The following is a 452009-nucleotide window of genomic DNA, read 5'->3' on the forward strand; positions in this document are numbered from 1 at the left end:
CGCCGGGCCCGGAGCTGCTGTCCGCCCTGCGCGTGGCGGTGACCGAGGCACCGGCCGCTGGCGGCTTTCTACAGGAGTCCTGGCAGCAGCTGGTGGGCGCAGCACGTGCGCTGGACGATGCAGCCATTGCTCTGGAGTTCGACCGCCTGTTCGGCGGCGTGGGCAAGCCCGAGGTCTACCTGTACGCATCGCACTACGTGAGCGGCTTCTTGAACGAAAAGCCCCTGGCCCGCCTGCGCACCGAACTGGCCCGCCTGGGCCTGGCGCGTGACGAGGCGGCGATGCCCGAGACCGAAGACCACATCGCCTACCTGTGCGAGGTCATGCGCTACCTGATTGCCGGCGACGACGTGGCCGTGTGCAACCTGGCGTCGCAGCGCGACTTTTTTGCCACGCACTTGCAGCCGTGGGTCGGGTCACTGTGCGATGCGCTGGCGGCGCATCCGCAAGCACGGTTCTATGCTGCAACAGCACATTTCACGCGCGCCTTCGTCAGTGTGGAGGCGCAGGGCTTCGACATGCTCGATTGAGCCGTCCGGCGCTTACACCATCTGCGCGCAGCGCTATAAAAGATGAGTAAGTTGGTGGGTGGTATTCACCGCGATTGCGGTGTTGCACCTAGTGACATAGACTGTATGAACAGCATTTCATAGCTGCAGCCATTCTGGAGACAAGCATGCAGAACAGCCAAACCCCACCTTCGCGCCGCAGCTTCTTTGCCGGCGCCGCCACCGTCGGCGCCGCAGCGGCTGCCGTGGTGGCCCTTCCGCAGCTGGCGACGTCTCCCGAAGCGGCCGTGTCCGAGCCCCCCCGCGTGGCACCGGAGAAGGGCGGCGGGTACCACCTTTCCGCCCATGTGAAGCAGTACTACAAGACCACCCAACTCTGACCGGGGCGCCCCATGTTGCTCACCAAGAAGTCGCCGCACGCCGCGCCGGGCGCCGCGCCTGCCTCTCCTTTTGTTCACAGCCTGCGCCGCGGTTTGTCGCAGGCCCTGCCCACCATGGACCGGCGCGCGTTCCTGCGGCGCTCCGGCCTGGGCGTCGGCGTCGGCATTGCCGCGTCGCAGCTCACGCTGGTCAAGAAGTCCAACGCCGCCGAAGGCGCCAAGGTGGGCCTGGGCGACAGCAAGATCGAAGTGCGCCGCACCGTGTGCACCCACTGCTCGGTGGGCTGTGCGGTCGATGCCGTGGTCGAGAACGGCGTGTGGGTGCGCCAGGAGCCGGTGTTCGACTCGCCCATCAACCTGGGCGCGCACTGTGCCAAGGGCGCTGCGCTGCGCGAGCACGGCCACGGCGAGTACCGCCTGCGCTACCCCATGAAGCTCGTGAACGGCAAGTACGAGCGCATCAGCTGGGACACCGCGCTCAACGAGATCACCGCCAAGATGCAGGAGCTGCGCAAGGCCAGCGGCCCTGACAGCGTGTACTTCGTCGGCTCGTCCAAGCACAACAACGAGCAGGCTTACTTGCTGCGCAAGTTCGTGAGCTTCTGGGGCACCAACAACTGCGACCACCAGGCGCGCATCTGCCACTCCACCACGGTGGCCGGCGTGGCCAACACCTGGGGTTATGGGGCCATGACCAATTCGTACAACGACATGCAAAACAGCAAGGTCGCGATGTACATCGGCTCCAACGCGGCAGAGGCCCACCCCGTGAGCATGCTGCACATGCTGCACGCCAAGGAAACCGGCTGCAAGATGATCGTGGTGGACCCGCGCTTCACCCGCACGGCGGCCAAGGCCGACGAGTACGTGCGCATCCGCTCTGGTACCGACATTCCCTTCCTCTTCGGCCTGCTGTACCACATCTTCAAGAACGGCTGGGAAGACAAGCAGTACATCAACGACCGCGTCTACGGCATGGACAAGGTGCGCGAGGAGATCCTCGCCAAGTGGACGCCCGACAAGGTGGAAGAGGCCTGCGGCGTGAAGGAGGCGCAGGTCTTCAAGGTGGCGAGCATGCTCAACGCCCACCGCCCCGGCACCGTGGTGTGGTGCATGGGCCAGACGCAGCACACCATCGGCAACGCCATCGTGCGGGCATCGTGCATCCTGCAGCTGGCGCTGGGCAACGTGGGCAAGACGGGCGGCGGCACCAACATCTTCCGCGGCCACGACAACGTGCAGGGCGCCACCGACGTGGGCCCCAACCCCGATTCGCTGCCCGGCTACTACGGCCTGGCCGAAGGCTCGTGGAAGCACTTCGCGGCCGTGTGGGGCGTGGACTACGAGTGGATCAAGGCCAAGTACGCATCGCCCGCGATGATGACCAAGAGCGGCATCACCGTGTCGCGCTGGATCGACGGCGTGCTGGAGAAGAACGAGCTCATCGACCAGGACTCCAACCTGCGCGGCGTGTTCTTCTGGGGCCATGCGCCCAACTCGCAGACGCGCGGTCTGGAAATGAAACGCGCGATGGACAAGCTGGATTTGCTGGTGGTGGTGGACCCGTACCCCTCGGCCACCGCCGCCATGGCCGCCATGCCCGGCAAGGCCGAAGATTTGAACGCCAACCGCGCGGTGTACCTGCTGCCCGCGGCCACGCAGTTCGAGACCAGCGGCTCGTGCACCGCGTCCAACCGGTCGCTGCAGTGGCGCGAGAAGGTCATCGAGCCCCTGTGGGAGAGCCGCTCGGACCACATGATCATGCACCAGTTCGCCGAGAAGCTGGGCTTTGCCGCCGAGCTGTCCAAGAACTACAAGATGCAGAAGGTCAAGGGCATGGACGAGCCCGTGCCCGAGGACATCCTGCGCGAGATCAACAAGAGCGTGTGGACCATCGGCTACACCGGCCAGAGCCCCGAGCGGCTGAAGGCGCACATGAAGAACATGCACCTGTTCGACGTGAAGACCCTCAAGGCCAAGGGCGGCAAGGACAAGGACACGGGCTACGACTTCACCGGCGACTACTTCGGCCTGCCCTGGCCCTGCTACGGCACGCCCGAGCTCAAGCACCCCGGCTCGTCCAACCTGTACGACACCTCCAAGCATGTGATGGACGGCGGCGGCAACTTCCGCGCCAACTTCGGCGTGGAAAAGGACGGCGTGAACCTGCTGGCTGAGGACGGATCGTTCTCGCTGGGCAGCGAGATCACCACCGGCTACCCCGAGTTCGACCACGTGCTGCTCAAGAAGCTCGGCTGGTGGGACGACCTGTCGGACGCCGAAAAGGCCAAGGCCGAAGGCAAGAACTGGAAGACCGATCCCACCGGCGCGATCATCCGCGTGGCCATGAAGCACGGCTGCCACCCGTTCGGCAACGCCAAGGCGCGTGCCGTGGTGTGGAACTTCCCGGATGCGATACCGCAGCACCGCGAGCCGCTGTACGGCACCAAGCCCGAGCTGATGGCCAAGTACCCCACGCACGACGACAAGAAGGCCTTCTGGCGCATGCCCACGCTGTACAAGAGCGTGCAGGACAAGAACATCGCCGACAAGGTGCACGAGAAGTTCCCGCTCATCCTGAGCTCGGGCCGCCTGGTCGAGTACGAAGGCGGCGGCGAGGAAACCCGCTCCAACCCCTGGCTGGCCGAGCTGCAGCAGGAGTCGTTCGTCGAGATCAACCCGAAGACGGCGGCCGACCGCGGCATCCGCAACGGCGAGCGCGTGTGGCTGAGCTCGCCCACCGGCGCACGCCTGAACGTGCAGGCGCTGGTCACCGAGCGCGTGGCACCCGACACGGTGTGGATGCCGTTCCACTTCTCGGGGCGCTGGCAAGGCGCGGACATGCTGGCGTACTACCCCAAGGGCGCAGCGCCCATCGTGCGCGGCGAAGCGGTGAACACCGCCACCACCTATGGCTACGACAGCGTGACCATGATGCAAGAAACCAAGACCACGATCTGCAACGTGGAACGCGCCTGATCGCGCCGCGCAAGGAGACCTACCCATGGCACGAATGAAATTCATCTGCGACTCAGAGCGCTGCATCGAATGCAACGGCTGCGTCACGGCCTGCAAGAACGAGCACGAGGTGCCGTGGGGCGTGAACCGCCGCCGCGTGGTCACGCTCAATGACGGCGTGCCCGGCGAGAAATCCATCTCGGTGGCCTGCATGCACTGCAGCGATGCGCCCTGCATGGCCGTGTGCCCCGTCAACTGCTTCTACCGCACGGACGAAGGCGTGGTGCTGCATGACAAGGACGTGTGCATCGGCTGCGGCTACTGCAGCTATGCCTGCCCCTTTGGCGCACCGCAGTTTCCTTCCACCGGCACCTTCGGCGTGCGCGGCAAGATGGACAAGTGCACCTTCTGCGCCGGTGGCCCCGAAGAGCATGGCAGCCAGGCCGAATTCGACAAGTACGGCCGCAACCGCCTGGCCGAGGGCAAGCTGCCCGCCTGCGCCGAAATGTGCTCCACCAAGGCCCTGCTGGCTGGCGATGGCGACGTGGTGGCGGACATCTTCCGCAACCGCGTGGTGCAGCGCGGCAAGGGCGCCGAAGTGTGGGGCTGGGGCACGGCCTACGGCTCGCAGCAGGCCGGCCAGCCTGCAGGGGGCAAGTCATGACCACGATGCAACGCACCTTGCTGGTCGCCTCCGCAGCCCTGGCCCTGGCGGCCCTGAGCGCCTGCGGCGAAAAGCCGCAGACCGGCGCCGGCATCCGCAGCGATGCCACACCCTACGCCGGCACCGGCAGCGCCTTCACGCAGCCGGGCTGGACGGCCGGTGACAAGGCGAGCTGGGAGGCGCAACTGAAGACGCGCCAGCAGTACGGCCAGAACGAGTACACGCGCATCACCGCGAAGTGAGGCCCGCCATGCAACACATCCTGTGGTCATTGGCGTTGGTGGTCGGGGTGGCCTGCGGCCCCGCACTGGCGCAGGCCCCGGCCGCTGGCGATGCAGCCTCTGCGCCTGCGGCAGCAGTAGCGCCTGCGCCTGCCACCGTGGCCCCGGCCGCGGGCGGCATCCAGAGCCAGAACATCTTCGAGGTCAAGCCGGACGCGAGCGCCGACCCCAAATACCTGGAGCAGACCAACGGCGAACGCGCCAAGGTGCAGCCCGGCAACAACGCGCCCATGTGGCGGCAGGTGGGGCAGGGCGTAACGGGCACCAGCAGCCTGCCCAAGAGCCAGGCGCCCGAGGCCGGCAACCTGATCCAGCCCTTCGTGCAGTACCCCGGCTCGCGCGTGACCAACGCCGGCGAGGCCTGGCGGCAGGTGCGCAACCAGTGGATCATCCCGTACGGCGGCTCGCTGCTGCTCATCGTAGCCGGTGCGATTGCGCTGTTCTACTGGGGCAAGGGCGCGATCAAGCTGCACGGCGCCGAGACCGGCCGCAAGATCGAGCGCTTCACCCCGTTCGAGCGCTCGGCACACTGGGCCAACGCGATTGCCTTCGTCGCCCTGGCGGTGTCGGGCATCGTGATGGCGTTCGGCAAGTTCTTCCTGCTGCCCATCATGGGTGCCACGCTGTTTGGCTGGCTGGCGTATGCACTCAAGAACATCCACAACTTCGCCGGCCCGCTGTTCGCGGTGTCGCTGGTCATCGTATTCTTCACGTTCCTCAAGGACAACCTGCCGCGCCGCGAGGACATCACCTGGATCGCCAAGGGCGGCGGCATGCTGTCGGGGCAAGAGGTGCCTTCGCACCGCTTCAACGCGGGCGAGAAGATCGTGTTCTGGGCCGGCGTGCTGGGCCTGGGCGTGATCGTGGTGGCCTCGGGCCTGGTGCTGGACAAGCTGATCCCCGGGCTCATCTACGAGCGCGGCACCATGCAGATCGCGCACATGGTGCATGCCGTGGCCACGGTGGTGATGATGATGATGTTCATGGGCCACATCTACATGGGCACCATCGGCATGCAGGGCGCCTACAAGGCCATGAAGACCGGCTATGTGGACGACACCTGGGCCAGGGAGCACCACGAGCTCTGGTACGACGACATCGAGGCCGGCAAGATCCCGCGGCAGCGCAGCGCCGTGGACGGACCGGCCGAGGCGGCCGCCGCCGCCGGCAAGCCCGCCCAGGCATGACATGTGAGGCACACCCCACCATGAAGACTCCACACCCCTTCCGTACCTTGGCGCTGACTATCTGTGCCGCTGGTGCGGGCAGCCTGGCCGTGGCCAAGCTGCCTCCGCCCTCGCCCGAGGCCGCCGCCAAGGCTGCAGAAGCCGCTGCCAAGGCCGCCTGGGCCGGCAAGGTCGACAACTACAAGCTGTGCCTGTCGCAGGACAAGGTGGCGGCCCACTACCGCAAGACCACGCCGGATGCCAAGCCTGCGGTGGCCACCGGCGCCTCGTGCGCTGACCCCGGCCCGTTCGCCTACACGCCGCCAGAGGCCAAGCCCCTGGAGGCCGCAGGTGCGCATTCGCCACCGGGCACGGCCAGCAGCCCGCCCAACACGGCCACGCCCGCCGCCGCGGCATCGGCACCCAAGCCCTGACCGCCACCGGCGGGGTGCGCGGGGTGCGTGCCCGTACTGCATACCGCCCCGCCGATACCGTACCCGTCCGAGCGCCCCACGGAGCAGTCTCTTCGCCCTTGGCCCCGCCCGGCGCAGGGCCAGGCTGAGCAGACGTCTGCATCCAGCACGCCTGCGTATAGTCCCTCCATGACCTCCCGCACCGCAACGGATTCCACCGCCCCGCCCTTGCCCCCCCTGCCGCGCCTGACGCAGGCCACGGCCCCGCTCACCCACAGTGTCGATGTGGTCAACGAACTGGGCGAGCGCGAGCAGGTCTCCATCCCCGCGGAGCGCCCGCTCACCGTGTATGTGGACAGGCGCGAGCTGGTCACGCTGATGACCCTGGGCGCGCACCCCGAGCTGCTGGTGCTCGGTTACCTGCGCAACCAGCGCCTCGTCGAGTCGGTGTTCGACATCGAGTCCATCACCGTCGACTGGGACGTGCACGCCGCCGCCGTGCGCACCCGCCACGGCATCGAGCGCATCGAAGAGCGCACGGCCAGCAAGGTGGTGACCACCGGCTGCGGGCAGGGCAGCGTGTTCGGTGGCTTGATGGACGAGGTGGACCGCATCGTGCTGCCCGAGGCGCGCCTCACCCAAGCCCAGCTGTACGGCATCGTCAACGCGATCCGCCTGAAGGAGTCCACGTACAAGTCTGCGGGTTCCGTGCACGGCTGCGCGCTGTTCCAGGGCGAGGAACTGCTCACTTTCGTGGAAGACGTGGGGCGCCACAACGCCATCGACACGATTGCGGGCTGGATGTGGATGAATGCGCAGTCGCCGCCGCCGCGGCCGACGGATGCAGCCACAGTGGGAGGAGGGCCCGCGCCCGAGCCCATGTCGGGCGCCGACAAGGTCTTCTACACCACCGGGCGTCTTACCAGCGAGATGGTCATCAAGTCGGCCCAGATGGGTGTGCCCATCGTGGTGTCGCGCAGCGGCATGACGCAGATGGGCCATGCGGTGGCGCAGCAACTGGGCCTGTGCGCCATCGGACGGGCGACCAACCGGCGCTTCGTCTGCTACAGCGGGGCGGACCGGCTGGTGCTGCAGCCGGAGCTGGCGCAGGCACCCGCGGTGCTGCCTGGGGCAGCGGCTGCGCCGCAGACACGGCGATAGCGGTCGGATGCCGGGCCACCGCGACGGCAACGGCTGCGGCTGCGGCGGCCACCGGGAGCCCCCAAGAGCACGCAGCGGCCACCGTCGAGGGGTCGCCCGCCGTGCAGGCACGTCATGCGCAGATGGCATGATGCGCGCATGAAAGACCGTCACATCCATGGCACCTGGGACAACACCCTGCCCAGCCAATGGGGCCCTGTGCCCGGAGAGATCGAAGTGCCGCTGGCCGGCGCGCCCACCGCGCCGGGGGCGCTTGTTGGCAACACAAATGGCGGGCCTGCGGGCGCTGCCCGACTGTCGCTCTGGGACTGGGTCCGCGAAGGCTTGCGCGCCGGATTTTTCCTGGCGCCCCGTACCGGCGCGGCGGCGCCCACGCCCTGGCAACTGGTGGTGCTGGCGCTCGCCAGCGGTGCGCTGCTGGCGGCCGTCGCGCGCCTGGAGATCGTGGGCCCCGCGCAGTTCAACCTGCGCGGCTGGCTGATTCCGTACTGGACGACGCTGGCGCTGCTGTGGTTTGCGTGGTGGGCCATGGCCCCGGCGCTGCGGCAACAGGCCGCGGCACCAGGGGCCGCCAGCCCCGAGCCTTCGGGCGGGCTGGCGGCGTGGTTCGCACTCTCCACCTGGGCGCCCATGGTTCCCACGCTGCTCACGTACGGGCTGTTGGGCTGGGCGGCGCAAAGGCCGCAGACCTGGCAGGGGCAGATCGCCGGATGGGTGATGTGGGCGCTGTACATCCCGCTGTTCGTGTGGCTGCTGGCGGCGGTGGTCGTGGTCAGTGCGCGTTTCATCCGCTCGCGCCTGCGCACGGCGGTCTTTGCCGCCGGGTTGGTGGGCCTGGCGGCCCTGGCCACGTGGCAGTTTCCCGACCGGCCCTGGGAGCTGGACACCGAAGCCGTCGCCGCGGCCCAGGAGCCTGCTCCGGAGCCGGCACGCCTGCACCTGTCGCAAACGGTCTTCGAAGCCCAGCAGGCACTGTGGCCGCAGCAGGTACAGGCGCTGGCGCCCGAGCGCCCGGGCGTGGTGGATGTCTACGGCCTGGTGTTCGCCCCCTATGCCAGCGAGGAAGTCTTCCGCCGCGAGAGCACCATGGTCAGCACACTGCTGAAGGAGCGCTTCGACGCCGACGGCCGCGTGCTGCACCTGCTCAACCATGCGGAAACCGCAGGCACCCACCTGTGGGCCACGCCGCAGAACCTGCAGCGTGCCATCGAGGCGCTGGCCGACCGCATGGACCGCGACAACGACGTGCTCATGGTCTACATGACATCCCACGGCGCGCGCAACCACGAGCTAGCCGCGTCGCACTGGCCTCTGGAGGTGCCGCCCGTCACGCCCGAGATGCTGCGCGCCGCGCTGGACGACGCCGGCATCCGCCACCGCGTGATCGCCGTGTCGGCCTGCTTTTCGGGCGGCTGGATCGACCCGCTGGCCACCGACGGCACGCTGATCATGACCGCGGCCGATGCCACGCACACCTCGTACGGCTGCGGCCGGCTGTCCGAGCTCACGTTCTTCGGCCGCGCGGTGTTCAACGAGCAGCTGCGCCAGACCCATTCGTTCACCGACGCATTCGCCAAGGCCGTGCCACTGATCCAGCAGCGCGAGGTCGAGGCCGGCAAGGCCGACGGCTTCTCCAACCCGCAGATCCGGGTGGGGGCGCAAATCGAACCTGTGCTCAAGGCGCTGGAGCAGCGGCTAGGCGCAGGCGAAGGCAGCGAGGCAACCGCCACGGCGCGGCCCTGACCGCGAGGGGCGGGCCCGCTGCCCGCGCAACGCCCGCCACCGCCCCAAAACACCCCACGGGCTGACGGCCCGTTCGCTTTGCGCTAAGGTCCGCGCCATGAACCTGTCTTTTCTGCGCCTGGGCTGGCGCACCCTGGCCCGTGACCTGCGCGCGGGCGAGCTGCGCCTGTTGATCGTTGCCGTCACCCTGGCGGTGGCCGCGCTCACCTCGGTGGGCTTCTTTGCCGACCGATTGCAGGGCGGCCTGCAGCGTGACGCCCTGCAACTGCTGGGCGGCGACGCGGTCGTGGCCAGCGACAACCCCACGCCCCAGGCCTTTGTGGACCAGGCCAAGGCGCTGGGCCTCCAGTCGGTCACCACGCTCGGCTTTCCCACCATGGGCCGTGCCAGCGACGCCCAGGGCGGCGCCAGCAAGCTCGTGGCCTTGAAGAGCGTGCAGCCGGGCTACCCGCTGCGCGGCAGCCTGCGGGTGGCCGACGCCCCCGGCGCCATCGACCAGCCCACGCGGGACATCCCGGCCAAAGGCGAGGTGTGGGTGGACGCCCCCTTGCTCGAATCGCTGAACCTGGCCATGGGCGACTTTCTGCTGCTGGGCGATACGCAACTACGCATCGCCCGCATCATCGTCATCGAGCCCGACCGGGGTGCCGGCTTCATGAGCTTTGCGCCGCGCGTGATGGTCAACGAAGGCGACCTGGCCACCACCGGCCTGGTGCAGCCCGCCAGCCGCCTGACCTACCGCTTTGCCGTCACCGGCCCGGCGCCAGCGGTCAAGGCTTTCAACGACTGGTCTGTCGCAGAGCTCAAAAAGCCCGAGGTGCACGGCGTGCGCGTCGAATCGCTGGAGAGCGGCCGCCCCGAAATGCGCCAGACGCTGGACCGCGCCCAGAAATTCCTGAGCCTGGTGGCCCTGCTGGCCGCGCTGTTGTCGGCCGTGGCCGTAGCCCTGGCCGCGCGCGGCTTCGCGGCAGAGCACCTGGACGCATCGGCCATGCTGCGCGTGCTGGGGCAGAGCCAGCGCACCATCGCGGGCGCGTACACCACCGAGTTCGCGCTGGTCGGCCTGTTTGCCAGCGCCCTGGGCGTGCTGCTGGGGTATGCGGTGCACCACGCCTTCGTGCTGCTGCTGGCGGGGCTGGTGGAGTCCGCCTTGCCCGCGCCCAGCCTGTGGCCCGTGGCCTTCGGCCTGGGCATGGGGCTCACGCTGCTGTTCGCCTTCGGCTTGCCGCCCGTGCTGCAACTGGCCCAGGTGCCGCCGCTGCGGGTGATCCGGCGCGATGTGGGCGGACTCAAGCCGGCATCCATGGCGGTGCTGGGGATCGGCATCGCAGGCTTTGCCGCGCTGCTGCTGACGGTGAGCAGCGACATTAAGCTGGGCCTGATTGCCGTGGGCGGGTTTGCGGGCGCGGTGCTCTTGTTCGCGGGCCTGGCCTGGGTGGCGGTCAAGCTGCTGCGGCGGAGCGTGAATGAGGCCACCGCCCCGCGTTGGCTGGTACTGGCCACGCGCCAGATATCGGCACGGCCTGCCTACGCCGTGGTGCAGGTCAGCAGCCTGGCCGTGGGCCTGCTGGCCCTGGTGCTGCTGGTGCTGCTGCGCACCGACCTGGTGGACAGCTGGCGCAAGGCCACGCCGCCGGATGCGCCCAACCGTTTTGTGATCAACGTCATGCCCGACCAGGCCGATGCCTTTCAGCAGACGCTCAAGGACAACAACGTCGCCAAGTACGACTGGTACCCCATGATCCGGGGCCGATTGGTGGCGGTGAACGGCAAAGCCGTGGGCCCGGCCGACTACACCGACGACCGCGCCAAGCGCCTGGTGGACCGCGAATTCAACCTCTCCAACGCCACCGAGGCGCCGCCCCACAATCAGGTGGTGGCGGGCCAGTGGACAGCGGGCGAAGAGGGCGCCATCAGTGTCGAAGAAGGCATTGCCGAAACTTTGGGCCTGAAGATGGGCGACCGCCTGCAGTTCGACATGGGCGGCGTGCTGAACGAGGCCCGCATCACCAGCCTGCGCAAGGTGGACTGGGGCTCGATGCGCGCCAACTTCTTCGTGATGTACCCGGTGGCCAGCGTGAAGGACGTGCCCGTCACGTACCTTGCCGCCTACCGCGCGCCCGAGGTGCAGGGGTTCGACAACGCGCTGGTGCGCCAATTCCCCAACATCACCAACGTGGACATGGCGGCCACCATCACCCAGGTGCAGCGCGTGCTGGACCAGGTGATCCGTGCGGTGGAGTTCTTGTTCGCCTTCACGCTGGCCGCTGGCCTGGTGGTGCTGTTCGCAGCCGTCACCGCCACGCGCGAAGAGCGTGCGCGCGAATACGCCATCATGCGCGCCGTGGGGGCGCGCGCCAGCTTGCTGCGGCAGGTGCAGCGCGCCGAGCTGGTGGGCGTGGGGCTGCTGGCGGGCTTTTTGGCCAGCAGTGTGGCCGTGGGCGTGGGTTGGGCGCTGGCGCGCTTCGTGTTCGACTTCGCCTGGACCGCGTCGCCCTGGGTGCCGCTGGCGGGTGCGGTGGCTGGCGCTGTGCTGGCTTTGGCAGCGGGCTGGTGGGGCCTGCGCGAGGTGCTGCTGCGGCCTGTGGTGGACACGCTGCGCCGCGCGGCGGAGTGAGCGGCTGGCGTGTGCCCCGTGCGGGACACCGCCAGTGCTGTTTTACGCCTGGTTGCTATATATTCGATAGCTGCTGCCGCTTGATGGTCAAGCGGCAGCGACATTTTTGATATGAATTCAGACGTTTCCAAAGACACCCCCGCAGACACCGAGCCCGGCCAGGAGGCTGCGGCGGCTGCTGTCACACCGTTCGAATGGATCGGCGGCGAAGCGCGCGTGCTGGCGCTCACCGAGCGCTTCTACGACCTGATGGACCTGGAGCCCGCGTATGCCGAGTTGCGTGCGGCCCACGGCAGCGAGCTGGTGCAGGCGCGGCAAAAGCTCTTCTGGTTCTTGTGCGGCTGGCTGGGTGGGCCCGACCACTACCAAAGCCGCTTCGGCCACCCGCGTCTGCGCATGCGGCACATGCCGTTTTCCATCGGCATCAAGGAGCGCGACCAGTGGGTGGCGTGCATGGACCAGGCCATGGGCGAGACGGGCGTGCCCGATGCCCTGCGCGGCCGCTTGAAGGAAAGCTTTATGGGCACAGCGGACTGGATGAGGAATAAGGGCACCCCCTGAGCGGCTGGGCCGTTTCCCTCGCAGCCTGTGGATGGGCCGGGTGTGTACCCATAGCGTTGAGTGCTATGTTTTTAATAGCTGCTAGCGCTTTATAGGTAAGCGCTACAGGCTTTTTTAACGCTTAAATCCCTACCCGCTGAAATGTATGGCCCCTTTGGGAAAGGCGCGCTACTAAGATGCGCCCAGCATCCATTCATTCAATTCACAACAAGGAGGGTGGGACATGTCAGCTACTGCTTGGATCGTTCTGGGCCTGGTCGCCGTGCTGGCGGTGTGGGCCGTCACTGTGTACAACCGGCTGGTGCAGCTGCGCAACCGCATCGCCAACGCGTTCGGCCAGATCGACGTGCAGCTCAAGCGCCGCCACGACCTGGTGCCCAACCTGGTCGAAGTCGCCAAGGGCTACCTCAGCCACGAGGCTGCCACGCTCGAAGCCGTCATCCAGGCGCGCGGTCAGGCCCAGGGCGCTGCCGCCGCTGTACGGGCAGAGCCTGGCAGCGCCAACGCCATGGGCGCGCTGGCTGCCGCCGAGGGCGTGCTGGGCAGCAGCCTGGGCCGCCTGATGGTGGTGGCCGAGGCGTATCCCGAACTCAAGGCCGACGCCACCATGCAGTCGCTGTCCGAAGAGCTGACCAGCACCGAAAACCGCCTGGGCTTTGCGCGCCAGGCGTACAACGACCAGGCGCTGGAATTCAACGACGCGGCAGCGCAGTTTCCTGACCTGGTCGTGGCGCGCCTGCTGGGCTTTCCCACCGTGCCGATGCTCGAATCCACACGCAGCGAAGAAGAGCGCACCGCGCCGCAGGTGCGGTTCTCGTAAGCCATATCGATGGGCCTCTGGGCCTCTGGGCCGCTGGCGGCGCTGTTCCCTCCGCGGGGCGCACGTGGCGGCACGGCCCGTCCGCATCCACGCATGCGCCGGCAGGGCTGCGGCCAGTTCTGCCCGCAGTGGATATCTCACCAACTGGAGAGGGTGCCATGAAGTTCTGGGACCATCAGGACAGCGCGCGCAGCGAGACGCGGCGCCTGCTGCTGGGCTTTGCACTCGCTGTGGCCGTGCTGGTCGTCGCGGTGCACGCGGCCCTGGCGCTGGCCTGGGTATTGATGGCCGCGGTGCTGCCGGGGCGGTTGCCGTTTCCGCAGGGCTTTCTGGCGGCCAACGTGGGCGTGTCGCTGATGTTGGTGCTGGGCGGCTGGTGGGTGGAAACCTCGAACCTGCGCGCGGGCGGCGTCAAGCTGGCCCGGCGGGTGGGCGCGCGCGAGCTGCGGCCTTCCCTCTCGCATGCCGAGCAGCGGCTTTCCAACATCGTGGACGAGCTGTGCATCGCGGCCCACATGCCCCGGCCCGAGATCATGGTGATGCCGCGCACCGACGCGATCAATGCCTTTGCCGCCGGCTGGGACCAGAGCGATGCCGTGATCGCCGTGACGCAGGGCGCGCTCGACTACCTGAACCGCGAGGAGATGCAGGGCATGGTCGCCCACGAGCTCTCGCACCTGCACGAAGGCGACACCCGTCTGAAGATGCAGCTGGCGGGCATGGTGTTCGGGCTGGAGCTGGTCTACAACTTCGGCGACACGCTGCGCGAGCGCCGGGGCCTGTCGTGGTGGTTCGGCTCGGCCATCATGCTGGCCGGCCTTGCAGGCTGGTTGACCGGACGCATGCTCAAGGCCGCGGTGTCGCGCCAGCGCGAGTACCTGGCCGACGCCCGCGCCGTGCAATGGACGCGCAGCCGCGACGGCCTGGGCGGTGTGCTGCGCAAGGTCATGGCCCAGCGCCGCGACCTGCCGCGCGGCTATGAAGAGCACAGCCACAAGGGACTGAACCACCCCTCGGTACAGCACATGCTCCTGGTGGACCTGGGCGGCGGTGGCCGCATGGAGCGCTGGCTCGACTCGCACCCCACGCTGCATGAGCGCGTGCAGCGCCTCTATGGCCGCAAAATGCAGCCGATCAAGGTCATGCCGGTGGCCGCAGGGCCGGAGCCAGCCTGGCGCCCCGAGAATGCCGGGCAGCCCGCCGGCGTGACGCTGGCGTCGCTGGTGGACCCGTTCGCGCGGTATCTTTGAACCCCTCCCCCCCTTGTTTCGTCTTCGCCGCCTTCCCGCCCCAGGGGGACGCATCCGGTGGTCTGGCCGAGCCAGTTCCGCGGGTGCACTGGCGTGGGCCGAGCCAATGGCTGCCTGCGCGCTCAATGACGCGCTCAATGGCATAGTGGTGGCCCTCTTCAATGCCGAGATTTCTTATGTCCCGTGATGCGCGTTTTCAGGAACAAGCCCAGGCCCTGGGCTACAGCTTCGATGGCGAGATCAAGATCGGCGGCAACTACGTACCGCTGGTGCGCGACGGGCACCACATCTACCTGAGCGGGCAGATCCCGCGCGTGGGCGACACCGTGGTGGTCACGGGTGCGGCCGGTGCGGCTGCGTCCCTGGCCGATGCACAAAAGGCCGCCAAGGTGTGCGTGATGCGATCGCTGGCTCTGCTGCAGCGTGCACTCGGCTCACTCGATGCAGTGCAGGCCATCCTGCGGATCACCGTGTACGTGCAGTCGGCGCCTACGTTCACGCAGCAAAGCGAGGTGGCCGATGGGGCGTCGGACCTTTTGTTCGCCGTGCTGGGAGACGCGGGCGCCCACACGCGCACGTCGGTGGGCGTGCTGCAGTTGCCCAAGAACGCGACGGTCGAGGTGGATCTGATCGCCACGACCGCAGATCCGCACGCATCCGCCTGAAGGAGAGCTTCCTATGGCAGCGCTGACCCACCCCCGTTTCAACGTCTTCGGCCGCATCGTCGAGGTGCGGCGCGAAGGCGCGTTGTGGCGGGCTATCGCGTGGGGTCCGATGGCAAGCGGACTCCCTCGGGTTTCGTTATTCCCGACTTTGTGGAAGAGCACGAGCTGGCGCAGTTCCTGGAGGACCTGTTCCACGAAAGCGCTTCGCCGCACAACGGCGACGTGCACCGCATCGCCTGATGAGGAGGCGTGCAGGCGTGGGCTTTTGCACCACGTCACACCGCTGTCAAACCCCGGCCAGACACTCGGACCCTTGTTCCAACAAGGGCCTTGTTCATGTCTGAACGCAATCGCAGCCGACTTCTTTCCCTTTCGTCCTTCCATGGCGGGCGCCGCACCGCCACGCTGAGCGTGCTGGCGCTGGCCGCATCGCTGTCCGCATGTGGCGGTAGTGATGGCGGCAGCGTCAACAACAACGCTGGCGCCACCGCCACGCTGGCCGTGCTGGAGACCACCGACCTGCATTTCAACGTGCGCAGCTACGACTACTTCAAGCTGGCCGAGGACAAGAGCTACGGCTTCGAGCGCACCGCCACGCTGGTGCGTGCGGCGCGCAAGGAGTTTGCCAACACGCTGCTGGTGGACAACGGCGACACCATCCAGGGCACGGCGCTGGCCGACTACGAAGCCACCATCAACCCCATTCCCTGCACGCAGCAGCTGTCCATGTACAAGGCCATGGGCGCGCTGGGCTTTGATGCCGGCACGCTGGGCAACCACGAGTTCAACTACGGCCTGCCGTTCCTGAACCAGGTGCTGGGCGGCGGGCTGGAGGTGGACGGCGTGGACGCCGCCAAGAAGTGCGCGGGTGCGGGCTTTCCGATGGTGCTGGCCAACGTGACCAGCAGCAAGACGAAGAAGCCGCTGGTGCAGCCCTACACCGTGCTCGAACGCACGCTGGTGGCCAAGGGCGCGGACGGCAAGGAGGTGAAGCTGCCCATCAAGGTGGGCGTGATCGGCTTCACCACGCCCGGCATCATGAACTGGGACAAGCGCTACCTCGAAGGCAAGGTCACCACCGAAGGCGCGGTGGAGGCCGCCAACAAGTATGTGCCCGAGCTGCGCGCCAAGGGTGCCGACATCGTGATTGCGCTGCTGCACGGCGGCATGGACAGCGCGGCGTATTCGCCCACCATGGAGAACCCGGGCCTGTACCTCTCCAAGGTGGCCGGCATCGACGCGATGGTGATGGGCCACCAGCACGGCGTGTTCCCCGACACCGCCGCCACCCCCAGCTTCACCATGGCCGGCGTGGACCACAAGGCCGGCACCGTCAACGGCGTGCCCGCCGTGATGGCCAGCTCGTGGGGCAAGGCCCTGGGCGTGGTGCAGCTGGCGCTGCAGTGGGACGGGGCCAAGTGGGTCGTCAACAAGACGGCCAGCAAGTCCGAGTTGCGCAACATCCAGAACAAGAACGCCGCGGGCGCCACAGTGACCGTGGATGCGGACGCCAGCGTGGCCCCGCTCGTCGAGACCCAGCACCAGGCCGCCATCCAGTACGTGAAGACGCCCATCGGCCAGACCGACTTCCGCATGAGCACGCTGTTCGCCGACGTGGGCGACCCCGGCGCGATCCAGATCGTGAACCAGGCGCAGCAGGCCTATGTGGCCGCCTACATCAAGGCCAGCCTGCCGCAGTATGCGCAGCTGCCGGTGCTGTCGGTGAGCGCGCCGTTCAAGAGCGGCTTCCAGGGCGGCGCCGACTACACCGACGTGGCCGTGGGCCCGCTGGCCATCAACAACGCGGCCGACCTGTACCTGTACCCCAACACGGTGTACGCGGTAAAGGTCAACGGCGGGGACATCAAGAACTGGCTGGAGGCCGCTGCCAAGCGCTTCAACCAGATCGACCCTGCCAAGACCGGCGAGCAGCAGCTCATCAGCACCTTCCCGGGCTACAACTTCGACATGTTCACCACGGCCGACGTGCAGTACCAGATCGACGTGACCCAGCCCGTGGGCAGCCGCATCAAGAACCTGACCTACCTGGGCAAGCCCATCGACGTGGCGCAGGAGTTCGTGATCGCCACCAACAACTACCGCGCCACCAGCGGCAAGAGCTTCATCGACAAGCTCGACGGCTCGGGCACCATCTGGGCGTCGCCCGATGCCAACCGGGACGTTGTGATCGACTACATCCGCAAGAACCCGGCGGTGACGCGCAGTGCCAACGGTGCGGCCAAGAGCTGGCGCTTTGCCAAGGCCACCGTGGCGGGGCCGGTGGTGTTCAGCTCGGGCGCCAATGCGCTGGCCGTGGCGCAGGCAGCGGGTTTGACCAACGTGTCGCTGCTGGCGGCGGACGATGGCTCGGGCAAGGGCACGTCGAAGTACGCGGTCGATCTGTCCAAGTAGGCATGTAGGCATGTAGGCATGTAGCACGGGCGAGGGACACGTTCGGCGCGCCTGCCGCACACCGCTACAACACTCGCTTCAACACCTGGCCCGGCTGCGTGGGCATGCCGGGCCAGGTGCTATTTTTTTGTGCGCTGGTTGCCGCACCTGCCCCCTGCGCAGGCACGGGCCGCTCAATCGTCCAGCTGTTCGCGCAGCACGGCCCCGGTCACGGCATCCACCCGCAGCTCCACCGCCAGATTGGCCGTGTTGGTGGCCTCGGCTTCCCAGTAGCCGTCTTCATACTCGACACCGCGCACGCGGGTGTAGCCCGCCTGCTGCAGGGCCGCCACGATCTGGTCGGCGCTGAGCACGGGCTGGCCGTTCACGGTGCCGCCGCTGCGGCCCACCTGGCTCAACACCTCCAGTGTCACGGGGTGCAGCACGAACTCGACCTTCTCGCGGTTGGTCACGGACTGGCGGGCCTTGGCCTGCCAGAAGCCGTCGTCCAGCTCCACGTCGTACACAAAGCTGTAGCCGGCGGCGCGCACCTGCTGCGCCACCCGCTCCACGCTGGGCAGGGCGGTGCCGACATCGCCCTTGCGCACGGCGGTGAAGCTGCCGTTGGCATCGTTGACCAGCACGGTGGCACGCACCCCGTCGTTGGAGACGGCCTCGGCGGTCCAGTAGCCGTATTGCTTTTGCAGGTCGTGCGGCGCCACGTAGTGGTTCTTGGCCATCACGTTGACGGCCTCCTGGGCGCCCATGGCCCAGGCCATGGAGGGCAGGGCGGAGGCCGCGGCGGCGGCTGCGAAGGCCAGGGTCAGAACGGTCTTTTTCATGGTGCTTCCTTTCGGTGTGGCAGTGATTGTGAAGAACTGGGAGGCAGTGTGCGCAACCGTTCCTAAACCCATCGTGAAGCGTCCGTTCATGTTCCGTTTAATACCAACCGCAATAATCGCGCGATGACAGAAATGGCCCCCACGTTCCCCACTCCGTGTGGTCACTGCCCCCCGAGGGGGCCTTCTTCATCTTGGGGCGGCCCGGCGATGAAGAATGGAACACTTCGAACATGGATGCAGGCCGCTGCCTGCGCCGCGGTGGCGCTGGCCTGTGCGCAGGCCCCCGCTGCCGAGCAGGATGTGGCGCGGCGTGGCGTGCAGAGCGGGCAGCTCAAGCCGCTCAACAGCATCATTGCGGACATGAGCCGCCAGTACGGCGGGCGTGTCATCGATGTGGAGACCAAGCACGGCCGCAAGGGCGAGCTGCGCTACGAGATCAAGATCATCGACGCCCGCGGCACCAAGCACGAGGTGCTGGTGGATGCGGCCACTGGCACCGTCGTCGCGCAGGAGAGCGACTGGCCCACGCAGCCTGTGGGCCTGGCGCAAATGGCGCGCTACATCAAGCAGCTGGAGCAGCGCTACGGCTCGCGCGTGGTGAACGCCGAGTTCGAGCGCGACGCGCAGGGCAAGGCGGTGTACGAGGTCAAGCTCTCGGACCGGCCCGCCGGGGAGATGAAGCTGCTGGTGGACGTGAACACGGGCGAGGTGCTGACCCCGCCGCAAACGGCGGGAACGCCCGCGGCACCCAAGTCCATGGCGGTGATGCTCGAATCCTTGCGGCTGCGCTTTTCGGGCCTGGTGCTGGAGGTGGAGCTGGAGACGGACCACCGCCGCCGCCCCTACTACAGCGTGGAGCTGCAGCAACCCAACGGCTTCAAGCTGGAGCTCGAAGTGGACGCCGTGAGCCTGGAAGTCACGCGGCAGAAGGTGGACGACTGATGCGCATCCTGGTGGTGGAAGACGATGCGGCGCTGGCGCAGCAACTGCGCGTGGCGCTGGAGGCCGCGGGCTTTGCGGTGGATGTGGAACACGACGGCGAGGCCGCATCGTTTGCCGGCAGTGCCGAAGCCTACAGCGCCGCCGTGCTGGACCTGGGCCTGCCGCTCAAGGACGGGCTGAGCGTGCTGCGCGACTGGCGCGATGCGGGCCGCAGCTGGCCGGTGCTGGTGCTCACGGCCCGCAACCGCTGGAGCGACAAGGTCGCGGGCTTCAATGCCGGGGCCGACGACTATCTGACCAAGCCCTTCCTGATGGGCGAGGTGGTGCTGCGCCTGCGCGCCATGCTGCGCCGCACGGCCGGGTCGGCCGCCGCCGTGCTGACGGCGGGCCCGCTGGAGTACGACGTGGTGCAGGGCCGCTTTTCGCTGCAGGGCCAGAGCCTGCAGCTCACCGCGCAGGAGCACAAGATCCTGGCGTACTTCATGCACCACCCGGGCAAGCTGCTCACGCGCACCGACATCAGCGAGCATGTGTATGCGCGCGACCTCGACCCGGACTCCAACACGCTGGACGTGCTGATCGGCCGCATCCGCCGCAAGTTGAACGGTGCGCCGCAGCTCGTGACCGAGCGCGGCCAGGGCTTTCGCCTAGTGGCGTGCGACGTGGCGGGCTGATGCGCGTCGAACCCTCCGCGCCATCTTCAAAGCCCGCGCAGCCCGCACCGCCTGCGCCGGCCAGGGCCCACGGCGCCGCCGCATGGGCCCTGACGCTGGCCCAGTGGCCCATGGCCACGCGCATCGCGCTGCTGGCGCTGGTGCCCATGCTGCTGCTGGTGGGCGCCGGGGGGCTGTGGCTGCGCGTGCAGATGCACCAGAGCCTGCTGGGCAGCTTCGAGCAGGTGCTGCGCGACAAGGCGCAGCGCGTGGGCGCACGGCTGCACCTGGGACCCCAGGGCGGCTTGCGGGAGTCTACGGGCGGTGCCGATGAGTTCAGCGCCATCTACGCCGGTTGGTACTGGCGCGCCCATGCGGGCAGCGATGTGCTGCGGTCGCGTTCGCTGTGGGACATGGACAGCCTGCCGGCCGAGCCTGCGCCCACCACCGGGTCGGCCACGCTGCACCGGGCCACGGGGCCTTTGCAAGAACCCCTGCTGTCGCTGACCCAGCCGGTCGGCCTGGGCCAGGCCCCGGGGCAGGTCACGCTGACGGTCTACGGCCCGGCCGCGCAGTTGCACAGCAGCATGCGGCAGATCGACCGCACGCTGGCGGTGGCCGGGCTGGTGCTGATGCTGCTCACCGGCGGCTTGGCGTGGCTGCAGGTGCGGGTGGGGCTGGCCCCGCTGCGCCGGCTGGAGACCATGCTGGCCGCCTTGCGCGCGCCGCAGGGCGCGGGGCCCGATGTGGCGCGGCACCTGGCCGCCCCCACGGGGCGCGACCTGCAGCCCCTGCAAAACGAGCTGGCAGGCCTGCTGGCGCACAACGCGCACGTGGTGGCCCGCGCGCGGGCCCATGCGGTGGACCTGAACCATGCGCTCAAGAAGCCCCTGGCCTTGCTGAGCGCTCAGGCCAGTGCGCAGCCGCAGGTGCCCAGCAGCGAGGTGCGGCATCAGGTCGAGGCCATGGCCCAGCTGGTGGACCGCTACCAGGCCCGCACCCTGAGCGACGCACTGCATGCCCACCCCGGCAGCACCGGCCAGGCCGTGGACGTGCGCGACTGCGTGGCCCAGCTGCTGCGCATGATGGAGCGCCTGCACGCCACACAGGAGCTGGACTGGGTGCTGGCAGACACCATCCACGGCCCGCTGCACTGGCGCGGAGAACGCGCTGATCTGGAAGAGGTGCTGGGCAACGTGCTGGACAACGCGGGCAAGTGGGCTGCCTCGCGGGTGCGGCTGACCGTGTCCGTAGCGGTATCGGCATCGTCCTCTGTGCCGTCGTCAACGCAGGGCGGTGCCGGGCACACCTGCCTGTGCCTGGACATCGAGGACGATGGCCCGGGCATGACACCCGAGCAACTGCAGGCTGCGGGCGAGCGTGGTGTGCGCTTTGACGAATCCGTGCAGGGCAGTGGGCTCGGCCTGGCGATTGCCAGCCAGATCGTGCAGGCCTATGGCGGGCATTTGCAACTGCGCAAGAGCGAGGCGCTCAAGGGCCTGGGGGTGCGGTTGGAGATGCAGGGGCTGGTGACAGTGGGGCGCAGCAAGCCGGGGTGAGGCAATGACGGCGCAGCCCGGTGCCTGGCGAACCAAGCCCTAGCGCCTGCGTGAATGCACCGGCTGCAGCAGCACCACCAGCGCGCCTGCGCCACCGTCGATCGGCCGGGCCTGCACAAAGGCCAGGACCTCGCTTTTTTGCACCAGCCAGCGCTGCACGCGGCTCTTGAGCACCGGGCTCTTGCCCGGCGAGCCCAGGCCCTTGCCGTGCACCACGCGCACGCAGCGCAGGCCCGTCTTGTGGGCGTGGCGGATGAAATCGCCCAGGGCCTCCCGCGCTTCGTCCACGCGCAGGCCGTGCAGGTCCAGCTGGCGCTGAATGCTCCAGTGCCCGGAGCGCAGGCGCTGCGTCACTTCCACCCCCACGCCGGGGCGCCGAAAGCTCAGTTGGTCGTCGGTGTCGAGCAGGGTGCTCACGTCGAAGTCGTCGCTGATGGATTCGAGCAGCACGCGTTCCTCGTCCAGCCAGTGCTGCACCGGCAGCGGCGGGGGCTGGTGGCGGCGCAGCCGTGCCAGGTTGGGGTTGCGCAGCGGCGTCACCGCGCCCACGCTGCGGCTGAAGAGGTGGCGCTCGGCTTCTTGCCGCGCGGCCGCCTCGCGCCGGGCTTTTTCCTCGGCGTCTGCGCGCTCCTGGGCCTCGCGCAGGCGGCGGGCCACGCTGGCCAGGTCCTGCAGCTGCGTGATGCGCTCGCTGGCCCTGCGCGGGGCAGGTGGTGCGCGGCGGCGGGGCGCGGCCGGGGGGTGGGCCGGAGGCGCCGATTCGCTGGCGGCGGTGCCGTGGGGCCGGGGCGGCTGCAGCGGGCGCTGGGCCGCCTTGGCGGCAGCGCGCTGGCCTGCCAGTGCGGCACGCCGGGTGGCGCGGGTCGTGGGCGTGGGGGCTGAGGCAGGCCGTTCAGTGGGACCGATGTCGGCAGTGGGCTCGGGCGCACCGCTGGCCGCGCGCCCGGCCCGCGCCAGTGCAGCCTGCAGTGCCGTGAAGGGCGCAGGCATGGGTACGGGAGCGGGTGGCGGAGCGCCAGCTTTCACAGCAGCCCTTTCTCCGCCATCGACAGGGCCTGTCCGGGCGCCACGATGACGTGGTCGAGCACCCGCACGTCCACCAGCGCCAGCGTGGTTTTGAGGGTCAGGGTCAGCGCCTCGTCGGCGCGGCTGGGCTGCACGCTGCCGCTGGGGTGGTTGTGGGCCAGCACCACGGCGGCGGCGTGGTGGTGCAGGGCGCGCAGCACCACCTCGCGCGGGTAGACGCTGGCCTGGGTGAGCGTGCCGCGAAACAGCTCTTCCATGGCCACCAGCCGGTTCTGCGCATCGAGGAACAGCACGGCAAACACCTCATGGCCCTTGGCGGCCAGGTGCAGCTGCAGGTACTGCTTGACGGCATCGGGCGAGTCAAAGACCTCGCGCTCGCGCAGTTGCTGGGCCAGGGCCCGGCGGGCGAGCTCCAGCACGGCCACCAGCTCGGCGCGCTTGGCGGGGCCCAGGCCCTTGATGCGTTCAAGGTCGGCAGGGCTGGTGTGCAGCAGGCCGGCAATCCCGCCAAAACCCCCTGCGACCTTGCCGGTTTTGGGGTCGATGGAGGGAGGGTCCAGCAGCTCCTGCGCCATCTGCAGCACGCCTTTGCCCACGATGCCGGTACGCAGCAGGATGGCCAGCAGTTCGGCATCGGCCAGTGCCGTCGGGCCACGGGCCAGCAGCTTTTCGCGGGGCTGCGCGTCGGGAGGGAGGTCTTTGAGGGGCATGGCGCAGGGTTTTCGACACCCGTCAGGAATCCACGGGCGTAGGGCTTTGCCCGGTTTTCTACAATACGGGCCAGTTTATCGGGACTTTCATGACCTCTATCGATGCTTCCCTTCCCACCGTGCAGCCCGGCTCCTTCCTCACGCTGCACTACCGCCTGGCCGGCCCGGCGGGGGATGTGATCAACACGTTTGCCGACAAACCCGCCACGCTGTCCCTGGGCGCGGGCGAGTTGTCCCCTGCCATGGAGCAGCGCCTGCTGGGCCTGCCCGAGGGCAGCCGCGCCACGTTCGACATGGCCGCCGGCGAGGCCTTTGGCGAGCGCAACACCGAGATGCAGCAGTGGGTGGCCAAGAAGCTGCTCAACCAGCTGGGCGACCCCGACGAGCGCTACAGCGTGGGCGATGTGGTGCAGTTCCCCACGCCCGACGGGCAAAGCAGCTACGCGGGCGCGGTGCTGCAGGTGCGGGAGGACGGCGCGGTGCTGTTCGACTTCAACCACCCGCTGGCCGGGCAGCCCGTCACGTTCGAAGTGCAAGTGATCGGGATCCTGTGATGTCCGCCCCGCAAGAAATCCTGCTGGCCGAGCCGCGCGGCTTTTGCGCCGGCGTGGACCGCGCCATCGAGATCGTGGAGCGCGCGCTGCAGAAGTTCGGCGCGCCCATCTACGTGCGCCACGAGATCGTGCACAACACGTACGTGGTCAACGACCTCAAGGCCAAGGGCGCGATCTTCATCGAAGAGCTGTCCGACGTGCCGCCCGGCTCCACGCTGGTGTTCAGCGCCCACGGCGTGAGCCGTGCGGTGCAGCTCGAAGCCGAGGCGCGTGGCTTTTCCATCTTCGACGCCACCTGCCCGCTGGTGACCAAGGTGCACGTCGAAGTCGCCAAGCTCGCCAAGGAGGGCTACGAGTTCATCATGATCGGCCACAAGGGCCACCCCGAGGTGGAGGGCACCATGGGCCAGCTCGACCACGGCATCCACCTGGTGGAAGACGTGGGGGATGTGGCCCACGTGCAGCCGCTGCAGACCGCCAAGCTCGCCGTGGTGACGCAGACGACCCTGTCGGTGGACGACGCGGCCGAGATCACCGCCGCCGTGCGCGCGCGCTTTCCGCAGGTGCGCGAGCCCAAGCAGCAGGACATCTGCTACGCCACCCAGAACCGGCAGGACGCCGTCAAGATCTTGTCGCCGCAAGTGGACCTGGTCATCGTGGTGGGCAGCCCCACCAGCTCCAACAGCAATCGCCTGCGCGAGCTGGCCGACCGACTGGGCACGCGCGCCTACATGGTCGACAGTGCCGACGAGCTGCGCACGGAGTGGTTCGACGGCGTCACACGTGTCGGACTGACCGCCGGTGCATCGGCACCCGAGATCCTAGTGCGCGACGTGATCGACCGCGTCAAGGCGCTGGGCGCCGTGTCGGTGCGGACCATGGACGGTATCGAGGAGACGATCAAGTTTCCGCTGCCCAAGGGCCTGCGCATTGACGCGGCCACGGGGCTGGAGATCAGTCAGCGCACGCCGGAGACGGGGCCTGCGGGGCATTGAGTGACTGCTTGCAGTGCCGTGTGAACCAAGACAAGGGCCTGAGGGCCCTTTTCTTTGGGTGCTACTTATTTGATAGCTGCTTGCGCTTATTCAGCAAGCGGTAGAGGCCTTTTTCATTTGATTCCGGACTGCTTTGCCCTTGCGGTGGCAAGGCAGGCGTGCTTCACCGGCTCACAGGCGGGTTTGTCTCTGCGGCAGAATGCTACAAATTAGATAGCTGCCAGCGCTTTACCATCAAGCGGTAGCGGCCATTTTTGTTTGATTTTCAGGCTTTTTCTGGCATCACAGCGCCACAGCCGGCCCGCTCCACAGGTCCAGCGGCGGGTCTGCCGCCACCGCGCGCAGGATGTCGGTGCGCGAGATGAAGCCCGACAGCACACCCGCCTCGTCCGTCACCGGCAGGCCGGGCAGGCCCGTGTCCAGCAGCACGGCCGCCACGCGGCGCAGTTCCGTGTCGGCGGCCACGGTGGGAACCGGGCTCACCATCACGTCCGACACGGGGCGGCGGGCCAGGTCGATGGCCTGCTTCACGGCGCCCGGTTCGGGCAACAGGTCGAGTGGCGCCATGTCGGCGCGCACCAGCAGGCCGATCACGCGGCCCAGCGCGTCCACCACCGGGGCCTGGGCCACCCTGTGCTCGGCCAGGGTCTGCCAGGCGTCGTTGACGCGCTGGCCGGGTTGCACGCTCAGGGCGCCGGTGGTCATCACATCGCTCACCTTGCTCAGCGGCTGGCGGGCCTGCTGCGGGCCTTGCTCCGTCTGGGCATAGGCGCTGACCGCGTCCTGCATGCGCAGGTTCTGGGGCGGCGTGGGCGTGGGGTGCAGGGGGGCCGGGGGCTCGAAGGGTTCGGTGGGCACGTCCATTTCGCGCGTGCGCAGGGCCTGGGGCCGCTGTACGCGCCGCACTGCCGAGATCTGCGCCAGATTTTCCGGGCCACCCCGGTACATCTGGCCCGATGGGCCGAATACAAAGAACATGCTGCCTCCTGGTGGCACCGCCCGAGACCCAGCAAGGTCCCGGCGACGGTGCTGGCCATGTTATCGGCACTTGCCATGGCCCACCGCAGGGCCGGCGTGTATCGGTGTGTAGCGCTGCGGGCTGTCTGTACGCTGCCTTGGTGCTGCGGAGGTCGCTGTAGAGCCCCTACACTGCCTGCCTTGCCTTTTGTCCCTGGGAGCCCCCGCATGATCGATCGCGCCGCCATCGCCGACGCCCGCCGCCACATCCAAGACCGCCAGAGCGGCTTTCTGCGCACCACGCCGCTGATGCGCGTGCCCGGCCGGTCCCTCGGGGTGGATTGCGCGGAGGTCTGGCTCAAGCTGGAGCACCTGCAGGTGGGCGGCAGCTTCAAGGCGCGGGGCATGCTGTACCGGCTGCTGGCCAACCCGGTGCCCGACAGCGGCGTGATCATCGCGTCCGGCGGCAACGCCGGCATTGCCGTGGCAGCAGCCGCCCAGGCGCTGGGCGTGCGCTGCGAGGTCTTCGTGCCCGAGGTCTCGCCCGAGGCCAAGCGCGCTCGCCTGCGATCGCTGGGGGCCGAGGTGGTCGTCACCGGCGCGGCCTATTCACAGGCGTACGAAGCCTGCGTGGACCGCCAGAAGACCACAGGCGCGCTGCAGGCCCACGCCTACGACCAGCCCGAGGTGGTGGCCGGCGCAGGCACCCTGGCCGCAGAGATCGAAGAGCAGGGCGGCCGCCTGCCCGACACCGTGCTGGTCAGCGTGGGCGGCGGCGGCCTCATCGGCGGCGTGGCTGCCTGGGTGGAAAGCCGCGCCCACGTCGTGGCCCTGGAGCCCGAGCGTGCCCCCACGCTGCATGCGGCCCGCGCCGCTGGCGAGCCGGTGGACGTGGACGTCAGCGGTGTGGCCGCGGATTCACTGGGCGCACGCCGCATCGGCACCATCGGCTGGGCCGTCAGCCAGCGCCATGTGCACGACGCCCTGCTGCTGCCCGACGACGCCATCCGCGCTGCGCAACTGTGGCTGTGGAAGGAGTTCAAGCTGGCCGTGGAGCCCGCCGCCGCACTGGGCCTGGCCGCGCTGCAGACCGGCGCGTACAAGCCCCATCCGCAAGAGACCGTGGCCTTGATTCTTTGCGGCGCCAACTTCGACCCTGCCAGCCTCGGCTAAGTCCGAAAGCAGCGCATGCATCTTGCACTGCCTGCGCGAGCGCACCCGTGGATCTGGCTGTGCCAGGCCACCGGGTGCGTCCCCCTACGGGGGAAGGCGCGAAGCGACTCAGGGGGATTGGATTGCGGGGGGAACTAAAATCCAGTCATGCTAGATATCCTTCTCCTTCGCAAAGACCTCGACACCGCCATCGCGCGGCTGGAAACCCGCAAAATGCCCCAGGCCTTCCTGGACGTCTCGGCGTTCCAGGCCCTGGAGTCCGAGCGCAAGACGCTGCAGACCCGCACCGAAGAGCTGCAGGCCCAGCGCACCCAGTTGTCCAAGCAGGTCGGCATGCTGATGAGCCGCGGCGACAAGGATGGAGCCGAAGCCATCAAGGCCCAGGTGGCCGCAGGCAAGGTGGAGCTGGAGCAATCCGCCGCCCGCCTGGAACAAGTGCAGGCCGAACTGCTGGCCATGCTGGTCGCGGTGCCCAACCTGCCGCACGAATCCGTGCCCGTGGGCAGCGACGAAGCTGGCAACGTGGAAGTGCGCCGCTGGGGCACGCCCGGCACGTTTGCCTTCGAAGTGAAGGACCACGTGGACGTCGGCACGCCGCTGGGGCTGGACTTCGACATGGGCGTCAAGCTCTCGGGCTCGCGCTTCACCGTGATGAAGGGCACCATCGCCCGCCTGCACCGCGCGCTCGCCCAGTTCATGCTGGACGTGCAGACCCAGGAGCACGGCTACACCGAGTGCTATGTGCCCTACGCCGTGAATGCCGATTCGCTCAAGGGCACGGGCCAACTGCCCAAGTTCGAAGGCGATTTGTTCGCGGCCAAGAAGGGCGGCCAAGACGGCGAGCCTGTGCCCGACAACGCGGCGCTGTACCTCATCCCCACCAGCGAAGTGCCGCTGACCAACTTCGTGCGCGACGTGGTGGTGGCCGAGTCCGAGCTGCCCATCAAGCTGACTGCCCACACGCCGTGCTTTCGCTCCGAAGCCGGCAGCTACGGCCGCGACACGCGCGGCATGATCCGCCAGCACCAGTTCGACAAGGTCGAGATGGTGCAGATCGCGCACCCCGACAAAAGCTACGAAGCGCTGGAAGACATGACCCGCCACGCCGAGGCCGTGCTGCAAAAGCTGGGCCTGCCGTACCGCGTGATGAGCCTGTGCACCGGCGACATGGGTTTTGGCGCTGCCAAGACCTACGACCTGGAAGTGTGGCTGCCCGCGCAGAACACCTACCGCGAGATCAGCTCGGTGAGCAACTGCGAGGCCTTCCAGGCCCGCCGCCTGCAGGCCCGCTTCAAGAACGCCCAGGGCAAGAACGAGCTGGTGCACACCCTCAACGGCTCCGGCCTGGCCGTGGGCCGCACGCTGGTGGCCGTGCTGGAGAACTACCAGAACGCCGACGGCACCGTGACGGTGCCTGAGGTGCTGCGCCCCTACATGGGCGGCGTGGCTGTGCTGTCGCCCGCAGCCTGACAGAGTGCTGGGCGGGCTGCGGGCTTTTGCCTTCGCGGCGGCGCCCCGGTCCCCGCGTCTGCTGGTGGCCGCAGCACAGGGCGCGGCGCCGACGGGCACCTAGGTCAAGCACTGCCTGCGCTGCAACGCTGGCGCAGCAGCGTCAGCAGCCAGCCTTCACCAGTCAGCACGCATCCGTTACTTGGTCACCGCAAAGGTGCCCTTCATCAGCCCGATGTGGCCGGGGAACGAGCAAAAGAAGTTGTAGGCCTCGCCCACCTTGAGCTTGGTGGCGTCAAAGCTGACGGTGTCGCTCTCGCCGCCGCCGATCAGCTTGGTGGCAGCCAGCACGCGGGTGTCACCAGGCTTGAGGTAGTTTTTGTCCGCGCCTGCAGGAATGCCGTCGGTGGCAACGGCCTGCATGTCGGCGGCTTTGGCCAACACCCAGTTGTGCCCCATCGAGGCCTTGGGCAGCTTGCCCGTGTGCACCAGCTTCACGGTGACCTTCTTGCAGCTGGCCGGCACGCTCAGGCTGTCCTTGTTGAACTTCATGGCATCCGTGCTTTCGATCTCGAGATCGCAGGGGCCTGCCATGGCAGAGCCTGCGGCGAACAAAGAGGCGGCAACGACGATGTGGGCGAATCGCATGGTGAAAGTGTCCTTGGAGAGTTTCGAGGAGAGGGTGGCGAGCGAGCCGGAGACCCTTGGCGCCCAGAGGCTGCTGGCTGTACAGGATCGTGCCACCGGGCGCCGGGCGGCCCTATGACCTGCATCAAGATGTGGGTGGATGTACCGCATCGGGATGCGAGGCGTGGCGCCGTGAACGATGCGACCGGTTGGCAGGAACCGTGGCCGCTGGCTGAACCCTTCAAAACTACTGCTATAATCGCAGGCTTCGACACACAGGAGAGGTGGCAGAGTGGTCGAATGTACCTGACTCGAAATCAGGCGTAGTGGCAACACTACCGTGGGTTCGAATCCCACCCTCTCCGCCAAATGAAAGCCTAAGTGATTGATTCACTTAGGCTTTTTTCTTTGCTCGCTGACTTTCGTCAGTGAGTGCCTTCAGGCCAGGCCCAGCGCCAAACGGCCCAGCTCTCTCATCGCCCCACCACGTGAGGCATCCGTCAGGACTCCATGACTTTTTCGACCATCCGTTTCACTTGCTGCGCTGCGGTGATGGCTGTGTGTTGGCTGCCATTCGCTTCGGTGCACGCCCAGGACAAGAACGCCGCGGCCTGTGGTGCCGCCATGCTGGGCGATTTCAAAATCGTGGAAAAGCGCACCGCACGGGGCAGCAGCAAGTCTGATGATGGCGATCGCATCAAGATCTCGCGCGACGGCAAGAGCTATGCCTTCTCATTCGTCGGGCCGGACGGCAAGGCCTTCCCGGATGACACCGGCAAGCCCAACGTGGAGACACTGGCGCCCATCGATCCCGAGGCCCTGTGGAAGATGTTGACGGGCAACGACAAAGAGGCGATTGACGAGGCCAAGAAAAGTGGCTCCGTCGTGTGCGGGTTGAAAGGCAAGGACGGCTACTTCATGCGGATGAGCGACAAGACACAAACCAGTTTCACCGCAACCTTGGGCTCGGGCTTCGGCTCTGTGGTGCTGACGTTGGAGAAAGATCAGTAAGGACAAGGCGCGACCAGGCAGCCCGTGCAGGCCTGGGCATTGACGACGGACGTGTTGGCGTCCAAGGGTGGGTGGACGAAGCGCGTGCCGTGCAACCACCCCCATCGCGATGCCTGGCGCCTGGGCTCTGGGTGCCAAGCCCCAGAGCATTACCAGGGGCTGCACTTGCCAACGGTTGCCCTTTGCGCCGCGTGCTGGTGAATGGGCTGCCCACCGCGGCAGCACAGCGCGGCGTCAACGAAGAGATTTATTTTGCAGAATCGCGCCGCTTGGCGCGGCGGGAAAACATGTTGAGCAATTCGACCAGCGCAGAGAACGCCATGGCCGCGTAGATGTACCCCTTGGGGATCGCTGCGCCGAAGCCCTCTGCAATCAGCGTGGTGCCGATCAGCAGCAGGAAGCCCAATGCAAGCATCACGATGGTGGGGTTTGCCTGGATGAAGTTGGCCAGCGGGGTGGCGGCGAAAAGCATGACACTCACGGTCACCAAGATGGCAATCACCATGATCGGAATGTGCTCGGTCATGCCCACCGCGGTGATGATGCTGTCGATGGAGAAGACCAGGTCGAGCAGCAGAATCTGTCCGATGGCTGCGGTGGTCGTCAGCCCGGCGCCCTGCTGGGGCGTGAAGACATCGGGACCGGGATCAGGATCCACGCTGTGGTGGATTTCTTTGGTGGCCTTCCAGACCAGAAACAGCCCACCGGCAATGAGGATGATGTCGCGCCAGGAGAATCCTTTTCCAAACACGGTGAACACCGTGGCGGTCAACCCGACGATGAAGGCGATGGTGCCCAGCAACGCAAGCCGCATCACCAGCGCTGCCCCGATGCCGATGTTGCGCGCCCGGGCACGGTCTTTCTCCGGCAGCTTGTTGGTAAGGATCGAAATGAAGATCAGGTTGTCAATGCCGAGCACCACCTCCATCGCTATCAGGGTCAGCAACGCGATCCACGCAGCGGGGTCCGACACGAGTGTTTGCAGGTAGTTCATAGGTGGCCAGTGGTGTACAGGGTTGGATAAACCATGAGCGGGGCGGCGAGCGTCCCCGGCATGCATTGAACGGTGCGCATCTTAAGTCGCCATGTACCGCCGCGCTACCGCATCGCCAGGCGCGCTGACACAATGGATGGCGTCCTACGCAGTCAATACCTGGGCCTGCAAACTGTCACTGTGGATGTACTCAACATGGGTTGAAACCCGATCAGCATGCGGCCGACGTTCGTCGTCAACGATGGCCTACGGCGCGCGAGTGCCGCCAAGGCGACATTGCTTTGTCTTTCATTCAAGGAGGCTCCATGAAGACCAACCTTATCGCCGTTGCCATCGCATCTGGGTTTTTTGTTTGCTCGGTCGCACACGCACTGACGAGCGACCAGTACAAAGCAGAAAAGAACAAGATCGAAGCGGACTACAAATCGCAGAAGGTGCAATGCGACACCCTGAAGGCCAACGCCAAGGACGTCTGCGAAGAAGAGGCCGAAGCCAAGGAAAAGATCGCCAAGGCCGAGCTGGAGCACCAGTACAAGCCCAGCCCAGCCCATGCCCGCAAGATCGCAGAGGCCAAGGCCGAAGGCGCGCATGACGTCGCCAAGGAAAAGTGCGACGACCAGACCGGCGACGCCAAGAACGCTTGTGAAAAGCAGGCCAAGGCAGACTACGAGAAGGCCAAGGCCGACATCAAGGCCACCAAGTATTGATGTGGCGAAGGCGGGTGCGCCGGTTGGCTGACGCACCCACACACGGCCTGGATGACGCGGCCTGCGCCGTGTTGTGAACAAACATTGCGCTTTTTAAGGTGCATTGCGCTTCCAAGATCCTGCCGTCTCGCGAAACATGCCGGCTTCGGTCAGCATCCAGTCGGCCACTGCTTTCACGTACGGGCTTGCTCTGCCGCGTTGAGGCCTCATCAAGTGGTACCCTGCAGCCATGGGCACGTAAAACGGCCACGCTTCTACCAACGTACCTTGCATCACGTCGTGTGCGATCAGGGTGTCGTGCCCGATGGCGATGCCTAGGCCTGCCACCGCGGCCGTGAGGGTGGTCTCGGTGCCCTGCAACCGCATGGTTCTGGCTCCGGCAAGGTGGTGGGCGCTGCACGCCGACAGCCACTGCTGCCACTTGCCTCCTCGCAGGGAGTCGTGCAGCCAAGGAAAGCGCTGCAGGTCGCTCAAGGATTGGATGGGCCTCTGCGCCACCAGTTGCGGAGATATGACAGGCACGAGGCTGTCGTGCATCAACAGTTTTGATCCGGGCAGCGACCCATCCCCGTAGTGGATGCCGATGTCGAACCGCTCCTTGCGAAATTCCGTGTCCCAGATGGAGGTGCTCAGCTCGATCTCTGCATCGATGCCGGCCAAGTGCAGGCGGGCCAGCCGGGGGATGAGCCAGCGCGAAGCAAATGAAGGCATCGCCAGAATCTTGACGGTGCGCGAGCGCAGCGCAGACCCGCTGGCAAGCTTCGCGGCGCCGCGCTGCAGTTCTTCCAGCGCGCGGTTCACGGTCTCCAGGTAGATCTCGCCCGCGGGCGTGAGCTCTGTGCGCCGATGCCCCCGCAGGATCAGCGTCTGCCCGGTGCTGCGCTCCAGCGATGCGATGTGGCGGCTGATGGCGGACTGTGAGCACGCCAGGTCATCGGCCGCTGCCGTAAAGCTGCCGCAACGGGCCACGGCCCTAAAGGCCTGCAAGGCTGCAATGGTGATGTCGCTCATGGCTGGGTTGGGCTGGGCTACCGGGGCACGGCAGGCAATCGAAATCGGTGGGCAGCACAGTACCTCAAGCGGAGCCCGGCCGCACGGGCAGACTGCGCGCGCGGTAGCCCGTTGCAGCGTGTACCGCATTGGCCACCGCCGCGATCACCGCGGACGTACCCGGCTCCCCGATGCCTCCCGGCGCCTCGTCGCTCCGCAGCACATACACATCCACCTGTGGTGCCTCGGACAGCCTGAGCACGCGGTAGTCGTGAAAATTGCTCTGCTCCACACGGCCGCCCTGCAGCGTGATCTCGCCCCACAGCGCTGCCGTCACGCCAAACTGGATGCTGCCGTCCACCTGGGCATGGACGGTGTCCGGGTTGACGACCATCCCGCAGTCGACAGCACACACCACGCGGTCTACGCGAATCTCGCCTGCGGCGTCCACGGTGACTTCGGCCACCTGGGCCATGAAGCTGCCAAATGCCGACAGCACTGCAACGCCCCGGCCCCTGCGGGAGCCTTTGGTCTTGGCTGCGGGCAGTGGCGTGTCCCACCCCGACTTCAGCGCCACCAGCTCCAGCACGGCCCGCGTGCGGGAACCTGCGGGCAGCAGTGCCAGGCGGTAGGCCACGGGGTCCTGGCGCGACAGGGTGGCCAGCTCATCCACAAAGCTCTCGATCACGAAGCAGTTGTGCGTGGGGCCCACACCGCGCCACCAGCCCGTGGCCAACCCCGGCATGGGCTCATGGCGCACATAGTCGAGCTGGGCGGCAGGCCATGCGTAGGGCCCGAGACCGGCCTCGACCGCATCGCCATCCAGGCCATTGCGAACAGCGCCCGGAGCGACCCGCGCGAGGATGGACGAGCCCACCACCCGATGGGTGATGGCCGTGGGCCGGCCCTGCGCGTCCAGCGCCGCACTCAACCTGTCGGCGTACATGGGCCGCAGGATGTCGTGCTGGATGTCCTCTTCGCGTGACCAGATGAACTGCACGGGGCCCTGCACCGTGCGCGCGAGCGCCACGGACTGCTCCACATAGTCCGCCTCCAGCCGGCGTCCAAAGCCGCCGCCCAGCAGGTGGTTGTGGATGCGGATCTTGTCAGCCGGCAGCGCCGATGCCTTCACTGCAGCATCGCGCGCGCGGATGGGCGCCTGCGTTCCCACCCATACGTCGCAGCCGTCCGGCTTGAGGTGTACGGTGCAGTTGACGGGCTCCATCGCAGCGTGGGCCAGAAACGGCGAGTGGTAGACCGCCGAATGGCGCGACGCGGCGACTGCCAGAGCGGCTTGTACATCGCCTTTCGACAGCGCCGATGCGGCATCCTGGCGGTCCAGCTGTTGCTCAAGGTCCTGGCGCAGCTGCGCGGTCGATACGCCCGCCCCGGCGCCGTTGTTCCACTCGATCTTCAGCGCCGCGAGCCCTTGCTTGGCCGCCCAGGAGTGGACGGCGATGACGGCCACCGCATTGGAGATTCGTACGACCTGGCGTACACCGGACACCGCCAGGGCAGGGGCTTCGTCCACGCTGGCGAGCGTGCCGCCGAACACCGGGCACGCAGCCACCGCAGCGTAGAGCATGCCGGGCAGGCGCACATCGATGCCGTAGGTGGCCGACCCGTTGACCTTGCCCGCCACATCCAGGCGCGGGATGGGTTTGCCGATCAACCGGAACAAGTGCTGGGGCTTGAGCGCCACCTGCTGCGGCATGGGCAGACGGGCGGCGCTGCGGGTCAGTTGCCCGTAGCGCAGCTGGCGCCCGCTGGGCGGATGGCTGACTCGGCCCTCGCGCGCCTGGCATTCGGCGGCGGGCACGCCCCATTCCTGGGCCGCTGCGCTCACCAGCATGGCCCGCGCGGTGGCGCCGGCCACGCGCATCGGCTCCCACGCGCCCATGATGGAGTTGGACCCGCCGGTGATCTGCCCGCCGCCCGCACGCGGGTTGCCATAGCGGGCTGCGTCCGGCGGGGCATGGGCCAGCGTGACGCGCGAGAGCGGTACTTCCAGCTCCTCGGCGATCAACATCGACAGCGCCGTGTAGATACCCTGGCCCATCTCGACGCGCGCCATCGTCAGCGTCACGCTGTCGTCGGTGCCGATGCGGATGAACGCGTTGGGCTCGAAGGGCGCAGGCGCCTTCATGGCTGCCAGCGCCTCGGAATGCCGATCTGCAGATCGTGCGGGCAGCGCCACGCCCAGGGCCAGCGATCCGCCGGCCATCAGCAGTAAGCGACGGGTCAGCGTGGGGGTTGCCGCGCTTTCTGGCTGCAGCGGCAGTTCGCAGGGACTGGAGCGGCTGGCGGCCGGTTGCGTCGTTTTCGTGATGCTCATGCCTGGCCTCCGCCGCGGGCTGCGCGGTGGATGGCCACCCGGATGCGCGTGTAGGTGCCGCAGCGGCAGATGTTCCCGGACATGGCTGCGTCTATCTCGTCATTCGTGGGCGTCGCGTTCTGGCTGAGCAGCGAGCACGCCGACATGATCTGCCCCGACTGGCAGTAGCCGCACTGCACCACGGATTCATCCAGCCAGGCTTTTTGCACGGCGCGCCCCACGTCAGTGTCGCCAATGCCCTCGATGGTGGTGATGCGCTGGCCGGCCACGGCGGAGATGGGTGTCTGGCAAGAGCGGATGGCCGCGCCGTCCAGGTGGACGGTGCAGGCACCGCAAAGCGCCAGGCCGCAGCCGAACTTGGTGCCTGTCAGCCCTTGCACATCACGCAGTGCCCACAGCAGGGGCATGTCGGCCGGCAAGTCCAGCGCCACGTTGCGGCCGTTCAACTCGAATTCCACCATCGCTCACCCCACCGCAATGGCTTCGACTTCGATCAGCCAGTCCGGGTGGACCAGCCCCACCTGCACCACCGACATCGCCACCTTGTGGTCGCCCAGGTAGCGCTGGCGGATGTCGGCGCCCAGGCGCCAGTCATCGTAGTTGGCCAGCCAGATGGTCAGTTTCGCCAGATTCTTGCGGTTCATGCCGGCGGCCGCGAGTGTGGCCTCGATGTTGGACCAGACCCGGTGGGCTTGTGCTTCGAAGCCCTTCGCCAGACTTCCGTCCGGCTCCAGCCCCATGGTGCCGCTGATGAAAAGCAGGCGGTTCACGGAGATGGCTTCCACGGCCTGGGCGTAGGGGCCGATGGGTGCAAATATGTCGGGTGGGGTATGCGCTATCAACATGGATGTCCTTGACTGGCGGGGTTGCATGAACGTCCATTAGAGGAGCGAATCCGTGATGGCCCGATGCCGAATCACGATCTCATGCCATCTGTTTTTTGCATGGATGACGGCGGCGTGGCGTGCCCATGAGGCCGCGAAAAGCGTCAACGCGTGCGCCCCGGATGGTGTGGCTGAGACGTGGCCAATCTGGGTGGAAGATGCAGCAATCCCACGCGAACATAAGTTGCTTGTGCTGTTTTGCACTGTTATGGTGCAATTTTTGTGGTTTGTGATGCTCGCAAATAGCGGGTTCTACGAACGAACAATCAGGCCAAAAACGCTACCATTGGTTACCGTTGCCACCGCCTGAGGGCGGGCGTCTTTTCCCCCAGGTCCCAGGCCATGCTCAAGCGCATCCAAATCGAACACCTCACCCTGGGCATGTACCTGCACGAGTTCTGCGGCTCGTGGATGGAGCATCCCTTCTGGCGCGCCAAGTTCCTGCTCAAGGACCCCAAGGACCTTGCCCGCATCCAGTCCACCGCCATCCACGAGTGCTGGATCGACACCGACAAGGGCCTGGACGTGGCGCCAGGCACCGCCTCCGTCTCGCGCGAGGAGGCCGACGCCAAGATCGAGACCGACTTCAGCCGCCTGGAAGACCTGCCCACGCTCAAGGTCACGCTGCCGCCCCCACCGCCGCCGCCCCAGCGCGACCGGACCGCCACGGACATGAAAAGCGAGCTCAAGCGGGCCGCCGCCATCTGCACGCAATCCAAGGAGGCGATGGTCTCCATGTTCAACGAGGCGCGCATGGGCCGTGCAGTGGACGCCGCGGGCGCGCAAAGCCTGGTCGAGGAGATCACCGACTCCGTCACCCGCAACCCCGGCGCCCTCATCAGCCTGGCACGCCTGAAAACCGCGGACGACTACACCTACATGCACTCGGTGGCGGTGTGCGCGCTCATGGTGGCGCTGGCCAAGCAGCTCAAGCTCAAGGACGACCAGCAGCGCCTGGCGGGCATGGCGGGGCTCTTGCACGACCTGGGCAAGGCGGCGATCCCGCTGGCGGTGCTCAACAAGCCCGGCAAGCTCACCGACCAGGAGTTCACCGTGGTGCGCAGCCACCCGGTGGAGGGCTACCACATGCTCAAGGAAGGCTCTGGCGTGCCCGAGGCGGTGATGGACGCCTGCCTGCACCACCACGAAAAGGTGGACGGCACGGGCTACCCGGACAAGCTCAAGGGCGACGGCATCAGCATCATCGCGCGCATGACGGCGATCTGCGACGTGTACGACGCCGTGACCTCCGACCGGCCCTACAAGCGCGGCTGGGACCCGGCCGAATCGCTGCGGCGCATGGCGGAGTGGACGAACGACCACTTCGATGCGCGGCTGTTCCAGGCCTTCGTCAAGAGCATCGGGATCTACCCCGTAGGCTCGCTCGTGCGGCTGACCTCCGGGCGCATCGGGGTAGTGACGGAGCAGGCGCCGGCAGCGCTCACCACGCCGATCGTGAAGGTGTTCTTCAGCACCAAGTCCGATCTGCGCATTCCGCCGGAGCTGGTGGACCTGGCAGCACCAGGGTGCACCGAAAAGATCGTGGCGCGCGAGGACCCGGACAAATGGCGGTTCCCGGATTTGAACGAGCTGTGGTCGGGGTCCATCGACAAGGTTTGGTGAGGCACTGGCATGAAGCTGCCCGCCGCTGCATCCACCGGCCTGCACGCGTGATCCGTCGCGGCCCTGCACCACTGCGCCAATGAAGAGTTGGCTTCACCCGATGTTTCGCACGCGGCTGTCCCTGGCGTTTGCGGCGCTGCTGGCCCTGGTGTGCGTGCAGGCCGCTTTCGTCTACTGGGGTGCCTACCGCGTGAACGACTACGCGCGCCACAGCCGCCTCACCAGCGACATCCTGTCGGAGCTGCTGGACCTGTCGGCCAACAAGCAGCGGCTGCGTGTGTGGGCCATGCAGCGCCTGATGAACGCCGACGCCGTGCCCGAGGTGCGCGAGCGGCTGATCGAAAACATGCAGCGCAGTGCCACCGCGTTGGAATCACTGGCCGTGCAGGACGCGGCACTCTGGCGTGAACTGGCCGAGCGCGACGGCATCGCGGTGCCGCAGGAGGTGCACCAGCTGGTGGGCGTCTCCGAGCTGCTCAAGGACAACATAAAGGCCGTCGATGCGCGCCTGAAGCCTTTGACCCCCCTGGAGCCCGGCGCCGAGTTTGCTGTGCTGTGGGGCGAGATCAACCAGGTGTTCGACATGGCCAAGGGCCGTGACCTGCGCGAAGTCCTCAACGGTGCCATCGACCGCCAGCGGCTCACCGTGCCCGTGGCGCGGGCCGCGACAGAGCGCGCGCTGGCCGCCCTGCGCGAAAAAGCCATCGCCATGGCGCTCATCACCCTGGCGGCGGCGGTCGTCATGGCCTTGAGCCTGAGCCGTCGCTTGCAGCAGCCGCTGGACCGCTTGCTCGCCGGAACACAGGCCCTGCAGGCGGGTGCGCTGGACCACCGCATCGCCACCGGCTCCCGGGACGAGTTCGATCACGTGGCGCAAAGCTTCAACGCCATGGCGCAAGAGCTGCAAAGCCACCGCGCTGCGGCCGACGCCGCCCGGCATGACCTGGAAGTGGCGGTGCACGACAGGACGCGGGAGCTCAGCGCTGCGCATGACACCCTCAAGCAGCTGGACGAGCGGCGCCGGCAACTGTTTGCCGACCTGGGGCACGAGTTGCGCACGCCCGCCACCGCGATCCGCGGCGAGGCCGAGATCGCGCTGCGCGGCAAGGACAAACCCACCGCCGAATACCGGCAGGCCCTGGGCCGCGTGATCAGCGGCATCGACCAGATGACCGGCCTGATCCATGACCTGATGCTGATCGCCAAGGCCGAGGCGGACCAGCTCGTCATGAAGCCGACCACCACCGACATGCCTGCGCTGCTGGCCGAGGCGGTGGACCAGGCCCGAACCCTGGGCGCCGACCGCCGGGTCGATGTGCAGCTGGACCTGGGCGGTGCGGCGGCAGGCCCGGTGCGCGTGCATGCCGACGCCGACCGGCTTGCCCAGGCGGTCATGATCGTCCTGGACAATGCCGTGCGGTACTCGCCCGAAGGCGCCACGGTGGCGGTCGCGCTGCGCAGCGACCCGTCGATGGCGACCATCGTCGTGAGCGATGCAGGAATCGGCATCGACGCGGACGAGCTGCCCCATATTTTTGAGCGCTTCGTGCGCGGCCAGCGGGCCCGTGCGCACCGGGCCGACGGCACCGGCATCGGCTTGTCGATAGCCCAGTCCATCGTGCACGCACATGCCGGTCAGATCGAGGTGCACAGCGTCGCCTTGCGCGGCACCACCGTTCGCATCTCCTTGCCGGTCATTGCGGCCGACGCGCCTGAATGGGCCTTGTGACCTTATGAACATCCTGGTGGTTGAAGACGATGCCCGTGTCGCGGACTTCCTGCTGCGCGGCCTGCGTGCCGAGGGCTACCGCGTCGAGCTGGCGCGCAACGGAACGGACGGTCTGGCCATGGCGCGCACCACCGAGCCCGCCATCCTGATCCTGGACCTGATGCTGCCGGGCCTGAGCGGCCTGGAGCTGTGCCAGACGCTTCGTGCTGAAGGGCACCACGTACCGGTGCTGATCCTGAGCGCGCTGGGCAACACGGCGGACAAGGTGCAGGGCCTGCGCCTCGGGGCGGACGACTACCTGACCAAGCCTTTCGCCTTCGACGAACTGATCGCTCGCATCGAAGCGCTGATGCGCCGGGGCCGCGAGCAAAAGCCGCGCTCCACCCTTTTGCATGTGGCAGACCTGACCTTGGACCTGGAGCGGATGAGCGCCAGCCGTGCCGGCCAGACCATCACGCTCACGGCCAAGGAGCTGGCGCTGCTGGAGTTGCTCATGAATTCGCCAGGCCGCGTGTACAGCCGCGAGCGCATTTTGTCCAACGTGTGGGGCACCAGCCAGGACCCGCTGACCAATGTGGTGGATGTGTACGTGAGGCGCCTGCGTGCCAAGATCGACGAAGGCCAGCCGCTCGCCCTCATCAAGACGGTGCGGGGCTTTGGCTACCGGCTGGACGACCTGCCGGAGTGAAGCTTCTGGCATCTGGCGCTGGCGTTGGCGCCAGGGTTCAAGCCCGCCAGGCCTACGAGCTGCCGGGCAGCGGTGGCACGCTGGGCAAGCTCGTCCTCGTTCCTTGAATGTGTCGAGCCCTTCACCATGAGCGCTCCCGTTCGCCACGCTGAAACTGTGCGCAGTGCAGTAATTGAATAAAAATGGTACCTACCGCTTGTTGGTAGCCATTTGTTTGCTATCAATTCAATAGTATTGTGCTTGGGCCACTCAGTCGGTAGCGACCGGCTCGGCAAGGCCCGGCAGCACCAGCCTGAATTCCGCCCCGCGACCCACCTCGCTGTCCACCTCCAGCGTGCCCCCGTGGCGTTGCACCACGGTGTGCACCAGCGCCAGGCCCAGGCCCACGCCGCCCACGGCGGGATGGCTGCGGTCGTGCAGGCGCTGAAAGGGGGCGAACAACCGGCCTTGCAACTGCGGCGCAATGCCAGGCCCCTGGTCCCGCACCGACACCACCCACTGCGTGCCGCGCGGCGCAATGGCGCACTGCACAGTGCTTCCCGCCGGGCTGAACTTGATGGCGTTGTGCAGCACATTGACCAGCGCGCGGACCAGTAGCGACCGGTCTCCCAGCGCAGGGGCCGTATCCGGAGCGGTGGTGATCATCACGTCGACGCCCCCGTCGCGGGCCAGGGCCCAGGTGTCGTCCACGGTTTCCGCGAGCATCGCCACCAGGTCCAGCGGCGCCCTGCGGTACTCCTGCGACTGCGCGCTGGCCAGGTGCACGAAGTTCTCGGCCATGCCCAGCGAGGTGCGCGCATAGCGCCCGATGCGCTGCATCATTTCTTCGTGCGACATGCGACCGGGGTAGGCGCGCTGCATCTCCAGCAGCGTCAGGATGGACGCGTTGGGCGCGCGGATGTCGTGCGAGATGAAGTTCAACGCCTGGTCGCGCTGCTGCTGCGCGTGCCGCATCTCGGTCAGGTCGACCAGCGTGATCAGCCAGCCCGCCTTGGCCAGGTCGGTGAAAGGCTTGCACTGCACCAGCAGGCTGCGGCCCCGTGCATCATGCCCCTCGCTTTGCTCGGGCATCGTTTTGGAGTGCAGGTTCTCCGCCGTGACCAAGGGCTGGCCGGTGCCGGTGTGGACCAGGTCGTGCAGCAGCTCGGCCACCGACTGGCCCTGCAGCGGCAGTGCGATGTCTCCGCCCACATGTCGGCGCGCAGCCATGTTGGTGAGCAGGATGCGGCCCGCAGGGTCGCACACGATGGTGGGCGAGGGCAGCTGCTGCAGGCTCTCGCTCACGAAGTGGTGCAGGTCACGCAGCTGGCGCGACGCGCGCTCCACGGCGTTGATGCGCTTTTCCAGAAAGTCGCCGGTGTCGCCCGCGCGGGTCGGCAGCCGCAGCGACAGGCCGTCGCGCTGCAGGCGCTCCATCTCCTGCCGCAGAAAATGCGCGGCAGCGCTCAGGCGCCGCCAGCTCCACAGCGGATAGGCCAGCACCAGCCCCAGCATGGCCGCCGCAGGGGCCAGCTGCAGGCCCAGCCACCAGGGCAGGGCCACGCTCAGCAGCAGGGTGCCCACGGCCAGCAGTGCGCTGGTCAGCAGGGCGACGAAAGGGCCGGCCAGCAGCAGCGCCAGCAGCGCGCACGCCACCGGGACCAGATTGAAAAGCGTGTTGGCCACCGGGCCGGCAGGCCGGATGCCGGCGCCCGACAGCCGGCTGTCCAGCACATGCGCCACCACCTCCACGCCGGGCATCAGCCGCGACTGCTGGCTGACCGGCGTGGCGAACATGTCGCCCAGGCCCGATGCCGCAGCGCCCACCAGCACATACTTGCCGCGGAACGCATCTGCCGGCACCTGGCCGCGCAGCACGTCGATGTACGAATAGGTGGGGAAGTGGCCCGGGCCGCCCGCGTAGGCGATGAGCGTGCGGTCGTTGCGCTGCCAGTCGCTGGTGGGGCCTGCGGGGCCGGTGGGGACGGTGCCCGCGGCGGCGGTGGTGTCCACCGGCTTGACCGGCGGGGTGCAGCCTGTGGCACCGGGCTGGCCCACGCAGTGCAGCGCGGTGCCGAAGTGGGGCCAGGGCGCTGCCCCGGGGCCTTCGGTCAGGTAGAAGCTGCGCACCACGCCATCGGTGTCGGGCGCCACGTGCACATGCCCCACCCGGGCTGCGGCCTGGGCCAGCGGCGGCCACGGCAGGTCGGCCTGGCTGGCAGCAGGTCCGTAGCCACGACGCATCATGGGCAGCACCATGCGGCCGCTGCGCGCCATGGCATCGGCCAGCAGGGCGTCGTCTTCGGGGTAGTCCTGGTCTTCTTCGCCAAAGAGCACATCCATGCCGATGGCGCGGGGCGCCTGCGCCGAGATGCGCGAGATCAGCTCGGCATGCAGTGCACGGCGCCAGGGCCATCGGCCGATGCTGGCGATGCTGCGGTCATCGATGGCGACGATCACGATGTCGGGGCGCGCAGGCCGCGACAGCAAGCGCAAGCCCGCGTCCTGCACCAGATGGTTCACCCGGCCCAGGCTGGCCGGTGGGCTGAGCCAGGCCACCAGCGCGAGCAGGGCCACGGACAGCAGGCTCCATTCCAGGCGCCGCTGTCGGCCGCGGCTGCGTGCAAAGGTCCACATGGATCAGGCCACCCGGTAGACGGGTGGAACACCCTGCCCAGCCGCGCTCAAGGGCGCGCCAGCGGCTGGCCGCTGGATGTGGACACCGGCAGGCCCGCCCCGGTGCGGATACCCGATCCGACGCGGATCTGGCGCGCAGGGGAGAAGTCGCTGCCCAGGCCCGTGGGGTCCAGCACCTGAATGCGGACCAGGTACTCGCCCGCAGGCAGGTCGCTGCCTGTCCACTGCGGCGCATCGAGCACGGTGTCGAGGGTCACAGCGTCGAACCCGGGGTCGGTGGCGGCCGCCAGTTGCAGGCGAAAGCGCTGGCCGGGCTGGGCAGGCCAGTGCAGGTGCACGGACGTGTCGCCATCCTTCGCCTGCAGCGACTGTGCAGACAGCGTGGCAGGCCGCTCGGCCACGGTGAAGGGCTGCGGCGGTGCAAAAGGCCCCTGGTCGGCCTGGCCGCCCGGCAGCTCCAGCAGGCTGGCAACGCGCCAGAGGTACTCCCCCGCTGGAAGGCCCGTAATGGGCAGACGGCATTCGGTCAGGCGTTGTTCGTCGAGCACGGGCTGGCTCCAGGCGCGCTCGCCAGCTGCGTTGGGCGTGCTGGCCGCCACCTGCACGCGGAACCAGCGCACACCGGGCACCTGCGTGCACCGCAGTTCTGCGGCGCCTCGCGCCACCACGGCGCCGGGCGCGGGGCTTTGGTACAGCGGCGGCACAGGCCGGGTCTTGACGGCAAAGGGCAGCACGGCCGGCACACCGGGGATGCCCGCGTCATCCAGCGCGCGCACCGACAGGTAGTAGCGCCCGTCCTCCAGCGCCTTCCAGCGCAGCTGGCCGTCGGCAAAGCGCCCGTGGCGCAGCACCTGGGTGAAGTCTGGGTCCCGCGCGACCTGCGCTTCATAGCGCGCAGCGCCTGCGAGCGGCGGCACGTTGATGGCCAGCAGGCCTGCGTCTCCCAGGGTGGTGGGGACGGCCGAGGTGTCGGGTGCGGGCAGCAGGGCGCGCGGTGCGCCCACCGTGCCGTCGGCTGCCACGGCCAGGCCCTGGCCGGTCGCCAGAAGGGCCGTGGGGGCCGAGGGGTCGGGCTGGGCGGTGGGCGTGTCGCCCTGGCGCGGCTGCACGGCCACAGACCCGTTGAGCACCGACGCCGCGGTGCTACCCGTGTCCGTCATGGCCACGCTGAAGTGGGTGCCGCGCACGCTGGTCACCGCCAGCGGCGTGCGCAGCTCGAACCGCCGAAACGGCTCTGCACTGGGCGGTACCGACGACTCCACCGCGCCGCTGCGCATCTCCAGCACCGACTGCACGCTGCCCGCGCGGCCGCGACGGCGCAGCTGGCGCAGTTGCAGCTCGGAGTGGGCCTGCACGCGCACCACGGTGCCGTCGGCCAGCTTCACGGCCACGAACGCGTCGGGGCCCACCTGCAGCGCAGTGCCTTCTTCGAGCTTGCCGCCTTGGACCACGGCCGTGCGAGCGTCGCCAGCGGGACCCTGCGCGGTGACCGTGCCGTGCACGAACTCCACCGTGGCCGACTCCGCGGGCTGCAGGCGCACGGGGATCCACACCACCGAGCCCGGTTGCAGTCGCCGTGGGTTGGCGACCTTGTTGCGCGCCTGCAGCAGCGGCCATTGCCGGGGCGCATCCAGGTAGGCGCGGGCCAGGCCCTCCAGCGTATCGCCGTCCTGCACGGTGTGGGCGATCTCGTCGCCCTGCGGGTGGGGCGTGTGGGGCGTGTCGGCGTGCGCGGCGGGTGCCGCAAAGCCTGCCATGCACAGGGCAAGGCTCAAGGCCGACAGCGGGCGCAGGGCCTGACGGGTGCCGTGCCCCTTGTCACACCGGGCGGCTTGCCCGCTGTCACATCGGCTTTTACGTCGGCTGTCACGTTGGGTGGGGCGGTATGTGCTGGCCAAATCAAAATCTCCTGGTGTCCGCCGGGTGGGCGGGGCGCGGGCGGCCTCAGGGTGGCTGGCCGCCCGTGGCCATGGTCGTGCGCGCCTCAGGCCCTTTTCTGGGCATCGACGGCTTCGAAGCGGTAACCCACACCGTACACCGCCGAGACGATGAAGCCATTGGCAGGGCGCAGGTCGAGCAGCGTGCGAAGGCGCGAGATGTGGGTGTCCAGCGAGCGCGACATCACATCCGCCACCTGGCCCCAGATGATGTCCTTGAGGTGGTCGCGCGACAGCAGCCGGCCCATGTTCTGGAACAGGAACAGCGCCAGGTCGTACTCGCGGTTCTTGAGCTCGACGGCCACGCCGTCCACCTCGATGGACCGTGTTTCCGGCAGAAAGCGGTAGCGCCCAAACTCCAGGACACCACCGGCATTGTCGGGGTAGGCGCGGCGCAGCAACGCCCACACGCGCGCGGTCAGCTCGCCGATGCGCACGGGCTTGACCATGAAGTCGTCTGCGCCGCTGCCCAGGCCCTCCACGATGTCGCGTTCTTCCTGGCGGTGGGTGACAAACAGAATGGGCAGCTGGGTGCCCACGTTCTTGCGCACCCAGCGCACCACTTCGGGACCGGTGGTATCGGGCAGGTGCCAATCCACGATCAGCAGGTCAAACGTTTCGCGGCGCAGTTCGCGCAGGAAGTCGGCGCCGTTCAAATGCGTATGGCACACATGCCCCATGGCCTCGGTGGCCTGCTTGATCAGATCGAGCTGCAGCGCGTCGTCGTCCAGTGCGGCAATTCGCATGGTGTCCCCTGTCCAAAATGTCCAACCTGGGATTATTTGCGAGAACAGGCGCTGCATGCAGGCGTTGCCCGAAGGGCGTCAGCCGGTTGACATTTGTTGACGGTGGGAGGGAGGGCGCAGGCGCATCCTGCGCTATCGGGGGCCGCGCAGACGCCGCCCCGCATTCTGTCCCCGCGCAGGACCAGAGGGCGCTGCGTAGAGGGGCGCGGCCGCAAGCGAGGCTGGGTCAGCGCCGGGCCGGGGCGGGCGCTTCGATCTCGCGCACCAGCCGCATGCCCACCAGCGTGTAGCGCGTCTCCGGGCTGTTCCAGTTGCGGTAGCCGCAGCGCGCATAGAACGACCATGTGTGCCACGAGCCTCCCCGGCGCACGCGCACCGAACCCTCTGGCGGGCCCTGCGGGTCGTCGGCCGGCGACTGCGCGTAGTAGTCATCGCCATGCCAGTCCGACACCCATTCCCAGGCATTGCCCAGCATGTCGTGCAGCCCGAAGGCGTTGGGCTGGTAGCTGCCCACCGGTGCGGTGAACGCGTGGCCGTCGTTGCCTGCCAGGGCGTGCTGCTGCCAGCGGGCCCAGTACGGTGCCGCGGCTTGGTCGAACACGTTGGCAGACCGCACCAGCGCCTGCGGGTCATCGCCGTGCGGGTAGCGGGTGCGGGTGCCGGCACGGCAGGCGTATTCCCACTCGGCCTCGGTGGGCAGGCGGTAGCGTTGGCCTTCGGTGCGGCTCAGCCAGGCGGCCAGCGCCTGGGCGTCGTTCCAGGTGACGTTGACGACCGGATGGTCGTCGCCCTGCGCAAAGCCGGGGTTGCGCCAGGAATAGCGCGGGTCGCGCCCCTCGAAGGCGTCGCCCCGGCGCGTGGTGGCAGGGTCGTACTGCGCGTTGTAGCCGTAGCCGCCGGTGCCGTCCGCCACCGACTCGGGCACGTAGCCCGAGGCGTCGAGGAAGCGCCGGAACTGCCCCACCGTGACCTCGTGCTGACCCAGGTAGAAGGCGCTGCGGATGTGCACCGTGTGCGCGGGCTGCTCGTCGGCCAGGTCGGTAAAGCGTTTTGCCTCCAGCGTGGGGTAGGCCCGGGCCAGGGTCTCGGGCGGCTCGACGCCCCCCATGGTGAAGCTGCCAGCGGGCACCTGCACGAACACCATGCCCAGGCTGTTGGTCCAGGTGGTGGTCCGGGTGGGGATGTGGGTGGGGGTTTCGGCCACTGTGGCACCCCTGGCGCCGGCCCGCGGTGGGGAGGGTGCGGCACAGCCCGCCAGCACGGTAGCCAGCGCCATGCACCCGAATGCCCTGGCGGACTGGCTCATGGCTGGCCGTTGGGGGATTCGCTCACGCATTCAAAGACCAGGCGCGAGCCGTCGTTGCGCAGCAGCTTGGGAAAGAGCATGAGCTTTTGGCATTCGCGCGTGGCGGCGCCGTAGGCCGGTGCTGTGTCCGTGCCGTAGACCGGCACGCTGAAGGTGCGGTCCCGGCCCGACGCCATGGCCGACGAGGGGTGGTTGGTGGTCGCGTTGCAACCTGCCAGCAGGGTGATCACGCAGAGCGAGGCGGTCAAGAGCTTCATGGCATCTCCAGGTCCAGCGGACAGATGGAGCCAGTTTAAGCACAACACGGTGCGGAATGCCATGGTGTGCAGGCACCGTTGCGGCGCTGCATCTTGGAGTGCTGGCGCAGCAGGGGTGCTTGCGTGGTGCGCCGTGCATTGAGCAGTACCGGCACGTGAGCTCTGCCCTCCCTCGTCGAGGGTGCGGTGATGGGGACGGTGACGGCGGCACTCTGGGACGTGGGTGGCAGGGCGTGGCAGGAATTGAAGCTTTTCAGGGCCTTCCGCTTGCCAGTCATGCGCTGGCAGCTATAAAAAAGAGAGCAAAAGAAAAACCCGGCCAGCGGCCGGGTCGGTGTGGGGGCGGTTGGGGTGTCAGGCCGCGGCTGCAGCGTCTGCCAGTGCCTGCAGCGCCACACTCACGTCGGCCGCCTGCACGCCATCGACCGGGGCCAGGCGCGGGGCCAGGGCCTGCAGGGCGCCTGCGTCCTTTTGCAGCTGGGCGATGGCTTGCCCGGCGTCTTTGGGCGCGTCAAAGCCGGTGCTCTGCAGCAGCAGGCGGCCATCTGCCGCCACCAGCTTGAAGTAGAACTTGCCGTCGGCTTCGCGGTACTGCTTGAACGAGGGCAGGGCGGCCTTCGCTGCCTTGGCGGGCTTGGCTGCGGTGGTGGGCTGCGCCAGGCTGCGCAGGCCCACGGCCGAGCGCAACTCGCGGATGAACGGCGTGGCCAGGGCGCGGGCCCGCTCGGCGCCGGCCAGCAGCGTGGCTTCGATGCGGGCGGGGTTGTGGATCAGCTCCTCGTACTGGGCGCGCATGGGTGCGATCACCTGGTCCACGCGTTCGAGCAGCGTGCTCTTCGCGTCGCCCCAGGCAATGCCGTCGGCATAGGCCTTGCGCAGCGCCTCGGTCTCTTCGGGCGTGGCAAAGGCCTGGTAGATCTGGAACAGGGCCGAGCCGTCCACCTCCTTGGGCTCGCCGGGCGCGCGCGAGTCGGTCAGGATGCCGCCGATCAGCTTCTTGAGCTGGTCGCGCGAGCTGAACAGCGGGATGGTGTTGTCGTAGCTCTTGCTCATCTTGCGCCCGTCCAGGCCGGGGAGCGTGGCCACATGGTCGTCGATGGCGGCTTCGGGCAGCACGAAGTGCTCGCCGTACAGGTGGTTGAAGCTCGCGGCCATGTCGCGCGCCATCTCGATGTGCTGGATCTGGTCGCGGCCCACGGGCACCTTGTGCGCCTTGAACATCAGGATGTCGGCGCCCATGAGCACGGGGTACATGAACAGGCCCGCCGTCACACCGTCGTCGGCCTCGCGCCCGGCAGCGAGGTTCTTGTCCTGCGATGCCTTGTAGGCATGGGCGCGATTGAGCACCCCCTTGCCGGTCACGCACGACAGCAGCCAGTTGAGCTCGGGAATCTCGGGGATGTCGGACTGGCGGTAGAAGGTGACGTGGTCGGGGTTCAGGCCCGCCGCCAGCCAGCTGGCCGCGATCTCCAGCGTGGAGCGCTGGATGCGCACCGGGTCCTCGCACTTGATCAGCGCATGGTAGTCGGCCAGGAAGTAAAAGCTCTGCACGTTGGGCGACAGGCTGGCCGCCACCGAGGGGCGGATCGAGCCCACGAAGTTGCCCAGGTGGGGCGTGCCCGTGGTGGTGATGCCGGTGAGAAAACGCGTGGTGCTCATGGGGACGGTGTCAGCAAAAAGGGGAGAGAACAATTAACGCAACAGGGCTGTGAGCGGGGTGAGCAGAAACTGGATGACGGTATAGCCCACCGACATCAGCGGGCGCAGCCACAGCGCGCCCACCACACCCGCCACCACCAGGGCCAGCACGATGAAGAAGCCGTAAGGCTCGATGCGCGAGACCATGTGCGCCTGCTTCCAGGGCAACAGGCCCACCAGAATGCGGCCGCCATCGAGCGGCGGCAGCGGAAACAGGTTGAAGGCCCACATCACCAGGTTGACCAGCACGCCGGCGCGCGCCATCTCGATGAAGAAGCGCTCGTCCACGCCCGAGCCCACCACCGCCACGAGCAGCACGGCCCAGAAGATCGCCTGGAAGAAATTGGACGCCGGCCCGGCCAGGGCCACCCAGATCATGTGCCGCTTGGGGTTGCGCAGGTTGCCGAAGTTGACCGGCACCGGCTTGGCGTAGCCGAACAGGAACGCGCCCGAGGTGGCGAAGTACAAGAGCAGCGGCATCAGGATGGTGCCGACCGGATCGATGTGCTTGAGCGGGTTGAGCGTGATGCGGCCCATCATGTACGCGGTGTTGTCGCCGAAGTGGCGCGCGGCGTAGCCATGGGCTGCCTCGTGCACCGTGATGGCAAACAACACCGGCAGGGCGTAGATCAGAACGGTTTGGATGAGATTGGAGATGTCCACCCGTCGATTGTCTCAGACGCACGGAACACGCTCAGAGGCCAGGGAAAGCGCAGGCCCTCCACGCAGGGTGATGCGGTTGTACGACAGCGTTACACCCTCCGCGCTCAATCGTTGATAGCATGTGGCACGGAGTAACAAAATGCATCGCAGGTTTGGGGTGCTGTTTCTCGTTGCGCTGCGGCCCATACTCATACAAAACACCCTTTCGGAGACATCCCGTGCCCCTGGATCACCTCAAAATCGGAACCCGCCTCGTTCTTGCCTTTGGCGGCATAGCGCTGCTGATGGCGTTGATCATGGGCATGGGTTTGTCGCGCATCAGCCGCGCCGAAGACACCTACCGCAGCGCGGTGTCCACCGCCACGGACGGCGAGCGCACGTCCAAGGCCACCCAGGCGCAAGAGCATTTGTCCAGCGCCCGCTCCTGGATCGTGGGCGGTGGCATTGCGGTGTTTGCGCTGTCTCTGGTGGCCTTTCTGACCCTGCGCAGCGGCATCGTGAGCCCGCTGAACCAGGCCATCCTGATCGCCGAGACCGTGGCCTCGGGTGACCTGAGCCAGGAGTTCAGCTCCGACCTCGACGGCGACTTTGGACGGCTTCTGGACGGCTTGGGCACCATGGAGGACACCCTGACCGACCTGGTCTCGCGCATCAAGCAGAGCACCGACTCCATCACGGCATCGGCCGCGGACATCGACCGGGGCAACAGCAACTTGTCGCGCCGGGCCGAAGACCAGGTGTCGTCCCTGACCGAAACCGCCGCCAGCATGGAAGAGCTGACCGCCACCGTGCGCCAGAACGCCGAGCGCGCGCATTCGGCCAGCGGCCTGGCCGTCAAGGCATCGGCCATCGCCGAGCAGGGCGGCGCGGTGGTGGGCGAGGTGGTGCAGACCATGCAGGCCATCAGCGGCAGCTCGCGCAAGATCGTGGACATCATCCAGGTGATCGAAGGCATCGCCTTCCAGACCAACATCCTCGCCTTGAACGCAGCGGTGGAAGCCGCCCGCGCGGGCGAGCAGGGCCGCGGTTTTGCCGTGGTGGCCAGCGAAGTGCGCAGCCTGGCGCAGCGCAGCGCGGTGGCCGCGCGCGAGATCAAGGCGCTGATCAGCGCATCGGTCGAGCAGGTGGAAAGCGGTGCGGGCCAGGTGGGCAAGGCCGGCAAGACCATGGAGGAGATCGTGGTTGCCGTGGGCCAGGTGAGTACCCTGCTGGGCGAGATTTCGGTGGCCCTGCGCGAGCAGAGCGAGGCCATCAGCCATGTGAACGCCGCCGTATCGCACATGGACGGCGCCACGCAGGAGACGGCGGCCCTGGTGCAGAACGCGGTGGCCACGGCTTCGGCACTGTCGGCACAGGCCAGCGACCTGGAGCAGGCGGTCGGCGCATTCAAGTTGTAGCCCCCTGAGCCGCTGCGCGGCTTCCCCCTCAGGGGGACGCCACCCCTGGACTGGCGGAGCCAGATCCACGGTGGCACTGGCCTTGGGCCGCGCCAGTTTTGGGCGCTGCAATCCAAAAAAGGACTCTGAGGCTCAGCACGGTCTTCACAGGCGCAGAGGAGGGGGCCGAGACTTCAGTTCTACAACCCCAGCGCTTGCAGGCTTCCGCGGCCTTCGCGGATGACTTCGGGGTCGCCGCCGGCGCCCATCGGGGTCAGGTCGATCACGGTGGTGGGCTCCAGGGGGCAGGCGCCAGAGTCGACGATGGCGTCGAGCAGTTTTTCGTAGCGCGCGCGGATGTCCTGCGGGTCGTTCAGGGGTTCGGTTTCGCCTGCGGGGATCAACGTGGTGGCCAGCAGCGGGGCGCCGTGCAGCTCCAGCAGCAGTTGCAGGCCCTTGCGGTCGGGCACGCGCAGGCCGATGGTCTTGCGCGAAGGGTGGCTCACGCGGCGCGGCACTTCCTTGGTGGCTTCCAGGATGAAGGTGTAGGGGCCGGGCGTGCCCAGCTTGAGCAGGCGGTACTGCCGGTTGTCCACGCGGGCGTAGTTGGCCAGCTCGGACAGGTCGCGGCACAGCAGCGTGAGGTGGTGCTTGTCGTCCACCTGGCGGATGCGGCGCAGGCGGTCCACCGCGTCCTTGTCGTCCAGGTGGCAGACGAGTGCGTAGCTCGAGTCCGTGGGCACGGCCACGATGCCGCCCTTTTGCAGCAGCAAGGCGGCCTGCTTGAGCAGGCGGGGCTGGGGATTGTCGGGGTGGGCTTCAAAATACTGGGCCATGGTGGGGCGGTCTCAAGGGTTCACAAAAATACGAAGTGCACGGCGCGCAACGGCCGACCCGCTGCAGTCGAGGCCAGTGCACCGCACAGTGCGGTCTCGGCCCTTCGGTCCGCCGACCGGGGCGCACCCCACGCTGCAGACGGCCGGTGGTGCACGCTGCGCCGCGCAGCGGCTGGCTGCGCCAGGGCGGGTTCTATCGCTGGATTTTGTCGGCCAGCAACTCCCACACGGGGGTCAACTGGCCCGGCAACATCGGCAGCGTGCCCAGGTCGGTGTGCGATTCGTCGGGGCTGTGGAAGTCGCTGCCGCGCGAGGCGGCCAGGCCGAACTCCTCGGCCATCGCGGCGTAGGTCACGTATTCGGGCGAGCTGTGGCTGCCGGTGACCACCTCCACGCCGCGCCCGCCGTGCTGCTTGAATTCGGAAAACAGCGCGAACTCTTCATTGGCGCTGAACTTGTAGCGGGCCGGGTGGGCGATGACCGCCATGCCGCCAGCCTCGGTGATCCAGCGCACGGCATCGCCCAGGGCCGCCCAGCGGTGGGGCACGTAGCCGGGCTTGCCTTCGGTGAGGTACTTGCGAAAGACTTCGGGCGTGTCGCGGCAGACGCCGGTTTCCACCAGAAAGCGGGCAAAGTGCGTGCGCGAGATCAGTGCCGGGTTGCCCACGAACTGCAGCGCGCCTTCGTAGGCGTTGTGGATGCCCGCCTGCGCCAGCTGCGCGGCCATGTCCTTGGCGCGCTCGCCGCGGCCGCCGCGCGTGGCGGCAAGGCCTTCGACCAGCTGGGCGTTGTCGGGGTCGAACCCCAGGCCCACGATGTGGACGGTGGTGTCGGCAAAGGTGACGGAGATTTCGACGCCGGTGAGGTAGGGCAGGCCCAAGGCACGGGCGGCAGCCATGGCGCGGCGTTGGCCACCGATCTCGTCATGGTCGGTCAACGCCCACAACTCCACCCCGTTGGCTTTGGCGCGGGCGGCCAGGTCTTCCGGCGTCAGGGTGCCATCGGAGACCACGGAATGGCAGTGCAGGTCGGCGTTCAGAATGGTTGTCACCGGGCCATTTTAGGGCTTGTACCGATAACGCGCGCTGCCGAACCCAGCAACACTGCCAGTAGGGGCATGGGCCCAAGCTGCGCACCGGTGCCTTCGGCGTCGCCGCAGCGGCAGCGCGGTGATCTGCGCTGCGCCAAGGAGCGAGCATGAAATTCAACGACCTGCGCGTGGCCCACAAGATGTGGAGCGTTGTTCTCGGTCTGCTGGCACTGATGCTGGTGACCACCCTGTGGACCCAGTGGTACGGCCGACAGGTCTCCGCCGCCACCGAGCAGTCGGTCGACAAATACGAGGAAGCGATCACCACCGCCGTGACCTGGCGGGGCCTGGCCGAGGTGGCGGTGACCATGTCGATGGCCAGCTTCGTCACCACCGACCAGGCCCTCAAAGCCGATTTCGATGCCCGCGTGGCGGCGCTGACGGCGCGCATCACGCCAGTGCAGGAGCAGATTGGCAAGACCTCGGTGTCCGCAGCGGACAAGGCCGCACTTGCCAACGTGGCCGCCGCGCGCGCGGACATCCGGGGCCAAACCGACAAGCTCAAGGAGCTGACCGACGCGGGCGATGCCGCCGCCAAACAGGCGTACCTGGCCAGCACCTACCGGCCCAAGGCCGTCGCGTACCTGGAGTCCATCGACAAATTCGTGGCCGCGCAGCAACTGCAGCGCGACGAGGCCGTGAAGGCCGCCCGCGACACACGGGGCAATCTGGTGGTGATCGGCCTCACGGCGGCGGTGGGCGTGGTGCTGCTGGGCATGCTGATGGCGTCGCTCCTGGTGCGCTCCGTCACGCGGCCGCTGGACCGTGCCGTGCTGCTGGCCGAGGCGATCTCGGCGGGCGACCTGACCCAGAACATCCACGACGACCGCAAGGACGAGCTCGGCACGCTCACCCGCGCGCTGTCGGCCATGTCCGAACGTTTGCGCGGCGTGGTGGGCGAGGTGCGCACGGGCGTCAATTCCGTGTCATCCGCATCGGTGGAGATCGCCAACGGCAACCACGACCTGTCGGCCCGCACCGAGCAGACGGCCTCCAACCTGGAAGAGACCGCGGCCAGCATGGAGCAGTTGACGGCCACCGTGAGCCAGTCGGCCGACACCGCCCGCCAGGCCAACCAACTGGCCAGCACTGCAGCCCAGGCCGCAGCGCGCGGCGGCGAAGTGGTGGGCCAAGTGGTGACCAGCATGCAGCAGATCACCGACAGCAGCAAAAAGATCAACGACATCATCGGCGTGATCGACGGCATCGCCTTCCAGACCAACATCCTGGCACTGAACGCCGCGGTGGAAGCAGCCCGCGCCGGCGAGCAAGGCCGCGGCTTTGCGGTGGTGGCCAGCGAAGTGCGCAGCCTGGCCGGGCGCAGCGCCGAAGCCGCCAAGGAGATCAAGGCGCTGATCGGTGCCTCGGTGCAGAACGTGGAATCCGGCTCGGCCCAGGTGGCCCAGGCCGGGCAGACCATGCAGGAGATCGTGGCGAGCGTGCAGCGCGTGAGCGATCTGATCGGCGAGATCACGGCATCGTCGACCGAGCAGCGCGACGGCATTGCGCAGGTGAACCAGGCGGTCACGCACCTCGATCAGATGACCCAGCAGAATGCGGCGCTGGTGGAGGAGTCGACAGCCGCAGCCACCTCGATGCGCGACCAGGCGCAGCGCCTGGCCGAAGTGGTGTCGGTATTCAACGTGGGCGCGGTGGCTGTGCGTGCGCCCGCCCCGTCACCCCAGTCCTCCCGGCCCGCCCCTGCGGCAGCACCCCGGCCGGTCTCTGCAGCCAGGCCCCGCGTAGCAGGCACCGGAGCCAAACCTGCCGCGTCCGCCTCTACCGCCCGGCCCCCCGCCACCAAGGCCCCGGCAGCGCCGCGGCTGGCGTCTTCCAAGCCCGCCGCGGCATCCAAGGCCGCAGGGACCGCCACCGCGGCTGCGGCCCCATCCAACGCACCGGCACCCCGTGCGACAGCAGGAGGCAGCGACGATGACTGGGAAAGCTTCTGACAGGGCGCCCGATCCTGGGTGGCGGCCTTGGCCGCTCCCGAATTGATAGCTGCTAGCGCATGTTAGCCGTGCGGTAGCGGCAGTTTTCATCTGAATTTTGACTGTACGCTGCTACCTGCAGGCTTGGTAGGCAGCGTGCAAAGCGGGGGCGCGGCCCGTGGGCCTCTGCAGTTTTTAGGGTTTCTGAATGCGGGTTTTTCCCGGTGAATGGCTGGCGCAAGAGGGTGCCTGGCTGGCGTAGGCTATGGGCTGTTGCTGATGTAATCGAATGTTTCCGGGCGAGCCTTGCCTTGCATGAACACACAACAGATCCACCAGGGAAAAACCATGCAATTCGACAATATCCGCGTCTCCCGCAAGCTGTGGGGCGCATTTCTAGGCCTGATGATCGGCATGCTGCTGCTCTCGGGCTTTGCGCAGAACCGGGCCAACACGTCCATGTCTGCCGCCATTGATTCGGTGGTGGAGATCGAGGCACGCATTTCGTCGGCCGTGCGCTGGCGGGGCTCCACCGAAACCGCGGTCACCATGGTCATGGGCGGCGCGGTCACCACCGATGCGGTGCTGGCCGAGCAATACGGCGCCAAGGTCAAAGAGATCATCGGCTCCATCAACAAGGTGCAGGAGTCCATCGTTGCCTCGGCCACCGCGCCGGAAGAAAAGGCGTCGCTCGACAAGGTGCTGGACGCGCGCAAGGCCGTGCTGGCCGCCACCGCCAAGACCTGGGAGCTCAAGGGCGCAGGCGACGCGGTGGCCACCCAGCGGTTTGCGGACGACGAGTTCGCGCCCCTGGTCACCAAGTACCTCAAGGCCCAGGACGACTTCGTCGCCACGCTGGAAAAGCGCCGCGACGCCATCCGCGCCGACGCCACCGCGCGCCGCGTGGAGTACGCCATCTGGGGCATCGTCACCTCGCTCGTGCTGATGGCCGTGGGCCTGTTCCTCGCGTGGAAACTGGTGCACTCCATCACCGTGCCGCTGAACCAGGCGGTCGAGAACATCGACGCCATTGCGGCGGGCGACCTGACACGCGAGATCCAGTCCACCCGCAAGGACGAGTTCGGCCACATGCTGCGCGCGCTGTCGGCCATGTCCGAACGCTTGCGCGGCGTGGTGGGCGAGGTGCGCACGGGCGTCAATTCCGTGTCATCCGCATCGGTAGAGATTGCCAATGGCAACCACGACCTGTCGGCGCGTACCGAGCAGACGGCGTCCAACCTGGAAGAAACCGCGGCCAGCATGGAGCAGCTCACCGCCACGGTGAGCCAGTCGGCCGACACCGCCCGCCAGGCCAACCAGCTGGCCAGCACCGCAGCCCAGGCCGCAGCGCGCGGCGGCGAAGTGGTCGGCCAGGTGGTGACCAGCATGCAGCAGATCACCGACAGCAGCAAAAAGATCAACGACATCATCGGCGTGATCGACGGCATCGCCTTCCAGACCAACATCCTGGCGCTGAACGCCGCAGTGGAAGCGGCGAGAGCCGGCGAGCAAGGCCGGGGCTTTGCGGTGGTGGCCAGCGAGGTGCGCAGTCTGGCCGGTCGCAGCGCAGAAGCGGCCAAGGAGATCAAGGCCCTGATCGGCGCCTCGGTGCAGAACGTGGAATCGGGCTCGGCCCAGGTGGCCCAGGCCGGGCAGACCATGCAGGAGATCGTGGCCAGCGTGCAGCGCGTGAGCGACCTGATCGGCGAGATCACCGCATCGTCGACCGAGCAACGCGACGGCATTGCGCAAGTCAACCAGGCCGTGACGCACCTCGATCAGATGACGCAGCAGAACGCAGCGTTGGTGGAGGAGTCCACAGCCGCAGCGACCTCGATGCGCGACCAGGCACAGCGCCTGGCCGAAGTGGTGGCGGTGTTCAACGTGGGTGCCACGGCAGTGCAGGCCCCCGCCCCGGCACCACGCCCCGCACCCGCCGCGCCCAGGCCTGCCGCTGCGGTCAAGGCCGCCGCGCCTGCCGCACGCGTCGCCGCACCGTCCAAGCCTGCCAGCGCGAACGCCAAGGCCCCAGCCGCGCCCCGGCTTGCATCGTCCGCCGCTCCCGCCGCACGCCCGACAGCCCCGCACGCGCCAGCCCCGTCGCCCGCACCCCGTGCTACGGCCCAGGGCGGAGATGACGACTGGGAAAGCTTCTAAAACGTCCCAAGCTCCGAATGTTTGCGCGAGCTTCAAGAACACACAGACGAAAAAAACAAAGGCAGCCTTGGCTGCCTTTTGCTTTGGTACATCACTGAAAAAAGGATCTGCGCATGCCCCTGGTCAACATCCGCCTCGCCCAACGCGACATCCCCACCACGTCCGCCCAGAAGGCCGCCCTGATCGCGGGCGTCACCCGCCTTCTGCAGGAAGTGCTGGACAAAAAACCCGAGACCGTGACCGTCATCATCGACGAGATCGACCCTGACAACTGGGGCGTGGGCGGCGAGCAGGTCACCGTAGCGCGCCAGCGCAGCCCAGATCCGCTGCAGGCCTGAATTGCGGGTACCTGCACCAGCCCTTGCAACTGTCGCAGCGCAAGCCAGCGGCAGCCGCGCAAGGGCCGCCCCGCCGCGCTGGCTGCGTCCCCCTTCCCGAATCGCGCAGCGATTCGAGAGAAGGGGATGGCGCGAAGCGCCTCAGGGGGTTGTCACTGAACCTCAGCGCCCTCCACCAAAAACTGCACCTTGCGCTCTCCCTTCCACTCGTTCACATCCAGCCGAAACGCCAGCAGCACCCGCGCAGGCAGCTGCTCGGTGTGGCCGAACCAGATCGCGTCGACGGGATTGCCCTGGTGCATGAGCTTGATCGACAAATGGTTCTTGGCCTCGCCCACGAGGCGCTGGCTCACGATCTGCACTTCCTCGCTGAACGTAGGGGGCAAGAAGCCCTGGCCCCAGACCTCGCGGTGCAGCGTGTCCACGATGTCGGCGCGGCAGTATTCCGCCGACAGCGGGCCGTCCGTCTCGATGCGGCGGGTGAGGGTGGAGGCATCGAGCCACTCCTGCGCCACCTGGGCCAGTGCCTGCTCGAAGGTGTCGAACGAGTCCGCATCCACCGTGCAGCCCGCCGCCATGGCGTGCCCCCCGAACTTCAGCAGCACGCCCGGGTGGCGCTTGGCCACCAGGTCCAGCGCATCGCGCAGGTGAAAGCCCGGGATGGAGCGGCCCGAGCCCTTGAGCTCGTGCGACTTGCCCGGCGCGCTGCTGGCGGCAAACACGAACGTGGGGCGGTGCAGTTTGTCCTTGATGCGGCTGGCCACGATGCCCACCACGCCTTCGTGAAAATCGGGGTCGAACACGCTGATCGCGGGTGGCGGCTCCTCGCTGTCGTCGAACAGGCTCTCGGCCATCAGCATCGCCTGCTCGCGCATGCCGCCCTCGATCTCGCGGCGCTCGCGGTTGATGCCGTCGAGTGTGGCGGCCAGCTCGGCGGCGCGGCCCGCATCATCGGTCAGCAGGCATTCGATGCCCAGTGTCATGTCGGCCAGGCGGCCTGCGGCGTTGATGCGCGGGCCCAACGCAAAGCCGAAGTCGAACGTGGTGGCCACGGGCGCCTTGCGGCCCGCGGCGTGGAACAGCGCCGCCACCCCGGCGGGCATCTGGCCCGCGCGGATGCGCTTGAGGCCCTGGGCGACCAGGCGGCGGTTGTTGGCGTCGAGCCGGACCACATCGGCCACCGTGCCCAGCGCCACGAGAGTCAACAACGGGTCCAGCTTGGGTTGGGTGGCCGCATCAAAAACACCCCGCGCCCGCAACTCGGCCCGCAGCGCCAGCAGCACGTAGAACATCACGCCCACGCCGGCCATGGACTTGCTCTCGAACGTGCAGCCGGGCTGGTTGGGGTTGACGATGGCGTCGGCCGCCGGCAGCGCGGGGCCCGGCAGGTGGTGGTCGGTGACGACCACGGTCAGGCCCAGCGCCTTGGCTTCGGCCACGCCGTCCACGCTGGCGATGCCGTTGTCCACGGTGATCAGCACATCGGCCCCGCGCTCCTTCACGCGGCGCGCAATGCTGGGCGTGAGGCCATAGCCGTCCGTCACGCGGTCGGGCACCAGGTAGTCCACCTGCTGCGCGCCCAGCATGCGCAGGCCGCGCACGCCCACGGCGCAGGCGGTGGCGCCGTCGCAGTCGTAGTCGGCCACGATCACCAGGCGCTGGTTCTGCGCCATGGCGTCGGCCAGCAGGCGGGCGGCGTCGCCAATGCCCTTGAGCCCGTGGTCGCCGCTGGGCGGCAGCAGCCGGGCCAGGCCGTCGTCCAGCTCGTCCTTGGCCCGCACGCCACGCGCTGCGTACAGGCGCGCCAGCAGCGGGTGCACGCCGGCCTGCTCCAGCGCCCAGGCGGCACGGGGGGGAATGTCTCTTGCTATTATTTTCATAGCTGGTGGCGCAGGTCCATAAAGCGGGAGGGCTTGAAAAAGCCTTGAATGCGCTGGGTGAGCGTGCGCGGGGCGGAATGAAAGGCCAGGGCGCTGCGCTCGCCGCACAGCGTGAGTTGCACGGGGGTACCGGCCTCGGCCTGGCGCAGCAGGTCGGCCACGGGGCCTGCGTCGAGCGCGGCCCACGCCGTGCGCCAGGCGCGCCAATCGTCGCGCAGTGCAGCGTCACGCAAGGTGGTGGGCAGGGTGGGGTTCACGGCCTTGGATGCGGCAGGCGGCAAGGACTCTGGCAGCACACCCGCGCCATGGACCCAGAACGAGTTGACCACCGGCAGCCCGCGCGCCGATCGCTCGTCGTTTAAGGCGTGGGTGTAGAGCAGCATCTGCATCTCGCTATGCAGCCGGTGCAAGGTGCGGGCAGCGGGCTCGGCACGGGCGTCGGGCATCCAGGCGCGCACATCGCGCAGCAGTACACGCTCGAGCGATGCGGTGGCGAGCTGCGCAAACAGCGCGCCGCTGGCCAGCCAGCGTGTGGGCTGGTCGTAATGCAGCGTGATGCCGTCTTCGGCAAACCAGGGCGAGACGATGGCCAGCAGCGCGCGCGACGCCGCCTCGTCCAGGCCCAGCGTTTCAGGGTCGCGCAGGGTGACGTGGTCGGTGGTTACCTGCCACTGGCAGGGCGTGAAGAACGCCCACGCCTGTCCGTCGGCGGCCAGGCCCTGCTGGTGGCGGTACCAGGCGGCCCAGGGGATGCGCCCGTCCTGCGCGGGCAGGCCCAGGTCGCGCGCCAGGGCGCGTTCATGGGGCGTGGAGAAGCTGGTGTCTTCGCCGTTGTCGCTCAATGCGGGGAGGGGGCTGAGCCGGGCCAGGAGCCTGTCCAGGTGGGGCAGGGCCAGGTCCTGCAGGGCTTGCTGGCATCCCTCGGAAGCGCTTGCGGCATAGGGAATGAGCAAATGGGTGGTGTCCGACATCCCCCTATTGTCCGGGATGCCACAATCTGCCCCGCCCCGACCAGACATTCCGCGCTGCCGGGGCCTCTTCTTTTTGATCCATGAAAATCCCCTACGAACTGGCCCTGGGCTGGCGCTACACCCGCGCCGGCCGCGCCACCCGGCGCAACGGCTTCATCTCGTTCATCTCGGGCGTGTCCATGCTGGGCATCGCGCTCGGGGTGGCCGCGCTCATCATCGTGCTGTCGGTGATGAACGGCTTTCAGAAGGAAGTGCGCGACCGCATGCTCAGCGTGGTCTCGCACATCGAGATCTTTGCGCCCCAGGGCGCCGCACTGCCCGACCCGGCGCTCACGCTGGCCGAGGCCAAGAAAAACCCCAACGTGGTGGGCGCTGCACCCTTCGTCTCGGCCCAGGCGCTGCTGGCGCGCGGTGAGGACATGAAGGGCGCGCTGGTGCGCGGCATCGACCCGGCGCTCGAAGGCGCGGTGACCGACCTGGCCGCCACCAATGAAAAGACGCTCAACCTGCTCGTGCCCGGAGAATTTCGGGTGGTGCTGGGCGGCGAGCTGGCCCGTGCCCTGGGTGTGCGCGCTGGCGATGTGGTCACGCTGATCGCCCCCGCAGGGCAGGTCACCCCGGCGGGCGTGGTGCCGCGCCTCAAGCAGATGACGGTGGCGGGCACGTTCGATTCGGGCCACTACGAATACGACTCGGCCCTGGTGCTGCTGCACCACGAGGACGCACAACGCATCTTCCGGCTGGAAGGCCCCACCGGCGTGCGCCTGAAGCTCAAGGACCTGCACCAGGCCCGCGAAGTGGCGCAGCAACTGGCCAACAGCCTGAGCGGCATGCTGCTGGTGCGCGACTGGACACAGCAAAACCGCACCTGGTTCGCCGCCGTGCAGCTTGAAAAGCGCATGATGTTCATCATCCTCACGCTCATCGTGGCGGTGGCTGCGTTCAACCTGGTCTCCACCCTGGTGATGACAGTGACCGACAAGCGCGCCGACATCGCCATCCTGCGCACCCTGGGCGCCAGTCCCAAAAGCATCATGGGCATCTTCGTGGTGCAGGGCGCCATGGTCGGCGTGATCGGCACTGCGGTGGGCCTGCTGCTCGGCCTGGGTATCGCCTTCAACATCGACGTGATCGTCCCGGCCATCGAAAAGGCCCTGAACGCGAGCTTTTTGCCCAAGGACATCTACCTCATCAGCAAGATGCCCAGCGAGCCGCAAAGCAGCGACATCGTGCCCATCGGGCTCATCTCCCTGGTGCTGGCCTTCGTGGCCACCCTGTACCCCAGCTGGCGCGCCAGCCGTGTGAACCCTGCCGAGGCGCTGCGCTATGAGTGACAAGAACAACAACAACGACAACGGCCACGCCGCCCCTGCTGCGGGCGCCGTGGTTCTGGAAGCCAAGGGCCTGACCAAGCGCTTCACCGAAGGCCGGCTCGACGTGACCGTGCTCAAGGGCGTCGACCTGCAGATCCGCGCGGGCGAGACCGTGGCCATCGTCGGCGCATCGGGCTCGGGCAAGAGCACCTTGCTGCATTTGCTGGGCGGCCTTGACGCGCCCACCGCGGGCAGCGTGCGCCTGAAGGGCGAGGCGATGTCGTCGCTGTCGGCCGAGCGCCAGGGCCAGCTGCGCAATCAGCACCTGGGCTTCATCTACCAGTTCCACCACCTGCTGCCCGAGTTCAGCGCGCTGGACAACGTGGCCATGCCCCTGCGCATCCGCCGCATGCCCGACGCCCAGGCCCACGAGCAGGCCGCCCAGGTGCTCGCGTCGGTGGGCCTCAAGGACCGTGTGCACCACCGCCCGGCCGAACTCTCCGGCGGCGAGCGCCAGCGTGTCGCCATCGCGCGGGCCCTGGTCACCCGGCCCGCCTGCGTGCTGGCCGACGAGCCCACAGGCAACCTCGACAGGTCGACCGCCGATGGCGTGTTCGAGCTGATGCTGCAGCTCGCACGCGACCATGGGACCGCGTTTGTGATGGTCACCCACGACGAGTCGCTGGCCGCGCGCTGTGGGCGGGTGGTGAGGCTGGTGTCGGGGGTTTTGGGGTAATAGGGCGGCAGGGGCCGGGGTCGATGAGCAGTCGATGGCGGCCTCCAGTTGGGAGGCGGATTGCCGATGCCAGGCAATCGAAGTTAGGGAGCGAAAAGAGAAGGGCGCATGCAGCACAGGGTGGTTGCCTTTTCCCCATGTCATGCGAGTCCTCAGCCCTCAGTTTTAGAGTCTAGTCAAACGCGCGCCGTGTGGGTGCTTCAAAAAAAATAGCATCCAGCGCAGGTCAATCAAGCGGTACCTGCCGAAATTGGGTCACAAAATCCGCCCGTACCACCACACCGACAACCCTGCCGCCAGCAAAGCCAGTACGGCCCCCACCAGCGCCAGCAGAGACGATACCTCCGTCTCCTTTTTCTCGACCGTCAGGCGCGAGCTCAGCGTCTCATACACCTTCTTCAAATCCGCAGCGGTCGCTGCGTGGAAGTACTCCGCATTGGTGCGCGTGGCCACGGCTTTCAGGGTTTCTTCGTCGAGCCGCACGCGCATCGACCAGCCTTCGAACCCGATGGTCTCGCCCTGCACCGTGCCCACCCCCACCGTGTACACGCGCACGCCGCGGTCGGCGGCCCACTTGGCGGCTTCGAGCGGGTCCACGCCGGTGGTGCGCTGGCCGTCGGTCAGCATGATGATGGCGGCCGAGTTGTACGAGCCGGGTGCCACGGGCGTGAAGGGCTTGGCCGGGTCCTGCTTGCCGATCTCGTCGATGGGCTTGGGGCGCATGGCCTGGCGGCCGCCCAGGGCGGAGATGTCGATGCCTGCGTCCGGGAACAGCGTGGCCAGCGACAGCATGATGCCGTTGCCCGTGGCCGTGCCGCGCTGCAGTTGAAAGCTGTCGATGGCCTTGACCAGGTCTTCGCGGCTTTGCGTAGGCAACTGGGCCAGTTGGGCGCTGCCGGCAAATGCCACGATGCCCACGCGCACGTGCCGGGGCAGTTCGGCAATGAAGGCTTTGGCTGCGTTCTGTGCGGCGGTGATGCGGTCGGGCTCCACGTCGGAGGCGCGCATGCTGCCCGACACGTCCATGGCCAGCATGATGGTCTGGTTCTGCGAGGGCAGGGTGATGACGGCCATGGGCCGTGCGGCGGCGATCAGCAGCGCAATCAGTGCCAGCAGAAAGAGGGCCGGCGGAATGTGGCGGCGCAGACGCTGGCCCGGGCCCATGGCTTCGCGCACCAGCGACAGGCTGGAGTAGCTCAGCGCGGTCTTCTTGCGCCGGTGCAGCAGCCACCAGTACAGCAGCACCAAGAGGGGCGCAACCAGCAACAGCCAGAGCAGGGTGGGCCAGAGAAAAACCATGGTGCAGGTCCTTGATGGCGGCTTGGGTCAGGCGGCGGCAGGCACACCTGCCCCCAGGGCCGAGGGCGATGATGGTGAAGGCGACGACGATGACACGCTGCGCGGCGTGCGCACGCGGCGCTGGCGCATGTCCATGAAGCGCAGCAGCGCATCGACCAGGTCATCGTCGGTGCACAGCTCGAGCGTGTCGGCACCGGCGCGCGCCAGGCCTTCGCGCAGCACCGCCTCGCGTTCGGCAGCCAGGTTGGCAAAGCGGCGGCGAAAGGCCGCGTCGTGCGTGTCCACCTGCAGCTGCTCGCCGGTTTCGGCATCGCGCAGGGTGATCAGGCCGACGTCGGGCAGCTCCATCTCCAGCGGGTCGAGCAGGCGCACGGCCACGACGTCGTGCCGCTGTGCGAGTTGTGCCAGGGGCTTTTCCCAGCCGGGTGCGCTGATGAAGTCGGACACGACGAACACGGTGGAGCGCCGGCGCAGGTTGGACAGCCCGGCGTGCAGCAGCCGGTGCAGTTCGGTGGCAGCGATTGCGCCCTTTGCGCCCATTGCGCCTTTCGCTCTCGTGGAGCCGTTGGCGCGCGGTGTTGAAGATGTCGTTGCAGGTGCCAATAACCGATGGACCAGATGCAGCACATGTGCGCGGCTGCTGCGCGGCGGCAGCGTGGCATCCACCGCGCGTTCGGCCTGGCCGCTGGCGCCGCCATACAGCATGGCGCCCACCCGGTTGCCGTGGCGGGTGAGCAGGCGCGAGAGCACCGCCACGAAGCCGGTGAGGATGTCCCGCTTGGAGTGGCCTTCGGGGCCGAAGCTGATGGAGGGGCTCAGGTCCAGCAGGAACCAGGCGGTCATCTCGCGGTCTTCGGTAAACACGCGCACGTGGGGCAGGTTCAGGCGCGCCGTCACGTTCCAGTCGATGTGGCGCACATCGTCGTGAGGCTGGTATTCGCGCAGGTCGGCCAGGTCCAGGCCGCTGCCGCGCATCAGGGTGCGGTAGTCGCCCTGCAGCAGGCCGTCGAGCCGCCGGATGACCTTCCACTCCAGCTCGCGCAGCAGGCGGTCGGCCTGCCCCGGCTGGGTCGGCAGCGCATGCACCGTTGCGGAAGAGGTGTCGGGCGGCGTTTTGGCCATGGTGGAGCTCAGGCGGCTTTTTGCTCGTGGTGCAGGGGGCGCGCAGGCGCCGGGATCTTGGCCATGATGCGCTGGATCAGCGCGTCGGCGTCAAGCCCTTCGGACAGTGCTTCGTACGACAGCGCCACGCGGTGGCGCAGCACGTCGGCGGCCAGGTCGGTCATGTCTTCGGGCAGCACGTAGTTGCGGCCGCGCAGCATGGCCAGGGCCTGCGCGCCTTCGGCCAGGGCGATGGTGGCGCGGGGGCTGGCACCGCAGCTGATGTAGGCCGCCAGGTCTTTCAGGCCATGGCGGGAAGGCACGCGGGTGGCGGCCACGAGCTTCACGGCGTACTGCAGCATGGATGGGTCCACATACACGGTGCGGCATTCGGCCTGCAGCGCCGCCAGCTGGGCTGTGGTGGCCACGGGCAGCACCTGCACGGGCAGGTCCAGTGCGCGCTGGGCGATGACGAACTCTTCCTCCTCCGTCGGGTAGTCGAGCAGCACCTTCATCATGAAGCGGTCCACCTGCGCTTCGGGCAGTGCGTAGGTGCCTTCTGTCTCGATGGGGTTCTGCGTGGCCATCACCAGGAAGGGCTCCGGCACCTTGTGTGTCTCGCCGGCAATGGTGACCTGGCGCTCCTGCATCACCTCCAGCAGCGCGCTCTGCACCTTGGCGGGCGCGCGGTTGATTTCATCGGCCAGCAGCAGGTGGGTGAACACGGGGCCCAGCGCGGTGCTGAATTCGCCGGTCTTCTGGTTGTACATGCGGGTGCCCACGAGGTCGGCAGGCACCAGGTCGGGCGTGAACTGAATGCGCTTGAAGCTGCCCTGGATGGTGCTGGCCAGCGTCTTCACCGTGAGCGTCTTGGCCAGTCCCGGCACGCCTTCGACCAGCAGATGGCCCTGGGCGAGCATGGCCACCATCACGCGTTCGAGAAAGCGGTCCTGCCCGACCACCACGCGCTTGACTTCGTAGAGCACCTGCTCCATCAGGGTGGCGGTGTTCGCTGTGGATTCCATGGATGTCTTTCCTTGTCAGTGGTCGAAGATGCGGAGAGTCGCCCAACCCCCAGCTAGAACGGCGGCATGCCCACGGCAGCAGCAGCGTTCTCAATGGGCACGGCAAAACCGATGCCGATGAAGGTGCGCGCGGAGGTCGGGTTCAGGATGGCGGTGACGATGCCCACGACCTCGCCGTCGAGCGTGACCAGCGGCCCGCCGGAGTTGCCCGGATTGGCGGCAGCGTCGAACTGGATCAGGTTGCTGAGCTGGCGTTTGCCTTCAGGCGAGGTGAATTCGCGCTTGAGACCCGACACCACGCCGGCCGAGGCCGACGGTCCGATGCCGAACGGAAAACCCACGGCCACCACATGGTCGCCGGGGCGCAGGTCTTGCGTGGAGCGCAGGGGCGCGGCTTCGAGGTCGTCGGGAACCTTGTGCGCCTGCAGCACGGCCAGATCGTTTTCAGGCTGCGCGCCGGTGATGCTGGCCGTGGTCTCCAGGCCGTCGTGGAAGGTGATGGCAATGCGGTCAGCGCCCGCCACCACGTGCAGGTTGGTCAGGATGACGCCCTTGTCGACGATGACGACGCCCGTGCCCACACCGCGCTCGATCTCTTCCTTGCCGTTTTTGCTGCGGCTGTAGCCCACCACGCGCACCACCGATGGCGCAATGGCCTCCACCGCGCGTGCGGCGGCCGAGGGCGGGGTGGTGGTCTCCAGCGTGCGCAGCACGGCGGCGTCGATGTCTTCCTGGGTGATCCTGTGCGGGGCAGGGCGCTGCTGCACCCACAGGCTGACGGCGAGCAAGGCCGAGAGCAGCGCGATCACGGCCCACAGGCTGTGCAGGTGGCGCCGCGACAGCGCCACGGCCGAAGCGGCGGGCGTGGGTGGGATGGTCGCAGAGGCGCCATCGTCCCCCTGCGGCAGCGCGCCAGGCGCCGCAGAATCCACCGGTGCAGAGGAGGATCTGTCGGAGGGTGCCGCCGCGGCCCCGTCCAGAGGGCGGCGGGCCGGGCGGGAGCTGCTGTAGAGGGCGGGCCGAGGCATCCTGTCACCTTTTCTACTGCGCCGCAAAAAAGCGCATGGTTTTGACGTTAGCACGTATCGATGCCAGATGCACATCCAAGGTTTCGTGCACCGTTGGCTGGCTACGAAGCCGGGGCCCTGGTTCTTGGGGCATCATGCCCGGATGACTGTCTGGATCGACACCCACTGCCACCTGGACGCCCCGGAATTCGACCCTGACCGCGATGCGGTCCGCGCAACTGCCCGCGCACAGGGCGTGGCGCACTGCGTGATCCCGGCGGTGGAGCGCAGCAACTGGGCCACCGTGCGGGAGCTGGCGCACCACCATGGGGACAGCTACGCGCTGGGCATCCACCCGCTGTACACCGGTCGTGCCGACGACGGCGACCTGGAGCTCCTTGAGGCTGAGCTAACGCAGCACCACGCCGACCCGCGCCTGGTCGCCATTGGTGAGATCGGGCTGGATTATTTTGTGAGCGGGCTGGACCCGGTGCGGCAGGAGCGGTTTTACCGGGCCCAATTGCAATTGGCGCGCCAATTCGACCTGCCGGTGATCTTGCATGTGCGCCGATCGGCCGACAAGCTCCTCAAAGGCCTGCGCGAGCTGCCGGTTTGCGGCGGCATCGCGCATGCCTTCAACGGCAGCCAACAGCAGGCCGACGCTTTCATCGGGATGGGGTTCAAACTGGGCTTCGGGGGCGCCATGACCTATGACCGCGCCCTGCAGCTGCGCCGCCTGGCCACCGAGTTGCCCGAGGACGTGCTGGTGCTGGAGACCGACGCGCCGGACATCCAGCCGCACTGGCTCTACACCACGGCTGCACAGCGTGCCGAAGGCCAGCCCCAGGGCCGCAATGCTCCTGCAGAGCTGCCGCGCATCGCCGAGGTGCTGGCGCAACTGCGGGGCCAGCCCGTGCAGGCACTGGCCGCGGCCACCACACGCAACGCGCTGGCAGCGCTGCCCCGGCTGGCGGCGCTGGTGCGGTAGCGCCTGCGTGCCGAGGGCAGGCGCTTGATGACGGAGACCTGCTGCCAGCCCGGTGGCAGGCTGCCGTTGTCTACCCCTGAAACAAGGAGCCACTGAGGAGTTTTGCGCAACGTGGCGCTCGGTTTGCAGCTATCTTTTTTTGTGGGCGCGCAAAGCGCTGTTGCGGTTTCGGCCAGAATCAGTCCATGCCTCTCGTCCCCGCGCCCAGCCCCGCACCATCCCTGGCCGCCACCCGGTGGCAGGGACTGCCGCCCGTGGCGTCTGCCGAGACCGTGGTGCTGGTACTGGGCAGCTTTCCAGGCGCGGCCTCACTGCGGCTTCGCCAGTATTACGCCCACCCGCAAAACCATTTCTGGAAGATTCTGCAGGCGCTGTGGCCCCAGCATCCGCTGCCGCCTGCCGGGGCTGATGACCACTATGCGCGGCGCTGCGAATGGCTGCTGGCGCGCCGGCTGGGGCTGTGGGATGTGTATGAAAGCTGCGAGCGCGAAGGCAGCCTGGACACCGCCATCCGCAACGCCCAGGTGAACGACTTTGCGCGCCTGCACGGACACTGCCCGCGTCTGGCCGCGCTGGCCCACAACGGTGCCGAGAGCTTTCGGCACGCGCCCGCAGCGCTGGCCAGCCTGGAATCGGCGCACCCGACCCGGATAGACGCCGTGCGGCTGCCCTCGACCAGCCCCGCCAATGCCTCCTGGAGCTTTGACCGAAAATTGGCGGCCTGGGGCGAGCTGATGGCTGCCCACGGACTGCTTTGACTGCCTTCCACCCCATCCGAATGACGCGAAAAAAGAATACGACCCCCGAACTGCCCGAAGTCAGCGTCTCCGACGACGGCGAGGTGCGGCACCTTCACCTGGGCACGCCCTGGATCCAGGGCTCCATGCGCGTGGCCGAGCCGTTCGTGCTGGAGCTGGAGTACGTGCAGCGCATGATGGCCTGGCTGTTGTTTGCCGACCCTGCGCAGGTCTCCAAGGGGCACGCCATGCAACTGGGCCTGGGCGCGGGAGCCATCACCAAGTTTTGCCACAAGAAGCTGCGCATCTGCAGCACGGCCATCGAGCTCAACCCCCAGGTGGTGGCGGTGTGCCGGCAGTGGTTCAAGCTGCCGCCCGACGGCCCCAAGCTGCGCGTGGTGCTGGCCGATGCGGCCCAGGAAATCCGCAACCCGATGTGGCTGGGCACCGTGGATGCGCTGGCGGTGGACCTGTATGACCACGATGCGGCAGCGCCAGTGCTCGACAGTCCGGACTTCTATGCCGACTGCCGCGCACTGCTGACGGATACTGGCAGCATGACCGTCAACCTGTTTGGCCGTGCCTCCAGCTACGACCGCAGCCTGCAGAGCATGGCGCAGGCCTTCGGCGAAGACGCGCTGTGGTCCTTCAAGCCGACGCGTGAGGGCAACACCGTGGTGCTGGCCCAGCGCACCCCGACGCGCCCCAAACGCACCGAACTGGCCTTGCGGGCCGAGGCCATCCAGGCGCGCTGGGACCTGCCGACGACGAAATGGCTGCGGGCTTTCAAACCCGTGGCGGGCTGAACGGCGCGGCGTTCATGCAGGGCATGGCAGAGCGCGAGCAGCGCAGACAGCGTAGATGGCGCTGAGAACGTGTACGCACACTGAAAGGTCTCCGATGACGAAGGTTGCAGAAGTTTCCACCGAGCGCGCAGCCGCAGCGCCCTACGTCGGCCCCCTGGATTGGCGGCGCATGGTGCAGTGGCTGAGTGAGGACAAGGTCATCACCCGCGAGGAAGCCCAGCGCACCATCGCCCGCTGCTCGCAGGCCGAGAGCTCCCAGCATGCGCTGGTGCGCCTGGCCAACGTGGCCATGGAACGTGCGTCAGACGGCAAGCCGCTCGACATCGAGGCGCTGTCCGAATACCTGGCGCGGCGTGCCGGGCTGCCCTATCTGCGCATCGACCCGCTCAAGGTGGACGTGGGCCGCGTGGCCGACACCATGAGCGCGACCTATGCCGAACGCCACAAGGTGCTGCCGGTTCAGGTGACATCCAAGGAAGTGGTGGTGGCCACGGCCGAGCCCTTCATTGACGACTGGGTGGCCGAGGTGGAGCGCCAGTCGCGGCGGACGGTGCGCCGGGTGGTGTCCAACCCTGCCGACATCCATCGGTTCACCGCCGAGTTTTTTGCACTGGCCAAGTCCGTGCGCGCAGCCCAGAAGGCTGGCGGGGCCGGCGGCGGCAGCAGCTTCGAGCAACTGGTCGAGCTGGGCAAGAGCAACAAGCAGCTCGATGCCAACGACCAGGGCGTGGTCAAGGTGGTGGACTGGCTCTGGCAGTACGCGTTCGACCAGCGCGCCAGCGACATCCACCTGGAGCCCCGCCGCGAGCAGGGCGTGATCCGCTTTCGCATCGACGGCGTGCTGCACCCCGTCTACCAGATGCCCATGGGCGTGCACAACGCCATGATCTCGCGCATCAAGCTGCTGGGCCGCATCGACGTGGTGGAAAAGCGCCGCCCGCAGGATGGCCGCATCAAGACGCGCAACCAGCGAGGCGACGAAGTGGAAATGCGCCTGTCGACGCTGCCCACCGCGTTTGGCGAAAAGATGGTCATGCGGATCTTCGACCCCGACAACGCGGTCAAGGACCTGGACGCACTGGGTTTTGCGCCGCACGACGCCCAGCGGTGGGAGGACCTGGTCAAGCGACCGCACGGCATTATCTTGGTGACCGGGCCCACCGGCTCGGGCAAGACCACCACGCTGTACTCCACGCTCAAGCGCGTGGCCACCGAAGAAGTCAACGTCAGCACGGTGGAGGACCCGATCGAAATGATCGAGCCCAGTTTCAACCAGACCCAGGTGCAGCCGCAGCTCGACTTCAACTTCGCCGAAGGACTGCGCGCCCTGATGCGCCAGGACCCGGACATCATCATGGTGGGCGAAATCCGCGATCTGGAGACGGCCGAAATGGCGGTGCAGGCGGCGCTCACCGGTCACCTGGTGTTCTCCACGCTGCACACCAACGACGCGCCCTCGGCCATCACGCGGCTGATGGAGCTGGGTGTGCCGCCGTACCTGCTCAACGCCACCATCCTGGGGGTGCTCGCCCAGCGACTGGTGCGCACGCTGTGCAAGCAGTGCAAGCAAAAGGACGATACGACGGACCGCGAAGTCCTGATGGGCGCCGTCAAGCCCTGGAAGCTCAGCGGCGGCTACCAGCCCTACAAGCCCGTGGGCTGCGTGGATTGCCGCATGAGCGGCTTCCGCGGGCGCATGGGCCTTTACGAGCTGCTCACGGTGAGCGAGGCCCTGAAGGAAAAGATCAACCAGGCGCCTTCCATCGACATGCTGCGCCGCCAGGCCGTGCAGGACGGCATGCGCCCGCTGCGCCTGGCCGGTGCGCTGCGGGTGGCCGAAGGGCTCACCACGCTCGAAGAGGTGCTCACCGCCACGCCTCCGCTGGAGTAGGGGCACCAGGTCTCCTGGGCGACTGCCACGCCGCTGGTCCCATTAACGGTGTGCAGTGCGTTACCGGATGTAGGTGGAATCCACATCCGCACGGGGCGCTCTTGGACTGACAATCGCGCAGTCAAGATTTCCGCCTAGGAGACAAATGTGAAAATCAAGAGTCAAAAAGACTTCTTTGCCGGCCTCATGTTCATGGGGATCGGCGTGGCGTTTGCGTGGGGAGCCACCACGTACAACGTCGGCAACGGCGCACGCATGGGCCCGGGCTACTTCCCGCTGCTGCTGGGGATTTTGCTGGCCCTCATCGGGTCTGCCATCACCTTCAAAGCCACCACGGTGGAAACGCAGGACGGCGACAAGATCGGCAAGTGGGCCTGGAAGCCGCTGTTCTTCATCCTCGCTGCCAACTTCGCCTTCGGCATCCTGCTCGGCGGCCTGCCCAGCCTGGGCATCCCGGCGATGGGCCTCATCGTGGGCATCTATGCGCTGACCTTCATCTCCAGCCTGGCTGGCAATGAGTTCAACGCCAAGGCTGTGTTCGTGCTGGCCACCGTGCTTGCCGTCGGCAGCTACGTGGCATTCGTCTGGGCGCTCAAGCTGCAGTTCCCTGTGTGGCCGAGTTTCATCACGGGTTGAGCAGGAGCACCGACCATGGATTTGATCAACAACCTCTCGCTGGGTTTTGGCGTGGCTTTCACGTTCCAGAACCTCATCTACTGCTTTGTCGGCTGCCTGCTGGGCACGCTGATCGGCGTTCTGCCTGGCATCGGCCCCGTGGCCACCATTGCCATGCTGCTGCCTGCCACCTACGCACTGCCCCCCGTGGCCGCGCTGATCATGCTGGCCGGTATCTATTACGGCGCGCAATACGGTGGCTCCACCACCGCCATTCTGGTCAACCTGCCAGGTGAATCGTCCTCGGTGGTGACCGTGATCGACGGCTACCAGATGGCCCGAAAAGGCCGAGCGGGGCCGGCGCTGGCGGCGGCGGGCCTCGGCTCGTTCTTCGCCGGTTGCGTGGGCACGCTGATCCTGGCGGCCTTTGCGCCTCCGCTGACCGAAGTGGCCTTCAAGTTCGGCCCTGCCGAATACTTCTCGCTGATGGTGCTGGGCCTGATCGGCGCCGTGGTGCTGGCCTCGGGCTCGCTGCTCAAGGCGGTGGCCATGATCGTGCTGGGCCTGCTGATGGGCCTGGTGGGTACCGACGTGAACTCGGGCGTGGCCCGTTTCAGCTTCGACATCCCTGAGCTGACCGACGGCATCGGCTTCGTGACCATCGCCATGGGCGTGTTCGGCTACGGGGAAATCATCGCCAACCTGGCCCGTCCCGACGACGACCGCGAAGTGTTCACGGCCAAGGTGCATGGCCTGTTCCCGACGAAGGAAGACTTCAAGCGCATGGTGCCCGCGGTGCTGCGTGGTACGGCCTTGGGCGCTGCCCTGGGTATCTTGCCCGGCGGTGGTGCACTGCTGGCTGCGTTCGCTGCCTACACGGTCGAGAAGAAGACCAAGCTCAAGCCCGGCGAAGTGCCGTTCGGCCAAGGCAACATCCGCGGCGTGGCGGCTCCAGAGTCGGCCAACAACGCAGGTTCGCAAACCTCGTTCATCCCGCTGCTGACGCTGGGCATTCCACCCAACGCCGTGATGGCGCTGATGGTGGGTGCGATGACGATCCACAACATCCAGCCTGGTCCCCAGGTGATGACCAGCAACCCGGAACTCTTCTGGGGCCTGATCGCTTCGATGTGGATCGGCAACGCCATGCTCGTGATCCTGAACCTGCCGCTGATCGGCATCTGGATCAAGCTGCTTACGGTGCCTTACCGCTGGCTGTACCCCTCCATCGTGCTGTTCTGCGCGGTGGGTGTGTACTCGACCAACAACAACACCTTCGACATCTGGATGGTGGGTATCTTCGGTCTGGTGGGCTACATCTTCCACAAGCTGGGCACGGAACCTGCGCCTTTGCTGCTGGGATTCATCCTGGGCCCGATGATGGAAGAAAACCTTCGCCGTGCGCTGCTGCTGTCGCGTGGCGACTGGAGCGTGTTCGTCACGCGTCCGCTGTCGGCCGGCCTGCTGGCTGCCGCGGCCCTGCTGCTCATCATCGTGCTGCTGCCCGCCGTGAAGAACAAGCGCGAAGAAGCGTTCGTGGAAGACTGACCACCGTCCTCTTCTCATCGACTCCATGACGACGGCACCTTCGGGTGCCGTTGTTTTTTGGCGAGCCGTCACCGGGGCTGGCGCTGCGGACCAGCACAATCGGGGCAGAGGTCCGCACGCATGCCCACACCACTGCACGTCACACAGCACCCCCACCGGGCGTTGCTGCACAACGAGATTCACGCCCGCCCGCCCGAGTCCATGACGGCTCCGCTGGCCATTGCGCACATCGTGATGCTGGCCGATGCCGTCGGCCGCGAGGCCAGCCGTGCCCATGTGGCAGCCCTGCTGCGCGACCACCACCTGGCACCCCCCGGCGAGCACACCACCCACCTGCGGATCGACCTGGGGGCCTACCGCCTGCGGTGGGAGATGCACACCGAGTTCGTCTCCTGGACCTTCACGGTGCCCACGGCCATCGACGCCTTTGGCGAGCGGGAGCCCGCCAGCGCCGCCGATGCCGTGCCGCAGGACTGGCTGGCGGCGCTGCCCGGGCAATGCCTGTGCAGCCTGAACCTGTGGGTGCTGCCCACGCATGCCTTCGGCTCGGGCTCGCTCGTCAAGCACGTGCTGCACGAAGACACTTTGGTGGCGTCGACCGTGGCGGACGGCCATGGCGAGGTGTACACCGACTTTGCCATCCATGCCGACGGCTTCTCGCGCATGGTGCTGCTGGCGGGCGGCATGACCCCCCGCCGCCTGGGGCGCCTGGTGCAGCGCCTGCTGGAGATCGAGACCTACCGCATGGCCGCGCTGCTGGGCCTGCCTGCTGCCCGCGAGGCAGCCAACGTGCTGGCCTTTGCCGAGAGCGAGCTGGCCGAACTGGCCAACGCCATCCGCACGGCCAACCGCGACGCAGAGCCCGTGCTGCTGGACCGCCTGACGCGGCTGGCCGGCCAGGTAGAAAGCCAATACGCCGCCACGCATTCGCGGTTTTCGGCCAGCAGCGCGTACTTCGAGCTGCTGGACCGCCGCATCCAGGACATCGCCGAGTCCCGCCTGGCAGGCATGCAGACCATCCGCGAATTCATGGACCGGCGCCTCACGCCCGCACGCAGCACCTGCGAATGGGCGGCCCGCCGGCAGGACGCGCTGTCGCAACGCGTCTCGCGCATGAGCAACCTGCTGCGCACCCGCGTGGAGATCGAGCAGCAGCAAAGCAGCCAGGCGCTGCTGACCACCATGAACCACCGCCAAGACTTGCAGCTCAAGATGCAGTCCACGGTCGAAGGCCTCTCGGTGGCTGCCATCACGTACTACATCGTCGGGCTGGTGAGCTACCTGGCCAAGGGCGCGCAGAAGCTGGGATGGCCCTTGTCTGCGGAGACCACCGCGGCCATTGCGATACCGCTGGTGGCGCTGGCAGTGTGGTGGTCGCTGCGCAGGCTGCACCATCGGATCTTCAAGAAGCACGGGGAGTCGGGGGCTTGATGGCTCGCTGGTGAACGGGTGCGTTCAGCCCGCAGCCGTGGATGGTGCGTTCCAAGGCGGTCACGCTTTCCACAATGGTTCATGCATTCGCCACCGTTCAGGCTGGCTTGTCGACACGCGGATGCAGGCTTCCACGAGCTCAGCCAGAACGGTGATAACGATGTGAAAGGAGGCTTCGTGTCTGTGCGCTGCGCGCGTGCCATGGCAGGCGCCGTTCGGCCCCATCGGCCCATAATGTTCCGATGACCTTCAGCTACACCCCCTCCTATGCCAGCACCCGCTTGCCGGTGTTTGCGCGCAATGTTGTTTCCACCTCGCACCCGCTGGCAGCGCAGGCCGGGTTGCGGGTCCTGCAGCAGGGCGGCAACGCGGTCGATGCTGCCGTGGCGGCTGCCGCCGCCATGACGGTCTGCGAGCCGGTGAGCAACGGGATCGGCAGCGATGCGTTCTGCATTCTGTGGGACGGCCAGGCATTGCACGGGCTCAACGCGTCGGGGCGTGCGCCGGCGGCGTGGACGCCGGAGTACTTTCACCAGCGCTACGGTCAGGGCCAGGCAACGCCACCCACACGCGGCATGGACACCGTCACCGTGCCCGGTGCGGTCAGTGCCTGGGCGGCCTTGTCCGCGCGTTTTGGCAAGCTGCCTTTTGCCGACCTGATGGAGCCGGCCGCCGAGATCGCCGAGCGCGGCTACCTGGTGCCGGTGGTCGCGCAGCAGAAATGGGCTGCGGCGGTCGATGAGCTGCAGGCGCAGCCAGGCTTTGCGCAGAGCTTCATGCCCTGGGGCCGCGCGCCGCAGGTGGGAGAGCTGTTCCAGTTCCAGGCCGCGGCCCGCGCGCTGCGCGCCATCGGGGCGACACGCGGCCAGGCGTTCTACACGGGTGAGATTGCGCAGGCCTTGGTGGCTTTCTCGCAGGCCCACGGCGGCAGCCACACGCTGGCGGACTTCGCCGCGCACCAGCCGGAGTGGGTCACGCCCATTGCACGCAACTACCGAGGCCACACGCTGCACGAGATTCCGCCCAACGGGCAGGGCATCGCCGCGCTGATCGCGCTGGGCATCCTCGACCAGTTCGATGTGGCCAGCCTGCCGGTGGACAGCGCCGCATCCCAGCACCTGCAGATCGAGGCGATGAAGCTGGCGTTTGCCGACGTCTACCGCTACGTGGCCGAGCCATCGTCGATGGAGGTGACGCCCGCGCAGATGCTCGATGACGCCTACCTCGCGTCCCGTGCCAGACTGATCGACATGAACAGGGCGCAGGATTTCGGTGCGGGCAACCCGGTCAAGGGCGGCACCATCTACCTCACGGCAGCGGACGAGAACGGCATGATGGTCAGCTTCATCCAGAGCAACTACATGGGCTTCGGGTCGGGCTGCGTCGAGCCCACGTTCGGCATCAGCCTGCAAAACCGCGGCCAGGCCTTCAGCACCGACCGCTCCGCCCGCAACCCGGCCAACCTGGTGGCACCGGGCAAGCGGCCGTTCCACACCATCATCCCGGCCTTTCTTACCAAAGACGGCCAGCCGGTGATGAGCTATGGCGTGATGGGCGCCAACATGCAGCCCCAGGGCCATCTGCAGACGCTGGTGCGCATGCTCGACTACGGCCAGAACCCTCAAGCCGCGTGCGATGCGCCGCGTTGGCGCTTCAATGCGGGCCTGGGCATCAATGTGGAGCCGGACATGCCCGCCGCCACAGTACAGGGGCTCAAAGGCCTGGGGCACCGCCTGGAGGCGATGCAGGGGTCGTACCAGGACTTCGGCGCCGGCCAGTTCATCTGGCGCATGGGCGACCCGAAGGTGCACGGCTATGTGGCGGCCAGCGACCCGCGGCGCGATGGGCAGGCGGCTGGCTACTGATGAATCACCCCTGGGCCGCCTTGGGCGCCTTCGTGCTCTCTCCCTTTCTGTCACGCTCCGCCAGGCTGCGTCACACACTGCGCGCCATGGGAAGGGGACGCGGCCCGCGGCCTGGCGCAGCCAGTTCTGCGGCCTCCTCGCCTCAGATCGCGCCAGTGCTTGGGCTGTGCTGCCGCGCTGCGCAACGAACAAGTGAATATTGAAAAAAAGTGGCTCTACCGCAATCTGCACAAGCGCAAGCAGCTACAAAAAGTGTAGCAGCCGGCTTCATTCTCGCGCTTCTGGGCTCCATCGCGTTCAGCGGCAAGGCCATCATCGTCAAGCTGGCGTACCGCCATGGTGTCGATGCGGTGACGCTCATCATGTACCGCATGCTGTTCGCGCTGCCCATCTTCGCCGTGATGGCGTGGTGGGCCAGCCGCGGCAAGCCGCCGCTGACGCGCAAGGACTGGCTGGGCGTGCTGGGCCTGGGTTTCACCGGCTACTACCTGGCAAGCTTTCTGGATTTTGCCGGTCTGGCGTACATCAGCGCGAGCCTGGAGCGGCTGATCCTGTACCTCAACCCCACGCTCGTGATGATGCTGGGCTGGGCGCTGTACGGGCGCAGCATCCGCTGGTCGCAGGCGCTGGCCATGCTCATCAGTTACTGCGGGGTGATGCTGGTGTTCGGGTTCGAAGCCAATCTGCAGGGCACCAACGCGGCCTGGGGCGCGCTGTTGGTGTTCCTGAGCGCTGCAAGCTACGCCATCTACCTGGTCTACAGCGGCGAGATGGTGCAGCGCCTGGGCTCGCTGCGCCTGGTGGGCCTGGCCACCACCGTGGCGTGCCTGCTGTGCCTGGTGCAGTTCGCCGCGCTGCGGCCGCTGAGCGCGGCCCTGGTGGCGCCCGATGTGATCTGGCTGTCGGTGCTCAACGCCACGCTGTGCACGGCCGCGCCCGTGCTGATGGTGATGATGGCCATCGAGCGCATCGGCGCCGGTAGTGCGGCGCAGGTAGGCTTGATCGGGCCGCTGTCCACCATCTTCATGGGCATCTGGTTGCTGGGAGAGCCGTTCACGGTGTGGATCGCCGCGGGCACGGTGCTGGTGGTCACGGGCATTTTCATTTTTGGCCGCGCAGCGCGGCGGCCTGCGGCAGACGCCTGAGAGCGGGCAAGGCACCCCCCCCCACAGCTACGCAGAAAGGGGCCGCCCGCGCCCTTTGGGTGGGTGTTGCCAGCCATATGTCGGTCCCACAGCCTCGCTACCTCGGTACGTCGCTGCCCGACAACTCATCGACTCGTCAACCTATCCACTCATCCGCTTATCCACATCCACTGGGTCGATCACGAGACCTTTTTCTTGGGTGGGGGCGCAGGTTTGCGGGCTGGCGCTGCTGCGGGTGCTGCGCTCGGTGTCGCTGCCGCAGCGGCCTTGGGCTTCACGCGCTGCGCTACCGTCATGGGTGCGCCGCCGGCGAAGCTGTCCAGGTTCTTGCCCATGGCCAGCTCCAGTTGTTCCAGGCGCGCCTGTGCGGGCGGGTGGGTGGCCAGGGCCAGGGTGAACATGGGGTTGTCGGGCTTGGCGGTGCGCAGTTGCTGCAGCACGGCCACCAGGCCGTAGGGGTCGAAGCCCGCCCGTGTGGCCAGCGCCACGCCGGTGCGGTCCGCATCGTATTCGTCGGTCTGGTCGAGGCCGCGCGAGTACAGGTTGCGCCCCAGTTCCAGCAACTGCGAGGCCACCAGATTGCCCACCGCGCTGGTCTTGATCTGAGACGCCAAGAACTGCTTGAACAAACCCGACTGCGCGGTCTTGCGCATGGCGTGCAGGTGGTGCTTGGCGGTGACGTGCGTGATCTCGTGCGCCAGGATGCCCGCCAGCTCTGCCTCGTCGGCGCAGCGGTCTATCAAGCCCTTGGTGACGAAGACATATCCGCCCGGCGCTGCAAACGCGTTGTAGCCCGGGTCATCCAGCACGACGAAGGTCCAGGGCAGGTTGGGGCGTTCGGACTGCAGGCTGATCCAGCGGCCGAGCTGGTTCACGTAGCGCTGCAGTGCCATGTCCGGGTGCAGCGGCTTGCTGCCCAGCAGCACGGCGGACAGCTGCCGGCCGATCTCGATCTCGCGGGGCTCGTCGATGCTCTCGACCGAGCTGGACAACAAGCTGATGAGGTCGTCGCCGCGCGGTGCACTGCCGCCGCCGGTCACGGCGCCCAGCAGCATGTTCATGACGTTCTGGCTCTGGCTGGTCGCAGGCAGCAGAGCCAGGGCGACCGCAGCGCAGGCCGCAGCCAGGCGCCGGTGGTTCAGGAGAGAGCTCGATGGCATGGCAAGGCTCCTCAGTTGGGGCTGAAGTTGGGATCGGACGGGTTGGTCGACGAGCCGGTGGCTCCCGTGCCCGAGGTGGGGCGCGCAGGGGCCGCCAGTGCCGGCACCGTGCGCGGCTGCAGCGAGGCCGCGGTGGCGAACTGCCGCGCCTGGTCCGCGTTCACCCGCAGCGCCTCGGCCTGGCCTACCGCTGCAGGGTTGGGCTGGGCATTGGCGATGTCTTCAGCACCCAGGCCGCGGATGCCGACGGTGGAGGTGGCGGTAGTGCTGGAGCCGCTGTTGCCGCCGAACAAACTGCCCACGCCGCGCAGGCCGCTGGTGGCGGCGTTGCTGCTGGCAGTGGCAGACCCGGACTGGGGGCCCAGGTCGAACATGTGCACCCAGCCCGTCGCGCCCTGCTGGGTGCTGACCTTGGTCCACGCGCCCTTGCGCTCGCTGCCGCGGGTCACCACCGCGTTGGCTTCCAGGGGCGCCACGCTGGCACCGGTGTCGGCTGGGGCATCGCGCAATTGGGTGGCACGTTTGACCACGGCGGTGTCTTGCGCATGCGCAACGCCTGTCAAGCTCCATGCGGCCGATGCCAGCCACACGGCAAGGGCTCCGCGGTACAGCCATTTCATGGTGGTGCCTTCCATTTATGATTTGCCGAAGCGTTATGTGTATCAGTATGCAACTGGGAGATTGTTATGGATTTGGGTATTGCAGGCAAATGGGCGCTGGTGTGCGGCGCCAGCAAGGGTTTGGGCTACGGCAGCGCGCTGGCGTTGGTGCAGGAAGGCGTGAACGTGGTCATTAACGCGCGCAACGCGGAGGCTCTGGCGCTGGCTGCTACTCAATTGATAGCTGAAGGCGCACGCGCAACCAGCGCTGGCGGCCAGAAAAGCCCGCAGGTGCTGGCCGTGGCTGCGGACATCACCACGCCGGAGGGCCGCGAGGCCGTGTTCTTGGTGGCCGGTGGGCCGGGCCGGGACTTCGACATCGTGGTGACCAATGCCGGCGGCCCGCCCACGGGCGACTTCCGCGACTGGAACCGCGACGCGTGGATCAAGGCGGTGGACGCCAACATGCTCACACCCATCGAGCTCATCCAGGCCACGGTGGATGGCATGGCGGCCCGCGGCTTCGGGCGCATCGTCAACATCACCTCCAGCGCGGTGAAGGCGCCCATCGACATCCTCGGGCTGTCCAACGGCGCGCGCAGCGGGCTCACGGGGTTTGTGGCGGGTGTCTCGCGCAGCAAGATCGCGGCGCGCGGCGTGACCATCAACAACCTGCTGCCCGGCAAGTTCGACACCGACCGGCTCGCCGCCACGGTGAACGCCGCTGCCACCAAGGCCGGCAAGAGCGTGGACGAATTGCGCACCACGCAGCAGGCGCAGATCCCCGCGGGGCGCTACGGCACGGCGCAGGAGTTCGGCGCCATCTGCGCCTTCCTGTGCAGCCAGCAGGCGGGTTACATGACGGGCCAGAACGTGTTGGCCGACGGTGGTGCCTACCCCGGCACCTTCTGAGTAAAAACTTTACACAGGGTCGGGACGAACTGCTGCAGGACTCCTCTGTTGGCAGTGGGGCTTCCTCTCTGTCCATGTACAGCCATGGATTGATATAAACAGGGTGGCTGCTGCCCCAGCGGGTTCGTGGGTGGCACGTGTTGTCTTCGTGGCTTTTTGCCGACAGCCTTTTCGTCAGGTGGAAAAACTTGGTGAAGAATGGCGGCCTATCACTTGCCATGCAATCAAGGCCCTTCCTGACCCATCGTCCTCGCCTTCGCACTGCGCTCTCCAGTCTTGCACTGGCAGCGCTGTGCTGCCTGCCGCAGGCTGGCGCGCAAAGCGCTGCGGCCACCGGTGGCAGCACTGCAGCGCCCTACCGCCTGCGCATCGTCGGGGGGCTGGCGGGCATCAACCAGTACACCCGGCAGGAAGAGCCCTTCTGGAGCAAAGAGCTGTCGCGCCTGAGCGGCGGCCGGTTCGAGGCCGAGATCGTGCCCTTCGATCGCGCAGGGGTTCCGGGCGCCGAGATGCTGCGGCTGCTGCAGCTCGGTGTCGTGCCCTTCGGCACCACGCTCATGAGCTCCTTCACGGCCCAGTACCCCGAGTACACCGCGCCCGACCTGGCGGGGCTGAACCCCGACATCGCCACGCTCAAGTCCACCCTCACCGCGTTTCGCCCTTACCTTGAAAAGGCCCTGCGGGACCAGCACGGCGTCGAGGCGCTGGCGGTGTACGTCTACCCGGCGCAGGTGGTGTTCTGCAAGAAGCCGCTGCGCACCCTGTCTGACCTGGCCGGGCGCCGCACCCGCGTGTCGTCGTCCACCCAGGCCGATTTTGTCGGTGCCCTGGGCGGGGTGCCGGTGCTCACCGGCTTTGCGCAGATCATGCCCAGCCTCACCGCCGGCAACACCGAGTGCGCGATCACCGGCACCATGTCCGGCAACACGCTGGGCCTGCCCACGGTCACGTCGCACGTGCATGCCTTGCCCGTGACCTGGGGGCTGGCGATCTTCGGCGCCAACCAGGCCGCGTGGGAGGCTCTGCCTCCCGATCTGCGCGCGCTGCTGCGGCGCGAGCTGCCGCGGCTTGAAGCCGCCATCTGGGACGAGTCCGAACACGAAACCCTGAACGGCATGGCCTGTAACCGCGGCGCGCCGGCCTGCGTGGGCGGCCGCAAGGGCAGCATGGTGGTGGTGCCCGTGTCTCCGCAGGACGAGCGCAGCCGCCAGGAGATCCTCGCGTCCACCGTGCTGCCGCGCTGGGTGCAGCGGTGCGGCGCGCGGTGCGCCCAGGTGTGGAACCAGACCATCGGCCCCGTGCGGGGCCTGACGGCAGCGCCCGCAAAACCATGACCGACTTGCGCCAGAACACGGCTGCCGTCCCGACACCCCTGCCACGGGTGCGGCCCTGCATCCGGGTGGGCGTACGGACTGAATGAGCGAGTCCACCACCCCGCTTCGCATCAAGGCTTTCGTATGGGCCGCAGTGGCGGTGTTCATGGGGGCCGTGGCGCTGGTGTCTGCCGCCCTGGTGTGGAATGCGCGCCAGGTGGCGCTGGACGACAACGCAGGGCAGGCCACCCGCTTCGTCGCCGGGGCCGAGGCGGCACTCAACCGGTCGCTGCTCTCCGTCGACGTGCTGCTGGCCAGCCTGGATGAACTGCTGGGTCTGTCGACCGCCATGAGTGACTGGATCGACCCCGAGGCCGCGAGCCAGCGGCTGCGCAGTTCGGCTCGGCAGAACCTGATGGTGCGCTACGTGGCGCTGATGGATGCCCAGGGCAAGATCATCGCGTCGTCCGACGCCGCGGGCAGTGCGCTGGCGGTGCAGCTGCCCGTGGGGTTCCTGGAATCGGTGCTCCAGCAGCCGGTCTCCACCCTGTTGATCAGCCCACCCGTGGTGAGCTTTGCCACCGCAGAGCGCGTGCTCTACTTTGCGCGCCACCTGCGCATGGCCGACAGCGCCCGCGTGATCGCGATTGCCGAACTGCCGGTCAGCGCGCTCAGTTCCGTGCTGGTGCAGGGCGTAGATATCAGCGGCCTGCAGGTCACGCTGGAGCGCGCGGCCGGGCAACTGCTGCTGAGCGTGCCTTACCGCGAAGAGAACCTCACGCCGACCTTGAGCCCGCCGCTGCAGCAGCTGGCTGCCGACGGCCCGTCGTGGAACGCCCCGGCCCGCCTGAGCGGCGAGCCTGCGCTGGTGGTGTACCGCCCCATCCTGTACCAGGACCTGCGCATTTCTGCGAGCGTACCGCGCAGCGACGCGCTGGCGGGCTGGCGCCAGCAGCGCAATGCCATCGGCCTCACGGGCCTGCTGTTTGCCGCGATGATCCTGGCCGCCGGGTGGCTGGCGCTGCGGTACCTGGAGCGCCTGTCGCAGGCGCGCGTTGCCATCGCGCAGTCCAAGGCCACGCTCGACCAGGCGCTCGAGTCCATGGTCAGCGGCTTTTTGCTGCTGGACGCACAGCACCGCGTGGTGCAGTGGAACAGCCGCTTCGAAGAGATCTTCCCGTGGATGCGCAACGTCATGGCGCCCACGGTGCCGTTTCGGCGCGTGATGGAAGAAACCTCCAAACACCACATGCCACGGGCCAGCGACGATGAACGCATGCGCTGGGTGGAGCTGCGCCTGCTCAAGCAGAACCAGCACCTGGAGCCCCACGAGCAGGTGCTGCCCAATGGCCGCACCATCCAGATCACCGAGCGCCCCACGCCCGAGGGCGGCCTCGTGATCACGTACCACGATGTCACGGCGCTGCGCCGGGCCAGCGCCGAGATCGAGAGCCTGGCCTTCTACGATCCGCTGACCAACCTGCCCAACCGCCGCCTGCTGATGGACCGCATGCAGCAGGTCATCGCGGCCAGCGGGCGCAGCGGGCAGTACGGTGCGCTGCTGTTCCTGGACCTGGACCACTTCAAGACCCTGAACGACACGCTCGGCCACGAAGTGGGCGACGTGCTGCTGCGCCAGGTGGCCGAGCGCCTGAAGACCTGTGTGCGCCGCGAGGACACGGTGGCCCGCCTGGGCGGCGATGAGTTCGTGGTCATGCTGCACGAGCTGTCGCTGCACAGCGAAGAGGCCGCCGCCTATGCCCGCCGCGTGGGCCAGAAGATCCTGCGCAAGCTCAACGTGCCGTATTCGCTCAACGGGCACACGCACCACAGCACTCCCAGCATCGGCGCCACCTTGATGGGCGGGACGCTGCAGCCCTCGGTCGACCTGCTCAAGCAGGCCGACATCGCCATGTACCAGGTCAAGTCGCAGGGCCGCAACGCGCTGTGCTTTTTCGACCCGCAAATGCAGATCGCCATCAGCGTGCGGGCCCAGCTCGAAAGCGATCTACAGCTGGCGCTGGCGGGGCGCCAGTTCGTGCTGTATTACCAGCCTCAGTTCCACATGGACGGCCGCATCGTGGGTGCCGAAGCGCTGATCCGCTGGCAGCACCCCGAGCGCGGCCTGATCGCGCCGGGCGCCTTCATCAGCGTGGCTGAAGAGAGCGAGCTCATCGTCCCCATGGGCCACTGGGTGCTGCGCACCGCGTGCGAGCAACTTGCCCAGTGGGAGAACGATGCGCGCTTGCGGCACGTGCAGCTGTCGGTCAACGTGAGTGCGCGGCAGTTCCGCCAGCGCGACTTCGTGGCCCGCGTGGTCGAGGTGCTGCGCGAGACCGGCGCGCGGCCCCACCTGCTCAAGCTCGAGCTGACCGAGTCGCTGGTGCTCGACAACGTGGACGACACGGTCGCAAAGATGGGCCTGCTCAAGACCAAGGGCGTGCGCTTTTCGGTGGACGACTTCGGCACCGGCTACTCGTCGCTGGCCTACCTCACGCGGCTGCCGCTCGACCAGCTCAAGATCGACCAGTCGTTCGTGCACAACCTGGGCGTGCGCCACACCGACGACGTGATCGTGCAGACCATCATCGGCATGGCCCGCAATCTGGAGCTGGACGTGATCGCCGAAGGGGTGGAAACACCCGCGCAGAAAGCCTTGCTGGCCGACTACGGTTGCCTGCTGTTTCAGGGCTACCTGCTGGGTATGCCCGGCCCGGTGGCGGACCTGGAGGCGCTGCTGCGCAGTGCGGCGGGCGATGCGCCTGCGGTGCCAGGCCAGGGCGCGTTGCCCGGCCCAGCGGATGGGAGCGCTGCATCGCCTGAAGCGCGCTCCTAGGACGTTTCAGCGGGCATCTTGCTGCTGCGAAAGTAACAACGGCAACGGCAGGGAAACGGCAGGCGCAGCGCGCTAAGCCTTCCGCGAAGAGACGATGATCCCGCCCACGATGAGCGCGAACGCCACGCCGTGAAACACCTGCGGCGTCTCGCCCAGGAACGCGGCCGACAGCATGCCGGCGAACAGCGGCGTGAGGTTGACGAAGAAGCCCGCCACCGCCGGCCCCGCGCGCTGCACTCCCACGCCCCAGAAGCGGTAGGCCAGCACCGCAGGCCCCACCGCAATGAACACCAGCGCCGCCACCAGCGGCCAGCCCCAGGTCGCATGCGTGTGGCCCGTGGCCCACTCCACACCCGCAAAGCTGCCCGACCACGCCAGGCCGAACACCATCTGCGCCATCAGGAAGGCGGCCCAGTCGCCGCGGATGGGTGCGGGCTCGGTGGTGCGCGACAGCAGCCAGCTGTAGAACGCCCACGAGATGGTGGCCAGAATCATGAAGAGGTCGCCCGGCACCAAGCGGAAGGCCAGCAGCTGCGCCCACTCGCCGCGGCTGAGCACGATCAGCACGCCGCAGATCGACAGCAGCGCGCCCAGCACCTGGCGCTGCGTCACGCGCATGCCGAAGAACAGGCTGCCCACCGCCAGCATCCACACCGGCATGCTCGATCCCACCAGCGTCACGTTGATGGGGGTGGAGGTCTGCAGCGCCATGTACTGGAACGCGTTGTACAGGCCGATGCCCAGCAGGCCCAGCAGTGCGTAGCGGCGCCAGTGGGGCCACAGCGGGCTGTCCTTGCGCAGCACGCCATGGGCCAGCGGCAGCAGCACGCCAAAGGCCAGCACCCAGCGGATGAAGTTCAGGGCGATGGGAGAAATCAGCTCGTGCACCAGCCGCCCCACCACGGCATTGCCCGCCCACAACATCGGCGGAATCACCAGCATCGCGGCCGTGCCGGGCGTTAGTTTTTGTGTCATGGGGCAGCACTGTAACGGTGCACTGCGGGCGGTGCCGCTGGGCGCGCCAATGCCCTTGGCCGGTGGCGGTCGCCCTGGGGCGGCAAGGCGGCAGGTTTCGTGGCAGGATGGCCGCCGTTGTTGTGCATCCCCCATTCCAGGAGACCCAGTCCATGAGCCTTGCCGTCCAGATCCGCCAGCACGGCGGTCCCGAAGAACTCCACCTGGCCGATGTCACCGTGGGCGAACCCGGCCCCGGCGAGATCCGCATCCGCCACCACGCCATCGGCCTGAACTTCATCGACGTGTACCACCGCACGGGCCTGTACCCGCTGCAGATGCCCGCAGGCATCGGCATGGAGGGCGCCGGCGTGGTCGAGGCGGTGGGCGAGGGCGTCACGCACCTGAAGGCGGGCGACCGAGCGGCCTATGCCAGCCAGCCGCCCGGCAGCTACTGCGAAGTGCGCGTGATGCCCGCCAAGACCGTGTGCAAGCTGCCCGAGGCCATCAGCTTCGAGACCGGCGCGGCCATGATGCTCAAGGGCCTGACGGCGCAGTACCTGCTCAAGAAAACGCTGCCGGTGGAAGGCCTGCAGGCCGGAGACCACGTGCTGTTCCATGCGGCGGCGGGGGGTGTGGGCCTGATCGCCAGCCAGTGGGCCAAGGCCCTGGGCCTGCAGCTCATCGGCACGGCGGGCTCCGACGCGAAATGCCAGCTGGCCTTGGCCAACGGCGCGGCGCACGCCATCAACTATCAACGGGAAGACTTCGCAGCCCGCGTGAAGGAGATCACCGGCGGCAAGGGCGTGAAGGTGGTCTACGACTCGGTGGGCAAGGACACCTGGGACAAGTCCCTCGACTGCCTGCGGCCCTTCGGCCTGATGGCCAGCTTCGGCAATGCCTCGGGCCCTGCACCGGCGTTCGCGCCCGGCTCGCTCGGCGCCAAGGGCTCGCTCTACGTCACGCGCCAGACGCTGTTCACCCACATCGCCACGCGCGAGAGCACGCAGGCCATGGCGGACGACCTGTTCGCGGTGGTGGCCAGCGGGCAGGTCAAGATCCACATCGACCAGCGCTACCCGCTGGCCGACGTGCAGCAGGCGCACCGCGACCTCGAAGCCCGCAAGACCACCGGCTGCACCATCCTCACACTGTGAACGCCGCTGTGCAGAACCCGTCGTTCGAAGCCTGGGTGGCGGGTGCGCGGCAGTCCGCCCGGCGCCCGCCTGCGCAGCCGCGCCAGGCTCTGGTGGTGGCGGGGCAGGTGGTGGGGTCGGTGGCGGAAGGTTTTTTGAATCAAATCAGCCCCTACCGCTTGCTGGAAAAGCGCTACCAGCTATCAAATAAGGAGCATTCGGGTGCCATGGCATGGTGCATCGATGGGCCGGCCGATGCCACCACCGATGCGCTCAACACCCTGGCCGCAGCCTTGCGCGACGCCGCGCTGTGCGGCCCCTGGCGCGACGAGCAACTGGCCGTGTGCAGCCCGGCGGGCGAGGTGGTGGGCACGGTGGAGCGCGGCGCCGTGCGCGTGCTGGGCATCACCACCCGCGCGGTCCACCTGGTGGGCCTGGCGCCGGATGGCCGCATGTGGGTGCAAAAGCGCTCCATGACCAAGCCCAACAACCCGTGCCTGTGGGACACGCTGATGGGCGGCATGGTGTCCGCCGCCGACACGCTGCCCCAGGCCCTCGCGCGCGAGACCTGGGAAGAGGCGGGCCTGCAGGTCGGTGCGCTCACGGCGCTGCAGCACGGCGGCCATGTCGACTTCAGCCGCCCCAGCCGCGAGGGTGGCGGTGCGGGCTACATGCTCGAACGCATCGACTGGTTCCGCGCCGAAGTGCCTGCGGGCATGGAGCCTTGCAACCAGGACGGCGAGGTGGAGCGGTTCGACCTGCTGCCGCCGGGCACCGTGCGCGATCAGGTGGCGCAAGGCCAGTTCACGCTGGAAGCCGGGCTGGTGATTGCGGGGTTTCTGGGGCTGTGATGCCCGATGTGGGCTGCTTGGTGGGCTGCCCTGCGGGCTCTGCGGCAGGGGGCAGGCAGCCCAGGCCTTCCAGCGTGGCCCGCACGGCCGCATCGAGCGGCGTGTGGGGCTCGGTGCCCAGCACCGACCGCAGCCGGTCGTTGGCCATGCGCAGCGGCTCGCGCCACAGGTAGCGCATCTCGCGCAGTTCGCGCAGGGTGGCCACGAAGGGCGACGCCAGCGTGATCAGCCACCACGGAAACGCACGCACCTTGGGCGCCGCGCCGCCGCGTGCCGCCACTGCCCGGCCGATGGCGCCCGCCATCTGCTGGCCGTCCGCGTCCCAGTGCCCAGCCATGTGGAACGGGGCGAACGCCGGCAGGTCGGCGCGGCGCGCGATCAACTGCACCATGGTGCGCGCCACGTCGGGCAGGTAGGACCACTGGTGGCCCACACCCGCGCTGCCGGGCAGCGACACCGCCGCCACCGGCTGGCCCGGCTTGACGAGGCCCTGCGCAAACCAGCTGTTGCCCACCTGCGGGCCGAAGTAGTCGCCCGCCCGCACGATGATCACGCGGCAGGTGGCAGGCGTCAGCGGGTGCGCCACGGTGGCCTGCTGCAGCCGCCGCTCCAGCTCCACACGCACGGCGCCCTTGCGGGTCAACGGGCGCTGCGGGTCGTCTTCACGCAGTACCGGAAACGCATCGGGCCCGTAGTTGTAGACCGTGCCGGGCAGCACCACCGTGGCGCCCACGGCGGTGGCGGCGGCGATGGTGTTGTCGATCATCGGCAGCACCAGCTCGCCCCAGCGGCGGTAGCCCGGCGGATTGACGGCGTGCACGATCACGTCGCAGCCCGCGGCGGCGGCCAGCACGTCCTCGCGGCGCATGGCGTCGCCGCGCAGCCAGGCCATGCCGTCACGCTGCTCGCCCGCCGGCGGCGCACTGCGGTGCAGCGCCACCACGTGCCAGCCCGCATCGCGCAACTGGCGCGCCACCTCGCCGCCAATCCCGCCCGTGGCGCCCAGGACCAGAACCTTGTTGCCGTGTGCCATGTGTGCACTCCAAAACTTGTTGCGATGGAAGTCAGTGTGCGCGGGGCTAGGGTAAAAGGAAATTGCTGAAAATGAAGGTGAGGCTATACATTTATGTATGACTCAAGCATCGGATGAATCGCGCAAATCGGATGGCCCCGTGGGCTGGGAGCTGTACCGCTCTTACCTCGGCGTGCTGCGCGAAGGCTCGCTCTCCGGCGCGGCCCGGGCTCTGGGCGTGACCCAGCCCACCGTGGGCCGCCACATCGCAGCCCTGGAGCAGGCCCTGGGGCTCACGCTCTTCACCCGGTCGCAACAGGGCCTGCTGCCCACCGAGGCGGCCCTTGCGCTGCACCCGCATGCCGAGGCCATGGGCCATTCCGCAGCCGCCCTGGTGCGGGCCGCCAGCGGCCATGGCGATGGCGTGAGAGGCACGGTGCGCGTGACCGCCAGCGAGGTGATCGGCGTGGAGGTGCTGCCCTCCATCCTGGCGCAACTGCAGGCCGACCATCCGGCGCTGTGCATAGAGCTCGCGCTGAGCAACAAGGTGCAGGACCTGCTGCACCGCGAGGCCGACATCGCCATCCGCATGACCGAGCCCCGGCAAGAGGCGCTGATCGCCCGGCGCGTCGGCGTGGTGCAGGTGGGGCTCTACGCGCATGCGCGCTACCTGCAGGCGCACGGCATGCCAAAGTCGCTGGCGGACCTGCAGCAGCACCGGCTCATCGGTTTTGATGAAGAAACGCCGCTCCTGCGCAACGCCCGCAAGGTGGTCCCTGCCTGGCGCCGCGAAGCGTTTGCCCTGCGCAGCGACAGCGACCTGGCGCAGTTGGCGCTGGTTCGGGCCGGATGTGGCATCGGGGTATGCCAGGTGGGGCTGGCAGGGCGCGCGCCCGAGCTTGTACGTGTGCTGGGTGCGCAGTTCTCGGTGGGGCTCGATACCTGGGTGGTGATGCACGAAGACCTGCGCGGCAGCCCGCGCTGCCAGCACGCGTTCGACGCGTTGGCGCAGGGGCTGCAGCGCTACATCTCAGAGGCCGCAGTGTTTTTGCCCTGACGGGCCGCCACGTCGCCGGGCCTACGACGCCGCAGGCCCCTGCGCCGCCACCGCCTTCACCAGTTCCCACGCCGCCTGCGCGATGGGCGACAGGGCGCGGTTGCGGCGGCGCACCAGCATGACCTCGCGGTCCACGCGCGGCACCAGCGGGCGCACGGCCAGCCGCGCCAGGCCTTCGGGCGGCAGGGCGAGGGTGGGGATGACGGAGATGCCCAGGCCGGTATCGAGCATGCGAAAGATGGTGGTGGGGTGGCCCACTTCTTGTGCGACGGTGTAGGCCACGCCGTGTTCGGCCAGGGCGCGGTCGATCAGGCGGCGGCTGCCGGAGTCGTGGTCCAGCAGCACCAGCGGCTCGCCCTGCAGGTCGGTCCAGCGCACGGTGCGCTTGCGCGCCAGTCGGTGGCCGGGCGGGCAGGCCAGGCAAAACGGCTCGGTCAGGATGGTCTCGCAGTGCAGAGCATCCTGCTCGCCGGGGTCGATCACGACGCCGAAGTCCACCTCGCCCGACAGCACGCTGGCCAGCACCGCGCTCTGCATGCGGTCCAGCAGCACCAGCTCCAGCCCGGGCAGACGGGTCTGGGCCTGCGCGATGCAGTCGGGCAGCAGGTTGGCCGACAGCGTCGGGCTGCTGGCCACCCGCACCCGGCCGCGCCGCTCGGTGGCCATCTCCTGTACGTCCTGCAGGGTGCTTTCCAGCTCTTCCAGCACGCGCGGCAGGCGGGCCGCCAGGCGCTGGCCGGCGTCGGTCAGCGTGACCTCGCGGGTGGTGCGGTTGAGCAATTGCAGCCCCATCTGCGCCTCCAGCTCGGTGATGCAGCGGCTCACGGCGGGTTGCGTCAGGCCCACGGCGTCGCCGGTGCGGCTGAAGTTGCGCGTCGCGGCCACGGACTGGAAGACGTGCAGTTGGCGCAGGGTCACATTCATGCGGCCGAATCATAAATCCATCAGAGAAATCCATTTCTCTTTGGAATGCGCAGCTTGTCCAATAGCGCCATCGCCCGCTGCTGCGCCCCGCCTGGTGCCAGCTTTCGGTTAGATCCGCGTGTTTTTTTCGATGGTATTTCCATGGCCCGTTCCCGATTCCTCCCCGACAACTTCACCCTGGCCCTGCTTTGCACTGTGGCCCTGGCCAGCGTGCTGCCCGCATCGGGCGCTGCCGCGCAGGCGCTGGAGGCCACCACCGTGGCGGCCGTGGCGCTGCTGTTCTTCTTGCACGGCGCCAAGCTCTCGCGCGATGCCATCGTGGCGGGTCTGTCGCACTGGCGGCTGCACCTGGTGGTGGTGGGCACCACGTTCGTGCTGTTCCCGCTGCTGGGCTGGGCGCTGCGGCCGGTGCTGCTGCCGCTCGTCACGCCGCAGCTGTACACCGGGGTGCTCTACCTGTGCGTGCTGCCGGCCACGGTGCAGTCGGCCATTGCGTTCACTGCCGTGGCGCGGGGCAACATGCCGGCAGCGATCTGCAGCGCGTCGGCGTCCACGCTGCTGGGCATCGTGATCACGCCGATGCTGGTGGGACTGCTGCTGCCCGAGGCGCAGGCCCATGGCGCCGCGGCGCAGGACGGCACGCTGGCCAACATCGGCCGCATCATGCTGCAGCTGCTCGTGCCCTTTGTGGCGGGGCACCTGCTGCGGCCCTGGATCGGCGGGTTCGTGCAGCGCCGGGCGGCGGTGCTCAAGGTCGTGGACCAGGGCTCGATCCTGCTGGTGGTCTACACGGCCTTCAGCGCGGCGGTGGTGCAGGGCCTGTGGCGGCAACTGCCGTGGCCCGCGCTGCTGGGCCTGGTGGTGGTGTGCGCGGTGCTGCTGGCGCTGGCCCTCGGCCTGACCACCTGGGCCGCACGGCGCATGGGGCTTTCGACCGAGGACGAGATCACGCTGGTGTTCTGCGGCTCCAAGAAGAGCCTGGCCAGCGGGGTGCCCATGGCCAAGGTGCTGTTCGCCTCCCACGCGGTGGGGGCCATCGTGCTGCCGCTCATGGTGTTTCACCAGATGCAGCTGATGGTGTGCGCGGTGCTGGCCCAGCGCTATGCGCGACGCACCTCGCCGAATGAAGTTGCTATTAAAAATGTGGCTGCCAGCGCTTGATGGACAAGCGCTGGAGGCTCAAAAGGCTCAAGCCTGTTCGTTCATCGTGCGCAGCCGGCTGGGCGCCAGCGCTCCGGCCGATTCCAGGATGGGGTAGGCCACGGAGCACAGCAGCGAGTTGATGCGCTTGAGCTCGCTGATCAGGTCGATGTGCAGCGAGCTGGTCTCGATGCTCTGCACCGTGTTGTCCGACAGGCGCGCCAGGTGGGTGGCCGAGTAGGCATGCTCCAGGTCGCGGAAACGGGCTTTTTCTTCCAGCAGCTTTTGCGCGTCGCGCACGCTGCCGTTGAGGAACACGCTCATCGCCAGCCGCAGGTTGTCGATCAGGCGCGCGTGCAGCTCGGTGATCTCTTCCATGCCGGCTTCGGAGAACTGGCGGCCCTTCTTGATCTTCTTGTCTTCGATGTCGATGAGCACGCGCTCGATGATGTCGCCGATCTGCTCCATGTTGATCGTGAAGCTGATGATGTCCGCCCAGCGCCGGCCCTCGCGCTCGTCCAGCGCCTCGCGCGAGATCTTGGTCATGTAGTACTTGATGGCCGAATACAGCCCGTCCACCTCGTCGTCGAGCTTGCGCAGGTCTTCGGCCAGCTTGATGTCGTCGGTGCGGATCACCTTGTGCAGGCCCAGCAGCATCGACTCGACCACGTCGGCCTGGTGCAGCGCCTCGCGCGCGGCGCACGAGATGGCCAGCGACGGCGTGGCCAGGGCCGAAGGGTCCAGGTGCTGCGGGCGTGCGCCGGCCGCGGCCTGCGTCTTTTCCTGCGGCAGCAGGCGCTGCACCACCCGCGCCACGGTGCCCGTGAGGCCGATGCAGACGATGCCCACCACGACGTTGAACGCCAGGTGGAACAGCACCACCAGCGCGGCGATCTCGGGCACATAGGGCCGCACGTGCTGCAGCCACAGGCCGGTGAGCGGCGTCATGATGACCACGCCGATGATCTTGAAGAACAGGTTGCCCAGCGGCACCTGGCGCGTCTGGACGTTGGCCTTCATGGTCGTCAGCACCGCCAGCACGCCGCTGCCCAGGTTGGCGCCCAGCACCAGGCCCAGCGCCACGTCGGGCGGTATGCCGCCCGAACCCGCCAGCGCCGCGGTGAGCAGCACAGTGGCCAGGCTGGAATACGCCACGATGGCCAGCACCGCGCCGGTGAAGATCTCCAGCAGCAGGTCGCTGGTCAGTGCGCCGAGCAGGGTGCGCACGGTGGGCGACTGGGTGAGCACGGTGGTCGATTCGGTGATGAGGCGCAGCGCCAGCAGCATCAGTCCCAGGCCGATCAGCACGCGCCCCACGCGGCCCGTGGCGGTGTCCTTGCGCGAGATGAACAGCACCACGCCCACGAAGATGAACAGCGGCGACAGCCACGACAGGTCCATCGAGAACACCACCGCCATCACGCTCGTGCCCACGTCGGCACCCAGCATCACCGCCAGCGCGGCGGGCAGGCCCACCAGGCCCTGGCCGACGAACGAGGACACGATGAGCGCCGTGGCCGTGCTGGACTGCACCACCGCCGTCACCCCGATGCCCGAGAGCACGGCGGTGAACCGGCTGCTGACGCTGTGGGCCAGCAACTGCCGCAGGTTGGCGCCGAACACGCGCAGGATGCCGGTGCGCACCAGGTGGGTGCCCCAGATCAGCAGCGACACCGCTGCCAACAGATTCAAGAGATGCTTCATGAGTAAACGCTAACTTTTCTTCTTTTTGTGCCTGCACTGCGCCGCGTGCCATATGCGCTGCCGCTGCCTGGGGGCAGGGCGGGCAGGGCAGCGATGGCACCCTGGGGCAGGCTTGTGGAGTGGCCCGGAGCGGGCGCGGAAAAGCTTTGCGAGCCAGAAAGGCTGTGCCGCTGGAACAACGGCAGAACGCAAACCATGAAAGCGCCCGTTTTAGTCACAAAACTGTCACATTACGGACGCCCTAGCATACCCGTGAATCCATCACGCAGGAACCATGCCCATGACAGGGCAAGGTATGTTGCGCCGGGCGGGGCCGCAGAACGGGCGTTGCACCCCCTGCGGCGGCGACTCAGTCGATCAGCTGGCCGGCCTCGTGGAAGGGGTAGGGCCCCTCGTGCACGCCGCTGGCTGCGGTGTGGCTCACCAGCCGGCCGCCCTCGGGCAGCGCATGCACCGCGAACCCGGGCGGCTCCAGCGTCCAGGCCGACGTGGCGTCGGGCGCCAGGTCCAGGCAGACCTGGTGGGCGGGCGAGGGCGCGGTCATTGCGATGGCGCCGCCAAAGCGCACCTGGATGCTGCGGTGCAGATGGCCGCAGATGACGCGCTCCACGTTCGGGTGGCGGGCCACGAGGGCCTCCAATTCCGCCGCGCCGCTCAGCAGCCCGATGGCGTCCATGTGGCCGATCAGCGTCTGGAACGGCGGGTGGTGCATCGCGATCACCACGGGGCGGTGGCGGTGCGCGTCGAGCGCATCGGCCAGCCAGGCCAGGCGTTCACGGCACAGGCTGCCCTCGCTGGCGCCGGGCACCACGGTATCGAGCGCGATCAGGGTCATGCCGCCCACCGGCACGCAGTACTGCACGAAGCCCTCCGTGCCCAGGTAGGTGTGCTGCGGAAAGCTCTGGCGCAGCTGGGTGCGCTCGTCGTGGTTGCCCGGCAGCAGGTACGTGGGCAGGGGCCCGAGCGGCGCCAGCAGCGCGCGCAGGTGCTCGTACTCGGCAGCGCGGCCAAAGTCCGTCAGGTCGCCGGTGATCACCAGCGCGTCGGGCCGCTGCGGCAGGCGCAGCATGGTCTGCACCGCTTGGGCCAGGTAGGGGGCGGTGTTGATGCGGCCATAGGCCAGGCGCCCAGGTTCGCGGATGTGCGGGTCGGACAGTTGCAGCAGCAAGGTGGTCATGGGCATGTGTGGCAAGAGTCAGGACGCCTCGTGGCTGGGCATGAGGTGCTCGGAGTGGATGCGGATGGCCACGGGCTGGCCCTGGCGGGCCGGGTGGTCGCGGGCCACGTCGGCCTGCAGCGGGGGCTGGCCGGGCAGCGCCAGGGTGAGCTGCACGCGCTCGCCCAGAAAGCTGCGGCGCGCGACTTCGGCACGGCCCCAGCCTTCACCGTGCGCAGGGTTCACCTGCACGTCGATGTCTTCGGGCCGCACCAGCAGAACGGCATCGGCCGCGCAGGCCGCAGGGCAGGGCAGTTCGATGCCGCCCAGCCGTAACACGTTGCGCTGGCGGGCCGCCTCGTCGCGCTGCAGCCGGTTGACCCGGCCCAGGAAGGCGGCCACGAACGGGTGCGCCGGTGTGCGGTACAGCGTCTCGCCATCGCCCACCTGCACGATGCGGCCGGCCTGCATCACCGCCAGGCGGTCGGCGATGGCCAGGGCCTCCTGCTGGTCGTGCGTGACGTGGATGGCCGTGATGTGCAGGCGGCGCAGCAGCTCGGCGAGCTCGTCGCGCAGGGATTCCTTGAGCTTGGCGTCCAGCGCGGTGAGCGGCTCGTCCAGCAGCAGCACGCGCGGCCGCACTGCCACGGCGCGCGCCAGGGCCACGCGCTGGCGCTGGCCGCCCGAAAGTTCGGCGGGGCGCTTGCCCTCCAGCCCGTTCAGGCGCACCAGGTCCACCAGCTCGCCGACCACGCGGCGCTGCTCGGCCACATCGACACCGCGGATGCGCAGGCCGTAGCCGATGTTGGCGGCCACCGTCATCTGCGGAAACAGCGCGTAGTGCTGGAACACCATGCCGATGCCGCGTTGTTCGACGGGCAACTGCGTCACGTCCTGCCCGCCAAAGGCGATGCGGCTGCCCGCGTCGGGCGACTCCAGCCCCGCGATCAGGCGCAGCAGCGTGGTCTTGCCGCAGCCCGAGGGGCCCAGCAGCGCCAGCACTTCGCCGGGCTCCACCGTGAGGTCGGTGGGTTGCAGGCCGCTCGTGCCGTCGGCGTATGTTTTGGCGCACTGGACCACGTCCACGCGCGTGCGTTCAAGTTCCATGGTGTTTCTCGATGAAGGTGCCGACGGCCTGCAGGCCCCACAGCACGGGCAGGATGACGATCAGAAAGACCAGCGTGTAGGCGGAGCCGATCTCGATGCGCATGGAGGCATAGCTGTCGGCCAGGCCCACGGGCAGTGTCCGGGTGAGCGGGGTGTGCAGCATCCAGGTGAGGTTGAACTCGCCCACCGACAGCGTGAACACCATCAGGCTGCCCGCCACGATGGCCGGCAGCACGGCCGGCACCAGCACGCCCAGGAAGCGCTGCGCGAAGCTGGCCCCCAGCGAACGCGCGGCTTCCTCCAGCGAGCGCAGTTCGTCCTTCTGGAAGGCCGAGCCCACGGTGCGCACCATGAAGGGCAGCGTGAACACCATGTGCCCGACGAGGATGAAGGCGAAGCTCTGGCGAAAGCCCGAGAGCGTGCCGTAGGCCAGGATCAGCGCCAGCGCGCTGGCCAGCCCGGGCACCGCCACGGGCAGGGTGAGCAGCTCCTCGAAGAGGCGCGCCCAGCGCGATCGGCTGCGCGCCAGCGCATAGGCGCAGGGCACACCGATGACGAGGTTGCCTGCCACGCACAGCAGCGCCATCAGCAGCGATGCGCCCACGGTGCCGCCGTAGTTCTCCCACACCTCGCCGAGCCAGCGCAGCGTGAGCCCGCTTTTGAGGCCCACGCTGTAGTTGTTCACCAGCCCGGCCAGGACCGACAGCGCAATGGGCGCCAGCATGAACAGGGCCACCAGCGCGGTGAGCGCCACCAGGGACCAGGGGGCTTGTCGTGCGTTTCTCATAGTGGATGTATCAGTTATCGATGCCGCCATCGCGTTGCCCACGACGCTTGAAACTGGCGCGGCCAAGGCCAGTGCTCCCGTGCAAGGGCCGCCCCGCCGCACCGGGAGCGTCGCCCTCCCGACTCGCGCAGCGAGGCGAGAGAGGGGGAAGGCGCGAAGCGACTCAGGGGGTGTTTCATTTCAGAAAGCCGAGGTGCCGGACGCGCGGCGGGCGGCCCACAGCACCAGCCAGGTGATCAGGCCCAGCGTGATGGACAGGCTGGCTGCCAGCGCGAAGTTGGCGTAGTTGGTGAACTCGTTGTAGATGGTGATGGGCAGCACCTCGAACTTGCTGGCCAGCGTGAACGCTGTGCCGAAGGCGCCCATGGCGGTGGCGAAGACGATGGCCCCGCAGGCCAGCGTGGTGGGGGCCAGCTCGGGCAGCCACACGTCGCGCGCCACGCGCCAGCGCGAGGCACCGAGCGAGCGGGCGGCTTCTTCCAGTGCCGCGTCCATGGCGCCCGCCGCCGCGGTGTAGGTGGCGATGGCGCGCGGCAGCGAGAAATACAGGTAGGCCAGGAACAGGCCTGCGAGGCCATAGGCAAAGGTGATGCGGCCCAGGCCAAGGGCATCCGTCAGGTCCGCCACCAGCCCCTGGCGGCCACCCAGCAGGATCATGAAGAAGCCCACAATGACCCCGGGGAAGGACAGCGGAAGCGTGAGCAGCGACAGCAGCAGCTGCCGCCCGCGAAAGCGCTGGCGTGCCAGCGTGATGCCCACCAGGGCGCCCAGCACCAGCGTGGCCAGCGTCACGGCAAGCGACAGGCCCAGCGTCTGCAGCAGGCCCTGCAGGTAGCGGGCATTGGTCAGCACGACAAAATAGCTGGCCCAGCCCTTGCCGGCCGGCAGGGCCAGCAGCAAGGCCACGGGCAGCAGCCAGAAGGCCGCGAAGAAGGCCACGGCAGGGGCTGCGCAGGCGAGCAGCAGCGCGCGCGAGGGAGCGAAGCCGTGGCGCATGGGGCTCACTTCACTTCTGCGAGGTAGCGGTCCGAGAACGCCTTCTGCACGGCAGCCATGCGGCCGTAGTCCACCGTCTTGGCGCGGGCATAGTCGCTGGCGGGCAGGAAGCGCGCCTGCACGTCCTTGGGCATGGCGCTGGCGCGCACCGGGCGCAGGTAGGCATTCGCCCACAGGGCCTGGCCTTCGTCGGAGAGCACGAAGTCCAGCACCTTCTTGCCGTCTGCGGCGTGGGGCGCGCCGGCCACCAGGCTCATCACGTAGGGCACCACCAGCGTGCCTTCCGCAGGGATCACGAACTGAACGTTGGCCTGGTCCTTGTACCTGGCGCGGTAGGCGTTGAAGTCGTAGTCGAGCAGGATCGCGATCTCGCCCGAGAGCACGCGCGCATACGAGGTCTGCTTGGGCACGATGGGCTCGTTCTTCTGCAGCGCCTTGAAGTAGTCGATGCCGGGGCCGAAGTTCTCCAGCGTGCCGCCGCGCGCCTGGTTGGCGGCCACCGCGCCCACGTAGCCCACGAAGGCAGAGGCCGGGTCCAGGTAGCCGATGAGGCCCTTGTACTCGGGCTTGAGCAGGTCGGCCCAGGACTGCGGCACGGGCTTGCCCTTGAGCGCGTCCACATTGACCATGAAGCCGAGCGTGCCCGAGTGGATGGTGAACCAGTGGCCGGCCGGGTCCTTGAGGCCGTCGGGGATGTCCTTCCAAGCGGCGGGCTGGTAGGGCGCGACCAGGCCGTCCTTCTGGGCCTGGATGGCGAAGGTCACGCCGAGATATGTCACGTCGGCCACGGGGCGGGCCTTCTCGGCCGTCATCTGCGCGAGCGACTGGCCGGAGTTCTTGTTGTCCGGCGGCACGGTGACGCCGGTCTTGGCCTTGATGGCCTTGATCTGGCTGCCCCAGTCAGCCCATTCGGGCGGGCAGTTGTAGCAGATGGCCGTTTGCGCCATGGCGGTGCCGGCGGTCGCCAGGCCGAAGGCCAGCGTGGCGGCGCGCATGAAATGGGTGAGCGTGTATTTCATCGAAGACTCCTGTGGGACAAGGGGAGGTGGAGGTGGCGGGGGACGGGGTGAGAACGGGAAGTCATGCGGGCGCGCACGACTCACCGGTGCGAAAGTGGTGGGGCAGGGTCAGCCCTGCATCCGGTGCCAATGGCGTGCCGCTGGCCATGGCCTGCACCAGCAACTGCACGCTGCAGCGGCCGATATCGGCATTGGGCTGTGCGACGGTGCTCAACATGGGAGTGAGGTCCTCGCCCAGGGCGATGCCGTCGAAACCCACCACGCTCAGGTCGCGCGGCACGGCCAGCCCGGCCAGGTGCGCGGCGCGGATGCTGCGGATGGCCAGCAGGTCGTTGGAGCAGACCAGTGCGGTGGGGCGATCAGGGCCCTGCAGCAGGGCGGTGACGTCTTGCACCGCGGTTTCGATGAAGGGCACTTCGAGCACCCGCCCAACGGGAAGACCGGCGGCTGCCATGCCGCTGTGAAAGCCGCGGCTGCGCTGCTGCGCCCGGTCGGACGCGGCGAGCTGGCCGCTGACCATGGTGATGCGCCGGTGCCCGAGCGAGACCAGGTGCGCCACCCGCTCGGCCACGGCCTGCTCGCCGTCCACCGACACGCAGGGGTGGTCCGGGTGCCGGTTGTAGGCCAGCACGTAGGGCAGGCCCGCTTCGGCCAGGCGCTGCAGTGCGCTCGACGTAGCCGGGTTGGAGACCACGAGGACCATGCCGTCCACATTGCCGGCCAGGAGCAGGTGCACGGCGCGGTCTTCCTGAGCGATCTGGTAGTCGGTGGCAAACGGCAGGATGGCGTAGCCGGCAGCGACGGCGGCCTGCGCCAGGCCCTGCAGGCATTCGGCGAACACGGGGTTGAGCAGGGTGGGCAGCACCACGCCGATCACGCGGCTGCGCTGGGTGCGCAGGGTGCGCGCGCTGGCGTTGGGCAGGTAGCCCAGGGCCTGGGCGACCTGCTCCACATGCTCGCGCGTGGCCGGCGTCACCTTGTCGGGCAGGTTGAAGACCCGCGACACGGTGGCGACCGACACGCCCGCCTGGCGGGCCACGTCCTGAATGCTCATGGAACCTCGTTGCTATGTAAACGTTTACATTGGAACGAGGCCGTGTGACGCCGGTATGACCGGGCGCGGTGCCGGCCATGAAAAACGGCCCTCAATGGGGCCGTTCAGGGAATGCGGGGCAGGGCAGCCGCCCAGCTTCTATTTGGACCGCTTGACCCGCAGCAGCTCGTCCAGGATCAGGCAGGCCGCCCCGATGCTGATGGCCGTGTCGGCCAGGTTGAACGCCGGGAAGTGCCCGCCCGGGAACATGCCCGAGAGAAAGTCCCAGTGGAAGTCCAGGAAGTCCACCACGTAGCCGTGCATCAGCCGGTCCACCACGTTGCCCACGGCGCCGCCGAGGATGCTGGCCAACGAGAAGCAAAACAGCTTTTGCCCAGGGTGCGCGCGCAGTTGCCACACGATGAAGATCGTGGCCACCACGCCGATGCCGGTGAACAGCCAGCGCTGCCAGCCGCCCGCATTCGCCAGGAACGAGAACGCCGCCCCGGTGTTGTGCGCCCGCACGATGTTGAAGAAGCCCGTGATGAACGTGGAGTCCCCGAGCCGGTAGTTGTCCAGGATGAAGGTCTTGGTCAACTGGTCGGCCACCAGCAGGACCACGGCCCAGGCGAGCCACGGCCACATGGCTGCTGCGCCGGAGCGGCCGGAGAGCGAGGTGTTGCCGCGCGCCATTACGCGTGCCCCCGGCTCTCGCCCGCGCCGTACAGGTTGCTGGTGCAACGCCCGCAGATGGTGGGGTGCGCCGCATCGTGGCCCACATCGCTGCGGTAGTGCCAGCAGCGCTCGCACTTCGCATCGGAACTGGCGCTCACGCTGATCTGCAGTGCGCTACCAGCTACCAATTCGATAGCAGATGTGATGAACACGAACTTGAGGTCATCACCCAGGCTGGCCAGCAGCGCATGGTCTTCGGGCGCCGCGGTCAGCACCACGTTGGCCTGCAGGGACGAGCCCACCTGGCCGCCGGCGCGCAGGGCCTCGATCTCCTTGTTCACCATGTCGCGGATCTCGCGCAGGCGGCTCCACTTGGCCAGCAGGCCTTCGTCGGCGCTGGCGATCGAGCCGTAGGTTTCGAGGAAGATGGAGTCAGACGAGCCGAACACCTTCCACGCCTCTTCGGCGGTGAACGACAGGAACGGCGCCATCCAGCGCAGCATGCCGTGGGTGATGTGGTACAGCGCGGTCTGGGCGCTGCGGCGCGCCAAGCTCTTGGGCGCGGTGGTGTACAGCCGGTCTTTCAGCACATCCAGGTAGAAGCCGCCCAGATCTTCCGAACAATACAGCTGCAGCTTGGCCACCACGGGGTGGAACTCGTAGACCTTGTAGTGCGCGAGCACCGTGGCCTGGAACTCGGCCGCGCGCGTCAGGGCGTAGCGGTCGATCTCCAGCATCTGGTCGAACGGCACAGCGTCTGTTGCGGGGTCGAAGTCGCTCACGTTGGCCAGCAAAAAGCGCAGCGTGTTGCGGATGCGGCGGTAGGCGTCCACCACGCGCGCCAGGATCTTCTCGTCCCCCGCGATGTCGCCCGAGTAGTCGCTGGCGGCCACCCACAGGCGGATGATTTCGGCGCCCAGCTTCTTGTTGATCTCCTGCGGGTCGATGCCGTTGCCCAGCGACTTGCTCATCTTGCGGCCCTGGCTGTCCACGGTGAAGCCGTGGGTCAGCAGACCGCGGTAGGGCGCGCGGCCTTCGAGCGCGCTGGCCAACAGCAGCGAGCTGTGGAACCAGCCGCGGTGCTGGTCGTGGCCTTCCAGGTACAGGTCGGCCTCGGGGCCGGTGTCGTGGTGCACGTTGGGGTGCGTGCCGCGCAGTACGTGGAAGAACGTGGAGCCGGAGTCGAACCACACCTCCAGGATGTCGGTGCTCTTGGTGTAGCAGACCGCGTCTTCGGCACCCAGGATCTCCTCGGGCGTCACGCGGCTCCAGGCCTCGATGCCGCCCTTTTCCACGATGGCAGCCGCCTGGTCCATGATCTCCATGGTGCGCGGGTGCAGCTCGCCCGAGTCCTTGTGCAAGAAGAACGGGATGGGCACGCCCCAGCTGCGCTGGCGCGAGATGCACCAATCGGGCCGGTTGGCGATCATGTCGTGCAGGCGGGTCTTGCCGTTCTCGGGGTAGAAGCTGGTGTGCTCGATGGCGTCCAGCGCGATCTGGCGCAGCGTCTTGGCGGGCTTTTCGCCGGCCTTGGTGAACACGCCTTCGCCTTCGTCCATGCGGATGAACCACTGCGCCGCGGCGCGGTAGATCACCGGCGTCTTGTGGCGCCAGCAGTGCGGGTAGCTGTGGGTGATCTCCTTGGTGGCCATCAGGCGGCCGGCATTGCGCAGCGCCTCGATGACCACGGGCACGGCCTTCCAGATGTGCTGGCCGCCGAACAGCGGGAAGTCCGGCGCATAGGTGCCGTTGCCCTGCACCGGGTTCAGGATGTCGTCCAGCGCCAGACCGTGGGACACGCAGGAGTTGAAATCCTCCAGCCCGTAGGCGGGCGAGGAGTGCACGATACCCGTACCGTCGTCGGCCGTGGCGTAGTCGGCCAGGTACACGGGCGACAGGCGTCGGTAGCCGTAGCTGCCGTCCTCGCTGGCCACGTCGTACAGCGGGTGTTCGAATTCGAGGCCGCCCAGGTTCTTGCCCAGGGTGGTGGCCAGCACTTGGCCGGTGAGGCCGTAGCGCTCCAGGCACGAGGCCACCAGCGGTTCGGCCACCAGCAGCAGGCGCTCGCCGGCATCGACCAGCGCGTAGCTGATCTCGGGGTTCAGGTTCAGCGCCTGGTTGGCGGGGATGGTCCACGCGGTGGTGGTCCAGATCACCACGAAGGCGTCCTTGGCGAGCGCGGGCACGCCGAAGGCGGCGGCCAGCTTCGCAGGCTCGTGCGCCTTGAAGGCCACGTCCAGCGTGGTGCTCTTCTTGTCGGCGTATTCGATCTCGAACTCGGCCAGCGAGCTGCCGCAGTCGAAGCACCAGTACACGGGCTTCAGGCCCCGGTACACGAAGCCGCGCTCCATCACGCGCTTGAACGCACGGATCTCGCCCGCCTCGTTGGCGAAGTTCATGGTCTTGTAGGGGTTGTCCCATTCGCCGAGCACGCCCAGGCGCTGGAAGTCGCCCATCTGCTGCGCGATCTGCTCGGTGGCGAACGCCCGGCTCTTGGCCTGCATGTCGTCGCGGCTGAGGTTGCGGCCGTGCTTCTTCTCGATGGCGTTCTCGATCGGCAGGCCGTGGCAGTCCCAGCCGGGCACGTACAGCGCGTCGAAGCCTTCGAGCTGGCGCGCCTTGGTGATCATGTCCTTCAGGATCTTGTTGACCGCGTGGCCCATGTGGATCTGGCCATTGGCATAGGGCGGGCCGTCGTGCAGGATGAACTTGGGCGCGCCCCGGCGGGCATCGCGCAGGCGCTTGTAGATGCCTTTGTCGTCCCACTCCTTGACCCAGCCCGGCTCGCGCTTGGGCAGGTCGCCGCGCATGGGGAAGGGGGTGTCGGGCAGGTTCAGGGTGCTGCGGTAGTCCGTGGCGGTGGGGGCGGACGCGGAACTGACGTTGTCGTCGGACATGAAGAGGCCTTAAAAACTGAACATTCCGGGGCGTGCCCGGAAGGGGGGAGGGGGTGCGCGAAAAGGATGTGTGTGCCCGCTCAGGCGGGCGCTGCGGTAAGCAGCCCCCTCAAATTCGGTCGCGCGTGGTCTGGCGCCGGGTCTCGGTGTGCGACGCGATGGCGGCCGTCGCAAAGTAGGCGCGCGCATCGTCGCAGTCCTTGGCGATGCCCGTTGTCAGGGCGTCCAGGCTGTCGTACTTGAGCTCGTCGTGCAGTTTGTGCAGCAGTTCCACCCGCACGATTTTACCGTACGCCCCCTCGGGGTCCAGATCGGCGGGCCATTGCAGGCAGTGGGTTTCGAGCAGCACGCGTCCGCCGTTGACGTCGTTGGGGTCCAGCGAAGGCCGCACGCCCAGGTTGGCCACGCCGGGCAGAGGCACATCGCCCAGGCCATGCACCAGCACCGCGAAGATGCCGCTGGCAGCCGGCTTCCAGTGGGCAAAGCGCAGGTTCAGCGTGCGAAAGCCGTCGCCGGCCCCCGCGCCGGTCGCGCCCAGCTCGCGCCCGAGCTTGCGGCCATGCACCACGTGGCCCGAGATGGTGTAGGGCCGCCCCAGCAGGCGCGCCGCGGATTCCATGTCGCCCCGGCCCAGCGCATCGCGCACGGCCGAGCTCGACACCCGAAGGCCATGCACCTCGTAGCTGTTCATGCGCGCCACGTCGAAGCCCCGGGCCTGGCCGGCGGCGTCCAGCATGGCGTAGTCGCCCGCGCGCTGGCGGCCGAACCGGAAGTCGTCGCCCACCAGCACATAGCGCGCGTTCAGGCCGCGCATCAGCACCTCGTCGATGAACTCGGCCGGCGACTGGGCGGCCAGTCGCGCATCGAACGGCAGCACCACGGTCTGCTGCACGCCGCACCGCGCCAGCTCGGTGAGCTTGTCGCGCAGCGTACCGATGCGGGCCGGCGCCAGCTCGGGCTTGTTGTGCGCCCCGGCGAAGTAGTCGCGCGGGTGGGGCTCGAAGGTCAGCACGCAGCTTTCGACCCCGCGGTGCGCCGCCTCGCTGTTGAGCAGGGCCAGCATGGCCTGGTGACCTCGGTGCACCCCGTCGAAGTTGCCGATGGTCAGCGCGCACGCGCTGGCGATGCCCCGGTGGTGGAATCCGCGAAAGATCTTCATTGGTTTGTTATCTTTTTGATAGCAGCACGCGCATATCCATCAAGCGCAGGACGCCAATTTGTCATCAAAACGGAGTATATTGTGACCGAGGGGCCTTCCAGAGCAGGGTGGCCCGCGAGACATCCGCGTTCCGATTACTAGGGAGCCTCTGTACGATTCGGGCGGCAAGTGAGCGCTGCGGATCGGGATGGGCTGCAAGGCGCAAAGCGCAGCAATAGCCGTAGCTATTGCGAGCATTGGCAACGCCGCAGACCGCCCGAGACCGCAGATGCACACGGCGCGCCGATTCGTGCAGAGGTTTCCTGGTGTTCATTCTTGTTCCAGGAGGCGTGTTTTGAAGGTCTTGAAGCTGTCGGCCCAAGGGCTGCCCCAATCATGGATTTCGCTCGAACAGGCGGTCATCCACTACGCCGCCGATGAGGTGCGCTGGGAATCAGGCGCCCACATCGCCCGGTTCCGCGGTGGGTACAACGCTGTCACCGGCGAGCAGTCGGTGATCGCGGTGAACAGCATCATCGGGACCAAGGGCGTGCCGGGCATCAACCCGTTCGACCTGAAACCCAGCCTCACCAACAGCAAGCTCTTCGCCCGCGACCGCAACGTCTGCGCCTACTGCGGCGGCCATTTCCACGAAGAAGACCTCACGCGCGAACACATCGTGCCCTTTGCCCGCAACGGGCAGGACCACTGGATGAACGTGGTCACCGCCTGCCGCCCCTGCAACCACCGAAAGGGCCCGCGCACCCCCGAGCAGGCCCACATGCCACTGCTCTACGCGCCGTACATCCCCAGCCTGTGGGAAGACTTCATCCTGCGCAACCGGCGCATCCTGGCCGACCAGATGGAGTTTCTGATCGCCCATGTGCCCAAATCGTCGCGGCTGCTGGGATAGTGCAGCGGATGCTTCGCAGAGAAGGCCCGCCCCGCTGAAGAGCAGGGGCCAGAGCTTCGAGTTGCGCTGCGCTGCGGCTGTACGCCTTATGCGGGCTTGTGCGCAGTGACCACAAACCCGTGGACAGGCTGTCCACCCTCATGGCGCAGTACCGTGTCCTCGATCACCACAGCGTCGAATCCGGCACGCTTGCAAAGAGCTTCCACGTGGCTTCGTTTGTGGGTGTAACGCCCCGAGGGCAGCAGCACCAGGTCAGGGCCTGTTTCGTCGCCGATCTCGCACGAGAAGATCAGTTCACCGTCCGCCGCAAGCACGCGGAAGGCGTTGGGAATGGCTTGCGTCAAGTCGCCGGCATAGATGAATACATCCAGTGCAGCCACCACCTGGTACAGACCTTCCGGTGTGTCTTTCAGCGCATCGTGCAGATTGACGGTGTGGAACCGGTCGTACACGTTGTGGCGAGCCGCCTGTTCCACCATCTTGAGTGAAACGTCCACACCGATCAAGGCACCTTCCAGGCGGCCCAGACACACTCCGAGCAGACCTGTGCCGCAGCCAAGGTCCAGCACGTTGAGCTTCTTGTGCGGATAGCGAGCCAGGATCTGGTCGGCTACTTGCTTGGGCAACTGGTACTTGAGACCGCGGACCATGTGCTGGTCATAAATTTCGGCCATGCCGTCGAACAGCGGACGGGTCAGCTCTGCAGGCTGCTGCGCCGGCGTACGGCCGTTGGCAAGCTCGGCGTAGTACTGGTAGACCGCATCATCCGGCGCCAGAGCCAGCAGTGCCGACGTGTCCTTGGCGGCATCGGCGGCCTTGCCAGCGGCCACGCAGGCCTGCACTCGGCCGACCAGCGATTGCGTGTCGGTAGGGTTGGCTGCGATCAGGGCGTCCCACACGGCAAGTGACTCGTCATGGCGGCCCAGCTCGCTCAGGTCGCGCGCCAGCAGGCGCTGCAGCGTGGCATCGCCGGGCACCAAGACCAGGCCGCGGCGCAGATGGCGGACGGCCATTTCAGCGTGTCCCGAGCGATGGGCGATGTCAACGACACCTGCCAGTACCTGCAGATTCTGGGGTTCCAGTGCAGCCACCTTCTCCGCTGTTTCCACAGCTTCTTGAAACTGGTTCTGGCGGGCCAGGAGCAACGCCAGCTCCAGCAGGCCGGGTCCCCAGGCCGGGGCCAGCGACACTGCCTTGCGCAGCGATTCAAATGCGCCCTTCACATTGCCAGCCTTTTCCGCCAGCAGGCCGCCGAGCATGTGCACGCGCGCATCCTGGGGCCACAGTGCGTTGGCCTTGTTCAGCGTCGCCGCAGCGTTTCTGAGGTCGCCCTTCGTGAGCTGCTCACGGGCTTTGGTCAAGTACTTGAGATTGGGATCGTTCGCTGTGGCGCTCATGGGTGCAGAGGAGTTGCATCAGACCGTCGGTCAGTCAGTCTGAAAGGCTGTCGGTGTCCGGTTGTTCTACCGGGCAAAACCGAGATTATCCAGGATTCGCGCAGACCGCCGCCTTGTGGTGGCCTGCGCGCCTGGCATTGCCAGCGCAGGCCCTCGCCGCATGCCTTGCGCCGTTCACGGATGCGCGGCGTCGGCTCGCGGACGACCGGCGTCTGGCTGTGGTCCCACGCGCTGCGCGCCCAGAGTCAACGTAAAGCACGCCCCCTCCCCAGGCCTGGACTCCACTGTGATGTCACCACCGTGCAGCCGCGCCACGCGGCGCGTCACCCACAGGCCCAGGCCGAAGCCCTTGCTCTGGTCGGTGCGGTCCCCGCGTTCGAACCGCTGGAAGATGCGGTTCATCACCTCCAGCGACATGCCCGAGCCCTCGTCCGCGACGGAAATCTCCAGCAGGCCCGAATCTGCTTTTCGGGCTGCGATGAAGATCTCTCCCGCCGACGCGTACTTCACCGCGTTGTCGACCAGGTTGGACAGCGCAATGCGCACCAGCGTCTCGTCGCACACCCACTCCTCGGGAGCAGACTCGGTGAAAAGGCGCAGGCGGTGGCGGGGGGACCAGTGCACCAGCTGGGCGGCGTGTTCCAGCAGATCGGCCACCCGCACGGGGGAGGCCTGCAGCGTGAATCCCGCCGTGTCCAGCCGCTCGCTGATGAGGCAGCTGTCCACCAGCGAGGTCAATCGCCGGCAGGCGCGGCGCATCTGGGCGGCGCGGTCTTTTTGCACGGTCAGGTCGGGCGAGGGGAACGCCTGCTGCTCGGCCGCAGCGCTGTCCACCACGGCCAGGGGCGTCCTGAACTCATGGCTGATCATGTGAAAGAACTGCCGCTGCTCCAGCCGCAACTCCCGCTCGTTGTCGAGCGCGTGCCCCAACGCCACCTGCGTGTGCGAGAGCTCCGACGTGCGCTGCTCGATGCGCTCTTCCAGCGACTGCTCGGACTGCGCCAGCCGCGCGATGGCCAGGTCCTTGACGCGCTGGATGTCCCGATAGCGCACGACCAGGCCCACGAAGACGGCGCAGGCGATCAGCAGCGTGAAGACGATGATTTCCGCCTGCCACAGCGCGGTGGCATCGATGTTCCAGTGCAGTGCGCCGGTCATGATGATGGTGATCGGAACACCCGCCACCGCATGCAGTCCATAGGCGGCCAGGAGCAGCGTGTGCAGGGCCCGCTTCTCGCGCCGCCGCAGCGCCAGCACGCACAGTGCGATGGCGATCAAATCGCTGGTGATCAGCGACAGCAGATTCACCCAGGCCACCGAGCCATAGAAGCCGAGGGGAACGCTGAGCGAGCCTGCCAGATTGAGGGCGACCAGCCCGATGAGCAGCTTGTCCGTGCGGCGGTAGCGGCTGGTGCGCGACAGCTGCTGGCGGACCTGCCACGCCAGCGTGGCGGCCAGCATGAACGCACCGATGCCCACGGCGTGGCTTGCCATCTGCGTGAGCGCGGCCGGCGCCCACAGGCTGGAGTAGCCCCGCACATTGAAGATGTGGATGAAGCTCACTGTCCCCAGTACGGCCAGGGCCATGAGCGAGCGGGTGCGGAAGATGGCAGCGGCGGCCCACACCGCCAGCAGCAGTGCGGCCATGGCACCAAAGTACAGCCCCATCACGCGCTCCGAGCGGGCCAACGCGGTGGCCAGCGCCTGGGTCCCCAGAATGCTGCCTTGCAACTGCATGGCGCTGGTCGTCTCAATGCGGATGAGCGCGGTCGCGCCGGGCGCCAGCCGAAACAGATGCTGGCGAACCCCCGATTTGTGCGCCGACGGCACATGGTCTCCGCTGATCTGTGCGGACCAGTCCCCACTCGCGCTGCGCTGGTACAGCGTGATGGAATCCAGGTACGTGGGTTGTGCCAGAAGCCACAGTGCACCGGGGTCCGTGCCGGGTGGCAGCGCCGGGACGTCGAAGCGAAGCCAGACCGGATGGCTCAGATATCCCGCGCTGAGCGAGTGCCTCAAGCGCGCGACGCCAGCCTGCGCTTGCGCCGTCGCCACATCATCGGGGCCCAGCCGGTGGTCCGGATCGTCCAGCCGATCCATGGGGAGGTCCCATCCCAGCTGCCATTGAAAGTCCTGCGCCACCGCGTTGGCGTGCGAAAACAACGCTGAAAAAAACAGCCAGCCCATCACCAGCCACAGCCGCAGGCCGCGCGCACCAAAGGTTGCCGCCGGATGGGGGATATGGGTCGTGAGTATTCGTGAGTTCTCGTGCATGGCTCGGTACAAAGGGCACTGCCACAATAGTACGTATCAATCTGTTTCGCGACCTGCAAAGCCCCATTTTTCCCATGTCTGCCGAAGCCACGATCGCAGTTGTCGAAGACGACGAGGACATCCGCAGCAATGTGTGCAGCTTCCTTGCGCGCTCGGGATTCCACGCGTGGGGCGCCGAGTCGGCCGAAGATTTTTACGTGCAGCTGCTGCGCGAACGTGCGGACCTCGTGGTGGTGGACATCGGCTTGCCCGGGGAAGACGGGTTGAGCCTTCTCACCCGGTTGGCCTCGCAAGGGGTCTCCACCGTTCTCATGACCGCCCGTGCAGATCTGGACAGCCGCATCGCAGGCCTGGAGGCCGGGGCGCTGCAGTATTTCGTCAAGCCCGTCGACATGCAGGAGCTGGTGGCCGGTATCCGCTCGCAGCTGCGCAACAAGCGGCTGCAGGGGCCGGGCAGCGGTGACGCCAATGCCGCGGTGCCCTGGCAGCTGGATGCCGCAGCCGCCACGCTGCGCGCACCCAACCAGCAGGTGGTGTCGTTGACCACAAGAGAGCTCGAACTGCTGTCGTGCCTGCTGCACAGCCCGGGCGTGCTGGTGAGCAAGCAAATGCTGGTGCAGGCCGTGGGTGGCCGCAATCTGGACGACGATTTTCATCGCATCGAATCAGCCTTGACCCGGCTGCGCCGCAAAACGATGGACGACACCGGCCTGGCATTGCCAGTGCGAGCGGTTTTTGGAAAAGGGCTCGTGTTTGCAACATGAATTGACACCCCTTTCGCCAGCGGGTTGACGGGGCGACGAACGCCTTAGCAACCGCACCTATTCCCCCCATTTATTTGGTTGTGCATGCCGCAAGGCAGGGCGCAGCCTGGGCCGAACTCGGCCTGCAGGTTTGACAACAGAGACTGGTTCACAGAGGAGATGGCAAATTGATCACCAAGATTTTTCCTTCCGGAATGCGCGAAGGGCCTTCCAGGCTTTTGCGCCACTGGTGCCTGCTGCTGTTGGGCTTGCTGGTCCTTGCGGCCACGGCAGGCTCCGCGCGCGCGGCTTTCGTGAATGGCGGCTTCGAGAACGATCTGGCGAACTGGAACGTCCGGCATCTGCGTGTGCCGATCGCTGGTATCCCTCTGGCCAATTTCCCCCCGGACACCGAAAGTGATCTCGGACTGACATTCAACACCACCTCCACACCGGCGCCGACCGATGCGGTGGGCAACGGCTCGGACACCAACGTCAATGGCCAGGTGCGCTTTCCGCTGTACGGCGCAAAGAGCGCGCGGATCAATTACCTGGGTGCCCAGAACCGCGCTGCGTCCATCGACCAGACGGCCGTGATGACGCTGGGCGACGTGGACCCGTCCGACGGCAAGGCACACGTGCGCTTCGCCATCGCCCCGGTGCTGCAGAACCCCGGGCATCCAGGCGCAGAGCAGCCGTACTTCTTCGTGGAGGTCTACAACATCACGAAGAACAAGCAGCTGTTCTACACCTTCAACTTCTCCGGCCAGTCGGGCGTGCCATGGCAGTCCGTGGGTGGCTTTCAGTACACCAACTGGCAGACCATCGACATCGCGCCAGGTGCGGGTGTGCTCGATGTGGGTGACCAGATCAAGGTCACGGTGATCGCCGCGGGCTGCAGCCAGAGCGGGCACTCCGGTCACATCTACGTGGACTCCGGTGCAGGGCTTACCAATCTGCCCGGTCCTGGCATCAAGGCCGATGCGCCTGAATACGCAGCCGCCGGCAGCAGCGTGGCGTACACGTACTCCTATTCGAACCAGGGTGACGTGCCGCTGACGAGCACGGTGGTGACCATCGTGTCTCCGCAAGACAACACGGCCGGAACTCCCAAGAACCTGCGTGTGGACCCGGCCAGCGTGCCGGGCTCCTGCACGGTCAATACCTCCGGGGCGGCAGGCAACCAGATCGACACCGTGTCGTGCCCGGTCGGAACGCTCAACCCAGGCAGCAGCGGAACCATCCCGCTGTCGTTCATCACACCAGGTACCACCACGGGCCCCATTAACCACGGCAACTACTCCATCGTGGGCGATGCCATCTCGCCCTTGCTGGGGCCGCTGGTGCAAAGCCAGATCACGACGGACCCCCTGGTCGACCTGAGCGTGAGCCTGTCCGATGGGCAAAGCGCCGTGATCTGGGGCCAGGCCCTCACGTACACCATGTCCGTGACCAACCTCGGCCCCACGGCGGTGCCGGCTGGCACCACGATCCAGGAGTCCGCACCCACCTCGTTGACCAACATCACCTGGACCTGTGCTGCCAGCGGCGGCGCAGTCTGCCCGGTGCCTTCGGGCTCCGGCGCGGTGAGCCAGATCCTGCCGGACCCTGTTCCGGTGGGCGGCACCCTCACGTACACGATCTCCGCGCAGGCCGACCCTGCGGGCAGCGGCGCCAGCACCATCCTGCACACCGCCACGGTGACCGCGCCGGTGAGCGTGAAGGACCGCGAAAGCTCCAACAACACCGCCACGGACTCCGACCCCGTGGGTCTGGGCTTGTTCAATCTCGCAGTCAACAAGATCGGCACGGGCACGGTGACGTCGGTGCCTTCGGGCATCACCTGCGGCGCCACCTGCACCACCGACGCGCCGGGTGGCTCGCAGGTCATCCTGTACGCCACCGCGCCCTCGGGCTCGATCTTCTCGGGCTGGAGCGGCGGCGGGTGTTCGGGCACCGCCAGCAGCTGCACCGTGTCCATGGATGCTTCCAAGACCGTGACGGCCAACTTCACGGTGCCTCTGGACGTGACGCCCGTCGTGGGCGCCAACGGCTCGGTCAGCCCTGCCGTCACGCAGCCCGTGGCACCGGGCGGCACCACGTCGTTCACCGTGACGCCCAACGCGGGCTACGCCCCCGTCATCACCGACAACTGCGCAGCCGGCGGCACGCAGACCGGTGGCGCTCTGGTGGGCAGCACCTACACCACCAACGCCATCGCGCAAAACTGCACGGTCAACTTCAGCTTTGTGAATGCCGGCGTGGCCACGGTCACGCCCACCGTCGGCACCGGAGGCTCCATCACGCCCAACGCGCCCAAGACGGTGGTGATCGGTGGTTCTGCCTCCTACGTGGTCACGCCCACCACCGGCTACAGCCGCGGCACGCCCACCGGCACCTGCCCTGCAGGTACCTGGTCCGGCACGACTTACACCATCGCTCCGGTGGCGGCCAACTGCTCGGTGAACTTCGTGTTCATCGGCCCGGTGGCGGTCACGGCCTCCGTGGCCTCGGGCAGCGGCGTGGTCAGCCCTGCGTCGCAGTCGGTGGCCGTGGGCGGCACGGCGGTGATCACGCTCACGCCAGGGGCCGGCCAGCGCGCCACCCTGGCGGCGGGCAGCACCTGCACGGGCGGCAGCTTCAAAGCCGACACCACGGTCTACACCATCCCCGCCGTGGCAGGCGCTTGCTCCGCAGCTTTCGCGTTCGTGCCCAACCCGGTGGTGACCGGATCGGTGCTGTCGGGCACCGGCACGGTGTCGCCGGCGTCCCAGTCCGTGGTGCCCGGCGCCAGCGCCGTGTTCACGCTCGCTCCCGGTGCCGGCATGCGTGCGGCGCTGGACGCCTCCAGCACCTGCACGGGCGGCAGCTTCAACGCGGGTTTCACCACCTACACCGTGCCCGCCGTGGCGGCGGACTGCACCGCAGTGTTCCGGTTCGCACCGGCCATGGCGGCAGGCCCTGCGTCCATCCCCACCTTGTCCGAGTGGGGCATGATCATCCTGTCGGCTCTGCTGGCACTGATGGCCTGGGTGCACCGGCGCAGATTCGGCGGCTGACGCAGCCGAAGCCCTCGATCCGAAGTGCACTGGTGCACTTCCGAACCGTGCCAGGGTCCCTGCGTGGGGCTCTGGCACTCTACTTGTCTCGATCCATGAAAAAAATCGCGTTGGCCGTTGCGGCTGTGTCACTGTCGTTCGGCGTCGTCGTGGTGCCGCTCGCCCATGCCGATGCCCTGCCGGTGCGCAAGCCCGGTTTGTGGGAGGTGTCGATCATCGGGGCCGGCCAGTCCGTCATGCGCCAGCAGAAGGTTCTGCAGTGCACGACGAACGACGTGGATGCCGTGACCATGCTCGCCGTGGTGCCTGGCCAGGAGCATTGCCACGAGACTGCGGTCAAGAAGGAGGGCGGCCAGTTCACTGTGCAGACCGTGTGTTTCGTGCACGACAACCGGGTCACCGCGCGCATTCGGCTCAGCGGTGACTTTCAGCAGTCCTACCAGGGCGACTTTGAAGTGGCCTATTCAAAGCCCGTCGCTAACAACGCGCCGGGGGTGACCCAGTTCAGCGGGCGCCGCGTGGGGGACTGCAAGGCGGGCATGAAGCCATCGGACATGGTGCTGCCCAATGGCATCACGGTGAACATCGTCGAGAGCCTCAAGCAGAGCGCAAGCCACGAGGGGCATCGGCACTGAGGCAACAAAGGCATTGATCCGGCGGCACCGACCTGGTTCGTGGCCCTGGGCCTACCGAACGTAAAAAAACCCCACAGGTGCGCCCTGTGGGGTTTTTTTGTTGTGCGCGTCTTTTGCGTTGCTGACGAAGACCGGATGTTACTGGTTGATCTCCAGCATCACCACATGCCCTTGGGCCGCAGGCCAGGTCTGGCCCACCACACGCTCGCCGTTGAACTCGGCGGCGATGGGGCGCTGCCCGCCCGCGGGCTTGATCTTGGCCGACGCGGCGCCGGCACCGGCCGGCACGCCGGCGGGCGGGGCGCCGTCCAGCAGCATCTTGTCGCGTGCAGGGTCCAGGTAGCCGCGGGGGCGGGTCAGGGTGACGATGGCATCGGCGGTTTTGTCCGCGTCGGCGATGCGTTCGGGGCGCAGGTGGATCAGCTCGCTGCTGCGGGGAAAGCCGCTGCGGTAGATGTGGGTCGTGGCGTAGCCGGGCGCGGAGATCACGAACTCCAGGGGCACGCCGGGCTGGGTGGTCAGCGGGCCCCACCGGCCGTCCGTGCCCACGGTCTTCTTCAGCAGAGCGCCACCGGTGCGGGCGCCCGTGGCCGGGTCGGTGGCGTACACCTCCAGTTGGGCGCCGGGCAGGGGCAGGTTGTTGCTGAAGTTGCCGGTCTTCGCATCGGCCGAGTCCACGCCCAGGCCGGTGATCTTGCCGTTCAGCACCACGGATTTTTCGGCCGCGATGTCGGTGCGCGCCGGGGCCTTGCCGGTGATGAAGCGGTAGGTGGCTTCGAATGCGGCGGGCGAGTATGAGGTCTCGCGGTGGTCGATGCGCGGGATCACCACGTTGGTCGCGCCCTTGAGCTCGGGCCCTGCGGCGGTGACATTGGTGGGCGTGCCTTTCTGGCCGATCCACAGGCCGTCGGGCTGCGCGAACTTGTCGTTATTGTCCGAGCGGATGGTCATCCACTTCACCGGGCCGCTCACCTCGTCGCCCGCGGCGTTCTTGGGGGCGTTCAGGGCCTTGAGGAAGGGGCCGGTGCCCGAGAATTCATTGCCTTCGCGAAAGCCCGGCGTAGCCCACACACCGTGGTTGGGCGTGCCGCCCAGGATGGCGTGGCTCACGGTCTTGTCGCCACCGCCGTTGTAGATGTAGTTGCGGATCGCATTGCCGCCGCGCGAATTGCCCATCAGCACGACCTGCCGGGCGCCGGTGGCCTGCAGCACCTTGTCCACTTCGGCCTTCAGGTAGGCCATGTGCTCGGCTGCGGAGGTGCGGCCCGGCTGGGGCTTGGCATCGTCGTCGCGCGAGAGCGGGTAGGGCACGTCGATGGCGTGCAGGCGCTCGCGCGGCCAGCCGTTGGACTCGAAGCGCCACGCGGTGGTCTGCCACAGCGCGGCGGTGTCGCCGTTGCCGTGCACAAAGACGATGGGCGGGGCCTCGGCCATGCCGGAGCTCTGCGTGGCGCAGCCGGCCAGGGCCAGGCTGGCGGCAATGGCCGCGCCCAGCAGCAGGGACCGTCGGGGCAGGAAAAGCGTGTTCATCGAAGGGTCTCCAGAAATAGAAAAATGCCCGTGGACCGGGGAATCCACGAGCATGGCATGCGGGTGTTACGCGCCTGCGTCAGGCAAAGACGCCCGCCGTGTCCTGCATGCGGGCCGAGACCTCGCCCAGGTGGTGCAGCGTGTCGCCGAACGTCATCTCCAGCTGCGTCAGCTTCTTGAAGTAGTGGCTGCCGATGTACTCATCCGTCACGCCGATGCCGCCGTGCAGTTGCACCGACTGCTGCCCCACGAAACGCATCGACTGGCCCAGCTGTACCTTGGCGCGCGCCATGGCGGCGCGGCGCTCGGCGGCGGGCGCGCCGAGTTTCAGGCTGGCGTAGTAGCTCATCGAGCGGGCGAGCTCGAGCTGCATCTTCATGTCGGCCACGCGGTGGCGCAGCGCCTGGAAGCTGGCGATGAACACGCCGAACTGCTTGCGCTGGTTCATGTATTCGACGGTGAGCGCCACCGTCTTGTCCATCACGCCCACGGCTTCGGCGCAGGTGGCGGCAATGCCGGTGTCCACCGCCAGCTCCAGCGCGGCCAGGCCGTCGGTGGTGATGAGCGTGGCGGGCGCGTTGGCCAGCTGCAATTCTGCTGCGCGGCTGCCGTCCTGCGTGACGTAGCCCCGCGTGGTCACGCCAGCGGCCGAGCGCTCGACCAGGAAGAGGGCGATCTTGCCGTCCAGCTGCGCGGGCACGATGAAGGCATCGGCCTGGTCGCCAGCGGCCACTATGCTTTTAGTAGCTGTCAGCGCATACCCGGACTGCGCTGCAGCCGCTTTGGCCTCACACACATCCAGGCGGTAGCGTGCCTTGCGCTCCTGGTAGGCCAGCACCACCAGGGCTTCGCCGCTGGCCACGCGGGGCAGCCAAGCGGCTTGCACGTCGGCCGTGCCGTACTGCGACAGCACGCTGCTGGCGATGAAGGCCTGCGCAATCGGCTCCAGCACCATGCCGCGGCCCAATTCTTCGGCCACCACCATGGCGTCGATGGCGCTCTGGCCCATGCCGTCGTGGGCCTCGGGCACGGTCAGCGCCGTCAGGCCCAGCTCGGCCAGTTCGCCCCAGGCGGCGCGGTCGAAGCCGCCAGCGGCCACGGCAGCGCGGCGGCGCTCGAAGGTGTAGCCCTTGTCCACCCACTTGCGCACGGCATCGCGCAGTTGTTCCTGGTCGTCAGAAAAATCGAAATCCATGTTCTTGTCTCCTTAGCCCAGCACAGTCTGCGCGACGATATTTCTTTGCACTTCATTGCTGCCACCGTAGATCGTGGTCTTGCGCAGGTTGAAGTAGGTGGACGCCAGCGGCGCGTTGGCGGTGACGCCGCCTGGGAAGTTTCCTTGCCATCCGGCCTCCATGGCCTCTTCGATGAAGGGCAGGCTGAACGGGCCGGCGGCCAGCATCATCAGCTCGGCGTAGCGCTGCTGGATCTCGCTGCCGCGGATCTTCAGGAGGCCCGCGATGTCGAGCGAGTTCTTGCCCGACTTCTCGGCCGACAACACGCGCAGCACCAGCATTTCCAGTGCCACGATGTCCACTTCGAGCAGCGCGATCTGGTCACGGAAGCGCTGGTCTTCCCACATGCCTTCGGCCTTGGCGATGCGCTTCAAGCGCTCCAGCTCGCGCTTGCTGCGGTTCACATCGGCGATGTTGGTGCGCTCGTGGGACAGCAGGTGCTTGGCGTAGGTCCAGCCCTTGTTCTCTTCGCCGATCAGGTTCTCGGCAGGCACTTCGACGTTGTCGAAGAACACTTCGTTGACCTCGCACTCGCCATCCAGCAGCTTGATGGGGCGCACGGTCACGCCCTTGGACTTCATGTCCAGCAGCAGGAAGGAGATACCCGTCTGCGGCTTGCCCTCGGTGCTGGTGCGCACCAGGTTGAACATCCAGTCACCGTACTGGCCGAGGGTCGTCCAGGTCTTCTGGCCGTTGACGATGTACTTGTCGCCCACGCGCTCGGCGCGGGTCTTGACCGAGGCCAGGTCCGAGCCGGAGCCCGGTTCGCTGTAGCCCTGGCTCCACCACACCTCTCCGCTGGCGATGCCGGGCAGAAAGCGCTTTTGCTGCTCGGCGTTGCCGAACGCCATGATCACCGGCGCCACCATCACCGGGCCGAAGGGCACGATGCGGGGCGCGCCCGCCAGGGCGCATTCTTCTTCGAACAAATGCTTTTGCACGGCCGTCCAGCCGGGACCGCCGAATTGCTGGGGCCAGCCAAAGCCCAGCCAGCCCTTCTTGCCCAGGATCTTGGCCCAGCCCTGCAGGTCGTCGCGGGTCAGGCGCAGGGCGTTGTGCACCTTGTGCGAAATTTCTTTCGGTAGATTGGCGTGAACCCAGGCGCGAATCTCTTCGCGGAAGGCCTGCTCTTCAGGGGTGAATGCGAGATCCATGCGGTTTGTCTCCAAGTGATCCCGCATTTGTAGCACGGTCGTTCGTTTTAGTCCTGTCCGGGTGGTGACATTTGGTCGGCCATGCCCAGCTCGGCACACAGCCGCTGCACCGTGGCCTGGAGGGCGGCCACCTGGCCTTCGAGGGCGTCCACGCGGGCCTGCAGCGCGGCGGGTGCGCTGCCTCCACTGCTGCTGCTGGCGGCAGGCGCTGCGGCGCTGGTGTCCACCGGGCCGCACAGCAGGTGCGCCCAGCGCTGCTCGCGCGCACCGGGGGCACGCGGCAGCAGCACGACCAGCGGGCCGCCCTTTTCGGCACTGCGCTCCTGCAGCTCGTCCAGAAAGGCCTCGACCGACGAGATATCGGCAAAGCGGTACCAGCGCTCGGAATTGATGCGCAGCTCGCCCGCCGTCTGGGGGCCGCGCAGCACCAACAGGCCCAGCAGCACGGCCGACTGCTCGGGCACGCCCACGCCGCGCTGAAAGTTGTGCTCCCAGCGCGTGGTGCGGTTGCCGCTGCTCTCGAACGCCAGCGTCAGGAGCTTGAGCGAGTCCAGCGCTTCCTGCGCCTCGGCGTCGCTCAGGTTCATCACCGGGTCGCGGCTGGTCTTCTGGTTGCAGCCGGTGACCAGGCCGTTGAGCGACATGGGGTAGCTGTCGGGCACGGTGCGGGCTTTCTCCATCAGGGTGGCCAGCACGCGGGCTTCGGCGGCGGTCAGGGGGCGGGTGGTCGGGTCGAAGGGCATGGCTGGGATAATCCGGTGCAATTTATGAAGAACAGCGTCAAGAACATCGTCATTTTGATCTCAGGCGGCGGCTCCAACATGGCGGCCATCGTGCGCACCGCGCAGCAAGAGAACTGGCAGCAGCGCTACGGCGCCCGCGTGGTGGCCGTCGTCAGCAACAAACCCGAGGCCGCCGGCCTGGCCTTTGCGCGCGAGCAGGGCATTGCCGCCGAGGCGCTGGACCACAAGGGTTTTGCCAGCCGCGAGGCCTTCGATGCCGAGCTGGCCACGTTGATCGACCGGCACGAGCCCGCATTGGTGGTGCTGGCAGGCTTCATGCGCATTCTGACCCCCGGCTTCGTGGAGCGGTATGCGGGGCGGCTGATCAACATCCACCCGTCCCTGCTGCCGGCCTTCACCGGCCTGCATACGCACCAGCGCGCCATCGACGCGGGCTGCAAGGTGGCCGGAGTCACCGTGCACCAGGTGACGGCAGAGCTGGATGTGGGCCCCATCCTGGACCAGGCCGTGGTGCCGGTGCTGCCCGGCGACACGGCGGACACGCTGGCGGCCCGCGTGCTCACCCAGGAGCACGTGATCTACCCCCGCGCCGTGCGGGCGCTGGTGCAGCGGCTGTAGGTGCCGCGTCCGACAGTTTGCTATTGATTTAATAGCTGATGCCGCTTGTCTATCAAGCGGTAGAAGCCATTTTTGCGCTGAGAACACGGCCATGCACTGCCATGGCGGTGCACAGGGCCGCATCAGCCATGGGATGCAGGCGGCACCGATCCCTCTTCGCACTTCACAAAGCGGGGTCGCAGCACGCCGTCCACCAGCACCGGCTCTTCGAACATGGCGGCCGGCCGCACCCACAGGCCGTGCCGGCCATACAGCGCGCGGTACAGCGTCATCGGCTCCAGGGTCTCGCTGTGGCGCACGGTGTCGATCACCTCGTAGAGCATTCCCTTGTAGTGGCGGTACAGGCCGGGCGGGGTGCTGATCAGTTCGGGCAGGTCGTCGTCGTTCATGGGTGCGTCTTGGTGTCTTGGTGATTGGTGGGTGGTTCGTTAGGATGCGGGGTTGTGCCAGCTTCAGCATTTTGTGCGGCGGCGGGGTGGCCCCCTTCCGGCACGGGGTTTGCCAGCGGGCTGCCCGGCACAGAAAAATAAGCAACCATACAGAGGGAGAGGGACACCCGTGGATCAGGCAGATTTTGTGCACCTGGTGCGCATGAGCGAGCATGCCAGTGCCGACAACAGCCGCGCCTACCGACGCAGCGTGGCCGCTTTTGCGGCGCTGGGCTATGCGTGGGTGCTGGGCTGCCTGGCGCTGGCCGTCGGCATCGTGCTGTGGGTGGTGCCCCAGGTCCTGCACGGGCGCTTTCGGCTGGCCATGGTGTGGCTGCTGCTGGGAGCGGTGGGCCTGCTGTGGGTGAGCCTGCGGGCGCTGTGGGTGCGGCTCGAGCCCCCGGGCGGTGTGGAGATCACGGCACTGGAGGCGCCGGAATTGTTCGAGGCACTCGAGCGCATCCGCCGCAAGATCAAGGGGCCGCCCATCCACACGGTGCGGCTCGACAGCGAGTTCAACGCCAGCATCCAGCAGGTGCCCCGCTTTGGACTGCTGGGCGGCGCCGTCAACCACCTGACCATTGGCTTGCCGCTCTTGATGGCGCTGGACCGCCCGCGTTTCCTGGCGGTGCTGGCCCACGAATATGGGCACCTGCGCGGCGACCACGGCCGGTTTGCCGCCTGGATCTACCGCACCCGCCTGTCGTGGATGCGCCTGAACTACAGCCTGTCCGATGACGAGGGCCCGGCCGCAGCGGCCACGCAGGCCTTCATGCGCTGGTACTTTCCGCGGTTTTCGGCCAAGACCTTTGCGCTGGCACGGCAGGACGAGTACGAGGCCGACCGCATCGCCGGCCGCTTGCTGGGCCGCGAGGTGACGGCGGCGGCCTTGGCCGAGATCGAGATCCGCGGCGCCTGGCTGCACGAAGAGTTCTGGGGCCAACACTGGTGCGGCGCCGCAGGCAACCCGCTGCCCGTGGGGCCCTACCGCGGCATGCGACGCCGCCTGGCCGAGCCGCCGGACGCTGCCTTTGCCAACGATGCGATGCGCCAGGCGCTCAAGCGCATCAGCAGCGTGGACGACACCCACCCGGGCCTGCGCGACCGCATCGAGGCACTGGACGCCGCACCCACCGTGCCCGACTGGTCGCGCGGCAACGCGCTGGGCCTGCTGGGCCCCGAGGCCAAGCGCTGGGTGGCGCATTTCGACAAAGAGTGGTGCCGTGACAACGCCACCGAATGGAAGCAGCACCACGCCTGGCTGGAGCGGGTGCGCGCCCGCGCCGAGGCGCTGGGCGCATCCACCGCCCAGAGCAGCGCGGTCGAGCTGGTGGAGCTGGCACGCCTCAAGCGCCACCTGGACCCGCGTGCCAATGTGCGCCCGCTGTACGAGACCGCGCTGGCACGCAGCCCCGAACACCCGGCCGCCTTGCGCGGGCTGGTCACCTGCCTGGCCGACGACGACCGCGACGGCAAGCTGGCGCTGCTGCACCGGCTGTGGGACACCGCCAGCGGCGACCGCTTCTGGGCCGCGCGCACGGCGCTGGCCGAGCTCGAAACCCCCCGCCTGGGCAAGGAGCACGACGCCGCCGCCTTCAAGCAGTGGCGCAAGCGCCTGGAGCGCGCGCAGGAGTCCGAGGACCGGGCGTGGGAGGAGCTGTCGGGCACCTCGTTCTTCAGCCAGATCTCGCGCCACGACCTGAGCGAGTTCGAGCTGGCCGAGCTCAAGGCAGAGCTCGCGCGCTGCGTGCCGCTGGCCCGCTGCTGGCTGGTGCGCAAGAACCTGCGCGAGTACGCACAGCGCCGGGCCTACCTGCTGTTCGTGGAGTTGCCGGGCCTGGACGACGACAGCCGCTACCACCTGTGCCGCGCGCTGGAGCGCAACCTGAGCATCCCCGGGCCCACCCTGGCGCTGTGGGCGGGCGAGTCGCCCACGCTCAAGGAGATTCAGCGCTACGCTTTCGATCCGATCTTCACCAGGTAGATGCATAAGCCCCCCTGAGACGCTTCGCGTCTTCCCCCCAGGGGGACGCCACCGGTGGCCTGGCAAAGCCAGTTCCACGGTGGCACTGGCCTGGCGCGTGCCTGTTTCAGCCTCTGCGCACCGTCTTTGCGCTTGAACCCGGCGCTGCCAAATGCCAGCGGACCCCGCGCAAGGGCCGCCCCGCCGCGATACAGGGGGGCTTCCAGGGTGGGACAATAGAGGGATGCATCCCAAAGTTCTTCTCGACGCCTGCGCCGAACTCGTCCGACTCACCCTCACCTTCGAACACCCCGCCGACGCGGTGGTGTCGCGCTTTTTCCGTGACAACCGGGGCCTGGGGCCCCGCGAGCGGGCCACGCTGGCCGAAACGGTCTACACCGTGCTGCGCAAGAAGCTGCTGTTTGACCACATGGCCCCCTCGGGCTCCGGCCCCAAGGAGCGGCGCCTGGCCATCCTGGGCTTTCACGGCCCGCGCGACTTTCTGAACGGCGCCCTGACCGACCAGGAAAAGAACTGGCTCGACCAATGCGACGCCGTGACGGTGGACGACCTGATGGAGCGCCACCGCCACAACCTGCCCGAATGGCTGGTGCAGCCCCTGAAGGACCAGCTGGGCACGGGCTTCTGGCCGCTGGTGGAGAGTTTGTCGAACGCCGCGCCGCTGGACCTGCGCGTCAACGCCCTGCAGGACAAGCGCGCCGATGTGCAAAAGGAACTCGCCAAGGCCGGCATCAAGGCCGTGCCCACGCCGTACTCGCCCTGGGGCCTGCGCATCGACGGCAAGCCGGCGCTGACCAAGCTCGATGTCTTTACCCGTGGCGCCGTGGAGGTGCAGGACGAGGGCTCCCAACTGCTGGCCCTGCTGCTCGACGCCAAGCGCGGCGAGATGGTGGTGGACTTTTGCGCCGGTGCCGGCGGCAAGACGCTGGCCATCGGTGCCAGCATGCGCAGCACGGGCCGCCTGTATGCGTTCGACGTGTCGGGCCACCGGCTCGATGCCTTGAAGCCCCGCCTGGCCCGCAGCGGGCTGTCCAACGTCCACCCCGCAGCCATTGCCCACGAGCGCGACGACCGCGTCAAGCGCCTGGCGGGCAAGATCGACCGCGTGCTGGTCGACGCGCCGTGCTCGGGCCTGGGCACGCTGCGCCGCAACCCCGACCTCAAGTGGCGCCAGACGCCCAAGGCGGTGGAAGAACTGGTGGCCAAGCAGACGGCCATCCTGGCCAGTGCCGCGCGGCTGCTCAAGTCCGGCGGCCGGCTGGTGTATGCCACCTGCAGCATCCTGCCGCAGGAGAACGAGGCCATCGCCGAGGCTTTCAGCGCCGCGCACCCCGATTTCGTGCTGGTGGATGCCGGCGAGCTGCTGGCCCAGCTCAAGGTCGAGGGCGCCGCGCAGCTGTGCAGCGGCGGCGAGTCCGGCACTGGATATCTGCGCCTGTGGCCCCATGTGCACCACACCGACGGGTTCTTTGCGGCGGTCTGGACGAGGAAGTAAGCCCCCCCCTGAGCCGCTGCGCGTCTTCCCCCAAGGGGGACGCCACCGGTGGCCCGGCGGAGCCGGTTCCACGGTGGCACTGGCATGGGCCGCGCCGGTTGCGCCGCAAGTGACGAAACGGGCGTGGGAGTTGCGGTTCCGCTCGTTGCGCAGTCCGTTCTGGCGCCCAGTCTGCACGGCCTTGTCGTGAAGGCGACTCAGGGGCCAAGTCACTCTGGGTACTGTGGATAACCTCCAGTCTGAAATGGGGGGCGCGCTTTAAAATTGACAGTCCCGCCACCGCTGGTGCCCGGGTGTTTTGTACGAGGTATTTTTGAATATGCTGTTACCCGACTGGACTGTGCTGAACGCCGCCATCGACTGGCTGGGCCACGGGCTGTGGGACTTGGCCTGGTGGGAGATCGTGCTCTACACGCTGGCGACGACGCACATCACCATTGCGGCCGTCACGATCTTCCTGCACCGCTCGCAGGCGCACCGGTCGGTCGACCTGCATGCGATCCCTTCGCATTTCTTCCGCTTCTGGCTGTGGCTCGGCACCGGCATGGTGACCAAGGAGTGGGTGGCCATCCACCGCAAGCACCACGCCAAGTGCGAAACCGTGGACGACCCGCACAGCCCGCAGACCCGCGGCCTCGATACCGTGATGTGGCGCGGCGCCGAGCTGTACCGCGCGGAGTCGAAGAACCTCGAAACCATGAAGAAGTTCGGCCACGGCACGCCCGATGACTGGATGGAACGCAATGTCTACACCCGCTTTGGCTGGCAGGGCGTGGGCCTGATGCTGGTGCTCAACCTGGCGCTGTTCGGCGCAGTGGGCGCCGCCGTCTGGGCCGTGCAGATGCTGTGGATCCCGTTCTGGGCGGCCGGTGTGGTCAACGGTGTGGGCCACTACTGGGGCTACCGCAACTTCGAGGCGCAGGACGCCAGCACCAACCTCTCGCCCTGGGGCGTGATCATTGGCGGCGAAGAGCTGCACAACAACCACCATACCTATCCCACGTCGGCCAAGTTCTCGGTCAAGCCGTACGAGTTCGACATCGGCTGGGCCTACATCAGCCTGATGAAGAAAGTGGGCTGGGCCACTGTCAAGAAGGTGCCGCCCAAGCTGCAGCTGGGCGACGTGAAGCCCGTGGCCGATGAAAAGACGCTGGAGGCGCTGATCGCCAACCGCTATGAGGTCATGGCCGGCTACGCTCGCGGCGTGCGCCAGGCCTGCAAGGAAGAGATCGCCGCGCTCAAGGCCCGCCAGGCGGACGTCTCGGTACTGACCGCCGCCAAGCGCTGGCTGCACCGCGATGCCGAGAAGGTGCCTGCGGGCGCGCTGCCGCAACTGGCCCAGGCGCGTGCCGCCCACCCGGCGCTCGACAAGATGGTCACCATGCGCGAAGAGCTGCGTCAGCTGTGGCTCAACACGTCCCAGTCGCGCGAGCAACTGACGGCCGACCTGCAAGCCTGGTGCCGCCGCGCGGAAGAAAGCGGCATTGCCGCGCTGCGCGAGTTCTCGCTGCGGCTGCGCGCGGCGCAGGCCTGAAGCGCCCCAGCCCTGGCGTTCAGCGCCCAAGGCCTTGCCATCTGGCAAGGCCTTTTTCTTTGGGCACAACCATGGGTCAGGCAATGTGTCCTTCGCGATCGGCCATCAGCCATCAGTCGTTAGCGCAGCGCGGGCACATTGCCAAACGTGCGGTCCTGGGCGGTTTTGTCGCGGCCTGCAAACGCTGTGCGCAGCAGGTGCCGTGCCTGATGCCAAAGCCCCGGCGCGGGCGCTTGTTCGATGACCTGGATCTCTGCGCGGCCGGGCAGGGCGTTGTCCACCTGCACCCAGGTGGTCTGGGTGCTCGATCCCGAATGCCGATGATCGCCCGCGCCAAGCCGTGCCTGCGGCGGGGTGTGCAGGGCATGTCCGCAGTCTTGTGGCGCAAAGCGCAGCGACACCTCCCCCTGGGTGGTGTGCAGCACGCTGCCGGGCGGCAGGCACAGCCACAGGCTTTGGCCGGAGGTGAGGCCCAGGGTGACTGCGGCCGATGGGGCGGTGGTGTGGGCGGCGGCTGAATTGGCGGATGGCGTGGCGGATTGCGTGCGCGTTGGCATGGTGCGGGCTCCTCAGGAAGTGGCTGCAGTGAGGCTCTAGCGTAAAAAAATCAGAGCCATTCCGACAGGGACACGGCTGTGAGGGAATAGGTAGAACAGCAGCGATTAATGGTGTGCTGTTATGGTCCTGTCTGCGCGTTCCTGTATCTGTTGCTGCAGCGGGCGCTGGGGCACGATGCACTTCACGGCTGCAGAGCCCGCACCACGGCTCTGCAGCAGCAGCACCCTTTACCAGTCATGTCTCATTCCACCGACTCGCGGGATGCCCCGCTCTACCGCCAACTGGCGGCCTTGTACGAACAGGCCATAGCAGCCGGCAGCCTGACGCCCGGCATGCGCATGCCGTCGGTGCGGGAGCTGTGCCAACGGCACCAGGTGAGCCTGTCCACCGCGCTGCAGGTGCTGCGCCATCTCGAATCCCTGGGTTGCGTCGAGGCGCGCGAGCGGGTGGGCTACTTCGTGCGGGAGCCGGGTGACGTGGCGTTGCCCCGGGCGCGCGAGCCCGAGGTGCATGAGCCGCTGGCCCACGACCCGGGTGTTTTCGCTGGCATCAACGAGCGCATTTCCGGCTTTCTTGAAAAAGCCCGCCGCGCGGGCCCGCTGCCGCTGGACCTGGGCAGTGCCATGCCGGCGCCCAGCCTGTTCGATTCCGCGGCGCTCAACCGCCTGGCCCACGCGCTGCTGCGCGAGCAACCCGACATCCTGGTGTACGGCCCGTCGGCACCCACAACCCACCCGGACTTTCAGCAGGCCATGGCCCGGCATGCGCTCACCTTCGGCGTGTGCATTGCGCCGGGCGACATCGGCGCAACGCTGGGCAACTCCGAGGCGGTGAACCTGGCGCTGGACGCCGTCGCCGAGCCGGGCGACGTGATCGCGGTCGAATCACCCACCTTCTTCGGCATCCTGCAGGCCATCGAGGTGCGGGGCCTGCGCGCGCTGGAGATCCCCTGCAGCCCCCACACCGGCATGTCGCTCGAAGCCCTGGAGCTGGCCGCGCGCAACGAACCGCGGCTCAAGGGCGTGGTGGTGGTGCCCCACCTGCAGATGCCGCAGGGCAGCGTGATGCCCGACGCGCACAAGGAGCGCCTGGTGGCGCTGTGCGTGGAATACGGCATGGCGCTCATCGAGGACGACATCTACCGCGAGTTCGTGGAGTCGCCGCACGTGCTGCGGCCCGCCAAGGCCTGGGACCGGCAGGGCGATGCAGGGCAGGTGATCTATTGCGCGTCGCTCAGCAAGAGCTTTGCGCCCGGGCTGCGCCAGGGTTGGATGAGCGCGGGGCGCTGGCAGGCCCGCGTGCAGATGATCAAGTTTGCCCGCACGCGCAACATGCAGACCTGGTCGCAGCTGCTGGCCGCACGCAGCGTGGACTCGCCGGCGTACGAGCGGCACATGCGCCGCATGCGGGCGCAGTTGCGCATCCAGCGCGAGCAGGCCGCCCGGGCCGTGGCCCGCTACTTCCCGGCGGGCACGCGCCTGAGCCTGCCGCCCGGCGGCTTGAGCCTGTGGCTGGAGCTGCCAGCGGGCATATCGTCCACACGGCTGTATGACGATGCGCTGCAAAACGGCATTCGCGTCGCGCCCGGCCCCATGTTCTCCAACACCGGGCGGTACGAGCATTTTCTGCGGCTGAGCTGCGGCATGCCCTTCACGGCGCAGGTGGAAGCGGGCTACCGCACGCTGGGCGCCTTGATGGCTGCGCAGCTGGCCGAGCAGCCTGCTGCGCGCAGGGCGGCATAAGCGGCCAGCAGCAAGGCGAGGCGAGGGGGCAGGGTCCACCACCAGCCCGCATGTTGCAGCCGGCGAGCGGCAATAAAAAAACCGCCTTGAGAAGGGCGGTTTTTTGAAGGAATCCAGCCGAATTACTTCAGCTTGATTTCCTTGTACTCGACGTGCTTGCGAGCTTTGGGATCAAATTTCATGATCAGCATCTTCTCGGGCATCGTCTTCTTGTTCTTGGTCGTGGTGTAGAAGTGACCGGTACCCGCAGTGGATTCCAGCTTGATCTTGTCGCGTCCGCCTTTGCTTGCCATGGTGCTTCTCCTTAGGCTTGACCACGTGCGCGCAGGTCTGCGAGCACCGAGTCGATACCGTTCTTGTCGATCAAACGCAGGGCAGCGCTCGAAACGCGCAGGCGAACCCAGCGGTTTTCGGTCTCGACCCAGAAACGGCGGTATTGCAGGTTCGGCAGGAACCGGCGCTTGGTTTTGTTGTTGGCGTGGGAAACATTGTTCCCCGTCATGGGCTTCTTGCCCGTTACTTCGCAGACGCGTGCCATGAGGACACTCCGATACTTTTTAACGGCCGTTTGCGGGCGCCCTGGGCAATGTTTGCCGAGGGCTCGCTGGCGGCCTCACCTCGCCAGAAAGGGTGGCGGTAACCCGGTTTTTGCTGCTCCGGCAGGCCGCTCGTCAGAGAATTGACAACGGGCCGAATCCAGCAAAGCCGCAGATTATAGCCCGACCACCGCTTCTTGATCAACTTTCCTGTTCGAGGAAGCGCTGGGCGTCCAGCGCAGCCATGCAGCCCGTGCCGGCGCTGGTGATGGCCTGGCGGTACACATGGTCCTGCACGTCGCCCGCGGCAAACACGCCCGGCACGCTGGTCTGCGTGGCAAAACCCTTGAGGCCGCCCTGGGTGATGATGTAGCCGTTTTCCATCTGCAGCTGGCCCTGGAAGATCTCGGTGTTGGGCGCATGGCCGATGGCGATGAAGCAGCCCTGCAGCTGGATGTCTTCCGTGCTGCCGTCCTTGGTGCTCTTGATGCGGATGCCGGTCACGCCGGTTTGGTCGCCCAGCACTTCGTCCAGCGTGTTGAACAGCTTGAGCTCGATCTTGCCGGCTGCCACCTTGTCATTGAGCTTGTCCACCAGGATGGGCTCGGCCTTGAACTTGTCGCGGCGGTGCACCAGGGTGACCTTGCGGGCGATGTTGGACAGGTACAGCGCTTCTTCCACCGCCGTGTTGCCGCCGCCCACCACGCAGACGTCCTGCTCGCGGTAGAAGAAGCCGTCGCAGGTGGCGCAGCCGGACACGCCCTTGCCCATGAAGGCCTCTTCTGAAGGCAGGCCCAGGTACTTGGCCGATGCGCCCGTGGCCAGGATCAGCGCGTCGCAGGTGTAGGTGCCGCTGTCGCCGGTGAGGGTGAAGGGGCGCTGGCTGAAGTCGACCTTGTTGATGTGGTCAAAGATCACCTGGGTCTTGAAGCGCTCTGCGTGCTCCAGAAAGCGCTGCATCAGCTCGGGGCCCTGCACGCCGTGCACGTCGGCAGGCCAGTTGTCCACCTCGGTCGTGGTCATCAGCTGGCCGCCCTGGGCCATGCCGGTGATGAGCACGGGATTCAGATTGGCGCGTGCTGCATAGACGGCCGCCGTGTAGCCCGCAGGGCCGGAGCCGAGAATCAGAACTTTCGCGTGTTGGGTGGTGGACATGGTAAAAGCCTGTGTTTTGCGCCCGCGACATGGGGCACTGTTGGGGAAAGCTGGGGGTTTGGGCGCCAAGTATCAACCGCTCGGGGTCTCCGCAAGCCGCTCCAATTTCAATCACGGCGATTGTAAGAACCGATTGATAACCCGTTGCGGCGCCGGTGGAGCCGCGCACCAAGAGAGAGGATGTTTCCATGTCGACGATGTTGTCCAACCTGGACCTGTTGCGCCGGGTGCCCCTGTTCTCGCTGCTCACCGTGACGCAGGCCGAGGTGATCAGCGGTGCGGTCATCAAGCGCCGCTTCAAGCGCGGCGAGCCGCTGGTCGAGCAGGGACAAAAGTCCGACGCATTGTTCATTTTGCTCACCGGGCGCGCCCGGGTCATGACCTCCGACAGCCGGGGCCGCGAGGTGATCTTGGCCACCCTGTCGCCGGGCGACTACCTGGGCGAGATGAGCATCATCGACAACGAGCCGCACTCCGCCACCGTGCGCGCCGAGGTGCAGACCGACGTGCTCATGCTCGGCCGCACGGAGTTTGCGCGCTGCCTGACCGAGAACGCCTCGATGTCGCTGGTGGTGATGCGCGGCCTGGTCAAGCGCCTGCGCCATGCCGACCGCAAGATCGAGTCGCTGGCCCTGCTGGACGTGTACGGCCGCGTGGCTCACGCACTGCTCGACTTCGCCGTGCCCGATGCGCAGGGCCAGTTGATCATCAAGGACAAGATCTCCCGCCAGGACCTGGCCAAGATGGTGGGCGCCTCCCGCGAGATGGTCAGCCGCGTCATGAAAGACCTGGAAGAACGCGGCTTCATCGAGGCGCTGCCCAGCGGCGCGACGCTGCTCAAGGACCGGTTGAACGCGCTGGGCTGACAGCGCCGACACTGTCGACTGGCGCCGGTCAGGAGTTGCCGCCAGTGCTTGGGGTAAGCTCGCTCGGCACGCATATGACCTATTCCCTCAATACCCTGAACGCATCGTCCGCGGCCAAGTCGCCGCCCCGCACGGGTGCCGCCCGTTTCGGCCATGAGATCGGCCTGATGCTGGGCCTGCTGGCCCTGGTTTTCTGGCTGCTCGCGCTCGTGAGCTACTCCGCGCAGGACGCGGCTTTTTCCAATTCCGGCGCGCGGGATGTCCGCATGGTGGCCAACTGGGCGGGGCGTTTTGGCGCCTGGCTGGCCGATGGCAGCTACTTTGCGCTGGGCTTCTCCGTATGGTGGTGCGTGGCGGCGGGCGTGCGCGCCTGGCTGTCGTCGCTGGCGCGCTGGATGCGAGGTGGCGAGCAGCTGCCGGGCGCTGCCAGCCCCTTGCAGCGCCGCGCGCTGTTCTGGGTGGGGCTGGTGGTGCTGCTGTGCGCCAGCACCGCGCTGGAGTGGTCGCGGCTGTACCGGTTTGAAGCACTGCTGCCGGGGGGGCATGCCGGCGGGGTTCTGGGCTATGTGACCGGGCCGGCCAGCGTGAAGTGGCTGGGGAATACGGGCTCGGCTTTGCTGTCGATCGTGCTGGCGGTGCTGGGGGCTGCGCTGGTGTTCCGCTTTTCGTGGGGGCATGTGGCCGAGGTGCTGGGGTCGCGCATCGACACCTTGGTGCAGTCGCGCCTGGCCAAGCGGGAGGTCGCCAAGGACGTTGCCGTGGGGCGTAAGGCCGCGCGCGAGCGTGCCGTGGTGGTGCTGGAAGAGCGAACCGAGAGCGAGGTGCACCACCCCGAGCCCATTCAGATCATCGAGCCCATCCTGGTGGATGTGCCGCAAAGCACCCGGGTGGTGAAAGAGCGCCAGAAGCCCCTGTTCACCGAGATGCCCGACAGCAAGCTGCCGCTGGTGGACTTGCTCGACGGCCCGCAGCAGCGCCAGGAAACCGTGGCGCCCGAGACGCTGGAGATGACCAGCCGGCTCATCGAGAAAAAGCTCAAGGACTTTGGCGTGGAGGTGCGCGTGGTGGCGGCCATGCCCGGCCCGGTGATCACGCGCTACGAGATCGAGCCCGCCACGGGTGTGAAGGGCTCGCAGATCGTGGGCCTGGCCAAGGACCTGGCGCGCTCGCTCAGCCTGGTGTCCATCCGTGTGGTGGAGACCATTCCGGGCAAGAACTTCATGGCGCTGGAGCTGCCCAACGCCAAACGCCAGTCGATCCGCCTGTCCGAGATCCTGGGCTCGCAGGTCTACCACGAGGCCAAGAGCATGCTCACCATGGGCCTGGGCAAGGACATCGTGGGCAACCCGGTGGTGGCAGACCTCGCCAAGATGCCGCACGTGCTGGTGGCCGGAACGACCGGTTCGGGCAAGTCGGTGGGCATCAACGCGATGATCCTGTCGCTCTTGTACAAGGCCGAGGCGCGCGACGTGCGCCTGCTGATGATCGACCCCAAGATGCTGGAAATGTCGGTCTACGAAGGCATCCCGCACCTGCTGGCGCCCGTGGTCACCGACATGAAGCAGGCCGCGCACGGCCTGAACTGGTGCGTGGCCGAGATGGAGCGCCGCTACAAGCTGATGTCCAAGCTGGGCGTGCGCAACCTGGCGGGCTACAACGTCAAGATCGATGAGGCCAAAGCGCGCGAGGAGTTCATCTACAACCCCTTCAGCCTGACGCCGGAAGAGCCCGAGCCGCTGCAGCGCCTGCCGCACATCGTGGTCATCATCGACGAGTTGGCCGACCTGATGATGGTGGTGGGCAAGAAGATCGAAGAGCTGATCGCCCGGCTGGCGCAAAAGGCGCGGGCGGCGGGCATCCATCTGATCTTGGCCACGCAGCGCCCCAGCGTGGATGTGATCACGGGCCTGATCAAGGCCAACATCCCCACCCGCATCGCGTTCTCGGTGGGCTCCAAGATCGACAGCCGCACCATCCTCGACCAGATGGGCGCCGAAGCCCTGCTGGGCATGGGCGACATGCTGTACATGGCCAGTGGCACGGGCCTGCCGATCCGGGTGCACGGCGCCTTCGTGTCGGACGAGGAAGTACACCGTGTCGTCAGCTACCTCAAGCAGCAAGGGGAGCCGGACTACATAGACGGCGTGCTCGAAGGCGGAACTGTGGACGGTGACGGTGATCTGTCAGGTGAGGGCGGCAGTGGCGATGGGGGCGAGAAGGACCCCATGTACGACCAGGCCGTCGAAGTGGTGCTCAAGGACCGCAAGGCCAGCATCTCGTACGTGCAGCGCAAGCTGCGCATTGGCTACAACCGCTCGGCGCGGCTGCTGGAAGACATGGAAAAAGCCGGTCTGGTCAGTGGCCTCACCGCCAGCGGCCAGCGCGAAGTGCTGGTTCCCAACCGCAGCGAATGAATGACCGGCCCGGCGCAAAGCGGGCCTGCACCTCCCAGGAGTTACTGTTGAAAAAGATCGCCACTGCAATTTTGATAGCTGCTGCCGCAAGCGCAGCCAGCGCTGACGGCCTGAAAAGCCTTGAATCCTTCATGAAGGGTACGCAGACGGGCCGCGCAGACTTCAGCCAGGTGGTCACGTCGCCTCCCAAGGACGGGCAGACCGCGCGCACCAAGACGTCGACCGGCAGCTTCGAGTTTCAGCGGCCTGGCCGCTTCAAGTTCGTCTACAAGAAGCCTTTCGAGCAGACCATCGTGGCCGACGGCCAGACCCTGTGGCTGTACGACGTGGACCTGAACCAGGTCACCCAGCGTGCGCAGGCCCAGGCACTGGGCACCACGCCTGCTGCGCTGCTGGCGTCGGCACCGGACCTGTCGGCCCTCAAGGCCGAGTTCACGCTGGAGAACGCCCCGGACCAGGACGGCCTGCAGTGGGTGCTGGCCACCCCCAAGTCCAAGGACGGCCAGCTCAAGAGCGTGCGCGTGGGCTTTGCCAGCGAGCAATTGGCGGCGCTCGACATTCTGGACAGCTTCGGCCAGCGTTCGCTGATCCGCTTCAACGGCATGCAGGCCAATGCGGCCCTGCCAGCGGGCAACTTCCAGTTCAAGCCACCCGCCGGGGCGGATGTGGTGAAGCAATAACTCTTTGCGCCCTGGGTGCTACCGAAATGGTAGCTGCTGGGGCGCATCGGCAAAGCGGTAGCGCCTGTTTTTGGCAGGATTTGAGTGAGTTAGTGCTTGCCGATGCCGAACCCGCGGGCCCGGCGGACCGGTCAGGCCAACAGCAGCAGAGCCAGGCCGATGGCTGCAGGCACCGACTGGATGAACAAAATCTTGCGGCTGGCGGTGGCTGCGCCGTACAGCCCGGCGACCAGCACGCACAGCAGGAAGAACACCTTCACGCCCAGCCCGGCGGCGTCGCCCAGGTACAGGCCCCAGAACAGCCCCGCCGCCAGAAAGCCGTTGTACAGGCCCTGGTTGGCCGCCAGCACCTTGGTGGCTGCGGCCTGTTCGCGCGACTGCCCGAACGCCTTGCGGCCAGCTGGTTTGTCCCACAGGAACATCTCGAGCACGAGGATGTAGACGTGCAGGACGCCGATCAGACCGACGACGATATTGGCGGCAAGGGACATGGTGGACAGGCTCCGGATAGGGGGTGTGGACCGAGGCCCAGATACTAGACGCTGCCGCCGCGCAGTGTCTGTCACCTTGGGTCGTTGAGCTGCGCGCACCCCTGGCACAACCGCTTGCCAGGTGCTGTTGTGGCGGCCCGCCGGTCAGGCTGAAGCCGACGTGCCGCGCATGCCCGCTCTGACGAATGGGCAGGGTGGGATGTGTTGGAATCGGTGTATGACCGTCGCGACCTCTTCGTCCCCCATGCACCAGCCCCTGGCCGAACGCCTGCGCCCGCGCACCCTGGGCGATGTCATTGGCCAGCAGCATGTGCTGGGCCCCGGCATGCCGCTGCGGCTGGCGTTCGAGTCGGGCCGGCCCCACAGCTGCATCCTGTGGGGGCCGCCGGGCGTGGGTAAGACCACCATCGCGCGGCTGATGGCCGATGCCTTCGATGCGCAGTTCATCAGCATCAGCGCCGTGCTGGGCGGGGTCAAGGACATCCGCGAAGCAGTGGAGCGGGCCGAACTGGCGCGCGACGGACTGATGCAGCAGCGCACCATCGTGTTCGTCGACGAAGTGCACCGCTTCAACAAAAGCCAGCAGGACGCCTTCCTGCCGCACGTCGAATCCGGCCTGTTCACCTTCATCGGCGCCACCACCGAGAACCCTTCGTTCGAGGTCAACTCAGCGCTGCTGTCGCGCGCCGCCGTGTACGTGCTGCAGCCGCTGTCCGAAGACGATTTGAAGAAAATCGTGGCCCTGGCGCAGGCGGAGCAAGCGCTACCAGCTATCGAAAATGTAGCAGTCGATCGCCTGGTGGCCTACGCCGACGGCGACGCGCGCAGGCTGCTCAACACCCTGGAGACGCTGGCCATGGCGGCCACGCAGGAGAAGCTCACCGAGATCACCGACGCCTGGCTGCTCAAGGTGCTCGGCGAGCGCATGCGCCGCTACGACAAGGGCGGTGAGCAGTTCTACGACACCATCAGCGCGCTGCACAAGTCCGTGCGGGGCTCGGACCCCGACGCCGCGCTGTACTGGCTGGTGCGCATGCTCGATGGCGGCGCCGACCCGCGCTACATGGCCCGCCGCCTGGTGCGCATGGCCAGCGAAGACATCGGCCTGGCCGATCCGCGTGCGCTGCGCCTGGCGCTCGATGCTGCCGAAGTGTATGAACGCCTGGGCACGCCCGAGGGCGAGCTGGCGCTGGCCGAGTGCGTGGTGTACCTGGCCGTGGCGCCCAAGTCCAACGCGGTCTACAAGGCCTACAACGCCGCCCGCGCCTGGGTCAAGAAGGACGGCACCCGCCCGGTGCCCATGCACCTGCGCAATGCACCGACCAAGCTCATGAAAGAGCTCGATTACGGCAAGGGCTACCGCTACGCGCACGACGAGGAGGGCGGCTTCGCCGCGGGCGAAAACTACCTGCCAGAGGGCATGCCCGAGCCCGGTTTCTACCAGCCGGTGGAGCGGGGGCTCGAAATCAAGATTGCACAGAAACTGCGTGCGCTGCGCGACCGCAATGCATCGGCCGATGCTTCTGGCGGGATGGACGACGACGCCTGATGCAGTGCAGCACGGCACTTTATGCCGAGTTATGCTGATTTTGCATTGCGCCGGTAATAAGTTTGCACATCAATATTCCTGCTTGCATCATCCAGGCTTATGAATCGCGTTCCGCGCTGATGGGGCCCAAACCCGAGGGAAAACCCCGCCCGGCTTGGTGGGGGCCGCTTGTGACTACTCGCTACAATCCCGTCCACAAACCCGCACAGCTGCATTTCTGGCGGGTTTTTTGCTAGATGGCAGTCGGGCCCACAAGGCTGTACCGATTCCGGTGCCAAAGCGGTGGGTACGTCACAAACGAAGGACTTCTCTTATGGACATTTTGCTGCAACAGATCATCAACGGTCTGGTTCTCGGCAGCATGTACGCCTTGATAGCCTTGGGCTACACGATGGTGTACGGCATTATTCAACTGATCAATTTCGCCCACGGCGAAGTGCTGATGATCGGTGCACTGACCAGCTGGAGCTGTATAGGAATGATGCAGGGCGCCATGCCCGGCGCCCCTGGCTGGGTCATCCTGCTCCTGGCCACCATCATTGCGTGCGTGGTGGCTGCCGCCCTGAACTTCACGATTGAAAAAGTCGCCTACCGCCCGCTGCGCAGCAGCCCGCGCCTGGCCCCCCTGATCACCGCCATCGGCATGTCCATCTTGCTGCAGACGCTGGCGATGATCATCTGGAAGCCCAACTACAAGCCCTATCCGACGCTGCTGCCCAGCACGCCGTTCCAGATCGGCGGCGCGTTCATCACGCCCACGCAGATCCTGATCCTGGGCGTGACCGCAGTGGCCCTGGCCTCGCTGGTCTACCTGGTCAACCACACCAACCTGGGCCGCGCGATGCGCGCCACCGCAGAAAACCCGCGCGTGGCTTCGCTGATGGGCGTCAAGCCCGACATGGTGATCTCGGCCACCTTCATCATCGGCGCCGTTCTGGCAGCCATCGCCGGCATCATGTATGCGTCCAACTACGGCACGGCGCAGCACACCATGGGCTTCCTGCCAGGGCTCAAGGCCTTCACGGCGGCTGTGTTCGGCGGCATCGGCAACCTGGCCGGCGCGGTGGTGGGCGGCATTTTGCTGGGCCTCATCGAAGCCATCGGCTCGGGATACATCGGCACCCTCACGGGCGGCCTGCTGGGCAGCCACTACACGGACATCTTTGCGTTCATCGTGCTCATCATCATCCTGACGCTGCGCCCTTCGGGCCTGCTGGGTGAGCGTGTGGCGGACCGAGCCTGAGGAGCACCACACCATGAAGAACACCAAGACCCACTGGATCCTCGGCGCGATCGCGCTGCTGGTGCTGCCGCTGATCCTCCAATTCTTCGGCAACGCCTGGGTGCGCATCGCCGACCTGGCCCTGCTGTACGTGATGCTGGCCCTGGGCCTGAACATCGTGGTCGGCTACGCCGGCCTGCTCGACCTGGGCTACGTGGCGTTCTACGCCGTCGGCGCCTACCTGTTCGCGCTGATGGCGTCGCCACACCTGGCCGACACGTTCGCGGCGTTTGCCGCCATGTTCCCCAACGGGCTGCACACTTCTCTGTGGCTGGTGATACCGGCGGCGGCGATATTGGCGGCGTTTTTCGGGGCCTTATTAGGGGCGCCAACGCTCAAGTTGCGCGGGGACTACCTGGCCATCGTGACGCTGGGCTTCGGTGAAATCGTCCGCATTTTCCTGAACAACCTGGACCACCCCGTCAACCTGACCAACGGCCCCAAGGGCCTGGGCCAGATCGATTCGGTCAAGATCTTCGGGCTGGACCTGGGCAAGCGCCTGGAGCTGTTCGGCTTCGACATCAACTCCGTCACGTTGTACTACTACCTGTTCCTGATTCTGGTGGTGATCTCGGTGATCATCTGCTACCGCCTGCAGGACTCGCGCGTCGGCCGCGCCTGGATGGCCATCCGCGAAGATGAAATCGCTGCCAAGGCCATGGGCATCAACACCCGAAACATGAAGCTCTTGGCGTTTGCCATGGGTGCATCATTCGGTGGCGTGTCGGGCGCGATGTTCGGCGCCTTCCAGGGCTTCGTCTCGCCAGAATCGTTCAGCCTGATGGAGTCGGTCATGATCGTCGCCATGGTGGTTCTGGGCGGTATCGGCCACATCCCCGGCGTGATCCTGGGTGCCGTGCTGCTGTCGGCCCTGCCAGAAGTGCTGCGCTACGTCGCCGGCCCGCTGCAGGCCATGACCGACGGCCGCCTGGACTCGGCCATCCTGCGCCAGCTGCTGATCGCGCTGGCCATGATCATCATCATGCTGCTGCGCCCCCGCGGTCTGTGGCCTTCGCCTGAGCACGGCAAGAGCCTGACGCAGAAGACCTGAAGCCGAACACCACCGAAAGTTAGCAATGACAGAGAAATCCAATGAAGTGGTGCTGAAGGTCGCCGGTATCTCCAAGCGGTTCGGCGGCCTGCAGGCCTTGTCGGACGTGGGCATCACCATCAAGCGTGGCCAGGTGTACGGCCTGATCGGCCCGAACGGCGCTGGCAAGACCACGTTCTTCAACGTGATCACGGGGCTGTACACGCCCGACGCAGGCACCTTCGAGCTGGCAGGCAAGCCCTATGAGCCCACCGCCGTGCACGAAGTGGCCAAGGCGGGTATCGCCCGCACCTTCCAGAACATCCGCCTGTTCGCTGAAATGACGGCGCTCGAGAACGTGATGGTGGGCCGCCACATCCGTACCAAGTCCGGCCTGATCGGTGCGGTTTTCCGCACCAAGGGCTTCAAGGACGAAGAGGCCGCCATCAAGAAGCGCGCGCAGGAGCTGCTCGACTATGTGGGCATCGGCAAGTTCGCCGACTACAAGGCGCGCACCCTGAGCTACGGCGACCAGCGCCGCCTTGAGATCGCCCGCGCCCTGGCCACCGACCCGCAGCTCATCGCGCTGGACGAGCCCGCTGCTGGCATGAACGCCACCGAGAAGGTGCAACTGCGCGAGCTGATCGACCGCATTCGCAACGACAACCGCACCATCTTGCTCATCGAACACGATGTGAAGCTGGTGATGGGCTTGTGCGACCGTGTGACGGTGCTCGACTACGGCAAGCAGATTGCCGAAGGCAACCCTGCCGAAGTGCAGAAGAACGAAAAAGTGATCGAGGCCTATCTGGGCACCGGCGGGCACTGAAGGACAGGACACAACAAATGGCCGAAAAATCCAACAAAGTTTTATTGCAGGTCAAGGGCCTGAAGGTGGCCTACGGCGGTATCCAGGCCGTCAAGGGCGTGGACTTCGAAGTGCGTGAGGGCGAACTGGTGTCGCTCATCGGCTCGAACGGCGCCGGCAAGACCACCACCATGAAGGCCATCACCGGCACCCTGGGCATGAACGATGGCGACATCGAGTACCTGGGCAACAGCATCAAGGGCAAGGGCGCCTGGGACCTGGTCAAGGAGGGCCTGGTGATGGTGCCGGAAGGCCGTGGCGTGTTCGCACGCATGACCATCACCGAAAACCTGCAGATGGGCGCCTACATCCGCAGGGACAAGGCGGGCATCCTGGCCGACATCGAGAAGATGTTCACCATCTTCCCGCGGCTGCGCGAGCGCAAGGACCAGTTGGCCGGCACCATGTCGGGCGGCGAACAGCAGATGCTGGCCATGGGCCGTGCACTGATGAGCCAACCCAAGGTGCTGCTGCTGGACGAGCCCTCCATGGGCTTGTCGCCCATCATGGTCGACAAGATCTTCGAGGTGGTGCGGGATGTGTACGCGCTGGGCGTGACCATCGTGCTGGTGGAGCAGAACGCCAGCCGGGCGCTGGCGATTGCCGACCGCGGCTATGTCATGGAATCGGGCCTGATCACCATGACCGGCCCGGGCCAGGCCCTGTTGAACGACCCCAAGGTGCGTGCCGCCTACCTGGGCGAGTAATAGGCGGTCCAGCCTGGTACGGTACTCCAGGAGCGTACGCGCAGGCGGCGCGCCCTCGGGGCTGCAGAAACCAACAAAAAGCGCAGCTCTCGGGCTGCGCTTTTTGTTTTGCAGGGCGGTGCCGGTGTACAGGCGCCCGTACCGGGGCCGGTACTTGTGGCTATGCCTGTGGCGGCGGGTCCCTCAGAACTACGGGCGTCAGAAGCGGTACTGCACGCCCACGGTGGTCAGGTTCACCGAATCGTCGCCGTCCGAGAACTTGAACTTGTGGCGCTCCCACTCCACCACGGCCGCCCACTGCGGCGTGAAGGCCCAGCGCGCGCCTAGGCCGTACGAGAGGCCGAACCCGTCTTCCTTGCCCAGCGCGACGCCGGTGGCCGCCAGGCCCGAGGTGCGCGTGCGACCATAGGTCGTGCCGATCTTGCCGAACACGTCGAACTGCTCGCCCAGCGGAGCGCGGCCGACCAGGCTCAGGTTGAAGCCATGGGCCTTGGTGTCGCCGCCCAGGCGGTGCGAGGTGCCGGCGTTCAGGTAGCCGAGCTCCACACCGGCGTTGCGGTGAAAGAAGCCGCCAGCGTAGATCTTGTAGGCATTGCCCGAATCATCCTGGCTCAGCCCGAACCCTGCGGGGCCGTTGCTCAGGCTGTAGTTCGATCGGCCTCCGTTGACGCCGATGTAGCCGTCCTGGGTATAGGGCAGCACCGAGCCGCGGCCGGAACCCCAGCCAGATGCACTGGATGTGGAGGTCGATGACAACGGCGAGCTGGTCTGTGCCTGCGCGCTCAGCATGGTGCAGGCGGCAACGGCCAGCGCCAGCGGAACCTGGCGAGAAAAGAAAGTGCGCATGAGGGGTGTCCTTGCTGAAAATCGTGGGTGATGAACGCCCCCTGCACCGCAGTGGCCGTCCGCTTGGGGGCGAAAGTTCAATCTACTGCGCTGTCGGTCTGAGGTTGTGGGAACGTGTGGCGCACCGTTGTAGGAGCATGCCGACCGTCCGCACAACGCTGAGAACATCGCAATGCAGGTGCTATGAATTCAATAGCTGCCGGCGTTGATGGGTGGCGCGGTAGAGCTCTTTCTGGCTTGAATATCTGACGGTGCCAGCGGGGTTTCGTCCGCGGTCCCTTGGGCGCCGACTTGGTGTCGCCAGGGTGCAGGCAGGTGCGGCTGATGCGGGCCTGCAACGCAGGGGTTGAAAGAGAGCGGGCGGTTAAACTCCCGGAGTCATCAAAAAGTCATGCCACTGTCATGACTTTGTCTCTTTCAAAAAACCGATCCCCCTGCAGGAGTTCCCATGCTGTTTGCCAAGCTGTTGCCACGCGAAGGCAATTTTTTCGAGATGTTCAACCAGCATGCGGACCGGATCGTCGAGGCGGCCCGGGCGTTTTCGCAACTGGTGGCCAACTACAACGACCCGCACCTGCGCGACAAGTACAACCAGGACGTGGACAACGCCGAGCGCGCCGCCGACCGGGTGACGCACGAGGTGAACAAGTCCATCCACAAGACTTTCATCACCCCCATCGACCGTGAGCAGATCCACACGCTCATCAACACGATGGACGACGTGGCCGACCTGATCCAGGACTCCGCCGAGACCATGGCGCTGTACGACGTGCGCCACATGACGGAAGAGATCACGCGCCTGACCGACCTGAGCCTCAAGTGCTGCGAGCGTGTGCGCGACGCCGTGAAGCTGCTGGAAAAGATTGCAGACCCCGCCGTGGCCGAAGCCGCGCTCAAGACCTGCGAAGAGATCGACAAGCTCGAATCCGACGCCGACCGCGTGATGCGCAGCGCCATGAGCAAGCTGTTCCGTGAGGAGCCCGATGTGCGCGAGGTGATCAAGCTCAAGGCCATCTACGAGCTCTTGGAGACCATCACCGACAAGTGCGAAGACGTGGCCAACTGCATCGAGGGCATCGTCCTCGAGAACTCCTGACCCCGCAGGCTGACCAGCATGGAAACCGTACAGACGGCCCTCTGGGTTGTGGTTCTGCTCGTGGCGCTGGCGATCCTGTTCGACTTCATGAACGGGTTCCACGACGCTGCCAATTCGATCGCCACCGTGGTCTCCACGGGCGTGCTCAAGCCCGCGCAGGCGGTGCTGTTCGCGGCGTTCTTCAACTTCGTCGCGATCTTCATCTTCCACCTGAGCGTGGCGGCCACCGTGGGCAAGGGCATCGTCCAGCCCGGCGTGGTCGACACGCACGTGGTGTTCGGCGCGCTGGTGGGCGCCATCACCTGGAACGTGATCACCTGGTACTACGGCATCCCCAGCAGCTCCTCGCATGCACTGATCGGCGGCATCGTGGGCGCGGTGATCGCCAAGGCAGGGGCTGGCGCGCTCATTTCGGCGGGCATCCTGAAGACCGTGGCGTTTATCTTCGTGTCGCCGCTGCTGGGCTTCGCGCTGGGCTCGCTCATGATGGTGGCCGTGGCCTGGATCTTCCGGCGCGCGCGGCCCAGCAAGGTGGACAAGTGGTTCCGCCGGCTGCAGCTGGTGTCTGCCGGCGCATACAGCCTGGGCCACGGCGGCAACGATGCGCAAAAGACCATCGGCATCATCTGGCTGCTGCTGATCGCCACCGGGTACTCATCGGCCAGCGATGCCGCGCCACCCACCTGGACCATCATCAGCTGCTACGTGGCCATCGGCCTGGGCACCATGTTCGGTGGCTGGCGCATCGTCAAGACCATGGGTCAGAAGATCACCAAGCTCAAGCCCGTGGGCGGCTTCTGCGCCGAGACGGGCGGGGCGATCACGCTGTTTGTGGCGACCACGCTGGGCATTCCGGTGTCTACCACGCACACCATCACGGGTGCGATCGTGGGCGTGGGCTCCACGCAGCGCGCCAGCGCCGTGCGCTGGGGCGTGGCGGGCAACATCATCTGGGCCTGGGTGCTCACCATTCCGGCCAGTGCCTTCGTGGCGGCCGTGGCGTACTGGATCAGCCTGCAGATCTTCTGATCGGTTTGAGGTGCTGCGCTACTGAATCAGTAGCAAAAAACAAGGCTGATTGAGCGCAAACGCCCCGCGGGATGCAAGTCCCGCGGGGCGTTTGGCTTGGTGCCTGCGCGCAATGCGCTCCGACTCCTGTGTCTGACGCTGCTCCAGTCACTGAGATATCTTGCGGGCTTCCTCGATCTGGTATTCGAAGTACCGCTGAAAGCTGAACGCCAGGCTGGCCATCAGCACGGCCGTGCCCACCATCAGCGCAACCACGATGGCGCCGATGGTGATCCACTGTGTCTGGCCCGCTGGCGCATCGTGTGCGGCAGCAGGGTTGTAGCGTGCGTTCCAGGCCTCGGGCGTCTTCAGCGCAAACAGGATGGCTTGCAGCGCGCAGCCCGCAATGGTGAAGCCCAGCAGCGGGATCAGCATCCAGCTCGTGTGGTCGTCCTGTCCCATCTGCTGCACGCGCTGGATGCCGTAGATGCCCAGGGCCGTGGGGATGGGCAGCAGCCAGCCGATGAGGTCCCCCAGGCCGTGCAGGTAAAAGCGGTGCAGGCCCAGCGGCCCGCCGAGGAAGGCGAACCATGCTGCCAGGGTCTTGTTTTTCATGCGGGCCATTGTCATTCCGGCGAGGTACTGTCGCCCGCACCCAGGGATTTTTCCATGAGCACGATGTCGCGCCAGGCGCCGAACTTCCACCCCACCGAACGCATGACGCCTACGTCGGTAAAGCCCAGCGCGCGGTGCACGCCGATAGAGCCTGCGTTGGCCGAATCGCCGATCACGGCCAGCAGCTTGCGCACGCCGGCAGCTTCTGCCTGGGTGGCCAATTCACCGAGCAGCGTGCGGCCCAGGCCCATGCCGCGGGCGTCTTCGGCGATGTAGATCGAGTCTTCTGCCGAGAACCGGTAGGCAGGGCGGGGCTTGAACCAGTTGGCGTAGGCAAAGCCCAACACCTGTCCGTCTTTTTCAGCCACCAGCCAGGGCAGCCCCTTGGCCAGCACGTCGGCGCGGCGGCCTGCCATGTCGGCTTCGGAGGGAGGGTCGATCTCGAAAGTGCCGGTTCCGTGGAGTACGTGGTGTCGGTAAATGGCGGTGATCGCAGGCAGGTCGCTGTCAGCGCTGGGACGAATGGTGGGCATTTGGGAAGAAGTGGATATAATCGCGGGCTTTGCAGCGTGTCGCTGGCCGGGTGGCCATGTCGCGTGTCTCAAGCGTTGCGAATATGGTTGCGAACACAGTGGCTTGCGGCAAATGCCGGAAGTTCACCACCCGAAGGATAAATCATGGTCGTCATTCGACTCTCCCGCGGCGGCTCCAAAGGCCGTCCTTTCTTCAATATCGTCGTTGCTGACAAGCGCGTGCGCCGTGACGGCCGCTTCATCGAGCGCATCGGGTTCTACAACCCCACTGCCAAGGAAACCGAAGAAGGCCTGCGCATCGTGCAAGACCGTCTGACGTACTGGCAAGGTGTGGGCGCCCAGTCCTCGCCTACCGTGGACCGCCTGATCAAGCAAGCCGCCAAGAAGGCTGCTTAAAGCTCCCTGAAAAGGGCGGGTTCCGTCGGCATGCCGAACGGAACCCGCCCTTTTCCTATTCTGGAATCAATCACCGCCATGGCTGCCAACCTCACCCTCGAACCCACAGAGCTTCCCACCGACGCCGTCGAGGTGGGACGCATCACCGATGCCTGGGGCGTGAAGGGCTGGTTCAAGGTGCTGTCGCACAGCAGCAGCCCCGAGGCGCTGTTCTCTGCCAAGCGCTGGTACTTGCAGCCGTCCGAACGCGGAGCCAAGGCATTTGCCGGCACCGTGCTGCTGTCCATCCGCCAGGCCAAGGACCATTCCGACACGGTGGTGGCCTGGGCCGAAGGCATCGATGACCGCGACGCAGCCGAAGCGCTGCGCGGTGCGCGCATTTTTGTGCCGCGCTCGAGCTTTCCGTCCACCACGACGGACGAGTATTACTGGGTCGATTTGATCGGCCTGGCCGTGGTCAACCGCGAGGGCGTGGTGCTGGGCGAAGTGCGCGAACTCATGGCCACAGGGCCGCAGACCGTGCTGGTGCTGGCCTACGAGCAGGACGGCAAGGCCCAAGAGCGCATGATTCCGTTTGTCTCGGCCTATGTCGACAAGGTGGATCTGCCCGAAAAGCGCATCACCGTCGACTGGCAGCCTGACTATTAAGAAGTCCGGCGCCGCTTCGTTCGCTCACCGTCGCATTGCAGCGCCCCGCACCCATGCGCTTTGACGTTATCACCCTGTTTCCCGAGCTGTTCGCGCCGCTCCTGGCCAGCGGCGTGACGCGCCGCGCGTACACCGGCGGACTGGTGGATGTGCGCTTGTGGAACCCGCGCGACCATGCCGAGGGCAACTACCGCAGGGTGGACGACCGCCCGTTCGGCGGTGGCCCGGGCATGGTCATGCTGGCCGAGCCGCTGGCGCGGTGCCTGGCCGCCATCCGTGCGGACCGGGGCGAGGCTGCGGACACGCAGGCGCCGGTGGTGTTGTTTTCGCCTATCGGCGAGCCACTGAACCACGGTGCTGTGGAGCGCTGGTCTGCCAGCGCTGGGGCTGTTCTGCTGTGTGGGCGGTATGAGGGCATCGACCAGCGCTTCATCGACACGCACGTCGATGTGCAGATGAGCCTGGGCGACTTTGTGCTCTCTGGCGGCGAGATCGCTGCCATGGCGCTGCTCGATGCCGTGGCGCGCCTGCAGCCGGGCGTGCTCAACGACGAGGGCAGCCACCAGCTCGACAGCTTCAACCCGGCGCTTGATGGCCTGCTCGACTGCCCGCACTACACGCGCCCCGAAGAGTGGGCGGGACAGCCGGTGCCGCCCGCATTGATGTCCGGCCACCACGCGCAGATCGAGCGCTGGCGGCGCGACCAGCGCCTGTCCATCACCGCCCGCCACCGGCCCGATCTCATCGACGCCGCCCGAAAAGCAGGGCGCTTGGCGCCCGCCGACGAGGCGGTATTGGCCAAGCTGGCTTGACTTGCTATAATCAAAGGCTTTTCGATCCTCTGGCCGGCCGTTTCGACAGGGACTCCCCTTTGAAACACTGAGACGTCAATCCCGACGCAGCCATTTTTGGCGCGGACAAGATCCCAAGGAAACTCACATGAACCTGATCCAGACACTGGAAGCGGAAGAAATCGCCCGCTTGAACAAGACCATCCCCGAATTCGCCCCTGGTGACACCATCATCGTGAGCGTGAATGTGGTGGAAGGTACCCGCAAGCGCGTGCAGGCTTACGAAGGCGTGGTGATTGCCAAGCGCAATCGCGGCCTGAACAGCGGTTTCACCGTGCGCAAGATCTCCAGCGGCGAAGGCGTGGAGCGTACGTTCCAGACCTACAGCCCGCTGATCGCCGGTATCGAAGTCAAGCGCCGCGGTGACGTGCGCCGTGCCAAGCTGTACTACCTGCGTGACCGCAGCGGCAAGTCGGCACGTATCAAGGAAAAGCTGCCACAGCGCGTCAACAAGGCTGCTGTTGCTGCAGCCGCCGCAGCAACTGCTGCTACCGCCGCCTGATCGGACCCATCGGGCAAGGCCCAGTCCTGACAAGCCGCTACAGCGTCTGCCTGTAGCGGCTTTTTGCTTTCAGGACCGCGCGCTCCCCATCCTTCCAGTCATTCATCGTGAACTCCTCGCCACCTCCTGCTGTCTCGTCGGTCATCGTGCCGCTGTCCAGCCTGCCCGATTTCGACCCGCGCCTGGTGCCGGTCGTGGGCGTGGACACGCACCTGCCCGCCGTGCCACTGAAGGACCAGACACCCGAGGCGCTGCGTGCACGCTTTGCGAGCCCGCCGCAGTGGGAGCCCGAGGTGGTGCTGGAGAAGAAGTTCATGAACCGGGAGCCCGCCCACGCCTCGGTGCTGCTGGCGATCATGCTGCGCGAGCAGCCCATGGTGCTCTTGACCGAGCGGACCGCCCACTTGTCCACGCATTCGGGGCAGGTGGCCTTTCCAGGCGGGCGTGCCGACCCTGGAGACGCCACACCGGCCGACACCGCGCTGCGCGAGGCGCAGGAAGAGGTGGGGCTGGCCCGCGAGTTCGTCGAAGTGCTGGGCGCGCTGCCCACGTACGTCACCGGCTCTTCGTTCATCATCACGCCCGTGGTGGCCCTGGTGCGGCCGGACTGCGTGCTCCAGCCCAACCCGTACGAGGTGGCTGATTTGTTCGAAGTGCCGCTGGCTTTTCTGCTCGACCCCGCCAACCACCGGCGCCACGTGTTCGACAGCGATGGCGTGCACCGGGAATGGTTTTCCATGCCCTTTGACGACGGCCGCAAGACCCACCACATCTGGGGCGCCACGGCGGGCATGCTGCGCAACTTCTACCGCTTCATGCGGGCAGAGTGAAGCCTCACCCCTGATTCGCTTGGCGATGTCGCCAGGAGGGGCCGCCTCGGTGCTGTGACGCAGTGCCTTGGGCTGTGTGTGGCGCTGCATTGGCTGAGGCTGCGTCCGTTTCGCAAGCTCGTGATCAGCCCGTTGCCGTGGCTTGGGGATTGCTCGCTGCCCGTCGCTTCACCTGTTCTCTGTGCGGTCAGCGCCGCTATCATTGCTCCCCATGAGTTTCTTCGCCATCCTGTTCGCTTTGCTGATCGAGCAGGCACGCCCGCTGGCACGCAGCAACCCCATCCATGCCGGCCTGCGTGCATGGGCGCTGTCCGTAAGCCGCAATTTCGACGCGGGCAAGCCGCACCACGGCTGGGTGGCCTGGAGCCTGGCAGTGCTGGTGCCGGCACTTATTACGCTGGCGATCCACTGGTTGCTGCTGTGGGGCCTGGGCTGGCCGTTTGCCGTACTGTGGAGCGTGGCGGTTTTGTACGTCACGCTCGGGTTTCGGCAGTTCAGCCACCATTTCACGGGCATACGCGATGCGCTCGAAGAGGGCAACGAAGACGCCGCCCGCGAGCGGCTGGCGCACTGGCAGCAGGTGGACGTCGGGGTGCTGCCGCGCAGCGAGATCGTGCGCCATGTGATCGAGTATTCGGTGCTGGCGGCGCACCGCCATGTGTTCGGCGTGCTGGCGTGGTTCTCCGTGCTGGCCGCGCTGGGCCTGGGGCCTACCGGCGCCGTGCTGTACCGCCTGGCCGAGTTCGTGTCGCGCTACTGGCACTACAAGCAGCGCACCGGCACCCAGCCGGCCAGTGCCTCGTTGCAGCAGGCATCGGCGCAGGCCTGGACGGTGGTCGACTGGCTGCCGGCCCGCATGACGGCGCTGAGCTTCGCTGTGGTGGGCAGCTTCGAAGAGGCCATCGAAGGCTGGCGTTTTCATGCGCAGCGCTTTCCCAATGACAACGATGGCGTGGTGCTGGCCGCCACCGCCGGCGCGATCAATGTGCGCCTGGGTGGCGAGGCGCTGAAGGCGCGCACTGACCTGCATGCCCCCCAGGGCCTGGAGATCGACGCCGACCTGGGCGACAGCGACTCCACACCCGGCCGCGAGCCCGAGGTGGGACATCTGCGCAGCGTGGTGGGCCTGGTGTGGCGGTCCGTGGTGGTGTGGATGCTGCTGCTGGCGCTGCTCACGCTGGCGCGCCTGCTGGGCTAGTAAGCCCCCCTGAGCCGCTTCGCGGCTTCCCCCGAGGGGGACGCACCTGGTGGCCTGGCGAAGCCAGTTCCACGGGTGCGCTGGTGTGGGGCGTGCCTGTGCGAAGGGCGGTGCGCGTCGATGCGTCTGTAGCTCTGTCTCTGGCGCCGTGCAGGCACCAATACCTGTTAGTACCGCGTCAATACCGCCTCAATACCGGGTGTGGCTCAACTCTTCGAACAGATCGCTATATATTTTGTAGCGGGTCGGGCTGATCCCGCCTGCGGTAGGGCCTGCTTTGACCGCTTCCAGCACGCCACAGCCCGGCTCGTGCAGGTGGGTGCAGTTGTAGAACTTGCAGTCCGTCGCGTGCTCGGCGATGTCCGGCATGCACGCGGCCAGTTGCATGGGGGCGATGTGGTGCAGGCCGAATTCCTGAAAGCCTGGCGAGTCAATCAGCGCGGTGGTGCGCTCCTTGTCCATCCAGTACCAGTGCGTGCTGGTGGTGGTGTGCTTGCCGGAGTTCAGAGCCTGCGAAATCTCGCCCGTCAGCACCGTGGCGCCCGGCACCAGCAAATTGATCAGCGTGCTCTTGCCCGAGCCCGAGGGGCCCAGCACCAGCGTGGTCTTGCCCTTCAGGTGCTCCATCAGCAGCGCGCGGTCCACGTCGCTCGACAGGGTCAGCGACAGCGGCAGCACGCCATAGTGCTTGCCCGCACCCATGTGGCGGTAGGGCACCAGACGCTCCCAGGCACGGGCGAAGGGCTCCACCAGGTCGCTCTTGTTCAGGGCGATGAGGGGCTTGATGCCTTCGGCCTCGGCGGCAATCAGCGCGCGCGCCAATTGGCTCTCTGAAAACACAGGCTCTGCCGCGATGAGGATGAGGACTTGGTCCAGGTTGGCGGCAAACGACTTGGTGCGGATCTCGTCCTGCCGGTAGAACAGGTTGCGCCGCGGCTGCACCTTCTCGATGGTGCCCTCGTCGCCCTGGCCGGGCGGCGGCGCTTGCCACAGCACACGGTCGCCCACCACGGACTGGCTTTTCTTGCCCCGGGGGTGGCAGATGCGCCGCTCGCCGTCGGGGGTCTCGACCATGCAGTGGCGCCCGTGGCTGGCGACCACCGTGCCTTCCATGAGGGCGCTGCGCTCAGCCATGGTGGTGTGGGTGACGGGTCATGCGGCGGCGGCTGTGGTCAGGCCACGAGTGCATCGAACTGGGTCGCGCACTCGAAGTCGGTGGACGAGATGCCGTGCACGTCGTGGGTGTTCAGGCGCACCACACAGCGGTTGTAGTGCACCGACAGGTCGGGGTGGTGGTCCTGCGCGTTGGCAACGAAGGCCAGTGCATTCACGAACGAGATGGTCTCGTAGTAATTGGCGAAGTGAAAGGTCTTCTCGATGGCCACGTCGGCGCCGTCGCCGGTCAGCTTCCAGCCCTCGACCTTGGCCAGGTTGGCGACCACTTCGGTCGCGGTCAGGGCGCGGCGGGTCTGGGTGGACCAGTCTTTTTTCTTGAGCATGGAGGTTGTTGTCATGGTTGGGCCGTAGGTTGCATCCGCGCCAGCCGTTCGGTGGCGGGCGGGTGCGAGTAGTAGAACTTCACGTACACCGGGTCGGGTGTGAGTGTGGAAGCATTGTCTTCGTACAGCTTGAGCAGGGCCGACGACAGGTCGGCGCCGCTGGCCTGGGACACGGCATAGGCGTCGGCCTGGAACTCGTGGCGGCGCGACTGCTGCGAGAACAACGGCGAGATGAAGAACGTGAACACCGGCACCACCAGAAGGAACAGCAGCAGGGCCAGGGCGTCGTTGGGCGCAGCCGCCATGGCGGGGTCCAGCGAGATGTTGGGCCGCACGCCCAGGCCCGTGTAGAACCACACCTGGGTGGACAGCCAGCCCAGCAGCGCGAACCCGGCCAGGCTCAGGGCGAACATCGTGACGATGCGCTGGACGATGTGGCGGTGCTTGAAGTGGCCCAGCTCATGGGCCAGCACGGCCTCTACCTCGCCCGGGGCCAGCTGGCGCAGAAGCGTATCGTAGAACACCACGCGCTTGGCGGCGCCAAAGCCGGTGAAGTACGCATTGGCATGCGCGCTGCGGCGGCTGCCATCCATCACGAACAGGCCCTTGGCCGAGAAGCCGCAGCGCTGCATCAGCGCCGTCACGCGGGCCTTGAGCGATTCGTCTTCCAGTGGTTGAAACTTGTTGAACAGCGGGGCGATGAAGGTGGGGTAGACCACCATGAGCAGCAGGTTGAACCCCATCCAGAAGCACCAGGCCCACAGCCACCACAGCGGGCCTGCTGCGCCCATCAGCCAGAGGATCATCGCTGCGATCGGCAGGCCGATGACGGCGCCCACCAGCAGGCCTTTGGCCGCGTCACCCAACCACAGGCGCCAGGTCATCTTGTTGAAGCCGAAGCGCTCTTCCACCACGAAGGTCTGGTACAGAGAGAGCGGCAGGTCGATCAGCCCGCCAATGGCGGCAAAAGCCACCAGCAACGCCAACTGCTGCCCCATGCCGCCGCCCAGCTGTGCCAGCAGCGCCTGGTTCAGCGCGTCCAGGCCTCCCAGCAACGTCCAGCCCAGCAGCACGGCGGCGCCGAGCGACATCTCCAGCAGCCCCAGGCGGGCCTTGGTCACCGTGTAGTCGGCGGCCTTCTGGTGTGCGGCCAGCGGTATGCGTTCTGCAAAAGGGGCGGGCACGGTGTCCCGGTGGCGCGCGACGTGCCGGATCTGCCGGGATGCCAGCCAGAGTTTGAGCGCAAGCCCCAATGACAGCGCGGCGGCAAACGCCAGGGTCAGCAGCAGGGAGGGGGAGAGGTCGTCGGAGATGGGCATGTGGGCCGAGAGTTTACCGGGGGACGCTCTGAAGGGCCGCATGCTGCACCTGTCGCCGTCGGGGGCATCGGCGACAATGCCCGCCATGTCCGAAGCCCAACCTACCCCGACACCCGTGCTTGCCAAGTCCGACCAGAACCTCGTCTGGCTCGATTGCGAAATGACTGGCCTGGAGCCTGACACCGACCGCCTGATCGAGATCGCCGTTGTCGTGACAGGCCCCCACTTGGAGCCTCGCATCGAAGGGCCCGTGTTCGCCATCCACCAGTCCGACGAACTGCTCAATGGAATGGACGCGTGGAACAAAGGCACCCATGGCCGCAGCGGCCTCATCGACAAGGTGAAGGCCTCCACAGTGACCGAAGAGGACGCCGAGCAGCAGATCCTCGCCTTCCTGGCGAAATACGTGCCCAAGGGCGTGGCCCCGATGTGCGGCAACAGCATCGGACAGGACCGCCGCTTTCTGGTGCGCTACATGCCCAAGCTGGAGCGGTTCTTTCACTACCGCAACGTGGATGTGAGCACGCTCAAGGAGCTGGCCAAGCGCTGGAAGCCCGAGGCCTACACCACCTTCAAGAAGGCCCAGAAGCACACCGCCCTGGCCGATGTGCACGAATCCATCGAGGAGCTGGCGCACTACCGCAAGCACTTGCTGGCTGTAGACGTCGTGGATGCCGCGGGTGTAAAGGCATCCTGACCGCTGCGCCCGCCTGGAGGTTGCGAGGCGGAGCACGGCGGCGCATTTCGCCATCTCCCTGCGCGTCTCAAAAAAAAGGGGTTGCGGGGAAACCCTTAATCATGCGATAATCGCTGGCTGCGCAGGAATCCCTCGCAGTTTGTGCATCTCCCCTCACACACCGGGCTTGCCAGCCGACTGTCTCAAGATAGTGCAGGACTGGCGAATAACGCCCACCCGCTCAGGCCTTCAGAGCCAGCGCAGGTTTCGTTTGATGGTTGATGTTTTTTAACCATTTGACGAAGCCAATCGTGGGCTGCGCCCGCGACCGTCTTCGTGAGAGAAAAATCATGACTGACACCTCCTTGGTGCAGGGCGAATTCGCGCCTGCAGATACTTCCTTTGCTGCCGACATTTCCGTGCAGTCCTCCCCCCTCGACGCCGTGGCAGACATTGTGTCCGCTGAAGCCGACGTGGCCGTGACGGCTGAGCCCAACGGCTTCGTCGAACTGGGCCTGGCCCCTGAACTCGTTCAGGCCGTGGCTGATCTGGGCTACACCCAGCCCACCAGCGTGCAGCTCAAGGCCATCCCCCTGGCCATGGGCGGCGGCAACGATGCCACCAAGTTCATCGACTTGATGGTCTCCAGCCAGACCGGCTCCGGCAAGACGGCCGCCTTCCTGCTGCCCGTGCTGCACACGCTGATCAACCAGCAAGCCGCTGCCGAAGCCGAAGAACGCGCCGCTTTCGAGCGTTCTGTGGCCGAAGCCGCTGAGCGCGGTGAACCCGCTCCCAAGCGTGCCAAGCGCAAGGACCCCACCAGCTCGCGCAACTTCAAGGCTGCCACCCCTGGCGCCCTGATCCTTTGCCCCACGCGTGAACTGGCGCAGCAAGTGGCGCACGACGCCATCGACCTGGTCAAGCATTGCCGCGGCCTGCGCGTTGCCAACGTGGTGGGCGGCATGCCTTACCAGTTGCAGATCGCCAAGCTGCAGAACGCCGACCTCGTGGTGGCCACCCCTGGCCGCCTGCTGGACCTGCAGCGCTCGATGCAGATCAAGCTGGACAAGGTGCAGTTCCTGGTGGTCGACGAAGCCGACCGCATGCTCGACCTGGGCTTCTCGGACGACCTGGCCGAACTGAACCAGCTGACCGCCCAGCGCAAGCAGACCATGATGTTCAGCGCCACGTTTGCGCCACGCATCCAGCAGCTCGCCATGCGCGTGATGCACGACGGTGGTTCGGGTGTGCAGAAGGTCACCATCGATTCGCCGCAGGAAAAGCACGCCAACATCAAGCAGATGCTGTACTGGGCCGACAACGCCCAGCACAAGCGCAAGCTGCTGGACCACTGGCTGCGTGACACCGGCATCAACCAGGCCATCGTGTTCGCCAGCACCCAGGTGGAGTGCGACGGCTTGGCCAACGACCTGCAGCAAGAAGGCTTCTCGGCCGTCGCGCTGCATGGCGCCCTGAGCCAGGGCCTGCGCAATCGCCGCTTGATGGCGCTGCGCGCCGGTCAGGTCCAGATTCTGGTGGCGACCGATGTGGCTGCACGCGGCATCGACGTGCCCACGATCACCCACGTGTTCAACTTCGGCCTGCCCATGAAGGCCGAAGACTACACCCACCGCATCGGCCGTACCGGCCGTGCGGGCCGCGATGGCCTGGCCATCACGTTTGCCGAGTTCCGCGACCGCCGCAAGATCTACGACATTGAGTCGTACAGCCGCCAGCAGTTCAAGGCCGAAGTGATCCCTGGCATGGAGCCTTCGCAGCGCCCGCCACAGGCTCCCCGCGCTGGTGGTGATTTCAGTGGCCGTGGCCGCCCCGGCGGTGGTTACGACCGCGACAGCCGTGACCGCAAGTTCGGCGGCCCGGCACGTGGCAACGGCAACGACCGTGGCGGCTTCGGTGGTGGTTTCGGCGGCGGCTTTGCCGGTCGTGATGCCCCGCGTGGTGGCGCTCCCCGCGGTGACAACAATGGCGGCGGTTTTGGCGGCCGTGATGACCGCGGTTTTGCCCCTCGCCGTGATGGCGAAGGCTTTGGCCGCAAGCCTGGCTTTGGCGACGCTGGCCGCGGTGGGTTCGCTCCCCGTGCCGATGCCGGTGCACCGCGTGGTGACTTCGCGCCCCGCAGCAAGCCTGGCTTTGCCAAGCCGGCTGGTGGCGGTGCCAAGCCTTTCGTGGCCCACGATGCGCGCAAGCGCCCTGCGCGCCCCGCTCGCTGATCGACAAGCTTTGCTCTGATCCGCTGCCCGATGAAGGCCGCGAGCAGGATGCACAAGGAAAAGGCTGGTACCGAAAGGTGCTGGCCTTTTTTGTTTTGGCACCCGCCTGAAGGCCTGCAGAAGGTGAGGGCGGCTCGACAATAATGGCTTCGGAGGAATCTGTTGTGTCGTCTTCTTTATCTTCAGTCGCGGACTTTGAGCACATGTTCGACCTTGCGCCGGTCTCGCTCTGGGTCGAGGACTACAGCGCCGTGAAGCAGCTTTTTGACAGCTGGCGCGCTGAAGGCGTCACCGACCTGCGCGCTCACCTGGCGCAAGATCCCGCCCGTGTGCGGCAATGCAGCGCTGCCTTCAAGGTGCTGCAGGTCAACCGGCGCACCCTGGAGCTGTTTGCTGCCGACAGCCAGGACGCCCTGTTGGCAAACCTCGACAAGGTCTTTAGGGACGACATGCACGACGCGTTGACGCACGAGCTGGCGGCTCTGTGGGCGGGAGAGCAGGAGTTTTCGAACCAGAGCGTCAACTACGCGCTCGACGGCCGGCGCCTGGATGTGCAGATTCGCGGGCGCATCCTGCCCGGCTACGAAGACAGCTGGGCGCGCGTGCTGCTGTCGCTCGAAGACATCACGGCCCAGGTGCGCGGCGCCAGCCGGTTGCGGCGCAGCGAGCAATACGCCAGGGACCTGTTCGAGCATTCGCCCGTGTCGCTGTGGGTGGAGGATTTCAGCGCCGTCAAAAGCCTGCTCGATGGCGTGCGGGCCCAGGGCATCGACGACTTCAAGACCTTCATCACCGTGCACCCCGAGTTCGTGTCGCGCTGCATGCAGGAGATTCGTGTCATCGACGTGAACCAGCAAACCCTGCGCATGTTCGGCGCCAGCAGCAAGGACATGCTGCTCAACAACATCGGCCGAGTGTTTCGCGGAGAGATGCACGAATCCTTCGCCGAACAGCTGATCGACCTGTGGGAGGGCAAGACCTTCCAGCAGCGCGAGGTGGTCAACTACGCGCTCTCGGGCGACGCCGTGCACATCCACATGCAGTTCTCGGTGCTGGCCGACCACCTGGCCGACTGGGGGCTGGTGCTGCTGTCGCTGGTGGACATCACCGCCCGCAAGAAGGCCGAGGCATACCTCGAATACCTGGGCAAGCACGATGTGCTCACCCAGCTGCGCAACCGCGCGTTCTACGCCGAGGAGCTCAACCGCATCACCCGCAAGGGGCCGTGGCCGCTGTCGATCATCGCCATCGACCTCAATGGCCTGAAGGTGGTGAACGATGAGCAAGGCCACGCAGCGGGCGACTCCATGCTGCGGCGGGTGGGCGAGGTGCTGGCGAAAGCGGTCGACCTGCCCGCCTGCGCGGCGCGCATCGGCGGAGATGAATTCACCGTGCTACTGCCGGGCATGGATGAGCGCAGTGCGTTTGCATTGCAGGACCGCATCCTGTCGATGGTGGACCTGAACAATCAGTTCTATCCGGGCCAGCCGCTCAGCCTGGCGATGGGGGTGGCGTCATGCCGCTCGGGCGACGCGGTGGAGGCCACCATCCACCGTGCGGACCAAGCCATGTACGCCGAGAAGCTGCGCTACTACCAGGACAAGAGTGTGGACCGGCGGCAGTTGGGCAGGGACGGTGCTGGCTGACCCCTGCGGGGAAGCAGCGCTGCTGCTGTGGGCTTGCGCGCTGCTGAGCTCATGCCCAGCCGCAGCAGGCCGTCATCCGGCCGCCGGCGCGCGGCCGATCTCGGGCCAGCGGTGGTGCAGCACCATCCACGCGACCAAGCCCACGCACATCATCAACAGCGATGACAGCGCCAGCAGCACGGTGGAGTGCATCACCAACGGCACGATGACACCCGCGACCAGTCCATTGGCAGTGGAGCCCACGAAAGCCTGCATCGACGACGCCATGCCGCGCCGCTCCGGGTACAGGTCGAGCACCAGCAGTGTCACCACCGGCACCATCAGCGCCCAGCCAAAAGAAAAAACGGCGATGGGCGCCAGCGCCCACGCCACATGCACCGGAAACAGCAGGTTGGCGGCAAGATTCAGCACCGCCACGGTGAACATGATCACGAACCCATGCCGGATCTGCCGCTTGGGCGCGATCTTGCCCGCCAAACGCCCGCTGAGCCAGGCGCCGCCCATGATCCCCGAGATGGTGAGGATAAAGAACCAAAAGAACTGCGTGGGCGCCAGTGCCAGATGCTCGCCCAGGAACGCCGGAGCCGCCAGCACGTACAGGAACATGCCATTGAACGGCACGCCGCTGGCCAGCGCCAGCAGCACAAAGCGCGGGCTCGAGCCCAGTTGCCAGTAGCCGCGCATCAGGTGCGGTACGTTGAAGGGCTGGCGCAGGTCGGCGTGCAGGGTTTCGGGCAGCAGCTTGAAGTTGGCGACCCACAGCACCACGCCCACCAGGGTCAGAAACCAGAAGATGCTGTGCCAGCCCGTGTGCACGAACAGCCAGCCGCCCACGATGGGCGCAATCGCCGGGGCCACCCCGAAATAGATCGTGACCTGGCTCATCACCTGTTGGGCTCGCGCGGGCGGGAACATGTCGCGGATCACCGCCCGCGACACCACGATGCCCGCGCCCGTGGACAGGCCCTGCAGCGCCCGGAAGGCGATGAGTTGCCCGATGCTCTGCGACAGCGCGCAACCCGCCGAAGCGATGGTGAACATCGCAATGCCGCACAGCACCACCGGCCGCCGTCCAAAGCTGTCCGCCAGCGCGCCGTGGAACAGGTTCATGAACGCAAAGCCGAAGAGGTACGCCGACAGGGTCTGCTGCATTTCCACCGGCGTGGCGCCCAGTGCCGTCGCGATGCCGGTGAAGGCGGGGATGTACGTGTCGATGGAGAACGGACCCAGCATGCCCAGGACGGCGAGCAGGGCGGCCAGGGCCCATTGCGGGGCGCGCCAGAGCGATTGGGCGTTGGGATTCATGGGGCAGGGCGGGTGGGTGGCGTCACGGGCAATGCATGCCTTGTGGGCACTGTGTGTGGATGCGCGTGCGGGGAGTACGATCTTAAGGCGTCAGAGCGGCGACGAGGAGGCCGACGCCCTGGGCGCGACGCAGCAGCAAGGCCTCACGCAACAGTTCACGTTCACGAAGCTTTGCGCTTTTGGGGCGTGAGCTGCCCCGAAGCAGAAAACCTGTACCAGCCGTCCATCCAGCCTTGCCCAAATAGCGAGAGTGTTTGCTCGTAGTAGGCCGTGGGCCGGATGGGCGTGGCAGCCAGCCGACTGCGCTGCGCCTTCAGTGCACTGTCATCCCCTTGCGCTTGCAAGAACGGCAGCAGGGCCGCAGAGAACCCGGCCGGGCCGGGGCCGGAGCCTTGTCCTGTGAGCACATCAACAGCCTCCGGCGGGTGGCCTTGTTCGCGCACATACCGCGCCATGGGGGCCAGCGCTGCGAGCACCGCTTTGCGGCCTGCAGCACCGGGTGCCAGCATGCCCGCCCACAGGTAGACGCGGATGGCGTTGTAGCCACCCTGGCCCTTTTCCTTGCCCTTCTCGTCGACGAGGAAGCCTTGTTGCGCGTCATACAGCGTCCAGTCGGGGGTGTAGCCCTTGGGGGACGACCCCACGATGATCTTCTCGGAGCTTTGCGCCAGTTGCTTCCACGCGGGCTGTTGTGGGTACAGCGTGGCCAGCCGCTGCATCACCTGCAGCGGCATGTAGCTGGGGTTGAGCTTCCAGCGGCCCTCGCCCTCGGTAAAGCCGCGCGGCGCGGGCAACAGGCTCAAGCCCAGCGCGGGGATGTCCGCCGTTTCTTCGGCCACGATGCGCTGCGCCAGGCGCGCGCCCAGTGCGTGGTAGCGCGGCTCTTTCCACAGCCGCGCAGCCTCGCCCAGCACGTACGCAATCCAGATATCGGCGTCCGACGCCGCATTGCTGTCGATCACGCCCCAGCTCCCGTCCGGGCGCTTGCCCCACAGCCACGCGGACAGGCGGGCGCCCAGGTCGCCACCGCACAGGTTGTTCTCGGTCCACCGCAGCAGCGTATCGAAGCCCTTGCGGTCATTGGCCACCAGTGCAAAGAACAGCCCATAGGACTGCCCCTCCGAATAAGTGCGCCCACCTTCTCCGTCGTCAGAAATCACGCGCCCTTCGCCGCTCACGAACTGCGCCTTGAACGTGTCCCAGTCCGGCCAATGCCCACCTTTGGGCAGCGACGGGACCGGCGCAGCGTTGGGGGCAGGCTGCGCGCGTGCAGCCGACCAAAGCGCCGGCGTCAACGCACTGGCCCCGATGAGCAAGGCTTTGCGTCGGTGCAGCGGTGATGGCATGGCGGGATCTCCTGGGTGGTGTGTACAAAAAGTAGGGCGGGGCTGTGCAAGTGCTGCCTTGTGCATCAAGGACCCGGCAGGGATCGGATGACATTCGCTACTCAGGCAGGCAATGTTTTGCCCGGCGCGTGCGGAGACTGTAGACAGCAGGCAATGGTAGTCCACCAAAAATGGTAGATCACGAACGACACGTGAATGTTGACGGGTTGGAACGTGATTGACCGCAACCTTCTTGCCGTTCATGCACAGCGATTGCTGCATGAGTGCTGGGTGAATATGACAGTTGACTTCCGGGTGGAGAGGCATGAAGGCGGTCGCTGGATGGCGTTACGGCTGGATATATCGACTTTTCGCATCAAATATCTCAGCCGCAAGAATAATCGAGTTTCTCTTGTACTTTGAGTTAATAATTATTTCTGTGACCGTTTTGCCCGAAGTATATCAGCTTGTTGATAAACAAAATCTTTATTTTTCAAGGTGCCTATGATTTCTTTGAGAGATATTTTCCCCAATGGCGTTTCGATTCTCAATGGTGCACGAATAGCAAAGCTCAGGTGACGAGTCACTGCTCTAGCGGTGCTCATGGCCATGCAAGGCTCCAATAAATTTGACTCAGAATTTCATCTTCGCTTTTTCGGCACACAACAAGACAAGACTTGATCATTTCTTATCGCGCAAATTGAGTGTCTATAAGTGTTTACCCTTGTTTGTTAGATTTTTGTCTAGTACATTGTGATTGGTTTAATGTGTGTGCATATTAAAGATGCGTAGTGCCCCAATGGTTGGCGCAAGTCTGACTAACTCTTGCTGCGAGGCAAATTCATGTAGCTGGATGGATTTCAAAGTAATTCAAATTGTTGCAGAGAAAATGGTTCAACTTGGTATGTGTTGCAAATGCTGCAAAATTTTTGGTGTATTCGGTTTTATTGGCGGTCTACTGCGCAATTTCATGGTGCAAAAAATTCCATAGAATATTTTCTACTGCGAGTGTCCGGCTAGCTCGTCAGCGCATCAATCCAGCCGTGATAGCCAACCGAAAGGATCGAAATGCCTATCAAGATGACAATGAAGAAAATTGCAGTGGGGCTTTCAATGAGTGCCATTGCAACTTTAGCGGTTCTGCCTACGCCTAGTATCGCCGTCACTCCAGATCCACATTATTCTATCAGTGGCTTCTGGACTTTTCCAAGAGCCTTTACCGAATTGTTCGACTGGCGTTCTTTTGCGGGTTGGGGATCTGTCGGTGCAATCAATACCGTGGCGCTTGCACTGACTGGCGCCAGTGAAGGCGATGTGACTACTGCAGCCTTTACCACACTTTGCGGGTCAGGCACTGCCGCAGTTTTAGCCAACTGGAAGCCAGTTAGTGATCCGTCTGCCTCATCTCATATTAAAGCAATTATTAAGGCGGCTGGGGTTACTTCTGTTGCCTCAGCTTGCAATTGGGTTGCTCCCAGTATCTTTGGGCGTATGGATTTAGAGATTCGTAAGGCTCAGAACTATATAAATTATTCGATGAATGCCACTGATTTGGATGATCTCAAAACTGCTGCGTCGAGGATTACTGCATCGACTGAGTCGGCGAGAGTTACGTTCCGCAATATAGCTTTTCATCAATCGGAGTTGGATAAGGCCAAAAGAGAATATCATGCCCTTTACTGCGATGAGGGCGGTTCTGGTGGAATTGGTCTCATTGCGGCACGATGCATGCATCTATCAATTGAAATGGCGAAAAGTGCAACCAAAATTTCCGAAGCCGCAAAAGATGCCTTGTATTTTGGTGATACCAATTACTTTCTCATACAGCAAATTGGCCGACTCATTAAAACCTAAATAACAACAGCAATGCGCGTCATGACTCCAATATACCGTAAAGCGATTGCCGCCTTTCTTTTTGGTGCGGTTTTAATCAGTACTCTATTAATACTCACCAGAGAAGAGCCTGAAATTCACAAAAATTCTGGTGAGAGTCGGGCTGGTGTCATGGCGCGTGCGCCTTCCGTTGAGCGTGAAGTCAACAACGCCGCGTGGAGTTATGCGGCTATGCCGAGTGGTGCGTATTCGAAAATGGATCCTGCTGAATTTGCAAAAATACCCCTGCCTAGAAGCGGGCATCCTTCATTTGATCGGGCAAATTTTTTAATTTTTTGTCAGGATTATATTAATTCTGTCGACGCTTTACAAAACCCAATTGCAGAGCTCACAGCTCAAATGCCAAATAACCCGAGTGTTGAGTCATTCATCTTTATGCGTGAAGTGCAAAGAATTCGTTGCAAAGACATAAAGAAAGATGAGTACGAGAAAATTGAAGCATTGATGAATGAGGCCGCCGAGGCAGGTGATCCCGGAGCTCGTACCTATCTAGGGTCCAAGATTCTTTTGGCAGATTTGAAAACCTCCGAATCGTCGACTGGCACAATTGAAAAGCGTCCTACCCCGGCCGAAGTAAAGACTGCGGCAGAACAAATGCTTGAGTTGGCAATGACTGGAAACCGATTGGCCGTTAGCCAAGCATATATCGTGACCAGTACAGATCGCTACGGGTTGAATGATCCAATCGCAGCGGCAGCATGGAAAATGGTAATGTTTCAACGTCCAGATGCATCTTCATTTGACATGGATATCCCTGACGTACAACTACCAGAAACGATGAGTGAGTCCGATAAATCAAAGGCAGTTGCCAGGGCAAGGGAGTATTTCAATTTGTGTTGCAGACGCTTGGATACCTTGTCTGGTCAGGTCCAGTCGTCCAAGTGATTGTTGAATGGGACCTCTGAATATGGCGTAGTCACTCGCAGATCCCGAAAGCCACCTCATTGGTGGCTTTTTTTACGAACATGTGTTGGTGTATCCAGCCATCTTGCTACCCCAAATAACCGCACTCATGAGCTCTGGCACTGCCTTGCCGGCGGGCGACATGATGGGTTGTGCCGGATTTTGATGTCGTGACACGTAGTACCACTTCGCGATGAAGAGCGATCTATGGCGCGAGCAGGGGTAAGCAGGCGCACTTTCACCACTGGCCCCAATCGCGGCTTCGTACGTTCCGGCTTGGCAGCGAACACCGTGCATTGAGTGTCTGTTGGCTTGCTCCTGAAGCGATCGAAATGGCGGTAGCTTGGCTGTCAGCGACCGGCCTTCTCACGCCATTCAAAATTATTGCTTTTAGCGTCAACTGGGCTGAAGCAAAGGTATACATTGCACTTTGGAATGGGGTTGATCCCGATAACCAGAGCATGATAATTTTTTCGAACTAATGTCGATCCTTTAAACCACGAGGTAAATTTTGAGAGATCACTTGATGCTTTTGATTTTCGTCTTGTCGGTATCAGCTCTCACTGGATGTGCCCCACGTGGGGATGCGAGAGCGTCGCGGCCGGCTGTTCAGCGGGACATTGAAAGCTATGCAATAGCTAGCTGCCTAGCTCAACAAACGAACGAGTATGTCAAAGATCAAGGTGATGCTTGGGCGTCCGTCATCGTTCAGCGTATGAAAGGCGATTTTGATGCCCTAGCGGAGATTTCAGAGCAAGTAAAGCGTGAGAGTGCTCAAGACAAGATCCCGATGACGCGTGACGAGTCGAATCCTATGAGGTCCAAAGCGTTGCCAGTAATGCACTGCGGAGAGCTTATTGACAGGCCTGCGGTGCGAGCTGCGATCCAGAAGGCCGTTGTAGCTCTCCGGCCATCGTACGCGCAAGAGTGAGGCGGCGGACGGCAGGGGCCGTTGGCCTCTGCGCGAGCCCTCGTCGACTCGCCAGCACTAATGGATGGATATGAGACGGCCACATAAACATCACATATCCGCGCCAAAGAAAAAAGCCGCTGCTACCATTTTGATAGCTGCGGCTTTTCTGGCCATGCGGCCTAAGTTTGGTGGGTCCTGAGTGACTCGAACACTCGACCTACGGATTAAGAGTCCGCTGCTCTACCAACTGAGCTAAGAACCCAAACTTTTCGTAAATCTGTCTGCATTGCTGCAGAGCCTCGAATTATGCACTAGTTTTTCAGCACTTTGCAAGTGGTGCCAAAAATTATTGCTGCGCGTTGCGGCTGGCCAGCTCGATGAACAGGCCGCTGTGGTCCAGTTCGCCCAGGCCGTGTTCCACGCCTTCGGCGTACAGGTTTTCGAAGAGTGCGGTGATGGGGGCGTCGAAGCCGATCTCGCCGGCGGTGGCCAGGGCGTTGCGCATGTCCTTGAGCTGCACCGCCATGCGGCCGCGGGGGGCGAAATCGCGCTCGACCATGCGCTGGCCGTGCAGCTGCAGGATGCGGCTGTCGGCAAAGCCGCCGCTGATGGCTTCGCGCACCTTGGCCATGTCGGCGCCGCCCTTGGCGGCGAACAGCAGCGCTTCGGCCACGGCGCCGATGGTGATGCCCACGATCATCTGGTTGGCCAGCTTGGTCAATTGGCCCGCACCGTGTGGGCCGACGTGGGTGGCACGGCCAAGCGCCTCGAACACGGGTTGGCCGCGGGCGAAGTCTTCGGGCCGCCCGCCGACCAGGATGGCCAGGGTGCCGTTTTCGGCACCCACGGTGCCGCCGGAGACGGGGGCGTCCAGGTGCGTGAGGCCCATCTCGCCCAGGCGGGCGGCGTGGTCGCGGGCTTCGCGGGGCTGGATGGACGCCATGTCGATGAAGAGCGCGCCTTTGCGCATGGCGCTGGCAGCGCCGGTGTCGAAAAGCACCTGCCCGACCACGGGGCCATTTTCCAGCAGGCTGACCACGATGTCGGCATGCTGGACGGCGCTGGCAGGGGTGTCATGCACGGTGATGCCGAACGCGGCCAGGGGCTCGGCCTTGGCGCGGGTGCGGTTCCAGGCGTGGACCTGGTGGCCCGCTTCGCGCAGGCGGCGCGCCATGGGGCGGCCCATCATGCCAATGCCGAGGACGGCGATGCGAAGCCGTGGAAGCTGTGGAAGTGGCGGGGTGGTGGTCATGGCGCTGTCCATCCTCTGATCATTCTCTGATGTTGTCTCTCTGGACATCATGGTCCTTTTTGGTGCGCGTCCCTGTCACGGAGCTTGCAGCCCGGCCCGATTGCCCAGATGATTCCGCAGCACAAAAAAGGAGACACATCCATGAGCCTGCCCCTGAACGACCCCGCCTGGCTGGAGCGCATGTACAACAACCGCGCGCTGGTGCCCGACCACATGGATTACCTGCAGCGCTGGGCGAAGACGTCCGCCGACGTGCGTGCCAGCCAGCCCTGTGTGCTGGATGTGGCGTACGGCACCGGAGTGCGCGAGACGCTGGACATCTTCCCCGCGGCGCGCACCGCGCCGGGCGGTGTGCCGGTGCTGGTGTTCATCCATGGGGGGTACTGGCGCGCGCTCGACAAGTCCGATCATTCCTTCATCGCGCCGCCGTTCACGCAGGCGGGTTTTTGTGTGGTGGTGGTGAACTACGCACTGTGCCCCGGCACGCCCGAGGCGCCGGTGACCATCCCGCACATCGTGCGGCAGATGGAAAAGGCGGTGGCGTGGGTGGCGCGCAGCATCACGGGCCATGGGGGCGACCCGCGGCGCATCACGGTGGCCGGGCACTCGGCGGGCGGGCACCTGGCTGCCATGATGCTGACCAGCGTGTGGTCGCTGATCGGCAACGGCCTGCCCGACGGGCTGGTGCGCAGTGCGCTGTCGATCTCGGGCGTGCATGACCTGGAGCCGCTCAAGCACACACCGTTCCTGCAGGACGCCTTACACCTGACCGATCAGCACGTGCTGCAGGACAGCCCCTCGCGCCTGCTGGCGCCGGAGCACGGCATTCTGTACTGCGTGGCCGGCGGCGACGAGAGCGAAGAGTTTCGCCGCCAGAACGGCCTGGTGCTGCAGTCCTGGGGCGAGCATTCGGTGCCCCGCTGCCAGATATTGCCGGGGCTGCACCACTTCAGCATCCTCGACACGCTGGCCCAGCCGGGCAAGGACCTGCACCACATGGCGCAGAACCTGTTGCGGATGTAGGGCCGGCGGTCCGCGGCCTGGCGGCTACATCAGCAGGTGCTCGCCCGCGTTGTCGCCGCCCAGGATCACGTAGTTGACCTTGCGGATGTCCATCAGCTTCTTGCCGCCGGCGTAGCTGATGGAGCTTTGAACGTCCTGCTCCATCTCGATGAGCGTGTTGGCCAGTTGGCCCTTCACCGGCTCCAGGATGCGCTTGCCTTCGACGTGCTTGTACTCGCCCTTGTTGAAGTCGCTGGCAGAGCCGTAGTACTCCTTGAACAGCGCGCCATCGACCTCGACGGTCTGGCCGGGCGATTCTTCGTGGCCGGCGAACAGCGAGCCGATCATCACCATGCTGGCGCCAAAGCGGATGCTCTTGGCGATGTCGCCATGGCTGCGGATGCCGCCGTCGGCAATGATGGGCTTGGTGGCCACGCGCGCGCACCACTTCAAGGCCGACAGCTGCCAGCCGCCCGTGCCAAAGCCGGTCTTGAGCTTGGTGATGCACACCTTGCCCGGGCCCACGCCCACCTTGGTCGCGTCGGCGCCCCAGTTTTCCAGGTCGATCACGGCCTCGGGCGTGGCCACGTTGCCGGCAATCACGAAAGCCTTGGGCAGGTGCTGCTTGAGGTAGCCGATCATGTTCTTCACGCTGTCGGCGTGGCCGTGCGCGATGTCGATGGTGATGTACTCGGGCGTCAGGCCCAGGGCCACCAGCTGGTCCACGGTGTCGTAGTCGGGCTGCTTCACGCCCAGCGAGATGGAGGCGTAGCAGCCCTGCGCATGCATGTCCTTCACGAACTGGACATTGTCCAGGTCGAAGCGGTGCATCACGTAGAAGTAGCCGTTTTTCGCCATCCAGGTGCAGATCTTTTCGTCCACCACCGTCTTCATGTTGGACGGCACCACCGGCAGCCGGAACGAGCGCCCGCCCAGCTCCACGCTGGCATTGCACTCCGAGCGGCTCTCGACGAGGCACTTGCGGGGCAGCAGCAGAACATTGTCGTAGTCGAAGATTTCCATGAGATTCCAAGCTCCATCAAAGGACGCAGCAAAACGATTTTTGCTGCGGTGGGCGCTTGGCTTGCCCCGGCTTGGTTTGTGGGCGGGGCCGTGGTGGCCGCTCCGAACCCCGCACTGCGCGGGCACAAAAAAACCGGGCGTCAAGAAACTTGGGCCCGGTGATTGATTCTACCCGCCTGTTCAGTGCACGTTATAACGATGCGGGTATGACCGGTATGGCCTTGCTGCTTTCAGGTCGCAGGGTCGGCCCTTTGGGCGGCCACCGCGTTGGGGTCAGCGGCAGGCGGACTGTGCAGCCGCCACCATGCGCCCCTGAGCGTCCTGCACCCAGCCCACCATGCGCAAGCGCTCTGGCTGCGAGCCTTCGGGGATGCGCATGGGGCGAATCTCCTTCCAACCCGAACGCTCCTTTTTTGATAGCTGGTTGCGCCCGTCCCATGTGCCCTGCAGCAGATTGCGCACCACATTGCGCGCTACCGCGGTGCCTTCGGCGCCTGCAGGGATCGACTCCACCATCAGCAGGTTGAACGTCCAGGGGCCCTCGGCTGCACCGCGCTGCGAGCCGCCCCGTGGTGGGGTGAGCGAAATCGCCGCACCGAGATAGTCATTGAACGGCAACCCGTGGGCCACGCGCAGCCGGCCGGGCGCGGGGGCTTCGGTGGTGGCGATGTGCACATCCGATCGCGTCGGCACGCTGCGCCCCAGCGCCTGCAAACGTGCCAGCGCATCGTTGGTGGCCGCTGCCGACAGTGGGGCATCGTCGCCTGCGGCGGTCGGCACGATCCAGTCGATGACCAGTGCAGCGGACTGCGCCGACGGCGCAGGCGTGTTCGGCTCGCCCCAGCAGGCCTCGCAATCGGCGCTGATGAAGCGTTCGAGCACGGCGACAGGCCGGGGTTGACCGTCGCTGGAGCAGGTGGCTTGCGCAGAAGCAAGCAGCGGCAGGCAGGCGCTGATGAGCGTGGCAGCAGCTACGGCAGACCGCATGTCAGGTACCGGTCCGGCATTCGGGGGGGAGCGGCGTACCCGGAATCACAACCTCGGGGCGGCACGGATCGGCCTTGCGCACCTGCCGGATGCCTGCGGTGTAGTCCTCTTGTGCAACCCGAGCAGCGGTGCCGTCGGGCATATAGGCTGTGAATTCGTAGCTCAGGTTTGTGAGGGTTTGAGAATCCACGCTGATGGCGTATTTGCAAGCAGCCTCCTGGGCCCACAGCTGGCTGCTGGACTGGGCAAGGCCCTTGGCCTGGATCTGAGGTGCGTAGTGGCTCTGCAGCACCAACAGGTTGCTGGTCACCCGGTACTGGGCCAGACCTTGCGCGTTGCGCATCGGGGTATCCACCGTCTGCACCGACACAGGTGCCCATGTGCGGGGGCCGACCGCCTGGACCGGCCATGCAAAGGGCTGCACATGCGCAACCATCCAGGCGCACACGGCGGCATCCTGCGAGTACGTCAATGCAGGCATGGGTACAAGCGGCGGCACACCTGCGCCGGGGCCTTCTTGCGCCGTATCTCCGTTGCCACCGCCGCAGCCGGCCAGCACGACCGACAGTGTTGTTGCGCAAGCCAGCACGTGCCGGCGAATGTTGTCCTTCACAGCAGGTTCCTCCCATGGATGCATGTCACTGCATCATAGGACGAAGGCTTTCCTACAATGCCTGGATGTCCCCACAAGATTCGCTAGCTGGCTTCGAGCCCCTTTCTGCGTCCGCTGCGCAGCAGCCCACGTCGCCCCTGCTGCAAAACCTCAACGACGAGCAACTGGCCGCCGTCACGCTGCCGGCAGGCCATGCGCTGATCCTGGCGGGCGCGGGGTCCGGCAAGACGCGGGTGCTCACCACCCGCATTGCCTGGCTGCTGCAAAACGGCTACGCCACGCCCGGCGGCATTCTGGCCGTGACGTTTACCAACAAGGCCGCCAAGGAGATGGTGGCACGGCTGTCAGCGATGCTGCCGGTGAACGTGCGCGGCATGTGGATCGGCACCTTTCACGGCCTGTGCAACCGCCTGCTGCGCGCGCACCACAAGGCTGCGGGGCTGCCGCAGTCGTTCCAGATCCTTGACACGCAAGACCAGCTCTCGGCCATCAAGCGCCTGTGCAAGCAGTACAACGTCGATGAAGAGCGGTTTCCGCCCAAGCAGCTGTCGTACTTCATCGCCAGCTGCAAGGAAGAGGGCATGCGCCCCGGCGACGTGCCCACGCAAGACAGCGACAGCCGCAAGAAGGTCGAGGTCTATCAGCTGTACGAAGAGCAATGCCAGCGCGAAGGCGTGGTCGATTTCGGCGAGCTGATGCTGCGCAGCTACGAACTGCTGCGCGACAACGAACCCATCCGCGAGCACTACCAGCGCCGCTTCGCGCACATCCTGGTCGACGAGTTTCAGGACACCAACAAGCTGCAGTACGCCTGGCTCAAGCAGCTGGCCGGCAATGAGATCAGCGGGCGCTTCGAGGCGCGCGGCAGCGTGATCGCGGTGGGCGACGATGACCAGAGCATCTATGCCTTCCGCGGTGCACGCGTGGGCAACATGGCCGACTTCGTGCGCGAGTTCGACGTGCAGCGGCAGATCAAGCTCGAGCAGAACTACCGCAGCTACAGCAACATCCTCGACTCGGCCAACACGCTCATCAGCCACAACAGCAAGCGCCTGGGCAAGAACCTGCGCACCACGCAGGGCCCTGGCGAGCCGGTGCGGGTGTACGAGGCCAGCACCGACCTGGCGGAGGCGCAGTGGATGGTCGACGAGATCCGGCAGCTCGTGCGCAGCGATGGCTTCGAGCGCAAGGAGATCGCCGTGCTCTACCGCAGCAATGCCCAAAGCCGGGTGATCGAATCGGCGCTGTTCAACGCCAGCGTGCCCTACCGCGTGTACGGCGGCCTGCGCTTCTTCGAGCGCGCCGAAATCAAGCACGCGCTGGCGTACCTGCGCCTATTGGAGAACCCGCAGGACGACACCAGCTTCTTGCGCGTCGTCAACTTTCCGCCGCGCGGCATTGGCGCGCGCAGCATCGAGGTGCTGCAGGACGCAGCCCGCGCCACCGGCTGCTCACTGCACGATGCCGTGAGCGCGGTGCCGGGCAAGGCGGGGGCCAACCTGGGCGCGTTCGTCGCGATGGTGGACGTGCTGCGCGAGCAGACCCAGGGCCTCAACCTGCGCGGCATCATCGAGCAGATGCTCGAATCGTCGGGCCTGCTGGAGCACTACCGCGCAGAAAAAGAAGGCGCCGACCGCATCGAGAACCTGGAAGAACTGGTCAACGCGGCCGAGAGCTTTGTCACGCAAGAGGGCTTTGGCCGTGACGCCGTGGCCCTGCCGCTGGATGAGCACGGCAGCCCCCTCACGCAGAGCGCGGTCAGCCAGGGCCTGGACCCCAACGCCCCCGTGCTGGACGAGGCGCTGCAGCAGCCCACGCCCGGCATCGTCGACGCCGACACGGGCGAGACGCTGTCACCACTGGCCGCATTCCTCACGCACGCGGCGCTCGAAGCGGGTGACAACCAGGCCCAGGCCGGGCAGGACGCGGTGCAACTGATGACGGTGCACGCCAGCAAGGGCCTGGAGTTCGACGGCGTGTTCATCGGCGGCATGGAAGAGGGCCTGTTCCCGCACGAAAACTCCGCCAACGAGCGCGATGGCCTCGAAGAAGAGCGCCGCCTGATGTACGTGGCCATCACCCGCGCACGCAAGCGCCTGTACCTCAGCCATTCGCAGACCCGCATGTTGCATGGGCAGACGCGCTACAACATCAAGAGCCGCTTCTTCGAAGAGCTGCCCGAAGCCGCGCTCAAGTGGATCACGCCCAAGCAACAGGGCTTTGGTACGTATGCTCCTAATTCAGGAGCTGGTAGCGCTTATGGGTCCAGCGGTAGAGGCCCTTTTGGCTTCAAATCCGAGACCTTTGCCAGCCCCCCGGTGCCGGTGCAGAAGGCGGCGCCCTCGCACGGACTGCGGGCGGGTGTTGCGGTCTTCCACACCAAGTTCGGCGAAGGCAAGGTGCTGGCGATCGAAGGCACGGGCGACGACGCGCGCGCGCAGGTCAACTTTCCGCGCCACGGCACCAAGTGGCTGGCGCTGTCGGTGGCCAAGCTCACGGTGGTGGACTGAAGCAAGCCCGCCATGCCGATGAGCAGCACGCTGTCGTGGCGCACGCAGTGGGCCGAGTACCGCAGGCCCTGGAAACTGTCCGCCCTGGCCGTGGGCATCGGTTTGCTGCTGCTGGGAGCTGAGCTGACGCCCGCGCCAGACTGGGACGTCCCCATCAGCTTCATCATGGGCCTGCTGGCGTATGCCACCGCTCCCTGGAGCTTGCGCGTGCTCATGGAGCGGCAGTGGCGCGTTCTGCCCCTGGCGGTGTTCATGACATGGTTCACCGTCGACGGGTGCTACGCGATCTACTGGTATGTGAAGGACCCGGCCGTGCTGGAGCTGATGCGGGACGTGAACTTTCTCGCCTCACTGACGCTGTACGGCATGTGCGGCTTGGTGTGGCTGTACCAGGGGTCGCTGCGGCAGGGCTGGCAGGCCCTCTGTCAGCCCCGCTTGTCGCGCCGGTGAGCGCCATGCCGCACCACCGTTGAAAGGCATGTGTTGAGCGTTGCGGCTGCACCTGGTCCTATTTGGCTGTGGGTCCCGCCATCGTGATCTTCATGGCCTGCACAAGCCGTGGGAGTGTTTCGTGCTTCGCAATGCTGTAACGCACTGTGAGGCTCTTCATTGAGTTTTCATAACTCGGTGAAACGGTGGATTGCCCTGCACTATTGCGCCAGGCCTGCCTGCTCAGCGTCATTGCCCAGCTTCTTTGCCATTCCAACGGTCGTGCTGCAGCGCTGCAAAGCAGCCTACAACTCCTTACCCCTGCGCGGCCAGGGTCTCCAAGAATGGGTCAACGCATGGCGCCCATCCTCTGTTCCCTGGCGTCCACTGCGATCCATTCTGGGAGGACAACCATGGCATCACCCCCGTCGCTATATGCATCCGAATTTCGTTTCCAACCTGTGAGCCGGGCTGCCGCTGTCGTGCTGCTCGCCAGCTGGCTGGCCGCCTGCGGGGATCGCGCCAACGAGACAGCGGCAGCACCGTCGACAGGGGCGGCAGCGGCGGCATCACCGGCATCTCCCGCAGTGCCTGCAGTGGCTGCCACGCCGGTGTCGCCGGCCCATCCGACTGCTGCTCCTGCTGTCGCCGCTGTGCAGGCCGCACCCGTCAAGTTGCCACTGGCCGTACAGGGGGTCGCACCTGCGGGGCTGACCGTGCGCATCAAAGGTGCCGAAGTGGGTGGCGATGCCACCGTGCTGGACGTGAGCATCTCGTTCGCCAACCGCATCACCAACTCGACGATGCTGGCGCTGGCCGACACCTACCTGCAGGACGAAAGCGGCGCCAAGCTGCACATCCAGCGCCCCGAAGGCAACCGGGACATCACCATCCGCGAAGGACAAACGCTGGAGGGGCAGCTCGTCTTTATGGGCAGCGTGGCGACCAGCGCGCGGCAGCTCAAGCTGGTCTTCAACGACGGCAACCAGGGCGACAACATCGTGGCACCTGGCCTGGCCATCGACGTGCCACTGCCCGCCGCCAAGGGCTGACCGCGTGGGGTGTGTGCGATCCAATGCAGTCTCGCAAGGCCTGGTGCTTGCGTCGGTGGCAGTGGGGCTTGTGGCAACGCTGCTGATGACCCCGTCGGTGGGTTGGGCACAGCAGGTGCGAGGCGCTGATGTGCGCAGCGGCCGGTCGCTGAAAGACTTGCCCACGCAATTGCGGCCGGCTGCCGCAGCACCCGCCACACGGCTCAGCCCGGTAGATGGGCAGGGAGCGCTCGGCGCCTCATCGCGGCAGACCTTACTCCAGGCCGCAGCGCCCGCCACCTCGCTGGCGGCTGCAGCACAGCCGCAGACGACGCTGCTGCGGCAGGCAGAGGTGCCGCCGCAGCGGCTGGCCATCACCCGCAGCTTGCTCGCAGAGCTCCATGCGCGGCCTACCGCGCAGCAAGCGATCTCCATCGACCTGCCTGCCGACGTGCTGTTCGATTTTGACAAGGCCACCCTGCGGCCTGATGCGCTGCCCACGCTGCAGAAGGCGGCAGAGCTGATCCAGAGCTATCCGAGCGCGCCGTTGCGCGTCGTGGGCCACACCGACAGCAAAGGCTCCGATGACTACAACGACACGCTGTCGCAGCGCCGCTCTCAGGCAGTGGCGCATGCACTGCAAGAGCGCACGGGCCGCAGTGCCGCAGCCCAGGGGCGCGGCAAGCGCGAACCTGTGGCTGCCAACACCACGCCGGACGGCCAGGACGACCCCGCGGGCCGCCAGCGCAACCGGCGCGTGCAGATATTGATCGAGCCACCGGCGGGTGGCGTCCCCTCATGAAGGAGAGCTTATGGCGTTGATCACATGCCCCGACTGCAACCGACAGGTGTCCTCACTGGCCGTGGCCTGTCCGGGGTGCGGCTACCCCATCGCTTCGGCCCATGGCGAGTTGGGCCCGGGCGGCCAGAAGCCGCTCAGCGCCCTGCAGTCGCCCCAGGTGTGGGGCCGTGTGACCGGCGTGGTGGGCGCCTGGCTGGTCGCACCGTGGATCGCCCGCATGCTGGCCGTGGTGGGCGCCTGCGTGATGGGGTACTTTCTGTTTCGGGGCGGCCGGCAGTGAGCGGATGAACTGAGGGCTGTTTGGCGCGGTGCAGCGCGGTGATTCCGTCTGAAGCAGAGGCCGTAGCAGCCGCCGGTTCACAACCGCGTCGTCAGAGACGCACCCAGTGGTTGTCCATACGCGCACCGGCCAGGGCGTGGGCATGCGGATGCGCGACAGGGCGGTCCCCCTGCGCGTCCTGCAGCGTGCGCGTGAGCCCTGCCGCCCAGAGCTGGTCTTGCGCATCGGCGGCCAGCGCGCATACTTCTTCGAGCGGAATCAGTCCGCGCCAGGTGCCGTCGGCCGCGAAGTGCGCCACGCCGTCGACCCGGGGGCAGCTCACCGCCCAGCCAGCGCGGGTTGCGGCAATGCTGCCACCGTAGCCATACAGCGACCGCGGCGCCGCATGCGGCGTCAGCTGGCGTCCATCGAACCGCGCCAGGATGGGCGCCGCCGCCTTCGCGGCGCTGTCGCCATGCTCGGCCTGCAGGGCAATCCCCAATGTCTTGCCATCGGGGCTCCACGCCAGGTGGCGCAGGCTCAGGCGTTTGTCCTCCAGCCGCCATTGGCCCAGCAGGTCGCCCTTGCGGCCGTCGAGCCGTACCAGAGACGAATCCATGGTGTCCAGATCGCGCTTGACCCGGCCCGTTTCAGGCGATGTGGGCACGCCGCCGTTGGCAACGATCAACGTGGGCGCGCCACGACTGCCGGTGTCCCAGATCAGTTCGTGGGCGTCGATGCCGTGGGTGGGCCACTCGGCGATTTTTTGCAGCGTGGCGGCATGCCGCACGCCGATCAAGCTCTGGCCGGTTTCCGTATCGGTTTCGGTGGTGTAGACGCGTTGGCCGTCCGGGCTGCACAGTGCATGGCCGTTGAAGGAGCGCTCTCCGTCCTGCCACAGCCACAGGGGTGGGCGGCTGCCCCGGCCTGGCTGCCAGTGCACCATCCAGTCGCCCGGTCGGCGGGACACGGCCAGCACCGCGCCGCCGGGCAGCACGCACAGGCCATGGGCGCGGGTCGGCACCTCCATCGCAGCGCGCACCTGCAGGGCCTGGCCCGCGCCTTCGTGCGCTGACAGCGAGCCTATGTAGAAGCTGCCCTCGCGCTCCCAGGCAGCCGCGAGCGAGATGCCTGCAGGGCCGCCTGCGCCGGTGCTGGCCCATGCGCTGCGCGGCAGCACCGTCCACGCGCTGAGGCCAGCGAGCATGGCCAGCACCTGCCGCCGGTTCTGCCCGAGCAAGGGGGGCGCTGGCTGCGCGCAGGGGTTGTGTTTACTAGTCACCGTCCGCATCCGAAAACCCGATGCTCACCTGCAGCGCAGGCGCCACTTCGGATTCGGCCAGAAACTTCAGCGCCGTCAGGTCCTTGGCCGTCTGCTGGATGGCCGCCTTGCTCTGCAGGCCAGACTTCTGCACCTGGGCCATCGACGCGTCGACCTTGTCGGTGGCCTGGCGCAGCTTGTCGGCCAGCGGGTTCAGGCCCTTGCCGCGCAAGTACATCTCCAGAGGCACCAGGGCCTCGCCAGCCGCCGGTATCTCGGCGCTGGCGGGCAGGGTGGTCACGCTGCGCAGGCCGCCCCAGGTGGCCGCCCAGGCCGCCAGCGTGTTGCCGCTGGCGGTGCGGGGGTAGTCGGGTGTGCGCGTGCCCTGTGCTGCGCGCAGCGGCTTGTCCATCTGTGCCCAGCGCAGGCGCTCGATGCCGCCCACCCACTGGTTCACGAATTCGCTGATGGCCTGGGTGGACTGCTCCTGCTCGTCCTCGGCGCCCCAGTCGGTGGTCGCCGCGTCGGCGTAGGCCTTGGCCAGGGCGGCCGATTCCCGCGCCACGTCCTGGGCCACTTCGTGCGCGTAGCTGCAGGCGGGGCTGCCGGGCTGGGCCGGGCGCGTCCACAGCAGCCATTCCAGCGCGGGCAGGCCCTTGGCGGGCGTGCCGATGCGCTCGAAGGCCTTGGCGCCCTGGGGCTGGGTGGCGATGGCTTTTTCGATCAATGCGGGGCGCGTGGGCGTGAAGTCGATGGAGCGCTGACTGCGGCGTGCGATGACCGGGCCGACCGACACAGCGGCGAGCTGCTCCCACGAGCGGGCCGTGGCCTGCCAGGCGGTGCGTGCGGATTCGAGCGCGGCCTTGCCGTCTGCTGCCGGGGCCTGGCAAAGCGCAGCCACGGCGGGCACCAGGGCGCGGGCATCGCGGTCAAAGTCCTGTGCGCGTGGCAGGGCCCAGTGGCCGTAGATGCCTTGCAGGGCATGCACCGTGTCGTAGAACGGCACGGCGTTGCGCTGCCAGGCTGGGGCAGCGGCGGGCACCTGCGCTTGTGCCACCGCAGGCAGCACTGCAGGGGCCAGGGCCGTCAGCCAGAGGCTGGCGCGCAGCATGCGCCGCAAGGTGTTGATCTTCATAGTGACTCCACGAATTTCACAAGCGCGTCCCGGTCGGCCTTCTTCATCTTGAGCACCTGGTCCTTGGCCTCTTCGGCCTCGCCGCCATGCCACAGCACGGCTTCGAGTACGCCGCGCGCGCGGCCGTCGTGCAGCAGGCGGGTGTGGCCGTTCACGTCCTTGATCAGGCCCGTGCCCCACAGCGCAGGCGTCTTCCACTGCCGGCCGTTGGCACCGAAGTCGGGCCGGCCGTCGGCCAGGCGCTCGCCCATGTCGTGCAGCAGCAGGTCTGTGTACGGAAAGATGCGCTGCCCGCTCAGCGCCTTGCTCGTCAGCTGCGGGAAAGGCCCCTCCTGGGTGACGTAGCTCGGGCGGTGGCAGGTGGCGCACTGGGCCTGGCTGAACAATGCCTGGCCGCGCAGCACCTGTGCATCGTTGATGTTGCGGCGCGCGGGCGGGGCCAGCGTGGCCTGGTAGAAGATCACGTCGGCCAGGGTCTTGTCGTCGATCTCGACGCCGGGCTGACCCTGGTCGCCACCGCTCTTGCCGCTGGGGGCGGCCAAGCAGTCCTTTTGTGTGGGTGTGCAGGCCTCTTGCGCGAAGTGGCGCGAGGTGATGCCCATGTCGCCCAGGAAGGCACCGCCCGTCTGGTGTGCAATGGTGGCCACGTTGGCCTTCCAGCCGAAGCGCCCGATCATCATGCGGCCGGCAGGGCCGTCCCACACCTTGTTGGGTACGCCCTTGATGGGGCCGGGCGCGGCGGCCTGGTCGGCTGCATTGGCCAGGATGTCGGCCTCGGCAATGGCTTCGAGCAGGCCCACGCCGATGATCTGCGGCGCAATGCGCGGGCTCGTCATCACGTCCTTGTGCAGGGGGCCGTAGCCCAGGTCGGCAAAACCGTAGATGGGCTTTTGCAGCGTGTAGGGCGTGCCGTCGGCGAACTTGCCCTTGATGGTGTCGTAGCGCAGGGTCACGCGGCCTTCGGGCTTGACGCCATGGATGGCCGCGTTGTTGAACTGGTCGCCGTACACCGGGTCGTGCACCGGCCCGCCGTGCACGTCGGTGCCGGGGATGGACAGGCGAATCAGCAGTGCGACCGTAGGGTCCTTCGTTTCGCCCAGGCGGTTGAAGATCGCTGGCGGCTCGCCCCGGCCGTCCTGCACATGGCAGCCGCCGCACGAGCGCGCGATGAAGTGCGGGCCGAGGCCGTCGCGGGCTTTGGTGGACGCAGGTGCCTCCACCCAGTTGCGCCGGAAGAACGAGTTGCCGATGACGAAGCGCGTGCGCTCCTCATCGGTGAGGTTGGCGGCCGGGAACGAGAAGGCATTGCGGCCGGTGGCGAACACGGTGGTTTCGCCGCCGGTTTTTTCGCCCAGCGGGTCAGGCTGGGGCGCCGCCGTCAACGACTGCAGGCCCAGGCCGCCGAAGCCGGCGATTGCGACGATGCCGATGCTGGCTGCTGCCAGGCGCACGGTGCGCCGGCGGGCAATGGCTTGCGCAGGCTTCATGCTCAAGGCTGGACCAGGGTCAGTTTGGTGATGCCGATCGCGTTGGCTGCGGCCACCAGGTCTTTACTCTGCTGCGTGAGGCTGTCGATGGTCTTCTGGATGCGCTGGCGACCCGGCGCGTCCTTGCCGCCGATGATCTCGCGGTCGAACGGTGCCTGGATGCCCTCAGCGGCAGCGACCGAGGCCGCGATCTGCTTGGTGGTCTTGTCGGCCAGCGCCGCGTCCTTGGCGGCCACCAGGTCGCGCAGCGATGCGCCCTTGACCACGCTGCCGTCGGCACGCTGGTACTCGCCCAGCCACACGTTCTGGATGCCCTTGGCGTTGGTCACCGCGTCGCGGTGGGTGTTGTCCGAAAAGCACGAGTGCTCGTCTTCCTGGTCCTGGCTGTTCAGGGCCACTTCCAGGCGTTCGCCGGCCAGCTCGCCGCGCGAGAGCGAGCCCAGGCCCACGAGCATCTTGCGCACGGACTCCTGGCCGCCCCGCGCGAACTTGCTGCGGTAGTTGTTCTTGGTGTCGGGCGCCCAGGCCTTCACCAGCGAGGTGAGGTCGTCGATGAGCAGGTCGGTCACCACGGTCAGGTACTGGCGGCGGCGGTCCGCGTTGGGGGCCTTGCCGTCCACGAAGTCTTCGAAGTTGCGGTCGCCCGGGCCGGTCTCGGACAGGTCCTGGCCCCACAGAAAGAACTCGATGGCGTGCCAGCCCGTGGCGATGTTCTCCTCGCCGCCGCGCTCGTTCTGCGCCGACAGGTTTTTCTTGTTGATGACGAACTTGCGGTTGTTCACGAGGCCCGCATTGGTCTTGCCCTGCACGCTGTCCACGAACGATTCGTCCATGGGCCAGGCGTTGATGCGGCCCTCGGGCCCGTTGTCGTTGTCGATGGGGCCGCCGTAGAAGCGGAAGGCCTCTGTCTGGCCGTAGAACTCGCGCGCGGCCAGCCATTTTTTGCGGGCGTCGGCCAGCGTGTCTGCCGAAGGCTTGGCGGTGAAGGCCGCCACGGCCTCGCGCAGCGCCTGGGCGCTGGCAAGCGCGTCGGCGTAGTTGGCGTGCACCAGCTGTGCGTAGTGCGCGGCCACGGCCTGGTTCGTCACGGCCTGCTGTGCTTGGGCCTGCGAGGGTGCTGCTGCAGGGGCAGCGGTTTGCGCGCCCGCGCCAGTGCCGTATGCACAGGCGGACAGTGCGGCCACCAGCAGGGAAGTCTTCAGGGAGGGGAACGTCATGCAGGGTCTCCAAGGAATCGCGCAGGCTGCCGCACGGGCGGCCTGTGGCCGGGCGTGGCACCGCGAGGGGATGGCGGGAACGGAGAGGCCGCACTTGGCTGGGTGAGCCCGCGCACCGGTCGGTGCTGGGGCGCGGTAGTGGCTGGGTGGGCGGTGGGAGCCGAAATTATACAAATGGTAGTGATTCGTATTCGACCCAATCCCCTTGCGCGCAGCCGGGATCGGGTGTCACAAAACCGACGCAAAAGCTTCACGGCGATGTCACCTGCGGTTTTTACGCTCCACAGGCTTTGTAACCAATAACCCCCCGAGGAAGACCCCATGACTCAACGTGTGGATGCGCCCGAGCAGGCCATTGACTTCAACAACGAGAACGCCAACACCTCCGCCAACCCCACGTTCGAGTCGGTGCTGGGTGCCCGCCTGTCGCGCCGTGGCCTGCTGCGTGGCAGCGTGGGCTCCGCGGGTACCGCCATGCTGGCCGGCTTTGGCGTGAGCGCTTGCGGCGGCGGCAGCGACGACCCCGCGGTGACGCCTCCGCCCGTGACGCCACCGCCCACAGGCCCCAAGCTGCTGGGCTTCGGCGCTGTGCCCAAGAGCCTGGCCGACGTGCTGGCCGTGCCTGCGGGCTACACCGCCAGCGTGATCTTCGCACTGGGCGACCCCATCGCCGCTGGCGTGGCCGCGTACAAGAACGACGGCACCGACGGTGATTTCGACAAGCGCGCTGGCGACCACCATGACGGCATGGAATGGTTCGGCCTGGGCGCCGACAGCAAGCGCAACGACAACGCCACCGAACGCGGCCTGCTGGCCATCAACCACGAAGCGACTACCGACGAGAAGCTGTCCTCGTATTTCCTGCACGCCAACGGCGGAACCACCACCTTGCCCCGCCCCGCAGCGGAAATTGACAAGGAAACAGCCATCCACGGCATCGCCGTGATCGAAGTGGCCAAGTCGGGTGGCAAGTGGGCTTACGCGCAGAACTCTGCGCTGAACTTTCGCCTCACGTCGCTCAGCCCCATCGAGATCTCGGGCCCGGCGCGCGGCAATTCGCAGCTGTTCACCAAGTTCTCGCCCAACGGCACCACCACCCGCGGCACGCTGAACAACTGTGGCACGGGCAAGACGCCCTGGGGCACCTTCCTGACCGGTGAAGAAAACTGGTTTGGCTACTTCACCCGCGGCGCCGCGGACGACGCAGCGCGCAACAACGACAAGAGCGTGACGTCCCTCAAGCGCTATGGCCGCACTCAGGGCGCCGCATCGCGCCACGGCTGGGAAAGCGGCGGCGCCGACGACAAGTATCAGCGCTGGAACAACAGCAAAACCGGCACGTCGGTGGACGGCACGGACGACTACCGCAACGAGATGAACGGCATGGGCTACATCGTCGAGATCGACGCCTATGACAAGACCCGCATGGCCAAGAAGCGCACGGGTCTGGGTCGGTTCGCGCACGAGAGCGCAGCGTTCGGCAAGGTGGTGGCCGGCCAGCCGCTGTCCATCTACATGGGCGACGACTCGCGCGGCGAGTACATCTACAAGTTTGTGTCCACCGCTACGTGGAACGCGGCCGATGCCAACGCCAACGACCGCCTGGCCATTGGCGACAAGTACCTTGACAGCGGCAAGCTGTACGCAGCCAAGTTCAACGCCGACGGCACCGGCAGCTGGGTGGAGCTGTCGCTCACCAACACCGCCATCAGCGGCTACACCACCTACAAGTTCGCCGATGCGGCCGACATCGTCATCAACACCCGCCTGGCCGCCGACGCCGTGGGTGCCACCAAGATGGACCGCCCCGAGTGGAACGCCGTGAACCCCGCCAATGGCGAGGTGTACTTCACGCTGACCAACAACAGCGCCCGCAGCGCCAACCCCGGCAGCGGCCAGTATCTGCCTGACGCGGCCAACCCCCGTGCCTACACCGACATGAAGGGCACCACCAAGCAGGACGGCAACCCCAACGGCCACATGGTGCGTCTGAAGGAAGGCACGTCCGTCCTGGCCTTCACCTGGGACGTGTACCTGTTCGGCGCCGAAGCCAGTGCCGACAAGACGCTGATCAACATCTCGGCCCTGACGGACGAGCAGGACTTCTCGAGCCCCGACGGCCTGGCTTTCAGCAAGGCCACGGGCATCTGCTGGATCCAGACCGATGACGGTGCCTACACCGACGTCAGCAACTGCATGATGATGGCGGCCGTGCCCGGCCAGGTGGGCGACGGCAGCAAGAAGACGCTGACGTACACCAAGACCGACGGCAGCAAGTTCGACGTCGTCACGCCCGTGGGCAAGGCGGCCACGGCCGATACGCTCAAGCGCTTCCTGGTGGGCCCCAAGGGCTGCGAGATCACCGGCCTGACCGAAACGCCGGACGGCAAGACGATCTTCGTGAACATTCAGCACCCGGGCGAATCCACCGGAATGGCAAACCTGGGCGACCCCGCCAAGTTCCAGAGCCAGTGGCCTGCCAACGCCGGCTACGGCGCAGGCAAGCGTCCCCGTTCGGCCACCATCGTGATCACGAAGAACGACGGCGGCAACATCGGTACCTGAGGTCGGAGTGCGGGAGGGCTGACCTCTCGCGCGTTCGCATCGACCGTTCAGGCCGGCCCCATGGGGCCGGCCTTTTTGCGTTCTGGCACCGCTGAAGGGCTGTGATTGGCGGTGATTTGCAGTGATTTGCAGCAAGGCGCAGTGTCGGGTAGTGATGCTCACTCATGGCCACCAATGCCACTGATGTCCGTGATGTCACTGATGGGCAGTGACGGCCCCGGGCGCCGCTGTCTCAGTAGTCGGAGCCGTAGGGCGACGGGGGGCGGGCGCGGTACGTTGGCGCGGGTGCTGGCGTCGCTGGCGTCGCTGGAGGCGCTGACGCCGGTGAGGACGCTGGCGTCGACCCCGCCGGTGCAGGCGATGCGCTGCTCCCGCCAGGCGCTGCGGGGTAGCCCATCTGCCCGGTGCCGTCCTTGCTGCCCTTTCGGCCCGCAATCTGCCAGGCGGTACGCTGTTGGATCAGGCTGGCCAGGAATTCCATCTCCTCGTCCGTGTGGTTGATGGCGCCAGCGGGCGTGAGCAGGCGGCCATTGCGCGGCGCGTTCTCGACCCAGAAGGACTGGTGGTAGGACGCCTCGCTCACCACGCTCTCGCCGCCGGTGGCCAGGTCCACGATGCCGTAGCAATTGCAGAAATATCCCCGGTTGCCCTGGTCCGCAAAGACCTCGGCATACACCCCCGTGCCGCGGATGCCCGCGGTGGCCGTGGGCAGGATGACCTTGCGGTCGGCGCCCTTGCCCCACACGCTGGCCACGGCGCCGCTGATGAGGCGCAGCACCTTGACGGCGGTGGGCGTGTCGCCCTCCAGCGCCACGTGGGAGTTCTGGCGCACCAGGAAGGCGCCGTCGCCCACGGCAAACACCACCGTGGCGCCCGGGCCGGTCTCGATGCGGTCGCCCGCGGTGATGGTGTGCTGCGGGGTCAGCGCCTCGCCGTTGCGCCGCACGTCGCCGCGCAGCTCCACGATGTTGCTGCGCGACTGGGCCCGGGCGGCCGTCCAGCCGCCACCGGCCACCCACAGCGCGGCCGCCTGCAGCAGGCTGCGGCGCCGGTGCCAGGCCAGCTCGTCTTCAGTGCGGCCCAGCAGCTGGGTCGGAGGGCGGGGGCGGTGGGGCTTCATGGGTGGCCTCGTCAGAGGGGTGGTGGGGCGGCTCGAAACAATCGCGGAAGGTGAACACGACCGATGTGAAGAACATGGCGGCCAGCATCATCGCGGCACCCACCATCACACCACCGGAGGCCGCGCCGCTCAGTCCCATCGCAGCCAGGAGCGCTGCCGCCAGCGTCACGACCACGCCGCCCAGCAGGAACACGCCCAGCCAGCCCAGCCCATAGACCATGAAGGCGCCGAAGTTGCGCAGGCAGGCCACGATGCTGAAGAACAGCGCCTTGACCGGCGGCACGCCGTGCCAGTGCACCAGCCCGGGTGCATGCCAGAACAGCAGCGACAGCGGCAGGTACAGCAGCATGGCCGTCCACATGGCGCTCTGGAAGGCCGCGTCTTCCGCCATCTCCTTGGTCAGGGGTGCACCGCCCAGGTACACCTTGGCAAACTGCCCGCCGTCGATCAGGGCCGACAGCCCCATCACCGCGAGGAACCCCACGGCGTACAGCGCGCCCAGGACCAGCATGTCGCGCAGCCGCTGCTGGCCGGTGCGAAACGCCACCAGCAGCACGGCGGGCGTGGGAAACCTCCCCTGCGTGGCCTCGGCCGCCGCCACCATCATCGCCAGCGTGGCCGATGGCAGCAGCGCCAGCGCGATGGCCGGCCCTACCAGCGGGATCAGCGTGGCCAGCGACATGGCCGCCATGGTCATGAAGAACAGCGCCGCCAGCGCCATGGGCTGCCGCCAGAACGCACGGACGCCCAGCTTGACCCAGGTCATGCCGGTGCGGGCGGGAACGATGTGGAGTTTCATGAATGCAATCGGGAAGAAAAGAGGACCTGCGCCCGCCTGTGCCATCCCCCACCGCCCTGGCCGGGGCCCGCGGCAAAGCGGTGGTGGGAGAAGAACAGGGCTGAATTTACCCCAGTGCCCCAATCCGGGCGCCATGAAGGGTGTCCAGGGTACGGAATGCGAGGGGGGCTGTGGGTGTGGGGAGGGCTACCCGGTGTGTTTCCAGTGAACTGCCAATGCCCGGGGTGCCGCGGTGGTGTGGCCGCGCATCAGGCCCTGTGCAGCGGCGACTTGGCTTGGTGTGAAGGGCAGTGGGGCACAGACAATGAGGCTACAGATGAAGCGGGCGTGCAATCCTGTCCTGCAGCACGCGCTCGAAGTGCGTGGGGTCGTGCGGCGTGAGCATGGACGCCTCGCGCGGCAGGTAGAAGTCCCACAGCCGCGAGATCCAGAATCGGAGGGCGCCTGCGCGCGCCATGGCGGGCAGCAGCTCGCGCTCTGCGGCGGTCAACGGGCGCACGGCCTGGTAGGCGTTCAGCATATCGGCCGCACGCGCGGCATCGTGGCGGCCCGTCGGCAGGTCGATGCACCAGTCGTTCAAGCACACGGCCAGATCGAACAGCCAGGTGTCCACGCCCGCAAAGTAGAAGTCGAAGAAGCCTGTGAGCTCTTCGCCCTCGAACATCACGTTGTCGCGGAACAGGTCGGCATGCACGGGGCCGCTGGGCAGCGCCGCGTAGGCAGAGCCCGCAGCCACGTGGTTCTGGTACGCCAGTTCGGAGCGCAGCAGCGCAGCCTGCGCTTCGCCGATATGCGGCAGCACCACCGGCACGGTCTCGTTCCACCAAGGCAGGCCGCGCAGGTTGGGCTGGTGACGTTCGAAGTCGCGCCCGGCCAGGTGCATGCGCGCGAGCATCGTGCCCACGGCGGCGCAGTGCACGCCCTGTGGCGCCAGCTGGCTCTTGCCGCGCAGCTTGTTGACCACCGCGGCGGGCTTGCCGCACACCGACAGCAGGATGTCGCCATCCTTGTCGGCCCGCGGGTCGGGCACCGGCACCCCACCGTGCGCCAGGTGCTTCATCAGGTACAGGTAAAAGGGCAACTGCTCGGCCGTGAGGCGCTCGAACAGCGTCAGCACGAACTGGCCCTGGTCGCTGGTCAGAAAGTAGTTGGTGTTCTCGATGCCGCCCTCGATGCCGCGCAGCTCTACCAGCTCACCCAGTTGTAAACGGCGCAGCAGGTCTTGCGCCTCGGTGTTGGAGACTTCGGTAAAAACGGCCATCGCTCAGGGGTGCGTAAGGTGAAGGGCTGACGAGAGGGGGAGCGGGGCGTGCGGGACGCCCCGGGGGTGACTGCGGCGCAGGAGGCGCAGTAAGTGCTGTTTAGAACTTCAGCACGTTCCACACACGCGGGCCGGTGGTCGTCTCGGCGCCGCTGTTGCTGCCAGCGCGGCTGCGGGCGCCATCGGGCGACTGCACTTCGTAGCTGGGCAGGTTGCCAGCCTTGGGCTGCACCGAAATCGTCTGCGTCTGGCCGCCCACGCGCAGCTCGTCGACCCGGCTGCCGGCGTCTTCGATCTGAATGCGCTCGGTGCGCTGATTGCCGCGTCCACCGGTCTGCTCTGGTTCTGATAGCGCCTCGCGCTTGTCTGCCGTGCCCTGTGGGGCAGTTTGACTGGTAGTTTGGGCCAGGACGGGGCTGGAGGCCATGGCCAGCAGCAAAAGGAGGTGTACAGCGCGCATGGGCGGGATTGTAGAGCGCCGGCCGTGGCCGGGCTGCGCGTGCACAATCCGCCCATGACCGAAGAATCCTCTGCATCCCCCAGCTCCGCCACAGCCCTTGAAGGCACGCTGACCTCCGCCACGCAACCGTCTGGCGGCAAAAAGACGCTGGTGCTGGTGGACGGCTCCAGCTACCTGTACCGCGCCTTCCATGCCATGCCCGACCTGCGCGCGGTGCCGGGCGACCCGGAAAGCCCCGCCACCGGTGCCATCCGCGGCATGATCAACATGCTGCAGGTGCTGCGGCGCGAGTTCCCGTCCGGCTATGCCGCCTGCGTGTTCGATGCGAGCGGCCCCACCTTCCGCGACGACCTGTACCCCGAGTACAAGGCGCAGCGCTCCCCCATGCCCGACGACCTGCGGGCGCAGATTGAGCCCATCCACGAGGTCGTGCGCCTGTTGGGCTGGCCCGTGGTCTGCGTGCCCGGCGTTGAGGCCGACGACGTGATCGGCACGCTGGCCGCCGTGGCGGCGGCGCAGGGCGTGGAGGTGATCGTCTCCAGCGGCGACAAGGACCTGTCGCAACTGGTGAACGAGCACATCACCATCATCGACACCATGAACGGCAAGAAGCGCGACGTGGCCGGTGTGACGGCCGAGTTCGGCGTGCCGCCATCACTGATGGTGGACTACCAGACCCTGGTGGGCGACACGGTGGACAACGTGCCCGGCGTGCCCAAGGTCGGCCCCAAGACGGCTGCCAAGTGGCTGGGCGAATACGGCTCGCTCGATGCCCTCATCGCCCGCGCCGGCGAGATCAAGGGCGTGGCGGGCGAGAACCTGCGCGGCGCGCTGCAATGGCTGCCCACCGGACGGCAACTCGTCACCATCAAGACCGACTGCGACCTGGCTGGGCATGTCGACGGTCTGCCTGCCATGGATGCGATCGCCATGCGCCAGGAAGACGCCGCCCCGCTGCGCGACTTCTATCAAAAGTATGGCTTCAAGGGCCTGGCCCGCGCGCTGGAATCCAACGCGCCTGCCGACGCCAAAGCCAATTCCAAGTCCAAGGCCACACTGCCGGGCGCCAGCGGCGACCTCTTCGCATCTCCCGAGGCGACATTCGTGGCCGAGGCTGCGCAGGGCCGCGAGGTGTCGTACGAAACCATCCTCACCTGGGCCGACTTCGACCGCTGGTTGGCCAAGCTGCAGACGGCTGAACTGGCCGCCATCGACACCGAAACCACGTCGCTCGATGAACTGCGCGCCGAGATCGTCGGCATCAGCTTCAGCGTGGAGCCCGGTGCCGCCGCCTACATTCCGCTGCGCCACGCCGGGCCCGATGCACCCGAGCAATTGCCGTTCGACGAGGTGCTGGCCAAACTCAAGCCCTGGCTCGAAGACGCCAGCCGCCCCAAGCTGGGCCAGCACATCAAGTACGACCGCCATGTGTTCGCCAACCACGGCATTGAGGTGCAGGGCTATGCGCACGACACCATGCTGCAAAGCTACGTGCTCGAAGTGCACAAGCCCCACGGCCTGGCCAGCCTGGCTGAGCGCCACACCGGCCGCAGCGGCATCAGTTATGAAGACCTGTGCGGCAAGGGCGCTCACCAGATCCCGTTCGCCCAGGTGGCGGTGGACAAGGCGGCGGCCTACTCGTGCGAAGACTCCGACCAGACGCTGGACGTGCACCGCGTGCTCTGGCCCATGCTCGAAGCCGAAGGCCCACTGCGCGGCATCTACGAGCTGGAGATGGCCAGCAGCGAAACCCTGTTCCGCATCGAGCGCAACGGCGTGCTGATCGACGCCGCCACGCTGGCCAACCAGAGCCACGAACTGGGCCAGCGCATCCTGAAGCTGGAGCAGGACGCCTACGAGATCGCGGGTCAGCCCTTCAACCTGGGGTCACCCAAACAGCTGGGAGAAATCTTCTTCGACAAGCTGGGCATGCCCGTGGTCAAGAAGACCGCCACCGGCGCGCGCAGCACCGACGAAGAAGTGCTGGAAAAGCTGGCCGAGGACTACCCCCTGCCCGCCAAGCTGCTGGAGCACCGCAGCCTGTCCAAGCTCAAGGGCACCTACACCGACAAGCTGGCCCAGCTGGCCAACCCGCGCACCGGCCGCGTGCACACCCACTACGCACAGGCCGTGGCCATCACCGGCCGCCTGTCCAGCAACGACCCCAACCTGCAGAACATCCCCATCCGAACCGTCGAAGGCCGCCGTGTGCGCGAGGCCTTCGTGGCGCCGGCGGGCAGCGTGATCGCAAGCGCCGACTACAGCCAGATCGAGCTGCGCATCATGGCCCACATCAGCGGCGACGAATCGCTGCTGCACGCGTTTCGTAACGGCCTAGACGTGCACCGCGCCACCGCCGCCGAGGTGTTCGGGGTGGAGGTCGACCAGGTAAGCAGCGAACAACGCCGCTACGCCAAGGTCATCAACTTCGGTCTCATCTACGGCATGAGCAGCTTCGGCCTGGCGAAGAACCTGGGGATAGAGACCAAGGCCGCAGCCGCCTACATCGACCGGTACTTTCAGCGCTACCCCGGCGTGAAGCAGTACATGGACGAAACCAAGGCGTCCGCCAAGGCGCGCGGCTATGTGGAAACCGTGTTCGGCCGCCGCCTGTATTTGCCCGAGATCAACTCCCCGAACGGCCCGCGCCGCAGCGGCGCCGAGCGGGCGGCCATTAACGCGCCGATGCAGGGCACGGCGGCGGATTTGATCAAGAAGGCGATGGTGGCGGTGCAGCAGGAGCTGGATGCGAACAAGCCGGGCATCAAGATGATCATGCAGGTGCATGACGAACTGGTGTTCGAACTGCCCGAAGGGGAAGTGGAGTGGGTTGGCACGCACATTCCGCGGTTGATGGCGGAAGTGGCGGATCTCAAGGTGCCATTGCTGGCCGAAGTCGGTGTGGGGCCGAACTGGGACAAGGCGCATTGATGTCGGGGACGATCATGTCGCCAAGATTGGAAGCTACTGGCTTTTGACGTTAAGAACCGCAAGTGCCTGATCCGGTCGTAACGAACTGGCCGGCAAGAAAGCCGGAGTTCGGCCAGGAGCGTAGGTGCAATGACAGGTGTTGAGTTCATCGTTCTCGCTCTTTGGGTAATGCTCCCCCCATGGTTGGTGGGTGCGTTACTGCTCTGGCGTTTCAAGCGCGGAGTGGCGCCCCAGATCGCGTTCTTGCTGTTCACGATGTCAATCGCAGGCGCAACCTTTGTTCTTGCTCCACGCGGGATGGGGCGCTTGCTAGGAATTCATGATGTAAGTGTCATGGGTAGCCAGATCATGCTTTCGCCGCTCGGTCTGGTGTCAGCGTTCTTAGCTTGGCCGCTATCCGCACGCTTGTTGAACCGTCGGTGACCATGACTCCAGACATGTGACGTGGGCACGTATGGGCTGTGCACTTCGTCCGATAGACGACGTCAGGTCGTGGAGCCAAGGTTTTATTGAGGTCCGCCAAGGATCGACCTGACCGGGGCATAGGACCGATCCAGCGCTCCCTCATGGTTCAGCCGTTTTGCCGGACATTCTGCAATGCCCAGCGTTCCATCCATCGCATCGCTAAACTGGTTCATCGCTCGACCACGCCGCCTCTGCCCACCCATTCCTGGAGCCCCTGAATGTCCAACACTACCCCCTACACCCCACCCCCCATCTGGCAATGGAACAAGGAAAGCGGCGGCCAGTTCGCCAGCATCAACCGGCCCATCGCAGGTGCCACGCATGACAAGGAGTTGCCCGTCGGCAAACACCCGCTGCAGCTGTACTCGCTCGGCACGCCCAATGGCGTCAAGGTGACCATCATGCTGGAAGAGCTGCTGGCCCTGGGCCACAGCGGTGCGGAGTACGACGCGTGGCTGATCCGTATCAACCAGGGTGAGCAGTTCGGCAGCGGCTTCGTCGCTGTGAACCCCAACTCCAAGATCCCCGCGCTGCTGGACCGCAGCGATGCCGCCCACCCGGTGCGCGTGTTCGAGTCCGGCGCCATCCTGATGTATCTGGCCGAGAAGTTCGGTAGCGCCTTTTTGCCCAAGGACGTTGCTGCAAGGGCCGAATGCCTGTCATGGCTGTTCTGGCAAATGGGCAGCGCGCCGTTTCTGGGCGGCGGATTCGGCCACTTCTATGCCTATGCGCCCATGAAGATCGAGTACGCGATCGACCGCTACGCGATGGAGGTCAAGCGCCAGCTCGATGTGCTCAACCAGCGGCTGGCCGTCAACGAGTACCTGATCGGCAGCGAATACACGGTGGTGGACATCGCCATCTGGCCCTGGTACGGGTTGCTGGTCAGGGGCCAGGCGTACGAGTCCGGCGAGTTCCTGCAGGTGCACGAATACACGCATGTGGTGCGCTGGGCCGAGCAGGTGGCGCAGCGCCCGGCGGTGCAGCGTGGACGCATGGTGAATCGTGTCACGGGCGACACGGCCGGCCAGTTGCGCGAACGGCATGACGCCAGCGACTTCGATACCAAGACGCAGGACAAGCTGGACGCTGCCTCGGGCTCCTCGCCCGCACAGTGAGCGCCAGGGGCTGGCATCGGCCATAACGATAGCCGTGGAGCCTCTCTGGCCGACGCGCCGCTACCGCATGGCTCCGCAATGCGGACATGCAAGGATTGCGCAACCGGCCCATTCCTTGCATCGTCTCGCCATGCGCCTTCGCCACATTGAAGTTTTCAACGCCGTCATGCTCACCGGCAGCGTGAGCGCGGCGGCCCGCCTCATCAACGTCACCCAGCCCGCGGTCAGCCGCATCCTGGCCCACGCCGAACTGCAGCTGGGGTTTCCGCTGTTCAATCGCTTGAAGGGCCGCCTGGTGCCCACCACCGAGGCGCAGACGCTGTACCCGCACATCGAGCGCCTGTTCACCCAGCTCGACGACGTGCAGCGGCTGGCCAACAGCCTGAAGGGCGACCAGCGCGAAGGCGAGCTGCACATCCTGAGCGTGCTGGCACTCAGCTATGAAGTGCTGCCGCGCGCGCTGCGGTTCTTTCGCCAAGCCCACCCGGATGTGGTGATCACCATCGACGCGCTGCACTCGCCGCAGATCATCTCGGCGCTGGTGCTGCAAGAGGCCGACGTGGGCTTTGTGTTCAGCGCCGTGGCGCACCCCTCGCTCACGCAGGAGCATCTGGCCGATGGGCGCATGCTGTGCGTGGCGCCCAAGGGCATGCTCAATGCGGCTCTGGTGCAGTCCGGCACCGTGCATCTGGCCGACTTGGCGGAGACGCCCGTGGTGCGACTGGATGTGCGCGACCCCATCGGCACGGTGGTCAGCCATGCGTGTCGCGAAGCAGGCGTGGGCTTGAACACTGCCATCACGGTGCAGACGTACCACGCGGCGTTGGCACTGGCGCACCACGGGCATGCGGTGGCGGTGGTGGATGCATGCACTGCCGCATCGGCGGATCGCAGCAAGGTCGATGTGCTGGCGCTGGCGCCCCACATCGCCGTGCCCATCAAGTCGCTGCGCACTGTCAACCGGCCCAGCTCGCTGCTGGCGAGCGCCATGACGCGCTGCATGCGCCAGGCGGTGGCGGAGACCATGGAGTCTGTGGGCGTGCCGGTGGTCGAGTGACCTGGTCGCTCCGCATCGCCTCGGAACACAGTGTCCGTGGTGTGGATGTCGATGTGATGCGGAGGAGGGCGAGACGGCAGAAACGTCAGGCAGGCACCAGCCATTGCCCCACCTGCGCCGCCGTGCCGAACGCGAGCGTGAAGCCCAGCGCCCCGTGCCCGGTGTTCAGCAGCAAGTTGTCAGGGGCGCTGGCGTGGTGCCCCACCATGGGCACACCGGTGGGCGTGGCCGGGCGCATGCCCGTCCAGGGGCGCAGCTGCCCGAAGTTGCTGCAGCCCGGAAACACGGCGCTGGTGGCTTTGCACAGGCTATCGATCCGCGCAGGCGGGATGCTGTCGTCGTGGCCCACCAGCTCTGCCATGCCCGCGACACGCAGGCGCCGGCCGATGCGCGCGAACACCACTTTGCGCGCCGCGTCGGTCACGCTGACGTGTGGAGCAGTGCCGGGTGCGTCCGTGGTGTCCAGGGTGATGCTGTAGCCCTTGAGCGGGTAGACCGGCAGGCGAAACCCCAGCGTCTGCGCGGCCTGGTAGCTGGCGCTGCCCAGGGCCAGGACGAACTGCTGCGCTTCGACGTCACCGGCGCTGGTGCGGGCGGCCACGATGCGCCGGCCCTCGCGCGCAAAGCCGTGCACCCGCGCACCCAGCACAAAGCGCACACCGCGCTCCGCCAGCCGTTGTTGCAAGCCCAGGCAGACCTTGAGGCAGTCGGCAGCGCATTCACTGGGCGTGTGGATAGCGCCTGCAATACGGCTTTGGTAGTGGGCCAGGGCCGGCTCTATCTCCACGCACCGCTGTGCAGACACGGCTTCCTGCCGGCTGCCCCAGGGGCGTTGCAGTTCCATCTGCCGGCCTGCCGCAGCCAGGCCTGCAGGCGTGTCGTACAGCACCAGTTTGCCGGTGGTCGAGAAGTCGCAGTCCAGTGCTTCTGTCTGCAGCATGGCGTCGAAGTGATGGCGGCTCAGCGCAGCGAGGGCCAGTAATTGCCGGGTGCTCTGCTCCGACGTGCGGCGGTTGCAAGCGCGCAGAAATTCCAGGCCCCAACGCCACTGGTGCACATCCCACTGCGGGCGTAGCTTGAGGGGCGACCGGGGCGACAGCAGCAGCTTGGGCAACTGGCGCCAGATGCCGGCATCCGCCAACGGCTGCACGTAGCTGTAGCTCAGTTGCGCGCCGTTGCCGCCGCTGGCGCCCGCCCCGGGCTGGGCCTGGTCGATCACGGTCACGGCCAGGCCGCGCTGGTGGAGTTCGTACGCTGTGGCCAGGCCAACGATGCCTGCGCCGAGAACACATACCTGCATTGGGTGGGACTGGGGGGTGAAGGGGTTGGAGGATGGGGTGCGGGACTTGAGGCCACTGTAGGGCGCGGGCCCTCGCCTGAACAATGCCAATGCCGCCGGTGGCCATGCCGGGAAGTTATGTGCGCCGCCCGAAGCGGTGCGCGGATGCGCAAGGTGGGCCTGCGGGCGCGTGAAATGGCACTTGGATGGTGCGGCTGCCTGCACCAAACTGGCGGCATAACTTTTGGTCATGGCCTACCTGTGCAAATGAATTGTTCAAGGGAAGCGCAAGTTCCTACAGTGCACCTGCGTTCCGGTTTTTTGCATTTGCCGGTTCACACGGCCACTGGATGTTTTCTGTGTCAGTGTGATCCGGCCCCCCCCGGCTTTTTTCGGTCGCACCACGTCCATTCACTGCTCATTGTTTTGCACAAAGGGATTTCCATGAAGCTCTCTGCCGTCACCTCCGCCGCCTTCGTTGTTGCCACCGGCCTCCTGGCCTGCACTGTGGCCCAGGCCGACACCCTCAAGAAGGTGGCCGAGTCGGGCAAGATCACCGTGGCCTACCGCGAGTCGTCGGTGCCCTTCAGCTACCTGGCGGGCCCGGGTGCGCCGGTGGGCTTTGCGGTGGACATCACCAACGCCGTGGTCGACGCCGTGAAGAAGCGCGTGAACAACCCGACCCTGAAGGTGGACCTGCAGGCGGTCACCTCGCAAAACCGCATTCCGCTGCTGCAAAACGGCACCATCGACCTGGAGTGCGGCTCCACCACCAACAACAGCACGCGCGGCAAGGACGTGCAGTTCGCCATCAACTACTTCTACACCGGCACGCGCCTTCTCACCAAGAAATCTTCGGGCGTGAAGAATTACGCCGACCTGGCCAAGAAGAAGGTGGCCAGCACCTCGGGCACCACCAACGCGCAGGTGATCCGCAAGTACAACCGCGACAACAACCTGGACATGGACATCGTGCTGGGCAAGGACCACGACGACGCCGTGCTGCTGGTGGACAGCGGCCGCGCCGAGGCCTTTGCGATGGACGACATCCTGCTGTTCGGCCTGATGGGCAACATGCGCAGCCCGGCGGACTGGACGGTGGTGGGCGATTCGCTGCAGGTCGAGCCTTATGCCTGCATGCTGCGCAAGGACGACCCGCAGTTCCAGGCGCTGGTCAACGGCGTGATCGGCGGGATGATGAAGTCCGGCGACTTCGACAAGCTCTACACCAAGTGGTTCAACTCGCCCGTCCCCCCGCGCAACCAGAACCTGAGCCTGCCCATGAGCAAGGAGCTGCGCGACAACCTGGCCGCGCAGAGCGACAAGCCCGCCATCTGACGCACGGACCGGAGCGCGCATGCCAGTGTCTGCAAGCCACAGCCCGCAGCCCCAGGTGGTGGGGATCCTCGGCGGCATGGGCCCTGCCGCGGGGGCCGACTTCGTGCGCCTGTTCGTGCAGGCCTGCACCGACCGCATGGCTGCCCTGGGCATCCCCGTGCACGACCAGGCCTACCCCGAGCACTGGCTGGCCCAGGTGCCCATTCCGGACCGAACGGCCGCGCTAAACGACACGCGCGAGGGCGCGCACCAGCCGGCCGAGCCCATGCTGCAGGCCACCGGCCGGCTGGCCGCGCTGGGCGCGCGCGTGGTGGCCATTGCCTGCAACACGGCGCACGCCTGGCATGGCCTGCTGCAGCAGCGGTTTCCGCAGATGGTGGTGCTGCACGGCATGCAGGAAGTGGTGGCAGGCTTGGCTGCCCAACAGGTGCAGGGAGTGGGCCTGCTGGCCACCCGCGGTGCCTACGACGCGGGCCTGTACCAGCGCGAGCTGGCACGCAGCGGCATCGAGTGCTTCGTGCCCACGGCGGCGGAGCAGGACGTGCTGATGCAGGGCATCTACGACGGCGTGAAGGCCGGCAACTACGCCCTGGCGCGCGACCGCTTCGAATCCGTCTCGCGAGCCCTGCAGCAGCGCCACAACGTGTCCACGCTCATCATGGGCTGCACCGAGATTCCGCTGGCGCTGAGCGACAGCCCGCGCCTGCCGGGCGTGGCGCTGGTCAACCCCACGCTGGTGCTGGCCGGCGCGCTGGCGCGGCATGCCTACCGAGATGCGGCGCAGCCTGCATCCTGCCGGGACTGAACACCATGCGCCACTTGCTCATGCGGCACTTCCCTCCAGGCCTGCGGCAGCCGCTGTGGCCTGCAGCGCTCTGCGCCGCGCTGGCCATGGCCTGGGCCAGCTGTGCTGCCCAGGCCCAGCCTGCCGCGGGCGTGGTGGCAGGGGGTGCCACGGCACCACAGGCCCCCGGCCGCACGCTCGATCGCATCCGCGCTACCGGCACGGTGGTCATCGGGCACCGCGAGTCGTCCGTGCCCATGTCGTACGTGGCCCTTGGCACGCCCATGGGCTACAGCGTGGACGTGTGCTTGCAGATCGCGCAGGCGCTGGGCCGCCACCTCAAGCTGCCCGCGCCGCGGGTGGCCTACCGCCTGGTCACGTCGGGCAACCGGTTCGACGCCATCGAGAAGGGCGAGGTCGACCTGGAGTGCGGCTCCACCACCAACACCGCAGCGCGCCGCGAGCGCGTGGCCTTCACCATTGCGCACTTCATCGCCTCTTCGCGCATCGTGGTGCAAAGCGGCAAGCCGTATTCGCGCGTCGAAGACCTGGACGGCAAGACGATCGCTTCCACGGTGGGCACGACCAACATCGACTCGCTGGCGCGCGAGGCCGCGGCCAAGTCCGTGCGCGTGAAGATCGAGCCTGCCAAGGACCATGCCGAGGGCTTTGGCTGGGTGGTCGATGGCAAGGTCGAAGGCTTCGCGATGGACGATGTGCTGCTCTTTGGCCTGCGCGCCAACCACAGCCGGCCCGAAGACCTGAAAGTCATCGGCAAGCCCATGACCATCGAGCCCTACGCCATCGCGTTCGAGCGCGGCAACCCCGAGCTCAAGGCCGTGGTGGATGCCGAATTGCGCCGGTTGATCCTGACGCGCGAGCTGCATCGCCTGTACGACAAGTGGTTCACCTCGCCCATCCCGCCCCAGGGGCTGAACCTGCACATGCGGATGCCGCACCTGCTGGTGGACTCGCTCAAGTACCCGTCTGACTTTGTGCCGCAGTGAGTGCGGCGGGCAGGGCCAAGAACACCTCGAACCGGTTGCGCCCGCCACGCTTGGCGCGGTACAGCGCCGCGTCTGCCGCCTGCACCAGGGTGGCGGAGCCCGCGTCGGGGTGCGGCACCACACTGGCGACGCCGATGCTCAGCGTGAGCATGGCGGCGTTGGGCGAGCGCGGGTGGGGCAGGGCGGCGGCACGCAGGCTGTCCATGCAGCGCTGGGCCACGGTGGCGGCATCGGGCAGCAGGGTGTCGGGCAGCAGCAGCACGAACTCTTCTCCGCCGTAGCGGGCGGCCACCTCGTCGGCGCGGCGGATGGTGGCCTGCAGCAGTTGGGCCACGCGGCGCAGGCACTCGTCGCCTGCGATGTGGCCATAGTGGTCGTTGTAGAGCTTGAAGTGGTCGATGTCGATCATCACCACCGCCAGCGGCGCCTGGTGGCGGCCGCAGCGTTGCCATTCGGTGGCCAGCCGCTCGTCGAAGCGGCGCCGGTTGCCGATGCCGGTGACGCCGTCGGTGGTGGACAGCAGGGCCAGCTTTTCGTTGGCGGCCGCCAGCTCCTGCTCCTTGCGCACCAGTTGGGTCACATCGGTGCGCACGCCAGCGATGCCGCCCTGCGGTGTGCGCCGTTCGTCGGCCTGCAGCCAGCGCCCCTCCGGCAGGCGCTGCAGAGCGGCCTGGCTGGCGGCGCGGTGGTCGGCGACACGTTGCACGATCCAGGCCTCCTCGTTGCCCACGGCGTCCAGGTATTGCCCGCGCTCTGCGCCGTAGCGCGCAATCTGCTCGAAGGTGCTGCCCGCCACGATCATCGGCGCGGAGATGGGGTAGAGCTTGCGGTACTGGGCGTTGCACACCACGAGCTTGTCGTCCGCATCGAAGAGCGCAAAGCCCTCGGGCAGTGATTCGACCGCGTCCTGCAGAAGTTCGCGCGCGGCGTGCGCTTCTTCCTGCGCGGCCTCTAGCGCCTGGCGCTGCCCGATCAGGTCGGTGATATCCAGGCGCACGGCCACCACGTAGTTTTCTGGCGTGCGGGTCTCGTAGATGTTGATCCAGCGCCCGTCAGCCAGGCGCTGTACCAGCGTGGAGGTGCGGCTGCCGTGTTCGGATAGGCGCTCGGCGATCCAGGCCTCCTCGCGGCCGTGGGCCGACGGGATCAACCCCCGGTCCACCGAATGCCGCAGGATGTCGGCAAAGCTGCTGCCCAGGTGCTCCGCATAGTTCATGTGCGGGTACATGCGCGACAGCTGCTGGTTGTAGAGCACCAGCCGGTCCTGCTCGTCGAAGATCTCGATGCTGACCGGCAACGCTTCGACCGCGCGTTCCAGCAGTTGGCGGATGTGCAGGCTTTCCTGGCGGGCGGCCTCGGCCACCTGGCGCTGCTCGATGAGGTCGGTGATGTCCAGGCGCACGCACACCGTCATGCCCGATGGCGTGCGGCTTTCGTGCATGTGCATCCACGCACCACCGGGGTAGTGGCGCACCTCGGGGCCGGGGCGGTGGCCGCGGATGGCCAGCTCGTGCGCCAGCCACAGCTCCTCCTGCCCCGCGGCCTCTGCGGGGATGCCGTGGCGCAGGCCCTCGCGCAGCAGCTCTTCGTAGGTGCGGCCCATCAGTTCCTGCACGGGCACCTGTGGTCGCAGGCGGGCCATGTGCTCGTTGCACAGCACCAGCCGGTCGTTCTCGTCGTAAATTTCCAGGCCCGCGGGCATCGCATCCACCGCTTCGCGCAGGCTGCGCTCGGCGCGTTCGGCGTGCTGCAGGGCCTGCTTGAGTGCGCGCTCCTTGTGCACCACGTCGGTGATGTCGCTGCGCAGCACCACCACGCCGCCACCGTCCAGCGTGCGCTCCGTCATCTGCATCCAGCGGTCGCCGCGCACCTCTTGCACCTCGGGCCCGCCCGGTGCGCGGTGGCGCGCCAAGCGGCCGGCCAGCCAGGCTTCGACGTCCGGCAGCGCATCCATGATCTGGCCCGAGCTGGCGGCGCGGCGCAACGCGTCTTCAAAACGGGTGCCGTACGCCAGCGGCATGTCGGTGCCCGGCGCCACTTCGCGGTAGCGTGCGTTGCACAGCACCAGGCGGTCGTCCGCGTCGTAGATGGCCAGGCCGTCGGGCAGGATGTCGAGCGTGGCCAGCAGCTGCGCACTGGCGCGCTGCGCCGCCTGCTGCGCGCCACTGGCATCGGCTTGCAGCCGCTGGATGCGCCGCGCCAGTCGCCAGTGCATGCCGACGAGCACCGGCAGCAGCACGCCGGCAGCGACGAATGCAGCACGAACGGGCGCGGTCAGCGTGTGGCTGGCCAGTGCCCAGGCCAGCAGACCCAGCCCCATGGCGACGCACACACCGCACACCGCGGCCACCAGGGGTGCCACAGGTTCTTCGCGCGGTGGGGCAGCGGTCATGGTCGGTGGGTCCCAGGTTGGCGGACGCAGGGCGGGGCACGGGGGGCGATGGGCCGTTGCGCGGGTGCTGACGTGCACCTGCATGGTGCGGCATGGCGGGCGGACCGGTCAAACCCTGGACAGGTTCGCAGAAAGTTCGGGGCGTGTCATCCATTAATTCCCCCAGAGTTCCAACCTGCGCTGCAGCCGTTGCATAAAGCCCCTAGACTGCGGGGCCGTTCCTGAGAACAGGTTCTGTTGTCTGTCTTTGTTTCAATTCCTGGAGAAACCGATGCTCACTGAAGACCTCCATTCCGACGCCAACGCACTGTTGCCCGGCCGCACCACCGAGTCCGGCGCCACCCGCCGCACCGCGCTGCAGGCTGCGCTGGGCCTGGGCTACGCCGCCGCTGCCGCGCCCATCATGGCGCAGACGGCCATCGCCACGCCCAGCGACGGCCTCACGGCCGGGGAGGTGAGCTTCACGGTCAATGGCTTCAAGGTACCGGCGTACCGCGCCGCCCCAGCGGGCAAGACGGGCCTGCCGGTGATCCTGGTGATCCAGGAGATCTTCGGCGTGCACGAATACATCGCCGACACCTGCCGCCGCTTTGCCAAGGCGGGCTACCTGGCCATCGCGCCGCAGCTGTATGCGCGCCAGGGTGACCCATCGAAATACACTGACGTCGCTAAGCTGATGGCCGAAGTCGTCTCCAAGGTGCCCGATGCCCAGGTGATGGCCGACCTGGACGGCGCCGTGGCGTGGGCCACGGCCAACGGCGGCGACGGCGCGCGCGTAGGCATCACCGGCTTCTGCTGGGGTGGCCGCATCACCTGGCTGTACGCAGCCCACGGCCCGGTGAAGGCCGGCGTGGCCTGGTACGGCCGCCTTGTGGGCCAGGCGAGCGACCTCACGCCCAAGCACCCGGTGGACATCGCCCCCATCCTCAAGGCCCCGGTGCTCGGCCTCTATGGCGAAAAAGACACCGGCATCCCTCTTGACACGGTTGATAAGATGAAAGCTGCCCTGGCCAGTGGTTCACCGCAGGCCAAGGCCTCGGAGTTCGTGGTGTACCCTGACGCGCCCCACGCCTTCCATGCCGACTACCGCCCCAGCTACCGCAAGGAAGCGGCCGAAGACGGCTGGAAGCGGGCGCTGGCCTGGTTCAGCAAAAACGGCGTGGTGTGACAGCCACGGCCCATCTGCCGCAGCCGAAGCCGCCCCGAGGGGCGGCTTTTTTTACCCCTGCGGCAGGGCACGGACATTTGAAAGAAAATACGCGCTGGCGCTGATCCATAAAGCACAAGAAGCTATGACTTTGATAGCAATCATCCTGGCCACATTGGCCGCAGGCATTGGCAGCGTATGGCTGGCCGCGTTGTTGATGCGGCTGGGCCTGGGCGGGCGGTCGGACAGCGTAGGGCCCCAGCACCTGCTGAGCCTGGCGGCCGGCGCGCTGCTGGCCACGGCCTTCATGCACCTGCTGCCCGAAGCCTTCGAGAGCCAGGCCGGCGCGCACGACCTGTTTGCCACGTTGTTGGTGGGCGTGGTGTTCTTCTTTCTGCTCGACAAGGCCGAGCTGTGGCACCACGGGCACGAGCACAGCCACGGCGCACAGGCCGCCGTGCCCGCGCACCCGCACGGCGGCGCTGAGCACAGCCACGACCACGACCATGCGCACCACGACCACCACCATGGCCCGCGCGCTGGCGGCTGGGCGGTGCTGACGGGCGACAGCGTTCATTGTTTTGGCGACGGCATCCTCATTGCATCCGCCTTTTTGGCCGATATCCGCCTGGGCGTGATCGCCGCCGTGTCGGTGCTGGCGCACGAGGTGCCCCACCACATGGGCGACCTGGTGGTGTTGCGCCAGACCAGCCCCAACCGGCGAATGGCGCTGGTGAAGGTGTCCCTGGCGGGCGCGGTGACGGCGCTGGGCGGCGTGGTCGGCTACTTTCTGGTGGGGCAGCTGCAGGACCTGCTGCCGTACTTCCTGGCCGTAGCCTCCAGCAGCTTTGTCTACGTGGCACTGGCCGACTTGATCCCGCAACTGCAAAAGCGCCTGACTGCGCGTGAAACCGTGGCGCAGATCGCCTGGCTGATCGCAGGCATGGTCATCGTCACGCTGGTGAGCGGCGCGGCGCACGGGCATTGAGCCTGGGCCCCTGCACGGGGCCCACAGAGGCAATGTGCATTGGCTGAATTGCTATCTTATTAATAGCTGTTGGCGCAATACAGGCAAGCGGTAGGGGCTAAATTTAATCCAATTTCGGTGCACCCAGCACGGACGGCTGCGGTCGCCGCTGGGGCGCTACCTTGCCAGCGACACCGTTGATCTGGCGGCGCCAGTCCACCGTGTGGCGCCCCCCGGCGGGAAGGCGCTCAGCGCCTCAAAGGGGCCTCACCTCGCCAGCTCTTCCCGCACCGCCGCCACCTGCCGGCGCGACACCGCCAGCAGTTCTGTCGACCCTTGCAGCCGCACGGCCCAGCCTTCTCCTTCTTCGGGGTCGTAGTGCTTTTCCAGCGCGCGCACGGCGCGGCGGGCGACCAGGGCGTTGCGGTGGATGCGCATGAAGCGGGGCGCGAACTTGCTCTCCAGCTCGCTCAGGGCGCCGTCCATGATGTAGCTGCGTGTGGCGGTGCGCACGGTGACGTACTTCTGCTCGGCTTTGAAGTACAGCACCTCGGCCAGCGGCAGACGCTCAGTGCGGCCGCGGTCCTGGATCAGCAGGGTTTCGCCGTCGCTCGCTCCTCCGGGCGCGGCGGCGGTGCCCGGCGGCCGGGCGCTGCGCTGCACCTTGGCCAGGGCCTGCTGGAGGCGTTCGCGGCGCACCGGCTTGGTCAGGTAGTCGGTGGCGTCCAGTTCGAAAGCGCTGACCGCATGGTCCATGTGGGCCGTCACGAACACCACGGCGGGCGGGTGGGGCAGGCCCTGCAGGGCGTGGGCCAGCGACAGGCCGTCCTGCCCAGGCATGTGGATGTCCAACAGCACCACGTCGAAAGCGCGCCCGCCCGTGGGGCCCAGCTGGGCCATGGCCTCGCCGGCATTGGCGGCCTCGGCTACCGTCATGCGCGGGGTGGGCATGCCTTCTGCGCAGTCGGACAGCAGGGTGCGCAGCCGGCTGCGGGCCAGGGTTTCGTCGTCAACGATGAGGATGTTCATGGGCGGTCGTCGGTGGGCAATGAGGCATCGGCAGGGGCGGGCACGGCGCCGCGCCGGGGAGTGGGGGCGCCCCGGCCCGGAGTACGCGGCGCTCCACGGTCACGGTCACGCGTGCGGCCCCTGCCTTCGGTGCGGGGGCTGCGGTGCTTTTCTTCAGGGGCGGGCAGGGTGATGCGGACCTGGTACAGGCCGTCCTGCACGCCCGCTGTGAATTCGCCCTGCACATCGTGCAGCAGCGCCAGCCGGGCGCGCACGTTGGCCAGGGCAATGCCATGGCCTTTGGTGCTGGGCTCGTCGCCCTTGCCGCCCCGCTCGTCCTTGGCCGGCAGGGTGTTGGTGATGCGCACCACCACGCGGCTGCCGCGCAGCTCGGTCAGCACGCGCAGCCGGCCGCCACGCGCGCTGGGCTCCACGCCGTGCTTGACGGCGTTTTCCACCAGCGGCTGCAGCAGCAGCGGCGGCAGGCGCGCCCCGTCGGTGCGCGGGTCCAGGCTCCACTGCACTTGCAGCCGCGTGCCAAAACGCACCTCTTCGATCGCCAGGTAGCGCCGTGCCAGGGTGATCTCCTCGGCCAGCGTGACCGATTCGCCCTGCTCGATGAGCGCGTGGCGGAACAGGTCGGACAGGTCTTCCAGCAGCGACTCCGCCTTGGCGGGTTCTTCGCGCACCAGGGCGATGGCGCTGTTGAGGGTGTTGAACAGGAAGTGGGGACGAATGCGCGACTGCAGCTCGGTCAGGCGCGCCGTGGTGGCCGCGGGTGTGCGGCCGCGTGCGCGCAGCACCAGCGCCGCCACCAGAATGGCCGCCAGCAGTGCTCCGGTGGCGGCGCTCGCCATCCACGGGGGCGCCGTGGTCTGCGACACGAGCGTGAGCATGGCGCAGGCGTACGCCCCGGCCAGCGCGCCCAGCAGCAGGCCCGCGGCGTACTGCAGCGCCGTGGACAGGCGCTGCAGCAGCGTCTTCAAGCTGCAGGCCGTGATCAACCACACCAGCGTGGCCGGCAGCGCGCCGCCGGTCAGCAGCGCCAGCGTGGCCAGCCACTCCGCCGGGGAGCGCGCGCCATACATCGCGCCCACGCCCACCACCAGCTCCACGAATAGCACGGCCCGCAGCACCACGCCTACCTGGCAGGCGTCAAACACCAGCGCGCGCCGCGGTGGCGCCGTGCCGCCACGGGACTGTCCGGGCCCGGGGCGCAGGCCCCGCCCAGCACCGTTCAACGGGGCGGAATCCGGAGGGGGAGGCGGGGTCGATAAAATTTGCGTGTTTTGCATTGCGGCATCCGGGCAGTCCGGGTGTCTGAACCTCCGGATTATTGCCCTCCTATGTCCAAAGCCCAAGCCACCAGCGCCACGCCGTCTGCGCCGTCCCACAACCAGCTCGACACCAAGGCACAGGCCTGGTCGGCGCTGTTCTCCGAGCCCATGAGCGACCTGGTCAAGCGCTACACCTCCAGCGTGTTCTTCGACAAGCGCCTGTGGCAGGCCGACATCGCGGGCAGCCTGGCGCACGCCGAGATGCTGGCAGCGCAGGGCATCATCGGCGCTGAAGACCATGCCTCCATCCAGCGCGGCATGGCGCAGATCACGTCCGAGATCGAGTCCGGCGCGTTCGAATGGAAGCTCGATCTGGAAGACGTGCACCTGAACATCGAAGCGCGCCTGACCCAACTGGTGGGCGACGCTGGCAAGCGCCTGCACACCGGCCGCAGCCGCAACGACCAGGTCGCCACCGACGTGCGCCTGTGGCTGCGCGGCGAGATCGACTTGATCGGCGACCTGCTGAAAGAACTGCAGGTGTCGCTGGTGGACGTGGCCGAGCAGAATGTCGAAGTGATCCTGCCTGGCTTCACCCACCTGCAGGTGGCCCAGCCCGTGAGCTTTGGCCACCACATGCTGGCTTATGTGGAAATGTTTGCGCGCGACGCCGACCGCATGGCCGACGTACGCCGCCGCACCAACGTGCTGCCGCTGGGCAGTGCGGCCCTGGCCGGCACCACCTACCCGCTGGACCGCGAGCGCGTGGCCAAGACGCTGGGCATGCTGGATGCGAATGGCGCCCCCGTGGTCTGCCAGAACAGCCTGGACGCCGTGAGCGACCGCGACTTCGCCATCGAATTCACCGCCGCCGCCAGCCTGTGCATGGTGCACGTGAGCCGCCTGTCCGAAGAACTCATCATCTGGATGAGCCAGAACTTCGGCTTCATCAAGATCGCCGACCGCTTCACCACCGGCTCATCGATCATGCCGCAGAAGAAGAACCCCGACGTGCCCGAACTCGCGCGCGGCAAGACCGGCCGCGTAGTCGGCCACCTCATGGGCCTGATCACCCTGATGAAGGGCCAGCCCCTGGCCTACAACAAGGACAACCAGGAAGACAAGGAGCCGCTGTTCGACACGGTGGATACGCTCAAGGACACACTGCGCATCTTCGCCGAGATGGTGGGCGGCCAGCTGAACCCCGCCACCGGCCAGAAGGAAGGCGGCATCACCGTCAACCCGCAGGCCATGGAGCAGGCGGCACTCAAGGGCTATGCCACCGCCACCGACCTGGCCGACTACCTGGTCAAGAAGGGCCTGCCGTTTCGCGATGCGCACGAGACCGTGGCCCACGCCGTGAAGGCGGCCCAGTCGCATGCGTGCGACCTCTCGGAATTGCCCCTGACGGTGCTGCAGGGCTTTCACCCCCAGATCGAAAAGGACGTGTACGAGGTGCTGAGCCTGCGCGGCTCGCTCAACGCGCGCAACACGCTGGGCGGCACCGCGCCCGCGCAAGTGCGCACGCAAGTCGCACGCCACCGCGCCCGTCTGGCGTGATTTTTGCGCCTGCGTTGCAACCACCTCACCGACCCGGAGTTCCGACATGACGACGACTTCTCGCCGCAGCCTGCTGTCCCGCCTTTTGTGTACCGGTGCCCTGGCGGGCGCCGCGCTGACCATGGGCCTGGCCTTTGCCCAGACCCCCAAGCCCATCCGCCTGCTGGTGGGCTTTCCGCCCGGTGGCGGCACCGATGCCATTGCGCGCACGCTGGCCGAAAAGCTCAAGGACGAGCTGGGCCAGCCCGTGGTGGTGGAAAACCGCCCCGGCGCAGGCGGGCAGATCGCCGCGCAGGCGCTCAAGTCTGCTGCGCCGGACGGCACCACGCTGTTCCTCACGCACGACCACACCATCTCGATCCTGCCGCAGGTGGTGAAGAACCCGGGCTTCGACCCGGCGCGCGACTTCGTGCCTGTGGGCGGCTTTGCCACCTTCGTGAATGCGTTCGCGGTGTCGGGCGGCACGCCCGCCAAGTCGTTCACCGAATACGTGGCCTGGGTCAAGGCCAGCGGCGGCGGCAAGGGCGCGGTGGGCATTCCGGCACCTGCGTCCACGCCCGAATTCCTGGTCAAGCTGCTGGGCCAGAAATACCAGCTGGACCTGGTGTCCGCCCCCTATCGCGGGAGCGCCCCCATGATGGCCGACATGCTGGGCAACCAGATCAGCGCGGGCGTGGCGTCGGTGCAGGACTTCATCGAGAACCACAAGGCCGGCAAGGTGCGCGTGGTAGGCGTGCTGGGCACCAAGCGCCAAGCCGCCATGCCCGATGTGCCCACTTTCGACGAGATGGGCCTCAAGGGCTTTGAGGACCTGCCGTACTACGGCATCTACGCGCCTGCTGGCACGCCGCAGAAGTTCATCACCGACTTCTCCACAGCGCTGGCCAAGGTCGTGGCCATGCCCGACGTGCGCGATCACCTCACCGCCATGGGCCTGACCGTGGGCCACATGACGCCGCAGCAACTGGGCGCGCGCGAGAAGGCCTACACCGAGGCCTGGACGCGCATCATCAAGACCAGCGGCTTCGTCGCACAGTAAGCCGGCGCTGCACGCCCGCCTTCCAGCACCTGCCGGGCCGCGGCCCGGCCCACTTCACTGCGTCCCGTCGCCCCAGCTCCCATGCACCAGCGCCACCTGCCCGCCAACTGGATCCACCACCGCCGGCTGCCGCTGGTTGCCGGGCTCTGCAGCGGCGCGCTGGCCGCGCTGCTCGCCTGGGTGGTGATCGACATCGCGCACACCAAGGCGCGCACCGAGATTGCCGCGCAGGCCCAAAGCCACCTGCTGCAGATCCGCGACCGGCTGGACCGCCAGCTGCAAAGCACGCTGTCGGTGCCCGAGACGGTGGCCGCCTTCGTGTCCGCACAGGGTGGCATGTCGCCCGAGATCTTCTCGACGGTGGTGGGGCGCCTGCTGGAGCACCAGCGCAACATCCGCAACCTGGCGCTGGCGCCGGACAACGTCATCAGCGACATCTACCCGCGCCTGGGCAACGAGCGGGCGCTGGGCCTGCACTACCTGGACAACCCGCAGCAGCGCAACGCGGTGGAGCGGGCCATCCAGACGCGCCGCACGGTCGTGGCTGGCCCCATCCCGCTGGTGCAGGGCGGCCTGGGCATCGTGAGCCGCACGCCGGTGTTCCTGGCCACCCCGCCCGGCAAGACACCGGTGGGTGGGCCGCGCTACTGGGGCATCGTGTCGCTCACCGTCAACGCCGACACGCTGTTTGCCGACGTGGGCCTGCACACAGAGCAGATGGGCTTTCAGGTGGCCGCCCGCGGGCTGGACGCCATGGGGGCGCAGGGCGCGGTGTTCGTGGGCCGGCCGCAGCTTTTTGACGAATCGCCGGCCACGCTCGACATTCCGCTGCCCGGCGGCGGCAGCTGGATCCTGGGTGCAGTACCTGTGGGCGGCTGGAAGGCTGCTGGCCAGGCGCCCGCGTTGATCGTGATGCTGTCGTACGTGTTCGCGGTGGTGGTGGGCCTGCTCAGTGCCCGGCTGGTGCGAGCGCACCAGCAGGTACTGGCCCTGGCCACGCACGACCGGCTCACCGGCTTGCCCAACCGCCGGTTGTTCGAGGACCGCCTGTCGCAGGCGGTGCTGGCTGCGCAACGCGACCACCGCGCCGGTGCCTTGTTGCTGCTGGACCTGGACGGGTTCAAGGCCATCAACGATGAACGGGGACATGCCAGCGGCGACCAGGTGCTGGTGCGCGTGGCCCAACGCCTGTCGAGCCTCACCCGCGCCAGCGACACGGCCGCGCGGCTGGGTGGGGACGAGTTTGCCCTCGTGCTCAACGCCGTCGAATCCCCCGAGGCCGCCATGGCGACGGCCCACGCGGTGCTTGCTGCACTGCTCACGCCGATGGGGCTCGACAACGGCCAGCACGTGTTGATCGGGGCCAGTGTGGGTGTGGCACTCTTCCCGCAAGGCTCTGCGGTGGAGGGCGTTCCCGCGCTGATGGACCGAGCCGACCGTGCGCTCTATGTCAGCAAGCGCAATGGCAAAGGCCTGGCAAGCCTGGCAGATGCGCCGGGGGTGCCAGGTGTTCCTGGTGTGCCGGGTTCGGTGGAGTAGCCAATTTGCCCGTAGCCAGAGTCGCTGCAGACCCCTGTCGCCATGCAGCCTCAAGGCGACGCAGCCATGCTACCCGCCCGGCCGGGCACCGTTGCTGCCAAGACATGACTGCCAACTCAGCCGCCACGCCCTGACCGTTGTCAGGGCCGTGGCAGCCTGCTGCGTCATGTCACCGGTGGCCTTCACGTCGCCGGTGGCCTCTGCACAGGCTCAGGCTCAAGCCAGATTGCGCAGTTTGGGCTCGCGGGCCCACTGGCGTGTCTGGGCTGCGGCGATGAAGCCCTGCACATTGGCAGGGTCCACCACACCGGCATCGGGCTCGATGCCGGCGGCGCTCAGCAAGGCTTGCGAACCCTTGCCGGCAGCAATCGCCTTGAGGTGGCCGAACGCGTCGCGGAACCAGTCCACCGCCGCCGCTTCGCGCGACAGCTGCTCGCCCATCTCCGACGTCAGCACCGACACCACCGCATCGAACACTGTGGACGGCGTGCCCGCCAGTTGCCCGTGGGCCGCCAGCAGCGTGCCGTCGCGCAGCTTGGCGCCGCCCACCCGGGGCGACACGATCTTGACGGTGGCACCGACCTTCTCGAGCGCCTTGCGCAGCGTGGTCACCGTGTCGCCATTGGAGCCATCGGCCACCAGGATGCCGATGCAGCGGCCTTGCAGCGTAGGCTTCATACGGTCGATGATGCGCAACTGCGGGGACAGCGGCAGATCACGCACCGGCTCGGCAGCGGACGGGGCAGCCGGCACCTGCGGCAGGCCCAGGCCCGCGGCCACGCGCTCGGCCAGGGCCGGATCCACATGCACCAGGTGGCCGACGACCGCCTCGCGCACGTGGGGCGTGCCCACCTTGGACAGCTCGAACACCAGGGCCGACGCGATGTGCGACTGCTCCAGAGGGCTCTGGCTGCGAAAGAACATGCGCGCCTGGCTGTAGTGGTCGGCAAAGCTCTCGGGGCGGATGCGGCCCTTGCCCTGGCCCTTGCCATCGTCCACCTGCGCGAAGTGCCTGAAGCCCTGCGCCTGCGATGCGCGCGGCGTGTCGGACTGCAGGCTGCTCGGCTCGTAGTTCACGCGGCCCTTGGGCACCTGCATCTGCATCTGGCCGTCGCGCTGCATGTTGTGGAAGGGGCACTTGGGCGCATTGATCGGGATCTGCGCAAAGTTGGGCCCGCCCAGGCGCGACAGCTGCGTGTCCAGGTACGAGAACAGACGGCCTTGCAGCAGCGGGTCGTTGCTGAAGTCGATGCCCGGCGGCACATTCGCGGGGCAGAAAGCCACCTGCTCGGTCTCGGCAAAGAAGTTGTCGGGCCAGCGGTTGAGCACCATGCGACCGATGACCTGCAGCGGCACCAGTTCTTCGGGTACGAGCTTGGTGGGGTCCAGGTGGTCGAAGGGGAAATTCTCGGCCTCTTCCTCGGTGAAGAGTTGCACGGCCAGTTCCCATTCCGGGAAGTCGCCCGCCTCGATGGACTCGAACAGGTCGCGCCGGTGAAAGTCGTTGTCGGCGGCCTGCAGCTTCAGCGCCTCGTCCCACACCGTGGACTGGATGCCCAGCTTGGGCCGCCAGTGGAACTTCACGAAGGTGCTGTCGCCGTCCGCATTGACCAGCCGGAAGCTGTGCACGCCAAAGCCCTCCATCATGCGCAGGCTGCGGGGCAGGGTGCGGTCGCTCATGGCCCACATCACCATGTGCAGGGTCTCGGGCATTAGCGAGACGAAATCCCAGAACGTGTCGTGCGCGCTTCCCGCCTGCGGAAAGCCGCGGTCGGGCTCCATCTTCACCGCGTGCACCAGGTCGGGGAACTTCATCGCGTCCTGAATGAAGAACACCGGAATGTTGTTGCCTACCAGGTCCCAGTTGCCTTCGGTCGTGTAGAACTTCACCGCAAAGCCGCGCACGTCGCGCGGGGTGTCGACCGAACCCGCGCCGCCGGCCACTGTGGAAAAGCGCGTGAACACGGGCGTCTGCACGCCCACTTCGGTCAGCACGCGGGCCGTGGTGTAGTCGCGCAGCGAATGGGTCAACTCGAAAAACCCGTGGGCGCCAGAGCCGCGGGCGTGCACGATGCGCTCGGGGATGCGCTCGTGGTCGAAGTGCGTGATCTTCTCGCGCAGGATGAAGTCTTCGAGCAGCGCAGGGCCGCGGGGCGAGGGGCGCAAAGAGTTCTGGTTGTCCGCTACCGGGATGCCCTGCTGGGTGGTCAGCACAGGGTGCTTGCCACCGGCTTGTTGCTGCAGCTCACCTGCGTTGCCGCGGTAGGTGTCGGACTGTGTGGAAGACGGGTAATTGGACGGCGATCTCTTGGTCGCGTTGCGCGACGTGGGGGCTCGTGCCATGGGTGCGCTCCTGGTGGATGTTGAAAGACGGGACAAACGGCAATCATTCGCGGGCTTGGCTGCCTGACAGGTAGGACGCCGCCCTATCTCTCCGTCCTCGGCAGTAGGAAATGTGGTTTGTGTGTCGGGACACAGGAGCTCGCGGCTTTGCCACGCTGCGTAGCATTCCGCTGGGGCACACTCGGCGACGGCATGCGCCGCACGCGCATTGCCTGCACCGTCAGCCCTGTCTTCAGTGCACGTCGTCCGACCTTTATTCCTGTCGATCCATGTTCTACGCCATCCCCCTTGAAAGCCGGCCCACGTGGCGCAACCCCCCGTGGATGACGGTGGTGCTGATCCTCGTCAACATGCTGGTGTTCTGGGGGCCACAGCGTTCGGAAGAGAAGGCCCAGGACCGGGCGGCCCAGTTCTACCTGGCCAGCCCGCTGCCGGCGCTGGAGCTGCCGGGGTTTGTGGCTTGGCTGAAGACGACAGGATCGCCCAGAGCCAAAGCCGCCCAGGCTGCGTATGAGGCCAAGGAGCACGGGATACTGCTGCAGGCCATGGAGCAGGAGCCGGAATTCATGGCACTGCTCAAGGCAGACCGTGTTGTGGAGCCCAGCCATGCCATGCATGCGCAGTGGAAGACCCAGCGCCGCCAGTACGAAGCCCTTCAGCCACCGCCTTTCACGCACCGCTGGGCACAAAGCTACGAAAAGGATGCTGAATTTCGGCCGGTCACCTGGCTCACCGCCACCTTTTTGCACGGCAGCACGGGCCACCTTCTGGGCAACATGATCTTCCTGTTTCTCTTCGGCTTTTCGGTGGAACTTGCGTTGGGGCGTGGCACGTACCTCGCGTTCTACCTTCTGGGCGCGGTGGGTGGATCGTTGCTGGCGGGCTGGGTGTACGCGGGCAAAGGCAGCTACGGCCTCGGAGCGTCGGGCGCCGTGTCGGCCCTGATGGGAATGTACGCGGTGATGTACCGCCTGCGGCGCATCCGGTTTTTCTATCAGCTGTTCTTCTACTTCAACTACGTCACCGCGCCGGCGTTGATCCTGCTGCCCGCCTGGATCGCGAACGAGTTGCTGCAGCACTTCAGCAGCGGCGAGCCCGTGGCGTACATGGCCCACCTGGGCGGCTTGGTGGCGGGTGCACTGCTCATGGCCGCAGCCATGCGGGTGCGTCAGGTCCGGTTGCCCGAACCCGAGGCAGACCGGGCCGCCGACCCGTTCGATGCGCATGTGGCGCGTGCGCGCCGCCTGTCCGAGGCCATGCAGTTTGAAAAGGCGGCGGCCGAATGGCGCGCGGCGGCGCGACTGCGCCCGGACGACGCGGACACGCTGCGGGCCTGGTTCGGCGTCGCCCGGCTGATGCCGGCCAGCGACGGGTTTCACCGCGCCGCGCACCGCATCTTTCGCCTCAGCGCCACCGACGCCGCCACGCTGCAATTGCAGCACGCGAGCTATCAGACCTACCTGGACCAGGCCAAGCCGGGCGTCCGCCTCAAGCCCGACGACATGGCGAGGCTGGTGCGGCGCTTCGCGCGAGCGCACCACTTCCAGGATGCACAAAAACTTTGTCTGGCCCTGGTCCAGACGGCGCCGCACAACCCGGGCCTGGGCGACACCATTTCTGTGCTGGTCAATGGCCTGATGCAGGCGGGCCAGCGGGCGGAGGCGGCCGTCTGGCTACCGCATCTGCAGCGGCTCCTGCCGCAGGACGCGGTGACCCGCGCGCTGCAGTCAGGATGACGCGGCAACAGCGGTGGTGGCGGGCGCGTTGCGCAACAGCCAGCGCACTTCCTGGGTGGGTTCGCTGTCGGGGTAACGTGATTCCAGCGTCTTGAGGATCTGCTGCGCCATGTCGGCACGGCCCAGCCCCTGCACCAGGGCGCGTGCTGCCAGTTCGTAGGCCTGCGGAACGCTGTCGTGCCCGCGAAAGCGTTTGTCGAAGCCGGAGATCAACGCCAACGCGGCCCGCGCGTCCCCGGCGCGCCATTCGGCGTTGGCCAGCGCCAGGTTGGTGGGCGCATCGCCGACCACGAAGCCTGCGTCCTGTTTCCGGCAGGCCTTGTACACCTGAAGCGCCTCGGACGGCTGGCCTCGCCGCACCAGCAGGGCCATGAAGCGCTGCGCATGGTCCGTCAGCGATGCGCTCTTGTTCGCCAGCAGCAGGACGCGGTGGTACCGGCGCTGCGCAGCCAGTTCATCGGGTCGGGTGCGCTGGTCTTCGTAAGCCATGCCCAGGGCGCCGGCCACATCGCCGTCGGTAATCATCCTTGCCACCTGGGCGTCGGTCTCCTGCTGGGCGATCTGCTCAGGGGAGCGGCGGTCAGGTGCTGCACCGTCCCCGTCGTCGCCGCCGCCGGGCAGCAGGTCGACACCGAAGGCCGCGTGGTGCTGGTACATCGTGTAGCCCAGCAGGCTGGCCATGACCCAGCTGAAATAGATCAGCGCCAGATTGATCAGCGGCAGCAGAATCAGCCCGCTGAACAGCGGCAACAGCAACCCGATGGCCACCTGCGCTCCGGTCGACAGCAGGAACAGGAAGAAGCACAACAGCGCGTAGGGCCAGCCGATGATGCGGATGGTGTCCCACAGCGCGGCGGGCTTGAGCGACTCGGCGATGCTGCCGGTCTGCACCAGGAGCATGACGGTGGCGGGCAGCGTGAATGACATCACGAAGATGCCGAGGGTGGCCAGCAAGGGGCTGACGTACGACAGCCAGCCCAGCGCGAAGCCCTGCACGACCAGGATGACAAACAGCTTCCAGGGCAGGTGGGTCCACTCGTCATCGAGCTCGCGCGGAAAATCCGCAGCGCGGGAGATGCCCCGCGACCCCAGGGCAGTCACCTTGAACCCGTAGCGCGAGCTGGCCAGCATGATGCCGACCTCGATCAGCAAGATGGCCAAAAAGTCCGGCAAGAAGAACACCAGCTTGAACAGCAGGCTGCTCATCGCGAGCAGCGTGCCGTAGGTCAGGGGCTCGGTCTGCAGGGGGAAGGCAAAGAAGGTGTTGATCCGGTGCCAGAACGGACGGGGTGCGGTCGCGGCCTCGTGCTGCATGGGGACGGCCCGGCATTACTTGGAGAAGAAGTCGGATTGCGACATGCCGCGCCCACCTGCCACGCGCACCACTGTGCGCTGGTCGGACCGCAGGAGCTTCATCTGGCCCATCTCGCGCACCACCTGGTCGTTGAAGGTGCCGCTGAACTGCATCACGGTCTCTCCCATCTTGAGCAGGCTGGTGCCCTTGACCTGGGCGCTTTTGCGGCTGGGGTCGATCACGATGCTGTCGATGTGGAACTCGTACTCGATCGTCAGCACGCCGCCCATGCGGTCACCGATCCGCTCGAACATCTGCAGGCTGGTCTTGAAGGCCTCGCACTGCTGGCGCTGGTTCAGCGTGGTGCGCTGCGTCTGCCCGTTCATCACCGTCTCGTCCTGGATGATGGCCTGGGAGCTGAGCTGTTTGCACAGCAGTTCTGCATCCCGCTTGTACAAGGCGTGCGCACCGTCGTCATAGAACGCGCGCACCATTTTTTCGTCCAGCGTGCGGCCGCCGGCAAAGTAGTACCAGGCGCCCACGCACAGGGCGACCACCAAGATGATCTTTTTCACGACTCCCTCTCACTCTAATTTTGCGGCGCAGTATAGCGGCGGGTGCGCAGCGTTTTGTGCCGTTGATACGCGCCCGTGCGAACGGCTTGTTACGTTCGGTTGTCGCGTTGCGCCAGGCTGCCTGCGGCAGATCGGCTACGCTCGCGGTCGAGTCGGACGGAGAGATATCCATAATGAATTTGTTTCAAAATGCTCTGGTGCTGGTTTCTGGGGCACTCGTATCGCTGAGTGCCCAAGCCTTGCAGATCACCAGCTTTTCGCCCCAGGGCGAGGTGGCGAAGGTGCGCCAGGTCGTGGCCAAGTTCGATGCCGCGGCAGTCAACTTCGGCGACCCCAAGGCCCCGGCGCCCATCGCTTTGAGTTGCAGCGACGCCAATGCCACCAAGGGCACGGGTCGCTGGACGGGGGAGAAGGAATGGGTGTTCGACTTCGAGCGCGACCTGCCGCCCGGCGTACGCTGTACCGCTACGGTCAAGCCAGGATTCAAATCGGCCGCTGGCGCTGAATTGACGGGCGCCAAGAGCTATCAATTCAATAGCGGTGGGCCGTTCGTGCAGAACATGCGCCCTGGCTCTTACCAGGACATCGACGAAGAGCAGTTCTTCGTGCTCCAGTTCAACGGCCCCGCCACCACCGCCAGCGTGCAGGCCAATGTGTGGTGCACCGCCGAAGGCGTGGGTGAGCGCATTCCGGTGCGCATGATCGAAGGCGCGCAGCGCGCCGAAGTCCTGAAGATGCTCGGCCTGGACAAGAGCGCGGCGAAAGAGCCGCTGCAGTACGCCACGCTGGCCTGCAACCGGCGACTCACGTCGGGCTCGCGCATGCAGGTGGTGTTCGGCAAAGGCGTGGCCACACCGAGTGGTGTGGCCAACACGGTGGAAAAACGCTTCGACTACAAGGTGCGCGAGCCGTTTTCGGCGGAGTTCAGCTGCGAGCGCGAAAACGCCCAGGCCGCCTGCCTGCCGATCCGCCCCATGACGCTGTCCTTCAATGCGCCGGTGCCGCGCAAGCTGGCGTCGGCCATCCGCCTGAAGTCGGCGAAGGAAACGCTCAAGCCGCAGGCCGCCACCGACAAGGAAGAGCAGCAGGCGGACGCACTGGTCACCAGCGTGCAGTTCAGCGCACCCCTGTCTGAAAACACCGCCTTCACGCTCGAGCTGCCCAAGGATCTGAAAGATGCCTCGGGCCGCGCGCTGACCAATGCCGACAGCTTCCCGCTCAAGGTCGCCACGGGCGGCATGCCGCCGCTGGCCAAGTTTGCCGCCGCGTCTTTCGGCGTGGTGGAGCGTTTTGCCGAAGGCCCCGCATCCGACAACCCGCCCGCGCTGCTGCCGGTCACCCTGCGCAACGTGGAAGCCGCCCTGCGCGTGCAGGGCCTGCAGCCCGGCACCCCGGGTGCGGCAGCGCCCGCGGGCAAGGTGAGCACCTTCAAGCCCGGCACCGACGCCGACATCATCGCGTGGTTCCGCAAGGTCCGGCGCTATGACAACTACAACATCGAACGCAAGCAGGCGCGCCAGGACGTGACAGGCCCGCTGCCCAAGGTGCTGGACAACGACCGCGAGTATGTGCAGACCCGCATGCTGTCGCTGCTGGCCGGCAAGGGCGGCGTGAAGACGCTGGACCTGCCCAAGCCCGCCAGCACCGATGCCCGCCCGTTCGAGGTGGTGGGCATTCCGCTGTCGCCCGGCTTCCACGTGGTGGAGATCGCATCGCAAAAGCTCGGCGCATCGCTGCTGGACGACCGCCACGGCGATAGCCGCACGATGTACGTGCGCACCTCCGCGCTGGTCACCAACCTGGGCGTGCATTTCAAGCTGGGCCGCGAGAACGCCATGGCCTGGGTGACCACGCTCGACAAGGGCCATCCGGTAGAGGGCGCCAAGGTGCGTGTGTCCGACTGCCGTGGCAACGAAGTGGCCACGGGCGTCACCGACGCGCAGGGCCTGGCCCGGCTCGACGGTGTCTCGACCGACTCTCCCACCTGCAGTGAATCCGGCGGATACGGCGAAGGCGACGGCAGCCGCGGCTACTTCGTGAGCGCCCGCCACAAGGGCGCCGACGCAGTCGAGGACATGGCCTTCACCTGGAGCGACTGGCAGCGTGGCATCGAGCCCTGGCGCTTCAATGTGCCCACCAGCACCACGGCCGAGCCGGACGAACGCGCCCACACCATCTTCGACCGCACCCTGTTCCGTGCGGGCGAGACGGTGTCGATGAAGCACCTGCTACGCACCGAGACCCGCAAGGGCTTCGGCGTGCCCGCTGCGGGCCCCGACACCCTGGTCATCACCCACGTGGGCAGCGGCCAGCAATTCACCCAGCCCCTGGCCTGGCGCACCACGCCGAGCGGTGGCCTGAGCGCGCAGAACACCTTTGCCGTGCCGCCCGCCGCCAAGCTCGGCCTGTACCAGGTCGAGCTGCGCAACCAGTCCAACAACGGCCGCAGTTTCAGCTCGGGCGAGTTCCGGGTGGAAGAATTCCGCCTGCCGGTGCTCGAAGGCCGCATTGCGCCCGCCGACAAGAAGGCGCTGGTGCGTGTGCGCTCGGTGCCCACCGATGTGCAGATCAACTACGTGGCCGGCGGTGGCGCCGCCAACCTGCCGGTGCGTGTGTCGGCCATGGTGCGTGGCAAGACGCTGAACTACAGCGACTACGACGCCTTCAGCTTCAACCCGCCCCGCAAGCGCGATCAGTCGAACGCCAACAGCGACGACGAAGAAGCCACCGCCAGCCAGGATGCGCGCGTGATTGCTGACAAGCTCCCGCTCACGCTGAACAAGGACGGCGCGGGCAAGGTCACCATCGACAACGTGCCAGAGGCGCGTCAGCCGCAAGAGCTGCTGATGGAAGCCACCTACGCTGACCCCAACGGCGAAGTGCAGACCATCCGCAGCACGCAGGCCCTGTGGCCCGCGGGCGTGGTGGCCGGTATCAAGACCGAAGGCTGGGTGTCGGCCCGCCAGAAGATCCGCTTTCAGGCGCTGGCACTGCAGCACAACGGCAAGCCGGCCGCCGATACGTCGCTGCAGGTGCAGGCCATGGCGCGCATCACCACCACCACGCGCAAGCGCATGGTGGGCGGCTTCTACAGCTACGACAACCAGACCGAGACCAAGGACCTGGGCACGCTGTGCAGCGGCAAGAGCGACGCACGCGGCCTGCTGCTGTGCGAGTCCAAGCTCGACGAAGCCGGCGAGGTGGAACTGGTGGTGACGGCCACCGACAAGGACGGCAACACCAGCGTGGCCGCATCGTCGGTGTGGGTCACGCGCCAGGGCGAGCTGTGGTTTGGCGGCGAGGACCACGACCGCATCGACCTGTTGCCTGAAAAGAAGAGCTACCAGCCGGGCGAGACCGCCAAGTTCCAGGTGCGCATGCCGTTCCGCTACGCCACGGCGCTGGTGGCGGTGGAGCGCGAGGGCATCATCGACACGCAGGTGGTGCAGCTCAACGGCCAGGACCCGACCGTGAGCCTCAAGATTCAGCCTGAATGGGGCCCTAACGTCTACGTGAGTGTGCTGGCCCTGCGCGGCCGGTTGCGCGAGGTGCCCTGGTACAGCTTCTTCACCTGGGGCTTCAAGTCGCCGCGTGAGTGGTGGACGTCGTTCTGGTACGAGGGCAAGGAATACCAGGCGCCCACCGCGCTGGTGGACCTGTCCAAACCCGCGTTCCGCCTGGGCCTGGCCGAGATCCGCGTGGGCACGCAAGCCCACCAGATCGACGTGAAGGTCACGGCCGACAAGGAAAGCTACGCCGTGCGCGGCAAGGCGCAGGTCACCATCACCGCCACGCTGCCGGGCGGCAAGCCCGCCGCCAATGCCGAGGTGGCTGTGGCCGCCGTGGACCAGGCGCTGCTGGAGCTGATGCCCAATAATAGCTGGAACCTGCTCGAAGCCATGCTGCAGCGTCGCAGCTGGGGCGTGGAGACCTCCACCGCGCAGATGGAGATCATTGGCCGACGCCACTACGGCAAGAAGGCCGTGCCCGCGGGCGGCGGCGGCGGCAAGTCGCCCACGCGCGAACTGCTCGAGACGTTGCTGCTGTGGCAGCCCGCCATCGTGCTGGATGCCAACGGCCAGGCCAAGGTGACGGTGCCGCTCAACGATGCGCTCACCACCTTCAAGATCGTGGCGGTGGCCGATGCGTCCACTGGCCTGTTCGGTACCGGCAGCACCAGCATCCGCGCCACGCAGGACCTGCAGATCATCAGCGGCCTTCCGCCGCTGGTGCGCGAGGACGACCAGTTCCGCGCCCAGCTCACGCTGCGCAACACCACCAAGGCGGCGATGAAGGTCGAGGTGACCCCGCGCGCCACGCTGCTGGACTTGAAGCCGCAGACGGTGGACATACCGGCCGGCGAGGCACGCGAGGTGTCGTGGAACATCACGGCCCCCGCGCAGCTGGCACAGACCCGGTCGGAGTCCATCCTGTGGGAGATCGAGGCCAAGGACTCGGTCAGCGGTGCGCGCGATGCCCTGAAGGCAAGCCAGCGCATCATCCCGGCCGTGCCGCTCACGGTGCAGCAGGCCACGCTGGTGCAGGTAGACGGCAGCTTCAACCTGGACGTGAACCCGCCCGCCGATGCGCTGCCGGGCCGCGGCGGCCTCAAGATGTCGCTGCAGCCCAAGCTGGCCGAAGGCCTGCCCGGCGTGCGTGACTGGTGGGCCCGCTACCCGTTCGCCTGCCTGGAGCAAAAGACCAGCAAGGCCGTGGGCCTGCGCGACGGCGCGCTGTGGCAGACCGTGGTGGCGCAGCTGCCGACCTACCTGGACAGCGACGGCCTGGCCAACTACTTCCCGCCGCGCGATGGCGACGCCAACCGCGGCAGCGACACGTTGACCGCCTACGTGCTGGCCGCTACGCACGAGGCTGCGTCCGTCAACCCGGCCTTCGCCCTGCCCGACGCAGCCCGCGCACCCATGGAGCGTGGCCTGATCGCGTTTGTGGAAGGTCGCATCCAGCGCGACTTCTGGAGCCCGCGCAAGGATCTGGACATGCGCAAGGTGGCCGCGCTCGAAGCGCTGTCGCGCTACGGCAAGGCCCAGGGCCGCATGGTCAGCAGCATCACCATTGCGCCCAACCAATGGCCCACGCACACGGTGATCGACTGGGTCAACGTTTTGAAGCGCGTGGCCGATGTGCCCGAGCGCGACAAGCGCCTGGCCGAAGCGATGCAGATCCTGCGCAGCCGCCTGTCGTTCCAGGGCACCAAGCTCATCTTCAGCACCGAGCAGGATGACTACTGGTGGTGGCTGATGCAAAACGGCGACGTGAATACTGCGCGCCTGATGCTGGCCGTGATGGACGACCCGACCTGGAAGGACGACATGGGCCGCCTGGCCAACGGCTTCATCAGCCGGCAGCAGGGCGGTGCGTGGCACACCACCACGGCCAACCTGTGGGGCGGGCTGGCGCTGGAAAAATTCAGCGCCAAGTTCGAGGCCACGCCGGTGTCCGGTATCACCAAGGCTGCCATGGGCGCCAACAACGCTGCGGTGGACTGGAGCAAGGTCGAGCGCGTGAAGACCACCGACCTGACGGGCGCTGCGCACCAGACCACCTGGTTCGGTGCCCCCGCATCGGCGGGCAACCTGAAGAACAACGGCATGTTCCTGCCCTGGTCATCGGCTGCAGGCAAGGCGGGTGGCAAGGAGCAACTGGCCGTCACGCACCAGGGCCCCGGCAAGCCATGGCTCACGCTGCAGTCGGTGGCCGCCATCCAGCTGAAGGCACCCTTTGCTGCGGGGTACAGCATCACCAAGACGGTGACGCCCGTGGAGCAGGCCAACAAGGCGCTGCCGCCCGGCCAGTACACCCGCGGCGACGTGCTGCGCGTGACGCTGGAGGTGAACGCCAGCGCCGACATGACCTGGGTGGCCATCACCGACCCGATCCCGGGCGGCGCCACCATCCTGGGCAGCGGCCTGGGCCGCGACTCGGCCATCGCCACGCAGGGCGAAAAGGCGCGCACCGGCCCCGGCTGGCCCGCGTTCGAGGAGCGCAGCTTCGAGTCCTTCCGGAGCTACTACGAGTACCTGCCCAAGGGCACGGTCAAGATGGAATACACCGTGCGCCTGAACAACGTGGGCGACTTCGCGCTGCCCCCGAGCCGTGTGGAAGCTATGTACGCGCCCGAGATGTTCGGCGAGACACCGAATGCGCGGGTGAAGGTGGAGCCCGGCAAGTAAGGCCGCAGCGGGGCGGGCCCCAGGCCTGCTCCGGCCTTCCGGGACCGCCCGTCTTGGCCCTGCCTGGCGTTTGCAAATGGGCATGGGTATGGCCTGTATGCACTGCGGCGGCGAATCGGCGCGCCCCCGGTTCACCGGCATTGCCACCGGTATTCCCGGCACAATTTCCGTCCCCAAGGACCCATGACCATGACCGATGTTTCCATCAGCCCCGCGCCGTCAGGCGACCCGCTCACCGTTTCTGTAGAAGTGGGCTGCGACGCGCAGCGCGCCTGGCAGGCCTTCATCAGCCCGGCCGCCATCACCGCCTGGAACTTCGCCAGCCCCGAGTGGTGCTGCCCGCGGGCCGAGAACGACCTGCGTGTGGGCGGTGCCTTCAGCTACCGCATGGAGGCCAAGGACGGCTCCATGGGTTTCGACTTTGCCGGCACCTTCACCGAGCTGGTGCCCCACCGGCGGCTGCGCTACGCCCTGGGCGACAGCCGTGAGGTCGTGGTCGAATTCATCGACCTGCCTGGCGGCCGCACCGAGGTGCGGCAGTCGTTCACGCCCGATGCGACTTTTCCACCCGAGCAACAGCGCGCGGGCTGGCAGGCGATTCTGGAGAACTACAAGAAATTTGTGGAGCCCGGCGGCTGATGGGCATGGCGCAGACCGCTGCGTGGCAGCTGGCAGCAGTGCACCGGCCGGGCCGTATCCATGGGCTGGCCTAGGTTCGTGCCGGCCCCGCGGGTGCAGAGCGGGGCTCTGCCGGCTGTGGCGCGGCCTCTGGTCGTGCTGGCGGTGTGCATGCTGCTGGGCGCGCCACACGCCCACGCCCTGCCGTCCTACGACGAGGTGCGGGCCGACTTCAAACCGTCCGACACCATAGTGCTCTCGCGCGAGGGCGAGGTACTGCAGCGCCTGCGCACCGACACCACCGTGCGGCGCGGCCAGTGGGTGGCCCTGGCCGATGTGTCACCCGCACTGCGCACGGCGCTGGTGCTGAGCGAAGACAAGCGATTCTTCGAGCACAGCGGCGTGGACTGGCGCGCTGCGTCGGCCGCCGCCTGGGGCAACCTGTGGAACCAGCGCACCCGCGGCGCCAGCACCATCACCATGCAGTTGGCGGGCCTGCTCGACGGCGACTGGCGGCAGGGGCCGGGCGGGCGCACCGTGGTGCAAAAGCTCGGCCAGACGGTGGCCGCGCAGGTGCTGGACCGGCGCTGGCGCAAAGACCAGGTGCTGGAGGCGTATCTCAACCTCGTGCCGTTTCGCAGCGAACTGGTGGGCATCGATGCGCTCAGCCGCACGCTGTTCGGCAAAGCTGCCCACGGCCTGGACGACCGCGAGGCGGCGGTGGCGGCGGCCCTGGTGCGGGCGCCCAACGCGCGCCCCGCGCTGGTGGCCCAGCGGGCCTGCGGCGTGCTGCGCGACATGCAGGCCCAGCCGCCGCCAAGAAAGCTGCCCGCCACCGCGGGTGCCCCCGCATCGCAGGCCCAACCACCGCGTGTGGACTGCGATGCCCTCGACCTCTTCACCACCGCCGCGCTCCAGCGCCGCGCATTCGATGCCAGCGAGGGCGTGGCGCCGCATTTCGCGCGCTATCTGCTGCGCCAGCGTTTCAAGGACGGTGTGGCGGTGCCCGAGCGGGTGCAGAGCACGCTGCGCGCACCGCTGCAGCGCTTTGCTGTCAGCACCCTGCAGCAGCACCTTCGCGAACTCCGCGGGCGTAATGTGGAAGACGGCGCCGTGCTCGTGCTCGACAACGCCACGGGCGAGGTGCTGGCGTGGGTGGGCTCGTCCGGGCAACTGAGCCAGGCGAGCGAGGTCGATGGCGTGCTGGCGCTGCGCCAGCCGGGCTCCACGCTCAAGCCCTTCTTGTACGCGCAGGCCATTGCCGAGCGGCGGCTCACGGCGGCATCGCTGGTGGACGACTCGCCTGCCCACATCGCCACGGCGGGCGGTTTGTACATTCCGCAAAACTACGACCGGCAGTTCAAGGGCTGGGTGTCGGCGCGCACCGCGCTGGCCGCGTCGCTCAATGTGCCGGCGGTGCGCACGCTGGTCATGGTCACGCCCGACGCATTCCACCGGCAATTGCGCGCAGTGGGCATGCCGCTGCGCGAGAGCGGTGATTACTTCGGCTACAGCCTGGCGCTGGGCAGCCCCGAGGTGCCGCTTCTGCACCTGACCAATGCCTTTCGCACCCTGGCCAACGGCGGGCAATTGAGCCCGGTGGACCTGGCCGCGCCCGCCCGTGGCCGGCCGCCCGCCTTCATGGCGGCCATCGACGCGCGTGCCGCGTTCATCGTGGGCGACATCCTGTCGGACGGCAATTCCCGCGCGCGCACCTTCGGCACCGACAGCGTGCTGGCCACACGCTTCTGGACCGCAGTGAAAACCGGCACCAGCAAGGACATGCGCGACAACTGGGCCGTGGGCTGGTCCGAGCGCTACACCGTCGGCGTGTGGGTGGGCAACGCCAGCGGCGCCGCCATGCACGACGTGAGCGGCACCAGCGGCGCAGCGCCCATCTGGGCGACCGTGATGGGCTTCTTGCATGCGCGCGAGCCCAGCCGTGCGCCCAAGGCACCTGCAGGCGTGCTCAAGGCTGCGGTGCGGTTTGGGCCCGGGCCCGCAGCCGCAGAGGCGCGCTCCGCCCAGCCCCTGGAGGCCGCGCGCGAGGAGTGGTTCTTGCAGGGCACGCAGCAACCCCTGTTTGCTATTGATTCAGTAGCTGCTGGCGCCGATGTAGCAAGCGGTAGGGCCACAAAAGACTCCAAACATGCCGCGCGGAAGCTGCCCGATGCCCCGCCCGGCGCGCCAGCGCGCATCACCGCCCCGGCCAGCGGCACCATCATCGCGCTGGACCCGGACATCCCGCCCGCCCGCCAGCGCCTGCAGTTCGCTGCCACGGGCGACGGCCTGCTGTGGCGCATGGACGGAAAACCCCTGGGCCAGGGTCCGCGCGTGGCCTGGCTGCCCTGGCCGGGCCGGCATGTGGTGCAGATCACCGATGCCAAGGGCCAGGTGCTGGACGAGATCCGCCTGGAGGTCCGCGGCGCGGGTGTGGCGGCCACGCCGCCCCGGGGCTCTGCGAATTGACGGCGCCTGGCGCGGCAGCTACGGTGTGACTGACCGCACCAGGGGCTTTGCTGGAGCGCCTTGGCGGTATCGGGTTGAAGCCCGGCGACCAGCGTGGCGCGTCGACTGACCGCACAGGGCGGCCCTGCAAGGTCACTGTGCAGGATGACCGTGCGGGAGCCCGTGGATAGCTGGTCCGGTGGTCAGAGGGTCGATGGTCAGAGGGTCCGATGGGGCGGGTGGCCGGCGTGGCAGCAATGCCATGCAACACCTGGTGGCATGTCAGCCAGCCGACAACGCCCCCCACTAGAATGGTTACCAAATATTTCTATGCCGTTCCTGCGCCAGTTCTTCTCCCACCGCCTTATCTGGTTGGCGCTGCTGTTGTCGCTGGGGATTGGTGCCCTGTTCGCCCGCACGATCTGGACGATCCGCACCGACGAGTGGAACTACGCCAGCCAGACCAACAGCAATCTGGTGCACACCCTGGAGCAGGGGCTCAGCTGGTCGCTCGACTCCATCGACAAGTCATTGGAGGGCGTGGCCCGCGAGGTGGCACGCAGCGATGTGTGGGCCCTGCCGCCCGACCTGCGCAACCGCGTCATTTTTGACAATTCGCTGCGGGCGCGCGGCGCGGGCGACGTGTTCGTGCTGGATGCCACGGGCAGCATCGTGCTCGACTCGGGCGCCAGCACACTGCGCCGCGCCAGCCTGGCGGACCGCGACTACTTCCAGGCCTTCGCCAAGGACGGGCACCAGGGGCTTTTTATCGGCAAGCCGGTGCCTTCGCGCGTGACCGGGCTGAACGTGCTGCCCATGGCCCGCGCGTACCGCCACCCGGACGGCAGCTTTGCCGGCGTCGTGGTCGGGGCCGTGCGCCTGAGTTACTTCAATGAACTCTTCGGCTCGCTCGACCTGGGTGCCAACAGCGGGATCAATCTGTTTCGCCACGACGGAGTGGTCATCTCCCGGTATCCGTACGGCGATTCGGACGTCGGCAAGACCATTGCGGGATCGCCCAACCTGGAGCGCTTTCAGCGCGAGGGCAGTGGCGCGTTCGTGGGCGTGGCAGCCCTGGACGGGGTCGAGCGCCTGTATGCCTTCCGGCAGGTGGGCTCCTACCCGCTCATCATCAATGTGGCGCAGGCGACCGAAACGGTGCTGGCCAAGTGGTACCGCAGCGCGACCGTGCTGGGCGGTTTCGCGCTGCTGCTCATGCTCGCCTGCGTGGCCCTGGCCGCCATGTTCGTGCGCGAACTCACGCTGCGCCAGCAGGTGTCGGCCCAACTGCGCGAGGCCGAGCACCATCTGCGCACCATCCTCGATAACCTGCCGTCGGCTATCAGCTACTGGGACAGGGGCCTGCACAACCTGTTTGCCAACCAGGTGTACTTCGAGTGGTTCGGCGTGATGCCCGACAAACTGCGCGGTCAGCACGTGAGCCAGTTGCTGGGCCCCGATGTCTATGCGCAGAACCTGCCTTTCATGGAGCACGCGCTGGCGGGAGAGCCCCAGTTGTTCGAGCGCGCGCTGGTGGACGCGCGCGGCCAGGTGCTCCATGCCCTGGTGTCCTACCTGCCCGACGAGGTCGATGGCCAAGTGCGCGGATTCTTCGTACAAGCCACCGACATCACCGAGCGCAAGCGCATGGAGGATGAGCTTTTTGCCGAGAAGGAGCGCGTGCGCCTGACCCTGCAATCCATCGGCGATGCCGTGGTCTGCGCCGACGGGCAGGGCGCTGTCACCTACCTCAACCCTGTCGCCGAGCGCCTGACCGGCTGGCAGGCGTTTGACGCAGCGGGCCGCCGCATCGACGAAGTGGTGGTGCTGCGCAGCCCGCACAACGATGCCGTGCTGGCCAGCTCACTGCTGGCAGCCATCCAGAGCGGCGAGGGCGCCGATTCGGTGCGCGGCGTGATCGTGCACCGCACCAGCGGCCAACGGTTCCAGGTCGAGAAAACCTCCAGCCCGATCACCGACCGCCACGGCCAAGTCACCGGCGCCGTGGCCGTGCTGCGCGATGTGACCGAGGCCGTCGTCATGGCCGAACGCATGGCCCACCTGGCCCAGTACGACGCGCTGACCGACCTGCCCAATCGCGTGCTGTTGCAAGACCGCGCGCAAATGGCCATCACCCAGGCGCGGCGCGACGGCAAATGCCTGGCCGTCATGTACCTGGACCTGGACGGCTTCAAGGCCGTGAACGACAGCCTGGGCCACGACGTGGGCGACCTGCTGCTCGTGCAGTTCGCCCAGCGCCTCAAAGCCGCGGTGCGCGCGTCCGACACCGTGTGCCGCCAGGGCGGCGACGAGTTCGTGGTGCTGCTGCCCGGCCTGGAGGGCGTGGAGCCCGCCTGCGGCGTGGCCCGCAAGATCCTGGCATCGTGCGATGCCCCCTTCGAGCTGGCCGGCCGCATGCTGCCCATGGGCCTGAGCGGCGGCATCGCGCTGTACCCGCAGCACGGCGACACGTTCGACGCTTTGTCCCGCCACGCCGACAGCGCCATGTACGCCGCCAAGCGCGGCGGGCGCATGCGCTTCATGCTGTACCGCGGGCCTGACGCGGAGCCCGAGGTGGTGCAGGTGGACCCAGTCATAGGCCAGGACGCGTGATCGCCGCGGGCACCGCTTCGCTGGCGTTGCGCGTGGGCATGAACCAGCGCATGGGCATCCAATGCAGTTGCTATTAAATATGTAGCTGACGGCGCCCGCCCAGTGCGCGGTAGGGCTCTGAAAAGCCTGAAGTTCCACGACGGGTGCTGCGCGCACGCACCATCGGCGATGGAAATTTGTTGCAGCCCCGCGCAAATAATTTTGATGGCCGCGCCGCGCGCAACTGCCTACCATCCGGCGAGGCTTTAAAAACCGTTCAACGTCTTTTTGCTCTGGAGTGCCGCGTGCCTGACCTGTCCAAAATCACCAGCATCGAAGACCTGCGCGTCGTCGCCAAGCGCCGCGTGCCGCGCATGTTTTACGACTACGCCGATTCAGGCTCTTACACGGAAGGCACGTACCGCGCCAACACGCAGGACTTCCAGTCCATCAAGCTGCGCCAGCGCGTGGCGGTGAACATGGCGGGCCGCAGCACCCGCACCACCATGATCGGCCAGGACGTGGCCATGCCTGTGGCGATAGCGCCCACCGGCCTCACCGGCATGCAGCACGCCGACGGCGAGATCCTGGGCGCGCGCGCTGCCAAGGCCTTCGGCATTCCGTTCACGCTGTCGACCATGAGCATCTGCTCCATCGAAGACGTGGCCGAGCACACGGGCCGCCACCCGTTCTGGTTTCAGCTGTACGTGATGCGCGACCGCGACTTCATCGAGCGCCTGATCGACCGCGCCAAGGCGGCCAACTGCTCGGCGCTGCAGCTCACGCTGGACCTGCAGATCCTGGGCCAGCGCCACAAGGACATCAAGAACGGCCTGTCCACGCCGCCCAAGCCCACCATCGCCAACATGCTCAACCTGGCCACCAAGCCGCACTGGTGCCTGGGCATGCTGGGCACCAAGCGCCGCACCTTTGGCAACATCGTGGGCCACGCCAAGGGCGTGGGCGATTTGTCATCGCTGTCGTCCTGGACGGCCGAGCAGTTCGACCCGCAGCTCAACTGGGGCGATGTGGAGTGGATCAAAAAGCGCTGGGGCGGCAAGCTGATCCTCAAGGGCATCATGGATGCCGAAGACGCCCGCCTGGCCGTCAACAGCGGGGCCGATGCGCTCATCGTCAGCAACCACGGCGGCCGCCAGCTCGACGGCGCGCCATCGTCCATCGCCGCGCTGCCCGGCATTGCCGAAGCGGTGCGCCAGGCGGGCGGCGGCATCGAGGTGTGGATGGACGGCGGCATCCGCAGCGGCCAGGACGTGCTGAAGGCCCGCGCGCTGGGCGCACAGGGCACGCTGATCGGGCGGAGTTTCCTGTATGGGCTGGGGGCCTATGGCGAAGCGGGGGTGACGCGTGCGCTGCAGATCATTCAGCGGGAGCTGGATATCACGATGGCGTTTTGTGGGCACACCAACATCAACACGGTGGACCGGTCGATTTTGTTGCCGGGCACATACCCGGTGTGAAGGCCCGGGCGGGAGCCACGGCTGCAGCAGGCCGGTGCGCTGCTGGCCATGGCCGCGTTGCCCTGTCAATACTTGTAGCTCAGCGTGGCCATCACGCTGCGCGGCTCGCCGTAGTAGCTCTGGCGCGTCCAGCCATCGGGGCGGTCGAGATACTTGCGGTCCAGCAGGTTGTTGACTGTCACGGTGACGCGCGTCTTGGGCGTGATCTGGTAGCCGGCCTGCAGCGACAGCAGCGTCACGCTGCCCTGGCCCCAGTGTGCGCCATCGATGTTGTTGAAGATGGCACTGCGCACGCGTGCCCCTGCGCCCAGGCTCCAGCCGCCGTCAAATCGGTAGTCGGTCCACAGCGAGAAGCTGTGGCGCGGAAACACGGTGGTGAAAGGCTTGCCCTCCTGGTCGGGCGATGAGCGCAGCACCCGTGTGGTGTTGTACCCGTAGCCCGCGGTGAGGTTCCAGCGCGGCGACAGGCGGCCGGTCAGTTCGGCCTCAAGGCCCTGGCTGCGTACCTTGCCCGCGGCAATCGACGCTTCCGGGAAGTCCGGGTCGGTGATGGCGCGGTTCACATCCTCGATGCGGTAGATGCCGACGCTGCTGGCCAGCTTGCCGTCCAGATGCTCGCCCTTGATCCCCACCTCGACCTGGTGGCCCGCGCGGGGCTGCAGGTAGGCGCCGCTGCGGTTGCGCGAGGTCTGCGGATTGAAGATGGCGCTGTAGCTGCCGTAGGCAGACCAGGTGGGCGACAGCTCGTACACGGCCCCAGCATAGGGCACGGCCTTGGCGTTCTCGCGGCTGTCGTTGGCGCGGTCGATCAGGTCGCGGCTTTCGTACCAGGTCACTCTGGCGCCGGCCAGCAGCACGAGCGGTTGCGAGATGCGGATGCGTGCCTGGCCGAACACCGCGCTCTGGCGCAGATCGTTGTTGGCATAGGCGGGGTCGATGGTGACATCGGGCCGGGGCACATCGGGGTTGGGCGCGAAGACGTTCAACAGGAATCCGTTGTCTCCCCAGGTGCTGCCGTTGTAGGCATCGCGGCTGGTGCGCCGCTGGTGGCTGGCCCCCACCACGAACTCCTGCTTGAAGCCGCGCCATTGCACCGGCAGCGTCAGCATGCCTTGCAGGTTGGTCTCGCTCTGGTGGCGGAGGTAGAAGTAGGGCGATACCGTCATGTCGCCTGTGGCGCGGTCGACGTAGCTGTTGCCGAACCCGAGGGTGGTGTTCTCGTTGCTGTCCAGGTAGTTGGCGGTCAGGACCGCCCGGCCGCCGCCCTCCAGCCTGTGCTCCAGTTCGGCAAAGCTGCGGCGCATCAGCTGGCTGCTGCGGTTCCACAGAGCGCCAATGTAGGTGGATCGGTCCAGGTCGGGATACCCACCATCGGCATAGGCCGCGTAGCCCCAGAACGGGCGCCGGAGCGCGTGCTGCGCGCTGTGTCCCACAGACAGCGTGGTGTTGGGCGTGAAGTCGTATTCCAGCGTGCCGTAGCCCAGCGGCTGGCGCGTGAAGACGTGGTCGGTGACATAGTGCCGGTCTTCGTAGGCGGCCACCAGGCGTCCCCGCAGGCGCCCCTCTGCGTCCAGCGGACCGGTGATGTCGGCCTCTGTGTAGTAGTGGTTCCAGGAGCCGGCCGATGCACGCGCGTTGAAGCCGAAGACCGGCTGGGCGCGCTTGCGCACGAAGTTGACGGTACCGCCAGGGTCGCCCGCGCCCTGCAGCAGGCCGGCCGGGCCGCGCCAGACTTCCACCCGGTCGAACATCGCCAGCGCAAAGTCGTTGTCTCCGGTCTGCACCGACGAGGACACGCCATCGATCTGGTAGCGGTCGATGCCGTAGCCGCGCGACTCCACGGTGAAGCGACCGGTGCCGTAGGTGGTCACCTTGAGCGCGGTCGTGTACTGCATGGCGTCCTCCACGCGCAGGAAGTTCTGGTCTTCGATACGCTGGCGCGTCACCACGCTCACCGAATTGGGTATTTCGCGCGGCGCCTGCTCCATGAGGCCCAGGGTGGTGGTGCGGGCTGCATATTCGGGCAGCCCCTCGGTGGTGGCGCTGACCTCCGCGGCCGCGGTCACCTTCACTTCATCCAGCGACGCGGCAGCGCCGGGTGCGGCGGAAGGCGCAGCCTGGCCCGCCTGCTCCACCACAAAGGTCTTGCCGCCGTCCGCGGGACGCGCGGCCAGGCCGCTGCCTGCCAGCAGTTGGTCCAGCGCCTGCCTGGCGGTGTAGGTGCCGCGCACTGCGGGGGCAGTGCGCCCGGCCGACAGGCTGCTGGCAAATACCACCTGAACGCCCGTGCGCTGGGCAAGGGCGTTGAGCGATTGCGCCAGTGGCGCTGCAGGCAGGTCCAGAGCCACCGGTGCCACAGCGGCGCCCTGCGGGGCCGCGGTCGGGACAGGCTGAGCCTGCGTGGCCATTGCGATCAGGGCGCTGCAGGCAAGCGCGGTCAGGCGCCAGCCCTGACGCGGGGCAGTGGGCGTGTGGCGGTGGGTGGCTCGGGGCTGCGGACGCAATGGCAGGGGCACGGGAATCTCCTCGTTGATGGTGGGTTCGCTGCCTGCAAGGCAGGCGCTCACGGGGAGTGCCGTTTCTCGGTGCCCATCACCCTACCCAGCGTCACAAAAAAATTTTCCGCTTTGTGCTGGATGACTTTTGCTATGAATTAAATAGCTTGTCGCGCTGGATGGACGAGCGGTAGCACAGGTTTTCATTCAGAAAGGTGCTTCAAGGCCTGCCTGGCCTGGGCAGCACCCAGCGTTCTCCGTCGGCGTCAGGCGGCGTGTCCACCCGCACAGGCAGGAAGCTGGGCAGCAGGGTCAGCAAAGCATCGGCATTGGCCGTGCGGTACACGCCGGAAACCTCCAGCTGCGCCAGCGAAGCATCTCCCAGCCGCACCGGGCGTCCGCTGTAGCGGGCGATCTCGGCCAGCACCTCGGGCAGGGGCGTGTGGTCAAACACCAGGTGCCCATGCCGCCACGCGGTGGCGTCCGTGGCGTTGACCGGCGCTGTGCTGCCCAGTGTGCCTGCCTGCACGTGGATTTGATCATTGGCTTGGAGCGTGGCATCCGCATGGTTGCCAGCCACAGCCACGCGCCCGCGCAGCACCGTGACCATGACGTCGTCGCCGCGCCGGCGCACGTCAAACGCCGTGCCCAGCACACGCACCTGGGTGCTGCCCGCATCCACCAAAAAAGGACGCCACCGCGAGGCCTGCACATCAAACAGCGCCCGACCCTCTTGCAGGACCAACCGGCGTGAGCGCAGGTGGCGCGACACCGTCAGCCGTGTGGAGGTGTCCAGCTCGACCACGCTGCCATCGGCCAGTTCCACAGAGGCGCGCCGGTCGGGCCCGGTGGCGATGTGCTCGGTGCGCCAGGCCGGGTCTTGCCACGCCAGCAGCGCGGCCGCGGCCGCCGGCAGCGCGACTGCCAGCAGGCGCGCAGGACGCCGCCGCTGGCCAGCAGTGGCGCCGTCGCGCGTGGCGTGGGGCAGTGGGGACAGCGCCTGCGGAGGCAGCGGAAAGCGCTCCTGCAACGCGGCGCGGTGCCGGGCCAGCGCTGCGTCAGCATCCGGCGATGCCGCCTCTGATGGGGCCGAGGAGGGTGCGGTGGGGACTGTGGGCGCGATGGGCGCAATGGGCTGGCTCCTGCGGTGCGCGGTCATGGACGGGTCTCGCGCACTGCATTGGCACCGCAGGTGGCGATGCTGGCCGCCGGCGAACAGCTGCGCACCAGCCGGGCCCGAGCCAGGTGGGCCCGGCAGGCAGCCATGCCTGCATGCAGGTGCTTTTCCACAGCCTTGCGAGAGATGCCCAGGCGCAGGGCGACTTCGGCGTGCGGCATCTCGTGGATCTTGTGCATCACGAATACCGTCTGGCAGCGCGGGGGCAGACCCGCAATGGCGTCTTCCAGCCACCGCAGTTCGCGCTCGGCGTCCAGCTGCCGGCCCACATCGGGTGTGTCACACGCGTGGTCCGGCGCATCGCCGGTGCTGTCGATGCGCGCGCGGTACGCGTCTTCGGCCCTGCACCGGTCCACCGCCATGTCGTGCGAGATGCGCCTCAGCAGTGCCAGCGGTACGCGCACCGGGCTGGTCGGTGGCTTTTCGAGGATGTGCACGCACACGTCGTGCACCACCTCGCGCGCAAAGCCTGCATCACCAAAGCGCCGCCGGACATGGGCGATCAACTCGTCGTAGTGGTGCGCCAGGGCACCCAGCAGGGTCAGGGGCGGCTCGCGCAACACGGGCAAGGCAGTCGGAGTGGTGAGTGATGCGAATTATACGAATGAGAATTGTTATCTTTTAATGCGCGGCGTTTGTCTGGTCACTCGCAGCCTGCAGCCCCGACGGCTCCTACAACCCCTTTTGCAACCCCGCAAGCTCCCGCTGCAGCGTCTGCACCACCAGCCCCTCGCGCGGCTGCATGCGCGCCGTCATCGCACTCACGCTGATCGCACCGATCACAACCCCGCCACGGTCGCGAATAGGCACCCCAATACTCGTCACCCCCGCCACCGCATAGTTGGTGATGCTGGCATAGCCCTGCGCGCGTGCGGTCTGGATCAGCCCTAGCAGGGTCTCCCGCGTCAAGCCGCCGTAGGCATGCAGGTGCGGCTCGATGCGGTCCAGCACGTCCAGCAACTCGTCCTGCGGCATGAAGCTCAGCAACGCCAGCCCGCCGCCGCCGATGCCCAGCGGGCGGCGCTTTCCCACTTCGACGGTGAGCACCTGGATGGGAAAGCTGCCCGACTGCCGGTCCAGGCAGAACGAATCGGCCCCGCTGCGCACCACCAGAAAGGCCGTGTCCCCCGTCTCGGCGCTGATGCGCGCGAGGTACGGCGCGCACTGGTCGCGCAGGTGGAAGTGGGTGGAGGCGACCAGCCCCAGCTCATACGCGAAGTGGCCCAGGCGGTAGCGGCGCTGGGCGTCCTGCATCACCAAGCCGCCTTCGACCAGTTGCTTGAGCAGGCGGTGCACCGTGGGTTGCGCCAGGCCGCTGGCGGCCACCAGCGCGGACAGGCGCGCGCCGGACTTGTGTTCGGCAGAAATCAGGCGCAGCAGCTCGATGGCGCGGTCCAGGCTTTGTACGGTGGTCATGGCAGTATCAAATTCACGGTTAATCCGTATGGCGGACTTTTGGCCTTTGCTTGCAACGCATTGGTGGCAATAATTTGCATTGATTTTGCTACCAATTGTGCTGGTGGCAAGCATAAAAAAGTCCGTATCCCGGAATATCTGCATGTACCCCATCGACTTCTTTCACCGGGCCGCCCGGATGTATCCCCAGCGCACGGCGCTGATCGGCGGCGGCCAGGCCCTGACTTACACCGAGCTGGCGGCGCGCGTGAACGCGGCCGCGTGTGCGCTACAGCAGCTCGATGCAACGCCCGGCTCGCGCGTCGGCATCTGCGCCGGCAACACGGTGGAGCACATCGTCGCGCTGCTGGCCGTGCTGGCGGCGGGCAAGGTGTGGGTGCCGCTCAACTGGCGCAACCCTGCGGCGGAGCTCAACCGCATCATTGCCTTTACCGACCCGAGCATCGTGCTGGCAGAACCCGCCCACCTGGGCACGCTGGACCTGGCGGGCGTGAAGGCTGTGCTCGCGCTAGGGCAAGGCGGCGAAGGCGGTGAAGTTGGCGAGTGCGGCGACATCTATGCGACGCTGGACGTGGCCGCTGCCGCGCACACCGGTCAGCAGCCCCGGCCCCATGGCCGCTCGCGCGACGAGGCGCAGGCCATCAAGTTCACCGGAGGCTCCACGGGCGTGCCGAAGGGCGTGATGCAGCCCTACCGCGCGTGGGTGACCACGCTGGTCAACCAGATCCACGCGTTCGGCTTTGATGCAGATGACCGTTACCTTATCTCGGCCCCGGTCACGCACGGCACGTCCACCTACCTGCTGCCCATCCTGGCGCAGGGCGGCTGCCTGGTGCTGCCGGGCAGCAACAAGCCGGCCGAGCTGCTGCGCAGCTTTCGCGAAGACGGCATCACCACCACCTTCATGCCGCCCACGTTGCTGTACATGCTGGTGGCAGAAGCGCATGGCGAGCGCCTGCAGCTGCCGCGCCTCAAGCACCTGATCTACGGCGGCGCGCCCATGCCGCCCGAGAAGATCCGTGTGGTGCGCGACTGTTTCGGCCCTGTGCTGGAGACCACCTACGGCCAGACTGAGGCGCCGCAGGTGGTCAGCGTGATGCGGGCTGAAGACTTTGCGGACGAGGCCAACTGGCGCTCCGTGGGCCGTCAGGGCCTGCTGACCGACATGGCCATCATGAGCCCCGAGGGCGCGCTGCTGCCCACGGGCGAGGCGGGCGAGATCGTGGTGCGCGGCGACCTCATCATGAACGGCTACTGGAAGGCGCCCGACAAGACGGCCGAGACCATCATCGACGGCTGGCTGCACACGGGCGACCGGGGCTATGTGGACGAGCGCGGCTACCTGTTCCTCAAGGACCGGCTGCGCGAGGTGGTCATCACCGGCGGATTCAACGTCTACCCCATCGATGTGGAGAGCGTGCTCGACCAGCACCCGGCGGTGCACGAGTCCGCCGTGTTCGGCATCGAGGACGACAAGTGGGGCGAGGCCGTGCATGCGGCGGTGCAGCTCAAGCCCGGCGCACAGGTCAGCGCGCAGGAGATCATCGCGTTTGCCAAGGAGCACCTGGGGTCCGTCAAGACACCGAAGGCCGTGCACTTCTACGCCGACCTGCCGCGCAGCGTGGCGGGCAAGGTGCACAAGGTGACGCTCAAGGCCGACATCACGCGCCTGGTGCGCCAGGCCAGCCAGGAAAGGGCCGCATGAGCCAAAGCAGCAACAAACCCACCGACCGCCCGTACACCGAGCTGTGCACGCATTCGCAGACGTCGATCCACTACCGGGGCGACAACCTGGCCGACGATGTGCTGGGGCAGCGCGGCTTCACCGATGTGCTGTTCTCGCAGATCCTGAACCGGCGGGCTGACGCCGACGACCTGCGTGTGCTGGATGCGGCGCTCATCGCCATCATGGAGCACGGCCTCACGCCCAGCGCCATCGCCACGCGCATGGTCTACATGAGCTCGCCCGAGAACATCCAGAGCGGCGTGGCCGCAGGCCTCCTGGCCGTGGGCAGCCAGTTCGTGGGCACGGTGGAAAATTCGGCCATCCTGCTGCGCCAGCTCATCGATGCGCCCGAAGGCGTGGAGGCCGCCGCACGCGCCGCGGTGCAGCGCTACCGCACCGAGCGCAAGCCCATCCCCGGCTTCGGCCAGCACATGCACAAGCCCGACGACCCGCGCGCCGCCAGGCTGCTGGCCATCGGCCGCGAGCACCCGCGCTTCGAGGGGCGCTACCTGCACGCCATCGAAGTGCTCTCGCGCGAGGTCGATGCCGCGTTTGGCAAGCACATCACCATCAACGCCACGGGCGCGGTGGGTACGCTGCTGGGCGAGCTGGGTGTGCCCCCTGCGCTGATGCGCGGCTTTGCCGTCATCTCGCGTGCGGCGGGGCTGGTGGCGCACATCGCGGAGGAGCAGCGCGTGCCGTCCGCCCGCTTCGTGTGGGACCTGGTGGACCAGGAGGTGCCGTACCGCGGCACGGGCGAAGGCCACAACAAGGACCGGAGCGGCGAATGAGCGGCGGCACCCTGGCCCACGACGTACTGGTCTGCGACTCGGTCACCCGCATGGGGCCCGGCGTGCGCGGCCACGTGGCGGTGGCCGCATCGCACGGCGGCGTGTTTGCGGTGCACCTGGCCCTGACCGAGGGGGTGGCAGGCCTGGTGGTGTGCGACGCCGGCGTGGGCCTGGAGCGCGCAGGCATCGCGGGGCTGCACTACGCGGACAGCCTGGGCGTGCCCTGCGCGGCCATCCACCACCGGTCGGCCCGCATCGGCGACGGGGCCGACTGCGCGGCGCGCGGGTTGATCTCGTTCGCCAATACACGGGCGGTGGAGCTGGGCGTGCGCGTGGGCATGCCCGCCATGGAGGCCGCGCGTTGCATGGCGGCGGCACAGCTCGGCGCCGTCGACCCCGGTCCATCGCCCGGCGAGTCGCGCAAGGTGCTGCCGGGCACGCACGGGCACCGCGCCGTGGTGCTCATCGACTCGGCCTCGCTCGTGGACGAAGAAGACGCGGAGTCGGTGGTGATCACCGCATCGCACGGCGGACTGCTGGGCGGGCGGTTCGAGACCGCCATCAAGCTGCCGGTGTTCGCTGCGCTCTACAACGACGCGGGCATCGGCTGCGATGGGGCCGGCGTCTCGCGCCTGCCGGCGCTCGATGCTCGGTCCATACCCGCTGCCACGGTGGCTGCCAGCAGTGCCCGCATTGGCGACGCGCGGTCCGCATGGGAGACGGGGGTGATCAGCCGCGTGAACCAGGCGGCCTACGCCCTGGGGGCGCGCGAAGGGCAAGGCGCACGCGACTGGGCCGAACTCATGGCGGCCGTGCACTGAGCCTGAAGACCCGGCACCCACCCACAAAGAAAGAGACATTCATCCATGGCGACCACAGCACATGCAAGCAGCCCGGCAGCGTCGGCCGCGTACTTTCCGCCGCTCGATGCGCTGCCGGGCCGGGGCCGTGTGGCCGGCAAAGTCGCGCTGGTGTTCGGTGGCGGTTCGTCCGGCCCCGGCTGGGGCAACGGCAAGGCCGCAGCCATGGTGTATGCCCGTGAAGGGGCGCGCGTGGCGGTGGTGGACATCCGCCGCGAGGCGGCCGAGGAAACCCGTGCCCAGCTGTACGCCGAAGGCTTCGACACCGAGGCCTATGCGGCCGATGTGACCGACTCCGCCGCCGTGGCCGACGTGGTGCGGCGCGTGCATGCGCGCTATGGCGCCATCGACATCCTGCACAACAACGTGGGCATCACACGCATGGGCAGTGTGGTCGACATGGACGAGGCCACCTGGCAGCAGGTGATCGACACCAACCTCACGGGCGTGTTCCTCACCTGCAAGCACGTGGTGCCGGTGATGCTGGCGCGGGGGCGTGGCGCCATCGTCAACATATCGTCGCTGGCCTCACAGCAGATCAACAGCTACCCGTACACACCTTACTACGCGGCCAAAGCGGGGCTCAACCACCTGACGCGTGCGCTGGCCGTGCAGTACGCGGCGCAGGGCATCCGCGCCAATGCGGTGCTGCCGGGCGTGATCGACACGCCGCTCATCCACCAGCAGATCGCCGGGCAGTTCGCCAGCACCGAAGACATGCTGCGCACCCGCAACGCCGCCAGCCCGATGGGCCGCATGGGCCAGGCCTGGGACGTGGCCTACACGGCGCTGTTTCTGGCGAGCGACGAGGCACGCTACGTGACGGGCGTGTGCATTCCGGTGGATGGTGGCAAGGCCTGCACGGGCAAGTAGAGGCCGCCCAGGTTTCAGTTTCAGGTTCCAGGATTCATTGATCCTTTTATTCCAACAATCGCAGGAGACAACACCTATGAACACGCAACGAATGAACCGCCGCACGGCCGCAGGCGTCGCACTGGCACTGCTAGGGGTCGCAGCCGTGCTGCCCGCCGCCGCGCAGGGCGCCTTCCCCGACAAGCCGATCAAGCTGGTGGTGCCCTTCCCACCGGGCGGCACGTCGGACATCAGCGGCCGGGTGCTGGCCGATGCGCTGTCCAAGGAGCTGGGCCAGCCGGTGATCGTGGAGAACAAGGCCGGTGCGGGCGGCTCGGTGGGTGCGCGCTTCGTGGCCGAGGCCAAGGCCGACGGGTACACGCTGCTGCTGGGCACCACCAGCACCAACGGCACGAATTCGGCGGTGTACAAGAACCTGAGCTTCGATGCGCTCAAGAGCTTCACGCCCATTACGCGCATCCTGTCGGTGCCGGGGGTGCTGGCCATCAACAAGAGCTTTCCGGCCAAGAACTATGCGGAGTTCGCCAAGCTGGTGGGGCAGTCGCCGGGCAAGTTTTCGTACGCATCGTCGGGCAATGGCGGCGCCACCCACATGGCCATGGAGTACTACAAGTCGCTCAGCGGCCTGCGCGTGGTGCATGTGCCATACCGCGGCACGGGCCCGGCGCTGAACGACGTGATCGGCGGCCAGGTCGAGATGATCTACGACACCCTGGCGTCCTCGATGCCGCACATCAAGTCGGGCAACCTGGTGCCCATGGCCCTGGCCACGCCCCAGCGCCTGAAGGAGCTGCCCGACGTGCCCACGTTTGCCGAGCTGGGCCTCAAGAGCGCCAACGAAGGCTTCTGGAACGGCGTGCTGGCCCCCGCCGGATTGCCGGCCGATGTGCTGGAGAAGCTGCATGGCGGCATCGTGCGTGCGCTGCGCACGCAGGCCGTCCAGGACAAGTTCGCCGCGGCCGGTGCGATCACGGTCGAGGACACGCCCGCAGCCTTCACCAAGATCATTGCCGACGACATCGTGAAGTGGAAGAAGGTGGCCGAGACCAGCCACATCACGGCCGACTGAACTGCTCACGCTTTGACGGACCGGCTCGCTGGCGGTGTGGCGCGCCGAGCCCTCGCGCCCCTGCATGGCCGCACTGCCCATTGGCGTCGGGCGGCGCGCCAGGGGCCCGCTATAACCCTTGCATGACTCTTTCCTGGATTGCCTGGGCGTGGATACCGCTGACGCTGTGGGCCGCATTGGCACAGACCGCACGCAACGCCGCCCAGCGCTCGCTCACCGCCGAGCTGGGCACGCTGGCTGCCACGCTGGTGCGCTTTCTGTACGGCCTGCCGCTGGCCACGGCCTGGGTGGCGGGGCTGACCTTCTGGGGCGCGGGCGGCATTCCACAGTTCAACGGGGTGTATGCCGCGTGGCTCGCCATGGGCGCGCTCACCCAGGTGGGGGCCACGGCGTTCCTGCTCTTGGCCATGAAGGAGCGCAACTTCGTGCTCGCCGTGGCGTATTCCAAGACCGAGGTACTGCAGGTCGCGCTGTTCTCGGCCGTGCTGCTGCACGAGCTGCCCGGGCCGCTCGCGCTGGGCGCCATGGCTGCGGCCACTGTCGGCGTGGTGCTGCTGTCGCTGCCGCCGGGCGGTTGGCGGGCGCTGCGCGCCGGGTCTTCGGCCACGGCAGGGCAGGGCAGCGGCCGACTGGTGGTGTACGGGCTGGCTTCGGGCGCGTGCTTTGCGCTGGCGAGCGTGGGGTTTCGCGGTGCATCGCTGGCGCTGGCAGACGCCAACGCGGGCGTGGCGCCGTGGGTGGCGGGCGCCTGGGGCGTGTTCTGGGCGCAACTGCTGCAGTCGGTGGTGCTGGGCGGCTGGCTGCTGGCGCGGCAGCCCGGGGTGGCCGGCGCCATTGCGCGGGCCTGGCGCATGTCGGTGGTGGCGGGGTCGATGGGTGCGGTCGCGTCCATCGCGTGGTTCACAGCCTATGCGATGCGGCCCGCGTCCGACGTGCGCACGCTGGGCCTGGTCGAAGTGCTGTACAGCTACCTGGTGTCGCGCCGCGTGTTCCGCGAAAGCCTGACCCGCACCGAAGGCGCCGGGCTTGCGCTGGTGGTGGCCGGGCTGGTGGGCATCTGCGCGCAGTGGTAGGTAGGTAGTTAGGCTTCGCAGCCAGCGTCAAGGCAGGCGCTTCAGGGTGGCCAGGTAGGCCACCACGTCTTCCCGGTCGCGGTCATCGTCCAGGCTGTAGTCCATGCCCTGGCCGGGTATGAGGGCCTCGGGGTTGGCCAGCCAGGCTTTCAGCGTGGCCCGTGTCCACAAGACCTTGCTGTTGCGCAGTGCGGGCGAATAGTCGAAGTCCTTGAGCGCGCCAGCGCGGCGGCCCACCACGCCTCGGTGCGCGGGGCCGTCCTGGTGCGTGTCGGTGCTGTGGCAGCTGGCGCAGTGGGCGGTGTATACGGCGCGGCCGCGTTCGACCGACTGGGCCAGGGCGGGGCCGCCAGCAGCCCAGAGCAGGGCGGCGAGCAGCGCGGTGCACCCGGCGGTGCGTGTACGGGCCACTGTGTGGCCTGAAAAGGTAGGGGTCATCAGGGGTTTCTGGTGGGGCTACCCCTGCTGTACGGCCCAAAAGTCGGTCTGGATTCACGGCGTCGCAATGCCGGTCGATATTTCTGCCGCACACCACAACTGCGGCTGAATCCAAAGCGTCGGCTGTGGCGTATTCACCTACAGAAGATGCCTTTGCATCGTGAAGATCGACCAATCCCAGAGAATGGGCGCATGAGCACCCTGCACACCGACAGTGACCTGATGAACCTCCTAGACCGCATCGCCGCGCAGGACGACACTGCGCTCAAAAGCCTGTACGAGAGCACCTCGTCCCGGCTTTTTGGCCTGGCGATGCGCGTGGTGCGCAACCGCGATGCGGCCGAGGATGTGCTGCAGGAGTCCTTCCTGACCATCTGGCGGTCCGCCGGCAACTACCGCGCATCGCTCAGCCCTCCGATGGCGTGGATGGGGCTCATCGTGCGCAGCCGGGCGCTCGATGCCCTGCGCAAGCGCACCAGCGACCGGGCCGACCTGATGAACGAGCTGGACGACGCCCTGGCCGACACGCTGGAAGGCGATAGCACCAACCCCATGGACGCGACCGACGCGAGCGAGCAGGCCTTTGCACTGCATCAGTGCCTGGGCAAGCTCGACAACAAGCAGCGCGAGGTGGTCAGCCTGGCCTACCTGCGCGACCTGAGCCACGGCGACCTCGCCGAGCAGCTCAAACTGCCTTTGGGCACCGTGAAGACCTGGATCCGGCGCGGGCTGGAGCAGTTGCGCGCCTGCATGGCGCGGTATGCCTGAGCCAGGAGGACTCGCCATGAATATCTCCCGACACCCTGAACTGCTCGACCGGCTGGCGGCCAGCTACGCACTGGGCACGCTGCGCGGCGGCGCGCGCCGCCGGTTCGAAACCCTGGCCCGTGACCAGGCCCCCGTGCGGGCCGCTGCGCTGGTGTGGCAAAGCCGGTGGTCCGGCCTGACCGAGCTGCAAGAGCTGGCCCAGCCGTCTTCGCACGTCTGGACCCGCATCCACAACCTGGTCGAGGCGGACAAGGCCGCGCAGGCCATGCAGGCCGCCCATGCAGCCCCGGCGCCAGCGCCCGCCAGCAGCTGGTGGCACAGCCTGCTTGTGTGGCGCGGCGCGGCCGCCGCAGGTGCGCTGGCCACGGTGGCGGCGGTGGCCGTCGGCGTGCAGGTGCACGGCGCGCTCAAGGCCACGTCGGGCCAGCAGATCGCCACGCTGCAGCAGCAACTGCAGGCCACCCCGCAGATCCAGTACGTGGCCGTGCTGGCGGACGACAAGGCGGCTGCATCGATGCTGGTCACCTTCGACCCCAAGAACAACCAGTTGGTGCTGCAGCGCGTGGGCGGCTTCCAGGAAGGCGCCGACAAGTCGCTGCAGCTGTGGGCACTGCCGCCCTCGGGCGGGCCGCGGTCGCTCGGAGTGCTGGGGCAGGAAAAGCTGCTCAAGCTGGTGGCGGGCGAATCCGACGTCCGGCAGGTGCCGGCGCTGGCCATCAGCCTGGAGCCCAAGGGTGGCGTGCCCAGCGCCACAGGGCCCACCGGGCCGGTGCTGTTCAAGGGCGAGCTGATCCAGCGCACGCTGTAGCGTTCGTCGCGTTAATCGCGCCCTTCGCGTTCCACGAGGGTGGGATGCGCGGGCGCCATGGCGCCTGCGGACCAGACCACTCAGCGTTTCGACCTTCCTCAGTGGCCCGCAAAAATTTCTGTCGTTTTTGAATCCAGCGTGTTCTGCGGTCCGTAAGTTGGGTGCAACATCCACTTACAAGCATTCCAACCGTTGGGAGATCACGATGAAACACAGGCTCCACTGCATCCTGCTGGCCGCGCTGGCCCTGGGCGCCGGCCTCGCGCAGGCCGACACCGGCAAGCTCTTGCTGACGGGGGGCGTCAGCACCATAGGCGGGTCGGCCGGCGGCGGGCTCACGCCCTGGGCCGTGATCGGCACCAACGCCACGGCGGGCGAGGTCGGCTACAGCGGCTACGTCATGCGGGCGGCCACGCAGGACTACAGCCTCAACGGCTACGGCGTGGCCGTCGGCCTGCATGACCGGGTGGAGCTGTCGCTGGCCCGGCAGGATTTCGATGCCTCGCCCGCGCTGGCGCTCAACGGCATCGCGCCCTTCGGCGTCACGCCCGGCCAGCACATCAAGATGGACGTGGTCGGCATCAAGGTGAAGGTGGCGGGCGACGCCATTCTGGATGCCGACAGCCTCATGCCGCAGATCGCGGTGGGCCTGGAGCACAAGCGCACGCACCCGGGCTCCATCGGGTCGGTGCTGGACTTTCTGGGCACAAGGACCAGTGGCACCGATGTGTATGTGAGCGCCACCAAACTGCTGCTCGCGCAAAGCCTGCTCGTCAACGGCACGCTGCGCTACACCAACGCGAACCAGAACGGCCTGCTGGGCTTCGGCTCGGCCGCACCGGGCAAGAACAGCCGCAGTCTGCAGCCCGAGTTCTCCATCGCCTATTTGTTGAGCAAAAACCTGGCCGTGGGCGCCGAGTACCGCTTCAAGCCCAACAACCTGCAGGCGCTGGGCGCGGCCGCCGGCCTGGGCGCCGCGCTGCGCGAGGACGACTGGAAGGACATCTTCATCGCCTGGGCGCCGACCAAGAACGTGTCGCTCACGCTTGCCTACGTGGACCTGGGGCGCATCGTGCCGGGTATCACGAACAACCGCCGCCAGACGGGCTACTACCTGTCTGCCCAAGTCGCGTTCTGATGTACCGAGTGACGCACCGGAGTACCCCATGATGAACAAACACCACCTTCTCGCCTTGGGCCTGGCCGTGATGGCCTGCATGGGCGCCCCTGCCGCCCTGGCCCAGGCTGCGCCATCGTCCACCGCGACCCCAGCCACCAACGCTGCCGCAACGTCAGCACCCGCAGGCCTGTACCTAGCGCTGGGCGAAAAGCCCGGCATCGCCCGCCTGATGGACGACTTCGTGAACCGCGTCGTGAAGGACCCGCGCATCGGCGGGCACTTCAAGGACGTGAAGCCCCAGGCGCTCAAGGAAAGCCTGACGGACCAGATCTGCCAGATCAGCGGGGGGCCTTGCAAATACGAAGGCGCCGACATGAAATCGGCCCATGCCGACATGGACATCAACAAGGGCCACTTCAACGCCCTGGTGGAGGTGCTGCAAAGCGCCATGGATGCCCAGGGCATACCCTTCGTCCAGCAAAACCGCCTGCTGGCCCTGCTCGCGCCCATGCACCGCGACGTGATCACCATCCGTTGAACGCCATGAAAAATACTATAGTTTTGATAGCTGCTTGCGCAGTATGGACGAGCGCCAGCGCCGGAAATGTCCAGATCCAGGTGCTGGACCGCGACGGCAAGCCGGTGCCCGACGCCGTGGTGGTGGTCTACCCCGGGGCCGCTACAGGCGCGCAGCCCAGCCTGCTGCAGGCCAGCCCCACCATCGAGCAGGAAAAGATGCGCTTCGTGCCCGCCGTGACGGTGGTGCCCGCGGGCGCCACGGTGCGCTTTACCAACCAGGACCGGTGGGACCACCACGTGCGCGGCAACCCCACCGGCGCGGCGGCGGCGGGTGCTGCTGCTCCATCTGCCAGCAGCAACTTCGAACTGCGCCTGGCCGGCAAGGCCGACGGCAAACCCGCCAACTTTGCCGACGTGAAGCTGGACGCGCCCGGCGTGGTGCTGCTGGGCTGCCACCTGCACGGCTCCATGCGCGGCCATGTGTTCGTGACCGATTCGGCCTGGACGCTCAAGACCGACAACGACGGCATCGCGCGCTTCCCGGCTGTGCCGGACGGCGGCGCCCAGGTGCGCGTGTGGCACGCCGAACAACTGGTGGACCTGCCGCGCAAGGCGCTGAACGTGGTGCCCGGCCCGGTGCTGGACACCGTGCAGCTGAGCGTGGTGCCCCGTGTGCGCCGCGCGCCGGCCGCCACGCCAGCCACGCCTTCCAACACGCCGGGTGGCCCGGCGGGGTCGTACAGCCTGGCGCCTGCGCATGGTGGGCATGCGCATTCCGGGAGCTGACCGGTCGTCGTAGGGCAGGGCGTTCATGCGCGCCTTCGCCCTCGCCCTCGCCCTTGGGCCCGGCCTGCACTTCATTGCACCACCCACACCGTTCACTCTGAGCTGGTCGAAGGGCATCGCAGGGCTTCGAAAGCTCAGCCCGAACGGCTTGTGGTCCGAGCGAATGGTGGCCCGAAAGGTTGATTACCCGAGCGGGTGTTTATCGGAAAGGGTCGTTGCCCGAGAGGCCGGTCGTGTGAACGCATCGTTTTCGGAGCGCCGGGCGGGGCGGGCAGTTCAGTCTGCGCCGCTCACTCCTTGCGCGCTTCATCCCGGCAGCCTGAGCCCCATCGGTGTCGACGGCACGGTGATGGCGCTGCTCGTGTCACCGCCCAGTGCCGGGGCACTCACGCGGCCCTGTCTCACGCTGCCGGCCGGTGCGTTGAGGTACAGGTACAGCGCCTGCGCATCCGTGTCGCTCAGCTGCCCCAGTGATTCGAACGGCATCACCTGGATGGGCGTGCCGTCGGGCCGCTTGCCGGTGCGCAGCATCGCCACGAAGCTGGCGGCACTGGGGTAGCGCGCCATGGCGCTGTCGGCGTGCTGGGCGCCGGGGCGGATGTCCGCGGCCGCAGGCCAGTCGGGCGGGCCGCCCGGGATCTTGCCGCCTTCCAGCGTGGCGCCGTGGCAGCCGATGCACATGTTGGCCACATATTGGCCGTTGGCCAGCGTCACGCCGGCCGGCACGGGGCGTGATGGCGCCAACTGGTGGTCGATGCGCGCAGCGGCGTCGGGGATCACGCCCAGGCCGTACAGCACCCAGGCGGGGCGGGGCAGGTCCACCACGGCCTGGGCCGTGACTTCCTGGGGCGGCAGCTGGCGCACGTACGAGACCAGCGCGTTCAAGTCGTCGTTGGTGAAGCGGTTGTAGTCTTCGCTGGGCATCACCATCACCGGGCGGCCGTTGGGTTTGACGCCGTGGCGGATCACGCTGTTCCAGTCCTCGGGCTGGTAGCGGCCCACCACGCCCGCCGATGTGATGTTGGGGCCGACGATGCGCGTGCCCTTGCCGTCGTTCACGAACTCGCGGCCAGCGCCCTGTGCGCCATGGCAGTCGGTGCAGCCGCGCGATGCATACAGGTAGCGGCCACGTTCGATGGTCTGCGCATCGGTGGTGTACGCCACGGGGCGGGGCTTGATGTCGATGTAGCGGTTGCGCCGCTGCTCTGCCAGGTACAGGCCGGTGGCTGCGGTGGCGGCAACGATCACGCCCAGCAGCAGTGCGCTGCCTGCGGTCCATTGGATCCAGCGTTTCATGGTGGGGGCCCTCTTCTTCGAATGAATTCCGTGTTCAGGCGGCGGATTCTGAAGTCGAAGAAGCGGTTTGGGGCACCCAGCTTTCGCAGGGTGTGGCGGGGCCGGTGACATTTGTCACAAACAGCCCTGCCGCGTGGAGCGGCGCCCCAGCCGCTCCAGCGCCCAACGCTCAACGCTCAACGCTCGATGGTCTTGTTCCAGCGCGTGTTCCAGGCGGGGCGGTTCGCGTTCACGCTGTCCCAGTCCAGCGTCACGGCGTTCTTCATCCATTGGCTGATCTGTGCCACCTGCGCCGCGCCCTCGCCCACAGCCGGTGCCTTGGGGTTGGTGGGGATCTGCGCGCCGAACTGCAGCACGTTGGCCTGGGCCAGCGGGCTCAGCAGAAACTCGGCGAGTTTTTGCGCCAGCTCGGGCTCGCTGTTCTTGGCGATCACGCATTGGCCGGTCATGAGCACCACCGAGCCCTCCTTGGGCTGCGCGTACTCCACCGGGATGCCCTTGGCCTTGAGCGCTGCCACTGCCGTGGGCGTGAGCGGGAACATCGCAGCCTCGCCAGTCTGCACCATCTCGGAAATCTTGGCGGAGCTCGGGATGTACTCGAGCACGTTGGGGCCGACGGTCTTGGCCCAGTTGTTGAAACCTGGCTCCACGTTCTTGTCGTTGCCGCCCTGGATGCGGTTGAACATCAAAAACCCGTGCAGGCCGAAGGAGGACGACGGCATCGACTGGAACACCACCTTGCCTTTGTATTTGGGGTCGGCAAAGTCCATCCACGACGTGGGCGCGGCCCAGCCTTTTTCGGTGAACATCTTGGTGTTGTAGGCGATGCCGGTCATGCCCAGGCTCACGCCGCTGGCCAGGTCGTCCTTGAAGCGGGCGGCCGGGTAGATGTCGTTCAAGTGCGGGTTGGGGCGCTGCTTCTCGCACAAGCCCATGCCCATCGCGCGCACCATGATGCCGTCATCGAGGAACATCACGTGCATCTGCGGCTTGTCTTTGTTGGCCTGTGCCTTGGCCAGGATGTCCGACGACGTGCCGGGCACCACCACCACCTTCACCCCATGCAGCTTCTCGAACGCCGGGAACACGTACTGGGTGTACGCCTTCTCCATGGTGCCGCCGTTCATGCCGATGTACAGCGTTTTGGTTTGTGCGGCGGCCGTACCGGCGGCCGCCAGGGCGGTGGCAGCCGCCGCAGCCAGCAGGCCACGGCGCAGGGAGACGTTCGTGCGGAAAGCGAAGTTCATGGTGATTGCCTTTCGGTGGGTCAGGGGGTGAAGGATCGGCGGCTCAATGGGCCGGCACTGTGGTTGTCGGGGTGGCGTTATCGACAGGCGTCGGTGTCTCGTCGAATCGCGCCAGAGAAAACGCGTCGATCGGTGTGCTGGTCTGCCCGTCGCGCGCCAGTTCGGCCAGCACTTCGCCCACGGCGGGGCCGATCTGAAAACCCGCACCCGCAAAGCCGAAGCCGTGGATCAGGCCGGGCGTGGTGCGGCTCTTGCACAGCACGGGCTGGCGGTCGGGCAGGTAGCCTTCGGTGCCGCTCCAGGTGCGGATGAAGTGCGCGTGCTTCAGCGCAGGCAGCAGCTCGACCGCCTGCACGGTGAGCGACGCGATGGCACTGCGCTCCGAGCGCGCGCGGTCGCCGTCGAGCCAGAAGCCCGACCCGCCGCCCAGCACGAGGTTGCCGCGCGCCACCTGGCGGCAGTAGATGCCGCCGCCTTCCACGCCCAGGCTCCATTGCATGAAGTAGGGCAGGGGCTCGGTGACCATCATCGCGGGGTGGCCGGAGCGCAGCGGCACCTGCTCGCCGAACTGCTCGGCCATGGCACCGGCCCAGGCGCCCGCGCAGTTGAGCACTATGGGCGCCTGCACCTGCAAAGCCTGGCCCGAATGCAGCGTGAACAACTGCCGGCCGTCGTGTTCGATGCGCGTGAGCGGTGATCGCTCGAAGATCTGCGCACCCGCGCGCTGTGCGGCCAGCGCGAAGGCGGGCGACACCAGGCGCGGGTTGGCCTGTCCGTCGTCCACGCACAGCGACCCGCCCACGGCCTTGCCGCCCAGCCACGGACATTCGCTGCGCAGGCGCTCGCCGCTGATCAGCTCGATGCCCAGATCGAAGTCACGGCTCAGGTCGGCGTAATGCTCCAGCGCGGCCATGTCCGCGTCGCTGCGCGCGATCTTGAAGTGCCCGGTGCGGGCGTACTCGCCATCGGTTCCGATGAGCGCGGGCAGGCGTGCCCAGATCTCGTGCGCGCGCTGCGCCAGCGGCAACTGGCTCAACGGCCGCCCCTGGCGGCGCACGCCGCCGTAGTTCACGCCGCTCGAGCGCGAGCCGCACAGGTCGCGCTCCAGCAGCACCACGTCCACGCCCTGGCGGCGCAGGGCCAGCGCGGCCGATGCACCCACGATGCCGCCGCCCACGATGGCGACGTCGGTCTTGATGGTTCGAGGCGTGCTGCTGCTCATGCGCTGGCTCCCGCGTCCGTGGCCTGCCGTGCCTGCAGGTGGATCGGTACCGGTTTGATCGGCGCCTGCCCGCGCAGCCGGCCCACCCGCTCCACGGGCTGGCCGGTGGCCTGCGCCAGGATCTCGGCCGCTGCCACGCCACAGCTGCGGCCCTGGCAGCGGCCCATGCCCACGCGGGTGAGCGCCTTCAGGCGGTTCATTTCATCGGCACCGGTCTCGCGCACGCAGGCGCGCAGATCGCCGGCCGTGATGTTCTCGCAGCGGCACACCACCAGCGCGTCGGGCGCGTGCGCGGCCCAGTCGGTGGGGAAGGGAAACGCACGCTCCAGCCCGTGGCGAAACCGCACCAGGCGATGGAGCTGTCCCTGCAGCGCCTGCATGCGCGCCGCATCCACGGCCGTCCCGTGGTCCTGCAGCAGCGCCAGCGCGGCCAACTCGCCGGCCCACTCGGCCGCGTCGGCGCCCATGATGCCCGCGCCGTCGCCCGCCAGGTACACGCCCTGCACGCTGCTCCGGCCCGCGGCATCTCGCTCGGGCAGGTGGGCGCGGTGCATGGGGGCCCAGGCAAAGCGGCAGCCCAGCAGGTCGGCCAGCTGTGTTTCGGAGCGCAGCGCGTAGCCAAAGCCCACGGCGTCGCAGTCCAGCGTGTGCTCACGCCCGGCGCCATCGGCCCACACCACGCCGGCCACGCGGCCGTCGCCCAGCACGCGCACCGGGCGGATGCCGCTGTGGATGGGCACGCCGTGCGCGCGCAGCCAGCCCACGTAGTACACGCCTTTGGCAAACACCGCAGGCTGCGTCAGCATGGCAGGCACGGCGGCCAGCTGGTCGGCAAAGCGCGCGGTGTCCAGCACCGCAGCCACTATGGCGCCGGCCTTGGCGTACTGGTAGGCCACCAAGTACAGCAGCGGGCCCGTGCCCATCAGCACCACGCGGCTGCCAATGACGCAGCCCTGGAACTTGAGCGCCACCTGCGCGCCGCCCAGCGTGTAGACACCCGGTAGTGTCCAGCCCGGCAGGGGCAGCACGCGGTCGGTGGCGCCGCTGGCCACGATGAGCTGGCTGTAGGGCACGGTGCGCGTGGTCTGCGTGGGGCCATGCAACACGTCCAGCAGGCCGCCCTGCGCGTTCCACACCAGGCTGTCCGGCTGGTAGTCGATCTGGGCGTGCAGGCCGTCCAGCGTGCCGTGCAACGCGGTGGCACGCGCGGCCTCGGTGCCGTACAGCGTGGCGGGGGTGCGCTGGAAGTGGGAAGGTGGGCGCCGGTAGATCTGCCCGCCGCCGCGCGCGGCTTCGTCGATCAGTACCGGCCGCACGCCGTGGGCCGCCAGCGTCTGCGCGGCGCGGATGCCGGCCGGGCCTGCGCCTACGATCACGGGTTGCAAACCAGGCGCCGTCGTCATGGCTGGCCCCCGCTGGCAAAGGTGGCCGCGTCGGCGGCTTCGGTGCGCAGCGCCATGCCGGGTGTGATGAAGGTGCTGCAGGCGCGCAGGCGCTCTCCGCTGTCGGTCGTCACCCAGCAGTCCTGGCAGGCACCCATCAGGCAAAAGCCCGCGCGCGGCTCGTGGCTGAACTCGTTGCGGCGCAGCTGTGCGCGCTGGGTGAGGATGGCCGTCAGCACGGTGTCGCCTTCCAGTGCCGTGGTGGGGCGCCCGTCCAGCGTGAAGGGAACGGCGCGGCGCGTGGTCTCTGCCACGCGGTGCAGCAAGGCGGTATTCACAGTCATTGCAGTCGCGCTCATCTACTTCCGTCCGACGAGGACACGGTCGAGGCCATACACGCGGTCCAGCAGCACCATCGCAAACGCCGTCACCGCCACCATGAGCGCCGACACAGCCGCCATCAACGGGTCGATGGACTCGGTGGCATACATGTACATGCGCACCGGCAGCGTCACCGTGCTGGGCGAGGTGACGAAGATCGACATGGTCACTTCGTCAAAGCTGTTGATGAAGGCCAGCATCCACCCGCCCGTCACGCCCGGCAGAATCATGGGCAGCGTGATGCGCGTGAACACCGTGGCCTGGCTGGCGCCCAGCGACAGGGCTGCGTGCTCTGCGCTGCGGTCGAACCCCACCAGTGCCGCCACCACCAGGCGCAGCGTGTACGGGGTGACGATGAGCGCGTGCGCCACCACCAGCCAGCCAAAGCTGCCCGTGCCGCCGATCAGCGCGAACAGGCGCAGCAGGGCCACGCCCAGCACCAGGTGCGGGATGATCAGCGGCGACAAAAACAGGCCGTTGAGAAAGCCGCGCCCAGGGAAGTCGTAGCGTGTGATCGCAATGCCCGCGGGCACTGCCAGCACTGTCGCCAGCGTGGCCGACGCCAGAGCCAGCCACAGGCTGTTCCAGAACGACTGCATGAAGTCCGGGTGGTCGAACACCGCCTTGAACCAGCGCAGCGAGAACTCGGTGGTGGGCAGCGTCAGCGTGTTGTGCGGCGTGAAGGCGACGATGCACACCACCAGCAACGGGGCCAGCATGAAGGTGATGACGAGCGCGTTGAACGCGAGGGCGATGGGGCCGTTTTTTTGCATCGCGTTCACCCGAGAGATTTTTTGTACCGACCTTCAACCAGACGGTTGTAGCTCAGCATCACCACCAGGTTGGCCACCAGCAAGGTCAGCGCAATGGCGGCGCCCAGCGGCCAGTTCAGCTCGTGCAGGTACTCGTCGTACACCACCGTGGCCACCATCTTCAGCCGCCGCCCGCCGAGCAGGCCGGGAATGGCGAACGAGCTGGCTGCCAGGCCGAACACGATCAGGCTGCCCGACAGAATGCCCGGCAGCACCTGCGGCAAAACGATGCGCCGCAGCGTGGTGAAGGGCGATGCCTGCAGCGACAGCGCGGCGTTTTCCACACCCGGGTCCAGCTTCTGCAGCGATGTCCACACGGGGATCACCATGAACGGCAGCATCACGTGCACCAGCGCCACCACCACGGCGATCTCGGTGTAGAGCATCTTCACCGGGCCGATGCCGACCAGGCCGAAGGCAGCGTTCACCAGGCCTTCGGGGCCGAGCAGCATGCTCCAGCCGAAGGCCCGCACCACCACCGACACCAGCAAGGGCGCCAGCACCACCAGCAGCAGGATGGAGCGCCACGGGTTGCGCATGCGGCTGAGCACGTACGCCTCTGGCGCGCCGATGGCCACGCAGATCAGCGTGACCAGCCCGGCGATCCAGAACGTGCGCCAGAAGATCGCGTGGTAGTACGAATCGGCAAACACATGGCGGTAGTGCTCCAGCGTGAACTCGCCCGCCTTTACCCCCGTGGCCGGGTCGAACGCGTTGAACGACAGCACCGCCGTGAGCGCCAGCGGCACCAGCAGCAGCACGGTGAACAGCAGCAGCGCAGGGCCGGACAGCCACCAAGGCATGGCCTTCTTGCCCAGCAGCGGGTGGGGTGCTGCGGACAGGGTCGATGATGTAGCTGTCATGCCATGGCCTCGGCACCTGCCACCGCGGGTTCATCGGCGGGCAGCAGGCGCATGGAATGGTCGGGCCAGTCCAGGCCGGTGCGATCGCCTTCGTCCAGCGCGTTGCGGCCGTCATTGGGCACCAGCACCATCAGGTCGCCCAGGGGGGTGCCCACGCGGTACAGCCACTGGCTGCCCAGAAAGAAGCGCTCGCGCACTTCGCCGTCGATACGGCCCTGCACTGCAGACACCAGCTGCAGCTTTTCGGGCCGCACGCTCAGCAGCACGGCCGCGCCGGGGCGAAACTGCGCGCCGTCCACCCGCACCTCGATGGGCCCGGCGCCCACGTGGGTGTGGGTGCCGGTCGCCGACGTCACCTTGCCGGGCACGAGGTTGGCCTTGCCCACGAAGGTGGAGATGAAGCGGGTGCGCGGGTGCTCGTACACGCGGTGCGGGTGGTCGATCTGCGTGGCGCGGCCGGCCTCCATCACCACCACGCGGTCGCTGATGGACATGGCCTCGCTCTGGTCGTGCGTGACCATCACCGTGGTGGTGCCCACCTTGCGCTGGATCTGGCGCAGCTCGAACTGCATCTCCTCGCGCAGCTTGGCGTCCAGGTTGGACAAGGGCTCGTCGAGCAGCAGCACGGGCGGCTCGATGACCAGTGCGCGCGCCAGGGCCACGCGCTGGCGCTGGCCGCCCGACAGTTCGCGCGGGTAGCGCGTGGCGTGCGGCTCCAGGTGCACGAGGCCCAGGGCCTGGGCCACCCGGTCCTTGCGCTCGGCCTTGGGCACCTTGCGCATCTCCAGGCCAAAGCTCACGTTGTCGGCCACCGTCATGTGCGGAAAAAGCGCATAGCTCTGGAACACGATGCCCAGCCCGCGCGTGTTGGCCTTGGCGTGGGTGATGTCGCGCCCGTCCAGCTCGATGCGCCCGCTGCTCACCGCCTCGAAGCCCGCGACCATCTGCAAGGTGGTGGTCTTGCCGCAGCCCGAGGGGCCGAGCAGGGAGACGAATTCGCCTTTTTCCACCGTGAGGTTCATGGACTGCACCGCGCAGGTGCTGCCGTAGAACTTGGTCACGTCGGTAAGTTGGAGGAAGGACATGGGGGCCTTTCTTCGGGTTCCGGTTTCTTGCCAGGCGCGTGCTCTGACGGCGCGGCGCATGGATGTCTTTGTGCCGGGCGGCCTTTGCCAAACAAGGTGCCTTGGCACCGCTGCACCGCGGCGGTGCATGGGATCGTTCAGGATGGGGGTGCCCGGCGTTTTCAGTTCACTCTATTGCAACAACTGAACCAGATCGCACCGGGTATTCCACTAATCAGAATTTTTATTCAAATTATTCCGATCATTGGAATGTGATGGGTAAAATGGAACCCATCTATTCCGCAGGAACGACGCATGGAAGCAGCAACCGCAGGCACGGGCGGTGTCCCCCGGGTCTTTGCCCTCATCCGCGCCCTGGTGGCCGTGCAGGCCGAGGGCGGCCGGGTCACCCAATTGGCGCGTGCTATCGGTCTCACGCAGGGCACGACGCACCGTTTGCTGCAATCGCTGGTGGCCGAAGGCATGGTCGAGCAGGACGAGCGCAGCAAGCTCTACCGGCTGAGCATGGACTTCTTCGCCCTGGCTGCGCGCGCCGGCAACCCGGGCGACCTGCGCAGCCTGTGCCGCCCGGCATTGCTGCGGCTGTGCGGCAGCCTGGGCGACAGCATCTTTTTGCTGGCGCGCAGCGGCTTCGACGCCATCTGCCTGGACCGCAGCGAGGGGCCCTTCCCGATCCGATCGTTCACCGGCGACATCGGTGGCCGCGTGGCGCTGGGGGTGGGGCAGGGCGCGCTGGCCATCCTGGCGTTCCTGCCCGAGGCCGAGCGCGAAGAGGTCATCCGCTTCAACCTGTCCCGCGTGCGCGAGTACGGCGTGTACGACGAGGTGTATTTGCGTACCGAGATCGAGCGCGTGCGCCAGCAGGGCTACGCAGGTCGCAACACCGGCCTGCTCGAAGGCATGGCCGGTGTGGCCGTGCCCATCTGCGACCGCGAAGGCCGCGCCGTGGCGGCGCTGAGCGTGGGCACCATCGCCGACCGCCTGAACGCCGACCGCATGCCCACCGTGGTGGAACTGCTCAAGCGCGAGGCGGCCGCGATCGGGCCGAAGATCAATCCGTTCGATGCGACGCTGAGAAGGCCTGCGCAGAGCCTGGCGGGCTCGCCGCCCGAGCAGCGGTTTATGCCTGGCGCAGACCCGGCCTTGCTGCCGGGGCGTCCCGACTGACGAGCAACCGCGCGCATCCTGGCCTGCCGCTGTGCGATGCGCGCCCTGGCCTGCCACACACCACAACGCAGATGCACACACACCCTACATCCTCATCGCTGCCACCGCTGCCCGAGCCATCGCCGGTGTGCGACGCCCTGGCCACCGCGCTGATGGACGACCCGTTCTACCAGGCCGTCACCGTCGACAGCGCACACGACCCCGCACTGCGCCACCGCGTGCTGGCGCAGTACTTTGCGCTGGCCATGGACGAGGCCAATGCGGTGGGCGAGGTGATGGTGTCGGGTGATGACGGCGCAGCGCTGTGGGCCACCAGCCGGGCCACCGCCAGCGAGAAGGCGGTGCACAGTGCGCGGCGCACCGAGGGCCTGGCCCGGTGCCTCGGCCCCATGGGTTTTGACAACTACCAGCGCATCGGTGCCGCGATGGAGGCGCAGGTGCCTGACCCGCTGCACGCTGCGTGGTACCTGTCGATCCTGGGGGTGCGCCCCGCAGCGCGGGGCCGCGGCGTGGCGCAGCGCTTGGTTGCGCAGACCTTGGCCCGCGCAGATGTGGCAGGCGCCACCTGTTATCTGGAGACCTTCAACCCGCTCAGCCTAGCGTTCTATCGACGCCTGAACTTCGTGCGCGAGGTGCCCTGTGTGGAGCCTGTCTCGGGCCGTGCCTACTGGCTCATGGTGCGCGAGGCCAGGCCGCCGCGCGCCTGATGGCACGGGGGTGGGCGCCGTGAGACGCCGCAGCGTGGTGCCACGTCTTCTCACCCTCTGCGCACCTGCCCCCCCCCCCGCAATAGCCTGTACCCGCCTGAATCGACCCGGGCAATGGGGTGATCCGCCCGTTCATTCCGTGATTGATGCCGCGGTTTGTCCATAGTATGGTGGGCCTACAAGAGAACAAGTCATGCAGCAGGAGTAGCCTCGTGCGAGGTCCTGCCGGTCTGGCAGGGGAGCGCGCGGACGAAGTCCGGCATGTGAGAGGGAAGCAAAAAGATGAAGCGTGATGTGCGCCTGGCGGCGCTGTTGTTGATCGCCGTGTACCTGTCGGTCGCCTCCACCACGGCGTGGCAAATCTGGTCCGCGCGGGATCACTCGCTGGCCGAAACCGACACCCAGAACCTGAACCTGGCCCAGACGCTCAACACCTACACCGAAGGCGTCATCACCCAGAGCTCCATGCTGCTGCTGGACTTCACCGAGCGGCTGGAGGCCGAGGGCACCGGGCCGGACCATCTGCAGCGCCTGCAGCGGCTGATCGACCGGCAGGAGCCCCTGCTCAACCAGCTCAACGGCCTGGTCATCTACGACGCAGACGGCCGTTGGCTGATGTCCTCCAACGGCCCGGTGCCGGCGCGGGTCAGTGGTGCCGACAGGGCTTTCTTTGTGCACCACCGGAGCGATCCTTCGCACGATGCATTCATCGGCCCACCCATCCAGAGTCGATCGACGGGCGACTGGGTCATCACTGTCAGCCGGCGGTTTGACGGCCCGGACCAGCGCTTTGCTGGTGTGGTGGTGATCAGCCTGGGCATCAAGAGTTTTCTGGAGCAGTTCGGCAAGGTCGATGTCGGCACGGAGGGCGCCATTGGCCTCACCACCACCGGCGGCCAGATGCTGGTGCGCTACCCCTACCGTGAGCAGGACATGGGCCGCGACTTCTCCAAGTCTGCCAACTTCCAGCGCTTCTATTCGGGTGCAACCGCCGGCACCGCGTCGTTCAAATCCGGCATCGACGGCATACACCGGCTGTACGCCTACCGCAAAAGCGACCGCTATCCGTTGACGACCACGGTGGCCGTGGGCAAGGACGAAGCGCTGCAGGGCTGGTGGCGCCAGGCGCTGCTGACGGCTGGCGTGGTGGGAGCGTTGCTGGTGGGCATCACGGTCATCGGGTGGCACTTGCTGATCGACATCCGCCGCCGCACCCGCGCCGAGGCATCGCTGGTCGCCGCCCGGGAGGACCTGCTGCTGGTGAACCAGAAGCTCGAAGCCCTGGCTGCGCAAGACCAGTTGACGGGCCTGGCCAACCGCCGGTGTTTCGACGACACCCTGCACACCGAATGCCGGCGCGCCAGCCGCGAGGGCACACCGCTGTCGCTGCTGCTCATCGACGTGGACCATTTCAAGGGATTCAACGACACCTATGGCCATGTGGAGGGCGATGCCTGCCTGCAGGCCGTGGCCCGCTGCCTAGTGCAGCATGCCCAGCGCCCGGGGGACCTGGTGGCGCGTTATGGCGGGGAGGAGCTGGCGATCATCCTGCCCAACACCGACCTGGACGGGGCGCTGGTGGTGGCCGAGGTGGTGCGCAGGCAGGTCGAGGCGCTGGCGGTGCCACATACCGGCAGCTCGTTTGGCTGCGTCACGGTGAGTGTCGGGGCTGCGGCGATGGCGTGGCCCTATGCGGAGGGCTGCGAGCGGCATCTCATCGAAACGGCCGACGGCGGCCTGTACCGTGCCAAAACAGCGGGGCGCAACCGGGCTGCGGTTTGACCTGCCCGTAGCGGCCACGGGCGGTGCAGGTGTCCTTGGGCGACACCCGCAGGTCACAAGGATGGGTGCAGTTCTAAAAACTAAAGGCAATCGCTGGTTCGGTAAAGCCGAATATCCAGTTCGGTTCAAGCTGGTGTGTCTTGCCGCCTGCCGTCCCCATACTCGGCACTTGCCGTTTTGAAAGGACGCATTCGATGTTTTACGCAATCAGCTGGTTTCTGTCGTTCATGCTGCTGGCCCTGTGGTCCGTGGTCTGCTGGGGCGTGCATGCGGTGACGCTGTGGGCCGTGTCCAGCGCTGGGGTGCTGTCGGCGGGGACGTCGGCGATGAACGCCGTCTTGCTGCCCGAGTGGATCCGGGCGTGGATGCCGCCGCAGCTGGCACGGGAGCTGGAGTCCGTGATCGCCTCGGCGGGCCCGGTGGTCCAGGGCGCCCTGGAAGCCGTTCCAGCGCTGTCCGGCACGGTGTCGGTTTTGGCATGGGCCCTGTGGGGCCTGGGGGCCGCCGTATTGTTGGCGCTGGCCATCGGTGCCCACGTGTTGATCGCGCTGTGGAAGCGCGGCAGCGCCGGGCCGCGCGCAACCGCTGTGCCCGTTCGCTGACGGATGCTTGAAGATGGCCGCTGCGCCTGGCCTGCATTGCAGGACGGCGCAGCGGCCTTTTTGCGTCTGGTACTACTGCAGCGCGGTGTGCAGATCGCACTCGGTGTTGCGCACCCCCAGCGGCAGCACGCACAGGGCCACGCCATCGAGCGTGAGCACCAGGCCCAGCTGGCCGCCCACCTGCACCACCCCGCAGGACGTGGTTGGCATGCTGGTGGTGGCTGGACGGGTGATGGCCGAAGACGCGCTGATGGGGGGCTGGCGCAGCATGGCCCACAGGGTTTGCGGGTCGCGCCATTGCAGGGACTGCAGGTACGCCCGCAGGACGGCAGGGTCGTGGCCCTCGCTGTCGCCCTGCACCGGGGTGTGCTCGCCACGACCTGCTGCCTGCCGCAGCTTGTGCAGTGCCCGGCGGATGTGCTGCCGGCTGGCAGCTTCGGTGCGACCGCTCGCCGATGCGATCTCGGCGTGGCTGACCTCGAACACTTCGTACAGCAGCACGGCAGCGCCCTCGGCGGGGCTCAGGCACGCCGCCAGCTGGCGCAAGGCGTGGGCCACCTCTTCGGCCAGCGCCGCATCGCTCTCGGCCGACGGCGCCGCGGCGTGCGCCTGTGGCGTGGCCAGCCACTGCTGCATCCAATCGCGTCTGCGCAGCCGGTCGATGGCCAGGTGGCGCACCACGGTCAGCAGCCACGCCTGGGCGGTATTGAGCGCGCGCGTGTCGGCCTCCAGCGCGCGGATGTAGGCGTCCTGCACCGCATCCTCCGCCTCTGCCGGGCCCAGCAGCCGCGTGGCGGCCCGCACCAGGCGGCTGCGGTCGGTGTCGATCAGGGCCATCCGGTATTCGTCGTGCATCGGCAAATCTTGCCACAGGCCTGCTGGGCGCGCGGATGTCACGAAACCGGCGCGCCGTTCGTCAAGGCAGTTCCACTACAAGGATTCACCGTGAACAGCCCAGACACCCCCGCACCGTCCAGCGCCACCGAGCCCCGCACCTCCTACCTGGAGGAGAAAGCCTTCAAGGCCCGCACCCTGCTGATCTTCGGCACTGTGACCGATGTGATCGCGGCCGATGTGACGCGCCGCCTGATCGCGCTGGACGCCGAGAGCGCCGACCCCATCGACGTGCTGGTCAGCTCGCCAGGCGGGCACCTGGAGTCGGGCGATGCCATCCACGACATCGTGCGCTTCATCGGTGCCCCGGTGAACATGATCGGCACCGGCTGGGTGGGCAGTGCCGCCACGCACTTGTACCTGTCCGTGCCCCGCGAGCGGCGCTACTGCCTGCCCAACACGCGCTTTCTGATCCACCAGCCCAGTGGCGGTGCGGGCGGGCCGGCCAGCGACATCGCCATCCAGGCCCGCGAGATCGTCAAGGCCCGGGAGCGCATCGCACGCACCATCGCGCGCGAAACCGGCAAGCCGCTGGCCGTGGTGCTGGAAGACATCGAGCGCGACCGCTGGTTGTCGGCCGAGGAGGCGGTCGAGTACGGACTGGTTTCGAGGGTCATCGAGCGCAAGATTGAACTCAGGGCCACTTAAAGTTGCGCGTGTTGGTCAAAAAAGGTGGCGCGCTACACGGGCTCTAAGGTCGTCAGCACCACTATTGCATCGCGGTGTTGGGGGGCTATTGTTGAGACCCTTCGCTTTCAATGCTGAGTTAGCAGCGGAGCATCATTCATATTCCTTTTGGTCAATTCCGCTTTCAGTATTGGTTAGCGTCCAGCGGCAACGCACAACACCGTGCCTCGCGCCCGCGACGGTTGGCTCGACATTACCGCGATGATTGGCGATTCGATAAATAACAAAATTTCATATTCTGTTCGATAAAGGCATATCCGATTTAAAGGCTGTGCGAGCACGAGCTCCCATGATAATTTAATGCACAGTGCGTGGATTTGGCGGGCAGATCCACGCCCCCAGGCTCAGCACGAGCCAATGGCGGTATTAAAATTCGTGAGGAATTCAAGTTGGTAGTTCAGAAAAAGACTGTTGAGCAGGTCGCGCAGAAAGCAAGTATCTGTCTAAAAAATAGAGAGAATGTACCGACCGCTCCGCTTTGGCATCTGGGGAAGGCTAAAGTCTTCGGTGTGACAGAGAGTTTTGATTTGGTGCAAAGTACAATTGACTATCTTGCCTGTAAAGCCAAAATAAACTCCAGTTTTACAGAGGATGAAAAAGAATTCTTAGTCAATATTTATGAGGCTTTTTGGTGGGGTGGTAAGTATCTGGGTTTTTCTGAGGCGGCGCTGCTCGCCAATCATTATGTTCATGGCGGCGGGCATGAGGTTATACTTAATCCATTTGTCTATCGGTATTCTGTTATTGTTCAAGATGCAATTGTTGCTTTGAAGAAATATATTTCAAATAGACAAAATACCAATAAATTTTTTGCGATTGCTAAAACGTCTGACGTGGAATTTCAACGTTCCAAATTTGCGGATCCTCTCCGCTCGCAAAATCGGCATAAACCCACTCAAGGAAACATGGTCACAAATGATGGTACTTTGAAGGCTGAAGAAATCAATGTTCGCTTGAAATATACTGACAACCGTTTTTACTTGATGGCGGCGACTTCGTATCAAAGGAATTTATTCTTCACTCGTTGGAGTGTCAGCAGTCTATATGATTTTGTTGATTATGCCGATGAGCAGGATGATAAAAATATCACCGAAATACCTCTGAATGGTCGGAAATTGCGATTGCCAGATGGGTTGTCTAACCATATGGAAAAGATAGGGATTGCAAAGAAATTTTGGTACCGTGTTGAGTGGCATGAGCATTGGAGGGTGGGGTAATGCGTTTAATGTTGAAATTATTATTTTTTTTACCTTTGTTGGTGATCTTGTTGGTAAGTTTCGTTGCTTGGAAATCAAGGTCTGGGCATGAATGCTTCGTATTTGCGGATTCTTATGTCGAAATTGCTCAGTTAAATATCGATGGCCGCAAGCACTATCTATATTCGATGGTCTCAGGATTTCAGGACAAGTCGAGGGGCGTGGCAATTTCAAATGACGTTATTCCTGAAATAATGTGCGATTACTCAAGCACTGGTCGTCGAATCAATTTGACAGATATCGAGGAAGGCCAGGCCATAAAAAAACTGGTCATCAGGCGAGTGGCCCCCTCTGACTTTCGGCTCGACGTCATTTATGGAGGACCGGCGCGAGCCAGTCAATTTCCTGGGATGTCTGGTGTCATCATTGAGATAGATGGCAAGCCAATCCATCGAATATCACAGCAGCCGCGGTAAACACCCGTCTATTGCGCCCGCCCCGCGCATTCCCCCACCACCCAGTCCCTGAATGCCTTCACCAGCGGCGTCTGCGCCCGCGCCTCCGGGTAGACCAGGTAGTACGCATCGGTGCTGGTCAGCACCTGGTCCGACAGTTCCACCAGGCTGCCGGCTGCCAGCTCCTGCGCGATCAGAAACCGCGGCAGCAGCGCCGCGCCCAGGTGGGAGACGGCGGCCTGGGCGATCATGGCGAAATGCTCGGACTGCGGCCCGCGCAGCGCCAGCGCGGCCGGGGCGCCCACCAGGTCGAACCATTCGGCCCACTGCGTAGGGCGGGTGCTTTGCTGCAGCAGCACCACGCGGGTCAGGTCCTGCGGGGTGTGAATGCCGTGGCGGTCGCGGTAGGTGGGGCTGCACACGGGCACAGTCTCTTCGTGCATCAGGTATTCGCACACGGCGCCAGCCCAGTGCGGGGCACCGAAGTGGATGGCCGCGTCGAATGGCGTGCCCGCAAAGTCGAAAGGCTCGGTGCGGGCCGAGAAGTTGACCATGGCCTCGGGGTGCAGCGCCATGAAGCCCGCCAGCCGCGGGATGAGCCAGCGGGTGGCCAGGGTGGGCAGCACCGCCAGGTTGAGCAGGCCGTCGGTGCTGGCAAAGGCCATGGCCTTCTGGGTGCTGGCCGACAGCTGCTGCAGCACGGCCTGCACGTCGGCGGCGTAGACGCGGCCGGCGTCGGTCAGCACCACGCGCTGGCGCACGCGGTGAAAGAGGGCGGTGCCCAGTTGCTCCTCCAATTGGCGGATCTGGCGCGACACGGCGCTTTGGGTGAGGTGCAGCTCCTCGGCGGCGCGCGACACGCTCTGGTGGCGGGCCGCGGCTTCGAAGGCCAGCAGATCGGCGGTGGAGGGTAGGAAGGAGCGGCGCAGCATGGTCATGCGTAGGGGGAATGATGAGCGTCGGCAGGGCGTGGGCTGGCCGCACTGCTGGCGCTGGCTGGTTGTGCGGCGGTGGTCCCGGTATTTTCGGGTACTTCATTCTCGAATGTGATCAAGTAGTTCCGTTTTTTTGCTATCCAGCACTGCGGTATTGGCGGATATTGGCGGGCATCGGCGCACCTGCGGCATCTTGCGGGCTGCGCCTGTTCATCTTTTTTGTCCTTGTCGTTCCGATCTTTGCGAGCCGCCATGTCCGCCACACCTGCTGCCACCTCCCTTGTGCCCGAAGTCGATCAACTGCTGCAGCGCCTGGGCGTGCCACGTGCGGCCTACAGCGGCGGCAGCCTGCAGGTGCGCTCGCCCATCACGGGCGAGGCCATCGGTGCTGTGCCAGAGGCCTCGCCGGCCCACGCCACGGCCGCCATCGGCCGCGCGCACGCCGCGTTCCAGGTGTGGCGCGATGTGCCAGCGCCCCGCCGCGGCGAGCTGGTGCGCCTGCTGGGCGAAGAGCTGCGCGCCGCCAAGGCGGACCTGGGCCTGCTCGTGACCATCGAGGCCGGCAAGATCCCATCCGAGGGCCTGGGCGAGGTGCAGGAGATGATCGACATCTGCGACTTTGCGGTGGGCCTGTCGCGCCAGCTGTACGGCCTCACGATTGCCACCGAGCGCCCGGGCCATCGCATGATGGAAACCTGGCACCCGCTGGGCGTGTGCGGCGTGATCTCGGCCTTCAACTTCCCGGTGGCGGTCTGGTCCTGGAACGCCGCGCTGGCGCTGGTGTGTGGCGATTCGGTGGTGTGGAAGCCATCTGAAAAGACCCCCCTCACGGCCCTGGCCACGCACGCCATCGCTCAGCGCGCGGTGGCCCGCTTCAACGCAGCCGGTGGCGGCGCACCCGACGGCCTGCTGGAGCTGCTCATCGGCCAGCGCGACATCGGCGAAGAGCTGGTGGACGATGCCCGCGTGCCGGTGCTGTCGGCCACGGGCTCCACTGCCATGGGCCGTGCGGTCGGGCCGCGCCTGGCGGCGCGCTTTGCACGCGGCATTCTGGAGCTGGGCGGCAACAACGCGGCCATCGTGGCACCCACGGCTGACCTGGACCTGGCCCTGCGCGGCATTGCGTTCGCTGCCATGGGCACGGCGGGCCAGCGCTGCACCACGCTGCGCCGGCTGTTCGTGCACGAGAGCATCTATGACCAACTGGTGCCCCAGCTGGCCAAGGTGTACGCCAACGTGCAGGTGGGCGACCCCCGCGCGGCCGGCACCCTGGTGGGCCCGCTGATCGACCGCCAAGCGTTCGACGGCATGCAAAAAGCCCTGGAGCACAGCCGCGCACTGGGCGCCACGGTGCACGGCGGTGGCCGTGTGGAAGGCATCGGCGGTGCCGACGCGCACTACGTGCGCCCCGCGCTGGTGGAGCTGAAGGCGCACGAAGGCCCAGCCCTGCACGAGACCTTTGCGCCCATCCTGTACGTGGTGCGATACAGCACGCTGGACGAGGCGATTGCGATGAACAACGCAGTAGGCGCGGGCCTGTCGTCGTCGATCTTCACGCTCAATGTGCGCGAGGCCGAGCAGTTCATGTCGGCCGCGGGTTCGGACTGCGGCATCGCCAACGTGAACATCGGGCCCAGCGGTGCCGAGATCGGTGGCGCGTTCGGCGGCGAGAAGGAAACCGGTGGCGGGCGCGAGGCCGGGTCCGACAGCTGGAAGGCCTATATGCGCCGCGCGACCAACACCATCAACTACTCGACCGCACTGCCGCTGGCGCAGGGCGTGACGTTCGATGTGTGACCTTGAGTCACCCCTGAGTCGCCTGCGGCGCCTTCCCCCGAAGGGGGACGCCGCCAGCGCGGCGGGGCGGCCCTTGCGCGGCGGCCGCTGGCCCACGCCGCGCCAGTCGTGAAGTTCCATCGGCAAACTCATTGTTGTAGCGTGTGAACGGTACCCATGGCCTCTGATTCCTCTCACTTCGTCATCATCGGCGGCGGCGTCATCGGCAGTGCCATTGCGTACTTCCTCACGCTGCAGCAGCCGAGCTGCTCGGTGGTGGTGGTCGAGCGTGACCCGACCTATGCGCGCGCATCGTCCGCGCTGTCGGCAAGCTCCATCCGCCAGCAGTTTTCTACTGACATCAATGTCCAGATCTCTGCATACGGCATCGGCTTTCTGCGCCATGTGAACACGCTGCTCGCCTGCAACGGCGACGCGCCGGATGTGGGCCTGCACGAGGGCGGCTACCTGTACCTGGCCACCGCGGCCGGCGAGCCCACGCTGCGCGAGAACCATGCGCTGCAAAAGCGGCACGGCGCCGATGTGGCGCTGCTCAGCCCGCAGCAGCTGGCCGGACGGTTCCCGTGGCTGGCGCTGCAGGATGTGGCTCTGGGGTCGCTCGGGCTGTCGGGCGAGGGCTGGTTCGATGGCTACCTGCTGCTGACCGCGCTGCGCAAGAAGGCGCAGAGCCAGGGCGTGCGCTATGTGGCCGATGAAGCCGTGGGCCTGCAGATGGCCGGCAGCGACGGTGTGCAGCACGTCACCAGCGTGCAACTGAAAAGCGGCGATGCCCTCCCGTGCAGCTTTGCGGTGAATGCCGGCGGCCCCTGGGCGGCTGCCATTGCGGGCTGGGCAGGCATCGACCTGCCCGTGGTGGGCAAGCGCCGCACGGTGTTCCACCTGGCAAGCCCCGCGGCGCTGCCGGGCTGCCCGCTGCTCATCGACACCAGCGGCATCTGGCTGCGGCCGGAGGGCCCGGGCTTCATCTGCGGCTTTGCGCCGCAGGCCGACAACGACGCCGACTTTGCGCCGCTGGAGCCGGAGCACCACGCTTTTGAAGACCACGTGTGGCCGACCTTGGCCGAGCGCATTCCGGGCTTCGAGGCACTGCGCATGCAGGGCGCCTGGGCGGGCTACTACGAGATGAACACCTTCGATCACAACGCCATCGTGGGCCTGCACCCGGCGTGCGACAACTTCGTGCTGGCCAACGGGTTCTCGGGCCACGGCCTGCAGCAATGCCCTGCCGTGGGGCGAGGCCTGGCCGAACTGATGCTGACCGGGCGCTACCAAAGCCTCGACCTGTCACCGCTGTCCATCGAGCGCATTGCACGCAACGAGCCGCTGCTGGAAAAGAACGTGATCTGAATGCGTGCCGCAACCCGCAGCCTGCAATCCTCCGTCCGGAACATGCTCCGACCCAACGCCAGGCTTCGACAAGCTCAGCCCGAACGGTCGGGGTGAGCCCTGAAGCCGAGCGCCTCCCCAAGCGGGGCCGCAGTACCTTTTCTCTTTTTCCCTTTGCCAACCACAACACCACCGGAGACAACGACCATGGCAACTTCCCGCACCCCCTTCACCGCGCTCGCCGCAGGCCTGACCCTGGCCTTCGCCACCTTGGCGCCTGCGCACGCGCAGACGCTCACCACCCCCACGCTGGAGAAGATCAAGGCATCGGGCAAGGCCGTGCTGGGCGTGCGCGAGACCTCGCCGCCCATGGCCTACGCGCTGGGCGCGAATGAAAAGTACGTGGGCTACCACGTGGAGCTGTGCGAGCGCGTGCTGAAAGAAATCGTGCCCGACGCCAAGCTCGAATACATGGCCGTCACCGCGCAGAACACGCTGCCCCTGGTGCAGAACGGCACGCTCGACATCGGCTGCGGCCCCACCACCAACAACACCGCGCGCCAGCAGCAGGTGGCCTTTGCGGTGACGACCTATGTGAGCGAGGTGCGCATGGCGGTGCGCAAGGATTCGGACCTGAAGTCCATCAGCCAGCTGGGCAACCGCACGATTGCAGCCTCCACCGGCACCACAGCCGTGCAGCTGCTGCGCAAGCAGGAGCGCACGCTGGGCGCACCCGTCAAGACGGTGCTGGGCAAGGACCACCACGAGAGCTTCATGCTGCTCGAATCCGGCCGCGCCGATGCCTTCGTGCTGGACGACAACCTGCTGGCGGGCCTGATCTCCAACTCCAAGGACCCGTCGGCCTACCGCATCGTGGGTGAGCCGCTGGGCGCCGAGCCGATCGCGCTGCTGTTCCGCAAGGACGACCCCACCTTCAAGGCTGCGGTGGACGGCGTGCTCACGCGCCTGATGCAAAGCGGCGAGATGGAAAAGATCTACACCAAGTGGTTCGTGAACCCCATTCCGCCCAAGAACATGAGCCTGAACCTGCCGCTGGGCACCACGCTGCGCCAGCTGTTCGCCACGCCCAACGACAAGCCCCTGGAGTCCTACCAGCAATGAACGCCGCCCTCCCTGCCGCAGCCCTCCCTGCCACCGCCTTTCGCGCGGCCGACCGCATCAGCGCCATCGGTGTGTCGGACATCGTGCGCATCACGCAGGCCGCCAATGAATTGAAGCGCCAGGGCCAGCCCGTGATCGTGCTGGGCCTGGGCGAGCCGGACTTCGACACGCCCGTGCACATCCAGGAGGCTGCGCAGCGCGCCATGGCGCGGGGCGACACGCATTACACCGTGCTCGATGGCACGCCCGAGCTCAAGGCCGCCATCCAGCTCAAGTTCCGCCGCGACAACGGCCTCACGTTCGCCACCAATGAGATCACGGTGGGCGCCGGCGCCAAGCAGGTCATCTACAACGCGCTGATGGCCAGCCTGAACCCCGGCGACGAGGTGATCCTGCCCGCGCCGTACTGGACCTCGTACGCCGACATGGTGCTGATTGCGGGCGGCGTGCCGGTGGTGGTGCCGTGCAGCGAAGACAACGGCTTTCGCATCACGGCGCAGGAGCTGGATGCGGCCATCACGCCGCGCACGCGCTGGGTGTTCATCAACTCGCCATCCAACCCCAGCGGCACGGCCTACAGGGCCGAGCAACTGCGGCCCCTCCTGGAGGTGGTGCTGCGCCACCCGCAGGTGTGGGTGCTGGCAGACGACATCTACGAGCACATCCTGTACGACGGCCATGCGTTTGCCACGCCGGTGGCGGTGCTGCCGGCGCTACGCGATCGCACGCTCACGGTGAACGGCGTGTCCAAGTCGTACGCCATGACGGGCTGGCGCATCGGCTACGGCGCGGGCCCGCGCACGCTGATCGCGGCCATGGCGGTGGTGCAGAGCCAGGCGACGTCGTGCGCGTCGTCCATCAGCCAGGCGGCCGCCGCGGCGGCGCTGACCGGCCCGCAGGACATCGTGGCCGAGCGCTGCCGCGAGTTCCAGGCGCGGCGCGACCTGGTGGTGGCATCGCTCAACGCATCGCCGGGCCTGCGCTGCCGCGTGCCCGAGGGTGCGTTCTACACCTTTGCCAGCTGCGAAGGCGTGCTGGGCCGCACTACACCGGGTGGCGCGCTGCTGCGCACGGACGCCGATTTTTGCGACTACCTGCTGCGCGAGTTCCACGTGGCGGTGGTGCCGGGCAGCGTGCTGGGGCTGGCGCCGTATTTCCGTATCTCGTACGCTGCCAGCATGGCTGATCTGCAGGAAGCCTGCGCACGCATTCGCCGTGCGTGCGAGGCGCTGCGTTGACAGTTTTTGGATGGATAGTTGCTTCTGATCTCACCGTTCGCCCTGAGCGTGTCGAAGGGCTGTTCGCGCAGGGCGCCCTGGCTTCGACAAGCTCAGCCCGAACGGGTAGTGGGTGGCGCACAAGCTGGGCACTTGATCAGAACGGTTTTTATTTTTTGACTTTTTTCGTTCGGGACATCTGACATGACCACGCCTTCCACCTCCAGCCCCGCCCAGAGCCGCACCGGCGGCCAGATCCTGGTCCAGCAGCTCATCACCCACGGTGTGCAGCAGCTGTTCTGCGTGCCGGGCGAGAGCTACCTGGCCGTGCTTGATGCGCTGCACGATGCGGACATCGGCGTGACGGTGTGCCGCCAGGAAGGCGGCGCGGCCATGATGGCCGAGGCGCAGGGCAAGCTCACGGGGCGGCCGGGCATCTGCTTCGTGACACGCGGGCCGGGCGCGACCAATGCGTCGGCGGGCGTGCACATCGCGCACCAGGACTCGACGCCCATGATCCTGTTCGTGGGCCAGGTGGCGCGCGGTGCCATGGGGCGCGAGGCGTTTCAGGAGCTCGACTACAGCGCGGTCTTCGGCACCATGGCCAAGTGGGTGGTGCAGATCGACGACCCGGCGCGCGTGCCCGAACTCATCTCGCGCGCCTTTCACGTGGCCACCTCGGGCCGCCCCGGCCCGGTGGTGGTGGCGCTGCCCGAAGACATGCTGACGGAGGCCGCCACCGTGGCCGACGCGCTGCCCTACCAGGTCACCGAGACCCACCCCGGCGCCGCGCAGATGGCCGAGCTGGCCGAGCGCCTGGGCAAGGCGAAGCAGCCCGTGGCCATCCTGGGCGGCAGCCGCTGGTCCGAGCAGGCGGTGCGTGAGTTCACGGCGTTTGCTGCAGATTGGTCGCTGCCCGTGTACTGCTCGTTCCGCCGGCAGATGCTGTTTGCGGCCACGCACGCCTGCTATGGCGGCGACCTGGGCCTGGGCGTGAACCCCAAGCTGCTGGCGCGCATCCGCGCATCCGACCTGGTGCTGGTGGTGGGCGGGCGCCTGTCCGAAGTGCCGTCGCAGGGCTATGAGCTGTTCGACATTCCCACGCCCGCGCAGCCCTTCGTGCATGTGCATGCCGACGCCGATGAACTGGGCAAGCTCTACCGCCCCACGCAGGCCATCCACGCCACGCCGCAGGCCTTTGCCGCGGCCTTGAACGCGGTGCGCCCTACGGCGCCGGTGCCGTGGAAGGCGCACACCGAAGCCGCCCATGCCGACTACCTGGCCTGGAGCGACCCGGCGCCCATCCGCATCCCTGGCGACCTGCAGATGGGGCAGGTGATGCAGCACCTCAAGGACGTGCTGCCCGCCGACACCATTTTCTGCAACGGTGCGGGCAACTTCGCCACCTGGATCCACCGCTTCTGGCCCTTCACCACGTTTGCGAGCCAGCTGGCGCCCACCAGCGGGTCGATGGGCTACGGGCTGCCCGCCGGTGTCGGCGGCAAGCGGCTGTGGCCGCAGCGCGAGGTGGTGATCTTTGCGGGGGACGGCGACTTCCTGATGCACGGCCAGGAATTCGCGACCGCCGTGCAGTACGGCCTGCCGATCATCGTGGTGCTGCTGGACAACGCCATGTACGGCACCATCCGCATGCACCAGGAGCGCGAGTACCCGGGCCGCGTGAGCGCCACGGCGCTCAAGAACCCCGACTTCAACGCCTACGCCCAGGCCTTCGGCGGCCATGGCGAGCGTGTGGAGCGCACCGAAGACTTCGCCCCCGCACTGGCCCGCGCACGCGCGAGCGGCCTGCCCAGCGTGCTGCACTGCTTGATCGACCCCGAGGCGATCACGCCCACCGGCACGCTGCAGGGCATCCGCAAGGCGGCGCTGGCCAAGCAGTAGGCGGCTGCTTCGAGCGGTTGGGCGCGCGCGGCCAGGCCGTGCCATTTGTTACACGATGGTGGGGCGCGGGGCCCGGGTGGGACCGTGGGGCGTGGAATGATCCACGTCCCCATCCATTTCACACGTTCCCATGCCCGCCCACAAACATGCCGACGCCCTGGTGTATGCCAGCAACCAGGTGATCCTGACCGACATCTCGTACACATCGTTCACCTACCCGGGCGACCAGGAGGCCCTGGCGGCGCTCAAGGGCATTCCGGGCGCGGGGCAGCTGCTGTCGTGGCTGGACGCCAATTTTTCCGAGCAGATCACGCACCTGAACAACAACGAGCAGATGGTGCGCATCAGTGCCAACAACTATGGCTCGCTGTATGCGCTGGTGGAGCGCTGCTGCGCCATCCTGTCGTGCAAGGTGCCGGATGTGTACATCACCACCAACCCCGAGCTCAACGCCTATACGTCGGGCCAGCGGCGCACCTGCATCGTGCTGCACAGCGGCCTGGTGGAGGCCCTGACGCCCGACGAGCTGTGCTTCGTCATCGGCCACGAGGTGGGCCACATCAAGGCCGCCCACGGGCTGTACCGGCAGCTGGGCGACATGCTCATCCGCTACTGGGACATCTTCGCGTCGGTCGTGCCGATCCCTGGCGTGGGCATGCTGCGCATTCCGCTGTTGCTGGCGTACTGGGAGTGGTACCGCCGGGCCGAATTCACCTGCGACCGCGCGGGCCTGCTGTGCCTGCAGAACCTGGGGCCCGGCCTGAGCGCGCTGGCCAAGCTGTCGGGCAAGGTCACGGGCTACGAAGACGAGCGCAACATCGAAGAGACCATCGCACAGACCGAGGCCCACAAGGAGGTCAACAAGCTGGTGCAGCTGGTGTCCATCATGGAAAACTCCAGCACCACGCACCCCTTCATCCCGGTGCGCCTGAAGGCCCTGAAGGAGTACGCGGGCGGCGAGCAGTACCGCGAGATTCTGGCGGGCAACTACCGCCGTGACGTGCCGCAGCTGGCCGCTGCACCTGCTGCACTGGCCGCGCCCGGCGACGAGGCTGCGGGCGGCGATACGGCTGCGCTGCCGCAGCCTGGCGCCACCGCCACCGCCAGCGCTGGTGCCGGTGCAGGTGCTGCGGACGCCGCTGCGCCCTTGCTGGCCGCTGGGGCCCAGGCGGTGGACAAGTGGAAGAACTCGGCCGCCGGCCTGTTCAAGCGGTAGGCTGGAATGGCGGGGGCCGCAGGATAGGCCTGCACCCCGCCTGCGGCGCAGACACCGCGCAAAATAGCGGGTGTGACCGATCCTTCGCCCGACGCCTCTGCGCCTTCATCTGCTGACGCGCCATCTGCCGCCACGGCATCCACTGGCCGCCTGCGCCGCATCGCACACCTGGACATGGACGCGTTCTTCGCGTCGGTCGAGCTGCTGCGCTACCCGCAGCTCAAGGGGCTGCCCGTGGTCATCGGCGGCGGGCGGCGCAAGGTGGACGAGTTGCTGCTGCGCGGCCCGGACGGCACCGAGGAGCGCGAGCGGCGCTTCATCCCGGTGGAGGATTTCCCGCTGCTCAAGGACTACGTGGGCCGCGGCGTGATCACCACGGCCACCTACCCTGCGCGCCAGTTCGGCGTGGGTTCGGCCATGGGCATGATGAAGGCGGCCCGGCTGTGCCCGCAGGCCATCGTGCTGCCGGTGGACTTTGACGAGGTGCGGCGTTTCTCGCGCCTGTTCAAGAGCACCATCACCGACATCGCGCCGGTGATGCAGGACCGGGGCGTGGACGAGGTGTACATCGACTTCACCGACGTGCCCGGCGGCCAGCGCGAAGGGGGCCGCGTACTGGCGCGGCTCATCCAGAAAAGCATCTTCGACGTGACGGGGCTCACCTGCTCGATCGGCGTGGCGCCCAACCGGCTGCTGGCCAAGATGGCGAGCGAGTTCAACAAGCCCAATGGCATCTCCATCGTCTACGAGGACGACCTGCAGACGAAGATCTGGCCCTTGAACGTGCGCAAGATCAACGGCATCGGCCCCAAGGCGGGCGAGAAGCTGGCGGGCCTGGGCATCCACACCATCGGCGAGCTGGCCGCGCAGGACCCGCTTTGGCTGATTGCGCGCTTTGGCAAGTCCAGCGGTGCCTGGATGCACCGCGTGGCCTGGGGCCGCGACGACAGCCCGGTGGTGACCGAGAGCGAGCCGGTGAGCATGAGCCGCGAGACGACGTTCGACCGCGACCTGCACGCCGTGCGCGACCGGGCGGAGCTGTCGGCCATCTTCACCGACCTGTGCGAGCGCGTGGCGGGCGACCTGCAGCGCAAGGGCTATGTGGGCAAGACCATCGGCATCAAGCTGCGCTACGACGACTTCAAGATCGCCACGCGCGACCAGACGCTGGACCGCTACACCCAGGACGCCGCCACCATCCGCCGCACGGCGGGCCTGTGCCTCAAGCGCGTGCCGCTCGACCGGAAGCTGCGCTTGCTGGGCGTGCGTGTGGGCACGCTGGAGCGGGTGGGTGAGGTGCCGGACGGCCCCCCGGAGCCGCGCGCGAGCCGGGTGCGCGAAGCGGACCCCCACACCCGACCGCTTTTTTAGGGGGCCGGTCCCGTTGCACTCGAACAATGCGTTCGGGCTGAGCCCTTCGACAGGCTCAGGACAGGCTCAGGAGAGGCTTGTCGAAGCCTTGCGCGGCGCTTCGACAAGCTCAGCGTGAACGGTTTCAAGTGCTTTTATGCCGACCCATCGGGGGTCCCCAGCAGGGCTACTGCCGCGCCGTGCGCACGTTGCGCGGCAGGCCTTGCGGGTGGCTGGTGCGCAGCGGGTTGATGTCCAGCCCGCCGCGGCGCGTGTAGCGCGCATACACCGTGAGCTTGATGGGTTTGCAGCGGGTCCACACGTCCATGAAGATGCGCTCCACGCACTGCTCGTGGAACTCGTTGTGGTTGCGAAAGCTCACCAGGTACTGCAGCAGGCCTTCCTGGTCGATCTGCGGGCCGCTGTAGCTGATCTGCACGCTGCCCCAGTCGGGCTGGCCGGTCACCAGGCAGTTGCTCTTGAGCAGGTTGCTGGTCAGCACCTCGGTCACGGGCGGCTGGCCCACTTCGGCGGTCAGCAGCTCGGGGGCGGGCTGGTACTGCGTGCATTCCACGTCCAGGCGATCCAGGCTCAGGCCGTCGAGCTCGTGCACGGGCTCCTGGTCGAACAGCTCGGGGCCGATGAGCCGCACACCCACGGTGGCCGGGTGCTCGCTGCCGCGCCAGGCGGCTTCGCTGATGTCGGTGCGGATGCGTGCCTGCACCTCGGCCGCATCGGCAAAGCGCGTGTTGTTGAAGCTGTTCAGGTACAGCTTGAAGGATTTGCTCTCCACGATGTTGGGCGTCTCGCACGGCACGGTGATGTGCGCCAGCGCCACCTGCGGCTTGCCGCGCTGGTTGAGCCACGACAGCTCGAACGCCGTCCACAGGTCGGCCCCGAAGAAGGGGGCTGCGCCGGTGACGCCGATCTCGGCCCGTTTGCCCGCCCGAGGGATGGGGAACAGCAGCGATGCGTCGTACTGGTCGATGTAGGCAGAGGATTTGCCGAGTTGGGATTGTTCTGGGGTGTTCATGCGGTGCCCGTGGACGGTGGCAGTTGGTTTGCTATGTTTTTAATAGCTGCTAGCGCTTATGGGGCAAGCGGTAGGGGCTGTTTTATTCAAATTTTCACTTGAATTCGCGCTCGCGCAGCCACTTGGTGGCGATCCACTTCTCGCCAGCGATCACCGGGGCGCCGCCGTGCAGGGTGCGGGTGGAGGGGTGGGGGCGCTCGTAGCTGAAGAACACGGCGTTGCCGCGCTGCGGCCCGACCTCGACATGCACGTCGGGGAAGGTGGTGCCGCCGCCTTTCTCGGGCGTGTTCAGGTACATCACCAGCGTGCCCACGCGCTGCCCGCCGCGCTTGACGATGGTGGGCGTGCCGGGCTCGGCCGGGTCGAAGTAGTCGTAGTGCGGCTTGTACTCTGCGCCAGGGCGGTAGTGCAGCACCTGCAGGCCTTCGCCGTTTTCTATGGGCCAGTTCAGCAGGCGGGCAATGCGCTCTTCGATGCGCTGCAGCAGTTCGCCTTCGCCGCGCTGGAAGAACATGCCATCGCTGGTGCGGTCGTCGTTGATCTCTTCGCCGCCGGTCTTGATCGCCACCGTGAGGGAGCGCGCCATGCGCGGCTCTGCCAGGGCGATCAGCGCATCGCACTCTTCGGGCGAGAGCAGGTTGCCAAACACCACGATGCGCGGCTGGGCCATGGCCAGCAGCACAGGGACCACGCGGTCGCCGCAATCCACCTGCGCGGGCGAGTCGCCCAGCTGCGGCTCGGGCACCGGCACCGCACTGGGCTGGCCTTGCTGCACAGCCAGCTCGTTGAGGTGGTCCTGCAGCGTGACTTCCATGGCATCGGCAGCCACGTCTTCGTCCCAGCCGGCATCGCGCATCGACTTCAGCACCACCGGCGCGGCATAGCCGGCCTGGGCCTGCTCGATGATCCAGCGGCGCAGTTCAGGGGTGATCGTTTGGGCGGTCGTCATATCAGCTCTCCATACAACAGGCACAACCAGAGGCCGGCACGCGCACGGTGGCGGGCTGTGCCGGGCCAGGGACGCCGTCGTCCCCCTGCACGCGCGCTGTGCGGCCAAGGGGCAACGGAAAGGCGGCGAAGCCGCTCAGGGCCATGCCCTCATCCTCTGCGAAAGACGAGGCGCTCCGGCGAGGAGGCCCCGGGGGCGAAAGCATAGCCGTCCAGGTCAAAACCTTCCAGTTTGTGCGGTGTCGCCACGCGGTGGGTGATGGCGTAGCGCGCCATCAGCCCGCGTGCGCGCTTGGCATGGAAGCTGATGATCTTGTAGTCGGTGCCCTTGAAGTCTTCGAACACGCAGTCGATGACGCGCGCCTTGAGCGCCTTGCGGTCCACGGCCTTGAAGTATTCCTGCGAGGCCAGGTTGATGACCACGGGCGTCTTGTCGGCGCGCAGGCGGGTGTTCAGGTGCTCGGCAATCTGGCTGCCCCAGTAGTCATACAGGTTGCTGCCGGCCTCGGTGGCCAGGCGCGTGCCCATCTCCAGACGGTAGGGCTGCATGCGGTCCAGCGGGCGCAGCACGCCGTACAGGCCGCTCAGGATGGCCACATGGCCCTGGGCCCAGGCCAGGTCCTCGGCGGACAGCGACCGGGCCTGCAGGCCGTCGTACACGTCGCCGTTGAAGGCCAGTGCCGCCTGGCGCGAGTTGGTGGCCGTGAAGCGCGGGCGCCACGCCTGGTAGCGGGCCACGTTGAGCGCGGCGAGCTTGTCGCTCAGGTCCATGAGCGAGGCAATGCTTTGCGGCGAATGCGTGCGCAGCACGTCGATGAGGGCTGTCGACTGCGGCACGAACTGCGGCGTGGTGTGCGGCAGGCCCTCGGGCAGGGGCGTGTCATAGTCGAGCGACTTGGCGGGCGAGAGCAGGAACAGCATGGGCAGGGCCGGGCGGGTGGTCGAAGGGTCGGATGGCGGGTGCGGCAGGCTGCCTGCATCGGCGATGCGGCAACCATGGGGCAGGGGGCGGTCGCCCTGGCGGCAGGGCTGCGGGGCGACGGACAAAATGGTAACTGCTGGGGCGGGCTTTGGCGCGGGCCAGGGTGATTTCGGTGGGCCGCCCCGCGCCCATGAAAAAAGGCGGCCCAGAGAGCCGCCTTTTTCGGGGTCACGCTGTGCCAGCGTGACTTGGGGCCGAAGCCGCGATCAGGCCGCGGGCGGCTTCTCGAACGGCAGGGTCAGGTCCGACAGGTCGCGGCGGGTTTCCACCAGCACCAGCGGGCCTTCGTCCAGCACCACCACGGGTGGGCGCTCGCGCGGCACGCGGATGGGGGTTGGCTCGGCAGCGATGGCGGCCTGCACGGCAGCGATCTTGTCTGCGTCCGAGTTCACCCACTGCAGGCCCGACGAGGCAGCAACCTGCTGCAGGTCGCTCACGGGCAGCGTGAAGGCTGTCACACGGGGCATGGACTCTGCGGCTGCGGCAGCGGGGGCTGCCGAGGGTGCGGCTGCCCGGGGTGCCACTGCCACCGGAGCTGGTGCAGGTGAAGGTGCGGGCGCAGCCACAGGAGCGGGCGCCGCGGCGGCAGGTGCCACCTGAGCAGGTGCTGTCACCGGGGCGGGCACTGCAGACGCTGTGGGCACTGCCACCGCGGGTGCGGCGTCTGCAGGTGCGGCAGGGACTGCTGCGCTGAAGTAGCTGCGGCGGGGCTGCTCGTCCTGATCGCCAGCGGCTGCGGCCACAGGGGCTGCGGATGCGGACACAGATGCGTCTTGCGGCGTGGCCACGGTGGGGTCGAAGTCCAGCATGGTCGAAGCTGCGTTAGCGGCGTCGGCATTGTCGCGGGGGCCACGGTCGCCACGTTCGCGGCGGTCACGGCCATAGCGGTCGCGGGAACGGCGCTCGCGGCGCTGCTCTTCGCTGACGGGGCCGCCGTTGCCATGGCCATTGCCTGCGGTTTCGTTGCCGGTCAGGTCCAGGTCGGGCAGCGCGGTCAGGGGCGAGGTGTCGACGAAGTCGCCGGCCACCGGTGCCGAGCCTGCTGCGCCGGCTTCCTGGCCTTCGGCGTTGCGGGGGCCGCGTTCGCCGCGGTTGCCGCGCTCGCCACGTTCACGGCGTGGGCCGCGATCGCCACGGGGCTGCTGGCCGGGTGCTGCATCGGCAGCGGAGCCGTTGCCGGGGCCGTTCGGGCCTTCCACCTGGGCTTGCGCTGCGGTGTTGTCACCGTTCATGCCAGCGGCCTGGTTGCGGCTTTCGGCGTCGCGGCGGCTGCGGCCACCGTCGCGGCCATTGCGGCCTTCACGGGGTTCGCGGCCGCCTTCGCGGGGTTCGCGGCCTTCGCCTTCGGGGCGGCGTTCTGCGTCACGCTGTGGGCGACCCTCAGCGTCGCGGGGGCCGCGGCCTTCGGCCGGGCGCTCGCCACGGGGGCGGCGGTTTTCACCGTTGCCTTCGCGGTTGCCGTCACGACCACCGCCTTCGCGCTGTCCGTCGCGGCCGCCACGGCCACGGCCGCGGCCTTCGCCGTTGCGTCCGTCGCGGCGGGGCTCGCCACGGCTGGTGGTGTCAGCGACTGGGGCGGGCGCCGGGGCTGCCACGGGTGCCGGGGCTGCGGCTGGTGGGGTGCCAAAGCCGAACAGGCTCTTGAGCCAGGCGAAGAAGCCTTGCTCCTGCGGTGCTGCGGGGGCGGGTGCCGCCGCAGGGGCTTGTGCCGGGGCGGGTGCGGGTGCGGCTGTGCCTGCGCCATGGCGCGGTGGCTGGCCGGCGCGCGGCGGGCGGGCCGCACCTTCGGGGCGAGGCTCGGCCATGGGGGCGGGCGCATCGGGCAGCACGCCCTTGATGACGGGGGTTTGCTTGTTGGTCGGCTCTTGCGAGCGGCGCGTCACGGCGGTCGGGTCTTCCACTTCTTCGGCGAGCTTGTAGCTGGCTTCGATGTGGTCCAGACGCGGGTCGTCGTGCTTCAGGCGCTCCAGGCGGTAGTTGGGGGTTTCCAGCGTCTTGTTGGGCACCATCAGCACGGCCACGCGCTGCTTGAGTTCGATCTTGGCGATCTCGGTGCGCTTTTCGTTCAGCAGGAACGAGGCCACTTCCACCGGCACCTGGCAGTGCACGGCAGCCGTGTTGTCCTTCATGGACTCTTCCTGAATGATCCGCAGGATCTGCAGGGCCGAGCTTTCCGTGTCGCGGATGTGGCCCGAGCCGCCGCAACGGGGGCAAGGGATGGAGGAGCCTTCGGACAGGGCGGGCTTGAGGCGCTGGCGGCTCATTTCCATGAGGCCGAACTTGCTGATGGTGCCGAACTGCACGCGGGCGCGGTCCTGGCGCAGCGCGTCGCGCAGGCGGTTTTCCACTTCGCGGCGGTTCTTCGACTCTTCCATGTCGATGAAGTCGATGACGATCAGGCCGCCCAGGTCGCGCAGGCGCATCTGGCGGGCCACTTCGTCGGCGGCTTCCAGGTTGGTGCGGGTGGCGGTTTCCTCGATGTCGCCGCCCTTGATGGCGCGGGCCGAGTTCACGTCCACCGAAACCAGCGCTTCGGTGTGGTCGATCACGATGGCGCCGCCCGAGGGCAGTTGCACGGTGCGGGCGTAGGCCGACTCGATCTGGTGCTCGATCTGGAAGCGGCTGAACAGCGCGGCGTCGTCGCGGTAGCGCTTCACGCGGGCGGCATGCTCGGGCATGACGTGCGCCATGAACTGGTGCGCCTGCTCGTAGATGTCGTCGGTATCGATGAGGATGTCACCGATGTCGTTGTTGAAGTAGTCGCGGATCGCGCGGATGACGAGGCTCGATTCCTGGTAGATCAGGAAGGCGCCCTTGCCGCCCTTGGCCGCGCCGTCGATGGCGGTCCACAGCTTGAGCAGGTAGTTCAGGTCCCACTGCAGCTCGGGCGCGGTGCGGCCGATGCCTGCGGTGCGCGCGATGATGGACATGCCGTTCGGGTATTCGAGCTGGTCCATCGCCTCCTTGAGCTCGGCGCGGTCCTCGCCCTCGATGCGGCGCGATACGCCACCGCCGCGGGGGTTGTTGGGCATCAGCACGACGTAGCGGCCGGCCAGCGAGACGAAGGTGGTGAGCGCCGCGCCCTTGTTGCCGCGCTCTTCCTTCTCGACCTGGACCAGCAGCTCCTGGCCTTCACGGATCACTTCATTGATGCGTGCCTGGCTGGGCGAGACGCCGGGGGCGAAGTAGCTGCGCGAGATTTCCTTGAACGGCAGGAAGCCGTGGCGGTCTTCGCCGTAGTCGACGAAGCAGGCTTCCAGCGAGGGCTCGACGCGGGTGACGACGGCCTTGTAGATGTTGCCCTTGCGCTGTTCGCGCCCTTCGATCTCGATTTCGTAGTCGAGGAGCTTTTGTCCGTCGACGATGGCCAGGCGCCGTTCTTCGGGCTGCGTGGCGTTGATGAGCATCCGCTTCATGATGCGATTCCTTCCGTGTTTCGCGGACGGCAGCGGTGCAGCTCACCTTCCGACAGGGAGGGCTGCGCGGGCTGCCGCCCACAGTTTCCAAACCAATACAACAAGCTCTACAGGAGCTGTGAATGCCTGGACTGACGCATCGAAACGAAGGGAATTGCCGGGGATGCCAATGATCTGCAGCGCTCTAGCGCAGCATCGTGAGGCAGGGGCGCGTGGATGGGGGCGAGTGGTAGGAGCGCAGTTTTGCTAGCAAAAGAGTAGCTGGTTGCGCTTGCTGGCTGGGCGCTGAGGGCGATTTTGTGCGTGCAGCCAAAGGCCGCAGCCTCCGCCACAAGGTCACCATCCATGCCATCAACAACCACATGCTCGCTTCGATCCGCTGGCAGGTGGCGCCCGGGTGGGGTGCATCTGCCAGCTTCTGGGATTCCGTATCAGTGTTTCAATCTGTCAGCCCGCCGCGCGCTGTGCAGGCCACCACAGGCATCTGGCCTGCAATCTGCGTGCACGACACCCGTTGGCATCGACGTGCCTGAACGTGGGGCAAGGGCTGTGTGGACTAAACTCCAGACAAATCAACCACTTACATGACAACGCGCAGGTGAAACACATTATAGGGGCCAAACCGCCCGCAGCGGCTGCGGGGCTTCCCGCAGTCCGCATGGTGGAGGTCGACGAAGACTCCGCGGGCCAGCGGCTCGATAACTTTTTGATACGCCATTTGAAGGGCGTGCCCAAGACGCACGTCTACCGCATCATCCGCAGCGGCGAGGTGCGCATCAACAAGGGCCGTGCGAGCGCCGACACCCGGGTGGAGGCGGGCGACGTGGTGCGCCTGCCGCCGGTGCGCATCTCCGACAAGGTGGCCGACAAGGCCGAGCGCCCCGCGCCCGCGCGCGAATTCCCGATCCTGCTCGAAGACGAGCATGTCATCGCCATCGACAAGCCCGCCGGCGTGGCGGTGCATGGCGGCAGCGGCGTGAGCTTTGGCGTGATCGAGCAGCTGCGCCAGGCACGCCCGCAGGCAAAGTTTCTGGAGCTGGTGCACCGGCTCGACCGCGACACCTCGGGCATTTTGCTGGTGGCCAAGAAGCGCTCGGCGCTCACCCACCTGCAGGACCAGTTCCGCGAGCGCGAGACCGGCAAGACGTACCTGGCGCTCGTCACCGGCGCCTGGCCGGCCAACAAGAAGGTCATCGACCTGCCGCTGCACAAATACCTGCAGGCCGACGGCGAGCGCCGTGTGCGCGTGACCACGGAGGACGACCCGGACGGCATGCGCTCCATCACGCTGGTGAAGGTGCGCAGCACGATCCCTGCGCGCCAGGCCCAGGGCCTGCCGGTGATGTCCCTGCTGGAAGTGACCATCAAGACCGGCCGCACCCACCAGATCCGGGTGCACCTGGCCAGCCAGGGGCATGCCATCGTGGGGGACGACAAGTACGGTGACTTCGACCTGAACAAACGCCTGCTGAAGCTGGGGATGAAGCGCATGTTCCTGCATGCGTGGCGGTTACAGTTCAACCACCCCGCCTCGGGCGAGCGCGTGGCGCTGAATGCCGAACTGCCGCCCGAACTGGCTGACTTCGTGACCCCAGCGCCCGACCAGGCGTGACACCGCCCATGCCCGCCTCCAGCTTCCGCCCCCGCCGCTACGACCTCATCGCCTTCGACTGGGACGGCACCCTGTTCGACTCCACCGCCATCATCGTGCGCTGCATTCAAGAGGCGGTGCGCGATGTGGGCGGCACCGTGCCGTCCGACAAGGATGCCGCCTACGTGATCGGCATGGGGCTGATGCAGGCCCTGGCCCACGCCGCGCCCGATGTTCCGCCCGAGCGCTACACCGACCTGGCCAACCGCTACCGGTTTCACTACGTGCAGCACCAGGACGACCTGAGCCTGTTCGAGGGCGTGCTGCCCCTGCTGAACGACCTGCGCGAGCGCGGCCACCTGCTGGCCGTGGCCACGGGCAAGAGCCGCCGCGGGCTGGACGAGGTGCTGCACACCGTGCAACTGCGCGGCATGTTCGACGGGTCGCGCACCGCAGACCAGACGGCCGGCAAGCCCCATCCGCTGATGCTGCAGGAGCTGATGGCCGAGTTCGACGTGGCGCCGGGGCGCCTGCTCATGATCGGCGACACCACCCACGACCTGCAGATGGCGGTGAACGCCGGCTGCGCGAGTGTGGGCGTGAGCTACGGCGCGCACGAGCCCGAGGTGTTCGATGCGCTCAAGCCCTTGCACGTGGCCCATTCGGTGCGCGAGCTGCACGACTGGCTGCTGGACAACGCCTGACTGCCATGGCCACCGACAGCATGATTCCCTTGTGCGGCAGCGGCGACCTGGTCGACGGCGGCTTGGCGGTGCCTTTCGATGTGGTGTACGCAGGCCAGACCTGCCGGGCGTTTGCCATCCGCTACCGGGGCGAGCCCCATGCCTATCTCAACCGTTGCACCCACGTGCCGATGGAGATGGACTACCAGGCCAACCGCTTTTTCGATGACACCGGCCAGTGGCTGCTGTGCGCCACGCACGGAGCCGCCTACCTGCCCAGCACGGGCGAATGCGCAGGCGGGCCGTGCCGGGGCGGGCTGGTCAAAATCCCTTTGACGGAAAGCGATGGTGCAGTGCACTGGCATACTGACCACCATCTGCAGCCCATCGCGTTCTGAAAACCCTCCCCACAGGCCCGATGCCGCCGCCGGCCGCGCCCGCTGCACCGTGCCAGGACCCATGACATGACCACCGATTCCCAACAGCCCGGTTCGTCGGGCTTTGACCCCAAGAGCAACCCCGCGCCCGATCTGTGGGCGCAATCAGCTACAAACTCAGGAGCATCTGTGAGCGACTCATCGCGTGAACCCGGCTGGGAGCGCGCCACGCTGGAAAAGCTGGCCTTTGCCACCCTCAATGAGCAGCGCAGTGCGCGCCGCTGGAAGATCTTCTTTCGCCTGACCTGGCTGGTGCTGATCGCCGCCATCGCCTTCATGGCGCTGCGCCAGGCATCGCCCAGCGCCAGCAAGACCTCGCCCCACACCGCGGTGGTGGACATCAAGGGCGAAATCGCCGCCGGGGCCGAAGCCAGCGCCGAGTTCGTGGTGGCCGCCATGCGCAGCGCGCTGGAAGACGAGGGCTCCCAGGCACTGGTGCTGCTCATCAACTCGCCCGGTGGCAGCCCGGTGCAGGCCGGCATCATCAACGACGAGATCGTTCGCCTGAAGGCCAAGCACGGCAAGCCGATCTATGCGGTGGTGGAAGAAACCTGCGCCTCGGCCGCGTACTACATCGCGGCGGCCGCGGACGACATCTACGTGGACAAGGCCAGCATCGTGGGCAGCATCGGTGTGCTGATGGACGGATTCGGCTTCACCGGCACCATGGAAAAGCTGGGCGTGGAGCGCCGCCTGCTGACGGCCGGCGAGAACAAGGGCTTCCTCGACCCGTTCAGCCCGCAGACCGAAAAGCAGCGTGCCTATGCGCAGACCATGCTCGACCAGATCCACCAGCAGTTCATCGCTGTGGTGAAGGAAGGCCGTGGCGACCGCCTCAAGACCACGCCCGATACCTTCAGCGGCCTGTTCTGGACCGGCCAGCAGGCTGTGGAAATGGGCCTGGCCGACAAGCTGGGCAATCTGGATTACGTGGCCCGTGAAGTGGTCAAGGCCGAGGAAATCATCGACTACACCCGCCGCGACAACGTGGCGGAGCGCCTGGTCAAGCGCTTTGGCGCGGCCATCGGTGTGGGCGCGGTGAAGTCGCTGGCCTGGGCCGGCCCTCAGCTGCGCTGAGCGGCTGAGCGGCTGAGCGCCACGGCGCCCGCGCTTTATAGCGTTGCAGTGGCCGGTGAGTCGGTCACCTGACGCGCATCCAGACGCGCAACCGGGCAACCATCAAGCCTTCCAGCCCCGTGCAACGTCATTGTTGCGCGGGGTTATTTTTTTTGGGGCAGGCCCGTATCAGCTGTCGGTTCCGGCAGCTTTGCGCTGGCGGGAGCCGTCTTCCAGGATGGTGTCGTCGGCGATCAGCTTGCCGGATTCATCCCACTGCTTGCGGGCCGTAAGGCGTGTGCGGCCCCGCGCGTCGGGGGTGGAGTACTGCTCCTCCGTCGCCAGCCGGCCGTTCTCGTGGAAGGCCTGCTGCGTGCCCACGGGCCACTGGTCCGCGTTGAGCTGCTCGCGCCGTGCCAGCTTGCCGTCGTCGCGGTACATCTCGCGCAGCTGGCGGGCGTCCTTGCCGCTGCCGCTGACGGTGCTGCGCTCGCGCACGGACCCGTTCAGGTACCAGCGTTCCACCTGTACCTCGCGGCCGTCTTCGAAACTGCGTTGCTCGATAGGCTGGCCTGATGCGCCATAGCGTCTGGCCCTGAAAAGCTGGCCGCGCGTGTCGCGCAGCGTGCGGTCGTCGGGGTTGAAGACACGTTCCTCGCGCAGCACGCTCTTGCCGCCCTCGGTGTAGAAGCTCTTGTGCACGCGCCGGCCGTCCACCACCAGTTGCTGGGCCGACACGACGCCGTCGCTGGACCACTCGGTGGCGCTCAGCAGGCGGCCCTGGTCGTAGCGCAGCTGCGCAGACCGCGCCCCGCTCTCGGCGAACAGCTCGGTGTCGGTGGCGCCGGCGAAGCCGCAGAGCTTGCGGTCGTCGGGCAGCACGCTGCTGCGCGGGCACAGCAGGCGCATGGGCTGGCCCTTGCTGTTGTATTCGACATGGAAAAGCTCTTGCCCCTCGCCATGAAACGACACGCGCTCCACCCGGCCCGTGGCGTCGAAGCGGCGCACAGTGCCCTGGGTGCGGCCGTTGTCGGCGGTTTCCTCGCGGCGCACCTGGCCGTTGGGCCAGAACTCCGCCACCCGACCGTGGCTGTTGCCGCGTTCGTTCACCGTGCGCTCACGCAGCAGCCGGCCCTCGCGGTCGAACATGCGCTCCTGGCCAATGAACTTGCCGTTGCGCAGCTCTTGCTCGCGCTGCAGGTGGCCGGTGTCTTCTTCCCGGCATCGCACCAGCCCCGACTTGCCCGCCAGCTCCGCGCCGTTGGAGACGTTGAGGGGCTTGCCATCCATTTCACAGCGAATAATGGCGCTGGCGCTTGCTCCATAAGCGCTGGCAGCTATAAAAATAGTAGTGACGATGTATTTCATGGGTGTGGCTCCATGGTGCTGTGCGCCGTCGTGCGCTGTTGCACGCTGCTTTTTTTACCGGCCCAGCGCGAACACGACAGGTGTGCGGTTGTCCGGTGCCGCGGGCTGCTGGCGCCATTGGCGGACCAGTTGGCTCTGGATGCGGGCTTCCGGCAGCGTCAGGCCGCTGGCCAGGGCCAGGCGGGTGTGGGGCTGCAGCGCCTGCACCAGGGCCTGCCACAGCGCCGCGTTGCGGTAGGGCGTCTCGATGAACAGCTGGGTCTGGCCGGTTTTCAGGGCCAGACCCTCCAGCTCCTTGATGCGCTGGGTGCGTTCCTGCGCATCCTGCGGCAGGTAGCCCACGAAGGCGAAGTTCTGCCCATTGAGCCCGCTGGCCGCCAGTGCCAGCAGCAGCGACACCGGTCCGACCAGCGGCACCACGCGGATGGAGAGATCGTGCGCCGCGCGCACCACGGATGACCCAGGGTCGGCCACGGCAGGCATGCCAGCCTCGCTGACCAGGCCGATGTCGTGCCCCGCCAGCGCGGCAGCCAGCAGGGGGCGCGCGTCGAACGGCGCGGAGCCCTTGTCGCCGTGGTCGCCCTTCTTGTGCACCTCGCGCGGCAGTTCGGTGATCTGCTGCTGCTGCAGGGGGGCGGCCAGCGGGTGCAGTGCATCGATGCGCTTGAGGTAGGCGCGGGTGCTCTTGGCGTTCTCGCACACCCAGTGCGTGAGGCGCGCGGCGGTCTGCAGGGTGCTGTCGGGCAGGGCGTCCTGCAGCGGGGCGGTGGTGTCGCAGCCAAAGTCGAGCGGGGCGGGTACCAGGAACAGGGTTCCGGTTTTTGTTTTCATTGGGAGTATTTAGTGCGTTGTTCAGGGTCCGAGGACTCAGAATTGGACGCGGTCCATGCCAGTGCACCCGTGGAACTGGCTTTGCCAGGCCACCGGGTGCGTCCCCCTCCCGAAGGAGAGGGGGAAGGCGCGAAGCGCCTCAGGGGGTGCTTGATCACGGCAACACCAGGCCCGCGGCGCGCAGCATGCGGCAGGTGCGGATCAGCGGCAGGCCGATGAGGGCCGTGGGGTCGTCGCTGTGGATGGCGTCGAGCAGCGCGATGCCCAGGCCTTCGCTCTTGGCACTGCCGGCGCAGTCGTAGGGTTGCTCGGCGCGCAGGTAGCGCTCGATCTCTTCATCGGACAAGTCTCGGAATTTCACTTCCACCGGCGCCAGGTCGACCTGCTCGAACCCCGTGGCTGCGCACACCACGGCCACGGCCGTCTGGAAAATCACCGTCTGCCCACGCATCTGGCGCAGTTGCTGGACGGCGCGTTCGTGTTCGCCAGGCTTGCCCAGCGGCGTGCCCGCCAGGTCGGCCACTTGGTCCGATCCAATCACGACGGCCTCGGGGTGCTGCTGCGCCACGGCGCGGGCCTTGGCCAGGGCCAGCCGCAGCGCCAGGGCGCGGGGGGCTTCGCCGGGCTCGGGGGTCTCGTCCACATGGGGGGCGGCCACGTCGAACGGCAGACGCAGCCGTTCCAGCAATTCACGGCGGTAGCGCGAGGTCGAGCCCAATACCAGAGGGCGTTGCAAGGGAGGGGATTGAAGCATGCGCCGATTCTCTTACACTGCCGCCATGACCAAGGAATTCTCCCCTCAACGCCTGGACGTGAAAGCCTTTGCACAGGCGGGCGGGCGGCTGTCGGGCCACGAATCACTTTTGAAGTACGAGCGCCTGGCCCAGGAGGCCAAAGGCCTGCACCCGGACCTGATGGTGGACTGGGAAGCCGTGGGCGAGGTGCGCACCGCGCTGGGCGGTATGGGGCAGGTATGGCTGCGCATCAAGGTCACCGCCAGCTTCCCCATGGAATGCCAGCGCTGCCTGACGCCGGTGGACGTGCCCCTGGAGGTCGACCGCGAGTTCCGCTTCGTGGCCGACGAGGCCACCGCTGAAGCGCTGGACGACGAGAGCGAGGAAGACCTGCTCGCCATGACCCGCGAGTTCGACCTGCGCGAGCTGATCGAAGACGAACTGCTGATGGCGCTGCCCGTGGTGCCCAAGCACGACGAATGCCCGACCTCGGTGCCCATGGCATCGACCGACGACGACTTCGAGGAAGCCAGTGCCGACAAGCCCAATCCCTTCGCGGCCTTGGCGGGTTTGCGCAAGGACACCAAGGGGCAGTGAGCCGCGCGAAGGGGCTTGCCGACCAGGCTGTCGCCTTGTGCCGACATGTGGAGGATGAGTCGCCCGAAAGGGTATAGACAGCCCCCAAAATCATTTGGGTTATAATCGAGGGCTTCACGCGAATCCCCTCGTGTCTTTATGGGCTGATCGCGTATTTACCAACCTATTCAGACCAGGAGCCATCATGGCCGTTCAGCAAAACAAAAAGTCCCCTTCCAAGCGCGGTATGCACCGTTCGCACAATGCCCTGAATGTGCCAGGCATTGCAGTGGAACCCACCACCGGTGAAACCCACCTGCGTCACCACATCAGCCCCAACGGTTTCTACCGTGGTCGCCAGGTGCTGAAGAACAAGTCCGAAGCCTGACCTTCGCACCATCCACAGGCCCGTTGCTACTGAAAGCGTAGCGCGGGCCTTTGTTTTGGTTATTGCATTTCATCGCTGGCCCACGGCCAGTCAGACTAGTCGCCCATGATCACACTGGCTGTTGACTGCATGGGGGGCGACCATGGCCCCCGCGTCACGCTCGCGGCGTGCCGTCAGTTTCTCGACAATCATCCGGATGCTCGCCTGCTGCTCGTCGGCCTGGCGGACAGCCTGCAGTCGTTTTCGCACGATCGGGCCACGGTCGTTGTCGCCACCGAGGTGGTGGCGATGGACGACCCGGTGGAAGTGGCCCTGCGCAAGAAGAAAGACTCTTCCATGCGCGTTGCCATCCAGCAGGTCAAGGACGGGGCTGCCGCGGCTGCCGTGTCAGCCGGCAATACCGGCGCACTGATGGCGATTGCCCGCTATCTCCTCAAAACCCTGGACGGCATCGACCGCCCTGCGATCGCCACCCAGTTGCCTAATGCCTTGGGCGGTGCCACCACGGTGCTGGACCTGGGTGCGAATGTGGACTGCTCGGCCGAGCATCTGCTGCAGTTCGCGGTGATGGGCTCCGCGCTGGTGTCGGCCCTTCAAGAGGGTGGCGAGCCCACCGTCGGCTTGCTGAACATCGGTGAAGAAGTCATCAAGGGCAGCGAAGTCATCAAAAGAGCCGGTGAACTGCTGCGATCTGCTGGCAACGCCGGCGATCTGAACTTTTTTGGCAATGTCGAGGGCAACGACATCTTCAAGGGTACTGTCGACATCGTGGTATGTGACGGATTTGTGGGGAACGTGGCCCTCAAGGCGAGCGAAGGTGTGGCGTCCATGATCATCGGCGCCCTGAAGGCCGAGTTCTCGCACAACATTTTCACCAAAATGGCTGCCATCGTGGCCTATCCGGTCCTAAAAGCGCTGATGAAGCGTATGGACTACCGGCGCTACAACGGTGCGGCGCTTTTGGGGCTGCGCGGACTGGTCTTCAAGAGCCACGGATCGGCGGACACAATGGCTTTCGAGCAGGCTTTGAACCGGGCGTATGATGCAGCCCGCAACAACCTGCTCGACCGCGTCCGGACCCGGATTGCGCATGCGGCCCCGCTCCTCGCGCCCGCAGATGCCCAGACCCAACCTGGCGTAGCGGCGACGACGAGACATTGATGAGACGCTACTCCCGCATTACCGGTACCGGCAGCTATCTGCCCCCGCGCCGGTTGACCAACGCCGATCTGGTAGCTGAATTGGGCCAGCGCGGTATCGAAACTTCGGACGAATGGATCGTGGAACGCACCGGTATCCGGGCGCGCCACTTTGCCGCGCCCGATGTCGGCAGCAGCGACCTGGGGCTGGAAGCCGCACGCAATGCCTTGCAGGCGGCGGGCCTGCAACCCACGGACATCGATCTCATCATCGTGGCCACGTCCACACCGGACATGGTGTTCCCCTCCACCGCTTGCATCCTGCAGAACAAGCTGGGTGCCAATGGCTGTCCCGCCTTCGATGTGCAGGCCGTGTGCAGCGGCTTTGTGTATGCGCTGGCGGTGGCCGACGCCATGATCCAGTCCGGCGGAGCCAGCCGCGCACTCGTGGTCGGCTCGGAGGTGTTCAGCCGTATCCTGGATTTCAACGACCGCACGACCTGTGTGCTGTTTGGCGACGGAGCCGGCGCTGTGGTGCTGGAGGCGTCAGACACGCCCGGCATCTTGTCGAGTGATCTGCATGCCGACGGCAAGCATGTCGGCATCCTGTGTGTGCCGGGCGGTGTCTCGGGTGGGCAGGTGCTGGGCGACCCACTGCTCAAGATGGACGGACAGGCCGTGTTCAAGCTGGCGGTCGGGGTGCTTGAAAAGGCAGCCCATGCCGTGCTGGCCAAGACGGGCTTGGTCGAAGCAGATATCGACTGGCTGATTCCTCACCAGGCCAACATCCGCATCATGCAAAGCACCGCCAGAAAGCTCAAGCTGCCCATGGACAAGGTGGTGGTCACGGTGGACCAGCATGGCAATACGTCGGCGGCGTCCATTCCCCTGGCGCTCGACCACGGTGTGCGCACCGGTCAGGTCAAGAAGGGGCAGACCCTGCTGCTCGAAGGTGTGGGCGGCGGCTTCACCTGGGGCGCCGTGCTCCTGAAGTTGTAGCTTTCTGCGCTTGCTGGGCAAGCGGTAGGGCGAGATTTCAACCATATTTCTGGATTTTTCATGAAGACTTTTGCATTGGTCTTTCCCGGGCAAGGCTCTCAGTCCGTGGGCATGCTGGACGGCTGGGGCGACAACCCCGTGGTCTTGCAGACGCTGCAGGAGGCCTCGGATGCGCTGGGCGAGAACGTCGGCCAGTTGATCAAGGATGGCCCCAAGGAAGCGCTGGCACTGACGACGAACACGCAGCCTGTGATGCTGGTGGCGGGTGTCGCGGCCTGGCGCGTGTGGCGTGCCGAAGGTGGTGCGCTGCCGGCTGCGGTGGCCGGGCACTCGCTGGGCGAGTATTCGGCGCTGGTGGCTGCGGGCGTGCTCACGCTGGCGCAAGCCGCGCCGCTGGTGCGACTGCGCGCTGCCGCCATGCAGGAAGCCGTGCCGGTGGGTACGGGTGCCATGGCGGCCATCCTGGGCATGGATTCGGCCAAGGTCATCGCCGGGTGTGCCGAAGCACTGGCTTCGTTCGGCCCTGGCACTTCGGAAGTGGTCGAGGCGGTCAATTTCAACGACCCCATCCAGACCGTGATTGCGGGCACCAAGGCGGGCGTGGACAAGGCCTGCGAAGTGCTCAAGGCTGCAGGCGCCAAGCGCACGCTGCCCCTGCCGGTGTCGGCCCCTTTCCACTCCAGTCTGATGAAGCCCGCGGCCGATAAGCTGCGTGCAGCGCTGGCGGATGTGGCGCTCGCGGCGCCGCAGATTCCCGTTCTCAACAACGTGGACGTGGCCCTGCAGCAAGATGCCGACGCGATCCGCGATGCGCTGTACCGCCAGGCTTTTGGCCCCGTGCGCTGGGTCGAATGCGTGCACGCCCTGAAGGCGCGTGGCATCACCCACATCATCGAAAGCGGCCCTGGCAAGGTGCTGGCGGGCCTCACCAAACGCATCGACCCTGAACTGGTCGGTGGCGCCCTATTTGATCCGGCCTCGCTGGCCGAAACCCGGGAGTTGCTGGCATGACGGAAACCTCATCGGCAGCGCAGGTCGCGCTGGTCACCGGCGCATCGCGCGGCATCGGCGCGGCCATCGCGCTGGAGCTGGCCGTGCGCGGCTACCAGGTGGTGGGCACTGCCACTACGGACGAAGGCGCACAGCGTATCAGCCAGGCGCTTGCGGCCTACCCAGGCTGCCGCGGCGCCAATCTGAATGTGAACGACATGGCGGCCATCGACGCGCTGCTGGACACCATCGTCAAGCAGCAGGGCGGTCTGCACGTGCTGGTGAACAACGCAGGCATCACCCGCGACACCCTGGCCATGCGCATGAAGGACGATGACTGGGATGCGGTGCTCGACACCAATCTCAAGGCCGTTTTCCGCATGAGCCGCGCCGCCATTCGTCCGATGATGAAGCAGCGTTTCGGGCGCATCATCAGCATCACCAGTGTGGTGGGCGCGTCCGGCAATCCGGGACAGGCCAACTACGCCGCGGCGAAGGCGGGCGTGGCCGGCATGACGCGTGCACTGGCCCGTGAGCTGGGCAGCCGCAGCATCACCGTGAACTGCGTGGCACCCGGTTTCATCGAGACGGACATGACGTCCGTGTTGGCCGAAGAGCAGCAAAAAGCGCTCAATGCACAGATCCCGCTGGGCCACATGGGCAAGCCTCGGGACATCGCGCATGCGGTCGCTTATCTCGCCTCGCGCGAGGCTGGTTATGTGACGGGGCAGGAGTTGCACGTCAATGGCGGCATGTACATGTAATTAATGAAAGATAACGCCGCTTCATCCGGACGGCGGGCTGTTTAGGGCTTCTCCTTAAGCAGCTAGAATCGCGGATTCATTCACAACCCCCAGAGGGAAACCATGAGCGATATCGAAGCACGCGTCAAAAAAATCATTGCCGAGCAACTCGGAGTGGAAGAGTCCCAAGTCACGAACGAAAAGGCGTTCGTCGCTGACCTCGGCGCTGATTCGCTGGACACGGTAGAACTGGTGATGGCCCTGGAAGACGAATTCGGCATCGAGATCCCCGACGAAGACGCGGAGAAGATCACGACGGTGCAAAACGCCATCGACTACGCCAACACCCACCAGAAGGCCTGAGCGGCGCACTGCGCCTGACTCAAGCGATCAGCTAGAAGGTTTTCACGCATGAGCCGTCGTCGCGTTGTCGTGACCGGCCTGGGATGCGTCAGCCCCGTGGGTAACACGGTGGCCGAGTCCTGGGCCAATATTCTTGCCGGCCAGTCCGGCATTGACCTTATCACCAAGTTCGATGCATCGAACTTCGCCTGCAAGATTGCAGGGGAGGTCAAGGGTTTCGACCTGGAGTCGTACATCAGCGCCAAGGATGCGCGCGCGATGGACAGTTTCATCCACTTCGGCATTGCCGCTGCTGCACAAGCCGTGCAGGATGCGGGCCTGCCGACGGGTGAAGCGCTCAGTGAAGATCTGGCCACCCGCATTGCCTGCGTGATTGGCTCCGGGATCGGTGGCCTGCCACTGATCGAAAACACCCATGCCGAGCTCACCAACCGGGGTCCCCGGCGTGTCACGCCGTTCTTCGTGCCGGCGTCCATCATCAACATGGTGGCGGGGCATGTGTCCATGCGGTTTGGATTCAAGGGTCCTAACCTCGCTGTGGTGACTGCCTGCACAACGGGCTTGCATTGCATCGGCGAAGCGGGCCGCATGATCGAATACGGAGATGCCGACGTGGTCGTGGCGGGTGGTACCGAATCCACTGTCTCGCCGCTGGGCATCGGCGGCTTCGCTGCCATGCGTGCGCTGTCGACGCGCAACGATGATCCCAAGACGGCATCCCGCCCCTGGGACAAGGACCGCGACGGTTTTGTGCTGGGCGAGGGCGCCGGGGTCATGGTGCTCGAAGAGTACGAGCATGCCAAGGCCCGCGGTGCCAAGATTTACGCCGAACTGAGCGGCTTCGGCATGAGTGCCGACGCCGGCCACATGACGGCACCCAACATGGACGGCCCGCGCCGCGCGATGCTCAACGCCTTGCGCAATGCAGGCATGAATGCCGACCAAGTGGACTACCTGAACGCGCACGGCACCTCCACGCCGCTGGGCGACCTGAACGAAACGAATGCCATCAAGGCGGCCCTGGGCGACCACGCCTACAAGACCGTCGTGAGCTCGACCAAATCCATGACCGGCCATCTGCTGGGTGGAGCGGGCGGCATCGAAAGTATTTTCACCGTGCTCGCGCTGTACCACCAGAAGGTGCCGCCTACGATCAACCTGTTCAACCAGGACCCCGAGTGCGATCTGGATTACTGTGCCAACACGGCCCGGGACATGAAGATCGACGTGGCCGTGAAGAACAACTTCGGCTTCGGGGGCACCAACGGCACGCTGGTGTTCAAGCGCGCCTGAACGCGGTGTCCATTGCTTCGCGGTGGACACTGTGGATTGGTCTTTGGGGTGCAGTCTCTTTGCCTGCAGTTCTCAAACACGCCTGGAGCGCCCAGACGGCAGCGCGCTTTGCGTGCGCAGGCAAGGCGGGTTCTCGCAAACGCTGCGCTTGCACGCTTCTGAGTCTCCCGTCTTCAGCGTGAGGCATCAGGCCCCATGAGCAAGCTGGCGCGGTACGCCCCGGCGGTGAACTATCCCTTCGGACGCAGCAGCGTTCTGGCGGCTTTTCTTGTCGCCGTGGCGGCAGGGGGACTCGGCGGATTGGTGGCCTGGGCGTTGCAGGGCGTTCGTGCGGGTATCCAGTGGCCCGTCTGGGTGGCCATGGGCGTGTGGCTGGTAGCCGCGATCAATGCCTTTGATTTCTGGCGCCGTCAGCCTGTGGGCACCCTCCGCTGGGATGGGCAGTCCTGGTCGGTCACTGTGGCTGGCGGACATGCCGATGGGCAGGCCCGGGCACTTTCTGGCCCGCCGGGAATCTTTCTCGACATGCAGTCGCACTTGTGGGTGCATGTTTCGCCCGCGGGGCGTCGCGATCTCTGGCTATGGCTGGAGCGTTCAAGCCAACCCGAGCGTTGGATGGATCTGCGCCGTGCGGTATATTCGCGCGCCAAGCCGGGCGTTGACCCTGACGCAATCGCCCCGGCTGGTAGCCGTGGGGCGTGATTTTCGAGCATCAATGACTGTAAATACGCCTTCCCCTTCCGAGGACAGTGATCTCCAACTGGTGGAGCGCACGGTTGCGGGCGATCAGCGTGCCTACGAGTTGCTGGTCATTAAATACCAGCGGCGCATCGAGCGGCTCATTGGCCGGATGGTGCGCGATACGGACATCATTCCGGACATCGCGCAGGAAACCTTCATCCGCGCCTACCGGGCCCTGCACCAATTTCGCGGAGAGGCCCAGTTCTACACCTGGCTTTACCGTATCGCGGTGAACACGGCCAAAAAAGCGCTCATGGACATGAAGCGCAACCCGGTCATCTCTGAAAACGCGCTGCGAGGGAATGACGACGAAGATGAAACTTCCCGCCTCGGACATGAACTAACCAGCGAAGAAACCCCCGAAACCGTACTCGCTGCCCGAGAAATCGCGCAAGCCGTCAATGCGGCGATGGAGGCCTTACCCGAGGATTTGCGCCAGGCGGTCACGCTGCGTGAGATCGAAGGGCTGAGTTACGACGAGATCGCGCTGGCGATGGGATGCCCCATCGGCACGGTCCGGTCGCGAATTTTTCGGGCGCGGGAGGCCATTTCGGCCCGGGTGCGTCCTTTGCTCGAAAACCAGTCGGGCAAACGGTGGTGAGGTGATGAAATGAACAAGGCTGTAGCAAACATCAAATCGACGGGTAGTTCCATGGCGGACAGTACGGACAAACGAGAACAACTTTCTGCGCTGGCAGACGGGCAGCTGCAAGGCGCTGAACTGGCGGATGCGCTGGCCTATGCGGGCCAGGACGATGAAGCCATGGCCACGTGGGAGCTGTACCACCTGGTCGGCGATGTGCTGCGCTCGCCGGAGCTCGCGCAGTCCGTCGACACGGGTTTCATGAGCCGGTTGCGCACGGAATTGGCCAAGGAGCCGCTGCCGGTGCGGGCGCAGGAGCCCGTGCAGGTGGCTGTGGTGGCCCCTGTGGCAACGGCGGCAGCCAATGCGTCCGTTTTCCGCTGGAAGATGGCCGCGGGATTTGCCTCGATGGCCGCAGTGGCTGCCATCGGCTGGTCGTCGCTGTCCAGCCTGCAAGGCGGGGCAGGGCAGGTGCCGGCGGGCGCGCAACTGGCCCAGCAATCTGCGGAGCGCCCAGCACAGGCGGGCTCTGTGGCAGCGCCCGTGGTGGCGGTTGCCGATGCTGACGGGCAGCAGATCATGATCCGTGACCCGCGTCTGGACGAGCTGTTGGCCGCCCACAAGCAATTTGGAAGCACCTCGGCGTTGCAAATGCCGGCAGGTTTCTTGCGCAATGCCACCTTTGAGACTCCCAACCGCTGAATGCCTGGCCGGCACAGGCATTGGCATTGAGGTGGTGCGATGAACCCGCCAGGAGACGCAGTCAGCCCCGCAATGTTGGCGTATCGATGGCTCAAGGCACCAGTTCGGGCCGCGCTGTGCGTTTTTGGGGTGTCCTGTGCCATGGGGGCGCCGCAGGCAAGCGCACCTTTACCTTCATCTGCGCCTGCATCGGCAGTCGAGGTCGCTGCGGCCCCTGCTGAGCGCAACGTGGTGCAGTGGATCGAGCGCATGCACCGCGCGCCCTGCGCACGGCCCTATGTGGGCACGTTTGTGGTCCTGTCTGCCACCGGGGCCATGGCCAGCTCGCGGATCTGGCAGGCGTGCGATGCCCAGCAGCAGATGGAGCAGGTCGAAGTCCTGAGCGGCACGCCCCGGGTCATCTTCCGGCGCAATGACGAAGTACGCACGTTCTGGCCGCAGACCCGGGTGGTGCGGATGGACCGCAAGGAAGCGTCAGGCCTTTTCCCGCGCGTGCCCGCGGTCAACGGGGCGTCCATTTCCCAGTTCTATGTGTCCAAGCCTCTGGGCCAGGAACGGGTCGCCGGGCTGGTTGCCGAGGTCGTGTGGTTCAAGCCGCTGGATGGTCTGAGGTTTGGATACCGGCTCTGGAGCGAGAAAGAAACCGGTCTGGTCGTCAAGCTGCAGACGCTCGGTCCGGACGGCCGCGTGCTGGAGCAGTCCGCCTTTTCGGAGCTCGACCTCAATGCGCCCGTGCGCGCCGATCAACTCTCGCGCCTGATGGATGCAACCGCTGGCTACAAAGTGGTCGCGTCTGCGGTGGTCAAGACGACGGCCAAGGAAGAGGGCTGGACCCTGCGCCAACCCGTGGCGGGCTTCGTGCCGGTAAGCTGCAACAAGCGCGCCGTGTCTGCCACCGATGATGCCCAAGGCATCCTGCAGTGCCTGTACTCGGATGGCCTGGCGTCCGTATCGCTGTTCATGGAACCGTTCGATGCGCAGCGCCACCCGGCCCAGCCGCAGGTCTCCAGCATGGGCGCCACGCAGTTGCTCGCGCAAAAGATAACGCCCGACGTGTGGCTGACGCTAGTGGGCGAGGTGCCGATGCATACCCTGCGCCTTTTCGCCGGGCAGCTCGAGCGCACGCGTTGATGCGCATGCGGCGTACCGCAGCGCCGCTGGTTCCATGCCGTGCCGTGTCATGCAGTGCCGTCCAGGTTGAATATGCCTCTTGCCGGGGAACCAATTGGACGCACATTCTTCACAGTTACACACAGTTGTATGACGGCGTTCGTCACATTTCACGAAAGGTCAAAGATGTCGAAGTTTGATGGAACCGTGCTGCGCTCGTGGGCGCTTGCATCGGTGTTGGTGGGTGTGGCTGGCACCGCAGGGTTGTTGCCGCAGGTCGCGTTGGCGCAGCCTGCAGCGGCCGTGCGGGGCCTGCCCGATTTCACGGACCTGGTGGATCAAGTGGGCCCTTCGGTGGTCAACATCCGCACCGTGGAGAAGGCGTCCAGCCGGGCGGGCGCGAACGGCATGGACGAAGAGATGCTGGAGTTCTTCAAGCGTTTCGGCGTGCCGATTCCGAATACGCCGCGGCAGCAGCGCCCCCAGCGTCCGCAGCAGGACGAAGAGGCGCAGCCGCGCGGCGTGGGCTCTGGTTTCATCCTGACGGCCGATGGCTTTGTGATGACGAATGCCCACGTGGTCGAAGGTGCAGACGAAGTGATCGTCACGCTGACGGACAAGCGTGAATTCAAGGCCAAGATCATCGGTGCCGACAAGCGCACGGACGTTGCGGTGGTCAAGATCGAAGCCACGGGCCTGCCAGCCGTCAAGGTGGGTGATCTGAGCCGCCTGCGTGTGGGCGAATGGGTGATGGCCATCGGCTCTCCCTTCGGTCTGGAGAACACCGTCACGGCGGGCATCGTGAGTGCCAAGCAGCGCGACACCGGCGACTACCTGCCTTTCATCCAGACCGATGTGGCGATCAACCCCGGCAATTCCGGCGGACCGCTGATCAACATGCGCGGTGAGGTGGTGGGCATCAACAGCCAGATCTATTCGCGCTCAGGTGGCTTCATGGGCATCTCGTTCGCCATCCCGATGGATGAGGCGATCCGCGTGAGCGAGCAGTTGCGCGCGTCGGGCCGCGTGACCCGGGGCCGCATCGGTGTGCAGATCGGTCAGGTCACGCGCGATGTCGCGGAATCCATCGGCCTGGGCAAAGCCCAGGGTGCGCTGGTCACGGGTGTGGAGTCGGGCTCGCCTGCCGACAAGGCTGGCGTGGAGGCTGGCGACATCATCACGCGCTTTGACGGCAAGCCGATTGAAAAGGTGGCAGATCTGCCGCGCCTGGTGGGGAACACCAAGCCTGGCAGCAAGAGCACGGTGACCGTCTTCCGCCGCGGAGCATCGCGCGACCTGTCGCTCACCATCGCCGAGATCGAGCCGGACAAGGCTGTGGCAAAAGCGCCGGAGCGCGAAGAAAAGCCCAAGGCCTCGGCAGCAGCGCAGCAGGTGGGTCTTGCGGTGGCAGAGCTGACCGATGCGCAAAAGAAGGAGCTCAAGGTCAAGGGCGGCGTCGTTGTCACGGCTGCCACTGAAGCCGCAGCGCGGGCGGGCCTGAGAGACGGCGATGTCATCCTGTCGATCGCCAACACCGAAGTAGCAGGTGTGAAAGACTTCGAGTCAGTCTTGGCCAAGGCTGACAAGTCCAAGGCGATCAATGTGCTGTACCGCCGCGGTGAATGGGCGCAATACGCACTGATCCGTCCTGCCCGCTGAGTGCTGTCCTGGGGCGCGTAAAGGGGTGATGACGTGCGTCATTACCCCTTCGGCGTCTCGCCTTTTGGGGTGGTCGCACTATTTTTTTGCAGAGGTGCCCAAGGTCTTTGTGGCGCTTTAAAGTTAGCTTTCGCTTACATCGGTTTCGCTCTATCGATCGATTTCGATAGAATACGGGCACCTGTTCAAACCTTAACGGTATATTGAATGGCGTCGGGTTCACGATGCGGGATGCCAGCGTGCCATGCACAGCTGATCCACAGCTCACCCACAAGTTGTCCAGCGTTGTTGTTGTGCCAATTGTGAATAAGCTGTGCATAAAATTCATGTTGCAGCGTGACAACTCCCCTGAGATGCAGTCGGGCGGGCTTTTTTCAGCGGGCTTTTTGCCTACAATGAAGTTCCAACTATCGCAGTTGCCAATGATTGTTGGTTCAGGGCGCGTCGCCATTCGACGCGCCCTTTTTTCTTGTGCGCGCCGTTTTAATTCAATCACTTGACGTTTTTCGTTGATGAACCACATCAGAAATTTTTCCATCATCGCGCACATCGACCATGGCAAGTCGACGCTGGCCGATCGCTTGATCCAACGTTGCGGAGGTCTTGCTGAGCGCGACATGGAAGCCCAGGTGCTCGACTCGATGGACATCGAAAAAGAGCGTGGGATAACCATCAAGGCGCAGACCGCTGCGCTGCAGTACAAGGCCCAGGATGGGCAGGTGTACAACCTCAACCTGATCGACACCCCGGGCCACGTCGACTTCTCGTACGAGGTGAGCCGTTCGCTGTCTGCCTGCGAAGGTGCATTGCTCGTCGTCGACGCATCGCAAGGTGTCGAAGCACAGACCGTGGCCAACTGCTACACCGCGCTGGACCTCGGCGTGGAGGTGGTGCCCGTGCTCAACAAGATGGATCTGCCCAACGCCGATCCAGAGAATGCGAAGGCCGAGATCGAGGACGTGATCGGCATCGACGCGACCGATGCCATTCCCTGCTCGGCCAAGACCGGCATGGGCATCGACGAGATTCTGGAAGCCATCGTCGCGAAGGTGCCCGCACCGCGCGGCAATGCCGATGGCCCGCTGCGCGCGATGATCATCGACAGCTGGTTCGACAGCTACGTCGGCGTGGTCATGTTGGTGCGTGTGGTCGATGGTCGCCTGCTCAAGGGCGAGCGCATCAAGATGATGGCCAGCGAGGCTGTGTACAACGCCGACAACCTGGGCGTGTTCACGCCCGGCAACGAGCCTCGCAATTCGCTGGATGCGGGCCAGGTGGGTTACATCATCGCGGGCATCAAAGAGCTGCAGGCTGCCAAGGTCGGCGACACCATCACGCTGGAAAAGAAGCTGCCCAACAACGCCGGCCCCGCTGCCCAGGCGCTGCCCGGCTTCAAGGAAATCCAGCCGCAGGTGTTTGCGGGCCTGTACCCGACCGAGGCGAGCGAGTACGACTCCCTGCGCGATGCGCTCGAGAAGCTCAAGCTCAACGACGCGTCGCTGCACTATGAACCCGAGGTGTCGCAGGCGCTGGGCTTTGGCTTCCGGTGCGGATTTCTGGGCCTGCTGCACATGGAGATCGTGCAGGAGCGCCTGGAGCGCGAGTTCGACCAAGACCTGATCACCACCGCGCCCAGCGTGGTCTACCAGGTCGTCAAGGCCGACGGCGAAATCGTCATGGTCGAAAACCCTTCCAAGATGCCCGACCAGGGTCGCCTGGAGGAGGTGCGCGAGCCCATCGTCACGGTGCACCTCTACATGCCGCAGGAGTACGTCGGCCCTGTCATGACGCTCGCCAACCAAAAGCGTGGCGTGCAGATGAACATGGCTTACCACGGTCGCCAGGTCATGCTGACCTATGAGATGCCGCTGGGCGAGATCGTTCTGGACTTCTTCGACAAGCTCAAGTCGGTGTCGCGCGGCTATGCCTCCATGGACTACGAGTTCAAGGAGTACCGCGCCTCCGACGTGGTCAAGGTCGACATCCTGCTCAACGGCGAGAAGGTGGATGCCCTGTCCATCATCGTGCACCGCTCGCAGTCGCAGTACCGCGGTCGCGCCGTGGTGGGCAAGATGCGCGAGATCATCAGCCGCCAGATGTACGACGTGGCCATCCAGGCCGCCATCGGCGCCAACATCATCGCGCGCGAAACCATCAAGGCGCTGCGCAAGAACGTGCTGGCAAAATGCTACGGCGGCGACGTCAGCCGCAAGCGCAAGCTCCTTGAAAAGCAGAAGGCAGGCAAGAAACGCATGAAACAGATTGGCTCGGTCGAGGTGCCCCAAGAGGCGTTCCTGGCCATTTTGCAGGTGGAAGATTGATGCTTCAATTCATGCAGATTCTGACGTCGGCCGTGTTGGCCATTTTTGCCGGCTACATCGGCGCCTGGTATTTCGGCGCGCTCGAAGGCAACTTCGCCTTGCTGCTGTTTCTGGCGACGGTGGTCACGGGGGCGTACTGGCTGGCAGAGCGCTTTTACTTTCTGCCGCAGCGGCGGCGCGCGGCGCAAGCCGTGGAAGACGCCGCGGTGCAGCGCCGTGCCGAACTGGACCGCATGGGCATCCAGAAGGTCTACCTGGATGTCCAGGAGGCCAAGGGCCGCCTGCTCATGCAGCCTTGGTGGCTCGACTGGACCGCGGGCCTGTTCCCGGTCATTGTCGTGGTGTTCCTGCTGCGCTCGTTTTTGTTCGAGCCCTTCAAGATACCTTCGGGCTCGATGATCCCCACGCTACTGGTGGGCGACCTGATCCTGGTGAACAAATTCACGTACGGGGTACGACTGCCGGTGATCCACACCAAGATCATCGAAGGCAACACGCCCCAGCGCGGTGACGTGCTGGTGTTTCGCTACCCGCCACAGCCGACGCTCGACTACATCAAGCGCGTGGTGGGTGTGCCGGGCGACGAGGTGGCATACCTCAACAAGCGCCTCACGATCAATGGCAAGGCCGTGGACACCAAGGCCATGCCCGACTTCTTCGAAGAAGACTCGATGCGCTACTTCAAGCAGTTCGAAGAGCAGCTTGGCGCGCAGCCGCACCGGCTTTTGAACAACCCGGACGTGCCTGCCTTTGTGCAAGGTGCTTCCAACTTTGCGAACCGCCAGAACTGCCGCTACAGTGTGGAAGGGGTGGTTTGCAAGGTCCCTGAAGGCCACTATTTCATGATGGGTGACAACCGGGACAACTCACTGGATTCACGCTACTGGGGGTTTGTCCCAGAGGGCAACATCGTGGGGCGGGCCTTCTTCGTGTGGATGAATTTCGGTAATCTCAAGCGTATTGGCTCGTTTAACTGATGAGCCGGCTGTCTGTACAAATGGAGGGGAAGCACATGCATAGCAACTATTTCGGCCGCCGGTCTCGCCAGCGCGGCCTGTCTTTCATTGGCGTGGTTTTTCTTGGGTTGATTGCAGTTGCAATATTCGCAATTGGCGGGCAGTCAATTCCGATATTTTTGGAGTATCAAGCCGTAAACAAAGCCGCATCCAAAGCGGCCAAGGAAGGCTCGACTGTGAATGATGTCCGCGGGATATTTGATCGCGCGAGCGCTATCGACAACATTAGCGCGATACAGGGCAAGGATCTCGACGTGGTGAAGCGCGGAGACAAGATCGTCGTTTCTTTTAAATACTCCCGCGAAATCGCACTGGCAGGCCCTGCATTCCTTGTCTACCGTTTCGAAGGGCAAACCAAGTAGTGCATCCAGGCCTTCAATCGCTGCAGGCTCGCCTGCAGCACGTGTTTTCCAACCCTGCGCTGTTACAGCGCGCCACGACCCACCGCAGTTTCTCGGCCGATCATAACGAGCGCCTGGAGTTTCTGGGTGACTCCGTCCTGAACCTGGCGGTCGCCAGCCTGCTGTACCAGCGGCTGGCCGACCTGCCCGAAGGTGATCTCTCCCGCGTTCGCGCCAATCTCGTCAAGCAAGACACGCTGCACCAGCTTGCGCAGCGGTTGAAGATTTCCGAAGTGCTGCGCCTGGGCGAAGGCGAGTCGAAATCGGGTGGCCAGCAGCGCCCGTCCATCCTGGCGGATGCGCTGGAGGCGCTCATCGGGGCCGTCTACATCGACGCTGGCTATTCGGCCGCGGAGGCGCTGGTGCACCGGCTCTTCGAGAGCGTCGAAATCAACCCCCAGATGCAGGCGGCGTCCAAGGACGCCAAAACCGCGTTGCAGGAGTGGCTCCAGGGTCGCAAAATGAAGCTGCCGCAATACAGGGTAGTGGCGACGGTGGGCGCGGCCCACCGCCAGACCTTTGATGTCGAGTGCGACATCCCCGAACTGGGCCTGACCGAACGCGGCATCGGTGGATCTCGCCGTGCGGGCGAGCAGACCGCAGCAGCGGCCATGCTGGCCACATTGAAAGCAAAGAACCTATGAACAACGACGCAACCCATGATGTGGCCGGTGAAGAAGACGGCGCGCCAGGCGCCGGTGTCCAGAATGATCTTGAGGCCATGCTGGCTGCCTCCCGCCCGCCTGCGGCGGTAGAAGGCCAGCGCTGCGGGGTGATCGCCATCGTGGGCAAGCCCAACGTCGGCAAGTCCACGCTGCTCAACGCGCTGGTGGGCCAGAAGATCAGCATCACATCGCGCAAGGCCCAGACCACGCGCCACCGCATCACCGGCATCCGCACGCGTGAGCTCACGCAGTTTATCTTTGTCGATACGCCGGGCTTCCAGACGCGCCACGCCACCGCGCTGAACAAGTCCCTCAACAAGACCGTGATGGGCGCGATCGGCGACGTGGACCTGATCCTCTTCGTGGTCGAGGCGGGCAACTTCACGCTGGCCGATGCCAAGGTGCTGTCGTTGTTCAAGCCCGGCATCCCTACACTGCTGCTGGCCAACAAGCTGGACATGATCCACCGCCGCGCCGAGATCGCGCCCTGGCTCAAGAGCATGCAGGAGCGCCATCCGTTTGCCGAGTTCGTGCCCATGTCGGCCAAGAACAAGGGCGATATCGAGCGCCTCTTCGGCATCTGCGCCAAGTACCTGCCCGAGCAGGGCTGGTGGTACGCCGAGGACGAGCTGACCGACCGCAGCGAGAAGTTCCTGGCCTCCGAAACGGTGCGCGAAAAGCTGTTCCGCTTCACAGGCGACGAGTTGCCCTACACCTCCACCGTCGTCATCGACCGGTTCGAGGAAGAGGCGAGCAAGCAGCACAAACGTCTGGTCAAGATCGCCGCCACCATCGTAGTGGAGCGCGACAACCACAAGATGATGGTCATTGGCGACAAGGGTGAACGCCTGAAGCGCATTGGCACCGAGGCGCGGCAGGAGCTCGAAAAACTCATGGACGCCAAGGTATTCCTCGAACTCTGGGTCAAGGTGCGCTCGGGCTGGGCCGACGACGAGGCGCGTGTGCGCTCGTTCGGCTACGAATGAGCCGCCGCCACGACCGGACTGTTCAGTAGCAGCCTGGTCTGGTCGCTTGTCTGTGGAGCCACAACGCCCGGCCTGCCGCTCCCTGTCCGGGGCGGCAGCGTCCCTTTGACGATCCCTCTACTGCATCCAAAGACCCACCACCGTGGCTGCCGCCAAGCGCATCGCCGATGAACCCGCCTTCGTGCTGCACAGCTACGACTGGAGCGAGTCCAGCCTGATCCTGGAGGTGTTCTGCCGCCGGCAGGGCCGCGTGGCGCTGGTGGCCAAGGGGGCCAAGAAGCCCACTTCCAACTTCCGCCCGGTGCTGCTGCCGCTGCAGCCCTTGTTGCTTACTTACACCTTGTCGGGCGATGGCAGTGCCGATATTCACACCCTCAAGGGGGCCGAGTGGGTAGGCGGCCATGTGATGCCCACGGGCGATGCCTTGCTCTCGGGGCTGTACCTCAACGAATTGCTGCTGCGCCTGCTGGCGCGTGTCGACCCGCACACGGCCCTGTTCGACGCCTATGCGGGCGTGGTGCGCGTGCTGGCCAGCGAGCATGGCGATGCCCTGGAGCCCGTGCTGCGCAGCTTCGAGCTGCTGCTGCTGCGCGAGATCGGCCTGTTGCCCAGCCTGGACGCCCAGACCATGACCCTCGCGCCCCTGGAGCCCGCCACCCGCTACACGCTGGTGGCCGAGGGCGGCTTGCGCGCCGCGTCATCAAACGACCGGGCCAGCTTGCAGGGCCACCAGTGGCAGGCGCTGCAGCGGGCCCTGGACAACAGCACCGCCAGCTACACCGCCACACTGCGGGCCTGCGCGCCGGTGGCGGCCGAACTCAAACCCCAGCTGCGCGCCGTGCTGCAATACCATTGCGGCAGCCCGACGCTGCGCACCCGCCAGCTCATGATCGACCTGCAGGCCCTATGAACCAGCCATCCCACACCCGCCAGCCTTCGCACCCGACCACCGCCCTGTCGGTCAACGTCAACAAGGTCGCCCTGTTGCGCAACACGCGCCACCTGGGCATACCCAGCGTCACCCGCGCGGCCGAGCTGTGCCTGACGGCGGGCGCGCAGGGCATCACGGTGCACCCGCGGCCCGACGAGCGCCACATCCGCGGCCACGACGTGTTCGAGTTGGCGGCGCTGATGAAGGCCTGGCCCGACCGTGAATACAACATCGAAGGCAACCCGTCGCAGAACCTGATGGACTTCATCCGCCAGGTGCGCCCGCACCAGGCGACCTTTGTGCCCGACAGCGAAGACCAGTTCACCAGCGACCATGGCTGGAGCTTTCCGCACGATGCCGAGCGCCTGCAACCCCTGATCGCCGAATGCAAGGCGCTGGGCGTGCGCGTGAGCCTGTTCATGGACCCGGTGCCTGAGCAGATGGCCGCAGCCAAGTCCGCAGGCGCCGACCGTGTCGAGCTCTACACCGAGCCCTATGCCGCAGCCTGGGGCACGCCCCAGCAGGCCGAGCAACTGGCACGCTACCGCGATGCCGCCCAGGCGGCGCTGGATGCGGGCCTGGGGGTCAACGCGGGGCATGACCTGAACTGCGACAACCTGGCCGCCTTCGTGCGCGATGTGCCCGGCCTGCTGGAAGTCTCCATCGGCCACGCGCTGGTGGCCGACGCGCTGGAGCTGGGCTATGCCGCCACCGTGCAGGCGTACCTGGCGTGCATCCAGGCAGGTTCGACCGCAAAACGTTGATGCTCCTGATTTGATAGCTGATGGCGCTTGCCAGACAAGCGTTAACACCATTTTTTATTCAACAATCATGATTTACGGCATCGGTACCGACATCTGCGACGTACGGCGCATCGCCGCCAGCCTGGAGCGCCACGGCGACCGGTTTGCCCAGAAGGTGCTGGCCGACGGCGAGCTGGCCACTTGGCGCGAGCGGAGCAGCCGCTGGCCCGACCGGGGCCTGCGCTACCTGGCCACCCGCTTTTCGGCCAAGGAGGCCTTCAGCAAGGCCATAGGCCTCGGGATGCGCATGCCCATGACCTGGCGCCACTGCGAAGTAGCCAAGCTGCCCAGCGGCCAGCCGGTGATCGTGCTGCACGGCGCGCTCAAGGAATGGTTCGAAGCGCGGGGCCTGACGGCGCACCTGAGCGTGACCGACGAGACCGACTACGCCGCCAGCTTCTGCGTGGTCGAGAAAATGCAAGAAAAATTGGCCCCTATCGCTTGATTGACAAGCGCTGGAAGCTATTGTTTGTATAGCAAATTATTTGTGAAACCCATGACCGAACACGCACCCCTGATCCTCGACGTGGCTGGCTTAGAGCTCACCGCCGCAGACCGCCGCCGCCTGGCCCACCCGCTGACCGGCGGCGTCATCCTGTTTGCCCGCAACTGGACCGACCGTGCCCAGCTGCTGCAGCTCACCAGCGCCATCAAGGCGGTGCGCGACGACCTGTTGATCTGCGTGGACCACGAAGGCGGCCGCGTGCAGCGCTTTCGCACCGATGGCTTCACGCACGTGCCGCCGATGCGCGCCCTGGGCGAGCTGTGGATGGACGATGGCAAGGGTGCCAAGGCCATTGCCGGCAGCGGCGCCCTGCGGGCCACCAATGCCGCCACGGCTGCGGGCTATGTGCTGGGCAGCGAGCTGCGCGCCTGCGGCGTGGATTTCAGCTTCACGCCGGTGCTGGACCTGGACTGGGGCGAAAGCGGCGTCATCGGCGACCGGGCCTTTCACCGCGATCCGCGCGTCGTGGCGCTGCTGGCCAAGAGCCTCATGCACGGCCTGCTGCAGGCAGGCATGGCCAACTGCGGCAAGCACTTTCCGGGGCATGGATTCGTCAAAGCCGACTCGCACACCGAAGTGCCGGTGGACAAGCGCAGCCTCAAAGCCATCCTGGCCGACGACGCGGCGCCGTACCCCTGGCTCAGCACCACGCTTACCAGCGTGATGCCGGCGCACGTGATCTACCCCAAGGTAGACAGCCGCCCCGCGGGCTTCTCCCAGCGCTGGCTGCAGGACATCCTGCGCCGCCAGATGCGCTTTGACGGTGCCATCTTCAGCGACGACCTCAGCATGGAAGGCGCACGCCGCCTGGACGGCCAGGTGGTCAGCTACACCGACGCGGCGGTGGCGGCCCTGGAGGCCGGCTGCGACCTGGTGCTGTTGTGCAACCAGAGCGTGGGCGACGGCCAAGCGGTGGATGAACTCATCGACGGCCTGGAAAAAGCCCAGGCGCAGGGCCGGTGGCAGCCGAGCGTGGACAGCGAGTCGCGCCGCCTGGCGCTGCTGCCTGAAACACTGCCCCAGCCGTGGGATGAGCTGATGTACCAGCCAGCGTACATGCAGGCGCTCGACCTGCTGCCCTGAAGAGGACGCACAGGAGGCCGCACGAGAGGCTGACTGTCACCTCTGTGGCGCTGCAGTCCCGCTGCACACGCGGTGCGGGCGCACACCGGATGCGCGGGGATCAGGCGATAGAACAGATGGACAGGCACGGCGCGCACCCCGCGCAGAGCTGCGGACGCCTGTCTAAACCTGTGGTCCAGGGCCGCTGACTGCCACGGCAGGCGTCCCGCTGGCTTCCGCTGGCGATGTTGACGCGGACGTCGAGCCCGATGCCGATGCCGGTGATGCAGCCGGAGCAGCCGACGGGTGCGGCGCCACCGCAGGTGGCACCCCCTGAAACCGCCGCACCACGCGCTGAAACACCAGCGCATTCGGAATCTGCAGCCACGCCACGTGTTCTGCGGTGGCGCCATGGTCTTCCAGCGTGGTGTACAGCAGGTTGATGTCCACCACGCGGCCCTTGGCGCCGGGTTTCTCTGCCGTGTCCAGCACCTCGATATAGTCGCCGATCCGAAACGGCCGCACCGTGAAGATCAACAGCGCGCAAAACAGGTTGGACAGCACGCTCCACGCAGCAAAGAACGCCACCGCGCCCACGGTGGCAAAGCCGGTGAACGCCGTCCAGAGCACGGTGGCCGACACGCCCATGCGTTCGAGCACCAGCAGCAGCGCACTGGCCACGACCACCCAGCGGATCAGCCCGTTCATGGGCACGACCAGTTCGTCGGGCACTTGGTAGTGGGTGCTGGCGCGGCGCACGATGCGGCGCAGTACGCGTTGCAGCAGCCAGGCCACGAACAGGATCAGCAGGATCTGCGTGCCGGGAATGATGACTTCCAGCCAGTCCTGGATCCAGTCGGGCAACCGTGTTTTCAGAACCTGCATGCGCGAGACCGCAGAGCGTGCGTTGCGTTCGGTGGCATCAAACGAGAAGGCGGAAAAGAGACTCAATTGCGCAATTGCTCCAGGGTGTCCATCTGCATTTCAAAACTGAAAAACCGGTTGCGGCCCTGCGCCTTGGCGGCGTACAGGGCCTGGTCGGCCCGCATGATCATGCTCTCGGCGTTGGTGCTGTCGTCGGGCACGCAGGTGGTGATGCCGCCGGACAGGGTGAGCGTAGTGCCCAGGGGAGAGTCGGCGTGGGGCAGGGCGCGCACCTTGAGCAACTGGCCCAGCGCGCGGGCAAAGGTCATGGCGCCCGAGCGCGGCGTGTTGGGCAGGATGAGCGCAAACTCCTCGCCGCCATAACGCGAGGCCACGTCCCGCGGCCGCACGCACACTTCACGCAGCAGCCGGCCCACCTCCTTCAGGCACGCATCGCCCTGCACATGGCCGCTGGCGTCGTTGAAGAGCTTGAAGTGGTCCAGGTCGCACAGCATCAGCGTGAGCGGCGTGCCGTCGCGCCGCGCCGCCAAAATCTCGTTGTGCAGGATGCGGTCGAACCCGCGGCGGTTGACCAGGGCAGTGAGGGCGTCGACCTCCACCATCTCGTTCAGCCGCTGGTTGGCCACATGCAGCTCGGCAGACATGGACACCAGCCGGCGCCGCATGTCCAAGAGGCGCCGCATGGCCCGCAGCTTGGCCATGAGCACGATGGGCTTGACCGGCTTGACGAGGTAGTCGTCGCCGCCCACCTCGATGCCGCGCCACACGTCCAGCTCGTTGTCCAGGCCCGACAGAAAGATGATCGGTGTCCAGTCACCGGCTTCGCTCTCGCGCATCTGCTGCGCGACCCAGTAGCCGTCCTTGCCGGGCAGGCGGATGTCCAGCAGCACCAGGTCGGGCCGATGGGCCTTGAACAGTTGCAGCGCGGCGTTGCCTTCCGGCGCCTCGAAGATGTCGGTGACTCCCGCGTGCCGCAATTCAGCCACCAACGCAGCGCGGACGGAACCCTGGTCTTCAACCACCAGGACCGAGAATCCGCCGCCGCCAGATGCTGGGGGCTGCGTGGGGGGATAGGGCGTGCTGCTGGATGTGAATGGCACGGTGACTCCTCAGGCCTGTTGAACGCGGCAAGGGCGCAATCACCCGGGAAGCCCCGGGTGCCAGCGCTCTTTCAGGATTCGCGGCGCAGCGCAGGGAACAGGATCACGTCGCGGATGCTGGGGCTGTCGGTCAACAGCATCATGAGGCGATCGATACCAATCCCGCAACCCCCTGTGGGCGGCATGCCGTATTCCAGGGCCCGCACGAAGTCGTGGTCGTAGAACATGGCTTCGTCGTCGCCGCCGTCCTTGGCCGCCACCTGGGCCTGAAAGCGCGCGGCCTGGTCTTCGGCGTCGTTCAACTCGCTGAAACCATTGCCGAACTCGCGCCCGGTGATGTACAGCTCGAAGCGCTCGGTCACCTCGGGACGGGTGTCGTTGGCGCGGGCCAACGGCGAGATTTCGGTCGGGTGCTCCATGATGAAGGTGGGCAGCCACAGCTTGTCTTCCACCGTCTCTTCGAAGTACAGCACCTGCAGGCTGGCCAGCGAGCGCGTGGACAGCTTGTTCTTCTCTTCGTTCAGGCCCAGCTTCTTGAGGGCACTGGTCAGCCAGGCGGCGTCGTCCACATGGGCGCCGGCCTCGGTGTACTGGAAGATCGCTTCGCGGATCGTCAGGCGTGCGAACGGCTGCGACAGGTCGACCGCGCGGCCCTGGTAGGTCAGCTGCAACGATCCCGTGGCCTTGAGCGCCACCTCGCGGATCAGCGTCTCGGTGAAGTCCATCAGGTCCAAGTAGTTCCAGTACGCCGCGTAGAACTCCATCATGGTGAACTCGGGGTTATGGCGAACCGAGATACCTTCGTTGCGGTAGCTGCGGTTGATCTCGAACACGCGCTCGAAACCGCCCACGATCAGGCGCTTCAAGTACAGCTCCGGCGCGATGCGCAGGTACATCTCCTGCTCCAGCGCGTTGTGGTGTGTCACGAAGGGCTTGGCATTGGCGCCGCCCGGAATGGGGTGCAGCATGGGCGTCTCGACTTCCAGGAAGCCGTGGCTCACCATGAAGTCGCGCAGGCCGCTCACGGCCTTGCTGCGCGCCATGAAGCGCTTGCGAGCCTGCTCGTCGGTGATCAGGTCCACATAGCGCTGGCGGTACTTCTGCTCTTGGTCGGCCATGCCGTGGAACTTGTCCGGCAGCGGGCGCAGGCTCTTGGTCAGGAGGCGCAGGCTGGTCACCTTGACCGACAGCTCGCCGGTCTTGGTCTTCATGAGGGTGCCTTCGGCGCCCACGATGTCGCCCAGGTCCCAGTGCTTGAAGGATGCGTACAGCTCCTCGCCCAAGGCGTCGCGGGTCACGTACAGCTGGATGCGCCCGCCCACGTCGCCCAGCGATCCGTCCTGCACCGAGGCAAAGCTGGCCTTGCCCATCACGCGCTTGAGCATCATGCGGCCAGCCACCGAGACGGTCACGGGCGTGGCCTCCAGGGCCTCGTTCGTGGTGTCGCTGTGCTCAAGGTGCAGCTGTGCTGCCTTGTGGGCGGGCTTGAAGTTGTTGGGGAAGGCTACGCCGCCGCCATTGGCTTGCACCTCGCGCAAGGCGCGAAGCTTTTCGCGGCGCTCGGCGATGAGCTGGTTGTCGTCCTGGGAAGCGGGGGCGAGGTTCTGGTCTGACATAGGGGGCCGTCGGTACGGTGGCGTGAATTGGGGCCGGGCTCCGCAAAGGCAGGGTTCGGCCAAACCCCTCATTTTATCGGCTATGTGCCGTCTTTTGGCGCCATGTCCCTGTGCGAGCGTCCGCCCCACAGTGCGCCGGCTGTCTGCGCGATGATTTTCAGGTCGCCCCAGAGGGTGTGCGCGCGGGCGTACCGGGCCGCGTACTGCAGCTTGATGGGCAGAATTTCTTGCACGTAGGTCCGCTCGGGATCGCTGCTCTGGCCCAGCAGCGTGCTCTCGTCGCGGAACTCGATGGAGGCCATGTCGGTGATGCCCGGCCGCACGCTCAGCACGATGTCCCGCAGTGCATCGGGGTACAGCGCCACATAGCGGGCCACCTCGGGCCGCGGGCCCACGATGCTCATGTCTCCCACCAGCACGTTGATGAACTGCGGCAGTTCGTCGAGTTTGGTGCGCCGCAGCCAGTGGCCTGCGCGGGTGATGCGGGCGTCCGCCCCCACTGTGATGGCGGGGCCCGCCGCATCGGCACCGGCTTGCATGGTGCGGAACTTATAGATGCGAAACGGCTGCCCGGCACGGCCGATGCGGGTTTGCCGAAAGAAAATGCCACCGGCCGAGTCGAGCCGGACCCACAGCGCCACGGCCACCAGCACCGGCGCCAGCAGCACCAGCGCCAGCGCGGAGAAGGCCAGGTCGAACAGGCGCTTGGGCATGGGGTCGGTCAGCCCAGCACCTCGTGCAGCGCTGCGATCACGCGGTCCTGGTCGGCATCGCTCATCGCGGTGAACAGGGGGATGCTGATCATCGACTGGTAGGCCGCGTCGGCGTCGGGGAACATCTCTGGTGTGAGCTGGTAGCGGTCGCGCCAATAGGGGTGACGGTGCAGGGGTACATAGTGGACGCTGGTGCCGATTCCCCGGTCCGACAGGGCCTGGATCACGTCGTCGCGGCCCAGGCGTGCGCCTTGGCGCAAACGAATGACATACAGGTGCCAGGCATGCGTGTCGCCAGCGGGCGCGTCCGCGGGCAGCATCAGCGGCAACGTGGCCAGCTGCTGGTGGTACCGCGCCGCCAGGTATTGGCGCCGCTGCACAAAGCCCGGCAGGCGCGCGAGCTGCTCCACGCCCATGGCGGCTGCGATGTCCGTCATGTTGTATTTGAAGCCCGGTGCCACCACCTCGTAGTACCAGGCCGGTGTTTTGGACGTGAAGCGGTCGAATGCATCGCGGTTCATGCCGTGCAGGCGCATCACGCGCATGCGTTGGGCCAACTGCGGATCGCACGTGACCGCCATGCCGCCCTCGCCCGTGGTGATGGTCTTGTTGGCGTAGAAGCTGAACACGGTCACATCGGACTGCAGTTGCCCCACCAGCTGGCCCTGCCAGGTGGTGGGCAGGGCATGGGCCGCGTCTTCGACCACCTTGAGCCCATGCTCCTTGGCGATGGCAAGGATCTCGCCCATCTCGCAGGCCAGTCCGCCATAGTGCACCGGCATGATGGCCTTGGTCCGCGGCGTGATGGCGGCGCGGATCTTGGCAGGGTCGATGTTCAGCGTCACCGGGTCCACGTCTACGAGTACGGGGTCGGCGCCCAGGTAGCGAACCACCTCGACCGTGGCAGTGAATGTCAGCGTGGGGGCGATCACTTCGTCGCCAGGTCCGATGCCCAGGGCTTCCAGGGCCAGGTGCAGGCCTGCGGTGGCGGAGTTGACCGCAATTCCCTGTAGCCCATTGCCGCCCAGGTACTGCACGAACGCCTGCTCGAACTCTTTGGTCTTGGGCCCCGTCGTCACCCATCCCGAGCGCATGGCTGCAGTGGTCGCCTCGATCTCGGCAGGCCCGATGTCCGGCCTGGCGAAAGGGATGAAACTGGGCGGCGAAGAAGGGGTGGATGGTTGAGGCATGGGGGCTCGGTGGGCGATCGATGGGGCAGGCCGGGTCAGGGCGCGGCGCGGCCGATGGGGTGGTATTCAAGGCCCAGGGCCTTCATCTCGGCAGGCTCGAAAAGATTGCGGCCGTCGAAGATGACCGGTGCGCGCAGCGTGGCCGCGATGTGGTCGAAGTCGGGGCTGCGAAACTCTTTCCATTCCGTCACGATGATGAGCGCGGTGGCGCCGTCCAGCGCTGCATTGGCGCTGTCTGCAAAGTGCAGGCCTTGGCGGTCGCCCAGCCTCTTGCGCGCCTGCGCGATGGCCACCGGGTCGTACGCGCAGACCTCGGCCCCCCGCTGCAGCAGGTCGTGGATGACGGTGAGGCTCGGCGCTTCGCGCATGTCGTCCGTGCCCGGCTTGAAGGCCAGGCCCCACAGCGCGAATCGCAGGCCGCTCAGGTCGGGCCCGAAGCGCGCGAGCACCTTGCGCACCAGCACCCCTTTTTGCCGGTCGTTGACGGCCTTGACGCCTTCGAGGACCTGCAAATGGTGCCCATGGTCCGAGGCGGTCTTGAGCAGCGCGCTCACATCCTTGGGGAAGCACGAGCCGCCATAGCCGGCCCCGGCGTACAGAAAATGCGTGCCGATGCGCGGGTCCATCCCCATGCCATTGCGCACATGTTCGATGTCGACGCCCAGCGTTTCTGACAGCAGTGCCAGCTCGTTCATGAAGCTGATGCGCGTGGCCAGCATCGCGTTGGCCGCGTACTTGGTGAACTCCGCGCTGCGCACGTCCATCACCACGAAGCGGTCGCGGTTGCGCATGAAGGGCGCATACAGCGTGTGCAGGCGGCTGGCGGCCTCGGTATCGCTGGTGCCGACGATCACGCGGTCGGGCCGCATGAAGTCCTGCACGGCAGAGCCTTCTTTCAAAAATTCCGGGTTCGATGCGATGGAGTAGGCGGATTGCGTGGCGCGCTCGGCCAGCACCACATCCATGGCTTGGCGCACCTTGTCGGCGGTGCCCACGGGCACGGTGCTCTTGGTGACCACCAGCTTGTACTGGTCCATGTGCTGCGCCACGGCCCGCGCGGCGGCCAGCACGTGCTGCAGGTCGGCCGACCCGTCTTCGCCAGACGGCGTGCCCACGGCGATCATCTGGATCACGCCGTGCGCGACGGCCTGGACGACATCAGTCGTGAACTCCAGCCGCCCCGCTCGCGCATTGCGCACCACGATGTCAGACAGGCCCGGTTCGTGGATGGGGATGTGCCCCTCGCGCAGCGCACCGATGCGGTCGGCATCGTGGTCCATGCACACGACGTGGTTGCCCATCTCTGCAAGGCATGCGCCCGTGACGAGGCCTACGTACCCTGTGCCAATGACAGTGATCTTCATATGCGGTGCAGCGCCCTGTGTGCGGCATGCGCGGGGCGACGGGTGTGTGCGGTAGTGTTCATCTTCAAGGTTTGGCCACCCAGGTCAGGCGGTGGGTGCGCAGCGGATGCAGCAGTTGCGATGCCGGTGCAATCATCCACGCCGGCAGCCGCCGCGCGATGGGAGGCGCCAGCGTCAACCGGTGCGATTGCAGTTGCGCCCCGCGGAACAGGGATTGCAGCTCCTGCAACGGGACACGCCGGACGTCGGGGTTGCGGGGATTGTCCACCACAAAGTCGTACACCAGCACGCCCCCGCCCGGTGCCACCCAGCGCCACAGGGTCTCCGCCATTTCGCGGCGGAAGGCAGCGTCGAGCAGTGAACTGAACAGCGTGAAGGCGAGCACCGCATCCTGGCTGGCGGGCGGCACATCGGCGCGGCACGCATCGCCCTCCAGCAGGGTGACCGAACCGGGCAGGAGGTCCCGCGCCAGTGCTGCACGCTCGGGCAGAAGTTCGATGCCGGTCAAGTGGCCCGGGGTGGCGCCCAGGCGGATGAGGTCCTGCAGATTGCCTCCGCTGCCGCAGCCGACTTCCAGCATGCGCCGGTTGCCCAGGTTCGTCCAGCCATGGCCTGCCCAGGCGCGCACGATGGCGCGCAGGCGCTCCTGCTGGGCCTGCAGCGCGGCCGCATTGCCATACAGGCTGTAGCGGGCCTCGTCGGCGGCCGCATCGCGCCGCGCATAGCGGTCTTTGACGGCCTGCGGTTCTTGCATCGTCATCGGGTGATCCGTGCAAAGTCGGCCGACGGTGTGCGCGACCGCACGATGTCCCACAGGCCGCGCCAGGTGCCCAGGCCGTAGCCCACATGGAAAGCCGCAATCGCCGCTGGCAGGCGCGGCAGCAGGGCCCAGTCGCTCGCAGCCCGGGCTGCTGCCACGGACGCAGCCAGCAGATAGCTGCCGTACGCCAGAGCCAGCCCCGCCAAGGGCAGCGCCGTCCAGGGCAGCAGGGCCGTGGTGGCGATCGCCGCCGCCACGAAGATGGCCGGCACGAGCTGGCGCAGGGCCCCCGGCTGGCCGTGCTTGCGCATGACGAAGGGGCGCCAGTAGCCGTACTGCCGCTGCTGCGAGAACAGGTGCCGCAGCGAGTTGCGCGGATGGTAGGTGGAGCGGATCAGCCGGCTCTGCCAGATGCGCGCGCCGGCCAGCCGCAGCCGCAGGTTGTGCTCATCGTCCTGGTTGCGCACCAGGGCTTCATCGAAGGGGCCGTAGCGCTCGAACACGCTGCGTGGCCAGCAGCCCAGGTACACGGTGTCCACCGCGCCTTCGAACTGCACATCGCGCGACCGGGCGCCGCCCACCACCCACCGGCACTGGAAGGCCGCCGCCACCGCCGCGCCCGTGCGGCCGGTGCCGCGGGCCACCCACGGCCCGCCCACGTTGTCGGCGCCCGTGCGCGACAGGGCTGCTATGCACTGGGCGAGGTAGTCGGGCGCGAACTGGCTGTGCACGTCCAGGCGCGCAATGATGGCTCCGCGGGCCCGGGCGATGCAGGCGTTCAGGCCGGTGGAGACGATGCGCCCGGGGTTGTCCACCAGCACCAGCCGAGGGTCGCTGGCGCAGCGCTCCTGCAGCCGTTGCCGGGTGCCGTCGTCGCTGTCGCCGTCGGCCACGAGCACTTCCATGCGCCATCCCTCAGGCAGCACCTGGCTGATGGCCGAGTCGCAGAAGGCATCGATGTGCTGCCGCTCATTGCGGCAGGGCACGATGACGCTGATGAGCAGCGGGTTCAAATCACGGTTCTCTGGCATGTTCACGGGTACGTTCACTGTGCGCCTGCCAGTTGCTGGTAGAGCGCATGCATGCGGTTCATCTGGGCGGCACGGTCGCCATGTTGGGCGATGCGCGCCGCATTGTGCTCACCCGCCTCGCGGGCGGCTGCGTCGTCGGTCACCAGCGTGCGCAAGGTGCTCGCCAGCGCCGCGGCATCGCCCGCCGGCACCAGCCATTGCGCACCGAGCCAGTGCCGGTTGGCCTGCAGGTCACTGGCAACCACGGCCAGGCCGCAGGCCATGCTCTCGAGCACGGCGACCGATGTGGCGTCGCTGTCGGGCACCGAGATGGAGATCTTGCAATCACCCAGCACGCGCGCCATGCCCGCGTCGTCCAGCCGGCCATGCAGGTGCACGCACTGCTGCAGCCCCGCGGCCTGCACCTGCTGGCGCAGGGCGGGCTCCAGGCTGCCGCCACCGAGCAGGTGCAGGTGCAGGTCGTGGTCCTGCAGCCCGGCACGCAGGCGGGCGAAGGCGTCGATGATGGTGGCAATGCGGTAGTTGGGCTCCCAGGCGCGCAGGCTCACCAGGTGCGTGGCAGGCTTGCTGTGCCAGGGCGAGGGGCGAAAGCGGTTCAGGTCCACGCCCCAGTGGATCTCTTCGGCCGGGCAGGCAGGGCCGAACTGTGCCACGGCATCCATCAGGCTGGCCGAGTCCCCGGTGATGAGGTCCGCTTGCCGCAGTGTCCAGCCCGTGAGCCAGCGCATCCACGGGCTCTTGAGCGGCGTGACCAGCAGGTCGGTGCCCCAGGCCGTCATCACCAGCGGGTGTTTGCCGCAGCGCGCCGCGAGATACCCGTACGACGTGATGTAGTGGGCGTGCACGATGTCGGGTGCCAGCTCGCGCACGTGGCGCTGCGTTTCGCGGACGCGAAAAAGCCAGTCGACCGAGCGCCGCACCGGCCGCAGCGTGCGGACCTCCACGCCGGGTACCTGCGCAGGCCGGGCCGTGATCAGCGATACGCGCCAGCCGCGCTGCAGCATCTCGCGTGCCCAGCGCTGGACGTGCGGGCTGGTGGCGTCGCCGAGCAGGCACAGGTGCGGGGGCGTTCGCATGGGCGTGGGCTGCTTCATCTCAGTCATGGGCGCTATGCGGACTGGCTGGCGAAAGCGGCCCCGCCCACGATTCATAGTGCGGCACCAGCTCGGGGAACTGCGCCAGCAACTGCGCGTCCCGCGCGCGGACATCGCCGACCTGTCGCGCGGGAGCTCCGGCCATGATGGCGAAGTCCGGCACCTCGCCGCGCACCTGCGCATAGGCGCATACCACCACCCCCTTGCCCAGGCGCGATCCCGCCTCGATCAGGCTGTGCGGGCCGATGAAGGTGTAGGCGCCGATCTGCACCGGGGCGCTGATGTAGCCAGGCTTGGTGCCCTCGTGCGTGGCATAGCCCTGGCTCAGCAGGCGGATGGCGCGGTGGGAGCTGTGGGTCACTATGCTCACGAAGTTGGTGATCTGCACACCTTCGCCGATCTGCAGGCCGCCGGCGGCGTCGATGAAGTTGAACTGCCCGATGAACACATGGTCCGCCAGCTGCAGGCCCTCGGCGCCTTCGATGCAGGTGCTGGGCGCGATGCGCGTGTGCGCGAGCATGCGGCCTGCCGCATCGCGCTCGCCGAACACCATGCGGTAGAAAAGTGCCTGCCAGAGGCTGCGACGCCAGCGGTTAAGCAGCGCTCTCATGGGGGATGTCCTTCCAGTTCGCCAGGGCCCAGAAATAGTAGCCAAAGTAGGCCAGCATGCTGGCAGAAATGCCCCATCCTGCGCCGGTGAGGCCGCCCAGGTACAGCCCGGGCACGAGGCCTGCAAAGAACAGGCATTGTCCAACGAGCGCCAGGCGCAATGCCCAGGCCTGCGCCTTCCAGGCCATGGTCACCACCGCCAGCGGCGAGGCGATGAAATGCAGGGCGATGTAAGGCGCCATGGCGCGGGCGAGTTCGCCGGTCTGTGCCCATTGGTCGCCAAAGGCCAGGGTGAAGAGATACGGGCCCCCCACCATCAGGACGGCTGCGAGGGGCAGCGCGATGGCCGCCAGCCCCAGCACCGCACGCCGCACGATGGCGCGCGCTTCGGCCTTGCCCCTGGCCTGCAGCAGGCGCGGGTACAGGGTTTGCGACAAGGCCCCGCCCACCAGCGTGGCCGGCGCCTTGAGGTAGCGCAGCGCCAGCGCCCAGACGCCTGCCGCCGCGTCGCCGGTAAGGGCGGCTACCAGCACTAGGGTGAGGGTGTCCTGCAGCGCGCCCAGAAAAGCGTGGGGCGTGTTGAGCAGTGGAAAGTCCCGGTGCCGCCGGGCAGCCGCCACCAAGGCGGCCCGCGGCCTGCGCCACAGCCCAGGCCAGCCGCCTGCGGGCGCCGGGCGCGCCAGCAGGCAGGCAGCGGCGAGCGCGGTGGTGGCTGCGCCCAGCATCAGCCCCAGCGGGCCCATCTTCAGCAGGCCGAGCAGCAGCTGCACGATGGCGCCGCCGCCTTGCTGAACCAGCCGGGCCAGTGCCAGCAGCCCGAACCTCTGCGCCCGCGTGGCCCACATCGTGAGCCACTGCACGGTGCCGCCCGCTGCCACGGCCAGCGGCAGGCTCCACGCCAATGGCATCCCTTGCCAAAAAGCCAGCAGGGCACCTGCCGCGGCGGATGCTGCCGTGACGGCCAGCAGGATGCGCGCACACAACGCCATCAGGTCCGCGGCGCCCTCGTCGCTGGTCTCCAGCGGCAGCGCAAACTCGTACCGCGCGCAGGCCACCACCGCGATGTTGGTGGACACCGCCCATAGCAGCGCAAATTGCCCGTAGGCCTCGGGGCTGTAGACGCGCGTGAGGGCAGGGCCCAGCAGCAGTGGAATGGCATGGGCCGCAACGCTGCCCGTGAGCAGGGTCAGCGTGCCGCGCACAAGCCCTGGCTTCATGGCGCTTCCGCGGCTTCGGGCTGGTAGCCCGGCACCAACTGCCGCAGCAGTGCGGTCCTGGCGCCGTGGTCCCCCGCCTGGGCGGCCTGCCGCAAGGCCTGTAACGAGGCCTGCAGTTCGTCCCAGGGCCGGTACTCTTCGCGGGCCCGCAGGATGCGGGGGTGGGCCGTGGGCAGCGGGTTGTCGCCGATCAGCAGTTCTTCATACAACTTTTCACCGGGGCGCAGGCCGGTGAAAACGATCTCGATGTCGCCCGCCGGGTGCCGGGCGTCGCGCACCGTCAGGCCCGACAGCGCCACCATGCGCTGCGCCAGATCCAGGATCTGCAGCGGCTCGCCCATGTCGAGCAGGAACACATCGCCCCCTTCGGCCATGGCACCCGCCTGCAGCACCAGCTGGGCGGCCTCGGCGATGGTCATGAAGTAGCGCGTGACCTCCGGGTGGGTCACCGTGACGGGGCCGCCCATGGCGATCTGGTTGCGAAACAGCGGGATCACGCTGCCGCTGGAGCCCAGCACGTTGCCAAAGCGCACCATCGAAAAGCGTGTGGTGCATTTCCAGGGTCCGTCCGCAGCATCGGCACCGAACGGTGCGCGCGGCGACGCAGCCACGGCCTGCAGCACCATCTCGGCCACCCGCTTGGTGGCGCCCATGATGTTGGTGGGCCGCACGGCCTTGTCGGTGGAAATCAGCACGAAATGGCTGGCCCCGTGCTCCAGCGCCACCCCCACCATGGCCAGCGTGCCGAAGACGTTGTTCAAAATGCCTTCGCCTGCATTGGCCTCCACCATGGGCACGTGCTTGTACGCGGCGGCATGGTAGATGGACGCGGGCCGGTACTGGCGGCAGATGTCGGCCATGCGCTCCTGCTGCGTCACGTTGGCCAGCAGGGGGACCAGCTCGCAGTTGTGTTCGCCTTGCTGCGCCAGCGCCTGCAGTTCGTGGTGGATGGTGTAGAGCGCGAATTCGCTGTGGTCCACCAGCAGCAATTGCCGGGGTTGCTCGCGCACGATCTGCCGGCACAGTTCGCTGCCGATGCTGCCGCCCGCCCCGGTGACCAGCACCACCGTGCCCTGCAGGTTGCGGCCGAGCAGGCCCGGGTCCGGGGCCACGGGCTCACGGCCCAGCAGGTCCTCGATCTCCAGCTCCTGGAAGTCGGTGACGGTGACGCGCCCGCTGGCCAGGTCCGACAGGCCCGGCAGGGTGCGGATGCGCACAGGCAGGTCCCGCATGCCTTCGATGATCTCGCGGCGGCGCTGGCGTGTGGTGCTGGGCAGTGCGAGCAGTACGTCGGTGATGTCGAGCCGGCGCACCACATCGGCGAGTGCACGCGGCGAGTGCACGCGCACGCCGTTGATGCTGCGGCCGATCTTGCTGGCGTCGTCGTCCACAAAGCCTTTGAGCAGGTACTGGCGCATGTTGCCCAGGCCCGCTGCAGTCTGGGCCCCGGCGTTGCCGGCACCGTAGATCAGCAGGCGGTACGGCGCGTGGCGGCTGCGGCCCGCCAGGGCCAGCCAGCCCAGTGCGCGGCTGGCGCCCACCAGCAGCATGAACAGCAGCGGCTGCAGGATGCCGACGCTGCGGGGCACGCCCTCCCATTGCGCCGCGAGCAGGCAGGCCAGCAGCAGCGCGCCATAAATCGCCACGGCCTTGCCGGTGGTGATGAGCGCGGTGATGCCGGTGTAGCGGAAGATGGCGCGGTACAGCCCCAGCTTGGCGAAGATGGGAAACGCGAGCGCGGGGGCGAGCCCGTAGGCCAGCCACTGCATGCCCTGCGGCCAGTGGAAGGTGTCCAGCCGCAGCGTGAACGCGAGCCACATGGCGGCAACGCCCAGGCACACGTCCATGGCGACCACCACCAGGCGTTTGGCTGCACGGGACCAGCCCAGGATGCGGTTCAGCATGGACTGCAGAAAAGTCGGCGTGTGCGGACGACGAGGGCCTCGCCGCTCATCATTGCGTGGGTGCAATGCCGGTGCGCTCCAGCACGTCGCCGACCAGCTCCAGCCGAACCAGCGGGTTGTCCAGCTCCATCAATCGCTGCTTGAGTTCCAGGGGCACAGGCAGCAGTTCACACCAGCGGTTGGCCACCCAGCCGCAATCGTCGAGTTGCGCTGCCGTGGGGACGATGGACGTGGGCGCGTCGGGGTCGCGCTGCTGCAGGGTATGCAGCACCTGGGCCAGGGCGGTCGAGGCTTTGTGCAAATCGGGCGGAATGGACACAGCCATGTCCTGGTCGAGGTGGTCGACATCGGCGATCCACAGGCCGTGCGGCAACAGGCTGCGCTGCGTGATGCGAAAGCGCTGGCTGCCGCGGCACACCAGCGTGATCAGCCCAGGCTGCGGGGTGTCGATCTGCTCGATGACGGCCAGCGTGCCGACATCGTTGAACTGCTCGTCCGGTGCGCCGGCCTGCCGCACCTCGCGCCCCTGGGTGAGCGACACCACGCCGAACGGCGCACCCGCCTGTTGGCACTTGCGCACCATGTCGAGGTAGCGCACCTCGAACACGCGCAGGGCCAGCACGCCGCCCGGAAAGAGCACGGAGCCCAGTGGGAAAAGGGGCAGGGAGGACAGTGTGAGAGGCTGGGTCATGAATCTGAGATGACGAAGGGCAGCATGTTCATGTCGGTTTCCAAAAACGCCGGCAGGCGCTGCGGGTTGCCCACGGGCCCCGGTGGTTGTCAGGACGTCAGGCTTCGGCGGCTGGCTGGGCCACCCGCCTGCCTGTCGACCTGTCATCAGGGCCGGAGGGGAGGCTCGCAGCCGCTGCGTGGGCAACATCGCATCGTGCAACCGCCTCGTTGCCCGCCGACGCAAGCATGACCCAACGTTCGCACTTCACCGCGCAAAACCCGGGCTGCACAGGCAGGCGGGCCGGGCGATCCTTGGAAACCGATGGGGGAACACCCTACGTCGCTATCATCCCATGACACAGCGTCCTTTCAGCGCCACCCACCTGTTTTTGTCTCATCCCCATGCTCTTTCAGATCGCATCCTTCCTGCTCGACGTTATCGGTGGCCTGCTCACGGGGGCGTGCCTGCTGCGGCTGTACATGCAGTGGCAGCGCATTCCGTTCGCTAACCCCGTGGGTGGACTGATCTTTGCCCTCACGGACTGGCTCATCCTGCCGCTGCGCAAGGTGATTCCACCGGTGGGACGGCTGGATGTGTCGAGCCTGGTGGCCGCGGTGCTACTGCAGCTCACGCAGTACTTCCTGCTCGCCCTGCTGCTGGGCGCCATTGGGGCCGCTTCGGCGTGGGCCTGGCTGCCGTGGCTCGCGCTGTTCGGGCTGGCCCGTGTGGCGGTGTCGGGGCTGATCGGCCTGCTGATCGTCTACGCGGTGATGTCGTGGGTGCAGGCGCGCTCGCCGCTGTCGGATGTCATCGCCCGGCTGTGCGAGCCGGTGCTGCGGCCGTTTCGCCGCATCATCCCGCTGGTGGGCGGCATCGACCTGTCGCCCCTGGTGGTGCTGGTGCTGCTGCAGGTGGTGATGATCGTCCTGGGCCATCTGCAGGCCATTGTCATGCGTTGACCATGCGCTGAACAGCAAAAAATACCCATAAAAAAGGCCTCTACCGCTTGTTCGGTGAGGCCTTATTGCTATCAAAAATATAGTTATATTGCTGCGAACCGACGGCGCAGCCGTGCATCACGCCGTTGCTGGCACTACATCAGCACCGCATCAGCATCACATGACAGCGTCGGCCGGCAGGCGCTGCAGCATGGCCAGGCTGCTGGCCACGGTGTTGCGCAGCTCGCGGCGGTCGCAGATGAAATCGACGGCACCCTTGGTCTGCAGGAACTCGGCGCGCTGGAAGCCCTCGGGCAGGGTCACGCGCACGGTGGATTCGATCACGCGGGGGCCAGCAAAGCCGATCAGCGCCTTGGGCTCGGCGATCACGATGTCGCCCACGAAGGCGAAGCCGGCGCTCACGCCGCCCATGGTCGGGTCGGTCAGCACGCTGATGTAGGGCAGGCCCTTCTTGGCCAAGCGGGTCAGCGCTGCATTGGTCTTGGCCATCTGCATCAGGGACAGCAGGCCTTCCTGCATGCGCGCACCGCCGGTGGCGGTAAAGCAGATGAAGGGCACCTTCTGCTCGATGGCGGTTTCCACGCCGCGCACAAAGCGCTCACCGACCACGGAGCCCATGGAGCCGCCCATGAAGTCGAACTCGAAGCAAGCGACCACCACGTTGATGCTCTTGACCGCGCCACCGATGACGATGAGGGCATCGGTCTCGCCGGTGTTCTCCAGGGCCTCTTTCAGGCGCTCGGGGTACTTGCGGCTGTCTTTGAACTTGAGGGCGTCCACAGGCAGTACTTCCTGGCCGATCTCGTAGCGGCCTTCGGCGTCGAGGAACGAATTGAGACGCGGGCGGGCGCCGATGCGGTGGTGGTGGCTGCAGTGGGGGCAGACGTTCTGGTTTTGTTCCAGGTCGGACTTGTAGAGCACCGTCTCGCAGCTCGGGCACTTGATCCACAGGCCTTCGGGCACCTGGCGGCGCTCGGTGGGGTCGGTTTGCTGGATCTTGGAGGGCAGAAGTTTTTCGAGCCAGGACATGGTTTTCCTCTGTGTGAATGGGCCAGTGGCGGCACGGCCTTGAAACTGGCGCGGCCTAAAGGCCAGGGCTCCCGCGCAAGGGCCGCCCCGCCGCGCAGGGAGCGTCCCCCTTCCCGCGCAAAGCGCGAGAGAAGGGGGAAGCGGCAAAGCCGCTCAGGGGGATGCTCTTTATTTTACGCGTCTAGCGCCTTGCGGATGCCGCGCAGGAAGTCGATGGTCAGGGGCACCACCTTGGCGTGCTCCTGGTCTTCGATCAGCTGGATGATGCGGCTGCCGATGACCACCGCGTCCGCCACCTTGCCGATGGCCTGGGCCGTGGCTGCGTCGCGGATGCCGAAACCCACGCCGACAGGGATGTGCACATGCTCGCGGATGCGGGGCAGCATCTGCTCCACGGCCGCGGTATCAAGCGCGCCGGAGCCGGTCACGCCCTTGAGCGACACGTAGTACACATAGCCGCTGGCCACGCGCGCCACCTGGGCCATGCGCTCGTCCGTGCTGGTGGGGGCCAGCAGGAAGATCAGGTCCATGCCGTGGGCACGCAGGTCGGCCGCGAAGGCTTCGCATTCCTCGGGCGGGTAGTCGACGATGAGCACGCCGTCCACGCCGGCTTCGGCGGCATCGCGCACGAAGGCGCTCTCTCCGCCCGCCTGGCTGTGCACCTGGTCGTAGCGTTCCACCGGGTTGGCGTAGCCCATGAGCACCACGGGCGTGGTGGTGTTGCGCTTGCGGAACTCGCGCACATGGTCGAGCACTTGCACCATGCCCACACCCAGGCCCAGCGCCTTTTCGCCAGCCTTCTGGATCACGGGGCCGTCGGCCATAGGGTCGGAGAAGGGCACGCCCAGCTCGATCACGTCGGCACCAGCCTCCACCATGCCGTGCATGAGGGCAGGCGTGATGTCGGCAAAGGGGAAGCCTGCGGTGACGTACGGGATCAGCGCCTTGCGGCCCTGGGCTTTCAGCTGTTCAAAGGTGGTCTGGATGCGGCTCATGGCTTGGCGTCTCCTGGGGCGCCCTTGACGGTCAGGCCGCGCATGGAAGGGCGGTCGTAGAAATCTTCACCCGACAGGTCAGCCACGGTGCCGATGTCCTTGTCGCCCCGGCCCGAGAGATTGACCAGGATGGCCTGGTCTGGCCGCATGGTCGGCGCGAGCTTGAGGGCATAGGCGAAGGCGTGGCTCGATTCCAGCGCCGGGATGATGCCTTCGGTGCGGCACATGTGGTGGAAGGCCGAGAGCGCTTCGTGGTCGGTGATGCCCACATATTCGGCACGCCCGATTTCTTGCAACCAGGCGTGCTCAGGGCCGACGCCGGGGTAGTCCAGGCCCGCGCTGATGCTGTGCGTCTCGGTGATCTGGCCGTTGGCATCCTGCAGGATGAAGGTGCGGTTGCCATGCAGCACACCCGAGCTGCCGCGCTGCAGCGATGCCGAATGCTTGCCGCTGTCCAGGCCCTCGCCCGCCGCCTCCACGCCGATCAGGCGCGTCTTGTCGAACGGGATGTAGGGGTGGAAGATGCCCATGGCGTTGCTGCCGCCGCCCACGCAGGCGATCACGGCATCGGGCTGCTCGGCGGCGATCTTCTGCTCGGCCAGCATGGCGGGCATCTGCTCGATGGATTCCTTGCCGATCACGCTCTGGAAGTCGCGCACCATCATCGGATAGGGGTGCGGGCCCGCCACCGTGCCGATGATGTAGAACGTGTTGTCCACGTTGGCCACCCAGTCGCGCATGGCTTCGTTCAAGGCGTCCTTGAGCGTCTTGCTGCCGGACTCGACTGGCACCACGGTGGCACCCAGGAGCTTCATGCGAAAGACGTTGGGGCTTTGGCGCTTGACGTCTTCGCTGCCCATGTAGACCACGCATTCGAGGCCGTAGCGCGCGCAGATGGTGGCCGTGGCCACGCCGTGCTGGCCCGCGCCGGTTTCGGCGATCACGCGGGGCTTGCCCATGCGGCGCGCCAGCATGGCCTGGCCGATCACGTTGTTGATCTTGTGGGCGCCGGTGTGGTTGAGGTCTTCGCGCTTGAGATAAATCTGCGCGCCGCCCAGCTCGCGGCTGGTGCGGGCGGCGTGGTAGACCGGCGAGGGGCGGCCCACGAAGTGCTTGAGCTCGTATTCGAATTCGGCGAGGAAGTCGGGGTCGTTCTGGTAGCGGGCGTAGGCCTCGCGCAGTTCCTTGATGGCGTGGGTCAGTGTTTCGCTGACGAAGCTGCCGCCGTAGGAGCCGAAATGGCCTGAAGCATCAGGTTGCTGATAGGAATTCATGAGGGTTCTTTGCAAGTTGGGCATCGGCCGCGCGCACGGCGGCGATGAACCGTTGGATCTTTCCGGCGTCCTTGATGCCCTTCAGGGGCTTGCCATCGGGGCTGTTTGGATCCGTGGCCTCGACGCCGGAGCTGACATCAACCGCCAGCGTGTGGCAACGCGGGCGTACTTGCAAAATGCCATCGGTCACGTTTGCAGGCGTGAGTCCACCAGACAAAACGAGGTGAGAGCTGACGCTTGGTGGAAGGAGTGACCAATTGAATGCCTTGCCGCTGCCGCCGTATCCGTCGACATGGGCGTCGAGCAGGATGGCTTGGGCGTGAGAGTAATCGTGGGCGTATTTTACGAGGTCGAAGCGGGCCGCCCCGTCACCCAGGGGAATCCGCGCTGCCCGCAGGTAGGGGCGCGCGCCCTGGCCGGTGGCTGCCAGGCAGTCCTCGGGCGTCTCGTCGCCATGAAACTGGATGGTAGCGCCCGCTATCAGGGCGCTGGCAGCTATCACATTAGTAGCAGTCTCGTTGACGAACAGCAGTACCGGCGTCACAAAGGGCGGCAGGCGGCGGGCCAGCTGGGCCGCGCGCTCCGGGGTGACCGCGCGCGGACTGGGGGCATACAGCACGAAACCGACGGCGTCGGCCCCGGCCGCCACGGCCGCATCCACATCCTGCTCGCGCGTCAGCCCGCAGATCTTGATGCGGGTGCGGGCGGCGGGCTGCGCCGGCTCAGGATGGGCTTCCTGCGAGAGGGGCGAGTGTGATGTCGTCATGGCAGCCAATCATACGCAGCCGTGCGCTGGGGCAGGCCCCATTCGGCGTCGTAGAGCGGGCCCTGGAAGTACAGACCGTCTGGAGAAAACGTCGGGGCGGCGGCATCGCGCGACCGCGCTGCCAGTACCTGTCCGATCCAGTCCGCAGGCTGGTTGCCTTGGCCGATGGCGACCAGGCAGCCCATGATGTTGCGGATCATGTGGTGCAAAAACGCGTTGGCTTCGAACTCGAAACGCCAGTAGCAGGAGCTCCAGCCCAGCTCCGGGTGGGGCTCGCCCAACCCGCGGCGCGAGATGTCGATGCGCTGCAGCGTCTTGACGGGCGACCTGGCCTGGCAGGCCGAGGCGCGGAACGAGGTGAAGTCGTGCTCGCCGAGCAACTGGTCTGCCGCCTGCCGCATGGCGTCGTGGTCGAGCGGGTGGTACACCCAGCCCACGCGCCCCGCGTCCACGCTGGGGCGCACCGGCGACTGCAGCAGCACGTAGGCATACCGCCGGGCCACGGCGCTGCCGCGGGCGTGAAACCGGTCTGGCACCGGCTGGGCCCACTGCACCGCAATGTCTGGGGGAAGGAAGGTGTTGGTGCCGCGCACCCACGACGAGGCTGCGCGGTCGAGCCCGGTGTCAAAGTGCACCACCTGCATCAGCCCGTGGACACCGGCATCGGTGCGGCCTGCGCACAGCGTGCTGACGGGGTGCGTGGCAAAGCGGCCCAAAGCCGCTTCGAGTTTGTCTTGAATGGTGTTGCCAGACAGCTGGCTTTGCCAGCCGCTGTACGCCTGGCCGTTGTAGCTGACCCCCAGTGCCACCCGTGTCATGGGGCGGCCTGGGTGAGGGGGAAGGACGCCGTGCGGAGAAAACCCGGCCGCATCAGCCCAGTTCGGCCAGCATGCGCTGGGCGCGGGTCTTGAGGGCGCCGCTGGATTCGGCCACCACTTCTTCGATCAGCGTGCGGGCGCCGTCCGTGTCGCCAATGGCGTTGAACTCTTCGGCCAATGCCAGCTTGGTGGCCAGCGGGTCGTCCTGGGCGCTGGCGAAATCGTCCAGCGACGCAGGAGCGGGCACGACGGCCTTGGGCGCTGGCGCGGCCATGGGGGTGGAGGGCGCATTCAGGTCCAGCGACAGATCGCCGAGATCGAACTCCATGGGACCGGAGTCCTGTGCCTGGGCCGACAGCGGGATGGGGCCGGAAGGCGCCATCGACAGGTCGTCCACGCTCGGGAAGTCCAGGTTGGCGCTGGGAGGCGCTGCCGTCATGGGGCTGGGCGCCGTGTCGGGAGAGTTCCATGCCGGCGCAGTGGCGGACGGCAGGTCTGGCATGTCCAGACCCGAGCGCAGCGTCGAAGGCTCTTCGGCGGCAGGGGCCGCACGGCCAGCAGATGCTGCCGCAGCCGCTGCGGCGAAGCCGCCGGGCGCTGCAGGTGCTGCCGACGGTGCATCGGTCAACGCATCGTCGGGCAAGTCCAGGTCAAGGTCCAGATCCAGGTCTGGAGGCAGCGCTGCAGTGGCTGCCGCTGCGGTGCTGCCCGTGAAGGTGCTCGGGAAGCCGCCGGGTGGCAGCGATGGCGATTCGTCTTCGGCCAGGCCGGGGCGGCCGCCGGGCTGGTACAGGCGGTTGTCGGGGTCCAGGTCGCGGCCCAGTTCGGCAATGCGGGCCCAGTCAGGACCCTCGCCCTGCGTGAGCTTGAACACGTCGCCCGCCACGGCTTCCAGGGCCTTGCGGTCCTGGCGCTTGGCGTAGATCTCGCCCAGCTTCACGTGCACCGACACGCGGGCCGGGTTGTGGCGAATGGCTTCCTTGAGGATTTCCTCGGCCTGCAGGTCGCGGCCATAGGCCAGGTACACATCGGCTTCGGCCACAGGGTCCACATCGCCGCCGGCATCGAGCTGGCTGGGCGAGTAGGCCATGGACGAGCCCGTGGTCATTTCGCTGTTGGCGGTATCGACACGCTGTCCACCGCTGGCGCCGAAGAACGAGTCGGGCTGGATGCGGCTTTCGAGGAAGGAGCTGTCCACACCGTTGTTCTGGCGGCGGCGCTGCACCACGCGGTAGGCGCCATAGCCCAGCAGCAGTGCCAGCAGGCCTCCAGCGGCCAATGGCAGGATCGGGTCGTCCATGAGGCCCGAGAGGAAGCTCGATTCCTCTGCGGGAGCAGGTGCCGGAACAGGCACAGGGGTGCGTACGGGCGCCGATGCCGGTGCCGAGGCGGGCTCGGACGCTGCCTCTGCGGGCGTGGCGGCATCGCCAGGTGCACTGGCCGGCGCGGCGGTATCGACCGGGGCCGATGCCGTGGTTTCTGGCGCTGCAGGCGCTGTGGGTGTGGCGGGCACTGCCGGGGTTTGCACAGCCACGGCCGCGGGGGCACTGGCTGCCGCAGCTGGTGCTGCCGCAGCGGGCGTGGCGGAGCTGCCAGCGGGTGCCGAGGCGGCGCCCAGTTTGTTCAGGTCCGTGATGTTCTTGGAGAGCTCGGCCATCCGCGTGGCGGCTTCGCTGGCCTGCTTGTCCTTGGCGACTTGGTCTTCTGCCGCCTTCTGGCCCTTGACGGAGCCCTTGGACAGCGTGAGCTTGTCGGGGGCGGCCGTTGCAGGCTTCTTGTCTTCGACCCGTGTCTGCACGGAGCCCGATGCCGAGCGCTCGGCTGCGGCGACGGCGGTGGAAGGCGCGGCGCCCGCCAGCTTGCGGCGGAAGTCGTTGAAGTCGCGGGCCTGGGCGGCCAGGATCTGGCGGGCTTCAGGGGCCGGCGTGGCCTGTGCGGCGCTTTCGCTCGGCATCTGCAGCACGGCGCCTGCCCGCAGGCGATTGACGTTGCCCTGGATGAAGGCATCAGGGTTGGCGCGCATCATGGCGACCAGCATCTGGTCGAGTGATACGCCCGAAGGACGGTAAGCATTGGCAAGGCGGCCGGCGGTATCGCCAGACTGCACCGTGACGCCGTCTGCCGGAGCGGTGCGGGGCGCTGCCGCGGGGCGTGGGGCTGGCGGTGCAGCTGCCGTGGAAGGCTCGGTCACACGGGGAGTGACCGGCGCGCGCACTGCGGGTGCGCTCTGGGCGGCCGGGGCGGAAATCTGGGGCGATGCCGTCACCGACGGCGCGGGGCGGCGCATCGCTGGCGGATCGAACAGCATGGTGTAGCTGCGCACGATGCGGCCAGAGCCCCAGTTGGCGTCCAGCACCAAATCCAGGAAAGGCTCGTTCACCGCGCGGTCGCTCGACAGGCGAAGGACGGCGGTGCCGTCGGGGCGGCGCTGCAGCTGGATCTGCAGGTTGTTCATGGACTGCGTGTATTCCATGCCCTGGGCGCGGAACACATCGGGAGACGCCGTGGTGGCGCGCAGCGATTCGGCTTCGGCCGGGGTGATCTGGGGCAGGTCGATTTCGGCGCGAAGAGGCTCGCCCAAGGCAGACTGCACAGTGATGCGCCCCAGCGCCAAAGCGGATGCGTCCGTGGCATAAAAGCCAGCCGACGCCACGGCCGCGGCCGCCAGGACAGAGAATTTCCAACGATGCATGTTTGCCAACAACTGATGAGGATTTTTTGCGGCTCGGACGAGCGATGCTTTTTTTGTCATGGTCTGGTCCCGCCCCGGCGCGTGAAAATATGTAAAAAGCACCATAGCATCAATGTTTTGCACTGACAAGCTGAGGTGGCGCGGAAGCTTTGGCAGGCCTGCATGCGCACCAAGTTGGGGCGTCTAGTTGTTGCCAATTGCCAACGTGGCGTAACTGAGTGTGTCCAGATGTCGGCATAAAAAAAGCGCGCTCAGCTGGGGGCTGGGCGCGCTTTTCAAGGGGGCGGATCAGGCTTCGAGCAGGATGCGCAGCATGCGGCGCAGGGGCTCGGCAGCACCCCACAGCAACTGGTCGCCGATGGTGAAGGCGCCCACATATTCGGGGCCCATCGCCAGCTTGCGGATGCGGCCCACAGGGATGGTCATGGTGCCGGTCACGGCCACGGGGGTCAGGTCCTTGATGGTGGCTTCGCGGGTGTTCGGGACCACCTTGGCCCACTCGTTGTCGGCGGCGATCATGGCTTCGATGTCAGCCAGGGGCACGTCCTTCTTGAGCTTGAAGGTCAGTGCCTGGCTGTGGCAGCGCATGGCACCCACACGCACGCAGAAACCGTCGACCGGCACCGCGGCGGATTGGAAACCTTCGCCCTGGCCCAGGATCTTGTTGGTCTCGGCCATGCCCTTCCATTCTTCCTTGGACATGCCCCAGGCGGGATCGTCCTGGCTCTTGCCCAGGCCCAGGTCCTTGTCGATCCAGGGGATCAGGCTGCCGCCCAGGGGCACGCCGAAGTTGGCGGTTTCGGCGCCGGTCAGGGCGCGTTGCTTGGCGATGACCTTGCGGTCGATCTCCAGGATAGCGCTCTTGGGGTCGTCCAGCAGCGAGCGCACTTCGGCGTTCAGCGTGCCGTACTGCGTGAGCAGTTCGCGCATGTGCTGGGCACCGCCGCCCGATGCCGCCTGGTAGGTCTGGGTGCTCATCCATTCCACCAGGCCCGCCTTGTACAGCGCGCCCACGCCCATCAGCATGCAGCTCACGGTGCAGTTGCCGCCGATCCAGTCCTTGCCGCCGTGGGCCAGGGCATTCTGGATGACCGGCATGTTGACCGGGTCGAGCACGATGACCGCGTTCTTCTCCATGCGCAAGGAGGATGCGGCGTCGATCCAGTGGCCGTTCCAGCCGGCCGCGCGCAGCTTGGGGTAGACCTCGTTGGTGTAGTCGCCGCCCTGGGCGGTGATGATGATCTCGCAGCGCTTCAAGGCCTCGATGTTGAACGCGTCCTGCAGGGCAGTCTCGTTCCTGGCCTGGGCAGGGGCCTTGCCGCCTGCGTTCGAGGTGGAGAAGAACAGGGGTTCGATCAGATCGAAGTCCTTCTCTTGCTGCATGCGGTCCATCAGGACCGAGCCGACCATGCCACGCCAGCCGACCAACCCTACCAACTTGCTCATTTCAACGCCCCTTTCAGTGTAAGAAACAGTGCCCGACCGGGACTGACCTTTGCCCCGGCTCGTCTGGGCCAGGGAGGGCGCACGACGATACCGGAGCTGGGTCAGCCCGTAATGGTCGTGGTTTTGGTGGTGATTGCGCGCACAGCCACGCCTGCCAGGGCGGCAGTAGCGGTGTTCAGGTCGAACGGGCGGGCGGCAAACATGGGCGAGATTGTACCGGATCGCATCTGAATACCGCATTTTTACGCCCGAACCGCTGTATTTCAGTGCTGCCCGATGCTTTTGGGCGACAGCTGAATATGCGGCACCCATAAAAAAGCGCCGCGGTGCGGCGCTTTCTCGGGGTGAGGTCGGGGCGGCGGCGGGCCGTGCCCGTCGGCTTATTGCGCCGACAGCGCCTTCACCACGGCGTCGCCCATTTGCGACGTACCCACCTTGGTGGTGCCTTCGCTGTAGATGTCCGGCGTGCGCAGGCCTTGCTCCAGCACCTTTTGCACGGCGGCTTCGATGCGCTTGGCGGATTCATCCTGGTTCAGCGAGAAGCGCAGCATCATCGCGGCCGACAAAATGGTGGCCAGCGGGTTGGCCACGCCCTTGCCCGCGATGTCGGGGGCGCTGCCGTGGCTAGGTTCGTACAGGCCCTGGTTGCTGCTGTTCAGGCTGGCCGACGGCAGCATGCCGATGGAGCCCGTCAGCATCGAGGCTTCGTCCGACAGGATGTCGCCGAACATGTTGCCGGTCACGATCACGTCGAAGGCCTTGGGCTTCTTCACCAGCTGCATGGCGGCGTTGTCCACATACATGTGCTCCAGCTCCACGTCCTGGTAGTCCTTGTGCACGTCGATGACCACGTCCTTCCAGAACTGGAAGGTCTCCAGCACGTTGGCCTTGTCTACGCTGGTGACCTTCTTGCCGCGCTTGCGGGCCGCCTCGAAGGCCACGCGGGCGATGCGTTCGATCTCGGGGCGCGAGTAGCGCATGGTGTCGAAGGCTTCTTCGGCACCGGGGAAGTGGCCGTCCACCGCCGTGCGGCGGCCGCGGGGCTGGCCGAAGTAGATGTCACCCGTCAGCTCGCGGATGATGAGGATGTCGAGGCCGGCAATCAGCTCGGGCTTGAGGCTCGATGCGTCCACCAGTTGCTCGTAGCAGATGGCCGGGCGGAAGTTGGCGAACAGGCCCAGGTTCTTGCGCAGGCCCAGGATGGCTTGCTCGGGGCGCAGGGGGCGGTCGAGCTTGTCGTACTTCCAGTCGCCCACAGCGCCGAACAGGATCGCATCGGAGTCCTTGGCCAGCTTCAGGGTGGCTTCGGGCAGCGGGTGGCCGTGGGCCTCGTACGCGGCGCCGCCGACCAGGGCGGATTCCATCTCGAAATTCAGGTCCAGCACTTCCAGGACCTTGACGGCCTCGGCGACGATCTCGGTACCAATGCCGTCACCCGGCAACACTGCGATTTTCATTATTTGCTTCTCTTTTGATAGCGGCTAGCGCTTGTCCATCAAGCGGTAGCCGTTGTTTTTGCCAAAAACCGGGTGTTCAGGACACCATCGAATGCGCCAGCCAGGGCTTGGCGGCCAGCCGCTCGGCCTCGAAGGCCTTGATCTTGTCGGACTTGCGCAAGGTCAGGCCGATGTCGTCAAAGCCGTTGAGCAGGCAGTACTTGCGAAAGGCGATCACGTCGAACGGGATCTCTTCGCCTTGCGGCTTGACGATGACCTGCCGCTCCAGGTCCACGGTCAGCGTGTAGCCAGGGAAGGCCGCCACTTCGTCGAACAGCTGGGCGATGGTGGCCTCGGGCAGCACGATGGGCAAGAGGCCGTTCTTGAAGCTGTTGTTGAAGAAGATGTCGGCAAAGCTGGGTGCCAGGATGGCGCGAAAGCCGAACTGGTCCAGCGCCCAGGGCGCATGTTCGCGGCTGGAGCCGCAGCCGAAGTTCTTGCGGGCGATCAGCACGCTGGCGCCTTTGTAGCGCGGCAGGTTCAGCACGAAGTCGGGGTTGGGCTTGCGGGCCGACTCGGGAATGCCGGGCTCGCCCTTGTCCAGGTAGCGCCACTCGTCGAACAGGTTGGGGCCGAAGCCCGTCTTCTTGATCGACTTGAGGAACTGCTTGGGGATGATCGCGTCGGTGTCGACGTTCTCGCGGTCCATAGGGGCCACGAGGCCCTTGTGCACGGTGAATTTCTGCATGGTGGGGTGCTTATTTGTTGGCAGCGCGTTCGAGGGCGCCACCGGCCCGTTGGACGTCCTGGCCCACGCCCTTGACGGTGTTGCAGCCAGCCAGCAGGAAGGCCAGCGAGAGGGCGATGAATGCGGCGGTCTTTGTCATGGCAGGGCTCCTTCGGGCAGTGGAGAGTTCAACGGACGGTGTGGGAACAAAAACGTATTGGATGAAGGTGGGGGGGGCGGCAGCCGATGCTCAGGAGAACTGGCGCACGTCCACGAAGTGGCCATGCACCGCAGCAGCGGCAGCCATCGCAGGGCTCACCAGGTGCGTGCGGCCACCGGCGCCCTGGCGCCCTTCGAAGTTGCGGTTGCTGGTGGATGCGCAGCGCTCGCCGGGCTCCAGGCGGTCGGCGTTCATGGCCAGGCACATCGAGCAGCCGGGCTCGCGCCACTCGAAGCCTGCGGCCTTGAAGATCTGGTCCAGGCCCTCGCGCTCGGCCTGTTCCTTGACCAGGCCGGAGCCGGGCACCACCATGGCCAGCTTCACGTTGCTCGCGACCTTGCGGCCCAGGTTCTTCACCACGGCAGCGGCTTCGCGCATGTCTTCGATGCGGCTGTTGGTGCACGAGCCGATGAACACCTTGTCGATGGTGATGTCGTTGATCTGCTTGCCGGGCGCCAGACCCATGTAGGTGAGCGCACGCTCGATGGCGCCGCGCTTGTTGGCGTCCTTTTCCTTGTCGGGGTCGGGCACGCGGGCGTCGATGCCCAGCACCATCTCGGGCGAGGTGCCCCAGGTGACCTGCGGCTGTATCTCGGCGGCGTTGAGCTTGACCACGGTGTCGAACTGCGCGTCCGCGTCGGAGTGCAGCGTCTTCCAGTAGGCCACGGCCTGGTCCCATTCCACGCCGGTGGGCGACAGGGGGCGGCCCTTCACGTAGTCGATGGTCTTGTCATCCACGGCGACCAGGCCCGCGCGCGCGCCGCCTTCGATGGCCATGTTGCACACGGTCATGCGGCCTTCCATGCTCAGGCTGCGGATGGCCGCGCCGGCAAACTCGATCGTGTAGCCCGTGCCGCCGGCCGTGCCGATCTTGCCGATGATGGCCAGCACGATGTCCTTGGCGGTCACGCCTTTGCCCAGGGTGCCGTCCACCTGGACCAGCATGTTCTTGGCCTTCTTGGCCAGCAGCGTCTGCGTGGCCATGACGTGCTCGACCTCGCTGGTGCCGATGCCGTGGGCCAGCGCGCCGAACGCGCCGTGGGTGCTGGTGTGGCTGTCGCCGCACACCACCGTCATGCCCGGCAGGGTGGCGCCGTTTTCAGGGCCGATCACGTGGACGATGCCCTGGCGCTTGTGCATGAACGGGAAGAACGCCGCCGGCGTGATCTGCGCCATGTTGTCGTTCAGCGTGGTGATCTGCTCTTTGCTGATGGGGTCGGTGATGCCGTCGTAACCTTGGTCCCAGCCCGTGGTGGGTGTGTTGTGGTCGGCCGTGCCCACGATGGAGCTCATGCGCCAGACCTTGCGGCCCGCCTCGCGCAGGCCTTCGAAGGCCTGGGGGCTGGTGACTTCGTGCACCAGATGGCGGTCGATGTAGAGCACGGAGGTGCCGTCCTCTTCGGTGTGGACGACGTGTTCGTCCCAGATCTTGTCGTACAGCGTGCGTCCCATGGGTGGCTCTTTTCTTTCGGTGGGGGTTTGATTTTAGTGGCGGGGCTCTGGCGCGTCGGCAGTCGCAGCGCGCGGAGACAGATGCTCTGCCAGCAGGCGGGCGGTAACGGGCAGGGCGTCGAAGTCGCGGGCCACCACGCGCAGTTCGCGGTGCGCCCAGGTGTCTGACAAGGGGACGGCGACCAGGCGGCCCACGCCGCGCATCAGCTCGAAGGCCCGGTCGGGCAGCAGGCCCACGCCCAGGCCGTTGTCGATCATGCGGCACATGGCGTCCAGGCCCGTCACCTGGATGCGCTGGCGCAGTGGCCGGCCAGCCGCGGCAGCCGCCGAGCGCATGGCCAGGCTGATGCTGCTGTTGGCGTGCAGGCCCACGATGTCCCAGTCCAGGACTTCTTCAAAATTGATAGCTGCTTGCGCAGACAGGGCGTGCCCTGCAGGCATGACGAGCACCAGCCGGTCCGCGCGGTAGGTGCGGCTTTGCAGATCTGTGGCGCCGTTGCTGCCGGCCATGTTCACGTTGCAGATGCCCAGGTCGGCCGCGCCTTCCTGCACGGCGTGCAGCACGTCGGTGCTCAGGTGCTCCTGCAGGTCGATCTTGATCTGGCTGTGCTCGCGGGCAAAGGCGCCCAGGTCTTCGGGCAGGAACTGGAAGATGGCCGAGATGTTGGCGTGCATGCGCACATGGCCGCGCACGCCGTCGGCGTATTCGCTGAGCTCGCCCTGCATGCGCTCCAGGCCGAAGAGCACCGTGCGCGCGTGGTGCAGCAGGCTTTCGCCCGCGGGCGTCAGGGTCACGCCGCGGCTGTGGCGGTACAGCAGCGCGGTGTCCACCGCGGTTTCCAGGTCGGACAGGCGCTTGCTCACGGCCGATGCCGCAATGAACTCCCGCTCCGCAGCCCGGCCGATGCTGCCCAGCTCGCACACCGCCACAAACAGCTGCAGCGAAGTCAGGTCAATGCGGCGCGCAAAACTGCGCTCGGAGCTTTTCATCGGGTGTGGGGGTCTTGTGCTTCTCGTTTGGAGAAGGCGTTGCGGTATTTTCTTCTAAAAGAACCCGTGTTGCCATCGCGTACCGCGATGTCGTCCATCGCGTGTGCGGTCTTATCGGGGTGCGCGGGCCGTAAAAAAACCGCACGGGCCTTTTGCGGACACCGTGCGGTTTTTTGAGGGGGGTGGGTACCCGTTGGGTACCTTGCCAGATCAGCTGAAGAAGTTCTTCAGTTTGTCCGTCCAGCTTTCACCGCTGGGCGAATGGCGGCCGCCACCCTTCTTGAGCGAGTCTTCCAGCTCGCGCAGCAGCTTGCGCTGGTGCTCGGTCAGCTTGACGGGGGTCTCGACCGCGATGTGGCAGTACAGGTCGCCCGGGTAGCTGGCGCGCACACCCTTGATGCCCTTGCCGCGCAGGCGGAACTGCTTGCCGGCCTGGGTGCCTTCGGGGATGTCGATGGCCGCCTTGCCTTGCAGCGTTGGCACCTCGATCTCGCCACCCAGGGCTGCGGTGATGAAGCTCACCGGTACCTGGCAGTGCAGGTCGTCGCCGTCGCGCTCGAAGATGTCGTGCTTCTTCAGGCGGATCTCGATGTACAGGTCACCCGGCGGGCCGCCGTTGGTGCCCGGCTCGCCGTTGCCGGTGCTGCGGATGCGCATGCCGTCGTCGATGCCCGCAGGAATCTTCACTTCCAGCGTCTTTTGCTTCTTGATCTTGCCCTGGCCATGGCACGTCGTGCACGGCTCGGGAATGATCTTGCCCGTGCCGCGGCAGTGCGGGCAGGTCTGCTGAACGCTGAAGAAGCCCTGGCGCATCTGCACCGTGCCGGAGCCTTGGCAGGTGCCGCAGGTCTTGGCGGTGGTGCCGGGCTTGGCACCGCTGCCGTGGCAGGTGTCGCAGCTGTCCCAGGAGGGGATGCGGATCTGCGCGTCCTTGCCGCGGGCGGCCTCTTCCAGGGTGACTTCCATGGCGTAGCTGAGGTCGTTGCCCCGGTACACCTGGCGGCCACCCGCGCCGCGCCCGCGCCCGCCCTGCTGGCCGAACATGTCGCCGAAGATGTCGCCAAACGCCTCGGCAAAGCCGCCGAAGCCCTCGGCCCCCGCGCCGCCGGGGCCGCGCATGTTCGGGTCCACGCCGGCGTGGCCGTACTGGTCGTAGGCGGCCCGCTTTTGCGGGTCGGAGAGCATCTCGTAGGCCTCCTTGGCCTCCTTGAACTTCTCTTCGGCAGGCTTGGCGGCATCCCCCTGGTTGCGGTCAGGGTGATGCTTCATCGCCAGCTTGCGATAAGCCTTCTTGATCTCTTCATCCGACGCGTTCTTGGGAACGCCCAGGATTTCGTAAAAGTCTCTTTTGGACATGGTCTTTCTGAGCCCGGTTGGAGCAGGAACGCCGCGCAGCTCCCTGGGAGCATTGCGCGGCGGCTCGGGTCAACGGGGGCGTGCTCAGCCCTTCTTGACTTCCTTCACCTCGGCATCGACCACGTTGTCGTCGTCCGCAGGCTTGGACGACGAGGCCGAGGCACCGCCACTGGTGGCGTCTGCACCGCCTGCTGCGCCCTGGCCTGCTTGCGCAGCCTGCGATTCGGCGTACATCTTCTCGCCCAGCTTCTGGCTGGCGGCCATCAGCGCGGTGGTCTTCTCGTCGATGGCAGCCTTGTCTTCGCCCTTCAAGACTTCTTCCAGAGACTTCACGGCGGCCGTGATCGCGTCCTTTTCACCCGCGTCGAGCTTGTCGCCATGCTCGGTCAGGCTCTTGTTCACGCTGTGCACGGCGGCTTCGCCCTGGTTGCGGGCCTGCACCAGCTCGAGCTTCTTCTTGTCGTCGGCGGCGTTGAGCTCGGCGTCCTTCACCATCTGCTGGATTTCTTCTTCCGACAGGCCGGAGTTGGCCTTGATGGTGATCTTGTTTTCCTTGCCGGTGCCCTTGTCCTTGGCGCCGACGTGCAGGATGCCGTTGGCGTCGATGTCGAACGACACTTCGATCTGCGGAATGCCGCGCGCTGCCGGTGGAATGCCTTCCAGGTTGAACTCACCCAGCAGTTTGTTGCCCGCCGCCATTTCACGCTCGCCCTGGTAGACCTTGATGGTCACTGCAGGCTGGTTGTCGTCCGCGGTCGAATACGTCTGCGCAAACTTGGTCGGAATGGTGGTGTTCTTCTGGATCATCTTGGTCATGACGCCACCCAGGGTTTCGATACCCAGGGACAGCGGAGTCACGTCCAGCAGCAGCACGTCCTTGCGGTCGCCCGACAGCACCTGGCCTTGAATGGCGGCGCCCACGGCCACGGCTTCGTCAGGGTTCACGTCCTTGCGGGGTTCCTTGCCGAAGAATTCCTTCACCTTTTCCTGCACCTTGGGCATGCGGGTCATGCCGCCGACCAGGATCACGTCGTGGATGTCGGACACGGACACGCCGGCGTCCTTGATGGCCATGCGGCAAGGGGCGATGGTGCGCTCGATCAGCTCATCCACCAGCGACTCCAGCTTGGCGCGGGTCAGCTTGATGTTCAAGTGCTTCGGGCCCGACGCATCGGCAGTCACGTAAGGCAGGTTGATGTCGGTCGAGGCCGAGTTCGACAGCTCGATCTTGGCCTTCTCCGCTGCTTCCTTCAGGCGCTGCAGGGCCAGCACGTCGTTCTTGAGGTTGACGCCGGATTCCTTCTTGAACTCTTCGATGATGAAATCGATGATGCGCTGGTCGAAGTCTTCGCCTCCCAGGAAGGTGTCGCCGTTGGTCGACAGCACTTCGAACTGCTTTTCGCCGTCCACGTCCGCGATTTCGATGATGGACACGTCGAACGTGCCGCCACCCAGGTCATACACGGCGATCTTGCGGTCGCCCTTTTCCTGCTTGTCGAGGCCGAAGGCCAGCGCGGCAGCGGTGGGCTCGTTGATGATGCGCTTGACGTCCAGGCCCGCAATGCGGCCGGCGTCCTTGGTGGCCTGGCGCTGTGCGTCGTTGAAGTACGCAGGCACGGTGATGACGGCTTCCGTCACGGGCTCGCCCAGGTAGTCCTCGGCCGTCTTCTTCATCTTGCGCAGGATGTCGGCAGACACCTGCTGTGCCGACAGCTTGTTGCCGCGCACTTCGATCCAGGCGTCGCCGTTGTCGGCGGCCACGATCTTGTAGGGCATCAGGTCGATGTCCTTTTGCACTTCTTTTTCGGTGAACTTGCGGCCGATCAGGCGCTTGACGGCGTACAGCGTGTTCTTGGGGTTCGTCACGGCCTGGCGCTTGGCCGAGGCGCCGACGAGGATCTCGCCGTCTTCCTGATACGCCACGATGGACGGGGTGGTGCGAGCGCCTTCGCTGTTCTCGATCACGCGGGTCGTGTTGCCCTCCATGATGGAAACGCAGCTGTTCGTGGTGCCCAGGTCAATGCCGATGATTCTTCCCATGATTTTTCTCCGTGATGCTTGAATGGTTTGGATGGCTAGTAACTTGTGGATAACTTGGCTGGCTTCAAGCCGTTATCCACCATTTATTTGGGGGCGGCGACGGTGACCAGGGCAGGGCGCAGCACGCGCTCGGCGATCACATAGCCCTTTTGCAGCACGGCGACCACCGTATTGGCTTCCTGTGTGGAATCGGCAGGTGCGGGCACCACGCTGATGGCCTGGTGCTGGTGCGGATCGAACTTGGCACCGGCAGCGGGGTTGATGGCCAGGACCTTGTTGCGCTCCAGGGCCGAGGTCAGCTGGCGCAGCGTGGCATCGGCGCCTTCGCGCAGCTGCTGGGGCGTGGCTTCCTTGATACCGAGGGCGGCGTCCAGGCTGTCGGCCACGGGCAGCAGGCTTTCGGCAAAACTCTCGATGCCGAACTTGCGGGCCTTGGAGACTTCGTCCTCGGCGCGGCGGCGGGCGTTTTCAGCCTCTGCCTTGGCGCGCAGGAACTGGTCGGCCAGTTCGGCGCTCTTGGCCTTGAGCTCGGCCAGCTCGCCCTGCAGCCGCGCCAGCTCGTCGGAGGCGTGGGCAGCCATGGCGGCTTCAACTTCTTCGGGGGCGGCGGCGCTCTGTGGGGTGGGTTGGCTGGTGTCTGACATGTCTTGGTCTGAAGGTGAATAAACAGTGAAACAGTGAATACGCGCGGGATGTGGGGACGCGCCCCCTGCATTTCAAGGTGCGGCGCAGGGGCTTGTGGCCGCCTCCCCGCGTACGGCGCGTTTTGCTGTAGGGCATGTCGTCCCGCCCGGCGAATTTGCAAGGCCCCCAGGCAGTTTGGGTGCCACATTTCGGGGTTTTGCCGGGGCCGGAACAGGCGTGAGTGTACAAGCGGCGCAGGGCGGGCTATAATTGCCGGCTTTGCCTTGCCACACCGCTTCTAGACGCAGCGGGTGGTGTCATCCAAAAGGAGTCTGCATGCGTCATTACGAAATCATTTTGTTGATCCACCCGGATCAAAGCGAACAAGTTCCAGCGATGCTGGAGCGCTACAAGGGCATGATCACCGCTGGCGGTGGCAAGGTGCACCGCGTGGAAGACTGGGGCCGCCGTCAACTGGCGTACCTGATCAACAAGCTGGCCAAGGCCCACTACCTGTGCGTGAACATCGAAGCCGACCAGGCTGTGATGGCTGAACTGGAGCACGCCTTCAAGTTCAACGACGCTGTGCTGCGCCACCTGACGGTTCAGAAGAAGAAGGCCGACACGGGTCCATCTTCGATGATGAAGACCGTCGAGCGCGAAGAAGCCCGCAAGGCCAGCCAGGCTGAATACGCAGCCGCCGGTGGCGAGCGTGGTGATCGTCCTGATCGCGCCGAGCGCCAGGAACGTCCAGAGCGCGCCGAGCGCTGATCCAGCCCGTTGGAGTGGAGAACCGCGTAGTCTTGACCGCATGTATCGCAGAGGCTGAACCCCTGCGCTACACACCCGCCGGATTGCCTGCCCTCACGCTGCGGCTCGAACACGAGTCCCGGCAGACCGAGGCAGGCCACCCCCGCGAAGTCAAGGCTGCCATGAAAGCCGTCGCCTTTGGTGCGATGGCCGAGCGTCTGGCAAGGCAGAACATCGGAAGTCTCTGGACTTTCAGTGGATTTCTGGCAAACCCGCGCAATGGCAAGACCGCAGTGCTGCACATCCAGGATATTCAACAAAATTAATTTTCAAGGGGTCCGCAATGGCCACGTTCAAGAAGTTCAACAAAGACAAGCGCCCAAAGCGCAACACCCAGTCCCTGCTGTTCAAGCGCAAGCGCTTTTGCCGCTTCACGGTGACGGGCGTTGAAGAAATCGACTACAAGGATGTCGACACGCTGCGCGATTTCATCGCCGAAAACGGCAAGATCATCCCCGCACGCCTGACCGGCACGCGCGCCATCTATCAGCGTCAGCTGAACACCGCCATCAAGCGCGCGCGCTTCCTGGCCCTGGTGCCTTACAGCGACCAGCACAAGATCTAAGGAGCACAACCCATGCAAATCATTCTGCTCGACAAGGTTGTGAACCTCGGCAACCTGGGTGAAATCGTCAAGGTCAAGGACGGCTACGCCCGTAACTTCCTGATCCCCGCTGGCCGCGCCCGTCGCGCCACCGAATCTGCCAAGGCAGAGTTCGAAGCCAAGCGCGCTGAACTCGAAAAGGCAGCAGCTGCCAAGCTGGCAGAAGCCCAAGCCCAAGGCGAAAAGCTGGCTGGCACCACCGTCAAGCTGACGCAAAAGGCTGGCGTGGACGGCCGTCTGTTTGGTTCCGTGACCAACCATGACATCGCCGAAGAGCTGAACAAGCAAGGCTACAAGATTGCCAAGTCGCAAATCCGCCTGCCCAACGGCCCTATCAAGGTCGTGAGCGACAGCACGGTGAGCGTGGCTCTGCACACCGACGTGGTGGTGGACGTGACCGTGTCGGTCTACGGCGAAACCGCCTGATCGATGACCGCCTGCCGGCCCCGGCCGGTTGGCCGAGTGCATCGTGCATATTTCAGAAAGCCGCCTTCGGGCGGCTTTTTGTTTTTTGGAAATCGGCGTCATACAGAGGTGCACACCGGCTGTGCACTCGTTATCCACAGACTTATCCCGCGTAAGTTGAACATGCTGAGCTAGCATTGAAGGCTTGCCTCAAGGAACCCCATGTCCGCTGTTTTCCCTCCGCTTGACGAACAGAGCTTCGAACCCTCGATGTCGCAGCCAGACCGCGAGGTGGCCCAGCTGCGCGTGCCGCCGCATTCCATCGAAGCCGAGTCCAGCGTGCTGGGCGGCCTGCTGCTGGACAACAACGCCTGGGACCGCGTGGGCGACCTGTTGGTGGAGAGCCACTTCTACCGCCACGAACACCAGATGGTGTACTCGGCCATCGGTGCGCTGATCAACGCCAGCAAGCCCGCCGACGTCATCACCGTCTTCGAGCACCTGAAGAACCAGGGCAAGGCGCAGGAGATGGGCGGCCTGGCCTACCTGAACAACCTGGCCCAGTACGTCCCCAGCGCCAGCAACATCCGCCGCTACGCCGAGATCGTTCGCGAGCGGGCCATCCTGCGCAAGCTGGTGACGGCGAGCGATGAAATATCGACCAATGCCTTCAATCCGCAGGGCAAGACGGTGGAGCGCATCCTGGACGAGGCCGAGGCCAAGATCTTCGCCATCGGCGAAGAGGGCTCGCGCACCAAGCAGGGCTTTCAGTCGCTGGACACCCTGGTGATCGACCTGCTCGACCGGGTGCAGGAGATGGCGGACAACCCGGTGGACGTGACCGGCGTGCCCACCGGCTTTGCCGACCTGGACCGCATGACGTCGGGCCTGCAGGCGGGTGACATGGTGGTGCTGGCAGCCCGCCCCTCTATGGGCAAGACCTCGTTCGCGGTGAACATCGCTGAACACGTGGCACTCAACGAAGGCCTTCCGGTCGCCATCTTCTCGATGGAAATGGGCGCTGCCCAGCTGGCGGTGCGTATCGTGGGCTCCATCGGCCGGGTGAACCAGGGCAACTTGCGCACGGGCAAACTGACCGACGACGAATGGCCGCGCCTGACCGAGGCGATCGAAAAGCTGCGCACCGTGTCGCTGCACATCGATGAGACCCCCGGCCTCACCCCTGGCGAGCTGCGGGCCAACGCCCGGCGGCTGGCGCGCCAGTGCGGCAAGCTCGGGCTGATCGTGGTCGACTACCTGCAGCTCATGAGCGGCTCGGGCGCTGGCAGCTCCGACAACCGCGCCACCGAGCTGGGCGAAATCTCCCGGGGCCTCAAGATGCTGGCCAAGGAGTTGCAGTGCCCGGTGATCGCGCTGTCGCAGCTCAACCGCTCGGTCGAGCAGCGCACCGACAAGCGCCCCATGATGTCCGACCTGCGGGAGTCCGGCGCCATCGAGCAGGATGCCGACATCATCATGTTCATCTACCGCGACGACTACTACAACAAGGACAGCAAGGAGCCGAACGTGGCTGAGGTCATCATCGGCAAGCAGCGTAACGGCCCCACAGGTACCGTGAAGCTGTTCTTCCAGAAGAACCAGACCCGCTTTGAGAACCTGGCGATGGGCTCGGGCGACGATTATTGATAGAAAAATAGCCGCTACCGCTTGTCTATCAAGCGCTAGCAGCTATCAATATGTGAGCGTTTTGCGGATGTCGCTCTGGCACCGCAACCCGTCTTTTGCCAAAAAGGGCTGGTACCTTGTCGGCCCTGACCGGCCCTGTTCGCCTCTGTTCGGCTCCGTCCACCGCTGTGGCGCTACAGCTGCGTTACAGCTGCGCTATTGCTACTGCCGCAGCACCTGGATCAGCAAGCCCGCACCCAGTACGCCCAGCACCGCTACCGCAGCGGTCAAGCGCTGGCTGCGCTTTCGCAGTGCTTCCACGGCTTGTACCACCTGGGCGTTCTGCTCGGCCAGTGACTGGATCAGCACGGCGGATGCCTGCTGCTCCTGTTCCAGGCGTGCCACGCGGTCCTGCCACTGGCGCAGGGCCGTTTCAGGCGTTGCCGCCAGGCTGGCAGGTGTGCCCGCCGCGGTGTCCGACCCGGCTGCACCGTGGCCCGCCCGGGTGGCGCCCATGAGCTTTTTGGCCGCAGCCAGCACCTGGGGTGTCGCCTCGATGACGTCGCGCCACGGCACCAGCTTGAGCGCCGTGATCCATCCCGCCGCCAACTCAGAGCACCTCGCTCGCGAAATCCGCCAGGCGCGAGCGTTCGCCGCGTGCCAGCGTGATGTGCCCGCTGTGCGGCCAGCCCTTGAAGCGGTCCACCGCATAGGTCAGGCCCGAGGAGCCTTCGGTCAGGTACGGCGTGTCGATCTGCGCCAGGTTGCCCATGCAGATGATCTTGGTGCCGGGGCCCGCGCGGGTGATCAGCGTCTTCATCTGCTTGGGCGTCAGGTTCTGCGCCTCGTCGATGATCACGTATTTGTTCAAAAAGGTGCGGCCGCGCATGAAGTTCATGCTCTTGATCTTGATGCGGCTGCGGATCAGCTCGTTGGTGGCGGCACGGCCCCACTCGCCGGCATTGCCGCCGTCGCCCTTGGCCAGAAACTCGAGGTTGTCGTCCAGCGCGCCCATCCAGGGGCCCATCTTTTCCTCTTCGGTGCCGGGCAGGAAGCCGATGTCCTCGCCTACGCTCACGGTGGCGCGGGTCATGATGATCTCGGTGTAGCGGCGGTCGTCCAGCACCTGGGTCAGGCCCGCGGCCAGGGCCAGCAGGGTCTTGCCGGTGCCGGCCGTGCCGGTCAGGGTGACGAAGTCGATGTCGGGGTCCATGAGCAGGTTCATGGCGTAGTTCTGCTCGCGGTTGCGCGTGGTCACGCCCCACACCGCGTGCTTGGCCGAGCCGTAGTCCTTGAGCGTCTGAAGCACCGCCGTCTTTTCGCGGATCTCGCTCACGCGGGCGAACAGGCTGGGCTCGCCGGGCGCTTCGAAGTACACGAACTGGTTGATCATCAATTGCGGCACGATGGGCCCGCCGATGCGGTAGTAGGTGTGCGCTCCGCTCTGCCAGCTTTCGACGTTCTTGCCGCTCTTGGCCCAGAAGTCGGGCGGCAGCGCCAGCACGCCGGCGTACAGCAGGTCGCCGTCTTCCAGGGTCTTGTCGTTCTGGTAGTCCTCAGCGTTCAGGCCCAGGGCGCGCGCCTTGACGCGCATGTTGATGTCTTTGGACACCAGCACCACTTCGCGCGGCGCGTGTTCCTTGCGCAGGGCTTCGACCACACCCAGGATCTGGTTGTCGGCCTTGCCTTGTGGCAGGCTGGTGGGCAGGCTGTAGTCCAGCGGTGCGGTCTGAAAGTACAGGCAGCCGCCGGCAGCGCGCTGCCCGGTGGAGTCAAGCTTCAGGCCGCGCCCGATGTCGGCGCCCTGCACGCCGGCCAGTGCGTCCAGCGAGCGGCTGGTCTGGCGGCCGTTGCGGGCGACTTCGGTCATGCCCTTCTTGTGGCCGTCGAGCTCTTCCAGCACGATCATCGGCAGGAAGATGTCGTGCTCTTCAAAGCGGAACAGGCTGGTGGGGTCGTGCAGCAGCACGTTGGTGTCCAGAACGAACAGCTTGGTCGGGCCCTGGGACTTGCTGCGCTTGCTGCGGCTGGCCGATGGAGCTGCTGCAACCATAGGGGCGGCCACGGCGGGGGCTGCTGCTGCGGCAGACGCAGCGGTGGTGCGTGCCGGGGCCTTGCGGGCGGGGCTGCGGGACTCCACCGGGGCGGCAGGCTCGGCACGGGTGCTGCGCGTGGCCGTGCGCTCTGCCGTGGTAGTGGGCGTTGCGGGTGCGATGCTGGAGACGACCTGCAAGGAGGCCGTGCGTTCAGCCGCTGCCTTGCGGGCTGTGGTGCGTGCTGCCGGTGTCGCCACTTCGGGTGCCGAGCTGATGGCATCGGCTGCTTCTGCAGCGGTGGCCGTGGTGGCCGCCTTGCCGGGGCGGGCGGTCACATCGTAGGCTTCGGGGGCGAGGAGGGCGGCGCGCCGGCTGGGGGCTGGGGGCAGGGGCATGGTGACAGGGCCTCGGTCAGTGACGGTGGAAATATCGAAAGTCAGAAAGCAAAAAGCCGCCTGGAGACCAAGGCGGCTTTTTGGGATGGGGTAGTAGACGTTGCGGGAGCCAGGAGCATCAAACCATTATGCCTATTCCTGATGTCAGGCCTGGGCAAAACCGCAGAGCTGTCGGTTGGATGCGCTGTGTTCCCGTGCAATCTGCTGTCAGGCGGCTTTTTTCAGCGCCTTGATGGACTTCACGGCCTTGAGGACTTCGTCCACGTGGCCGGGGACCTTCAGGCCGCGCCATTCCTGCACCAAAATGCCATCCGGGCCGACCAGGAAGGTGCTGCGCTCGATGCCCTTGACCTTCTTGCCGTACATGATCTTGTTCTTGACCACGCCAAACATGTGGCACATTTTCTCTTCGGTGTCAGCGATGAGTTCGAAGGGCAGTTCGAGCTTTTCCTTGAAATCGTCGTGCGACTTCATGTTGTCGCGCGACACGCCGAACACGGCGGCGCCAGCCTTCACGAAGTCCTTGTACTTGTCACGGAACTGCATGGCTTCCGTGGTGCAGCCCGGCGTGTTGTCCTTGGGGTAGAAGTAGAGCACCATGATCTGGCCAAGGTGGGTGGTATTGGAAACCTTGAGTCCACCGGTCGCGTTGGCTTCAAATTCGGGGAGGGGTTTGTTGACAACGATCGCCATATCACTTCAATCTCTCAGGATGTAGTCGTTGATAAGCCGGGGGAAGCGGGTGTGTTATTGCTCTTGTGAGTGCCCCCGACCGCAACCCGTGATTTTACTCCGAAATCGATTGCTAACCAAATGTAAGACTGTGTGTCCAAGCCTTTCGCGCACAGGGCACCGCGCGGCAGCGCACGCTAAAGCGCCCGGCGGCGCCATCCGCTAATCAGGCGGAGGGTCAGGCGTCAGGTTTCCAGCAGCAGGGCGGCGACCACGTTGCGCCCTTCGCTTGCCAGGATGTTGTAGGTGCGGCAGGCGGCAGCCGTGTCCATGGTTTCCAGACCCAGCCGGCGGGCGATCAGTGGCGCCAGCCAGGCCGGGGGCGGAAACCGGTTGCGCGTGCCGCTGCCGAAGATGACGAGCTCCGTCTCCAGCTGGGCCAGTTGCGCGAAGTGTTCGGCCGTGAGGTCTTCAAAACGCGCGCAGGGCCAGGCCTCGCGCAGGCCGTTCGAGCCGATGATGACGCTGTGGGTGATCTTGTCGGCGTCCACGCCGATCCAGCCGGGGCCGTATCCGCTGATGGTTTGTGCGTTCGAGCGGTCGGGCTGAAATTTCATGGGTGTCGCAGGCAGCCGTGGCGGGCGGCGGTGTGGCAGCGGGCCTTCGAGAGAAGGGGCCGGTGGTACATCTGATCTGTGGTCAAATTATAGGTTCGCCAAGGTGCCCGCCGCTCTGGCCCGCCACCTGACCATACTCCTTCACCGTCAGCGCATGAAAACCGTCCAGAAATCCGCCAAGCTCGCCAACGTCTGCTACGACATCCGGGGGCCGATCATGGACGCGGCCAAGCAGATGGAGGAAGACGGGCACAAGATCATCAAGCTCAACATCGGCAACCTGGCGGTGTTCGGTTTCGATGCGCCGGAGGAGATCCAGCTGGACATGATCCGCAACCTGCCCAACTCGGCAGGGTATTCGGACAGCAAGGGCATCTTCGCGGCGCGCAAGGCCGTGATGCACGAGACGCAAAAGCAGGGCATCAAGGGCGTGGCGCTCGACGACATCTACCTGGGCAACGGCGCCAGCGAACTCATCGTGATGGCCACCAACGCGCTGCTGGACAACGGCGACGAGCTGCTGCTGCCCTCGCCCGACTACCCGCTGTGGACGGCTGCGGCCAGCCTGTCGGGCGGCACACCGGTGCACTACCTGTGCGACGAGGCCAACGGCTGGATGCCCGACCTGGCCGACATCCGCGCCAAGATCACGCCCCGCACGAAGGGCATCGTGGTCATCAACCCCAACAACCCCACTGGCGCGCTGTACTCGGACGACCTGCTCAAGGGCATCGTCGCCATCGCCCGCGAACACGGCCTTGTGATCTTTGCGGACGAGGTGTACGACAAGGTGCTGTACGACGGCACCAAGCACACGGCCATCGGCTCGCTGAGCCAGGACGTGCTCACGCTCACGTTCAACTCGCTGTCCAAGAGCTACCGCTCTTGCGGCTACCGCGCTGGCTGGTTGGTGGTGTCGGGCGACAAGAAGCCCGCCCGGGACTACATCGAGGGCCTGAACATGCTCTCGAACATGCGCCTGTGCGCCAACGTGCCCGGCCAGTGGGCCGTTCAGACGGCGCTGGGCGGCTACCAGAGCATCAACGAGCTGGTGGGCGAGGGCGGCCGCCTGCGCAAGCAGCGCGACCTGGCGTACGAGCTCATCACCGCCATCCCTGGCGTGACCTGCGTCAAGCCCCAGGCGGCGCTGTACATGTTCCCGCGCCTGGACCCGGCTGTGTACCCCATCGAGGACGACCAGCAGTTCTTCCTGGAGCTGCTGCAGGAAACCAAGGTCATGCTGGTGCAGGGCACCGGCTTCAACTGGGCGGCTCCCGACCACTTCCGCATCGTGTTCCTGCCCCACGAGGACGACCTGCGCGACGCCATCGGCCGGGTGGCGCGCTTCCTGGAGCAGTACCGCAAGCGCAAGCAGGCTGCTGCGGCGGCAGCCTCGGCTGCGGCTTGAGTGGCGCGCCGCCGAGTGAGGAGGGCTTTTCACATGCGTATCCGTTTCGTCGCCCACCGCGCGGTGGCCGTGCTGGCCTTGGCTGCAACGTTGCCGTCCGCGCACGCCGCAGACCCCAAGCCAGAGCCCGTCAGGTTCCAGCACAAGGATTGGGCGCTGCAATGCGACAACACGCGCACCTGCCGCGCTGTGGGCTACCAGTCGGAGGACGGTGATTTCGAACCTGCCTCCATCCTCCTGACGCGTCCTGCAGGCCCGAATGCGCCGGTGCAGGTGGACCTGCAGGTCTATTCCGAAAAGGCCGACCCCGCGGCGCTCGATCTGCAGGTGGGCAAGCTTTCGCTTCGCGGCCTGGAGGGGACCATCCCGCGAGTGCCAGCCGGCCAGGTGCCGCGCCTGCTGCAGGAACTGCTCAGGAACGACGAGGCAACGCTGTCAGCAGGCAACGACCGGTGGACGCTGTCCCTGGCAGGGGCCAGCGCCGTGCTGCTCAAGATGGACGAGGCTCAAGGCCGCATTGGCACGCCGGGCGCGCTGGTGCGGCGCGGTACCAAGGCGGAGTCCTCGGTGCTGCGGCCCGCGGCCGCGCCCGTGGTCAAAGGTGTCTTGCCGGTGGCGCCTCGCAAGGGCGATGGTGCGCTGGCCAGGCCCCTGCTCGCCGAGATCGACCGTGCCAGTGTGGCCGACCAGTGCAACGGCCAGGACCCGCTGAACCCGTCCACCGCCCAGGTCCGCCGGCTCACGGACCGCAAGCTTTTGGTGTCCCTGCCCTGCGGCATGGGCGCCTATAACTACAGCAAACTGCTGTGGGTCGCCAGCGACCTGCCGCCCCACAAGCCCGAGCCTTTGCAGGACGTGGACGGCGAGTTCGATGCTGACACGGGCTCTGTCCATTCGGCTATGAAGGGCCGCGGCATCGGCGACTGCTGGTCGACGCGCGACTGGCAGTTCGACGGGCAGGGCTTCGTGCTCACCCGTGAAGCTGGCGACAGCATGTGCCGGGGCTTTCCTGGCGGCGCCTGGCAGTTGCCGAGCTACGTCACGCGCTGAGGCCCAGCCCCGCTGCGCCGCGGCTGCCTGTCCTCCATTTCAACCCGATTCAACCCTTTTCCAACATCACCATGAAACCCATCCAAGTAGGCCTTCTGGGCATCGGCACCGTCGGCAGCGGCGTGTTCAACGTGCTCCAGCGCAACCAGGAAGAAATCCGCCGCCGCGCCGGCCGCGGCATCGAGATCACCATGGTGGCCGACCTCGACGTGGACCGCGCCAAGGCCGCGGTGGGTGACGGCATCGAGGTCGTGAACGACGCCCGCGCCATCATCGCCAACCCCGATATCGACATCGTCATCGAGCTCATCGGCGGCTACGGCATCGCCCGCGCGCTGGTGCTCGAGGCCATCGCAGCCGGCAAGCACGTCGTCACCGCCAACAAGGCGCTGCTGGCCGTGCACGGCACCGAGATCTTCGCGGCCGCATCGGCCAAGGGCGTGATGGTGGCCTTCGAGGCCGCCGTGGCCGGTGGCATCCCCATCATCAAGGCGCTGCGCGAAGGCCTGACCGCCAACCGCATCCAGTGGATCGCCGGCATCATCAACGGCACCACCAACTTCATCCTGTCGGAGATGCGCAGCAAGGGCCTGGACTTCGACGTGGTGCTGAAAGAAGCGCAGCGCCTGGGCTACGCCGAGGCTGACCCCACCTTCGACATCGAAGGCGTGGACGCCGCGCACAAGGTCACGCTGATGAGCGCCATTGCCTTCGGCATCCCGGTGCAGTTCGACAAGGCCTACGTCGAAGGCATCACCAAGCTGGGTGCTGCCGACATCAAGTACGCCGAGCAGCTGGGCTACCGCATCAAGCTCTTGGGCATCACCAAGCGCGTCGACAAGGGCGTGGAGCTGCGCGTGCACCCGAGCCTGGTGCCTTCCAAACGCCTGATCGCCAACGTCGAAGGCGCCATGAACGCCGTGGTGGTGCAGGGCGATGCCGTGGGCACCACGCTGTACTACGGCAAGGGCGCGGGCAGCGAGCCCACCGCCAGCGCCGTCATCGCCGACCTGGTGGACATCGCCCGCCTGCACACGGCCGACCCCGAGCACCGCGTGCCGCACCTGGCCTTCCAGGCCCACACGCTGACGGACGCCATGGGCACGCTGCCGGTGCTGCCGATGAGCGAAGTGGTCACCAGCTACTACCTGCGCCTTCGCGTGGCCGACCAGGCCGGCGTGCTCGCCAAGGTCACCGGCCTGCTGGCCGAAGCCGGCGTGAGCATCGACGCGGTGCTGCAGCGCGAAGCCGACGAAGTGGGAGGCGAAGGCTCCACCCAGACCGACCTGATCATCCTGACCCACGACACCCGCGAAGGCACCATGGACGCCGTCATCGCCCAGATGCAGGCGCTTCCCACGGTGCTGGCGCCCATCACGCGCATCCGCAAGGAGGAACTGAACTGATGCTGTACATCTCCACCCGCGGCCATGCCGACCGCAAGCATTTCTGCGACATCCTGCTCGAAGGCCTGGCGCCCGACGGCGGCCTGTACCTGCCCGAGCAGTACCCCAAGATCAGCGGCGCCACGCTGACCAAGCTGCGCAAGGCGTACCACGAGCAGGGCTACGCCGAACTGGCGTTCCAGATCCTGTCGCTGTACATCGACGACATCCCTGCCGCCGACCTGAAGGCCATCTGCGCCAAGACGTACACGGCCGAAGTGTTCGGCACGGGCGAGATCGTGCCCCTGCGCCACCTGGAAGACGGCCTGTGGCTCGAAGCCCTGTCCAACGGCCCCACGCTGGCCTTCAAGGACATGGCCATGCAGCTGCTGGGCAACCTGTTCGAGTATGAACTCAAGCGCCGCGGCGAAGAGCTGAACATTCTGGGCGCCACCAGCGGCGACACCGGCAGCGCGGCCGAGTACGCCATGCGCGGCAAAGAGGGCGTGCGCGTCTTCATGACCTCGCCCCACGGCCGCATGAGCGCTTTTCAGCAGGCGCAGATGTTCAGCCTGCAGGACGAGAACATCCACAACATCGCCATCGAAGGCGTGTTCGACGACTGCCAGGACATCGTCAAGGCCGTGAGCAACGACCTCGACTTCAAGCGCAAATACAAGATCGGCACCGTCAACTCCATCAACTGGGCGCGTCTTTTGGCGCAGGTGGTGTACTACTTCGCGGGCTACATCCAGGCCACCGAGACCAACGACCAGAAGGTCAGCTTCACCGTGCCGTCGGGCAACTTCGGCAACGTCTGCGCGGGCCACGTGGCGCGCCAGATGGGCCTGCCGATCGCCAAGCTGGTGGTCGCCACCAACGAGAACGACGTGCTCGACGAGTTCTTTCGCACGGGCTCGTACCGCGTGCGCGCCGCAGCCGACACGCACGAGACGTCGAGCCCGTCGATGGACATCAGCAAGGCCAGCAACTTCGAGCGGTTCATCTTCGACCTGCTGGGCCGCAACGGCCAGCGCACCAAGGCCCTGTTCAGCGCCGCGCTGCAGACCTATGGCCGGTTCGATTTGAGCGCCGATCCGCTGTTCGCCGATGCGGCGGGCAAGTACGGCTTTGAAAGCGGCAAGAGCACCCACGCCGACCGCCTGGCCACCATCCGCGACACCCACCAGCGCCATGGCGTGACCATCGACACCCACACCGCCGACGGCGTGAAGGTGGCGCGTGAGCACCGTGGCGACGCATCGGTGCCGATGATCGTGCTGGAGACCGCGCTGCCCATCAAGTTCGCCGAGACCATCGAAGAAGCCCTGGGACACGCGCCCGAGCGGCCCGAGAAGTTCGCGGGCATCGAAGACCTGCCCAAGCGCGTGCAGGTGATGCCCGCCGATGTGGACCAGGTCAAGGCGTACATCCAGCGGGTGTGCGATAACGCCTGAGTGAGCAGTCCAGCGCAGCGGGGCAGGGTCCCGGTGCTGGCGTGCCTTGGCCGTGGCACCGCAGGCGGATTCAGCGGATCGGCAGGGCCCGGCGCCGCGCTGGCGCCGCCAAGCAGCCGTCGCGGCCCTCGCGGCACCGCTGCCTGGCCGCCACCGCGCGGCTTGACGGCCCCGAGAGCAGCGCTGCAGAGCGTTATTGAGCATAAAAATGGCCGCTACCGCTTGATAGGCATGCGCAAGCAGCTATTAAAAACGTAGCGACCGCAAGGAGCGATGGATGAAGGTGATCGGTTTTGCAGGCTTCTCCGGCAGTGGCAAGACCACGCTGGTCGAGCAACTCATCCCTGAGCTGCGCTTGCGCGGGCTGCGGGTGTCGGTGGTCAAGCACGCGCACCACAGCTTCGACGTGGACCACCCCGGCAAGGACACCTACCGCCACCGCGAGGCCGGTGCGTTCGAAGTGGTGGCGGCGTCCGACAAGCGCCTGATGCTGGTGCGCGAGTTCGAGCGCCCCGCCACGCTCTCCGTGCACCACCTGATCGCCGAGCTGTACGCGGGCGTGGACTGGGTGCTGGTGGAAGGCTTCAAGGACAGCGACCTGCTCAAGATCGAAGTCTGGCGCGCGCCCGAAGCCGGCCAGACGGCCAAGCCCGTGCGCTACCCCGAGGACGACTTCGTGGTGGCTGTCGCCACCGACGCGCCCGGTGCGCTCACGGTGCCCACGCAGTTGCCCCTGCTTGACCTCAACGCCCCGTCCGCGGTGGTGGACTGGCTGGTGCAGAACGAACAGCGGTTCGAGTACAACGAAGAGCTCTACGGGGCGGGGATGTAGTCCCATTCAAGCGACGGGAACCACCACCACCATGAACCGCCCCCTCAAATCCCTGGACGACGCGCTGGCCGAGCTGCTGGCGCACGCAGTGCCGCCGACAGCCACGCAGGCGGTCTCCACCTTCGACGCCGACGGCCGCGTGCTGGCGCAGGACTGCGTCTCGGCGCTGCACGTGCCCCCGCAGGACAACAGCTCCATGGACGGCTACGCGGTGCGCCGGGCCGACGTGCCCGCGGCGGGCAGGGTGCTGCCGGTGTCGCAGCGCATTGCCGCGGGCAGCGCTGGCGAGCCGCTGCAAAGCGGCACGGCAGCGCGCATCTTCACCGGCGCGCCGGTGCCCGAGGGCGCCGACGCCATCCTGATGCAGGAAGACTGCGAAGCCCTGGCGGACCAGGGCAGCGTGCGCATCAACGCCGTGCCCCAGCCCGGCCAGTGGATCCGGCGCGCCGGCGAAGACATCACCCGCGGTGCGGTGGTGCTGGCGCGGGGTTCGCGCCTGTCGCCCGCCGAGCTGGGCCTGGCCGCGAGCATCGGCCTGCACGTGCTGCAGGTCGCACGCCGGCCGCGCGTGGCGCTGTTTTCCACCGGCGACGAACTGGTGATGCCCGGCGAGGTGCCGCCCGAGCAGATGCGCCCCGGCGCCATCTACAACAGCAACCGGTTCTTTCTGCGCGCCATGCTGCAGCGCCTGGGCTGCGAGGTGACCGACCTGGGCATCGTCCCGGACCGGCGCGACGCGACGGTACAGGCGCTGCGCAGCGCCAGCGCAGACCACGACCTCATCCTCACCAGCGGCGGCGTGTCGGTGGGTGAAGAGGACCACATCAAGCCCGCTGTCGAGTCGCTCGGCCGCCTCGACCTGTGGCAAATCGCCATGAAGCCCGGCAAGCCGTTCGCCTACGGCCAGATCCCCCGGGCCGAGGGCGCAGCGCACTTCATGGGCCTACCCGGCAACCCCGTGTCGAGCTTTCTGACCTTTGCACTGCTGGTGCGGCCGTTCGTGCTGCGCCTGCAGGGCGTGCAGGACGTTGCCCCCAGGTCCATCGCTGCCCGCGCTGATTTCAGCTGGCCCAAAGCCGACAAACGCCGCGAATTCCTGCGCGTGCGGCACAACGCGGCCGGCGGGCTCGACCTGTTCGCCAACCAGAGCTCGGGCGTGCTCACCTCGGCCGCTTGGGGCCATGGTGTGGTGGACAACCCGGCGGGCCAGACGATTGCCTCTGGCGATACGGTGCGGTTCATCGCTTTCTCGGAGCTGCTGGAATGAAACACCCCCTGAGTCGCTTCGCGCCTTCCCCCTCTCTCGCATTGCTATGCAATGCGGGAGGGGAACGCCCCCAGCGCAAGCGCTGGATACGCCGCCTTCGCGGCGGGGCGGCCCTTGCGCGGGGGCGCTGGCTCAGAGCGTGCCAGTTTCATGCGCTGCAAATGACGCGCCGCGTTATGGAAAACTGAGATGAAAGTCGGTATACGTTACTTCGCCTCCATCCGCGAGGCCATTGGGCACGGCAGCGAGGCGATTGAGACCTCTGCCGCCACGCTGGGTGACCTGCGCGACGAACTGATTGCACGCGGCGGTGCCCACGCCAGCAGCCTGGCACGCGGCCGGGCCGTGCGCATGGCGCTCAACCAGACCTTGAGCGATGAATCCGCCACCCTGGCCGATGGGGCCGAGGTGGCGTTTTTTCCGCCGGTGACGGGCGGTTAGCCGGGCGCGCTCTTTTACGCCCTGGCAAGTCACCTCACAGCGCCTTCAAACGATCTTGCAGCGCCTTCGAGGCCGGCATCATCGGCGCGCGCAGTTCGCTGCGCATCCACCCTGCATGCGCCAGCATCGCCTTGAGCGGGGCCGGGTTGGGCTCGGCAAAACATGCGTCCACCCAGGGTTGCAAGGCTTGCCACACCGGGCGGGCTGCGGGCAGGTCGCCTGAGCGCAGCAAAGCCGTCAACTCCACAAACTGCGGTGTCTGCCAGTGCGCGCTGGCCGAGATGGCGCCGGCGCCGCCCAGGGCCAGCGTGTGGAAGATCTGCGCGTCTTCGCCCGTCAGCACCTGCAGCCGGCCATCGGCGATCAGGGCCTGCGTCTTGGCGGGGCTGCCACCGCAGTCCTTGATGCCCTGGATGCGCGGATGCGCCGCCAGCGCCAGCAGCGTCTCGGTGCTGATCGTGGCACCCGTGCGGTAGGGAATGTCGTAAATCAGCACGGGCACCGCGCTGGCGTCGGCCAGGGTGCGAAACCAGTGCAGCAGGCCTTCTTGCGAGGGGCGGATGTAGTGGGGGGCGGACACCAGCAGGCCCACCACCGGGTAGTGCGCCAGCGCGCGCACCTGCTCCAGCATCTGGCCCTGGTGGTAGCCCGACAGGCCCATCACCACGGGCAACCCCTGGGCGGCGCCCAGCACGGTCTCCAGCACCTGCAGTTGCTCGGCCTTGTCGAGGGCCGCCGCCTCGCCGGTCGAGCCGCAGGCCACGAAGCCCGCAACACCGTCGGCACAGAGCCGGGCGGTGAGGGCGGCCAGGGCCGGATGGTCCACGGCACCATCCTTGAACGGCGTGACCAGGGCGATCCACAGCCCGCTGAAGATGGTGCGGGTGGGCGCAGGGAGTGTGACCTCGGGTGTAGTGGTGAGGACAGCGGAAGCAGGTGTCGTCAGTGTGGGCATGCGCAGGGTTCTTTCAGGGTTCGACCAAGGGAAGAACCGTCCGAAAAAGAACGCGCGGAATGCCGGGGAGGGAAGAAAAAGAAAGCGGGATTTCTCTACCAGGTGGTTCCGTCGCTCATCCGGACGGAACCACAGCTCCGGTCAGATGAGCTCTGGTTTTTTGGCTTTGACCACGCACTGCAAGGCCACCGCGGGAGCGGTGATCAGGGCAGAAATGCGGTGCGTGGGCATGGGGCGCAGTATAGCGACGAGCCTGCAAGACGATGTCTGATGGGCGCCACGGCAGGCAGCGGGCTGATGAAGGCCAGCGCGGCGCCTTGGGGTGTTCGTCGCGGCTTGCTGTAGCGCAGCAGGACTCAGGGCGCCCGGCTTGCTGCGGGTGCCTCGGCTGGGTTCGATGGATCCTCGGCAGGCAGCGGTGGCAGGAGCTCCGGGCAGGGCCAGTTCAGCATCTCGGCCAGGCGCGTGACGATCCACGTCGCCTCGGCCACCGACACGCCCGATTCGGCGCTGCACAGCCCGGCGTGGATGCGCCGCAAGATCTCGGCCTCCGACGGTGCCTGCACGTGGTACAGCGTCTGCGCGTGTTCCACCAGGTGGCCCGCCAGGTCCTCGCACAGTTCGTAGCGGGTGCGCACCACGGCGGGCTTCTCCGTCAGCCGGTTGCGGGTGTCGCTGTACACGGCCATGAAGGAGGGCGGGACGTGGATCTGGTTGTCGTCATCCATGGGCTTCTCGCTCAATCGGGCGTGAACAGGCGCTCGAACCGGGCCTGGTCGGCAGGCAGCTCGAAGCTCACCACCTGGCCCATCTTCATGTCCGACAGCCGGCACGCCGCGAACAGCGTGGTCTTGCCCGCCAGGTCCATCACATCGAGGTCGATGATGGCGTAAGGGTAGGGCACGAAGACCTGGTGCTCGAACACGTCCTTGTGCGCATTGCGCGGCGAAGGGTAGAGCTTGTAGAGGTCGGTGGTGATGGTTTGCGTGGCCATGGAGGTGGGGAAGTGCCCTGCGAGCGGGCACTGGGGGTAAAGTGCGGGCCCATCGTACAGACAATCACACATCCTCCATGGCAAAACCCAAAAGTGAATGGCCCGGCAAAGTCCTGGCCCTGGTGCAGGGCGGCAACATTGACGCCGCCATCGCCCAGATCAAGGTGGCCCCGACCGTGGGCGACGTGACGCGCCTGCAGGCGCTGCTGGCCAAGCTGCCGCCAAAGCCGGCGCTCGCGCAGTTGAACAAAGTGGTCGAAGAAGAGCTCGCCCTGCTGGCCGCGCCCCGGCTGCACCGCTCGCCATGACCACGCCGCGCGACTTGCCGCAGGGGTCAGGGGCTGTGGCGCTGCCCCGCGTGTCCATCCAGACGCAGGACTTCGACCTGTCCACCGAAATCGCCGCGCTGCGCAGCCACAACAAGGGCGTAGGCGCCGTCTGCAGTTTCATCGGGACGGTGCGGGATCGCAATGAAGGCGATGCCGTGTCGTCGATGGAGCTGGAGCACTACCCCGGCATGACCGAAAAATCCATCGAGGCCATGGTGGACGAGGCGCTTCGCCGCTTCGACATCTTCGGCGCCCGCATCATCCACCGCGTGGGGCTGCTGCAGCCGCTCGACCAGATCGTGCTGGTGGCCGTGACCAGCGCGCACCGCGGCCAGAGCTTTCAGGCCTGCGAATTCCTGATGGACTACCTCAAGACCCAGGCGCCGTTCTGGAAGAAGGAAGAAACCTCGCAGGGCGCCCGCTGGGTGGATGCGCGGGTGAGCGACGACGCGGCGCTGGCACGCTGGGGCATCACGGCGCAGAACGCATAGGGCTGCCCGGCGCTACCCCAGGCCGCCTTCCGGCCGCAGTGCACGTGGCGTGTGGGTGCAAGCAGGGTATTTCAGGTTAAAAATGCCTCTGCCGCGCTTGGGGTAAGCGCTAACAGCTATTAAAAATATAGCAACGAGGTGCGGTGCACTCAGGAGAGTTTGCTGATCCACGTCATCCCCGGGCGAGGTGACTGTCTTGAAATCGGGCATTTCCCGCCCCAATTGGTCTGCAATTCGGAGGACATTCACCCATGCGTCTCGACAAATTCACCACCAAGTTTCAAGAAGCCCTGAGCGACGCCCAGACCCTGGCCCTGGGCAGTGACCACGCCTACATCGAGCCCGTCCACGTCATCGTGGCCATGCTGCGGCAGGACGATGGCCCGCGGGCGCTGCTGCAGCGCGCCGGCGTCAATGTGCAAGGTTTGCTGGCCGCGGCAGAGTCCGCTGTGCAGCGCCTGCCCCAGGTGCAGGGCAACGACCAGGTGCAGGGCGGCCCGGAGCTCGGCCGCGTGCTGCAGGCCACCGAGAAGGAAGCCATCAAGCGCGGCGACCAGTTCATCGCGAGCGAGCTGTTCCTGCTGGCCGTGATCGACAGCAAGGGCGAGGCGGCGCGCATCGCCAAGGAAAACGGCCTGACCCGCAAGAGCCTGGAGACCGCCATCGACGCGGTGCGCGGCGGCCAGAAGATGGACAGCGCCGAGGCCGAGGGCCAGCGCGGTGCCCTGGCCAAGTACTGCATGGACCTGACCGAGCGCGCCCGCATCGGCAAGTTGGACCCCGTGATCGGCCGCGACGACGAGATCCGCCGTGCCATCCAGGTGCTGCAGCGCCGCACCAAGAACAACCCCGTGCTCATCGGCGAGCCCGGCGTGGGCAAGACCGCCATCGTCGAAGGCCTGGCCCAGCGCATCGTGGCGGGCGAGGTGCCTGAGTCGCTCAAGGGCAAGCGCGTGTTGTCGCTCGACATGGCCGCCCTGCTGGCCGGTGCCAAGTACCGCGGCGAGTTCGAAGAGCGCCTCAAGGCCGTGCTCAACGAGCTGGCCAAGGACGAGGGCCAGACCATCGTCTTCATCGACGAGCTGCACACCATGGTGGGCGCGGGCAAAGGCGAAGGCGCGATGGACGCGGGCAACATGCTCAAGCCCGCCCTCGCGCGTGGCGAGCTGCACTGCGTTGGCGCCACCACGCTCGACGAATACCGCAAGTACATCGAGAAGGATGCTGCGCTGGAGCGCCGCTTCCAGAAGATCCTGGTGGGCGAGCCCACGGTGGAGGCCACCATCGCCATCCTGCGCGGCCTGCAGGAAAAATACGAGGTGCACCATGGCGTGGACATCACCGACCCGGCCATCGTGGCCGCGGCCGAGCTGAGCCACCGCTACATCACCGACCGCTTTTTGCCCGACAAGGCCATCGACCTGATCGACGAGGCTGCCTCCAAGATCAAGATCGAGATGGACTCCAAGCCCGAGGTCATGGACCGCCTGGACCGCCGCCTGATCCAGCTGCAGATCGAGCGCGAGGCCGTGCGCCGCGAGAAGGACGAGTCGTCGCTCAAGCGCTTCGGCCTGATCGAGGAAGAGATCGCCAAGCTGCAAAAGGAGATCGCCGACTACGACGAGATCTGGCAGGCCGAAAAGGCCCAGGCCCAGGGCAGCGCGCAAGTGCGCGAAGCCATCGACAAGCTCAAGTTCCAGATCGAGGAATTCACCCGCAAGGGCGACTTCAACAAGGTGGCCGAGCTGCAGTACGGCAAGCTGCCAGACCTGGAGCGCCAGCTGAAAGAAGCGCAGGCGCAAGAGGATGGCAAGGACGGTGCTCCTGCCCCGCGCCGCCTGCTGCGCACGCAGGTGGGCGCCGAAGAGATCGCCGAAGTGGTGAGCCGCGCCACGGGCATTCCCGTGTCCAAGATGCTGCAGGGCGAAAAGGACAAGCTCCTGCAGATGGAAGACAAGCTGCACGAGCGCGTGGTCGGCCAGGAGGAGGCGATTGCCGCGGTGGCCAACGCCATCCGCCGCTCGCGCTCGGGCTTGTCGGACCCGAACCGTCCCACGGGCTCGTTCCTGTTCCTGGGCCCCACGGGCGTGGGCAAGACCGAGCTGTGCAAGGCGCTGGCGGGCTTCTTGTTCGACAGCGAAGACCACCTGATCCGCATCGACATGAGCGAGTTCATGGAGAAGCATTCGGTGGCCCGCCTGATCGGCGCGCCGCCCGGCTACGTGGGCTACGAGGAGGGCGGCTACCTGACCGAAGCCGTGCGCCGCAAGCCCTACAGCGTGCTGCTGCTCGACGAGGTGGAAAAGGCCCACCCCGATGTGTTCAACGTGCTGCTGCAGGTGCTGGACGACGGCCGCCTGACGGATGGGCAGGGCCGTACCGTGGACTTCAAGAACACGGTGATCGTGATGACGAGCAACATCGGCTCGCACCTGATCCAGGCCATGGTGGGGCAGGACGCCGAGGACATCAAGGAAGCGGTGTGGGGCGAGCTCAAGAACCACTTCCGCCCCGAGTTCCTGAACCGCATCGACGAGACCGTGGTGTTCCATGGCCTGGACGCGCAGCACATCGCCGCCATCGCCAAGATCCAGCTGCACCAGCTGCAATCCCGGCTGGCCAAGATGGATTTGGACTTGCAGGTGTCGGACGCGGCCTTGGCAGAATTGGCCAAGGTGGGGTTTGACCCCGTGTTCGGCGCGCGGCCGCTCAAGCGGGCGATCCAGCAGCGGCTGGAGAACCCGCTGTCCAAGCTGCTGCTGGAAGGGCGGTTCCCGCCCAAGAGCGTGATCCCGGTCACGGTGAACCCGGTGCTGGAGCCCGGCGTCTTTCAGTTCGGCGCTGCAGCGCAGGGCTGACAGACTGATGTGTTGAACGCGCACGCCGCCCGGGGCTCTCACGAGGCCCGGGCGGCGTTGGCGCAGTTGTGAAGGAGAGGTGTCGTTTGAACGAATTTGTTGCAGGGGTTCTGCGTTTTGTGGTGCGCCTGGTGGTCGTGGCCCTGGGGCTGGTGCTGTTCTTGAGCCTGCTCGCGGGTGTCATGGTGCTGGCGCTGGTCTGGGCATTGCGCGCAGGCTGGGCCTGGCTCACCGGCAGGCCCGTCACCCCGTGGGTCATGCGCATGGATCCGCGCACGGGTTTCAGCACGGCGTTTCGCTCTACCCAGCGCTGGTCGTCGGGGGCGCCGGCAGGCCCGCAGAACGCGTCCGAATCCGACGACGGGGTGCACGAGCCCGCAGCGTCGCGCCGCGGCGGCATCCTGCCCGGCGCTGCGCAGGTGACCGATGTGGAGGCGCGGGAGCTGCGCTGATCGGTGCTCTCGAGCACTGATGTCCCGGCACCTTGGGCTTGTAGCGGTGGTGGGGCCCGCCGCGCAGCATGGATCCGCATCCATCTGCACCCGTCCTCATCGACGCAGCTCTCTAGACGGAGCTTTTTGACACCGCACGCGGGCTCCGCGGCCCGATACTGCGACATGCTCCCGCCCGCACCGCGCAGGCACCGGCCCTGCATGCATGCGTGCTGGTCAGCGCAGGGCCCGGCGGGCCGGTGGCACCTCCTTATCATTGAGCCATGACACCAGCCGATATCCACGCCCACTTCGATCTTCAACGCCAGGCAAGCCGCGAGCACGTCGATGTGCCCCTGCTGGTACGCCGCGAGCGCCTGCTGCGCCTGTCCAAGATGCTGGACGAGAACGGGCCGGTGCTGGCGGCGGCGGTGCAAGCCGACTTTGGCATGCGCTCCCCGCGCCTGACCGAGGTGGCGGATTTCTTCGTGCTGCGCACCTTGCTGTCACACACGCTGAGCCACCTGGCCAAGTGGATGAAGCCGCGCAAGGTGCGCACGCCCATCTTCCTGCAGCCTGCAAGCGCGCACATCCAGCGCCAGCCGCTGGGCGTAGTGGGCGTGATTGCCCCGTGGAACTACCCGGTGCAACTGGCGCTGGCGCCGGCCATCACCGCGCTGGCGGCGGGCAACCGCGTGATGCTCAAGCCCAGCGAGCTCACTCCGCACACATCCGCCCAGCTGGCCGCTCTGGTGGCGCAGTTCTTCACGCCCGACGAGTTCTGCGTGGTGCAGGGCGACGCCAATTTGTCGGCGCTGTTCGCGTCGCTGCCGTTCGACCACCTGGTGTTCACCGGCTCCACCGCCGTGGGCCGCAAGGTGGCGCAGGCCGCGGCCCAGCACCTCACGCCCACCACGCTGGAGCTGGGGGGCAAGTCGCCTTGCATCATCGACGGGCACTGCGACATGCAGGACGCGGCCCTCAAGATCGCGCACGGCAAGCTGCTCAACGCCGGGCAGACCTGCATCGCGCCCGACTACGTGCTGCTGCCGCGCGGCCGCGAGGGTGAGTTTGCCCAGGCCTATCGCACGGCCGTGGCGCGCCTGTTCCCCACCATCGAGGGCAACGGCGACTACGCCTCCATCATCACGCCGCGCCACCATGCCCGGCTGCGCACGATGCTGCAGCAGGCCCAGACGCAGGGCGCCGAAGTGCAGACCATCGACCCCGCCGCCGGCAAACCCGCTGTGCCCACCGTGGGCACGCTGGGCGATGGTGCCAGCCGCCAGATGCTGCCCACGCTGGTGTTCGGCGCCACGTCGGCCATGCAGCTCATGCAGGAAGAGATCTTCGGGCCCATCCTGCCCGTGGTGTCGTACGAGCGGCTGGACGACGCCATCGCGCACATCAATGCCGGCCCGCGCCCGCTGGCGCTGTACTGGTTCGGCCAGAACGAGGCGGTACGCGACGACGTGCTGCGCCGCACGGTGAGCGGTGGCGTGACGGTGAACGACACGCTGATGCACATCGCCCACGACAACCTGCCGTTTGGCGGCGTGGGCGACAGCGGTTGGGGCGCCTACCACGGTGAGCAGGGCTTCTTGCGCTTTTGCCACCAGAAGTCGGTGCTGGTGCAGTCGCGGTGGTCGATGGGGTCGATGTTCTACCCGCCCTACGGCGCGAAGTTCGACCAGGTCATGGGGCTGCTGCGGCGCTGGTTGTAGGTGCTGTCGCCGCGGCGGAGGTCGGCGCAGGGGCCGTCGCAAACCCGCTGTCGATCTCATCAACGTCTGCAGCGTTCGCTGTGCTTGGTGGGTGTGCTGTGTACGGCTGGGTGATGAGCTGCACGATGGCGTCGCGCAGTTGGCGGGTAGACACTGGCTTGTGCAGCAGCAGGGCCGAGGTGGACTGCGCGTCGCGCAGGCGCTGGGGCGAGGTATCGCCCGTCAGGATGATCGCCGGCACCGGCGTGCCCAGGTAGGCGCGCAGGGCCTGCAGCACCTGCTTGCCGGTCTCTTCATGGCGCAGGCGGAAGTCCGTGATGATGAGGTCGGGCACGATGTCGAGCGCGGTATCTTCCAGGCACTCCAGCGCATCCTTGCTCGACTCGGCCGTGATGCACAGGCACCCCCAGCTTTGCAGCAGCGACTGCATACCGGTGCGCACGGCCTCGTCGTCGTCGATGGCAAGAATCTTCAGACCGCTCAGGGAGCGTGCATCCGTTGGGGGCGACATGGCGCTGTCGTCTTCCAGTGCGCCCTGCCACCGGTCCAGCCACAGGCGGAACACGGAGCCGCGGCCCGGGCGCGACATGACCTCGACCGAGGTGCCCATCTCGCGCGCGAGCCGCTGCACGATGGCCAGCCCCAGCCCCAAGCCCTTGCGGCGGTCGCGCTCGGGGTTGCCCAGCTGGTGGAATTCCCGAAAGATGTCGTCCCACTGGTGCTGCGGTATGCCGGCTCCGGTGTCCCACACCTCCAGCGCCAGGCGCTTGCCCCGCGTGCGGCACGCAATCAGCACGCCGCCCTGGCCGGTGTAGCGCAGTGCGTTGGAGATGAAGTTGTGCATCACCAGACCCACCAGGGACCGGTCTGCATGCGCCGCGGCCGATGTCTCGCGGGTGCGGTACACCAGCCCGGCCGTGTCGGCCTGCACGCCGAACTCCTGCTCCAGCGCGCTCAGCAGGGGCTGCAACGCAAACGGGGCAGGGCGCACCTTGACCACCCCGGCCTCCAGGCGCGAGTAATCGAGCAGCGTGGTGAGCATCTCGGCCGCGGCGCCCGAGGCCGCGTGCGCATGCCCGAGCACCGTCCGCTGGTGGTCGCTCAGCGGGCTGCGCTGCAGCGATTCGAGAAACAGCCCCATCGCGTGCAGCGGCTGGCGCAGGTCGTGGCTGGCCGCGGCCAGAAAGCGGGACTTGTCGCGGTCGGCACGCTCGGCGGCCTCTTGCGCGGCCAGCGCGCGCTGGGACTCGGCACGCAGTTCGGTCACCAGCCGGTCGTTCTCAAGCTTGAGCGCGATGCTGCGCCGCGTGGCGCGGTCGGCCGTGCGCGCCTGCATGCAGGTCAGTGCAAAGTAGACGCTGGTCAGGAACAGCGCGGGCCACATTACCGCACCGCCTTCCACCGCCACCGCGATCATCACGCCACCCATGGCGCAGGTGAGGTAGGTGACGTACGCCCGGTACAGCGGCGCGCCCAGGCCGAGCGCCCCCGACGACACGGTGCTGATGATGCCGATGGCATAGATCACGCTCTCTTGCGTGCCCCAGTACAGCACCACATAACCCAGGCTGCCCCAGCTGAGTCCCATCGCGGCCATGCAGGCAATGAGCTTGCGCGCCGCCTGGGGCGCAGGGTCGGTGAAGGGGGCGATGCTGCGCAGCGTGATGTACACCCCGAGCACCACCATGGCGTGCAAAACGAGCCAGATGGTGGTGGCCTGCGTGTCGGCCACGGGGGCCATGACCCACAGCGTACCGAGCGCCGTGGCCAGCGACGCCAGCAGCGTCATCGGGAAGTTCTGCCGCAGCAGCGCGGCCTGCTCGCGCAGCACCTCGTCGCGCTCCCACACCGGCCAGCCAGCCCGGGCCGCCCAGTCGCTCCAGCGCGGGGCTGGCGTGGCGGCTTGCTGGGTCGGCAGGGTTTTAGAGGGTGTCATGGAGCAGCGGGGTGGACAGCCCCATGCGCTGCGCGGCCAGCAGTGCGGCGCTGCGGCTGTTGACGCCCAGCTGCGCAAAGATGGCGGCCACGTGCACGCGCACGGTGTTCTCGCTCAGGCCCAGGTCGCGGGCGATGACCTTGTTGGGCTTGCCGGTGCACAGCAAGGCCAGCACTTCCAGTTGCCGCGCGGTGAGTGACGGCGCACCCGGGACGCGCACAGCGGCGCTGTGGCTGCTGTGGATGGGAAAGCAGGGCTGCCCTGCCAGCGCGCAGGTGATGGCGTCGAGGATGTCCTGCGCACTGGCGGACTTGAAGAGAAAACCGTCGGCGCCCCGGGCGCGTGCCTCGTGGATGGCGTCCGGCGCCACGCTGGCCGACACCAGCACGATGCGGGCGCGGGGGCAGGCCTGGCGCAGCGGGCGCAGGCCATCGAGGCCATTCATGCCGGGCAGCTGGATGTCCAGCAGCACCAGGTCGGTGTCCACGGCCTGCAGGGCGCAGGCTTCGGCGATCGAGCCCGCCTCGGCGATTGCTCCCACGCCGGCATGGTCCTGGACGATCAGGCGCAACCCGGTGCGAAAGAGGTTGTGGTCGTCCACGAGCAAGAGACGGGCAGTCATCCGGCAAGTATTACGCACAAAAAGCTGTTGTTGACTAGTCCATTTGTGCGATGGACGCCGGATAGGTCAATTTTTAGACTTTCCGTCAAGCATTGAAAAGCATCTTGTTGGAAGGCATCGATGGGGTGAAAACCAATGCGCACCTTTGTTTTTTCACATCCTGCACTTGAGAGGGACTCCAATGTCTGTGAATGCATCCATCCAAGGTTCTGCCACCGCTGCCAGCCGCCAGCCCCGCACCGATCGGCGTCCCGCACCCGGCGCCGCGTCCTGCGCCACCGGCCTGGGCGGCAATTCGGTGGCCCACATCGTCGAAGAAAACTGCCCGGGCATGCAGGCCTCGGCGGGTGTGGTGATCGAACACCTGGATGCCCAGGCGGGCACCTGGCAGTTTTCGGTCGACGACGGGCAGACCTGGCGCGCCATTCGCACCGATCTCGTCAACCGCCCAGGCAACATGGGGCTGGCGCTGGACCGCGACGCGCGGCTGCGCGTGCTGCCGTTTGGTGGCCACCGGGTCAGTGGCGTGCGCGTGGCGTTCCACACCGTGCAGCGCAGCCACGGGCAGGGCAACGGCAGCTACCGCGCCTACGCCAGTGACGACCGGGATGACGGCTCGCGCACCGTGACGCTGGTGCTGGGCCTGGCGGCCATCAACGGCACGCCGCCCGCCGTCCACGTGCCCCGCCCGCGCAACAAGCGCGCGCTGGTGCAGCGGGCTGCCGCAGCCGCTGCGGCGTCGTCATCTTCGGCGCTCACGGGCTCGATGGCGATGGCCTGAGACGCGGCCTCGCACACGCCCACAGCCCCACGGAGGGCCTGCGCTGCCTGCCACAAAGTAGGCCCCCTGGGGGCGAATCTGAACGCTTGACGAGGGCAAAGCAGGGCCCTCTACGGGGTGAAAAACCGTTTGCGGCGACAATGCCGGTCCTTTCGTATTTTCATCCCCCGTTTTCGTTCGGTTTTTCCATGTCCAGTATCCAGGTTCGTCCCGCTACGCTTCGCGATGCAAAAGCCATCGCCCAGATCCATACCGTCTCTGCCCAAGAGGCCTACAAAGGGTTGGTGCCAGACGAGCAGTTGAAGTCCATGTCGTCGGTTGAAAAGCGCCAGGCCTACTGGCGCGAGGCCATCGAGTATTGCGAACCCCAGGTCCAGGTGGCCATTGACGGCGAGAAGATCGTCGGCTTTGTCGGCTACGACCGTTCCCGCGATGAAAAGTCCCGCCCCACCACTGGTGAGATCTGGGCCATCTACGCCGCCCCCACGCATTGGAACCAGGGCGTGGGCCTGGCCTTGTGGGACGCCGCCCGTGACGGCCTTCAGGAAGAAGGCTGCACCAACGTGACGTCGTGGGTGCCGCTGCGCAACGAGCGCGCCCTGCGTTTTCATGAGATGGCCGGCTTCAAGCGTGAGCTGTCCACCGCCAAGACCGCCGTGATCGGCGGCGTCAAGATCGAAGAAGTGCGTCTGAAGCGCCCGATCAACGCTTGATGGTGTGAACCCCCCTCTCCGAGCCGCTGGGCGCCGTCCTTCCGCTTGCGCTTTGACGCGCTGTGCGGTCATTTGGATGCTGTCCCACACAGCGGTTCTTGCCCGGCATCCACGGCCCAGCAGGCCGTGCTGGTGCCGCCTGTCAGTGGTACACGCAGCGCCGTGAAGGATCCCATGTCGACCTCTCTTCCCATGATCGCGTGGACCCATCAAGGCGAGCCCCGGCAAGCCCAGTGGCGCTCCGAAAGCGGCGCTCCCGTGCCGCGCCGTGTCGTCACTGCCGATGACACCTTGGCCGCAGACACCGCCTTCCGCATGGCGGCTGAGGGCACAGGCCTGCTGTGGGAGGGCGACTTCCAGAACGCGCGCCACCTGCTGCAGGCGCTGATGCGCCGGGCCGAGCGCAAGCCCCGCAAGGCGGCTGCCCGGTCGGCGCAGAAGCTGGCGGTGGCGACACCGGCAGAGGCCTTTCACCTGCACCGCCAGGCACAGGCCCAACGTGCCCGTGTGCTCGCGGCCATCCTGATCCCGCTCGAGGGTGACTACAGCATCGCGCTGCGCCGCGCGCCCGACTGGCGCCAGGCCTGCACCGAGGCCTGGGGCCCTGCCACGGGCGAGCGGTCGGTCGCCACGCTGCGCGAGCTGCTGGGCCTGCTGGGCGCGCACGAATGGCGCAAGAAGGGCGTGGAGGTGCCTGCACTGGGCGCGGCGCCGCTCAACCGCATCCACCCCCACTACGGTGTGTTCTCGCCTGTGCGGGGCGAGTATGTGGACCTGATCGCCAACACCCCCCTGCCGTCCAAAGAGCTGGCTTTCGACATCGGTGTCGGGACCGGCGTGCTGTCGGCGGTGCTGGCCCGCCGTGGCGTGCAGCGCATGGTGGCCACCGACCAGGACCCGCGCGCGCTGGAGTGCGCTCGCGACAATCTGCAGCGCCTGGGTGTGCTGCCCCGCGTGGAGTTGCTGCAGGCGGACCTGTTCCCGCCCGGCCGCGCGCCGCTGGTGGTGTGCAACCCGCCCTGGCTGCCTGCCCGCGCCAATTCGCCCATCGAGCATGCGGTGTACGACGAAGGCAGCCGCATGTTGCGGGGCTTTCTGACCGGGCTGGCCGACCACCTGGAGCCCGGGGGCGAGGGCTGGCTGATTCTGTCCGACCTGGCCGAGCACCTGGGCCTGCGCCCGCGCGATCAGCTGCTGGTCTGGATCGCCGAGGCAGGACTGGTGGTGCGGGGCCGGCACGATGTAAAGCCACGCCACGCCAAGGCCGCCGATGCGGGCGACGCCCTGCATGCGGCCCGCGCGGCTGAGGTCACGTCACTCTGGCGGCTGGGTGCTGCTGCAGCTGCTCCATCTGCCTAACAAGCCGTTGACCCGTGCCTGGGCTGGCTGGGCTACCTGGTCTGGGTGTGACGGGGCATGGTTGAGTGAACGATTGATCGATGACCCATTGGCCTTTGACCGCATAGTCAATCTGTCGATCAATCAAGCCGCCCGTATCTAGCTGGCGCTCCGGGCGCTCTGCCCTCTGCTTATCTTTCGGTCAGATCTTTTGAGTTCAGCTCAGGACGGCTGGCTGGGTCGTGTCGAACGACTTGGCAGGTGTAGTGGCCGTTGCGGGGAGCAGTTGCTCAAAACGCTCGCGCAGGCTCGCTGCCCGCTCTTCGCCTGCGGCCAGAGCGACCTCGTCGAACATGGCTTCGCCCACGTCGAGCATGCTGTCCTGGTCTTTGGCGGCACGCAGTGCTTCACGAAACTGCTGCGCCATGACCGGGTCGCGGCGGGCGAACAGGCGTTCGCAGGCATCGAACAGGTACATCCGCGCACCGGCCAGCGACCGCAGGGCTTCGGCAGGCTCCTGGCGTGGGGCGGGGGCTGCGGCTGGGGACGACGTTGATGGCCGGCTGGCTGTGGCTGTGGCTGTGACTGTAGCGGTGGACGAGGCGGGTGCTGGCGGCGACTCCGTGGGCGGCAGCTCGGCGGGGCCGGTGAGGTAGCCCTGCCGCATGAGGTTGTCCACGATTTGCGCGCCGATGCCGTTGTACATGGCCTGCAGGTCCGACAGTGTTTTGCCGTCGGCCAGCAGCAGCAGCGAGCGCTCGCGCAGGCTCAGGGTGCGCACGCCGGGGGACAGCTCCAGGCGGGCTTTGTCGGTTTTTTGCAGCAGCATGGCGTGTCCTGTTCACGGGTGATGGCGCTGATTGCACCAAGCGGCGATGACGCTGTGATGACCCCGTGCCGCACAATGGCGGGCTGCCGTGATTGCCTTGACGGCTGCAGAAACTGCTGGATGTGCGATTGCTATGTTTTTTATAGCTGCTGGCGCCCGTCTAATAAGCGGTAGAGCACTTTTATTTCATAGTCTGGCTGAATGCCTTGCCGTCCGCATTCCGTGCACGCCACGGGCGGCGGCCGGCGAGGCCCCTGAACCGAACCGCGATGACCTTGCTGCTGGCCCCCATGGAGGGGCTCCTCGACTTTGTGCTGCGTGATGTGCTGACCCGCGTGGGCGGGGTGGACCGCTGTGTGTCCGAGTTCATCCGCATCACGGGCACGCTGCTGCCCGACAAGGTCTTTCTGCGCTATGTGCCCGAGCTGCGCAACGGCAGCCGCACCCTGGCCGGCGTGCCGGTGCGTGCCCAGTTGCTTGGGTCCGACCCCGTCAGCATGGCCGAGAACGCAGCCTGCCTGGCGGCGCTGGGTCCTGAAGGGATCGACCTGAACTTCGGCTGCCCGGCCAAGGTGGTCAACCGCCATGGCGGCGGCGCGGCCTTGCTGCAGGACCCCGAACGCATCGCTGCCGTAGTGGCTGCCGTACGGCGCGCGGTGCCTGCGCATCTGCCGGTGTCCGCCAAGATGCGCCTGGGCTTCAACGACACGGCGCTGCTGCGCGAATGCGCCCAGGCCATGGAGGCTGGAGGCGCCTGCGAGCTGGTGGTCCACGCCCGCACCAAGGCCGACGGCTATCGCCCGCCAGCGTACTGGGAACACCTGCCCGCAGTACGTGCTGCCGTGCGCATCCCGGTGGTGGCCAACGGCGAGATATGGACCGTGGCCGACGCGCAGCGCTGCCGCGAGGTGTCGGGCTGCGACGCGCTCATGCTGGGCCGCGGCATTGTGGCGGACCCAGGGTTGGCCCGGGCCATCCGCGCTGCCGATGCAGGCCAGCCGGGCACAGACCTTGTTACGTGGCCCGAGCTGCTGCCGCACATTGCTGCCTTTTGGCAGCTGGTGTGCGACGACCTCGAGCCCCGCCAGCGGGCAGGGCGCCTCAAACAGTGGCTCAACCTGCTGCGCCGACGGTTCCCCGAGGCGGAGATTGCCTATCAGCACGTGCGCACGATGACGGACCAGCGCGCTATCACCGCCTGGGTGGCGGCCCAGCAGGCCTGAGTCTGTTGAGCACTCGGGGTGCGGTGGCTCGGCCGTTCGTTGGTCCGTCTGCGTACTTGTCAGGTTGTCAGGCTCTCTAGCCTGAGCCCCTTGCATCCACCGCGCGGATACCACTGCGCAGATGCGCTGCGTCTTGCGACTTTCAGAGCAAATGATCGGGCGCGAGCGGGCCCAGCAGTTGCAGCATCAGGCGCAGCGGGGTACTGGCGTCGGGCTCCGACGTCGCGTCCGGCAAGCCGCTGCCTGCGGGGGCGCGCCACACCAGGCGGCTGCCATCCAGCTCCACCCGCCAAGCGGCGTCCCGCAGTGCACCGTCGATCTGTGCGGTGGCGCGTCGCGACAGGTCGCCACTGCGGATCAGCAGCGCGATCTCGGTGTTTTGCCGCTGCGAGCGGATGTCCAGGTTCATCGAGCCGATGGCCAGCAGGCGGCCGTCCATGATGAGCAGCTTGGTGTGCAGCATGGCGCGCGAACTGCCCATGGACCCGCCCGCGCTGCCGCCCTTGCCACCGCTGCTGCCAGTGGAGCCCAGGGAGCCGCTGAGCACGCCGGGCAGTTCGCTGCGCATCTCGTACAGCTCCACGCCCATGGCCAGCAGCTCGGTGCGGTGGCGTGCGTAGCCTGCGTGGGCAATCGGCGCATCGTTCGAGGCCAGGGAGTTGGTGAGCACGCGTACCCGCACGCCCCGCGCGCGCGCGGCGGCAAAGGCCTGCTTCATGTCAGGCCCTGGGACGAAGTAGGGCGAGATGATGAGCAGATCGCGCTGCGTCTGCCCCATGAGCTGCAGCAGGCCATCCACCACCGTGTCCATCTGGGCTTCGCGCAGCTCGCTGTTGTCGCCGGGCGCGCGGTCGGGCGGCAGTGCATTAGGTGCAGCGCCCATGACTCCGGACGTGTCCGCCGCATTGCCTGGTGTGGCAGCAGCGGAAGTGGAGGTAGAGGTAGCGGAAGCAGTGGAGGAAGTAGCGGAAGCGGCTGCGGCCGCAGCGGCCGTGGGCAACGCCGCAGCAGGGGCTGTGGCGGCACGCGGACCGCGGGATGTGATCGCTACTGGGGTGGCCTTCGCCGGCGCCTGTTCTGGCAGGGTAGGGGGCGCGTTGCCGTCTGGCGGGATCTTGGCAGGCTTGTCCACCAGCACCGCTGCGGGCGCCCAGGTGAACTGCGCCTGGGCCAGGTCCATGGGCTGCTGGTCCCAGATGCGCGCCCGCTGCGTGGCGGTGCTTTGGCGGCCGTCTCCCCCAGGCTGATTGTCTGGCGCCAGCGTGCCGCCCTGGCCCTTGACGCGGTCTTGCTGGGCTGCATCGGTGGTGCGCATGCGTTCGCGCAGCGCGTCCAGCTCCTCGCGGGTGACGAGCGACTGCACCGGGTAGGCGCGGTCGTTGTTCCAGTAACTGTCGAAGCTGCGCGAAAGGTCTTGAACGATAGGGCCTGCAGCCAGCACATCCAGGTCCACGAAGTTGCCTGAATCGGCATTGCCGAAGTACGCGTCTCCCAGATTGCGCCCGCCGGTCACGCCCATGGCGTTGTCCGCGATGAAGAGCTTGTTGTGCATGCGCTGCTGCACGCGCGAGAAGTCGCCGATCATGCTGAACATGCGGCCGATGGGTGAGCCCCGCGCGCCAGTCAGCGGGTTGAACATGCGCATCTCTATGTTGGGTACGAACGCCAGGCGCATCACCTGCGCGTCGCGGCCCGTGCTGTGAAAGTCGTCGAGCAACACGCGCACCCGCACGCCCCGATTGGCGGCTGCCACCACGCTCAGCAGCAACCGCTCGCTGCTGGCATCGGCATGGATGGCGTAGTACTGCAGGTCCAGTGTCTTCTGCGCAGCGTCCACCAGGGCCAAACGACTGCCGTAAGCGGCCTGCGGGCCGCTGAGAAGTAAAAATCCTGACGGGTGACGTCCACCGGCAGCGGCACGCCGCGCATCCACCAGTTGCCCCAGCGCGGTGCCCGCGGGGGCTGCCAGGGCGCTGGTCACCGGCCGCTCGACATCCTTGGGCAAGCCCGCGCAGCCCGTGATGGCCCCGGCCATGAGGACGGCCAACAGGGCCAACCAACCGTAGCGGGCTGTGGTGTTGAGAAAGGCAGGGGCGGTGAGCATGCGCGGCATGGCGCGATTGTGACCGCGCACCGGCTGTCGTGCCTGTCGGACGCCGCGCCTACGCAGGTGTCGTCGTGGGCTGGCAGACAAAAAAAGCCAGCTCGGCTGCGCTGGCATGCTGGGCCAGACCGCGCCCTGTTCCTGGCTACCAGCTCACTTCACGGTCTGGCGTGGAGCTGATCTTGTGAATCGACAGATCAGCGCCGTCGAATTCTTCTTCCTGGCTCAGCCGCAGCCCCACCGTGCTTTTGAGAATGCCGTAGACCACAAACCCGCCTGCTAGCGCCCATGCCACGCCCAGAGCGCTGCCGATCAACTGGGCCGAGAAGCTGACGCCCCCCAGGCCACCCAATGCCTTGCTGCCAAAGATTCCGGCAGCCAGCCCGCCCCAGGTGCCGCACAGGCCATGCAAAGGCCAGACGCCCAGCACGTCGTCTATCTTCCATTTGTTCTGTGTGAGCGTGAACATCAATACAAAAATGGCGCCTGCCACGGCCCCCACCACCAGTGCGCCCAAGGGGTGCATCAGGTCGGAGCCCGCGCACACGGCCACCAGCCCGGCCAACGGGCCGTTGTGCACGAAGCCCGGGTCATTTTTGCCCAGCACCAGCGCGGCCAGCGTGCCGCCCACCATCGCCATCAGGGAATTCACAGCGACCAGGCCCGAGAGCTTGTCCACCGTCTGGGCGCTCATCACATTGAAGCCGAACCAACCCACCACCAGCACCCAGGCGCCCAGCGCCAGGAACGGAATGTTGGACGGCGGATGGGCGGAGATGGCGCCGTCCTTGCGGTACCGGTTGGCACGCGAGCCGAGCAGAATCACCGCCGGCAGCGCGATCCAGCCGCCCATCGCATGCACCACGATGGAGCCCGCAAAGTCGTGGAATTCCTCGCCGGTCAAGCCTTTGATCCATGCCTGCACGCCGAAGTGCTGGTTCCAGGCGATGCCTTCAAAAAAGGGGTAGACGAAGCCGACGATCACCGCGGTAGCCATCAGCTGCGGCCAGAACTTCGCACGTTCGGCAATGCCACCCGACACAATCGCCGGAATGGCCGCGGCAAAAGTCAGCAGGAAGAAGAATTTGACCAGTGAGTAGCCGCTTTGCTGCACGAGGGACTCCGCACCCACAAAGAAGTGCGTGCCGTAGGCCACGCTGTAGCCCGCCACGAAGTACACCACGGTGGACACCGAGAAATCCACCAGGATCTTGACCAGCGCATTGACTTGGTTCTTCTTGCGAACTGTGCCCAGTTCGAGAAAGGCGAACCCGGCATGCATGGCCAGCACCATGATGGCGCCCAGAAGAATGAACAAGGCGTCTGTGCCCTGTTTGAGTGCTTGCATACCGTCCTCTTGCGTTGTATTGATCTTTTCTGGTGCGAAAAAGCTATGTTCCCCAGAACTGCACCAAAATAAAGCAATAAACATGCCGGTTATGGTGCTATGTGATGCACCATCGTGGGTCTAGAAGTTATCCCGGCCTTCTACCCGCGCAATCACACGCAAATCGGACCCTACCATTTCCACTGACTCGAACTGCAACTGCAGCCCGTCCGCCAAAGCAGTCAACGGCCCCCAGTTGGTCATGCCTAACCCGCTGCCCAACAGCCGTGGCGCCAGATACACCAGCAACTCGTCCACCAGACCCTCTCGTACCATTGACCCGTTGAGCTTGTGGCCCGCTTCGACATGCAACTCGTTGATGCCGCGGCGGCCCAGGTCTTTAAGCATCGCCGCCAGATCCACTTTGCCGGCTGCGTTGGGCAGATAAATAACCTGGGCTCCTCGGTCTTCTAGCGCCGCTTGCTTGGCGCTGTCTTGCACGGCGGCATAAATAAAACATTGCCGACCGGTCATCAGAACATGCGCGTTTAGAGGCGTCTGGAGCCTGCTGTCTACCACCACTACAGCCGGCTGCTTCGGCGTCGGCACCTCACGCACGTTAAGCCGAGGGTTATCGTCCAACACAGTGCCGATGCCGGTCAGCACTGCGCATGCGCGTGCCCGCCACGCGTGGCCGTCCACACGAGCGGCTCTCGAGGTGATCCACTGGCTGGCGCCGTTGTGTAACGCGGTAGTTCCGTCTAGAGAGGCGGCCGTCTTGACTCTGACCCAAGGTGTGCCACGGACCATCCGGCTGAAGTAGCCAATGTTGAGTTCACGGGATTCTTGCGCTCCATGGCTCGTATCAAATTGGACTGCAGCCAGAGGTGATCTTTTTAGTGCGTTGGCTTCCACGGATTGATCGTGGTCCGGGTCTGCCGCTCCGACAGTGGCAATACGAGTAGTTATCGACACGTCTTCGCAAACCCTTTTGTAGTCATTTTCCATGCTAACAGTTCGAACGTTGCACAGGATATTGCATCACGCATTTTCTACATCCTGAATTCCCACTCTATAACTGCGATTTCAATGTCCCTGCCGTTTCGTTGAGTAATCGGGTTTGAGAGTTTTTCGTCAGCCGTTGTTTTGATCAACTATCGGTTTTTAGGTATGGAGTTAATAATGCTCGAGCTCTCAGATAAACCACCTGATAAAATACACAGTTTGCGTAATGGTCACGCGCAAGAAAACAACCCCACTCTATTTACGCCAACACTCTTCAATCGTCGCGCCACCAGATTGATTAACTATGCCACGTACGCCAGTGTTAGTAAGCGTGTAGTCTCCGCACTTATCTATCGCTTGCGCCCCAGCTCTTCGAGTTGCAATTAATGTATAGACAGCGCTCGAAGGTGCGCCAGAGAAGCTGATAGTGTAGCGTTTGGATGTGTCAGCGCTCCAAGTTAATGAACCGGGCAGTGCATAGTATGGCCCTGCACCTGTAGCGGGATAGACACCAGTCGCTGTTGCGGCTCTCTCCATCCACTGCTGAGCCTGCAAAAGGCCAGTCCGGGCATCGGCCCGATGCCCACGCCGAACGTATTCGGCGTAACTGGGATACGCTATTGCCGAGAGAATCCCAATGATCGCTACAACGATCATCAATTCTATCAAAGTGAAGCCCTTTTGAACCTTGGAGAGGTTTATATTCATAATATATCCTACAGGCGGAGAATTTATTGATTTTGACGCCAGCTTGGACGCATTGTCCACTCGGGCATGGTCGCCAGTTTCTCAGGCCCGCAACTTGCACCTGGTGGGCATGGAACGCCGCCACCACTCCCACTTTTTGAATCAATATCGGAATTCTCGAATTTATTTTTTCTGATAATGCTATGAGGGCCCTTGGCAACTTTAGCGCGAGAAATACTTATCAAGACGGTCCCGTCAACCACTGCATCGCCACCGGGCGAAGCAACCGTGCCTAATGTGAACTTACCATCCTTGTCTTTATCCACCACTGAGACGGATGGGGCTTTTCCGTCCATGATATTGATGAATGTCCGATATTGTCGTTCACCGTCCACTGATGTCGATTCACAGCTTTCTACATTCGGGTCCACATTTGACCCTTTTGCGGGCACTTGCGACCACGCGGTCAACAAATTACTGCCATCGTAAAATTCAAGAGGTTTCAGTAACCGCTCGCCAATTGCGGGCAGATCCACATACCATCCGTTCAAATTGGCCCACGTCGACTTGTCTAGAACGTCGACTTCCTTGATTGCGCCAAAAGTGCCAGCGTCAATCTCAATAAACTCGCGTTTGGCCAGTTTGGCCATACTTACACCCGTTCCAAGTGCTACGGGAGTGGGAACGCATGTTGTTCCAGGGCAGGTACCTGCACCCGGATGCACTTCAAGCCTTTTTCCAAAAGGTGTCGTAATCACGCGATAGCGCGTGTTATCCAGTGCTGAGTACAGAGTCTGAACGTCGACATTGGACGGATCAGTTTTGCTGACGTTGCGCCCCGTGCCAAACGATACCATCATGCCACCCACATCCAGCGTTTTTGCCGATGGACCTGAGCCTATTACCATCTGACGGTCGTTTGCGCGCACCGTGGGCGGAGCCGAGATGGCCTGTGTTTTTGTACGTGGACCATTCAGCGCCGCGGGCCCCTGGGCTGTAAACAAAGGATTGCCTCCAAACGCAATTTTCCAGTTGCTAGAGTCGTAGCTAGTCAGGTCGAATTTCCACATATTGCCAAGGTTGTCGCCCGCATACACCACATCAACAAGGCCATCGCCGTTGATATCTACCAACCGCGGAGATCCCAGGCCGTTGTCATTGGCTCTGCCGGTGCCCGCCGCATCGTTCGTTGCCGCAATGCGCACAAGCTCTTTTGCACCGTCCAGATACTGGATCAAAAGCACCGGACGTTGGTTCGCACTGTTGTACCCGTTGCCCAAAACGACTGCCCACCGCTTGTCATTCATGCGGGTTATTTGACTGGTGCGCATTCCGTCGTTGTCATCTTTTACCGGTCGCGCTGTGATATTGCCGATATCCTTGTCTTCGGCTACAACCTGTAAACAAGTTGTTTTTTCCACGCCGGTCAAAATTGCACAATTTGCAGCTGTTTCGCTCGATCCGCGAGTGCGATCAAGTCGGACAATTTGCGCTGCATTGGCCTCCATGAACCCTGGAGTGCTATCCGGTAAATTAGCCGCAGTGGGGTTAGTGACATCTAGAACATAATATCCTTTACCGCCTAAACCCAATGTGCCCACTAGCATTGTTCGCCAGTTGGGTGCATAAGTAGCGTATGTGGGATCACTAGGGTCTTGAACGCCCCCATTAAGATCTATGTCACCTGTCATGGGTGAGCCGTCTACGTAGTACTTGTGTTTATTGTTGTACTGTGGATCGGTCAATAACGTAAGTGTAGGAATAACCCCACGCGGGACATACGAAATTTTTTCCTGCCCATCCAAAGCTGCAAAGCCGTGTAGCATTCCGTCGTTGCCACCCACGTAAAGCATGCCAGGACGGGTTCGACTATTGCGCACAAACGTCGTATAACCCTTTAATACATAATCTGACGCTGGTGCTCCTGTGTACCACACGTCAGAGTTGATGATGTCGCCCTGGATGCTTTGGCGTTGGCGGAACGTCTTGGTAGCTGTGTACCCCGTAGGATCAACACCTTCAAGTGACTTGTCGCCTCGGATATAGTCCAGTCTTTGTTGGCCTTTGGTAGCGCCCTCATCAGTCCCACTCATATTCTTCTGCAACCACAGCTTTTGTGTTGCGCTAAGTCGGCTTTCATCCGCTGCCCATCTAAAAGGGACGCCTCCTTGATAAGCCGTGCCCGTCCACTTGTCGCTCCAGCTCAAGACCATCCGCGTGCCGACATTACTTGCATCGAGCAGGTCAGCAGTATTTTTTCCATTCCATGTAGGATCGGGATAGCTCGTTCCATCTTTTCTGACTTTTTCAGCTGTGACGAAACCTTTCCAAAATTTCTCAGGTTCATAAGCCGCCGTATATTTTCCCACCTCACTGCGGGAAACGTTAGAGCCGCTTGTGGCACTGGAACTTAGATCGGGATCCGTCGCGGTATTGATTTGTGCAAAAATGTCCCGGAAGGCTTTTTCCAAATCTTGCCCACGCGTTACCGCATAGAAGCGACCACGTCCATTGAGGGCTCCGTGCCAGAGGTCAAGAGCTCGTACATCCTCTCCGTTCCCCATGTTAGGCCAAAGGTGGTTGCCTGTAACCAGATCTGGAAAGCTGCTAGCGTTGTTAAAGCTGAACGGGAGTTGTTCGGTGGCTGGTGGAGCTATAATGCTGGGCGCGCCGGGCCAAGTGGTTGCATCGTTACTGAAGCCAATACCATACGTCACCATGTGAGGCCAGGTGGCTGGATTATATCGAGGGTTCCAATAACGTTCCAGAATGGCAGATTTACCTGCCTTATCAAGGCCAAAATTTTCAGTAGCGGGCGCTGCGCGGTAGTCTGCAGCTGGCTGCATCGTGCCGGTCATGCCTGTAGTTTGCATGGCCGTGGACCAACTGTAGAAAGCCCAGTCTGCAAGAGTGTTGTTGAAAGAATCGCGGTACAGCCGCGTTTTCGCTTGGTCCGTTGCCGTAGTGCCACCATACACCATCCCGTCCGGCAAAATTTTAGTCGTACTATTATCTTGCGCCCCGCCAGACACTCCTCCATTCCAGCGTCCGTCTGACATAAAGATATGATAAGTACGGCGGCAAGCTAAATATGGAGAGCCCGTTGTGCCAGGGTCGCTTGCCCACGCACTGTTAGTACCAAGGGGCTGGCGCATATACGCGTCCGCTTGGCTAAACATCAGATGCGAAGGCGTTCCGTTGCTCGGAGTCAAGCTACTAACGAAGTTAAGAAAATTAGTCCGATGTGCACCTTGCAAGACACGCATCGAATTGGTGTTCATGTTTGTGGTGTTGACATTGGAGGCATTGCTTGCATTGCCATTGTTCCACATCACTTGCCAAGATAGGCGGATTTTCTTGTCAGGTAGAAGGGATGCGTCATATTCCGGATGGGTGGGGTCGAAAACTGATTTCAGTGCATACTTCAAAACGTTCATGCGCTGTGCGTTCACAGGCCATGAACCGTCGGGATTCGGTGTAACCACTGTAGCGCTACCGTTCGCACTGCTATTGACCCTGAACGCCATACTCCCAGAGTCATCCACCGAGATAATTACGTTAGGTCGGACATATGGCTCCACTACGCCAGGGGGGGCTTCGGTCAAATCTAACGCCAAAACGCTAGTAGGGGCGAGCGTAGCGCTTACCGCTAAGGCAAGCAGATTTTTACGAAAATGGGGGGCTGCAGTGCGGCGCATGACTCGCTCCTTTGATTTGATCTGTGATATTTACAACTGCGTCGAACTGATTAGTTTCATGCAGGTGCGGAATTAATCGGGCTTTACCTGCCGCACGTATGTCTGCTGAAGCACAGCCATGGTGCCAGGCTTTCGGCCATACGCCAGTGCGGTGATTCGGTAAATAACATTTGGTTTTAAATTAAATCGAAGTAAATTAGTGCTGCTGCTATCAACGACGACGCGCGAATTCTTGCTGCTCTCGTCATACTGCATAATTTCGATCCAGTACCATCCACCACTGTTGTTGCTGCTAACATCGGCGAGAATAGGATTTGCGGGTGTGCTGGAGTTTCCGGTAGCAGCGCCAGAATATTGGCCGTATCGCGCACCAATATTGGGTTGGGTCATGTCAGACAATTTTGCTTCACCTGGCGCTAGAGGCGTGGTGCTGATTGTGTTCCAAAAATCCTGTCGTCCGTCACGTTTGGTACATAAGCCATCACGACACTTGGTTGACTGTTGATCCAAATCTGCAAGGAGTGGTGTAACTTCTTGCTTTTCTAATGGGATCTTATACGCAGCAGGAAGGCTGTCGCGGCAGTTAGCGCCGGCGCAAGAATTTCCGTCTGGACCCTCCCCTCGAATGTCAAGCTCCGCATCCTGCAATAAGGCTTGGGCAGCTTCAAATGCACGCTGGTAATCGGCATCGTTGCCAACAACTAGTTCATTAAATAATGATGTCCGTGATGCCCATAGCGCAAGGAGCATTGAAAGCATTACGAAAACTATCACAACGAAGAGCGCCACACCGCTTTGCGTATGCGCATGGCGGCGGCGGTTAAATGAGGGCTTAATTTGTATGGGCATGGTGGCTTACATCGCAGCTGGAAGCACTGGTGAACCGACAATTCCCTGGCTACGAAGCTGAAAGACGTTTCTAAATGCAATGTGCATTCGTTTGGCGCGTATGCCGCTAAGCATACTCATATCAACACTCGTTGAACCGTCGCAATCGGTGTATGTACTGCCAGCTGGCAAATCGATGCGCTCATTGCCAAAAAGAACTACGCATACTTCAACAGCCTGCACCTGAGGCCAATTATTGGTTACGCCTGTAGCATCCACTAGCTTAATCATAGGGATGCTTGGTGTAGATGTTGTATCCTGTAATAAATAACGAACTTGGAAATTGGCGACGTTTTGCAAAATAGGCTGCGAAGCGGCACTATTGCCGGCGCAACGCAATACGAAATTGCCTGAATCAAAATCAAAAACGCTTTGCATTCTTTGGTCTGTGCTTGAAGCATCGTCCGGACCTCCGAGACAATTACGTGTTAAAGATTTCTCGCTTGCGCTTGTAAATACAGCTTCGGTGTAGCGCCTGAATCCAACGGTGAGGCTATCCGGAGAATCGGTGCCTGAAATGGTTTGCTTGGCCACATTAGCGGTATAGCTGAATGCCGGGCTGGACGCTGATTCAGCTGCAGTTTCGAAGCCTACTGGCGCCAAGTACCCGCTTGCGGTTACTACCGAACCCGGATTTAGATTTAAGCGCATTGATCCCGCTTGGCGCAGCTGCTGCCCGAACAAACGCATCGCGTACGCGCCTTGTTGTTGGATAGTACTAGCATCACTAACAGTCCCTGAAATGCTTCGGGATATCATAAGTGCAGACATCGCTACTGCTACGACAAGCAAGCCGATAGCTATACCTACCATGAGCTCCAACAAGGTAACGCCCCTTTGCCCGCTAAATGGGGGCAACGAATTTGGAAAATGTGCGTGAGCGTGGGCGCGCGGGACTGCTTTGCTGCTCACATTCCATGTCGATTTCATCTCAGGCTCCGGGACAATAATACGCTGGGGAGTTAGCGCCAGGCGCGTAAGGTGCACACCTCGCCGACACGGGGATATATTGCAGATGGCAAATGTAATCTGCAGGACACGCCAAGGTGGCTCCTGCAGTCAAGGTTCCGGTGTTATCACGGACTTTGGTGGCGTCGACGTCGACGGTTTTTCGGCCCTGCCCCTCGTTCTCGCGCCATGCAATCATTACGCCTAATTGTCGTCTTTGTTGTGCCCCCACGGCTGTCTCTGCAGGGGGAATGAAAACTTCGGCCTGGCCTAGCGGGAGCGCGTCGCGTACAGACTTCTTCCAGGAGGCAATGTCATAGCTGGCGAGAGTTGCGTGATCACAACCGCTGGAACATGAGCCAGGCGCAGGAGCGGCGCTGAAAACTGATACATAGCTCGCCAGATTCGCCAAGCCATTCGGATTGACGCGAATGCGTTCACTCAAATCTTCGATAAGTCGAATCGCTTGTGCACGACGGACCGTGGTAGATGTGTCCGCCAACGTGCGCATTTGTACGCCCACGATTCCCATTATGCCTAACGCCATGACGATGATGGCAACAAGCGACTCGATGAGCGTAATGCCGTGCTGGCGAGAGACGTGAGCGGGATGTGAAGAATTTAATCGCGACATGGAATAGCCTCTGGAGGAATTATGCGAATACGTCCACCCGAACTCATGCACAAGCCTAATGCAGCGGGATGGGTGGTGGGTCGATTCAAGGGTACTAGGCTAAAGCCAGGCCAGACGCCATCAACCAGGCCCCACTGATCAAACTTGATGCTGATGCCTCCGCCAGTACGTGTAACCTGCACCTTACCGGGCGCATCCACGCGCTGAAGAACAATTTCAGTAGCACCGCAGCTACCACTGTTGTCGGAGTCCGCGCAAACTATCCAGCCACAATCCCAGTCTTGCTTGCTTTTTGCTGTAGTGCAGCCGTTAGTGTTGTTGCTAATTTTCTGAACGGTGACGTGTCCCGCGCGCTTTACCGCTTCCGATCGGGCAAATTGAAAAGTGGACTGCAAATCCTCTTGGACTCGACGGACGCGCCATTTGTCATTCAACGAACTGAAAGAGGGCGTTGCCAATCCTGCCAGCAGTGCCAAAACAGCCAGCGTAACCGCTAGCTCGATAGCCGTGAATCCGTTTTCAAAGGAGCAACGGATCATTCTTTTATTAATGTTTTGCCGAGTACTGAGCATGAGGATTTATGAAAAAGAGCCTTGTTGCTCTAGCACGCTTCATTGCCCATTTTGCGAGTGATGCGTCCCCCGCTGCTGACGCAGATTCGAGCGGCATTGCTGTCAGCCAGTGTCTTGCCTTGTGGCATCAAATCGAAAAACATCGCCGTCGGTGCATTTGCTCCACCCGTATGTGAAAGCATGCCCCATCTGTCGACCGATATCTTTCCGGAGTTTCCGGGAAGATTGATCGAAATTCGAGTTGGTGCTGCCACGACCTGTAAAGTGCACTCGTTAGGGTTATTTGCGGCGATGCACGCTCCTTGCGTACCGTTACCGTCGGCATCGAAGAAAACGTTCCAGCCGCAGCCCCATTGATTGTTGGCCGTAGCGGTAGTACAGGGGCCTGAATTAGGACTTTTTTCAATAATTACGCTGCCGCTCCGTTTGATTGCTTCTGAGCGGGCAAAGTAAATCGTTGATTGCAAATTTTCAGCGGCCTCGCGCACACGCCATCTTTCCATCAGTGGTCTAAAACTAGGCAGTGCCAGAGCCGTGAGGATGGCTAGGATCGACACCACCACCATCAGTTCAATGGCGGTGAAGCCATGAGAGGTGAACGGCGCGGGACACGAGCGGCTGCAAAGGCCGTAGGGAAGTGGTTGGCGCAATATCTGCATGGGCGAATGCTAAGGCCGTCCTACCCTGCCGCAATTCCTGGTCTGACAAATGGCGGTCGGGTGGAGATGAACGGCTCAAGGCTTTGTCCTAGCGGGTGTAGCCTCTGCATGCGCCAGCGTTGTGCATGCCTTTGCATTCCCTAGCCATTCTTCGGTCGTGTTCACTGTGTGATTCTTCAGAAGTGCTGCGCTGATATGTAACCTTGCTAGATCCTTTCTTCCTGGTAGAAGCAGGGGCGAGAGGGGGGCCATCGTTGGCTCCACTTTTGGCTAGCACTGGGACGGGACTGCCCATTAGCGCTACAGCTGTAATGCACGCAGCCGTCCGAATGAGCAAATTTCTTGCGAGTTGCAAGGGCGTGTTCGTTGCGTGCAGAAGGGCATTTCGCCTGTGAGACATGGCAATTTTCGTGGTGTGATTGTTGTTGGGGCAGCGAGCAGGTCAATCTTGGGAGGGGCAAATTCCATCCAAGGCTATAATAGTGAGGTTTTGCACGGTGCAAGACGCACGCCGGTGGCCGTTCCAGCCGCTGGCGCAAGTAAAAACCACGGCCCGCACATCATCCTGCAGGCCCAATCCAAGGAAAACCAATGATCGCATCCTCCATCAAGGCCGAAGTCGTCAAGGCCAACGCCCGCGCTGCCAATGACACCGGTAGCCCAGAAGTCCAAGTCGCTCTGCTGACCGCTCGCATCAACGAACTGACCCCTCACTTCAAGACGCACGCCAAGGACCACCACGGTCGCCGCGGCCTGCTGCGCATGGTGAGCCGCCGCCGCAAGCTGCTGGACTACCTGAAGGCCAAGGACGCTGACCGCTACACGGCTCTGATCGCCAAGCTGGGTCTGCGTAAGTAAGCGCATTCGCATGTCAAAACGCCTGGGTTAGCACGCTAGCTCAGGCGTTTTTTACTTCGGAGACGCAAAACAGAGCGAAGCTGTGTCATTCCAATGGTCCTGATGCCCTGGTCGAGGGTGATAGCACCGCTGGAATGGCATCGTGTTCTGAATTGCCTCCGGCCCTTGCTGGCTCTGCGTAGCCAGCTACATAAACCGAAGCAAAAGGAGTCATCATGACCATCTTCAACAAAGTGACCAAGTCCTTCCAGTGGGGCGACAAGACAGTCGTCATGGAAACGGGCGAAATCGCACGCCAGGCCTCCGGCGCCGTGCTGGTCAACATCGACGACACCGTGGTGCTGGCCACCGTGGTGGGCTCCAAGATCGCCAAGGCAGGCCAGGATTTCTTCCCGCTGACTGTCGACTACATCGAGAAGACGTACGCCGCCGGCAAGATCCCCGGCAGCTTCTTCAAGCGTGAAGCCAAGCCCAGCGAACTCGAAACGCTGACCAGCCGCCTGATCGACCGCCCGATCCGCCCACTGTTCCCCGAAGGCTTCCACAACGACGTGCATGTGGTCATTCACACCATTTCGCTGAACCCAGAAGTGGACGCTGACATCGCCGCCATGATCGCCGTGAGCGCTGCGCTGTCGATCTCCGGCCTCCCGTTCAACGGCCCCATCGGTGCCGCGCGCGTGGGCTACATCAACGGCGAATACGTGCTGAACCCTGGCCAGACCGCCCGCAAGAACTCGCAGATGGACCTGGTCGTGGCCGGTACCGAAGCTGCCGTGCTGATGGTCGAGTCCGAAGCGCAGCAACTGCCCGAAGACGTGATGCTGGGCGCTGTGGTGTTTGGCCACGAACAAGGCAAGGCCGCCATCAACGCCATCCATGAACTGGTGCGCGAAGCCGGCAAGCCCGTGTGGGACTGGCAGCCGCCTGCCAAGGACGAGCCCTTCATCGCTAAGGTCTCGCAACTGGCCGAAGAAAAGCTGCGCGCTGCCTACCAGATCCGCAGCAAGCAAGCCCGCACGCACGCACTGCGCGAAGCCACGGCTTCTGTGCTGTCGTCGCTGAAAGCCGAAGGCGCCGAATTCGACGCCGTGAAGGTCGAAGGCCTGCTGTTCGACATCGAAGCCAAGATCGTGCGCAGCCAGATCCTGGCTGGCGAGCCCCGCATCGACGGCCGCGACACGCGCACCGTGCGCCCCATCGAAATCCGCAATTCCTTGCTGCCACGTACCCACGGTTCGGCATTGTTCACGCGTGGCGAAACCCAGGCGCTGGTGATCTCCACGCTGGGTACCGAGCGTGACGCGCAGCGCATCGACGCGCTGGCCGGCGAGTTCGAAGACCGCTTCATGTTCCACTACAACATGCCTCCCTTTGCCACTGGCGAAGTGGGCCGCATGGGCTCTACCAAGCGCCGCGAAGTGGGTCATGGCCGTCTGGCCAAGCGCGCGCTGATCGCCGTGCTGCCGACCAAGGAAGAGTTTCCCTACACCATCCGCGTGGTGTCGGAAATCACGGAATCCAACGGTTCTTCGTCCATGGCTTCGGTCTGCGGCGGCTGCCTGTCGATGATGGACGCCGGCGTGCCGATGAAGGCCCACGTGGCTGGTATCGCCATGGGTCTGATCAAGGAAGACAACCGTTTTGCCGTGCTGACCGACATCCTGGGTGACGAAGATCATCTGGGCGACATGGACTTCAAGGTGGCCGGTACCACCAGCGGCATCACCGCGCTGCAGATGGACATCAAGATCCAGGGCATCACCAAAGAAATCATGCAGGTCGCATTGGCACAGGCCAAGGAAGCGCGCATGCACATCCTGGGCAAGATGCAGGAAGCCATGGGTGAAGCCAAGACCGAAGTGTCCGATTTCGCGCCCAAGCTCTACACGATGAAGATCAACCCCGAGAAGATCCGTGACGTGATCGGCAAGGGCGGTGCGGTGATCCGTGCGCTGACCGAAGAGACGGGCTGCCAGATCAACATCGAGGAAGACGGCACGATCACCATCGCCGCGACCGACGCAGCGAAGGCCGACGTCGCCAAGAAGCGCATCGAGCAGATCACGGCCGAAGTCGAGATCGGCAAGATCTACGAAGGCCCTGTGACGAAGATCCTGGACTTCGGTGCACTGATCAACCTGCTGCCTGGCAAGGATGGCCTGCTGCACATCAGCCAGATCGCGCACGAGCGTGTCGAGAAGGTGTCCGACTACCTGACCGAAGGCCAGATCGTGAAGGTCAAGGTCATGGAAACCGACGAGAAGGGCCGTATCAAGCTCTCGATGAAGGTGCTGTCGGACCGTCCTGCCGGTGGCAGTGATCGCCCTGCACCTGCAGAGCGCGGCGACCGCGAACCCCGCCGCGACCATGGTCGTGACGGCGGCCGCCCATCGGGTGACCAGCAACAGCAACAGCAGCAATCCCTGGCTTCGGACGGTGCGTCCGAGCAGGTGGTGGGCTGATCCGGCTGACGGGTCTATTTGCTATTGATTTTGTAGCTGCTGCCGCTTGTTGATCAAGCGGTAGCGGCCAAAATCGTTCAAACACCAGCTTTCCAATGAACCGCAACATGCGCGCTGTTGAGATCACCGCTTTCGGCGGGCCGGAGGTGCTGCGCCTGGGCGAGCGGCCAGTGCCGCAGCCCGGCGATGGCGAACTCCTGATCCGTGTGGCGGCCAGTGGCATCAACCGCCCCGATGTGCTCCAGCGCAAGGGGCACTACGCACCCCCGCCGGGAACTTCAGACCTGCCGGGTCTGGAGGTGGCGGGCGTGGTGGAGTCCGGCGACACTGCCGCGATGGCCGCTGCCGGTATCCGCGTGGGTGATCGGGTGTGTGCGCTGGTCGCGGGTGGCGGGTATGCGCAGTGGTGCGTCGCGCCGGTGGTCCAGTGCTTGTCCGTGCCCAAGGGGTTCAGCGATGTCGAGGCGGCATCGCTGCCTGAGACCTTCTTCACGGTGTGGAGCAATGTCTTCGACCGGGGTCGTCTGCAAGCGGGTGAGAGCCTGCTGGTGCAGGGCGGCACCAGCGGCATTGGCGTGACGGCGTTGCAGCTGGCGCATGCATTCGGTGCGACGGTCATCGCCACGGCGGGCAGCGACAGCAAGTGCGCAGCCTGCCTGGAGCTGGGTGCGCACCATGCCATCAACTACAAGTCACAGGATTTTGTGGCCGAGGTCCAGCGCATCACCGATGGCAAAGGTGTCGACGTGGTGCTCGACATGGTGGCCGGCGACTATGTGGCGCGCGAGGTGGAGTGTCTGGCAGAGGATGGCCGTATCGTCATCATCGCCGTGCAGGGCGGGGTGAAGGGCGATTTCAATGCGGGGCTGGTCCTGCGCCGTCGCCTGACCATCACCGGTTCCACGCTGCGCCCTCGTTCGGTGGCGTTCAAGGGCGCCATTGCGCAGGCACTGCGCGAGAAGGTGTGGCCTTTGCTGGCCGAGGGCAAAGTGCGGCCGGTCATCCACAGCACGTTCGAGGCGGCCCATGCGGCCGACGCGCATGCGCTGATGGAGTCGAACCAGCACATTGGCAAGATCGTTTTGACGTGGTGATCATGAACAGCAAGAAGAAACTCATTGCCGGCAACTGGAAGATGAACGGCAGCCTGGCTGCCAACGAAGCGCTGCTCCGGGCCATCATTGCGGGCTTGGGTGATGCCGTTTGCGATGTGGCCGTGGCAGTGCCTGCGCCTTATCTGGCGCAGGTGCAGTCGCTCACTTCCGGGTCTGCAGTGTCTGTCGCATCGCAGGATGTGTCGCAGCATGAAGCAGGTGCGTTCACCGGTGAGGTGTCCGCAGGCATGCTCAAGGACTTCGGCGTGCGGTATGCCCTGGTGGGGCACTCCGAACGCCGCCAATACCACGGGGAAACCGACGTGGTGGTGGCCGAAAAGGCGCAGCGCGCACTGGCGGCCGGCGTGACGCCGATCGTCTGTGTGGGCGAAACCCTGCAGGAGCGCGAAGCAGGGCAGACCGAGGTGGTGGTCAAGCGCCAACTCGCTGCTGTCATTCATCTCAATGGCCACTGCATCAGTGAAGTGGTGGTGGCGTATGAGCCGGTGTGGGCGATCGGGACAGGCCGCACGGCATCGCCTGAACAGGCGCAGGCCGTGCATGCCGTGCTGCGGGCGCAACTGGCCGCTGCCAGCGAGCACGCCGACCGTATCCGTCTGCTGTACGGCGGCAGCATGAATGCCGCCAACGCAGCGCAATTGCTTGCGCAGCCCGATATCGATGGCGGGCTCGTCGGCGGAGCTTCCTTGAAGGCCCCCGACTTTTTACAAATCATTGCCGCCGCCCGTTGAGGTGGTGGTCCAAGTATCTATTCAATCAGGAGTGAACAGAGAATGAACGTGATCGTGAATGTGGTTTTGGCAGTGCAGATGCTGTCGGCGCTGGGGATGATCGGACTGGTTCTGGTCCAGCATGGCAAGGGTGCCGACATGGGCGCCGCCTTCGGCAGTGGTACCTCGGGCAGCCTTTTCGGCGCCAGCGGCAGTGCCAACTTTCTGTCCCGCAGCACGGCAGTGCTGGCGGCTGTTTTCTTCGTGGCAACCCTGGCGCTGGCCTATTTCGGCAATTCCCGTCCCGCAGGCACGGGCAGCGTGCTGGAGTCTCCGGCAGCTGCAGTGCCTGCTGGTTCGGCGCCTGCTGCGTCGGCGCCCGAAGTGCCTGTTGCTCCTGCCGTACCGGCATCGGGCGCTGCGCAGATTCCGACCAAATAATCTGCCCTAAATTGGTTCGGCAAAGCCGAACCAGGGTTTTTCCGGAGTAGAATCCCGGATTGTCTGGAAAGCCAAAACCGCAAGGTTCCTCATGCCATCCAGATGCACACATCAGCCGTCGTGGTGAAATTGGTAGACACGCTATCTTGAGGGGGTAGTGGCGAAAGCTGTGCGAGTTCGAGTCTCGCCGACGGCACCAAAACAAAGGCCTCCCCGACATGCCCTGCGAAGGACATGTCGGGCCAGGCTACAGCGGTGAGCACATCCTCAAGATGAACCTCGATCAGTACCTCCCCGTCCTTTTGTTCATCTTGGTTGGCATCGCCGTTGGCGTTGTCCCCTTGGTACTAGGCTACATACTGGGCCCCAATCGCCCGGATGCCGCAAAAAACTCCCCCTACGAATGCGGCTTTGAGGCCTTCGAGGACGCGCGAATGAAATTCGACGTGCGCTACTACCTCGTGGCCATCTTGTTCATTCTGTTCGATCTCGAAATCGCCTTTCTCTTTCCGTGGGCCGTTACCTTGCATGAGGTGGGCATCGCTGGATTCGTGGCGGTCGTGATTTTCCTGGCCATCCTGGTCGTGGGTTTTGCCTACGAATGGAAAAAGGGTGCCCTGGATTGGGAATGAGCTGGCTTTTGCAGCAAGCACAAGGATGATGCAATGATTGAAGGCGTGATGAAGGAAGGCTTCATCACCACGAGCTATGACTCCGTGGTGAATTGGGCCAAAACCGGCTCGCTGTGGCCCATGACCTTCGGTCTGGCCTGCTGCGCGGTCGAAATGATGCACGCGGCGGCAGCGCGCTACGACATCGGCCGCTTCGGTGCCGAAGTGTTCCGCGCCAGCCCCCGCCAGTCCGATCTGATGATCGTGGCCGGCACGCTGTGCAACAAGATGGCGCCGGCACTGCGCAAGGTGTACGACCAGATGTCGGAGCCCCGCTGGGTGCTGTCCATGGGGTCTTGCGCCAACGGCGGCGGCTACTACCACTACAGCTACTCCGTGGTGCGTGGCTGCGACCGCATCGTGCCTGTGGATGTCTACGTGCCGGGTTGCCCGCCCACGGCGGAAGCGCTGATCTACGGCATCATCCAGCTGCAGCAGAAGATCCGCCGCACCAACACCATTGCTCGTGTCTGAAGGGTTGATGATGACTTCTGTTGCCATTCGGCCTGAAAAACTCAAGGACCACATCGCCGCGGCCTTGGGCTCCAAGGTGCGCCAGATCTCGATCGCCCTGGAAGAGGTGACCGTGGTGGTTGCTGCGGCCGATTACCTCGAAGCGATGCGCGTCCTGCGCGATGCCGAAGGTTGCCGTTTCGAACAACTGGTGGATCTGTGCGGGGTGGACTACTCCTCCTACGCCGACCAGGTGCATGAAGGCGCGCGCTATTGCGTGGTGTCGCACCTGCTGTCCGTCAGCCTGAACCAGCGCGTGCGCGTGAAGGTGTTCTGCGCGGACGACGATTTTCCGGTGGTGGCATCTGTGTCCGACCTCTGGAGCTCTGCCAACTGGTACGAGCGCGAAGCGTTCGATCTGTTTGGCATCGTGTTCGACGGCCACAACGATCTGCGCCGCATCCTGACGGACTACGGCTTCATCGGCCATCCTTTCCGCAAGGACTTCCCGCTGTCGGGCCACGTCGAGATGCGCTATGACACCGAGCAGCGCCGCGTGGTGTACGAGCCCGTGTCGATCGAGCCGCGTGAAATCACGCCGCGCATCATCCGCGAAGACAAGTACGGAGGCCTGCACTAAGGCGCCCTGCGCCCCACGTGACCCACCATGGCTGAAATCAAGAACTACTCCCTGAACTTTGGTCCGCAGCACCCGGCAGCACACGGCGTGCTGCGGCTGGTGCTCGAGCTCGACGGCGAAGTCGTGCAGCGCGCCGACCCCCACATCGGCCTGCTGCATCGCGCGACCGAAAAGCTCGCCGAGCACAAGACCTATATCCAGTCGCTGCCCTACATGGACCGGCTGGACTACGTCTCGATGATGTGCAACGAGCACGCCTACTGCCTGGCCATCGAGAAGCTGATGGGCCTGGAAGTGCCCATCCGCGCGCAGTACATCCGTGTGATGTTCTCCGAAATCACCCGTCTGCTGAACCACCTGATGTGGCTCGGTTCGCACGGCAACGATTGCGGCAGCTCCACCATCCTGATCTACACCTTCCGCGAGCGTGAAGACCTGTTCGACATGTACGAAGCCGTCTCCGGCGCGCGCATGCACGCGGCGTACTTCCGTCCGGGCGGCGTGTACCGCGACCTGCCGGATTCCATGCCGCAGTACAAGGTCAGCAAGATCAAGAACGCCAAGGCCCTGGAGGCCATGAACAAGAACCGCCAAGGTTCCATGCTCGACTTCATCGACGACTTCACGCAGCGCTTCCCCGCCTGTGTGGATGAGTACGAAACCCTGCTGACCGACAACCGCATCTGGAAGCAGCGCACCGTCGGCATCGGCGTGGTGCCCCCGGAGCGCGCGCTGAACCTGGGCATGACCGGCCCCATGCTGCGGGGCTCGGGCATTGCCTGGGACCTGCGCAAGACGCAGCCCTACGACGTGTACGACCGCATGGACTTCGATGTGCCGGTGGGCAAGACGGGCGATTGCTACGACCGCTACCTGGTGCGCGTGCATGAAATGCGCGAGTCCAACCGCATCATCAAGCAGTGCGTGGACTGGCTGCGCGCCAACCCCGGCCCGGTGATCACGGACAACCACAAGGTGGCTGCGCCGTCCCGCGAATCCATGAAGTCCAACATGGAAGAGCTGATCCACCACTTCAAGCTGTTCACTGAAGGTTTCCATGTGCCCGAGGGCGAGGCTTACGCCGCCGTCGAGCATCCCAAGGGCGAGTTCGGCATCTATCTCGTGAGCGATGGCGCCAACAAGCCTTACCGTCTGAAGATCCGCGCTCCTGGCTTTGCCCACCTGGCTACGCTCGACGAAATGGCCCGTGGTCACATGATCGCCGACGCCGTGGCCATCATCGGCACCATGGATATCGTGTTCGGGGAGATTGACCGATGAGTAGTACGACCGAATCGAAGAACCCCGCTGCGGGCACCGCTGCCGCCATCACCGAGGCGACGCTTGCCCGTTTTGCGCGTGAAGTGGCCAAGTACCCGCCCGAGCAGGCGCAGTCCGCCGTGATGGCCTGCCTGGCCATCGTGCAGCAGGAGCAGGGCTGGGTCAGCGTCGAGAGCGAGTCCGTGATCGCCGATTACCTGGGCATGGCCCAGATCGCGGTGCACGAAGTGACCACGTTCTACAACATGTACAACCAGCAGCCGACGGGCAAGTACAAGCTCAACGTTTGCACCAACCTGCCTTGCCAGCTGCGCGACGGCCAGAAGGCATTGCACCACCTCGAGAAGAAGCTGGGCGTGACCATGGGCCAAACGACGCCCGATGGCCTGTTCACGCTGCAGCAGTGCGAGTGCCTCGGCGCCTGCGCCGACGCGCCCGTGATGCTGGTCAACGACCGCACCATGTGCAGCTTCATGGACACCGACAAGCTTGACCAGCTGGTCGACGGCCTCAAGGCCGCAGAGGGGCAAGCATGACCACTGCCGCACAAATCCTCTCGCAGTTTCAGGCGACCGGCGTCCAGACCTGCTTCCACGACCGCCACATCAACCCGCAGATCGTTGCGGGCCTGGATGGCACGAACTGGGGCATCAAAGACTACGAAGCGCGTGGCGGCTACGAAGCGCTGCGCAAGATCCTGGCCCAGGGCGAAGGCGCAGGCCTGACGCAAGACCAGGTGATCGCCACCGTCAAGGAATCGGGCCTGCGCGGCCGCGGCGGTGCGGGCTTCCCGACCGGTCTCAAGTGGAGCTTCATGCCCCGCTCGTTCCCGGGCCAGAAGTACCTGGTGTGCAACTCGGACGAAGGCGAGCCGGGCACCTGCAAGGACCGCGACATCCTGCAGTTCAACCCGCACATCGTCATCGAAGGCATGATCATCGCGGCCTACGCGATGGGCATCTCCGTGGGCTACAACTACATCCACGGCGAAATCTTCCAGACCTACGACCGCTTCGAAGAAGCGCTCGAAGAAGCACGCGCTGCGGGTTACCTGGGCGACAAGATCCTGGGCAGCAACTTCAGCTTCCAGTTGCATGCAGCGCACGGTTTCGGCGCCTACATCTGCGGCGAAGAAACCGCGTTGCTCGAATCGCTGGAAGGCAAGAAGGGCCAACCGCGCTTCAAGCCACCGTTTCCGGCCAGCTTCGGTCTGTACGGCAAGCCCACCACCATCAACAACACCGAGACCTTCGCGGCCGTGCCGTGGATCATCCGCAATGGCGGTGCGGCGTATCTTGAGTGTGGCAAGCCGAACAACGGCGGCACCAAGATTTTCTCGGTCTCCGGCGACGTGGAAAAGCCCGGCAACTACGAAGTGCCCATGGGCACCCCGTTTGCCAAGCTGCTTGAACTGGCCGGTGGCGTGCGCAAGGGCCGCCAGCTCAAGGCGGTGATCCCGGGTGGCTCGTCCTCCCCGGTGCTGCCCGCGTCCGTCATCATGGAATGCACGATGGACTACGACTCCATCGCCAAGGCCGGCTCCATGCTGGGCTCGGGTGCCGTGATCGTGATGGACGACTCCCGCAGCATGGTCGAGAGCCTGCTGCGCCTGTCGTACTTCTATTCGCACGAATCCTGCGGCCAATGCACGCCCTGCCGCGAAGGCACGGGCTGGATGTGGCGCGTGATCGACCGCATTCAGCACAACCAGGGCCGCACGGGCGACCTGGACCTGCTCAATTCGGTGGCAGACAACATCCAGGGCCGCACGATCTGCGCGCTGGGCGACGCCGCCGCAATGCCGGTGCGCGCCATGCTCAAGCATTTCCGTCCCGAGTTTGAAGCACTGATCCGGAACAACGCCTCCCAGGCCGCGACCTCCGCCTGATCGCGAGAAGACATATGGTTGAAATTGAACTGGACGGTCAGAAAGTGGAAGTCGCCGAAGGCTGCATGGTGATGCATGCAGCCGAGAAGGCGGGCACGTACATTCCGCATTTCTGCTACCACAAGAAGCTCTCGATCGCCGCCAACTGCCGCATGTGCCTGGTGGACGTCGAGAAGGCTCCCAAGCCCATGCCTGCCTGCGCCACGCCGGTGACGCAGGGCATGATCGTACGCACCAAGAGCGACAAGGCCATCAAGGCCCAGGCGTCGGTCATGGAGTTTCTGCTGATCAACCACCCGCTGGACTGCCCCATCTGCGACCAGGGCGGTGAGTGCCAGCTGCAGGACCTGGCCGTCGGCTACGGCGGTTCGTCCTCGCGCTACGAGGAAGAAAAGCGCGTGGTCTTCCACAAGGACGTCGGCCCGCTGATCTCCATGGAAGAGATGAGCCGCTGCATCCACTGCACCCGCTGCGTGCGCTTCGGCCAGGAAGTGGCCGGCGTGATGGAGCTCGGGATGATCCACCGTGGCGAGCACTCCGAGATCACCACCGTGGTGGGCGATACCGTGGACTCCGAGCTGTCGGGCAACATGATCGACATCTGCCCCGTGGGCGCGCTCACGAGCAAGCCGTTCCGCTACAGCGCCCGCACCTGGGAACTCTCGCGCCGCCGCTCCGTCAGCCCACACGACTCCACCGGCTCCAACCTGATCGTTCAGGTCAAGAACCACAAGGTGATGCGCGTGGTGCCGCTCGAGAACGAAGCCGTCAACGAGTGCTGGATCGCCGACCGCGACCGCTTCTCTTATGAATCGCTCAACAGCGACGACCGCCTGACCCAGCCCATGCTCAAGCAGGGCGGTGTCTGGAAGACCGTCGACTGGCAGACCGCGCTCGAGTACGTGGCCAACGGCCTCAAGAACATCAAGAACGACCACGGCGTGGGCAGCATCGGCGCCCTGGTCAGCCCACACAGCACGGTCGAGGAGCTGTACCTGGCCGGCGCGCTGGTGCGCGGCCTAGGCAGCGACAACATCGACTACCGCCTGCGCAACGCCGAGTTCGCCGCGCCCGAAGGCATCCGCTGGCTGGGTACGTCCATCGCTTCGCTGTCCACGCTGCAACGCGTGCTGGTGGTGGGTTCCAACCTGCGCAAGGACCATCCGCTGTTCGCACAGCGCATCCGCCAGGCTGCCCGCCATGGCGCTCAGGTCAGCGCAGTGGGTTCGGTCGCCCAAGATTGGGCCATGCCCGTGCAGTCGTTCATGGCGCAAGGCGCCGACGAATGGGTGCAGACGCTCGGTGGCATTGCCTCCGCCGTGGCCCAGGAAAAGGGCGTTGCCGCTCCTCAAGGTGCTGCAGCCCACAACGACGCCACCCAGGCCATTGCCCGCTCGCTGCTGGGCGGCGAACGTAAGGCCGTGCTGCTGGGCAACGCCGCAGCGCACCACGCGCAGGCCACGCAATTGCTCGCTCTGGCCAACTGGATTGGCGAGAACACGGGTGCGTCCGTGGGCTATCTGACGGAAGCCGCCAATACGGTGGGCGCGCAGTTTGCGGGTGCTCATCCTGTGAACGGTGGATTGAGTGCGGGCCAGATGCTCTCGGGTGGACTGAAGGCGGCTTTGCTGCTCAACACCGAGCCTGTTTATGACTCGGCTGCAGGTGCCAACGCTGCTGCTGCGCTGTCTGGTGCAGAGATGGTGGTGACCTTGAGCCCCTTCAAGGCCAACCTGGAGTTCAGTGACGTTCTGTTGCCAATTGCTCCCTTCACTGAAACTTCCGGCAGCTTCATCAACGCCGAAGGCCGCCTGCAAAGCTTCCATGCCGTGGTGCGCCCGCTCGGCGATACCCGCCCTGCGTGGAAGGTGCTGCGTGTGCTGGCCAATCTGCTGGGTGTGTCCGGTTTCGACTTCGAGACCTCGCAAGACGTGCTGGCACGCGCCACCAACGCGGCGGCCGGTACGCTCACCCGCGTGCCCGCTGAACAGCTGTCCAATGTGGTGACGGCGGCGGTGCCTGCTGCGGCAGGATCGGCCGGTGAGCCTGTGGTCGCTTCCATCTACCAACTCGACGGCCTCGTGCGCCGTTCCACGTCGCTGCAGCTCACGGCTGATGCGCGCCTGGCTCGTGAAGGAGTCGCTGCATGATCGACGCGATCTACAACGCGGGCCTGAACCTGCTGGCCTTCGGCTGGTGGACGGGTGCCGTCTGGCCTGTGCTCTGGGTGCTGATCAAGATCGTCTGCATTCTGGCGCCCCTGATGGGTGCCGTGGCCTACCTCACGCTGTGGGAGCGCAAGCTGCTTGGCTTCATGCAGGTGCGCCACGGTCCCAACCGCGTGGGCCCCATGGGTCTGCTGCAGCCCATCGCCGACGCGCTCAAGCTGCTGACCAAGGAAATCATCCAGCCCACGGCTGCGAGCAAGGGCTTGTTCGTGCTCGGCCCGGTCATGGCCATCATGCCGGCGCTGGCCGCCTGGGTCGCGATCCCCTTCGGCCCCGACGTGGCCCTGGCCAATGTCAATGCGGGCCTGCTGCTGGTGATGGCCATCACCTCCATCGAGGTGTATGGCGTGATCATTGCCGGCTGGGCATCGAACTCCAAGTACGCCTTTCTGGGCGCGCTGCGGGCTTCAGCACAAATGGTGAGCTATGAAATCGCCATGGGCTTTTGCTTCCTGGTGGTGATCATGGTGTCGGGCAGCATGAACCTGACCGAGATCGTCATGTCCCAAAGCCGCGGCATGGCCGCCAACATGGGCCTGTCGTTCCTGTCGTGGAACTGGCTGCCCCTGCTGCCGATCTTCCTGGTGTACCTGATCTCCGGTGTGGCCGAGACCAACCGCCACCCCTTCGACGTGGTCGAAGGCGAAGCCGAAATCGTGGCCGGCCACATGGTCGAGTATTCGGGCATGGGCTTTGCCATCTTCTTCCTGGCCGAATACGCCAGCATGTGGCTCGTGTCCATCCTGGCCGCGCTCATGTTCCTGGGTGGCTGGCTGCCTCCGGTTGAGTTCCTCTCGTTCATTCCGGGCTGGATCTGGCTGGGTATCAAGACTTTCCTGGTGGTGTCCATGTTCATCTGGATCCGTGCCACCTTCCCGCGCTTCCGCTATGACCAGATCATGCGTCTGGGCTGGAAGATCTTCATCCCGGTGACGCTGGTGTATCTGCTCTTCGTGGGTGGATGGCTGCTGTCGCCCTGGAACATCTGGAAATAAGCGGGACACAAAAATGACTGCCGTTGTTGCTGCTGCACCTTTCTCGTTCAAAGACTTCTTCAAGAGCTTCATGCTCGTGGAACTGCTCAAGGGCATGGCCCTGACCGGTCGCTATGCGTTTCGCCGCAAGGTGACAGTGCAGTTCCCTGAAGAAAAGACCCCTCTGTCGCCGCGTTTCCGCGGCCTGCACGCGCTGCGCCGTTATGAAAACGGCGAAGAGCGCTGCATCGCCTGCAAGCTGTGCGAGGCCGTGTGCCCCGCCATGGCCATCACCATCGAATCGGATGTGCGTGAGGACGGCTCGCGCCGTACCACGCGCTACGACATCGACCTGACCAAGTGCATCTTCTGCGGCTTCTGCGAAGAAAGCTGCCCGGTGGACTCCATCGTCGAGACGCACATCCTCGAATACCACGGCGAAAAGCGTGGCGACCTGTACTTCACGAAAGACATGCTCCTGGCCGTGGGCGACCGGTACGAAGGCGAAATCGCGGCAGCCAAGGCTGCGGACGCGAAGTACCGCTGAGCGGTGCAGAGCGCGGCCTCTTTGCCAGACTTTCTATAAAGACCCGATTCATGGACGCCAAGACTGGTTTCTTCTATCTCTTCTCGGTGGTGCTGCTGTTTGCAGCCTTCCGGGTGATCACTGCCCGCAACCCCGTGCATGCGGTGCTGTACCTCATCCTTGCGTTCTCGCAGGCCGCCGCCGTGTGGCTGCTGCTCAAGGCCGAGTTCCTGGCCATTGCGCTGGTGCTGGTGTACCTGGGCGCGGTCATGGTGCTGTTCCTTTTCGTGGTGATGATGCTGGACATCCACATCGACACCGTGCGCAAGGGGTTCTGGAAGCATTTCCCGCTGGCTGCCACGGTGGGAGCGCTGATCGCTCTTGAAATGGCCGCTGTGCTGATGGGCGGTTTCCGCGGCATGGACGAGCCCAAGGCCGTCGCCACGGCACTCGATGCAGCGGGCCAGGTGGTGCAGTACTCCAACACCAAGGCACTGGGCAAGCTGCTCTATACCGAATACCTGTACCCCGTTGAAATCGCTGCGGTCATTCTGCTGGTCGCCATGATTGCCGCCATTGCGCTGACACTGCGCCAGCGCAAGGACAGCAAGGCCATCAACCCGTCGCAGCAGGTTCGCGTGCGCGCCGGTGATCGCCTCGAAGTCGTGAAGGTGGCTGCCACCCAGAAGGCTGCGCCTGAAGCGCCTGCCGTGCCTGCTGCCACCGAGGAGAAAAAAGCATGACGCTGACATTGGGCCACTTTCTCTCGCTGGGCGCGATGCTGTTCGCGCTGGCCGTGATCGGCATCTTTCTGAACCGCAAGAACCTGATCGTGCTGCTGATGGCGATCGAGCTGATGCTGCTGGCGGTCAACATGAACTTCGTGGCGTTCTCGCACTACCTGGGCGACATGCATGGCCAGGTGTTCGTGTTCTTCATCCTGACAGTGGCAGCTGCCGAGTCGGCCATCGGTCTGGCCGTCCTGGTGCTCCTGTTCCGCAACAAGTCCAGCATCAACGCGGAAGATCTCAACACCCTCAAGGGTTGATGGGTCACCAGCATTCCCAAGGTTCTCAAGAATGAGTCAAACCCTCTCTGCTTCAACCCTCCTGGCCGTGCCGCTGGCACCGCTGGCGGGCGCCTTGCTGGCCGGCATCTTCGGCACGACCTTCGGTGGTAACTGGATCGGTCGCCGGCTCTCCCACACCCTCACCATCCTGGGCGTGCTCGTTGCGTTCGTGCTGTCGGCGATGACGCTCAAGAGCGTGGCGCTCGACGGTGCCCGCTTCAACGAGACGCTCTACACCTGGATGGTGGTGGGCGGCCTCAAGATGGAGGTCGGTTTCCTGATCGACAGCCTCACCGCCATGATGATGGTGGTCGTGACCTTCGTGTCGCTGATGGTGCACATCTACACCATCGGCTACATGGAAGAGGACGACGGCTACAACCGTTTCTTCGCCTACATCTCGCTGTTCACGTTCTCCATGCTCATGCTGGTCATGAGCAACAACCTGCTGCAGCTGTTCTTCGGCTGGGAAGCCGTGGGCCTGGTGTCCTATCTGCTCATCGGTTTCTGGTTCAACAAGCCCACGGCGATCTTCGCCAACATGAAGGCCTTTTTGGTCAACCGTGTGGGTGACTTCGGCTTCATCTTGGGCATCGGCCTGATTGCTGCCTATACGGGCACGCTCAACTACAGCGAAATCTTCGCCAAATCGGGTGAGCTCGGTGGCCTGGCGTTCCCCGGTACCGACTGGATGCTGATCACCGTGATCTGCATCTGCCTGTTCATCGGCGCGATGGGCAAGTCCGCGCAATTCCCGCTGCACGTGTGGCTGCCCGACTCGATGGAAGGCCCGACCCCCATCTCGGCGCTGATCCACGCGGCTACCATGGTGACCGCAGGCATCTTCATGGTGTCGCGCATGTCGCCGCTGTTCGAGCTGTCCGACACTGCGCTCAACTTCATCCTGATCATCGGCTCCATCACGGCGCTGTTCATGGGCTTCCTGGGCATCATCCAGAACGACATCAAGCGCGTGGTGGCGTACTCCACGCTGTCGCAGCTCGGCTACATGACCGTGGCCCTGGGTGCCTCCGCCTACTCGGTGGCCGTGTTCCACCTGATGACCCACGCGTTCTTCAAGGCGCTGCTGTTCCTTGGCGCCGGCTCGGTCATCATGGGCATGCACCACAACCAGGACATCCGCTGGATGGGCGGCGTGCGCAAGTACATGCCCATCACCTGGATCACCTCATTGCTGGGCTCGCTCGCACTGATCGGCACGCCCCTGTTCTCGGGTTTCTACTCCAAGGACAGCATCATCGAGGCGGTGCACTTCAGCCAACTGCCCGCTGCGCATTTCGCGCACTTCGCAGTGCTGGCCGGCGTGTTCATCACCGCGTTCTATTCGTTCCGCATGTACTTCCTGGTCTTCCACGGCAAGGAACGCTTCGACCAGAACCCTGACGCCCACCACGATGCGCACCACGACGACCATGGCCACGGCCATGATGACCACCACAGCCATGATCCGCACGAATCCCCCTGGGTTGTGACGGTGCCGCTGGTGCTGCTGGCCATACCTTCGGTGGTGGTGGGCTTCATGTTCATCCAGCCCATGCTGTTCGGCGACTTCTTCAAGGGCGTGATCTTTGTCGATGCGGTCAAGCACCCTGCGATGGCCAAGCTGGCCGAGATCTTCCACGGCCCGGTGGCCATGGCCCTGCACGGCCTGCAGACGGCGCCTTTCTGGTTGGCTGTGGCGGGTGTGGCCCTGTCGTACTACATGTACATGGTGAATCCGGCTTTGCCTGCGGCGATCAAGCGCACCTGCATGCCGATCTACACGCTGTTCGAAAACAAGTACTACCTCGACTGGATCAACGAGAACATCCTGGCCCGCGGTGCGCGTGCTCTGGGTACGGGCCTGTGGAAGGGTGGCGATCAGGCCATCATCGACGGCACGCTCGTCAATGGATCTTGGAAGGTCGTGCGCAGCGTGTCCGGTGTCGTGCGCTGGATGCAGTCCGGCTTCATCTTCCACTACGCGCTGGTGATGATCCTGGGTGTGTTCGCGCTGATGACCTGGTTCGTCTGGGGCGACGTGTTCCTGCAGCTCATCAAATAAGGAAAACAACAAAATGGGTCTGTTGAGTCTTGCAATCTGGTCACCGATCGCCTTCGGTGTGCTGCTGCTGGCCATTGGCCGGGATGAGCATGCCCGCGCCGTGCGCTGGTTGGCTCTGGTGGGCGCCGTCGTTGGCTTCCTGGTAACGCTGCCCCTGTACGAAGGCTTCCAGCTCGGAACCGCAGCGATGCAGTTCGTCGAGAAGGCGGCCTGGATCGAGCGCTTCAATGTGCATTACCACCTGGGTGTGGATGGCATCTCGTTCTGGTTTGTGCCCCTGACAGCCTTCATCACGGTGATCGTGGTGGTCGCGTCGTGGGAGTCCATCACCGAGCGCGTGAACCAGTACATGGGCGCGTTCCTGATCCTGTCCGGTCTGATGATCGGCGTGTTCACGGCGCTGGACGGCATGCTGTTCTACGTGTTCTTCGAAGCCACGCTGATCCCGATGTATCTGATCATCGGTATCTGGGGCGGCCCGAACAAGATCTACGCGGCGTTCAAGTTCTTCCTGTACACGCTGCTCGGCTCGCTGCTCATGCTGATCGCGCTGATCTACCTGTACAACCAGTCTGGCGGCAGCTTCGACATCGCCACGTGGCACCAACTGCCCCTGAGCGCCCGCGCGCAGACGATGCTCTTCTTCGCATTCTTTGCCGCCTTCGCGGTCAAGGTGCCGATGTTCCCGTTCCACACTTGGCTGCCCGACGTTCACGTGGAAGCGCCCACCGGCGGCTCCGCCGTGCTGGCCGCGATCATGCTGAAGCTGGGCGCCTACGGCTTCCTGCGTTTTTCCATGCCCATCGCCCCCGACGCATCGCGCGAGTGGGCCTGGCTGATGATCGCGCTGTCGCTGATCGCCGTGATCTACGTGGGCCTGGTGGCTATGGTCCAGAAGGACATGAAGAAGCTGGTGGCGTATTCGTCCGTCGCGCACATGGGCTTCGTCACGCTGGGCTTCTTCATCTTCAACGACCTGGGCGTGTCCGGCGGGCTGGTGCAGATGATTGCGCACGGCTTCGTCTCGGGTGCAATGTTCCTGTCCATCGGCGTGCTGTACGACCGCGTGCACTCGCGTGAAATCTCGGCCTACGGCGGCGTGGTCAACACCATGCCCAACTTCACCGCGTTTGCGCTGCTGTTTGCCATGGCCAACTGCGGTCTGCCGGGCACAGCCGGTTTCGTGGGCGAGTGGATGGTCATCCTGGGCGCGACCAAGGCCAACTTCTGGATCGGACTGGCCTCGGCCACGGCGCTGATCTTCGGCGCGGCCTACACCCTGTGGATGTTCAAGCGCGTGTACCTGGGCCCCGTGGGCAACGACAACGTCAAGGGCCTTACCGACATCGACAGCCGCGAATTCCTGGTGCTGGCCGTACTCGGCATCGCGGTGCTGGCCATGGGCCTGTATCCCCGTCCGTTCACGGACGTGATGGACACGTCGGTCGCCGAACTGCTCAAGCATGTCGCGCAGCCCAAGCTGAACTGACCTGACCAGACTGAACTGAGAGATACGAGATGATTGACAACATCAGCTGGCTAGCGATCTACCCCGAAATCGTGCTGTTGGCCATGGCCTGCGTCATAGCGCTGGTCGACCTGGGGGTGCACAGCACCCGCCGCACCGCCACCTATGTGCTGACCATGCTGACCCTGGCTGTCGTGGCTGCCCTGCAGGCGATGTACGCCACCAGCGGCAACACCTTCTATGGCTTCGGCAACATGGTGGTGAGCGATGCCATGGGCAACTGGCTCAAGTGCTTTGCCACGGTGGCGATGATGGTCACGCTGGTCTATGCGCGCCCCTACGCGGCAGACCGCGGCATGCTGCGCGGCGGCGAGATGTTCACCCTGTCGATGTTCGCGCTGCTGGGCATGTTCATCATGATCTCGGGCAACAACTTCCTCGTGATCTACCTGGGCCTGGAGCTGCTGACCCTGTCGAGCTATGCGCTCGTGGCCCTGCGCCGCGACAACGCCACGGCCACTGAAGCGGCCATGAAGTACTTCGTGCTGGGCGCGATGGCCAGCGGCTTCCTGCTGTACGGCCTGTCCATGATCTATGGCGCCACCGGCTCGCTCGATATCGGCCAGGTGTTCAAGGCCGTCAATTCCGGCCAGATCCGCCACCAGGTACTGGTGTTCGGCCTGGTGTTCGTGGTCTCGGGCTTGGCCTTCAAGCTGGGTGTGGTGCCTTTCCACATGTGGATTCCCGACGTGTACCAGGGTGCTCCGACCGCCGTCACGCTGATGATCGGCGGCGCGCCCAAGCTGGCGGCGTTTGCCATCACCATCCGCCTGCTGGTGGACGGCCTGCTGCCGCTGGCCATCGACTGGCAGCAGATGCTGGCGGTGCTGGCCATCGGCTCGCTGCTGGTGGGTAACCTGGCTGCCATCGCGCAGACCAACCTCAAGCGCATGCTGGCGTACTCCACGATCTCGCAAATGGGCTTCGTGCTGCTGGGCCTGATGTCGGGCGTGGTGAACGGCAACGTCGATGCCACGGCCGTCGAGAACGCCTACAGCGCGTCCATGTTCTACGTGGTGACCTATGTGCTGACGACCCTGGCCGCATTCGGCGTGATGCTGCTGCTGGCGCGCGAGGGTTTCGAGAGCGAAGAGATTTCGGACTTTGCCGGCCTCAACCAGCGCAGCCCGCTGTACGCCGGCATCATGGCCGTGTGCCTCTTCTCCATGGCCGGTATTCCTCCGCTGGTGGGCTTCTATGCCAAGCTGGCCGTGCTGCAAGCCCTGGTAGCCTCGGGCCAGACGCTGTACATCGCCATGGCCGTGTTCGCCGTGATCATGTCGCTGATCGGTGCCTTCTACTACCTGCGCGTCGTCAAGGTCATGTACTTCGATGCACCGCTGACGGCCTCGAGCGTGTCGGCGCCCGCAGACGTCCGCGTGGTGCTGACCTTGAACGGCGCGCTGCTGCTGGTGTTGGGCATTCTGCCCGGCGGGCTGATGGCCCTGTGCGCCGACGCCGTGGTGCGTGCGCTGGCGACCTGACCGCGCCCGCTGTCGCACTGTGTCTCTTACCGGATCTGTCTGGCTGGTCATCATCGCGGCGTTGATCGCCGCGAACCTGCCTTTCGTAAACCATCGCTGGCTGGCCGTGGGTCCGGCGGCCGCGCCCCGCAAGCCTTTGGCGGGGCGGCTGGCGGAGTTGATCGTGCTGTACTTTCTGGTGGGCGGTCTGGCATTGTTGCTGGAGCGCCGCGCCGGGCAGATTGCTCCCCAGGGCTGGGAGTTCTACGCCATCACCGGCACCCTGTTCCTGACCCTGGCCTTCCCGGGTTTCGTCTACCGGTACCTGCTGCGCCGCCACGGCTGAGGCGCCCGCAGTGCTACCGGTTGCCGCCTTGTCCTGCTCGTCCGTTGCAGCGCTGCCATGAAGGTGCTTGATCTCCAATGCCGCCACGGCCATGTCTTTGAAGGCTGGTTCGCGTCGGAGGACGACTTTCAGGGCCAGCGCGAGCGTGGTTTGGTGCAGTGTCCGATGTGCGCGGACGACCAGATCGAAAAGCGTCTGAGTGCGCCGCGCCTGAACTTCGGCGCGCGGGAGCCCTCGGCAAGCTCTGCCGCGCAGGCGTCGTCCGCGACAGGGGAGGTGGTGCCGAGCAGCCCCGCTGGTACGACTGCGGCTCTTGACGCAGGGGTGTTGCCACCCGCCTTGCAAGCCGCTTGGCTGCACCTGGCACGCAAGATTGTCGCCAACACTGAGGACGTGGGATCACGCTTCGCCCAGGAGGCACGCCGCATGCACCATGGCGAGGCCGAGGAGCGCGCCATCCGCGGCCAGGCCACGCCCGACGAAGCCGTGCAACTGATCGAAGAGGGCATCGCGGTGATGCCGTTGCCTCTGCCCGCTTCTGCCAAGGAAACCCTGCAGTAGAGGGGCGTGGGCCGGGCGCGGGAGGGCTTGGCAAGCCTCCGCGAAGTCCTGTGAATGCGGTTTTTGAGTGTTTTAAGGCTCTACCGCACTACCAGAGCGCGCTAGCGGCTATGCTTTTAATAGCAACTGCTGCACCGCATCGGCGCTGAGCACTCCACTTCCTCTTTACTGCTCCCGCAGCGGCAACCGGAAGGCGCCCGGCAGTCGCTGCCCGCCCGCCTTCACGACGTGAACTGCAGCGCCGCCAGCCGGGCATACACCCCGCCTTGCGCGAGGAGCGCCGTGTGCGTGCCTTGTTCCACGATGCGCCCATGCTCCAGCACCACGATGCGGTCGGCATTCTGCACGGTGGCCAGCCGGTGGGCGATGACCAGGGTGGTGCGGCGCCCGGTGTGGCGCTGCATCGCGATGTCCAGCGCGGCCTGCACCATGCGTTCGCTTTCGGCGTCCAGGGCGCTGGTGGCCTCGTCGAGCAGCAGCAAGGGCGGGTCCTTGAGCATGGCCCGTGCAATCGCGATGCGCTGGCGCTGCCCGCCCGACAGGCGCACCCCGCGCTCGCCGAGAAACGTGCCATAGCCCTCCGGCAGCGCCATCAGGAAGTCGTGCGCGAATGCGGCGCGCGTGGCGGCCATCACTTCCTCGTCGGTGGCGTCCGGGCGGCCGTAGCGGATGTTCTCCATGGCCGATGCGGAGAAGATCACGGCGTCCTGCGGCACGGTGCCCGTGCTGGCGCGCAGGGTGGTGAGCCGCAGGTCGCGGATGTCGATGCCGTTCAGGCGAATGTGGCCTGCCGGGCGACCGTTCGCGCCCATGTCCACGTCGTAGAAGCGCTGCAGCAGCTGGAACACCGTCGTCTTGCCGGCACCGCTCGAACCCACCAGCGCCACGGTTTCGCCGGGCGCCAGGCGCAGCGAGAAGTCATGCAGCGCAGGCTGGTCGGGCCGCGAGGGGTAGTGAAACTGCACGTTGTCGAACTCCACGGCCAAGCCTTGGCCTGACAGCGGCAGGTCTTTGGGCGCAGCTGGATCAGCCACGGGGGATCGGCTCGCCAGCAGCTCCATCAGACGTTCGGTGGCACCCGCTGCGCGCAGCAGGTCGCCATACACCTCGCCCAGCACCGCCACGGCGCCTGCCAGCAGCATGACGTACACCACCGTCTGCCCCAGGTGCCCCGCAGTCATCTGGCCCGCCAGCACAGCCTCGGTGCCGCGGTACAGGCCCCACAGCAGCAGCGCCGCGTTGGCGATGATGATGAAGGCCACCAGCAGCGCGCGTGCACGGCTGCGCGTCACGGCCACCTGGAAGGCGTTTTCGGTGGCCTGCATGAAGCGGCTGGTTTCGCGCCGCTCGGCCGTGTAGCTTTGCACCACCGGCACGGCATTCAGCACCTCGGCCGCAATGGCGCTCGAATCCGCCACCCGGTCCTGGCTGTCGCGCGACAAGCGGCGCACGCGCCGCCCGATCCACATGGTCGGCAGCACCACCAGCACCACGGCCACCAGCACGATCGACATGACGTACGGGTTGGTCCAGATCAGCATCGCCAGAGCGCCGATGCCCATCACCGCGTTGCGCAGCCCCATCGACAACGATGAGCCCACCACCGTCTGCACCAGCGTGGTGTCGGCCGTCAGCCGCGACAGCACCTCGCCGGTCTGTGTGGTCTCGAAGAACTGCGGGCTTTGCTGCAGCACGTGGCCGTACACCGCGTTGCGCAGGTCGGCCGTCACCCGCTCGCCCAGCCAGCTCACCATGTAAAAGCGCGCCGCCGAGAAGACCCCCAGCGCGACGGCTACGGCGAACAGCGCCTCGAAGTGGTTGCGCAGCGCCATGGTCTGCGCGCCCTTGTCGGCGCTGACGAGGCCCGAGTCCACCAGATTGCGCAGCGCCAGCGGAAACGCCAGCGTGGCCAGCGCCGCCAGCACCAGAAACACCACCGACAAAGCGATGCGTGCGCGGTACGGACGCAGGAAGGGAAAGAGCCCGCTGAGGGACCGGGGTGCGCCGCGCGCGGGCGTGGAGGGGAGGGTGGCCATGCTCGAAGTGTAGGCGGGCGTGCCTGTCCGGCCGTGCCAGCCACAGGCGGCCCTGCACACCCGCGGGCTTCCGGCCACGCTCTGAAGTCAAGGGCGCTGCGCTGATGCAGGAGGCAGCACGGCTCTGAAATATTCAGGGCCGCAGAGTGTGCCCAATGGTGCACCCTCTGTCTTGCCTTCATGCAGTTGTAAGCAAGCGCTGCAGGAACCGTGGCTCGCATCGCGTGCGCCAGCAAGGGTTTTCAACCGGCGACAAAGGGCCTGCAACCCGCACGTGGCAAGGCGCAGACAGGCCCAGGCAGGCGCCGCGCGATACCCGAAATGATGACCGCCATCCTGCGCACCACGGGTCAGCGCGACCCATAGGCGTTTATACATAGGCATTAGTCCCAGTATCTACCGCAGGGTAGGCAGGCATACGATGCACGGCGACACAACGCATGCATGGGAGTCTTGCTGGCCAAGGCTTTCTTCCTCAGCCCCCTTACGGAGCGACCCTGGCGCAATGAGCGACGTCATTCTTGAAACCCACAGCCTGACCAAAGAGTTCAAGGGATTCACCGCAGTCAGCGACGTGAATCTGGCCGTGCGCCGGGGCTCCATCCATGCACTCATCGGCCCCAATGGCGCAGGCAAAACCACCTGCTTCAACCTGCTGACGAAATTCCTCACACCCACGTCCGGCACCATCCAGTTCAACGGGCACGACATCACCCGCGAGCAGCCCGCGCAGATCGCGCGCCGTGGCGTGATCCGCTCGTTCCAGATCTCGGCGGTGTTCCCGCACCTCACCCTGATGGAGAACGTGCGCCTGGGACTGCAGCGCAAGCTGGGCACGTCATTCCACTTCTGGCGCAGCGAGCGCAGCCTGCACCAGCTCGATGACCGGGCCATGCAGCTGCTGGACGAAGTGGGCCTGGCCGACATGGCCGATGAAGTCACCGTGAACCTGCCCTACGGCCGCAAGCGCGCGCTTGAGATTGCCACCACCTTGGCCATGGAGCCCGAGCTCATGCTGCTGGACGAGCCCACGCAGGGCATGGGCCACGAGGACGTGGACCGCGTCACCCAGCTCATCAAGAAGGTGTCTGTGGGGCGCACCATCCTCATGGTCGAACACAACATGAAAGTCGTCTCCACCATCGCCGACCGCATCACCGTGCTGCAGCGCGGCGCGGTGCTGGCCGAAGGCCCGTATGCAGAAGTGTCCAACAACCCCCAAGTGATGGAAGCCTATATGGGAACGACTGACGGGCAACTGCAGGGGGCACACTGATGGCCGGCACTCCCGCACTCGAAATCAAAGGCCTCGAAGCCTGGTACGGCGAGTCGCACGTGCTGCATGGCGTGGACATCGTCGTGCAGCCCGGTGAAGTCGTCACGCTGCTGGGCCGCAACGGCGCCGGCCGCACGACCACCATGCGCGCCATCATGGGCTTGACCGGTGCACGCAAGGGCTCGGTCAAGATCAACGGCGTGGAGACCGTGAACATGCCCACGCACCGCATCGCCCACCTGGGCGTGGGGTACTGCCCCGAAGAGCGCGGCATTTTCTCCAGCCTGTCGTGCGAAGAAAACCTGCTGCTGCCGCCAGCGCTCAAGACCGGCACGCCCGGCATGTCGGTGCAAGAGATCTACGCCATGTTCCCCAACCTGGCCGAGCGCAAGAACAGCCAGGGCACGCGCCTGTCGGGTGGCGAGCAGCAGATGCTGGCCGTGGCCCGCATCCTGCGCACCGGTGCCAATCTGCTGCTGCTCGACGAGATCTCCGAGGGCCTGGCCCCGGTCATCGTGCAGGCGCTGGCCCGCATGATCACCATGCTGCGCGAGAAGGGCTACACGGTGGTCATGGTGGAGCAGAACTTCCGCTTTGCGGCGCCGCTGGCCGACCGTTTCTATGTGATGGAGCACGGCCGCATCGTCGAGAAATTCGGCGCGTCCGAACTGGCGGAGAAGATGCCCGTACTCACTGAACTGCTGGGTGTCTGACCACAGGTCCGCCAGCGATCCCCATTTTCTTTTCTTCAACCAACCACACCCACAGGAGACAATCCATGAAGAAGAACCAACTCACCGCGCTGGCATTGGTGCTGGCCGCAGCGGGCCTGGCCACCTCGGCCGCGCACGCGCAGGACAAGGTCAAGATCGGCTTCATCACCGACATGTCCAGCCTGTATTCCGACGTGGAAGGCAAGAACGGTGCATTGGCCATCCAGATGGCCATCGACGATTTCGGCGGCAAGGTGTTGGGTCTGCCGATCGAACTCATCTCTGCCGACCACCAGAACAAGGCGGACATTGCCGCGTCGAAAGCGCGCGAATGGGTGGACACCCAAGGCGTCACCATGCTGTTCGGCGGCACGAACTCCGGCACGGCGCTGGCGATTGCCAAGGTGGCAGAAGAGAAGAAGCGCGTGTATTTCAACAACGGCGCCGGCAGCTCCGCACTGACCAACGAGCAGTGCAGCCCCTACACCGTGCACTACGCGTACGACACGGTCGCGCTGGCCAAGGGCACGGGCTCTGCCATCGTCGATGCGGGCGGCAAGAGCTGGTACTTCCTGACCGCAGACTACGCCTTCGGCCATGCGCTGGAGGCGGATACGACCACGGTGGTCAAGGCCAAGGGCGGCAACGTGGTGGGTGCGGTGCGGCACCCGCTCAATGCATCGGACTTCTCGTCGTTCCTGCTGCAGGCACAGAACTCCAAAGCGCAGATTCTCGGTTTGGCAAACGCCGGCGGTGACACCATCAACGCCATCAAGGCCGCCAAGGAGTTTGGCATCGGCAAGAACATGAAACTGGCGGGGCTGCTGATTTTCATCAGCGACATCCACAGCATGGGCCTGCGCAATACCGAGGGCCTGCAGTTCACCACCAGCTGGTACTGGGACCTGAACGATGACACCCGCAAGTTTGCCGCCAAGTACTTTGAAAAGACCAAGCGCATGCCCGGTGAAGTGCAGGCCGCGGACTACTCTGCCACGACGACGTACCTGAAGGCCGTGGCCGCTGCGAAGTCCACCGACGCCGACAAGGTGATGGCCGAGCTCAAGAAGATGAAGATCGACGACTTCTTCGCCAAGGGACAGATTCGAGCCGACGGCCGTTATGTGCACGACATGTACCTGATGCAAGTCAAGAAGCCCGCCGAGTCCACCAAGCCCTGGGACTACTACAAGCTCGTCAAGAAGCTGCCGGGCGACCAAGTCTTCACGACCAAAGCGGAAACGAAGTGCGCGCTCTGGAAGTAAACGCCTGACACGGCGTCAGCAAGCCCGGGTGCCATTGCGGCACTCGGCTTGCTGCGGCGGCCTTGCAGGGCTGCCAGACCACTCCGCTGTCTGCTCTGAACCTCTCTGAACCTGCCGTTGCCTCCCATGGAATTCTTTGGTGTCTCATTGCCCGGCCTGTTGAGCCAGCTTCTCCTGGGGCTGGTCAACGGTTCGTTCTACGCAATTCTCAGCCTGGGGCTGGCCGTCATCTTCGGCCTGCTCAACGTCATCAACTTCGCGCACGGCGCGTTGTTCATGACCGGCGCCCTGTTCACCTGGATGGCGATGAACTATTTCGGCATCAACTACTGGTGGATGCTGGTGTTGGCGCCGCTGATGGTGGGGCTGCTGGGGGTTCTGATCGAGCGGCTGCTGCTGCGCTGGATCTACAAGCTCGACCACCTGTACGGCCTATTGCTCACGCTGGGCCTGACGCTGCTGATCGAAGGGGTTTTCCGGTCGATCTATGGTGTGTCCGGCCTGGGTTACGACACGCCAGAGTTGCTGGAAGGCGCGACCAACCTCGGCTTCATGATCATGCCCAACTACCGCGCCTGGGTCGTGGTGGCATCGGTGGTTGTGTGCCTGGCTACCTGGTACGTGATCGAAAAGACCAAGCTCGGCGCCTATCTGCGCGCCGGTACCGAAAACCCCCGTCTGGTGGAGGCCTTCGGCATCAACGTGCCGGTGATGGTGACGCTGACGTACGCCTTCGGTGCCGCGCTGGCCGCGTTTGCCGGCGTGCTGGCCGCGCCGGTCTACCAGGTCACGCCGCTCATGGGGCAGAACCTCATCATCGTGGTGTTCGCGGTGGTGGTGATCGGCGGCATGGGCTCCATCATGGGCTCCATCCTCACGGGGCTGGGCCTGGGCGTCATCGAAGGCTTCACCAAGGTGTTCTACCCCGAAGCGTCGTCCACCGTGGTGTTCGTCATCATGGTCATAGTTCTCCTCATCCGCCCCGCCGGCCTGTTCGGCAAAGAAAAGTAAGCAGGGGCCGCACGCATGAACCTCAAGAACATCGCCCCCATCGGTTACGGCCTGCTGCTGCTGGGCCTGGTTGCCGCGCCGTTTCTGGGCGCCTATCCCGTCTTCGTGATGAAGCTCATGTGCTTTGCATTGTTTGCTTCGGCCTTCAATCTGCTGCTGGGCTTCACCGGCCTGCTGTCCTTCGGCCACGCGGCCTTCCTGGGCGGTGCAGCCTATGTGGCCGGGCACGCCATCAAGGTCTGGGGCCTCACCCCTGAGGTGGGCCTGCTGCTGGGCACCGCGGGTGGCGCGCTGCTGGGCCTGCTGTTCGGCTGGCTGGCCATCCGCCGCCAGGGCATCTACTTTTCGATGATCACGCTGGCGCTGGCGCAGATGCTGTTCTTCGCCTGCCTACAAGCGCCCTTCACCGGCGGCGAAGACGGCCTGCAGGGCGTGCCGCGCGGCAAGCTGTTCGGCCTGATCAGCCTGCAGAGCGATCTGGTCATGTACTACGTGGCCCTGGTGATCGTGGTGCTGGCGTTCCTCGTCATCGTGCGCACCATCCACTCGCCGTTCGGCCAGGTGCTCAAGGGCATCAAGGAGAACGAGCCGCGCGCCATCTCGCTGGGCTACGACACGCACCGCTTCAAGCTGCTGGCCTTCGTGCTGTCGGCCGCACTGGCCGGCCTGGCGGGCTCGCTCAAGACCCTGGTGCTGGGCTTTGCCACGCTGTCCGACGTGCACTGGACGGCCTCGGGCCAGGTCATCCTGATGACGCTGGTGGGCGGCCTGGGCACGCTGTCGGGTCCGCTGATCGGCTCGGCCGTGGTGGTGCTGCTGGAAAACAAGATCGGCGAATTCGGCAATCTGCTCGCCGCCCTGACCAGCGTGGAATGGTTCAAGACGCTGGGTGAGTCCGTCACCATGGTCACGGGCCTGATCTTCGTGATCTGCGTGCTGGCTTTTCGCCGCGGCATCATGGGCGAGATCATCGCGTGGATGGACCGGCGGCGCGGGGGCGGTGCGCCCCGGCACTGACGGCACAGGGTTTTTGTCGGCCGATGAAATCCTCAGCCGCTGCCACCTGGGAACGCCCACACGTTCTAAAGGCGCAGCGGTTTTCCGTATCCGGTGAGCTCCAGGTAGCCGCGCCCCACGGGCTCGCCCGCTGCGTTCAACAGATCGCACAGGCCCTCCCAGTAAATAGCGCCGGTCGAGCCGCTGCTGTCGAGCTCCTGGTTGTCCAGCAGTGCCTGCACCTGGTAGGTGCCCACAGGCGTCTGCACGCGCCACTGCACCGGGTAGCGCACGCCGCTGGCAGGGCTGGTCCACCAGCGTTCAGGCGTGAAGGTCACGGTATCGGCGTTGAAGACCTGCACGGCGCCGCCTGGCACGCGCAGCGAACCGCCGGCCCACACGGCGGAGCCGTCCGCACGGCGCAGGCGGAACGCGGTCAGCGCACCGCCGTCCTGCAGGTTCATGCCGATCCAGTCCCACCCCACCACGTCGGGGTGCATCAGCGTCTCGCTCCATTCGTGGTCCATCCAGGCGCGGCCCGTACCGCTGGCAACGGCCATGCGCTCGGCACCCACCGTGATGGAGCCGCTGACCGCCAGCTGCGGCTGGCTGTAGTAGTAGCTGGCCTGCCCGGCATCGGGCCCCTTGCGCGACAGCCCCTGCTGGCCCTGCAGCAGCAAGGGCTGGGTGCTGTCGAGCTCCAGCTGCAGCCGAAAAGCGCTGGCTTCGATGCGGGCGGTGTAGCGACTGTCGGCACCGGGAGTTTGCCCATTGGCGTACAGGTCGCTGCGCACCAGCGACCAGTCCTGCAGCCGGATGTCGGTGTCGGTCTCGCTCGCACGGGCCACGCCAAAACCGGCGCGGGCGATGCGCTGGTCGTGCATCAGCTTCCCGCCGCGCAAATCTGTCACCGCCGCATGGGCAAACAGCAGTTGCTTGGCCGCGAATGCCGATTGCAGGCCCTGCGTCACGTCCACGCGCGACCGGAAGAACGTCACCTGAAACCCCCACGGCTGACCCGCCGCCTGCACGTGGCCGGTGATGTACCACCACTCGGTGCGCAGCTCTGGGTGGCTGCCATGGTCGCGTGGAAAGCTCAGCGCCCGGGCGGACAGGGCCTGCGCCGCCCTCGGCCACAGCAGCAGCCCCTGGCCCAGAGCGCCCAGTCCTGCGGCTTGCAGGCTGGACGCCAGCATCCAATGGCGGCGCGCGGGGCTGTGCATGGCGGGTGTTGGGGCTGAGTCGGCGATGGAGGTGATGTCAGCCGATCAGTGCATCCACTTTCTGCTGCGCACCGGAGCAGTCGCCGAAGGTGCGGTCCACCCAGTCGGTGTCGAAATACGTGGGCAGATAACGCTCGCCGGCATCGCACAGCAGCGACAGAATCGAGCCGCGCTCACCCCGCTCGCGCATTTCGCCCGCCAATGTGAGCATGGCCACGAAGTTGGTGCCGGTGGACGGACCCACGCGCCGCCCCAGCAATTGGGACAGCGCCCGCATGGCCGCGACAGACTCGCAGTCCGCCACGTCGATCATGCGGTCCACCAGCGTGCGAATGAAGCTGGGCTCCACGCGCGGGCGGCCAATGCCTTCGATGCGCGAGCCTGGCGCCGTCAGCGTTGCGTCGCCCGTGCGGTGGTAAGCACTGAACACCGAGCCCGCCGGGTCGGCCACGCAGACCTCGGTGGCGTGGCGCTGGTAGCGCACATAGCGGCCGATGGTGGCGCTGGTGCCGCCGGTGCCCGCACCTACCACGATCCAGCGCGGCACGGGATGGGGCTCACGCGCCATCTGCGTGAACATGCTCTCGGCAATGTTGTTGTTGCCGCGCCAGTCCGTGGCCCGCTCGGCATAGGTGAACTGGTCCATGTAATGACCGCCGGTCTCGGCGGCGATGGACCGGGCGGCCTCGTACACCTCGCCCGCACGGTCCACGAAGTGGCATCGACCGCCATGGAATTCGATCTGCGCGATTTTCTCTGGCGATGTACTGCGAGGCATCACCGCCACGAAGGGCAGGCCTAACAACCGCGCAAAGTAGGCCTCGCTCACGGCAGTGGAGCCGCTGGATGACTCCACCACCGTCGAGCCTTCGTGGATCCAGCCATTGCACAGCGCATACAGGAACAACGACCGCGCCAGCCGGTGCTTGAGGCTGCCCGTGGGGTGCGTGGATTCGTCCTTGAGGTACAGGTCAATGCCGTGTGCCGTGAAGGCAGGCAGCCGCAGGGGGATCAGGTGGGTGTCGGCACTGCGCTGGTAGTCGGCTTCGATGCGGGCGATGGCGGAGTGGAGCCAGTTGTAAGGCGAGGAGGCCGCCTGGGCTGACGATGATGTCGAGATGTGCATCGCATGATTGTCGCAGCGGGCACTCGATGACGACACAACGCTGAAGTGGCCTGTGCATGTTGGACATTGTGCAAACCTTGTCAAAGGCGGCTCATTTGCACCTATTCCGAAATAATGGAAGAACTGGCGCGCGGCACGCCGTCGAGGGTATTTAGTTATTTCAGCTCTATCCCACTGATCAGCTTGAAAAAATATCGTCCGTTTCTTTCGAGGGTGACATATAGACAAAGGCCAGAGTGAGAAGCAGGTCTTGTCGACAGTAAAAGCCAAGCGACGCATAGCCTTGGCCACCTCCTGCCATGGTGACATTGCGCACTAAGATGAACTTGGGCGTATCTCCCAACACCTCCGCTGGGGCCTCCTCAGCTCTTGAGAAGAAATCGGTATTGGCCATACTGCATCGCCCTGAAGGAACTACGTCGGCCGGATTTTCATAGTTCACGATAACTGTCATATCCTTGGAAGGGTCGAACGCGATCACCGTGTCTGTCTTATTATTTTCGATGTGGTAATTTTCTGGAAAATCAATTGAAAATTTTTCTGAAGAAAATTTATAGTTGGATGTGACGGCGCATGAGGAAGTCAGCGTAAGTAGACAGGTAGTTAAAATTGTGTTGATTGATCTAAGGGTTGAGAGTCTTGTCACATTGTGCGATTTGGTTTGTTGTATTTTATATGCTGATTAATCTTCAATCAGAAGAATCGCCTCAGAAAAATTTTTCGTTCCGAGCTTGATGGTGGAGAAGAAGTAATTTTTGGCAGGATGCCTTATAGTCAATTCAAATTCATTTGTCTTCCGAACTAGTGAGGATCCAATTTTTAAACAATCGCTGTTTTCTAGCGGAAAATGAAAAATCAATCCATATAGCTTCATGCCTTTTGAGGCTTCGTTAAAACTTAAGATTTCAATTTTTTCATCATTTTTAAAATAGAATTTATTATTATTTTTCCTTGCAAAAATTAAGTCTTCTTCGCCACTCCTTGCTGCTAGAGTAAATTTTGATTTTTGTGAGTCTAGCTGCTCGGAGATTGTTTTCCATAGTGTGCATTTAGGTTCTTCTATTTCAGTTGCATACGCTGAAGATTTTATAAAAAGCAGCAGTAATATTGAAAATATTGATGTTGTTTTTTGCATTGATTTTGAGGGTTTTTTTTGGTGACTATGAGCCTGCGTTGACTTCAGGATTTGGACTAGATGCTGGTGCTGGACATGTGGTTTGTGGAGAGCTCGCCTGAGGGCCAGGGGTTTGAGAAGTGCCAGGGTAGCCGCCAAATGTTGCGGCAAGGCCGAAACTGGTAGCCCAGCTGTAGCGCTTCATTTAATAGTTGGTGCAGCATCTCCTCATCGCGGTGTGGCATTTCGTGCGTTGACCTTCGCCAGCCACCAAGGCCAGCAGGATTTAGAGGTGATATACCCTTAGTTCGATTGGCTACCCGTAATAGTGAGGTCCCGACAGGTTGCTTTGGCCTGCTGTACATAAGCAAAGCATGGGATAAATATTTATGGCGCGAAATTTGTGCGCGTCATAAGCATAAATGCTGCTAGAAATAAAAACTCGATCAACTTAAATTCTGAAGCGATAAACATAAGGGGAATAGGGATTTTGGCAATACCATCCACTCTGATAAAAAATAAAAGAGCCACTAAAGTATTAATAAAAGCAAGGGCGAACAAAATAATAAGCCAATTTTTATCAAAATCCATCGCGAATTTATTTAATTCATATATAAATATTGAAAACAAAAAATACAGTGTAATATTTACCTTCTCATTAAATTTTTGCATTTTATTTAAATATTAGAATTGCAGAATTTATATGTTTTTGGCTGACTCTTCAGTACCCTTTGATGCTGGCTGACGCCATTCAGATGGCTTTTTGGGTAAAGGTTTTTAGGTCTTTTTCATGGCTGTATTGCACGTAATTTTCTTCTCTTTGCTAGGGCCGGGGCCGTAGAAAAAATCATGGGTTTTGCAAATGAAGTACGTACTATCGAACAGTGGAGCACTTCGAACTTCGCCTCGTTAACGCCGACGCTCAATTTTCTACCGCACCAATTAAAATATCTCGCCTATCACCATTCGATCTGTTTGGTCCATATGTCCATATACAAATTCAAACTATGACGCACACTAAACGTGCCACGGCACTAGCACGCTGTTCGCTGCGCACAATGTCCTGAACGGCACAATCATCGGGCAAAGGTCATCCGCGCAAATGCACGATTAAGTTTCGAGCAGAACGTTACACTGCGATAGATTGCGACTATGCCCTTCAGGCATACCGACGGGATGTCAACGATGAAGAAGTGTTATGGCTTGGACGGTGCACGCTGCATCTGCCGACGAACAGCAGCGCGTCCAATTCGAACACATCCGCGCGTTAATACAGCAGGCCACCGGTAACAGAGTCGGAATGGCTTGGGCAAACCAAGGCACGATGCCCGACAAGGCAAAAGAGGCGGTCTCTGCCAATAGCGTAAACCTGCAAATCTTTAAGCTGTCCAAGCGCTGGGTGGTGGAGCGAGGCTTAGGCCGGCTGGCGCTCTTGGGACCATGAAAGTTTGGCCGCTGTGCCCAGTAGGATGCACCTTCTTACCTTTGCCGCACTCATACTCCCCAATACTTAGCGGGGTTTGCTTCGTTGGGTAAGTTGCTGCAATTATCTAAATACAATCTTTATAGAAAGAACAGGCTGCAGTAAAAAATATAATAAAATAAATGGGCGTAAAAATTACCCCTGAAATAATCCACTTCTTCAATCCATATTTAAGTCCTGGAAGGTAGGTGAAGGCTATTATTGAGCTGGATAGTAAATCTCTTTGTACATCATTTTTGAGATAATTAAAATTATAATATAGGTAGTATGAAAAAAGTACAGAAAGAAAACAGGAGATGCATAGCATCAATAATAACTTGAAAATATCTTTCATGGCTGCATATAGAATTTGCCCACGGGGGGCTATAATGTTGGTTATAGGTAGAGGGTTTGCGTAGCCGGGAGCTTGCCATTGCCCGCCAGTTTCAAGACTGGGCGGAACACCTCCAGCTCTTTGTATGATTCCTGATACATATGAATTGCTATTGTATTTTCCAGGATCCATTTTTCCATCTATAGATCCTGGGACGGGTGATATGCTTGGTTTTGAGTATGGCAGACAGTTACAATATTCTTTTGAAGCCTCTTTTAGCTTTTTTAGAAACTCACAGTCACTCATTCCCTCCGGGCGTGGAATAATTTGTCGAGAAACAATTCCTTTTGAATCTTCTGGATAATTTGGTGCTGATTTGAGATTTCCGTTTGCAAAATTGCCTGATGGTTGGCCTCCCAGCGTACTAGTACCGCCCAAGTCGCAGTTTTTATCATCCGGAGTAAGTTGGATCGCGAGATGATAAGAGTCAGGATTTGTTAGTCTACCTACAGGCCCTGCCGCAGAGTGGCCTACAATTTGGGCCTCTAGCCCTTTAGGATCTATAAGTTGCAATGGTTGATTTGTGTAGCGATACGCGTGGAAGCCTCCCCTTAATCCGATAGGGTCTTGGCTAACATACTGCCCCACCCCGGGATCGTAGTACCTAAACCGGTGGTAATGCAGTCCGGTCTCTGCATCAAGCTGCTGCCCCTGCAAGCGGATGGGTTGATGGATGTGGTGGGGGTTGTACTCCTGCTCGATCTCGCCCCAGGCGCCGTACCTGTCGGCCCAGCTTACGTCTCCCGCTTGATCGCCGTTCGCGTTCACGAGCGCAGCGGATGCGCAAGGATAGACACCTTAAGCATCTTAATAAAATCATATTTCCAAACCGAATTAATCAAGCATCACCGCCAAGCCTTAAAATCAAATAACCACATCCGCCCACAAAGTAAAGCCAAACAATAAAGATTGTTATTTTTATAGAAATTATAATAGCACGGATTTTTTTACCAAATTTTTTGCCGTTATTTGCAGCAATCCATTTTGTAAATTTCCAATTATTGCCCGGCGTATTATTTAATATAATATGAGGGGAACCAATTTTTATAAATTCATCAGGATAGTCCCGTTGCAGCTCTTGAAATAAAAATTGACAAAGTACCATTCCCACTATTGCTATAAAAAAAACAATCCACACCAAAATCTGCATGGAATTATCATTCATGGCTTATACCCAATCGTAACTCCTGTTGATACTCCAACGGTACCTACGCCTGGAGAAATCTTCCCAGACAGCCCGCCCACTCCCCCAGCTGCCTTAGCTGATATGCCCAACATTCCATTTCCAGCCGACGCGTTGCCCTGGATAATTATTCCTTTCGGACCACTCCCAACCACTAACTCTTGGCCTGCTGCAGTGCAACTTGCACTCAAACCAGCTTGCGGACCCACGCCAACATACTGAACTCCGTTTTCATTGTTGTATTCAACTGTCGCGCCTATAGGGCCGACTCCTCCACGGTATGAACAAGTCATACCAGAGGTGGGTTTAACTTGAATGGGTGGGAGTTCGGGTTTGCTCGAATTGGCAGGTGGCAGTCCAGCTGCGCACTCAGCTGTTGCACACATACTCTTTTGTCCCGGACCAGGTCTAGTTGGGAAATTTACCGGACCTCTATTTTTAAGGTCGAAAAGGCCTAAAGGATCAACGGAGTTCAGTGAATCATGGTCTACATAAGAAGATCCATTAGTTCCTCCTAGCAAACCAATCGGATCCTGAGTTACATACTGCCCCACCCCGGGATCGTAGTACCTAAACCGGTTGTAATGCAGTCCGGTCTCTGCATCAAGCTGCTGCCCCTGCAAGCGAATGGGTTGATGTATGCAGCGGGGGTTGTACTCCTGCTCGATCTCCCCCCAGGCACCGTACCGGGCCGCCCAGCTCACCTGTCCAGCCTCTTGTCCGTTGGCGTCCACCAGCGCAATGGGTGTGCCCAAGTGGTCCGTCACGAAGTGCCGGATGGTCAGCGGGTGGGTATCTTCGATGTGGGCTTGGGTGTCCTTGATGAGCTGCAGCGACTCTTGCACTTGGCTTCGCATCTCCTGCGGCAGCAAGGCGGACAGCTGGTAGCCCGGTTGCAGGACCTCCTTCAGCGCTTGGTGCAGCATCTCTTGGTCGCATTGCTGCAGCTCTGGTTCTTGCGCTTGTGCGTCGCCGCTGCCGGCCAGGGCCAGCAAGGTTTTGACGGGGTTGGTCTGCCCATCTTTGTGGCGCTCGATCTGCAGCAGCGGCACAAAGCTGCCCGGCTCGTACACCGTGTGCTGGATATGGCCGTGGGATTGGGTGTGCACCAGCCGGTCCCCATCCCAGCCGTAGTGGGTGGCTTGGCTTTCCTCGTCAGTCTGTTGGTGTGTCTTGCTCACCCTGCGTCCGAACGCGTCGTAACGGTAGGTGGTTTTGCTTTGCACCTGTCCTTGCGGGTCGATCCGTGTGACTTGCCTGAGTTGGTGCAGGCCGTCGTAATGCAGGGCGGTGGTGCTGCCATCGCCGTGGCGCGCCTCCGTGCGGTTGCCCCAGTCGTCATACCGGTAGTGGATGGCGCCTTCATCATCTGCGCCCTGGCTCCAGCCGATGCGGTTGTCTTGCCAGCGCTCCACGTGCTCTGTGGCAGGGTTGTCCGTGGTAGGTTGGGGCTGCAGCAAGTTAAAGCGTGGGTCGTGCAGGTGCTGCCGGACCTGGGCGGTCCAGTCTGCGCCGGTAGCGGTGTTGCCGCCCGAGTTCTTGCCGGGCACTGGGTCAGGCAGCCGGTTGCCCGCCGGGTCCAGTCTCCAGCGCGCTTGCTGCTCACCCTGGGCACTGGCGCTGCGCTGGCCTGTCAGGCGCTGGCGGGCGTCGTACTGGTACGCGTCTGCGTGGGTCGGGGTCTGGATGCCCACCAACTGGCCCAGGCTGTCGTAGGTGTAGCGGCGTTGCCGCAGGCCGCCGATGAGGGGCGCTGCGCTGGCGGGGGCACTGTTTTGTCCGGGCAGGCCTTGCCAGCGCTGGTGCAGCAGGCGGCCCAGGGGATCGAGCTGGCGGCTCTGGGTGAGCGCTGCGCTGGCCATCTCGCCAGGCAGCAGGTGCAAGGTGCGGCCCACTTCGCGGTGCAGCTTGTCGCGCTCCAGCGCCACCAGGGGCATCTGGTTGAGCAGCACGCCGTGCACGTGCCCTGAACCGCAGCTGAGCCAGTCGAGCTGGCCGATACCCTGCAGTTCGCTGGTCTCGCGTTGCCCCAGGGCGCCCAGGCGGTGGTGGATGCGGTGTTCGAATTCAATGACAGGCTCGCCGCTGGAGTTGCTGTACAGCGTTTGCACTTCGCCAGTGGGGCGCCTCAGGGCGTCGCGCTGCAGTTCCACACGGCTGCTTTGGTGCAGCCAGTGGACTTGCAGATTTTGCAGCAACGGGTTGCTGGTCTGCGCCTGGGCATCGCGCTGCTGGTGAAGCGCGGCATTGAGTTGCGCAGTGCTCAGCTCCAGCCAAGCTGCGATCAGGGCGGCTGGCGCATCAACCTGATTGGGCTGATCAGACCAGTCCATCTCCCAGCCCTGCGTGTCCAGGAGTTCGCCGCTGTCGCTGTAGCCGAAGTGGTGGATCTGCAGGTCGGCGCCCTTGTCGGGTGTAGCTGGCTGCGCTGCACCAACGTTGCCGACCTTGCCGGTCACGCGGTAGATCAGCCGCCCTGCGCTGTCGTAGTGGTAGCGGCTGCGCACCGTGCCGGGGCTGTCTCCTGGGCTCTGGCCAGGCGCGCCTATGCCGCTGTCCTGCGCATCGGTCTTCTCGATCAGCTGGCCTGCCGCGTCATACCGGTAGCTCTGGCTGCGCCCATCGAACCCTGTCTCCCGGACCAGGCGGTCCTCACTGTCGTAGGCAAAGCGGGTAACTGCATGGTTCTCGTTGATCAGCTCGGTCAGGCGCCCGGCCACGTCGTAGCGCAGGTGCAAGCTTGCGCCCGCCTGGGTCTGCGCGGTGACGCGGCCCCACAGGTCGTGCTCATAGGTGATGGTGGTGGTCTGTACCGACGCATCGGACGGCCGTGCTGTGGGACTTGCCAACGCCCCCAGCGTGATGGCCTGCACCTGGTCGTTGTCGCCCCAGCGGTATTGCACCAGCGTGCCGTCCGCCAGGGCGGTCTGCTGCAGTCTGCCCACGATGTCGCGCTGGTGGCGTGTGCGTTGGCCCAGGGCGTCGGTCTCTTCGATGAGCTCGCCCCAGGCGTCGTGCTGCCAGCGGCTGGTGTGGCCCGAGCAGTCGGTGTAGCTCGCCAGCTGGCCGACGGCGTTGTAGCCCAGGGTCTTGCGCCCGCCCTGGGCATCGATCAGCGCAATGGGCTGGTCCACCCAGGCGCGGGCGTTGCCTGCGGCGGCGTGGGGCGGCCCGCTCGGGTATTCCAGGTGGGTGGTGAGGGCGATGTCGCCCGCCACCACGGTGGTCTGTACCAGGCGGGCCCAGGGGTCGTATTCGTAGTGGGTGTGGATGCCGCTGGCGCTGGTGCTGTGCAGCAGCAGGCCGTCGGCGGCGGTGCCGGGCAGGCCCCAGCGCTGCTGGCTGCTGCGGCCGTCGGGCCCTTGCACCCCGAGCAGGTGGCCCTGGCCGTCGTAGCGCCAGTGGGTGGTGCGCCCCAGGGCGTCGGTGGCGGCAATGCGCCGGCCTGCGCTGTCGTACTGGTAGTGTGCTTCGCTGCCGTCCGGTTGCACCTCGCGGGTGATGCGTTTGAGGCCGCCGGTGCCTTCGTGGTGGTACCGGGTCACGCGCCCCAGGCTGTCGCGCACGGTGGTGCAGCTGGCGGCCCTGGGGTCCTGGGGGTGGGCATCTTCGTAGTCGAAGTAGTAGCTCAGGCCTTCTTCGTTGTGGTGCTCGGCCACGCGGGCGCCGGGGCGGGGTGGCGGGTTGCCACTGGCGTCAGCGACTTTCTGGTCTTGGCGCTGGTCTTCGTAGACGTAGGTGTGCTCGGGGCCGCTGCCCACCCGGTGGGCGACCATGCGGTGGGCGCTGTCGTAGGTGAACTGGCGGGTGCGCCGGCCGTCGCGGGCGTGCACGGCGATGAGGTCGCCCAGGGGGCTGTAGTGGTAGCGCACCAGGGGGATGGGGTCGTGCCGCTGTGCGCCAGCACCGGAGCCTGAGCCTGAGCCAGAACCCGCATGCTCGGGGTCGTGCGGGTTGTAGGTGCAATCCACGCCGATCAGGCGCAGGCCGCTGTCGGGGTTCAGGCCTGCCAGGGTTTGCGTGGGGACAGGGGCGGTTCCTGCGTCTGCGGCTGTCGCTGCGCTGCTGGGCCGGTTGTACAGGAGCGCATAGCGCCGGCCCGCCCCGTCGGTGATGCCTTGCAGGCGTCCGCGCTCGTCGTGCTGGTAGTGCTGGCTGCGCCCGTAGGCGTCCATCAGGCCGATGAGCCGGCAGAAACCTTTGGAAGAGCCCTCGGCTTGCACCTTGAAGAGCCAGACGGTGCGCCCGCCCTGCGTGGCTGCCAGCAGGTAGTTGGGGTCGGCCTTGGCGGCGGCAGGTACGTGGGCCCAGCGCTGTTGCCGGTGCCAGGGCAGGAGTTCTTCTGCGGTGTTGGGGTAAGGGTTGGCGCCGGTAGTGGGAACGGGAGGATTCTCGGTATTACCAGCCAGAGCAGACAAGGCCTGCGCCACCCCCATGCCGCCTCCGCGCATCAGCAGCAGCCCTTCGCTGTCGCTGTGCAGGCTCTGGCCCGGCTCCAGCGCTTCGTCGAACGTGATGACCCGCCCGCCCGCATCGCGCAGCAGGGTCTGTGTGGCTTTGAGCTCGATGCTCAGCTCGTGCGGCAGCTTCCAGCCGTAGCCCAGCAGCCCGCAGTCGCTGCCGTGCTCTGCGTTGACGTAGCTGCTGTACTGCCGCTGCCACACCAGCGGCATGGGGCCGGGCAAGGCAAAGTCCAGGTCTTCCGTGCCCACCAGCACTTTGGCGCCCAGCGTGGGGTTGACGGGGCTGCCGATGGCCTTGCCGCCGGGGCAGGTAGAGCAGGCGATGCCCCCTTGCGAGCCGATCAGCACGGTCAGCGATCCCTGCGTGATCGGCCCTCCTGACTTCGTCAGATCTCCCAGCCTTGCTGCCGGCTTGCCCATGGTGATTCCCTCTTCTCTTTATGAATGAATGCGTTTTTTGTGGTGGATCGAGCTGCGTGTGCGCACCCGTTTGCCGCCGTGCTGGTGCGGCAAACGGGTGCTACGCCTGCTCCACTCAGCTTTGATCAGCTCAGCTCAGCTCAGCTCAGCTCAGCTCAAATCAACAATTGAGCTTGTCCAGCGGTGACAGCACTTCGATCTGGCCTGGGGTGAGCTTGATGGTGCTGCTGCCGCAGGTGAGCAGGATCTCTTCCTTGGCGTTGAGGTGGATCTTTTTGGACTCCAGGAAGATCTGGGTCGCATCGATCTTGATGCAGCTGGGCGCATCGCCCCCACCACCGCCACCTCCGCCCGCCGGTGCACCCGTGGGCGCGACGATGTTCTTGACTCCCGCACCCGCTGCGGTCGGCGCGCCGTCTCCTGCCGCGCTTTGTCCCGCACCTGCGCCGACTTCCAGCACGTAGTCTTTGCCCACGGTGGTTTTCTGGGTCTGCCCGACCTGGGTGGTCTGGCTCTTGCCCACGATGGTGGACATCATCACGCCGATGTTCTGGCTGTACGCCACCCCGACGTTCATCATGCGCACCACGCCCACGTTGAGCATGGACAGGATCCCGATGGTGTGCCGCTTGGTCAGGCCGATGTTCACCGTCTCGTTCTTGCCGACACTTTCCTTGCGGTTGTCGCCGATGCTGATCTTTTCGTTGTGGTCCACCCGCTCTTTGCGGTTGCTGTGGATGGTGATGGTCTCGTCGCCATCGACCTCTTCCGTGCGCCAGCCGTGCACGGTGATCTTCTCGTTGCGGTCCACCGTCTCGGTGCGGTCCCGGTGGATGGTGTTGGTCTCGTCCCGGTCGATGGTCTTCTCGCGGTCGTTGCCAACCCATTTGACTTCATCGTTCTCGACTTCGGTCAGCTGGTCTTTCTGCGCGTGCAGCCACAGCTGTTCCTGCCCCGCCTTGTCTTCAAACCGCAGGGCGTTGGCGTCGCCCGGGCCGTTTTTCATGCCCGCGCCCGCAGCGCCCCCTTTGCTCGATCGCGTGAGGATGCCGCTTTGCGTGGCGTTGCCCGGCAGGCTCCAGGGGGGCATGTTGACGGCGTTGTAGACGCAGCCCGTGAGGATGGGGTAGTCCGGGTCGCCGTTCAGGTGGTCGATGATCACTTCCATGCCGATGCGCGGGATGAATACGGCGCCGAACTGCGGGCCGGCCCAGCTGGTGGACACGCGCACCCAGCAGCTGGAGTTCTCGTCCATCGCGCCGATGCGGTCCCAGTGGAATTGCACTTTGACGCGGCCGTACTTGTCGGTCCAGATTTCTTCTCCGGGCGGGCCCACCACCACCGCGGTCTGCGGGCCGCGGGTGCGCGGCTTTTCTGTGGTGCGCGGGGGGCGGTAGTCGCTGCTCGTGGGCTGCGCCCGCATCACGAATTGCTGGATGGAGCCCGCCTCTTGCGTGTTCTTGGTCGCCGTGGCGCCACCTGCCTTGGCGCTGCTCACTTCGGGGTTTTCTTCGAAGTGGTAGTGCACGCTGAGCACCAGGTACTGGCGGTTTTGGTCTTCGCGGGGGTAGTTTTCCAGGTTGATGGTGTAGCCGGGCGCCAGGTTGCGTTTGTTGGCGCGGCCCAGCACGCGGTTTTGCTTGGCCAGGTGTTCCTGCAGGCGCAGCCGGGCGTAGGTCTCGCCGTCCGGGAATTCGGTGTAGCCGCCGGGCCATTCGTAGATCTCGTATTTGTCATGCTCGTGCCCCGGAGGGTTCTGGCGCATGTTGGAGAGGTCGGCCCGCGGTTTCTTGAAGTCGTAGTCGTCGTTGTAGTGGCGTCCGGGCTGCACTTCCTGGGTCAGCTCCCAGGCGTGGAAGTGCTCGCGCTCTGCCACGGCCGCCTTGCCCGGTGGGTAGAACGGGATGACGTGGCCACCGGGCAGCGGGCTGTGCGAGCCCACGATGTCGTCGGCCAGCACCAGGGTGTGGCTGCCCGCGCTGTGCGTGAAGTAGTAGTAGGCGCCTTCGTGCTCGAGCAGGCGCGCCACGAATTGGTAGTCGCTCTCGCCGTACTGGGTGCAGTAGTCCCAGGTGCGGTAGGTGCGGGTGAGCTTTTTCTCGATGGGAAAGCCGTACTTGCCGAGCACTTCCATGATGATGTCCGGCACGGTTTTGTGCTGGAAGATCTTGAAGTCGGTCTTGCGCGTGGCCACCCACAGCCAGGGGCGAAGGCGCATCCGGTAGGACCCCCAGCGGTGGTCCTGCCCCTGCATGCCAAAGTGCGTCACGAGGCCGCTCAGATACCGTTTGCCCAGGCCTTCGATCTCGACCACGACCGATGCCGCCTTGCCCAGCAGTGCCTTGGGGTCGATGCTTTTGCTCTGGCTCACCAGGTCGATGTCCAGCGAGTACAGCTCGCTCAAGGACTCGGTGCCGTCGAGTTTGCGAAACTGCAGTTGTTCGCCCAAAGGGGTTTGGATCGTGACGCGGCGGGTCATGCGTTTTGATCCGCTTGGGCACACGTCAACCCGTGTGGGCCTGCCAGTACCGTGAGCGATCTCTGTGTGATCGCCCCTTCAGATTCCGTCGAATCTCCCCGCCTCATTGCTGGCCTGCCCATCGTCTTCGCCCTCGAATATTTGTTGTAGCCGCGTACCCTGAGGGGCCGCGAAATCGACGGGCATGATAGGGGTGAGGGTCGCTAAAAACCTGCTGCGGCGCGCCCCAGTTTGCGTTTCAAAACAACTCTTACGGAGCCACGGGTTAAGTGGCGCCGAGGGCCTGTTTTTCGGCATTTGACGTTGATTGGAGCGTCGTATGCGCAATCCAAAACTGCGGAAATTGGGCCCCTGTAACGGGCATCTGAACAACGGTGGCAGCAGTGAGCGGAGGCAAGCGCCGTCTGCACAGCCGGTCACGCCGCAGCCCATCACGTCACCAATCTTCCTTCACCGCCATCACCGCATCGCTGCCCGCTGCAGCGCGGCCTGCGACCCATGCTGTGAGCGTGCCCGATGCCACCACCGCCAGGCTCAGTGCCAGAAGGCGCCACAGCGGCACCTCCAGGTCCATCGTCCAGTGAAAGCTCTGCGGGTTCACCACATGCACCAGCACCACCGACACGGCCAGGCCCAGCAGCACGCCCGCCACAGCGCCCACGCCAGTCCACGCGGCGCCTTCGCCGGCGACCACGGCCAGGATCTGCCGGCGCGTGAGTCCCAGGTGGGCCAGCAGCCCGAACTCCTTGCGGCGCGCGAGGATCTGCGCGCTGAAGCTTGCGGCCACGCCGAAAAGCCCGATGCCGATGGCCACCGCCTGCAGCCAGTAGGTGACGGCAAAGCTGCGGTCGAAGATGCGCAGCGAGCGCTCGCGGATGGTGCCGGACGAGACGAACTCCACCAGTGCTGTTGCGCTGTCTGCCGACATTGATGTTGACGTTGCTGTTGATGTTGCCGCGGATGTCGATGTGGATCTGGTCGTGGTCATGGCCGTGGATTCCGATGCTGGCGAAGCGCCCGCCGCGGCAGGTGCCCCGCCTTTGTCCACCGCCCCTCTAGCGATGGCAGCTGCCACCGCCCGGATGGACTGCTGCAAGGCCTCCAGGTCTGCGCCCTCACGCGGCCACAGGGCCAAGTCGCTGGTGCGGGCGTCGCCCGTCAGTTGCAGCCACACCGCGCGGTCCATCACCACGGCACCGGACTGCCGTGCATAGTCACGCCAGACGCCTGCTATAAGAAATATAGCTGGTTGCGTTTGCTGAGCAAGCGGTAGAGGCGAAAAAGACTTGGACAATGCCGGCCACTCCATGCCTGGGCGCACGCCGTACAGGTCGACCACCGCCTCGCTCACGTAGACGCCCGTGCGTCCTGCGGGGACCGGCAAAGCGTCGCCCACCAGCGGCAGGTTGCGCGCCGGGTCGGGCCCCAGCGGCCGGCTGATGACCATGAGCGCAGGACGTGTGGCGTCAAGCTGCACCGGGCTGGCACGCAGGGGCTGCGTGCGCTCCAGGTCCGGCAGTTGCGCGACAGCCTCTGCAAAGCCCGCCGGCAGCAGCGCTGCGTCGCTGCCCGGTGCGTTGAGCGCCGAGCGCACGTACAAAGGCGATGGCAGCACCGCGTCCAGCCATTGCGTGACCGATCCGCGAAAGCTCGACACCATCACTGTGAGCGCCACGGCCAGGCTCAGGCTGGCCACCACGCCCCCCACGGCGATGGCGGCGGTGCCGCGCATGCGGCGCGCGCGCTCCAGCGCCAGCAGCGTCAAGGCATGCCGCGCGGCCAGCGGCTGCAGGCGATGCAGCAGCCAGGCCATGCCCCAGGGCAGCAGTGCGATGCCGCCCACCAGCAGCAGCCCGATGGCGACGTAGGCCGCGAGCGGAATGCCCGCCACCGGTGGCACACGCGTCAGCAGCGCGCCCGCTGCGATCAGCACCACACCCACCATGCTGCGGCCTGCTTGCGCGGATGCGACACCCAGGCCTTTGAGGGTCTGCGCGGGCGGCAAGGCCTGCGCTGCGCGCGCCGGCCACCAGCCACCCACCAGCGCTGCAAGCACACCCAGCACGCCATAGGCCAGAGCCGCTGTCGCGCTCCACTGCAGCGCAGGCTGCACGCCTGAAAAATAGCCCCCGCCCAGGTCGCCACCCAGCAACTGCAGCGCGGTGGCCGCCAGGGCGGTGCCCAGGGCAATGCCTGCGGTGCTGCCCACCAGGCCCAGCACGGCAGATTCGGCCAGCACCAGCGCCAGGCGCTGCCGTGGCGTGGCGCCCAGCACGGCCAGCAGCGCAAACTGTGGCGCACGCTGCGCCACACTCAGCGCCAGTACCGAGAACACCAGGAATGCCCCTGTGAACAGCGCCACCAGCGCCAGCACGGTCAGGTTAACGCGGTAAGCGCGCGACAAATTGCTGATGCGCTGCGCCGCATCGCCAGGCTGTGCAAACACCAACTGGCCAGGCCAGCCGGGCAGGGCACGCACGGACTGCTGCCACGCGCTGCGGTCTGTGCCGGGCTGCAGCTGGATGTCGATGCGGCTCAACTGCCCCGCGCGGCCCCACAAATCCTGCGCCGCGCCAATGTCCATCACCGCCAGCGGCGCACCGCCCGCGGCCACCGTCCCGGCCACCCGTACGGGCAGCTCCTGCAGGCCTGCCTGCAGCAGGATGTACGGCACGGACTCGGCCGGGTTGCGCGGCGCGACGGGCAAGCCCAGGGCCTGCAGCGCTGCCGCGTTGAGAAAGACGGTCGCCGGCGCAAACAGCGCCAACCGTTCTTCTCCAGGCCACAGGCGCGGCATGAGCGCTGGCGCCATGCCAGGCAGGAGCAGTGCGTCCACGCCCAGCAGACGGAGCGCGGTGCCCTGAGGCGATGCCGATGCCGATGCCGCGCCAGGCGTTGAGGGATTGGCTTGCGGTGCCTGCGTTGTGGGTGGCTGCGGAACGGCCCGCGCGACTGCCGACAGCTCGAGCACCGGGCTGGCACTCGCCACCTGCGGGTGCGTGGCCAGCTGCCCATACAGCGCCTCGGGCAAAGAGCCTTGCATTGCCCGCAGCTCCAGGTCCGGCTGCCCGTTCACCGCCCGCACCGCCTGCGAAAACTCGTCCAGCGCCGAAGCATTGATCACATGCACTGCAAACGCCAGCGCAACCCCCAGCATCACTGCCACAACGGCCGCGGCGCTGCGCCAGGGATGGTGGCGAAGGTCCTGCAACGAGAAAGTGGTCAGCAACAATCGCATCGTGTGGATTGTGCAGTGCAGTGCACTGCTGTGATGTCCCGAGCGCCTGCGGACGAGCCGATCGATCCAGCGCGCCCCCGCGCTACTCCGCCTGCCGCAGCTCGTCGATGAGTTCCGCGACGTTGTTCACTTTCAGTTTGTCGTACAACGACCGGATCTGATTGCGCACGGTGGAAGGAGACCGCTGCCGCAACCCTGCGATCTGCTTGTGCGTGTAGCCCTTGGCCATCAAATGCGCCACCGCAAATTCGTGCGGCGTCAGACCGTCTGCCGCGCAGCGGGGGCGTGTCTTGATGAACAGCAAGTGGTGCTCAACACGCAGCGTGACGACCACGGTACGCCCGATGACACGCGGGAGCGCACTGTTGGCCGCCGCCATCACTGCTGAAGGCAGCACCTGTCCTCGCCAGCTGTCCCACTCAGCCAGCATCGCTTGCTTGAACACCGAATCCATGTGGTGCAGCACCCCGCGACGGTCGGCGATGGCCGAGCCGATATGTGCGTCGCGGCCCTGGCCGCCAAGTTGTTGCAGATGCACCCGCCGGCTCAAATCCAGCGCCTGATGAAAGTGCGGCATCAACAAGGCCAGGCGCAGACGTTCGGCTTCGGTGCAATAGGCCCTCGGGTTGGCGCGGAACAGGGTCAACCAGCGGGTGAACCGGGTCTCGGACGTGACGGCACCACTGATGAAAAAGTGGCACTGGCCAAACCGACGGCCGTAGTCGCGCAAGGGCTCCTGCGAGGGATCCTTGAACCAGGAGTCGGCATGAAATGCCAGCGTGGACGTGGGCTGGCTGGAAACATCCATGGCCGCCGTGTCCAGGTGCTTGAGTTCCTCATAGGCCTGCAGCATCTCCACGGGTTGGTTGTGCAGGTGAATGGTGTGAATGTCGATGCCGCTGGCAGTCAATGTGGCAGAGCCCCACATCGCAGAGTCGAAGGGAAGGGCTGGCTTGAGCAGTGCCAGCGCCCCGTCCTGAAATTGATCGATTGGTAGCTCGTGGCTCAACCGGTACAGGTTCAGCAGCAAATCGTTGTAATCGCTCGGGACGGTAGTGGACATGCTTTGTTGGAGTGGCATAGCGACGTCGGAGGCCCAGACAGTGTACAAAAATAGTTCATTTGAATCATTTTGTATCTCTAGTGTCATTCATAGCATCGACGGTGAGTGAGGGCGCTGGTGTTTCCATGTCGGGTATGCGAGCGGAGCCTTCCTTGAAAAACTTCTAAAGGCAATGATTCCCATGAAATCGTCGATGCACCGCGTGAGAGCGCTTTTGCTTGTGGCTGGTCTGGCCGTCCTGACTGCTTGTGGCGGCGGCGGAGGGGGCGAAGACTCTCCACCACCCAGCGGAGCCAGCAGCGCCGGCGCGCCGCCCTCCATCATTGGCAAGACGCTCGTGCAAACCGTGCAGAGAAACGACGGATCGCCGAACGTGATCGGGGTGGGCAAGAAAATCACCTACAGCTTCATCGACGCCAACACGATCCGCGGAGAGGGCCTGTTCACCCATCCCACAACGAGCTGGAGCTACGGCCTCAACGGCAACGTGGCCACGGTGAAACTTGTGTATGCCGTGGGCTATGCCAACGACACCTTGACGTTCACCTCCCCAACGGGCGGCACGTACCGGTCGGAGACCGGGCTCAACAGCGGCACCAAGGGCTGGCACGAGGGCACGTTCACGGTGTCCACCTATGAGCAGGGCGCAGGCACTGGGTCCGGCACAGGCACAGGCACGGGAACTGGAACTGGAACTGGAACTGGAACTGGAACTGGAACTGGAACTGGAACTGGAACTGGAACAGCCACCACAGGCCAGGTCGTTGTCTGGACCAGCAATGCATCCAGCTCGCAGATATCCGTCACGATCGACAACAGCCTTGCGGGGACGCTGACACGCTATTTCACCGTTGGCAAGCCTGCCTGTGGCGAAAGCGGGGGAGTCACCAAAACGCTGACACCTGGCGTCCATACGCTGAAGGCGACGGCCGGCAATATGACCTGGGGGCCTAGCACCTTCACTGTCACAGCGGGCGGTTGCCTGTCTTATGAGCTGAAGTGACGAGTGTCTGGCTGCGCGGCATTGTGTAGGCAACCACTACGCGGTGTTGATCCCATCGCTGCGCAGCCGCAGTACCCGGTCGGCCCGCGCCGCAGCGGCGTCCGAATGCGTCACCAGCACCAGCGACGCGCCGTGCTCGCGCGTCTGCGCCAGCAGCAGGTCCATCACGCGGGCTGCGGTGGTGGGGTCGAGGTTGCCGGTGGGCTCGTCCGCCAGCAGCAGGGCAGGGCGGTGGACCAGCGCACGGGCGATGGCCACGCGCTGTAGCTGCCCGCCGCTGAGCTGCTGCGGCAGTCGGCCGCCCAGGTCGGCCAGGCCCACGGCATCCAGCATGCGTCCGATGCGCGCAGGGTCAGACCGGCCCAGCAGCATCAGCGGCAGGGCCACGTTCTGCGCCACGTCCAGGTGCGGCAGCACGTGGAAGGCCTGAAAGACGAAGCCCACGTTCGCCCGCCGCCACAGCGCGCGCTGCGTACCGTCGAGCGGCCCCAGGTCCGTGTTGCCATGCGTGATGCGGCCGGTGTCCCAGGTGTCCAGGCCCGCCAGGCAGTTGAGCAGCGTGGACTTGCCCACGCCCGAATCGCCCACGATGGCCACGAACTCGCCCGGCGCGACGGTGAAGCTCACTTGGGCGAACACTGTCGTATCGCCATAGTGCTTGCCCAGTTGTTCCACGCTCAGCCCTGCGGGGGTGGGGCTGGCTGATGACAAGCCCGTGCCCTGTGCCGCGTGTGCTGCTGCGGGCTGCGTCATGGTGCGCGCAGGTCCAACCGCTGCAGCACGGCCCGCACCAGGGCGGCCACGGCGTCGGGCTGGTCGCAGGCAATGGCCTGGCGATGCGGCATGCTGCGCAACCAGGTGATCTGGCGCTTGGCAAGCTGGCGCGTGGCGGCGATGCCGCGCTCGCGCAGGTGGGCCAGGTTGGGTGGCGTGCCCGGGGCGCCCGGTGTGCGGGCGGCCTGAAAGTCCAGTTCATCCCACACCTGGCGGTAGCCGACACAGCGCATCGAGGGCAGATCCGGGTGCAGGTCGCCGCGCGCGCGCAGGGCCTGCACTTCTTCGACAAGGCCGCCAGCGAGCATGGCGTCAAAGCGCTGGGCGATGCGCCCGTGCAGCCAGGCCCGGTCGTCAGGTTCCAAAGAAAAAAGAGCGCTGTCGCCCGCTGGCAGGGCGCTACCAGCTCCTTTTTTTGTAGTGTGAAAGCTCGACAGTGGCTGGCCGGACACGTGCCATACCTCCAGCGCTCGCTGAATGCGCTGGCTGTCGCCGGGCGCCAGGCGGGCCGCGGTCACCGGGTCTACCACCGCCAGTTCTGCATGCAGCGCAGGCCAGCCCAGTTCGGCCGCCTGGCCCTCGATCCGCGCGCGCACGGCGGGGTCGGCGGCCGGCATGTCGTCGATGCCATCAAACAGCGCCTTGAAGTACAGCATGGTGCCGCCCACCAGCAGCGGCAGTGCGCCGCGCGCTCGGATCTCGGCCATCAGGCGCGTGGCGTCCTGCACGAACTCGGCCGCGCTGTAGGCCTGCAGTGGGTCGCGGATGTCGATCAGGTGGTGGGGCGCGGCCGCGCGCTCTTCGGGCGTGGGCTTGGCAGTGCCGATGTCCATGCCCCGGTACACCAGGGCCGAGTCCACACTGATGATCTCCACCGGCACACCTTGCTGGCCCAGCACGGCGGCCAGGGCCAGGGCGCCCGCAGTCTTGCCGGATGCGGTGGGGCCAGCGAGGGCGATGGCGGGCAGGTGGGGGAGCTGTTGCTCGGGCAGTGTCATGCGCGGGCTCCGAACTTTTGCACCAGCGTCCAGGAGATTACTGCCAGCACGGTGGACCAGAACCAGATGCCGTTGACCAGGGGCCACACCGTGCCGTCCAGGCGCGCACCCAGCCAGCCGCCAATGGCAAAGGCGGCCAGCATCATCATGAAGCCGTTGAGGGCCGACGCCACCCCCGCCGCCTGCGGAAACGGGCCCACGGCGCCGCTTTGCCCGCAGGGCTGGTGGATTCCATGGCCCAGCATGAAGAGGTAGAAGGGCAGCGTCAGCGCCCAGGGCTGGTGCCAGCCCTGGTGGGCCACCAGCGCCATCAGCGTGCCGCCGCTGATGCTCAGCGCCCCCGCGATAGCCACCGTGCGCTGCAGGCCGAAGCGGGCCAGCAGGCTGCGGCACAAAAAGGTTCCCCCAAAGTAGGCCAGGCAGGCCGACGCCATGGTCCAACCGTACTGCGTGCGGGTGAGGCCGAGCACGTCGATGTACACGAACGACGACGCCGCCAGAAAGGTGAACAGGCCGCTGTAGGTGGCCGTGGTCTGCAGCGAAAACGCCCAGAACGTGGGGTGGCGCAGCACCTGCACCCAGGTGCCCAGCAGCACCCGCGGCTGCAGTGCGTGGGGGTTGCGCCGGGCCAGCGTCTCGGGCATGCGCAGCGCCACCAGGGCCAGCGTGACGACCGCATACACCGTGAGCGCCATCAGCGCCGCGCGCCAGCCCAGCCATTCACTGAGCAGCCCGCCCATGGGCGCGCAGATACAGGCCACGATGCCCAGCCCCGTGAGCGCCTTGGACATGGCGCGCGCTCCGTCCAGCGGCGTGTACAGGTCGCGCACGATGGCGCGTGCGCACATCACCACCGCGCCCATCGCAGCGCCTTGGGCAATGCGCCACAGGATCAGCAGCGCCATCGTCGGCGCGAAAGCGCTGCACACGGAGGCCACGGTATAAATGCTCAAACCCGCCAGCAGGATGGGGCGCCGGCCGAAACGGTCCGACAGCGGGCCCCACACCATCTGCGAGCAACCGAAGGCCAGCAGCAGCCCGCTGAGCGTGAGCTGGGCCGACGCCATGGGTGCTCCCAGGCTGCGGGTGAGCGCGGGCAGGGCGGGCAGGTACAGGTCGGTGGTGACGGGCTGGATGCTGAGCAGCAGGGCCAGCACCAGGATGGCCAGGCCGGGCGCAACCGTGGCGTTGGAAGCCGTGGGCACGGCGGTGGCAGAGGGGGCAGACATATCTGTCTGAGGGTACCAGATCGAGCTTTAGAGCAGACAATGCTTTATTGGCTTCTTGTTCGGCCGTCTGCGGTGGATTAACTGGCCAATTGAATTTACGAATTTTTTGCTTTTGGTTGCAAAATATAGTTTTCTATTTTTGATGAGATGGATATTATGCGTGGTCAATTTGCTGGGATGGGCTTGATTCTGTTGTGTTAATTATAATTTAAATGGATTGTAATATATGTTCGAAAAAGGTGTGAAAAATTACATGGGTTTGGGTGTTGTGCCTGGCCCGCTTGGTGTTCATGCGCATGACTTCCAACATGAGGAATTTCGATTTTCTGGTGCTCGGGGTTTTCTTTCGTCTAATCGAAGTGAATTTCCTGTTGATGAAAAAGAAATAAATGCCCAATCCCCAAGTGTCCAGCGTTATGAAAGTGCCAAACAAAGATTAGAGCTTGAAGGGTATCAGACGGGAAATATGATTATGCCGGGGTATCATGTGTATACGGTTAATACTGATATTTGCACAATAGGTAGTAAAGGCTGTACCGAGCAAGAAGTTTTTGATCAGCTGCGTAGATTTCCAGCGCCTCAGCGTTTTGGAACGCCTGATCGGACCGTAGGCGTAAAAACGGGCGACCGATCATTTGCATTGGCGGTCGGTTATGTAGTTCATTGGGTTGGTCGTCGCATGCTTACAAATACAACTATTGAAAACATGCACCTTTTAAATCCAGGAGTCGTAATTAGGGAGGTTGTTACTGTGGGTGATAAAATTGTGATTCGTACAAGTGGTTATGGCACGGGAATTTTGCCGCAAATCAATAGTGGGGATGCCGCAGAAGTAATATGGTCATATCGAACGGATAGTAAAATAATAGCAGCAATTCGCAAAAAAGCTGATGAAAGTAAATAACTTAGGCATGCCATGAAAAAAATTATATTTAATTTTTCTCTTGGAGTCACCGCTATCATTTTGTTTTTGGCTTTTGCCGGAGTCGGAATGATCGGAGTGCCCATTGTGATGATGGCACTAACTGCTTGCATACCTTTTTGGCTATTGCTTGTAGTACCGGTTTACATGCTCTCTGGCTTTGGGCGTCGTTGGCCCTTTTGGTCAACTGTACTGATATGTTATTCGGCGCTTGCTGCTTTGTATTTGTTTTGGAGGTGGGAGCCGATGGCCTCAGGCTTGACCGTTGGCGATAAAGTTCTTGTCGAGGATGGGGTGCCTACGGGTGCCTACTACGAAAATTTGTGGCAAACGGTAGCAGGATTCGGGGTGTTGATTGCCCTTACCGCGCCCATTGCATGGCGGATGCTGCACCGCGGAGGCGCTGAGGGCTCGACTGAAAAATGATGGGGATAGGCTCTGCAGCGTGCGCTGCTGAAAGCTTGTTAAGGGAGCGCGCCTACAAGCGGCCGACCCTCAAAGCGTCTTATTTCAACTTGAACAGCGACACCATCGCATCGCGATAAAGACTCTGCCCCACCGAATTGGTGTTGTGGTGCGACCCTCCCTCCACCAGCACGAACTGCTTGGGCTCGTGGGCGGCCTCGTACAGCTTGCGGCCCAGGCTGGGCAGGATCAGGCTGTCGTCGCCGCCGTGCACCACCAGCAAGGGTGAGCCGATCTCGGACACCTTGCGCACGGATTCAAACCGCTGCGTGATCAAGGCCGACACCGGCAGCCAGCCCCATTTGAAGGTGCTCACCACCTCGGGAATGCTGGTGAAGGTGCCTTCGACGATGGTGCCTTGCTCATCGTCGACCTGGCGCGCCAGGTCGATGGCAATGGCGCCGCCCAGCGAGTGGCCGAAGATGTAGCGGGGCTTGCCCGGCTGGTGCTGTGCCAGCCAGTCCCAGGCCGCACGCGCGTCCTCGGCCGCGGTGGCTTCGGACGGCAGGCCCGCGCTGCTGCGGCCAAAACCGCGGTAGTCGATCGCCAGCACCGAAAAGCCCAGCTCCTGCATGCGCCGGATGCGGCCGGACGACCCCACCACGTTCCAGCGTGCGCCGTGCAAGTAAAGCAACACCGGCGCATCCGCCCGTTCGTGGGGGAGCCACAGGCCGTGCAGCCGCTCGGCCTTGCCGCTGTCGCTCGAGCGGAAGTCGATCCAGACATCCGCCATGTCGTCGGTGGACTGCGAGCCACCCCAGCTGCGGTCACTGGGCTGGAAAATCCACTCGCGCTGCTTGGCATCGAGGGTGGCGCAGCCCGCCGAGACGGCAATGGCCAGCGCCAGGGAGATCAGGAGGGGGGTGCGTTTCATGAGAAGGACTGAGTGCCATCGTGTCGGAAAGTTCTGACACGGCAAGCAGGGTTTGTGCCTATCTCCCAGGAGAGGCCGCCAAATGCCCTGCAACTCCCGTTCTTTTCACCGCTTTGCACCCCAGGCTGGGGTCAGCTTTGGTTACACCACGCCCTGCGCCAGCATCGCGTCCGCCACCTTCACGAAGCCGGCGATGTTGGCCCCGTCCACATAGCTCACGCGGCCGTCGGCGTGTTTGCCGTAGCGCAGGCAGGCGGCATGGATGCCCTGCATGATCTGCAGCAGGCGCGCATCGACCTCTTCGCGCGGCCAGGACAGGCGGGCCGCGTTCTGGCTCATTTCCAGGCCCGATGTGGCCACGCCGCCGGCATTGCTCGCCTTGCCGGGGGCGTACAGCACGCCCGCCGCCTCGAAGGCTTTGGCGGCCTCGATGGTGGAGGGCATGTTGGCGCCTTCGGCCACGCAAATGACGCCGTTCTGGATGAGGGTGGCTGCGTCCTTGGCGTCCAGCTCGTTCTGGGTGGCGCAGGGCAGGGCGACGTCCACCGGGATGTGCCAGGGGCGCACGCCGGCTTCGAATTTCACGCCGGTGCGTTTGGCATAGTCGCTCACGCGGCCGTAGTGGTGGTTCTTCACATCCATCAGGATGGCGAGCTTCTCGGTGGTGAAGCCTTCTTCGTCGATGACGGTGCCGCTTGAGTCGGACACGGTGATCACTTTGGCGCCCAGCTCCAGCGCCTTTTCCACGGCGTACTGCGCCACATTGCCCGAGCCCGATACCGATACGCGCAGACCGTCGAACGAGCGGCCCTTTTGCTTGAGCATTTCTTGCGCGAAGTACACCGTGCCGTAGCCGGTGGCTTCGGGGCGGATCAGCGAGCCGCCGAACGACAGGCCCTTGCCGGTGAACACGCAGTCCGCTCGGTTGCTTAGTTTCTTCATCATGCCGGCCATGAAGCCCACCTCGCGGCCGCCCACGCCGATGTCGCCCGCCGGCACGTCGGTGTCGGCGCCCACATGGCGGAACAGCTCCGTCACAAAGGCCTGGCAAAAACGCATCACTTCACCAGCACTCTTGCCCTTGGGGTCGAAGTCCGAGCCGCCCTTGCCACCGCCCATGGGCAGCGTGGTCAGCGCGTTCTTGAAGGTCTGCTCGAACGCCAGGAACTTGAGCACCGACAAGTTCACCGACGGGTGAAAGCGCATGCCGCCCTTGTACGGGCCGATGGCCATGCTGTGCTGGATGCGGTAGCCCCGATTCACCTGCACCTTGCCGTGGTCGTCCACCCACGACACGCGGAACATCACAGTGCGCTCGGGCTCCACCAGCCGCTCCAGCAGGCCGTGCTCGGCATAGCGGGGGTGCTGGGCAATGAAAGGCCACAGGCTCTCCATGACTTCCGTGACAGCCTGCAGAAATTCGGGCTGACCCGGATTGCGGTGGGCCACGTGAGAAAGGAAGCTGTCTGCGGACTCGTATTTCATGTTTCTCAAGACTTTCTGAAGCAAAAAAGGCAGGCAAGAGCGCACTGCAACACGACATTATGTTCAAAAGTTATACGTTCATGCGGATGTCTCTGCACAATGGTGGGGAATGTGGCCCATGAAATGCCACATGTTGGTGCGTCTGGTGGGCGGCAAAACGCCGTCACCGGTTGGCGGGAAGGGCGTCACGGCCTTGTCACAAGGTCAGCCCACAGTTCGGCGGTTCTAAACACAACGAGGAGAAGAACATGCACATTTCTGGTGCGAAATTGGGCGCAGTGGCTTTGCTGGCCACGCTGGCAGCTTGCGGTGGCGACAACGACAGCCCGTACCCCACCCTGAACGGCGACCGCCCTCTGGTCATTGGCCACCGCGGTGCCGCAGGCTACCTGCCCGACCACACGCTCGAAGGCTACAAGCGCGCCATCGAGATGGGCGCCGACTTCATCGAGCCCGACCTGGTGGCCACCAAGGACGGCGTGCTCGTGGCCCGCCACGAACCCAACATCACCGGCACCACCGATGTGTCCACCCGCGCCGAGTTCGCCAACCGCAAGACCAAGAAAATGGTGGACGGCGTGCAGGAAGAGGGCTGGTTCGTGTCCGACTTCACCCTGGCCGAGATCAAGACCCTGCGCGCCATCCAGCCGCTGTCGGACCGCGACCAGTCGTTCAACGGCAAATTCCAGATCCCCACGCTGGAAGAAGTGCTGGACCTGGCCAAGAACGAAGGCACCAAGGCTGGCCGCACCGTCGGCGTGTACCCCGAGACCAAGCACCCCACGTACCACGTCAACCTGGGCCTGCCGCTGGAAGACCGCCTGCTCACCATCCTGGCCAAGTACGGCTACACCACCAAGGGGTCGCCGGTCATCGTGCAATCGTTCGAGGTATCGAACCTTAAGTACCTACGCACCAAGACCCAGATCCGCCTGGTGCAACTGGTGGACGCGAACGACGTGAACGCCGACGGCAGCATGGACCTGACGGCCCCCTACGACAAGCCGTACGACTTTGCGGTGGCCGGCGACAAGCGCACCTTTGCCAGCCTGCTGACCGCCGACGGCCTCAAGGAAGTCAAGACCTACGCCGACGGCATTGGCCCCTGGAAGCCGTACCTGATTCCTTCGAAGCAGGTGGACGCCAACAAAGACGGCAAGCCCGACGACCTCAACGGCGACGGCGTGATCGACGAGCGCGACCGCGTGATGATGGCGCCCACCGACGTGGTGAAGAACGCCCATGCCGTGGGCCTCATGGTGCACCCCTACACCTTCCGCAGCGAAGCCAAGCGCCTGGCATCGGACTTCAAGGGCGACCCCAAGGCCGAGTACAAGCTGTTCTACAACCTGGGGGTGGACGGCGTGTTCAGCGACTTCCCTGATACGGCCAAGGCGGCGCGGGACAACTGATCGGCAGATCGACGGGGACACGGCGACCTTGTGCCGTGCCACTCCTGCCAAAACAAAGCCCGCGACTGCGGGCTTTGTTTTTTGTGTGTTCGGTGCGCTGTCACGCCGTTGCTGCTGCCGTTGATGATGCCGGTGCAGTTGCAGCTTTGGCGGGCTCCTGGGCTGCAAGCGGGTCGGCGGGCGGCAAATCCATCCACGCCCGCATGAGGGCAGGCTGCTTGCGCAGCCAGTGCGTGGGCATGGCCTGCGTGCCCCAGACGGGGATGCGGCCGGCGTATTCACCCATGATCCAGAAATGCCGCAGCGCCAGGCAGTGGCCGATGGCTGCAAGGTCGGCCCCAGAAACGGCACGCACGCTGGTGTAGCCAGCCAGGTAGCGGTGCCATCGCTCCAATACAGCCGGGGTGGCGGGGGTGTCTGCACTGCGCGGCAGGATGGCCCAGAGATACACGCCCAGCTCGTACGCCAGCAGCCCGGGGCCTGCGTCGTCGAAATCGAAGAACGCAGCAACACGTTTGTCCTCCGACTTTTCGGCACCATGGGCCATGAAGTTGTTGCTGCCATGGCAGTCGCCGTGGCAGTGCACACGCGAGAGGGCAGGCCATGCTGCGAAGCGTGCACGCAGGTCGTCGGCGAGTGCCGCGAATTCCTGCCCCAGCGCTGCCTCCATGGTCGGCGCGGTCAGCATGCGATGCAGCGACGTGTCCAGCAGCATCGGCAGGTCCAGTGCGTACAGGCTCGGCGGCCCGTCATAGCTCTCGGCTGCGCGGTGCAGCCGGGCCAGGCTTTCGCCAGTGGCTTCGAGGTCCGCCAGCGATTCGCCCGGCGGCTCGCCAGGCAGGAAGGCGAAAAGCAGCAGCGGGCGCGGGCCCTCGGGCAGAGCCAGGGGCACATGGAATGCGCCGCCCGCCGTGGGCAGCGCTGCTGCTACCGGAATGCCTTGCGCCTGCAGGTGTGTGAGCAACGCGGTCTCGTACGCGATATTGGGCTCACCGCGCGGCCTGTCGGCGCACAGCCGCGCAACGGTGTGCAGGCCGCTCTTGAACCGCAGTTCATACACCTGGTTGAGCCCGCGCCGCAGCAGCACGCAGTGCGCCACAGGGCCCAGGGACCAGCCGGCTTCCACGGCGCGCGCAATGGCTTCGCCCGTGGGGGTGGTCTGTGCGATGAAGTGGGGGTCGAGGGCGATCATGGCGGGCGCTTCCATTCCAGCAGGGCCGGCGATTCTGCCGGCAAACGGCGGCCCGCGGCTTAACGGCAGCCAAAGGTGGCCCCCAGGGGCCTGTCCGGCGCGCCCGTCAGAAGCCCGCTGCGAACCCCACGCTCAGCAGCGTGCGACCCTGTTGGCGGCCCACCGTGGCATCCAGCTGGCGACCCGGTGCCCATTCCCAACGCGCTCCCGCCTGAAACACGGGCGCGCTGTGCTGGACGCCGAAGGCCTCCACATGCGGCGTGATGGCGCCCCAGCTGCGCTCCAGGGACACGCCCCAGGTGCCACGCCAGGACTGGCCGCGCTCGCGCAGGGTGCCCAGGTTGGCGTTGGCCAGACCCCACGGCGCGGCGCAGGTGCCGATGAGGTTCAGCGCCACCACGCTGCCCCCGCTGTGGCCCCCGGGCTGCCTGCGGTGGGTGATGCCTGCGGAGCTGGCGGCGTTGCAGCCGTCGGTCTGCGCGGGGCTCCACAGCCACTTGGCCTGTACCCCCTGCAGCGTGTGGCGCTCTCCCAAGTCGCGCGCCAGCAGGGCGCCCAGCTCCAGCCCTTCGATGGGCGTGAAGGCCGGCGCTGCATAGACGGTGCCGCGCTGCTCGCGCTGGCCTTCCCACCAGGCTTCGATGTGGCCCTGGCCCACCTCATCAACACTCGCATCGTCCACGGTGAGCGGACGCCCTGCGTGGGCGCTGGGCAGGGCCATGCAGAGCGCTGCCAGTACGGCGGGCACTGCGGACATGGCGGGATGGGGCTGGCGGTGGTGGGACGGCTGCATTGGCTGGAAGACTCTGGCTATGCGAATGGCGCGGGGAACAGCAGTGTGGTTCTGGGAAGAGACCTACCGTCCGCGCAGGAACAGCGCGTCCAGTTCCTTCATCGACAACTGCCGCCACGTGGGCCGGCCGTGGTTGCACTGGTCGCTGCGGTCGGTGGTCTCCATCTGGCGCAGCAGCGCGTTCATCTCGTCGATGGTGAGCCGGCGGTTGGCCCGCACCGCGCCGTGGCAGGCCATGGTGCCCAGGATCTCGTTGCGGGCGCGCTGCACCACGGTGGTCGCGTCGTGCGCGGCCAGTTCGGCCAGCACGCTGCGGGCCAGCTCGACCGGGTCGCCAAAGCCCGACGCGGTGGCCAGCGTGGTGGGCACGGCCCGCACGGCCAGGGTCTTGGGCGAGAACGGCACCACCTCCAGGCCCAGGAGGGCCAGCACCTCGGTGGATTCTTCGGCAGTGGCGACTTCTTCGGCCGTAGCGGCGAAAGTGGCGGGGATCAGCAGCGGCTGGCTGGCAATGCGCGAGCCGCTGTCCACCTGGGACTTGAGGCGTTCGTACACGATGCGCTCGTGCGCGGCGTGCATGTCCACGATGATCATGCCCTGCGCGTTCTCGGCCAGGATGTACACGCCGTGCAACTGCGCCACGGCGCGGCCCAGGGGCCAGGTAGTCTCCGGGGTGTCACGGCCGGTGGCGGGCGCGCTGCCTGCCATGGCCGCGGCGCTGAGTGGTGCAGTGGTGGGCGGCGGGAACGCTGTGCCTGGCGAACTCCATGGTTGTGCCTCGGCCGATTCGCCAGCGGGCCCGTCCCGTCCCGGGTGTCCCTGCAGCCCCTGCGTGCCTTGCCACAAAGCCTGGCCGCCTGCCGCACCGGGCGCAGCAGGGTCCTTGCGCGGGCCCCACAGCGCCTGCAGGTCGGCCACCTGGTGGCCGCGTTCTTCAAATTTGATAGCTGATTGCGCTTGCCAGGTGCGCGGTAGCGCCTGTTGGGGCTGCAAACCCGTGGCGCTGTCGTCGGTGCCGCCGGCGCCGCCTTCCGTGGACGCTGCAGTTGCGGCCGCAGCCGCCAGCGCTGCGGCGCGTGGTGCTGCCAGCGCGTTTTCCACCGCATGGCGCACCGCCTGGTGCACTTCGCGGCTGTCGCGAAAGCGCACCTCGATCTTGGTGGGGTGCACGTTCACGTCCACGCGCGCCGGGTCGATCTCCACATATAGCGCATACACCGGCTGCTTGTGGCCGTGCAGCACGTCTTCGTACGCGCTGCGCGCGGCGTGGGTCAGCACCTTGTCGCGCACGAAGCGGCCATTGACGTAGCAGTACTGGTGGTCGGCGCGCGAGCGTGCGGCGTCGGGCAGGCCGGCGCGGCCGGTCACGACCACCGGGCCCACGCGGTGCTGCACGGCGACCGACTGCGCGACGAAGTCTTCGCCCAGCACGTCCGACAGGCGCCGCGCCAGCGCGTCCTGCAGGCCGCTGGCGCTGGCCTGGCCCGGCACGAAGGTCGCGCGCCACTGCTCCACCAGCTTGCCTTCGTGCCAGATGGCAAAGCCCACATCGGGCCGCGCCAGCGCGTGGCGGCGCACGGACTCTATGCAGTGCGCAAGCTCCGTGGCATCGGTCTTCAGGAACTTGCGGCGCGCCGGGGTGGAAAAGAAAAGCTCCTTGACCTCCACCGTGGTGCCCGTGCTGCGGGCAGCAGGGCGCAGTTCGCCGCTGCGCGCGTCCAGCAAAAAGGCGTTGGCTTGCGCTGCAGGGCGCGAGAGCAGGGACATTTCGGACACCGAGGCGATGGCGGCCAGCGCCTCGCCCCGAAAGCCCATCGTGGCCACGGTTTCCAGGTCGTTCAGGTTGGTGATCTTGCTGGTGGCGTGGCGGCGCAGCGCCACGGGCAGCTCCTCGTGCGGAATGCCGCCGCCATCGTCTTCCACGGTGATCAGGCGCACGCCGCCTGCGGACAGCCGCACCGTGATCTGCGTGGCGCCGGCATCGAGCGCGTTGTCCACCAGCTCGCGCACCACGGACGCGGGGCGCTCCACCACTTCGCCAGCCGCGATCTGGCTGATCAGCTCGTCGGGCAGGTCGCGGATGGGGCGGCGTGGGGGAATGGGGGCGCTGGCCGGCAGGGCCGTGGCGAGGGGGGCGGTGGTGTCGTTCACCCGGTGGATTTTAGGGCCGGGCTTGCGCAGGGGCTTTGCGGGTCACTCCGGCGGGCTGGGGATAATGCCCGCTGCTTTTTTCAACACCAGCCCCATGGAACTTGTCACCTTTCTCATCGATTTCATCCTGCATGTGGACAAGTACCTCGAGGCGTTCGTGCAAGCGTACGGCCCGTGGGTGTATGCGCTGCTGTTTCTCATCGTGTTCGTGGAAACCGGCGTGGTGGTCATGCCGTTCTTGCCGGGCGACTCGCTGCTGTTCATCGTCGGGGCGCTGTGCGGAGCGGGGCTGATGAGCCTGCCCATCGCGTGCGTGGTGCTGATCGCCGCCGCCATCCTGGGCGACCAGTGCAACTACTCGATCGGGCGGTACTTCGGGCCCAAGGTGTTCCAGTGGGAAGACTCGCGCTGGTTCAACCGCCGTGCGTTCAACCAGGCGCATGATTTTTATGAACGCTACGGCGGCGTCACCATCATCCTGGCGCGCTTCATGCCATTCATCCGCACCTTCGCGCCCTTCGTGGCGGGTGTGGCCGAGATGAACCGTGCCAAGTTCACCGCCTTCAATGTGGGCGGTGCGCTGCTGTGGGTGCTGGGCATTTGCACCGCAGGCTACTTCTTCGGCAACTTTGCCTGGGTGAAGGAAAACCTGGACAAGATCATCTGGGCCATGATCTTCATCCCCGGGCTGATCGCGATCTTCGGTGCCTGGCGCGCCGGGCGGGCGGCCAAGGCCGCCTGAAGCATCGCCCACAGGGCCCTCAAAGCAAAACTCCTGGCGCTCGGTGTACGAGTGCCAGGAGTTTTTTTACGCCGCCATCATTCGCCCGGGAGGGCGGTGATGGTGGGTGTGAAGCAAATTAACGGCGATATCCACGGCGTTGGTCGCGGTCTTCACCGATTTCATGGCCCACCAGCGCGCCGGCTGCTGCGCCGCCAATGGTGCCCACGGGGCCGCCGAAGATGGCATTGCCAGCGGCACCGCCGACCACGGCGCCTACGCCGGTACCCACTTGGGCATTGGTGGGGTTGGAAGCACAACCACCCAGGGCAAGGGCCGCGGTGCAAGTGGTCGCAAGGAGGATGTGACGGATTTTCATGGCAAGAGTCCTTTGTGGTGTGGATTCAGGCCTTGCAGCTGTGCAGCGGGTTCTGCTCAACTCGACCTGTGACTGAAATATCCCCCGCGCACCGTGCTGCTGGCGTAGGCAAGCTGGGGCGGAGCCTGTAGGACATGCCGCGCCGCGCCTGACGGCCAGGCGTGATCCGCTTGGGCCCGTACGTCGCGCAGCAATGCCGCAGCATTGCCCGTGGAGACGTGATGGCAGGGGATGAACCGCAGCGTCGATTTGCTTCATTTCTTAGGGTTTACGAGGCATCGTTTCCGTTGCCAAGCCCGCTGCGCAGACAGATCATTGATCGGTCATGAACACAAGCCGCGAACACAACACGGCCAACCAGGGGATACCACGATGGGCCAGCACACCAACTCCGCGGGGCAAGGCCCCCAGCTCACCGTCGCGCAGCAGATCAGCCTCATCGTGGGGGTGGCGGTGCTGGCGCTGGTGATCGTCCTGGCGCTGAGCCTGGTGCGGGTGCAGACCCTGGGCCGCACCGTCGACCAGCTGGCGACCGAGCAGGTCGAGCGGCTGCAGCTGGCCCTGCGCTGGCGCAGCAACATCGCCGTCAACTCCACGCGTGTGTTCTCCATTGCGCAGAGCGACGGTGACGACCTGCAGAACTACTTCAAGGACATGGTGGCTGCCACCACGGCAGACACGAGCACGGTGCAAAAGCGCTACACCGAGCTCGAGAAAAGTCCCGAAGGGCTGCGCATCCAGGAGGAGCTGGCCGCCGTGCGCAAGAACTACCTGGAAGCCCGCGACAAGTCCCTGGCCCTCAAGAAGGCGGGCGACATGGCGCAGGCCAAGAGCTACGCCCTGGGCACGTTCGCACCGGTGCTCAACCAGTACAACACCGTGGCCGACAAGATGGTGGCTTACCAGGTGCAGCGCTCGGCCGAGCAGGCTGGCGAGGCGGCTTCGCTGATCAGTTCGTACCGCACGACGGTGCTGGTGGCGGGCGTGGCCGGGCTGGCGCTGCTGGTGGTGCTGTCGGTGGTGGTCGTGCAGCGCATCCGCCGGTCATTGAACGAAGTGGCCTCTGTGGCCCAGCGCATCGGCGAGGGCGATTTGTCGCAACCCATCCATGCGCAGGGCCGGGGCGAGGTGGCGCGGATGATGCAGGCGATGCAAACCATGCAGGCCTCGCTGGTGCGCATCGTGGGCGACGTGCGCCACAGCAGCGACAGCATTGCCACCGGCTCCAGCGAGATCGCGGCGGGCAACGCCGACCTGAGCCAGCGCACCGAAGAACAGGCGGCCAACCTGCAGGAGACCGCCGCGTCGATGGAACAGATCACGAGCACCGTGAAGAACAACTCCGACACCGCGCAGCGCGCCGCGGTGCTGGCGGGCACGGCATCGGCCGCGGCCGTGAAGGGCGGCGAAGTGGTGGGCCAGGTGGTGGCCACCATGCAAGACATCTCGGCCGCGTCGCGCAAGATCACCGACATCATCGCGGTGATCGATGGCATCGCGTTCCAGACCAATATCCTGGCGTTGAATGCCGCCGTGGAGGCCGCCCGCGCGGGCGAGCAGGGCCGGGGCTTCGCGGTGGTGGCCAGCGAGGTGCGCAGCCTGGCCGGGCGCAGCGCCGATGCGGCCAAGGAGATCAAGGCCCTGATCAACGCCAGCGTGTCCAGGGTTGACGATGGCACGCAGCTGGTGAGCAATGCCGGCCAGAGCATGGAAGACATCGTCACACAGGTCAAACGCGTGAGCGATCTGATCGGCGAGATTTCGAGCGCGACGGGCGAGCAGACCATCGGCATCAGCCAGGTGGGCGAGGCGGTGACCCAGCTCGATCAGGTCACTCAGCAAAACGCCGCGCTGGTAGAGCAAAGCGCCGCAGCGGCCGACAGCCTCAAGCACCAGGCGGCGCGGCTGGCCCAGGTGGTGAGCGTGTTCCGCGTGTAGCTTTAAAGGGCTGGGCGAAAGAGCGGAACGTGTGCCAGGTGTTCAGCGCTCGCCCGGCAGCAGGCACAGGGTGACCAGCAGCGACGCAGGCTGCACGGCTTTCAGTGCATGCAGCATGCGCGGCGCCAGGTGCACGAAGTCGCCGGCGCGCAGTTGCTGCACCGTGCCCTCGTTCATGAACTCCACCACGCCTTCGATGCACTGCACCGTGGCCTCGCCCGGGGTCTGGTGTTCCTTCATGGACTTGCCCACGGGCAGCACCACGCGGATGACCTCGAGCTGACCCGCCTTCAAAATGGCGGTGGTGATGGATTCGGGCAGGTGATCACCCAGGGGGCGAACGCTGACGATCTGGCCGGATTGGGCGTGGGGCAGTGCCATGGCATTTCTCCTTGGGGACCGCGGCGCAAGGGCCTGCACAGAGGGGCGGGGCTGCACGCGCGGTGTGGATGATGCAGGCTACTTTGCCCGCTCTTGGCGGTCCGCGCAAGACAGGGGACCTGGAGTCTGTTGACGATCTCCATCCATCCCCTGCGAGATTGTCATCAGGCTCTTACACCGAGCGGCTGCGCGCCAGCGGCGGGTTCTTGGCAAAGTAGCGCGTGATACCGCGCATCAGCGCATCGGCCAGCTGCTCCTGGTAGGCGCTGCTGCGCAGGCGCTGCTCTTCTTCGGGGTTGCTGATGAAGGCGGTTTCCACCAGCACGCTGGGGATGTCGGGGGCCTTGAGCACGGCAAAGCCTGCCTGCTCCACGCGGGGCTTGTGCAGCTTGGCCATGCCGCCGATCTCGCCCAGCAGCACGCTGCCGAGTTTCAGGCTGTCGTTGATCTGCGCGGTGGTGCTCATGTCCAGCAGCGCGCGCTGCACATGCTGGTCCTTGGACTGCACGTTAATGCCGCCCACCAGGTCGGCCTGGTTTTCCTTGTTGGCCAGCCAGCGCGCGGCGGTACTGGAGGCGCCGCCCTGGCTCAGTGCGAACACGCTGGCGCCACGTGCGGCCGGGGTGGTGAAGGCATCGGCATGGATGGAGACGAACAGGTCGGCCTGCACGCGCCGGGCCTTTTGCACGCGCACGCCCAGCGGCACGAAGAAGTCGCCGTCGCGCGTGAGGAAGGCGCGCATCGGGTTGCCGCCCACCGTGGTGGCGTTGATGCGGTCGCGCAGCAGGTGGGCCACGCGCAGCACCACGTCCTTCTCGCGCGTGCCGGCCGGTCCGATGGCGCCGGGGTCCTCACCGCCGTGGCCGGGGTCCAGCGCCACGATGATGATGCGGTCGGTCTGTGTCGAAGTGGCCCTATTGGTTGTGGGGCGCGCAGGCTCGGCCGGTGGAGGAGCTGCGGCCAGCACAGGTGGTGGCGGTGCACCGGGCGGCCCAGGGCGCTGGCTGCGCTGGGCGATCAAGTCCCCCAGCGGGTCGGTTTCGGCAGGCGGTTGGGGGCCGGTGCGTGCGGTGACGGTGGGCGGCGCAGGCAGCGGTTTGCCGGCGGCGGGCACGTCGCGCAGGCGCTCGGCGATCAGGGCTTCGAGCGGGTCCACCGGTGCGGCCGGGTACAGGTCGAAGACCAGGCGGTGCTGGTAGGCGGCCACGGGCGGCAGGGTGAACACCTGGGGCATGGCGGCCTGCTTGAGGTCCACCACCAGGCGCACCACGCCGGGTGCGTTCTGCCCCACCCGGATGCCGGCGATGTTCGGGTCGTCCGGCTTGACCTTGGCCACCAGCTCGCGCAGTTCGGGGCTCAGGTCGATGCCTTCGATGTCCACGGCCAGGCGTGGCGGCGTGGTCACGAAGAACTGCTTGGCCACCAGCGCGCCGTCGGATTCGATGGTCACGCGGGAGTATTCAGGGGCGGGCCACACCCGCACTGCGAGGATGGTGGCACCACGGGCGATCTGCTGCGTGCCCAGCAAAAGGACCAGGCTGCCCGCCTGCAGCAGCGTGCGGCGGGATGGCTGGCGCGGTGCCGGGCGGGGGGGCAGAGTCATTCGTTCAGAGTCCTTGCAGCAGGTGGAGGCCGTAGGCCGTATGGGCGTGCACCGTGACGGTCCTTTCGGTATCGTCAATTGCTTCAATGTGTATAGCAAGGTCTGCAGGCGGCGTCAGCGCTGCAGCCTTTTCCGGCCATTCTGCCACCTTGAGGCCGGGGTTGGCAAAAATGTCCCTGAATCCGGCGTCTTCCCACTCGCGCGGGTCGTCGAAGCGGTAGAAGTCGAAGTGCCAGACCGTGGTCGCATGCGGCGCAAGGCCCGGCGCCTCGTGCGGCTCCACCACGGCGTAGGTGGGGCTCTTGATGCGGCCCTCCACGCCCAGGGCACGCAGCAGATGGCGCACCAAGGTGGTCTTGCCGGCGCCCAGGTCGCCGTGCAGCGTGACAAACGCGTTGGCCAACTGGGGCTGCGCGGCAAGGCGGCGGGCGAAGGCGGCGGTGTCGTCCTCGCTGTGCCAGGTGAAATGGCGGGCGGGTTCGGCGGCGCCGGGCGTGCCGCTTTCTACAATCTGGCCGGTATGTGGTGCAACAGTCAACTCGTTCCTCAAATGCAGGAGTGGGCCCGCGAACTGGGATTTTCCCAAATCGGCGTGGCGGGGGTGGACTTGTCCGCTGCAGAGCCCGGGCTTTCGGCCTGGCTGGCGCAGGGGTTCCATGGCGAGATGCATTACATGGCATCGCACGGTATGAAGCGCGCGCGCCCGGCCGAGCTGGTGCCCGGGACGGTGAGCGTGATCACGGCGCGCATGGATTATTTGCCGCGCGACACCGGCCAGGCTGCGGGCCGAGGCTCTGCGGAAGACGTCAGCCAAGCCGCCGGGCCGGGCTGGCAGGCCCACGAGCTGGCACGGCTGACCCGCCCGCACGAGGCCATCGTCTCGGTCTATGCCCGGGGGCGGGACTACCACAAGGTGCTGCGCGCGCGTCTGCAGAAGCTGAGCGACCGCATCGCCGAGGCCATCGGCCCGTTCGGCCATCGCGTGTTCACCGACTCGGCCCCGGTGCTGGAGGCCGAGCTGGCCGCGCGCAGCGGGCAGGGCTGGCGCGGCAAGCACACGCTGGTGCTCAACCGCGAGGCGGGGTCGATGTTCTTCCTGGGCGAGATCTATGTCGACATGGCGCTGCCCGAGAGCGCGCCCGTCACCGCGCACTGCGGCAGCTGCAGTGCCTGCATCGACGTGTGCCCCACGCAGGCCATCATCGCGCCGCACCGCATCGATGCGCGGCGCTGCATCTCGTACCTCACCATCGAGCATGCGGGGGCCATACCGCTGGAGCTGCGGCCTCTGCTGGGCAACCGCATCTATGGCTGCGACGACTGCCAGCTCATCTGCCCCTGGAACAAGTTCGCGCAGGTCAGCCGGCTGCCCGACTTCGACGAGCGCCAGGGGCTGTCGGGCCAGCAGCTGGTGCACCTGTTCGCGTGGGACGAGCCCACCTTTTTGCGCATGACCGAGGGTGGCCCCATCCGGCGCATCGGGCACGAACGCTGGCTGCGCAATGTGGCGGTGGCGCTGGGCAATGCGCTCAAGGCCACGGGGGATGGCGCCTTGCGGGTGGCGCTGCAGTCGCGGGCGGACCATGAAAGCGCCCTGGTGCGCGAGCACGTGGCGTGGGCATTGGGTCGGGAATTTGAATGAAAATAGCCGCTACCGCTTGATGGATGTGCGCTAGTAGCTATCAAAATGATAGTTGGTGCATCAACGCATCAACGCACCAGCAGCCCCGCGCTTTTGAGCGTCTCCACCAGCCCCTGCGCAAACCGCTCGTAGCCTGTAGCGTTGGCGTGGATCTGGTCGGACCGCAGGCTCGCGTCGGCCAGCACCGTGGACCAGCCCTTGCTGTGCAGGGGGATCTTCAGCTCGCTGGCAATCTCTTCGTACATCGCGTGGTCGCTCAGCAGGCCGGCCGACGCTGCCAGGAACGACAGCTCGGGCACGGCCACCAGCACCACCTGGGCGCCGCTGGCGCGGGCCTGCGTGCAGATGCTGCGGATGTTGGCGCGGGTGGCGGTGGCGCTCTGGCGGCGCAGGAAGTCGTTGCCGCCAATGCCGACGATCACGAGCGCCGGCTGGTGCTTTTGCAGCAGTGCGGGCAGGCGCTCCAGCGCCTGGGCCGAGGTGTCGCCCGACACGCCGCCGTTGACCACCTTCCAGCCCGTCAGCCGCTGCAGTACGGCAGGGTAGGCCGTATCGGCCGATGCGCCCACGCCGGAGGTCAGCGAGTCGCCCAGCGCCAGCACGGTGGCATCGGGTGGCACCGCCTGGCCGCGCGGGGCCTTGCGGCCGCAGGCGGCCAGCGGCGCAGCGGCGAGCAGAGCCAGGCCCGCCATCAGCGCGCGGCGGCGCGCCAGGGTGGGATTGGCATGGGTGCCAGGTGCGGCAGGGCAGGCATCGGTCATCGCAGGAACCCCAGGGCAAATGGCAGGCTCACCATGCCAAGCAAGGTGGACATCGTCACCAGGCCGGCCACATACGGCCCGTTGTAGCCCATGCGGGCGGCCAGCACGTAGCAGGTGGAGGCCGTGGGCAGGGCGGAGAACGCCAGCAGCATCGTGGTCTGCACCGGGTTCAACCCGAACAGGCGCGCCATGCCGAAGGCGATCAGTGGTTGCACCAGGTGCCGAATGGACAGCACGGCCACGCTGAGCGTCTTGCCCCGCGTGAGCAGGCCAAATTCCAGGCCCGCGCCCGCGGCCATGAGCCCCAGCGCCAGCGACGCCGCGCTGATGCGGCCCACGGTGGGCGCCGCCCAATCGGGAATCTGAAAACCGAGCAGGTTGGCCACCAGCCCCGACAGCGTGGCCACGATGAGCGGGTTGCGCGCCAGCTCTCGCAGAAAGCTGTGCTTGCCGTTGCGCGCCATGGGCCACACGGCCGCCACGTTGAACAGTGGCACGCACACGCCGATCAGCACGGCGATCATGAGCAGCCCCTCGGTGCCCGCCAGGCGCTCGGCAATCGCCAGGCCAATGAAGGAGTTGAAGCGGAACGCCACCTGCGCGCTGGCCGCATGGTCGCGCACATCGATGCGCTTGCCCACCCAGGGCCAGTGCGGCAGGCTGTAGGCCAGCGCAATGCCGATCAGCCCCGACAGCAGCCCCGCCGCGATCAGGCCCGAAGCGGCGCCGATGTCCACCGGGCTTTTGACGATGGACTGGAACAGCAGCACCGGAAAGAGCAGGTAGTACACCAGGCTTTCCACCGGCTGCCACACCGACCGGTTCAGCGCGGTGTACCGGCAGATGAGGTAGCCGCACAGGATGAGGGAGAAGTCGGGGAGTAGGAGCTGGGCGTAGTTCACCGCCTGAGAATACTTGATGCCGGGCCAGGACCTGGGGTTAGCCCTTATGTGGAATCCGCAGGCTGCCGCAGCGCGCATTGCGCATACCATCGGCGCTGTCTGTCTGTACCCCCGCACGAAGGAGAACTCGAATGCATCGTCGTCAATGGCTTGCTCTGACTGTACTGGCCGCGGCCGCCGGATCGGCCGCCGCCCAGGGATACCCCAACAAGGTGATCAAGCTGCAGGTGCCGTTTGCACCCGGCGGCACCACCGACATCATTGCGCGCGTGATCGCCGACCCCCTGGGCCGTGCCCTGGGTCAGAGCGTGATCGTGGAGAACAAGGCCGGTGGCGGCGGCATCGTGGGCGCGTCTGAAACCGCCCGCTCGGCACCGGACGGCTACACGCTGGGCATCGCCACCGTGTCGACCACGGCGGCCAACCCCGCCATCAACCCCAAGACGCCGTACAACCCGCTGACGGACTTCACGCCCGTCATCAACATCGCGGCCACGCCCAACATCATCGCGGTGAACCCCAACTTCCCCGCCAAGGATTACAAGGCCTTCGTGGCGGAACTCAAGAAGTCGCCGGGCAAGTATTCGTACTCGTCGTCGGGCACGGGCGGCATCGGCCACCTGCAGATGGAGCTGTACAAGAGCCTGTCGAACACCTTCGTCACGCACATCCCCTACCGTGGTGCGGGCCCCGCGCTGAACGACACCGTGGCCGGCCAGGTGCCGATGATCTTCGACAACCTGCCCTCGGCCCTGCCGTTCATCAAGGACAACCGCCTGGTGCCCATCGTGGTGGCCGCACCCCAGCGCGTGGCAGCCCTGCCCAACGTGCCCACGTTCAAGGAACTGGGCCTGGAGCCTGTGAACCGCATGGCCTATTACGGCATCGTCGGTCCCAAGGGCCTGCCCAAGGACATCGTGGACAAGATCAACGCCGGCGTGCGCAAGGCGCTGGAAGACCCGGCCGTGAAAAAGCGCATCGAAGAGACGGGCTCCATCGTGCTGGGCAACACGCCCGAGCAGTTTGCCGAGCAGATCAAGGCCGAGTTTGCCGTGTACAAGGAAGTGGTCGTCAAGCAGAAGCTGACGCTGGAATAAGCACACCGCACCACTGAGAGGGTTGCCCCGCGCTACCCTGCCCCAAGCCGCCCGCTCACCCGGGCGGCTTTGTTTTTGGGCGCGGGCATTCCCCGCCCTCGGTACAGCACAGCGCCGCGGTTTTACGTGCTATCGTTTTTCCATGTCCGATGCCAGCCTGAATGCGATAGATGCCTTTGTCGATGCCCTCTGGCTGGAGGACGGCCTCTCGCGCAACACCCTGGCGGCCTACCGGCGCGACCTGACGCTGTATGCGCAGTGGCTGGCCGCGCAGCAGCCTGCCGTGGCCCTGGACGACACGGCCGAGCACCACCTGAACGGCTACTTTGCGGCGCGGCACGCAGAGACCCGGGCCACCACGGCCAACCGTCGGCTCACGGTGCTGCGCCGCTACTTTCACTGGGCGCTGCGCGAGCGCCGCATCACGGCCGACCCCACGGTGCGCCTCACCGCCGCCCGCCAACCGCTGCGCGTGCCCAAGACCCTGTCGCAGACGCAGGTGGAGGCGCTGCTGAACGCGCCCGACCTGGGCAACCCGCTGGGCGTGCGCGACCGCACCATGCTGGAGCTGATGTACGCCAGCGGCCTGCGCGTGACCGAACTTGTGACGCTCAAGACCTTTCAGCTGGGCCTGGCCGAAGGCGTGCTGCGCGTGATGGGCAAGGGCGGCAAGGAGCGCCTGGTGCCCTTTGGCGAGGTGGCCCGCCAGTGGCTGAACCAGTACCTGCAGGAGGCGCGCGGCGCCATCCTTGGCGGCCAGCAGACGGACGACCTTTTCGTCACCCAGCGCGGCAGCGGCATGACGCGGGTGATGTTCTGGGTCATCGTCAAGAAATGGGCGGCCGTGGCGGGCATCACCGTGCCGCTGTCGCCCCACACGCTGCGCCATGCGTTTGCCACCCACCTGCTCAACCACGGCGCCGACCTGCGCGTGGTGCAGCTGCTGCTGGGGCATGCCGATATTTCCACGACCACCATCTACACCCACGTGGCGCGGGAGCGGCTCAAGGTGCTGCATTCGGAGCACCATCCGCGCGGGTGACGCAGCGCTGCGCTGCGTGGTAGTGCGGTGCCCGGTCTGATTTCTCACAACAACACAAGGAGACGAAAGCATGAAGAAGAAACTGATGGCAGGCGCATTGCTGCTGGGGTTGGCCACCCTGTCCATGGCCCAGGGCTGGCCGTCGGCCAAGCCCATCCGCCTCATCGTGGGCTACCCGCCCGGCGGGGGCATCGACTTTGCGGCCCGCACGGTGCAGGTGCCGCTGCAGGAAGCGCTCAAGCAGCAGATCGTGGTCGACTACAAGCCGGGCGCGGGCGGCATGCTGGCCGCGACCGAGCTCACGCGCGCAGCGCCGGACGGCTACACCATCCTGCTGGCCAACACGGGGCCGTTCGCCATCGCGCCCTACCTGCAGCGCAAGATGCCTTACGAGCCGCTCAAGCAGTTCAGCTACATCGGGCAGATCAGCCAGGGAAGCTACATCGCCGTGACACGCCTGGACCACCCTGCCAAGGATCTCAAGGACTGGGTGGCCTGGGCCAAGGCCAACGCTGGCAAGGTGAACTTCGCGTCGGGCGGCGCGGGCACGTCCACGCACCTGAACGGCGAACTCATGAACCAGGCCACCGGCCTCGATGTGACGCATGTGCCGTACAAGGGCAGCGCGCCGGCGGTGCAAGACCTGATCGGTGGCCAGACGCAGTTGCTCATCGATGCGGGGCCGGTGCTGCTGCCGCAGATCAAGGGCGGCAAGCTCAAGGCGCTGGCCGTGACCGGGCCACGGCGCGACCCGCAGCTGCCCGATGTGCCTACAGTGGGCGAGCTGGGCCTGGGGGCGATGGAGTCGGTGGGCTTTCAGGGCCTGGTCGGGCCTGCGGGTGTGCCCAAGGAAGTGGTGGACAAACTCAGCGCCGAGCTTGCCAAGGTGCTGGCGCAAGCGGACATCAAGGCCAAGTTCGCGGCCACGGGCTCCGAAGTGCATTCGCTGGGCCCGGTGGAGTTCTTCAGCTTCGTGAAGGGCGAGAACGAGAAATGGGCCAAGCTCATCCGCGAGCGCAAGCTGGAACTCGATTGATGGATTGATGAGTGGATGCACTGGCAAGCTGCACGCCGCCGGACCGGCGGCGGTGCTTGCGGGTGAATCACGTGGCAGCGCTGCAGCAACTGCCACGTGCCACGCAGCCAGATGCACTGGAAGACATCGCAAAAAGCAGAAAGCAAAATGCAAAAAGCCCTGTCGAGCAGGGCTTTTTGCAGGGGCAAACGCTTGTCACGGCGCTGAAGCGCTCACGCAGCGGTTGATCTGCCTACTCGTCGTTCAAGCCTTCAGCCCAGGTCAGTGCCTGCAAGTGGGCCCAGTTGACTTGGCGGTTGGACAGGTGCAGCGCATCTGCATTCTTGGCAAAGGCCACTTCGTCGCCGCTTTCGCAGGCGATGGTCAGCTCCAGGAACGGCGCGAACACGCCTGTGCGGCGCAGCAGCGCGTCCATCACGGGTTCGGGCAGGGCCACGGACTCCAGGGCCTTTTCCAGCGGCACGCCCAGCATGGTGTCCAGCAGCGAGAACACGCCCACCACGAAGGCGTTGTCGCATTCTTCGGGCGGTAGCAGCTCGGCAGCCAGCAGCTCCATCAGGCGGCCGCGCACCACGGCGGTCTGGCCCACGGCCGGCGGCGCACCGCCCGCGCGGGTGGTGGTCATCAGCAGGGCCGCCCAGCGGAACAGCTTCTTGAGCCCCAGGATCATCACCGCGTGGCGGAACGAGGTGATCTCGCACGACAGGCCAAAGCCCGACGAATTGATGAACCGCAGCAGGTTGAAAGACAGCGTGGGGTCTTTCTTGAGCAGGTCTTCGATCTCGGCCGTCGTGGCCTGTTTGCGCACCAGGTTGATCAGCTGGATGATGGTGGCCTGCGACGGGCGGATGGTGGTGGCCTTGACCAGCGCGGGCTTGGCGAACCAATAGCCCTGGAAGAGCTTCACACCCAGGCCGCGCATCAGTTCGTACTGCTCGGCGGTTTCCACCTTTTCGGCGACCAGGGTGGCCTTGCTGTGGGTGGTGGCGAACTTGACCAACGGCGTGGCCAGTTCGGGCTTGAAGGCCATCATGTCCAGCTTGACGAACGCGGCCAGCGGCAGCCAGCTGGTGTAGGCGCGGCGCAGGGCCTGTTGGTCGAACGCCAGGCGAAAGCCGCGTGTGCGCAGGGCTTCGAGCGTGGGCAGGCGGCCTTCGATCTCTTCGGCCGTGGCGCCGTCGGGAAGGGGGGGCACCTCCAGCACCACCTTTTCAGGGTGGATCAGCTCCAGGTGGCCGCCCGAGAGGCTGTCGTGCGTGCAGTTGATGAACACTGTCTTCTTGCCCACCAGCGCTTCGGTGCCCGCGTACGACAGGGCGTTGAAGAGCAGGGCCGCATCGCTGGCGGCGGTGTGCGCGTCGGAGGCGGTGGAGCGGTCGAACAGCTCATAGCCATAGACCGCGCGGGTTTCGTCCACGATGGCCTGACGCGCAATGATGGCAATGTTCTCGTCGACGGGTTCGACCGCAGGAGCAACTGCTTCGGGGGCGTCTTGTTCGGGTGAGCTGGACATGGGGTCTGCGGTAGGGTTTGCGGGGCTGCGTTGATTCTAGACCCCACAGCCGCCGCAGCCCAGCACTGGTTTGCAGGTGTGCGGCCGCTGCGTCACGCCGTGACTTGGTCCGCCCAGGCCAGGGCCTGCAGGTGGGCGAAGTTGATCTGCTGGCTGCTCAGGTGCAGCAGGCCGGCCGTGCGGTCGAAGGCTGCGTCGTCGCTCGACTCGCACGCCTCGGCCAGCGTGAGCAGGTCGCCCAGGAAGCCTTCGCGGCGCAGCAAGGCCGCGGCCACGGGCTCTGGCACGTTGAGCAGGCCGAGCGCGGATTCCATGGGCATGGACAGCATCACGTCCAGCAGCGAGAAGATGCCCACCACGAAGGCTTGGTCGGCTTCTTCCGGGGGCAGGGTTTCCAGCGCCAGCAGCTCCATCAGGCGGCCGCGCTCCACGGCGGTCTGGCCCACGGACGACGGTGTGCCGCCAGCGCGCGAGGCCGTGAGCAGCAACGCCGCCCAGCGGAACAGCTTTTTCAGGCCCATCAGCATCACCGCCTGGCGGAAGGACGTGATCTCGCGCGACAGGCCGAAGCCCGCCGAGTTGATCAGTCGCATGAGGTTGAAGGCCAGGCCCGCATCCTTCTTGAGCGTCTCTTCGATGTCGTCCGTGCTGGCCTGTTTGCGCACCTGGTTGATGAGCTCGATGATGGCTCCCTGCGACGGGGTGAGCAGTTTCGCCTCGACCAGCGCGGGCCGCGCGAACCAGTAGCCCTGGAACAACTGCACGCCCTGGCTGGACACCATGTCGTACTGCTGGGCGGTTTCGACCTTCTCGGCGATCAGTTCGGCCTTGGAGTTGCGTCCCGCATAGCTGATGAGCACGGCCAGCTGGTCGGGGGCCAGTACGGAGAGGTCGAGCTTGATGTAGTCCGCCAGCGGCAGCCACGGCGCATAGGCCGACTGCAGCACCGTGTGGTTGAACGCGAGGTGAAAACCCCGGTCGCGCAGCTCGGCCAGGATGGGCATGCGCGTGGCGACTTCTTCGGCCGCGGTGTGGCCCAGGGGCGGGATCTCCAGCACCACCTTGTCCGGGTCCAGCAACTCCAGGTGGCCGCCCGAAAGGCTCTCGTGGGTGCAGTTGACGAAGATCAGCTTCTTGCCCACCAGCTCTTCGGTGCCCGCGTGCGACAGCGCGGTGAATACCAGGATGACATCGGTGGCCGCGGTGTGCGCGGCACCGGTGCGCGAGCGGTTGAACAGCTCGTAGCCGACCACCACCTGCTGCGCATTCACGATGGCCTGCCGCGCGATCATGGCGACCGACGTCTGGCTGCCAGGGGGCGGGGGGGTGAGGCTAGCGCCGGGAGCAGTGGGTGAGGTCATGGGTAGAGTATGAAAGAAAGAGGGGCTGACATCAAAGGCGCCGGCGCGGCGGATTGTAGGAGCCCGCGCCGAGCGCCCCGTGCGCCGGGGTCAGATCTGCTGCAGCCAGCGAAGTTCGTTGTCGGTAAAGCCTGCCTTGCGGCGTGCGGCCTCGTTGAAGGGGGGCTTCAGGCGCGGCGCCTCGTACTCGGTCACCAGTGTGCCGTAGTGGGTCTCGGGGTCGTGCCCTTCGCGCTCGCACAGCCAGCGGTACCAGTGATTGCCGATGGCCACATGGCCGACCTCGTCGCGCAGGATGATGTCCAGGATGGCCACTGCCGCCAGGGCGTCGGGTGCGCCCACCTGGCGCAGCTTGGCCTGGATCTGCGGCGTGGCATCGAGCCCCCGGGCCTCCAGCGTGCGCGGCACCAGCGCCATGCGGGCCAGGATGTCGTGGCTGGTCTTCTCGCACATCGTCCACAGGCCCTGGTGGGCCGGAAAGTCGCCGTAGTCGTGCCCCTGCCTGCGCAGGTGGTCGCGCAGCAGCCTGAAGTGCCGCGCTTCCTCGGCCGCCACCAGCATCCAGTCCAGGTAGTACGCACGCGGCATGCCGCCAAAGCGCCAGACGGCGTCCAGGGCCAGGTTGATGGCGTTGAATTCGATGTGCGCAATCGCATGGACCAATACGGCGCGGCCCTCTGCAGTGGCGGGCGAGCGCCGCGCCATGTCGGTGTGGCGCCGCAGTTCGGGCCGCGCGGGGCGCCCGGGCAGGTCGCCAGCGCCGTCCGGCAGGGCAGGGGTGTCTTCTGCTATCGAAAGCGTAGCTGCTTGCGCATGCAGGTCCAGCGCCGCAGCCGCTTTTTGTTCGGGGTCTGCAAGGCACAAGACCTGCAGTGCACGGTGGCGAAGCTCCATCCTTACAATTCTAGGCCTTGCCATTGGCGCACCGTGCACGCGTTTGTAACGCTGGCCCGCGGCGCATGGATACCAACACGGGTCGCCCGGCGGGCCCACCCTTTCGGAGACTATTGCATGGCGATTTACGAACTCGATGGCATGGTGCCCCAGCTTGCGGCATCGGCCTGGGTGGCCGACAGTGCCCAGGTGATGGGCCACGTTGTGCTGGGCGAAGACACCAGCGTGTGGTTCGGCACGGTGATCCGGGGCGACACCGAGACCATCACCATCGGTGCGGGCTCCAACATCCAGGATGCCAGCGTGCTGCATGCCGACATCGGCAAGCCGCTGGTGGTGGGCGAGCGCGTGACGGTGGGCCACCAGGTCATGCTGCACGGCTGCACCATCGGCGACGAAACGCTGATCGGCATCGGTGCCGTGGTGCTGAACGGCGCGAAGATTGGCAAGCACTGCCTGGTGGGGGCCGGCGCGCTGGTCACCGAGGGCAAGGAGTTTCCCGATGGCTCCATGATCATCGGCAGCCCCGCCAAGGCCGTGCGCGAGCTCACCCCCGAGCAGATCGATGGCCTGCGCCAGAGCGCCCAGCACTACATCGACAACGCGCGCCGTTTCCAGAACGGCCTGCATAAAATCGGCTGAAAAGATTGACGAACCCCTGAGCCACTTCGCGGCTGTCCGCCTCTCTCGCTGCGGGAGGCGGCACACCCGGTGGCCTGGCGACACCAGTTGCAGGGGGCACTCGCTGGGCCGCGCCGGTTTAGCGGCTGGCTGGTGGTGCGCAATGCGATGGATGGCACCTTCTGGGTGCCGGTAATTTTTGGGAATTTTTGCGTGTCTGAACTTCACAAGTTTCTTTTCGATGGCCTGCCCGTGCGCGGCATGATCGTGCGCCTGACCGATGCGTGGACCGAGATCCTGCGCCGCCGCGCCAACAACACCAGCGGCGGTGCCTACCCCGCGCCGGTGAGCGAGCTGCTGGGCGAGATGGCCGCCGCCGGCGTGCTGATGCAGTCCAACATCAAGTTCAACGGCGCGCTGGTGCTGCAGATCTTCGGCGACGGCCCGGTGAAGCTGGCCGTGGCCGAGGTGCAGTCCGATCTGAGCCTGCGCGCCACGGCCACGGTGAATGGCGAACTGCCCGACGGCGCACGCTTGAGCCACATGGTCAACGTGGCCGGCGGCGGGCGCTGCGCCATCACCCTCGACCCGAAAGACCGCCACCCCGGCCAGCAGCCCTACCAGGGCGTGGTGCCCCTGCATGGCGACCACCGCGAAAAGCTCGAGCGCCTGTCGGACGTGCTGCAGCACTACATGCTGCAGTCCGAGCAGCTCGATACCGTGTTGGTGCTGGCCGCTAACGACCAGGTGGCTGCCGGCCTGTTGATCCAGCGCATGCCCATCAAGGGCGAGGGCAACTTGGCCACCAGCCTCACACACAGCGAGAACGAAGACCAGATCGGCCACAACGAGGACTACAACCGCATTGCACATCTGGCGTCCAGCCTGACGCGCGAAGAGCTGCTCACGCTGGACGTCGACACCATCCTGCGCCGTCTGTTCTGGGAAGAAAAACTGCTGCGTTTCGAGCCGCAGCAGGGTGACGAAGGCCCCCGCTTCGCATGCACCTGCAGCCGTGAGCGCGTGAGCAGCATGCTGCGCAGCCTGGGCCCCGAGGAGGCCGAGAGCATTCTGGCCGAGCGGGAGGACATCGAGGTGGGCTGCGAGTTCTGCGGGCAGCAGTACCGCTTCGACGCGGTGGACGCAGCGCAGATCTTTGTGTCCCCAGCAGCCAGCCAGCCTCCAGGGCCGAGCGGGATCCAGTAAGCCGGCCCGTTGCTCTATGCGGTCGTTGCTGGGGCATCTCCAGCTTCGAGTCGCCGGGTTACCTACGCCGTGGGGCCGCGATCACCGGGTGCCGCTTGGCTGGTGCGGCTGACGTTGCGCACTTGGCAAGGGCATTGGGCGATTTATGTGACGTGACGCGGCGTACCCGCTCGCGCACCCGCCCTGACCATCGTTGACAATCGCGCGCCTTTTTTTCTTGCGCCGCCCGCAGGCGCACACCTAAGATCGGCCTTCTTTGCGCGAGGGTGGCCGGCGTTGCCGCTGGTGGCTATCGTTTTTCAGGGCGTACTCCGGGCATCGTCTCGGGTTCGTGGGGACTTCGGGCGGTGTTGCAAGAGGGGTTATGGATATTCTTCGTCGGGTATGGGGTGGGGCACGACGCGCTGCGGCGCCGTCGCTGGAGCTGGGTGACAGCGCCTCGGGGCGCGACTCCCTGCGCGCCGACACCCTGCTGGCGGCGCTGGATATCGACGCCGCGATCAACGCGCACGAGCGCTGGAAGACCCACCTCATGGACTACCTGGAAGGCCGCACGACCCACGGCCTGGACCCCGCCGAAGTGCGCCGCAGCGACCGCGGCGCCCTGGGGCGGTGGCTGCACGGCCTGGGCGGCGAACTGCTGAGCGATCAGCCCGCCTACGCCGTGTTGATGGCGCGCCACCAGTATTTTCATGAACAGGCGGCGCTGCTGGTGGAACTGGCCCAGCAGGGCGAGTGGGACAAGGCAGTGCAGGTGCTCAACGGCGGCTACCGCTACGGGTCGGGCCAGGTGGTGCTGTTGCTCAAGGAACTCAAGCGGGGCCTGGTGCAGCAGCCGCAGGCCTGAGGGGCTGGCGCCGATTAGCATCGGACGGAGGCTGCGTCCAGCCGCGGGTGCTGCGCGTCATGCAGGGGCCGACGCTGATCGCTGAACCGCCCGTGTGGAAGATGGGCGGCCGTTGCTTCAGCCGCGCTGGCTGTCGCGACCCGTCAGTGCCGTGAAGAGGCGGTGCTCGCACTCCGGGTCGCTGCATTTCTCACAGTTCCACGCCCGCAGCCGTGCCGTGCGGGTGGCAGATGGGTCCGTATCGGGTTCAAAATGGCCGCTACCGCTTGATAGGTAAGCGCGAGGAGCTATGTTTTTGATAGCATTGAGCGCGCTGGTGATTCTCTGTGCACCCTGGCCATACACCACCCGGTAGCTGACGCCTGCGCGTGCGAGTGCTGATCGCAGCTCCGCATCGGCGGCCTCCTGGGCGAGCCGGTCGCTGTCCGGGCAGGGTTGATCCAGGCCCATCAGCAACACCGTGGGGCCCCCCGCGTCGTTGGCCAGCGCCGGGTCTGCCGTGTCATCCAGCGTATGGCCCCACGCCAGGCGCACCGATGTGGTGGCTGGGTGCCGCTCCAGCGCTGCACACAGCGCCTGCGCGCCTGTACCGGGCGCGCCCAGCAGGACGACGGAAGGCGGAGAAGTCACGGTGCAATGGGCCTGGGGTAGATGCCGCCCGTCATGCGGCAGCCTTGGGGTAATGGGCGGGAAGGATAAAAACAGTCAGGGGGAGCGTGCGCAGACGATTCTTGAGCGGTGCACGCGAGGTCTGCAGTGCGTGCCCCTCTGCAGGTAAAAGCTCCAACCACCCACACAGGCACCACCTGCATCACCGGCACTACAGTGGGCGCAGCGTGGGCGCAGCGTGGGCTCAGCGCGGCGTGAACTGCACATACACCTCGTTGGGCTTGACCATGCCCAGCTCGCTGCGTGCTTTTTCTTCCACCATGTCCAGGCCCTCCTTCAGGTCGTGCACCTCGGAGGACAAACGCTCGTTGGCCTGCCGGGCCTGGTCATTGGCGGCCTTCTGCACATCGATTTGCCGCTGCATCTCGTTGACGCGCGGCACACTGCCACGCCCCAGCCAAAGCTGGGCGTGCAGCGCTGCCAGCAAGGCCAGCAGGATGACAGGCACGACGCGTGAACCCATGACTCAGGGGGTGGGTAGGTCAGTGTGGCGCTGACGGGCCGCCAGGGCGGCACAGTCCACTCGCTGCGCGCAGGGGCACAACGCAGGCCTTGGGCGCACTCCAGATCGGCGCACCCGTGGAACCGGCTAGGCCGGGCCAGCAGGTGCGTCCCCCACCCGCAGGAGAGGGAGAAGATGCGAAGCGGCTCAGGGGGAGCTTCATTTCAGGTTGTAGAACGCAGCGCGGCCAGGGTAGTGCGCGATCTCGCCCAGGTCTTCTTCGATGCGCAGCAACTGGTTGTACTTGGCGATGCGGTCCGAGCGCGACAGCGAGCCGGTCTTGATCTGGCCGGCGTTGGTGCCCACGGCGATATCGGCGATGGTGCTGTCTTCGGTTTCGCCCGAGCGGTGCGAGATCACGGCGGTGTAGCCGGCGCGCTTGGCCATCTCGATGGCGGCGAACGTTTCGGTCAGCGTGCCGATCTGGTTGATCTTGATCAGGATCGAGTTGGCGATGCGCTTGTCGATGCCTTCCTTCAGGATCTTGGTGTTGGTCACGAACAAATCGTCACC

The 452009-nt window shown here is 65.9% G+C and carries 399 protein-coding genes, 3 tRNA genes and 1 pseudogene (2 of these 403 only partly in view); 221 read left to right on the plus strand and 182 right to left on the minus strand.

Annotation, left to right across the window (positions count from 1 at the left end):
- From ACSQ3N_RS06995 to ACSQ3N_RS07070, 16 genes and pseudogenes are all read left to right on the plus strand, one after another.
- On the plus strand, window positions 1-530 hold the 3' portion of the coding sequence (locus tag ACSQ3N_RS06995) for a TorD/DmsD family molecular chaperone (protein ID WP_436145932.1). 85 nt of this gene lie to the left of the window's left edge; the window shows 530 of its 615 coding nt (coding positions 86-615); its start codon lies beyond the left edge, outside the window; its stop codon occupies window positions 528-530.
- A 146-nt stretch (window positions 531-676) separates the two neighbouring features.
- Window positions 677-889, plus strand: a complete 213-nt coding sequence (locus ACSQ3N_RS07000) for a hypothetical protein (RefSeq protein WP_056161694.1) — start codon at window positions 677-679, stop codon at window positions 887-889.
- A gap of 12 nt (window positions 890-901) precedes the next feature.
- Window positions 902-3868, plus strand: a complete 2967-nt coding sequence (locus ACSQ3N_RS07005) for a formate dehydrogenase subunit alpha (protein WP_436145933.1) — start codon at window positions 902-904, stop codon at window positions 3866-3868.
- Between the two features lie 25 nt (window positions 3869-3893).
- Window positions 3894-4511, plus strand: a complete 618-nt coding sequence (gene fdh3B, locus ACSQ3N_RS07010) for a formate dehydrogenase FDH3 subunit beta (protein WP_056161698.1) — start codon at window positions 3894-3896, stop codon at window positions 4509-4511.
- On the plus strand, window positions 4508-4753 hold the full coding sequence (locus ACSQ3N_RS07015; protein WP_436145934.1) for a hypothetical protein: 246 nt from the start codon (window positions 4508-4510) through the stop codon (window positions 4751-4753). The genes fdh3B and ACSQ3N_RS07015 overlap by 4 nt, the downstream gene beginning before the upstream one ends.
- Window positions 4754-4761: 8 nt before the next feature.
- Window positions 4762-5979 (plus strand): formate dehydrogenase subunit gamma, encoded by a 1218-nt coding sequence (locus ACSQ3N_RS07020; protein WP_436145935.1) that lies wholly within the window; start codon window positions 4762-4764, stop codon window positions 5977-5979.
- Between the two features lie 20 nt (window positions 5980-5999).
- A complete protein-coding gene (locus tag ACSQ3N_RS07025; protein WP_436145936.1) occupies window positions 6000-6392 on the plus strand; it encodes a hypothetical protein in 393 nt (130 codons plus the stop codon).
- A 168-nt stretch (window positions 6393-6560) separates the two neighbouring features.
- Window positions 6561-7532: a formate dehydrogenase accessory sulfurtransferase FdhD gene (locus ACSQ3N_RS07030; RefSeq protein ID WP_436145937.1), complete on the plus strand. Its 972-nt coding sequence runs from the start codon at window positions 6561-6563 to the stop codon at window positions 7530-7532.
- A gap of 138 nt (window positions 7533-7670) precedes the next feature.
- Window positions 7671-9275 (plus strand): C13 family peptidase, encoded by a 1605-nt coding sequence (locus ACSQ3N_RS07035; protein ID WP_436145938.1) that lies wholly within the window; start codon window positions 7671-7673, stop codon window positions 9273-9275.
- Window positions 9276-9372: 97 nt separating this feature from the next.
- Window positions 9373-11892 (plus strand): ABC transporter permease, encoded by a 2520-nt coding sequence (locus ACSQ3N_RS07040; RefSeq protein ID WP_436145939.1) that lies wholly within the window; start codon window positions 9373-9375, stop codon window positions 11890-11892.
- Between the two features lie 111 nt (window positions 11893-12003).
- Window positions 12004-12453 carry a group II truncated hemoglobin gene (locus ACSQ3N_RS07045; protein ID WP_436145940.1) on the plus strand — a complete coding sequence of 150 codons (450 nt, stop codon included), beginning with the start codon at window positions 12004-12006 and terminating at the stop codon, window positions 12451-12453.
- 223 nt (window positions 12454-12676) lie between these two features.
- Complete coding sequence (locus tag ACSQ3N_RS07050) at window positions 12677-13273, plus strand: LemA family protein (RefSeq protein WP_056418174.1); 597 nt, start codon at window positions 12677-12679, stop codon at window positions 13271-13273.
- A 158-nt stretch (window positions 13274-13431) separates the two neighbouring features.
- Complete coding sequence (locus tag ACSQ3N_RS07055) at window positions 13432-14523, plus strand: M48 family metalloprotease (RefSeq protein ID WP_436145941.1); 1092 nt, start codon at window positions 13432-13434, stop codon at window positions 14521-14523.
- A gap of 176 nt (window positions 14524-14699) precedes the next feature.
- Window positions 14700-15188 carry a RidA family protein gene (locus tag ACSQ3N_RS07060; protein WP_056161710.1) on the plus strand — a complete coding sequence of 163 codons (489 nt, stop codon included), beginning with the start codon at window positions 14700-14702 and terminating at the stop codon, window positions 15186-15188.
- A gap of 22 nt (window positions 15189-15210) precedes the next feature.
- Window positions 15211-15428, plus strand: a pseudogene (locus ACSQ3N_RS07065) (DUF7661 family protein).
- Window positions 15429-15524: 96 nt separating this feature from the next.
- Window positions 15525-17600 (plus strand): bifunctional 2',3'-cyclic-nucleotide 2'-phosphodiesterase/3'-nucleotidase, encoded by a 2076-nt coding sequence (locus tag ACSQ3N_RS07070; protein WP_056162549.1) that lies wholly within the window; start codon window positions 15525-15527, stop codon window positions 17598-17600.
- A gap of 173 nt (window positions 17601-17773) precedes the next feature.
- Here the strand turns inward: ACSQ3N_RS07070 and ACSQ3N_RS07075 are convergent, their stop codons facing one another.
- A complete protein-coding gene (locus tag ACSQ3N_RS07075) occupies window positions 17774-18421 on the minus strand; it encodes a PepSY domain-containing protein (protein WP_056161712.1) in 648 nt (215 codons plus the stop codon).
- Between the two features lie 234 nt (window positions 18422-18655).
- Between ACSQ3N_RS07075 and ACSQ3N_RS07080 the strand changes: the two genes are divergently transcribed.
- From ACSQ3N_RS07080 to ACSQ3N_RS07090, 3 genes are read left to right on the plus strand one after another with little or no spacing between them, the layout of a single operon-like run.
- Window positions 18656-19363 (plus strand): PepSY domain-containing protein, encoded by a 708-nt coding sequence (locus ACSQ3N_RS07080; RefSeq protein WP_436145942.1) that lies wholly within the window; start codon window positions 18656-18658, stop codon window positions 19361-19363.
- A complete protein-coding gene (locus ACSQ3N_RS07085) occupies window positions 19363-20037 on the plus strand; it encodes a response regulator transcription factor (protein WP_436145943.1) in 675 nt (224 codons plus the stop codon). The genes ACSQ3N_RS07080 and ACSQ3N_RS07085 overlap by 1 nt, the downstream gene beginning before the upstream one ends.
- Window positions 20037-21575 carry a sensor histidine kinase gene (locus ACSQ3N_RS07090; protein WP_436145944.1) on the plus strand — a complete coding sequence of 513 codons (1539 nt, stop codon included), beginning with the start codon at window positions 20037-20039 and terminating at the stop codon, window positions 21573-21575. The genes ACSQ3N_RS07085 and ACSQ3N_RS07090 overlap by 1 nt, the downstream gene beginning before the upstream one ends.
- A gap of 39 nt (window positions 21576-21614) precedes the next feature.
- Here ACSQ3N_RS07090 and ACSQ3N_RS07095 read toward each other — a convergent pair whose 3' ends face one another.
- Both ACSQ3N_RS07095 and radC read right to left on the minus strand, forming a co-directional pair.
- Entirely contained in the window at window positions 21615-22259 is a 645-nt protein-coding gene (locus tag ACSQ3N_RS07095) for a Smr/MutS family protein (protein WP_056418401.1), read from the minus strand.
- A 338-nt stretch (window positions 22260-22597) separates the two neighbouring features.
- A complete protein-coding gene (gene radC, locus ACSQ3N_RS07100) occupies window positions 22598-23311 on the minus strand; it encodes a RadC family protein (RefSeq protein ID WP_436145945.1) in 714 nt (237 codons plus the stop codon).
- Between the two features lie 89 nt (window positions 23312-23400).
- Between radC and ACSQ3N_RS07105 the strand changes: the two genes are divergently transcribed.
- Together ACSQ3N_RS07105 and ispH are read left to right on the plus strand one after the other, a co-directional pair.
- The gene (locus ACSQ3N_RS07105; RefSeq protein WP_436145946.1) at window positions 23401-23865 is read left to right on the plus strand and encodes an FKBP-type peptidyl-prolyl cis-trans isomerase; all 465 of its coding nucleotides are present in this window, start codon (window positions 23401-23403) and stop codon (window positions 23863-23865) included.
- Window positions 23865-24860 carry a 4-hydroxy-3-methylbut-2-enyl diphosphate reductase gene (gene ispH / locus ACSQ3N_RS07110; RefSeq protein WP_436126796.1) on the plus strand — a complete coding sequence of 332 codons (996 nt, stop codon included), beginning with the start codon at window positions 23865-23867 and terminating at the stop codon, window positions 24858-24860. The genes ACSQ3N_RS07105 and ispH overlap by 1 nt, the downstream gene beginning before the upstream one ends.
- Before the next feature lie 282 nt (window positions 24861-25142).
- Here ispH and ACSQ3N_RS07115 read toward each other — a convergent pair whose 3' ends face one another.
- Window positions 25143-25838 (minus strand): CBS domain-containing protein, encoded by a 696-nt coding sequence (locus ACSQ3N_RS07115; protein ID WP_436145947.1) that lies wholly within the window; start codon window positions 25836-25838, stop codon window positions 25143-25145.
- A 207-nt stretch (window positions 25839-26045) separates the two neighbouring features.
- Here ACSQ3N_RS07115 and ACSQ3N_RS07120 point away from each other — a divergent pair, with 207 nt between their 5' ends.
- Both ACSQ3N_RS07120 and serS read left to right on the plus strand, forming a co-directional pair.
- Window positions 26046-26990, plus strand: a complete 945-nt coding sequence (locus ACSQ3N_RS07120; protein WP_436145948.1) for a threonine/serine dehydratase — start codon at window positions 26046-26048, stop codon at window positions 26988-26990.
- A 147-nt stretch (window positions 26991-27137) separates the two neighbouring features.
- A complete protein-coding gene (serS, locus tag ACSQ3N_RS07125; RefSeq protein ID WP_436145949.1) occupies window positions 27138-28460 on the plus strand; it encodes a serine--tRNA ligase in 1323 nt (440 codons plus the stop codon).
- Between the two features lie 177 nt (window positions 28461-28637).
- On the opposite strand, the gene azu is transcribed toward serS, so the two are convergent.
- Window positions 28638-29087, minus strand: coding sequence for an azurin (gene azu / locus ACSQ3N_RS07130; protein ID WP_056161729.1), 450 nt, complete (start codon window positions 29085-29087; stop codon window positions 28638-28640).
- 257 nt (window positions 29088-29344) lie between these two features.
- Between azu and ACSQ3N_RS07135 the strand changes: the two genes are divergently transcribed.
- A tRNA-Ser gene (locus tag ACSQ3N_RS07135) sits at window positions 29345-29434 on the plus strand.
- A gap of 142 nt (window positions 29435-29576) precedes the next feature.
- Window positions 29577-30077: a hypothetical protein gene (locus ACSQ3N_RS07140; protein ID WP_156371835.1), complete on the plus strand. Its 501-nt coding sequence runs from the start codon at window positions 29577-29579 to the stop codon at window positions 30075-30077.
- A 247-nt stretch (window positions 30078-30324) separates the two neighbouring features.
- On the opposite strand, the gene ACSQ3N_RS07145 is transcribed toward ACSQ3N_RS07140, so the two are convergent.
- Window positions 30325-31071, minus strand: coding sequence for a TerC family protein (locus ACSQ3N_RS07145; RefSeq protein WP_056161732.1), 747 nt, complete (start codon window positions 31069-31071; stop codon window positions 30325-30327).
- Between the two features lie 305 nt (window positions 31072-31376).
- Here ACSQ3N_RS07145 and ACSQ3N_RS07150 point away from each other — a divergent pair, with 305 nt between their 5' ends.
- On the plus strand, window positions 31377-31778 hold the full coding sequence (locus tag ACSQ3N_RS07150; protein ID WP_436145950.1) for a hypothetical protein: 402 nt from the start codon (window positions 31377-31379) through the stop codon (window positions 31776-31778).
- A 93-nt stretch (window positions 31779-31871) separates the two neighbouring features.
- Here ACSQ3N_RS07150 and ACSQ3N_RS07155 read toward each other — a convergent pair whose 3' ends face one another.
- The 4 genes from ACSQ3N_RS07155 to ACSQ3N_RS07170 all read right to left on the minus strand — a co-directional run bounded on the left by ACSQ3N_RS07155 (window position 31872) and on the right by ACSQ3N_RS07170 (window position 35948).
- Window positions 31872-32789, minus strand: coding sequence for a LysR substrate-binding domain-containing protein (locus tag ACSQ3N_RS07155; protein ID WP_056161735.1), 918 nt, complete (start codon window positions 32787-32789; stop codon window positions 31872-31874).
- Window positions 32790-32853: 64 nt separating this feature from the next.
- The gene (locus tag ACSQ3N_RS07160) at window positions 32854-35103 is read right to left on the minus strand and encodes a molybdopterin cofactor-binding domain-containing protein (RefSeq protein ID WP_436145951.1); all 2250 of its coding nucleotides are present in this window, start codon (window positions 35101-35103) and stop codon (window positions 32854-32856) included.
- Window positions 35100-35564, minus strand: a complete 465-nt coding sequence (locus ACSQ3N_RS07165) for a (2Fe-2S)-binding protein (protein ID WP_056161736.1) — start codon at window positions 35562-35564, stop codon at window positions 35100-35102. The genes ACSQ3N_RS07160 and ACSQ3N_RS07165 overlap by 4 nt, the downstream gene beginning before the upstream one ends.
- A 3-nt stretch (window positions 35565-35567) precedes the next feature.
- Window positions 35568-35948: a RidA family protein gene (locus ACSQ3N_RS07170; RefSeq protein WP_056161738.1), complete on the minus strand. Its 381-nt coding sequence runs from the start codon at window positions 35946-35948 to the stop codon at window positions 35568-35570.
- Window positions 35949-36329: 381 nt separating this feature from the next.
- Here ACSQ3N_RS07170 and ACSQ3N_RS07175 point away from each other — a divergent pair, with 381 nt between their 5' ends.
- The 3 genes from ACSQ3N_RS07175 (at window position 36330) to ACSQ3N_RS07185 (ending at window position 40027) form a co-directional block, all read left to right on the plus strand.
- A complete protein-coding gene (locus ACSQ3N_RS07175) occupies window positions 36330-37610 on the plus strand; it encodes an HD-GYP domain-containing protein (RefSeq protein ID WP_056161740.1) in 1281 nt (426 codons plus the stop codon).
- A 100-nt stretch (window positions 37611-37710) separates the two neighbouring features.
- Window positions 37711-39339 (plus strand): ATP-binding protein, encoded by a 1629-nt coding sequence (locus ACSQ3N_RS07180; RefSeq protein ID WP_436147930.1) that lies wholly within the window; start codon window positions 37711-37713, stop codon window positions 39337-39339.
- Between the two features lie 4 nt (window positions 39340-39343).
- Window positions 39344-40027 carry a response regulator transcription factor gene (locus tag ACSQ3N_RS07185; protein ID WP_056161744.1) on the plus strand — a complete coding sequence of 228 codons (684 nt, stop codon included), beginning with the start codon at window positions 39344-39346 and terminating at the stop codon, window positions 40025-40027.
- A gap of 249 nt (window positions 40028-40276) precedes the next feature.
- Here ACSQ3N_RS07185 and ACSQ3N_RS07190 read toward each other — a convergent pair whose 3' ends face one another.
- The 7 genes from ACSQ3N_RS07190 to ACSQ3N_RS07220 form a co-directional block, all read right to left on the minus strand.
- Complete coding sequence (locus ACSQ3N_RS07190) at window positions 40277-42643, minus strand: CHASE2 domain-containing protein (RefSeq protein WP_436145952.1); 2367 nt, start codon at window positions 42641-42643, stop codon at window positions 40277-40279.
- 47 nt (window positions 42644-42690) lie between these two features.
- Window positions 42691-44418 carry a FecR family protein gene (locus tag ACSQ3N_RS07195; RefSeq protein WP_436145953.1) on the minus strand — a complete coding sequence of 576 codons (1728 nt, stop codon included), beginning with the start codon at window positions 44416-44418 and terminating at the stop codon, window positions 42691-42693.
- A 209-nt stretch (window positions 44419-44627) separates the two neighbouring features.
- A complete protein-coding gene (locus ACSQ3N_RS07200) occupies window positions 44628-45326 on the minus strand; it encodes a response regulator transcription factor (RefSeq protein ID WP_056161747.1) in 699 nt (232 codons plus the stop codon).
- Between the two features lie 226 nt (window positions 45327-45552).
- Complete coding sequence (locus ACSQ3N_RS07205; RefSeq protein WP_436145954.1) at window positions 45553-46632, minus strand: formylglycine-generating enzyme family protein; 1080 nt, start codon at window positions 46630-46632, stop codon at window positions 45553-45555.
- A complete protein-coding gene (locus tag ACSQ3N_RS07210) occupies window positions 46629-46889 on the minus strand; it encodes a hypothetical protein (protein ID WP_056161751.1) in 261 nt (86 codons plus the stop codon). The genes ACSQ3N_RS07205 and ACSQ3N_RS07210 overlap by 4 nt, the downstream gene beginning before the upstream one ends.
- 354 nt (window positions 46890-47243) lie before the next feature.
- On the minus strand, window positions 47244-48548 hold the full coding sequence (locus ACSQ3N_RS07215) for a tryptophan--tRNA ligase (protein WP_436145955.1): 1305 nt from the start codon (window positions 48546-48548) through the stop codon (window positions 47244-47246).
- A gap of 33 nt (window positions 48549-48581) precedes the next feature.
- Complete coding sequence (locus tag ACSQ3N_RS07220) at window positions 48582-49250, minus strand: site-2 protease family protein (protein WP_436145956.1); 669 nt, start codon at window positions 49248-49250, stop codon at window positions 48582-48584.
- A 218-nt stretch (window positions 49251-49468) separates the two neighbouring features.
- Here ACSQ3N_RS07220 and ACSQ3N_RS07225 point away from each other — a divergent pair, with 218 nt between their 5' ends.
- Window positions 49469-50647: a methyl-accepting chemotaxis protein gene (locus ACSQ3N_RS07225; RefSeq protein ID WP_436145957.1), complete on the plus strand. Its 1179-nt coding sequence runs from the start codon at window positions 49469-49471 to the stop codon at window positions 50645-50647.
- A gap of 179 nt (window positions 50648-50826) precedes the next feature.
- On the opposite strand, the gene ACSQ3N_RS07230 is transcribed toward ACSQ3N_RS07225, so the two are convergent.
- Both ACSQ3N_RS07230 and ACSQ3N_RS07235 read right to left on the minus strand, forming a co-directional pair.
- Window positions 50827-51462, minus strand: coding sequence for an L-threonylcarbamoyladenylate synthase (locus tag ACSQ3N_RS07230; protein WP_436145958.1), 636 nt, complete (start codon window positions 51460-51462; stop codon window positions 50827-50829).
- 193 nt (window positions 51463-51655) lie between these two features.
- Window positions 51656-52513, minus strand: a complete 858-nt coding sequence (locus ACSQ3N_RS07235) for a 3',5'-nucleoside bisphosphate phosphatase (RefSeq protein ID WP_436145959.1) — start codon at window positions 52511-52513, stop codon at window positions 51656-51658.
- Between the two features lie 146 nt (window positions 52514-52659).
- Here ACSQ3N_RS07235 and ACSQ3N_RS07240 point away from each other — a divergent pair, with 146 nt between their 5' ends.
- From ACSQ3N_RS07240 to ACSQ3N_RS07250, 3 genes are all read left to right on the plus strand, one after another.
- A complete protein-coding gene (locus ACSQ3N_RS07240) occupies window positions 52660-54504 on the plus strand; it encodes a methyl-accepting chemotaxis protein (RefSeq protein WP_436145960.1) in 1845 nt (614 codons plus the stop codon).
- Between the two features lie 327 nt (window positions 54505-54831).
- Window positions 54832-56640, plus strand: coding sequence for a methyl-accepting chemotaxis protein (locus tag ACSQ3N_RS07245; protein ID WP_436145961.1), 1809 nt, complete (start codon window positions 54832-54834; stop codon window positions 56638-56640).
- Between the two features lie 113 nt (window positions 56641-56753).
- Window positions 56754-56978 (plus strand): tautomerase family protein, encoded by a 225-nt coding sequence (locus tag ACSQ3N_RS07250; protein WP_436145962.1) that lies wholly within the window; start codon window positions 56754-56756, stop codon window positions 56976-56978.
- A gap of 152 nt (window positions 56979-57130) precedes the next feature.
- Here the strand turns inward: ACSQ3N_RS07250 and recJ are convergent, their stop codons facing one another.
- Both recJ and ACSQ3N_RS07260 read right to left on the minus strand, forming a co-directional pair.
- Window positions 57131-58858, minus strand: a complete 1728-nt coding sequence (gene recJ / locus ACSQ3N_RS07255; protein WP_436145963.1) for a single-stranded-DNA-specific exonuclease RecJ — start codon at window positions 58856-58858, stop codon at window positions 57131-57133.
- A complete protein-coding gene (locus tag ACSQ3N_RS07260) occupies window positions 58855-59829 on the minus strand; it encodes a phosphoglycerate mutase (protein WP_436145964.1) in 975 nt (324 codons plus the stop codon). The genes recJ and ACSQ3N_RS07260 overlap by 4 nt, the downstream gene beginning before the upstream one ends.
- A gap of 80 nt (window positions 59830-59909) precedes the next feature.
- Here ACSQ3N_RS07260 and ACSQ3N_RS07265 point away from each other — a divergent pair, with 80 nt between their 5' ends.
- Together ACSQ3N_RS07265 and lolD are read left to right on the plus strand one after the other, a co-directional pair.
- The gene (locus ACSQ3N_RS07265; RefSeq protein WP_056420665.1) at window positions 59910-61163 is read left to right on the plus strand and encodes a lipoprotein-releasing ABC transporter permease subunit; all 1254 of its coding nucleotides are present in this window, start codon (window positions 59910-59912) and stop codon (window positions 61161-61163) included.
- Window positions 61156-61878 (plus strand): lipoprotein-releasing ABC transporter ATP-binding protein LolD, encoded by a 723-nt coding sequence (lolD, locus tag ACSQ3N_RS07270; protein WP_056161774.1) that lies wholly within the window; start codon window positions 61156-61158, stop codon window positions 61876-61878. The genes ACSQ3N_RS07265 and lolD overlap by 8 nt, the downstream gene beginning before the upstream one ends.
- Window positions 61879-62133: 255 nt before the next feature.
- On the opposite strand, the gene ACSQ3N_RS07275 is transcribed toward lolD, so the two are convergent.
- Genes ACSQ3N_RS07275 through ACSQ3N_RS07290 form a run of 4 tightly spaced genes read right to left on the minus strand, consistent with a single transcriptional unit; the run spans window position 62134 to window position 66331 of the window.
- On the minus strand, window positions 62134-63177 hold the full coding sequence (locus tag ACSQ3N_RS07275; protein ID WP_056161776.1) for a VWA domain-containing protein: 1044 nt from the start codon (window positions 63175-63177) through the stop codon (window positions 62134-62136).
- 27 nt (window positions 63178-63204) lie between these two features.
- Entirely contained in the window at window positions 63205-64299 is a 1095-nt protein-coding gene (locus ACSQ3N_RS07280) for a DUF58 domain-containing protein (protein WP_056161778.1), read from the minus strand.
- A gap of 8 nt (window positions 64300-64307) precedes the next feature.
- Window positions 64308-65303 (minus strand): AAA family ATPase, encoded by a 996-nt coding sequence (locus ACSQ3N_RS07285; RefSeq protein WP_056161779.1) that lies wholly within the window; start codon window positions 65301-65303, stop codon window positions 64308-64310.
- A 53-nt stretch (window positions 65304-65356) separates the two neighbouring features.
- Window positions 65357-66331 (minus strand): S1C family serine protease, encoded by a 975-nt coding sequence (locus tag ACSQ3N_RS07290; protein WP_056161781.1) that lies wholly within the window; start codon window positions 66329-66331, stop codon window positions 65357-65359.
- A gap of 142 nt (window positions 66332-66473) precedes the next feature.
- Between ACSQ3N_RS07290 and ACSQ3N_RS07295 the strand changes: the two genes are divergently transcribed.
- From ACSQ3N_RS07295 to ACSQ3N_RS07335, 9 genes are all read left to right on the plus strand, one after another.
- Entirely contained in the window at window positions 66474-67298 is an 825-nt protein-coding gene (locus ACSQ3N_RS07295) for a TatD family hydrolase (RefSeq protein WP_056161783.1), read from the plus strand.
- Window positions 67299-67483: 185 nt separating this feature from the next.
- Complete coding sequence (locus ACSQ3N_RS07300; RefSeq protein WP_056161785.1) at window positions 67484-68056, plus strand: DNA-deoxyinosine glycosylase; 573 nt, start codon at window positions 67484-67486, stop codon at window positions 68054-68056.
- 20 nt (window positions 68057-68076) lie between these two features.
- Entirely contained in the window at window positions 68077-68841 is a 765-nt protein-coding gene (locus tag ACSQ3N_RS07305) for a spermidine synthase (RefSeq protein WP_436145965.1), read from the plus strand.
- 94 nt (window positions 68842-68935) lie between these two features.
- The gene (locus ACSQ3N_RS07310) at window positions 68936-70732 is read left to right on the plus strand and encodes a GspE/PulE family protein (protein WP_056161790.1); all 1797 of its coding nucleotides are present in this window, start codon (window positions 68936-68938) and stop codon (window positions 70730-70732) included.
- A 147-nt stretch (window positions 70733-70879) separates the two neighbouring features.
- The gene (locus ACSQ3N_RS07315; protein ID WP_056161792.1) at window positions 70880-71368 is read left to right on the plus strand and encodes a tripartite tricarboxylate transporter TctB family protein; all 489 of its coding nucleotides are present in this window, start codon (window positions 70880-70882) and stop codon (window positions 71366-71368) included.
- 15 nt (window positions 71369-71383) lie between these two features.
- Window positions 71384-72895: a tripartite tricarboxylate transporter permease gene (locus ACSQ3N_RS07320; protein WP_056161794.1), complete on the plus strand. Its 1512-nt coding sequence runs from the start codon at window positions 71384-71386 to the stop codon at window positions 72893-72895.
- Window positions 72896-73015: 120 nt separating this feature from the next.
- Window positions 73016-74326, plus strand: coding sequence for a DUF3422 family protein (locus ACSQ3N_RS07325; RefSeq protein WP_056161795.1), 1311 nt, complete (start codon window positions 73016-73018; stop codon window positions 74324-74326).
- A gap of 242 nt (window positions 74327-74568) precedes the next feature.
- Window positions 74569-76191: a gamma-glutamyltransferase family protein gene (locus ACSQ3N_RS07330; RefSeq protein WP_436145966.1), complete on the plus strand. Its 1623-nt coding sequence runs from the start codon at window positions 74569-74571 to the stop codon at window positions 76189-76191.
- Between the two features lie 209 nt (window positions 76192-76400).
- Complete coding sequence (locus tag ACSQ3N_RS07335) at window positions 76401-77336, plus strand: DMT family transporter (protein WP_056161799.1); 936 nt, start codon at window positions 76401-76403, stop codon at window positions 77334-77336.
- A 179-nt stretch (window positions 77337-77515) separates the two neighbouring features.
- Here ACSQ3N_RS07335 and ACSQ3N_RS07340 read toward each other — a convergent pair whose 3' ends face one another.
- Both ACSQ3N_RS07340 and ACSQ3N_RS07345 read right to left on the minus strand, forming a co-directional pair.
- Window positions 77516-78496: a M48 family metalloprotease gene (locus ACSQ3N_RS07340; RefSeq protein ID WP_056161801.1), complete on the minus strand. Its 981-nt coding sequence runs from the start codon at window positions 78494-78496 to the stop codon at window positions 77516-77518.
- Between the two features lie 11 nt (window positions 78497-78507).
- Entirely contained in the window at window positions 78508-79116 is a 609-nt protein-coding gene (locus tag ACSQ3N_RS07345; protein WP_056162563.1) for an SH3 domain-containing protein, read from the minus strand.
- 66 nt (window positions 79117-79182) lie between these two features.
- On the opposite strand from ACSQ3N_RS07345, the gene ACSQ3N_RS07350 reads away from it, so the two are divergent.
- The 3 genes from ACSQ3N_RS07350 (at window position 79183) to ACSQ3N_RS07360 (ending at window position 84156) form a co-directional block, all read left to right on the plus strand.
- The gene (locus ACSQ3N_RS07350) at window positions 79183-80007 is read left to right on the plus strand and encodes an SDR family oxidoreductase (RefSeq protein WP_056161803.1); all 825 of its coding nucleotides are present in this window, start codon (window positions 79183-79185) and stop codon (window positions 80005-80007) included.
- Window positions 80008-80225: 218 nt separating this feature from the next.
- Window positions 80226-81341, plus strand: a complete 1116-nt coding sequence (locus ACSQ3N_RS07355; protein ID WP_235507221.1) for a TRAP transporter substrate-binding protein — start codon at window positions 80226-80228, stop codon at window positions 81339-81341.
- A gap of 82 nt (window positions 81342-81423) precedes the next feature.
- Window positions 81424-84156: a bifunctional diguanylate cyclase/phosphodiesterase gene (locus tag ACSQ3N_RS07360; RefSeq protein WP_082516681.1), complete on the plus strand. Its 2733-nt coding sequence runs from the start codon at window positions 81424-81426 to the stop codon at window positions 84154-84156.
- A gap of 72 nt (window positions 84157-84228) precedes the next feature.
- Here ACSQ3N_RS07360 and ACSQ3N_RS07365 read toward each other — a convergent pair whose 3' ends face one another.
- Window positions 84229-85131, minus strand: coding sequence for a DMT family transporter (locus ACSQ3N_RS07365; protein WP_056161805.1), 903 nt, complete (start codon window positions 85129-85131; stop codon window positions 84229-84231).
- A 152-nt stretch (window positions 85132-85283) separates the two neighbouring features.
- On the opposite strand from ACSQ3N_RS07365, the gene ACSQ3N_RS07370 reads away from it, so the two are divergent.
- Together ACSQ3N_RS07370 and ACSQ3N_RS07375 are read left to right on the plus strand one after the other, a co-directional pair.
- A complete protein-coding gene (locus ACSQ3N_RS07370; protein WP_436145967.1) occupies window positions 85284-86267 on the plus strand; it encodes a quinone oxidoreductase family protein in 984 nt (327 codons plus the stop codon).
- Window positions 86264-87097, plus strand: coding sequence for an NUDIX hydrolase (locus ACSQ3N_RS07375; RefSeq protein ID WP_436145968.1), 834 nt, complete (start codon window positions 86264-86266; stop codon window positions 87095-87097). The genes ACSQ3N_RS07370 and ACSQ3N_RS07375 overlap by 4 nt, the downstream gene beginning before the upstream one ends.
- On the opposite strand, the gene ACSQ3N_RS07380 is transcribed toward ACSQ3N_RS07375, so the two are convergent.
- Window positions 87051-88130, minus strand: coding sequence for an NAD(P)H-binding protein (locus ACSQ3N_RS07380; protein ID WP_436145969.1), 1080 nt, complete (start codon window positions 88128-88130; stop codon window positions 87051-87053). The genes ACSQ3N_RS07375 and ACSQ3N_RS07380 overlap by 47 nt on opposite strands.
- A gap of 97 nt (window positions 88131-88227) precedes the next feature.
- Here ACSQ3N_RS07380 and ACSQ3N_RS07385 point away from each other — a divergent pair, with 97 nt between their 5' ends.
- Window positions 88228-89166, plus strand: a complete 939-nt coding sequence (locus ACSQ3N_RS07385; RefSeq protein WP_436145970.1) for a LysR family transcriptional regulator — start codon at window positions 88228-88230, stop codon at window positions 89164-89166.
- Window positions 89167-89187: 21 nt separating this feature from the next.
- Here the strand turns inward: ACSQ3N_RS07385 and ACSQ3N_RS07390 are convergent, their stop codons facing one another.
- On the minus strand, window positions 89188-90090 hold the full coding sequence (locus ACSQ3N_RS07390; RefSeq protein WP_436145971.1) for a LysR substrate-binding domain-containing protein: 903 nt from the start codon (window positions 90088-90090) through the stop codon (window positions 89188-89190).
- 141 nt (window positions 90091-90231) lie between these two features.
- Between ACSQ3N_RS07390 and ACSQ3N_RS07395 the strand changes: the two genes are divergently transcribed.
- Complete coding sequence (locus ACSQ3N_RS07395) at window positions 90232-91251, plus strand: bile acid:sodium symporter family protein (protein WP_056161817.1); 1020 nt, start codon at window positions 90232-90234, stop codon at window positions 91249-91251.
- A 27-nt stretch (window positions 91252-91278) separates the two neighbouring features.
- Here the strand turns inward: ACSQ3N_RS07395 and ACSQ3N_RS07400 are convergent, their stop codons facing one another.
- The 10 genes from ACSQ3N_RS07400 to ACSQ3N_RS07445 all read right to left on the minus strand — a co-directional run bounded on the left by ACSQ3N_RS07400 (window position 91279) and on the right by ACSQ3N_RS07445 (window position 103763).
- Entirely contained in the window at window positions 91279-92934 is a 1656-nt protein-coding gene (locus tag ACSQ3N_RS07400) for a Na/Pi cotransporter family protein (RefSeq protein ID WP_056161818.1), read from the minus strand.
- A gap of 349 nt (window positions 92935-93283) precedes the next feature.
- Window positions 93284-94111, minus strand: coding sequence for a phosphodiesterase (locus tag ACSQ3N_RS07405; RefSeq protein ID WP_436145972.1), 828 nt, complete (start codon window positions 94109-94111; stop codon window positions 93284-93286).
- A gap of 18 nt (window positions 94112-94129) precedes the next feature.
- Window positions 94130-95197 (minus strand): ABC transporter ATP-binding protein, encoded by a 1068-nt coding sequence (locus ACSQ3N_RS07410; RefSeq protein ID WP_436145973.1) that lies wholly within the window; start codon window positions 95195-95197, stop codon window positions 94130-94132.
- A complete protein-coding gene (locus ACSQ3N_RS07415; RefSeq protein WP_436145974.1) occupies window positions 95187-95984 on the minus strand; it encodes an ABC transporter permease in 798 nt (265 codons plus the stop codon). Before ACSQ3N_RS07415 ends, ACSQ3N_RS07410 begins: the two co-directional genes overlap by 11 nt.
- 180 nt (window positions 95985-96164) lie before the next feature.
- Window positions 96165-96980: an ABC transporter permease subunit gene (locus ACSQ3N_RS07420; RefSeq protein ID WP_436145975.1), complete on the minus strand. Its 816-nt coding sequence runs from the start codon at window positions 96978-96980 to the stop codon at window positions 96165-96167.
- Window positions 96981-96985: 5 nt separating this feature from the next.
- Window positions 96986-97999 carry an ABC transporter substrate-binding protein gene (locus tag ACSQ3N_RS07425; RefSeq protein WP_436145976.1) on the minus strand — a complete coding sequence of 338 codons (1014 nt, stop codon included), beginning with the start codon at window positions 97997-97999 and terminating at the stop codon, window positions 96986-96988.
- 61 nt (window positions 98000-98060) lie between these two features.
- On the minus strand, window positions 98061-99053 hold the full coding sequence (locus ACSQ3N_RS07430; protein ID WP_436145977.1) for a LacI family DNA-binding transcriptional regulator: 993 nt from the start codon (window positions 99051-99053) through the stop codon (window positions 98061-98063).
- A gap of 138 nt (window positions 99054-99191) precedes the next feature.
- Complete coding sequence (lspA, locus tag ACSQ3N_RS07435; protein ID WP_436145978.1) at window positions 99192-99725, minus strand: signal peptidase II; 534 nt, start codon at window positions 99723-99725, stop codon at window positions 99192-99194.
- Window positions 99725-102604, minus strand: a complete 2880-nt coding sequence (gene ileS / locus ACSQ3N_RS07440; protein ID WP_436145979.1) for an isoleucine--tRNA ligase — start codon at window positions 102602-102604, stop codon at window positions 99725-99727. The genes lspA and ileS overlap by 1 nt, the downstream gene beginning before the upstream one ends.
- Before the next feature lie 109 nt (window positions 102605-102713).
- Window positions 102714-103763, minus strand: coding sequence for a bifunctional riboflavin kinase/FAD synthetase (locus ACSQ3N_RS07445; protein ID WP_436145980.1), 1050 nt, complete (start codon window positions 103761-103763; stop codon window positions 102714-102716).
- 334 nt (window positions 103764-104097) lie between these two features.
- On the opposite strand from ACSQ3N_RS07445, the gene ACSQ3N_RS07450 reads away from it, so the two are divergent.
- On the plus strand, window positions 104098-104655 hold the full coding sequence (locus ACSQ3N_RS07450) for an HNH endonuclease (RefSeq protein WP_056161838.1): 558 nt from the start codon (window positions 104098-104100) through the stop codon (window positions 104653-104655).
- A gap of 86 nt (window positions 104656-104741) precedes the next feature.
- On the opposite strand, the gene ACSQ3N_RS07455 is transcribed toward ACSQ3N_RS07450, so the two are convergent.
- Entirely contained in the window at window positions 104742-106052 is a 1311-nt protein-coding gene (locus tag ACSQ3N_RS07455) for a tetratricopeptide repeat protein (protein WP_436145981.1), read from the minus strand.
- A 174-nt stretch (window positions 106053-106226) separates the two neighbouring features.
- Complete coding sequence (locus tag ACSQ3N_RS07460) at window positions 106227-108326, minus strand: sensor histidine kinase (RefSeq protein ID WP_082516684.1); 2100 nt, start codon at window positions 108324-108326, stop codon at window positions 106227-106229.
- A gap of 74 nt (window positions 108327-108400) precedes the next feature.
- Here ACSQ3N_RS07460 and ACSQ3N_RS07465 point away from each other — a divergent pair, with 74 nt between their 5' ends.
- From ACSQ3N_RS07465 to ACSQ3N_RS07475, 3 genes are all read left to right on the plus strand, one after another.
- Window positions 108401-109090, plus strand: a complete 690-nt coding sequence (locus ACSQ3N_RS07465; protein WP_235507222.1) for a response regulator transcription factor — start codon at window positions 108401-108403, stop codon at window positions 109088-109090.
- Window positions 109091-109257: 167 nt separating this feature from the next.
- A complete protein-coding gene (locus ACSQ3N_RS07470; RefSeq protein WP_436145982.1) occupies window positions 109258-112128 on the plus strand; it encodes an IPTL-CTERM sorting domain-containing protein in 2871 nt (956 codons plus the stop codon).
- 95 nt (window positions 112129-112223) lie between these two features.
- Complete coding sequence (locus ACSQ3N_RS07475) at window positions 112224-112763, plus strand: DUF3617 domain-containing protein (protein WP_056161846.1); 540 nt, start codon at window positions 112224-112226, stop codon at window positions 112761-112763.
- Between the two features lie 138 nt (window positions 112764-112901).
- Here ACSQ3N_RS07475 and ACSQ3N_RS07480 read toward each other — a convergent pair whose 3' ends face one another.
- From ACSQ3N_RS07480 to ACSQ3N_RS07495, 4 genes are all read right to left on the minus strand, one after another.
- A complete protein-coding gene (locus ACSQ3N_RS07480) occupies window positions 112902-114293 on the minus strand; it encodes an alpha/beta fold hydrolase (RefSeq protein ID WP_056161848.1) in 1392 nt (463 codons plus the stop codon).
- A 79-nt stretch (window positions 114294-114372) separates the two neighbouring features.
- Entirely contained in the window at window positions 114373-115488 is a 1116-nt protein-coding gene (locus ACSQ3N_RS07485; RefSeq protein WP_056161851.1) for an acyl-CoA dehydrogenase family protein, read from the minus strand.
- Between the two features lie 12 nt (window positions 115489-115500).
- On the minus strand, window positions 115501-116682 hold the full coding sequence (locus ACSQ3N_RS07490; RefSeq protein ID WP_056161853.1) for an acyl-CoA dehydrogenase family protein: 1182 nt from the start codon (window positions 116680-116682) through the stop codon (window positions 115501-115503).
- Between the two features lie 47 nt (window positions 116683-116729).
- Complete coding sequence (locus tag ACSQ3N_RS07495; protein ID WP_056161855.1) at window positions 116730-117425, minus strand: YceH family protein; 696 nt, start codon at window positions 117423-117425, stop codon at window positions 116730-116732.
- Between the two features lie 24 nt (window positions 117426-117449).
- Between ACSQ3N_RS07495 and purN the strand changes: the two genes are divergently transcribed.
- Window positions 117450-118043, plus strand: coding sequence for a phosphoribosylglycinamide formyltransferase (gene purN, locus ACSQ3N_RS07500; protein WP_056161858.1), 594 nt, complete (start codon window positions 117450-117452; stop codon window positions 118041-118043).
- A gap of 122 nt (window positions 118044-118165) precedes the next feature.
- On the opposite strand, the gene ACSQ3N_RS07505 is transcribed toward purN, so the two are convergent.
- Entirely contained in the window at window positions 118166-118432 is a 267-nt protein-coding gene (locus ACSQ3N_RS07505; protein ID WP_056161860.1) for a DUF1653 domain-containing protein, read from the minus strand.
- A 169-nt stretch (window positions 118433-118601) separates the two neighbouring features.
- Between ACSQ3N_RS07505 and ACSQ3N_RS07510 the strand changes: the two genes are divergently transcribed.
- From ACSQ3N_RS07510 to ACSQ3N_RS07520, 3 genes are all read left to right on the plus strand, one after another.
- Window positions 118602-120455, plus strand: a complete 1854-nt coding sequence (locus ACSQ3N_RS07510; protein ID WP_056161862.1) for a M48 family metallopeptidase — start codon at window positions 118602-118604, stop codon at window positions 120453-120455.
- Window positions 120456-120678: 223 nt separating this feature from the next.
- Window positions 120679-121950: an RsmB/NOP family class I SAM-dependent RNA methyltransferase gene (locus ACSQ3N_RS07515; RefSeq protein ID WP_436145983.1), complete on the plus strand. Its 1272-nt coding sequence runs from the start codon at window positions 120679-120681 to the stop codon at window positions 121948-121950.
- Window positions 121951-122269: 319 nt separating this feature from the next.
- Complete coding sequence (locus tag ACSQ3N_RS07520) at window positions 122270-123484, plus strand: DesA family fatty acid desaturase (RefSeq protein ID WP_436145984.1); 1215 nt, start codon at window positions 122270-122272, stop codon at window positions 123482-123484.
- A 119-nt stretch (window positions 123485-123603) separates the two neighbouring features.
- Here the strand turns inward: ACSQ3N_RS07520 and ACSQ3N_RS07525 are convergent, their stop codons facing one another.
- Window positions 123604-124041, minus strand: coding sequence for a hypothetical protein (locus ACSQ3N_RS07525; protein WP_436145985.1), 438 nt, complete (start codon window positions 124039-124041; stop codon window positions 123604-123606).
- Between the two features lie 237 nt (window positions 124042-124278).
- On the opposite strand from ACSQ3N_RS07525, the gene ACSQ3N_RS07530 reads away from it, so the two are divergent.
- On the plus strand, window positions 124279-125784 hold the full coding sequence (locus ACSQ3N_RS07530; protein ID WP_436145986.1) for a PLP-dependent aminotransferase family protein: 1506 nt from the start codon (window positions 124279-124281) through the stop codon (window positions 125782-125784).
- A gap of 122 nt (window positions 125785-125906) precedes the next feature.
- Here the strand turns inward: ACSQ3N_RS07530 and rpmG are convergent, their stop codons facing one another.
- The 3 genes from rpmG to trxB form a co-directional block, all read right to left on the minus strand.
- On the minus strand, window positions 125907-126077 hold the full coding sequence (gene rpmG / locus ACSQ3N_RS07535) for a 50S ribosomal protein L33 (RefSeq protein ID WP_007859760.1): 171 nt from the start codon (window positions 126075-126077) through the stop codon (window positions 125907-125909).
- Window positions 126078-126088: 11 nt separating this feature from the next.
- Complete coding sequence (gene rpmB, locus ACSQ3N_RS07540) at window positions 126089-126322, minus strand: 50S ribosomal protein L28 (RefSeq protein WP_056161871.1); 234 nt, start codon at window positions 126320-126322, stop codon at window positions 126089-126091.
- Between the two features lie 199 nt (window positions 126323-126521).
- Window positions 126522-127475, minus strand: a complete 954-nt coding sequence (gene trxB, locus ACSQ3N_RS07545) for a thioredoxin-disulfide reductase (protein ID WP_436145987.1) — start codon at window positions 127473-127475, stop codon at window positions 126522-126524.
- A 188-nt stretch (window positions 127476-127663) separates the two neighbouring features.
- Here trxB and ACSQ3N_RS07550 point away from each other — a divergent pair, with 188 nt between their 5' ends.
- The 3 genes from ACSQ3N_RS07550 (at window position 127664) to lolA (ending at window position 131435) form a co-directional block, all read left to right on the plus strand.
- A complete protein-coding gene (locus tag ACSQ3N_RS07550) occupies window positions 127664-128341 on the plus strand; it encodes a Crp/Fnr family transcriptional regulator (RefSeq protein ID WP_056161875.1) in 678 nt (225 codons plus the stop codon).
- Between the two features lie 74 nt (window positions 128342-128415).
- Complete coding sequence (locus ACSQ3N_RS07555; RefSeq protein ID WP_436145988.1) at window positions 128416-130755, plus strand: DNA translocase FtsK; 2340 nt, start codon at window positions 128416-128418, stop codon at window positions 130753-130755.
- 47 nt (window positions 130756-130802) lie between these two features.
- Complete coding sequence (gene lolA / locus ACSQ3N_RS07560; protein ID WP_056161878.1) at window positions 130803-131435, plus strand: outer membrane lipoprotein chaperone LolA; 633 nt, start codon at window positions 130803-130805, stop codon at window positions 131433-131435.
- Window positions 131436-131566: 131 nt separating this feature from the next.
- Here the strand turns inward: lolA and ACSQ3N_RS07565 are convergent, their stop codons facing one another.
- Entirely contained in the window at window positions 131567-131926 is a 360-nt protein-coding gene (locus ACSQ3N_RS07565) for a DUF1304 domain-containing protein (RefSeq protein WP_056161880.1), read from the minus strand.
- A 217-nt stretch (window positions 131927-132143) separates the two neighbouring features.
- Between ACSQ3N_RS07565 and ACSQ3N_RS07570 the strand changes: the two genes are divergently transcribed.
- The 5 genes from ACSQ3N_RS07570 (at window position 132144) to ACSQ3N_RS07590 (ending at window position 137362) form a co-directional block, all read left to right on the plus strand.
- Entirely contained in the window at window positions 132144-133475 is a 1332-nt protein-coding gene (locus tag ACSQ3N_RS07570; RefSeq protein WP_436145989.1) for a replication-associated recombination protein A, read from the plus strand.
- Between the two features lie 313 nt (window positions 133476-133788).
- Window positions 133789-134718, plus strand: coding sequence for a branched-chain amino acid ABC transporter permease (locus ACSQ3N_RS07575; RefSeq protein WP_436145990.1), 930 nt, complete (start codon window positions 133789-133791; stop codon window positions 134716-134718).
- 13 nt (window positions 134719-134731) lie between these two features.
- On the plus strand, window positions 134732-135808 hold the full coding sequence (locus tag ACSQ3N_RS07580) for an ABC transporter permease subunit (RefSeq protein ID WP_436145991.1): 1077 nt from the start codon (window positions 134732-134734) through the stop codon (window positions 135806-135808).
- Between the two features lie 25 nt (window positions 135809-135833).
- Window positions 135834-136616 (plus strand): ABC transporter ATP-binding protein, encoded by a 783-nt coding sequence (locus ACSQ3N_RS07585; RefSeq protein ID WP_056161885.1) that lies wholly within the window; start codon window positions 135834-135836, stop codon window positions 136614-136616.
- Between the two features lie 17 nt (window positions 136617-136633).
- Complete coding sequence (locus ACSQ3N_RS07590) at window positions 136634-137362, plus strand: ABC transporter ATP-binding protein (RefSeq protein ID WP_056161888.1); 729 nt, start codon at window positions 136634-136636, stop codon at window positions 137360-137362.
- A gap of 198 nt (window positions 137363-137560) precedes the next feature.
- Here the strand turns inward: ACSQ3N_RS07590 and ACSQ3N_RS07595 are convergent, their stop codons facing one another.
- On the minus strand, window positions 137561-138208 hold the full coding sequence (locus tag ACSQ3N_RS07595; RefSeq protein ID WP_436145992.1) for a porin family protein: 648 nt from the start codon (window positions 138206-138208) through the stop codon (window positions 137561-137563).
- Between the two features lie 448 nt (window positions 138209-138656).
- Between ACSQ3N_RS07595 and ACSQ3N_RS07600 the strand changes: the two genes are divergently transcribed.
- Both ACSQ3N_RS07600 and ACSQ3N_RS07605 read left to right on the plus strand, forming a co-directional pair.
- Complete coding sequence (locus ACSQ3N_RS07600; RefSeq protein ID WP_056161892.1) at window positions 138657-139304, plus strand: DUF47 domain-containing protein; 648 nt, start codon at window positions 138657-138659, stop codon at window positions 139302-139304.
- An 18-nt stretch (window positions 139305-139322) separates the two neighbouring features.
- Complete coding sequence (locus tag ACSQ3N_RS07605) at window positions 139323-140333, plus strand: inorganic phosphate transporter (protein ID WP_056161894.1); 1011 nt, start codon at window positions 139323-139325, stop codon at window positions 140331-140333.
- A gap of 147 nt (window positions 140334-140480) precedes the next feature.
- Here ACSQ3N_RS07605 and ACSQ3N_RS07610 read toward each other — a convergent pair whose 3' ends face one another.
- Entirely contained in the window at window positions 140481-140927 is a 447-nt protein-coding gene (locus tag ACSQ3N_RS07610) for a TM2 domain-containing protein (RefSeq protein WP_056162576.1), read from the minus strand.
- An 11-nt stretch (window positions 140928-140938) separates the two neighbouring features.
- The gene (locus ACSQ3N_RS07615; RefSeq protein ID WP_056161896.1) at window positions 140939-141460 is read right to left on the minus strand and encodes a GNAT family N-acetyltransferase; all 522 of its coding nucleotides are present in this window, start codon (window positions 141458-141460) and stop codon (window positions 140939-140941) included.
- Window positions 141461-141604: 144 nt separating this feature from the next.
- Between ACSQ3N_RS07615 and rpsP the strand changes: the two genes are divergently transcribed.
- From rpsP to ACSQ3N_RS07645, 6 genes are all read left to right on the plus strand, one after another.
- On the plus strand, window positions 141605-141856 hold the full coding sequence (rpsP, locus tag ACSQ3N_RS07620) for a 30S ribosomal protein S16 (RefSeq protein ID WP_056161899.1): 252 nt from the start codon (window positions 141605-141607) through the stop codon (window positions 141854-141856).
- Between the two features lie 78 nt (window positions 141857-141934).
- Window positions 141935-142504 carry a ribosome maturation factor RimM gene (gene rimM, locus ACSQ3N_RS07625; RefSeq protein ID WP_056161901.1) on the plus strand — a complete coding sequence of 190 codons (570 nt, stop codon included), beginning with the start codon at window positions 141935-141937 and terminating at the stop codon, window positions 142502-142504.
- Window positions 142505-142557: 53 nt separating this feature from the next.
- Window positions 142558-143316, plus strand: a complete 759-nt coding sequence (gene trmD / locus ACSQ3N_RS07630) for a tRNA (guanosine(37)-N1)-methyltransferase TrmD (RefSeq protein ID WP_056161903.1) — start codon at window positions 142558-142560, stop codon at window positions 143314-143316.
- Between the two features lie 127 nt (window positions 143317-143443).
- On the plus strand, window positions 143444-143857 hold the full coding sequence (rplS, locus tag ACSQ3N_RS07635) for a 50S ribosomal protein L19 (protein WP_056161905.1): 414 nt from the start codon (window positions 143444-143446) through the stop codon (window positions 143855-143857).
- Window positions 143858-143964: 107 nt separating this feature from the next.
- Complete coding sequence (locus ACSQ3N_RS07640; RefSeq protein WP_235507223.1) at window positions 143965-144687, plus strand: CoA pyrophosphatase; 723 nt, start codon at window positions 143965-143967, stop codon at window positions 144685-144687.
- 211 nt (window positions 144688-144898) lie between these two features.
- A complete protein-coding gene (locus ACSQ3N_RS07645) occupies window positions 144899-145885 on the plus strand; it encodes a CobD/CbiB family protein (RefSeq protein ID WP_056161907.1) in 987 nt (328 codons plus the stop codon).
- 189 nt (window positions 145886-146074) lie between these two features.
- On the opposite strand, the gene rsgA is transcribed toward ACSQ3N_RS07645, so the two are convergent.
- From rsgA to ACSQ3N_RS07660, 3 genes are read right to left on the minus strand one after another with little or no spacing between them, the layout of a single operon-like run.
- Entirely contained in the window at window positions 146075-147019 is a 945-nt protein-coding gene (gene rsgA, locus ACSQ3N_RS07650) for a ribosome small subunit-dependent GTPase A (RefSeq protein WP_056161912.1), read from the minus strand.
- Between the two features lie 38 nt (window positions 147020-147057).
- Window positions 147058-147399 carry a 4a-hydroxytetrahydrobiopterin dehydratase gene (locus ACSQ3N_RS07655; protein ID WP_056161914.1) on the minus strand — a complete coding sequence of 114 codons (342 nt, stop codon included), beginning with the start codon at window positions 147397-147399 and terminating at the stop codon, window positions 147058-147060.
- Complete coding sequence (locus ACSQ3N_RS07660) at window positions 147396-148703, minus strand: M48 family metallopeptidase (protein ID WP_056161916.1); 1308 nt, start codon at window positions 148701-148703, stop codon at window positions 147396-147398. The genes ACSQ3N_RS07655 and ACSQ3N_RS07660 overlap by 4 nt, the downstream gene beginning before the upstream one ends.
- An 85-nt stretch (window positions 148704-148788) precedes the next feature.
- Between ACSQ3N_RS07660 and orn the strand changes: the two genes are divergently transcribed.
- From orn to ACSQ3N_RS07675, 3 genes are all read left to right on the plus strand, one after another.
- Window positions 148789-149400 carry an oligoribonuclease gene (gene orn / locus ACSQ3N_RS07665; protein ID WP_056162581.1) on the plus strand — a complete coding sequence of 204 codons (612 nt, stop codon included), beginning with the start codon at window positions 148789-148791 and terminating at the stop codon, window positions 149398-149400.
- A 329-nt stretch (window positions 149401-149729) separates the two neighbouring features.
- Window positions 149730-151610: a DEAD/DEAH box helicase gene (locus tag ACSQ3N_RS07670; protein WP_056161918.1), complete on the plus strand. Its 1881-nt coding sequence runs from the start codon at window positions 149730-149732 to the stop codon at window positions 151608-151610.
- A gap of 164 nt (window positions 151611-151774) precedes the next feature.
- On the plus strand, window positions 151775-153256 hold the full coding sequence (locus tag ACSQ3N_RS07675) for a sensor domain-containing diguanylate cyclase (RefSeq protein WP_082516686.1): 1482 nt from the start codon (window positions 151775-151777) through the stop codon (window positions 153254-153256).
- A gap of 72 nt (window positions 153257-153328) precedes the next feature.
- Here the strand turns inward: ACSQ3N_RS07675 and ACSQ3N_RS07680 are convergent, their stop codons facing one another.
- Together ACSQ3N_RS07680 and bcsZ are read right to left on the minus strand one after the other, a co-directional pair.
- Entirely contained in the window at window positions 153329-154561 is a 1233-nt protein-coding gene (locus ACSQ3N_RS07680) for a multidrug effflux MFS transporter (protein WP_056161921.1), read from the minus strand.
- Between the two features lie 161 nt (window positions 154562-154722).
- Window positions 154723-155907: a cellulose synthase complex periplasmic endoglucanase BcsZ gene (gene bcsZ / locus ACSQ3N_RS07685; protein WP_056161926.1), complete on the minus strand. Its 1185-nt coding sequence runs from the start codon at window positions 155905-155907 to the stop codon at window positions 154723-154725.
- Between the two features lie 195 nt (window positions 155908-156102).
- Between bcsZ and ACSQ3N_RS07690 the strand changes: the two genes are divergently transcribed.
- Complete coding sequence (locus ACSQ3N_RS07690) at window positions 156103-156309, plus strand: hypothetical protein (protein WP_436145993.1); 207 nt, start codon at window positions 156103-156105, stop codon at window positions 156307-156309.
- A gap of 8 nt (window positions 156310-156317) precedes the next feature.
- Here the strand turns inward: ACSQ3N_RS07690 and ACSQ3N_RS07695 are convergent, their stop codons facing one another.
- The gene (locus ACSQ3N_RS07695) at window positions 156318-156497 is read right to left on the minus strand and encodes a hypothetical protein (RefSeq protein WP_156371841.1); all 180 of its coding nucleotides are present in this window, start codon (window positions 156495-156497) and stop codon (window positions 156318-156320) included.
- Between the two features lie 457 nt (window positions 156498-156954).
- On the opposite strand from ACSQ3N_RS07695, the gene ACSQ3N_RS07700 reads away from it, so the two are divergent.
- Together ACSQ3N_RS07700 and ACSQ3N_RS07705 are read left to right on the plus strand one after the other, a co-directional pair.
- Window positions 156955-157740, plus strand: coding sequence for a hypothetical protein (locus ACSQ3N_RS07700; protein WP_156371843.1), 786 nt, complete (start codon window positions 156955-156957; stop codon window positions 157738-157740).
- 21 nt (window positions 157741-157761) lie between these two features.
- Window positions 157762-158664 carry a hypothetical protein gene (locus tag ACSQ3N_RS07705; RefSeq protein WP_436145994.1) on the plus strand — a complete coding sequence of 301 codons (903 nt, stop codon included), beginning with the start codon at window positions 157762-157764 and terminating at the stop codon, window positions 158662-158664.
- 1117 nt (window positions 158665-159781) lie between these two features.
- On the opposite strand, the gene ACSQ3N_RS07710 is transcribed toward ACSQ3N_RS07705, so the two are convergent.
- Together ACSQ3N_RS07710 and ACSQ3N_RS07715 are read right to left on the minus strand one after the other, a co-directional pair.
- Window positions 159782-159857: transfer RNA gene (locus ACSQ3N_RS07710), tRNA-Lys, on the minus strand.
- A gap of 84 nt (window positions 159858-159941) precedes the next feature.
- Window positions 159942-160859, minus strand: a complete 918-nt coding sequence (locus ACSQ3N_RS07715; RefSeq protein ID WP_369817098.1) for an NAD(P)-dependent oxidoreductase — start codon at window positions 160857-160859, stop codon at window positions 159942-159944.
- A gap of 129 nt (window positions 160860-160988) precedes the next feature.
- Between ACSQ3N_RS07715 and ACSQ3N_RS07720 the strand changes: the two genes are divergently transcribed.
- Window positions 160989-161870 carry an alpha/beta hydrolase gene (locus ACSQ3N_RS07720; protein WP_056162586.1) on the plus strand — a complete coding sequence of 294 codons (882 nt, stop codon included), beginning with the start codon at window positions 160989-160991 and terminating at the stop codon, window positions 161868-161870.
- A 24-nt stretch (window positions 161871-161894) separates the two neighbouring features.
- Here the strand turns inward: ACSQ3N_RS07720 and ACSQ3N_RS07725 are convergent, their stop codons facing one another.
- The 3 genes from ACSQ3N_RS07725 to ACSQ3N_RS07735 form a co-directional block, all read right to left on the minus strand.
- Window positions 161895-162872 carry a GMP reductase gene (locus ACSQ3N_RS07725; RefSeq protein WP_056161928.1) on the minus strand — a complete coding sequence of 326 codons (978 nt, stop codon included), beginning with the start codon at window positions 162870-162872 and terminating at the stop codon, window positions 161895-161897.
- 273 nt (window positions 162873-163145) lie between these two features.
- Window positions 163146-163859 (minus strand): hypothetical protein, encoded by a 714-nt coding sequence (locus tag ACSQ3N_RS07730; RefSeq protein WP_056161930.1) that lies wholly within the window; start codon window positions 163857-163859, stop codon window positions 163146-163148.
- A 1-nt stretch (window position 163860) separates the two neighbouring features.
- Window positions 163861-164472 carry a hypothetical protein gene (locus ACSQ3N_RS07735; protein WP_056161931.1) on the minus strand — a complete coding sequence of 204 codons (612 nt, stop codon included), beginning with the start codon at window positions 164470-164472 and terminating at the stop codon, window positions 163861-163863.
- Window positions 164473-164537: 65 nt separating this feature from the next.
- Here ACSQ3N_RS07735 and ACSQ3N_RS07740 point away from each other — a divergent pair, with 65 nt between their 5' ends.
- The 5 genes from ACSQ3N_RS07740 (at window position 164538) to ACSQ3N_RS07760 (ending at window position 169524) form a co-directional block, all read left to right on the plus strand.
- Window positions 164538-166982, plus strand: a complete 2445-nt coding sequence (locus ACSQ3N_RS07740) for a UvrD-helicase domain-containing protein (RefSeq protein WP_056161933.1) — start codon at window positions 164538-164540, stop codon at window positions 166980-166982.
- Between the two features lie 12 nt (window positions 166983-166994).
- On the plus strand, window positions 166995-167432 hold the full coding sequence (locus tag ACSQ3N_RS07745) for a hypothetical protein (RefSeq protein ID WP_082516688.1): 438 nt from the start codon (window positions 166995-166997) through the stop codon (window positions 167430-167432).
- Between the two features lie 392 nt (window positions 167433-167824).
- Complete coding sequence (locus tag ACSQ3N_RS07750) at window positions 167825-168463, plus strand: hypothetical protein (RefSeq protein ID WP_235507224.1); 639 nt, start codon at window positions 167825-167827, stop codon at window positions 168461-168463.
- A 13-nt stretch (window positions 168464-168476) separates the two neighbouring features.
- Entirely contained in the window at window positions 168477-169244 is a 768-nt protein-coding gene (locus ACSQ3N_RS07755) for an OmpA family protein (protein ID WP_235507225.1), read from the plus strand.
- A 10-nt stretch (window positions 169245-169254) separates the two neighbouring features.
- Entirely contained in the window at window positions 169255-169524 is a 270-nt protein-coding gene (locus ACSQ3N_RS07760; protein ID WP_056161941.1) for a hypothetical protein, read from the plus strand.
- Window positions 169525-169615: 91 nt separating this feature from the next.
- On the opposite strand, the gene ACSQ3N_RS07765 is transcribed toward ACSQ3N_RS07760, so the two are convergent.
- The 4 genes from ACSQ3N_RS07765 to ACSQ3N_RS07780 all read right to left on the minus strand — a co-directional run bounded on the left by ACSQ3N_RS07765 (window position 169616) and on the right by ACSQ3N_RS07780 (window position 174603).
- On the minus strand, window positions 169616-170710 hold the full coding sequence (locus ACSQ3N_RS07765; RefSeq protein WP_235507226.1) for a DUF1513 domain-containing protein: 1095 nt from the start codon (window positions 170708-170710) through the stop codon (window positions 169616-169618).
- A gap of 67 nt (window positions 170711-170777) precedes the next feature.
- The gene (locus ACSQ3N_RS07770) at window positions 170778-171899 is read right to left on the minus strand and encodes an imelysin family protein (RefSeq protein WP_056161945.1); all 1122 of its coding nucleotides are present in this window, start codon (window positions 171897-171899) and stop codon (window positions 170778-170780) included.
- On the minus strand, window positions 171896-173386 hold the full coding sequence (locus tag ACSQ3N_RS07775) for a di-heme oxidoreductase family protein (protein ID WP_056161948.1): 1491 nt from the start codon (window positions 173384-173386) through the stop codon (window positions 171896-171898). The genes ACSQ3N_RS07770 and ACSQ3N_RS07775 overlap by 4 nt, the downstream gene beginning before the upstream one ends.
- A 2-nt stretch (window positions 173387-173388) precedes the next feature.
- Window positions 173389-174603 carry an imelysin family protein gene (locus ACSQ3N_RS07780; RefSeq protein WP_056161951.1) on the minus strand — a complete coding sequence of 405 codons (1215 nt, stop codon included), beginning with the start codon at window positions 174601-174603 and terminating at the stop codon, window positions 173389-173391.
- A gap of 321 nt (window positions 174604-174924) precedes the next feature.
- Between ACSQ3N_RS07780 and ACSQ3N_RS07785 the strand changes: the two genes are divergently transcribed.
- Window positions 174925-177168, plus strand: coding sequence for a PhoX family protein (locus ACSQ3N_RS07785; RefSeq protein ID WP_436145995.1), 2244 nt, complete (start codon window positions 174925-174927; stop codon window positions 177166-177168).
- A 232-nt stretch (window positions 177169-177400) separates the two neighbouring features.
- Here the strand turns inward: ACSQ3N_RS07785 and ACSQ3N_RS07790 are convergent, their stop codons facing one another.
- From ACSQ3N_RS07790 to ACSQ3N_RS07805, 4 genes are all read right to left on the minus strand, one after another.
- Window positions 177401-178288 (minus strand): iron dicitrate transport regulator FecR, encoded by an 888-nt coding sequence (locus tag ACSQ3N_RS07790; protein WP_436145996.1) that lies wholly within the window; start codon window positions 178286-178288, stop codon window positions 177401-177403.
- A complete protein-coding gene (locus ACSQ3N_RS07795) occupies window positions 178239-179087 on the minus strand; it encodes a BPSS1780 family membrane protein (RefSeq protein ID WP_436145997.1) in 849 nt (282 codons plus the stop codon). The genes ACSQ3N_RS07790 and ACSQ3N_RS07795 overlap by 50 nt, the downstream gene beginning before the upstream one ends.
- A gap of 310 nt (window positions 179088-179397) precedes the next feature.
- On the minus strand, window positions 179398-180348 hold the full coding sequence (locus ACSQ3N_RS07800) for a homoserine kinase (RefSeq protein WP_436145998.1): 951 nt from the start codon (window positions 180346-180348) through the stop codon (window positions 179398-179400).
- Window positions 180349-180448: 100 nt separating this feature from the next.
- The gene (locus ACSQ3N_RS07805; protein WP_056161963.1) at window positions 180449-180808 is read right to left on the minus strand and encodes a hypothetical protein; all 360 of its coding nucleotides are present in this window, start codon (window positions 180806-180808) and stop codon (window positions 180449-180451) included.
- Window positions 180809-180862: 54 nt separating this feature from the next.
- On the opposite strand from ACSQ3N_RS07805, the gene polA reads away from it, so the two are divergent.
- The 3 genes from polA to ACSQ3N_RS07820 all read left to right on the plus strand — a co-directional run bounded on the left by polA (window position 180863) and on the right by ACSQ3N_RS07820 (window position 186379).
- Window positions 180863-183739, plus strand: a complete 2877-nt coding sequence (polA, locus tag ACSQ3N_RS07810; RefSeq protein ID WP_436145999.1) for a DNA polymerase I — start codon at window positions 180863-180865, stop codon at window positions 183737-183739.
- A gap of 683 nt (window positions 183740-184422) precedes the next feature.
- Window positions 184423-185322, plus strand: a complete 900-nt coding sequence (gene yghU / locus ACSQ3N_RS07815; protein WP_056161965.1) for a glutathione-dependent disulfide-bond oxidoreductase — start codon at window positions 184423-184425, stop codon at window positions 185320-185322.
- A 130-nt stretch (window positions 185323-185452) separates the two neighbouring features.
- Entirely contained in the window at window positions 185453-186379 is a 927-nt protein-coding gene (locus tag ACSQ3N_RS07820; protein WP_056161967.1) for a LysR family transcriptional regulator, read from the plus strand.
- 85 nt (window positions 186380-186464) lie between these two features.
- Here the strand turns inward: ACSQ3N_RS07820 and ACSQ3N_RS07825 are convergent, their stop codons facing one another.
- Window positions 186465-187679: a D-amino acid dehydrogenase gene (locus tag ACSQ3N_RS07825; protein WP_056161969.1), complete on the minus strand. Its 1215-nt coding sequence runs from the start codon at window positions 187677-187679 to the stop codon at window positions 186465-186467.
- Window positions 187680-188102: 423 nt separating this feature from the next.
- Here ACSQ3N_RS07825 and ACSQ3N_RS07830 point away from each other — a divergent pair, with 423 nt between their 5' ends.
- The 3 genes from ACSQ3N_RS07830 to ACSQ3N_RS07840 are packed head-to-tail and all read left to right on the plus strand — an operon-like array spanning window position 188103 to window position 190787.
- Window positions 188103-188996, plus strand: coding sequence for an amino acid ABC transporter substrate-binding protein (locus ACSQ3N_RS07830; RefSeq protein ID WP_436146000.1), 894 nt, complete (start codon window positions 188103-188105; stop codon window positions 188994-188996).
- Window positions 188997-189015: 19 nt separating this feature from the next.
- Window positions 189016-189801 carry an aspartate/glutamate racemase family protein gene (locus ACSQ3N_RS07835; protein WP_436146001.1) on the plus strand — a complete coding sequence of 262 codons (786 nt, stop codon included), beginning with the start codon at window positions 189016-189018 and terminating at the stop codon, window positions 189799-189801.
- A 5-nt stretch (window positions 189802-189806) separates the two neighbouring features.
- Window positions 189807-190787 (plus strand): amino acid ABC transporter substrate-binding protein, encoded by a 981-nt coding sequence (locus ACSQ3N_RS07840; RefSeq protein ID WP_436146002.1) that lies wholly within the window; start codon window positions 189807-189809, stop codon window positions 190785-190787.
- Here ACSQ3N_RS07840 and ACSQ3N_RS07845 read toward each other — a convergent pair.
- The gene (locus tag ACSQ3N_RS07845) at window positions 190756-193179 is read right to left on the minus strand and encodes a PAS-domain containing protein (RefSeq protein ID WP_436146003.1); all 2424 of its coding nucleotides are present in this window, start codon (window positions 193177-193179) and stop codon (window positions 190756-190758) included. The two genes, ACSQ3N_RS07840 and ACSQ3N_RS07845, sit on opposite strands and share 32 nt — an antisense overlap.
- Window positions 193180-193450: 271 nt before the next feature.
- On the opposite strand from ACSQ3N_RS07845, the gene ACSQ3N_RS07850 reads away from it, so the two are divergent.
- Window positions 193451-194347: a dienelactone hydrolase family protein gene (locus tag ACSQ3N_RS07850; RefSeq protein WP_436146004.1), complete on the plus strand. Its 897-nt coding sequence runs from the start codon at window positions 193451-193453 to the stop codon at window positions 194345-194347.
- 124 nt (window positions 194348-194471) lie between these two features.
- Window positions 194472-195314, plus strand: coding sequence for a ZIP family metal transporter (locus ACSQ3N_RS07855; RefSeq protein WP_056161980.1), 843 nt, complete (start codon window positions 194472-194474; stop codon window positions 195312-195314).
- Window positions 195315-195560: 246 nt separating this feature from the next.
- On the opposite strand, the gene ACSQ3N_RS07860 is transcribed toward ACSQ3N_RS07855, so the two are convergent.
- Window positions 195561-196322 (minus strand): LytR/AlgR family response regulator transcription factor, encoded by a 762-nt coding sequence (locus ACSQ3N_RS07860; RefSeq protein WP_436146005.1) that lies wholly within the window; start codon window positions 196320-196322, stop codon window positions 195561-195563.
- Window positions 196319-197596 (minus strand): sensor histidine kinase, encoded by a 1278-nt coding sequence (locus ACSQ3N_RS07865; protein WP_436146006.1) that lies wholly within the window; start codon window positions 197594-197596, stop codon window positions 196319-196321. Before ACSQ3N_RS07865 ends, ACSQ3N_RS07860 begins: the two co-directional genes overlap by 4 nt.
- A 51-nt stretch (window positions 197597-197647) precedes the next feature.
- Between ACSQ3N_RS07865 and argH the strand changes: the two genes are divergently transcribed.
- From argH to ACSQ3N_RS07880, 3 genes are all read left to right on the plus strand, one after another.
- On the plus strand, window positions 197648-199138 hold the full coding sequence (gene argH / locus ACSQ3N_RS07870; protein WP_436146007.1) for an argininosuccinate lyase: 1491 nt from the start codon (window positions 197648-197650) through the stop codon (window positions 199136-199138).
- Window positions 199139-199184: 46 nt separating this feature from the next.
- A complete protein-coding gene (locus tag ACSQ3N_RS07875; RefSeq protein WP_436146008.1) occupies window positions 199185-200177 on the plus strand; it encodes a Bug family tripartite tricarboxylate transporter substrate binding protein in 993 nt (330 codons plus the stop codon).
- An 81-nt stretch (window positions 200178-200258) separates the two neighbouring features.
- Window positions 200259-201716 carry a diguanylate cyclase domain-containing protein gene (locus ACSQ3N_RS07880; RefSeq protein WP_436146009.1) on the plus strand — a complete coding sequence of 486 codons (1458 nt, stop codon included), beginning with the start codon at window positions 200259-200261 and terminating at the stop codon, window positions 201714-201716.
- Between the two features lie 216 nt (window positions 201717-201932).
- On the opposite strand, the gene ACSQ3N_RS07885 is transcribed toward ACSQ3N_RS07880, so the two are convergent.
- Window positions 201933-204059, minus strand: a complete 2127-nt coding sequence (locus ACSQ3N_RS07885) for a catalase (protein ID WP_436146010.1) — start codon at window positions 204057-204059, stop codon at window positions 201933-201935.
- Window positions 204060-204328: 269 nt separating this feature from the next.
- Between ACSQ3N_RS07885 and ACSQ3N_RS07890 the strand changes: the two genes are divergently transcribed.
- Complete coding sequence (locus tag ACSQ3N_RS07890; RefSeq protein WP_056161992.1) at window positions 204329-205795, plus strand: rhomboid family intramembrane serine protease; 1467 nt, start codon at window positions 204329-204331, stop codon at window positions 205793-205795.
- Here ACSQ3N_RS07890 and ACSQ3N_RS07895 read toward each other — a convergent pair.
- On the minus strand, window positions 205787-207109 hold the full coding sequence (locus ACSQ3N_RS07895; RefSeq protein ID WP_056161993.1) for a tetratricopeptide repeat protein: 1323 nt from the start codon (window positions 207107-207109) through the stop codon (window positions 205787-205789). The two genes, ACSQ3N_RS07890 and ACSQ3N_RS07895, sit on opposite strands and share 9 nt — an antisense overlap.
- 15 nt (window positions 207110-207124) lie before the next feature.
- Entirely contained in the window at window positions 207125-207664 is a 540-nt protein-coding gene (locus ACSQ3N_RS07900) for a hypothetical protein (protein ID WP_056161995.1), read from the minus strand.
- Window positions 207665-207837: 173 nt separating this feature from the next.
- Here ACSQ3N_RS07900 and ACSQ3N_RS07905 point away from each other — a divergent pair, with 173 nt between their 5' ends.
- The 5 genes from ACSQ3N_RS07905 to ACSQ3N_RS07925 all read left to right on the plus strand — a co-directional run bounded on the left by ACSQ3N_RS07905 (window position 207838) and on the right by ACSQ3N_RS07925 (window position 220991).
- Window positions 207838-213855, plus strand: coding sequence for an MG2 domain-containing protein (locus tag ACSQ3N_RS07905; RefSeq protein WP_056161997.1), 6018 nt, complete (start codon window positions 207838-207840; stop codon window positions 213853-213855).
- Window positions 213856-214044: 189 nt separating this feature from the next.
- Window positions 214045-214494 (plus strand): SRPBCC domain-containing protein, encoded by a 450-nt coding sequence (locus ACSQ3N_RS07910; RefSeq protein WP_436146011.1) that lies wholly within the window; start codon window positions 214045-214047, stop codon window positions 214492-214494.
- 150 nt (window positions 214495-214644) lie between these two features.
- Window positions 214645-216942, plus strand: a complete 2298-nt coding sequence (pbpC, locus tag ACSQ3N_RS07915) for a penicillin-binding protein 1C (RefSeq protein ID WP_436147931.1) — start codon at window positions 214645-214647, stop codon at window positions 216940-216942.
- Between the two features lie 309 nt (window positions 216943-217251).
- Complete coding sequence (locus ACSQ3N_RS07920; RefSeq protein ID WP_056162002.1) at window positions 217252-219534, plus strand: bifunctional diguanylate cyclase/phosphodiesterase; 2283 nt, start codon at window positions 217252-217254, stop codon at window positions 219532-219534.
- A gap of 284 nt (window positions 219535-219818) precedes the next feature.
- A complete protein-coding gene (locus ACSQ3N_RS07925) occupies window positions 219819-220991 on the plus strand; it encodes an alpha-hydroxy acid oxidase (RefSeq protein ID WP_056162004.1) in 1173 nt (390 codons plus the stop codon).
- Window positions 220992-221056: 65 nt separating this feature from the next.
- Here ACSQ3N_RS07925 and ACSQ3N_RS07930 read toward each other — a convergent pair whose 3' ends face one another.
- The 4 genes from ACSQ3N_RS07930 to ACSQ3N_RS07945 all read right to left on the minus strand — a co-directional run bounded on the left by ACSQ3N_RS07930 (window position 221057) and on the right by ACSQ3N_RS07945 (window position 226079).
- Complete coding sequence (locus tag ACSQ3N_RS07930) at window positions 221057-223507, minus strand: TonB-dependent siderophore receptor (RefSeq protein ID WP_436146012.1); 2451 nt, start codon at window positions 223505-223507, stop codon at window positions 221057-221059.
- A 199-nt stretch (window positions 223508-223706) separates the two neighbouring features.
- A complete protein-coding gene (locus ACSQ3N_RS07935) occupies window positions 223707-224645 on the minus strand; it encodes a FecR family protein (RefSeq protein ID WP_436146013.1) in 939 nt (312 codons plus the stop codon).
- On the minus strand, window positions 224642-225226 hold the full coding sequence (locus ACSQ3N_RS07940) for an RNA polymerase sigma factor (protein WP_436147932.1): 585 nt from the start codon (window positions 225224-225226) through the stop codon (window positions 224642-224644). Before ACSQ3N_RS07940 ends, ACSQ3N_RS07935 begins: the two co-directional genes overlap by 4 nt.
- Window positions 225227-225335: 109 nt before the next feature.
- Window positions 225336-226079 carry an IclR family transcriptional regulator gene (locus ACSQ3N_RS07945; protein ID WP_436146014.1) on the minus strand — a complete coding sequence of 248 codons (744 nt, stop codon included), beginning with the start codon at window positions 226077-226079 and terminating at the stop codon, window positions 225336-225338.
- Between the two features lie 142 nt (window positions 226080-226221).
- Here ACSQ3N_RS07945 and ACSQ3N_RS07950 point away from each other — a divergent pair, with 142 nt between their 5' ends.
- The 6 genes from ACSQ3N_RS07950 to ACSQ3N_RS07975 all read left to right on the plus strand — a co-directional run bounded on the left by ACSQ3N_RS07950 (window position 226222) and on the right by ACSQ3N_RS07975 (window position 232471).
- Window positions 226222-227784 (plus strand): class I adenylate-forming enzyme family protein, encoded by a 1563-nt coding sequence (locus ACSQ3N_RS07950; RefSeq protein ID WP_436146015.1) that lies wholly within the window; start codon window positions 226222-226224, stop codon window positions 227782-227784.
- Entirely contained in the window at window positions 227781-228596 is an 816-nt protein-coding gene (locus ACSQ3N_RS07955; RefSeq protein WP_056162013.1) for a citryl-CoA lyase, read from the plus strand. Before ACSQ3N_RS07950 ends, ACSQ3N_RS07955 begins: the two co-directional genes overlap by 4 nt.
- Window positions 228593-229417, plus strand: coding sequence for a hypothetical protein (locus ACSQ3N_RS07960; protein WP_056162015.1), 825 nt, complete (start codon window positions 228593-228595; stop codon window positions 229415-229417). Before ACSQ3N_RS07955 ends, ACSQ3N_RS07960 begins: the two co-directional genes overlap by 4 nt.
- A 45-nt stretch (window positions 229418-229462) precedes the next feature.
- Entirely contained in the window at window positions 229463-230329 is an 867-nt protein-coding gene (locus ACSQ3N_RS07965; protein ID WP_235507227.1) for an SDR family NAD(P)-dependent oxidoreductase, read from the plus strand.
- A 76-nt stretch (window positions 230330-230405) separates the two neighbouring features.
- Window positions 230406-231398, plus strand: a complete 993-nt coding sequence (locus ACSQ3N_RS07970) for a Bug family tripartite tricarboxylate transporter substrate binding protein (RefSeq protein WP_235507228.1) — start codon at window positions 230406-230408, stop codon at window positions 231396-231398.
- A 122-nt stretch (window positions 231399-231520) separates the two neighbouring features.
- The gene (locus ACSQ3N_RS07975) at window positions 231521-232471 is read left to right on the plus strand and encodes a DMT family transporter (protein WP_056162017.1); all 951 of its coding nucleotides are present in this window, start codon (window positions 231521-231523) and stop codon (window positions 232469-232471) included.
- Between the two features lie 27 nt (window positions 232472-232498).
- On the opposite strand, the gene ACSQ3N_RS07980 is transcribed toward ACSQ3N_RS07975, so the two are convergent.
- Complete coding sequence (locus ACSQ3N_RS07980) at window positions 232499-232882, minus strand: c-type cytochrome (RefSeq protein ID WP_235507229.1); 384 nt, start codon at window positions 232880-232882, stop codon at window positions 232499-232501.
- A gap of 219 nt (window positions 232883-233101) precedes the next feature.
- Between ACSQ3N_RS07980 and ACSQ3N_RS07985 the strand changes: the two genes are divergently transcribed.
- The 5 genes from ACSQ3N_RS07985 (at window position 233102) to ACSQ3N_RS08005 (ending at window position 236910) form a co-directional block, all read left to right on the plus strand.
- The gene (locus ACSQ3N_RS07985) at window positions 233102-233677 is read left to right on the plus strand and encodes an RNA polymerase sigma factor (RefSeq protein ID WP_056162019.1); all 576 of its coding nucleotides are present in this window, start codon (window positions 233102-233104) and stop codon (window positions 233675-233677) included.
- A gap of 16 nt (window positions 233678-233693) precedes the next feature.
- The gene (locus tag ACSQ3N_RS07990) at window positions 233694-234485 is read left to right on the plus strand and encodes an anti-sigma factor (RefSeq protein WP_056162022.1); all 792 of its coding nucleotides are present in this window, start codon (window positions 233694-233696) and stop codon (window positions 234483-234485) included.
- A gap of 205 nt (window positions 234486-234690) precedes the next feature.
- Window positions 234691-235623: a DUF3034 family protein gene (locus tag ACSQ3N_RS07995; protein WP_056162023.1), complete on the plus strand. Its 933-nt coding sequence runs from the start codon at window positions 234691-234693 to the stop codon at window positions 235621-235623.
- Between the two features lie 31 nt (window positions 235624-235654).
- A complete protein-coding gene (locus ACSQ3N_RS08000) occupies window positions 235655-236143 on the plus strand; it encodes a group I truncated hemoglobin (RefSeq protein WP_369817102.1) in 489 nt (162 codons plus the stop codon).
- A 5-nt stretch (window positions 236144-236148) separates the two neighbouring features.
- Window positions 236149-236910, plus strand: coding sequence for a cupredoxin domain-containing protein (locus tag ACSQ3N_RS08005; RefSeq protein WP_436146016.1), 762 nt, complete (start codon window positions 236149-236151; stop codon window positions 236908-236910).
- A 306-nt stretch (window positions 236911-237216) separates the two neighbouring features.
- Here the strand turns inward: ACSQ3N_RS08005 and ACSQ3N_RS08010 are convergent, their stop codons facing one another.
- The 8 genes from ACSQ3N_RS08010 to ACSQ3N_RS08045 all read right to left on the minus strand — a co-directional run bounded on the left by ACSQ3N_RS08010 (window position 237217) and on the right by ACSQ3N_RS08045 (window position 245198).
- A complete protein-coding gene (locus tag ACSQ3N_RS08010; protein WP_436146017.1) occupies window positions 237217-238206 on the minus strand; it encodes a c-type cytochrome in 990 nt (329 codons plus the stop codon).
- Window positions 238207-238382: 176 nt separating this feature from the next.
- A complete protein-coding gene (locus tag ACSQ3N_RS08015) occupies window positions 238383-239453 on the minus strand; it encodes an ABC transporter substrate-binding protein (protein ID WP_436146018.1) in 1071 nt (356 codons plus the stop codon).
- A 43-nt stretch (window positions 239454-239496) separates the two neighbouring features.
- Window positions 239497-240675 carry an NAD(P)/FAD-dependent oxidoreductase gene (locus tag ACSQ3N_RS08020; RefSeq protein ID WP_436146019.1) on the minus strand — a complete coding sequence of 393 codons (1179 nt, stop codon included), beginning with the start codon at window positions 240673-240675 and terminating at the stop codon, window positions 239497-239499.
- Window positions 240672-242078, minus strand: a complete 1407-nt coding sequence (locus ACSQ3N_RS08025) for an FAD-dependent oxidoreductase (RefSeq protein ID WP_436146020.1) — start codon at window positions 242076-242078, stop codon at window positions 240672-240674. The genes ACSQ3N_RS08020 and ACSQ3N_RS08025 overlap by 4 nt, the downstream gene beginning before the upstream one ends.
- Window positions 242075-242401 (minus strand): (2Fe-2S)-binding protein, encoded by a 327-nt coding sequence (locus tag ACSQ3N_RS08030; protein ID WP_156370855.1) that lies wholly within the window; start codon window positions 242399-242401, stop codon window positions 242075-242077. Before ACSQ3N_RS08030 ends, ACSQ3N_RS08025 begins: the two co-directional genes overlap by 4 nt.
- A 15-nt stretch (window positions 242402-242416) precedes the next feature.
- Window positions 242417-243211, minus strand: a complete 795-nt coding sequence (locus tag ACSQ3N_RS08035) for an ABC transporter permease (RefSeq protein WP_436146021.1) — start codon at window positions 243209-243211, stop codon at window positions 242417-242419.
- A 5-nt stretch (window positions 243212-243216) separates the two neighbouring features.
- On the minus strand, window positions 243217-244113 hold the full coding sequence (locus ACSQ3N_RS08040) for an ABC transporter permease (protein WP_436125598.1): 897 nt from the start codon (window positions 244111-244113) through the stop codon (window positions 243217-243219).
- On the minus strand, window positions 244110-245198 hold the full coding sequence (locus ACSQ3N_RS08045; protein ID WP_436146022.1) for an ABC transporter ATP-binding protein: 1089 nt from the start codon (window positions 245196-245198) through the stop codon (window positions 244110-244112). Before ACSQ3N_RS08045 ends, ACSQ3N_RS08040 begins: the two co-directional genes overlap by 4 nt.
- Window positions 245199-245492: 294 nt before the next feature.
- Between ACSQ3N_RS08045 and ACSQ3N_RS08050 the strand changes: the two genes are divergently transcribed.
- The 4 genes from ACSQ3N_RS08050 to ACSQ3N_RS08065 all read left to right on the plus strand — a co-directional run bounded on the left by ACSQ3N_RS08050 (window position 245493) and on the right by ACSQ3N_RS08065 (window position 249456).
- The gene (locus ACSQ3N_RS08050) at window positions 245493-246365 is read left to right on the plus strand and encodes an IclR family transcriptional regulator (RefSeq protein WP_056162046.1); all 873 of its coding nucleotides are present in this window, start codon (window positions 245493-245495) and stop codon (window positions 246363-246365) included.
- A gap of 71 nt (window positions 246366-246436) precedes the next feature.
- On the plus strand, window positions 246437-247072 hold the full coding sequence (locus ACSQ3N_RS08055; RefSeq protein ID WP_436146023.1) for a GNAT family N-acetyltransferase: 636 nt from the start codon (window positions 246437-246439) through the stop codon (window positions 247070-247072).
- A gap of 282 nt (window positions 247073-247354) precedes the next feature.
- Window positions 247355-248854 (plus strand): sensor domain-containing diguanylate cyclase, encoded by a 1500-nt coding sequence (locus ACSQ3N_RS08060; RefSeq protein ID WP_436146024.1) that lies wholly within the window; start codon window positions 247355-247357, stop codon window positions 248852-248854.
- Between the two features lie 194 nt (window positions 248855-249048).
- On the plus strand, window positions 249049-249456 hold the full coding sequence (locus ACSQ3N_RS08065; RefSeq protein WP_056162051.1) for a hypothetical protein: 408 nt from the start codon (window positions 249049-249051) through the stop codon (window positions 249454-249456).
- 72 nt (window positions 249457-249528) lie between these two features.
- Here ACSQ3N_RS08065 and ACSQ3N_RS08070 read toward each other — a convergent pair whose 3' ends face one another.
- A complete protein-coding gene (locus ACSQ3N_RS08070; RefSeq protein ID WP_056162052.1) occupies window positions 249529-250311 on the minus strand; it encodes a sigma-70 family RNA polymerase sigma factor in 783 nt (260 codons plus the stop codon).
- A 90-nt stretch (window positions 250312-250401) separates the two neighbouring features.
- Here ACSQ3N_RS08070 and ACSQ3N_RS08075 point away from each other — a divergent pair, with 90 nt between their 5' ends.
- The 3 genes from ACSQ3N_RS08075 to ACSQ3N_RS08085 all read left to right on the plus strand — a co-directional run bounded on the left by ACSQ3N_RS08075 (window position 250402) and on the right by ACSQ3N_RS08085 (window position 252709).
- A complete protein-coding gene (locus ACSQ3N_RS08075; RefSeq protein WP_056162054.1) occupies window positions 250402-250998 on the plus strand; it encodes an ATP-dependent Clp protease proteolytic subunit in 597 nt (198 codons plus the stop codon).
- Between the two features lie 350 nt (window positions 250999-251348).
- Window positions 251349-252254 (plus strand): hypothetical protein, encoded by a 906-nt coding sequence (locus tag ACSQ3N_RS08080; RefSeq protein ID WP_156371849.1) that lies wholly within the window; start codon window positions 251349-251351, stop codon window positions 252252-252254.
- A complete protein-coding gene (locus ACSQ3N_RS08085) occupies window positions 252254-252709 on the plus strand; it encodes a hypothetical protein (RefSeq protein ID WP_156371851.1) in 456 nt (151 codons plus the stop codon). The genes ACSQ3N_RS08080 and ACSQ3N_RS08085 overlap by 1 nt, the downstream gene beginning before the upstream one ends.
- Before the next feature lie 8 nt (window positions 252710-252717).
- Here ACSQ3N_RS08085 and ACSQ3N_RS08090 read toward each other — a convergent pair whose 3' ends face one another.
- Window positions 252718-253620 (minus strand): LysR family transcriptional regulator, encoded by a 903-nt coding sequence (locus ACSQ3N_RS08090; protein ID WP_056162609.1) that lies wholly within the window; start codon window positions 253618-253620, stop codon window positions 252718-252720.
- Window positions 253621-253875: 255 nt separating this feature from the next.
- Between ACSQ3N_RS08090 and amaB the strand changes: the two genes are divergently transcribed.
- The 7 genes from amaB (at window position 253876) to ACSQ3N_RS08125 (ending at window position 263574) form a co-directional block, all read left to right on the plus strand.
- Window positions 253876-255420: an L-piperidine-6-carboxylate dehydrogenase gene (gene amaB / locus ACSQ3N_RS08095; RefSeq protein WP_436146025.1), complete on the plus strand. Its 1545-nt coding sequence runs from the start codon at window positions 253876-253878 to the stop codon at window positions 255418-255420.
- 156 nt (window positions 255421-255576) lie between these two features.
- On the plus strand, window positions 255577-256767 hold the full coding sequence (locus ACSQ3N_RS08100; protein ID WP_056162058.1) for an NAD(P)/FAD-dependent oxidoreductase: 1191 nt from the start codon (window positions 255577-255579) through the stop codon (window positions 256765-256767).
- Between the two features lie 186 nt (window positions 256768-256953).
- Window positions 256954-257868, plus strand: coding sequence for an amino acid ABC transporter substrate-binding protein (locus ACSQ3N_RS08105; protein ID WP_436146026.1), 915 nt, complete (start codon window positions 256954-256956; stop codon window positions 257866-257868).
- The gene (locus ACSQ3N_RS08110; protein WP_436146027.1) at window positions 257865-259106 is read left to right on the plus strand and encodes a pyridoxal phosphate-dependent aminotransferase; all 1242 of its coding nucleotides are present in this window, start codon (window positions 257865-257867) and stop codon (window positions 259104-259106) included. Before ACSQ3N_RS08105 ends, ACSQ3N_RS08110 begins: the two co-directional genes overlap by 4 nt.
- 183 nt (window positions 259107-259289) lie before the next feature.
- Window positions 259290-260987: a thiamine pyrophosphate-binding protein gene (locus ACSQ3N_RS08115; RefSeq protein ID WP_436146028.1), complete on the plus strand. Its 1698-nt coding sequence runs from the start codon at window positions 259290-259292 to the stop codon at window positions 260985-260987.
- A gap of 130 nt (window positions 260988-261117) precedes the next feature.
- Window positions 261118-262203 carry a M48 family metallopeptidase gene (locus tag ACSQ3N_RS08120; protein ID WP_436146029.1) on the plus strand — a complete coding sequence of 362 codons (1086 nt, stop codon included), beginning with the start codon at window positions 261118-261120 and terminating at the stop codon, window positions 262201-262203.
- 174 nt (window positions 262204-262377) lie between these two features.
- Entirely contained in the window at window positions 262378-263574 is a 1197-nt protein-coding gene (locus ACSQ3N_RS08125) for a Y-family DNA polymerase (RefSeq protein ID WP_436147933.1), read from the plus strand.
- Window positions 263575-263740: 166 nt separating this feature from the next.
- On the opposite strand, the gene queF is transcribed toward ACSQ3N_RS08125, so the two are convergent.
- The 4 genes from queF to ACSQ3N_RS08145 form a co-directional block, all read right to left on the minus strand.
- Window positions 263741-264586, minus strand: a complete 846-nt coding sequence (gene queF / locus ACSQ3N_RS08130; protein ID WP_056162069.1) for an NADPH-dependent 7-cyano-7-deazaguanine reductase QueF — start codon at window positions 264584-264586, stop codon at window positions 263741-263743.
- A gap of 94 nt (window positions 264587-264680) precedes the next feature.
- Entirely contained in the window at window positions 264681-265535 is an 855-nt protein-coding gene (locus ACSQ3N_RS08135; RefSeq protein WP_056162070.1) for a 2OG-Fe(II) oxygenase, read from the minus strand.
- 149 nt (window positions 265536-265684) lie between these two features.
- Complete coding sequence (yaaA, locus tag ACSQ3N_RS08140) at window positions 265685-266455, minus strand: peroxide stress protein YaaA (RefSeq protein ID WP_056162612.1); 771 nt, start codon at window positions 266453-266455, stop codon at window positions 265685-265687.
- A 267-nt stretch (window positions 266456-266722) separates the two neighbouring features.
- Window positions 266723-269932 (minus strand): Rne/Rng family ribonuclease, encoded by a 3210-nt coding sequence (locus ACSQ3N_RS08145; protein ID WP_056162072.1) that lies wholly within the window; start codon window positions 269930-269932, stop codon window positions 266723-266725.
- A gap of 598 nt (window positions 269933-270530) precedes the next feature.
- On the opposite strand from ACSQ3N_RS08145, the gene ACSQ3N_RS08150 reads away from it, so the two are divergent.
- From ACSQ3N_RS08150 to ACSQ3N_RS08165, 4 genes are all read left to right on the plus strand, one after another.
- The gene (locus ACSQ3N_RS08150) at window positions 270531-271544 is read left to right on the plus strand and encodes an RluA family pseudouridine synthase (RefSeq protein WP_056162074.1); all 1014 of its coding nucleotides are present in this window, start codon (window positions 270531-270533) and stop codon (window positions 271542-271544) included.
- An 8-nt stretch (window positions 271545-271552) separates the two neighbouring features.
- Complete coding sequence (locus ACSQ3N_RS08155; protein ID WP_056162076.1) at window positions 271553-272227, plus strand: HAD family hydrolase; 675 nt, start codon at window positions 271553-271555, stop codon at window positions 272225-272227.
- Window positions 272228-272232: 5 nt separating this feature from the next.
- On the plus strand, window positions 272233-272604 hold the full coding sequence (locus tag ACSQ3N_RS08160; protein WP_056162078.1) for a Rieske (2Fe-2S) protein: 372 nt from the start codon (window positions 272233-272235) through the stop codon (window positions 272602-272604).
- 66 nt (window positions 272605-272670) lie between these two features.
- Window positions 272671-273720: a S49 family peptidase gene (locus tag ACSQ3N_RS08165; RefSeq protein ID WP_056162080.1), complete on the plus strand. Its 1050-nt coding sequence runs from the start codon at window positions 272671-272673 to the stop codon at window positions 273718-273720.
- A 168-nt stretch (window positions 273721-273888) separates the two neighbouring features.
- On the opposite strand, the gene ACSQ3N_RS08170 is transcribed toward ACSQ3N_RS08165, so the two are convergent.
- From ACSQ3N_RS08170 to ACSQ3N_RS08180, 3 genes are all read right to left on the minus strand, one after another.
- On the minus strand, window positions 273889-275067 hold the full coding sequence (locus ACSQ3N_RS08170; protein WP_235507231.1) for a toxin-antitoxin system YwqK family antitoxin: 1179 nt from the start codon (window positions 275065-275067) through the stop codon (window positions 273889-273891).
- Between the two features lie 54 nt (window positions 275068-275121).
- Window positions 275122-275898, minus strand: a complete 777-nt coding sequence (locus ACSQ3N_RS08175; RefSeq protein ID WP_056162085.1) for an SAM-dependent methyltransferase — start codon at window positions 275896-275898, stop codon at window positions 275122-275124.
- Window positions 275899-276052: 154 nt separating this feature from the next.
- Window positions 276053-276652 (minus strand): Maf family nucleotide pyrophosphatase, encoded by a 600-nt coding sequence (locus ACSQ3N_RS08180; protein WP_056162087.1) that lies wholly within the window; start codon window positions 276650-276652, stop codon window positions 276053-276055.
- Between the two features lie 25 nt (window positions 276653-276677).
- On the opposite strand from ACSQ3N_RS08180, the gene ACSQ3N_RS08185 reads away from it, so the two are divergent.
- The 22 genes from ACSQ3N_RS08185 to nagZ all read left to right on the plus strand — a co-directional run bounded on the left by ACSQ3N_RS08185 (window position 276678) and on the right by nagZ (window position 296629).
- Window positions 276678-277229, plus strand: coding sequence for a YceD family protein (locus tag ACSQ3N_RS08185; RefSeq protein ID WP_056162089.1), 552 nt, complete (start codon window positions 276678-276680; stop codon window positions 277227-277229).
- Between the two features lie 184 nt (window positions 277230-277413).
- Window positions 277414-277596 (plus strand): 50S ribosomal protein L32, encoded by a 183-nt coding sequence (gene rpmF, locus ACSQ3N_RS08190; protein ID WP_005794249.1) that lies wholly within the window; start codon window positions 277414-277416, stop codon window positions 277594-277596.
- 105 nt (window positions 277597-277701) lie between these two features.
- Window positions 277702-278757 carry a phosphate acyltransferase PlsX gene (gene plsX / locus ACSQ3N_RS08195; protein ID WP_056162092.1) on the plus strand — a complete coding sequence of 352 codons (1056 nt, stop codon included), beginning with the start codon at window positions 277702-277704 and terminating at the stop codon, window positions 278755-278757.
- Complete coding sequence (locus ACSQ3N_RS08200) at window positions 278757-279734, plus strand: beta-ketoacyl-ACP synthase III (protein WP_436146030.1); 978 nt, start codon at window positions 278757-278759, stop codon at window positions 279732-279734. The genes plsX and ACSQ3N_RS08200 overlap by 1 nt, the downstream gene beginning before the upstream one ends.
- 60 nt (window positions 279735-279794) lie before the next feature.
- Window positions 279795-280745: an ACP S-malonyltransferase gene (fabD, locus tag ACSQ3N_RS08205; protein ID WP_056162097.1), complete on the plus strand. Its 951-nt coding sequence runs from the start codon at window positions 279795-279797 to the stop codon at window positions 280743-280745.
- The gene (gene fabG, locus ACSQ3N_RS08210; protein ID WP_056162102.1) at window positions 280742-281488 is read left to right on the plus strand and encodes a 3-oxoacyl-ACP reductase FabG; all 747 of its coding nucleotides are present in this window, start codon (window positions 280742-280744) and stop codon (window positions 281486-281488) included. The genes fabD and fabG overlap by 4 nt, the downstream gene beginning before the upstream one ends.
- A gap of 102 nt (window positions 281489-281590) precedes the next feature.
- Window positions 281591-281830 (plus strand): acyl carrier protein, encoded by a 240-nt coding sequence (acpP, locus tag ACSQ3N_RS08215; RefSeq protein ID WP_003058049.1) that lies wholly within the window; start codon window positions 281591-281593, stop codon window positions 281828-281830.
- A gap of 48 nt (window positions 281831-281878) precedes the next feature.
- Window positions 281879-283123, plus strand: a complete 1245-nt coding sequence (fabF, locus tag ACSQ3N_RS08220; RefSeq protein WP_056162105.1) for a beta-ketoacyl-ACP synthase II — start codon at window positions 281879-281881, stop codon at window positions 283121-283123.
- A 195-nt stretch (window positions 283124-283318) separates the two neighbouring features.
- On the plus strand, window positions 283319-283825 hold the full coding sequence (locus ACSQ3N_RS08225; RefSeq protein ID WP_056162109.1) for a hypothetical protein: 507 nt from the start codon (window positions 283319-283321) through the stop codon (window positions 283823-283825).
- Window positions 283826-283838: 13 nt separating this feature from the next.
- Window positions 283839-284465, plus strand: a complete 627-nt coding sequence (gene rpoE / locus ACSQ3N_RS08230; RefSeq protein WP_056162119.1) for an RNA polymerase sigma factor RpoE — start codon at window positions 283839-283841, stop codon at window positions 284463-284465.
- A 51-nt stretch (window positions 284466-284516) separates the two neighbouring features.
- On the plus strand, window positions 284517-285149 hold the full coding sequence (locus tag ACSQ3N_RS08235) for a sigma-E factor negative regulatory protein (RefSeq protein WP_056162122.1): 633 nt from the start codon (window positions 284517-284519) through the stop codon (window positions 285147-285149).
- Between the two features lie 39 nt (window positions 285150-285188).
- On the plus strand, window positions 285189-286280 hold the full coding sequence (locus ACSQ3N_RS08240) for a MucB/RseB C-terminal domain-containing protein (RefSeq protein WP_082516696.1): 1092 nt from the start codon (window positions 285189-285191) through the stop codon (window positions 286278-286280).
- Between the two features lie 165 nt (window positions 286281-286445).
- Window positions 286446-287918, plus strand: a complete 1473-nt coding sequence (locus tag ACSQ3N_RS08245) for a Do family serine endopeptidase (RefSeq protein ID WP_056162125.1) — start codon at window positions 286446-286448, stop codon at window positions 287916-287918.
- 512 nt (window positions 287919-288430) lie between these two features.
- Window positions 288431-290239, plus strand: coding sequence for a translation elongation factor 4 (gene lepA / locus ACSQ3N_RS08250; protein ID WP_056162127.1), 1809 nt, complete (start codon window positions 288431-288433; stop codon window positions 290237-290239).
- The gene (lepB, locus tag ACSQ3N_RS08255) at window positions 290239-291216 is read left to right on the plus strand and encodes a signal peptidase I (protein ID WP_436146031.1); all 978 of its coding nucleotides are present in this window, start codon (window positions 290239-290241) and stop codon (window positions 291214-291216) included. The genes lepA and lepB overlap by 1 nt, the downstream gene beginning before the upstream one ends.
- A 35-nt stretch (window positions 291217-291251) precedes the next feature.
- Complete coding sequence (locus tag ACSQ3N_RS08260) at window positions 291252-291617, plus strand: DUF4845 domain-containing protein (RefSeq protein ID WP_056162617.1); 366 nt, start codon at window positions 291252-291254, stop codon at window positions 291615-291617.
- Complete coding sequence (rnc, locus tag ACSQ3N_RS08265; RefSeq protein WP_056162132.1) at window positions 291617-292300, plus strand: ribonuclease III; 684 nt, start codon at window positions 291617-291619, stop codon at window positions 292298-292300. The genes ACSQ3N_RS08260 and rnc overlap by 1 nt, the downstream gene beginning before the upstream one ends.
- The gene (era, locus tag ACSQ3N_RS08270; protein WP_056162136.1) at window positions 292297-293307 is read left to right on the plus strand and encodes a GTPase Era; all 1011 of its coding nucleotides are present in this window, start codon (window positions 292297-292299) and stop codon (window positions 293305-293307) included. Before rnc ends, era begins: the two co-directional genes overlap by 4 nt.
- Window positions 293308-293449: 142 nt before the next feature.
- The gene (gene recO, locus ACSQ3N_RS08275; protein ID WP_056162139.1) at window positions 293450-294217 is read left to right on the plus strand and encodes a DNA repair protein RecO; all 768 of its coding nucleotides are present in this window, start codon (window positions 293450-293452) and stop codon (window positions 294215-294217) included.
- On the plus strand, window positions 294214-295002 hold the full coding sequence (locus ACSQ3N_RS08280; protein WP_056162141.1) for a pyridoxine 5'-phosphate synthase: 789 nt from the start codon (window positions 294214-294216) through the stop codon (window positions 295000-295002). The genes recO and ACSQ3N_RS08280 overlap by 4 nt, the downstream gene beginning before the upstream one ends.
- A 67-nt stretch (window positions 295003-295069) precedes the next feature.
- On the plus strand, window positions 295070-295486 hold the full coding sequence (gene acpS, locus ACSQ3N_RS08285; protein WP_056162146.1) for a holo-ACP synthase: 417 nt from the start codon (window positions 295070-295072) through the stop codon (window positions 295484-295486).
- Window positions 295487-295537: 51 nt separating this feature from the next.
- Window positions 295538-296629, plus strand: a complete 1092-nt coding sequence (gene nagZ / locus ACSQ3N_RS08290; RefSeq protein ID WP_056162148.1) for a beta-N-acetylhexosaminidase — start codon at window positions 295538-295540, stop codon at window positions 296627-296629.
- A gap of 162 nt (window positions 296630-296791) precedes the next feature.
- Here the strand turns inward: nagZ and ACSQ3N_RS08295 are convergent, their stop codons facing one another.
- From ACSQ3N_RS08295 to ACSQ3N_RS08355, 13 genes are all read right to left on the minus strand, one after another.
- On the minus strand, window positions 296792-297493 hold the full coding sequence (locus ACSQ3N_RS08295) for a mechanosensitive ion channel family protein (RefSeq protein WP_235507239.1): 702 nt from the start codon (window positions 297491-297493) through the stop codon (window positions 296792-296794).
- Between the two features lie 62 nt (window positions 297494-297555).
- On the minus strand, window positions 297556-298593 hold the full coding sequence (locus ACSQ3N_RS08300) for a diguanylate cyclase domain-containing protein (protein WP_436146032.1): 1038 nt from the start codon (window positions 298591-298593) through the stop codon (window positions 297556-297558).
- 71 nt (window positions 298594-298664) lie between these two features.
- Complete coding sequence (gene lysS, locus ACSQ3N_RS08305; protein WP_436146033.1) at window positions 298665-300209, minus strand: lysine--tRNA ligase; 1545 nt, start codon at window positions 300207-300209, stop codon at window positions 298665-298667.
- Between the two features lie 80 nt (window positions 300210-300289).
- Window positions 300290-300922 carry a sugar transferase gene (locus ACSQ3N_RS08310; protein WP_056162156.1) on the minus strand — a complete coding sequence of 211 codons (633 nt, stop codon included), beginning with the start codon at window positions 300920-300922 and terminating at the stop codon, window positions 300290-300292.
- Window positions 300923-300930: 8 nt separating this feature from the next.
- Window positions 300931-302112: a DegT/DnrJ/EryC1/StrS family aminotransferase gene (locus ACSQ3N_RS08315; RefSeq protein WP_056162158.1), complete on the minus strand. Its 1182-nt coding sequence runs from the start codon at window positions 302110-302112 to the stop codon at window positions 300931-300933.
- A gap of 35 nt (window positions 302113-302147) precedes the next feature.
- Window positions 302148-303476, minus strand: coding sequence for a UDP-glucose dehydrogenase family protein (locus tag ACSQ3N_RS08320; protein WP_056162174.1), 1329 nt, complete (start codon window positions 303474-303476; stop codon window positions 302148-302150).
- Between the two features lie 64 nt (window positions 303477-303540).
- Window positions 303541-304236 (minus strand): class I SAM-dependent methyltransferase, encoded by a 696-nt coding sequence (locus ACSQ3N_RS08325; RefSeq protein ID WP_436146034.1) that lies wholly within the window; start codon window positions 304234-304236, stop codon window positions 303541-303543.
- Entirely contained in the window at window positions 304233-305267 is a 1035-nt protein-coding gene (locus tag ACSQ3N_RS08330; RefSeq protein WP_436146035.1) for a glycosyltransferase family 2 protein, read from the minus strand. Before ACSQ3N_RS08330 ends, ACSQ3N_RS08325 begins: the two co-directional genes overlap by 4 nt.
- A 14-nt stretch (window positions 305268-305281) precedes the next feature.
- Window positions 305282-306370 (minus strand): glycosyltransferase, encoded by a 1089-nt coding sequence (locus ACSQ3N_RS08335; RefSeq protein ID WP_436146036.1) that lies wholly within the window; start codon window positions 306368-306370, stop codon window positions 305282-305284.
- Window positions 306363-306971: an acyltransferase gene (locus ACSQ3N_RS08340; RefSeq protein ID WP_436146037.1), complete on the minus strand. Its 609-nt coding sequence runs from the start codon at window positions 306969-306971 to the stop codon at window positions 306363-306365. The genes ACSQ3N_RS08335 and ACSQ3N_RS08340 overlap by 8 nt, the downstream gene beginning before the upstream one ends.
- The gene (locus tag ACSQ3N_RS08345) at window positions 306955-308187 is read right to left on the minus strand and encodes a lipopolysaccharide biosynthesis protein (protein ID WP_436146038.1); all 1233 of its coding nucleotides are present in this window, start codon (window positions 308185-308187) and stop codon (window positions 306955-306957) included. The genes ACSQ3N_RS08340 and ACSQ3N_RS08345 overlap by 17 nt, the downstream gene beginning before the upstream one ends.
- Complete coding sequence (locus ACSQ3N_RS08350; RefSeq protein WP_436146039.1) at window positions 308184-310091, minus strand: polysaccharide biosynthesis protein; 1908 nt, start codon at window positions 310089-310091, stop codon at window positions 308184-308186. Before ACSQ3N_RS08350 ends, ACSQ3N_RS08345 begins: the two co-directional genes overlap by 4 nt.
- A gap of 49 nt (window positions 310092-310140) precedes the next feature.
- Complete coding sequence (locus ACSQ3N_RS08355) at window positions 310141-310782, minus strand: LON peptidase substrate-binding domain-containing protein (protein ID WP_436146040.1); 642 nt, start codon at window positions 310780-310782, stop codon at window positions 310141-310143.
- Window positions 310783-311165: 383 nt separating this feature from the next.
- On the opposite strand from ACSQ3N_RS08355, the gene ACSQ3N_RS08360 reads away from it, so the two are divergent.
- Window positions 311166-311723 (plus strand): YggT family protein, encoded by a 558-nt coding sequence (locus tag ACSQ3N_RS08360; protein ID WP_056162192.1) that lies wholly within the window; start codon window positions 311166-311168, stop codon window positions 311721-311723.
- A 156-nt stretch (window positions 311724-311879) separates the two neighbouring features.
- Here ACSQ3N_RS08360 and accD read toward each other — a convergent pair whose 3' ends face one another.
- The 15 genes from accD to grpE form a co-directional block, all read right to left on the minus strand.
- Window positions 311880-312752 (minus strand): acetyl-CoA carboxylase, carboxyltransferase subunit beta, encoded by an 873-nt coding sequence (gene accD / locus ACSQ3N_RS08365; protein WP_056162197.1) that lies wholly within the window; start codon window positions 312750-312752, stop codon window positions 311880-311882.
- Between the two features lie 173 nt (window positions 312753-312925).
- The gene (gene trpA / locus ACSQ3N_RS08370; protein WP_056162200.1) at window positions 312926-313747 is read right to left on the minus strand and encodes a tryptophan synthase subunit alpha; all 822 of its coding nucleotides are present in this window, start codon (window positions 313745-313747) and stop codon (window positions 312926-312928) included.
- Window positions 313744-315021, minus strand: a complete 1278-nt coding sequence (gene trpB / locus ACSQ3N_RS08375; RefSeq protein ID WP_056162203.1) for a tryptophan synthase subunit beta — start codon at window positions 315019-315021, stop codon at window positions 313744-313746. Before trpB ends, trpA begins: the two co-directional genes overlap by 4 nt.
- A complete protein-coding gene (locus ACSQ3N_RS08380; RefSeq protein ID WP_082516697.1) occupies window positions 314999-315787 on the minus strand; it encodes a phosphoribosylanthranilate isomerase in 789 nt (262 codons plus the stop codon). The genes trpB and ACSQ3N_RS08380 overlap by 23 nt, the downstream gene beginning before the upstream one ends.
- Window positions 315784-316605 (minus strand): tRNA pseudouridine(38-40) synthase TruA, encoded by an 822-nt coding sequence (truA, locus tag ACSQ3N_RS08385; protein ID WP_436146041.1) that lies wholly within the window; start codon window positions 316603-316605, stop codon window positions 315784-315786. The genes ACSQ3N_RS08380 and truA overlap by 4 nt, the downstream gene beginning before the upstream one ends.
- A gap of 52 nt (window positions 316606-316657) precedes the next feature.
- Window positions 316658-319297, minus strand: a complete 2640-nt coding sequence (locus ACSQ3N_RS08390) for a FimV/HubP family polar landmark protein (RefSeq protein WP_056162208.1) — start codon at window positions 319295-319297, stop codon at window positions 316658-316660.
- 288 nt (window positions 319298-319585) lie between these two features.
- The gene (gene asd / locus ACSQ3N_RS08395) at window positions 319586-320743 is read right to left on the minus strand and encodes an aspartate-semialdehyde dehydrogenase (protein ID WP_056162211.1); all 1158 of its coding nucleotides are present in this window, start codon (window positions 320741-320743) and stop codon (window positions 319586-319588) included.
- 380 nt (window positions 320744-321123) lie between these two features.
- Window positions 321124-322200 (minus strand): 3-isopropylmalate dehydrogenase, encoded by a 1077-nt coding sequence (gene leuB, locus ACSQ3N_RS08400; protein ID WP_056162214.1) that lies wholly within the window; start codon window positions 322198-322200, stop codon window positions 321124-321126.
- A gap of 76 nt (window positions 322201-322276) precedes the next feature.
- The gene (leuD, locus tag ACSQ3N_RS08405; RefSeq protein ID WP_436146042.1) at window positions 322277-322927 is read right to left on the minus strand and encodes a 3-isopropylmalate dehydratase small subunit; all 651 of its coding nucleotides are present in this window, start codon (window positions 322925-322927) and stop codon (window positions 322277-322279) included.
- A gap of 10 nt (window positions 322928-322937) precedes the next feature.
- On the minus strand, window positions 322938-323066 hold the full coding sequence (locus tag ACSQ3N_RS08410; protein ID WP_436146043.1) for an entericidin A/B family lipoprotein: 129 nt from the start codon (window positions 323064-323066) through the stop codon (window positions 322938-322940).
- A gap of 90 nt (window positions 323067-323156) precedes the next feature.
- The gene (gene leuC, locus ACSQ3N_RS08415) at window positions 323157-324578 is read right to left on the minus strand and encodes a 3-isopropylmalate dehydratase large subunit (RefSeq protein ID WP_056162223.1); all 1422 of its coding nucleotides are present in this window, start codon (window positions 324576-324578) and stop codon (window positions 323157-323159) included.
- Between the two features lie 33 nt (window positions 324579-324611).
- Window positions 324612-325568, minus strand: coding sequence for a LysR substrate-binding domain-containing protein (locus ACSQ3N_RS08420; protein WP_436146044.1), 957 nt, complete (start codon window positions 325566-325568; stop codon window positions 324612-324614).
- 210 nt (window positions 325569-325778) lie between these two features.
- Window positions 325779-326924, minus strand: coding sequence for a molecular chaperone DnaJ (dnaJ, locus tag ACSQ3N_RS08425; protein ID WP_056162229.1), 1146 nt, complete (start codon window positions 326922-326924; stop codon window positions 325779-325781).
- A gap of 84 nt (window positions 326925-327008) precedes the next feature.
- Complete coding sequence (gene dnaK / locus ACSQ3N_RS08430) at window positions 327009-328988, minus strand: molecular chaperone DnaK (RefSeq protein ID WP_436147934.1); 1980 nt, start codon at window positions 328986-328988, stop codon at window positions 327009-327011.
- Between the two features lie 59 nt (window positions 328989-329047).
- A complete protein-coding gene (gene grpE / locus ACSQ3N_RS08435) occupies window positions 329048-329608 on the minus strand; it encodes a nucleotide exchange factor GrpE (protein ID WP_436146045.1) in 561 nt (186 codons plus the stop codon).
- Between the two features lie 316 nt (window positions 329609-329924).
- Here grpE and rpsF point away from each other — a divergent pair, with 316 nt between their 5' ends.
- The 5 genes from rpsF to dnaB all read left to right on the plus strand — a co-directional run bounded on the left by rpsF (window position 329925) and on the right by dnaB (window position 333054).
- Entirely contained in the window at window positions 329925-330359 is a 435-nt protein-coding gene (gene rpsF, locus ACSQ3N_RS08440) for a 30S ribosomal protein S6 (protein ID WP_056162238.1), read from the plus strand.
- A 14-nt stretch (window positions 330360-330373) separates the two neighbouring features.
- Window positions 330374-330664: a primosomal replication protein N gene (gene priB / locus ACSQ3N_RS08445; RefSeq protein ID WP_436146046.1), complete on the plus strand. Its 291-nt coding sequence runs from the start codon at window positions 330374-330376 to the stop codon at window positions 330662-330664.
- 17 nt (window positions 330665-330681) lie between these two features.
- On the plus strand, window positions 330682-330963 hold the full coding sequence (gene rpsR / locus ACSQ3N_RS08450) for a 30S ribosomal protein S18 (RefSeq protein WP_044397946.1): 282 nt from the start codon (window positions 330682-330684) through the stop codon (window positions 330961-330963).
- 12 nt (window positions 330964-330975) lie between these two features.
- The gene (gene rplI / locus ACSQ3N_RS08455; protein ID WP_056162244.1) at window positions 330976-331428 is read left to right on the plus strand and encodes a 50S ribosomal protein L9; all 453 of its coding nucleotides are present in this window, start codon (window positions 330976-330978) and stop codon (window positions 331426-331428) included.
- 201 nt (window positions 331429-331629) lie between these two features.
- Window positions 331630-333054: a replicative DNA helicase gene (gene dnaB / locus ACSQ3N_RS08460; RefSeq protein WP_436146047.1), complete on the plus strand. Its 1425-nt coding sequence runs from the start codon at window positions 331630-331632 to the stop codon at window positions 333052-333054.
- A gap of 201 nt (window positions 333055-333255) precedes the next feature.
- Here the strand turns inward: dnaB and ACSQ3N_RS08465 are convergent, their stop codons facing one another.
- The 4 genes from ACSQ3N_RS08465 to ACSQ3N_RS08480 form a co-directional block, all read right to left on the minus strand.
- Window positions 333256-333642: a hypothetical protein gene (locus ACSQ3N_RS08465; protein ID WP_436146048.1), complete on the minus strand. Its 387-nt coding sequence runs from the start codon at window positions 333640-333642 to the stop codon at window positions 333256-333258.
- Between the two features lies 1 nt (window position 333643).
- Window positions 333644-335464, minus strand: coding sequence for a PhoH family protein (locus ACSQ3N_RS08470; RefSeq protein WP_436146049.1), 1821 nt, complete (start codon window positions 335462-335464; stop codon window positions 333644-333646).
- Window positions 335465-335671: 207 nt separating this feature from the next.
- Window positions 335672-336157 (minus strand): peroxiredoxin, encoded by a 486-nt coding sequence (locus ACSQ3N_RS08475; RefSeq protein ID WP_056162260.1) that lies wholly within the window; start codon window positions 336155-336157, stop codon window positions 335672-335674.
- 224 nt (window positions 336158-336381) lie between these two features.
- On the minus strand, window positions 336382-336753 hold the full coding sequence (locus ACSQ3N_RS08480) for an Mth938-like domain-containing protein (protein WP_056162263.1): 372 nt from the start codon (window positions 336751-336753) through the stop codon (window positions 336382-336384).
- A gap of 154 nt (window positions 336754-336907) precedes the next feature.
- On the opposite strand from ACSQ3N_RS08480, the gene ACSQ3N_RS08485 reads away from it, so the two are divergent.
- The 7 genes from ACSQ3N_RS08485 to moaD all read left to right on the plus strand — a co-directional run bounded on the left by ACSQ3N_RS08485 (window position 336908) and on the right by moaD (window position 344593).
- Entirely contained in the window at window positions 336908-338161 is a 1254-nt protein-coding gene (locus ACSQ3N_RS08485) for a pyridoxal phosphate-dependent aminotransferase (RefSeq protein WP_436146050.1), read from the plus strand.
- Window positions 338162-338194: 33 nt separating this feature from the next.
- Complete coding sequence (locus tag ACSQ3N_RS08490) at window positions 338195-339211, plus strand: DUF1176 domain-containing protein (protein WP_436146051.1); 1017 nt, start codon at window positions 338195-338197, stop codon at window positions 339209-339211.
- A 71-nt stretch (window positions 339212-339282) separates the two neighbouring features.
- Entirely contained in the window at window positions 339283-340617 is a 1335-nt protein-coding gene (locus ACSQ3N_RS08495; RefSeq protein WP_396502823.1) for a homoserine dehydrogenase, read from the plus strand.
- Entirely contained in the window at window positions 340617-342053 is a 1437-nt protein-coding gene (gene thrC, locus ACSQ3N_RS08500) for a threonine synthase (RefSeq protein ID WP_396502822.1), read from the plus strand. Before ACSQ3N_RS08495 ends, thrC begins: the two co-directional genes overlap by 1 nt.
- A gap of 277 nt (window positions 342054-342330) precedes the next feature.
- Entirely contained in the window at window positions 342331-342885 is a 555-nt protein-coding gene (gene mobB, locus ACSQ3N_RS08505) for a molybdopterin-guanine dinucleotide biosynthesis protein B (RefSeq protein ID WP_056420958.1), read from the plus strand.
- Window positions 342886-342916: 31 nt separating this feature from the next.
- The gene (locus tag ACSQ3N_RS08510) at window positions 342917-344152 is read left to right on the plus strand and encodes a molybdopterin molybdotransferase MoeA (protein WP_436146052.1); all 1236 of its coding nucleotides are present in this window, start codon (window positions 342917-342919) and stop codon (window positions 344150-344152) included.
- Window positions 344153-344341: 189 nt separating this feature from the next.
- Window positions 344342-344593, plus strand: a complete 252-nt coding sequence (moaD, locus tag ACSQ3N_RS08515; protein WP_436146053.1) for a molybdopterin converting factor subunit 1 — start codon at window positions 344342-344344, stop codon at window positions 344591-344593.
- Between the two features lie 34 nt (window positions 344594-344627).
- On the opposite strand, the gene dapA is transcribed toward moaD, so the two are convergent.
- From dapA to ACSQ3N_RS08530, 3 genes are all read right to left on the minus strand, one after another.
- Window positions 344628-345548 carry a 4-hydroxy-tetrahydrodipicolinate synthase gene (dapA, locus tag ACSQ3N_RS08520; protein WP_436146054.1) on the minus strand — a complete coding sequence of 307 codons (921 nt, stop codon included), beginning with the start codon at window positions 345546-345548 and terminating at the stop codon, window positions 344628-344630.
- Between the two features lie 356 nt (window positions 345549-345904).
- Window positions 345905-346276, minus strand: coding sequence for a hypothetical protein (locus tag ACSQ3N_RS08525; RefSeq protein ID WP_436146055.1), 372 nt, complete (start codon window positions 346274-346276; stop codon window positions 345905-345907).
- A gap of 11 nt (window positions 346277-346287) precedes the next feature.
- Entirely contained in the window at window positions 346288-346542 is a 255-nt protein-coding gene (locus tag ACSQ3N_RS08530) for a hypothetical protein (RefSeq protein ID WP_056162292.1), read from the minus strand.
- Window positions 346543-346619: 77 nt separating this feature from the next.
- On the opposite strand from ACSQ3N_RS08530, the gene ACSQ3N_RS08535 reads away from it, so the two are divergent.
- The 5 genes from ACSQ3N_RS08535 to ACSQ3N_RS08555 all read left to right on the plus strand — a co-directional run bounded on the left by ACSQ3N_RS08535 (window position 346620) and on the right by ACSQ3N_RS08555 (window position 352375).
- Window positions 346620-346850 carry a hypothetical protein gene (locus ACSQ3N_RS08535; protein ID WP_056162294.1) on the plus strand — a complete coding sequence of 77 codons (231 nt, stop codon included), beginning with the start codon at window positions 346620-346622 and terminating at the stop codon, window positions 346848-346850.
- A gap of 35 nt (window positions 346851-346885) precedes the next feature.
- Window positions 346886-347362 (plus strand): molybdenum cofactor biosynthesis protein MoaE, encoded by a 477-nt coding sequence (locus ACSQ3N_RS08540; RefSeq protein WP_436147935.1) that lies wholly within the window; start codon window positions 346886-346888, stop codon window positions 347360-347362.
- A gap of 251 nt (window positions 347363-347613) precedes the next feature.
- Window positions 347614-350220, plus strand: a complete 2607-nt coding sequence (gene clpB, locus ACSQ3N_RS08545) for an ATP-dependent chaperone ClpB (RefSeq protein WP_056162298.1) — start codon at window positions 347614-347616, stop codon at window positions 350218-350220.
- Window positions 350221-350306: 86 nt separating this feature from the next.
- Window positions 350307-350672: a hypothetical protein gene (locus ACSQ3N_RS08550; RefSeq protein WP_436146056.1), complete on the plus strand. Its 366-nt coding sequence runs from the start codon at window positions 350307-350309 to the stop codon at window positions 350670-350672.
- A 263-nt stretch (window positions 350673-350935) separates the two neighbouring features.
- Complete coding sequence (locus tag ACSQ3N_RS08555; RefSeq protein WP_056420974.1) at window positions 350936-352375, plus strand: coniferyl aldehyde dehydrogenase; 1440 nt, start codon at window positions 350936-350938, stop codon at window positions 352373-352375.
- On the opposite strand, the gene ACSQ3N_RS08560 is transcribed toward ACSQ3N_RS08555, so the two are convergent.
- Both ACSQ3N_RS08560 and ACSQ3N_RS08565 read right to left on the minus strand, forming a co-directional pair.
- Window positions 352347-354311, minus strand: a complete 1965-nt coding sequence (locus tag ACSQ3N_RS08560; RefSeq protein WP_082516698.1) for a hybrid sensor histidine kinase/response regulator — start codon at window positions 354309-354311, stop codon at window positions 352347-352349. The two genes, ACSQ3N_RS08555 and ACSQ3N_RS08560, sit on opposite strands and share 29 nt — an antisense overlap.
- On the minus strand, window positions 354298-354933 hold the full coding sequence (locus ACSQ3N_RS08565; protein ID WP_436146057.1) for a response regulator: 636 nt from the start codon (window positions 354931-354933) through the stop codon (window positions 354298-354300). Before ACSQ3N_RS08565 ends, ACSQ3N_RS08560 begins: the two co-directional genes overlap by 14 nt.
- Window positions 354934-355114: 181 nt before the next feature.
- Here ACSQ3N_RS08565 and ACSQ3N_RS08570 point away from each other — a divergent pair, with 181 nt between their 5' ends.
- The 3 genes from ACSQ3N_RS08570 (at window position 355115) to ACSQ3N_RS08580 (ending at window position 357786) form a co-directional block, all read left to right on the plus strand.
- Complete coding sequence (locus ACSQ3N_RS08570; protein WP_436146058.1) at window positions 355115-355714, plus strand: hypothetical protein; 600 nt, start codon at window positions 355115-355117, stop codon at window positions 355712-355714.
- A 188-nt stretch (window positions 355715-355902) separates the two neighbouring features.
- Entirely contained in the window at window positions 355903-356427 is a 525-nt protein-coding gene (locus ACSQ3N_RS08575) for a GNAT family N-acetyltransferase (protein WP_056162314.1), read from the plus strand.
- Window positions 356428-356619: 192 nt separating this feature from the next.
- Window positions 356620-357786 carry a methyltransferase gene (locus tag ACSQ3N_RS08580; protein ID WP_436147936.1) on the plus strand — a complete coding sequence of 389 codons (1167 nt, stop codon included), beginning with the start codon at window positions 356620-356622 and terminating at the stop codon, window positions 357784-357786.
- A gap of 196 nt (window positions 357787-357982) precedes the next feature.
- Here the strand turns inward: ACSQ3N_RS08580 and ACSQ3N_RS08585 are convergent, their stop codons facing one another.
- Window positions 357983-358594: a hypothetical protein gene (locus ACSQ3N_RS08585; RefSeq protein ID WP_056162320.1), complete on the minus strand. Its 612-nt coding sequence runs from the start codon at window positions 358592-358594 to the stop codon at window positions 357983-357985.
- A gap of 269 nt (window positions 358595-358863) precedes the next feature.
- Between ACSQ3N_RS08585 and ACSQ3N_RS08590 the strand changes: the two genes are divergently transcribed.
- Window positions 358864-359817 (plus strand): tRNA dihydrouridine synthase, encoded by a 954-nt coding sequence (locus tag ACSQ3N_RS08590; RefSeq protein WP_156371857.1) that lies wholly within the window; start codon window positions 358864-358866, stop codon window positions 359815-359817.
- Between the two features lie 142 nt (window positions 359818-359959).
- On the opposite strand, the gene ACSQ3N_RS08595 is transcribed toward ACSQ3N_RS08590, so the two are convergent.
- The 10 genes from ACSQ3N_RS08595 to ACSQ3N_RS08640 all read right to left on the minus strand — a co-directional run bounded on the left by ACSQ3N_RS08595 (window position 359960) and on the right by ACSQ3N_RS08640 (window position 372339).
- Complete coding sequence (locus tag ACSQ3N_RS08595) at window positions 359960-361930, minus strand: phospholipase D family protein (protein ID WP_436146059.1); 1971 nt, start codon at window positions 361928-361930, stop codon at window positions 359960-359962.
- Between the two features lie 136 nt (window positions 361931-362066).
- On the minus strand, window positions 362067-363269 hold the full coding sequence (locus ACSQ3N_RS08600) for an ammonium transporter (protein WP_436146060.1): 1203 nt from the start codon (window positions 363267-363269) through the stop codon (window positions 362067-362069).
- 120 nt (window positions 363270-363389) lie between these two features.
- Window positions 363390-364256, minus strand: coding sequence for a RibD family protein (locus ACSQ3N_RS08605; RefSeq protein WP_082516700.1), 867 nt, complete (start codon window positions 364254-364256; stop codon window positions 363390-363392).
- Between the two features lie 252 nt (window positions 364257-364508).
- A complete protein-coding gene (locus tag ACSQ3N_RS08610) occupies window positions 364509-364961 on the minus strand; it encodes a type IV pilin protein (protein ID WP_056162327.1) in 453 nt (150 codons plus the stop codon).
- Window positions 364962-364984: 23 nt separating this feature from the next.
- Window positions 364985-368638 carry a pilus assembly protein gene (locus tag ACSQ3N_RS08615; RefSeq protein ID WP_082516713.1) on the minus strand — a complete coding sequence of 1218 codons (3654 nt, stop codon included), beginning with the start codon at window positions 368636-368638 and terminating at the stop codon, window positions 364985-364987.
- A 72-nt stretch (window positions 368639-368710) separates the two neighbouring features.
- Window positions 368711-369487: a pilus assembly PilX family protein gene (locus ACSQ3N_RS08620; protein WP_156371859.1), complete on the minus strand. Its 777-nt coding sequence runs from the start codon at window positions 369485-369487 to the stop codon at window positions 368711-368713.
- A gap of 6 nt (window positions 369488-369493) precedes the next feature.
- Window positions 369494-370456, minus strand: a complete 963-nt coding sequence (locus ACSQ3N_RS08625; protein ID WP_082516701.1) for a PilW family protein — start codon at window positions 370454-370456, stop codon at window positions 369494-369496.
- 1 nt (window position 370457) lies between these two features.
- A complete protein-coding gene (pilV, locus tag ACSQ3N_RS08630; protein ID WP_056162333.1) occupies window positions 370458-371108 on the minus strand; it encodes a type IV pilus modification protein PilV in 651 nt (216 codons plus the stop codon).
- Window positions 371096-371680: a GspH/FimT family protein gene (locus ACSQ3N_RS08635; RefSeq protein ID WP_235507233.1), complete on the minus strand. Its 585-nt coding sequence runs from the start codon at window positions 371678-371680 to the stop codon at window positions 371096-371098. The genes pilV and ACSQ3N_RS08635 overlap by 13 nt, the downstream gene beginning before the upstream one ends.
- A 29-nt stretch (window positions 371681-371709) precedes the next feature.
- Window positions 371710-372339 carry a GspH/FimT family pseudopilin gene (locus ACSQ3N_RS08640; protein WP_082516702.1) on the minus strand — a complete coding sequence of 210 codons (630 nt, stop codon included), beginning with the start codon at window positions 372337-372339 and terminating at the stop codon, window positions 371710-371712.
- A gap of 591 nt (window positions 372340-372930) precedes the next feature.
- Here ACSQ3N_RS08640 and rpsO point away from each other — a divergent pair.
- The 22 genes from rpsO to ACSQ3N_RS08750 all read left to right on the plus strand — a co-directional run bounded on the left by rpsO (window position 372931) and on the right by ACSQ3N_RS08750 (window position 393621).
- Window positions 372931-373197 carry a 30S ribosomal protein S15 gene (gene rpsO / locus ACSQ3N_RS08645; RefSeq protein ID WP_005793232.1) on the plus strand — a complete coding sequence of 89 codons (267 nt, stop codon included), beginning with the start codon at window positions 372931-372933 and terminating at the stop codon, window positions 373195-373197.
- Between the two features lie 215 nt (window positions 373198-373412).
- Window positions 373413-375662 carry a polyribonucleotide nucleotidyltransferase gene (gene pnp / locus ACSQ3N_RS08650; protein ID WP_056162341.1) on the plus strand — a complete coding sequence of 750 codons (2250 nt, stop codon included), beginning with the start codon at window positions 373413-373415 and terminating at the stop codon, window positions 375660-375662.
- A 95-nt stretch (window positions 375663-375757) separates the two neighbouring features.
- On the plus strand, window positions 375758-376756 hold the full coding sequence (locus ACSQ3N_RS08655) for an NAD(P)H-quinone oxidoreductase (protein ID WP_436146061.1): 999 nt from the start codon (window positions 375758-375760) through the stop codon (window positions 376754-376756).
- Between the two features lie 2 nt (window positions 376757-376758).
- Window positions 376759-377508, plus strand: a complete 750-nt coding sequence (tpiA, locus tag ACSQ3N_RS08660; protein ID WP_056162640.1) for a triose-phosphate isomerase — start codon at window positions 376759-376761, stop codon at window positions 377506-377508.
- A 42-nt stretch (window positions 377509-377550) separates the two neighbouring features.
- Window positions 377551-377928 (plus strand): preprotein translocase subunit SecG, encoded by a 378-nt coding sequence (gene secG, locus ACSQ3N_RS08665; RefSeq protein ID WP_436146062.1) that lies wholly within the window; start codon window positions 377551-377553, stop codon window positions 377926-377928.
- Between the two features lie 114 nt (window positions 377929-378042).
- Window positions 378043-378127: transfer RNA gene (locus tag ACSQ3N_RS08670), tRNA-Leu, on the plus strand.
- Between the two features lie 73 nt (window positions 378128-378200).
- Window positions 378201-378560, plus strand: a complete 360-nt coding sequence (locus tag ACSQ3N_RS08675) for an NADH-quinone oxidoreductase subunit A (RefSeq protein WP_055393226.1) — start codon at window positions 378201-378203, stop codon at window positions 378558-378560.
- 33 nt (window positions 378561-378593) lie between these two features.
- A complete protein-coding gene (locus ACSQ3N_RS08680) occupies window positions 378594-379073 on the plus strand; it encodes a NuoB/complex I 20 kDa subunit family protein (RefSeq protein WP_007849129.1) in 480 nt (159 codons plus the stop codon).
- Window positions 379074-379083: 10 nt separating this feature from the next.
- A complete protein-coding gene (locus tag ACSQ3N_RS08685; protein WP_056162643.1) occupies window positions 379084-379692 on the plus strand; it encodes an NADH-quinone oxidoreductase subunit C in 609 nt (202 codons plus the stop codon).
- 27 nt (window positions 379693-379719) lie between these two features.
- The gene (locus ACSQ3N_RS08690) at window positions 379720-380973 is read left to right on the plus strand and encodes an NADH-quinone oxidoreductase subunit D (protein WP_056162350.1); all 1254 of its coding nucleotides are present in this window, start codon (window positions 379720-379722) and stop codon (window positions 380971-380973) included.
- A complete protein-coding gene (gene nuoE / locus ACSQ3N_RS08695) occupies window positions 380970-381509 on the plus strand; it encodes an NADH-quinone oxidoreductase subunit NuoE (RefSeq protein WP_436146063.1) in 540 nt (179 codons plus the stop codon). The genes ACSQ3N_RS08690 and nuoE overlap by 4 nt, the downstream gene beginning before the upstream one ends.
- Window positions 381506-382861, plus strand: a complete 1356-nt coding sequence (gene nuoF / locus ACSQ3N_RS08700; protein ID WP_056162355.1) for an NADH-quinone oxidoreductase subunit NuoF — start codon at window positions 381506-381508, stop codon at window positions 382859-382861. Before nuoE ends, nuoF begins: the two co-directional genes overlap by 4 nt.
- 14 nt (window positions 382862-382875) lie before the next feature.
- Window positions 382876-385011, plus strand: a complete 2136-nt coding sequence (nuoG, locus tag ACSQ3N_RS08705) for an NADH-quinone oxidoreductase subunit NuoG (protein ID WP_056162358.1) — start codon at window positions 382876-382878, stop codon at window positions 385009-385011.
- Complete coding sequence (gene nuoH / locus ACSQ3N_RS08710) at window positions 385008-386084, plus strand: NADH-quinone oxidoreductase subunit NuoH (RefSeq protein ID WP_056162361.1); 1077 nt, start codon at window positions 385008-385010, stop codon at window positions 386082-386084. Before nuoG ends, nuoH begins: the two co-directional genes overlap by 4 nt.
- Window positions 386085-386097: 13 nt before the next feature.
- Complete coding sequence (gene nuoI / locus ACSQ3N_RS08715; protein WP_056162364.1) at window positions 386098-386610, plus strand: NADH-quinone oxidoreductase subunit NuoI; 513 nt, start codon at window positions 386098-386100, stop codon at window positions 386608-386610.
- A gap of 50 nt (window positions 386611-386660) precedes the next feature.
- Window positions 386661-387332 (plus strand): NADH-quinone oxidoreductase subunit J, encoded by a 672-nt coding sequence (locus ACSQ3N_RS08720; RefSeq protein ID WP_056162366.1) that lies wholly within the window; start codon window positions 386661-386663, stop codon window positions 387330-387332.
- On the plus strand, window positions 387329-387637 hold the full coding sequence (nuoK, locus tag ACSQ3N_RS08725; protein ID WP_056162369.1) for an NADH-quinone oxidoreductase subunit NuoK: 309 nt from the start codon (window positions 387329-387331) through the stop codon (window positions 387635-387637). Before ACSQ3N_RS08720 ends, nuoK begins: the two co-directional genes overlap by 4 nt.
- 31 nt (window positions 387638-387668) lie before the next feature.
- Entirely contained in the window at window positions 387669-389723 is a 2055-nt protein-coding gene (gene nuoL / locus ACSQ3N_RS08730) for an NADH-quinone oxidoreductase subunit L (RefSeq protein WP_082516703.1), read from the plus strand.
- 13 nt (window positions 389724-389736) lie between these two features.
- Window positions 389737-391212: an NADH-quinone oxidoreductase subunit M gene (locus tag ACSQ3N_RS08735; protein ID WP_056162374.1), complete on the plus strand. Its 1476-nt coding sequence runs from the start codon at window positions 389737-389739 to the stop codon at window positions 391210-391212.
- 29 nt (window positions 391213-391241) lie between these two features.
- Window positions 391242-392735, plus strand: a complete 1494-nt coding sequence (gene nuoN, locus ACSQ3N_RS08740) for an NADH-quinone oxidoreductase subunit NuoN (protein WP_056162376.1) — start codon at window positions 391242-391244, stop codon at window positions 392733-392735.
- A 19-nt stretch (window positions 392736-392754) separates the two neighbouring features.
- A complete protein-coding gene (locus ACSQ3N_RS08745) occupies window positions 392755-393060 on the plus strand; it encodes a DUF2818 family protein (RefSeq protein ID WP_056162380.1) in 306 nt (101 codons plus the stop codon).
- A gap of 57 nt (window positions 393061-393117) precedes the next feature.
- Window positions 393118-393621 carry a DUF1178 family protein gene (locus tag ACSQ3N_RS08750; protein WP_436146064.1) on the plus strand — a complete coding sequence of 168 codons (504 nt, stop codon included), beginning with the start codon at window positions 393118-393120 and terminating at the stop codon, window positions 393619-393621.
- 221 nt (window positions 393622-393842) lie between these two features.
- Here the strand turns inward: ACSQ3N_RS08750 and ACSQ3N_RS08755 are convergent, their stop codons facing one another.
- Window positions 393843-395657: an ABC transporter transmembrane domain-containing protein gene (locus ACSQ3N_RS08755; protein ID WP_056162384.1), complete on the minus strand. Its 1815-nt coding sequence runs from the start codon at window positions 395655-395657 to the stop codon at window positions 393843-393845.
- Between the two features lie 505 nt (window positions 395658-396162).
- Here ACSQ3N_RS08755 and ACSQ3N_RS08760 point away from each other — a divergent pair.
- The 5 genes from ACSQ3N_RS08760 (at window position 396163) to ACSQ3N_RS08780 (ending at window position 400939) form a co-directional block, all read left to right on the plus strand.
- Window positions 396163-396933, plus strand: coding sequence for an ABC transporter ATP-binding protein (locus tag ACSQ3N_RS08760; protein ID WP_056162387.1), 771 nt, complete (start codon window positions 396163-396165; stop codon window positions 396931-396933).
- A complete protein-coding gene (locus ACSQ3N_RS08765) occupies window positions 396933-397646 on the plus strand; it encodes an ABC transporter ATP-binding protein (protein ID WP_056162392.1) in 714 nt (237 codons plus the stop codon). The genes ACSQ3N_RS08760 and ACSQ3N_RS08765 overlap by 1 nt, the downstream gene beginning before the upstream one ends.
- Before the next feature lie 65 nt (window positions 397647-397711).
- Window positions 397712-398911 (plus strand): ABC transporter substrate-binding protein, encoded by a 1200-nt coding sequence (locus ACSQ3N_RS08770; RefSeq protein WP_056162395.1) that lies wholly within the window; start codon window positions 397712-397714, stop codon window positions 398909-398911.
- Between the two features lie 126 nt (window positions 398912-399037).
- Window positions 399038-399922 carry a branched-chain amino acid ABC transporter permease gene (locus tag ACSQ3N_RS08775; RefSeq protein ID WP_056162398.1) on the plus strand — a complete coding sequence of 295 codons (885 nt, stop codon included), beginning with the start codon at window positions 399038-399040 and terminating at the stop codon, window positions 399920-399922.
- A 15-nt stretch (window positions 399923-399937) separates the two neighbouring features.
- On the plus strand, window positions 399938-400939 hold the full coding sequence (locus tag ACSQ3N_RS08780; RefSeq protein ID WP_056162400.1) for a branched-chain amino acid ABC transporter permease: 1002 nt from the start codon (window positions 399938-399940) through the stop codon (window positions 400937-400939).
- A gap of 65 nt (window positions 400940-401004) precedes the next feature.
- Here ACSQ3N_RS08780 and ACSQ3N_RS08785 read toward each other — a convergent pair whose 3' ends face one another.
- The 4 genes from ACSQ3N_RS08785 to ACSQ3N_RS08800 all read right to left on the minus strand — a co-directional run bounded on the left by ACSQ3N_RS08785 (window position 401005) and on the right by ACSQ3N_RS08800 (window position 404552).
- Window positions 401005-402141: a lipocalin-like domain-containing protein gene (locus ACSQ3N_RS08785; RefSeq protein ID WP_056162405.1), complete on the minus strand. Its 1137-nt coding sequence runs from the start codon at window positions 402139-402141 to the stop codon at window positions 401005-401007.
- Between the two features lie 37 nt (window positions 402142-402178).
- Complete coding sequence (locus ACSQ3N_RS08790) at window positions 402179-403267, minus strand: PLP-dependent cysteine synthase family protein (protein ID WP_436146065.1); 1089 nt, start codon at window positions 403265-403267, stop codon at window positions 402179-402181.
- A gap of 178 nt (window positions 403268-403445) precedes the next feature.
- Complete coding sequence (locus tag ACSQ3N_RS08795; RefSeq protein WP_156371863.1) at window positions 403446-403913, minus strand: hypothetical protein; 468 nt, start codon at window positions 403911-403913, stop codon at window positions 403446-403448.
- A gap of 36 nt (window positions 403914-403949) precedes the next feature.
- The gene (locus tag ACSQ3N_RS08800) at window positions 403950-404552 is read right to left on the minus strand and encodes a hypothetical protein (RefSeq protein ID WP_436146066.1); all 603 of its coding nucleotides are present in this window, start codon (window positions 404550-404552) and stop codon (window positions 403950-403952) included.
- 1027 nt (window positions 404553-405579) lie between these two features.
- Here ACSQ3N_RS08800 and ACSQ3N_RS08805 point away from each other — a divergent pair.
- Window positions 405580-405825: a hypothetical protein gene (locus tag ACSQ3N_RS08805; RefSeq protein ID WP_056162415.1), complete on the plus strand. Its 246-nt coding sequence runs from the start codon at window positions 405580-405582 to the stop codon at window positions 405823-405825.
- A 106-nt stretch (window positions 405826-405931) separates the two neighbouring features.
- On the opposite strand, the gene ACSQ3N_RS08810 is transcribed toward ACSQ3N_RS08805, so the two are convergent.
- The 6 genes from ACSQ3N_RS08810 to ACSQ3N_RS08835 all read right to left on the minus strand — a co-directional run bounded on the left by ACSQ3N_RS08810 (window position 405932) and on the right by ACSQ3N_RS08835 (window position 419083).
- Entirely contained in the window at window positions 405932-407005 is a 1074-nt protein-coding gene (locus ACSQ3N_RS08810; protein ID WP_082516705.1) for an RHS repeat domain-containing protein, read from the minus strand.
- Window positions 407006-407075: 70 nt separating this feature from the next.
- Entirely contained in the window at window positions 407076-407402 is a 327-nt protein-coding gene (locus tag ACSQ3N_RS08815; RefSeq protein ID WP_156371867.1) for a hypothetical protein, read from the minus strand.
- Window positions 407399-412303: an RHS repeat-associated core domain-containing protein gene (locus ACSQ3N_RS08820; RefSeq protein WP_436146067.1), complete on the minus strand. Its 4905-nt coding sequence runs from the start codon at window positions 412301-412303 to the stop codon at window positions 407399-407401. The genes ACSQ3N_RS08815 and ACSQ3N_RS08820 overlap by 4 nt, the downstream gene beginning before the upstream one ends.
- A 160-nt stretch (window positions 412304-412463) precedes the next feature.
- Entirely contained in the window at window positions 412464-414782 is a 2319-nt protein-coding gene (gene tssI, locus ACSQ3N_RS08825) for a type VI secretion system tip protein TssI/VgrG (protein ID WP_436146068.1), read from the minus strand.
- A 436-nt stretch (window positions 414783-415218) separates the two neighbouring features.
- On the minus strand, window positions 415219-418020 hold the full coding sequence (locus ACSQ3N_RS08830; RefSeq protein WP_436146069.1) for an ABC transporter permease: 2802 nt from the start codon (window positions 418018-418020) through the stop codon (window positions 415219-415221).
- Between the two features lie 82 nt (window positions 418021-418102).
- Complete coding sequence (locus tag ACSQ3N_RS08835; protein ID WP_436146070.1) at window positions 418103-419083, minus strand: helix-turn-helix transcriptional regulator; 981 nt, start codon at window positions 419081-419083, stop codon at window positions 418103-418105.
- 181 nt (window positions 419084-419264) lie between these two features.
- On the opposite strand from ACSQ3N_RS08835, the gene ACSQ3N_RS08840 reads away from it, so the two are divergent.
- Window positions 419265-420086, plus strand: a complete 822-nt coding sequence (locus ACSQ3N_RS08840; RefSeq protein WP_436146071.1) for a hypothetical protein — start codon at window positions 419265-419267, stop codon at window positions 420084-420086.
- Window positions 420087-420122: 36 nt separating this feature from the next.
- On the opposite strand, the gene ACSQ3N_RS08845 is transcribed toward ACSQ3N_RS08840, so the two are convergent.
- From ACSQ3N_RS08845 to ACSQ3N_RS08855, 3 genes are read right to left on the minus strand one after another with little or no spacing between them, the layout of a single operon-like run.
- Entirely contained in the window at window positions 420123-420839 is a 717-nt protein-coding gene (locus tag ACSQ3N_RS08845; RefSeq protein ID WP_436146072.1) for an ABC transporter ATP-binding protein, read from the minus strand.
- Complete coding sequence (gene miaA, locus ACSQ3N_RS08850; RefSeq protein ID WP_436146073.1) at window positions 420836-421858, minus strand: tRNA (adenosine(37)-N6)-dimethylallyltransferase MiaA; 1023 nt, start codon at window positions 421856-421858, stop codon at window positions 420836-420838. Before miaA ends, ACSQ3N_RS08845 begins: the two co-directional genes overlap by 4 nt.
- Window positions 421855-423087 carry a multidrug effflux MFS transporter gene (locus tag ACSQ3N_RS08855; protein WP_436146074.1) on the minus strand — a complete coding sequence of 411 codons (1233 nt, stop codon included), beginning with the start codon at window positions 423085-423087 and terminating at the stop codon, window positions 421855-421857. The genes miaA and ACSQ3N_RS08855 overlap by 4 nt, the downstream gene beginning before the upstream one ends.
- Window positions 423088-423313: 226 nt before the next feature.
- Between ACSQ3N_RS08855 and ACSQ3N_RS08860 the strand changes: the two genes are divergently transcribed.
- Both ACSQ3N_RS08860 and ACSQ3N_RS08865 read left to right on the plus strand, forming a co-directional pair.
- Window positions 423314-423991 (plus strand): hypothetical protein, encoded by a 678-nt coding sequence (locus tag ACSQ3N_RS08860; protein ID WP_436146075.1) that lies wholly within the window; start codon window positions 423314-423316, stop codon window positions 423989-423991.
- A gap of 12 nt (window positions 423992-424003) precedes the next feature.
- A complete protein-coding gene (locus tag ACSQ3N_RS08865; RefSeq protein WP_436146076.1) occupies window positions 424004-424435 on the plus strand; it encodes a hypothetical protein in 432 nt (143 codons plus the stop codon).
- Window positions 424436-424514: 79 nt separating this feature from the next.
- Here the strand turns inward: ACSQ3N_RS08865 and ACSQ3N_RS08870 are convergent, their stop codons facing one another.
- Both ACSQ3N_RS08870 and gdhA read right to left on the minus strand, forming a co-directional pair.
- Complete coding sequence (locus tag ACSQ3N_RS08870) at window positions 424515-425348, minus strand: alpha/beta hydrolase (protein ID WP_436146077.1); 834 nt, start codon at window positions 425346-425348, stop codon at window positions 424515-424517.
- Window positions 425349-425489: 141 nt separating this feature from the next.
- On the minus strand, window positions 425490-426833 hold the full coding sequence (gdhA, locus tag ACSQ3N_RS08875) for an NADP-specific glutamate dehydrogenase (RefSeq protein ID WP_436146078.1): 1344 nt from the start codon (window positions 426831-426833) through the stop codon (window positions 425490-425492).
- 248 nt (window positions 426834-427081) lie between these two features.
- Between gdhA and ACSQ3N_RS08880 the strand changes: the two genes are divergently transcribed.
- Window positions 427082-428245 (plus strand): glycerophosphodiester phosphodiesterase, encoded by a 1164-nt coding sequence (locus tag ACSQ3N_RS08880; RefSeq protein ID WP_436146079.1) that lies wholly within the window; start codon window positions 427082-427084, stop codon window positions 428243-428245.
- A 100-nt stretch (window positions 428246-428345) separates the two neighbouring features.
- Here ACSQ3N_RS08880 and ACSQ3N_RS08885 read toward each other — a convergent pair whose 3' ends face one another.
- The 3 genes from ACSQ3N_RS08885 to mutL all read right to left on the minus strand — a co-directional run bounded on the left by ACSQ3N_RS08885 (window position 428346) and on the right by mutL (window position 432381).
- Window positions 428346-429437: a phosphotransferase enzyme family protein gene (locus tag ACSQ3N_RS08885; RefSeq protein WP_436146080.1), complete on the minus strand. Its 1092-nt coding sequence runs from the start codon at window positions 429435-429437 to the stop codon at window positions 428346-428348.
- A gap of 106 nt (window positions 429438-429543) precedes the next feature.
- Window positions 429544-430194, minus strand: a complete 651-nt coding sequence (locus ACSQ3N_RS08890) for a hypothetical protein (RefSeq protein WP_436146081.1) — start codon at window positions 430192-430194, stop codon at window positions 429544-429546.
- 99 nt (window positions 430195-430293) lie between these two features.
- Window positions 430294-432381, minus strand: a complete 2088-nt coding sequence (mutL, locus tag ACSQ3N_RS08895; protein WP_436146082.1) for a DNA mismatch repair endonuclease MutL — start codon at window positions 432379-432381, stop codon at window positions 430294-430296.
- A 94-nt stretch (window positions 432382-432475) separates the two neighbouring features.
- On the opposite strand from mutL, the gene ACSQ3N_RS08900 reads away from it, so the two are divergent.
- Window positions 432476-433123 (plus strand): DedA family protein, encoded by a 648-nt coding sequence (locus tag ACSQ3N_RS08900; protein WP_436146083.1) that lies wholly within the window; start codon window positions 432476-432478, stop codon window positions 433121-433123.
- A 118-nt stretch (window positions 433124-433241) separates the two neighbouring features.
- Here the strand turns inward: ACSQ3N_RS08900 and ACSQ3N_RS08905 are convergent, their stop codons facing one another.
- Window positions 433242-433481 (minus strand): glycine zipper 2TM domain-containing protein, encoded by a 240-nt coding sequence (locus ACSQ3N_RS08905; protein WP_056173625.1) that lies wholly within the window; start codon window positions 433479-433481, stop codon window positions 433242-433244.
- Between the two features lie 372 nt (window positions 433482-433853).
- On the opposite strand from ACSQ3N_RS08905, the gene ACSQ3N_RS08910 reads away from it, so the two are divergent.
- Window positions 433854-435419: a methyl-accepting chemotaxis protein gene (locus ACSQ3N_RS08910; protein ID WP_436146084.1), complete on the plus strand. Its 1566-nt coding sequence runs from the start codon at window positions 433854-433856 to the stop codon at window positions 435417-435419.
- A gap of 42 nt (window positions 435420-435461) precedes the next feature.
- Here ACSQ3N_RS08910 and ACSQ3N_RS08915 read toward each other — a convergent pair whose 3' ends face one another.
- The 3 genes from ACSQ3N_RS08915 to tsaE all read right to left on the minus strand — a co-directional run bounded on the left by ACSQ3N_RS08915 (window position 435462) and on the right by tsaE (window position 437941).
- The gene (locus ACSQ3N_RS08915) at window positions 435462-435800 is read right to left on the minus strand and encodes a cupin domain-containing protein (protein ID WP_436146085.1); all 339 of its coding nucleotides are present in this window, start codon (window positions 435798-435800) and stop codon (window positions 435462-435464) included.
- Window positions 435801-435972: 172 nt separating this feature from the next.
- Window positions 435973-437403: an N-acetylmuramoyl-L-alanine amidase gene (locus tag ACSQ3N_RS08920; RefSeq protein ID WP_436146086.1), complete on the minus strand. Its 1431-nt coding sequence runs from the start codon at window positions 437401-437403 to the stop codon at window positions 435973-435975.
- A 4-nt stretch (window positions 437404-437407) separates the two neighbouring features.
- Window positions 437408-437941: a tRNA (adenosine(37)-N6)-threonylcarbamoyltransferase complex ATPase subunit type 1 TsaE gene (gene tsaE, locus ACSQ3N_RS08925; RefSeq protein WP_056173637.1), complete on the minus strand. Its 534-nt coding sequence runs from the start codon at window positions 437939-437941 to the stop codon at window positions 437408-437410.
- Between the two features lie 12 nt (window positions 437942-437953).
- Between tsaE and queG the strand changes: the two genes are divergently transcribed.
- Window positions 437954-439045, plus strand: coding sequence for a tRNA epoxyqueuosine(34) reductase QueG (queG, locus tag ACSQ3N_RS08930; protein WP_436146087.1), 1092 nt, complete (start codon window positions 437954-437956; stop codon window positions 439043-439045).
- Between the two features lie 68 nt (window positions 439046-439113).
- On the opposite strand, the gene ACSQ3N_RS08935 is transcribed toward queG, so the two are convergent.
- Together ACSQ3N_RS08935 and ACSQ3N_RS08940 are read right to left on the minus strand one after the other, a co-directional pair.
- A complete protein-coding gene (locus ACSQ3N_RS08935) occupies window positions 439114-439806 on the minus strand; it encodes a GDSL-type esterase/lipase family protein (protein WP_082517134.1) in 693 nt (230 codons plus the stop codon).
- Window positions 439803-440708 carry an AEC family transporter gene (locus ACSQ3N_RS08940; RefSeq protein WP_056173642.1) on the minus strand — a complete coding sequence of 302 codons (906 nt, stop codon included), beginning with the start codon at window positions 440706-440708 and terminating at the stop codon, window positions 439803-439805. Before ACSQ3N_RS08940 ends, ACSQ3N_RS08935 begins: the two co-directional genes overlap by 4 nt.
- Window positions 440709-440839: 131 nt before the next feature.
- Between ACSQ3N_RS08940 and ACSQ3N_RS08945 the strand changes: the two genes are divergently transcribed.
- The 4 genes from ACSQ3N_RS08945 (at window position 440840) to ACSQ3N_RS08960 (ending at window position 444110) form a co-directional block, all read left to right on the plus strand.
- On the plus strand, window positions 440840-441805 hold the full coding sequence (locus tag ACSQ3N_RS08945; protein WP_056173646.1) for a tripartite tricarboxylate transporter substrate binding protein BugE: 966 nt from the start codon (window positions 440840-440842) through the stop codon (window positions 441803-441805).
- A 142-nt stretch (window positions 441806-441947) separates the two neighbouring features.
- Window positions 441948-442847 (plus strand): site-specific tyrosine recombinase XerD, encoded by a 900-nt coding sequence (xerD, locus tag ACSQ3N_RS08950; protein WP_056173648.1) that lies wholly within the window; start codon window positions 441948-441950, stop codon window positions 442845-442847.
- 70 nt (window positions 442848-442917) lie between these two features.
- Entirely contained in the window at window positions 442918-443883 is a 966-nt protein-coding gene (locus tag ACSQ3N_RS08955; protein ID WP_436146088.1) for a Bug family tripartite tricarboxylate transporter substrate binding protein, read from the plus strand.
- An 11-nt stretch (window positions 443884-443894) separates the two neighbouring features.
- On the plus strand, window positions 443895-444110 hold the full coding sequence (locus tag ACSQ3N_RS08960) for a hypothetical protein (RefSeq protein WP_436146089.1): 216 nt from the start codon (window positions 443895-443897) through the stop codon (window positions 444108-444110).
- Between the two features lie 5 nt (window positions 444111-444115).
- Here the strand turns inward: ACSQ3N_RS08960 and ACSQ3N_RS08965 are convergent, their stop codons facing one another.
- The 3 genes from ACSQ3N_RS08965 to ACSQ3N_RS08975 all read right to left on the minus strand — a co-directional run bounded on the left by ACSQ3N_RS08965 (window position 444116) and on the right by ACSQ3N_RS08975 (window position 447651).
- Entirely contained in the window at window positions 444116-445396 is a 1281-nt protein-coding gene (locus ACSQ3N_RS08965; protein ID WP_436146090.1) for an EAL and HDOD domain-containing protein, read from the minus strand.
- A 92-nt stretch (window positions 445397-445488) separates the two neighbouring features.
- Window positions 445489-446757 carry an EAL and HDOD domain-containing protein gene (locus ACSQ3N_RS08970; protein ID WP_436146091.1) on the minus strand — a complete coding sequence of 423 codons (1269 nt, stop codon included), beginning with the start codon at window positions 446755-446757 and terminating at the stop codon, window positions 445489-445491.
- Between the two features lie 90 nt (window positions 446758-446847).
- The gene (locus tag ACSQ3N_RS08975) at window positions 446848-447651 is read right to left on the minus strand and encodes a ferritin-like domain-containing protein (RefSeq protein ID WP_436146092.1); all 804 of its coding nucleotides are present in this window, start codon (window positions 447649-447651) and stop codon (window positions 446848-446850) included.
- 117 nt (window positions 447652-447768) lie between these two features.
- On the opposite strand from ACSQ3N_RS08975, the gene ACSQ3N_RS08980 reads away from it, so the two are divergent.
- The 3 genes from ACSQ3N_RS08980 (at window position 447769) to ACSQ3N_RS08990 (ending at window position 450325) form a co-directional block, all read left to right on the plus strand.
- Window positions 447769-448293 carry a gamma carbonic anhydrase family protein gene (locus ACSQ3N_RS08980; protein WP_436146093.1) on the plus strand — a complete coding sequence of 175 codons (525 nt, stop codon included), beginning with the start codon at window positions 447769-447771 and terminating at the stop codon, window positions 448291-448293.
- Window positions 448294-448485: 192 nt separating this feature from the next.
- Window positions 448486-449478, plus strand: a complete 993-nt coding sequence (locus ACSQ3N_RS08985) for an Hsp33 family molecular chaperone HslO (RefSeq protein WP_436146094.1) — start codon at window positions 448486-448488, stop codon at window positions 449476-449478.
- 364 nt (window positions 449479-449842) lie between these two features.
- Complete coding sequence (locus tag ACSQ3N_RS08990) at window positions 449843-450325, plus strand: CZB domain-containing protein (protein ID WP_056173669.1); 483 nt, start codon at window positions 449843-449845, stop codon at window positions 450323-450325.
- Between the two features lie 117 nt (window positions 450326-450442).
- Here the strand turns inward: ACSQ3N_RS08990 and ACSQ3N_RS08995 are convergent, their stop codons facing one another.
- From ACSQ3N_RS08995 to eno, 3 genes are all read right to left on the minus strand, one after another.
- Entirely contained in the window at window positions 450443-450955 is a 513-nt protein-coding gene (locus ACSQ3N_RS08995) for a hypothetical protein (protein WP_436146095.1), read from the minus strand.
- A 223-nt stretch (window positions 450956-451178) separates the two neighbouring features.
- Complete coding sequence (locus ACSQ3N_RS09000) at window positions 451179-451457, minus strand: septum formation initiator family protein (RefSeq protein ID WP_056173675.1); 279 nt, start codon at window positions 451455-451457, stop codon at window positions 451179-451181.
- A gap of 198 nt (window positions 451458-451655) precedes the next feature.
- Window positions 451656-452009, minus strand: partial view of a phosphopyruvate hydratase gene (gene eno, locus ACSQ3N_RS09005; protein ID WP_436146096.1) — the 3' portion only. 933 nt of this gene lie beyond the right edge of the window; only the last 354 of its 1287 coding nucleotides appear in the window; its start codon lies beyond the right edge, outside the window — the gene reads right to left on this strand; the stop codon is at window positions 451656-451658.

The organism is Acidovorax sp. LjRoot194 (assembly GCF_964253015.1).
Classification (GTDB): domain Bacteria; phylum Pseudomonadota; class Gammaproteobacteria; order Burkholderiales; family Burkholderiaceae_C; genus Acidovorax.

What these genes read in the sequence shown, in the direction of transcription:
- ACSQ3N_RS08915 (WP_436146085.1), bottom strand. Translation starts at nt 435,800, where the DNA reads ATGGCACTGCCCCACGCCCAATCCGGCCAGATCGTCAGCGTTCGCCCC.
- ACSQ3N_RS08245 (WP_056162125.1), top strand. Translation starts at nt 286,446, where the DNA reads ATGTCGAAGTTTGATGGAACCGTGCTGCGCTCGTGGGCGCTTGCATCG.
- ACSQ3N_RS07300 (WP_056161785.1), top strand. Translation starts at nt 67,484, where the DNA reads ATGCCTCTCGTCCCCGCGCCCAGCCCCGCACCATCCCTGGCCGCCACC.
- nuoG (WP_056162358.1), top strand. Translation starts at nt 382,876, where the DNA reads ATGGTTGAAATTGAACTGGACGGTCAGAAAGTGGAAGTCGCCGAAGGC.
- ACSQ3N_RS08610 (WP_056162327.1), bottom strand. Translation starts at nt 364,961, where the DNA reads ATGAATATAAACCTCTCCAAGGTTCAAAAGGGCTTCACTTTGATAGAA.
- ACSQ3N_RS07975 (WP_056162017.1), top strand. Translation starts at nt 231,521, where the DNA reads ATGACTCTTTCCTGGATTGCCTGGGCGTGGATACCGCTGACGCTGTGG.
- nuoI (WP_056162364.1), top strand. Translation starts at nt 386,098, where the DNA reads ATGACTGCCGTTGTTGCTGCTGCACCTTTCTCGTTCAAAGACTTCTTC.
- ACSQ3N_RS08070 (WP_056162052.1), bottom strand. Translation starts at nt 250,311, where the DNA reads ATGCACGACGAATACCGGATGGCCCTGATCGACACCGACCGCAGCCGC.
- ACSQ3N_RS08200 (WP_436146030.1), top strand. Translation starts at nt 278,757, where the DNA reads ATGAGACGCTACTCCCGCATTACCGGTACCGGCAGCTATCTGCCCCCG.
- ACSQ3N_RS07060 (WP_056161710.1), top strand. Translation starts at nt 14,700, where the DNA reads ATGTCCCGTGATGCGCGTTTTCAGGAACAAGCCCAGGCCCTGGGCTAC.
- ACSQ3N_RS08790 (WP_436146065.1), bottom strand. Translation starts at nt 403,267, where the DNA reads ATGCACATCTCGACATCATCGTCAGCCCAGGCGGCCTCCTCGCCTTAC.
- ACSQ3N_RS07310 (WP_056161790.1), top strand. Translation starts at nt 68,936, where the DNA reads ATGACGAAGGTTGCAGAAGTTTCCACCGAGCGCGCAGCCGCAGCGCCC.
- ACSQ3N_RS07775 (WP_056161948.1), bottom strand. Translation starts at nt 173,386, where the DNA reads ATGAAGCCTGCGCAAGCCATTGCCCGCCGGCGCACCGTGCGCCTGGCA.
- ACSQ3N_RS07200 (WP_056161747.1), bottom strand. Translation starts at nt 45,326, where the DNA reads ATGCGAATTGCCGCACTGGACGACGACGCGCTGCAGCTCGATCTGATC.
- ACSQ3N_RS08310 (WP_056162156.1), bottom strand. Translation starts at nt 300,922, where the DNA reads ATGCCCAAGCGCCTGTTCGACCTGGCCTTCTCCGCGCTGGCGCTGGTG.
- ACSQ3N_RS08595 (WP_436146059.1), bottom strand. Translation starts at nt 361,930, where the DNA reads ATGCCGCGCATGCTCACCGCCCCTGCCTTTCTCAACACCACAGCCCGC.
- ACSQ3N_RS08335 (WP_436146036.1), bottom strand. Translation starts at nt 306,370, where the DNA reads ATGACTGAGATGAAGCAGCCCACGCCCATGCGAACGCCCCCGCACCTG.
- ACSQ3N_RS08840 (WP_436146071.1), top strand. Translation starts at nt 419,265, where the DNA reads ATGAAATCGTCGATGCACCGCGTGAGAGCGCTTTTGCTTGTGGCTGGT.
- ACSQ3N_RS08635 (WP_235507233.1), bottom strand. Translation starts at nt 371,680, where the DNA reads ATGCTCAGTACTCGGCAAAACATTAATAAAAGAATGATCCGTTGCTCC.
- queF (WP_056162069.1), bottom strand. Translation starts at nt 264,586, where the DNA reads ATGAACACCCCAGAACAATCCCAACTCGGCAAATCCTCTGCCTACATC.
- ACSQ3N_RS07550 (WP_056161875.1), top strand. Translation starts at nt 127,664, where the DNA reads ATGTCGACGATGTTGTCCAACCTGGACCTGTTGCGCCGGGTGCCCCTG.
- ACSQ3N_RS07760 (WP_056161941.1), top strand. Translation starts at nt 169,255, where the DNA reads ATGGCGTTGATCACATGCCCCGACTGCAACCGACAGGTGTCCTCACTG.
- ACSQ3N_RS08560 (WP_082516698.1), bottom strand. Translation starts at nt 354,311, where the DNA reads ATGACACCCTCTAAAACCCTGCCGACCCAGCAAGCCGCCACGCCAGCC.
- ACSQ3N_RS08820 (WP_436146067.1), bottom strand. Translation starts at nt 412,303, where the DNA reads ATGGGCAAGCCGGCAGCAAGGCTGGGAGATCTGACGAAGTCAGGAGGG.
- ACSQ3N_RS07480 (WP_056161848.1), bottom strand. Translation starts at nt 114,293, where the DNA reads ATGAACACGCTTTTCCTGCCCCGACGGTCCCTGCTGCTGGGCGCGGCC.
- ACSQ3N_RS07680 (WP_056161921.1), bottom strand. Translation starts at nt 154,561, where the DNA reads ATGAATCCCAACGCCCAATCGCTCTGGCGCGCCCCGCAATGGGCCCTG.
- ACSQ3N_RS07190 (WP_436145952.1), bottom strand. Translation starts at nt 42,643, where the DNA reads ATGTGGACCTTTGCACGCAGCCGCGGCCGACAGCGGCGCCTGGAATGG.
- ACSQ3N_RS07750 (WP_235507224.1), top strand. Translation starts at nt 167,825, where the DNA reads ATGGCATCACCCCCGTCGCTATATGCATCCGAATTTCGTTTCCAACCT.
- asd (WP_056162211.1), bottom strand. Translation starts at nt 320,743, where the DNA reads ATGAGCAAGTTGGTAGGGTTGGTCGGCTGGCGTGGCATGGTCGGCTCG.
- ACSQ3N_RS08845 (WP_436146072.1), bottom strand. Translation starts at nt 420,839, where the DNA reads ATGACGCAGCCCGCAGCAGCACACGCGGCACAGGGCACGGGCTTGTCA.
- miaA (WP_436146073.1), bottom strand. Translation starts at nt 421,858, where the DNA reads ATGACACTGCCCGAGCAACAGCTCCCCCACCTGCCCGCCATCGCCCTC.
- ACSQ3N_RS08990 (WP_056173669.1), top strand. Translation starts at nt 449,843, where the DNA reads ATGGATATTCTTCGTCGGGTATGGGGTGGGGCACGACGCGCTGCGGCG.
- ACSQ3N_RS07000 (WP_056161694.1), top strand. Translation starts at nt 677, where the DNA reads ATGCAGAACAGCCAAACCCCACCTTCGCGCCGCAGCTTCTTTGCCGGC.
- ACSQ3N_RS08225 (WP_056162109.1), top strand. Translation starts at nt 283,319, where the DNA reads ATGAGCAAGCTGGCGCGGTACGCCCCGGCGGTGAACTATCCCTTCGGA.
- ACSQ3N_RS07080 (WP_436145942.1), top strand. Translation starts at nt 18,656, where the DNA reads ATGCAGGCCGCTGCCTGCGCCGCGGTGGCGCTGGCCTGTGCGCAGGCC.
- trmD (WP_056161903.1), top strand. Translation starts at nt 142,558, where the DNA reads ATGCGCTTTGACGTTATCACCCTGTTTCCCGAGCTGTTCGCGCCGCTC.
- ACSQ3N_RS08410 (WP_436146043.1), bottom strand. Translation starts at nt 323,066, where the DNA reads ATGACAAAGACCGCCGCATTCATCGCCCTCTCGCTGGCCTTCCTGCTG.
- ACSQ3N_RS07570 (WP_436145989.1), top strand. Translation starts at nt 132,144, where the DNA reads ATGACCGTCGCGACCTCTTCGTCCCCCATGCACCAGCCCCTGGCCGAA.
- ACSQ3N_RS08905 (WP_056173625.1), bottom strand. Translation starts at nt 433,481, where the DNA reads ATGAAAATCCGTCACATCCTCCTTGCGACCACTTGCACCGCGGCCCTT.
- ACSQ3N_RS08805 (WP_056162415.1), top strand. Translation starts at nt 405,580, where the DNA reads ATGGCTTGGACGGTGCACGCTGCATCTGCCGACGAACAGCAGCGCGTC.
- ACSQ3N_RS07845 (WP_436146003.1), bottom strand. Translation starts at nt 193,179, where the DNA reads ATGACCGCTGCCCCACCGCGCGAAGAACCTGTGGCACCCCTGGTGGCC.
- ACSQ3N_RS07585 (WP_056161885.1), top strand. Translation starts at nt 135,834, where the DNA reads ATGACAGAGAAATCCAATGAAGTGGTGCTGAAGGTCGCCGGTATCTCC.
- ACSQ3N_RS07005 (WP_436145933.1), top strand. Translation starts at nt 902, where the DNA reads ATGTTGCTCACCAAGAAGTCGCCGCACGCCGCGCCGGGCGCCGCGCCT.
- ACSQ3N_RS08975 (WP_436146092.1), bottom strand. Translation starts at nt 447,651, where the DNA reads ATGGAGCTTCGCCACCGTGCACTGCAGGTCTTGTGCCTTGCAGACCCC.
- ACSQ3N_RS08585 (WP_056162320.1), bottom strand. Translation starts at nt 358,594, where the DNA reads ATGCTGCTGCAAAAAACCGACAAAGCCCGCCTGGAGCTGTCCCCCGGC.
- ACSQ3N_RS08535 (WP_056162294.1), top strand. Translation starts at nt 346,620, where the DNA reads ATGGCAAAACCCAAAAGTGAATGGCCCGGCAAAGTCCTGGCCCTGGTG.
- fabF (WP_056162105.1), top strand. Translation starts at nt 281,879, where the DNA reads ATGAGCCGTCGTCGCGTTGTCGTGACCGGCCTGGGATGCGTCAGCCCC.
- ACSQ3N_RS08355 (WP_436146040.1), bottom strand. Translation starts at nt 310,782, where the DNA reads ATGACCCAGCCTCTCACACTGTCCTCCCTGCCCCTTTTCCCACTGGGC.
- fdh3B (WP_056161698.1), top strand. Translation starts at nt 3,894, where the DNA reads ATGGCACGAATGAAATTCATCTGCGACTCAGAGCGCTGCATCGAATGC.
- ACSQ3N_RS07515 (WP_436145983.1), top strand. Translation starts at nt 120,679, where the DNA reads ATGCATCCCAAAGTTCTTCTCGACGCCTGCGCCGAACTCGTCCGACTC.
- ACSQ3N_RS07520 (WP_436145984.1), top strand. Translation starts at nt 122,270, where the DNA reads ATGCTGTTACCCGACTGGACTGTGCTGAACGCCGCCATCGACTGGCTG.
- ACSQ3N_RS07580 (WP_436145991.1), top strand. Translation starts at nt 134,732, where the DNA reads ATGAAGAACACCAAGACCCACTGGATCCTCGGCGCGATCGCGCTGCTG.
- ACSQ3N_RS08775 (WP_056162398.1), top strand. Translation starts at nt 399,038, where the DNA reads ATGGAATTCTTTGGTGTCTCATTGCCCGGCCTGTTGAGCCAGCTTCTC.
- ACSQ3N_RS08910 (WP_436146084.1), top strand. Translation starts at nt 433,854, where the DNA reads ATGGGCCAGCACACCAACTCCGCGGGGCAAGGCCCCCAGCTCACCGTC.
- ACSQ3N_RS07345 (WP_056162563.1), bottom strand. Translation starts at nt 79,116, where the DNA reads ATGAAATGGCTGTACCGCGGAGCCCTTGCCGTGTGGCTGGCATCGGCC.
- ACSQ3N_RS08575 (WP_056162314.1), top strand. Translation starts at nt 355,903, where the DNA reads ATGTCCAGTATCCAGGTTCGTCCCGCTACGCTTCGCGATGCAAAAGCC.
- ACSQ3N_RS08685 (WP_056162643.1), top strand. Translation starts at nt 379,084, where the DNA reads ATGACTTCTGTTGCCATTCGGCCTGAAAAACTCAAGGACCACATCGCC.
- ACSQ3N_RS07800 (WP_436145998.1), bottom strand. Translation starts at nt 180,348, where the DNA reads ATGGCCGTTTTTACCGAAGTCTCCAACACCGAGGCGCAAGACCTGCTG.
- ACSQ3N_RS08165 (WP_056162080.1), top strand. Translation starts at nt 272,671, where the DNA reads ATGACCACCGATTCCCAACAGCCCGGTTCGTCGGGCTTTGACCCCAAG.
- ACSQ3N_RS08620 (WP_156371859.1), bottom strand. Translation starts at nt 369,487, where the DNA reads ATGCCCATACAAATTAAGCCCTCATTTAACCGCCGCCGCCATGCGCAT.
- ACSQ3N_RS07395 (WP_056161817.1), top strand. Translation starts at nt 90,232, where the DNA reads ATGGCCCGTTCCCGATTCCTCCCCGACAACTTCACCCTGGCCCTGCTT.
- ACSQ3N_RS08470 (WP_436146049.1), bottom strand. Translation starts at nt 335,464, where the DNA reads ATGCCCCTGCCCCCAGCCCCCAGCCGGCGCGCCGCCCTCCTCGCCCCC.
- ACSQ3N_RS08030 (WP_156370855.1), bottom strand. Translation starts at nt 242,401, where the DNA reads ATGACTGTGAATACCGCCTTGCTGCACCGCGTGGCAGAGACCACGCGC.
- ACSQ3N_RS08760 (WP_056162387.1), top strand. Translation starts at nt 396,163, where the DNA reads ATGAGCGACGTCATTCTTGAAACCCACAGCCTGACCAAAGAGTTCAAG.
- ACSQ3N_RS07745 (WP_082516688.1), top strand. Translation starts at nt 166,995, where the DNA reads ATGCCGATGAGCAGCACGCTGTCGTGGCGCACGCAGTGGGCCGAGTAC.
- rpmB (WP_056161871.1), bottom strand. Translation starts at nt 126,322, where the DNA reads ATGGCACGCGTCTGCGAAGTAACGGGCAAGAAGCCCATGACGGGGAAC.
- ACSQ3N_RS09000 (WP_056173675.1), bottom strand. Translation starts at nt 451,457, where the DNA reads ATGGGTTCACGCGTCGTGCCTGTCATCCTGCTGGCCTTGCTGGCAGCG.
- ACSQ3N_RS08420 (WP_436146044.1), bottom strand. Translation starts at nt 325,568, where the DNA reads ATGAAAAGCTCCGAGCGCAGTTTTGCGCGCCGCATTGACCTGACTTCG.
- ACSQ3N_RS07340 (WP_056161801.1), bottom strand. Translation starts at nt 78,496, where the DNA reads ATGCCATCGAGCTCTCTCCTGAACCACCGGCGCCTGGCTGCGGCCTGC.
- ACSQ3N_RS08015 (WP_436146018.1), bottom strand. Translation starts at nt 239,453, where the DNA reads ATGAACTTCGCTTTCCGCACGAACGTCTCCCTGCGCCGTGGCCTGCTG.
- dapA (WP_436146054.1), bottom strand. Translation starts at nt 345,548, where the DNA reads ATGCCCACACTGACGACACCTGCTTCCGCTGTCCTCACCACTACACCC.
- ACSQ3N_RS07305 (WP_436145965.1), top strand. Translation starts at nt 68,077, where the DNA reads ATGACGCGAAAAAAGAATACGACCCCCGAACTGCCCGAAGTCAGCGTC.
- ACSQ3N_RS07990 (WP_056162022.1), top strand. Translation starts at nt 233,694, where the DNA reads ATGAATATCTCCCGACACCCTGAACTGCTCGACCGGCTGGCGGCCAGC.
- orn (WP_056162581.1), top strand. Translation starts at nt 148,789, where the DNA reads ATGTCCGAAGCCCAACCTACCCCGACACCCGTGCTTGCCAAGTCCGAC.
- nuoL (WP_082516703.1), top strand. Translation starts at nt 387,669, where the DNA reads ATGAGTCAAACCCTCTCTGCTTCAACCCTCCTGGCCGTGCCGCTGGCA.
- ACSQ3N_RS07505 (WP_056161860.1), bottom strand. Translation starts at nt 118,432, where the DNA reads ATGAACGACGACGACCTGCCCGAACTGATCAGCACCCCGCCCGGCCTG.
- ACSQ3N_RS07385 (WP_436145970.1), top strand. Translation starts at nt 88,228, where the DNA reads ATGACTCAAGCATCGGATGAATCGCGCAAATCGGATGGCCCCGTGGGC.
- ACSQ3N_RS07495 (WP_056161855.1), bottom strand. Translation starts at nt 117,425, where the DNA reads ATGCCCTTCGACCCGACCACCCGCCCCCTGACCGCCGCCGAAGCCCGC.
- leuB (WP_056162214.1), bottom strand. Translation starts at nt 322,200, where the DNA reads ATGAAAATCGCAGTGTTGCCGGGTGACGGCATTGGTACCGAGATCGTC.
- ACSQ3N_RS07430 (WP_436145977.1), bottom strand. Translation starts at nt 99,053, where the DNA reads ATGAGCATTCAGGACGTGGCCCGCCAGGCGGGCGTGTCGGTCGCCACC.
- ACSQ3N_RS08900 (WP_436146083.1), top strand. Translation starts at nt 432,476, where the DNA reads ATGGAACTTGTCACCTTTCTCATCGATTTCATCCTGCATGTGGACAAG.
- rplI (WP_056162244.1), top strand. Translation starts at nt 330,976, where the DNA reads ATGCAAATCATTCTGCTCGACAAGGTTGTGAACCTCGGCAACCTGGGT.
- nagZ (WP_056162148.1), top strand. Translation starts at nt 295,538, where the DNA reads ATGACCGAACACGCACCCCTGATCCTCGACGTGGCTGGCTTAGAGCTC.
- ACSQ3N_RS07455 (WP_436145981.1), bottom strand. Translation starts at nt 106,052, where the DNA reads ATGAGCGCCACAGCGAACGATCCCAATCTCAAGTACTTGACCAAAGCC.
- ACSQ3N_RS07025 (WP_436145936.1), top strand. Translation starts at nt 6,000, where the DNA reads ATGAAGACTCCACACCCCTTCCGTACCTTGGCGCTGACTATCTGTGCC.
- ACSQ3N_RS08390 (WP_056162208.1), bottom strand. Translation starts at nt 319,297, where the DNA reads ATGCATCGTTGGAAATTCTCTGTCCTGGCGGCCGCGGCCGTGGCGTCG.
- lysS (WP_436146033.1), bottom strand. Translation starts at nt 300,209, where the DNA reads ATGTCAGACCAGAACCTCGCCCCCGCTTCCCAGGACGACAACCAGCTC.
- ACSQ3N_RS07995 (WP_056162023.1), top strand. Translation starts at nt 234,691, where the DNA reads ATGAAACACAGGCTCCACTGCATCCTGCTGGCCGCGCTGGCCCTGGGC.
- ACSQ3N_RS08155 (WP_056162076.1), top strand. Translation starts at nt 271,553, where the DNA reads ATGCCCGCCTCCAGCTTCCGCCCCCGCCGCTACGACCTCATCGCCTTC.
- recJ (WP_436145963.1), bottom strand. Translation starts at nt 58,858, where the DNA reads ATGAAAATAATAGCAAGAGACATTCCCCCCCGTGCCGCCTGGGCGCTG.
- ACSQ3N_RS07290 (WP_056161781.1), bottom strand. Translation starts at nt 66,331, where the DNA reads ATGCCTCGGCCCGCCCTCTACAGCAGCTCCCGCCCGGCCCGCCGCCCT.
- ACSQ3N_RS07670 (WP_056161918.1), top strand. Translation starts at nt 149,730, where the DNA reads ATGACTGACACCTCCTTGGTGCAGGGCGAATTCGCGCCTGCAGATACT.
- ACSQ3N_RS07730 (WP_056161930.1), bottom strand. Translation starts at nt 163,859, where the DNA reads ATGCGGTCTGCCGTAGCTGCTGCCACGCTCATCAGCGCCTGCCTGCCG.
- ACSQ3N_RS07370 (WP_436145967.1), top strand. Translation starts at nt 85,284, where the DNA reads ATGAGCCTTGCCGTCCAGATCCGCCAGCACGGCGGTCCCGAAGAACTC.
- ACSQ3N_RS08510 (WP_436146052.1), top strand. Translation starts at nt 342,917, where the DNA reads ATGAACCGCCCCCTCAAATCCCTGGACGACGCGCTGGCCGAGCTGCTG.
- ACSQ3N_RS07825 (WP_056161969.1), bottom strand. Translation starts at nt 187,679, where the DNA reads ATGCAGGTATGTGTTCTCGGCGCAGGCATCGTTGGCCTGGCCACAGCG.
- ACSQ3N_RS07240 (WP_436145960.1), top strand. Translation starts at nt 52,660, where the DNA reads ATGAAATTCAACGACCTGCGCGTGGCCCACAAGATGTGGAGCGTTGTT.
- bcsZ (WP_056161926.1), bottom strand. Translation starts at nt 155,907, where the DNA reads ATGCCATCACCGCTGCACCGACGCAAAGCCTTGCTCATCGGGGCCAGT.
- ACSQ3N_RS08675 (WP_055393226.1), top strand. Translation starts at nt 378,201, where the DNA reads ATGAACCTCGATCAGTACCTCCCCGTCCTTTTGTTCATCTTGGTTGGC.
- truA (WP_436146041.1), bottom strand. Translation starts at nt 316,605, where the DNA reads ATGACACGGGTGGCACTGGGGGTCAGCTACAACGGCCAGGCGTACAGC.
- yaaA (WP_056162612.1), bottom strand. Translation starts at nt 266,455, where the DNA reads ATGCTGTTCCTGCTCTCGCCCGCCAAGTCGCTCGACTATGACACGCCC.
- ACSQ3N_RS07695 (WP_156371841.1), bottom strand. Translation starts at nt 156,497, where the DNA reads ATGGCCATGAGCACCGCTAGAGCAGTGACTCGTCACCTGAGCTTTGCT.
- ACSQ3N_RS08835 (WP_436146070.1), bottom strand. Translation starts at nt 419,083, where the DNA reads ATGTCCACTACCGTCCCGAGCGATTACAACGATTTGCTGCTGAACCTG.
- trpA (WP_056162200.1), bottom strand. Translation starts at nt 313,747, where the DNA reads ATGAGCCGCATCCAGACCACCTTTGAACAGCTGAAAGCCCAGGGCCGC.
- amaB (WP_436146025.1), top strand. Translation starts at nt 253,876, where the DNA reads ATGTCCGCCACACCTGCTGCCACCTCCCTTGTGCCCGAAGTCGATCAA.
- rpsF (WP_056162238.1), top strand. Translation starts at nt 329,925, where the DNA reads ATGCGTCATTACGAAATCATTTTGTTGATCCACCCGGATCAAAGCGAA.
- ACSQ3N_RS07405 (WP_436145972.1), bottom strand. Translation starts at nt 94,111, where the DNA reads ATGACCACCTTGCTGCTGCAACTGTCCGACCCGCACATCCGCGAACCT.
- lepB (WP_436146031.1), top strand. Translation starts at nt 290,239, where the DNA reads ATGCTTCAATTCATGCAGATTCTGACGTCGGCCGTGTTGGCCATTTTT.
- ACSQ3N_RS08110 (WP_436146027.1), top strand. Translation starts at nt 257,865, where the DNA reads ATGAACGCCGCCCTCCCTGCCGCAGCCCTCCCTGCCACCGCCTTTCGC.
- ACSQ3N_RS08855 (WP_436146074.1), bottom strand. Translation starts at nt 423,087, where the DNA reads ATGTCTGCCCCCTCTGCCACCGCCGTGCCCACGGCTTCCAACGCCACG.
- yghU (WP_056161965.1), top strand. Translation starts at nt 184,423, where the DNA reads ATGTCCAACACTACCCCCTACACCCCACCCCCCATCTGGCAATGGAAC.
- ACSQ3N_RS07795 (WP_436145997.1), bottom strand. Translation starts at nt 179,087, where the DNA reads ATGAAACTCCACATCGTTCCCGCCCGCACCGGCATGACCTGGGTCAAG.
- ACSQ3N_RS07485 (WP_056161851.1), bottom strand. Translation starts at nt 115,488, where the DNA reads ATGGATTTCGATTTTTCTGACGACCAGGAACAACTGCGCGATGCCGTG.
- ACSQ3N_RS07085 (WP_436145943.1), top strand. Translation starts at nt 19,363, where the DNA reads ATGCGCATCCTGGTGGTGGAAGACGATGCGGCGCTGGCGCAGCAACTG.
- ACSQ3N_RS07155 (WP_056161735.1), bottom strand. Translation starts at nt 32,789, where the DNA reads ATGAGCGACATCACCATTGCAGCCTTGCAGGCCTTTAGGGCCGTGGCC.
- ACSQ3N_RS08115 (WP_436146028.1), top strand. Translation starts at nt 259,290, where the DNA reads ATGACCACGCCTTCCACCTCCAGCCCCGCCCAGAGCCGCACCGGCGGC.
- ACSQ3N_RS07860 (WP_436146005.1), bottom strand. Translation starts at nt 196,322, where the DNA reads ATGAACATCCTCATCGTTGACGACGAAACCCTGGCCCGCAGCCGGCTG.
- leuC (WP_056162223.1), bottom strand. Translation starts at nt 324,578, where the DNA reads ATGGGACGCACGCTGTACGACAAGATCTGGGACGAACACGTCGTCCAC.
- ACSQ3N_RS07835 (WP_436146001.1), top strand. Translation starts at nt 189,016, where the DNA reads ATGCCAGTGTCTGCAAGCCACAGCCCGCAGCCCCAGGTGGTGGGGATC.
- ACSQ3N_RS07265 (WP_056420665.1), top strand. Translation starts at nt 59,910, where the DNA reads ATGAAAATCCCCTACGAACTGGCCCTGGGCTGGCGCTACACCCGCGCC.
- ACSQ3N_RS08735 (WP_056162374.1), top strand. Translation starts at nt 389,737, where the DNA reads ATGGGTCTGTTGAGTCTTGCAATCTGGTCACCGATCGCCTTCGGTGTG.
- ACSQ3N_RS08955 (WP_436146088.1), top strand. Translation starts at nt 442,918, where the DNA reads ATGAAGAAGAAACTGATGGCAGGCGCATTGCTGCTGGGGTTGGCCACC.
- serS (WP_436145949.1), top strand. Translation starts at nt 27,138, where the DNA reads ATGCTAGATATCCTTCTCCTTCGCAAAGACCTCGACACCGCCATCGCG.
- ACSQ3N_RS08135 (WP_056162070.1), bottom strand. Translation starts at nt 265,535, where the DNA reads ATGACGACCGCCCAAACGATCACCCCTGAACTGCGCCGCTGGATCATC.
- ACSQ3N_RS07230 (WP_436145958.1), bottom strand. Translation starts at nt 51,462, where the DNA reads ATGGCCCAGTATTTTGAAGCCCACCCCGACAATCCCCAGCCCCGCCTG.
- ACSQ3N_RS08040 (WP_436125598.1), bottom strand. Translation starts at nt 244,113, where the DNA reads ATGACAGCTACATCATCGACCCTGTCCGCAGCACCCCACCCGCTGCTG.
- ACSQ3N_RS07465 (WP_235507222.1), top strand. Translation starts at nt 108,401, where the DNA reads ATGTCTGCCGAAGCCACGATCGCAGTTGTCGAAGACGACGAGGACATC.
- ACSQ3N_RS07120 (WP_436145948.1), top strand. Translation starts at nt 26,046, where the DNA reads ATGATCGATCGCGCCGCCATCGCCGACGCCCGCCGCCACATCCAAGAC.
- ACSQ3N_RS08185 (WP_056162089.1), top strand. Translation starts at nt 276,678, where the DNA reads ATGACCAAGGAATTCTCCCCTCAACGCCTGGACGTGAAAGCCTTTGCA.
- ACSQ3N_RS07895 (WP_056161993.1), bottom strand. Translation starts at nt 207,109, where the DNA reads ATGCAGCACGAGGCCGCGACCGCACCCCGTCCGTTCTGGCACCGGATC.
- ACSQ3N_RS07610 (WP_056162576.1), bottom strand. Translation starts at nt 140,927, where the DNA reads ATGAAAAACAAGACCCTGGCAGCATGGTTCGCCTTCCTCGGCGGGCCG.
- ACSQ3N_RS08320 (WP_056162174.1), bottom strand. Translation starts at nt 303,476, where the DNA reads ATGAAGATCACTGTCATTGGCACAGGGTACGTAGGCCTCGTCACGGGC.
- ACSQ3N_RS08020 (WP_436146019.1), bottom strand. Translation starts at nt 240,675, where the DNA reads ATGAGCAGCAGCACGCCTCGAACCATCAAGACCGACGTCGCCATCGTG.
- secG (WP_436146062.1), top strand. Translation starts at nt 377,551, where the DNA reads ATGAACGTGATCGTGAATGTGGTTTTGGCAGTGCAGATGCTGTCGGCG.
- ACSQ3N_RS08750 (WP_436146064.1), top strand. Translation starts at nt 393,118, where the DNA reads ATGAAGGTGCTTGATCTCCAATGCCGCCACGGCCATGTCTTTGAAGGC.
- ACSQ3N_RS08085 (WP_156371851.1), top strand. Translation starts at nt 252,254, where the DNA reads ATGCGTTTAATGTTGAAATTATTATTTTTTTTACCTTTGTTGGTGATC.
- thrC (WP_396502822.1), top strand. Translation starts at nt 340,617, where the DNA reads ATGCTGTACATCTCCACCCGCGGCCATGCCGACCGCAAGCATTTCTGC.
- ACSQ3N_RS07740 (WP_056161933.1), top strand. Translation starts at nt 164,538, where the DNA reads ATGTCCCCACAAGATTCGCTAGCTGGCTTCGAGCCCCTTTCTGCGTCC.
- ACSQ3N_RS08005 (WP_436146016.1), top strand. Translation starts at nt 236,149, where the DNA reads ATGAAAAATACTATAGTTTTGATAGCTGCTTGCGCAGTATGGACGAGC.
- ACSQ3N_RS08490 (WP_436146051.1), top strand. Translation starts at nt 338,195, where the DNA reads ATGCGTATCCGTTTCGTCGCCCACCGCGCGGTGGCCGTGCTGGCCTTG.
- ACSQ3N_RS07655 (WP_056161914.1), bottom strand. Translation starts at nt 147,399, where the DNA reads ATGACAACAACCTCCATGCTCAAGAAAAAAGACTGGTCCACCCAGACC.
- ACSQ3N_RS07185 (WP_056161744.1), top strand. Translation starts at nt 39,344, where the DNA reads ATGAACATCCTGGTGGTTGAAGACGATGCCCGTGTCGCGGACTTCCTG.
- ACSQ3N_RS08780 (WP_056162400.1), top strand. Translation starts at nt 399,938, where the DNA reads ATGAACCTCAAGAACATCGCCCCCATCGGTTACGGCCTGCTGCTGCTG.
- ACSQ3N_RS08065 (WP_056162051.1), top strand. Translation starts at nt 249,049, where the DNA reads ATGTTTTACGCAATCAGCTGGTTTCTGTCGTTCATGCTGCTGGCCCTG.
- ACSQ3N_RS07400 (WP_056161818.1), bottom strand. Translation starts at nt 92,934, where the DNA reads ATGAAGCATCTCTTGAATCTGTTGGCAGCGGTGTCGCTGCTGATCTGG.
- lolD (WP_056161774.1), top strand. Translation starts at nt 61,156, where the DNA reads ATGAGTGACAAGAACAACAACAACGACAACGGCCACGCCGCCCCTGCT.
- ACSQ3N_RS07555 (WP_436145988.1), top strand. Translation starts at nt 128,416, where the DNA reads ATGACCTATTCCCTCAATACCCTGAACGCATCGTCCGCGGCCAAGTCG.
- ACSQ3N_RS07785 (WP_436145995.1), top strand. Translation starts at nt 174,925, where the DNA reads ATGACTCAACGTGTGGATGCGCCCGAGCAGGCCATTGACTTCAACAAC.
- ACSQ3N_RS08525 (WP_436146055.1), bottom strand. Translation starts at nt 346,276, where the DNA reads ATGGATGACGACAACCAGATCCACGTCCCGCCCTCCTTCATGGCCGTG.
- ACSQ3N_RS08600 (WP_436146060.1), bottom strand. Translation starts at nt 363,269, where the DNA reads ATGCAAGCACTCAAACAGGGCACAGACGCCTTGTTCATTCTTCTGGGC.
- ACSQ3N_RS08770 (WP_056162395.1), top strand. Translation starts at nt 397,712, where the DNA reads ATGAAGAAGAACCAACTCACCGCGCTGGCATTGGTGCTGGCCGCAGCG.
- ACSQ3N_RS07970 (WP_235507228.1), top strand. Translation starts at nt 230,406, where the DNA reads ATGAACACGCAACGAATGAACCGCCGCACGGCCGCAGGCGTCGCACTG.
- ACSQ3N_RS07165 (WP_056161736.1), bottom strand. Translation starts at nt 35,564, where the DNA reads ATGGTGGAATTCGAGTTGAACGGCCGCAACGTGGCGCTGGACTTGCCG.
- ACSQ3N_RS07355 (WP_235507221.1), top strand. Translation starts at nt 80,226, where the DNA reads ATGCAATCAAGGCCCTTCCTGACCCATCGTCCTCGCCTTCGCACTGCG.
- ACSQ3N_RS07015 (WP_436145934.1), top strand. Translation starts at nt 4,508, where the DNA reads ATGACCACGATGCAACGCACCTTGCTGGTCGCCTCCGCAGCCCTGGCC.
- ACSQ3N_RS07035 (WP_436145938.1), top strand. Translation starts at nt 7,671, where the DNA reads ATGAAAGACCGTCACATCCATGGCACCTGGGACAACACCCTGCCCAGC.
- ACSQ3N_RS07565 (WP_056161880.1), bottom strand. Translation starts at nt 131,926, where the DNA reads ATGTCCCTTGCCGCCAATATCGTCGTCGGTCTGATCGGCGTCCTGCAC.
- ACSQ3N_RS08680 (WP_007849129.1), top strand. Translation starts at nt 378,594, where the DNA reads ATGATTGAAGGCGTGATGAAGGAAGGCTTCATCACCACGAGCTATGAC.
- acpP (WP_003058049.1), top strand. Translation starts at nt 281,591, where the DNA reads ATGAGCGATATCGAAGCACGCGTCAAAAAAATCATTGCCGAGCAACTC.
- ACSQ3N_RS08475 (WP_056162260.1), bottom strand. Translation starts at nt 336,157, where the DNA reads ATGGCGATCGTTGTCAACAAACCCCTCCCCGAATTTGAAGCCAACGCG.
- xerD (WP_056173648.1), top strand. Translation starts at nt 441,948, where the DNA reads ATGTCCGATGCCAGCCTGAATGCGATAGATGCCTTTGTCGATGCCCTC.
- ACSQ3N_RS08830 (WP_436146069.1), bottom strand. Translation starts at nt 418,020, where the DNA reads ATGCGATTGTTGCTGACCACTTTCTCGTTGCAGGACCTTCGCCACCAT.
- ACSQ3N_RS07170 (WP_056161738.1), bottom strand. Translation starts at nt 35,948, where the DNA reads ATGTTGATAGCGCATACCCCACCCGACATATTTGCACCCATCGGCCCC.
- ACSQ3N_RS07070 (WP_056162549.1), top strand. Translation starts at nt 15,525, where the DNA reads ATGTCTGAACGCAATCGCAGCCGACTTCTTTCCCTTTCGTCCTTCCAT.
- ACSQ3N_RS08330 (WP_436146035.1), bottom strand. Translation starts at nt 305,267, where the DNA reads ATGCCAGAGAACCGTGATTTGAACCCGCTGCTCATCAGCGTCATCGTG.
- rimM (WP_056161901.1), top strand. Translation starts at nt 141,935, where the DNA reads ATGGCTGCCAACCTCACCCTCGAACCCACAGAGCTTCCCACCGACGCC.
- ACSQ3N_RS08260 (WP_056162617.1), top strand. Translation starts at nt 291,252, where the DNA reads ATGCATAGCAACTATTTCGGCCGCCGGTCTCGCCAGCGCGGCCTGTCT.
- ACSQ3N_RS07475 (WP_056161846.1), top strand. Translation starts at nt 112,224, where the DNA reads ATGAAAAAAATCGCGTTGGCCGTTGCGGCTGTGTCACTGTCGTTCGGC.
- lspA (WP_436145978.1), bottom strand. Translation starts at nt 99,725, where the DNA reads ATGGCGCGCGGCAACACCTCGCTCTCCGGCCGCTCCGGCGCAGCAGCC.
- argH (WP_436146007.1), top strand. Translation starts at nt 197,648, where the DNA reads ATGTCCAAAGCCCAAGCCACCAGCGCCACGCCGTCTGCGCCGTCCCAC.
- ACSQ3N_RS08480 (WP_056162263.1), bottom strand. Translation starts at nt 336,753, where the DNA reads ATGAAATTTCAGCCCGACCGCTCGAACGCACAAACCATCAGCGGATAC.
- ACSQ3N_RS07115 (WP_436145947.1), bottom strand. Translation starts at nt 25,838, where the DNA reads ATGTTCTTTGTATTCGGCCCATCGGGCCAGATGTACCGGGGTGGCCCG.
- ACSQ3N_RS08605 (WP_082516700.1), bottom strand. Translation starts at nt 364,256, where the DNA reads ATGGAAAATGACTACAAAAGGGTTTGCGAAGACGTGTCGATAACTACT.
- rplS (WP_056161905.1), top strand. Translation starts at nt 143,444, where the DNA reads ATGAACCTGATCCAGACACTGGAAGCGGAAGAAATCGCCCGCTTGAAC.
- ACSQ3N_RS08970 (WP_436146091.1), bottom strand. Translation starts at nt 446,757, where the DNA reads ATGACCTCACCCACTGCTCCCGGCGCTAGCCTCACCCCCCCGCCCCCT.
- ACSQ3N_RS07660 (WP_056161916.1), bottom strand. Translation starts at nt 148,703, where the DNA reads ATGCCCATCTCCGACGACCTCTCCCCCTCCCTGCTGCTGACCCTGGCG.
- ACSQ3N_RS08145 (WP_056162072.1), bottom strand. Translation starts at nt 269,932, where the DNA reads ATGAAGCGGATGCTCATCAACGCCACGCAGCCCGAAGAACGGCGCCTG.
- ACSQ3N_RS07590 (WP_056161888.1), top strand. Translation starts at nt 136,634, where the DNA reads ATGGCCGAAAAATCCAACAAAGTTTTATTGCAGGTCAAGGGCCTGAAG.
- fabD (WP_056162097.1), top strand. Translation starts at nt 279,795, where the DNA reads ATGAAGACTTTTGCATTGGTCTTTCCCGGGCAAGGCTCTCAGTCCGTG.
- ACSQ3N_RS07530 (WP_436145986.1), top strand. Translation starts at nt 124,279, where the DNA reads ATGTCTCATTCCACCGACTCGCGGGATGCCCCGCTCTACCGCCAACTG.
- ACSQ3N_RS07420 (WP_436145975.1), bottom strand. Translation starts at nt 96,980, where the DNA reads ATGCGCCACGGCTTCGCTCCCTCGCGCGCGCTGCTGCTCGCCTGCGCA.
- ACSQ3N_RS07140 (WP_156371835.1), top strand. Translation starts at nt 29,577, where the DNA reads ATGACTTTTTCGACCATCCGTTTCACTTGCTGCGCTGCGGTGATGGCT.
- ACSQ3N_RS07790 (WP_436145996.1), bottom strand. Translation starts at nt 178,288, where the DNA reads ATGAAGCCCCACCGCCCCCGCCCTCCGACCCAGCTGCTGGGCCGCACT.
- ACSQ3N_RS07705 (WP_436145994.1), top strand. Translation starts at nt 157,762, where the DNA reads ATGACTCCAATATACCGTAAAGCGATTGCCGCCTTTCTTTTTGGTGCG.
- ACSQ3N_RS07945 (WP_436146014.1), bottom strand. Translation starts at nt 226,079, where the DNA reads ATGACCACCGTACAAAGCCTGGACCGCGCCATCGAGCTGCTGCGCCTG.
- era (WP_056162136.1), top strand. Translation starts at nt 292,297, where the DNA reads ATGAACAACGACGCAACCCATGATGTGGCCGGTGAAGAAGACGGCGCG.
- clpB (WP_056162298.1), top strand. Translation starts at nt 347,614, where the DNA reads ATGCGTCTCGACAAATTCACCACCAAGTTTCAAGAAGCCCTGAGCGAC.
- ACSQ3N_RS08120 (WP_436146029.1), top strand. Translation starts at nt 261,118, where the DNA reads ATGCCCGCCCACAAACATGCCGACGCCCTGGTGTATGCCAGCAACCAG.
- ACSQ3N_RS08765 (WP_056162392.1), top strand. Translation starts at nt 396,933, where the DNA reads ATGGCCGGCACTCCCGCACTCGAAATCAAAGGCCTCGAAGCCTGGTAC.
- nuoK (WP_056162369.1), top strand. Translation starts at nt 387,329, where the DNA reads ATGACGCTGACATTGGGCCACTTTCTCTCGCTGGGCGCGATGCTGTTC.
- ACSQ3N_RS08125 (WP_436147933.1), top strand. Translation starts at nt 262,378, where the DNA reads ATGGACGCGTTCTTCGCGTCGGTCGAGCTGCTGCGCTACCCGCAGCTC.
- ACSQ3N_RS07365 (WP_056161805.1), bottom strand. Translation starts at nt 85,131, where the DNA reads ATGACACAAAAACTAACGCCCGGCACGGCCGCGATGCTGGTGATTCCG.
- ACSQ3N_RS08880 (WP_436146079.1), top strand. Translation starts at nt 427,082, where the DNA reads ATGCACATTTCTGGTGCGAAATTGGGCGCAGTGGCTTTGCTGGCCACG.
- ACSQ3N_RS08035 (WP_436146021.1), bottom strand. Translation starts at nt 243,211, where the DNA reads ATGCAAAAAAACGGCCCCATCGCCCTCGCGTTCAACGCGCTCGTCATC.
- ACSQ3N_RS08625 (WP_082516701.1), bottom strand. Translation starts at nt 370,456, where the DNA reads ATGAAATCGACATGGAATGTGAGCAGCAAAGCAGTCCCGCGCGCCCAC.
- ACSQ3N_RS08870 (WP_436146077.1), bottom strand. Translation starts at nt 425,348, where the DNA reads ATGAAACGCACCCCCCTCCTGATCTCCCTGGCGCTGGCCATTGCCGTC.
- ACSQ3N_RS08105 (WP_436146026.1), top strand. Translation starts at nt 256,954, where the DNA reads ATGGCAACTTCCCGCACCCCCTTCACCGCGCTCGCCGCAGGCCTGACC.
- ACSQ3N_RS08815 (WP_156371867.1), bottom strand. Translation starts at nt 407,402, where the DNA reads ATGAATGATAATTCCATGCAGATTTTGGTGTGGATTGTTTTTTTTATA.
- azu (WP_056161729.1), bottom strand. Translation starts at nt 29,087, where the DNA reads ATGCGATTCGCCCACATCGTCGTTGCCGCCTCTTTGTTCGCCGCAGGC.
- ACSQ3N_RS07410 (WP_436145973.1), bottom strand. Translation starts at nt 95,197, where the DNA reads ATGGAACTTGAACGCACGCGCGTGGACGTGGTCCAGTGCGCCAAAACA.
- ACSQ3N_RS08000 (WP_369817102.1), top strand. Translation starts at nt 235,655, where the DNA reads ATGAACAAACACCACCTTCTCGCCTTGGGCCTGGCCGTGATGGCCTGC.
- ACSQ3N_RS08655 (WP_436146061.1), top strand. Translation starts at nt 375,758, where the DNA reads ATGAACCGCAACATGCGCGCTGTTGAGATCACCGCTTTCGGCGGGCCG.
- ACSQ3N_RS08555 (WP_056420974.1), top strand. Translation starts at nt 350,936, where the DNA reads ATGACACCAGCCGATATCCACGCCCACTTCGATCTTCAACGCCAGGCA.
- rpsO (WP_005793232.1), top strand. Translation starts at nt 372,931, where the DNA reads ATGATCGCATCCTCCATCAAGGCCGAAGTCGTCAAGGCCAACGCCCGC.
- ACSQ3N_RS07210 (WP_056161751.1), bottom strand. Translation starts at nt 46,889, where the DNA reads ATGAAGCTCTTGACCGCCTCGCTCTGCGTGATCACCCTGCTGGCAGGT.
- ACSQ3N_RS08530 (WP_056162292.1), bottom strand. Translation starts at nt 346,542, where the DNA reads ATGGCCACGCAAACCATCACCACCGACCTCTACAAGCTCTACCCTTCG.
- ACSQ3N_RS07490 (WP_056161853.1), bottom strand. Translation starts at nt 116,682, where the DNA reads ATGGATCTCGCATTCACCCCTGAAGAGCAGGCCTTCCGCGAAGAGATT.
- trpB (WP_056162203.1), bottom strand. Translation starts at nt 315,021, where the DNA reads ATGAATTCCTATCAGCAACCTGATGCTTCAGGCCATTTCGGCTCCTAC.
- ileS (WP_436145979.1), bottom strand. Translation starts at nt 102,604, where the DNA reads ATGTCCGACGACAACGTCAGTTCCGCGTCCGCCCCCACCGCCACGGAC.
- ACSQ3N_RS07280 (WP_056161778.1), bottom strand. Translation starts at nt 64,299, where the DNA reads ATGGCCAAAACGCCGCCCGACACCTCTTCCGCAACGGTGCATGCGCTG.
- ACSQ3N_RS07855 (WP_056161980.1), top strand. Translation starts at nt 194,472, where the DNA reads ATGACTTTGATAGCAATCATCCTGGCCACATTGGCCGCAGGCATTGGC.
- polA (WP_436145999.1), top strand. Translation starts at nt 180,863, where the DNA reads ATGACCGAAGAATCCTCTGCATCCCCCAGCTCCGCCACAGCCCTTGAA.
- ACSQ3N_RS07850 (WP_436146004.1), top strand. Translation starts at nt 193,451, where the DNA reads ATGCTCACTGAAGACCTCCATTCCGACGCCAACGCACTGTTGCCCGGC.
- nuoH (WP_056162361.1), top strand. Translation starts at nt 385,008, where the DNA reads ATGATCGACGCGATCTACAACGCGGGCCTGAACCTGCTGGCCTTCGGC.
- ACSQ3N_RS07805 (WP_056161963.1), bottom strand. Translation starts at nt 180,808, where the DNA reads ATGCGCGCTGTACACCTCCTTTTGCTGCTGGCCATGGCCTCCAGCCCC.
- ACSQ3N_RS07285 (WP_056161779.1), bottom strand. Translation starts at nt 65,303, where the DNA reads ATGGAATCCACAGCGAACACCGCCACCCTGATGGAGCAGGTGCTCTAC.
- ACSQ3N_RS07105 (WP_436145946.1), top strand. Translation starts at nt 23,401, where the DNA reads ATGACCTCTATCGATGCTTCCCTTCCCACCGTGCAGCCCGGCTCCTTC.
- nuoN (WP_056162376.1), top strand. Translation starts at nt 391,242, where the DNA reads ATGATTGACAACATCAGCTGGCTAGCGATCTACCCCGAAATCGTGCTG.
- nuoE (WP_436146063.1), top strand. Translation starts at nt 380,970, where the DNA reads ATGAGTAGTACGACCGAATCGAAGAACCCCGCTGCGGGCACCGCTGCC.
- ACSQ3N_RS08340 (WP_436146037.1), bottom strand. Translation starts at nt 306,971, where the DNA reads ATGAGAGCGCTGCTTAACCGCTGGCGTCGCAGCCTCTGGCAGGCACTT.
- rsgA (WP_056161912.1), bottom strand. Translation starts at nt 147,019, where the DNA reads ATGGCTGAGCGCAGCGCCCTCATGGAAGGCACGGTGGTCGCCAGCCAC.
- ACSQ3N_RS08100 (WP_056162058.1), top strand. Translation starts at nt 255,577, where the DNA reads ATGGCCTCTGATTCCTCTCACTTCGTCATCATCGGCGGCGGCGTCATC.
- ACSQ3N_RS07910 (WP_436146011.1), top strand. Translation starts at nt 214,045, where the DNA reads ATGACCGATGTTTCCATCAGCCCCGCGCCGTCAGGCGACCCGCTCACC.
- pbpC (WP_436147931.1), top strand. Translation starts at nt 214,645, where the DNA reads ATGCTGCTGGGCGCGCCACACGCCCACGCCCTGCCGTCCTACGACGAG.
- ACSQ3N_RS08090 (WP_056162609.1), bottom strand. Translation starts at nt 253,620, where the DNA reads ATGCTGCGCCGCTCCTTCCTACCCTCCACCGCCGATCTGCTGGCCTTC.
- ACSQ3N_RS08060 (WP_436146024.1), top strand. Translation starts at nt 247,355, where the DNA reads ATGAAGCGTGATGTGCGCCTGGCGGCGCTGTTGTTGATCGCCGTGTAC.
- dnaB (WP_436146047.1), top strand. Translation starts at nt 331,630, where the DNA reads ATGTCCGCTGTTTTCCCTCCGCTTGACGAACAGAGCTTCGAACCCTCG.
- ACSQ3N_RS08570 (WP_436146058.1), top strand. Translation starts at nt 355,115, where the DNA reads ATGTCTGTGAATGCATCCATCCAAGGTTCTGCCACCGCTGCCAGCCGC.
- ACSQ3N_RS07765 (WP_235507226.1), bottom strand. Translation starts at nt 170,710, where the DNA reads ATGCTCGCTGGCCTCAGCGCGTGGACGGTGCTGCCGCGCAGCGCATGG.
- dnaJ (WP_056162229.1), bottom strand. Translation starts at nt 326,924, where the DNA reads ATGTCCAAAAGAGACTTTTACGAAATCCTGGGCGTTCCCAAGAACGCG.
- purN (WP_056161858.1), top strand. Translation starts at nt 117,450, where the DNA reads ATGAAGAACAGCGTCAAGAACATCGTCATTTTGATCTCAGGCGGCGGC.
- ACSQ3N_RS07725 (WP_056161928.1), bottom strand. Translation starts at nt 162,872, where the DNA reads ATGGAAATCTTCGACTACGACAATGTTCTGCTGCTGCCCCGCAAGTGC.
- ACSQ3N_RS07935 (WP_436146013.1), bottom strand. Translation starts at nt 224,645, where the DNA reads ATGACCGCGCACCGCAGGAGCCAGCCCATTGCGCCCATCGCGCCCACA.
- ACSQ3N_RS07770 (WP_056161945.1), bottom strand. Translation starts at nt 171,899, where the DNA reads ATGAAGATCAACACCTTGCGGCGCATGCTGCGCGCCAGCCTCTGGCTG.
- ACSQ3N_RS08495 (WP_396502823.1), top strand. Translation starts at nt 339,283, where the DNA reads ATGAAACCCATCCAAGTAGGCCTTCTGGGCATCGGCACCGTCGGCAGC.
- ACSQ3N_RS07830 (WP_436146000.1), top strand. Translation starts at nt 188,103, where the DNA reads ATGAAGCTCTCTGCCGTCACCTCCGCCGCCTTCGTTGTTGCCACCGGC.
- ACSQ3N_RS08580 (WP_436147936.1), top strand. Translation starts at nt 356,620, where the DNA reads ATGATCGCGTGGACCCATCAAGGCGAGCCCCGGCAAGCCCAGTGGCGC.
- queG (WP_436146087.1), top strand. Translation starts at nt 437,954, where the DNA reads ATGCAGGAGTGGGCCCGCGAACTGGGATTTTCCCAAATCGGCGTGGCG.
- ACSQ3N_RS07275 (WP_056161776.1), bottom strand. Translation starts at nt 63,177, where the DNA reads ATGGTTTTTCTCTGGCCCACCCTGCTCTGGCTGTTGCTGGTTGCGCCC.
- rpsP (WP_056161899.1), top strand. Translation starts at nt 141,605, where the DNA reads ATGGTCGTCATTCGACTCTCCCGCGGCGGCTCCAAAGGCCGTCCTTTC.
- ACSQ3N_RS07030 (WP_436145937.1), top strand. Translation starts at nt 6,561, where the DNA reads ATGACCTCCCGCACCGCAACGGATTCCACCGCCCCGCCCTTGCCCCCC.
- ACSQ3N_RS08755 (WP_056162384.1), bottom strand. Translation starts at nt 395,657, where the DNA reads ATGGCCACCCTCCCCTCCACGCCCGCGCGCGGCGCACCCCGGTCCCTC.
- rpsR (WP_044397946.1), top strand. Translation starts at nt 330,682, where the DNA reads ATGGCCACGTTCAAGAAGTTCAACAAAGACAAGCGCCCAAAGCGCAAC.
- ACSQ3N_RS08235 (WP_056162122.1), top strand. Translation starts at nt 284,517, where the DNA reads ATGGCGGACAGTACGGACAAACGAGAACAACTTTCTGCGCTGGCAGAC.
- ACSQ3N_RS07145 (WP_056161732.1), bottom strand. Translation starts at nt 31,071, where the DNA reads ATGAACTACCTGCAAACACTCGTGTCGGACCCCGCTGCGTGGATCGCG.
- ACSQ3N_RS08050 (WP_056162046.1), top strand. Translation starts at nt 245,493, where the DNA reads ATGGAAGCAGCAACCGCAGGCACGGGCGGTGTCCCCCGGGTCTTTGCC.
- ACSQ3N_RS08965 (WP_436146090.1), bottom strand. Translation starts at nt 445,396, where the DNA reads ATGTCCAGCTCACCCGAACAAGACGCCCCCGAAGCAGTTGCTCCTGCG.
- ACSQ3N_RS07780 (WP_056161951.1), bottom strand. Translation starts at nt 174,603, where the DNA reads ATGACGTTCCCCTCCCTGAAGACTTCCCTGCTGGTGGCCGCACTGTCC.
- ACSQ3N_RS07295 (WP_056161783.1), top strand. Translation starts at nt 66,474, where the DNA reads ATGACTGTCTGGATCGACACCCACTGCCACCTGGACGCCCCGGAATTC.
- rpmF (WP_005794249.1), top strand. Translation starts at nt 277,414, where the DNA reads ATGGCCGTTCAGCAAAACAAAAAGTCCCCTTCCAAGCGCGGTATGCAC.
- ACSQ3N_RS08045 (WP_436146022.1), bottom strand. Translation starts at nt 245,198, where the DNA reads ATGTCCTTCCTCCAACTTACCGACGTGACCAAGTTCTACGGCAGCACC.
- ACSQ3N_RS08865 (WP_436146076.1), top strand. Translation starts at nt 424,004, where the DNA reads ATGAAAAAAATTATATTTAATTTTTCTCTTGGAGTCACCGCTATCATT.
- ACSQ3N_RS07600 (WP_056161892.1), top strand. Translation starts at nt 138,657, where the DNA reads ATGCTGTTTGCCAAGCTGTTGCCACGCGAAGGCAATTTTTTCGAGATG.
- ACSQ3N_RS08010 (WP_436146017.1), bottom strand. Translation starts at nt 238,206, where the DNA reads ATGAAACGCTGGATCCAATGGACCGCAGGCAGCGCACTGCTGCTGGGC.
- pilV (WP_056162333.1), bottom strand. Translation starts at nt 371,108, where the DNA reads ATGTCGCGATTAAATTCTTCACATCCCGCTCACGTCTCTCGCCAGCAC.
- ACSQ3N_RS07615 (WP_056161896.1), bottom strand. Translation starts at nt 141,460, where the DNA reads ATGCCCACCATTCGTCCCAGCGCTGACAGCGACCTGCCTGCGATCACC.
- ACSQ3N_RS08565 (WP_436146057.1), bottom strand. Translation starts at nt 354,933, where the DNA reads ATGACTGCCCGTCTCTTGCTCGTGGACGACCACAACCTCTTTCGCACC.
- ACSQ3N_RS07920 (WP_056162002.1), top strand. Translation starts at nt 217,252, where the DNA reads ATGCCGTTCCTGCGCCAGTTCTTCTCCCACCGCCTTATCTGGTTGGCG.
- tssI (WP_436146068.1), bottom strand. Translation starts at nt 414,782, where the DNA reads ATGACCCGCCGCGTCACGATCCAAACCCCTTTGGGCGAACAACTGCAG.
- ACSQ3N_RS07245 (WP_436145961.1), top strand. Translation starts at nt 54,832, where the DNA reads ATGCAATTCGACAATATCCGCGTCTCCCGCAAGCTGTGGGGCGCATTT.
- ACSQ3N_RS07595 (WP_436145992.1), bottom strand. Translation starts at nt 138,208, where the DNA reads ATGCGCACTTTCTTTTCTCGCCAGGTTCCGCTGGCGCTGGCCGTTGCC.
- ACSQ3N_RS08380 (WP_082516697.1), bottom strand. Translation starts at nt 315,787, where the DNA reads ATGACGACATCACACTCGCCCCTCTCGCAGGAAGCCCATCCTGAGCCG.
- ACSQ3N_RS08590 (WP_156371857.1), top strand. Translation starts at nt 358,864, where the DNA reads ATGACCTTGCTGCTGGCCCCCATGGAGGGGCTCCTCGACTTTGTGCTG.
- fabG (WP_056162102.1), top strand. Translation starts at nt 280,742, where the DNA reads ATGACGGAAACCTCATCGGCAGCGCAGGTCGCGCTGGTCACCGGCGCA.
- ACSQ3N_RS07525 (WP_436145985.1), bottom strand. Translation starts at nt 124,041, where the DNA reads ATGCCAACGCGCACGCAATCCGCCACGCCATCCGCCAATTCAGCCGCC.
- ACSQ3N_RS08945 (WP_056173646.1), top strand. Translation starts at nt 440,840, where the DNA reads ATGCATCGTCGTCAATGGCTTGCTCTGACTGTACTGGCCGCGGCCGCC.
- ispH (WP_436126796.1), top strand. Translation starts at nt 23,865, where the DNA reads ATGTCCGCCCCGCAAGAAATCCTGCTGGCCGAGCCGCGCGGCTTTTGC.
- ACSQ3N_RS08640 (WP_082516702.1), bottom strand. Translation starts at nt 372,339, where the DNA reads ATGCAGATATTGCGCCAACCACTTCCCTACGGCCTTTGCAGCCGCTCG.
- ACSQ3N_RS07050 (WP_056418174.1), top strand. Translation starts at nt 12,677, where the DNA reads ATGTCAGCTACTGCTTGGATCGTTCTGGGCCTGGTCGCCGTGCTGGCG.
- ACSQ3N_RS07380 (WP_436145969.1), bottom strand. Translation starts at nt 88,130, where the DNA reads ATGGCACACGGCAACAAGGTTCTGGTCCTGGGCGCCACGGGCGGGATT.
- ACSQ3N_RS08240 (WP_082516696.1), top strand. Translation starts at nt 285,189, where the DNA reads ATGAACCCGCCAGGAGACGCAGTCAGCCCCGCAATGTTGGCGTATCGA.
- rpoE (WP_056162119.1), top strand. Translation starts at nt 283,839, where the DNA reads ATGACTGTAAATACGCCTTCCCCTTCCGAGGACAGTGATCTCCAACTG.
- ACSQ3N_RS08920 (WP_436146086.1), bottom strand. Translation starts at nt 437,403, where the DNA reads ATGACTCTGCCCCCCCGCCCGGCACCGCGCCAGCCATCCCGCCGCACG.
- ACSQ3N_RS07040 (WP_436145939.1), top strand. Translation starts at nt 9,373, where the DNA reads ATGAACCTGTCTTTTCTGCGCCTGGGCTGGCGCACCCTGGCCCGTGAC.
- ACSQ3N_RS08325 (WP_436146034.1), bottom strand. Translation starts at nt 304,236, where the DNA reads ATGACGATGCAAGAACCGCAGGCCGTCAAAGACCGCTATGCGCGGCGC.
- gdhA (WP_436146078.1), bottom strand. Translation starts at nt 426,833, where the DNA reads ATGAAATACGAGTCCGCAGACAGCTTCCTTTCTCACGTGGCCCACCGC.
- ACSQ3N_RS07205 (WP_436145954.1), bottom strand. Translation starts at nt 46,632, where the DNA reads ATGAGCCAGTCCGCCAGGGCATTCGGGTGCATGGCGCTGGCTACCGTG.
- ACSQ3N_RS07820 (WP_056161967.1), top strand. Translation starts at nt 185,453, where the DNA reads ATGCGCCTTCGCCACATTGAAGTTTTCAACGCCGTCATGCTCACCGGC.
- ACSQ3N_RS08345 (WP_436146038.1), bottom strand. Translation starts at nt 308,187, where the DNA reads ATGAAGCCAGGGCTTGTGCGCGGCACGCTGACCCTGCTCACGGGCAGC.
- ACSQ3N_RS08295 (WP_235507239.1), bottom strand. Translation starts at nt 297,493, where the DNA reads ATGCAGGTTCTGAAAACACGGTTGCCCGACTGGATCCAGGACTGGCTG.
- ACSQ3N_RS07390 (WP_436145971.1), bottom strand. Translation starts at nt 90,090, where the DNA reads ATGAATGTGACCCTGCGCCAACTGCACGTCTTCCAGTCCGTGGCCGCG.
- ACSQ3N_RS08890 (WP_436146081.1), bottom strand. Translation starts at nt 430,194, where the DNA reads ATGTCCGCAGTGCCCGCCGTACTGGCAGCGCTCTGCATGGCCCTGCCC.
- tpiA (WP_056162640.1), top strand. Translation starts at nt 376,759, where the DNA reads ATGAACAGCAAGAAGAAACTCATTGCCGGCAACTGGAAGATGAACGGC.
- pnp (WP_056162341.1), top strand. Translation starts at nt 373,413, where the DNA reads ATGACCATCTTCAACAAAGTGACCAAGTCCTTCCAGTGGGGCGACAAG.
- ACSQ3N_RS07325 (WP_056161795.1), top strand. Translation starts at nt 73,016, where the DNA reads ATGCCCACACCACTGCACGTCACACAGCACCCCCACCGGGCGTTGCTG.
- nuoF (WP_056162355.1), top strand. Translation starts at nt 381,506, where the DNA reads ATGACCACTGCCGCACAAATCCTCTCGCAGTTTCAGGCGACCGGCGTC.
- ACSQ3N_RS07865 (WP_436146006.1), bottom strand. Translation starts at nt 197,596, where the DNA reads ATGCAAAACACGCAAATTTTATCGACCCCGCCTCCCCCTCCGGATTCC.
- ACSQ3N_RS08180 (WP_056162087.1), bottom strand. Translation starts at nt 276,652, where the DNA reads ATGCTTCAATCCCCTCCCTTGCAACGCCCTCTGGTATTGGGCTCGACC.
- ACSQ3N_RS07090 (WP_436145944.1), top strand. Translation starts at nt 20,037, where the DNA reads ATGCGCGTCGAACCCTCCGCGCCATCTTCAAAGCCCGCGCAGCCCGCA.
- ACSQ3N_RS07690 (WP_436145993.1), top strand. Translation starts at nt 156,103, where the DNA reads ATGTTGACGGGTTGGAACGTGATTGACCGCAACCTTCTTGCCGTTCAT.
- moaD (WP_436146053.1), top strand. Translation starts at nt 344,342, where the DNA reads ATGAAAGTCGGTATACGTTACTTCGCCTCCATCCGCGAGGCCATTGGG.
- ACSQ3N_RS07965 (WP_235507227.1), top strand. Translation starts at nt 229,463, where the DNA reads ATGGCGACCACAGCACATGCAAGCAGCCCGGCAGCGTCGGCCGCGTAC.
- ACSQ3N_RS08315 (WP_056162158.1), bottom strand. Translation starts at nt 302,112, where the DNA reads ATGCCTCAACCATCCACCCCTTCTTCGCCGCCCAGTTTCATCCCTTTC.
- ACSQ3N_RS08885 (WP_436146080.1), bottom strand. Translation starts at nt 429,437, where the DNA reads ATGATCGCCCTCGACCCCCACTTCATCGCACAGACCACCCCCACGGGC.
- ACSQ3N_RS07350 (WP_056161803.1), top strand. Translation starts at nt 79,183, where the DNA reads ATGGATTTGGGTATTGCAGGCAAATGGGCGCTGGTGTGCGGCGCCAGC.
- ACSQ3N_RS07415 (WP_436145974.1), bottom strand. Translation starts at nt 95,984, where the DNA reads ATGAGAAACGCACGACAAGCCCCCTGGTCCCTGGTGGCGCTCACCGCG.
- ACSQ3N_RS07055 (WP_436145941.1), top strand. Translation starts at nt 13,432, where the DNA reads ATGAAGTTCTGGGACCATCAGGACAGCGCGCGCAGCGAGACGCGGCGC.
- grpE (WP_436146045.1), bottom strand. Translation starts at nt 329,608, where the DNA reads ATGTCAGACACCAGCCAACCCACCCCACAGAGCGCCGCCGCCCCCGAA.
- ACSQ3N_RS07215 (WP_436145955.1), bottom strand. Translation starts at nt 48,548, where the DNA reads ATGAGCACCACGCGTTTTCTCACCGGCATCACCACCACGGGCACGCCC.
- ACSQ3N_RS07875 (WP_436146008.1), top strand. Translation starts at nt 199,185, where the DNA reads ATGACGACGACTTCTCGCCGCAGCCTGCTGTCCCGCCTTTTGTGTACC.
- ACSQ3N_RS08055 (WP_436146023.1), top strand. Translation starts at nt 246,437, where the DNA reads ATGCACACACACCCTACATCCTCATCGCTGCCACCGCTGCCCGAGCCA.
- leuD (WP_436146042.1), bottom strand. Translation starts at nt 322,927, where the DNA reads ATGCAGAAATTCACCGTGCACAAGGGCCTCGTGGCCCCTATGGACCGC.
- ACSQ3N_RS07985 (WP_056162019.1), top strand. Translation starts at nt 233,102, where the DNA reads ATGAGCACCCTGCACACCGACAGTGACCTGATGAACCTCCTAGACCGC.
- ACSQ3N_RS07175 (WP_056161740.1), top strand. Translation starts at nt 36,330, where the DNA reads ATGCTCAAGCGCATCCAAATCGAACACCTCACCCTGGGCATGTACCTG.
- ACSQ3N_RS07950 (WP_436146015.1), top strand. Translation starts at nt 226,222, where the DNA reads ATGTACCCCATCGACTTCTTTCACCGGGCCGCCCGGATGTATCCCCAG.
- ACSQ3N_RS07020 (WP_436145935.1), top strand. Translation starts at nt 4,762, where the DNA reads ATGCAACACATCCTGTGGTCATTGGCGTTGGTGGTCGGGGTGGCCTGC.
- ACSQ3N_RS07905 (WP_056161997.1), top strand. Translation starts at nt 207,838, where the DNA reads ATGAATTTGTTTCAAAATGCTCTGGTGCTGGTTTCTGGGGCACTCGTA.
- ACSQ3N_RS07645 (WP_056161907.1), top strand. Translation starts at nt 144,899, where the DNA reads ATGAGTTTCTTCGCCATCCTGTTCGCTTTGCTGATCGAGCAGGCACGC.
- plsX (WP_056162092.1), top strand. Translation starts at nt 277,702, where the DNA reads ATGATCACACTGGCTGTTGACTGCATGGGGGGCGACCATGGCCCCCGC.
- ACSQ3N_RS07885 (WP_436146010.1), bottom strand. Translation starts at nt 204,059, where the DNA reads ATGGCACGAGCCCCCACGTCGCGCAACGCGACCAAGAGATCGCCGTCC.
- acpS (WP_056162146.1), top strand. Translation starts at nt 295,070, where the DNA reads ATGATTTACGGCATCGGTACCGACATCTGCGACGTACGGCGCATCGCC.
- mobB (WP_056420958.1), top strand. Translation starts at nt 342,331, where the DNA reads ATGAAGGTGATCGGTTTTGCAGGCTTCTCCGGCAGTGGCAAGACCACG.
- ACSQ3N_RS07260 (WP_436145964.1), bottom strand. Translation starts at nt 59,829, where the DNA reads ATGTCGGACACCACCCATTTGCTCATTCCCTATGCCGCAAGCGCTTCC.
- ACSQ3N_RS07425 (WP_436145976.1), bottom strand. Translation starts at nt 97,999, where the DNA reads ATGAAATACACGCTCACCCATTTCATGCGCGCCGCCACGCTGGCCTTC.
- ACSQ3N_RS08935 (WP_082517134.1), bottom strand. Translation starts at nt 439,806, where the DNA reads ATGACCGATGCCTGCCCTGCCGCACCTGGCACCCATGCCAATCCCACC.
- ACSQ3N_RS07840 (WP_436146002.1), top strand. Translation starts at nt 189,807, where the DNA reads ATGCGCCACTTGCTCATGCGGCACTTCCCTCCAGGCCTGCGGCAGCCG.
- ACSQ3N_RS08175 (WP_056162085.1), bottom strand. Translation starts at nt 275,898, where the DNA reads ATGAAAACAAAAACCGGAACCCTGTTCCTGGTACCCGCCCCGCTCGAC.
- ACSQ3N_RS08720 (WP_056162366.1), top strand. Translation starts at nt 386,661, where the DNA reads ATGGACGCCAAGACTGGTTTCTTCTATCTCTTCTCGGTGGTGCTGCTG.
- ACSQ3N_RS07180 (WP_436147930.1), top strand. Translation starts at nt 37,711, where the DNA reads ATGTTTCGCACGCGGCTGTCCCTGGCGTTTGCGGCGCTGCTGGCCCTG.
- ACSQ3N_RS07955 (WP_056162013.1), top strand. Translation starts at nt 227,781, where the DNA reads ATGAGCCAAAGCAGCAACAAACCCACCGACCGCCCGTACACCGAGCTG.
- ACSQ3N_RS08350 (WP_436146039.1), bottom strand. Translation starts at nt 310,091, where the DNA reads ATGCTGAACCGCATCCTGGGCTGGTCCCGTGCAGCCAAACGCCTGGTG.
- ACSQ3N_RS07330 (WP_436145966.1), top strand. Translation starts at nt 74,569, where the DNA reads ATGACCTTCAGCTACACCCCCTCCTATGCCAGCACCCGCTTGCCGGTG.
- ACSQ3N_RS08360 (WP_056162192.1), top strand. Translation starts at nt 311,166, where the DNA reads ATGCTCTTTCAGATCGCATCCTTCCTGCTCGACGTTATCGGTGGCCTG.
- ACSQ3N_RS07605 (WP_056161894.1), top strand. Translation starts at nt 139,323, where the DNA reads ATGGAAACCGTACAGACGGCCCTCTGGGTTGTGGTTCTGCTCGTGGCG.
- ACSQ3N_RS07720 (WP_056162586.1), top strand. Translation starts at nt 160,989, where the DNA reads ATGAGCCTGCCCCTGAACGACCCCGCCTGGCTGGAGCGCATGTACAAC.
- rpmG (WP_007859760.1), bottom strand. Translation starts at nt 126,077, where the DNA reads ATGGCAAGCAAAGGCGGACGCGACAAGATCAAGCTGGAATCCACTGCG.
- ACSQ3N_RS07075 (WP_056161712.1), bottom strand. Translation starts at nt 18,421, where the DNA reads ATGAAAAAGACCGTTCTGACCCTGGCCTTCGCAGCCGCCGCCGCGGCC.
- ACSQ3N_RS07700 (WP_156371843.1), top strand. Translation starts at nt 156,955, where the DNA reads ATGCCTATCAAGATGACAATGAAGAAAATTGCAGTGGGGCTTTCAATG.
- ACSQ3N_RS07460 (WP_082516684.1), bottom strand. Translation starts at nt 108,326, where the DNA reads ATGCACGAGAACTCACGAATACTCACGACCCATATCCCCCATCCGGCG.
- ACSQ3N_RS07360 (WP_082516681.1), top strand. Translation starts at nt 81,424, where the DNA reads ATGAGCGAGTCCACCACCCCGCTTCGCATCAAGGCTTTCGTATGGGCC.
- radC (WP_436145945.1), bottom strand. Translation starts at nt 23,311, where the DNA reads ATGCCCCTCAAAGACCTCCCTCCCGACGCGCAGCCCCGCGAAAAGCTG.
- ACSQ3N_RS07880 (WP_436146009.1), top strand. Translation starts at nt 200,259, where the DNA reads ATGCACCAGCGCCACCTGCCCGCCAACTGGATCCACCACCGCCGGCTG.
- ACSQ3N_RS08980 (WP_436146093.1), top strand. Translation starts at nt 447,769, where the DNA reads ATGGCGATTTACGAACTCGATGGCATGGTGCCCCAGCTTGCGGCATCG.
- ACSQ3N_RS08615 (WP_082516713.1), bottom strand. Translation starts at nt 368,638, where the DNA reads ATGCGCCGCACTGCAGCCCCCCATTTTCGTAAAAATCTGCTTGCCTTA.
- ACSQ3N_RS07045 (WP_436145940.1), top strand. Translation starts at nt 12,004, where the DNA reads ATGAATTCAGACGTTTCCAAAGACACCCCCGCAGACACCGAGCCCGGC.
- ACSQ3N_RS07960 (WP_056162015.1), top strand. Translation starts at nt 228,593, where the DNA reads ATGAGCGGCGGCACCCTGGCCCACGACGTACTGGTCTGCGACTCGGTC.
- ACSQ3N_RS07715 (WP_369817098.1), bottom strand. Translation starts at nt 160,859, where the DNA reads ATGGACAGCGCCATGACCACCACCCCGCCACTTCCACAGCTTCCACGG.
- ACSQ3N_RS08785 (WP_056162405.1), bottom strand. Translation starts at nt 402,141, where the DNA reads ATGCACAGCCCCGCGCGCCGCCATTGGATGCTGGCGTCCAGCCTGCAA.
- trxB (WP_436145987.1), bottom strand. Translation starts at nt 127,475, where the DNA reads ATGTCCACCACCCAACACGCGAAAGTTCTGATTCTCGGCTCCGGCCCT.
- lepA (WP_056162127.1), top strand. Translation starts at nt 288,431, where the DNA reads ATGAACCACATCAGAAATTTTTCCATCATCGCGCACATCGACCATGGC.
- ACSQ3N_RS08860 (WP_436146075.1), top strand. Translation starts at nt 423,314, where the DNA reads ATGTTCGAAAAAGGTGTGAAAAATTACATGGGTTTGGGTGTTGTGCCT.
- ACSQ3N_RS08485 (WP_436146050.1), top strand. Translation starts at nt 336,908, where the DNA reads ATGAAAACCGTCCAGAAATCCGCCAAGCTCGCCAACGTCTGCTACGAC.
- ACSQ3N_RS08170 (WP_235507231.1), bottom strand. Translation starts at nt 275,067, where the DNA reads ATGAAATACATCGTCACTACTATTTTTATAGCTGCCAGCGCTTATGGA.
- ACSQ3N_RS07150 (WP_436145950.1), top strand. Translation starts at nt 31,377, where the DNA reads ATGAAGACCAACCTTATCGCCGTTGCCATCGCATCTGGGTTTTTTGTT.
- ACSQ3N_RS08160 (WP_056162078.1), top strand. Translation starts at nt 272,233, where the DNA reads ATGGCCACCGACAGCATGATTCCCTTGTGCGGCAGCGGCGACCTGGTC.
- ACSQ3N_RS08025 (WP_436146020.1), bottom strand. Translation starts at nt 242,078, where the DNA reads ATGACGACGGCGCCTGGTTTGCAACCCGTGATCGTAGGCGCAGGCCCG.
- ACSQ3N_RS08280 (WP_056162141.1), top strand. Translation starts at nt 294,214, where the DNA reads ATGAACCAGCCATCCCACACCCGCCAGCCTTCGCACCCGACCACCGCC.
- ACSQ3N_RS07890 (WP_056161992.1), top strand. Translation starts at nt 204,329, where the DNA reads ATGTTCTACGCCATCCCCCTTGAAAGCCGGCCCACGTGGCGCAACCCC.
- ACSQ3N_RS07320 (WP_056161794.1), top strand. Translation starts at nt 71,384, where the DNA reads ATGGATTTGATCAACAACCTCTCGCTGGGTTTTGGCGTGGCTTTCACG.
- ACSQ3N_RS07160 (WP_436145951.1), bottom strand. Translation starts at nt 35,103, where the DNA reads ATGAGCATCACGAAAACGACGCAACCGGCCGCCAGCCGCTCCAGTCCC.
- accD (WP_056162197.1), bottom strand. Translation starts at nt 312,752, where the DNA reads ATGTCCTGGCTCGAAAAACTTCTGCCCTCCAAGATCCAGCAAACCGAC.
- ACSQ3N_RS07250 (WP_436145962.1), top strand. Translation starts at nt 56,754, where the DNA reads ATGCCCCTGGTCAACATCCGCCTCGCCCAACGCGACATCCCCACCACG.
- ACSQ3N_RS08690 (WP_056162350.1), top strand. Translation starts at nt 379,720, where the DNA reads ATGGCTGAAATCAAGAACTACTCCCTGAACTTTGGTCCGCAGCACCCG.
- ACSQ3N_RS07445 (WP_436145980.1), bottom strand. Translation starts at nt 103,763, where the DNA reads ATGAAGATCTTTCGCGGATTCCACCACCGGGGCATCGCCAGCGCGTGC.
- ACSQ3N_RS07575 (WP_436145990.1), top strand. Translation starts at nt 133,789, where the DNA reads ATGGACATTTTGCTGCAACAGATCATCAACGGTCTGGTTCTCGGCAGC.